This window comes from Acidobacteriota bacterium (assembly GCA_030697165.1).
GTDB lineage: Bacteria > Acidobacteriota > Vicinamibacteria > Vicinamibacterales > UBA2999 > 12-FULL-67-14b.
Genome location: JAUYQQ010000022.1, coordinates 228,034 through 571,542 on the forward strand (window position 1 = coordinate 228,034; position 343,509 = coordinate 571,542).

Here is a 343,509-nt window from a genome sequence, read left to right on the forward strand (position 1 = left end):
CACCTCGTCGGGTGCTGACGGGTGGGCCCCGGCGCAGCTCGACGAGCTGCGCTCCCTCTCGCTCGGCGCGCTCGAGCCGGTCCCGGCCGATCCGACCAACCGGGTCGCGGACGACCCGCGCGCGGCCCGGCTCGGCGAGCGCCTGTTCTTCGACACGCGCCTCAGCGCCGACGGCAAGGTGGCGTGTGGCACCTGCCATCAACCACATCGCGACTTCCAGGATGGTATTGCCCTGGCGCGAGGCGTTGGCGTGACCGACCGGCGGACGATGCCGATCGCCGCGACCTCGCGTGCGCCGTTCCTGTTCTGGGATGGACGCAAGGACAGCCTGTGGGCGCAAGCCCTTGGGCCACTCGAGAGCCCGGTCGAACACGGCGGCACGCGCGCCCAGTACGCGCGCGTGGTCGCCGAGCACTACCGCGCTGAGTACGAAGACCTGTTCGGCCCGCTGCCAGACTTTGCTTCAGGGCCAGACGCCGTCACCGGGGTGTTCGTCAACATCGGCAAGGCCATCGCGGCGTATGAACGGCGAATCGAGTTCGGGCCCTCGCGGTTCGATCGCTATGTCGAAGCGATCGGGAATCGCCTGCCGGCGGACGGCATCCTGACGGACGACGAGGTCGCCGGACTCAAGCTGTTCATGGGCAAGGGAAACTGCACCCAGTGCCATAACGGACCGCTGCTGACGAACAACGAGTTCCACAACACCGGCGTCCCCCGGCGCGCCGGCGTGCCGGCGGACGCCGGCCGCTTCGCCGGCGCCACCGCGGTGCTGAACGACGAGTTCAACTGCCGCAGCCGCTGGAGCGATGCGAAGGAGAGCTGTGTGGAACTCGACGTCCTGATCACCAACGATCATGGTCAGCAGCGCGCGTACAAGGTACCGTCGCTGCGCAACGTCGCCGGGCGTGCGCCCTACATGAACGCGGGCCAGTTCGCGACGCTCGAGCAGGTGCTCGACCACTACAATCGCGCGCCGGCGGCACCGGCGGGGCACTCCGAGCTTCAGCCACTGCGCCTGAAGGCCCGGGAACTCAAGCAACTGGAGGCGTTTCTTCACGCACTGACCGGGCCGACCATCGTGAATGGCGTCACCCTGGCAGGCCCGGCGCGATGACGCGGTCGGTGGACATCGTCATCGTCGGCGGGAACGCGGCGGCCATGGCCGCGACGCTCGATGCGATCCGCCGAGGCCTGCGGGTGCTGGTGGTGATTCGACTAGAACGGCTGGGGCTCGCGCGGCGGCTTCGCCAGGCGATCCGCCGCGCGGGAATGGTGGCCCCGCGCCAGCTCACGGTTCTCACCGGCGCCGAGGTGGTGTGTGTGGACGGCGTGCACTCCATCGAGGCGGTGGTGGTCCGTCATGTGCGGACGGGCCGTTTGATGGCCTTCAACGCGTCGGCGGTCGCAGGTGCTCCTGGGCGCGCTTGATCCTGCGCACCTGGTTCGGCGTCAGCCAGTACCCGGGCCGCCCCAGCCGTTCGTAGTAGGCCGCTTCCCACTGCCGGTCGGTATGCCTGGCGCGATCGTACGGCGGGGAGTCCTTGACCGCCTCGCGCGTCAGGTCCACCGCAACATGGCGCTCGGGCCAGTTGATGTCCGAGATCCATTCGGGCGCCATCAGCACGTGCCGGCCAAACCACCAGTTGCTGGTATCGACGACGAGATAGCGAACTGCCCAGCTCACGTCCTCGAGCAGCAGGTCATCGACATGGCCGAGCTCGCCGTCAGTGGCGCGGATCGCATACCCAAACACTTCGGCGGCGCTGCGCAGGTGCGGGTCATCGGGCGTCCCGGCGTTGTTCGGGGTTGCGTCCGGGAGGGTGACCGGCGCCCACACCTCCGGACTGACCCAGTAGTGGGGGTAGCCGTAGTAGTTCAGGTGGTCCACCTCATGCTGGCGCGACACCGGCTTGTGGGTGTCAACATGGGGACTGTGCTGGACCTGGTCGCGTGAGATCGCCAGCACCAGCCGCTGCGCGTCCCACTCGGTCTGCACGACCGAGTTCGGCGAGATCAGCACGCGGCGACCAGGCAGCCAGCTGCCGGTATCAACGACGAGGTAGCGGACGACCCATCGGTCATCGTCGAAGAGAACGTCGGCGACCGAGCCGATGGGGCCGTCGGTGGCGGCGATCTCGAGCTTCTGCAGATTCCTGACACTGCGAACCATGGCTACTCCTTTTGGGAATTTCTCATCCTGATCCGGATCAGCGGTCACACCACATACGGCCCCGGTGGCTGTGTGTCGGGACGCGGATCCTCGATCGGCACAGGCTCCGGCTCAGTCGGGGGCGTCGCCGGTACCTCGTCGGTGTCCGGTGTTCGCTCGCCCGGATCGGGCGTGGGCAGGTCATTCGGTTGATCGGGGACTTGCGCGAGCAACCCGGTCGGTTGTGGATTCGGCATGATGATGCCGATGCAAGAGCCGTGCTGGCTTTGCGTCCGCCTGAGCTATTGCCGCTGGATTGATTCCACGTAGCGGGCGAGGGCCTCGATGTTCGCCGTGGTCATGACGGCGGGCCATCCCGCCTTGCGAAAGGCGCTGTCCCACGCCGGCATGCCGCCCTCGTGGCGGCCGCGCGCGATCCACTCGTAGAGCCGGCCGACGTCGAGGTTGCCGCCGTGGCGCGACGCCACCGTCGTGAGATCGGGTAGAGGGCTGGGCGGGGCCGAGCCGGGCGCTGACACGCCGCGACCATCTGGACCGTGGCAGCCGGCGCAGTACGTGGCGAACAACGGCGCCCCGGCGCGCGCCCGCGCTGCGACCGAGATTCCCGCGTCCACGCCGTATGGCTCGCGCTGGATCGTCTCGAGGTACGCCAACAGTGCGTCCAGTTCGGTCACGCGGCCACCAACCGTCGGGCCGTCGAGCGAACCCCGCCAGTGCGGCATCTCGTCGTTCCCCTGTGTCGGCTTCAGGCGAAGGGAGCCGGTGATGACGGCACGAACACTGTCGCGACGGAAGGGGCGGGTTCGATCCGACAGCCCGGAAGGTCCGTTGGCCGCTGCCGCAGTGTGGTCGCCGCCGGCCCGTAGCCCGTGGCGGCCGCGCCGTGGCACGAGGCGCAGGTCCGCAGGTAAACCTCGCGGCCCGCCTCGACCACCTCGCCTTGATCAGCGCCGGCCGGTGAGACCGCACCGGCCAACGGTGCGGGCAGGAGGAGGAGGCCAACCCCAAGCAGGCAGCGCCACATGACGTATCCCATTTTAGTCCGCGACTGACTCTACCTCATGCGTGGTGACCGCTGGCCGTCTGCGGGTCGAGGAAGCGCCGCGCATACAATTGAGGTTGCCTCGTCCAATTGACGAGATAGCGCCACAACATGCAGCCAGCACGTCCGTATCGGCCCAAGGTATCGCGCGAGACCCGATTACTGCTGACGGCAGCCGCGGTCGCGATCGCCGTGCTGTGGTTGCTGGCGCGGGTCAGGTTCCAGGGCCTGCCCGACGCGCCAAATCCGATCCCGGCGGTGTTCAGTCAATTGGCGAGCCCGCCGCGCTACGACGATCTCGCCGGGCAGCTCGCGCAGATCCAGTCGCGGGTGCAGCCGTCGCTGCTCGTCCTCGACGCGCCGGTCCCGGCGCCGCGAAGCGTCGCGATCAAGCTCCGAGACGACTTCGTCGTGTCGCACCTGGCGCCGGCCGCCCCAGCGGGGCCGCGCAAGGACGCGACCGTGATGGCGCACGATTCCGCGTCGGGCCTGGCCATCGCCAGCTCGATGGCCGCGGCGAGCATGTCGCTGCCGTTGCCGTGGACGCCGCGACGTCTTCCGCAGCCGCGCTATTTCTTTGCCACTCGCACGAACGCCGCCGGCGTCTCGCTGTACCCGGTGTTCGTCGGGTCCCTAACCACGATCGAGACGCCGCTCTGGGCGGAGCCGTTGTGGACGGCGCCGACGGGCACTCCACTCGTGCCGGGCTCGTGGTTGTTTACCACCGACGCGGAACTGGCAGGCCTGGTCGTGGCCCTCGACGGCGAGGCGATGATCGTGCCGATCGCGCTGGTACTCGCCGAGGCGGAGCGGTTGCTCTCGGCGCCGCCTGGCGCCGGCGGGATTGTCGGTGTCGAGGTGCAGGCGCTGACGCCACCGATTGCCGCGTTGACCAAGGCAAGCGGCGGCGTCGTGGTGACGGCGGTTGACGCCGCCGGCCCGGGCGAAGGCCAACTGCGCGTCGGCGACGTGATCGAGTCGGTCGGCGGCGTCCCGTTGCCGACCCTTCGGCATTGGCGCGTGCGGGTGGCCCGCCTGTCGGCGGGCGAGACGCTCGGTCTTCGCGTCCGGCGTGGTGGCGAACTGCAGGAGGTCGCGCTGGTCGCAGCGGCGCCCTCGCCAACGCCGGTGAGTCCTCTCCTCGGCCTCGCGCTTCGGGCGTCGCCCAGGGGCGGCGCGGAAGTGGTGCGAGTCGATCGCGGGTCGGTGGCCGACCGCGCCGGGCTGGCGGTGGGCGACGTGATCACCCTGATCGCCAACGTCCAGGCCCCATCGCCCGCCGCGGTGGTGCGCGCCTTCAACCTCACCACCGAAGGCCAGCGCGTGCTGATTGCCGTGACGCGCGGCGACGCGCATTTCGTGGCGGCCCTCGCGCGATGAGCTACCGATCCGGCGGCGATTCGTTCGACTTGCTCGGCCTCCGCGACTATCCCGAGGACGACCAGCCGGACCTGCACGAAGAGCCCGGCAGCCCGCCGCCGCAAGGCTGGCGCCAGATCCTGGGGTGGTCGGGCAAGTCCGCGCCGGTCGCGGTCCTGCTGCTGCTCGGCATCGGGCTTGGTCCCCGCGGGATCAGCATGCTGTCGCCGTCCATGCCGCTGCTCGATCCGGTGGTGCCGGTCGCGCTTGCGGCGCTCGGCGTCCTGGTTGGCCTCGGCCTGGGCGACCATCGCCCCGGCGAACGCCGGCTGCTGGCCGCGGCAGGGCTGCATTCGCTGGTCACCATGCTGCTCGTGTCGGGCGGGATCGCCGCGCTCTCGCTGCTGGCGTGGCCGCTCGAGCCGCGCGCGTTCTGGACCATCGTGGTGGTGGCGGGCATTTGCGCGGCGACGTCGTTGACGCTGCCCTCGGGCGATCCGCTGGAGCCGCGCCCGCCGGCCGCCCGCATCCAGGAATTCGGCGTGCTGCTCCCGATCGCGATCGGCGGGGTGGCCCTCGCCTGGATCCGCGTGGGCACCACTCCCGAAACCCTCTTGCTGGTTACGCTGTCGTCGGGCGTCACCGTGATGCTGGCCGCCGCTGCGTGGCTGCTGCTGAGCAAGGCATCGACCGAGACCGAGGAGCGCGTGTTCGCGGTGTCGGCGCTGCTGCTGGTGGGCGGCGTCGCTGACGCGTTGTCGTTGTCGGCGCTGTTTGGCGGCCTCGTCGCCGGCGTGTTCTGGCGCATGGCCGGCCGGCAACCGCGCGAGACCATTCGCCGCGATGTACTGTTTGTGCAGCATCCGCTGCTGGTGCTGGTGCTGCTGCTTGCCGGCGCGCGCGCCGAGCTGTCGCCGGGCGCCTGGGTCCTTGGCGCCGGCTACCTGCTGATCCGGGTCATCGCACAACTGGCCGGCAGCGCGCTGGCCCGGCGGGTCGCCGGCGCCAACGCGCCCGCCGATCTCGGTGTGCAACTGCTGCCGCCGGGCGTGTTCGGCGTGGCCTTCGCGTTGAACGCGGTCAGCGTGATTGGCGCCGATGCCTCGGTGGCGCTGGCGGCGGTGGTCGTGGGCACCATCGGCTCGGAACTGGTGGCTGTGGCCATGCGCACGCGGGGGCGCGCGTGAAGCCGCTCTTGGCGCTGGCGCTGGCGATCGCGGCGATGGTCGCGGTGCGCGAACTGGGCGGCGAGCGCACGTCTGTGGCCGCGGCGACCCCGCTGGCCCTTGGCTTTGCCCTGATGGGCGCGCTCATCACCGGCGAGGCGTTGCGCCGGTTCCAGCTGCCCCGGCTGACCGGCTACCTGCTGTTCGGCGTGATCGTCGGGCCCTACGTCAGCAACCTGATCACGGCGCCGATGGCCGCGCAACTGCAGGTGTTCACGGGCATCGCCACGACGTTGATCGCGCTCATTGCCGGCCTGACGTTGAGCGTCGAGCGGCTCGGCTCGCGCATTGGCGCGATCGTGCGAATGACGCTGACGACGCTGGCCGTGGCCATGGCCGGCCTGGCGGTGGTCGGCTGGCTGGTGTGGCGGTGGCTGCCGGTCGCGCCCTATGCCTCGGGCGTCGAGCTGCTGGCCATGCTCGCCCTGATGACCGTGATCGTGGTGTCGTTCTCGCCGACGATGACGGCCGCGGTCGTGGCCGATTCGGGCGCGCGCGGCCGCCTCAGCGACACGGTGCTGGCCATGGTCGTGCTCGCCGACCTGGTGCTGCTGGTCGTGTTCGCCGTCTCCATGCAGGTGGCGCGCGTCGTCTTTGACGGCGGCGGCTGGCAAGGGGCCGAGATGCTGGCGCGGCTCGCCTGGGAGATTGGCGGTGCGGTCGCATTCGGTGTCCTGGTCGGCGTCATGTTTGCGCTGTACCTGCGCTACATCGGCCGCGAGATCACGCTGGTGCTGCTGGCGGTCTGCGCCCTGCTCAGCCAGGTGGGCACGACCCAGCAACTGCAGCCGCTGCTGGCGGCGGTGGCCGCCGGCATCGTGATCGAGAACCTGGCGGTGGCGCAGGGCGACACGTTGCGCGCGGCAGTGCGCCGCGGCGCGCCGCCGGTGCTGGTGGTGTTCTTTGTCGCGGTCGGCGCCTCGCTGCGCCTCGACGCGCTCTCGGCGATCGGCCTGGCGGCGGTCGCGCTGTCGGTGGTGCGAATCGGCTTTATCCGCATCGGCGCCAACGTCGGCGCGAAGGTCTCGGGTTTGCCAGACCCCATCCGCAAGTACGCCTGGACCGGGTTGGTGTCGCAGGCGGGCATCACGCTGGGCTTCGCGGCGGTGATTGCCGCCGAGTTCCCGGGCTGGGGCCATCAACTGCAGTTGCTGCTGGTCGGTTCGATCGCCATCCACGAGCTGATCGGGCCGCTGCTGTTCCGGCGCGGCCTGACCAAGGCCGGCGAACTCGACGCCCACTCGCCGCGGCCCCTGGTGGTGGTCTCGAATCGCGAGCCGTACATCCACAACCAGGCGGCCGACGGCAGCGTGACGGTCAGCGCCGCGACCGGCGGCGTGGCGGTGGCCCTTGACGCGTTGATGCGCGAGCGCGGCGGCGTGTGGATTGCCCATGGCGGGGGCTCGGCCGATCGGCAGGTCGTGGACGCGTCCGACAAGGTCGCGGTCCCGCCGGAGAATCCCTCGTACACGCTGCGCCGCTTGTGGCTCGAGGAGCCGACGTTCTCGCAGTATTACGGCGGGTTCGCGAACGAAGGCCTGTGGCCGCTCTGCCACGTCGTGGACGTGCGGCCGAAGTTCCGCAGCGAGGACTGGGAGGCCTACCAGGACATCAACACGCGGTTTGCCAAGGCGATCGATTCGGAACTCGGGGCCACGGAATCGCCGGTGTTCATCCAGGACTATCACCTGGCACTGGTCGCGCCGGCGTTGCGGCAGTTGCGGCCCGAGACCCGGACGGCGCTGTTCTGGCACATCCCGTGGCCGTATCCGGATCGGCTGCGGATTTGCCCCTGGCGGCGCGAGCTGGTGGCGGGGCTGCTGGCCAACGATCTGCTGGCGTTCCAGGTCGAGCGCGACCGCCGCAATTTCCTGCTGGCTGCCGAGGAAGAGCTCGACGCCGAAGTGGAGCTCGAATCGTCGCGCGTGCGGCTGAACGGGCGCACCACGACGGTGGTGTCGGTGCCGATCGGCGTGGACTACGACCGCATCCAGGGCTTCGCGGCCGACGCTGCGCTGGCGAAAGAGCAGGAGCGACTGATCGAACTACTCGGCTTGCGCGCCGAGATCATCGGCCTTGGCGTGGACCGGCTCGACTACACGAAGGGCATTCCCGAGCGGTTGAGCGCGATCGACGCGTTGATGGCCCAGCGGCCCGACTTGCGCGGCCGCGTCACGTTCGTGCAGATCGGCGTGCCGTCACGCTCGGATCTCGACAGCTACGCGGCGATCGAAACCGAGATCGGCGAGCGGATCGCCGAGCTCAATGCCCGGTATGCCATGCCCGGCCGCCCGCCGGTGGTGACGTACTACACCACGCCGCTCGGCGCCTTCAGCCTGGTGGCGCTCTACCGCCTCGCGCACTTCTGCATCGTCAGCTCGCTGCACGACGGCATGAACCTGGTCGCGAAGGAATTCGTCGCGGCGCGAGACGACGAGCAGGGCGTGCTGGTATTGAGCGCGCTGGCGGGCGCGGCGCAGGAACTCGAAGACGCGGTGATCATCAATCCGTACGACGTCACCGCGTTCGCCGCCGCGCTGCAACAGGCCATCGAGATGGCGCCCGACGAACAGGCGCGCCGCATGCACACCATGCGCAAGATCGTCGCCGGCCGCAACGTCTTCAACTGGGCCTCCGACATTCTCGAAGGCCTGGAAAGCATCTGGACCAAGCCGCTGCTGTACTCAGTGCGCGGGTGGGAAGACACGTCGGTGTAGCGGACAGATTGCGCACGATTCGCTCGCGGCGGGTGCCAACGGATGACCCAACGCGTCGACGTCGATCACGGTGCCCCGCGCTGTTCCCGGATGACCACCGCAGCCGACGTCTTCAAGGTCACGCGCTGTCGGCCATGGATTCTGGCCAGTATCTCGGCGCGCGTTGGCCGAACCGCCAGACGTTCGAGTTTCCGAATCTGGACCCTTCGCGACATGCGAATAGCGTGTGCGCCTGCGACTCACATGTCAATCGACACATCGGTTTAGCGAGTGTGGTCCGACATGAAGTGCTGATGTCGGAGAATGCGTCCTTGACAGAAGGACACAGTGCTCGAGGAGATGGTCGCTGAGGCCGTCAGACGCGGACTGACGGCACCGGTGAGCGGTGGGCGTGACCTACTCCTCGCGCACCAGCACGACCGGATCGGTGCGAATCGCCTGGCGCGCCGGCCGCCATCCAGCGGCGACAGCTGTCAGCACGAGGATTGTGACGACCAGTGCCAGGCTGACGGGATCGGTCGCCGCCATGCCGTACTGTAGCGACGATAAGGCACGCCCAAGGGCTACCGAGCCGATGCCTCCGATCGAGATGCCGGCAAATGTAATCAGCAAGCCCTCGCGCAGCACCACCTGTCCGAGCTGCCGCGGGGATGCGCCGATGGCCGCCCGAATCCCAAACTCCCGCCGCCGCCGTCCGACGGCATAGCTCAAGACGCTGAACAGGCCGCCCGCAGCGGCGATGACGGCGATCGCGGCGAAGGCGAAAGCGAGCACCGCCGCCGCGCGCGGCCGGGTCAGGTGTTCGGCGAAAGCGCTGTCGAGCGTGCGCACGTCGTTGACCCGAATGGCCGGGTGGGACGTGCTGAGCCGTTGGCGCACGACCGCACTGTCAGGGCACGACAGATCACAGCCGATGCTCATCATGGCGTAGCCGCCGATGTTCCCGAACGGCAAATAGAACTCCGGGCGATCGAGCCGGGCCTCGAGCGTCGGCAACGTCTGTTCCCGCGCGACGCCAATCACCTCGTACACCGTTGGGGGCGGCGCAGTGGGGGAGTTCACATTCCGGGCGTACGTAAAGGTGCGGCCCACAGGGTTGCCTGCGCCCCAGAGCGCGCGGGCGAATCGCTCGCCGGCGATGACCTGGTTCGCCTGGTCAGACGGCTGGAAGCCGCGACCCATGATGATGGGGATCCCGTAGATCGGGAAGAAATCGGCCGTGACGTTGTAGGTGTTCACCGTCATGGTCACGCCGGGTGAGCCGCCCTGGTCCGCCAGCCACTCCCGCGTCGCGAAGCCTCCGCCCGATGGCGGCAATCCGAAGGACCACGCCACCTGGCGCACGCCAGGCAAGTCGCGCATCCGCTGATCGAGTGACGCGGCGATGGCGGCGCGCGAGGCTGTTTCTGGAAACGCGCTGGGGGGCAGCGTCATCGTCGCGGTGACGACGCGGCTGCTGTCCACCCCCCGCTCGACGCCGGACAGGTTTGCGAATGACCGGACCAGCAGCGTTGCGGCGGTGAGCAGGGTGCAGGCGAGCGCGATTTCGCTGACCAGCAATGCCCGGGTGATGCCACGCGACGCGCGGCTGTCGGTGCCGCTGCGCCCGACGCCGCGCAGCGAGTCGCCACTGTCAACGCGGGTGCCAATCCAGGCAGGGATCAGGCCCGACGCCAACGTCGCGCTGATTCCCGCGACCGATGCAGCAAGCAGCGCGCGCCGATCGAGGTCGAGTGGATTGAGCGTCTGCAGGACGAACGATTCCGGGAGGTAGGTGCGAGCGAGCGCCACCGCGGCCCATGCGATGCCCGCACCAACGATCGCTCCCGATGTTCCGAGCACCGCCGACTCGACCAGGGCGTGGCGAATCAACGTCGCCCGCGAGGCGCCGAGCGCCGCCCGGATGCTGAACTCCCGTCCGGCATCGGTCAGGCGCGACAGTAGCAGGCTGCAGACGTTCGCGCACAGCACGAGGAAGACCAGGGCGACCGCACCGGCCAACAGCGGCACGGCTCGCCGCGAATAGTCATCGAGCCGAAGTCCGGCCATCGGCGACACCCGCGGGACGAGCTTGGCCGTGGTGGCGTCGGCGTCGTGAGCCGCGGCGGTGGCCAGGCGGATGGCCTCGTCGCGCGGAAGTGCCGGCGCGAAGCGGACATAGGCCGTCGGTCGATCCGCTTCCCGGCCGGCCGGCGGTGCGTCATAGTCGATCGGGCGCCAGATCACCGTCTCGGAATTGGGGAAGCGGAAGTCAGACGGCAGGACGCCGACGACCAAGAGAGATTCGTTGTCGATGGTGACGCGCTGGTTGATGATGCCGGGGTCGGCCCCATAAAGCGAACGCCAGAGGTCCTCCGACAGCATGACGCGATCGTCGCTGCCGGCGCGACCGTCACTGGGTTCGAACAACCGGCCCCGGATTGGTCGCACGTTGCCCAAGAGGCCGAACAGACCGGTCGTGACGCGCGCGCTGCCGCGTGTCGCCACCGTGCCGCCGGTCTCGACCACAGCGGTGTCGGCATTAGCCCCCTCGGCGCCGGCAAAGGCGGGGCTGTCGCGCCACGCACGCAGAACGGCGGGCGCCACCGTTGTACGCCCGCCGTTTTCATTGCCCATGTAGACGAAGGCGAGCTCCTGCGGCGCGTGAAACGGCACCGGCCTCAGCAACAGGGCATCGACGATGGTGAACATCGCCGTGGTTATGCCGATGCCGAGCGCGAGCATCCCCACCGCCGCCAAGGCGAAGCCGGGCCGCGCCAGCAGGCTGCGAAGCCTCATCCGTGGAAGATACCGCATTTGCCGGGCCGACGAAGCGCGCGGCCCGTGACATGCTGGAGCCATGAGCACCTTCGAAGAGACGCATGAGTTTGATGCCCTGGCGCAGGACTACAACGCCCTGCCGTTCACCGCCAAGGTGGCCAGGCTCGGCTACCAGCGGGTCGGGTTCACCAATGATGATGATGGGCAGTCGTACACGCTGCACCTGGCCGATGGCCGGGTGGCCAAGGTGGTGAAAGGGCTGGACTCGCCGGACTTCACGGCCTCGGGGTCGATGTCCCGCATCCAGCAGATCGCGCTGTCGAAGAACTACAGCGAGCTGCTGTCGGCGGTCAAAGTCCCCATGGCCGTCAAAATGAAGGCCTTCACGTTGCTGATGTGAAGGCCCTCATCGTACACCGCACTACTTCACGGAATACTTGGTGAATGCGCCGCCGGCCTGGCGGATCGAGTTGGGCCCTTCCGCGGCGTAGATGTTGCCGTCGGCGTCCACCGCGACGCCCTCACCGGCCGTGCCCTGATAGACCCGGTCTTCGCGCTCGAAGGGGCCGACGAAAGCGGTAATACGATCCTCGTCCAGCGGCCCAATGCGCACGCCGTTACGCCAGCCCGGGTGGTTCATCGGGCTCGACTCCGAGTCGATCGCGTACACGGTGTTGTTCCTGATGAACAGGCCGCTGATGCGCCCGTAGGCGTAGCGCGACTCGAGATACTTGCCGTCGGCGTCGAAGATCTCGAGGCGGTGGTTGCCGCGATCGGCCACCCACAGTCGGCCCTTTGCGTCGAACACCATCGCGTGCGGCGTGCGGAACTCGCCGTGGCGCACCCCCAGCCCTCCCCACGACTTGATGAACTTGCCGTCGGGCGAGAACTTGCTGATGCGGGCGGTGGCGCCGCGTTTCAGGCCCTCGGCGAGCGCCGCGGGTGTGGTCATCCCCTGGCCGTCGTGGCCGTCCGACACGTAGATGCTGCCATCGGGGCCGATCACCACGTCGTTCGGCTGGTTGAACTGGCCGTCGGCGTTGCCGGGCTTGCCGGCAATGCCCAGGCTCATCAGTTTCTCGCCCTTGGGGGTGAACTTGTGGACCTGGTGGCCCTTGGTCCCTTCCTTGTTGCCGGCGAAGTCGGCGACCCACACGTTGCCGTCCCGGTCGAGGCCAATGCCGTGCGGCGTCACCATCACGCCCTTGCCGATGTTGGCGAGCACCTTGCCGGTGTGGCGATCGAACTTGAAGACCGGGTCCACCGGGTTGTTGTCGCAGTCCACCGGGCCGCCGCCGGCCGTGCCCGCGCCACAGCGCTCGTAGGCCCACACGTGGCCGTCTTTCGGGTCGATGTCGATGCCGGCCGACGTTCCCCACACCCGGCCAGCCGGCAGCTCGCCCCAGTTTTGCGTGACCTTCGGCGTCGGATTGGGCAGCCCTTCACCAGTGATGAAGTTGGCCACCTTGGCCTGGGCCTGCGCCGTGGTGCCGGTGTCCGCCGTCGCCAGAAAGAGGGCGGCGCCGGCGGCGAGGACAAACCCGAGAACTCGTGACAGTGTTGCCTTGTCTACTGACATCTGCAGCTCCTTTGTTCGGAACCGGTAGTAGAGCCGACACCGGCGGTCCGCCGCAAGAGGGAACTGCCCGCCACCTCGAGCATGGAGATTGAACATCTGCTACCGATGGATGCCGTCGACGGCGATGGTGCGGGCGTCCCCCGGGTTCATGACCGCGTCGGCCTCGGCCGCGCCCGGGTGTTCGCGCCACCAGGCGAGCGCGGCCGCGCGGTCCCAGGGCTCGATGCGGCACGCCTCGATCTGGCGGCGCAGGTCCGCCGCGGTCTGCGGACGGCCGTTGGGATCCTTGTCGAGGCACGACATCACGACCGCCTCGAGCTTGCCCGGCACCGAGAGGCCGCGTCTCGCCGACAGCGGCTCTGGTTTCTGCGAGAGATGCTGGCTCAAGACCTCGACCACCGACTTGCCATTGAACACGTCGGTGCCTGCCAACAGGTAGTACGCGACCGCCCCCAGGGCGTAGATGTCCGAACGGGCATCGGCCGTATCCGGATTCATGATCGATTCGGGCGCCATGTACTGCGGTGTGCCCATGACGGTGTTGTCGCCGGTCAGCTCGACATCGCCGCCGAGCCGGAACTGCTTGACCAGGCCGAAGTCGAGCAGCTTCACCACGTCGCGCTCGCCGCCCTGCGTGCACAGCATGATGTTGGCCGGCTTGATGTCGCGATGAATCAGCCCGATGCCGTGCGCCTCGTCGAGCGCGCCGCACAACATCGACATGATTCGCACGACTCGCGCCGGCGGCTGCGCGCCGTCGACCGTGACCACGCGTTGCAGCGTCGCGCCGTCGAGCAGCTCCATGGCGTAGTAGAAGACGCCGTCGTGGGTGCGGCCGTAGTCGAAGATGGTGATGGTATTGGGGTGGGTGAGCCGCGCCGTCTGCTGCACCTCGCGCTCGAAGCGGGCGAGATTGGCCTCGCCGGCCTGATCGGCGCGCAGCAGCTTGATGGCCGAGGGCCGCCGCATCATGCCGTGGCGCGCGCGGTAGACCTCGCCCATGCCGCCGGCGCCAATCTTGCGTTCGATCACGTACTGCCCGAGGCGGCGCGCCTCCAGCACCTCGGCGCGCAGGCCATAGATCACCTGGGAAATGACCGCGCACATGATGATGCCGAAGCCCCAGATGATCACCATGGTCGCCGGCAACCACGGGAACACACCGGACTCGGGCGTGCGCCACGCCATGACGCCGTCTACGACGGGTTCGAGTGCCACGGTCACCAGCATCATCGGCACGGCGAACATGGCGGTGATCACCATCGTCCGGCGCGGCGACGACGGGATGAGGGCGGCGCGAATGGCCATCATCATCGCCATGCCGCTCAGTTGCAGCATCGTGATGTAGCCATCGGCGACGTTGATGGCCTGGGCGCTCGCCAAGGACTGATCGGTGGCAAAACCGGTCAACAGGTAGCGTCCCATGAGGGCGCTGGCGGTCGAGTTGAGCAGCAGGCCGCCGGCGTCGAGCCACCGGGAGAACTGGATCGACCGCTCGCCGCGGCTGGCCAGCCACCAGAACAAGCCGGCGTTGGCCGTCGAGAGCATGGTAAGGGCCAGGTCGCCACCTGGCCGGGCGACGGCGCCGACCATTCCCAGGCCGCTGCCCAGCAGGATGATGAAGAAGATGACCTTCCAGAAGAGCGCGACCCTGGCTTGCAGGAAGGCGCGTCCTTCCTCGCTGTGATCGGTCAACGGCGACGGACGATGATGGAGCAACCACCAGAGCCTATCACCACCGCCGAGCTAGCGGCCCTGTAGCTCCTCACCAGTGTTGGAATGAGGGAAACTGCCGTCTGCCCGGCCTTGCGGATTCCTCGCGATAGGTCACGGTCTTGTCCTGGTTAACGGCACGGCACGACGGGGCTGAGCCATAGCCATGAGGGCACCGGCCTTAGCATGGCGTCGCACCATTGTCGCGCGTACTCGAGCCTGCCGTCTTGTCTGTAGACCCCGGCGAGCAGCCGCCACGCGACTTCCGAGCTGGGCCTGAGGCGGAGGGCTTCGACCAAGTAATACTCGAGATCGGCCGTCGCGGAGGATAGCAACGCCATGTACAGAGCGGTCGTGTACCCGGCAGAGCCGGTGTTGATTGCCCGCCCAAACCACCCGCGCGCTTCCGCGTGCTGCTTGATCAAGAATGAAGACACGCCCATCACTTCGAGCGCGAGGGTCTCTGTGGGTTTCAAGGTCAAGGCTCGCTTGGCTAATGGCAACGCGGCCGTTGGCCGATCGCTCCACTGGAGCAGGTGGGCGCGCTCTGCAAACATGCTTGCCTCCGAGAGTACCGAGACCGTGCTTGGCTCGCGCGTTGCGGCCTGCCATGGCATGGATACTTCGTGTAACTGACCGCCCTCTACGTACTGCTTGACCGCCGACTCAAATTGCGGCGGCAACGTGGTGATGGACGGCATGAACAGCAGTGGGCCGCCGGCGTCCTGCCCAAGCAGCAGGTAGTGCACCATCGCCCATGACTGTGCGTAAAACTGCGATACCTGCTTCGGGTCCGACTGCAATGCCCCTCGCGACTGCTTCAAGACCGCATCGAGAGGCAGCCATTTGCGCTTACGCAGCGCGTCGAGATGCCTCGGCACCGAGCGCCCAACAATCAGCCGATCGCCCTCGACGACGATTGAGCCCCAGAATTCCGCCAGGCCTTCATGCAGCCACGCGGGCGCGTCGGGTGATTGAGTGGCCGTCAGGATATGCACATATTCGTGCCGAAGCGTCTGAATGGGATTTGGCAGATTCGTTCGGAACGCCATGAATGACGCCAGTGGCCCGGTATGCGCGAATCCCAACGCGACGACGCCGCGGCGTTTCAACCCTGAGGGAGCAATCTCGGTGAACGCCTTCGTGTCGTTGATGGCAAAGACAGTAATCGGCACCGTCGGCCGTACCGATGCCGCTTGCTCGATCATCGATTGGATCTCGACGATTCGATCGAGCGCAGCGGCGGCCGCGTCTGGGGTTTCGGCGATGGCACGCATCGACCCTGTGTCGACGACCGACCATGCTTTGTTTCTCGCGCCCACTGTGGCGGTCAATGCCGATGCCACAAGCAATGCGGTAACGCGTGCGGTTCGGAGGGCCATTACGCAGTCTCCCGTGCACTGGAACCGGACGTCATGGGTTCATTAATGGACGAAGTATTTCGGCGGGACCAAGGCGAGCTCGACCCGGAAGGTGGTGCCGCATCGCCGCTCCGCACGCCCAGCGCTCCTGGTCACTCACCACCCGCAGAAGTGCGTCCGGCCCGCCCGCGCAGCCAGGCATCGATGGGGTCCCCGGTTACAGTGAGATCGCGGCGCGGACGTTTGGCGGCAACGCGGTGCCAGGCCATGGCATCCGCCACGGCTTCAGTTACCAGAAGCACCTTGAATGGCTTGACGAGATAGCCCAGGATCCCGCTCTGCATGCTGATGCGTGGCGGCACGGCGGCATCCGCCGTCGCCAGGATGATGGCGACGTTTGGGAACCGGTCCTTGATCTGTTCCACCAGCCAGAGGCCGTCACGCCCGGGCATGGACCGGTCGCACAGCACGACACCCACGGTCTGGCTGGCGAGAACGGCCAACGCCGACTCGGCATCCGGCGCCTCGACCACGGAATGGCCCGCCGACGAGAGCCACCGCGACAGCAGCTCCCGAATCGCCGCCTCATCGTCGACAATCAAGACTGTGCTCATCGTTACCTCGTTCCCTTCCCAAACAGCCCCACTCGTGGTTGTAGCACATCTGGTAGACGCAACGGCGGCGACAAGCGGTCGTACAGCAAGAGCGACACGCCCTCGAGCAGACCTCTGGGCGTGAACGGTTTGTCCACAAAGGCCTCACCATCGCCGAGGGATATTCGGGAGTTGAGCAGGCGGTCGAAGGAGGCACTGACATACAGAACTTTCAGTCCCGGACGCGCCTCGCGGATCCGCGGCACCATCTGTTCGCCCGGCATCTCGGGCAAGTCGAGATCGGCAATCAACAGGTCGGGCACGAGCCCATCGGCGAACAGCGCGAATGCTTCGGCGGCACCCGAGGCCTCGAGCACGCGGTACGAGCCGCGTTCGAGAATGCGCCGTTCCAGTTCGCGAATGCCAGGCTCGTCATCAACGATCAGCACCAATGGGGACGTCGCAGTGGCCGTCATGCGTCCCCCTTTGGGCTGATCGCGCCGATGCCACCACTAACCTTGGTCCACGCGTCAACGAGATCCTGCCGGCGCCAACCTTTGGCCACCTCCTGGTGCAGTTCATCGTGCGCGCGTTCGATTGTCAGCGCCGGACGGTACGGGCGTGAAGTGGTGACCGCGTCATGCAGGTCGACGATGCCGGTGATCTGGGCCAGCAGCGGGATGGCATCACCCCGAAGGCCGTCGGGATAGCCGCTGCCGTCGAGGCGTTCATGGTGGTGTCGCACGATCGACCGAACCTTCCGGAGCGATCGCAGCTCGCTGCAGACGTGATCGCCGATGACGGTGTGTTCCTGCACGTGCGCGTACTCGAGCGGGGTCAGCCGCGCGGGCTTCAACAGCACGGCGTCGGCGATTCCGACCTTGCCAATGTCGTGCAGGTACGCCCCGCGGCCGAGCACCATCTGGTCGTCGTCGGAGAGCCCCACGGCCTGGCCCAGCAGCGCGGAGTATTTGGCCAGCCGTTGGCAATGTCCGTTGGTGTACGGGTCGCGGGCTTCGATCGCCAGAGCCAGGCTGACAAAGGCGGCCTCGGCGCTGTCGAGATCATCCGTGTATCGCTTGAGCCGCACCAACGAGCGCACCCGGGCGTACAGTTCCAGCAGGTTGAACGGCTTGGTCAGGAAGTCGTCGGCACCGGCATGGATGCCCCGGACCCTGCTGTCGGTGTCGTGCAGTCCCGTGAGCAGGACCACAGGTACGAGGCGCGTCGCGGCATGGGCCTTCAGGGTGCGGCACGCCGCAAAGCCATCGACCTCCGGCATCATCACGTCCATCAGGACCAGGTCCGGCGCTTTCTCCCGGACCTGATTGAGGATGTCGCGGCCATCCTCGATACAGTCGACGCGGTAATTGGCGCGTTCGAGCACGGTCGCCAGGAGGTTGCGGTTGGCCTCCATGTCGTCAACGATGAGGACATATCCCTGGTGCGGTTCCGGGTCGAAGGGGGGCGGACGATACCGGGCTGCTGTCCATGGCATATCTCCCTCAATTTTCATATCGCGCCTCGCCGGGGCGATCTGTTCAAAAGTGAACATCCGCTTGCCGAAGAGCCCGACCTTGGCTTGGAGGAAGACGGCGGGAGCTGTCTGATAGAGCAGTTCGAAGGACGGTTCAGGGGCGGGACTGGTCGGCCCGGTCAAGGCAGCTTTGCATCACGACGAGCAGCGAGATCATCTCCACCTTCACGAGCGTGATCTTCATGTCGACCTTGCTGTCCCGCTGTCCTGCTGGGATCCCGGCCAGACCCGGTTCAGTAAAGACACTGCCGGTCGGGAGTTCGATGCCGACGCGGGTACCGCCCTGCGAGTTGTACTGAGGGTTGCGTTCAATCTCCGATTCGCGAAGGTCTACGATCTTGCCGGTGACCTGGATGGTTCGGCCGACGTGTTCCGGCAGGTGCTTCGCGGCATCCGCGAGCCAGAAGTGCCGCGGGCCGTACCGGCCCTTTGGAGTCGTCGCTACGGGCCACGCCGTCACGCTGCTGAAGACATAATTGCCCGACCGCTCAGCATCGACCACGCAGCCCTGCAGTTGAATTTCGTCCCCTACTTCAAAGTTCGAGGTAGGCATGGGCTGGGCGCTCATGCTCGTAGCGGCAATCCCGAGAATCAGAAGAACAAAGCCTGCGAATTTCGTCCTGTTTGTCGGCACTCTAGATGACTATGCAGGACTTGTGCCCACCGGCAGAGGTGGTGGGCTGGGCAGAATAGGTCCCGCAGCGCCTCTTTTGTCCCTGTACCTGCGCTGACGGCGGCCCTCATCGGGCCGCCGTCATCACCTTAAGCGATCTGGTTGTTGCGCATACGTCGACGTCGCGCGGCGATCGCCGCGAGACCGCCGCCGAGAAGCAGCATGGAAGCCGGCTCCGGCACCGGCGTGGGATTCAACGATCCCGTCGCGACGTCGCTATTGCGGCCGTTCGGGCCGACCCGCTGAAAGCGGACGAACAGCGCCGCCGCGATCTGCGCATCGGTCAGCCCGCCGAATGGACCCGTCACCATGAAGCCCAGCGTCTCGCCCGGCGCGATGCCGTCGTTGGCGGAGCCACCGTTGAAATTGTTTCCGGTCAGGAAGCCAAAATCGAGCACGGTGCCGTTGTAGCCAGGGATGTTGCCCACGTTGCCATCGGTGAAGTCGAAGTCGAGCACCGACGTCCCTGAGAAACCGTCAATGCCGTCATTGCCCAGGCCGGTGTCGCCGGCCACCAGGTCAAGACCGAACCCGGTGATCGCAGCCGAGTACGGCGAGGTGTTGGTCAGTGACAAGTTGAGCGTGTTACCCGTGAGCGTGTAGTCGGCAGTGGCGGTGGCATCACTGGCATTCGTTGTGCCGAAGAGCACGATGGTTGCGGCGTGCGCCTGCGCTGGCGCAAAGAGAAACGTGAGGAGCAGTAGGGGGCTGATTGAAAGTAGACGTCGCATCATGATTGGGTGAATTCCCTCCTTGGGATTTGTGTTGACCGACCCACTGCAACCTTCGCGCCGTCCGTGTCCTCTCTCGTCCCGGTGGAGCGCGTTAGTGGTCGTGGTCGTTAATCTCCCCCTCGCCAACCTTTACAAGCGAAGTCTCGCTGAGGGATGACATGTGTCCGCTCGGGTTGGGGGTGTCAATGGGGACAGGACTGCCAGTCTAGGCGTCGCGCAGCCAGCCGTGCCGCGAAGCGTACCGGATCAGCTCGCTGCGGTCACGTAGCTCGAGCTTCTTCATCGCATTGGACTTGTGCACTTCGACGGTCTTGACCGCAATCCCGAAGGCCTTGCCAATCTCCTTGTTCGGGTGTCCCAACGAGGCCCGTCGCAGCACTTCGAGCTCGCGCGTGCTGACCACGGAGGTCAGAGCCTCCGCCAACCCTGTCTCCACGTGTTGAAGCCCGGCATCGATATGCTGTCCGCCGCGTGCCACCATCTCGACCGCGCGCCTCAGCTCTTCGAACGGACTCTGCTTGAGCACGTAGCCTGAGGCGCCCGCGGCGAAGGCCTCGCGGGCGTACGCGGGCTCCTGGTGGCGCGTCAGGACGATGACCTTTGTCTGCCGCCTGGCCTCCTGGATCCGCCGGATGACCGTCAAGTGGTCCGTGGGCCGCATCGCCAGGTCGATCACCACGATGTCGGGTGCCAGCGCGCGGACTGCTTCGAGGGCGGCGTCACCGCCGGCGACGTCATGCACGACGTCAACGCCGGGCACCGACTGGAACAGTGCTCGTATCCCTTGTCGAACGCTCGCGTGGTCGTCCGCGAGCAGGACCCTCAGTCGGCGTGGGGGTGGCATTGGGTGCATGTCAGGACGCTTGGCTCGACTTGCAGGGTTCGTGCCCGGCACAAGTGGAAAGCCACTGGTCAAGATGAGCAGCGAAAATCCAGGCGCGATTGTCCCGAGCGACAGCGCTACCGCAGCTTCGCCCACGAACCGCAGGGAGCAAACGGCGCCGGTACGGGAAAACCCTGCGTGGAATGCGCACTGCATCCTCGCCATGGAGCATTCCGACCGGGAAGCGGAATGTTCGGCAAACCGATGAGCCACATGCGATCCGGCGCTACCAGAGCGCGGCATCGAGGGAGACAGACGATGAGCTACGACAAGAAAGAGGCGATTGGTGAACTGATCGCCAATCCGGTAAACCGCCGCGACTTCGCCAAGCGGACGATGGCAGCGGGCCTGTGGGCCGCGGCCGGTGCCAGTGTGATCGGTTCCGGCGCCACGGTGCAGGCGCAGGGGATTACCGACGTTGACATCCTGAACTTCGCGTTGAATCTCGAGTACCTGGAGGCGGAGTTCTACACGGTCGCCACCACCGGGCGTCGGATCCAGGACCTCGACATCGGTGTGACCGGCACGGGCACGCTCGGCGGCACCGTCGGTGGCAGTGTCGTGTCCATGGACAACCGCGTGATGCAGGTGGCCCGCGACATCGCCAACGAAGAGCAGATGCATGTGAAACTGCTGCGCACCGCCCTTGGATCAGCCGCGGTCGCCAAGCCGGCCATTAACCTGGCCGCGCTCGGCATTGGCTTCGCCAACGCCACCGAGTTCCTGACGCTGGCGCGGGCGTTTGAAGACGTCGGCGTGACCGCGTACCTCGGCGCGGCGCCGCTCATCTCGAGCCGGGCGATTCTGGCGGCGGCGGCCGGCATTGCGTTGACCGAAGGGCAGCACGCCGGCGTGCTCCGCTACCTCGTCTACGACCGGGGCATTGCCCAGCCTCAGCTCGATAGCGCCGACGTCCCGCCACTCGGTTCGCCCAATGGCCGGCTCTTCAACGTGACGAATGAGGGACTGAGCCCAGCTCGTACGCCCAGCCAGGTGCTGGCCGTTGTGTACGCCAATAAGACCGCGGGCGCCACGAGCGGTGGCTTTTTCCCGGGCGGCTTCAACGGCACCATTCGGACGGTTTAGCGGCGCGGTGGGGCAGCGGCCACGTGCGCCGCTGCCCCCGCTTGGAGCCTACCCGCGCATAGCGCGCTCGTGGACCAGCTTGAGCGCCTGCCAGCCGGCCGACACGGCGCCCTCCTGCCAGTCGGGTTCTGAGTGCGGGGTGACCGCTGCTGAGCCGAGCAGGATTCGGTTATCAACTTTCGACAGAATCTGCCGGCGCGCTTCGTTGCGGCCGCTGGCGTAGCCACCCATGTTGTAGGGAACCTTCTTCCACCACACGGCGTAAGCGCTTTCGAACTCGGTGCGGACCTGCGGGTGCACCTTGCTGACGTTGCTCAACACGTGCTCGATGCGCGCGGCGACCGGCTGGTCGAGCAGGGTGCCGATGGGGCCGTTGGTGTACAACCCGAGCAGCACGCCCTTCTTCGCCATGAGGTCGGCCGACGGGTACGACAACTGGCCGAGCGGCAGGTTCGAGTAGAGGTGGCCGCCGAAGATGCCGTCATCCTCTTCCCAGAAGCGGCGCTTCATGGCCAGGCCGACCTTGGCGCTGTTGCTGTAGTTCACCGCCTTGATCGCCTCCATGATGTCGCTGGCGAGGTTGATGTCGAGGCCGGCGACGAGGTTGAGCGGCATCGACACCACCACGTAGTCGGCCGAGGTCTCGACCTTCTTGCCGCTCCTCTTGTCGAGGTATGTGACCTTCACGCCGGTATCGCTCTGGTGCACCGACTGGATCTCGGCGTTGAACGTGATTCGCTTCGGCCCAATCGCGCGCTCGAAGGCCTTGGCGATCTGGTCCATGCCGCCGATCGGCTGGAACATGGGCGATGCCGTCGTGCCTTCAATCGCCGGCACCGAGCGCAGGCGGTTGCCGAACCCGGCCTGCAGCAGCGCCGCCAACTGGTACGGGTCGCCTTCGCCGCGGTTCGCAAAGGCCTTGTAGGTGCGGGTGTTGGCATCGAGGTAGCCCTGGCCGATCAGGTAGCTGGTGAGTCGCTTCTGATCCTCCGGGGTCAGCGGCACGTCCAGCTGCTTCTGATCGATCGCCTTGACCAGCAACTCGTTGACCTGCCCGGCCAGGTCGGCCTTGACCTCGCGCATGCGAATCTTCTTGTTGGCGAGCGTCCCGGCGGCGGCGCCTTCGTAATAGAAGTACGACGCGTCCGATTCGTTGATGAACACCTGGAGCGGCACGCCGAGTTGCTTGCAGTAGTTCAGCACGCCGTGGTGCGAGTGCGGGATCCGCCACGGTCCGACGTTGATGTACTGCCCTTCGTCGAACGCGCAGACCTGAGCCTCGCCGCCCGGCTCGGTGTGCGTCGAGCCCTTGCGGACGGTCCACTGCAGCCCGCCGACGCGTTCGCGCGCCTCGAGCACCTGGTAGTCGTAACCGAGCTTCCCAAGTTCATACGCGGTGACGAGGCCCGAGAGGCCGCCGCCGAGTATCAGCACCTTGGCTTTCGCCGGACGGCCGGTGAGCTCGGGCCGCTGGCCCGCCGATCCCGCCATGAGATCCCACGAGCTCATGGCGCTCATCACCAGCGACGAGCCGCCGACGGCGCCCAGTTGTTCGAGAAACCGGCGCCTGGTCAGTGCCGGAAATGACGCCCGTGGACTGTGCTTGCTCATGCTTGTAAGCCTTTGTAACTGAAGCTTATGAAACCCATCCGATTAGGGCATAAGAGTACATCAGTCAAGGCATCACGGTGAAACCGCCGCGAGTTCGCCGGACGCTACGGCGCGCAGACCACCAGCTTCCAGATCGGCGGCACGTTGACGGCTTCGATCGAGAGCGCGCGCAGACCGCCTTCTTCGAGCAGCGGCGTCAGCGCCAGGCCGGTCTTGAACCCGACGTAGCGGGTCATCGGCTCGACGAACCGCTCGAGCCATGCCGCGGCCGGGTGCTCACTCTGGAAGTGATTGAGCAGGATGATTCGTCCACCCGGTGCGCAGACACGGCGCAGCTCTTTCGCAGTGTTGACCGGATCGCTCACCACCGACATCACGTACGGCGCGTAGACCACGTCGAATGAACCCGCCGCGACGGGCAGCTGTTCCGCGTTGCCACGCAGCAGTCTCACGCGCGGCCCGCGCTCGCGTTGCGACAGCCGCTCTTGCGCCTGCGCCAGCATCGGGACCGAGAGATCGAGCCCGACGACGCGGCAGGTGGGTGGATAGAGGGGCAGGGTCAGCCCGGTGCCTATGCCGATCTCCAGGACGCGCTGGCCCGGCCGTAGCTGCATTTCCGCGACGGCTTTCCTGCGTCCCTCGTCGAGTATGCCGCCGAACGCGAAATCGTAGACCGGCGACAGCCGGTGGTACGCGCGTTCGATGGCAACAGTGGCGGTCATGCCCCGGAAAGAGCAAACGTGATGCCGATCGGCAGGAAGGCGCACATCTTGCAATTCCCGTGGTGAGGTTGCAATGAGATCCCTTCTGGTTTGCATGGTCACGGCCCTGATACTCGGACTCGCGATTCCCGCTGACGCCCAATACTTCGGGCGCAATAAGGTACAGCACCAACGCTTCGACTTCAAGGTGCTGACCAGCGAGCACTTCGATGTCTATTACTACCCAGAAGAAGAAGCCGCCGTTCGTCTCGCCACGCGGATGGCCGAGCGCTGGTATTCCCGATTGTCGCACCTGTTGAAGCACGAGTTAAGCAGCAGACAGAAGCTCATCCTCTACGCAGCTCATCCGCACTTCCAGCAGACCAACGTCCTCAACGGCGAAATCGGCGAGGGCACCGGCGGCGTCACCGAAAGCGCCAAGCGGCGCGTCATCCTGCCCTTCGCGGGAGGACTGGCGGAGACCGACCATGTGCTGGGCCACGAGCTGGTTCACGCGTTCCAGTACGACATGGCGGGCCAGACCGACCTGCAGGGCCGCCCGGTGGGTCCCGGCCTGCAGGCGCTGCCGCTGTGGTTCATCGAAGGCATGGCCGAGTACCTCTCGCTGGGGGCGGTTGATGCCAACACCGCCATGTGGGTCCGCGAAGCTTCGTCCCGTGACGCGATGCCCACCATCGACAAGCTCGACGATCCCGACGTCTTCCCCTATCGATACGGCCACGCGTTCTGGGCCTATGTCGCCGGCCGCTGGGGCGACCACGTCGTCGGCGAGATGTTACGCGCCACCGGGCCGCGAGGAGATATCGAGGGTGCAGTGCAGGTGGTGCTTGGCACCGACGCCAAGACCCTGAGCGCCGACTGGCACGCGGCCACGCGCCAAAGTTACGCGGGGGTCTTCGAGTCGGCGCGTGCGCAGATGTCTGGAGCGCCGCTCATCAGCAAAGCCAGCGGCGGTGGCGACATGAACCTGGCGCCCGCGCTCAGTCCCGACGGACGGCGACTGATCTATTTGTCGGAGCGATCCCTCTTCTCGATCGACATGTACGTCGCCGACGCGATCACCGGCCGCACCACGCGCAAGATTGTCTCGACCGCGACCGATCCGCACTTCGACAGCCTGCAGTTCCTCTCCTCGGCCGGCGACTGGGCCGCCGACAATCGCCGGTTTGTGTTCGCCGCGCTCAGCTCGGGAAGGCCGGTGCTGGCGATTGTCGATGCCGACACCGGGCGCCGGGAGCGGGAGCGAAAGTTCGAGAACCTCGACGAAATTCATAACCCGGCCTGGTCGCCCGACGGCCGCCAGGTCGCGTTCTCGGCCATGCGGGGCGGTGTCCTCGACTTGTTCGTGTGGACGCTGGCGAATGACGAATTGCAGCAGCTGACCAACGACGCTTATGCTGACCTGGATCCTGAGTGGTCGCCCGATGGCCGCGAGCTGGCGTGGGTTACCGATCGGTTCTCCTCCGATCTCACCACGCTCGCCTTTGGCAACTACCGCATTGGCAGCATGGTGGTGGCCACTCGGCAAATGCGCGAGCTGGCTGGGTTTGCCACCGGTGGCAACAGCAATCCGGAGTTTGCCGCCGACGGCACGTTGTTCTTCATCGCCGCGCCAGACGGCATTCCAAATGTCTACCGCCTGACCCGTGGCGCTGGGGCGCAGGCGGCGCGGGTGACCAACGTCCTCTCGGGTGTCAGCGGCATTACTCCGCTCACGCCCGCCTTGTCGGTGGCGGCTGCGGGACCTGGGGTGGTGTTCACCGTATTCGAGAACGACGGCTACAACATCTATTCGAGCGAGGGCACCCGCTCGGCCGCTGACAGCGGATTGAGGGAAGGCACGAATGCCGCCGTGCTGCCGCCGGCTGAACGCAAGGCCGGCGAGGTCACCGAGCGGCTCGAGAACCCGGTTCGCGGCCTGCCCGAAGCCCGGGTCTACCCGGCCGAGGACTACAAACCCAGACTCTCGCTGGATGCCATCAGCCAGCCCACGGTGGGCGTCGGGGTCGATCAGTTCGGTGCCTACGGCGGTGGCGGCGTTTCGTTCCTGTTCAGCGATGTGCTTGGTGAGCACATGCTGGGCGCCAACGTGATGGTGAGCAATCGCCTCGAGGAAACCGGCGGCTCGATCGGCTACCTCAATCGCCAGTCGCGATGGAATTGGGGCGCCATCGTCGAGCAGGCGCCGTATGTCACGGGCGCCTTCGCCCAGGGCATCACGACCATCAACGGCCAGGACGTCATCGTCCAGCAATCGCTGCGCCAGCGTCAAACCAACCAATCGGCCAGCCTGATTGCGCAGTACCCGTTCAGCAGGGTTCATCGTCTCGAGTTTGCCGGCGGCGGCCGCCGCATCAGCTTCGACTCGCAGCTTGAAACGTTCTACTACTCCCCGGTCACCGGCGATCTGCTGGGCGATGAGGTTACCGAGTTGCCTCGGCCGGAGGCGCTCAATCTGGGCGAGGCGAGCGCCGCGCTGGTCTACGACTCGTCGGTGTTTGGCGCGACCAGTCCGCTGGTCGGCCAGCGGTACCGGCTCGAGTTCTCGCAGATGGCCGGCTCGCTGAGCTTCAGCAGCGTGACCGCCGACTACCGCAGGTACTTCATGCCGGTGCGGCCGTTCACGCTCGCCGTTCGCGCGTTGCACTTCGGCCGCTACGGCGCTGGCGGCGAGGATCCGCGGTTGCCGGAACTCTATCTGGGCTATCCGGGTCTGGTGCGCGGCTACGACGTCGGCTCGTTCGACGCCAACGAGTGCGTCGAAGTGGACCTGGCATCATGCGACGCCTTCGATCAGACCAAGGGCAGCCGCATTGCGGTCGCCGGCGCCGAGTTCCGCTTTCCGCTGCTCGGGCTGTTCAACCGCAGTTCGTTCTACGGCGGGTTCCCCCTGGAGATGGCGTTCTTCGGGGATGCGGGACTGGCCTGGACCGAGGACAACCAGCCCTCGTTCAGCGGTGGTGAACGCGACTGGGTCCGCAGTGCCGGCGTCGCCCTCCGGGCCAACGTGCTCGGCTACGCGATTGCCGAAATCGCCTACGTGCGGCCGTTCGATCGTTCGCGGCGCGGCTGGGTGTGGCAGTTCGGCCTGATGCCGGGGTTCTGAGGCCATGAGAAGCACACTCTTGCTGTCAGGGATCGCGTTGGGCGTGGCCATGGCCGTCGGTTGCAGCAGCACCTCGGGTGTCGCCGTGATTCAGGGCGTCGGCGCCACCCCCGCGTTGCCACCGCCCGACACCTCGGTGATTCCTACCATCAGCGTCGCGAAGGCAATCGGGTGGCCCGGCGAATCGCTGCCGGCCACTGCCGCGGGCACCACCGTGACGGCCTTCGCGCGTGGACTCGACCACCCGCGCTGGTTGTATGTGCTCCCCAACGGCGATGTGCTGGTCGCCGAAACCAACGCTCCGCCAGGGCGTGGCGCGGTCACCGGCATCAGGGGGTGGTTCTTCAGGCGCTACCAGAAGCAGGCCGGCGCCGCCGTGCCCAGCGCCAATCGCATCACCTTGCTCCGGGACGCCGACGGGGATGGCGTGGCCGAAGTGCGGTCGGCGTTGTTGACGGATCTGAACTCGCCTTTTGGCATGGCGCTGATCGGCAACACGCTCTACATCGCCAACGCCGATGCCATCGTCAAGGTGCCGTACGCCGCCGGCGACACGACCATCACGGCGCCGGTCACGACCGTGACCAGCCTGCCGGGCGCCGGAACCTTCAATCACCACTGGACCAAGAACATCATCGCGAGCCCGGATGGTTCGAAGCTTTATGCCACGGTCGGCTCCAACAGCAACATCGCCGAGCACGGCATGCACGAAGAAGACGGCCGGGCGGCGATTTGGCAGATCGATCTGGCGACCGGCGCCAAGCGCCTGTTCGCGACGGGTCTGCGTAACCCGGTCGGCCTGGCGTGGAACAAGGAAACCGGCGCGCTGTGGACGGCCGTGAACGAGCGTGACGAGCTTGGCAACGACCTGGTGCCCGACTACATGACCGCGGTCCAGGACGGCGGCTTCTATGGGTGGCCGTACAGCTATTTCGGGTCCCACGTGGACGAGAGGGTCAAACCACCGCGGCCTGACCTGGTCGCCACGGCCATTGTTCCTGACTACGCACTGGGCTCGCACACCGCCTCGCTCGGTCTCGCCTATACCCACGTCAATAGCCTGCCGGCGCTGTTTCAGCGCGGCATGTTTGTTGGGCAGCACGGGTCGTGGAACCGGAAACCGCGCAGCGGCTACAAGGTGATCTTTGTGCCATTCGCGGGAGGCAAGCCTTCAGGTCTGCCGGTTGATGTGCTGACCGGCTTCCTTACGCAAGACGGCGAGGCCATGGGCCGTCCGGTCGGTGTCGCCCTCGACTCGCGCGGCGGGCTGCTGGTGGCCGATGACGTGGGAAATGCGGTGTGGCGGGTCGCCGGCACGGCGGGAATGGCGCGTCGGTAGCTCAGGCGGCGCCGAGAAGCAGCTCCTCGCGCCGTGGTTACGTCCTGAGCGGCGTGTTCTTGATCGGCAACTCACGGACGCGGATGCCGGTGGCCGCGTGGATCGCGTTGCACAGCGCCGGCGCCAGCGGGGGCACCGGCGGCTCGCCCAGGCCGCCGAGCGGCGCGTCCGAACGAATGAACGCTGTGGTGATCTTCGGGGCGTCGGCGATGTGGATCATAGGGTAGTCGCGAAAGTTGGTCTGGACAATGCGGCCCTGGTCGATGGTAATTTCGCTCAGCAGAGCTGCCGAGAGGGCGAAGATGATGCCGCCTTCCACCTGGGCGGTGGCACCGTCGAGGTTGACGACATCGCCGCAGTCAACGGCGGCGTAGACGTTCAATACTTTCAGCTGACCGTCGGGAGACACCGCGACATGCACCACTTCGGCGCAGATGGTGCCGAAGCTGTCACACACGGCAATGCCGCGGCCTTCGCCGGTCGGCAGGGGAGTGCCCCAGCCGGACATGGCCGCCGCCTTCTCGAGCGCGGCCTTGAAGCGCGGTTGCTCGCCGAGCAGCCCGCGCCGGAACTCGAACGGATCCTTGCCGGCGGCGTGCGCCATCTCGTCGATGAAGGATTCCTTGAAGAAGCCGTGCTGCGAGTTGAGCACCGATCGCCACTGGCCGTCGCGGATCGGATGGGCGGCCTTCTTCTCTTCGGCCTCCTTTTCGTCGATGGCGTACGGCATGAACACGGCCTCGCCATTGCCGCCGCCGGTGTAGTTGGAGTGCGCGGCCAGGAGCACCCCGTTCGCGTCGAGCGCGCCGGCATGCCGCGACATCGCCGCGCCGCGATAGTAATCGTGCTGGATGTCGTTCTCGCGCGTCCAGATGGTCTTGACCGGCACCGGCGACATCGCCCTGGCCACGCGCACGCCGAGATCCACGTAGTCGAACGTGAACGGCAGGCGCCGGCCGAAGCCGCCACCGAGCAGGAAATTCGTGAGCTTCACATTCCCGGTATCGAGGCCGAGCGCCTTGGCCGCGACGCTGCGCGCGTTCAGCGGATCCTGCACGCCGGCCCACACCTCCGCGCGATCGTTCTCAACCCTGGCCGTGCACACCATGGGCTCCATCGTCGCGTGCGCGAGAAACGGTGCGCGGTAATCGGCGGTGACGGTTGTCGCGGCGTTCTTCGGCAGCGCCGGCGCCGGGCCGAGCGCCTGGTCGAAGGCCGCGAAAATCGACGCCGTCGAGACCGCGCCGTGTCCGGCATCGCTGAACTCCGGCGTGAGAGCGGCCAGCGCGCGGCGGGCGCGCCAGAAGCTGTCGGCAACCACCGCCACCGCCTCGTCTAACCGCACGACTTTCTTGACGCCGGGCATCGCCTCGGCGGGCGCGGTGTCAACCGACACCAGCTTGCCGCCCTGCACCGGCGCGATTGCGAGCGCGGCGTAGAGCATGCCCGGCAGGGTGAAGTCGATGGCATAGACGGCGCTGCCGTCCACCTTGGAGGGGATGTCGAGCCGCTTCGCCGAGGTACGGCGAATGGTAAAGGTGTCGGGGTTCTTGAGCGCCGGGCTGGTCGGCACCGATTCGGCCGCTGCCGCGCGCGCGAGTTCACCGTAGGTGGCGCTCTTACCCGAGGCCGCGTGGGCGACGCGCGACGCCTTGGCCGCGCACTCGGCGGCCGGCACGTTCCACTGCTTCGCGGCGGCCGCCACGAGCATCTCCTTCGCGGCGGCGCCGGCCACCCGCATGCCCCACTCGCCGGTGCCCCGCACCGCGGTCGAACCGCCCGTCACCATGAGGCCGAACCACTCCATGGCCTTGAAGGCGCCGTAATCGACGCCGCGCCCCAGCATGGCCGGCACGTAGCCGCCACCCATGGCGCGGATGATGTAGCCGTTGGCGTACTCGTCGAGCGCCGGTGCTTCTTCGGCGCGGACCAGCGACCAGTCGGCTTCCAGTTCCTCGGCCGCCATCATGGCCAGCGCCGTCGGCGTGCCCTGGCCCATCTCGCAGTGCGGGATCAGGATCTCGATCAGGTTGTCGGGCGTGATCGTGATCCAGGTCGTGAGCTGACCCTTGGCCGCGGCATCGTCCGACACGAGTGAGTGCCGGCTGGGTGCGAAGGTGAAGCCGGCGACGCCGATGAGGAAACCGCCGCCGGCCACCGTGCCGGCGCCGATGAACGCGCGCCTGGTCCACTTGTTCATGACACGCTCCCTTCGGTGGTGGTGCTGGCGACGGAGGCGATGGCATGAATGGCGGTCCGCACGCGCGTGAACGTGCCGCAACGGCAGACGTTGGTCAGGCGGGCGTCGATGTCGGCATCGGTCGGCTTCGGCGTCTCGGCGAGCAGCGCCGCAACGGCCATGATCATGCCCGACTGGCAATAGCCGCACTGCGGCACTTGATGCGCCACCCAGGCGGCCTGCACCTGGTGCAGCGTGCCGTCTTGCGCCAGCCCTTCAATCGTCGTCACACTCTTGCCCTCGGCAGCCGAGGTCGGCAGGACGCACGAGCGCACCGGCCGGCCATCGAGATGCACGGTGCACGCGCCACAGGCGGCGATGCCACAGCCGAACTTGGTGCCGGTGAGCCCGACGGTTTCGCGCAGCGCCCACAACAGGGGCATCTCCGGTTCGACATCGAGGGTGTGGGTCGTGCCGTTGACGGTGAGGGTGATGGCCATGAATCCTCTTTGGCCGCGCGGCGTACGCGGTGCCACGAGGATACGTCAATCGACCGAGTCGAGGACCGACCGCAGCTTGCGCCCCAGGGCGTCGGCGGTGAAGGGCTTGGGGAGAAAGGCAATGCCCGCCAGCAGGACGCCTTGCCGGTCGATGGTGCCTGGCGGGTAGCCCGACATGTAGATCACCTTCAAGGACGGCCGCTCGACGAGCAGTTCTCGGGTCAGCTCGGGGCCGCTGGCGCCGGGCATCACGACATCGGCGAGGATCACGGCGATGTCCGGGTGCTCGTCGAACAACCGCCGCGCCTCGCCCGCGTTGGCGGCGCTCAGCACCGTATAGCCTTGCCGCGCCAGCAGCAGGCCGATCAGGTTGCGCAGTCCGTCGGCGTCCTCGACGACCAGCACGGTCTCGGTGCCACCCAGCTGGTTGACGACCGCCGGCGGAGCCGGCGCGGTCGCCGTCGCCGCGGCGGCGCGCGGGAAGTAGACCTTGAAGGCCGACCCCTTGCCGATCTCGCTGTATACCGTCACGCTGCCGCCGCTTCGGGCAATGGTGCCCTGGACACTGGCCAGGCCCAGCCCCGTGCCGCTGCCGCGAGTCTTGGTGGTGAAGAACGGCTCGAAGATCCGGGCCATCACTTCTGGCGACATGCCGATGCCGGTATCGGTGACGGTGAGGCACACGTGCGGGCCCGGCGCAACGCCCGGGTGCCCCTGCGCATAGTGCTGGTCGAGCTCGACGTCGGCGGTCTCGATCGTCAGCGTGCCGCCATCCGGCATGGCATCGCGGCCGTTGACCGCCAGGTTGATCACGATCTGCTCGAGTTGACTGCGGTCGATCGTCACCAGCGACAAGTCGGGCGCGAGGCCGAGCACGATCGTCACGTTCTCGCGGATCAACCGATCAAGCATCGCCCGCATGTCGGCGAGCACCACGTTGAGGTCGAAGGTCGAGGGCGCGATGATCTCCTTGCGGCTGAACGCCAGCAGTTGTCGCGTGAGTTCCGCCGCCCGCTGGCCGGCCTTCTGAATCTCGGTCACGTCGGCGCCATGGCGGTCGCCTGGCTGGAGGTCATCGAGCAGCAGTCCGCAATAGCCAAGAATGGCCGTCAGCAGGTTGTTGAAGTCGTGAGCGATGCCGCCGGCCAGTTGGCCGATCGCCTCCATCTTCTGGGCCTGTTGAAACTGCTCCTCCTGCGCCCGCCGGCTGGTGATGTCTTCGGACACCACCAGCACCCCGGTGACCTCCCCCTGCTCGTCGCGGTACGGCACCTTGACCGTGCGCACCCAGCGCCGCTCGCCGTTGGCGTGGTAGGGCTCCTCGATGTTGTGCAAGACGCCGCTGTCCATCACCTCGCGGTCGCTGGCGTTGGACGCCTCGGCCATGTCGGCCGGATGAAAGGCGGTCGCGTCCTTGCCGACGACATCCTCGACGCGCCGGCCGAGATCGCGGGCGTAGTTGGTGTTGCAGAACCGCACGACCGACTGTCGATCCCTGACGACGATGCGGTGGGGAAGATGTTCGAGCAGGTTGCGGTTGAGCCGTTCGCTCTGCCGCAGCGCGCTCTCGACCTCGAGGCGTTCCGCGGTCTCGTGCTCGAGCTCGTAGAGGCGGCCAATGTACCCTGCCATGGCCAGCACCTGCTGCTCTTCGGCGGCCGTGAACGCGCGCTCGTCGTTGCCGACCAGGCAGATCCAGCCATAGACGCTGGTCGGCGAGGTGATCGGCGCGATCAGGAAGTGCTGCACCTCGGGATGGCGGGCCGGGAACAGCCGGGACCCTGGCTCGGCGTTGGTCACTCGGCCGCGGGTCGAGCGCCGCTCGGTGATGACGGTCCCGAAAATGCCCGGCGGGCGGTCGCCGGCCGCGATCCACGGCTCGACATCGGGATCGGAGCACACCAGGCTGCGGAGCAGGCAGTCACGGCCGAGGATGCCAATGGTGACGTAGGACGCGCCGAACAGGTCGTGTACCGCCCAGCACGCGCGGCGCAAGCGGTGCGCTGAGTCGCGCATCGACGCGAAATCGAGGCCGATGTTGATCAGCGCGCGCAGGCGCGCGTTCGCCCGGCGCAGGTCGTCGGCCGTCTCCGACAACTGATCGCCCAGGAGCTGCAGCTGTTCGGCGTCGGCGCCGGCAACGCCGGCAGCGGCGGCACCGCCGGCCAGCACCAGATCGACAATCTTCAGCACTTCCTCCTGGAGTGGCGGCTTGGTGAGCACGTAGGGCACACCGCTGGCCCGCGCCATGGCCCGCGCCTCGCGTTCGCCGTAGGGCGCGGTGTAGAACAGCACCGGGAGGGCCGCGGTGGCGGGGTCGAGGCGGAGTCGGCGGACGAATTCGTAGCCGTCGAGCACCGGCATCAGCACGTCGCTGATCACCAGGTCGGGGCGATCGGACTGCACCACGGCCAGGCCAGCGTGGCCATTTTCGGCTTCGAGCAGGCGATGGCCGCGAGCGCTCAGCGGCGCAGCGAGCGCTCGGCGGTTACTGGCGAGGTCGTCGACGATCAGTATGACTGCCAAGCTCGCGGCCAGTATATGGGCCGCTCAGGGGGTGCGAGTGTTCAGAACAGGACAGCGCGCGGCCCGGCGCATAATGGCACATGCAGACACAACGCTTCCTCGTCACCGGCGGCAGCCAGGGCATTGGCGCCGCCATCGTCACTCAGGCGCGGGAGGCCGGCCACCAGGTCGTGTTTACCGGCCGCAATGAGGCGGAGATTGCCGCGGTGGCCAAGGCCACCGGCGCGCATGGCCTCAAGGCCGATGTGGCGGTTGACGCCGACAATGCGCGCACGATCGAGACCGCGCTTGGCGTGATGGGCGGCATCGACGTGCTGATCAACAACGCCGGCACCGGCTACAACGCCGAGATCGGCGCGCTCGACGTCGACAAGATGCGGCAACTGTTCGGCATCAACGTCTTCGGCATGGTGGATCTCACCAATCGCGTGGTGCCACTCATGAAGGCGCAGAAGAGCGGCGACATCGTGAACCTCGCCTCGACCTCGGGCACGAAGGGCGCCGTGGGCGGCACGGCGTACTCGGGCAGCAAGTGGGCCGTGCGCGGGATCAGCCAGTGCTGGCAGGCGGAACTGCGGCCGCACGGCATTCGGGTCGTGTGCATCTGCCCGTCGGAAGTGCAGACCAACTGGATGGGCAAGACCGGCCGCAACAACCCGAACAAGCTCTACGCTGGGGATATTGCCGCCACGATCATGGCAGGCCTGAACATGCCGCGTCGCGTGCTGTGGACGGAACTGGCGGTCTTTGCCAACAACCCCTGGAAGGAAGACTAGAAGGAGATTCAAGTGGGGAACAAACTGGGTTTTGAGGTGGAACTACCGATGGCCTTCGACGACGCGATTCCGCTGGTGAAGGACGCGTTGAAACAGGAAGGATTCGGCGTGTTGACGGAGATCGACCTGCGAGCGGCCTTCAAGGAAAAGCTCGGCAAGGACTTTCGTCCGTACGTCATTCTCGGCGCCTGCAACCCGCCGCTGGCGTACGCCGCGGTCACGGCCGATCCCTCGATCGGGCTGTTGCTGCCGTGCAACGTGACGGTGGAATCAACCGGCGAGGGTCGCAGCATGGTGCGACTGACCGATCCCGAACAGCTGCTCGGTGGCGTTGCTGCGGGCATGGCGCCGCACATGGTGGAAGTGGCGAAGGATGCGCGAGTCCGGATGGTGCGGGCGACGGACGCCCTGAAGCGCATCAGCGCGGCATAACGGCGACGTCGAGTCGCGACTCGCCGATCGCACCTCACCAGTGGGTTCCAATACGCTCATCCAGCACTTCGCTAGTTGGGAGCGGCGATCGTTTGGGCCGCCTCGAGTTCATCGAAACCGATCAGTGCACAGTGTTGCACTGATCGGCGGCGACCCCGTGCGATACTCGCCGCACACAGTGTTTTTTTTGGGCCGCGCGAGAAGTCACGGGAGAGAGGTCGATGAAGGCGAAGCAGGTGCGTCCCACCCGGAGCCATCATGATTGACCGAGCGTCGAGCTTCACCGATCGCCAGGCCCGCATCCTGATCGTGGACGACGAGCGCCCCAACCGGCAGTTGCTGGAGGGCATGCTGGCATCGGCCGGCTACGAGATCCGGATGGCGGCCGGCGGCCGCGAGGCGCTGGCGATGATCGATGACGAGCGTCCCGATCTCATCCTGCTCGACGTGATGATGCCCGACATGGACGGCGTCGACGTCGCGGCCGAACTCAAGAACGGGCTGACCACGCGGAATATTCCGATCGTCCTGGTGACGGGGCTCGACGACCGCGACGTGAGACTCCGCGGCCTGACGGCGGGGGCCGAAGACTTCCTGACCAAGCCGGTCGATCGCGCCGAGCTGTCGATGCGCGTGCGCAACCTGCTGCGCCTCAAGGCCTATGGCGACCACTTCGACCAGAATGCCCAGGTGCTGGAGGCCGAGGTCCTCGCCCGCACCTTTGAACTGCGCCAGGAGCGCGACCGCGCGGCGCGGTACCTGAGCACCGCCGACGTGTTCCTGCTCGCGCTCGACATCGACGGCCGCGTGACGCTGGCGAACCGGTATGCCTGCGAGGTGCTCGGCTGGGACGAGCAGGAGCTGATCGGCCGGGAGTGGGCCGAGAGCTGCCTGCCCGAACGCGCCCGGGCGGGGTTTCGTGGACGCTTCCTGCGCATGCTGACCGGCGAGTTCGCGCTCGCCGAGAACCCGGTGCTCGCGCGGTCGGGCGTCGAGCGGCTGATCGAATGGCGTAACACCGTGCTGCGCGACCCGAACGGCCACGTCACCGGGACCTTCAGCTCCGGCAGCGACATCACCGACCGCACCGCCGCGGTCGAAGCGCTGCAGATGGCAAACGAGCGCACCAGCTATGCCCTCGAGATTGCCAACGTGGGCATCTGGGATGTGGACTATCCGACCGGGGCCACGCGGTGGTCGCCGATCCTCGAGTCGCAGTACGGCCTGGCCCCGGGGGAGTTCGGTGGCACTCTCGAGTCGTTCATCGCGCGGATTCATCCCGAGGATCAAGCCGCCGCACGGACCGCACTCGCGGAGGGGGCGAAGTCGGGGGCCGACTTCTCGATCCACAACCGGGCGCTGTTGCCCGACGGCTCGCTGCGCTGGCTCCACAACACCGGTCGCTTTCAGTTGGGAAGCGATGGCGCGCCTCGGCGCGGCGTCGGCATCTCGCAGGATGTCACCGAACGGCGGCTGCTCGAAGCGCAACACCTGCAGGCCAACAAGATGGAGGCGGTCGGCCAATTGGCCGCCGGCGTGGCGCATGACTTCAACAACCTGCTGACGGTCATCAGCGGCTTCACCGAGCTGGTGGGCGAGACCTTCGACGCGGGCAGTCAGAATGCCACCGACCTGCAAGAAGTCCTCAAGGCGTCCAAGCGGGCCACCGAGTTGACGCGACAGTTGCTGGCGTTCAGCCGGCAACAGGTGCTCGACCCGATGCCCCTCGACGTCAACGCGCTGATTACCGACATGACCCGCATGCTCAACCGCTTGATTGGGGCCGACATCGCCGTGTCGCTGGTCCTGGCGCCAGGGCTGGCGGCGGCCCTGGCCGATCGTAGCCAGATCGAGCAGGTGGTCATGAACCTGGCGGTCAACGCCCGCGACGCCATGCCGAGCGGCGGCACGCTGACGATCGAAACCGCGGACGCCGACATCGAGAATTCGTCGTTCCACTCCGAAACCGTGATTGCCGGATCGTACGTCATGGTGTCGGTCACCGACACTGGCGCCGGCATGACCAAGGAAACCGAACGGCGCCTGTTCGAGCCCTTTTTCACGACCAAGCCCACCGGTAAGGGCACCGGCCTCGGCCTGTCCACCACCTACGGCATTGTCAAGCAAAGCAAGGGGTACATCTGGGTCTACAGCGAGCTCGGCCACGGCACGACCTTCAGGGTCTACCTGCCGCGCGCGGTTGGCGCGGCGGTCGCGGTCGCGCCTACCGCCGTGGCGACTGCGCCGGCGGCCCGTCCGTCAGAGACCGTGCTGCTCGTCGAAGACGAGCCGGGTGTGCGCGACCTGGCCAGGCGTATTCTCGACCGGGCAGGTTATCGAGTGATCGAAGCGGACAATGGCAATGACGCCGAACGGATGTACCATAGCCACGCTGGCGCGATCGCCATCGTGGTGACCGATGTGGTGATGCCCGGGTGTGGCGGGCCCGAGCTGGTGCAGCGGTTGCTGCTGGCGAACCCGGCACTCCGTTACCTCTACATGTCAGGCTACTCCGAGCACACCCTGATCAGGCTGGCTGACCTCGATCGCAGCCGGCCAGTCGTGCATAAACCGTTCACCGCCGCGAAGCTCCTGAGCCAGTTGCGCGAGACCCTGGATCGCTAGGCGCCGCCCGACCTGAAACCGAAGACGAGGACCAAGTGCATTCCATCCTGATCGTGGACGACGAAGTTGGCATCCGGCAGATCCTTTCGCGCTTTCTGACGCTGCCGGTCTACAGCCTGCGGGAGGCACCCGATGCCGAGACCGCGCTCGCCGTCATGACCGAGAGCCCAGCCGATGTGGTGTTGTGCGACATCGAGATGCCCGGCCAGGGCGGCTTGTGGCTGGCGGCGCAACTGCGCCAGCGGTTTCCGCACTCCGCCATCGTCCTGGCCACGGCGGTCGACACCATTCCTCCCACCACCAGCTTTCAGCCCGGCATCGTCGAGTACCTGGTCAAGCCATTCGAGAAAAGCCTGGTGCTGAGGGCCGTGACGAACGCGATCGCGTGGCGGGAGGCCGAGCTTGCCAAGCCCCCGGCGCGAACCGACGGCGCGGCCCGCCTTGACGCGTGGATGGACGCTGACCTCAAGGATCTTTAGCGCCGGCGTCGGTCTAACTCCAAAGTGTTGAGATCGGTGCCGCCACAATGCGGTCGGAGAGCGCGAACGCGCGGGGACCGGTATGCAGGACGATGCCGGCCACGAACTGCTCATCGAAGCGATCGCGCAGCGTCACCAGATGGCGGGCCGCCGCCGCGGTGGGCGCCGCGTCGGCCTTCACTTCAATCGCAATGAGCCGGCCGCCGCCGAGTTCCACCAGGAGGTCGACCTCGAGCCGGCCTTCCTGCTGCCGCACATGGAACAGCCGCGGCCGCGTCTCGCTAACCGGCACCTCGGCGCGGATCTGTGCGACCACGAACGTCTCGAGCAGCCGGCCGAACAGATCGCCCTGCCGGAGGGCGCCGCTGGTGTCGAGCCTCAGCGCGGCGCCGGCGATGGCCGGGTCGACCACGTGGCGCTTGGGACCCTGGACCAGTCGCTTGAGGCGGTGCGAGGTCCAGGCGGGCAGGTTTTCGGTCACGAACAGGTTGCTCAAGAGCCGGTCGTACGCGGCCGCGGTTTTTCGGTTGATCCCGGCGGCATCAAACAGCGTCCGTTCATCCGCCACACCGGCCGTGTTGAGCGCGTACGCTTCCACGTACCGGCGCAGTCGCACCGGATCGCGGCCGGCGTCCACGAGTTCAACGTCGCGAGTGAGCAGGTGCTCGAGGTAGCTGTCCAGCCAGCGCTGTCGAGCGGCGCCGGTGAGGCGCAGTGCCGGCTCCGGGAATCCACTCTGAAAAATCAGGTCCACGTAGCCGCGAAGATCGGGCGTGTGCCGGGCTGGCTCGAGCGGCGCCCCCGCGGCGACGCGGTCGACGAACGACGGCCCTCGGATGGCGCCCACCTGCTCGCGAATGGTCATGCCGAACATCGGCAGCCGCGTCACGCGACCAGTGCCAGGCCACCACTCGCCGTCCAGTTCAGCGCGAACCGAACCCGTGATGATGAAACGGCCTGGCTCAGGCCTGGTGTCTACGGCGCGCTTGACGGCGCCGAGCACGCCGGGCACCAATTGCCACTCGTCGATCAGCACGGGCTCCCGAAGTCCGCGCAGGGCAGCGTCCGGATCGGCCTTGAATGACTGCGCCTCGGCGGCGATGTCCAGCCGGACGATTGAGGCAGCGTGCCGGGCCGCCGTCGTCGTTTTTCCCGATGCTCTCGGGCCGACCAGCAGCAGTGCAGGCAACTGCCTGAACAGCAACTCGATCGCACCATCGAGCGCGCGCGGGGCATAAATCGCCACGCCCTAAAATACCACTATTACACACAAAGTGATGCCACTGTAACACATAGATCGATGCCAACATTACACGGAAGGCTAGCCGCTGAGGAACTGCCGCATCCGGGCCAGTTCCAACTCCAACTCGCGCTTGAACGCGGCTTCCCTTGGCGGCCGGCCCGCGACATAGCCGAGCGCAGCGAGCAATTGTCCGTCCTTCAGCGAGACGTTGGCCCAGCCGACGCAGCGGTCGCGCCAGAGCAGCGGCAGCGCGTAGTAGCCGAGCTTTCGCTTGGGCTCCGGTGTGTAGGCTTCGAATCGGTATGCCCAGTCCCACAACAGCTCGAAGCGCCGGCGATCCCACACCACGGGATCGAATGGCGCGAGCAGCCGTACGGCCTCTGGCGCCTGATCGTCCGGAATCGCTTCGCCCGCCGGCCAGTACCACGTCTGCCCATTGACCACGGCGTGTGACAGGCGCTGACGGGCGCGAACCTGGGCGGCCCGCACTTCGGCTCGCCAATGCGGCACCGCATATCTGAGCCGCGCGATCACGTACGACAGACTGGCCGCCGGCAGTGGCGCGTACTTGTGAACGACGATGTCGACCAGGGCGTCGAGGCGGGCGCGGCGGGCGAGTGCACCGCTGACGCCCTCGCCGGTCTGCTGCGCCGCATACAGGCGGATGCCGGTGTCGCGGCCGGCCACGCGCAGCAGCCCTTTGTAGTGCATGGCCTCGAGCATGTGCGTGGTGGCGCTGGAGGAGCCGCCCCAGTAATTGGTGACGCGGCCATGCGCGAAGTGCGCATCGACATCGCGTGGGTGAACCGTGCCGCGTTCGCGCACGAACGCCAGCAGCGCCGCCGCCCGCTTGTTGGACGCGTTGGGCGACAGGCCGGCGCGCGGGTGCATCAGCGCGTGCAGCCGCCGCGTGACGAAGCCGTAGTTGATGAAGACGTCTTCTTCGATCGGCAGGCGCGGGTACTGCCGCTCGAGATCGCCGGCGCGGTACCCCTCGACCCGTGGCCGCAGCGTCAAGTCCTGCGCGCGAGCCGGCGCGCGAATCGGGTCGGCCTGCACGAACCCCAGCGTGTCGATCGCGCGCGCCAGGGTGGTCGGCGGAAACAGGCTGCGCGTGACGGCGAACCGCCGCATGTCTTCGATTGTCGTCATCCGGGTCTTATGATCGACGGGATGCTACACTGGAGTCACCCCCCTGAAAGGACGAAGTTTGTCTGCGCTCACGAAGGTCGTGCTCCACGTGTGGAGCGACGGCACCTGCAGTTTGTTAACGGTTCCGCTTGATTGGCGCGCGGGCCACACCTTGCCCGAAAACGTGCCCGACGAGCGCTACGACACGCCGGAGCATGCGATGAGCGCGCTGGCCGATGCCGGCCGCTCGCAGAATCCCACCATGAGCTGGTATCGCGATCCCTCGAAGCGGCTCCCGGCCGATTCGGACGGCTCCCAACCGTCGGCGTGATGTAGCGTCCGGCTTTAGCCGGACCATCCCTAAAGCTTCTCGATCTTGCTGTAGAAGCCGCTGGTCTTCAGCGTGATCGTGACCGGTTCCCAGGTCAGGTTCTGCCAGAACCAGCCGTGGCGGCCATCGAACGGTGCGTGAAACGTACCGTGATCGCTCGCGGCTTCTTCGCCCTTCGCGTAGCTGGCCTCGCCGCCGGTGCCATCTCCGTACTCACCGTGCATGTCGAACTCGACGGTGCCGCCCGCGACCGTCCAACTGAACACGTAGCTGCTTCCCTTGACCATGGTCGCCTTGATCTCGACGCCCTCGCCGGGCTTTAGCGTCAGCGTCATCTCGTCGCTGCGAAAGGGCGCCTCGGGCCGGGTGACGGTGGCGGCGGCTTCGGGCGTCACCGGAATCGTCATGTCAATCGCCGACGCCGGCGGACGCAGCAGGCCGATCGCGTTGCCGATGCCCGTTGGGTCCATGCCGTACTCGGCCGGCAGGACGGCGGTAACCAGGACGGTCGCGGCGACCAGCAGGGCAATGCCAATCGCGCGCGCGAGCTGTGGCACGGTCGGCAGCGGTGGGGTGTTAGCAGAGGTCATGCGTTCCCAATCTGTGACTAATCGGTGTCTAATCTGTGGCCCTATTGCGTGGCGAAACCGACCAGTTGATAGCCGGCGAGGATGAAGCCGCAGGTCATCACGACGACGTTGGCGGCGAAGGCGTGGCGGTCGAAGCCGGGCGAGCGGCGCCAGAAGCCCATGGCGATCAGGATCGCACTTAGTCCCAGCACCTGTCCTAACTCCACGCCGACGTTGAAGGCGATGATGTTCGGCACCAGCCCCTCGGCCGACAGCGAGAAGTCTTGCAGCTTGGTGCCGAGACCGAGACCGTGAAACAGGCCGAAGATCCACACGGCCAGCTTGGTGTTGGGCTGAAAGCCGAACAGGCGCGTGAAGAAGCCCATGTTGTCGAGCGCCTTGTAGACCACCGACAGGCCGATGATGGCGTCGATCAGGAACGGGTTGACGTGCGTGCCGCTCATCACCGCGTAGAGCAGCGTGATGCTGTGGCCGACGGCGAACAGCGTGACGTAGAGCGCGACTTCCTTGAGGCGGTAGAGAAAGAAGATCACGCCGAACAGGAACAGCAGGTGGTCGTAGCCGGTGACCATGTGCTTGGCGCCGAGGTAGATGAAGACGGCCAGTTGCCGGCCCTGCGTGATCAGGTCCTTGTCGCTGGCGGCAACGCCGTGCGCGGACACGCCGTCGGCGAAGACCGTCGCCAGGACGAGGAGCAGGACGAGGTAGCGTCGGGTGGTCAATCGCCTGAAATTCTACCCTCAACGCTCGTCTGGTATAGTCGAAGAGTCTCGATGGTCCGGTCCACCGCACATCTCCTCGTCATCATGATGCTCCTGGCGTCGGGCCGGTTGCTCGCGTGCGGGTGGGAGTGTATGGACGAGCTCGCGGCGCCTGAGGCGGCTTCGTGCCACACGGAATCCGCGCCGGCCACGGCGATCAACGGGGACCCTGCGCACGCGTGCCTTCCTGACGTCGCTGAACCGCTGGTAAGGGTCGTCAAGACGCTCGAGGCGCAGGACCTGGCGGCGGCTCCGTTAGCGATACCGCTGGCCAGGCCCGACCGCGACCTCGCCCCTTCCAGTGCTCACCTGCATTCGTACCACCTCCGCCACGAGTCGCCGCATTTGGCGACACTCTCCGTCCTTCGCATCTGATCGTCCGCTCCTGTCGCCATTGCCAGGAGGGCGGCGCTTTAGCGCCGCCGTAATCGAACGAGGATGCATCAGATGATCAATCGACGTACGTTTGTTAAGGGACTTGCTGTGGGCGGCGCGGCCGCCGGCCTGGGCATGTGGCCGTCGCGCGGGTTTGCGCAGGTCGACTCGCGCACCAGCCAGGCGACGCTCACCGGCACCGAGTTCGACCTGCGCATTGCCGAATCGCCGGTGAACTTCACCGGCGCCCCTCGCATGGGCATTACCGTGAACGGCACCATCCCGGCGCCGCTCGTGCGCTGGCGCGAGGGCGACACCGTGACCATGCGCGTCGCCAACGCGCTTGATGAGGACACCTCGATCCACTGGCACGGCATGATCCTGCCGGCCAACATGGACGGCGTGCCGGGGTTGAGCTTTCACGGCATCCATCCAGGCGAGACCTTCACCTACAAGTTCGCCGTGCGCCAGGGCGGCACCTACTGGTATCACAGCCACTCGGGCTTCCAGGAGCAGCGCGGCCTGTATGGTCCGCTGGTGATCGATCCGCTCGAGCCCGAGCCGTTCCGCTACGACCGCGAACACGTCGTGCTGCTCACCGACTGGACCGACGAAGACCCTAAGCGCGTGTTCCGCAAGCTGAAGAAGCAGGCCGACTACTACAACCGCGATCGCCGCAACTTCGGTGACTTCCTGAAGGACGTCCGGGAGAACGGGTTCAAGGCCACGGTCGCCGAGCGGCGCGCGTGGGGCGACATGCGGATGTCGGCGACCGACCTGGCCGACGTCTCGGGCCACACCTACACGCACCTCGTGAACGGTGTTCCCCCCGCGGGCAACTGGACCGGCCTGTTCAAACCGGGCGAGCGGGTGCGCCTGCGGGTGATCAACGGCTCGGCGATGACCTACTTCGACGTCCGCATCCCGGGCTTGAAGATGACGGTGGTCGCCGCCGACGGCCAGTACGTGCATCCAGTGACGGTGGATGAGTTCCGCATCGCCACCGCCGAGACGTTCGATGTGATCGTCGAGCCGTCGGGGCAGGACGCCTTCACCATTTTCGCGCAAGCCATGGACCGCACCGCCTACGCGGCCGGCACGCTGGCCGTGCGCGACGGGCTGCAGGCACCGGTGCCGGCGCTCGATCCGCGGCCGCTGCTGAGCATGGCCGACATGGGCCACGGCGGACCAGGCCACGACATGGCGGCCATGGCGCCGCCAGCCGCCGCCGATCCCCACGCCGGACACAACATGCCGGCGGCACCAGCCGCGGTCGACCCCCACGCCGGACACAACATGCCGGCGGCGCCGGCCGCGGTCGATCCCCATGCCGGCCACAACATGCCAGCGGCACCGGCGGCGGCCGATCCCCACGCCGGGCACAACATGTCGGCCGGTGGTGGCGCCCAGATGCACCCGGACACCGAGAACAATCCGCTGGTGGACATGCAGACCATGGCACCGACCGCGAAACTCCACGATCCCGGCATCGGCCTGCGCGACAACGGCCGCAGGGTGCTGACCTACGCCGATTTGAAGAGCACGTTCGCCGATCCCGACGGCCGCGATCCGGGACGCACGGTGGAACTGCATCTCACCGGACACATGGAGCGTTTCGCCTGGTCGTTCAACGGCATCAAGTTCGCGGACGCCGAGCCGCTGCGGCTCACTTACGGCGAGCGCCTGCGCATTGTGCTGGTGAACGACACCATGATGACGCACCCGATCCACCTGCACGGGATGTGGAGCGATCTCGAAGACGAGGCGGGCAACTTCCTGGTGCGCAAGCACACCATCGACATGCCGCCGGGCACCAAGCGCGCCTACCGGGTACGCGCCGACGCACTGGGCCGATGGGCGTTCCATTGTCACCTGCTGTTTCACATGGAAGCCGGCATGTTCCGCGAAGTGCGGGTGGAGGAATAATGGCGGCCCTCACTCGGTTCGCTCTCACACTGTTGTTCGCGTGCGCGCTGGCCACCACCGCGGCTGCGCAGGTGACGCCCGTGCCGCCACCGACCGACGAGGATCGCCGGGCGGCGTTCCCGCCGGATCTGCAGGGGCATGCCGTACACGACACCGGCATCCACTACATGTTGCTGTTCGATCAGCTGGAATCCGAGTTCTCCGGCGCCGGCGTCGGCGCGCTCTGGGACACCAACTTATGGGTCGGCGGTGACGTGAACCGCATTTGGGCACGCACCGAAGCGGCCTACCAGGAGGGTGCGTTCGAGCATGCCGAGGGGCACCTGCTGCTCGGCCGCAACTTCTCGCGCTGGTGGACCGTGGTCGGCGGCGTGCGACAGGACTTCGCCCCCGGCGTCGGCCGCACCTGGATGGCGGTGGGCCTCCAGGGCCTGGCGCCACAATGGTTCGAAGTCGAGAGCACGTTCTACCTCGGCGAGTCGGCGCGAACGGCGGCGCGGCTTGAGGTTGAGTACGACCTGCTGTTCACCGACAAGCTGGTCATGCAGCCGCTGCTCGAGATGAACCTGTACGGCAAGGACGATCCCGAGCGCGGCATTGGCGCCGGCCTGAGCACCATCGAATTCGGTGCCCGGTTCCGTTATGAAATCCGCCGTGAGCTGGCGCCCTACGCCGGCCTGGTGTGGCACCGCAAGGTGTTCGGCACCGGCGACCTGGCCCGCGAACAAGGCCACGACGTTGGCGGCTGGCGCCTGGTCACCGGTTTAAGGGTATGGTTCTGACATGACCAGAAAAAAGGACTGAATTACAGGAGATCAGGAGATCAGGAGACCACTCGTCTTTGGTCTTCCCGGAATGAACGCCTGATCTCTTGATCTCCTGTGAATGGGCTACTTGGCCATCAGCGTGAACTTCTGCACGCGGCGCCCTGTCGAGGCTTCGCCGACGTACAGGTTGCCCCGGCTGTCGATGCTCATGCCGTGCGGGCGCAGGAACTGGCCGACCTGCCGGCCGCCGCGGCCGAATTCGCCAATGACCGCCAGGTCGCTGCGGCGGAGGATCCAGACCTTGTGGTTGGTGCCGTCCGCCATGTAGAGAAACTGCTGCGCCGCGTCCTGCGACGGCACCAGCACAAACGCCGACCCCGACGACCGCGTCAGCGGCGCGATGATCTTCTCGCTGAGGAACGTGCCCTTTTGGTCGAACACCTGGATGCGGTTGCCGCGGCGATCGGCCACGTAGATCTTGCCGTCGCTCGTGCCGGTCAGGCCGTGCACGGTCGAGAACTGCGTGTTCGGCACGTTCGGATCGTTCGCCATCTTCTGCGTATCGTCGGGCGGCTTCCCGTAGGCGCCCCAGTGGCGCAAGTACTTGCCGGTGGCGCCGTCGACCACGACGACGCGGCGGTTGCGGTAGCCGTCGGCGATGAAGGCCTCGTTGGTCTTGGGATCGACCCAGATGCCGGCCGGCCCGCCCAGAAGCGTGGTGTCGTTGCTGCCGGCGACCTTGTCGAACTCACCAATTGTGAAGACCAGCTTGCCGGCGCGCGTGAACTTCATCACCCGGTGATGCGCGTGGCTGCCGACCCACACGAAGTCGTTGTGGTCCACGAAAATGCCGTGGGGGTTCTTCGGAAACTGCGACGGGTCCTCGGTCGCCGCATCACCCCAGCCCTGCACCAGCTTGCCTTGCGGATCGAACTCGAGCACGACCGGCGCCGGCCGGCAACAGGTGCCCATCGGCGGCGTCTGCATTTCGTAGAGCTCTTCTTCGGTCAGCGTCTCGGGCAGGTGCGAGACCCACACGTGCTGTTTGGCATCGACAAACACGCCGGTAACGGAGCCCAGGATCCAGTTATTCGGCAACTCGAGCGGCCAGGAGGGATCGACCTGGAATCGGGGCGGGGGTGGCTGGGCCTGGGCATTTGCGGTCTCGCGCGGGGACCCGATGCCGCCAACCAGAATCGTCAGAAGAACAATGAGTGAGAGGTGCCATTTCGTTCGCATGGCCAGACGATAACACGGCCGCCGAAGCTTGGCACGTCGGTTGCAGCCACTGGGGTTATGTCCCCGATCACCCTTCGCAGCTGGCCGCTCATGCTCCGCGTGGTTGTGGCCGTGTTCGCGGCGGCTACCGCGGTGTTTGCCTGGGGTTTCTATACGCTCGTCTCCGGGATGCCCGGACGCGAGGAGTTACGCGCCTTCAGCGTGATGCCGAGCGCGACTGTTCTTTATGACGCGGCCGACCGTGCAACTTTTACCATCGCGAAGGAACATCGTATTGAAGTGCCACTGGCACAGGTATCGCCCTACCTGATCAAGGCAGTGATTGCCATCGAGGACCGCCGCTTCTTCGACCACGACGGCCTCGATCCCATCCGTATTGCCGGCGCTGCTTTCGCGGTCATCCGCGCCGGCGAAGCCGTGCAGGGCGGCAGCACCATTACGCAGCAGCTGGCCCGCCAGTCGGTGGGGCGCCAGAAGACGCTGCGCCGCAAGCTCCGCGAAGTGGTCTTCGCGGCACAACTCGAGCGCCACTTCACCAAGAACGAGATTCTCGAGCTCTATCTCAACAAGGTGTACTTCGGCGACGGCCTCTACGGCGTCGAAGCGGCGTCACGCGGGTACTTCAACAAGCCCGCGGCGGCGCTCACCCTGCCCGAGGCGGCGCTGCTGGCCGGCCTGCTGAAGGCGCCGTCGAACTACGCGCCGACGGTGGATCTGGCGAAGGCCGAAAACCGCCAGGAGGTCGTGCTGGGGGCCATGCTGGCCTCGAAGACGATCACCGCCACCGAGCACGCGCAGGCCATGCGCGCCCAGGTGACGATTGAGGACGGCCTGCGCGGACCGGAGCCGTTCGGCCACTACTTCAAGGAGGAAGTGCGGCGGCAACTGGTCGAGCGCTTCGGGTGGCCGCTCGTGTCGGAGGGCGGCCTGCATGTCTACACCACCATCGATCCGGCCATGCAGCGCGCCGCTGACGCAGAGGTCACGCGCAGTCTCGCCGACATCGATCGCACCCGCAAGGGCGCCGCGGGCGGTCCCGTGCTGCAGGCGGCGCTGATCGCGATCGAGCCACAGTCGGGCGCAGTGCGCGCGCTCGTCGGCGGCCGCGACTTCGTGGCCAGCTCGTACGATCGCGCCCTGGTCGCGCGGCGCCAGCCGGGCTCGGCCTTCAAGCCGTTCATCTATGCGGCCGCCGTCGAAGCGGGCTACGGCCCCAACGACACCATCGAAGACCTGAGTGGGCCGGTGATCGCCAATGCCTCTTGGGATCCCGCGGATGAACACCAGGAGGACGACTGGGTGACACTGCGCGACGGCCTGCGCCTGTCGAGCAATCGCGCGGCCGTCCGTTTGCTCAGCGACGTCGGGCTGACACGCACGCTGAAGTTGGCTCGCGGGTTCGGCTTCACCGACCTGCCGAATGTGCCGTCAGTGGCGCTCGGCGCCGGCGAGGTCACGCTCCTGGGGCTCACCTCGGCGTACTCGGCCTTCGCCAACGGCGGCGCCATCACGCCACCGTCATTGATCCGGAAGGTCGTTGATGCCGATGGCGTCGTGCTGTTCGAGTCGGCCGAGACGCCGCGGCAGGCGATCAAGCCCATGACCGCCTACCTGATGGCCGACATGCTGCGCGGCGTGATCGACGCCGGCACCGGATCCGGCGCCAGGCGGCATGGGTTCGCGTTGCCCGCGGGCGGCAAGACCGGCACCACCAATGACTACAAGGACGCGTGGTTTGTCGGCTTTACGCCGTCGATCGTAACTGGAGTGTGGGTGGGCTTCGATCAGCCGCGCACGATCCGCAGCAATGGCTACGCGTCGGAACTCGCGGTGCCCATGTGGTCGCGCTTCATGAAGACTGCCACAAACGGCCACAAGGCCACCTGGGTGAAGCGCCCCGCGGGCGCCAGTCGCGATGTGCGCCTCGCGCGCGCGGAACCCAAGCAGGACGCCGAGCCGGTGCTGCAGACCGACGCCGAAGCCGACGAGCGTGGCGAGCTTCAGGAGAACCCCAAGAAGAAACGGGGCTTTTGGGGCCGACTCTTCGGTCGCGGAGACAAAGACAAAAAATAGCGCACTCCAGGCACCTTAGGCACCCGAGGCACCCTAGGCACTCTATACTTGCCGCCGTATGGGTGCACACATGACTCGGCGGTGGAAGACACTATTGACCGTCGGCCTGCTGGCCCCGGCACTGACCGCCGTAATCACGCCGCTCGCACTACGGGCCGAGCGGCAGCCGGCGGCGCCGGCCGCTGAGGTCACCTTCACGCGCGACATCGCGCCGATACTCCAACGCAGCTGCGAGAACTGCCACCGCGCCGAAGGCGTGGCGCCCATGGCGCTGCAGACCTACGAGGAGGTGCGGCCGTGGGCGCGCTCCATCAAGCAGCGCACCGGCATTGGCCCGAAGGCCGGCGTCATGCCACCGTGGTACGTCGAGAAGAACATCGGCATCCAGAAGTTCAAGAACGATCCGTCGCTCAGCGCGGAGGAGATCCAGAAGATCGCGCGCTGGGCCGACAGCGGTGCGCCGCGCGGCAACCCGGCCGACCTGCCGCCCGCGCGCGTGTGGAACGACAGCTCGAGGTGGTCGATCGGCACACCCGATCTCGTCGTCAAGACCACGCCCATCCTGGTCAAGGGCACGTCGCCCGACTGGTGGGGCGAGATCCCGCGCGTGCCGACCGGCCTGACGGAAGATCGCTACGTCTCGGCCCTGGAGGTCAGGGAGGTCAACGACGTCGGGTCGAGTGGCACGGGCCGCGAAACCGTTGGCGGCCGTTTCGTGTTCCATCACATGATCTGGAGCACGCGCGTGATCGGCGACGAGGGCGCGCCGGCCGACCCGCTGGCGGCGGGTGACGACAGCACCTCGTGGCCAGTGCACGAGGTCGGCCGCGAAGCCGACTTCTTCGACCCCAAGTCGGCGCGGCTGCTGAAGGCCGGTTCGAGCATCGTCTCCGACTCGGTGCACCTGCACTCGAACGGCCGCGACACCACGGCGCATCTCGAGATTGCCTTCAAGTTCATGCCGCGGGGCTACCAGCCGGAGTACCGCCGTGCCACCTATGCGCTGGGCAACGGCGTCGACATCGACATCAAGGCGATGGAGGGCGGTCAGCAGCTGCACGCCTACGCGCTGCTGAAGGAGAACACCAAGATCCTGTCGTTCGAGCCGCACCTGCATGCGCCCGGCGCGCGCATGTGCCTCGAGGCGATCTGGGGCTACAACATCCAGACCATCAACTGCGTGGGCTACGACCACAACTGGGTCCGCGGTTACGACTACGACGATGACGCGGCGCCGCTATTGCCCAAGGACACCATCCTGCACATCGTCGGTTACATGGACAACTCGCCGTCGAACAAGAACGTGCCGGATCCGCGCAACTGGCAAGGCTCGGGTAATCGATCGGTCGCCAACATGTTCATCGACCTGGGCAACCGCGTGTTCCTGACCGACGAGCAGTTCCAGGCCGAGATGGCGGCACGGCGCGAGAAGCTGAAGCTGACGAGGAACAGCATCGTGATTGGCTGCCCGCTCTGCAATATTCCGCCGCCGCCCGCAGCGAGGCCACCGCAGTGACGGCGGCCGGAATGGTCCGGCTAGCCGCCTGCGTTCTGTCTGCATCTCTCGCGAGTGCGCAATCGCTGTCGTATTCGAGCGGGCAGAATGTGTCGCCGGCGTACGAAGGTTGGGAACAGGCGGCCGACGGCACGAAGTACTTCGTGTTCGGGTACATGAACCGCAACTGGGAAGAAGAGCTCGACGTGCCGGTGGGTCCCGACAACGGCTTCAACATCGGCGACGCCGACCAGGGCCAGCCCACGCGCTTTCTGCCGCGGCGCAACCGGTTCGTGTTTCGCGTGCCGGTGCCGGCGGGCTTTTCCGAGAAGGACGAGCTGATCTGGACCCTGACCACACAAGGGAAGTCGGAGAAGGCGTATGCGAGCCTGCGCCTCGACTACCAGATTGATGACGTGGTTCGGGCGTCGGAGACCGGCGCGCTCGGGGCTGGCTCGAGCAGCCCGGAAATTCGCGCCAACAAGCCGCCGACGCTCGAGGTGCAGGGACGCAAGGTCCTGAACGCGAAGGTCGGAGAGGCGGTCACGCTCGTCGTGCAGGTGGCCGACGACGGCGTGCCGAGGCGGCGGGGCTCGGGGCTGGCCGGCGCGGCCGTCGCCAATACCGGATCGCGGCGCGACACTGCGGCCGACCCACCAGCCGAATCGCAAGCGCCGGCGCGCGTGAACCGCGCGTGGTTGCCGCCGGCCCGGGTCACGGTCGGCAAGAACGTCGGCCTGCACGTGTCCTGGTTCGTCTACCGCGGCAAGGGCACGGTCACGTTCACACCCGACCAGGTGATGTCGTGGGAAGACACGCGCGCCGGCGCCAACTCGCCGTGGGCGCCGGTGTGGGTGCCACCGCCGATGCCGGCCGATGGGCACGTGTCGGTGCAGGCGACGTTCTCGGAACCCGGCGTCTACGTGCTGCGCGCGCGGGCCGACGACGGTGCGTTGACCGCCGACGGCCACGTCACCGTCACCGTTACGCGCTAGGGCCCGGCGCGGATGTGGCAACATCCACGGGTATGAAACCGGACGCGAAGGTCACGATCACTCGGGAAGAGGTGGATGTTCCGGAGTTTGTCCTGCGCGTCGATGGCGACCGGCTGGGCGGGCTCGACTACACGCTGCCCGAGACCGGCGTGATGCGGATCGAATATGTCGAGGTGTCGCCCGAGTTGCGCGGCACCGGCCTGGGGCGCCAGCTGGTCGCGGCCGCGGTGGACTGGGCGCGCGAGGGCGGGCTGAAGATTGTGCCCATCTGCGGCTACGCGCGCGCGGTCATCACGCGCGATCCCGAGATGAGCAAGCTGCTGCGCTGACCAAAAGACGGCCACAGATTACGCAGATTACACAGATTCAGTCACAGGTGCCGGCGCGCGCTGGCTCGTGAGAGCGGCCTGCGGCCGCTCCGCGGGCCTCACTGCGCAGCTCAGTCGACCAGGGAATTCAGCCAATGCTCAAGACTATCGAGCCGTCCGCTTTCGACCAGGCCAGCGAGCTGTCGGGCGGCACCTCGAACTGTCGTTCCATATGCGGAAATCGGGCCCAGGGGGTTCACATGGACTACAGAATTGAACAGTGCCCCATGGGGTCGACGTCGGCTGCATGCTGCCAGCAATCGAGCAGCATCGAATTCGTTTGTGATGAGTACGAACTCGAAATCTTTGCCGGCGTGTACCGCTATCTCACTGGCCTGTGGAATTCGTTGCATCAGGCCCGCGAGGACGTCTTCAAATCCCTCGCCGGCCAGATTCTTGCGCTTGTTTTCTGATCGAAGTAGAGCTGAATCTCACGTGTGAGACTGGGAGAATATCGGCGGGCGGCTCTGTGAGCCACGGGGCAAGCGACTCACGGATCAGGGACTCCAATGCGGCGCCAGACTCTAAGCAATCCACCTGTTACTGCGGGGCGCAATTCTTGCTCCACATTGCGCGGCGGACTTGGCGCGCGCTGGCATTGGAGCTGCGGCCCGCGGACGCCTGCGAAGCCGGCGTCTGGCCACGAACCAGCTGGCCCGAATTCAAGAGAGCCGTTTACGCCACCAGCGCTCTCTTGAATTCGCGCCAGCTGGCTCGTGAGAGCGGCCTGCGGCCGCTCCGCGGGCCCAATCGAATCTGTGTCATCTGTGTAATCGGTGGCCCGTCAAACCAGGCGCGCGACTTGAGGTAGGTTATCGGGATGCCGTTCATCGCTGTCAACGCCCTCCCGGTGCGCGAGATCTTTCCCGGCCTGCGCGCCCGTCTCATCCATACCGAACGCCAGACGCACTCGTGGGTCGAAGTTGACGCCGGCGCGTCGTTTCCCGAGCACCAGCATCCTCACGAGCAGATCGTCAGCGTCATCGAGGGAGAGTTGGAGGTGATCCTCGATGGGGTTGTGCATCGCTTGACCCCGGGATCGGTGTTGGTGATTCCGCCCGAGGCGCGTCACTCGGGCCACGGCGTCACTGACTGCCGCGTGCTCGACGTGTTCTCGCCGGCACGGGACGATTACCGGTAGTCGGGGATCAGGGATCAGGGATCAGGGATCAGGGATCAGGGATCAGGGATCAGGGATCAGGGATCAGGGATCAGGGCGGCCGAGCGTGATCTGCACGAAGTGAGTCGCGCCGTCGTCAACCAGCGGTATCGACCGGTGGTTCACGGCGGCGCCGTCCAGTTCGGCGCGGATGACGCCGTTCCCGGCGCGCTGGGGGTTGGCGACCTCGATTTGGTAGCGCGATGAGCCATGCCGCCACTCGATCGTGTAGGCGGACCACGACGAGGGCACGCAGGGATCGATCATGAACGTGTTGCCCCGCCGGCGCAGGCCCAGGATGCTTTCGAGGCCGGCCCGGTACAGCCACCCGGCCGAACCCGTGTACCAACTCCACCCGCCGCGCCCCGCGTGCGGCGGCCGGGCGTAGACGTCACCCGCCAGCACATACGGTTCCAGCCGGTAGCGCGCTGCTTCGGCGGCCGACCGCGAGTGGTTGATCGGGTTGATCATGTGGAACAGTTCGCTCGCCTCGTCGCCACTGCCGAGCCTGGCAATGGCCATCACCACCCAGACCGCGGCGTGCGTGTACTGGCCGCCGTTCTCGCGGATGCTGGGCGGATAGCCCTTGATGTAGCCGGGGTCCTGGTCCGACTTGTCGAACGGGGGCGTCAGCAGCAGGATCACCTTTGACTGCCGCGCGATCAGCGCGGCCCGGACCGCGTCCATGGCGCGCTCGGCGAAGCGGGTCGGCACCGCGCCCGAGAGCACGGCCCACGACTGCGCGATCGAGTCGATCACGCACTCGTCATTCTGGGCCGACCCGAGCGGCCGGCCATCGTCGTAGTAGCCGCGGCGATACCATTCGCCGTCCCACGCTTCCTCGAGGCGCGACGACAGGTCTCGGGCCTGTCGGCGATAGCGGGCGGCCAGGGTTCGTTCCTTGCGGCTCTCGCAGATCGGCACGAAGTCGGACAACACGTGGTGGATGAAGAAGCCCAGCCACACGCTTTCGCCGCGGCCCTCGGCGCCGACCCGGTTCATGCCGTCGTTCCAGTCGCCGGCGCCCATGAGCGGCAGGCCGTGCGCGCCGCTGGTCAAGCCGCGCTCGATGGCGCGGCGGCAATGCTCGAACAGGGTGCCGGTCTCTCCCGACAGCGTGGGCTGCTCGTAGGCCTCGGGTTCACCGGGTGGCAGCGGCGGCGCCGTGATGAAGGGGACCACCTCGTCCAGCACCCCGGTGTCGCCGGTCGTGCGCACGTACTCGGCGACCACGAACGGCAGCCAGAGCAGATCGTCCGAGCAGCGGCTGCGCAAGCCCCGTCCGGCCGGTTCGTGCCACCAGTGTTGGACGTCACCTTCGACGAACTGGCGCCCGGCGGCGCGCAGGATGTGCTCGCGCGCCAGCTGCGGTGCGGCGAGCAGCAGCGCCATCACGTCCTGCAGCTGGTCGCGGAAACCATAGGCCCCGCCCGGCTGGTAGTAGCCGGCGCGCGCCCAGATGCGGCACGACAGGTCCTGGTACACCAGCCAGCGGTTCATCAGCAGGTCGAATGAATCGTCCGGGGTCTTGACCTTGATCACGTCGAGGGTGCGATCCCAGAACTCCTGCACCTGCTCGAGGGCGGCGGTGGCCTGCGTGGGCGAGAGGTGGGCGTCGAGCAACTGCAGGGCATGGGCGCGGTTGCGGCCTTCACCGAGCACGAACACCACCTGGCGGGTCTCGCCCGGGTTGAGATGGACCCGCAGCTGCAGGGCCGCGCAGGGGTCGAGGCCGGCGCCGAACTCGCCGGTCAGGCTCTCGTCCTTGAGCGCAGCGGGATGCGTCGCGGAACCGTTGCGGCCGATGAACGAGCGGCGGTTGCCGGTGGCCGACACCGGCCGCTCGCTGGCTGCGGCAAAGCAGACGCGCCCGGCGAACTCCGTGTTGTAGGCGTTGGTCGCCAGCACGACGCCGCGAATCGGGTCGTAGTCGGTGATCACGTGCCGCTGTTCGGTTTCGCGCGGCGGCCCGATCACCCACTCGTTGTAGGCGAACACGCTCAGGTGCCGCGGCGACGGGGTGGTGTTGACCAGCGTCAGCTGCGAGTACTTCACCGGGTCGACCGCATCGACGAACACCTCGAGCGAGTGATGCACGCCCTCGAAGGATCGCGAGAACCGCGTGACGCCGGCGCCGTGCCGGATCAGGAAGCGCCCGCTCGCCCGGTGGCGCGCCATCGGGCCTGGCGTCGGCGACCACGCCGCGCCGGTGTCGTCGTCGCGAATGTAAATCGCCTCGCCACTCGGGTCGGTGACCGGATCGTTGGCAAACGGCGTCAGCCGGTTCTCGCGGCTGTTCTCGGACCAGGTGGTGGCGCCGCCGCTCGAGCTGAGCACGGTGCCGAAGCGGGGATTGCTGATGACGTTGGACCACGGCGCCGGCGTGTCCTGGTCGCCCTCGAGCACGATCGCGTAGGTCTTGCCGCCATCGGCGAAGCCGCCAAGGCCATTGGCCAGGGTGAGCGGCGGCACGCTGACGCTCATGCTGGGCCACGAGGGCGGCGCCAGCTCCGGCGTGGCCGGGTCGGTGAGGGTATCGGCGAGCGCCGGCAGCGTCAGCGAAATCAAGGGCGTCTGCGCCGGCCGGGCGAGGTGCGCGCGCAGGTCGCCGCGGCCCGATTCGAGCACCGCCCGCGCGACCGCATGAAACAGCATGCGCTCGGCGTGGCCCATCATGTCGGTGCGCAGCAGGAAGACGCCGCCCGGCTGGTGCTTCCACATGCGCCACGGCCCATCGTCCAAAAGCGAGGTCAGGCTCGACTGGACCTCGTCCATGTAGCTGATCGGGTGCTCGTTGAGGATCACGAGGTCGACCTTCAGGCCCTTGAGCCGCCAGTACTCCTGCGCCTCGAGGGCTTCGCGCACCAGGCCGAGGTCGTGCTCGAGGACGCGCACCAGCAGGATCGGCAGGTCGCCGGAGATGCCGTGCGACCACAGGCTGTTCTGGCCCATTTCGCTGGCGGCGAGCACGTCGGCGGCGGCGCGCAGCGAGCCATCGGCGCCGGCGACGCGCGAGGCCAGCCGTTCGAACAGCACCGCCTCGTCGCTCGCCACGTCCATGTGGCGGCGCGTGCTCTGCGAGTGGGCCAGCGCCAGGGCCAGCGTTCGGGCCGCGGTGCTCGGGTCGCGATAGGTCTGCGCGAGCGCCCGCGCGGTTTCGCGGTCGGGGGCGATGCCGGTGGCGAAGCACAGGCGCGCCGATTCGCCGGGCGCAATGCGCACGCGCTGGCGCAGGCTCAGGATCGGGTCCAGGACGAAGCCGGTGGTGCCCGACAACGGCCGGCCATCGAGGGCGATCGGGTTCTCGAGCGTGCGGCCGCGGCCGATGAAGCGGGCGCGATCGGTTTCCCATTCGAGGGGCCCTTGCGGGCGGCCCTCGAGGCTGATCACGTGCATGGCCCAGGTGCCGGCATCGCGGGAATCGCGCGGGCGGCGATGGCAGAGCAGCGCCGAGCGTTCCGGCATGTATTCGGTTTCGACGAACAACTTGCCGAAGGCAGGATGCGCGAAGTCATCGCGCATGGTGGCCAGCGCCACTTCGGCGTAGCTGGTCACGTCAATCTCGCGAATGCGGTCGCTGTGGTTCACCAGCTGCAGGTAGCGCACCTCGACGTCGTGTTCCGGGGCGACCGCGATCTCGAGGCGGGCGGCGATGTCCTGGCTCTTCGATTCGAAGAGCACCTTGTCGGGCAGGAACGTCGCCAGGTAACTGTCGGCGTCGTGGCGGGTCGGGTGATAGGTGGGCGACCACACGGCCTGGCTGCGGATGTCGCGCAGGTAGATGAAGTGGCTGCCGGGGTCGGTGGTCGCGTCCTGCCGCCGGCGCGTGACCGCCATGCGATCGGAGAAGCTGGCGCCGCCGCCGGCGTTGGTCACGACGGTCACGAACCTGCCGTTCGACAGGAACTGCGAGTGCGGGAACACCGTGTGCGGGGTCTTGTAGCGGCGCACCGGCACACCGAGGGCCGGCGTCGTCACCCGCATCTCGCCGAGCGGACGCGGTTCGGTGATGGGCTGCTGCCGCGGGATGCGTTCCTGCAACAGCAGCTCGGTCGCGCGCACCCGCGGGTCGGCATGGAACCGTTCGATCATCCGATCGCGGGTGATCGCGTTGGCGATCGCCACGAGCGACATGCCGGCATGGTGGGCGAAGAACGCCGGCACGACGACGCCCTCGCCGGCCTTGTGGCTGGCCCCGCCGCTGCCGCTGCGGTCGGTGTAGTCGATGGCTTCGAAGAAGCCGTAGTCGCCAAACATCCCCGCGTCGGCCAGCCGCCGCAGGTTGCGGGCGCTCCGGGCCGGATCGACGAGCACGGCGAGGGCGGCCGCGTACGGGGCAATGACCAGCTCGTCGCCGAGGCCGCGCTTCAGTCCCAGGCCGGGCACGCCGAACGCCTTGTACTGGTAGTTGCCGTAGCGATCGACCGCGGTGTACGCCGACTCGGAAATGCCCCACGGCGTGCCCCGGGCCGCGCCGTAGTCGATCTGCCGCCGCACCGCCATTCGGCACGACGTGTCGAGCAGCGTTTCCGGATAGCTGCGCATCAGCAGCAGCGGCATCAGGTACTCGAACAGGGTGGCCGACCACGACAGCAGGACCGGCGCGCCGTGCACGCTGGTGATCAGCCGGCCGAGCCGGAACCAGTGCACTTCGGGCACGTCACCCTTCGCGATCGCAATGAAGCTGGCGACGCGGGCCTCTGACGCGAGCAAGTCGTAGAAGGAGGCGTCGAGGCGCGCGCTGCCGAGCGGGTCGGCCAGGCGGTAGCCAATGGCAAACAACCGCCGCTTGCGGTCGTAGAGGAACGAGAAGTCCATTTCGTCGAAATAGATCGAGGCCCGCGCGGCGAGCGATTCGAGGCGGGCGGCCTGCGCCGGCGGGGTCGCCGCGTCGCGGGCGAGTTCCCGCAGGCCGACGGCGAGCGCCAGCAGCGCGCCGGCGAGGTTGCCGCTGTCGACCGTGGACACGTACTTCGGCAACAGCGGCTCGAGCGTCTTGGTGTCGTACCAGTTGAGCAGGTGGCCCTGGTGGTGCTCGAGCCGGTCGAGCGTGGTCAGGGTGCCTTCCAGGCGACCGAGCAGCGACCCGGTGTCGATGAAGCCGAGGTCGTGCGCCGACAGCGTCGCCAGCAGGCTCATCGCGATGTTGGTCGGCGAGGTCCGATGGGCCAAACGCGGTTCGGGATCGAACTGCACGTTGTCGGGCGGCAGGAACCGGTGCTCCTCGGTGACGAACGTGTCGAAGTAGCGCCAGGTCCGCTCCGCGACCGTCCGAAGGTAATCGCGGTCTTCGTCCGTGAGTGGCGGCCGCAGCGACGGCACCGGCCGGCTCAGCACGAACGCGATCAGCGGGGCGGCCACCCACAGCGCCAGGATCGGCAGCGCGACCGGCAGCGCCGCCGGCCGGACGGCGGCGACCGCCACGAGCGCGACGCCGGCGATGATCGGGCTGGCTCGCATCGCGTGATAGAACTCGGCCACGGCGAGCGTCCCGTGACGTTGGGCCACCGCCGCGGCCGTCTCCCATTGCAGCAGGCGGCCCTGCCCGCGCAGCAGCCGCGCCAGCGTGACCCCGACCGCGTGCAGCATGTCCCAGGCCTGGTGGGCGAGGAAGGTCAGCTGCAGCGCGACCCGCGCCAGGTCGGCCTCGAGGTCTTCGCCGGCGCCGCGCAGGTAGACGCGCGCGCCCTGGCCACGCTGGGGCCCGCCGAGCAGCTGCCCCAGCCGCGCGAGGACCGGAAAACCGATGGCGGCCAGCGCCAGCAGCGTCCAGGCCAGCGGCGCGCCGGGCAGCCAGGCCCAGCCGGCGATGAACCACGCCACCAGCGCCGGCGCCACCAGGCTGCGCCGCAAGTTGTCGAGGATCTTCCACCGCGAGATCACCGGCAGGCGGTTGCGCTCGAAGCCGGTGCGCGTCGGGACCCACGGGAACAGCCACCACAGGATCTGCCAGTCGCCGCGCACCCAGCGGTGCTGGCGTTTCGCATGCACCAGCACGTTCGACGGGTAGTCGTCGACCAGCTCGACGTCGGTGACGAGCGCCGCGCGCGCGTAAATGCCCTCGAACAGGTCGTGCGACAGCAGCGCGTTTTCGGGCACGCGGCCGTCCAGTGCCGCCGTGAACGCGTCGACGTCGTAGAGACCCTTGCCGGTGTAGATGCCTTCGCCGAACAGGTCCTGATACACGTCCGAGACCGCAGTGGTGTACGGATCGACGCCGGTGTGGCCGGCGTAGGTGCGCGCAAACAGCGAACCGGCCGCGCTGGCCATGGTCACGCTGACGCGCGGCTGCAACACGCCGTAGCCGTCCACCACCCGCTTGAGCGTGGGGTCCACGACCGCCTGGTTGAGGGGATGCTGGATGATGCCGATCAACTCCCGCGCCGCATCCCGCGGTAGCTGCGTGTCGGAGTCGAGCGTCAGGCAGTAGCGGACCCCCGGCAGCAGCTCGAGCGGCCCGACCGTGGTCGTGAAGCTGGTCTCGGTCGCGCCGCGCAGCAGGCGGTTGAACTCTTCGAGCTTGCCGCGCTTGCGCTCCCATCCCATCCACACCTGCTCGCGCGGGTTCCACAACCGCTCGCGATGGAACAGGAAGAAGCGCGGGTCGCCGGGGCTGTTGAACCGCGCGTTCAGCGCGGCGATGCCCTCGCGCGCGGCGGCCAGCACCGCCTCCTCGCCGGCCACCTGTGGCTGGTCGGCGTCGGCAAAATCGGTCAGCAGCGCGAAGTGGATCTGCGGATCGAGGTTGCCGATGGCGACCACCTCGAGGTGCTCCAGCCGGAGCTGGACGTTCTCGACCGACGTGATGATGGTGGGGATCACCACCATGGTGCGCGCCTCCTCGGGCACGCCGTCGGTGAGATCGAGGCGCGGCAGGCGGCGCGGCGGCACCAGCCTGGTGACGACCCGTTGCGCCAGCGCCAGCGCCAGGTCGCTGGCGGGAATCGCCAGCAGCAACGCCGCCCACACCAGGGCCAGTGGCCCGGCGCCGGCGGTGCGCGCGTACCAGAGGCCGCCGGCCGCCAGCAGCAGCGTCAGCGCCGCGATCGAACTGAGGTAGACGCCCGTGGCATGCCGCAACCCGAACCGCCGCAGCCGCTGGCCGAGCTTCGGCCGGTACGCCAGGTCGATCTCGAGACCCTCGCGGCCGTGGCCGACCAGGTGATAGCCCACGTGCGCCGCGGCCCGCGGCCCCTTCTTCTCGGCCGCCTGGCGCGCCGACTCCACCGCCTTGAGCGCGACGCGAATCTGCGCCTCGCCGCTCGCTTCGGCCAGCGCCTCCACCGCCTGGCGCTGGCGATCGCGGCTCAGGAAGTCCATCCGCGCGAACATCCCGCTCGGATCGCGGCGCAGGACGTTGTCAACCAGGCTGACCGATTCGACGTAGTGGCGCCAGTCGATCGTGGCGCACAGCCGGAGGCTGGTGATGGCGTTGGCGACCGAGGCCTGGCTGGTCGCCTGCCGCTGGTGTTCGATGCGGACGATTTCTTCGGCCACGGTGCCGCGCGCGATCAGGTGCGCCTCGAGCGCCGCCCGCAGCGGCGAGCGACGGGCGTCGTACTCGCGCGCGCGGTGCAGCATCTGCACCAGGTACGCATCGTGCGCGTCGATCGGGATCTGCACCTCGGCCTCGGCCGACCCGGCATCGATGCGGGCGACGTGCCGGTCGGCGGTCAGCCGGGCGGTGCGGGCGGCGGACACCTCGGCCACCAGCCGGCGCAGGTTTTCAACGAGCGCCAGCTTCAGCATGAGCGGCCACGCCCACAGCTCGCCGAGGGTCAGGGGCGCCACGCGCTGGTAGCTATTGAGGAACTGCGTCAGCTGGGGGACATCGAGGCGGCTGTCGCTATGCCGCAGCAGTTCGACGGCGATGGCATAGATGCGCGCCTCGCCCGCTTTCTCGCGCGTGGCCAGGGCCGGCAGCTGACGGTAGAACCGGCGCGGCAGGTGCTGCCGAATCTCGACAATCTCGGCCGAGATCAGATGGTAGTTGTCGAGAAACCACTCGGTGGCCGGCGTGACGAACTCGCCGTCGTGCACGTCTTCGGCCAGGGTCTGATAGCCATCGCGCAGGACGCGGGCATTATGGTTGAGCCGGGCGTAGATGCCGCGGGCCCGCCGCCGCTGGGGATCGACGGTAAAACTCGCCGCCAGGGCGAGCGCCCGCTCCTCGAGGCGTTCCGAGCTCAGCAGCTCGTCACGGAACGGTTTGTGGCTGTCGTCGTCGGTCGTCCAAGCGTGGAAGAACAGTTTCGTCGCCTGCAGCTATAGCGTATCCCGCCCGAGCCCGCGATGGGCAGGCGATCGCGTGGCGGCTTGCCAATCGGGCGCCGCTCAGCAGCCCGGGTGACCGCAGTCACACTTCAGTTCCGACACATCCTTCGCTGTTTCGCAGTGCGCGCTGCAGTACTTGCCGTGCGCACCGTTGTCGGGAACCAGGCATTTGCACGCCGGGTGGGCGCACTTGTTCAGGTCTTTCATGGGGAACTCCTTTAAGGCGTATACGAGGCGATTGACCAGCCGGACGAGCGCAGGCGATCGGCAATCACCGCGTGCCGCTGCAACGCCGAGGCCTGGTTCCGGAACGTTTCGACGATGCCGCCCTTGACGTCCCAGTGGGGCAACGTGATGACGCTGAAGCCGCTCGCGCCGTTCCTGGTGATGCCGCAGGTGAGCAGGCGATTGCGCATGCGGAACTGCCAACGCAGCATTTCGCCGGCGGGTGAGGTGAGGGGATTCGTGATCGTCTCCATAGCTCTTTACATACTCAAGATCGATGCCAGCCTGGAACCGCCCGCCCGCGGCGATATGCCGCGCTGCCTACCCATTGTGGGCAACCAATGGGTCAGGCATCGCCATGGCGACCGCCGGCGGCTGGACAGATGAGCCGTGATTGTCTTTAAATCGGCGTCATGCGTCCCGAGGCTTCGTGGGTAGACCGGCAGGCTTACCCGTTTCAATCCCGCTACCAATCCCTCTCGGCCGGCGAGATGCACTACGTGGACGAAGGCACCGGCGACCCCGTCCTCCTGGTCCACGGCACCCCGACCTGGTCGTTCGAATACCGGCATCTGATCGCCGCGCTGTCGAAACACCACCGCTGCATCGCGCCCGATCACCTCGGGTTCGGCCTGTCCGAGCGGCCGGCCGGCTTTGCCGGCACGCCCGAAGCGCACGCCGCCGCGCTTGGCGAGTTCGTCGATCGACTTGGCCTGGATCGGGTGACGCTGGTCGTGCACGACTTCGGCGGACCGATTGCCCTGCCGCTGGCGTCGCGATTGAAGCCGGCCGTGGCTCGCGTCGTGGTGCTCAATAGCTGGGCGTGGCCCCTTGATGATGACCCGGACATGGTGCGGGCGGCGCGCCTGGTGGGGGGCGCTGTGGGGCGATGGTTGTACAAGTACGCCAACATCGAGTTCCGGCTGATCGTGCCGTCGGCCTACGGCGATCGCCGCAAGCTCACCGGCGCGATCCTGCGCCAGTATTCGGCGGCGTTTGACGATCGTCAGGCGCGCGGCCAGGTGCTGCACACGCTCGCGGCGGCGCTGCTGGGCTCTCGCGCGCATTACCAGTCGGTACTGGACGGCATGGCCGGCCTGCGAGCGTTGCCTGTGCTGATCGTCTGGGGCCTGAAAGACAGTTTCTTCAAGCCGCACTACCTCGCACGATGGCAACAACTGCTGCCCGAGGCGACGGTCGTCACGCTCCCCGGTGCCGGCCACTAGCCGCACGAGGAGGAACCGGCGCGCGTGATCGAGGAGATCGAGCGCTTCCTGAATCAAGTGAATTAAGATTGTCGGGCAGACATGCCCAATATCCTTCAGCGCCTTCCGGTCGGCGAGAACGTCGGCATTGCCTTTTCAGGCGGCCTCGATACCAGCGCCGCGCTGCACTGGATGCGCGCCAAGGGCGCGGTGCCGTTCGCCTACACCGCGAACCTGGGTCAGCCAGACGAGGCCGACTACGACGAGATTCCGCGCAAGGCGATCGGCTACGGCGCCGAGAAGGCGCGCCTGATCGAGTGCCGCGAACAGCTGGTGGCCGAAGGCATGGCCGCGTTGCAGTGCGGCGCGTTCCACATCACCACCGCAGGGCAGACCTACTTCAACACCACGCCGCTTGGCCGCGCGGTCACCGGCACCATGCTGGTCGCCGCCATGCGCGAGGACCACGTCAACATCTGGGGCGACGGCAGCACGTATAAGGGCAACGACATCGAGCGGTTCTATCGCTATGGCCTGCTCGCCAATCCCAGCCTGCGCATCTACAAGCCGTGGCTCGACCAGACCTTCATCGACGAGCTCGGTGGCCGCAAGGAAATGTCGGAGTACATGATCCGGCACGGCTTCCAGTACAAGATGAGCGTCGAGAAGGCCTACTCGACCGACTCGAACATTCTTGGCGCCACGCACGAAGCCAAGGACCTGGAATTCCTCAACAAGGGCATCACCATTGTCCAGCCGATCATGGGCGTCGCCTTCTGGCGCGACGACGTGGCGGTGAGGGCCGAGACCGTGACCATCCGGTTCGAAGAAGGGCACCCGGTCGCGTTGAACGGCAAGACCTTCGCGACCGCGCTCGACATGTTCATGGAGGCCAACGCCATTGGCGGCCGCCACGGCCTGGGCATGAGCGATCAGATCGAGAACCGCATCATCGAAGCGAAGAGCCGCGGCATTTACGAGGCGCCGGGGCTCGCGCTGTTGTTCATCGCCTACGAGCGGCTGATCACCGGTATCCACAACGAAGACACCATCGAGCAGTACCGCAACAACGGCCGTCGCCTCGGACGACTGCTGTATCAGGGCCGCTGGTTCGATCCGCAAACGCTGATGCTGCGCGAGAGCGCCCAGCGCTGGGTGGCGCGCCCGGTGACGGGGGAGGTCACGGTGGAGCTGCGACGCGGCAACGACTACTCGATTCTCGAAACCGCGAGCCCGAACCTGACTTACAAGCCGGAGCGCTTGACGATGGAGAGGGGCGAGGAAGTGTTCTTCACACCGCAGGATCGCATTGGCCAACTGACCATGCGTAACCTCGATATCGTCGATACGCGCGAGAAGCTGATGATCTATACCCAGCAGGGCCTGATCTCGCCGTCGACGTCCAGTGGCTTGCCGCAGTTGCCGGAAGCCAAGAAGGACAAGGACTAAGGCACCCTAGGCACTCTAGGCACCTTAGGCACCCTACTTCAAATACAACACCCCAAGATCCTCGCTATACCATTCGCGCAGCAGCAGGTAATTCGACAGCTGCACGAAGATGTGATCGACGGGATCGGTAAGGTTCTGCTCCCATTGCGCCCGCACGTCGGGTTCGAGACGCAGGGTGAGCGTGAGCCACTTGTTGCCCGACTGCGTGCTGCGGCTGATCAGCGCATAGGCTTCCCACCCTGAGCGCATCAACCGAAAGCGTTCCTGTTGGACGTGCGCGGGCGAGCCATCGGCCCACAGGCACATGCGGCCGGTCAGCGACCAGGTCGGCGGGTCCTTGACGAGTTCGGCTTCCTGATCCCAGATCATTGCGGCCTCTTTATATCGCGATTGTGTATAGATTGGTCAGCCGGGTGATAGTGCGGCTTCGACCAGCGATCTGGCCCATTCAGGCGTGCGACCGAGGGCGACCGGGTCGGTCGGGGAAGGGTGGACCAGACGTCCCTGCTCCAGCACCATTACGAGCACCGGGTCGGGGACCGGGTCGCCGGTTGCCGCCTCGGTGGAGTTGTCGTGGACGCTCAGGTGCGTCAGGTGCGGCATCAGGGCGATCAGATTGCGTTGTGCCTGCGGATAGCGGGCCCGGATCTTCGCTTCGGGAATGTCGTGGCCGCCTCGAGACACGCGGGCACGAACCCGCGCCAGATGCCGCTCGGGCGAATCAAGCCCGCAAAACCAGATAATGACGTCGTGCGTACCCGCTGCCGCCGCGATCTTCGTCGCGATGGTCTGCCCGCCCAGGGTCGTCTCGAACGCGTACGATTGCCCGCCAGCGATCGCTTCGTCGAGCCTGCGCACACCCTCGGACCAGGCGTGCCCATTGGCCGTTTCCTGATCGCATCCCGTGGCCGCGATCAACTCGCGCGCAAACGTGTCGGGGTTGAACCAGGTCAGACCGGCGCGCGTGAGGAGGTGACCGCCGATGGAACTCTTGCCGGCGCCGTTTACGCCGGCCAGCACGTAAAGTACCGGCCGCGCCATCAGTATCCCGAGCCGGCCTTCACCTTGCCGCGAAGTTTCGCCGGAGTCTTGCTGATCGCGCGCAGCCGATCTCCGGCATCAGGCTGTTGCAAGGCGGCGAGCCGTTCGTCAAAACGGCGGCGGAGCGACTCCAGCCCGGCTTCTGCTTTCGATGTGTTCGCATCCACCACCGCGAGCAGGCGGGTGTATTCCTGGGCTGAGACGATCACCGCTTCGGGCTCTGAGTGATTCGTCACTACGACGGTTCCACTAGCCGCGAGGGTGCGCATGACCCCCCGCCAGCCACGCTTCTTGAGGTCTGAGGCGGGGATGTTCGGGAGGTCAGCCAAGGTGGAACGCATGGGTGAATTATACCCTAAATGGGTAAAATACCCAGAAAGGGCTCACGGGCACCCTTGTCGTTAGCTCTTTTCGATCGTCACGGACTTCACGACAATTTCCTTGGCCGGACGGTCCTGCGCGCCGGTCTTGACCTTGCCGATGGCGCGGACGATCTCGATGCCTTCGGTGACCTCGCCAAAAATGGCGTGCTTGTTGTCGAGCCACGGCGTCGGCGCCAGGGTAATGAAAAACTGGCTGCCGTTACTGTTGGGGCCGGAGTTGGCCATCGACAGGATGCCGTCGCGATCGTGGCGCAGGCCGGGGCCGAACTCGTCGGCGAACTTGAAGCCCGGGCTGCCCATGCCGTTGCCCATCGGGCAACCGCCCTGGATCATGAAGCCGTCGATCACGCGGTGGAAGATCAGGCCGTCATAGAACGGCTTGCTGACCTTGGCCCCGGACTTCGGGTCGGTCCATTCCTGCGTGCCGGTGGCGAGGCCCACGAAGTTGGCCACGGTCTTGGGCGCCTTGTCGTCGTAGAGCTTGACCTTGAAGGTGCCCTCAGAAGTCTCAAATGTTGCTGTCGTCATTTGTCCATCATAACAAGCAGGGGGCCTAAGGTGCCTACGGTGCCTACGGTGCCTACGGTGCCTACGGTGCCTAGGGTGCCTAGGGTGCCAGGGTGCCAGAGTGCCAGGGTGCCAGGGTGCCAGGGTGCCAGGGTGCCAGGGTGCCAGGGTGCTGAGATAATGCGGCAAATGCGAATCCTGCTCACGGTCGGCTTGGTATTCTCGGCTTGTCTGGCGGTAGCTCAGACGCCCTTTAGTGGGGTCGTCGAGACAGCTGTGGAGAACGGCCGGCAGCTCAAGGGGCAGGTCGCCTTGACGATCGACGGCAAGCCCGTCAGCAAGCGCTTCGTCACGCGCGTACCGGTCAAGGACTGGAACGGGTCGCTGGTGATCGGCGCACATGGCGGATCTGGCGGCAACGCGGTCGATCGGGCCGGGCGGGTGTATGCCACCAGCGAAACCGCGTTGGACGATGTGATCGGGCAGTACGCGCTGGCCAACGGGTTTGCGTATGCGAGCGTCGATCGTGATGGCGCCATCTCGTCACGCGGCGGTCTGCAGCTGACCTATGAGTTCGCTGACCTTGCCAAAGCAGAAATCGCGCGTCTGGCCGGTCGGGCGCCGGCACACACCTACCTGGTCGGGTTATCGATGGGCGGCGGCATCGCTCGCCTCGCGGCCGAAGATTCCGAGAAGCGTTTCGCCGGTACGCTGATCATCGCCGGCGCCGGCGGCGACCTGGTGACGCGGCTCGATCGCCTCACGAAGATGAACGGGCTGTGGCGCCTGATCGATCCGCTCGCCCACATCGGCATGTCGTCGGACGATACCAGGATGATCGCGTACGCGGCGGCGGTCGGCACGCCGGTGGAGGCCCGCCGGCTGTGGCCGTACACCGGGTCAGGCGCGGCGGCGGCCATCAAGCAGGCCCAGACCGCCACCGAAGAAATCACCGGCGAGCTGCAGGTCCCGACGATTGAGGTCGTCGGCACCTGGGACGACCTGGTGATCAGGGAGATCCGCGCGTATCGCCTGCGCGCGCAGCCGGCCGATCGCCACCGCCTCTATCAAGTGACCGGCGTCTGGCACATGTCGGGTGATGACGATGGGGTGCAGGGGTTTCAGTACGCCGCCGACACGCGGATGCGGCTCAATAAGGATGTCGCCGACGCGATGGGCGAGGGGCCGTCGTACATCCCGACGGTGCGCGAGGCGTTCGACCAGCTGGTTCGCTGGGTGGAGAAGGGCGCGTCACCACCCGCGAGCCAGACCATCGAGCCTGGTCAGCGGCTCAGCGACCGCTAAAGCGGTCGCTCTCCGAACGTCAAGACAGCGTAGGGTGTTTCTTGTGCCACTCCGTGGCTTGTTCGTAGGCGAGCGCCACGCGGCATACCGTCGCTTCGTCGTACAAGCGGCCCGTGACCATGATCGACGCCGGCATGTTGTCGATGAACCCGCACTTGAGCGCCAGAGCCGGGTGACCGGTCAGGTTGGTGATGGTCAGGCTCGCGCTGCCGGGCGCCGGGCTCAGGAACACGTCGTACTGCGACATCAGCTTGTCCATCTCCTGCATCAGCAGCCGTCGCGCCCGCATGGCGCGGATGTACTCCACCGCGGGAATGAAGCGCGAACTGCGGAAGGTGTTGGGCCAGTCACCTGGTGATTGCGCCGTGAGCGTCGCCAGCTTCTCCTTGTCGCGCGTCAGATCGTCGAACGCGGCCGCCGCCTCGGCGCTCAGCACGAAGCCGATCGAGCCGGTCGGAAAGTCGGGCATGGCAATCGGCTCCAGCTTGGCGCCGGCCTTGCGGAACACATCAAGCGCCTGCGCGTACATCGCTCTCCGGGCGTCCGCGGTGGTCCGTTGCGCTTCGGTCGGATTCGGATTGTTTGGCGCTGCTTCGAGCTCCTTCTGGATGTAGCCGATCCGGAGTGAACCTAACGGCCGATCTGGCGACCACTCGAACGGCGCGTCCGTCACGGTGCCGTCACGGCCGTCGGATCCGTAAATGGCGTTCAACACCAGCACGCAATCCTCCACCGATCGACACATCGGCCCAATCTTGTCCATCGTCCAGCTGAGCGCCATGGCGCCGTGCCGGCTGACGCGGCCATAAGTGGGGCGGAGGCCCGTGACCCCGTTGGTCACCGACGGCGAGATGATCGAGCCGAGCGTTTCGGTGCCGATCGAGAAGCCCACGAGTCCGGCGGCCGTGGCGGCGCCAGGACCAGCAGACGACCCGCTAGAGCTGCGCTCGGTGTTCCAGGGATTGCGCGTCGAGCCGCCAAACCACACGCCGCCCTGTGCCAGCGCACCCATCGACAGCTTGGCGACGAGCACGGCACCGGCGTCGCGCAGGCGCTCGACCACGGTGGCATCCACGTCGATGACTTGATCCTTGTACGGCGTGGCGCCCCAGGTGGTCTTGATGCCCTTGGTGGCGAGCAGGTCTTTGGCGCCCCACGGGATGCCGTGAAGGGGACCGCGATACTTCCCGGCCTTGATCTCGGCGTCGGCGGCGGCCGCCTGCTTGAGGGCGAGCTCCTCGGTCAACGTGACCACGCACTTGAGCGTGTCGCCGTGCTTCTTCAAGCGCTCCAGATAGAGCTTCGTCAGCTCGGTTGATGTGATCCGCTTGCTTTCAATCAGCGTCGCCAGGGCCGTAACCGGCAGGAAGGCGATCTGATCGGGCGTGAGGTTGGCGGGCACCGTCGTCCTGGTCACCTTGAGGCGCGCGCCGGGCGTGGCTTTGCCGGTCGGCTTCTTGCCGGGCAGGTAGGGCCGGAAGGTGATGGCCGGCTCGGTGTCGAGCGGGATGTTCAGCTTGCGCAACTCCTCGTAACTCTGGAGGTTGCGATTCACGCTGCCCAGCGCCATCTGCTCCTCGGCCTCGGTGAAGTCCACACCGAAAATGCTCTCGGCGGCGTCGAGTCGCAGGCGGTCGATGCGCGGCGGAGCGGCGGCAGGGGCCTGGGCCAGGGCGGGGGCGGCGGCACCAGCGGCAAAGGCAGAAGTCAATGTCGAGAAGAACCGTCGTCTGTTCATAAAGGGACCTGCTCCATTTTTACCGAAACCGTAAAAGGGGAGCAGGTCCCTTTTAGGGCGGAGTAGCATACGGAGATGGCCCCAACCCTGGCGAGCGCGGCGATCGAGGCGATCGCGCGGGGCCTGCACGCCGATCCGTTTGCGGTGCTCGGTCCGCACGATGTCGAGGGCGGCGTGGTGATTCGCGTCTTCCGTCCCCACGTCCGCAGTGTCGAGGTGATCCCGTTCGGCCAGCCCGACGGCCTGGTCCTCACGCGCATTCACCCCGAAGGCCTGTTCGAGGGCGTGGTGCCCAACGAGCGGCGCGACGACTTCGACTATCGCCTCCACCTGGTCTGGTCCGACGGCTCCTCCAGCGAAACCGACGATGCGTATCGCTATGGGCCGGTGCTGACCGACTTCGACCTGCACCTGCTCGGCGAGGGCACGCACTACCGCGTCTACGATCGGCTGGGCGCGCGGGCCATCACGCACGGCATTCGCCACGGGGTGCACTTCGCGGTGTGGGCGCCGAACGCGAAGCGGGTGAGCGTGGTCGGCGACTTCAACGGCTGGGACGGCCGCGTCCACCCGATGCGCGCGATCCGCCCGGGCGGCTACTGGGAGATCTTCCTGCCCGACCTCGGCCAGGGCGATCGCTACAAGTTCGAGGTGATTGGCCCGGGCGGCCAGGCGGTGCTCAAGTCGGACCCGTGCGGCCGCCGCTTCGAGCTTCCGCCGCAAACCGCCTCGATCGTCTGGCACGACGAACCATTCGAATGGACCGATGCTGCCTGGATGGCCGAGCGATCGCGCGCCGGTCAGTGGTTACAGAAGCCCATGTCGGTGTACGAAGTGCACCTTGGCAGCTGGCAGCGCGCGCCGGACGGCCAGCTCCTGACCTATTACGAGATCGGCGAGCAACTCGTGCCGTACGTGAAGGAGATGGGCTACACCCACGTCGAGTTGCTGCCGATTATGGAGCATCCCTTCACCGGCTCGTGGGGCTACCAGGTGATTGGCTTCTTCGCGCCGACCAGCCGCTTCGGCACGCCCGACGACTTCAAGGCGTTGATCGATGCGTTTCACGCCGCGGGGATCGGCGTGCTGCTCGACTGGGTCCCGGGCCATTTCCCGAAAGACCAGCACGGGCTGGCGCGCTTCGACGGCACCGCGCTCTACGAACACGCCGACCCGCGCCAGGGCGAGCACCAGGACTGGGGCACCCTGGTCTTCAACTACGGCCGCCACGAAGTGCGCGCATTCCTGTTGAGCAACGCGCTGTTCTGGCTGCGCGAGTTCCATCTCGATGGCCTGCGCGTGGATGCCGTCGCCTCGATGCTGTACCTCGATTACTCGCGAGACGAAGGGCAGTGGGTGCCCAACCAGTACGGCGGCCGCGAGAACCTCGAGGCGATCGAGTTCGTCAAGCATTTGAACCAGCTGGTCGAACACGAGTGCCCCGGCGCGATCGTCTGCGCCGAAGAATCCACGTCGTTCCCCGGGGTGACGCACGCGGTGTCGGCCGGCGGCCTCGGCTTCACCTACAAGTGGAACATGGGCTGGATGCACGACATGCTCGAATACACCAAGAACGAGCCCATTTACCGCAAGTGGCATCACAACAAGATCACCTTCTCGATGATGTACGCCTACAGCGAGCGCTTCGTGCTGCCGTTCTCGCACGATGAAGTGGTGCACGGCAAGCGCTCGATGCTCGACAAGATGCCGGGCGACGTGTGGCAGAAGCACGCCGGCCTGCGCGCGCTCTACGGCTACATGTTTGCCCATCCCGGCAAGAAGCTGATGTTCATGGGCGGCGAGATCGGCCAGTGGCGCGAGTGGAACCACGACTGGCAACTCGATTGGGACGTGCTGGGCGACCCGCGCCATGCCGGCCTCCAGCGCTGGGTGCGCGATCTCAATCGCGTCTACAAACAGGAGCCCGCGTTGTGGGAGGCCGACAACGACCCGTCCGGCTTCCAGTGGATCGATCCGGACGATGCCGAACGCAGCGTGATCGCGTTCGGCCGCCGCGGCAATCCCGACAAGAGTCACTCTCCCGACACGGGGTTCCCTCCCGACCAGCAGTTCCCTCCCGCCGTGATCGTGGTCGTGAACTTCACTCCCGTCCCGCGCCGCGACTATCGCATCGGTGTGCCCGTTGCCGGCAGTTACAGCGAGCTGCTGAACAGCGATGCCGAGGCTTACGGTGGCAGCAACATGGGCAACGCGGGCCTGGTCGAAACCGACGCGGTGCCGGCTCATGGGCATCCCCAATCCGTTCGCCTCACCGTCCCACCTTTGGGATTCCTGCTCTTGAAACCGAACAACTGACCCCCGCGGTTCTTCAAACTCCCGTATTTCAAACGCGTCCAGTCGCGTCGTATCCCTGAAAACACGCGATAAATCCCTGCGTCCCGCTCTCGGCACGTTCTTCGCTATAGCGCAAGTGCGATGCGACCGCTTGGGACGAACGGTGTGATGAGAGGCAACGTGCTTGACCGCAGGCGGCGGCAGGCCGATAGTGCCTTCATGACCACCAATCCCGGACGAGTGCCCGTTCGCGTGATCTTCGGTGTGGCGACTGCGCTTGGTTTCTTCTCCGCGTTCGCCGCGTTCTATTTCATCTCGACGTTTACCGACAAGCCCGCGGGCTTCGGCCTGCTGCTCTCGCTCAACCTCACCTACTGGTATTCGTGGGCGGTGTTGACGCCGGGCATTCTCTGGCTGACGCGCAAGTTCCCCTTCGAGCGGGCCACGTGGAAGATCGCCATCCCGGTGCATATTGCGGGCGTCGTGGTCGCGGTGCTGTTACACGTGGCCCTGGCGGTGGCGTCACGCATGGCTACCTACTGGGTGGTCGGCGAGTCGCTTGATTCGTGGCTGATGGAATTCCAGCAGATGTTCTTCCTGAACTTCGACTGGGAGATGATGACCTACTGGACCATCGTCGGCGTCGGCCACGCGCTGCGGTATGACTCTCAGGCGCGGGCCAAGGCGCTGAGTGCCGCGCAGATGGAGACGCGCCTGGTCGAGGCGCAGCTGCATACCCTGCAGAGCCAGATGCAGCCGCACTTCCTGTTCAACACGCTCAATACGATTTCGGCGCTGATGCACCGCGACGTCGAGGCCGCCGACGCGATGATCGCGCGCCTGAGCGACTTGCTGCGGATGTCGCTGCAGCGGATCCACGTGCAGGAGGTGGAGCTCAAAGAGGAGCTCGACTTCCTCTCCAAGTATCTGGAGATCGAACAAACCCGCTTCCGCGACCGTCTCTCTGTAGTGTTTGACATCCAGGCAGACACGCTGGACGCATTGGTCCCCAACCTTTTGCTCCAGCCGCTCGTCGAAAACGCCATCAAGCACGGTATTGGTCCCAGGCCCACACCTGGCCAAATCGTGGTCCGCGCCCGCCGCGCGGGCGCCATGCTCGAACTCGACGTGCAAGACAACGGTGTGGGGCTCTCACAGGCGCGATTGACTGACTTCAATCGCGGCGTGGGGCTTTCGAATACCCGGTCGCGGCTCGATCACCTGTATGGGTCGCTGCACCGGTTTGAATTTCGGCAGCCCGCCGAGGGCGGACTGCTGGTGCTCATTGCCATCCCGATGGCGGAGCTTGCACTAGAGGCTGGTGAGGGCGAGGCCGTGGCCTAGTGTCTCTTGCCCGCGCTCCGCGCGGGCGGTTAAAGGACGGTGGTGGCGTGACCAAGATTCGCACGGTGGTAGTGGACGACGAGCCGATCGCGCGCGAGCGCATTATCGGTATGCTCAATCAGGAGAAAGATATCGAGGTCGTCGGCGAGTATGCCGACGGCACGTCGGCCGTCTCGGCCATTCAGTCGCAGCATCCCGATCTCGTCTTCCTTGACGTGCAGATGCCGTCGTGCGATGGCTTCGGGGTGATTCAGCAACTGAGCGCGGAGCCGCAGCCGCCGGCCGTGGTGTTCGTCACCGCCTACGACGACTACGCGCTCAAGGCGTTTGAAGTGCACGCCATTGATTACCTGCTGAAACCGTTCGGCCGCGATCGCTTCACCCAGACGCTGCAGCACGCGCGCGAGCACCTCGAACGCCGGCGCGCCGGCGACCTGGGCAAGCGACTGATGGCGCTGGTGCAGGACATCAAGCCCGAACCGCAGAAGCTCGACCGGCTGGTCGTGAAGTCGGGCGGCCGCGTGTTCTTCCTGCGCACCCAGGAAATCGACTGGATCGAGGCGGCCGGCAATTACGTGCGGCTTCACCTGGGCGACGACTCGCACCTGTTCCGCGAGACCATGAATAACATGGAAGGGCGGCTCGACAGCCAGCGCTTCGTCCGTATCCACCGCTCGCGCATCGTCAACACCGACCGCATCAAGGAGATGCAGCCGTGGTTCAACGGAGAGTACGTGGTGGTGCTCCAGAACGGCACCCGCCTCACCCTGAGCCGCGGTTACCGCGAGAAATTGCAGGAACGTTTGGGCAAAGGGTTTTGATGCCGGAAGGGCGGCACTTTAGTGCCGCCATGAGGTGACGCCCATGACCGCAGACGAAAAGCGCGAACACCACGGCGAAAAGGAGCTGGCGGCCTTCATTCGGGCTGGCGCCGAACGCCGGCCCGACCAGGCCTACGGCGACTACTACCGCGGCAAGAATGCCTCGTGCGCCCTTGGCGCGGCCTACGAGGGAATGTACCGTCTCCCCGCCGAGGCGGGGGGGCTGCATCCCACCCGGGACCTGGAGTGGTTCTTCGATTGCCTCGAGGGCTCGGTCCGCGGGTGTCCGGGCGGCAACGGCTGCAAGAAGACACTCAGTCTCGCCGCGATCCTCGTGCACCTGAACGACGAGCACCGCTGGTCGCGCGAGCAGATTGCCACCTGGCTGGATGGCCTGAAGTAGCATCCGGCTTTAGCCGGATAGACAAGGAGCAGGCGGCCGCTTCCACCTCCGCCTGCGGCTACGGCGGGACAAGCCGGCGCTCGTCGGGGTCGGCCTTCGGCCGTCCGACTGCGTTACTTACAGTTGAAAGTTGAAGAGTTGGTAGTTGGTAGTTTTAGTTCAAAGTTTCAGTTTCAGTTTCGAGAACTTTGAACTGAAACTGGCACTATCAACTTCAACTACCAACTTTCAACTTCTCAACTTTCAACTTGCCTTTAAGAACGAAACGCCCGAGCGGCGAATGCCGCTTCGGGCGCTTCAGTGCGCAAGTTGCGCGTCCCGGCAGGAGCCAGGATCATTTGTCCTTCTAGAACTTGTCGATTGGTCTTGCGCGCGTGCTTGGGTGAATTGCTGCCCACTCACGCGCAATCGTTCTTCGGTGGCGTGTTCAATAGCTACCCCCTTTGCTAGAACGTCAATCGCTTCTGTCCCGCCGGCGGCCACGCTTCCCGTCGGGCTGGTGAAGATGGTTCCTCCACTTGTTGTATCGCGCGTGGATATCTTAGTGATACGCCTTCGCGTGGCCCGTGTCAAGCGGGGCCGCGCGGCGAGCGCGTTGCGCTCGTGAGGCTCGACGCTTCGCGTCTCGTAGGGCGCGCGCCCTCGCGCAGCGGCCGTACAAAGGAAAAGGCCCGTGGGGCGAACCCCACGGGCCTTTCAGTCGTTACGCCGCTGCTCTTACCAACGGGCGCTGATGCCGAAACGCAACACGCGCGGCGCGAGAATGCCGCTGACCGTGTTGGCGTTGGCCGCCAGCTGGTTGCGGTTGATGGCCTGCACCGTGTTGGCGTTGGTCATGTTGAAGACGTCGAACGCCGGCACCACCGTGAGGGCGCCGAAACGCATCGTCTTGTCCACGCGGAAGTCGAGCGTGTGGAGGTTGTCCAGGCGCAGGTCGCCGAGCGGGTCGAGCATGGTCTGCACCTGGCCCGCGCCGTTGGCGCGGTTGGGCGACAGGATGGTCTGCAGGTAGGGGTAGCCCTGGCGCGCCTGGTAGTTGGCGGCGAGGTTGATGTCCCACTTCATGGTGTAGCGGCCGTTGACCTTGAACAGCCACTTGGCGTTGGTGAAGATGCCGCCGATGCCGCTGCCGGCCGATTCGGGCGCGTACTGGAAGCCGTTCAACTTGTCGATGTTGGTCGGGTCCTCGTAGGCGTTGGGCGAATCCCAGTAATCGATGGCGTTGTTGTAGGCGTAGCTGGCGTTCATCGACCAGTTGTTCGAGGTGCGCTTCTGGAAGGTCAGCTCGAAGCCGTTGAAGTCACGATACCGGTCGGGCACGTTGGTGAACATGCCGGGCGACGGGATCGGGATGTTCGGCTGGTAGTAGGTCACCGGCTCGCAACGCGCGCCGGCCGGGCAGCCCGTGGGCACCTGGTTCACCGGCACGTAGTTGGCGCTGGTGAAGTTGTCGCGGTCGGTCCACTGGAACTGATCGTACTTGCGCCAGATATAGCTGCCGCCGACGGCCATCTGCGCCGCGAGCTGGCGGTCGAAGCCGACGATGAACTCGCGCGTGCGATCGTTCTTGATGTTCGGATCCACGCGGTTCGGCGAAGCGGCGTTGGTCGGGTTCGCCGGGTCGTAAGCGCCGCTGCGGCTGAGGGGCGTGCCGGTCGTGGTGACCTCGTTGGCCTGCACGAACTGGTCGCCGTTGGCGTCGTTCCACGGGTAGCGGACAAACACCGCGCCGGTGGCGGCGAGCACGTTCGACAACTGGCCCGGGCCCATCTGGCCGAAGTAGGTGGCATATGACGACGACACCACGTTGCGGCCGTTGCCGGTCAGGTCATACGTGAAGCCGACGCGCGGCGAGAGGTCCTTCCACACCACGCCGGCATCGGCGCCCTGGAAGTCAACCGCCGGCATCAGCGTGGGGAAGAACGGGTTGGCCTTCACCGGCGCGGCAATGGCCTCGTCGTCCTGGATGTCCAGGCGGACGCCGAGGTTGATCGTCATCTTGTTCCTGGTGAACGTGTCCGACAGGTAGAACGCCTGCGTGCTGAGGTGCGATTCGGAGTACCCGTCGCGCCAGATGTCGGCCGAGTTGGCCACGCCGTTGGTGAAGCGCGCCTCGACGAACCCGCCGCGGTGGTTGAGGCTGGTCGAGTGCGCGGTGCGCCAGCGGTAGCCGAACTTGAACGCGTGGTCGCCGCCCAGCGAGTTGGGCAGGAAGTAGCTGCTGGTCACATCCACGCTGTTGGTCGGCCGCATGAAGATGTTGGCGTTGTAGGAACGCGACCAGGCGCCGGTGGTGGTTTCCAGCCGGGGCTGCACGTCGTAGAGCGACGGATCCTGCAGGTCGAGCGCGAAGTTGTTGCCGAGGTGCGACCACATCACGTCCACCAGCATGCGGTCGCTGATCACGTGCTGATCGGCCGCCTTCCAGAAGGGCGACGGGCCGGTGATCCAGCCGAACTTGCCGAACGAGCTGTCCACGGCCTTCTGCTTCCATGCCGTCTCGATCGGACGCGTGTCGCTCGCGTCGCGCGCGTTGCGGACCTTTTCCGCCCAGGTGTTCTGGAAGTTGAAGCGGTTGTTCTGGAACGGCACGAACGTGACCTTCCAGTTGTAGTTGTTCAGGGTCGTCAGGTCGGTTTCGAGGCAGCTGCGGATCAGCTCGTCGTCGGCCGTGCGCGGGTTGAGCCGGGCGCCGCCGGGACGGCATTCCGGGGTGTTCTTGTAGAAGCCGACCACGCCGACCTTGATGTCCTGCGTGCCGTAGCTGCCCCAGTACCAGGCCTTGCCCTTGACGATGGGACCGCCGACGTCGAAGCCGTAGTCCTTGATGTCCTGGATCGGCGCACCGCCGCCGGCGCCCTGGGCCTTCAGTTCCGGCGTGATGTTGTAGGCGACGGTCCCACCGGGCGTGACCAGGAAACGGCCTGAACCCTTGAAGCGGTCGGTGCCGCTCTTGGTGACGAGGTTGATGCCCACGCCGCCGGTCTGCTGGGTGACGTCGGCGCCGCCCGTCGAGACCTGCATTTCTTCGAGCATGTCGAAGTCGTAGTAGATGGGCGAGGCGCCGGTGGCGGCCATGTCGGTGATGTCGACGCCGTCAATGGACCACTTGTTGTTGCCGGTGCTCGAACCACGCGAGATGTAGCCCGACTGCTGGCCCGACTGGTTGCCGCCGACGTTGGCGCGGTCCATCGTAATGCCGGGCGTCCGCTCGAGCATGACCCAGGGGTCGCGCGCCGAGGGGATGTCGCGCATCGTCTCGAGGTTGAAGGTCGTCGAGGTGCCCGTCTCGCGGGTGTCGACAATCGGGCTCTCGCCGGTCACGGTGACCGTTTCCTGCACCGACGACAGTTCGAGCACGCCGTTGACCTGGGCGCGGAAGCCGATGGTCACGCGGATGTCCTGCTGGACCATGGTGCGGAAGCCGGGCAGTTCGAACGTCACCGTGTAGGTGCCGATCGGCAGTTCCGGAGCGCGGTAGGTGCCGGTTTCCGAGGTCACCGCCACGCGCGGCGCGATCAGCGCGGGACCGGCAACCGTGACGGTGGCGCCAGGCAACACGGCGCCTGACTTGTCGGCCGCTCGACCGTAGATTTCACCGGTCTGCTGCTGTGCAAAGGCGGTGGCGGCCACCAGGAGCGTCATCACCGACGCGACTAGCGCTTTTCTAAACGTCATATTTCCCATCCTCCAAACGCCGGGGGAAGCCCGGCGAACTCGCTCACTCACAAAAGGGCCGTCCCGCGTTATGGGCAGTTCGGCCCCTCAGCAGAGGTGCACGTCCCCAAGAGCAGCATCTATGCCACTGGTCACAGGGGCAAGGACCTCCGTTTATCCCAGTAAAACAGCCTTTGGTCACTGGGAAGGTGTGACCACTACGGCCATTATTCAAAATATTGGATGCGATCACTTCAAGGGACTGAATGATCGGTCAAATTGGGGCGGGTGGGGCGGGGTGGGCAGGTCGGCCGGGTGGGGCTGGTGGGCAGGTCGGGCGGATCGGAAGAGCAGGGAATCCCTACCAGCCTGACCTGCCCAACCCGCCCGAGCCCTCTTAGCTCGTTACCAGTCGAACTTGACGCCGAACTTCGCGATGCGCGGTCCGAGCACCGTCGTCGCCTTCTCGAACGAGGCGCCCGAGCGCCAGTTCTCGTTGACGGCCACGTTGGAGTTCATCACGTTGAACAGGTCGAAGAACACGCCGAGCCGCGCTTTCTGCGCGAACCGCAGCTGCTTCTCGACGCGGAAGTCGAGAATCGACACGGTGTCCTGGCGACGGGTGCCGATCGGCTCGGCCAGGATCAGCTGCGTGCCGTAGTTGAGCTCGCCGGTGCGGGTCGAGAAGTAGCGGCCGTAAGGCGCGCCGCTCTGCATCTTCAACACCGGCGTGATGCGGAGGCCCCAGCCGGCATCGAGCGTGCCCGAGAGCTTGGCGTTCCAGTCGGTGTACTCATTACGGGTCTTCTCGTTCGGGTTCGAGGGGTAGCTGCCGAACAGCGAGAAGTTGGCGACCGCGGTGCCGAAGCGGTTGTTGAAGTACAGGTTGCCGTACTGCTCCGTCCACGTGTACGAGTACGACGCGTTCATCGACCAGCGGTTCGAGTAGCGCTTGTTGGCCGAGAACTCGAGGGTCTTGAAGGTGCCCTCGTAGCCGTCGATGTTGCGCGTGATGTTGTTCGACGGCAGCGTGGTGTTGTCCAGGTTGAACGCCGCCACCGTGGCATCGTCGCCATTGCCGTAGACCCCGTCCGGACCGGGGTCGACGACGGTGGTGGGGATGTTGAAGGCGCTTGGCGGCCGGTTGGCGTTGACCTGCTGCCAGCCGTCGTTGTCCTTCTTCCACACGAACCCGGCGCGGATGCCGAGGTCGGTGATGATGGCGCGCTCCAGGAACAGCGACGCTTCATCGGTGTAGGAGTTCTTCAGGTTCGGGTCGATCGACGCGTTGGCCACGCCGCCGAAGCGGGTCTGCAGCACGCCTTCTTCACCGGCCTGGTAGACGCGGTCGTTGTTCAGGTCGTTCCACGTGTAGTCGGCGTACTGGCTGCCGGTGTTGGGGTTGACCGAGTCGGCCAGGTTGACGCCGGGGTTGAAGTAGAAGCGGCCCCAGTTGGCCTTCACCACGGTGCGGCCGTCACCCTGCAGGTCGTAGGTGGCGCCGACGCGCGGCACGATGTGGTTGAACGACACGACCTGGTCCACCGCTGCGAACGTGAGCGGCGCGGGCACGAAGCGGCCCGCCGCCAGCGACTGCTCCGGCAGATAGACGTTGTAGCGGTCGAGCCGGGCGCCGATGTTAAGGGTCAGGCGGTCAATCGTCCAGGTGTCGGTGACGAACAGGCTGGTGGTCGCCAGGGCGCTCCAGCTGTCGGAGTTGTTGGTCAGGCGCACGCCACCCGGGGTGGTCGCCGACAGCGGCCCCTGCAGGCTGCCGTTGACGAAGTGGATCACGTTGTCGGCGTAGTACGAGTTCCACAGCTGCTGGCCCTTCTCGTCCAGGTATTCGCCGCCGAACTTGAAGTTGTGCGAGCCGCCGGCGAAGTTGTCCTTGAAGTAGCTGAACGCGCCGGTGTACTGGTTGCGGCGACGGCGCAGTTCCCAATCACGGCCGCCACCGAGAATCTCGTTGGAGGTCAGCGATTCATACCGGGTCGCCTGCGTGTTGCTGTTGAGGCCGAAGTTGTAGCCGAACTGTCCGCCGCGCGCCTCGACGAAGATGTTCTGGCCAATCGTGCCGTTCCACTCGCCTTTGTAGACCCAGCTCGGCGAACCCTGGAAGACCGTCGAGTCGGCCGTGATGTGCACCGGCGCGCCCAGGCGGTTGCTGCTGTCGGTGCGGTTGGGCTGTTCTTTCGTGCCGTGCTGCAGGTAGCCGATCAGCTTGTTGGCCTGGTTCACCTGGTAGGTCGTCTTGCCGGTGTAGTTGTACAGCTTGGTGTTGAACGGCGTGCCGTCGAGGAAGCTGCCGGCCGGCGGCGCCGCCACCGAGTTCTGCTGGTTCAGGTACGAGAAGTGCCCCCACATGCGGTCCCGGATGATCGGACCGCCGACGCCCAGGTTCAGGTTCTTGTAGCTGGCCAGGCGATTGCCGCCCGGACGAATGACCGCGCCCGGCGCCGGGATGACCTGGTCGGCCGCCAGGTTCGAGCTCTGGAACGTGTCGTTCTCGTAGTCGTAGTAGAGGCTCACCGCCGGCGTGTTGCCGCCGCTTTTGCCGACAAACTGCGTCAGCACGCCCGAGTTCGGCATCTCGGCCGAGTTGCCGGCGGCGCCGATGAACACTTCCTCGAACGAACCGTAGTCGAGATAGAAGCCCGCGGCCGCAGTGCCTTCCGTGGTGTTGATGCCCTCGATCAGCGGCCGGTTCTGTCCCGAGTAGCCGTAGGCGAAGTAGGTGGTCTGCGTGCCGGCCGTCGAGCCGCCAACGTCCACGCGGTTGAGCGACACCGACGGGGTCGTCGCCAGCAGCGACCACATGTCGCGGGCGTTTGGAAGCGACGACAGCATCTGCTGGTCGTAGTTGGTCTGGACGCGCGTGGACGAGGTGTCGATGACCGGCGATTCACCGCTCACGGTCACGGTTTCCTGCAGCGTGGCCACGTTCATCGTCACGTTGACCTGGGCGTTGAACCCGAGCGTGATGCGAATGCCGTCGCGCACGTTGGCCTGGAACCCGGCCAGGTCGTAGGCCAGCCGATACTCGCCCGGCGGCACCGCCGGGAACCGGTAGAGCCCCGCCTCGTTCGTGACCGCCGTCAGCGATCCGATCTGCGCGGGGCTGGTCGCGGTGACGGTGACGCCCGGCAGCACGCCGCCCTGCGCATCTTTCACCTCGCCGCTGATGCTGCCCGTCGAGCTTGCACCACCGCCCTGCGCAAACGCCGACGATGCGAGTGCGAGAGTGGCGAGCAGAGCCCAAATGATATTGCTCCAACGCTTCATCTGTGAACCTCCACACTGAACCCGGCCCCGGCGTGTGGGCGCCGATCGGGGGACCCGCAAAACGCAGGTCCGCGCCAGGTAGAGCAAGGCCAGTGCCCAATCGGTGGCGACGGATTGTTGGAGATCGATTCAGGTTAATGGCAGGGAAGTGCGGCTCGTCCCACCCCACCCGCTATTCGTCACACGGCCCGGGATGATGTGCGAAATCGGACCAGTGGGAACTTCAAACGGGCGAAGCGAAATCCAACGCGCTGGACGAGAACGAAACAGGAGGTCAAGAGCTCAAGAGCAAATATTCTCCTGATCCCCTTGCCTCCTGTGAAGCTCGTGATCTCGCAGGCGTCTACTGGAAGTAGGGGAGCGCGGTGATCACCGACCAGATCACCGCGACGAACGTCACCAGCAAACAGACGACGGCGACGGCCAGGTGGTCAATGCGTTCGGGCTTCAGCGGATCGAGCACGAGCGAGGTGAGGTAGCCGCCAATGAAGCCGCCCAGGTGGGCGCTGTTGTCGATGCCCGGCATGATGAACCCCAGCACGCCCATGATCAGCGCGTACTGCAGGCCCGTGCGGCCGATGTGGCTGCTGCCGGTGCGCTTGCCGTAGTGGACGAGCGCGCCCAACAGGCCGAAGATCGCCGCCGACGCGCCGACGGTGACGTTGGCGCCGCCCAGAAACGGGATCTGGATCGGCGAGAAGAACAACGCCGTGCTCAGCCCGAAGCCGGTGATGCCCGACACCGTGTAGATGATGATCATGCGCCCCGGCCCATACAGGTTCGCAATCTCGGGTGCGAGACTCCGGATCCACATCACGTTGAAGAAGATGTGCAGGATGCCGCCGTGCAGCCAGCCCGCCGTCAGCAGCGTCCACCAGCGGCCCATGGCCACCACCGGGAACGCGCCACTCGCGCCCAGCAGGATCAGCATCTGCGTGTTGGGGCCAAGCCCCATCTGCATGCCGTCGCGCGAGAGGATCAGCGACAGCACGTAGAGGATGATGGTGCCGGCCGTGACGATGGGGACAAAGCCGAGGTCGTTGCCGAGGCTGCGCAGTGCCGGGCCGTAGCCCCAGAGGCCGGGATTGCGCCGCCCGCAGTTGTAGCAGTCGCCGTCGTTGACGCCCACCAGCACGCCGCACGACGAGCAAATGACGGACCCCTCGGTCTTCCGTTTGAACATCTGCTACGAAGTATAAAGAAAATGCAAACACGAAGGACACGAAGTTCAAACCACGAAGGACACGACGCCGAACCTATTGGTTTCTTCGTGCCCTTCGTGCTTTCCTTCGTGTCCTTCGTGGTTAGGCTTCTTTCAGTCCGTGCGTGCCGGCGGCGAAGCACGCCACGCCGACGCTGATCAGGCTCGCGCACGGCAGGACATCTCGCCGAGTGTAAACTGCCGCCAGATTTCGCCCTCGATCGCCAGGATCCCCAGCGGATCGGGCTGATCATTCAGCGGCCGGACGGCGTAGAATTGAGTATCGCTACCGAAATCATCGTCATCTTCTTCCTGATCCTCGCCAACGGCATCTTTGCCATGTCGGAGATTTCCGTCGTGGCCGCCAAGAAGGTGCGCCTGCAGCAGCGCGCCGAGGATGGCGACGAACGCGCCAAGACGGCGCTGGCGCTGACCCACGACCCCAGCCAGTTCCTGGCGACCGTGCAGGTCGGCATCACCATGGTCGGCGTGCTGGCCGGCGCCTACGGCGGCGCCACCCTGGCCGAGAAGCTGGCCGTGCCGATCGCCGAGGTCGCGATCCTGGCCCCCTACGCCGAGGGCGTGGCGCTCGCGCTGGTGGTGGCCGTCATCACCTACCTGTCGCTGATCGTCGGCGAGCTGGTGCCCAAGCGCATTGGCCTGAACAACCCGGAGTTGATCGCCTCGTGGGTGGCCGGGCCGATGATCGCGTTGTCGCGCATCGGCGCACCTGCCGTGGCGTTGCTCACGGCCTCGACCAACCTGGTGCTGCGCGTGTTCGGGATCAAGGGCAACGCCGAGCCGAACCTCACCGAAGACGAGATCAAGGCGCTGATCAGCCAGGGGGCCGAGACCGGCGCGGTTGGCGCCACCGAAGAGAACATCGTGCAGCGGGTGTTCCAGCTGGGCGACCTGCGCGTGGCCGCGATCATGACCCCGCGGCCCGACATCGAATGGATCGATGTCGATGCGACGGAAGAAGAGCTGCGCGAGTTTCTCGCCTCGCACGCGCACACCCAGTTCGTGGTCTGCCACGGCGGCCTCGACGAAGTGCTCGGCATTGTCCGCTCCGCCGACCTGCTGCCCATGGCGTTTCGCGGCGTGAACATCGACCTGCGCACGCTGACGCGGGAAGCGTTGTTTGTGCCCGACTCGATGCCGGCAGTCCAGCTGCTCGACTCGTTCCGCGGCTCGCACAAGCACGTGGCGCTGGTCATGGACGAGTACGGCGCCGTCGAAGGCCTGGTCACGGTCACCGACCTGCTGACCGCGATTGTCGGCGAACTGCCCGGCGATGCGGCCGAGGCGATTGGCGAGTTCGTCTCGCGCGGCGATGGCTCGTGGCTGGTCGATGGCTCGGCCTCGATGGAAACCGTGTCAACCCACTTCGGTCTCGAACCGCTGCCCGAGGAAGAAGCCGGCGCGTACCACACCATCGGCGGGTTCGTGATGGCGCGGCTCGGCCGCGTGCCGAAGACGGCCGACCAGTTCGAGTGGGGCGGCATGAAGTTCGAGGTCATGGACATGGACGGCCGGCGCATCGACAAGGTGCTCGTCATCAGAACCAGCCGGGGCGACACCGCGGGCCGGGGAGGCACCACCTGACGGGACGGCACTTCCTGACGGGACTGACCGCCGCGCTGCTCGTGGCGCCCACGGGGGCTCACGCGCTCCAGCAGCTCGGCGTGCTTCGCGTCACGGTCGCCGTGACTGCGGCCGACCAGCGGACGATGGCGGTGCCGCGGTACGCGTTGCTCATCAGCGACAACCCGGCCAGTGCGCCACCCCGCCGCATCCTGACCTCGGCCGATGGCGCCATCGAGATCCGGCTTGCCCCTGGCAGTTACACCGTAGAGTCGGATCGGGCGCTCGCGTTCGAGGGACAGGCGTACGTGTGGACGCAGATGGTGGATGTCGTCGCGGGCCGTGACACGGTGCTCGCGTTGAGCGGCGGCAACGCCGTGGTCGAGGCGGGAACGGCCGATGCGGTGCCGTTGGTCGAGCCTCCGGCGGCGTCGCCGGCGGCGGAGCGCAACCGGGCCGCGGCGGTCACCATCTGGACCCCGCTCACGCGCGCGACCGGGACGGTGATCGGCACGAACGGGTTGGTGCTCACCGATCACCAGGCCATCACCACCGGGGGTGGCGGCAAGCCCATCGTGGGGTGGCCTGTGACAGTGCAGCTCACGGCGACGTCGGCCATCAAGGTCGCGGCCACCGTGCTGGTGTCAGATGCCGCGCGCAACGTCGCCATTCTCTGGATCGATCCGGCGACGGCGGCATTGGTCGAGCCCGCGCCGCCCGGCTGTGGCGAGGTGTGCGATCTGGTCGCGATCGCGGAAACGAAGATGCAGGGCATGGCACCGCCACCAGGCACGCGCCTGCTGGTGGAGCCGGCCGCCGGATTCACCGCCGCCGCCTTGAACGATGCCCTGCGCGGTCCCGCCGGCCGCCAGCCGCCGTACCAGATGCCGGCAACTGATTTCGACATTTCCCTGATCACGCCGCTGCAGCTGTACGCCGCGCAGAATTGGCGGGCGCCCATGGACTTCAAGAACTGGGCCGGCTATGTCTCGGCGATCCCGCCCGTGCTGCTGGTGCGGGTCACGCCGAAACTCGCGGAGGGTTTCTGGACGAAGGTCGCGCGTGGCGCGGCGCAGACCCAGGGCATTGCCGTGCCGCCGATCCTGCGCCCCAAGTCCGGGTTCTCCCACCTGCGCGCGTACTGCGGCGAGACCGAGGTCGCGCCGATACACCCGTTCAAGCTCGAGCAGCACCTGTCGCCCACCGAGACCATCTACGAGGGCCTGTATGTGTTCGACCCGGGCGCGTTCCCGCCGGCCTGCGGCAGCGTCAAGCTCGTGGTCTATTCGGAGAAAGAGCCCAACCAACCCGATCCCCGGACCGTGGCGCCGAAAGTGGTCCAGCAGATCTGGCAGGACTTCGCGCCGTTACGGGACCGGCCCTAGCATGCCTCGAACGTCGCGCCCGGTCCTCGAGCGGTTTCTTCGCTACGTCACCTACGACACCCAGTCGCGCGAGGGTGCCAGCACCTATCCCAGCACACCAGGGCAGCTCGTCCTGCTTCGTGACCTGGCCGCGGAACTGCACGCCATGGGCATCGCCGACGCGGCGATCGACGAGCATGGTTATGTGATGGCCACGATTCCCGCGACCACGCGCAAGCCGGACGTGCCGGTGATCGGCTTCATCGCTCACGTCGACACCTCGCCCGAGATGAGCGGCGCCGGCGTCAAGCCAATCGTTCACCACGCTTACGACGGCCGCGACCTCGTGCTGCCGGACGACCCCACCGCGGTCCTGCGAGTGGCGGACCTGCCCTACCTCGGCGAGTGTCTCGGCCACGACCTCGTCACCGCCTCGGGCACGACACTGCTGGGGGCCGACAACAAGAGCGGCGTCGCCGAGATCATGACGGCGGCCGAGTGGCTGATCGCGCACCCCGAGATTCCGCATGGCGCGATCCGCATCGGCTTCACGCCGGACGAGGAAGTGGGGGAGGGCACGAAGCATTTCGACGTCGCCCGCTTTGGCGCGCGCTACGCCTACACCATGGACGGAGGGGCGCGCGGCGAGCTGGAGTTCGAAAGCTTTTCGGCCGATGCCATCACGTTCACGTTCCTCGGTTTCAACACCCACCCCGGCTATGCCAAGGGGCACATGGTCAACGCCATCAAGCTGGCGGCCCGGTTCATCGACCGCCTGCCGGCCGATCGCCTGTCGCCCGAGACCACCGATGGCCGCGAGGGGTTCGTGCACCCGTATGTCGTCGAGGCGGGTGTCGACCGCACCTCGGTGAAGTTGCTGGTGCGGGATTTCCGGACCGAAGGACTGGCGGAGAAGGAGCAGTGGCTCCGCTCGCTCGCGGCCGAGGTCGTGAGTGGCGTGGCCGGCGCGGCGTTCGAGGCCGTGGTCGAGGAGTCGTACCGCAACATGCGTGAGGTGCTCGACCAGCATCCGCTGGTCGTCGAGCGCGCGCGCGAGGCCATGGCCCGGGCCGGCGTGCGCGTGCGCGAGCGGCCCATCCGCGGCGGCACCGACGGCTCGCGACTGTCGTTCATGGGCCTGCCGACGCCTAATATCTTTGCCGGCGAGCAGAACTTCCACTCGCGCCTCGAGTGGGTGTCGGTCCAGGACATGGCCAAGGCGGTGGACACGATCGTGGAACTGGCCAGGGTCTGGGAAGAGCACGCGGAATGACGCTCGACGAGTTGCTGCGGGGACCCGCGCCGATCCTGGCGCTGGCGCCCATGCAGGAGGTGACCGACGGTGCGTTCTGGACGCTGGTCCACCAGTACGGCGGCGCCGACGTCTACTGGACCGAGTATTTTCGCGTCCACACCACCTCCACGCCCGAAAAGTGGATCGTCGAGTCGATCGCCAAGAACACCACCGGCCGGCCGGTGATCGCGCAGATGATCGGCAACGACATCCCATCGCTCGTGCGCACCGCGAAGTTCCTGCAGCAGCTGCCGGTCGCCGCCATCGATCTCAACCTGGGCTGCCCGGCGCCGATCGTCTATCGCAAGTGCGCCGGCGGCGGCCTGCTGCGCGAACCGCAGCGCATCGACGCCATTCTCGGCGCGCTGCGCGACGCGGTGCAGGTCAAGTTCACAGTCAAGACCCGCCTCGGCTTCGCGGCGGTCGAGGAGTTTGATCAGCTGCTCGCGATTTTCGCGCGGCACTCGCTCGACGCGCTGACCGTGCACGCGCGGACGGTGGCGCAAATGTACCGGCTGCCCGTGCACTACGATCGCATCCGCCAGGCGGTCGAGACCATGCCGTGCCCGGTGATCGCCAACGGTCACGTGTATTCGGCGGCCCAGGCGCAAGCCTTGCTGGTCGAGACCGGCGCACGCGGCCTGATGATTGGCCGCGGCGTCATCCGCAGCCCGTGGCTGTTCAACCAGATTCGCCAACAGTTGCGCGGCGAAGCCGTGACGTTGCCGACGGGCCGCGAGGTCAACGCGTACATTCGCGCGCTCTGGGACTCGCAGGCCGGGGTCGGCCGCGCCGAGCACAAGCAGTGCGAGCGCATGAAGAAGTTCCTCAACTATCTCGGCGAAGGCGTGCCCGGGACGTTCCTGCACCAGATCCGCCGGTCGCAAACCGCCGACGAGTTTCACGGTATCTGCCGGGAGTTTCTGGACCACGACCGGCCCATGCCCCTGTTGCCGGCCGAACCGCAGGCGGCCGATCTGGTCAGCGGAAGGCTGTAACTCACTTGCTCCAGGCCCTTCGAGCATGGCCATGATATATATCAATGATATATACTATGGCCTGGAGGTCATCCCGTGAACAAGCTCGCCAAACTGTTTCTGAACGGCCGCAGCCAGGCGGTGCGCCTGCCGCTCGAATTCCGCTTTCCGGGCACCGAAGTGCGGATCACCCGCCACGGCAGCGGCGTGCTGCTCGAACCGGTGGTGTCGAACGTCGACGACTGGTTTGCTGAACTCGATCGCTACACCGACGAACCGTTCCTGCCCGGCGGCCGGAACCAGCCGCCGGCGACGCCACGTCCAGGCTTGTCGTGATCGAGTACACGCTCGACACCAACGCCTGCATCGCGTTGATTAACGGATCATCCGTTCCCGTCCGGCGTCGATTCAAGCAGGTGCTGGCCGAGGGATCTGTGGTGTGCGTCTCGACTGTCGCCGTGCACGAGCTGTGGTACGGCGTGGCGAAGAGCGAGCGGCGCGACTACAACACCGACCGGGTCAACGCCTTCCTGTCGGGGCCCATCCACCTGCTGCCGTTCGACGAGGCCGACGCCCGGGCAGTGGGCGAGGTGCGCGCCCTGCTCGAACAGGAACGCCGGCCGATTGGGTCGTTCGATGCGCTGCTGGCCGGCCAGGCTGCGCGGCGCGGCATGACGCTGGTCACCGCCAACGTCCGCGAGTTCGAGCGCGTTGACGGCTTGATGTGGGAAGACTGGTCGGTCGCGCGCTCGTAGGATCAGCGGAACAGGCGATCGAGCGTCACCGACCAACCAGGTAACAGCGGCGTCTCCAGGGTGTCGTGCCCCTCGCGCGAAAGACTGGCGAACACCGGGAACGAACCATCGGCGGCGCGCCTGTGAATGGTCACCACCCCCAGGTCAGGATCCACCAGCCAGTACGAGGGCGCAGAATCGTTATAGAAGCGGTGGCTCTGCCATAGCTTTGCCTGATTCAGTCAACGCGAGGGTCAATCTGGGCAGAAGCGCGGTAACAAAGTCACCTTCACGGTGGCCTTCCTCTTGCAGTGTCCCGCTTCGAGGCCTCGGCCCGCCGGTCGAGCCTCAACTAGCGTTTGTCGCGATGCGCCGGGGTGCGTCCGTGACCGCTGTCAACATCTCCATCGTCGGGCGCCGAAGGCCTCGGCGCAACGACTCGAAGAAGGGCCATATGACTGCCAGATGTACTACTTCAATCAAGCGCATAACACTCGGCGCCGGGCTGGCCGCTGCGGTCATGCTAATGTCGGTTTCGGTCGCGACAGCCCAGTCGGCGCGTGACGCCGACGGCTATCGTGATGCCCGCCGCCTGGGCGGCACGACGTCTTTCTACAGGCCAGCGCTGACCAACCATGAGAGCGTCAAGCGGATGGCGAATACCAAGGGCATCGGGGACGACATCCGCAAGATCCTGGGTGACGCGGGCATCCCGGAGACGTCGAACGCCGTCATTGCGATGCTGTCCAGCGGCTTGCCCGTTACCGTGATGGCGTCGTGCGCCGACGCGGCGCCGGCCGACGGCGTGATGGTCGAGTGCGACTTTCAGCGCGGCGCGACGCTCGAGTGGATGGCCTATCGGCCCAACATTGGCCGTGGCGATCGCACGCCCGGGCGCATCGAGAAGTTCCGGTGGGCCGGACGCGAGTCGTTCGACGCCTTCCTGTTCCGAGTGACGGACAACAATCGCATCTACACGTTTGTCGTTCCCAAGGAATGCGGCAACCTGTCGCTGATGTCGGTGCAGGAGATCCGTCGCGAGACGCCGCCGCCCCCCGCCGCTGCGCCCGTGGTCACGCCTCCTCCGCCCACGCCGCCGGCGGTGATTCCGCCGCCACCCCCCGCGCCGCCCGTCCAGGCCGAGGTCGCTCCCGCGATCGCCTCCGTCAAGGCGTCGCCGTTCTTCTTCGACGTGCTCGCCGGCAAGGATCGTCGCGTGCGCCCCACCGACGGCCGCGAGACCGTTGACGGCTTCGCGCCGTTCGCGAACGCCGGCCCCGGCGAATACGCGCAGTGCTCGCCGCTCGTCGGCTTCAAGCTCGGCATGGCCAAGCGGTTCGACAACGATGTGGAACTTGCCGGTGCCGTGGGCATCGCCCTCAGCCTCATCCAGGAAGGCACCTACGTGCGCGAGCACCAGGTCTTCGCCGATGTTGAGCTGAACAAGTATGTCGGTGGCGGCTCGTTCATCGGCACCGGCGTCTCACTGTGGGACGTGACCCACAGCGACACGATGACGCCCGCATGGATGCTGCACTTCGGCATTCCGCTGACCCAGGCCCAGAAGGTCTACTTCGTGGGCCAGGCTCGCATGTATCTGGACAACGCTGACGACGTCAAGAACAACTACCTGCTCTGGGGCGGCGTGCGCGTGAAGTTCTAAGAGTCGATTTATCCGCGTGGCCTAGCGCCCGAACCGGGCGAACAACTGGGTCACGCGGATCTCCGTCGCGGTCATCGCGATGCCGACACCGAGGTGCGTGTAGCGCCGGTTCATGATGTTGGCGCGATGCTCGCGGCTGGCCATCAAGCGGGCGATCGCCTCGTTGGCGACCGCCGCCAGGCTGGCCGCGGTCACCGGTCCCGAGCGCATCCACAAATTCTCTGCCGTCTCACCGGCGGTCCACCGCAGCACGGCATTGATCCGATCGGCCGGACCGAGGCCGTCGGGATTGCGATGGGCGAAGAACCGTCGTCGCAGCATGTCCTGGCTGTGGCGCTGCGCCGTGAGCGTCAAGGTCTCGGCTTCAAGGAGCGGATCGATCCGGCCGCGCCTGCGCTGCTCGTTTGTCAGGAGGAAAAAGCGCCGCTCGATCTCGGTCACGTATGAATGCCGGGTGCCTCGTGACCAGTGCGTTCGACGTACTCGATGTACGACCCCGGATAGGCGTGCGGGTGCGTGTCCGTGCCGGATTCGCCGCCCAGTTCCAGCACGCGATTGCTGATGCCGCGCAGGAACGCGCGGTCGTGCGAGACGAAGATCATGGTGCCGTCGAACGCCTTCAGCGAATCAACCAGCATTTCCTTGGTCGCCAGGTCCAGGTGGTTGGTCGGCTCGTCCAGCACCAGGAAGTTGGGCGGATCGAACAGCATCCGCGCCATCGCCAGTCGTGACTTCTCGCCGCCCGACAGCGCCCGAATCTTCTTGTCCACGTCGTCCCCCGAGAACTGGAACGCGCCGGCGAGCGAGCGCAGCGCGCCGATGCCCTCGCGCGGAAAATCCTTCTGGAGCTGCTCGAAGACCGTGAGGTCGGCGTCCATCGTGTCGAGTGACTGCTGGGCGAAGTAGCCCATCTTGAGACTGGCGCCCAGCCGCACCTCGCCGGCATCGGGCGCCAGCGCGCCCGCCAGCATCTTGAGCAGCGTCGTCTTGCCGGCGCCGTTCCTGCCCATCACCGCCCAGCGCTCGCCGCGGCGAATGGTCAGGTTGAAGTCTTCGTAGATCACGCGCTTGCCGTAGGCCTTGCCCAGGCCCTCGATCACCGCGACCTGGTCGCCTGAGCGGGGTGGATCCTTGAAGGTGAACTTCACGACGACGCGTTGCTTGGGGAGCTCGAGCTTTTCGATCTTGTCGAGCGCCTTGATGCGGCTCTGCACCTGCGCCGCCTTGGCGGCGTGCGTCTTGAACCGCTCGATGAAGCGCTGTTCCTTGGCCAGCATCGATTGCTGCCGCGCATACGCGGCTTCCTTGTTGGCCTCGCGGGTGGCGCGTTCGCGCTCGTAGAAGTCGTAGTCGCCGGAGTAGACGGTGATCTCGCCGCTGTCGATCTCGGCAATCTTGGTGACGATGCGGTTCATGAACTCGCGATCGTGCGAGGTCATGAGCAGCGCGCCCTCGTGCGCCTTGAGGAAGCTTTCGAGCCAGATGATCGATTCGAGGTCGAGGTGGTTGGTCGGCTCGTCCATCAGCAGCACGTCGGGCTTGCCGAGCAGCACGCGGGCCATCGCCACGCGCATCTTCCAGCCGCCCGACAGCGCACCGACGTCGCCGTCAATCCGCTCATCGTCAAAACCAAGTCCGTGCAGCACTTCGCGGGCCTGGCTTTCGAGGGCGTAGCCGCCAAGGTGGTCGTACTCTTCCTGCACCTCGCCGAAGCGGGCGAGGATCTTGTCCATGTCATCAACGCGGGCCGGGTCCGCCATGGCGTGCTGCAGCTCTTCGAGTTCGTGGTGCAGGTCGCCGGCGCGGCCGCTGCCGGCAATGGCCTCGTCCAGCACCGAGCGGCCCGACATCTCTTCGACGTCCTGGCGGAAGTAGCCGATCGTCAGCTTCTTCGGCACGCTGACGTCGCCTTCGTCCGGGGCCTCTTCCCCCACGATCATGCGGAAAATGGTGGTTTTTCCCGCGCCGTTGGGCCCGACCAGCCCCACTTTCTCGCCCGGGTTGAGCTGGAAGCTGGCCTCGACGAAGAGCAGTTGCTTGCCGTACTGCTTGTTGATGTTCGCAAACGCAATCATGTAAGCCCACAAGCGTAGCACGCACGGTATAAACTATTCCTGCTTAGGGTGCCCACGAGGGCCTAACAGGGAAGTCCGGTGCAACACCGGCGCGGTCCCGCCACTGTAAGGAAGGAACGCCCGCTTCGTTCAACCACTCGGCGTGTTGCCGGGGAAGGTGAAGCGGGTTGCAGCGCACGCTGCATCCTCCAAGCCAGGAGACCTGCCCCAAGCTTCATCCATCGACTTGCCCGGGGAGGCAACCGTCATGCGACTGCCGATTCGTTCTGTACTTGTCTGTTTTTTCCTGTTCACCTTCAACGTCGCGATCGGTCCGGCTAAAGCCGGACACTACATGGATCGGGCCGCGTCCATCACCAATGTGGCGTCCGGCTTCTTGGGCGCCGTAGCCTTGGCGGAGGCGGCCAGCCGGACCGACGTGGTCATTCAAGGCGTTGTCTCAGACAGCTCCGCGGCCGTGATCGCCGGGGCCACGGTGGATGCGATCGTCGCCGGACGGTCGGTGTCGCGGGTCACGACCGGTGCCGATGGCCGATTTCGTGTGGTCGTGCCGGCCGGTGTGCCGGTGGAACTGCGTGTGGCTCGCGAGGGGTTTGCCGACCAGGTAATCGCGCTTGCCGGCAGCGACGCGCTCGTGACGCAGAACGTCACGCTGCAGGTGGGGGGCGTCTCCGACTCGCTGGTGGTGACCGCGTCGCGCGGAGCGGCAAGCCGCGCCGCCGTCACCGAGTCGGTGACCGCGTTTGCCCGCGCCGACCTCGACGCGCTCGGCGCCGCGTCGCTGGCCGACGTGGTGCGGTTCGTGCCGGGGGCGTACGTCGAAAGCATCGGCCGCGAGGGGTCGGTGACCTCGATGTTCACGCGCGGCGGCGAATCGGACTACAACCTGGTACTGATCGACGGCGTGCGGGTCAACCAGAGCGGCGGTGTCTTCGACTTCAGCCGCATCAGCGCCGCCGAGATCGATCGCGTCGAAGTGGTGCGAGGCGCGCAATCGGCCCTGTGGGGATCGGACGCCATGGGATCGGTGGTGCAGATCTTCACTCGCCGTGCCGGGGCCGCCGACCGGCCGCAGGTGTCGGGCTCGGCCGAAGGGGGATCGTTCGGCGCCGTCCGCGGCGATGCGCGCCTGATGGGCGGCGCTTCCAGCCGCGTTGATTACTCGGGCGGGCTGTCACGCCGCCAATCGGGCGGCGCCTTTGCCGAGTTGCTGCCGGAGGATGATGAGTTCGAGCAGACGGCGTTCGACGCGGGTGTCGGCGCCAGCTTCGGCCCCCGCGTCGCGCTGCGCGCCGGCGCGCGCTCGACGACGGCCGAGGGCAAGTCGGTTGGCGCCATTGTCTACGGCGCCCGCAACACCGGCGGCGTCTACAACACGCGCGATCGCTCCGGTCACGTTGACCTGTCGCACGCCATCGGCAGCCGGCTGACGGGTATCGCGAGCTTCAATTACTTCCGCTATACGAGTGAATCGGCCGACACCATTGCCGACCCCCCGTTTACGACTTATGCCGTGCTCGAGGGCACCCCGAACGCGATCTACCCGAATGGCACGCGCCTCGTGCGGCTGGTGGATGCGGCCGAGTTTGCGACGCTGGTCGCCGCCGGCGCCACTCCCGGCCCCGGCCAGTTCCTCGCGTCGCGGCAGTCGTCGAATTTCCCGTTCACGAGCAAGTCAGAGTTCGAGCGGCCGGCGTTTCGCTATCAGGCCGACTACGCATGGTCGGGGCAGCGTCTGAGCGCCGGCTACGAATGGGAGCGCGAGACCAACGTGCTGGTGGCCGGCGTGCAGTTCGACAACCAGGCGGTGTTTGCCCAGCAACAGTTCAGTGGCCGCGATCGCTGGTTCGCCACGGTTGGCGGCCGGTTCGATCGCAAGGACGGCTCGTCGTTCTTCAGCCCCAAGCTGTCGGCCGGCGGTTACCTGGTGCCCTCCAGGAACGGCGCGGTGTCGTCGCTCAAGGTGTTCGGCAACCTCGGCCACGGCATCAAGTCGCCGTCGCTCGGCGAGCGCTTCGGCGGGCGGTTTACCGACCCGGCGCCCGACCTGAAGGTGGAGCAGGCGCGTACCAGCGACCTGGGCGTCGAGGCGACGTTCGCCGATCAACGCTTCCGCGCGCTGGTGACCTATTTCAACAACGACTACACCGATCAGATTGCTTATCGAGGCGGGGTGGCCGGCGACGGCATTCCCGAGTACATCAACATCGATGGCTCGAAGGCCGACGGGTGGGAACTCGAGTGGGTGCTGCAGCGGCCGGTGGCCGGCCTGACGGCGTCGGCCAGCTACACGCATGTGGACCACCGCGTGGTCACCAACGTCAGCACCAGCCAGCAGTTCCAACCTGGCCAGCCGCTGTTGCGCCGGCCGAAACACTCGGGAAATGTGCGTGCCGCCTGGGTGCGCGATCGCGTGTCGCTGAACGCCAGCGCCCGGATCGCGGGCGATCGCCATGACCACAGCTTCCTGTCGTTGCGCACGGTGCCGAATGCCGCGCGCCCGACACCCATCACGACCGACATCACCGTCAATCCGGGCTACCTGGTGGTGAACCTGGGCCTGGACGTCCGCGCGCACGAGATGATCACGCTATTCGTGCGCGGCGAGAATGTCGCGGACGAAGCGTACGAGAGCGTACTCGGTTACCCAGCCATGCCGCGAACGGTGATGGCCGGCGCGCGCTTCACCTTCGGCACGCGGTAGCCATGAGGCGCCTGCTCTTTCAGCTCCATCTCTGGGTCGGGCTGCTGACGGGGCTGTACGTCGCCATCATCTGTCTCACTGGTGCAGCGCTCGTGTTTCGCATCGACATGCAGCGGGCGCTGCATCCGCACCTCTTCAACCCGAGCGCCGCCGGTCCGCTGGCGGATCCGGTGGCCGTGATGGAGAGCGTCAGCCGCGCCTATCCCCAACACCGATTGTCCGGCGTCGATGCGCCGACGACGGTGAGGCCGACGTACTTGGCGTACGTCACGAGCGACGCCGAGTTCCGCACCGTGCTGATCGACCCGGTGACGACCGCGGTGCTCGGTGAGCTGCCGGAACATCCGGCGATCCGCACCCTGCAACAACTGCATTACAACCTGCTGGGGGGCCGCACGGGCCGCACGATTAACGGGATTGGCGCGTTCGGCATCCTGATCCTCTGCGCCACCGGGCTCGTGATTTGGTGGCCCGGCGCCAGGATTTGGCAGCGCGGGTCCCGCAGCCAGTGGCGGCAGTTGCATCGCGCCATTGGCGCATGGAGCGCGGCGTTCATCCTGATGTTCGCCGTCACGGCGCTGTCGTTCGTGTTCCCCGCTGGATTTCGCGCAGTGGTGAACTCGCTGTCGCCCGTCACCGTAGCGCGATCGCCCCAGTCGGGTGCTCCGTCGGGGAATCCTACGCCCTCGTGGCCGCAGATGCTCGATCGCGCCAAGTCTTTCGCACCAGGCCAGCCGGTGGCGCGCGTGGTGTTGCCGTTCGGCGAACGCGGAGCCTTCCTGGTGATGTTCGCCAAGCGCAGCCCCACACCGGCCAGCACCGGGCTCACGCCGGTCTATCTCGATCAATACACCGGCGACCGGCTCGCGTCGGACGGGAAGGCGCGCAGTTGGGGCGATGCGCTGATGGCGCGCATGACGCCCTGGCATGTGGGCGGGGTCGGCGGCCAGGCGGGCCGCGTGATTTGGTTCGTGTTCGGCCTGGCACCGGCCGTGTTGTTCGTGACCGGCCTGACGACCTGGTGGCGCCGCGGCCGCGGAAAGACAGCCACCGATTAGACGCAGATTAGACACCGATCCACGAGGACCCGCGTCGCCGGGCTACGCCCGGCTAACCAGTGAGGTCACCGGCGCGAATTCGAGAGACGTGTGTTCGGGGCTGTCTCTCGGATTCGTGCCGGCGACCTCACTGGCCGGCCGAAGGCCGGCGCGGGTCCTCTCGTGTCTGGTTCGCGCGGGTTTGCCGTCGCTGAATCTGTGAAATCTGTGCAATCTGTGGCTGTATTCTTTGTGGCCAGGAGCCAGCATGAACAGCAAGTCCTCTACGTCTCGTCGAGCGTTCCTCGCCGCATCAGCCGCCACGGCCGCGCACGTCTGGGTTCCGCGGCCCGTGAAGGGCTACTCGGTGTCGGAGGTCATGGCGCCGGTGAAGCCCATGCCCGCGGGTATTTCCAAGTGGGACCTCGATACGCCGGCGCTCTGTGTCGATCTCGACAAGCTCGAACAGAACATCGCAAAGATGCAGCGGTCGCTCGTGGCCAATAAGCTGGGCAGCCGCCCGCACGCCAAGACCCACAAGTGCGCGGCCATCGCGAAGCTGCAGATGGCCGCCGGGGCGTTGGGGATCTGCACGGCCAAGCTCAGCGAGGCCGAGGCGCTGGCCGGCCAGGGGCTCGACCGCATCTGCATGACGACCGGCAACCTGTCGAGGTCGAAGATCCGCCGGGCCATGCAGCTGCGCAAGCGGACGCCGCAGTTCATTCAGGCGGTGGACTACGAGCCCAACGCGCACGACCTGAACGCGGCGGCGAAGGAAGCTGGCATCGTGGCCGACGTGGTCATCGACGTGGCGGTCGGCACGCGCAGCGGCGTGCCCGCCGGCGACGCAGCGTTGGCGCTGGCCCAGGTGGTCGACCGGCTGCCGAACCTGAAGCTGCGTGGCTTGTTGTCGTACGACGGCGGCGCGCAGCACATCATCGGGTTCGCGGCGCGCAAGCAGCGCGCGCTGAAGAACATTGAAGCCAACGCGCTCACGTATGAGGCCATGACGAAGGCCGGCCTCAACACCGAGATCTTCAGCGGGGGCGGCACCGGCACCTACAGCATCCAGCACCTCGTGTCCGGATTCACCGACGTGCAGGTGGGCAGCTACCTCTTCATGGACATGCAGTACCTGGCCATTGGCAGCGAAGACGGCAACCCCGTCTACGCGGACTTTGCTCCGTCGCTCACCGTGCTCGCGACCATCGTCAACAACCGCTTCCCGGGCCGCCTCACCACCGATGCCGGCGCCAAGGCCCTGACGCTCAACGTGCCGCGTCCAGGCGTGATCGGCGAGCCGGGCATGGAGTACAACCCCGGCTCGGACGAGTTCGGTGTCATCACGTTCAAGGAAGCCAGCAAGACCTACCAGATGGGCGATCGCCTGGAGATGATCGTGCCGCACTGCGATCCGGTCGTGAATCTCTACGACTACCTGTATGGGATTCGGAAAGATCGCGTCGAGGCGGTGTGGCCGATCACCGCGCGCGGCCACTCGCAGTAGCTACTGTTTGCCCGCGCCAGTCTTCACGGGCCACAGACTTGTCCCGCCATAGCGCGACGCGCGACGGCGGATTCCGCAGACTAACGCAGAGACACGAGGACCCGCCTCGCCGGGCTTTGCCCGGCGAGCACAGCGAGGTCACGACCACGAAATCGAGAGACACTGGGTTATCTGCGGTCTCTCGATTCTCGTGGTCGTGACCTCGCGAGCCGGCCGCAGGCCGGCGCGGGTCCTCTCATGTCTGGTTCGCGCGAGGCTCGCCTGATTTGAATCTGTGTAATCTGCGTAATCTGTGGCTGTCTTTGGACCAGCGTCAGGCGCCAGCACGTGTGAGCAAGGCGCTTGGCGGATGCGCCGTCAGGTGCATGGCCGCGCCTGTGAGCGGATGGACAAACGCCAGGTGTTCGGCGTGCAAGAGGTAGCCGCCGTCGCCCGGCAAGCCCGGACTTGCTTTGATCACCCCGCCCACGTCATAGAGCGGATCGCCCACCAATGGATGCCCGGCGCAGGCCAGGTGAATGCGAATCTGGTGCGGCCGGCCGGTCGTGATCGCAACACTGAACAGCGTGTGATCGGCGCGGCGTTCGAGCACCGTCGCCACGCTGTGCGAAGCCTTGCCGTCCGCCGAGGCGGCGTACACGCGGCCCAGTTGCGGGTGTGGCACCGGGCCGATGGCGGCATCGATCTCGATCCGGTCGGCGTTGGCGACGCCACTGGCCAGCGCGCGATACGTCTTCTTCACCTCGTGGTCGCGCCACGCCTTGGCCAGCGCCGCGCCGGCCGCGTGGGTTCGCGCAAACAGCACCAGGCCCGACGTGCACCGGCCGAGCCGGTGCAGCGGGCTGGCTTCTGGAAGCCGTTGCCGCAGCAGGTTCATGAGCGTGTGTTCGAGGAACCCCCCGGCCGGCATGGTCGGCAAGCCGCTCGGCTTGTCCACGGCGACCAGACTCTCGTCTTCGTGGATGATGGCGAACTGGGTGGGAACGGCCGGTTCAGCCCATGGGGGACGATGCCAGACGATGGTGTGGCCGAGTTGAAGGACGGCGGCCGGTTCGGCCCGCGCGCCGTCGATTTCAACTTCGCCCCGCTCGAACCGATCCGCCCACTCAGTTGCCGTTGAGTGAGTGCGCGACGTCGCGAGGTAATCGAGGGCGGTCAGGCCGGCCGCAGCGGGCCCAACCTGCTCTCGATACGACCAGCCCCGATTCAATGCCACGTCGACATCAATGTGGCGTCCGGCTTCAGCCGGACCGTCACCGGGCCCTTGCGAGTTCCAGCACGAGGTCGTAGTTGAAGCGCACGAAGCGGTGCAGTTCGCTTTCGAGAATGCGCTCCTGGTCGCTGTGCGCGCCGAAGCCCTTGGGGCCGTCCTCCGTATCGATGGCCGGGCCGATGCCGTAGCACTGGATGCCCTTGGCCCGGATGTTCGACATGTCGGTGGCGCCGGTACCCATGGTCGGCAGCACCACGGTGTTGTAGTGCTTCTTGACCTGCGCCTCGATCGCCGCGAACGCCTCGGTGTCGATCTTCGAGCCGCCCGCCGGCCGATACCGCTCGCGGCCCCATCGCACTTCGACGCTGGGATCGTTGATCACCTTGCGGACCTGATCCAGGAAGGCCTCCTGATCCTCGTCGGGATGCAGGCGCACGTCGATGGTGGCCTTGGCTTCCGACGGAATCACGTTGTAGCGGAAGCCGCCGGTGACGATGGTCGGCACGAGCGAGGTGTGGAGCATTGACCAGTGGTTCGGCTGGTTGTCGAGCAGCCAGTCGGCAGCCGGCTTCGACAGCTTCGGATCGGGGCTGAGCACGTCCCGGTATTTCTGGGCGACGTCCGCGGGCACCATGGTTGCCAGCTTCTTGAAGTAGGCCCCGGTGGTTTCGTTGATGCGTAGCGGCGGCGTCCACTCCGCGACCTTGCCGACCGCGGCCGACAGCTTGGTCACGGCGTTGCCGCGCGACGGCACCGAGCCATGGCCGGCGGGACCGCGTGCGACCAGTTCGACGAACCGAGGTTCCTTTTCGGTGGTGCCGACATTGGCCTGCACCACCTGGCCGCCGCGGCGGACCACACCGCCGCCCTCGGCGAGGCAGAACTCGGCGTTGATGGCGTCGAGGTGGTTGTCGGCCATGAACTGGGCGCCGATATCGGGCGCGCCTTCCTCGCCGGCCTCGGCCAGCAGGATCACGTCGCGGTCGAGCGGCGTGCGGTCGCGATGCAGCCGGAGAATGACCATCAGTGCCGCCGCGAGGTTGTCCTTGTCGTCCACGGCGCCGCGGCCATACACGTAGCCACCGTCGCGGACCGCGCCAAACGGCGGGAACGTCCACTTCTTCTCGTCCACGGTGACCACGTCGGTGTGGCCCATCAGCAGGATCGGCCGTTTCTTGCCGTTGCCCTTGATGCGCGCGACCAGGTTGGCGCGCTGCGGATCCTTGGCAAACACCTGGTAGGGGATGCCTTCCTTGTCGAGCACCTGCTTGAGGTACTCGACCACGCGGGTCTCGTTGCCCGGAGGGCTCTGTGTGTCGAGCTTGAGCAGCGCCTGGAAATGCTGCAGCGTCTCGGCTTCGATGGCGGCCGTGCCGGCCGGGGCTTGTCCCTGGACGGGCGCAACCAACAACAGCAGGGTGAGGGCGGCAAGAACGCGCTTGGTCATGCGATGAGAATACCCTAGAGCCGAATTGCTGGTACGCTAGGGGGTTCATCCACACCCTTAGGGGAGCGTCTGGGCCGACCTGCCGGTTCCGGGCACTATCGCTCAACGAAGAAGCTGGGGATGTTCCGTAGGAACATCCCGTGTTAGTCGTCCAACCGTTATGCCATTAGTTGTCCTCGACCAGATCTCCCACGCCTACGGCCACCTGCCGCTGCTCAATAAGGCAGCTCTGCAGGTGGAGCCCGGCGAACGCATTGCCATCATCGGCCGTAACGGCACCGGCAAGTCCACCCTCATGCAGATCATCGGCGGCGAGCTGCCGCCCGATTCGGGCACCGTCTGGACGCAGCCGGGCGCGCGCATCGCCCGCCTGGTGCAGGACGTGCCGCTGTCGGCCAACCTGCCGGTGTTCGATGTCATTGCCCAGGGTCTCGGCGATCTTGGCGAGCTCATTGCGAACTACCACCATGCGGCGGTGGAAGTCGCGACCGACTACAGCGAAGAAGCCATGACGCGGCTGGGTAACTACCAACACGAGCTCGAAGAGCGCGATGGCTGGAGCCTGGAGCAACGCGTCGAACTGATCGTCACCAAGCTGGATCTGCCGTCGGAGGCGATCGTCGACACCTTGTCGGGCGGCTGGAAGCGGCGCGTGCTGCTGGCCCGTGCGCTCGTCAGCCAGCCCGACGTGCTGCTGCTCGACGAGCCGACCAATCACCTCGACATCGAGGCCATCGAATGGCTCGAAACCTTCCTGATGGAGTACGCCGGCGCCGTGATCTTCGTCACGCACGACCGGACCTTTCTCGAAAAGGTCGCGACCCGCATTGTCGAGATCGACCGCGGCACCCTCACCTCGTGGCCGGGCGACTACCTGACGTTCGAGCGCAAGAAAGAGGAATGGCTCGCCAACGAGGAGCTGCAGAACGCCAAGTTCGACAAGAAGATGGCGCAGGAGGAAGTGTGGCTGCGCCGCGGCGTCAAGGCGCGCCGCACCCGCGACGAAGGTCGCGTCAAGGCGCTGATGGCGATGCGCGCCGAACGCGCCGCGCGCCGGGCCCAGATGGGCAACGTCCGCATGCAGGTGGACCAGGCCGACGCCTCGGGCAAGATGGTGTTCGAGGCCAAGGGCCTCAGCCACTCCTTCGGCGCGTCGCCCGTCGTCAAGGATTTGTCCCTTCGGGTCATGCGGGGCGACCGCATTGGCCTGATCGGACCGAACGGCGCCGGCAAGACCACCCTGCTCCGGTTGCTGCTCGGGGAGATGCCGCCGCAGGCGGGCACGGTGAGACGCGGCGCCAATGTGCAGGTGGCGTACTACGACCAGCAGCGCGAGCAACTCGATCCCGACCGGTCGGTGGTGGATACCGTGGGCGACGGCGCCGACACCGTCACCGTGAACGGCGTGCCCAAGCACGTGCACGGCTACCTGGCCGACTTCCTGTTCTCGCCCGAGCGGGCGCGCTCGCCGGTGCGCGCGCTGTCGGGCGGCGAACGCAACCGCCTGTTGCTGGCGCGGCTCTTTACCCGACCCGCCAACGTGCTGGTGCTCGACGAGCCGACCAACGACCTCGATCTCGAAACGCTGGAACTGCTCGAGGCGCAACTGGTGGAGTGGTCCGGCACGTTGCTGCTGGTCAGCCACGATCGCCGCTTCCTCGACAACGTGGTGACCAGCACGCTGGCATTCGAGGGGAACGGCAAGGTGCAGGAGTACGTGGGCGGGTATGAAGACTGGTTGCGGCAGTCAAAGCTGCCGAAGCCCGTCGTCAGGCAACCCCAAGAAGGGGTTGCCTCCACCAAGACGGCACCTACCGTCCTGACCAGCCCTACCCGCCCGACCCGCCCCAAGACGAAGCGGTCCTTCAAGGAAGAGAAGGAATACACCGACCTGCCCAAGCGCATCGCGGCGCTCGAGGCGGAGCAGCAGCAGCTCCAGGACGCGATCGCGCGGCCTGAGTTCTACAAGGAAGGCGCCGACACCATCACAAAGACGATGACGCGCGTCGAGGCCGTGGAGCAGGAACTGCTGACGGCCATGGCGCGCTGGGACGAGCTCGACTCGGTCGGCAAGTCCGGCTAACCGCCTACGCCAAGGCTACGGCGGGTCAAGAAGCCGGACGCTACATCGATGTGAGGTCCGCCTTTAGGCGGACCTCACGAAGGAGTACCCCGATGGCACGGCCGTTGCTGTAGTCAACGGTGTGCGCATCATCTATCTCCTGATCGTGTCGGCCGTGCTCGCCACTGGTGCCATTACGGCGGGGTGCACCGGCGCCGCCGACGAGCATGAGGTCACGCCCGCCCTCAAGCAAGTCCTGGATGGGCAACCGATTCCCCCGGTCGAGCCGGCGGTTTGGACAGATCTGCGCGCCTTCTACACACAGCGCGCCGACCGTCCGGCGTGGGTGAATAGCCGCAGGCCCACGGAAAATGCCGCGGACGCGTTGAACGCGCTCAATACCGCGCGCCAGCACGGGTTCGACGCCAACGACTACGGGGCCGGCGAGCTGCTCGCCCTGAGCCAGGCCGTGGAAGACATTGACCGGAAGTCACCGGAGCGTTTGCAGCGCGTCGCGGAGTTCGACGTGCGCATGACGGCGGCACTGTTCGCCTTCGGCCGCGATGTGGCCATGGGGCGCACGACGCCCAAGTCGCCCGACGGCAGCTGGAAGGCGCATCGTACCGCACCGGACTACGCCGGCACGTTCAGCCAGGCGCTCGACGATCCGCTGAAGTGGATCGAGTCGCTGAGGCCGCCGCATCCTGAGTACGCCGCCCTGCAGAAGGCGCTGGACGATCTCCATGGGCAGAAAGAGAAGGGCGGGTGGAGTAGCGTGCCTGCGCTCAAGCCGGGCGCATCGGGCGCGGCCATCGTTGCCCTGCGGCAGCGCCTGGCGGCGGGCGGCCACCTGGAGGCGCCGACCGAGCCCTCGAGTCAGGTCGATGGCGAACTCGAGGCGGCGGTGAAGGCGTTCCAGAACCTTCACGGAATCAAGGCCACCGGCGTCGTCGATAAGGCGACCCTGGTCGCGCTGAACGTTCCGCTCGACCGCCGCATGCGCCAGGTCGCGCTCAACCTCCAGCGATGGCGCTGGATACCGGATGACCTCGGCGAGCAGCACATCATGGTCAACGTTCCGCAGTTCACCATGGTCGCGCGCGAGAACGGCAAGACCGTGATGGACATTCGCGTCGTCGTGGGCACGCCGGCCAACAAGACGCCGATCTTCAGCGATGAGATGGAGACGGTGGTGCTCAGCCCCTACTGGAACATTCCCGACTCGATTGCCGAAGGTGAGACAGTGCCGGCGATTGCCAGGGACCCCGGTTACCTGGAGCGGCAAAACATCGAAGTGCTGCGCCGGTCGGGCGACGGCGTCACCGCGGTGAAGGCCTCGGACGTGAACTGGGATGACGAAGGCTCGCTGGAGGGACTGGTGTTTCGTCAGCGGCCGGGTGCCAGGAACGCGCTCGGACACGTGAAGTTCCTGTTCCCGAACTCCTACAACGTGTACCTGCACGATACGCCCGCCGACGATCTGTTCGCCAGGCCGGGCCGCGCCTTCAGCCATGGCTGCGTGCGCGTGGAGGAACCGGAGAAGCTGGCCAAGTATGTGCTCCGCGATTTTCCGGAATGGGACGAGCCGACGCTGTTTGCCGCCATGCAGTCTGGGGTGGAGAAGCACGTCAAGCTCAAGGAGAAGATCCCGGTCCACCTGGTCTATTTCACCTCGTGGGTGAACGAAAACGGGGGGCTGCACTTCCAACCCGACGTCTACGGCTACGACCGGGTGACAGAAACACCCTCAACGCAGAGGTAGATCGGGTCGGGAGGCTGCTATGCTGGTCCGGCGTGCATCCCAGACAATTTCTGTCGACCTGCCTGGCCGTCGTCGTCGCCTCGGTGGCCCTGGCCGCTGGTAGCGCTGCGACCAACAGCGGCGTCGCCTTCTCGCGAGCCAACTTCGCGGGCGCGTCGTTCGGTTCGCTCGAGCCCGGCGTGCTCGATCTGGCCCTGAACGCCGCGAGTTGCGCCGTTCGCACGGGCGCGGTCACGAATCCGCAGACGCTGACCGTGATCGACTACTCGCGGCCATCCAGCCAGGAACGGCTGTGGGTGATCGATTTGAGGACCCGCGAGTTGCTGTACGAGGAGTTGGTCGCCCACGGGCAGGGCAGCGGCGCCGCGACCGCCACCGTCTTTTCGAACGAGCCCGACACGCACCGCACGAGCCTGGGCCTGTTCAGGACCGACAACACCTACGTCGGCAAGAACGGATACTCGCTGCGGCTCGATGGCCTGGACGCGGGGATTAACGATCGGGCGCGCGAGCGCGCCATCGTGATGCACGGCGCGCCCTATGTCAGCGAGCAGTTCGTGCGCGACAACGGCCGGCTGGGACGCAGCCACGGCTGCCCCGCCCTTCGCAGCGAGATTGCCCGGCAGGTGATTGATCGGGTCAAGGGTGGCGGCCTGGTGTTCGCGTATCACCGGGATGCCGGCCTGACCAAGAAGTCGAAGTTTCTCAGCAGCAGCTGCGCCTGAACGTAGCGTCCGCCTTCTTGACCCGCCGTAGCCTTGGCGAAGGCGGTCAGGCGGACCCCTCTTCGGGAAGAACCTTGTGCAGCGCCCGCTCGAGCTGCGACAGGGTTGACGGCTTCGACAGCAGCGGCGCGCCCAGCGCCCGAATCCGCGCCTGGGCCTCGGGCACGGCGGTAAACCCAGACATCAGAATCACCGGCAGGTCCGGCCGCGCCATGCGGCCGGCGTCGGCCAGGTCAATGCCGTTCATGCCGGCGCCGAGCATCACATCCGTCGACTGGTGGGCGCGCTACCGCGAGTCGCTGGAGGATCGCTTCGGCCAGGAAGAAGTGCACGCCCGGGCGCTGGCGATCGAGCGCATCTGAAGCTGGGACACAATAGAGCCGTGTTGCCACTCGGCTGCCTCTTTGCCATCCTGTTAGCCGCGCCCGCCATCGCGCAACAACCAGTCCCACCAACCCCACCCGCCCCAGTAGAACTGCCCGAGGTGGAGGAGTTCGTGGAGGTGTCGGCCACCCGCACCGGCAAGCGCCTCGAAGATCAGCCGATGCGCGTCGAGGTGCTCGAGCGCGAAGAGATCGAAGAGAAAATGCTGATGACCCCCGGCGACATCGTCATGATGTTGAACGAGATGGGCGGCATGCGCGTGCAGGCGACCTCGCCGTCGCTTGGCGCGGCTAGCGTGCGCATCCAGGGCATGCGCGGCCGCTACACGCGATTTCTGTCGGACGGCCTGCCGCTCTTTGGCGAGCAGGTCGGGGCGCTGTCGTTGTTGCAGATCCCGCCGATGGACCTGTCGCAAGTGGAAGTGATCAAGGGCGTGGCCTCCTCGCTGTACGGCGCCGGCGCCATGGGCGGCGTGGTCAACCTGGTCGCGCGGCGGCCGGCGGCTGAGGCCCAGCAGGAGTTCCTGGTCAATCGCTCGACCCGTGGCGCCACCGACGCGGTCGCGTGGCTCGGCCAGCCGCTGTCGCACGGCTGGGGCTTCACCCTGCTGGCTGGCGGCCACTGGCAGGACCAGGCCGACGTGAACGACGATGCCTGGGCCGACCTGCCGGGCTACTCGCGCGGCATCGTCCGTCCGCGGCTGACGTGGGACAACGGCAAGGGGAGTACCTTCTTCGCCACGAGTGGCGTGACGATTGAGAATCGGACCGGCGGCACCATGCCTGGCCAGGGCCTGCCCTCTGGCGCTGGCCCGTACGTCGAAGCGCTGGACACCGGGCGATGGGACGCCGGCGCCGTGGCCCAGACGCTGGTCAAGGACCGCTTCCTGCTGAGCGCGCGCACGGCGATCGCGCAGCAGCGTCATGACCACCAGTTTGGCGAGACCCTCGAACGCGATCGTCACGACACCGTGTTCGGTGAGGTCACGCTGCGCGGTTCAGCCGGCCAGCACACCTGGGTCGCCGGTGCCGCGATCGAGCGCGAGGCCTACCGCGCCGCTGACCTGCCCCGGTTCGACTTCACCTACATCGTGCCCGGCGTCTTCGTGCAGGATGATGTGACCCTGACCGACTGGATGTCGATCAGTGCGAGCGCGCGGCTGGATCATCACAGTGAGTACGGCACCTTCGTCAGTCCACGCGTGTCGGCGCTGGCGCGGGCGGGGGCGTGGAACGCGCGCCTGTCGGCCGGCACCGGCTTCTTCGGGCCGTCGCCGCTCACCGAAGAAACCGAAGCCGCCGGCCTGTCGCGCCTGCAGATTCCCCGGTCCCTGCAGGCGGAGGAAGGGCGGAGCATGTCGTTCGACATTACCCGCACCGACGGTCCCGTGTCCTATACCTTCACGCTCTTCAACTCGCGCGTGGACCACCCCATCCACGTGGACTACGGTGAGAACAGCCTGGTGCTGACCAACCTGGCGGAGCCCACGAACAACACCGGCGTGGAGCTGCTCGGCACGCTGCGGCAGGAACCGTTCTCGCTGACGGGCAGCTACACCTACGTGCGCGCGCGTGAGCAGGTGAGCGGCGTGCTCGATGACGTGCCGCTGACGCCCCGGCACAGTGCGGGGGTGGTCGGCATGTGGGAACGCGACGACGTTGGCCGCGTCGGCGTCGAGTGGTACTACACCGGCGTCCAGCGCCTCGAACACAACCCGTATCGCACCACGAGCGAGCCGTACATGCTCGTGGGACTGATAGCCGAGAAGCAGTTCGGCCGCCTCCGGGTGTTCGTGAACGGCGAGAACCTGACCGGCGTGCGCCAGACCACGTGGGACCCGCTGCTGCGCCCCGGCCGCGCGCCCGATGGCCGCTGGACCGTCGATGCGTGGGCGCCGCTCGACGGACGCACGGTCAATGGTGGCGTGCGGCTGATGTTCTAGGCGCCACGGACCGGCGCGCCTCGGCGTGTCAGAGCGTGCCGTCGTCGCTACAATAGTGGGATGGATAGAGCGACGGCACGTGAAACCCTCGGGTTCCAGACGGAGGTCAAACAACTCCTCCACCTGATGGTCCATTCTCTCTACGGCAACAAGGAGATTTTCCTGCGCGAGCTCGCGTCGAACGCGTCGGACGCCGCCGACAAGCTGCGGTTCGAGGCGATCAGCGAACCCGCCCTGTTCGAAAACGATCCCGACGTCGGCATCCGCGTCACGTTCGATGTCGCGGCGCGGACCATCACCGTGTCGGACAACGGCATCGGGATGTCGCGGCAGGAGGTCATCGACCAGATCGGCACCATTGCCAAGTCCGGCACGCGCGAGTTCGTCCAGCAGCTCACGGCCGACCGCGCCAAGGACGCCAACCTGATCGGGCAGTTCGGGGTCGGCTTCTATTCGGCCTTCATCGTGGCCGACCGCGTGACGCTGCTGACGCGCCGCGCCGGCACCGCCGCCGGCCACGGCGTGAAGTGGGAAAGCACGGGCGAGGGTGATTACTCGATCGAGCCGATCGAGAAGGCCACCCGGGGCACCGACGTCATCCTGCACCTGCGGCCGGACGAGGACGAGCTGCTGTCAGGCCCGCGACTGCGCCAGGTCCTGCGCAAGTATTCGGACCACATCACCGTGCCCATTCTCATGAAGAAGGAGGCGTGGGACGGCGACGCCAAGAGGCAGGTGCTGACCGACGAGGACGAGCAGGTCAACCAGGCCTCTGCACTGTGGGCCAGGCCCAAGTCGGAGATCACCGGCGAGCAGTACGACGAGTTCTACAAGCACATCGCCCACGACTTCGAGCCGCCGCTGGCGCGAGTGCATGCCAGGGTCGAGGGCCGCCAGGAATATACGCAGCTGTTCTTCATCCCGGCCCGGGCGCCCTTCGACTTGTGGGAGCGCGATCGGCGCCACGGCGTCAAGCTCTACGTTCGCCGCGTCTTCATCATGGACGATGCGGAGGACCTGATGCCGGCGTACTTGCGGTTCGTCCGCGGCATCATCGATGCGACGGACCTGCCGCTGAACGTCTCACGCGAGATCCTGCAGCAGTCGCGCGACGTCCAGAACATCAAGTCGGCATCCACCAAGCGCGTCCTCGGCATGCTCGACGACCTCGCGGCGAAGGAGCCGGACAAGTACACCACCTTCTGGGCCACCTTCGGCCGCGTCCTCAAGGAAGGCACTGCCGAAGATCCGGCCAACCGTGACCGCATTGCCCCGTTGCTGCGCTTTGCCTCGACCCACGACGGCAGCGAGGCGCAAACGGTGTCGCTGCCCGACTATGTCGGCCGGATGAAAGAGGGCCAGGCAGCGATCTACTACATCACCGCGGACGGCTTCGCCGCCGCGAAGAACAGCCCGCACCTCGAGATCTTCCGCAAGCGCGGCGTCGAGGTGCTGCTGATGTACGACCGAATTGACGAGTGGACCGTGTCGTCGCTCACGCAGTTCGCGGGCAAGCCGCTCCATTCGGTCGCGAAGGGCGATCTCGACCTGGGCACGCTTGGCGGCGAGGCGGCGACGGAGGAGGCCGCCAAGCCGGCGGCGGACGAGCAGCCGCTGCTCGATCGCATGCAGACGGCGCTGAAGGATCGCGCCCGTGCCGTGCGCACCACCGCACGGCTGACCGAATCGCCGGCCTGTCTCGTCAGCGACGAAGACGGCATGAGCATGAATCTCGAGCGAATGCTGAAGGCGGCGGGCCAGCCCGTGCCAGGCACCCATCCAGTGCTCGAGATCAACCCGGGCCACCCCATCATCAAGCGCCTCACGGCCGAGGCCGACGAGGCCCGCTTCGCCGACTGGAGCCACATCCTGTTCGATCAGGCCATGCTGGCCGAAGGCGGACAGCTGGAGGACCCGGCCGGGTTCGTCAGGCGGCTGAACGGGCTGATGCTGACGCTGGCCGGCGAGGGCTGATCGGGCGAGCCGCCATTGACCGAGACGATCGTGAGGGGAATGGTCGGCAGAGTGATTCGCACTGTGGACGGCGCGCAGCGCCGGACACTCGGCCCGAATCCTTGCTCGACGCCAATCGAGCGAGACGCGAGTTGAGAGTTGAAGATTGGCGGAGAGAAAGGGATTCGAACCCTTGGTACAATTTCTTGTACACACGCTTTCCAAGCGTGCTCCTTCAACCACTCGGACATCTCTCCGTTCGACTTGCGCCGATACCTGCCGCTCGCTCACGCCAGGCCGTTCAAGTGGGGGATTAACAGCTTACCGTGAGGAAACAAGTCGGCTCAATGACGAAAGGCGGGCGTTCCGGCCGATTGTTGACCGCTGTGCCCAAATCGGGCATGATTAAACCCATATTGGGTATGTCTGTCGGACCACCTCGAACACGGCGAAAAAGCCTGGCGGATGCGCTGTTTACCAAGACTCAGCAGCGCGTCATGCGTGTGCTGTTCAGTCAGCCTGAGCGGAGCTTCTATGCCTCCGAACTGATTCGCGATGCTGGTACGGGCTCGGGCGCCGCGCAACGCGAATTGGCGCGGCTTGAGGCGAGCGGGCTAATCGTCGCCCGACGAATTGGGAATCAGAAGCATTATCAGGCCAACCCAGCCTCACCGCTGTATTCGGAATTGCGGAACATCGTGTTGAAGACGGTGGGCCTGGCCGAACCGCTGCGCGATGCGCTCAAACCGTTGGCGGCGGCCATTCGCGCCGCTTTCGTCTATGGTTCTGTGGCCAAGGCCACCGATCAATCGGCCAGCGACATCGATCTGATGATCGTCAGCGACGGTCTCACATACGGCGACGTCTTCGGGGCTCTCGAGAAGGTCACGCGCGCGGTGGGCCGGAAGGTCAACCCGACGGTGTATACCGCCTCCGAATTCTCAAAGCGCGCACGAGCGGGGGACGCATTCATGACGCGAGTGCTCGAGCAGCCGAAAATCTGGGTGATTGGATCCGAGGATGACCTCACCCTCGCCGCTTGAGCGCCTCGCGGGTCCCGGGAATGTCCTCGCCAGGGAGGCGCCGGATGCGAAGGAGTTTGCCGGCCTGGTGCGTTCGGGACTGGCGCGGTTGAAGGACGCCGAGAACGATGCGAACGCGCTCGACAGCCGGTTCGATCTCGCCTACAGCGCCGCTCACGCGCTGTGCCTGGCGGCACTCAGGCATCACGGATTCCGGCCATCGAAACGGTACATCGTGTTTCAAGTGCTGCCCGACACCCTTGGGCTGGGGCCGGAGGTCTGGCGAATTTTATCGAAGTGCCACGACCTGCGGAATCGGACCGAGTACGAAGGCGTCCTGGACGTAGACGATCGGCTGGTCTCCGACTTGGTCGACGCCTGTCGAAAGGTGGCTGCGAAGGTTCAGGGGCTGCCGACCTTTGGGTAACGCTGCTTGACGCAGCCGACCAAACCAAGGCGACTGTTGTTGAGTTTCTTTAGTGGAAAGTAAGGTCGACGCGTGGCGCGAACGGGGCGTCCGCACCGCCGATACAGGAGGCCAGCTGGATGGCGGCCAGCGTCGCGGCCGGCAGCTCCTCGAGCCGCGTCATCATGAGGTCGACGACCGCTTCGCGTGCTCGCGTCAACCTCGCTCACGCCGCCTGGCCAACAGCGAGGCCACGACGCCGGCGGCCAGGATGAACAGGACGACGGCGAGGAGGTAGAGATTGAAGTACTGGCCCACCAGTTCCTTGAGCCAGACGTGGGTCATCATCTTTGCTCCCACGAGCATCAGCACCAGCGCGAGCGACACCTTCAGGTACCGGAACTCGTCGATCATCCCCGCCAAAGCGAAGTAGAGGCTGCGCAGCCCAAGAATCGCGAAGACGTTGCTCGTAAAGACCAGGAACGGGTCGCCCGTGATGGCGAAGATGGCCGGGATCGAGTCAACCGCGAAGATGACGTCGGTGAACTCGACCATGACGAGGGCCAGGAACAGCGGGGTGGCCAGCAGGGCCCCCGCCGGCGCCGCGTCCACGACCCGGTCCACCTCCACGGCCGCGCCGGGCGTGGCCGCCTCGTGGGACGAGGCCGAACCCGCGCGGACGAAAAAGTGCTGGCCGTGGAAGCGCTCGGTCACCGGGAAGAGGCGCCGCGTCAGCCTGACCAACAGGTTGCGACTCGGGTCGACCTCGTCCGTCTTCAGCAGCAGCATCTTGATCCCAGTCAGGATCAGGAACGCCCCGAACACGTAGATGATCCAACCGAAGCGCTGGATGAGCTGAGCCCCCACGGCGATCATGGCGCCACGCATGAGGAGGGCGCCCACGATCCCCCAGAACAGCACGCGGTGCTGGTACATTGCGGGGACGGCGAAGAAGCCGAAGAGCATCGCGATCACGAAGATGTTATCCACGGCGAGCGACTTCTCGACCAGGTACCCGGTGAGGTACTTGATCGCCGCGGTGGCGCCATCGTTGTACACGAGCCCGACGCCCTCCACGGTCTGCGGGGCGACCGTCATGAGGTCGGGGGTCAGGCCCAGGCCAAGCCAGTGGCGCTCGTAGCCGACATAAATGAACACCGTGAAGGCGAGACCGAGGCCAATCCAGAACGTGGACCACCCCAGCGCCTCCCGAACGGACACCACGTGCGCGGTCCGGTGAAAGACCCCAAGGTCGAGGGCCAACAGGAGCAACACGAGGGCGAGGAACCCGACATACATCCAGAGCATCAGACGACTTCCCAGGGAGCGCGCTGCGCCGCCCGCCGACGATCCATGCGTATCCCTCTCAAAAGACCTGCTGAAGAGTGCCGCTTCAGGAGTGTTCCGGCCGTGCACCGACCGTCACGACCGGGCACGCGGCGCGCCGCACGACGTGGTTCGTAGTGGATCCAAACAGCGCTAGATCGACGGGACCACGCCCACGCACGCCCATCACAATCAAGTCGATCGCGCGTTCTTCCGCCATTCGAAGAATCTCGAGGTAGGGCCTGCCGAGCGTGACGGCGTTGGTGATCCGTGTCCCGCCAGCACGTGCGGCGTTGCTCTCCTCCAGGAAGCGAAGCTCCGTGTCGCACCGCCGCTGCTGCAACTCAGTCATCGTCCTCGACAGTTCCGGCCGAGTGTCGATCGTCTCGACTACGTGCAATGCCGTGACGGCCGCATCGGCGCGAGCGGCCAGGGACAGCGCGAAGTCCATCGCGTGTGCTGAACAGGTTGAGAAGTCCGTTGGACACAGAATCTGCCGCACCGAGACATCGCGAGCGGTGCGGGCCATGCCGGGCGGGATGGTCAAGACCGGGCAAGGCGTTTTCCGGAGCACTTTCTCTGCCACCGACCCTAGCGTGAGTCGATCGAACCCGCTGCGGCCATGCGTGCCGAGCACGACGAGGTCGACTTCGTGTTCCGCGGCATGGCGGACGATTTGCGCCGTCGCGTTGCCCTCCGCCACCTGTGTTCGCAGCGTGACGCCCGCCGAAGAGAGCGGCGCCAGCAGCAGATGCAGTTCGTCCGCGATCGACTTCCGTGCGTCGGGCACTGGCAGCAGCGTCGGCGAACCCGCCGGCGGCCCTGCGGTCGCGGCGACGTGCAGCACGGTCAGTTCGCTCCCGAACAGCTTGGCGAATGCCGTGGCGTAGGCGAGCACGGAGGCCGAGAACTCTGACAAATCGACCGGGCAGAGAATCCTGCGAATCTCCATCCCGCCTGCCGTGGTCATCTGTTGGTTCGCCATAGTTGCCGCCATCGCACGGTTCCCTCGCCGGTCAGCTCAACATAGCGCGGCCGGTTTCAATCGGGAAAATAGGTATTACGGCGCTTATACTGCCACTTTTCCGATGCATCACGTGGGCGCTCGGGATAGCACACCACCTGTCACGCCGGAAGGGCGAGCGTCCGCAGACTCGTCGGGAGGTGGTGTGCCAAACGGCACAGTTATACCCATGGAGCGTCGGCAATAGTCGATCTAGCGCCTTAGGCCCAGGAACCATCAGGCGAGGTCCATGAGCTGGCCACAGCACGGCGGTCTGTGGCCGAGCTTTGGCACAGCTGAAAACTGTTAGACTCGCTTGCCTTGGCGGTCATGAGAGGTTTGGGTGGGTCCACGGTGAAGCAGGATTTGACTTTCGCGGAGTTGGACGTCCCCCTCGAACGGGACGTGTTTCTCAGGACGCTGTTGCGGCACCTGGCCGGGACGTTGCAGGAGGTCGTGGGCCTCGATGAAGCCTCCGGTTTCGTGAGCGTCGTCGGCCAACGCATCGGCGGGGAGCTCAACGCGGCGTACACGTCCGCCCTCTCCGTGGAACAACTCACCCGCGAGCAGGTCGCCGAGGTGCTGGTCGACTTGAAGCGCCGGATCCAGGGCGATTTCTTCGTCATCGAAGAAGACGACGAGAAGATCGTGCTCGGGAACCGCGCGTGCCCGTTCGCCGAAAAGGTGATTGGGCGCCCCGCCCTCTGCATGATGACGTCGAACGTGTTCGGCAGTATCGCCGCGCAGAACCTCGGATACGCGAAGGTCGTTATCGAACAGGCTATTGCCCGTGGCGACAGCGGCTGCCGCGTGGTCGTCTACCTCACCCCGAATGAAGCATCGCAGCAGGCCGACGGCCGGGAATATTTCAAGTCCTGACGCGCGCCGTCCGGGTGGTCGATGTTTCAGACGTTAACGGATCTCCTCCCTGAGATGATGGTGCTGGTCACGCCCGCGGGCGTGATCCGCGCCGGCAACCTGGCGTTCCTGAAAGTCGTCGGCCACACTCCCGAGACCATCGACGGCAAGACCCTGATCGAGGTGGGCTGGACGCGTGCCGACGGCTGGCCCGAGTACCTGCGGCGCTCGGCGGGCACGCGAACCTTCGTCCTCGCGGCTGCCGCCCATCACACCGGCGACGGCACCCCCACGTCGTACCGATGTGACGGCGCCCTGTATGAGCCTGGTTCCGGCGATCGGGAACCGACGGTGCTGCTGCGGCTGATTCCGCATGAGTCGTCGTCCGCGCGCTTCGTGGTGCTGACGCAGAAGATCGAGGAGCTGAGCAGCGAGATCACCAGGCGCCGGCGAGCCGAAGTCGAGTTGCGACTCGCGCAGGGCAAGGAAACCGAGGCGCGGCGCGCCGCCGAGGCCGCCAGTCTTGCGAAAGACGTGTTCCTGGCGACGCTGTCGCACGAACTGCGGACCCCGCTCAATGCGATGCTGGGGTGGGCGCGGATGTTGCGAAGCGGGGTTCTGAACGAGGCGCAGCGGTCACACGCGCTGGTCGTGATCGAACGCAATGCCGACATGCAGGCCCGGCTGATCGACGACCTGCTGGACGTCTCGCGGATCATGGCCGGCCAGTTAAGCCTGCAGTATGAGCCCGTCAACCTGCGACGGGTCATCGACGCGGCCCTGGATGCGGTCCGGCCGGCCCTGGACAGCAAGGCCCTTCAGGTCTCGACCACGATCGACGTCGACCAGGCGCTGTCCGGAGACCCCGCGAGACTGCAGCAGGTGGTGTGGAACCTCCTGACCAACGCGGCGAAGTTCACCCCCGCGAATGGGCGAATCACCCTGAGTGCCATTCAAACAGGAGACCTCGTCCGGATCGTGGTGACCGATTCAGGCCAGGGCTTCCCGGCGAGCTTCAAAGCCCGGATCTTCGAACCGTTCACGCAGGCGGACGCCTCGCTCTCCAGGCCCCATGGCGGCCTGGGCGTCGGCTTGACGATCGTGCGCCGCCTCGTCGAGGCGCACCACGGGCACGTCGAGGCCGACAGTGCCGGTGTCGGACTCGGCGCGACGTTCACGGTGGCTTTGCCAATCGGCATCCCGGCCCCGGCGGCCACGCCGCGGCGATGGCCCGCGAGCGGCGTCGATATCACCGGTGTCCGCATCCTCGTCGTCGAAGACGACCCCGATTCAGCGGAGCTGACGAAGATGCTCCTGGAAGCGGCGGGCGCCGAAGTCGCCGTGGTCGACAGCGCCCAACAGGCACTGGATCTGCTCGAGCACGGGTCCACGGATGTGCTCGTCTCCGACATCGGCTTGCCGTATCAGGACGGCCTGTGGCTGATCGAGCAGGTGCGGGGGCGCGAGGGTGCGGGGCGTCGTCTTCCCGCGCTCGCCGTCACGGCCTTTGCGACGCCCCAGGACCGGCAAGAGGCGCTGGCCGCCGGCTACGACGAGCATGTTCCGAAGCCACTGGATTTCCAGCTTCTCCTCCAGCGCATCGGGCAGGTCCGACCCAGACCGGCGCGCTCGTGACGGTTACGCCTTGCGGGTGGCGCGAATGATCGCGTCCATGTGGTCCAGGTATTTCTCGAGCGCGCGGCGGCCGGCCGCGGTCAGCTTGTAGCCGGTGCGCGGCGTGCGTCCTTCAAAGCTCTTGCTGCACGACAGGTAGCCGGCATCCTCGAGCTTGCGCGCGTGCACGCTCAGGTTGCCGTCGGTGGCGCCAAGCGCCGCCTTGAGGTCCGAGAACGACAGGTCGTCGCTCGCCGCCAAGGCGCTGACAATGCCCAGCCGCATGCGGTCGTGCAGCAGGCGGTCGAGTTCGGTGGCAATGCCGCCGGCGTGCTTGGCCGGCCGCTCGGCGGCCGGCCGCGCGGTGACCGGCGTGTCGATTCTGATTTTCCGTGCCGCGTTGCTCTTAGCCACCGTGGTTCCTCGCTATGTAAACGCCGAAGCCGATTTGCAGCCCGCCAAAACCCGCGGCGAGCCAGAGGTTGCCCCACTCGGGCGGGGTCACGATGGCGAGCATCCCCAACGTCATGAAACACGCGCCGATCCATCGCACCGCCGGCACGCTGAAGATGCCGCCGGTCAGCAACCCCGCGCCGTAGAGCAGCAGCCAGGCCGGCGCCATTACCGTGAACTGGCCGACCGCCCACAGCGCGTAGGTAATGGCGGCGCCGGCCACGAACGGTGCGGCGAGGCCGGCGGCAAACCGGCGTGCGATGGCGCCGGTCAAGGGCGCGCCGGCGCGCTGTGCCTTCCGCGCCATGGCGGCCATGCCCACCAGCGACGCCAGGACTGCGGCGGCCAGCCACGTGAACAGCCAGCGCTCGCTGGTCGGCTGCCACGACCCCATGAGAGCGGCGGCCAGGGCAATGGCACCCATCACGCACCCGCCCAGGCCCGGCACCGCGGTAAAGGTGGTGCTGCGCTCCATGGCCTGGCGAATGAACGTCAGGTTGTCGGCGGCGTGCCCGCTGAGGGACGCCGGCGGCGCGTCGGGGCGTCCGGTTGGCACTGCAGCTATCTTAGCGTGGCGGCGGGTGGCTCTAAAGAACTTTGTAATTGAGAGTCTAGGTCTCCTGATCTCCTGATCTCCTGTTGTATAATTCAGACAACCCGCCGCGGTTCTCCGCCGGCGGGTTTTGTTTTTCAGGGATCAGGGATCAGGGATCGGGGATCAGGGTAATTGCGATGAGCGAGATCGAAGTGGGCGTCCTCGGCGCGACCGGTGTGGTCGGCCAGCAGTTCGTGTCGCGGTTGGCGCGGCACCCGTGGTTCAAGCTCACGTGGCTTGCCGCCAGCGAGCGGTCCGAGGGCAAGGCGTACCGATCGGTGGCCCCGTGGCGGCTGGCCACGCCCATGCCGGACGAATCTGCCGGCCGCGTGGTCGAGGCATGCGTCCCTGGCCGCGGACCGAAAGTGGTGTTCTCGGGTCTCGACGCGTCGGTGGCGGGCGAGATTGAAGGCGCGTTCGCGGCCGCCGGCCACATCGTGGTCAGCAACGCGCGCAACTTCCGCATGGACCCGCTCGTCCCGCTGCTCATCCCCGAAGTCAACGCTGACCATCTTTCGCTCCTCCCCGAACAACGCGCCGCCAAGGGCTGGCCGGGCGCCATCGTCACCAACCCGAACTGCTCGACCGTGGTCCTCGCCATGGCACTGGCGCCGCTCTGCCAGTTCGGCATTCGCAAGGTGATTGTCTCGACCATGCAGGCCGTCTCCGGTGCCGGCTATCCCGGGGTGCCCTCGCTCGACATTCTCGGCAACATCGTCCCGTTCATCGGCGGCGAAGAAGAGAAGATGGAGACCGAGACGCAGAAGATCCTGGGCGCCAATGGCGGCCGCACCCCGCACGCCGCGGCGATCAGCGCGCACACCAACCGCGTGCCGGTACTCGACGGCCACACCATGACCGTGTCGGTGGACTTCGAGCGCCAGCCATCGATGGCCGATCTCGCCCATGCGATTCGCACATTTTCCGGACGGCCGCAGGAGTTGAAGCTGCCAACGGCGCCGCAGCCGCCGCTCATCCTGATGGACGAACCCAACCGCCCGCAGCCGCGGCTCGATGCCGACCTGGGCGGCGGCATGGCCGTGGCCATCGGCCGCCTGCGCGTGTGCCCGGTGATGCAGGCGAAGTTCGTCGCGCTGGGCCACAATACAGTGCGCGGCGCAGCCGGCGCGGCGATCCTCAACGCCGAGCTCATGCGCGCCGAAGGCATCTTCTGAAATCTGGCTTCTGGCTACTGGCTACTGGCTTCTGGCTACTGGCTACTGGCTACTGGCTACTGGCTACTGGATACTGGCTACTGACATGAAGGTAATGAAGTTCGGCGGGACGTCGGTGGCCGATCGGGCCGCGATCGAACGCCTGATCGCGCTGGTGCGGGCCGAGCGGCAGGCCGAGGCGCAGACCGAGGGCGGTGATGCGCGCGGGCCGGTGGTGGTGGTGTCGGCCCTGTCGGGCGTCACCGATCGCCTGCTCGGCGTCGCGGCGCTGGCGCGCGAAGGGGATGTCGAAGGCGCGCGCACGAGCCTGCAGGACCTGCGGAAGCGTCACCTCACGGTGTCGGAGGTCATTACCGACGAGACGTTGCGCGCGCCGGTGGTGGCGGCCCTCAACCGTGAATTCGATGAACTGGAGCGCGTCGTTTCGGCGCTGGCCGTGTTGCAGGAAGTCTCGCCGCGTTGGCTCGATACCCTCGCCGCCACCGGCGAGGTGCTGAGCAGCCAGATCGTGGCCGCCGCCTTGACTGCCCACAAACTGCAGGGCGCCTGGGTGGATGCGCGACTGGCCGTCGTCACCGACGGGGAGCACACCGCGGCGGCGCCGTTGTTCCAGGAGACCACCGCGGCGCTGATGACGTACGCCGACCCGCCCCTGGCGGCCGGCCGCATTCCGGTGCTCGGCGGCTTCGTCGGCGCTACTGCCGGCGGCGTGACCACCACGCTCGGCCGCGGCGGCTCGGACTTCTCGGCCGCGATCGTCGGCGCGTGCCTCGGCGCCGACGAAATCCAGATCTGGACCGACGTGGACGGCATGCTGACGGCGGACCCGCGCCTCGTGAAGTCGCCGCAGGTGGTGCCACACCTCTCGTTTGCCGAAGCCTCGGAGCTCGCCTATTTTGGCGCCAAGGTGCTGCACCCGGCGACCATCCAACCCGCGGTCGCCCGCAATATCCCGGTGCGCATTCTCAACTCGCAGCGCGCGCAGGCCCGCGGCACGCTGATCACCGCGGCACGGCCCAAGAGCGATCGGCCGCTGACGGCGGTGGCCTCGAAGAAGGGCGTGACCGTCGTGGACATCACCTCGACGCGCATGCTGATGGCGCACGGCTTCCTGCGCCGCCTGTTCGAGGTGTTCGAGCGCCACAAGACACCGGTGGATGTGGTGACGACCTCCGAGGTCAGCGTGTCGGTGACCATCGACGATGCGCGGCGGCTGCCGGCGATCATCGAAGGCCTGTCGGGGTTTGCCGAGGTCGAGCGCCAGGACGACATGGCCATCATCTGCGTGGTGGGCGACGGCCTGCACGACGACCCGACGCTGGCGTCGCAGGTGCTGGGCTCGGTCGGCGACGTGCCGCTGCGCATGGTGTCGCAGGCGGCGTCGCGGCGGAACATCACGTTCGTGATCAGCGAAGCGGAACTGCCAGTGGCGCTGTGCCGTCTGCACGACCGTTTCTTCGGTGAGGCTCACATGGTCCGGCTAAAGCCGGACGCCACATCTGAGCCGGACGGTCTGGCTAAAGCCGGACGCCACATCATGAAGCCGGACGGCACAACGAGGCCGGACGCCACATCCAAGCCGGACGCCACATCATGAGGATCCTGCTGCTGGGGCACGGGCGGATGGGGCAGTTGGTGGAGTCGTTGGCGCCTTCTTACGGTGCCACCATTGCCGGCATCATCGACGAGCGATCCGGCGAGCGCGCCATTGCCAACGGCGACTTCGGCCACGTGGACGTGGCCATCGACTTCACGCTGGCCGATGCGGTGGTGAAGAACCTGCCGCAACTGGCGGTTCGCAAGATCAGCGTGGTGATTGGCACCACCGGCTGGCACGCGCACGAGGCCGCCATGCGCGAGGTCGCCGCCGCGGCCGGCATTGGGGTGCTGGCGGCATCGAACTTCTCGATCGGCATGAACGTGTTTCAGCTGGCGGTCGAAGAGGCCAGCCGCCACTTCGCGAAGCAGGCCGAGTTTGGCGCGTGGATTCACGAGTCACACCACGTGATGAAGAAGGACGCGCCGTCGGGCACCGCGCTCACGCTGAAGGCGGGCATGGCCGGCGCCGGTTACGACCGCCCGATCGATGTCTCGTCCACCCGCGTGGGATCCGTTCCCGGCACTCATACCATTGGTTTCGACGGCCCATCGGAAACCATCGAGCTCACGCACACGGTTCGTGACCGGGCGGTGTTTGCCCGCGGCGCCCTCACGGCGGCCGCCTGGCTGGTGGGCAAGCCGGGTTGGTTTTCAATTCGCGACATGTTGAGCGAGTCTTCACAGGAGACCAAGAGATCAGGAGAATAGTTTTTCTCATGATCTCCCGATCTCCTGTTTGTCATTCGAGACGAGGAGCAGTATGAGGACGCAGTTTACGGGGGTTGGGACCGCACTCGTCACGCCCTTCACGAAGAGCGGCGCGGTTGATGAGCCGGCGGTCAAGCGGCTGGCGCGCCGGCAGATCGACGCGGGCGTTCACTTCCTGGTGCCCTGCGGCACGACCGGCGAGACGCCGACCTTGTCGGGCGCCGAGCGCCGTCGCGTGGTCGAACTGGTGCTCGAAGCCGCCAACGGGCAGGTGCCCGTGATGGCCGGCGCCGGCGACAACGACACCAGGGCCGCCGTCGCACTGTCGAAAGAAATGCACGCCATTGGCGTGCAGGGCCTGCTGCAGGTGACGCCCTGGTACAACAAGCCGACGCCCGAGGGGCTGTTCGCGCACTTCTCGGCCGTCGCCGAGGCGACACCGTTGCCGGTGATGCTCTATAACGTCCCGGGCCGTACCGGCTGCAACATCGACGCGGCCACGCTCACGCGGCTGGCGACCATCCCCAGCGTGATCGGCGTCAAGGAGGCTTCCGGCAACATCACGCAGATGATCGAGATCTGCCGCGCTGTTCCCGAGACGTTCCTCGTGCTGTCGGGCGACGATGCGATGACGCTGCCGTTGATGGCGATTGGCGGGCGGGGATTGATCTCGGTGGCGTCGAATGCGCTGCCCGCAGAAATGGCGCAGCTCGTCGAGGCCGCCGAGCGTGGCGACTACGCCACCGCGCGCCAGCTGCATCAGCGGCTGGTGCCGATCATGCTGGGCAACTTCATCGAGTCGAACCCCGGTCCGGTGAAGTACGCCATGGCGGTCATGGGTCTGTTGGAAGAGAGTTACCGGCTGCCGATGGTGTCGCCGCGCCAGGCGTCGAAAGACAAGATGAACGGCTGGCTCAAGGAGTTGGGCTCGCTGTGACGCTTCAAGAAAATATTGAATCGCTGGTGGCGGCGGGCACCGGCGCCAACAAAGCGGCCGCTCGCGCCGCGTTCGACGAACTGAAGGCCGGGCTCGAGGCCGGCACCATTCGCTCGGCGCAGCCCGACCTCTCGATGCCCAGCGGGTGGCGCGTCAACACGTGGGTGAAGCAGGGCATTCTGCTCGGCTTCCGCTTCGGCGACATCGTGGACATGTCGGCCGGCCTGCCGTTCTTCGACAAGGACACCCAGACGTTGCAGAGTCCAGGGGTGGCGGCCGGGATCCGGATCGTGCCGGGTGGCTCGGCCATTCGCGGCGGGGCGTTCGTGGCCCGCGGCGTGATCTGCATGCCGCCCATGTATATCAACATCGGCGCGTACGTCGGCGAAAGCTCACTGGTCGATTCACATGCGCTGGTGGGTTCATGCGCCCAAATTGGCGCGCGGGTTCACATCAGCGCCGCCGCACAGATTGGCGGCGTGCTCGAACCGGTCGGCGCGCTGCCGGTGATTGTCGAAGACGATGTGCTGGTGGGTGGCAACACCGGCATTTACGAAGGCGCGGTCATCAAGCAGCGGGCCGTGATTGCCGCGGGCACCGTGCTGACCGGTTCGACGCCGGTCTACGACCTGGTCAACAGCGTGATCATCAAGCCGGCCGCCGGGCAGCCACTGGTCATTCCCGAGGGCGCGGTGGTCGTGCCAGGGGCGCGCGCGGTGACCCACGGCGCGGGCAAGGACTGGGGCCTGTCGCTCGCCACGCCCGTGATCGTCAAGTACCGCGACGACAAGACCGACGCCAGAACGGAACTCGAACAGTGGATCCGGTGAATCAGGGATCAGGGATCGGGGATCAGGGATCAGGGATCGGGGATCAGGGATCAGGGATCAGGGATCAGGGATCAGGGATCGGGGATCAGGGTCCGGTGGATGTTGTGGGCCTTGCCCGGCAATTGATCGACATCGAATCGACCACTGGGAACGAAGGTGAAGTCGCAGCATGGCTGGCGTCGTTTCTGCGCGGCCGCGGCTATTCAGTCCTGGAACAGCCGCTGGCCCCGATCCCTGATCCCCGATCCCCGGTCCCTGCGAAGCCTCGCACCAACGTGATCGCCGCGGTCGGCGAACCCGAAGTGGTGTTCTCCACGCACTTCGATTGCGTGCCGCCCTTCTTCCCCAGCCGCATTGAAGGCGGACTGCTGTACGGGCGCGGGGCGTGCGATGCCAAGGGCATTCTCGCCGCGCAGGTGGCGGCCGCCGAGCGGCTGCGCGCGGCCGGCGAAACCCGCATTGGCCTGGTGTTCGTGGCCGGCGAAGAGCGGGGCAGCGACGGCGCCAAGGCCGCCAACAAGATCGCGTCGAAGTCGCGGTATCTGATCAACGGCGAGCCCACCGACCTGCGCCTGGGCGCGGCCACCCGCGGCGTGTTCCGCGTGCGCCTCACCGCCGCCGGCAAGGCGGCCCACTCCGGCTATCCCGAGCTTGGCGAGTCGGCGATCGAGAAACTGATGGATTGCCTCATGGCGTTGCGGACGGCTGACTGGCCTGCGGATCCGCTCATGGGCCAGACGCACTACACGGTAGGGCTGATCAACGGCGGCGTCGCGCCGAACGTGATTCCCCCGAACGCTGAGGCTGAAGTGTTTTTTCGCACCGTCGGCGAGCACGATGCGTTGAGGGCGACGCTGGCGGCCACGCTGCAGGGGCGCGTGAGCGTTGAGGAGATCCTGGAACTGCCGGCCGTTCGCATGCACACCATTTCCGGGTTCGAAACGGCGGTGTTTTCCTACTTCAGCGATGCGCCCTACCTGTCGAACTGGGGCACGCCGCTGCTGTTTGGTCCCGGATCCATTCACGTCGCCCACACCGATCACGAGCACGTGGCGATCGCGGAGCTGGATCGCGCGGTGGCGATCTACGCGCAGCTGGCGACGACGCTGCTGGCGAGCGCATCGACCAGCCGCACTTCGTAGTGGCGGCCGGCGTGCTCGCGCAGCACCGCCATGGCCACTTCGGCGCTCCGGGCCTTGCGATACGGGCGATTGTTGGTGATGGCATCGAAGGCGTCAGCCACCGCGACAATGCGGCCGGCGATCGGAATGTCCGTCCCGCTCAGCCCGCTCGGGTAGCCGCTGCCGTCCCATTTTTCGTGATGTGAGATCGCAATCGTTTCGGCCAGCTGCAACAGCGGGCTGTGACTCTTGCCCAAGATGCGGGCGCCAATGGTGGAGTGCGTGTGCATGACCCGCAGTTCGCCGTCGGTGAGCGGTCCCGCCTTGCGCAGCAGCGCGTCGGGAATCCCGATCTTGCCGATGTCGTGCAGCGCCGCGGCGCGCCGCAACAGCCCGGCTTCTTCGGGCGTCGTGCCGATGCGCAGCGCAATCTGCGCCGACAAGTCGCCGACCCGGAGATTGTGCGAGTTGGTCTGATCGTCGCGGTACTCGGCGGCCAGGGCGAGGCGCTCGATCATCTCGACCCGCGTGAACTCGAGCTCGCGATGGGTGCCCCGGACCGAATCGAGCAGCGCCCGGTTCTGCTGGCGCAGGTCCTGGAACAGCAGCCGGCTTTCAAGCAGGTTTCGGACCCGCAGCAGCACCTCGACCAGGTCGAACGGCTTGGTGACGAAGTCTTTGGCGCCGTGGGTCAGCGCCTGCTGGCGGGCATCCCGCGAGCCGTCGCCCGTGATCACCAGCACGGGCAGGCGCTCCTGGTTGATGAGGGGAGCCAGCTGCTCGAGCACCCAGAACCCGTCGCGATCGGGCATGTGCAGGTCGGTAATCACCAGGTCGGGCGGCGAACTGGTCAACAGGCCTGGCAGGGCGCTCGGGTCGGTGATGCCCGTGACCGACTGGAATCCGGATCGTCCGAGCATTCGCTGCAGCAGCTCAACATTCGTCAGCTCATCGTCGATGACGACGATGTGCGCGGCAAGGCTGAGCAGGGTGATTCTCTCGGGTTCGCCGAATAGTTCGGTTTCGCCGTGATCGGCCGGGGGAAAGTGAATCATGGCTATCCCTGATATAGCAAGATGCGGGCCGTCGTCGCGGGGGATGTCAGATGCCATGAGCGCAACGACTTACCAGACGCCTCGCCGGTGGGCATGGTCGTGCCGTGAGGGCTGCACACTCTGCACGTGTAGGTGTTACACTGAGGGTTCGGCCCGGAACCTCGGCAATCTCAGGGCGGCGAATCGCGTCAGGGCCGGAAGGCAGCAGCGCTAAGTCGTTTCCGTGATGTGTTGAGGACCTCCGGGCCGAGTTTCCCTTCCAAATGGCCTATCAAGTCCTAGCCCGCAAGTGGCGACCGCAAACGTTCGAGGATGTGCTCGGGCAGCAGGCGGTCACGCGCACCCTCAAGAACGCCCTCAAGAGCAAGCGGATCGCCCAGGCGTTCGTGTTGTCGGGGCCGCGCGGCTGCGGCAAGACGACGACCGCGCGCATCCTGGCGCGGGCGCTCAGCTGCGTGAAGGGGCCGACGCCGGAACCGTGCGGCACGTGTGACGCGTGCATCGAGATTGCCGAGGGCCGCGACATCGACGTGCTCGAAATCGACGCCGCCACCCACACCGGTGTCGACAACGTCCGCGAAGTGATCGTCGAGGGCCTGGCCATTGCCCCGGTCCGCAACCGCTACAAGGTATTCATCATCGACGAGGTCCACATGTTGTCGGGCTCGTCGTTCAACGCGTTGCTGAAGTCGATCGAAGAGCCGCCGCCGCACGTCATCTTCATGATGGCGACGACCGAGCAGCACAAGATTCCCGACACCGTGCTGTCGCGATCGCAGGTTTACGAGTTCCGCACCATCTCGGCCAAGGTCGTGTCCGACCGCCTGCGGATGATCGCGGGCGAAGAGCAGATCCAGATCCCCGAAGCCGGCCTGTTGCTGCTGGCCCGCGCGGGCGAAGGCAGCATGCGCGATTCGCTGAGCGCCTTCGACCAGGTGCGGGCCTTTGCCGGCGACGAGATCACGGTGGAAGACGTGGTCACCGTGCTCGGCCTGGTGGGCCGCGACCTGGTGTTTGACATGCTCGAGGCGGTGGTCAGCGAGGATGCGCCGGCGGCGTTTGCCCTGGTCGAGCGCGCCATCGAGCGCGGCTACGACTTGCGCCTGCTGTGCCGCGAGCTGGCGCGCGCGACCCGCGACCTGCTGATCCTGTCGGTGGATCCGAAGCGCGCCTCCGATCCGGACGTGGCGGCGGATGCCGAGAAAGAACGCCTGTTGGCCATGGCCGGCCAGTGGTCGCGCGAAGACCTGCTGCGCGCGTTCGACCTGCTGACCCGCACCGAGCAGGAAGTGCGCGTGTCGGATCAGCCCCGCTACAACCTCGAGATGGGGTTGCTGAGGTTGATGCATCTTCGCAAGCTCGTCCCGCTCGGGGAGTTACTCGGGCTCGCCGACAAGACACCTGCTCGGCCAATGGTGCCTAAAGTGCCTACGGTGCCTAATGTGCCTAAGGTGCCTAATGTGCCTAAGGTGTCCGCGGCCGGAGGCCGCTACGGCGAGACCTCGCCGAAGCTCGCCCCGCCTCCGAAGGCGAGCGAAGGCGGGCAAATGCCTGCCTCGGTTGCCGAACCGCCGGCCGCTGCGAGCGCACTCAAAGTCCAGAGCACCCCAGGCACCCCAGGCACCTTAGGCACCGATCCCGCCCTGAAAGATCGCTTTCTGGCGGAGGTCAAGACGCAAAAGAGTACGTTCTACAACCTTGTCGTAGCCTCCGCGTACGCGATTGACGTCACCGCCGACCGCATCGTCTTTTCATTCCAACCGAACAAGAAGAACGCCAAGCTCCAGTGCGAGGATCAGAAGGCGTGGCTGGCGACGATTGCCGAGAAGGTAGCGGGACGTCCGACGCCCGTGACGGTGGTTACCGCCGCGGCGGATGCGGCCCCGGCGCTGGCGCCTGGCACCCTGGGTTCGCCGGTGGCCGCGCCGAAGGGCCTGTCCCCCGAAGCCTTGGCGAAGGGGGGCAACCAAGACGATTTGAAGGCCGAAGCGATGGCCAACTCCACGGTCCAGGCCGTGCTCGAGATTTTCCCCGTCGACAAGACGACGATCGAGGAACGATGAACATCCAGAACATGATGAAGCAGGCGCAGGAAATGCAGGAGCGCCTGCAGCAGGAAATGTCACAGTTGAGCGTGCAGGCCACTGCCGGCGGCGGCATGGTCACCGTCACGGTGAACGGCCACAAGCACCTTCAGAAGATCGTGATCGACCCCGAGGTCGTCTCGAAAGACGATGTCGGCATGCTGCAGGACCTGATTGTCGCCGCGGTGAACGACGCCCACCGCAAGGTCGATGACGCCATGAAGAACAAGATGGGCGGCATGCTCGGCGGCATGGGCCTGCCCGGACTGTAATGTCACTGCCTGCGTCGCTTCAGGAACTGGTCGATCAGTTCAAGCGGCTGCCCGGCGTCGGCGCCAAGAGCGCGCAGCGGCTGGCGTTTCACGTGCTGCGCACGCCGCGCGAAGATGCCGAGCGGTTGTGCCAGGCGATCCGCGACGTCAAGGACCGGGTCACCTATTGCACGACCTGCAACAACATCACCGACACCGATCCGTGCCTGATGTGCGGCGACGAGACCCGCGACCACCGCGTGATTTGCGTGGTGGAAGAGCCGCAGAACGTGAACGTGGTCGATCGCACCGGCGGGTTCAAGGGCGTGTTCCACGTGCTGATGGGCGCGATCTCGCCGTTGCAGGGCATCGGGCCCGACGACCTCAAGATCAAGGGGTTGTTGGCCCGCATTGGCGTGGACGGCGTCGATGAAGTGATCCTGGCCACCAATCCGACGGTCGAGGGCGAGGCCACGGCGATTTACCTGGCCCGCCTGCTGAAGCCGCTCGGGATTCGGGTCACGCGGATCGCCACCGGCATCCCGGTCGGCAGCGATCTCGACTATGCCGATGACCTGACGGTCGGGAAAGCCATGGACGGCCGCCGGGAAGTGTAGAATTCGCCTACCCCATGCTCCCCGCCGCATATCAGCTGCCAGCGGCCGCCGTCCTGATGGCCGGCGGCTTCGTCGCGTGTTTCTTTGGCTACCGCCTGTTCAAGGTGGTGCTGGGCATCTTCGGCTTCATCATCGGCGCGCTGGCGGCCAGTTCGGTGTTCGGCGCCACTGACACCACCCCCATGGTGATCGCCGCCCTCGTTGGCGGCATTGCCGGCGCGGCCTTGCTGCTGGCGGCCTATTTCGTCGGCGTCGCGCTCGTCGGCGCCGGCATCGGCGCCCTCATCGTCAACTTGATCTGGACGCAGATCGAAGGCGACCCACACCCGGCCGTGGTGATCCTGTTCTCGGTCGCCGGTGCCGTGGGGGCGACGTGGCTGCAGCGCTACGTGATCATCCTGGGCACCGCGTTCGGCGGCGCGTGGACGTTGCTGGTGGGCGGCCTGGCCGTGATGGGCGACAGCGGGCCACTCAAAGCCGCCGCCCAGGGCGACGTGTGGGTGGCGTATCCGCTGAACCCGGCGCCCGGCATGACCTGGCTGCCGTGGGCGTGGGTCGGACTTGGATTAGTCGGCACGGTGGTGCAGATGTTCTGGACCGGCGGCGACAAGGGCCGGGTCGTGAAGGCCAATAAGAAGAAAGGCCTGCCCAAGGACTAACCACGAAGGACACGAAGGAAACCGCGAAGCACGCGAATGCTTATTAGGTCAGGCTCCTTCGTGTCCTTCGTGATTTGACTTCGTGTCCTTCGTGGTTGCGTTGGCTGCGGCAAGCCCGCTCAGAAACGCATCCTCAATTCGCGTCCCCAGGCACCAATCCCCACACACCGTGATTCCCGCGTGATGGAACGCGCCCACCGCCAGCGGCGGATCCGCGAGGGCGTAGCGCCAGCGGTGCGCGGTGGCGTAGAACGCGCGTGGCAAGCCCTGCGGGATGAGGTCGTGAAACGCCTCCATCAGGAACGAACCGACCACTTCGGGATCGTCATCGAGATGCGCGGCGCTCCACGACGCCGTGGCGTGCAGCACCCACGCCTCGACCTTCCACTCGCGCTTCGGCTTCGACTGGTTGCGCGCCACCCACCCAAGGGGACTGCCGTGCACGAACGCCGCGTCGAACCGCGCCGGCACTCGCTCTTCGAAGGCCGCCAGCACCGCCCAGCACGGACGCATGGCGACCGGCGCCAGGGCCGCGGCCAGTTCAGGAATGTCCGCCACCAGCGGTTTCGCTTGGTCGGCCGCGACGGCGAGAATCACGCGGTCGAACTTACCGAGGTCAGGTTCCAGGATCAATGTGGTGTCCGGCTTTAGCCGGACCTGCTCCACGCGTTGCTCGTAGCGCACCTCGACCCCTGCGGCCAGTGACGCCGCGAGCGCGCTCATGCCGGGAATGCCGACGTACCGCGCGGTCGTGGCCGGCACGTCTTCCCACCCTTCGCTATCGAAGCTGACGATGCGTCCGTCCCACTTCGCGGCGATGCGCTCGCGCAGCCAGCCGTCGACGACGACTTGGAATCGCGGGTCGCGGACGGTGAAGTACTGCGCGCCGTGATCGAAGGCGAGCGTGGCGCCACGAGCGCTCTTCGGCATCTCGATGCCGTCCACCCGCCGCGTGGCCGCGCGCCCACCAGCCCCTCGCGCGCGCTCGAACACCACGACCTGGTGGCCGCGTTTGCGAAGTTCAGCAGCGGCCGACAGCCCCGCAATGCCTGCACCAACGATCGCGCACTTTAACGCCATGACGCCGTCGCGATCCTCTGCTTCTTCAAATCCCTGCGAACCGGGCGGTGAAGTGTCTCAGCACCTTGGGCGCCGAGACCATCCGGTAGCCACGCAGCCGATCCTTCGCGCGCGCCACCTCCAGTACGGCCTCGGCCACGTAATCGATGTGCGACTGCGTGTAGACGCGCCGGGGGATCGCCAGCCGGACCAGGTCCATCGCCGCGGCGGTCTCCGAGCCGTCCGGACGCAGCCCGAACATCACCGTCCCGATCTCGACGCTGCGGACCCCGGCTTCGAGATAGAGGGCGTTGGCGAGCGCGATTCCCGGGTAGGCGAGCGGCGGAATGGCGGGCAGCAGCGCCCGGGCGTCGATGTAGATGGCATGGCCGCCGGCCGGCTGGATGATCGGCACCCCGCCCGCGATCAGCTTCTCGGCCAGGTACTCCGTAGAGCGGATGCGGTAATGCAGGTACGGCTCCTCGACCACTTCCTCCAGGCCGCGCGCGATCGCCTCGAGGTCGTAGCCGGCCAGTCCGCCGTAAGTGGGGAAGCCCTCGGTGAGGATCAGCAGGTTCCTGGCGTTCTCGGCCCACGCCTCGTCGTTCATCGCCAGGAAGCCGCCGATGTTGGCCAGGCCGTCCTTCTTGGCTGACATGGTGCAGCCGTCGGCCAGCGAGAACATCTCCTGCGCGATCGCCTTCGGCCTCCGTCCCGACTGCCCGGCCTCGCGGGTCTTGATGAACCACGCGTTCTCGGCAAACCGGCACGCGTCGAGGAAGAACGGCTTGCGGTAACGGTCGCAGAGCGCGCGGACGCCGCGCAAGTTCTCGAGCGAGACGGGCTGGCCGCCGCCGGAGTTGTTGGTGACCGTCACCATGACGAGCGGGACGCGGTCGCCGTGCTCGTCGAGCAGTTGCTCCAGGAGGTCCAGGTCGAGGTTGCCCTTGAACGGGTGGATCAGTGACGGCACCCGGCCTTCGGCGATCACCAGGTCGCGTGCTTCCGCGCCTTCGACCTCGATGTTCGCGCGGGTCGTGTCGAAGTGGTTGTTGTTCGCAACGATGTCGCCGGGTTTCAGTACGGTGTGGAACAGGATGCGCTCGGCGGCGCGGCCCTGGTGCGTCGGGATGATGTGCCGCAGGCCGGTCAGGTCGCGCACGGCACCCTCGAACCGGTAGAACGAGCGGCTGCCGGCATAGGACTCGTCGCCCTGCATCAGCGCGCCCCACTGGGCCGACGACATGGCGCCGGTCCCCGAATCGGTGAGCAGGTCGATCAGCACGTCATCGGCGTGCAGCCCGAACACGTTGTAGCCGGCGGCCTCGAGTGCCGCCTCGCGCTCGGCCCGGGTCGTGAACTTGATGGCTTCAACCGACTTGATCCGGAACGGCTCGATGATGATGGAGCGCATGGACCGATTGTGGCACTTCTTGCCTGCTATACTCCGGCCCGATGACAGGGGCCCGGTCCTGACCATGCCACCGCCGGTCCTCGAGATGCGCGGAATTCGCAAGCGGTTTCCCGGCGTCGCCGCCCTGGACGAAGTCGACTTGACGGTCCACGCCGGCGAAGTGCACGTGTTGCTCGGCGAGAATGGCGCCGGCAAATCCACGCTCATCAAGATACTGAGCGGCGCTGAGCGCCGCGATGCGGGCGAGATTCGCTGGCACGGCGAGGCGGTCGACATTCCTCATCCGGGTGCCGCGCTCGACCTCGGCATTCGCGTCATCTACCAGGAGCTGAACCTGGTGCCGCAGCTGTCGGTGGCCGAGAACATGTTTCTCGGCGCCATCCCCACCCGGTGGGGGGGCGTCATCGACTGGCGCGAACTGCACCGCCGGGCGGCGCGGCTGCTGGCCGAGTGGGGAATGGCGATGGCGCCCGATACCCCGTTGCACCGGCTTGGTCTCGGGCAACGCCAGATGGTCGAGATCGCCAAGGCCCTGGCCACGGAGGCCTCGGTGCTGGTCATGGACGAGCCGACGTCCGCCCTCACGTCGACCGAAGTGGACCAGCTGGCCGCCCTCGTGGCGCGTCTGGTCGCGCGCGGGGTTGCCGTGATCTACATCACCCATCGGCTCGACGAGGTCTACCGCATCGGGCATCGCGTGACGGTCTTGCGCGACGGCCGCCGCGTCGCGACCAGCTTGCTGACCGACGTGACGCTGCCCGAACTGGTGCGGCAGATGGCCAACCGCGACATCGGCGAGCACTTCCCGCGGGTTCGCACGGCGCCTGGCGCCGAGCTGTTGCGGGTCGAGGGCCTCGGCCGTCGCGGCGCCCTGGCCGACATCAGCTTCCACGTGCGGGCCGGAGAAGTCGTCGGCGTCGGCGGGCTGCTCGGCGCCGGCCGCACCGAACTGGCGCGCGTGCTGGCGGGGGCCGACCGCGCCGACCGCGGCCGCATGTTCGTGGACGGCCGCGAGGTGAGCTGCCGGACGCCGGCCGCCGCGATTACCCACCGCATCGGGCTGCTGCCGGAGGATCGCCAGGCACACGGCCTGATCGGCGGGTCGACGATCGCCCGAAACATGGCGCTGCCGCATGCCGGCCGGCTGGCGCCGTACGGGTTCCTGCCTGGGGGCTGCGAGGCGGCCCTTGCCGCCCCGCTCGTGGCGCAACTGCGCATCAAGGGCACGGCCACCCAGCCGGTGCGGTTGTTGAGCGGCGGCAACCAGCAGAAGGTCGTTCTCGGCAAGTGGCTGGCCGGCGACGCGCGGATCTTCATTTTCGATGAGCCGACCCGCGGCGTCGATGTGGGCGCGAAGGTCGAGATCTACCACTTGATGAACCAGCTCACCGCCGCGGGCGCCGGCATTCTCATGATCTCGTCTGAACTGCCCGAGTTGCTCGGCATGAGCGACCGCATCCTGGTGATGCATCGGGGGCGCCTGCACGCCGAATTTCAATCGGCCGACGCCACAGAGGATCGCGTGGTGTCGGCCGCCCTGGGACTGGCCTCGTGAGCCGTCCCGGCCCCCTGTCGCGCGCCCGCCAATACGGCACCGTGCTCGCGCTCGTGGGCCTGTCGGCGGCGCTGTGGGCGCTGACCCCCTACTTCCTGACCGTGCCCAACCTGTTGAATATCGCCGAGCAGACCAGCATCAACGCGATCGTCGCGGTCGGCATGACCTACGTGATCGTGTCGGGGGGCATCGACCTCTCGGTGGGGTCGATCGTCGCGCTCTCGGGCGTGGTTCTGGGCGTGTCACTGCAGGGCGGATTCCCGCTGCCGGTCGCGCTCGCCCTGGCGCTCGGCGCCGGCGCGGCTTGCGGCCTCGTGAATGGCGCCCTCGTCAGCCTGGGCCGCCTGCCGCCCTTCATCGTCACTCTGGGGATGATGAGCATAGCTCGCGGTGCCGCGCTGGTGTTCACCGAGGGCCGGCCGGTGTCTGGCTTCGATCCCGGGTTCCGCGCGGTGGCCACCGGCGAGGTGCTGGGAGTCCCGGCCCCAATCGTGGTGACGGTCGTCGTGTATCTGATCGCGCACGCCGTGCTCACGCGCACGACGTTCGGGCGCTACGTCTACGCGATTGGCGGCAACGAAGAAGCCACCCGCCTGTCCGGCGTCACCGTCCGGCTCCACAAAACGATCGTCTACGGAGTGTCGGGCCTGGCGAGCGCCGTGGCGGCCGTCATCCTCACGGCCCGGCTGAACTCGGCCCAGCCGATCGCCGGCATGATGTACGAACTGGACGCAATTGCCGCCACTGTCATTGGCGGCACGAGCCTCATGGGCGGCGAGGGGAGGCTGGCCGGAACCCTGGTCGGCGCCCTCATCATGGGGGTGCTTCGCAACGGCCTGAACCTGCTGGGCGTGTCGTCGTTTCTCCAGCAGATTGTCATCGGCGTCGTGATCATTGCTGCCGTACTGGTCGATACCGTGTTAAAACGCCACAGGAACTGATCCATGCGCACCCGGACCGTGCTCGTCGTGGCCGCCCTGGCGGCCGTGTCGTCGTCGTGCAACCGCGAAGCGCCGGGCGGCGATGCCAGGCCGAAGGTGGCGCTGGTGCTCAAGACGCTGAACCATCCGTTCTTCGTCGAGATGCGCAGTGGCGCCCAGGAAGCGGCCGACCGGCTGGGCGTTCAGCTGGAAGTGCAGGCGGCCGAGCGCGAAATCGACGTCGAGAAGCAGATGCAGATCGTCGAAAACCTGATCCAGGCGCGGATCCAGGCCCTGGTGATCGCGCCGAGCGGCTCGCGCGAGATCGTCGCCGCGCTCGTGAAGGCCCGCGACGCGACGGTCCCGATCGTGATCGTCGATACGCGCCTGGACGAGGCGACGGCCGAGGCCGCCGGTGTCAGGCCCGCCACGTTTGTCGGCTCCGACAACTACGAAGGCGGCAAGCTCGCCGGCGCGTTCCTGGCCGCGGCCGCCGGCGGCAAGGCGCGGGTGGCGATTCTCGAGGGCATTCCCGGCCACGAAACCGGCGATTCGCGACTGCGGGGGTTTCGCGACGCGATCAAGAATTCGCCGGGCATCACCATCGTGGCGTCGCAGCCGGCCAACTGGGAACGCGACCAGGGGTTCTCGGTCTTCCAGAACATGATGCAGGCACAGGCCGACATCGACGCGGTGTTCGCGGCCAGCGACCTGATGGCGCTTGGCGCCATCGAGGCCATCGCCGCCGCCGGCAAGACCGGCACCATCCGGGTCGTCGGGTTCGACGCGCTCGACGATGCGAAGAAGGCGATCGCGCAGGGAACGATGCTGGCGTCGGTGGCACAGTTTCCCTTCGAGATGGGCCAGGTTGCCGTCGAGAGCGCGGTGAAAGTGATGCGGGGAGAGACCGTGCCGGCCAGCATCATGGTGCGGCTGGAAATGGTGACGCAAGCATCGTTGTCGCGGCCGTGAGCGGCCGGCGCGAAAAACGCTGAGGGACGCATGGCGAGATTGAACGTGGGAGTGATCGGCGCCGGCCGGCTGGGCAAGGTCTACGTCCGCGACCTGGCCGGTCGCATTACCGAGACCCGCGTGGTTGCGGTGGCCGACCGGGTCGAGGCCCTGGCCCAGTCGATTGCCGCCGAGTTCGAGGTGCCGAGGGCCTATACCGACCCGTTGGACCTGATCGCCGATCCGGCGGTTGACGCCATCGTGATCGTGACGCCAACCCATACCCATGGGGCACTCGCGATCGCGGCGGCCGGGAGCCGGAAGCCGACGTTTTGCGAGAAGCCGCCGGCGTTGTCGCTGCAGGAAATCGCCGCGATGAAGACCGCGATCGACCGGTCGGGCGGGTTCTTCCAGATGGGGTTCATGCGCCGTTTCGATCCCGGCTATGCCGCCGCCAAGCAACAGATCGAGGCCGGCCGCATCGGCATGCCCCTGGTGTTCAAGGCCACTTCGCGTGACCCGTTCCGGCCGAGCCTCGAGTATGCCAACCCGGCGAGCAGCGGCGGCATGCTGATCGACATGGGCATTCACGACTTCGACCTGGCGCGCTGGTTCATGGGCGAGGTCCGCTCGGTGGCGGCGATCGGCGCGACCATCGCCTATCCCGAACTGGCGACCGTCGGGGATATCGACAATGCCATTGCCAGCCTGACCTTCGCCAGCGGCAAGCTGGGGGTCGTGGACCTCACGCGCAGCGGCATTTACGGCTACGACATTGCCACCGAGATCCTCGGCCTGGAGGGCACCATACGGATCGGTTACCTGCGCGAGACGCCGATCACGATCATGACCAAGGCGCACGGCGTGTCCCACGACACCGTGCCGTATTTCATCGAGCGTTTCCGCGACGCCTACACGAATCAACTGCAGAACTTCGCCCAGAACGTGCTGCTCGGCCGGGACGCGCCGGTCACGATCGACGATGGGATGGAAGCGCTGCGGGTGGGCCTGGCGGCGACGCGCGCGCGCGAAACGGGCGCCACCGTCCTGGTGTCCGAGGTTACGAAATGAGGCCGCTCGGCCTGGCCGTCGGCAGTCTGTCGTCGCAACGTTACACTTTCGACCGAACCGGCGATGTATAACTGGCCTGTAAATCGTCGGCGTTCACGAGTTCCCTCGGGCTCGGCCAGAAGATTGAGGACAAATCAATGAGACACGCGCTGTTGGCACTGTTGACCGTGCTTGCGATGGCGAGCCCGGCTTGGGCTCAGTTCGAAACCGCTACCGTGGTCGGCACGGCTCGCGACAGCACCGGGGCCGTGGTGCCGGGCGCGAAGGTGACACTCACCAACACCGCGACCGGGGTCGCGGCCGAGCGCACCAGCGATGCCAACGGCAATTACGAGTTCTTCACGGTGCGAATCGGCAGCTACATCCTCACGGCCGAGAAGCCGGGCTTTTCGATTGCCCTGGTCGACAACATCCAGGTGACGGTGGGTGCCCGGCAGCGGGTGGATCTGAACATGGCCGTCGGCCAGCTGACGGAAACGGTGGAGGTCAGCGCGCGGGCGGTGCTGCTGCAGACCGACTCGAGCGACCGCAGTCAGGTGATTTCGGCCGAACAGACCAAGGCGCTGCCGCTCAACGGCCGCGAATATTCCGCACTGGCGCTGCTGTCGCCCGGGGTGCGGCTGTCGGCCCTCAACACCGGTGGCTTTACGCCGCGCGAGGGGTCGTTCAACGTCAACGGGCTCCGCTCGACCTTCAACAACTTCCTGATCGACGGCGTCGACAACAACGCCTACGGCACCAGCAACCAGGGCTTTTCGAACCAGGTGATGCAGCCGGCGCCCGACGCGATCGGCGAGTTCAAGGTCGTGACCAACAACATGAGCGCGGAGTACGGCCGCTCGGCCGGCGCCACCATCAACGTCGCCTATGCCAGCGGCACCAACACCTTTCGTGGCTCGGCCTGGGAGTTCATGCGGCGGACCGAGCTCAATGCCACCGGCTTCTTCCGTCCCGCCAGCGGCATCAAGCCCGATTTCGACCGGGATCAGTACGGCGGCGTGATCGGCGGCCCGATCAAGAAGAACAAGGCGTTCTTCTTCGCCGACTTCGAGATCTTCGACCAGCTGCGCGGCCAGGCGGCCTCGACCACCATTGCCACCCTGGCGCAGCGCACCGGCGTGCTGGCAGTCGACGTCCGCAACCCGTTGACGGGCGAGACCTATGCTGCCGGCACGCCGATTCCCATGACGGCCTTTGCGCGCAAGGTGCTAAACGATTTGCCTGCGCCCAGCACCGCCGGCACCGCCAACAACCTGCAGATTCTGCAGCAGTTCACCAACCGCACGCCGAAGGCGGGCGGCAAGGTCGACGTCCAGATCAGCCCGCGGCTGTCGTTGTTTGGTCGTTACGGCTGGCGCGATGCCGACATCTTCGACCAGCCGAACATCTCCGGGCCTTCTGGCGGCGCCGGCAACGCGCGCACCTATGTCAACAACAAGCAGTTCTCGAGCGGCCTGACCTATACCCCGGGCGGCACGTCGCTGTTCGAGGCGCGGTTCGGCTGGTCGAAGACGCGGGCCGGCAAGGACCCGGCGGCGCTCGTGGCCGGCGAGCCGCGGGCCGAAGCCGCCTATGGCATCACGGGCCTGCCGACCGACCCGCGCGTCGCCGCGGGCCTGCCGACCCAGCTGATCACGGGATTTTCCGATCTCGGGCGCCAGGCGACCAATCCGCAGTGGCAGTACCCGACAGTGATCAACCCGAAGATCAACTACACCTGGCTCCAGGGCCGGCACTCGCTCAAGACCGGCTACGAGTACCAGCGTGTGCTCACCGAAGTGCAGGACGTGAACCCGCTCTACGGCCGCGATTCGTATGCCGGACAGTTCTCGCGTCCCGCCGGAGCGGCCGCCAGCAACCTCTACAACCTGGCCGACTTCATGTTCGGCCTGCGCTCGACCTACGCCCTCAGCAACCTGCTGGTCGCCGAGCTCGAGCAGGACATGCACTTCGTCTACTTGCAGGACGACTGGCGCGTGAGCGACCGGCTCACGCTCAATGCGGGTCTGCGATACGAGTACGCCACGCCGTGGGTCGAGAAGAACAACATCCTGTCGAACTTCGACCCGGCGACCCGCACCCTGGTGCTGGCCAAGGACGGGTCGCTCGAGGATCGCTCGACGCTCACGCCCGATCGCAACAACTTCGGCCCGCGGATCGGTCTGGCGTTCACGCCGGCCGATCGCACGGTGCTGCGGGGCGGCTACGGCGTCAGCTACGTCCACTTCCACCGCGCCGGCGGCGCCAACGTGCTGCCCATCAACGGTCCCCAGGTGGTCAACGCCGTCGTGGTGCAGACGCCGGCGCAGGCGGGTTTCCGCACGACACAGGAGGGCTACCCGGCGGGCTTCACCGACCCGGCACGCTTCAATCCGCTCGCGGCCAACATCACCTACATGCCGAAGGACTACCGCTCGACCAGCGTGCAGAGCTGGTTTGCCTCGGTGCAACGGGAGGTGTGGAGCGGCGCCCTGCTCGATCTCGCCTACGTCGGCAATCGTTCGGACGGCATGCTGCTGTTTGCCAACTTCAACCAGGCCGCCCCGAACAACGCCGCCGGCACCATCCCGCTGCAGCAGCGCCGCCCGATTCCGGAGTACGCCGACATTACCTACTCGTTCAACGGCGGCAAGTCCCGGTATCACTCGTTCCAGACCAAGTTCGACTGGCGCATCGGGACGAGCATGACGTTCATGAGCTCCCTCACGCTGTCACAGACCAAGGACAACGGGGCGGGCTCGCTCGAGAACCCGAACGGCAATTTTCCAGCGCCGCAGGACTTCCGCAACCTGGACGCCGACTTCGGCCTCTCGGGCTACCACCAGCCGTACAACAGCACGACCAGCTTCGTGGTGGACCTGCCGATCGGCCGCGGCCGCCGCTACCTGGGCGACGCCAACGCCGTGGTTGACGCCATTCTTGGCGGCTGGCAGATCGCCGGCATCAACACCGTGACGCCAGGCGAACGGGTGACGCTGACGTACACCCCGTCGGCGGCGGCGCAGGTGTCGGGCATTCAGCAGGACTTCCGCGGCGCCAATAACTACCGGCCCAACGTCAACGGCGACCCACTGGCGCCGTCTGGAGAGCGGACCATCGACAACTGGTTCAACAGGGCCAATGTCGTCGTGCCGACCGATCTCAGCCAGCCCTTCGGAAACGCCGAGCGCAACAGCGTCAGCGGGCCGCTCACCTGGACGGTCGACCTGGTCACGTCGAAGCGCTTCCGGATGCCGTGGCGGAACGGCAACTTCGAGTTGCGTGGCGAGTTCTTCAATTTGCTCAACCGCACGAACTTCCGCGCGCCGAACGGAAACCGCACGGCGGCGGCATTCGGGACCATTCGCAGCACTTACGACCCGCGCATCATCCAGATCGGTTTGAAGTTGAGTTTCTGAAGGTTGGCGGGGGCCCGGCGCAAGGCGCCGGGCCCCGCCTTCTAACCACGCACCTGGTCGACCGGCATCGGACTATCGTCCCGACAGAACGCGACCCAGGCTGCCGAAGTAGCCGGTCATCTCCAGATAGCCGGCGCCGGTGATCGGCTGGCCCGCGCGCATGCCGCTGACGTCGATGGTGCCTTCCCAGTACGCCACGCCCGTCGAGCGCTCGAGCGACAGTTCCTGGTCGGCCATCGGCGTCGTGATCTTCAGGTCGAGCTTCTCGCCTGGGATGCTGATCGCCCACTCGATTGGGTAAACCGCGCCGTTCTTCGACTTGAAGGTGGCGCGGCCGGGGGTGAGCGTGAACGCGTTGACGTCGAGGTGCTTCGTTTTGCCGTCAGTCGCCACCAGCGTGCCGCTCGATCGCGGGTCCCGGCTCCCATCGTCTCGCCGCAGTTGGTAGAGCATCAGCTCGCGGCCGTCGGACAGCTGCATCGACAGCCAGTCCCAGCCGCGCTGGCCAGGCTCGAGAAAGCTGGTGCCGAACTCGTGATCCATCCAGCTGTCGCCGGTGACCTCGAAGCGCTCGCCATCAACGGTGAGCGAGCCGCGCGTCGGCATGCGCGTCAGCGAGTAGTAGTGCGACGCGTTGCCGGCCTCGGCGCCCTTCTGGCTGATGCCGCCCACGCCGTGAATGATCGGCGCCTTGCCTTCGTCCAACGCGAGATCAATCGCGGCCTGAGGGCTCACGGCTTTGAGGAGGTGTCGACTCCCGATCCGACTCCCGACTCCCGACTCCCGACTCCCGTCAAGAGTCGCCGACCAATCGTCGTTCCACACATGGTAGCGATCGCTGGCTGCGCCAGCCAGTCCTGGGCCGCCGCGCGACAGCTTCTCGGCGTAGCGATAGCGCCGGCCCGAAGGGTCGCTGATGGCCAGGTGGGTCATGAACAGATCGCGAACGGCCCACTTCGAGGGGTTGGTCGGCGCCGGATCGATGCCGACGCGGAAGAACGTGACCTGGTAGCCGAACCGCCGTCCGTCTTTCGTCTTGACGTTGCCGGTGTAGTACCACCACTCGATCTTGTAGTCGGGATGCGACGCATGATCGCGCGGGAACGCGTAGGTATAGCCGGCCGTCGCGTCCTTCCAGGCCGTTTGCGCCGACAGCGCGTGCCAGGAGGGCGCCCCTTTAGGGGCGCCGACGACGACCATCGCGATCACCAGTATGAGGAGCCTATTCATCATGCGACAACACCAACTGCGCTGCCCGGCGGGCGGGGTAGACGCCGGCAATGGCGGTGGCGACCACCACCGCGATCGACGACTGGATCAGGAACGCCGTCGGCAAATGAAACTGAATCGTCCACCCAAAGCTCTGCACGTTAATCACGTAGATCAACACCAGCGACAACGCCAACCCCATCGTCAAACCAATGCCCTGGCTGACCGCGCCGATCAGCGCCGCCTCGATGATCACCATCTTGCGCACCTGTTTGCGATCGGCGCCGGTCAGACGCAACAGCGAGAGTTCGCGCCGCCGCTCGAGCACGAGCGTCAGCAGCGTGCCGGCCACGCCGAGCATGGCCACGATGATGGCGATCAGTTCGAGGGCGTAGGTGATGGCAAAGGTGCTGTCGAAGATGCGCAGGACTTCGTTTCTTAGCGTCCGGTTGGTAAAGACGAAGGCGCGGTGGCCTTCGTCCATCGACGCCAGGATCTCTTGCCGCACGACGTCGGGATCCGCGCCCTCCTCCAGGAACGCGGCCAGGCCGCTCGGCGCGAGGTCACCGAAGTAGCGGCGGAAGGTGCCCACGTCCATGATCACGACCCCGCGATCGTTCGAGTAGTCGTAATAGACCGCGGCGACGCTGAAGTCGCGCAGGCCCTGCGGCGTTGGCAGCGAGAGGGTGTCGCCTTCCTGCTTGTCGAACTTGTTTGCGAACGCTTCCGAGACGATCACCGCGTCCTGGCCAATGGCCTGCCGCACGGCCTCGCGGGCATTGGCGGGGCTCTTGAACAGGAGGGCGCCGTGCTCGAGCACCACGCTGAAGGTGCCGGCGCCGAGCACCGTGAGCCGGTCCTGATACACGAGGTCGAGATTGCGGAAGCTGTCGATGGCCGCGACGCTCGGATGCCGCTGCACCGCGTCGATCACGTCCGGCGATAACGTCTGTTCCTGGCCGACCGTCGGGCGAATGCCGGGACCCACGAACAGGTCGGCCTGCAGCGTTTGGCCCACCCAGTAGACGACGGTGTCGCGGAAGCTGCCGATCATGATCGCGATCGCGACCATCATTGACAGGCTGACCGCCAGGGCGGCGACCGAGATCGACAGGCGGGGAATGGCGGCGGTGAGGTTGGCGTGTGCCAGCAGGCCCTCGACGCCGAAGCGTCGTCTCAGCAGCCCGCGGCCGGCGCGGGCCAGGCCGTACATGATGACCGGCACCAGCAGGCCGGCGCCGATCACGATCGCAAACGACGACAGGTAGCCGTAGATCGGCCGCCCGTTGACCGGGCCCAACTGCGCGAGGCCGAACGCGAGCGCCAGGACGGCCAGCGGCGCAATCACCATGACCGGCCGCAGCCGGAGCCGCATGTCGAGCGTGTCGTGCCCGCGCATGGCGGCGGTCGGTTGCACCCGGCTGGCTTCAAGCGCCGGCACGGCCGCCGCCAGCAGCGACAGCGGCAGGCCGACGAGCGCCGCCAGCCATACGTGACCCCAGTTCATGTCGGGCGGCGCCGAGGCGGTGGCAATGTAGATGGTGCTGACCGTGGCCGCGGTCATGCCCACCGCGACGTCGGCCAGCAGTCGCGCCAGGCCCAGGCCAATCACGATGCCGGCAAGCGCCAGCACCGCTGCCTCGCCCAGGAACAGCAGCAGCGCCTTCCGGCGCGTCAGGCCGAGCGCCCGCAAAGTGCCGATCTCCTGCCGCCGCGCCACGACCGAGATGGTGACGGTGTTGTAGACCAGGAACAGGCCGACCACCAGCGCGATCCACGAGAGCGCGGTCAGGTTGGCGTGGAACGCCGCGAGCATGGTTTCCACCTGCTCGCCGCGCCGCGACGGCCGCTGCGCGGTCAGGCCGTCGGGCAGGCGCGCCGAGATGGCCGCGAGCGAGGCCGGCAGGTCTGCGCCCGCCGGGAGCAGCACGTCGAGCCGGTCGAGGCGTCCGAGGCGGTCGAACGCCACCTGCGCGGCGGCAATGTCCATCAGGATGAAGTTGCCGTCGAGCACGCGCGCCGGCCCCTCGTCTTTCAGCAGCCCGCGCACGACGTAGGTGCCGACGCGGTCGCCGAACATCATCGGCATCTCGCTGCCGATGGTGTAGCCGCGCCGCCGTGCTAGCTTCTCGCTGATCACCACCGACCGTTCGTCGGTAAGAATCTCGAGAAACTTCTGCGCCGTGATGTCTGTGCTGTCAGGTGGAGGCAACCCCTTCTTGGGGTTGCCTGCTGGCTCGCCGACATCCAGCAACTGATAATCCCGGAACGGCATGTCGCGCAGGATGTCGATGCCGAGCACGCGCACCGCTTCGAGGTCCCGCCGCCGCAGCGAGGCGTCGCCGCCGCTCAGTGCGGCGTTGCCTTCCACCACCGGACTGACGATGCCGTATTCCCGCAACCAGCCGAGCGACGGCAGCACGTCCTCGTTTACGCCACCGGTGCCGACAATCTCCACCGCGGTCTTGCCGGCGACCGTCTCGAGCGCCGTCTCGAACCCGCGCACGGAACTGTCGTTGGTCAGCTGAATGGCGACGACCACGGCAATGCCCAGCGCCACGCCGAGGATGGTGGTGGCGGTCCGGACCTTATCGCCGACCAGCGGTCGAAGGATGAACTGGGTAAAAAGTCTCATCGCGATTCGAACTGGCCATCTCGCATCCGCAAGACTCGCGTGGCCGCTGCCGCAACCTCGGCGGCATGGGTCGCCAGCAATACCGTGACGCCCATCTCGCGATTGAGCTCAGACAGCAGCGCCAGCACTTTCTCGCCATTGTCGGAATCGAGGTTACCGGTGGGCTCGTCGGCCACGAGCAGGGCGGGCTGATGCACCAGCGCGCGGGCGATGGCGGCGCGCTGCATTTCGCCGCCCGAGACCTGTTGCGGGTAGTGACCCAGTCGATGCGCGATGCCGACGCGGTCCGCGAGCGCCTGCGCGCGCGCGTCGGCCTCGACGCCCTTCATGCCGGCCAGCAGGCACGGCAGGGCAATGTTGTCGGCAATGGTCAGTGTCGGCAGCAGGTTGAAGAACTGGAACACGAACCCGACCTGTTCCCGTCGCACGTGCGTGAGGTCATCGTCTCCGAGTGTCGCCAGGTTCTTGCCGTTCAGGAGAATGCTGCCAGACGACGCGCGGTCCATGGCGCCGCAGATGTGCAGCAGCGTGGACTTGCCGCAGCCCGAGGGACCCATCAGGGCGACGAAGTCGCCCTGCTCGACGGCGAAGGTAACGCCGGCTAGCGCCGTGACGTTGGCGTCACCACTCGTATAGGTCTTCTGGAGATCTTCAGCGACGAGAACAGGCATCTGACTTCCATTATGACGCCCGCCTCCAGCTGTAGGGTCCGGCTTTAGATGTGGCGTCCGGCTTTAGCCGGACCGTTGCAATGTGGCGTCCGCCTTTAGGCGGACCGTGCCACGGCATTCATCGTCAACCCCTTCGGCCTCAGGGTGATCCTCGGTTCGGTGGCCGGCGCCGGATGCGCGCCCCTGGCAAACCGCCATCGCTGCGCGATAGTGGCCAGCAGCATCGAGATCAGATCCGGCTTCGGTGGAGGCAACCCCTTCTTGGGGTTGCCTGTTCGTCGCTCAGCAATCACGCGATGAATCACGCGATCCAAACGCTCGCGCGCCGTGCGCATCCTGACGAACATGGGTAGCGGCAGCTTCTGCCAGTAGTCCAGGCCCGGAATGAACGCGTAGGCGAAGTTCGCCACGGCGTCGGTCAGCGCCTCGGCGAAGCCTTGCACGTGCTGGCGGTGAGGTGCGCGCGGTGCCGGTGAAGAAGGCGAGGGGGTCCGTGCGCAATGCCCAGTACGCACCGCCAGGGAGCCAGGTCGAGGGACCAGGCACCGACGAGCGGTCGGGTGCGAACAAGGCCGCCATCAGTTGATTCTATTCCTCCGATCAGGCTTGGAACCGACCGGACGAGGCCGCGCGTCACAGCAGCCTGCCGAGCAGCAGTCCTCCCGTCCCTGCCCGGACCCACTTTGCGGCGCCCGGCTGGTGCTGCTTGCACCAGCGCCAGGCGCAGGCGAGCGCGGCCATTGACACCCACATCACCGCCACCGCACCGAGCGCCGGCAGGATGGTCAGGCTGGGCCCGACGAGCTGCCGCAGGCCCACGTTCCAGACCGAGCCGTAGACGAGACACAAGTGGACGGCGTAGATCGTGAGCGACTCTTGTGCGAGTGCCTGAACGGCGTAGGGCGGCTTCGACACAGATTGGCTGATGAGCGACACGGCGCTCAGAACCACCAGTACCAGGCCGGTGCGAAGGAGAAACTGGGTGGGGCTGGTCGACCAGAAATGCGCCGCCCCGAACGGCGCGATCGGAATCGAGATGCTGATCAGGGCGAGGGCCAGTAGTCCCACGCCGCCGAGCAGCCACACAGAATCGCCAACGCCGGCGGCCGGGTCGATGTTGCGCTGAATCTGGAGATGACCGAGGGCCGCTCCGAACAGGACGTAACTACCCCAGGGAAACAGCGGAAACAGTGAGCCGGTGGCGGGTGAGAGATAGGCCGCGATTACCAGGGGCAGCCGCGCCGCCCAGTCGATGCCCCACATGGCCGGTGTCAGCGCGACGATCGCCACGCAGCCGAGCACCACTACACCGGCATGGCGCCCACGCGTGCGTACCACCCACACCAACACTTGCAGAACGATCAGCATGACCGCGGTGCACTGCAGCACGTCAACCGCGAGGAAGCTCCGCCAGCGCTCGTCGCCCATCCCCGGCAAGTGCCGGAACTTGGCCATCGGAAAGTGCAGGGCGTAGCCGAGCAGCAGGAAGAATCCGAACCGGCGCAGCCGCCGAGTGATGGTGGCCGGGGAAGTTACATGCCCTGTCCACTGGCGATCCGTCGCGAGCGTGAATGCCAGCCCGGACAGGAGCAGAAACATGCAGGCGGTCAGCCCGCGCAGGAAGGTCCACAGGTCAAACGCCGTTCCCGCGCGCGCCTCGACGGCCAGAACCGCATCCAGGGTGTGGCCCTGGAGCATCATCAGGATCGCGAAGGCGCGCGCGAGATCGAGGAACGCGGACCGCATCCGCTATTTGTCGGTGATGATGAAATGCCCTCGCCGGTTCTGCTGCCAGCACGCTTCGGATGACTCGCTACAAAAGGGCGCCTCTTTGCCCTTGCCCACGGCCTCGACGCGGTCGCGCGGCACACCCAGATCGACCAGGTACGCCCGCACCGCCTGCGCGCGCCGCTCGCCAAGCGCGAGGTTGTACTCGCCGGTGCCGCGCTCGTCGCTGTGGCCCTCGACCGTGATGCGCGTGGAGGGCCAGCGCCGCAGCCACGCGGCGTTTTGCTGCAGCACCTCGCGCGCCTGTGACTGGATGGCCGACTGATCGAGGTCGAAGAACACGTCGCCAAGCGGCCGTTCGGCGTTCAGCTCGGCCAGCGTCTTGCGCGCGAAGAGCTCCTCCTCCGAGAGGACCGGCGCTGGTGCCGCTTCTGCCGCCATCGGCGCCGGCGGCGGGGGCGGCGGGGTCTCGACCGTGGACGCCGGCGGTGGCTCAACACGGCTCACCGGCTGCGCCCGTTTAGCGCACCCGGCAACCACAATGGCGCAGAGCGCCGCGACTACGATCAACCGTGCGTGTGTCATCCTGTTGTCCTTTTCCTTCGCGGGTGTCACCGTGGCCCCGCGCCCCATCAGTGGTCAGTGCCGCCGCGTCGCGGAGGCACCGCCGGTTCCCGTTGCAGCCGGGCTTGCTCGAACAATTGCGCGATGCGCCCGCTCGAACGGAACTCCGCCAGGATCTGCGCCTGGCGGTTCGAACGCCGCTCCTCCAGCACGTATGCCAGTGTCGTCGCCATGACGGCGCCCTCTTCGGTCGCGGTCGCCTCGAAGCGCGTCCGGAAGCGGCTGAGCACCGCGTCGAACGACGGGCTGTCCCAGCGTTCGATCGAGGCGTCAAGGCTGGTGAACTCGGTGAGCAGGGATGAATAGGCAGCGACCGGCGGCCGATGCCAGAACGCCACGTCGCGCCCAAACGCCGCGACGTGCCGCGGCAGGTAGAGCGTGCCCCGCGCCGGCACGCGCGACACCAGTGCCGGATTGAATCGACGAACCTCAGCGGCTGTCAGGCCGGTGCTGCGGACGATGTCGGTCACGGCCAGGGCACGCGGGGTCCGCATCGCGTAAATCTTCGATTGTGGCGTCGTCGCCGTCAGCTGCGCGACTGCCGCCGCATTGCCGAAGACCATTTCGGCATAGAGAAACGAGCGTGGGCCGTAGGTCCCGTAGAGATCGCTGAAGGCGCCAGGCGCGGCCGCGCGCAGGTCGCGGGCGAACTCGGCGCCAATGAAATAGCGTTCGCGGACATCGGCGCCGCCCAGCCGCTCGCCGTTGATCAGGGTGCGACCGACGTTAGCGCCACCCGTGTGGTGCTCCGACAGTGCCGGGATGAAGCTGTGGTACTTCGTGGCGAGAATCGACAGATAGGCGGCGCAGTATGGCGCCTGCGTCGTTTGGTTGTGCCCTTCGACGACGTGCGGTGCCAGCTGCTTGAGGCGATTCCAGTTGCGGTCCAGCCATTGGCAGAAACCGACGGCCCGTGCCTCGGAGCGGATGGTACCGTTGAACCCGGACTCGACCAGTGCTTGTGCCAGCCCGATTTCCGCCGGCACTCCAAAACGCTCGTAGATGGCACCCCATTCGCCCAGGAAGGCGCCATACCGGGGGAGGTTCGGAAGCACCGACAGCCCGCGGGTCGGGTTATGCAACACCGGGCCGACCGCCGGCTCGAGCAACTCCGCCACCGTCTCGCGACGCTGCCACAGATCGTCCGGCAGACGGTGATCGATCGTGAATGTGGCGAACGAATTGTCCCGCCACACCCCGTCCCGTGCCCAGTCTCCCCGGACCGGGAAGGTGGCCAGCAGGCGGCCGTCAACGGCGCTGCCAAACGCGATCGCGCCGTCGGGTACGACGAAGATGTGCTGCCAGAAGGGGAAGGCCGGACGGAAGCGCGCCATGGCCGCGTGGTCGCGCTCGACGCGCACGCCTACAGACGGCGGCAAGGGCCGCCGTGCGGCTTGCGCCCACAACTGGCCGGTCATGGCGAGAACGCAGATCCCCGCCGCGCCGAACCTCAGGATTGAGTGTTGCTTCATGGCCAGCGAGCCCTACAGCTTCGACTCCTCACGTCCCCATGACAGCCACATCAGAAACAGCACGGCGGCCAGGGCCATGACCCACACGGCGCTGCGACTGAGCCACGCGACCATCGCCTCGAGGTTGCCAATGCGACTGCCCGACGCGTGCCCGACCACGAGCATGGCGGGCACCCAGAGCGCCGCACCCAGGAGGTTGTAGCGGAGAAAGCGCCACCCAGGCACGGCCCGCACGCCGGCGGCCAGGAACACCATCGCGCGGGTGCCCGGCACGAGCCGCGCGATGAACACGAGTCGATCGCCGACGCGATCGAACCACCCCGACGCTCGCGCCAGGCGCTCGCGGGAGAGCAGCTGGTTGTCGCCCCCCCGCATCGAGCGCCACGCCAGATGCCGGCCCGCGCTGAACAGCATCACGTCGCTGATGACCACGCCGGCGACACCGATCGCCAGCGCCGCCGGCCAAACGAAGACGCCGCTGAATACCAGGTACCCGGCGGTGAGCAGCAACAGGTCCTCGGGGATCGGCGATCCCACCCCAGTAAGAACGAGCAGCACCAGGAGCGCCGGGTAGCCCCACAGACTGAGAAAGATCGAGAGGCTGTCAGGATCCACCACCTTCGCTGACGATACCCGCGGATTGGCGCGGAGTGAATACATCAGCTGGTACACCGCCCTATATCCTTGGACATAGCGGAGGTCGGCGGACGGCATGGTACGCTCACCGCGGTGTCGGAACCGCTGTACGTCCCACGCATGCGACCTGAACGGCTGATCGCGGCCGGCCGCGTCCTGCTGGCGGTTGCGTCACTGTTCGCCGTCTGGCTGGACCCGGCAGAGCCGATCCGCTATGCCACCGTCGCGTACAGCGTCCTGGTGGCCTACGTGGTCTACGCCGCGGCCGTGGCCGTGCTCCTGTGGGGGGTCGAGGCCGTGCCGCGCTGGTGGCCGGTGGTCACGCACGCCGTTGATCTGGCGTGCTTTTCGTTGTTCATCTTTTTCACGGATCCGGCGAGCCCGTTCACGGTGTATTTCGTCTTCGCGCTGCTGGCCGCGACGTTGCGGTGGCAGGTGCGAGGGACACTGTGGACGGCGACGATCGTGATGGCCGTGTTCTTCGGGTTTGGCATCTACTTCGGCATCGTCCTCCACGACCCCGAGTTCGACCTGCGGGGGTTCATCATTCGCAGTGTCTATCTGTTCGTCCTGGCGGGCCTGTTCGCGTACGTCGGCACGCAGGATCGGCGAACGGTGCGCGAGATGTCGCTGCTTGCGACCTGGCCGGAAACGGTTCGCGATGACACGGAGTCACTGGTGCGGGATCTGCTCAGCTACGCGGCGCCGCTGCTGGCAGCGCCGCGACTGGTCCTGGCCTGGTCGGAAATCGACACGCCGTGGCGGCGTCTCGCAGTGTGGGACCGCGGCGCGTGGACGCACGATCGCCAGTCCCGGGAGATCGCGCTGGTCAACGGCGAGATTAGTGATCGCGCGTTCATCTGCCGCCGGGGCCCGAACGCCCGAACCCTGGTGCAAGAGCCGGATGGGCTGCGGCTCGCCTTGTGGGCGGGGGACCCGATCGCGGCGGGCTTCGCGGATCGCTTCGCGACCGTCAGCGTGGTCTCGGTGCCGATGCAGGGGGAAAGCCTCAGTGGGCGTCTGTTCGTGCTCGACAAGGCCGAACCCACCCTCGACAATCTGGTCCTGACGGAGATCGTGGCCGGCGTGATCGCGGCACGGCTGGACGCCTTCGGTCTGACGGAGCAGTTGCGGCAGGCCTCCGCCACCGAGGAACGGATCCGGCTGGCGCGCGACCTGCACGACGGGGTGCTGCAATCGTTCACCGGGATCGCGCTGCGGCTGGCAGCGATCCGGCGAATGATGAACGGCGAAGCGCCGGCGGTCATCTCCGCGATCGAGGACGCGCAGCAGATGCTGGCGTCCGAGCAGCGCGACCTGCGCTTCTTCATCCAGGAACTCAAGCCGGCGGCGTCGGCGCCGGAAAGCACCCCGCTCGAGGCGCGCCTCGACGAATTGGCGCAGCGGATGGAGCGCGAATGGGACCTGCGGGTCGAGCTCCGGCTGGGTGACCAGAGCGATGGGCTCTCGGTCTCGCTGTGCCGCGATGTGTACCACATCATTCGCGAGGCACTCGTCAACGCCGCTCGCCACGGCTCGGCGTCCCAGGCCCACGTCACGATCCAACCCGTGGGCGCAGCCGCCATCGCGGTCTCGATTACGGACAACGGCCGCGGCTTCCCCTTCACCGGCCGCTTTACCGACGAGCAGCTGGCCACGCTCAATCTCGGGCCCAAGAACCTGCGCGACCGGGTGCGGGCATTGCAGGGCTCGTTGGTCCTCGAATCGGGTCCTGCCGGAGCAGAGCTCAATGTCACACTCCCTCTCGGCGTTGCTGCCTGACGCGCCCATTCGCGTCGCGCTGGCCGACGATCACCCGATCGTGCTTGACGGCCTCGAGCAGCTCTTCCGGCTGGAGGCCGATATCGACGTGGTGGCGCGATGCCGGACGGCGGACGAGGCGCTGCGGGCGCTGCGGGCGGTGTCGCCGGACGTCCTGGTGCTGGACTTGTTGATGCCGGGAGGTGGCGGCCTCGAGTTGCTGCGTGCGATGGGCGAGAAGGATCGGCGCACCCGCATCATCCTGCTCACGGCGGTGATCGACGACGATCAGCTGCTGGAGGCGATCCGTCTTGGCGCGCAAGGGGTGGTCCTCAAGGACATGGCGCCGCAACTGCTGATCGACGCGATCCGCGAAGTGCATGCCGGCGGCCAGTGGCTCGAGCAAGGGCTCGGCGGCCGGGCCTTACGCCGGCTGCTGTCACGCGAGCAGCGCGCCAGCGCGACCGCGCGCCAATTGAGCAGCCGGGAACGCGAGATCGTGCGCCTGGTGGCCGGCGGACTGCGCAACCGCGCGATCGCGGATCGGTTGTCCATCAGCGAAGGCACGGTCAAGGTCCACATGCACAACATCTACGAGAAGCTCGACCTGAACGGCCGGGTCGAGCTGGCCAACTACGCTCGCGAGAACGGGTTGATGTGACGATGCCGCTGTCCACAATTGCACAGCGACGGTAGCGACATCAGGCGATGCTGGTGAAGATAGTCGACAACCGAGGAACCGATGCAGATTCAGACGAATACCGACCGCAACATCACCGGCAGCGAAGGGCTGGCCGCGCAGGCTCAGACCATCGTCGAAGCTGCCCTGGCACGGTTCAGCGATCAGATCACCAGGGTGGAGATCCACCTGAGCGACGAGAACGCGACCAGAGGCGGCAACGACGATAAGCGGTGCCTGATGGAAGCCAGACTCGAAGGCCGGCCGCCCATCGCCGTCACTCACCAGGCGGCAACCGTGGCGGCCGCGATGGATGGCGCCGCTGACAAGCTCCAGCGCGCGATCGAGACCACGTTCGGGCGCTTGCGCGAAGGTGACCGCGCACCGGCACGCGGTGAACCCACCTGATTGCTCACGCGACTTGTCGTGCCCTACTGCTGAGCATCCTCGGTGAAGGGTGAGGTATGCTTCGCGGGAACGCTTGGACCACACCTCCGATACACGGACGGACTGGAGCCTGGCGCCGCTCAGAGGGCTCGTGGCCAAAACGACACGTACCGCCGGGAAGACCGCCAAGTCAGCGAAGACCGCGACCAAGAGCGCGAAGAAGCACGTCGGGGACGTGATCGGGATCAGCCGCGCCCGCGTGCCGAAGGATGTGCCACGCGCCACCACGGATCGCGGCGGCCGTCCCAAGGGGATCGAGATCGGGACCACCACCCGACCCACGGCGAAGCGCGCGGGCGTTGTCGGCGGCGTTCGCGGCCGGGGCCGCTAGCGGCGGTCGTCGGGGGTTTCGTTCGTCTCCGTCCAACAGAGCACACCCTGTGGCGGTCCTCTACCCAGGCTTGACGATGAGGGTCCCCTTCATGCCGGCCTGGTAGTGCCCTGCGAAGGTGCACACAAATGGGTAGTCCCCTGGCGTCTCGGGGACGGTGAAGGTCACCTGCACCTGTTCGCCGGGACCGGCGAGCGCCGTCCTGGCGATCACACTCGTCATCATCGCCGGCGCAATGAAGTCGGTCTCCCGAAACGGGGCGCCTTCCTTCAGCAGCGCGTCGATGTCGGTCGTGAGCTCGAGCACGACCACGTTGTGCGCCATCGCCACTTTCGGAATGACGCCCTTCGACACCAGCCGGATCCGGATCTCCTCGCCGGGCTGCGCGGTGATGGTGGTCACGCTGTATTTCATGTCGTCGGTCGCGACGATGTCGATGGTCCGGACCGGATCGCGCATGGCGTAATGTTCCTCGGCGAGGGCCTTGAGGGTGAGCATCATGCGGCGCTGCATGATGAAGTGGGGTAACTGGAAACCCAGGAGGCTGGCCGCCGATGCCCAGACGGACCGGTCCCGGGTGCCCATCTGCGCTCGAATGATCAACCGAGTGCGTTCCTCCGAGATCGGGTGCAACACGAACGCGGCCCTGTTCTCGAGCACCAACGCGCGTTCCGGCGTGAGGTCACCGACCTTCCAGGCGATCTCGCCGAGGAGGCCGCCGAGGTAGCCGGGCGGGGTCGCGCGGACCACGTCTCCCACCTGCAGCGTCTGCCATTCAGGCCGCACGTCTCGGACGTTCCGGATGCCGAGGCCGGCCGCTCGCTCGAGCCAGTCGTAGCTGTAGAACCCGGCGCGATCCTGGCCCAGCTGGACCAGCCAGACCCAGACGTCCTCAGCCGGTGCGTCAATGGTGACGGCGTGCTGGACTTCGAGCGCGGGATCGCGCGGCTCGGCATCGCCGGGCAGGGACATGGCGAGTTCCGCGGGCGTGCTGCCCCACGTGCGGTGCGCCGGATAGGTGAACGCGCCGACGCCGATATACCCGACCAGCGTGAATCCAGCGGTGAGCGCGGCGAGGTGCCAGATGCGGCGATGCGACGGGTGGGACGGCCATCCGGCGTAGGCGCCCCACAGGCCGATCGGCAAGAGCGCCACATCACACACGGCCCCGAACCACAGCCGCGGATCGCCCAGGACGTAGATGGCGACCAGCGACCAGGCGGAGGCAACGACCAGCAGCGGGCTGATCGCGCGGTCCAGCGGTCGCACGCCCAGCAGGCCCAGGCCGGCCGCGACAAAGCCGACCATGCTGACGCTGTAGAGGGCAGCCGGGAGCAAGTCACCGTCCCATGCCGTGTAGGCCAGGGAACCTCGCATCGGCAGTACGGCATGCGACAGGCCATGGGCGATTACCAGCCAACCAAGTATGCGGACGATCGTCAGTGTCATCGTGAGCTCCTGTCGAAATCTGGGGCGGCAGCCGTATTGCCGTCCCGACACCTCACCGTAGCCGAGCCGTCCGAGGCGGCGTATGACACGCGTCATAGGCGCGATTCCGCCGTGGCGGAATACTCCGTGAAGCAATCGTCAAAAGCGGAACGGAGGATGGGATGAAGAGAATACTGATCGTAGTGGTGCCGCTCGTGCTGGTATTGGCGGCAACGATCGGCGCGTGCGGGCCCCGTTTGACCAGCGGTGGGCCCGCCGGGCTGCTCGAGCTTGCGCAGTCGCGGGGCCTCAGTCCCGAGGACGCCGGCCGGGCCATCAAGACGTTCGTCCCGCCGGGCGGGCGCGACGAGTACATGCTGTTTGCGTCGGGCGGCCATTCCGGTCAGGTGCACGTCGTGGGCGTCCCGTCCATGCGGTTGCTGAAGACCATTGCCGTCTTCACCCCCGAGCCGTGGCAGGGCTTCGGCTACGGCGCCGACTGGTCCGAGAGTGCGCTCGGGGAAGGCAGCGGCAACGGCAACGGCGACGCCCTGCGATGGGGTGACTCCCATCACCCGGCGCTGAGCGAAACCGACGGGAAATACGACGGCCGCTGGCTCTACATCAACGATCGCGCGCATGGCCGGATCGGGATGGTGGACCTTGCCGACTTCCGGACCAAGCAGGTCCTGCAGGTGCCCAACCTCCAGACCTCCCACGGCGGCATCTTCGCGACGCCCGACACCAAGTACGTGCACATCTCCTCGAAGGTGCCGGCCCTGAAGGCGTGGAACGCCAGCAAGGGACAATCGGTGACGCTCGACGACCATCTCAATCGCTACGCCGACATCTATCGTGGCTACTCCACGTTCGTCGCCGTCGATCCGAAGAGCGGCCGCATGGATCTGGCGAAGAGCTTCCAGATCGAGCTGCCGCCGTACACGCAGGACCTGGCCGACTCCGGGAAGGGCGCCAGCGACGGCTACGCCTTCATCAACTCGTACAACGTGGAGATGGCCACCGGCGGCATCCAGCAGGGCCGGCCGCCCCTCGAGGTCGGCGCGTCGCAGCTCGATTTCGACTACCTGCACATCATCAACTGGCGGAAGGCCGAACAGGTCATCGCGGCGGGCAAGTTCACGAGCCTGAATGGCATCCGCGTGATCACGCTCGAAACCGCGGTTGAGGAGGGGCTGCTGCACCTGGCGCCCGAGCCGCGCAGCCCGCACGGCGTCGACATCGCCCCGAAGGGCGACTACATCACGGTCTCCGGGAAGCTCGATCCGCATGCCACGGTCTACAGCATCGAGCTGATCAAGAAGGCGATCGAATCGAAGAACTACGAGGGCAAAGATCGCTACGGCATTCCGATCCTCAATTTCGACGCGGTGGTCGCGGGCAAGGTCGAACTGGGCGCCGGTCCGCTGCACACCCAGTACGACAACCAGGGACACGCCTACACCAGCCTCTATCTCGAGAGCGCCGTGGCGAAGTGGACGCTCGGCGAGCCGTACCACCCGGCCGACAAGGCCTTCAAGCTGGTGGACAAGGTGTCGGTCCACTACAACATCGGCCATCTCGCCACCACCCAGGGCGACACCATGGACCCCCAGGGCAAGTACCTGATCGCCATGAACAAGTGGTCGATCGACCGTCACAGCAACGTCGGGCCGCTGCACCCGCAGAACTTCCAGTTGATCGATATCTCCGGCCCGAAAATGGAGCTGATCGCCGACATGCCGATTGGTTTCGGCGAGCCGCACTATGCCCAGCTGGTGAAGACCGACACCCTGAAAGGACTGGCGGTCTACGCGCCCGGCACCTCGCCGGAAACGATGGCGCGGAGCCCGAACGCGATCGCCACCGAAACCGAGGCCCGGATCGAGCGCCGTCCCGGGGTCGTGGAAGTCTGGATGAACGTGGTCCGCAGCCACTTCACACCGGACATCGTGACCGCGAAGGTCGGCGACAAGGTGATCATCCATCTCACCAACACCGAACAGACGGCCGACGCCACGCACGGCTTCGCCGTGCCGACCAAGAACGTGATCGTCAGCCTCGACCCGGGAGAATCGACGACGGTGGAGTTTGTCGCCGATAAGGCGGGCTCCTACAGCTTCTACTGCACCGAGTTCTGTTCGGCGCTGCACCTGGAGATGCAGGGCTGGCTCATCGTCGAGAAGTAAGGGACCTGGGAAGGCTGTCACATGTCGACTCGAACCCTTGTCATCGCCGCCTTCGCGCTGCTGTCAGCGGCCTGCAGCGCGATTGCGGCTGGTCCCCCGGAGATCGTGGTGGACACCACCGCCTGCAGCCACTGCGGCATGTTGGTCAGCGAGCCCATCTACGCCGCGGCGTACCAGGCACAGGGCCAGCCACCGCGGGTGTTCGATGACATCGGGTGCCTGCTCGAGGCCCTTCGCGGTGAAGCCACAGTTCCGGCCGAGGTCTGGCTGCAGGAGGCCGGCGGAGCCGGATGGCTCGACGCCGACACGGCGATCTTCGTTGCGTCCACGCGCATCCCCACCCCGATGAGCGGCGGTGTGCTCGCCTACGCCGCGGCCGCGGCGGCGGAGACCGCGGCCACGGCGCATGGCGGGCAAATGCTGCGATCGTGGCAGGAAGTCCGGACCTGGAAAGGAGAGGCGAAATGACGCGCGCACGGGTCGCCCGCGTGGCAGCCGGAGTGCTCGCGGCGGCGCTGGTGGCGCTAAGCGCCCAGCTGCCGCTCTGGAGCATGACGATGAGGGCGCCGCAATATCCGCGCGGCCTGCATCTGTATGCCTACGGCACGGCGCTCAGCGGAGACGTCCACGAAATCAACATCCTGAATCACTACATCGGCATGCCGCCGATCGAGGCGCCGGCGCTCGAAACGGCGCTGTTCCCGTTCGGCATCGCCGCCCTAGTCGTGATTTGCCTGCTGTCGCCGCTCCACCAGTGGCTGCGCCGGCTCGCGATCGCCGCCACGGCGGCGGCGCCGGTGATGATGCTGGTGGACCTGCAATGGCGGCTGTACTCCTTCGGCCACAGTCTCAATCCGAAAGCGCCCATTCGTCTCGAGCCGTTCACGCCCCTGGTCATCGGTGAAACGACGATGGGCAACTTCGTCTCCACGGGCATGGTGTCCTGGGGATTCGGCTGCATCGTCGCGGCGGGGCTGGTGCTGGTGGTGGGCGCCCGGTTCGGCGACCGGTGGGCGCGGCCCGCGGCGCCGGTGCGACTCGCTCCGGCGATCGCCGCGCTGTTCGTGCTGGTGTTCGCGGTTCCCGTGGCGCGGGCCGCCGACGTGCCTGCCCACGTCCTGCAGGCCAGGATTGATGCCGCGCCGCCGGGGAGCACGCTCATTGTCGCGGCGGCCGTTTATCGCGGTCCGATTGTCGTGCGCGGGCCGCTGAGCTTGATCGGGGAACCCGGCGCAACCATCGACGGCGGCGGCCGCGGCAGCGTGGTGACCATTTCCGGCAGCGACGTGGTGTTTCGCGGCTTTACGATTCGCAACAGCGGCCGCGCAGTCACCGAGGAGGCCGCCGGCCTCAAGGTCACGGGTAACGGTCACCGGATCGAGTCGAACGAGGTGGTCGACGTCTACTTCGGGATCCACATTGGCGACGGCGCCCGGGTCGTCATCGATGGCAACCGCATTCGGCCCGGCAAGCACTACGGCGCGCGCCCCGGCCACGCGATCAACGCCTAGCAGCTGCGCGACAGCCGCATCAACGGCAATTGGGTCGCCGACGCCCGCGATGGGATCTATCTCTCGTTCACCGAGCGCGTGGCGGTGACCGAGAACGTCGTCACCGACTGCCGCTACGGGCTGCACTCGATGTATTCGCACGACGCGCGCTTCGAGAACAATGAGGTCACCAGGAATCTGCTGGGAGCCGCGCTGATGATGTCGGACCGCCTGGTGTTGAAGGGCAACCGGATCCGCCACCACCGGGAAGGCGTCGCCGCCTACGGCATCCTGCTCAAGGACATCGGCGACCTGGTCGCGGAGGACAACGAGATCACCTCGAACCGGATCGGCATCTATGCCGAATCGGTGCCGTCCGACCCGCGGCGCGAAGCCGTCTTCAGCGGCAATGTGATTGCCGGCAACGAAGTGGGACTGGCGCTGCAGAGCACCGCGCGGTTGACGCTGACGGGCAACCGCATTGCCGAGAATCTCTCGGACGTGCGCGCGCTCGGCCGCACCCTGGCGTCGGGCATGCGCTGGTCGCGCGAGGGCCGCGGCAACTCCTGGGGCCAGTACCGCGGCTACGACGCCGACGGCGACGGCATCGGCGACGTCTCCCACCGCGTCGAGGCGGCAATCGACGCGCTGGTCCAGCGCAATCCCTTGATCCAGGCCTTCTTGTACACGCCGGCGCACCTGGCCCTCGAAGCGGCCGCGCGCATGTTTCCGCTCTTTCGCCAGCCGCCGCTGCTGGTCGACGATCGGCCGTTGATGTCGTTTGCCGCGGGAGGCCGCCGATGATCGAGATTCGGAACGTCACGAAACGATACGGCCGGCGGGTGGCGCTGGCCGAGGTGTCGCTGACGCTCGGTGCGGGAGAAGTGACGCTGCTGCTCGGCGCGAACGGCGCCGGGAAATCGACGTTGCTCCGGTGCCTGCTCGGGATCACCGACTACGAGGGCGCGATCGCGGTCGACGGTCTCGATCCCCTCGCCGACGGCTGCGCGGTCCGTTCGGCGATCGGCTACATGCCGCAGAGCGGGGGTCTGCACGGCGACCTCTCGGTTCGCCAAACGATGGCGTTCTACGCGCGGATCCGCCAGTCGTCGGGCGATCGCGGTGCGACGCTGCTGCAAGAAGCGGGGCTCGGACCGCATCTCGACACGCTGGTCGGTGAGCTGTCAGGCGGCATGCGTCAGCGGCTCGGCTTCGCACTCGCGCTGCTGCCCGATCCCAGCATTCTGGTCCTCGATGAGCCGAGCGCCAGCCTCGACGTCGCCAGCCGGCGGTGGCTGGCCGAGCGGCTGCGCGCGGCCGCCGGCGAGGGCCGAACCGTCATCGTTTCGACGCACGGCGGCCAGGAGCTGCTCGATGCCGGTGACCGCACGATCACGCTCGAAGCGGGCCGCGTCGTGGAGGCGCCGGCCGCAGCCGAACATGGCGGCGCCGCACCCGCGGCTTCGACCGCCCTCGCGGCAAGGGCAACGGCGACGGCGGGCCACGGCTGGCGGCACAGGGCGGCACGCATGCTCCCCATCGCCGGCAAGGAAGTGCGGGACGGGCTCACCAACCGCTGGCTGATCGGGTACTCGGTCCTGCTCGGCGGGCTCGGCCTGGCCGCGATCGCCACTGGCCTCGACAGCGCCTCGGGCCTGGCGATCCAGGCGTTTGGCCGCACCACGGCAACCCTGATGAACTTGTGCCTCCTCCTGTCGCCTCTGGTGGCGGTGGTCATGGGGGCGGCGTTGATCGCGGGTGAGCAGGAGCGCGGCACGCTCGAGCACCTGCTGGCGCAGCCGCTGACCAGGACCGAGCTGTTGGTGGGCAAGCATCTTGGCTTGCTCGCGGCGCTGACCGCCGCCACCGTCGCGGGCTTCGTTCCGGCCGGGCTGGCCATTGTCCTGGCGGCAGGCCCCACGGTGCTTGGGCACTATCTGCTGTTTCCCACCATCGCGGCGCTGGCCGGCGCCGCCATGGCGGCGGTGGGCCTGCTGATCTCCGTCGCCAGCCGCTCGGCGGTACACGCGCAGGGAACGGCGATCTTCACGTGGTTTGCATTCGTGTTGCTGTACGACCTGGTGCTCATGGGTTCGCTCGCCGTGAGCGGAATGCCGGCACCCTGGCTCGCGGCGGCGCTGGTCGGCAACCCGGTCGATGCCGCGAGGGTCCTTGGGGTCCTGGCGCTCGAACCGGATCTGTACTTACTTGGCCCGGCCGGCGCTTTTCTCACGGCGACGCTGTCTCCGGCAGGAACCGCCAGCCTGCTGATCGGAACGCTGATTATGTGGGGGGTGGTGCCGGTCTGCGCCGCGGCGATGAAGTTTTCAATTCGGAGGAGGAAGGGTTCACATGCGGAAAACAGAGTGGCTATTGCTGCTATCAACGGCCGTGCTGGTTGCGGCGATCGCGTGCACGTCGAAGGAGGAATCGCCGGCGTCGGGAACTAGTGCCGGCGCGGGGTCGTCGGCGAGTTCAGCTTCGGGGGCGGCCAAACCCGGGCGCGGCCGCGAGCTCTACAAGGCCAACTGCGTCGCCTGTCACGGCGAGAGCGGCAAAGGTGACGGTCCGGGCGCCGGCGTCCTGAAGCCGCCGCCGCGTGACCACACCGACCGTGCCTACATGAGCACGCTGCCGGATCAGGAAGTCGCCGAGATCATCAGGGTTGGCGGCGCGATCAATGGCAAGCCGGGCATGCCGAGTCACCCGCAGATCAGTGGCGATGACCTGGCCGCGCTGGTCGCGTATGTGCGGTCACTGAGCCAGCCCTGAACGGGCAACCCGCGAGAGGCGGCACCGATTCGATGCCGGCGTCGGCGCTGCCTCTCGCCTACTACCTCGTCGCGCACGCCGGCTTCGGTGCTGCGTTGCTCGTCCTGGTGATCGACCCCGGCCTTCCCGGCACGTCGTTCTACCAGCCGCGGGTCGTCGCGCTCGTGCACCTGCTCACGCTGGCCTGGTTGACCGGTTCGATCCTCGGGTCGTTGTACATCGTCGGCCCGCTGGCGCTGCGGGTGCCGATGCCTGCGGTGAAGGCCGACTGGATCGCGTTCGCCTCGTTCGTGCTCGGCGCCAGCGGCATGGTCTCGCATTTCTGGATCAACACCTACGACGGCATGGTGTGGTCGGCGCTGTTGGTGTCCGGCGCCGTGGCGTGGGTGGGCGGTCGCGTGATGCGGGGCCTGCCCGGCTCCAGCGTTCAGTGGGGCGTGCGCCTGCATGTCGCGCTGGCGTTCTTCAACATCCTTGCGGCCGCCGGGTTGGGGATCCTGATCGGCCTCGATCGCTCACGCGGGTTCCTCGTGGTGTCGCCGCTCGCGACGATGTTCGCCCACGCCCATATTGCGGCGGTCGGCTGGGTGACGATGCTGGTGATCGGCCTGTCGTATCGCTTGATCCCCATGATGCTGCCCGCGGCCATGCCGGCGGGCGGATCGCTGGCGCTCAGCGCGATCCTGCTGCAAGGCGGGCTGGTGGTGCTGACCGTGCGCCTGCTGGCGGACTCGGAAGGCCTCTGGCTCGGCGCGGTGATGATGGTTGGCGGCGTGGTGTCCTTCATGGCCCACGTCCGTCGAATGCTCGGGCGCCGCCTGCCGCGCCCGCCGGCCCTGCCGGCGCGCGACTGGTCAACGTGGCAGGTACAGATCGCGTTTGGGTGGCTCCTCGTGACGATCGCGATGGGCCTGGCGCTCTGCATCCAGGCGCCCTACGAAGACCGCCTGTCCTTGATGTGGATGTACGGCGTCACCGGCCTGATTGGCTTCCTGGCGCAGATGGTCGTGGGCATGCAGGGCCGTCTGGTGCCGATGTACGCCTGGTACCGCGCCTATGCCGTCACGGGAACGCCGCCGTCGCGCGCGGCCAACACCCTGCCGTCCCCGGCCTTCGCACGGGCGATCGTGTGGTGCTGGGCGGCCGCGGTTCCACTGCTCGTGTGGGGGTTACCCCAGGCTGAGCGACCGGCCATCCGGGCCGGTGCGCTGGTGCTGCTGGCTGGCGTCGGCCTCGGCGGAACCTACCTGGTGTACATGGTGCGCCTGGCCCGCGAGCCCGTGACTCGGCCACGCCGGGACAGCTGTCCGGCGGTCGAGATCCGCTAGACTGTCTCCGTGCCCGTACCGGACGATGAGCTGCTGCGCCGCCTGCCGTTGTTTCGCCGCGTCTCGGCGCCGTTGCGGGCCCGCGTCGCCGAAGTGGCGCGGCTGAAATCGTATGGGAAGGGCGAACTGATCTTTGCCGAGGACGATCCCTCCGACGCGTTCATCGTGATCGTGTCGGGCCGGGTCAAAGTGTTCAAGTCGACGCCGACCGGCAAGGAGATTATTCTCGAGATCTTCGGTGATGGCGATCCGCTCGGTGCCGTCGCGCTCTACGAGGGCGCCCCGTTCATGGCCTCGGCGCTCAGCCTCGAGCCGACGGCGGTGATCAGCATCGAACAGGCGGCATTCTTCCGGCTGCTGGAGGCGGAGCCGGTCCTGGTCCGCGGCCTGCTCTCCGGCCTCACGCTGCGGCTCGCCGAACTGACCCGACGGCTGGCCGAATTGACCGGAGCCCGCGTCGAAACGCGCTTTGCCCGGCTCTTCCTCAAGTTGAGCGACCAGATTGGCCGCCCCGAGCGCGGCGGCGTGTTCGTGCCGATGTCGCTGTCGCGGCAGGAGCTGGCCGATCTGGCCGGCACCACGATCGAAACCGCGATTCGCATCATGAGCCGGTGGCAGAAAGACAACGTCTTGCACACCGAAAAGGACGGGTTCGTGGTGGTGGATCGGCCGGCGCTCGACGAGCTGGCCGCCAGCTGAGTCGCTACAGCAGTCGCCGCTCCAGTTCGAGTGCCCGCGGGAACAGGACTTCGTTCTCGGTGCGGTGATCGGCGCGCAGGTCGGCGTCGAGCGTTGCCAGCTCAGCCAGGCATTGCCGCCAGTTCGCCGCCAGGGCGTCCGGCTCGACTACCGCGCGGGCCAGTTCGCGCAGGCGGTCGAGTGCCTGTTCGATCCGGACGTGCTCGGCCTCCATGGCTCGAATGGGATGGAGGACGGTGACAAATGCCGTTGCGGGACGATCCCCGCCCGTGCGGTCCGCAGCCGAGAGCGCCGCAAACGCCGGGAACAGCAGGTGCTCTTCTTTGGCCAGGTGGTACTCGATCTGTTCGGCGAGCTCGTCGAACGCGACGCGCAGCAACGCCAGCTCGGGAGATGCTGCGGTCGCGCTCACCGACGCCATGGCGTCGCGAATGCGCGGCAGTGCTTCCTGCAACCCGGCATGGTAGCGGGCGACGATCGCGTCACAGACCACCGCGATGTCCGGATTGTCGACGAGGCGTTCCATGGCTGCCTTCGCACTGTCACGGCAGGCGCTAATGCGCCTTCTGCGGCACGCCGTGCGCTTCCGCGTCACCGGCGAACTGATACTCCGTCATGACGGGTGGTCCATCCGCCCGCGACGCGATGGCACTGGTGAAGCGGCCGGGCGCCTGGGTCCAGCGCGGCTTGCAGTGGAAGGCGACGATCTGCTCGCCGACGCCCTTGCCCGGCTCGAAGCGGTGCACGCTGGTGCAGGGTCCGCCCTGCGCCATCTTGGCGTCGTCGTGAACGAAGATCACCGGCCCCGAGACGAACGCGCCGGCAATGACCGTGGTGTCTTTCAGGTTGACCGCCGCCCATTTCAAGGCCGGCTCAGCGGCCGTGCGCGTCGCGGCGAGGCCGAACGTCAAACTGGCCATGAAGACGAGCGATCCGACGATGATTCGTGACCGCATATCGTGTTTCCTCCTGGTGCCGTTTCTGCCTTCAAATCCATCCTGCGACCACGCTAACCCGCGCCGCCAGGGTGACGCCATGACGCCCGTCATACGGTTGCTGGGACCGGCCGGCGCTTGGTGGCGCCAGCGGTCGAGTTGCCGCTTTGCGGCGTTAGCGATCGAGTCGCCGTTCCGCCTGAAACAGCGTGTATCCGGACGAGTCGGCTTCGTCGAGCGCCGCTTTGTAGAACCGGCGGAGGGTGTCCGACTGCGCCTCGGCGAGGCGCACGCGGAACTTGTCCGCCTGCCATAGATCGGGGAGCACGATGACCCGGCCGACGATCAGGACCGCCGTCGGTGGGAGCGGGCCGGGGTAGTCGAGCGTCGCGGTCTGGTCGGGCGCCAGGCGCGTGTCGCTCGTCTGAGTCCACTCGCCGTTCTCGAACTGCACCTTTCGTGCGATGCGATGCTCGGCAAACGCCAGTGTGGTGCCGGCGCCGTCCTTGACGTCGATGCGCATCCAGATCTCGGGCACCGTGTAGGTAGGGAGAAAATGTCCGGCGCCGACGTTGGTCAGCGTCATGCGCGCCGCGGCGCCAGCGGCGCGCGGGAGGGCGTCGAACGTCCAGCGGACCGCGCGGCGCACGGTGTCGGGATCGTGAATGCCACGAAAGAAGTGGCGACGGTCCGGCATGTGACACGTCTGGCAGGTGCGACCCTCCCGGGCGGCGCGCGAGTTGCGCCATTCTTCGAGCGTGTTCTGCAGCGTGGTCCCATTCACGGTTGGGGCGGTGCCGGGCGGGAAGTGGTGGCAACCGGCGCAGAAGTCCGACTGCTCGAAGAACGCCCGCGTTTGGACTTTGCCGTGGCCTGACCGAGAGCCCGACACCAGCGGGAGCAGCGTGCTGGGCGTTGGCGCCGGCCCGAACACCTGGCCGGCGCGGACATGGCAGGCGGCGCAGGTCACGCTGTCGGCCTGCAAGTAGGCATCTTCCGCCTGTTCGGCAAGCGGCGCATGGCAGCTCGTACAGTTACCACCGGAGTCGCGCTCGTGCATCTGCGCCCACACACCAGGTCCCATGGCCATTGCATGACGGGAACGTGACCAGTCGGCGAACTGCAGCGGGTGGCACGTGGCGCAGCTTGGCGAGGCGATGCTGCCGGGCCCGGCTCGCAGCGGCGGCCGCCAGTACGTGGCGGCCGTCGTGGTGTCGATCGCTCGGTGCGGCCGATCGGGTGGCGGCCGCTGGAGGGACCGCAGGTATGTCACGAGATTCCACAGGTCGGAGCCGCTCCGGGCAGTCGGCGCATAGGCCGTCATGCTGGTGCCGCTGAACCCCGTGACGATCGATCGGAGCAGGTCTGATTCGGCGCCGCCAGCCTTGAAATTGTGCGGGCGCGTCAGGTCGGCGGGAGCCTCGCTGAAGCCCCTGGCGTGGCGAAGCGATCGCGCCAGCGGTCCATCGCCGATGCCCTGCGGGCCATGGCAGTCGGCGCATCCCCACGCTCCGTAAACCTCTGCCCCACGTTGCGCCTCGCCAGACCGGCGCGGCGGCAGCGGCACCGGTGCCGGCGCGCGTTCGTACGTCCACCGCGGAGAGAACGACTTCACCTTGTGGACGAGGGCGCGGAGGTCGTCGGTGGCGAGAAATGGGAACGGCGGCATCGCGCCGTCGCCACCCGCACCATTCCGGATGACGTGTTCGAGGTCGCGGTCCGTCGGCAGCGCGTTGAGCGGCGTTGATCGCACCTTGAACTCGGCGCGCGTGAAATCGGCTGGCGGTACCCGGCTGAATGGGGCCGCCCGGCCTTCGCCCCGCCCGTCCAGTCCATGACAGGAGGCGCAGAAGGTGACATAGAGCTGGTCGCCTCGAGGCGCGCCGGCCACGATGAACTCCCGCGGATCGGTGTCCGGAAGGCTGATGCCCGGTCGGTATTCACGACTCGCCGGCGACTCGCGTGCCTCGCCGGCGGCGGATGTTACGACGACGGGCGCGGGTGACGGCGGGCCGGCGGGCGCCGGGGGTGTGCAGCCCGCCAGCAGGAGCACGCTCCAGAGCATGGGGCGAGCGGTCATCGCGCGGGCAGTCTACGGCCTGGTTGGAGCGGGCCGCTATGACGGGCGTCATACCGGCCCGCATCCCTTCGGAGTAGGTTTTCGAGGCAGTGCTTCAGCCTCGTTCGGGAGCGGCGCCGATTTCCACCTTGAATGGTACGTGGAACCGCACGCAGGCGCCGTTCCCATTTTTGCCTGCAGACCCGAAGCCCCGATAGGACATGCTCCGACTTCCCACGATCATTCAGGGCGGCATGGGCGCCGGTGTCTCGGACTGGCGACTGGCCCGCGCCGTCTCGTCGCAGGGACAGCTCGGCGTGGTCTCGGGCACGGCCCTCGACATCATCCTCGTGCGCCGCCTCCAGATGGGTGATCCGGGCGGGCACATGCGCCGCGGGCTGGAACGGTTGCCCGTGCCGGCGGTCGCCGAGCGGATCTGCCGACGGTACTACGTCGCCGGCGGAAAGAGCGCCGACCGGCCGTTCAAGCCGCTGCCGCTTCACGAGATCGACGGGCCGCGCGAGCTCGTGGAGCTCTGTCTTGCCGGCAACTTCGTCGAGGTTTGTCTCGCGCGCGAGGGCCACGCGAACCCGGTCGGGATCAACTACCTCGAGAAGATCCAGCTCCCGCATCTGCCGTCGATCTATGGCGCGATGCTGGCCGGCGTTGATTACGTACTGATGGGCGCCGGCATTCCCGCGCGGATTCCGGGCGTGCTCGATCGGCTGGCCCGCCACGCGCCGGTGCGCTATCCACTCTCGACGGCCGGAGCCAGCGAGGGAGATGACGCCGCCTTGACGTTCGATCCGAGAGACTACCTCGACGTGGACCTTCCGCCGCTGTCACGACCGAGGTTTGTCGCCATTGTGTCATCGCATGTGCTCGCCGCGGCGCTCGTCAAGCGCTCGGACGGCGAGGTTGATGGCTTCGTGGTCGAAGGACCGACCGCGGGTGGGCACAACGCGCCGCCTCGCGGCAAGCCGCAGCTGAACGACGCCGGCGAGCCGGTGTACGGCGAGCGCGACGCGGTGGATCTGGAGAAGATGCGTATCCTCGGACGCCCGTTCTGGTTGGCCGGCGGCTACGGCGACCCCGGCAAACTCGCGGCCGCCCGCGCCTGCGGCGCCGCCGGCGTGCAAGTGGGCACCGCGTTCGCATTCTGTGAAGAGTCCGGCCTGCGCTCGGACTACAAGGACGCGCTGCTGGCGCAGGTTCGGGCGGGCACGGCTCGCGTGTTCACCGATCCGCTCGCGTCACCCACGTCGTTTCCATTCAAGGTGGCCCGGCTTCCGGGCACCATGTCCGAGCCGTCGGTCTATCAATCGCGGACGCGCGTCTGCGATCTCGGCTATCTGCGAGAGGCCTATCGCCACCCGGATGGGGCGGTCGGGTATCGCTGCCCGGCCGAGCCGGTGAGTGTTTATGTCAGCAAAGGCGGCAGGGTGGAAGACACGGTGGGTCGCAAGTGCATTTGCAACGCGCTCCTGGCCAACATCGGCCTCGGCCAGCTGCGCGGGCGTGACACCGAGCCGGGGATCGTCACGTCCGGAGACGATCTGGCCGGCCTGGTGCGGTTCATGGCCCCTGGCACCGACCGTTACGCCGCGACCGACGTGATTGCCCACATCCTGGGTCTGCCACCGGCTTGACCTGCCCGCCTTTAGAGAATGGAATGACGTGACGGGCCCAGTCCTTGTGCAAAAGTGCACACTCGACAGCTCAGCGGGTAGGGCAGGCTGAGGCATGGTTGTCGTGCAGTCGCGCTTTCGAGTCGCGAATGGCTTGGAAGCCTTCGGTCCGCCAAGCCTTCGTCGCACGCCCTCGGCTGGTGGACTTGACGCCGGGATTTCTGGGTCTTGAAGTCTTCACGGACGCGGAACACTCCGAGATCTTTTACCTGGTCACGCGCTGGGTTGACGAAGCGTCCTACAAGCGCTGGCACGGCAGTGCCGATCACCGCCAGTCGCATGCCGGAATACCGGCGGGGCTGAAACTGGATCCCGCCTTTACCCAGGTCATCATCGGCGACCGCATCGAGGCGTCGGACGCGGCCCCCGTGCTCGACGCCATCATCGCTGACTCGAGTGGACTGATCGGGGCCTTTCTTTCGCGCAGTCCCAGCACCTGTTTCGTAGTGGTGTCGGCTGACGGCACCGTTCGATACTGCAACGGTGCCTTCGACCAGTTGCTCGAGCTCGGCCCGGCTGGCGCCGCCGGGCAGCCGATCGGCACGTTCCTGACCGCGGCCGATGCCGCCCGCGTGGCCGCGTGCGCCACGGAAGGCCGCGCGACCCGGTCCGCGCCCGTGCTGCTGAATTTCCTGCGGCCGAGCGGCATGCCGGTCACGCTGCGTTGCCACGTCGACGTTCATGGCGACGAGTTCATGATCATCGGCGAACCCGACCACGAGGCGCACGCGACCATGCAACAACTTCTGGTTGACCTCAACAATCAGTTGGCGGTGTCCGCGCGCGAGAACGCCCGGCAGAAACGCGAGCTGGAAGAATCCAACTGGCAGTTGAAGAAGATCGGCGAGCTGCTGCCGATTTGCATGGAGTGCGGGAAGGTGAAAACCGGCGTGAGCGAATGGGAGGAGCTGCGGACCTTTTTCCAGGCTCACAGCGAGTTCCTCAGTCACGGCTACTGTCCTCAGTGCGCGGATCGGCTGACCAAAGAGTGGGGTGTCGATTGAGCACAATCAACTTCGATGCCCGCACCGCGCTGTCCGGCGCGCTGCGGCAGGGCAAGGCGCGCGTGGCGCAGGAGGCGACCGAGGCGTTTCTGCTCAACCACCCCGACATGCTCGCCCGTCTTGGTGAGCGGGCTCGCCAGTTCGGCCGGGAGGACGCGGCGTACCACATCGACTTCCTGGCGGGCGCGGTGGACAGCGGCAATCCGGCGGCGTTCGGCGACTACATTCGTTGGGTCGTCCGGGTCCTCACCCCCAGGGGACTGCCATCGTCCATGGTTGCCGAGACGCTGTCGCAGATCGAAGACGGATTTCGCGAGGTTCTCTCTGCAGAGGACCAGCTCGCCTTACGCGCCTTCATTGTCGAAGGGGTCGGCGCGTGTACCGGGCCACCCGCCGAGTCCTCGTCCACGCCGTCCTCCGCGCCGCTGGCCGGTACGCAGAAGATTTTCCTGCAACGTCTTCTTGCCGCGGATCGGCGGGGGGCTGCGACCGTCGCCAAAGAAACGCTGGCGCAGGGGCACGAGCTGATGGACGTGTACATGGACCTGGTGCAGGAGTCGCTCTACGAGCTCGGCCGGTTGTGGGAAGGCAACCGCATCACGGTGGCCCAGGAGCACGCCGGCACCGCCGTGTGTCAGTACGTATTGGCGGAGTTGTACTCCAGCATTCCGGCGCCGGGCCGGCGGCGAGGGCGGGCCATCCTCACCGGTGTAGAAGGCGAGTTCCACCAGGTCGGTGCCAACCTGGTCGCCGACGCGCTGGATGCGGACGGCTGGAATGTGCGGTTCCTCGGCGCAAATACGCCGCGGGCCGGAGTGCTGCAGGCGCTCGGCGAGCACGACGCGGAGGTACTGGCCATCTCGGTCACCATGCTCTTCAACGTCGGCATGACGCATCAGCTCGTGCGCGAGGCGCGGGCGCAGCGGCCGTCACTCTTCGTCATTGTCGGTGGCGCCGCTTTCCGCGCCGCGCCGGACCTGTGGCGCGAAGTCGGCGCTGACGCGCGCGCGGCCGATGTCCGCACCGCCGTCGCGGCGATGCGCGAGAGGAGCTAACGCCGATTCACCCGGCCGAGGGCCAATCTCAGCGCTCGCCCTCGGCGGGCCCGCGCGCACCGGCGTTGATCTGACGAATGGCGCCCATGTGATACGCCAGGTGCGCAATGCTGCCGATCATGCCGCTCAACTCGATGCCCGCGACCTCGCGGGGCGTGCGCAGCACCGTCAGCCATTTCGCGGCTTCGTCGCGGAGCTGAACGCGGAGCGCTTCCCACTCGGACTCGGTCACCGTGGTCTTCCTCCAGCTGGCCGCCCAGTCGGCGCTCGTAAACGGATTCTCGCCCTGGCTCCAGCGGTTCATCAGCGACAGGCCGTAGGCCAGGTGCGCGACGTGCGCGGCGATCGAGGATCCCGTGCGCGTCGCGGCCGAGGCCTCGGCGGCGGGCAGCCGCTCGAGCGACCGCAGCAACCCGCGGTCGCCGACGTTGAGCATGAAGCCGCCCTTGCCGGACACGCCGTGCATCAGCTCGCCGAACAGGTTGTCTAACGTTCGCGTCAGGTCGTCGGTACGCATTGGCTCATTCGTGGCCCGCGAGGGTGTGCCTCATGATAACCCTGCGTTCACCGGTTCGCGTGCGGGGCGGTGAGGCGGTTGGCTCGGACGCCAGCCAGCCGCGGCGTGTCCGCTCCGCGATCGGTGCTAATCGGTGTGAATCTGTGGCCTAGCTGCGCAAGATGATTCCCGGCTGCGTCGTCGCGGCTTGTCGGGCGGGCAACCAGATCGCCACCCCGGCGACAATCGCCAGAGTGGTGATCGCCAGGCCATACACCGACAGATCGAGGCGGTCGACGCCAAACAGCAATGTGCTGAGGGCCGACGATCCGACGACCGCCGCGATGGTGCCGATGACCAGGCCGACTGCGACAATCGCCAGGCCGCGGCCTAGAAAGAGACGCACGACATCATGTCCCGTCGCGCCGAGTGCCATGCGGATGCCGACTTCTCTCTGGCGTTGTGCCACGACATACGCGATCACGCCGTAGACGCCGACGACGCCGAGGAGCAACGTCACGCCCGAAGCGATCATCAGGATCATCAACGTGAGGGAGCCCTGGGCCGTGGCACGGCGATAGACGTCGTCCACCGTCTCCACGCGTGAGATCGGCAGGGCGGGATTGACCGCCCAGAGCGCCTGCTGGATGTCGCGCAGGAATCCTGCGTCCCTCACGCGATCGCTGCGGACCGCGTAGACCATCGTGCGTTCGACGGTGATCCGCGACGGGGCGTAGTTCTCCTGCAGAAATGGCCAATACACCATCGGTGTCGGGGGCCGCGTGGGACCGTCGTCGTGTTCGTTGCCGGCCACGCCGACGATTTCGCGCCACGGACTGGTCGGGTTCGCTCGCACCCGCCGGCCGAGGGCCGCTTGCGCGCTCCCGAACGTCTCCCGCGCCAGGGCGTCCGAGACGATCGCGACCTCTCGGCGTTCGAGGATGTCGGGCCAGGTGAAGTCGCGGCCGGCGACGATCGCATTGCCCATGGTCTGGTAGTAGCCGGGTGACACCCACTTCATGCGGCGGACGGGCGGCATGCGCCCGTCTTCGCCAACCAGGCCCTCCACGAACACCGGATCCCGGCGATTGGCGCCGTCGGTCGTGATGGAGGAGGTCAGGGCGGCGTCTCGCACGCCAGGAATATCGGCGATGCCGCGGACGATCTGCTCGTGAAGGCGCGCGGTGGCCACCGGATCCGGCGACACGGGCTCGGCGATGTTGATCCGGAGGGTCAGCACATTCGCGCCGTCCGCGAAGCCCGGTCTCACGTCCCGAATCGCGACGAACGTACGCACCATCAGCATGGCGCCGACCAGCAGCACGAGCGCGATGGCGACTTGCGCGACGACCAGTGCATTGCGGGTGCGATGACGGCCATGGGCATCGCTCGACCCGCGTCCGTTCTCTCTCAGCGCCTCCGGCAGATTGGGCCGCGTGAACCGGAAGATCGGCAGCGCGCAGAAGACCAGGCCGGCGAGCAGGGCCAGCACCAGGGCAAATGCGATCGTCGGGAGATCGATCGTGATCTCTCCGATCAACGGGATCTGGTCCACGGCCGTGCGTTGCAGGACGCGCAGGCCGGCGTGCGCGATCGCAATCCCGAGGATCCCGCTGCCGAGTGACAGCGTCAGCGCTTCACCCAACAGCTGTCCGGCGACGCGAGCGCGGCCGGAGCCGAGCGCCAGTTGCACCGCGAACTCCCGGCGTCGATTCTCGCCGCGGAGCAGAAACAGGTTGGCGACGTTCGCGCAGGCTACGATCAAGAGCAGGCCAACGGCGCCGAACACGATCCAGAGCATGCCGCTCACACTGCCGGTGAGATCGTCACGCAGCGGACGGATGTCCGGCGCCAGCCGGAAGCGTTCAAACATGCCTCGCGAAAAGCCGCCGGGGATCGGAAAGCGATCCGGCATGCCCGGAATCAGCCTGGCCAGGTCGGCGGTGGCCTGCTCGATCGACACGCCCGGTTTGAGGCGCGCGATCCCCTGGTAGCGAAACAGGCCAATCATCGTTTGCGCGCGATTGAGGCCGAGCGGCAGCACCAGGTCGGGCGCGTGCTGCAGCAGGCGAAAGCGATCCGGCAAAACCCCAATCACCTCGCGGGCCTGCCCATCCACGACCAGCGATTGGCCGATCGCCGCGGCACTGCCTTGAAACGCTCGCAGCCAATACGCGTGGCTGATCACCACGGTGTCGCGGCTGCCCGGTGCGTCGTCTGCTTCGGTGAAGAGCCGCCCGGCCGACGGCCGCACTCCCAACACGGGAAGGGTGCCGTCCGTGACCAGCAGGGCTTGAAGATCTTCAGGCTCGCCGCGGCCGCTCACGCTGGCCCTGGAGTTCATCCACAGACCGATGTCCTCGAACGACGTCGCCTCGTCTCGGTAGGTGAAGTAGGTGAACGCGCCCTGATTCAACGGAAAGCTCACGAATCCCGGTGCCGCATGCCACACCGAGACGAGAGACTCGGGCTGCGGAAACGGCAACGGACGCAACATCAGGCCGTTAACGATGCTGAAGATGACGGTGTTGGCGCCGATGGCGATCGCGAGCGTCACGACCGCCGTGATCGTGAACACGGGTGCGGCGGCCAGGCGCCGCAGGTGATCGCGCGTCCGCATCAGCAACGCATGCTTGGCCACGTCGGCCACCACCCGCCACCCGCCTCCGGTATCGTCAACGAGCGTTTCGAACTCCATGCCGTAGCGCTGCCGCCAGCGGCGCGGATAAAGCAGCATCGCGAGACGAGTCCAGCGATTCATGAGTGCTTGAGCCGGAGCAAGCCGACCTGCATTACCGGAGCGAGCGCCGCCAGTTGGTCCTTCAAGTGCGTTCGGCCGAGCGGCGTCAGACGGTACGGACGGCGGCGGTCCTCGGCGGGCAGGGCTTTGATGAAGCCGCGATTCTCGAGACGGGTGATTGCCGCGTACAGCGTGCCGGCGCCGAGCTCGACTCCGGCGAACGCCTTGACGTCGGTGAGGATGGCGTAGCCGTGCTTATCGCCTTCTGCGAGGCTGGCCAGGATGAGTAGCGTTGGGTCGTTCATATTACGTACAAAAGAGTATAGCGCGGTACGTAATACACGTGTCAAGGGCAGCGCGGCTCACCACGGATCGCCACTCTCGGGCATCACCAAACTGTTTTTCTACGCCTACGGCGTGGCCACCTGGTGGTCCGCCTTCGAGTGGTATCATCCGCGCCGTCTAGGGATTCAGGGAAGAGTTCTTTCTGCCACCCCGGAGGAGTCGATGTTTGTTCCACTTTGGCTCGGTGTTCCCGCCCTCGTCCTTGGCCTCGTCTTGATCGGGTGGCTCATGCTGATCCTCAGGGGTCGCAACCCGCTCCCGTTCCCCGACGTCGGCTCCCGCATTTTCACCGCGGCGTCGCCCGCGGCCAAGGCTGCGATTGTCGAACTGCTCGCGCAGCATGGCGTGCGTGAGCGGTTTCAGGCAAACTCGTCCAGCGTCCTGCGCTCCATCATGTGGGACGGGACGATTATCAACTACCCGGACCCTGCCGTCATGCAGCGGCTCGGCTCGGCCTCGGCGAGCATCGGGCTGGTCGCGGACGACCCTGTAGTTGCCGCGCACGCCGCGGCGGCCTTTCTCCAGACCCGCGGATTCAGCGCCGAGGTCGTGCTCGACGTCGAGCCGGAGATTCCCATCGCGTTCGTGGTCTCGAACGTCTTCGCGGGAACCGTTTTGAATTTCCGCAAGCACATGATCCACCTGCCGCGCCCACCGAAATGAGTGGCTCCTCGGGCCCGCGTTCGCCAAAGGCTACGGCGTGGCCAGCGGGACTCGCACTAAGTCGGGCGGCGAAGCCGCGCGACGATGAGCCCGACGGACAGTGAGAGCCACGAATGAAGGCGAAGCCGGATGAAGTGGCTCCTCGGGCTGGACTCGCACTGTCGTGAACGAGCGGAGCGAGTTCACGATTGAACCCGATGGATAGGCCGAGGGCCGCGAATGAGCGCGAAGCGCGATTGAGTGGCTCCTCGGGCTGGACTCGAACCAGCAACCCTCCGGTTAACAGCCGGATGCTCGACGCGTTGCGTCGAAGAAACAAGAAGAAAGACTAGTGATTTTGCCTGCGGCGCTAAACAGCCGGATGCCCAAGGTTAGGCAGGGGGGGCACAAAAAGGGGCACAGTGAGATTGGACTAACCCCCACCACCACCCTTGCCCCCTTCTAGGGGCGTTCTTCCGACGGTCAAAAGCTGCCCAACATCCCGACATTAGACCTTTGGCCTCGCAATTCCAATTTCCGTTCTTGAACGCCTTTTTAGGTCAGAATGCTCGATCTTCTCAAGTTCGGCGCGGTCCTCCCAAGTCACGGCAACATTCTCTAATTCGACAAAGATCGACTCATTGCTGTAGTAATCGCGAAGGTGCAAAGCCAGAGGTGTAAAAATCTTCCAAGCTTTGACTAATCTGGGCCCCTCCAACGCGTAAGCAAAATCACCGTCAACAAACCCAATCCTTACTGCTGCTCCGATGTCCTCGAAGGTATTCAGGTAACTCTTGACTTGCAAATACGCATTTTCGTCGGCGAGCAAGCGCTTGACGTCATCGGGCGTTAGTGGCTCACGACGATGAAAGAACTCGATGGCAACAGGCTTCAATGCTTGCTGCAGATTGCCTTCCAATTCATCAATCGAACGATTCAAGAAGTTCGCTTGCCCTTGCAGCTTGTTCCAACGCGTTCCAAGCTTCATTTGGTGCCACAGTAGTCCAATTGAGGCCAAGCCCATGAACCCTACGACAACCGATAAAACTGGAGCGACATCCCGAGAGAACTCTTGAAGTGTCATCTTTTCTTCCTACGCTTGCGCCGCCACTAATCGACTGGCTGCAACTGACATCGCTGCAGTCTACACCCGATGAGCTTCATTGGAGCGAGCGGCAGGCGAACCAGAACTCCGCCCAATCGGACCGCCGTAATCCTCGACGATCCGGAGTTCCAATCGCCTGCGCTCGAAACTCCTCATTGGGGTCCCTGGCGTAGTGCCGCCATCGTGGTGGAATCGGGTGAGGGTTAGCCGGGGCTGGTGTTGTGGGTCGGCGGTGGTCGCCCCCTGCCGCCCGTCGGGCGGACTCGGGAGCGACACACCTGGGGAACGTGCGCGGCAGGGATGGGCATAGATAGGCACCGAATCGCCGCCCGACCTTTTGGTGCCGGATTCGGAGACGGTGCCCGCATCGGAGATGGTGCGCCGGTCGGCCACTCGTTCGTCGTTGCCGCTCCTTTCGGTCTTTCGTCTTGGAGGCGGTCTGAGGCTCGCGGGACGGAGTCCGCGCTACACGCATGTGTTGAACCGCGGAGCGATGGGGTGAGGAAAGCCCGGCTGCCTAGCCTCCCGGTCCAGAGGCGCCCCGCGCGGACTATAGCTGGCAGGCCTCGCAGCAAAGAAGCCGGGGATAGTGGTCCGCCATTGAGTGGTATCATCCGCGCCGTCTGAAGCTTACGGGGAAGGTTCATGTCGGCATCAGTTCCTCCTCTGCTGCGTGGGTTGCAGCTAAGGAGTAAAGGAAGATAGTCCGATCGCCTCGCAGCCTAGATACAGTTAGCCGGATATCACGACTCGGACCAACACCATGGACTTGCTGATTCAATACTTGCTCTGGGTCGTGGTCTTTGCGCTCGTCGGTGCTGCAATCGGGCAGAAGCGTGGAAGAGCGCTTGCTGGGTTCTTTCTAGGCGGATTGATCGGTCCCTTGGGCTGGCTGGTTCTTCTGCTCGGCCCTGACTATTCAGGGCAGTTTCGGAAGTGCCCATATTGTGCGGAGTCGGTGAAGACGGAAGCAGTCATCTGCAAGCATTGCGGCAAGAGCCTCGGATCGGCCGGGTCCGTGGCCGCTGCCTTTGGTTCGTCGCCGCCTCGCGCCATTAGATCATCCGACGACGACTTCGATGAGTGGCAGCGAGGTCAAGAGACCAAGACCCGCAAGCCAACCGGCTGACCAGGCATCGGAGTCGATGCAGGGCCAAGCTGTCAGTCGAAACGCGAACAGACCACCATGACCGACCGAACGCGAAGCCATCTCCTGAAGGCGCAAGAGCTCGAAGCAAGTATCGACCCGACGGGCCTCTGGTCTTTGCAGATTACGCAATCACAGGACGCCGCCGAGCACGCGTTCCGGGCAATCCTCTTCGGCATGGGCATCAATCGACTGTCTGACCATCGGCTCGACATCGTTGCGCGGCAGCACCAACAACTGCTGACGGGTGTGTGGCCCTGTTTGGAGCCGTTACTTCCGGACTATGCGTGGCTGTGGGAGTGGCGGAATGTTGCCCGTTACGCACATGTCGACGCGCCGCCTGAGGCCACCCCGGAGATCACCGAACACGACCTGAACCGGGCAAGGCAGACAACGAAGAAACTGGTCGAGATTGCTCAGTCGCTGGTGTAGGCACCGGCTAACAACCGCTTGCAGCCGTCGGCGCGCGGAGTGATACTGACCCGTCGCGGCTGAAGCGGCGCGTTAGACATCCATAGGGAGTCGAGTGCGCATAGCAACGTGGAACCTTGAAAGGCTGCCGACCGCTTGGCGCCGATCCGTCATCCAATCGCAACTGCGAGAGGTGAACGCCGATATCTGGATTCTCACGGAAACCTCTAGCGGCCTTTCTCCGGGCAAGGACTACAAGCTCGTCTCCTCGGGTGCCCCGGATCGCCTTGGAGACCAGGGTGAGGTCTGGGTTGCAATCTGGTCGCGCTTTCCCATCCGGCAGATTGATGTCTTTGGAGATCCGGCACGATCAGCAGCGGCGTCAATATCGCTTCCAAACAGCCAACGCCTCGGCGTTTGCGGAACCGTCCTTCCCTGGCGAGGCAGTCCGTGGCGCTCGTATCCGTCTGCGGGTGCAGTGGCCTTTTCGGCCGCCCTTGAAGCACAAAAAGCCGATTGGCATCGCATCAATGCAGAGCACGATGGGCTATGCGTTGCCGGCGACTTTAACCAAGACCTGTCCGCCAAGTCTTACTACTGGTCAGCCAAGGCTCGTGCGCTTCTTTCCTCGGCGTTGGCGGAGTGCAATCTGCAAGCGGTTACCGCGGACCCAACGGATCCCGTCCGAACGCTGACGCAACAAGAGCGAGCATCGATCGATCACATTTGCCTACCCAGGCAGTGGCATACATCGGCACCACCGGTGGCTTGGCCGCGATTCCTCGACGGGCGCCCCATGAGCGACCACTTCGGCGTCTACGTCGATTTGCCGGATGCCTAACAAGCCACTGCAGCCGACGAGTGGCGGATTGGGCTAGACTCCTTCGCAGAACGCGTGACCGCCGCTCGCGGCTGAGGGGCAGGTCGTTAGACGGCGGAAAGCATCGATATGCCAGATCAGAAAGAGGTCATCGCTCAGATCGATCGAGCGCTGAAGCTCTACCAAGATCATCGCTCCAAGGCGCGGTTCAACGACCTGTCGGACCTCGGGAGTGACGTTCACGTGGAAGTTGAGACGATCGTCAGCGCAACTATCGATCGACTTGCTCCGGCCGGATCGACGTACAGGCGGACGCTCAACGTCACCCTGATCGGACAGATTGGCTCGCTGAAGGCTCTCCGTCGTGACTACGAAGACGGCTACATGTCAACGATTCAGGCCCTCGTTCGATCCGACGTGTTCGCGGACTTTTTAGACATGGCAGAGCACCTAGTCGAGCAGGGCTACAAGGACCCAGGTGCGGTTCTCGTTGGTGGTGTTCTCGAGGAGCACCTTCGCGCCTTATGTTCCGTCAGGTCGATCGACCTGGTCGTATCTAGTCGCCCGAAGAAGGCCGATTCTATGAACGGCGACCTAGCGAAGGCTGGCGCGTACAACAAGCTCGATCAGAAGAATGTCACGGCTTGGTTGGATCTCCGGAATAGCGCCGCTCACGGCAAGTATGACGATTACTCTAGGGAACAAGTCGCTGCTATGCTCGCGGGTGTTCGCGAGTTTGTCGCCAGAATACCCGCCGTCTAACAAGCGGTTGCACTTGACGGCGGCCGCAGCAGTATTCGGACAGCTTGTGGCGTTCGTTTGCGGCCGCCGCAAGTGAGCCGCATGCGTTAGGGCGGCTTGATGATGTGAGCACGTTGGGCGCGGCGCTGCACCATGGGAACGCGCTCGGATGTTGTTACGCTCCGAGACTTCGCCCCCCTCCCGCCCGACTAGATCCAAGTTTTATGAAATTTTAAAACGGGCCTGCCTCTCGAAAACGAACCTACGCAACCAGGCGGGCCTTGTATGTGTCCCTTCCCCGGCGACCGTTTTGGGGGAGTGGGGGCGTGCTTTGGGATAGTCACTCAACGGCCAACGTCCAGTAGATTGAAGTTCGCGCAGTTGTCCCAGCAGCGGGGCAGGGGCCACTCGGGCGCACGTCGGGCATCACCCCACCCGCGTCCAAATTAATCACATCTAGCGCCCGTGCGCGCGCCCTCCATAGTCAGCAGGCGGACGCTGCCGCGTTCCTTGGGTGGCCCGGAGTGGTAGTCAGCCATTCAGTCAGCCTTGAAGGTGCCAGGTATCGGGGACAAGGTGATCGAACCTTCGAGCAGGTTCGATCTCAGCGCATCAATCTCGAACCGGTTCGATTCGGGGGCTCCGTCGCCGGGCGACCACCCCAAGTCGTAGCCGAAAGTCGAAATGCGCGGCTCAGCGTGATTGGTCAGCCGATACGAAGCGCAACCGAGAAGGTAGAACGACACCGAGGGCATCGATCCGGCCGGCGTGTATTGCTGGAGCGCGATGTCGGTTTCCTCAACGGGCAGGGTCCATTCAATGGTTGTCTTACCGCCGGGGAAGACGGTATCGGCGAAGGAGATCTCTCTGGACGCTTTCGCGGAGCTCCGCTCGCCGGCAATGAGGTCGGCGAGGTGTTGGTTCACGTCGTGAAGGATGCTGCCTCGGACTGGCACAAGTCGCAACTTTGCGAAGGCGTCGACATCAACTGCAACAGATCGCCCGACGTTCTCAATGTCAACGCGCACGGTCAAGCGAACGACGTCCTGGATGCATTGAAACCCGCGCGGAATTCGAGGCGAGACCTTGACCCACGCGCGATCAGTGAACGCCAATTGCCGCTCGAGAGTGTCGTTCTGCCGACGAATCTCGTTAAGAGACTGCCTAGTGAATCGAAAGCCGAACCACAAGCCGACCAGGCCACAAAGGGCGAAGAACGCTTGCAACAAATCCGCGAAGTTGCCCGGCCCGAGCGCCTGACAGAAGTAGGTCGTGGGGTCGGCGCTGCACAGCCAACGGAACGGATGCATGAAGGGAGATTGTAGGCGAAGAAGGCGTACGCGGAGTCGGGCTCGGGTTGTTCTGCGATGTAGATCGGCTGCTGGCGCGCGGCAAGGTCGTCGTCTCGCCCGCGCTGTTCCTGGAGGCGCGATGATCCCTTCGGCCGTCTCGCATCCAATCGCCGAGTCACGTCGGAAACTCCGGACGAAACGACTCAACCAGCTGGAAGACGAAGTCCCTAAGTTGCTGAAGACACGGGATAATCGGCTGATTCGTGTCGTTTCCGAACTGCGAGAACGCGACCAGCAGGCTGATGTCGATCGGCATCTTCATCTGCGGCGGAACAGAGTTGGGATCCGCGCGGTGTTCCACAGGGACGGTCAGCGACCATCGCATCTCTTTGCCAGGAAACACAATCGCCGGGCGGCCACCGCGGATCGTGACGCCAACGGCGACGCTGTTGACCTGCATCGAATTTGTGATCGAAATGAGGACGCGATGCTTGTCGGTGTTGCCCAGGTCATGCAGGATCCACAAGGGGTGGTTGCGGTAACTGTGGAACCCCTTGCGTTGGTACGGCTGAAGACCTTCGATGCGCGCGGCCGCGCTGGCGGACACGCCCTTGATCTTTCGTTGGGCGCCGGCCTTGAACTTGCCTGCGTCCCAGAAAACCGGAAACTCATACTCGCTGTCGCGGTCAAGGCCGTTCACGCGTTCCAGCGCACCGACCAGATGGTCCAGGCAGGACCGCAACTGATAGAGCACCTCTCCGACGCGGACTTGGAGAAGCTCCGGTTCCGGGGGCGGATTAATCCGAAAACCCAGAGAATCTTCCCCGTTGTGGCTGTTTCGAGAGACATGCACGACGTGCACGGTTCGGGGATCGACCCCGGACAGGTGAGCGTCCAGCTCGCGAATGAGCTCATCGGCTCGTTGAATCTTCGCAAAGACGCTTCGCAGCCAGTCGCTCATCGTCGCCGATCCTATCAGGGCTGCGCCAAGGTGAATGTCGTCGTGCCGGGAACCGGAGACGCTGCAGTAATGGTGGAGCTCCCGATTCCCAGCCGCCGTCCACAATCCTGTGATTGTGGCGAGCTAGTTCGCATCAGGAACTAGGCGCCAATCAATCGAAATTCGGCCTTGCCGCAGCGAGGTTTCTGGACAGGCGTGAAGTACCCCAAGCGAGAAGCCGACTGGGGGAAGAAGCGGCGTGATGGCTAATCGTCACCTTCTCCATTTGGTCTTTCTGGGCTAGCCGATGCCGACGGAGACGGTGATGCCGAGGGGGACGGCGATACTGATGGCGGTGGCGTTTGGTCGTCTGAGCCCCCCCTAGTCCGCTGCGCCATCGCCTGAAACTGTTTCTGTATTTCGTCGTGGTGCTTGTTGATTAGTTCCTCCTCTGCCACCGCAAACGAGCGATATAGGGTTTCTAGGAACAAGATGTCTGGTTCCCACCCGAGCGGAGTATACCCACCCAAACCCATAACAACACTAACGTCGGTAAAGATCCGTCCAACCCCTGGGGCGACCTCCGCTTTCTTCTTGGCCTTGTAGGTAAGGACAACCGCCTGCGCGAAGTCACGATCCGCATGATGAAGGTCGGCTTGGAACTGCGCTTCCGCGTGCCGTTGACCGATTCCAGCTGCCGCGTATCCCGCCGGATCGTGGCACCACACTTTCCCCTTCCCGTCGATCTTCCATACGTGTGCGCCAGTCTCGTCCACGCCGGCCACAATAAGGTCGCTGCCGGTATCAACCGCAAACAGCTGGTTGAATGTGTTTTGCCACCAATCCGTCTTTTGATTTGGAACCTGCAAGAAGCTCTGCCGCGTCAATCCTAACGGCTCTAGGTGCTGCTCATCGCCCACGCGCATCAAGTACACGCGAACCTGCTTGGCGACCATCCGGGCGGCTTCTTCAACGGTCATCCAACTCTCGTCAGTCTTGAGACGCGCCGCCACTGCTTGTTTGGAGCCGGTCACGATCTCCGCATTAATAGAGGATTCGCCAGCCGTGAGCAGGAAGATCGATGACGTGAGCGGAAATACTTTCGACACGTAGGGCTCAAGCTGCACATCGCCCACGGTGATCATCCGGTCAGACACCCCGACAATCATCGGTGTGCCGTTCGGATGGCGGCAGATCGTTGCGATGCAAACACTCACGGCAGACCCCGTGCGCCGGGGAGCGGCGCTAGCGGGTGTCATTTGACACCTTCGGCGCTACCCGAGCAAGGTTGTTATTGCCGGCGCCAGTTCGCGACGAAGCTCTTAGACACCCCGAGCACGCCGGCCGCCTCCCGCACTGACAGCCCGCTTGTGCCCTCGATCTCTGTCTCCGTCACCCGGCGACGGGGGCGCCCCAGGCGCTGCCCCTGAGCCTTCGCACGAGCCAATCCGATCATCACACGCTCCGAGATTCGTGCGCGCTCGAACTCGGCCATGGCACCCAAGATATGCAGCTGGAGCCGGCCAGCCGGCGTCGACGTGTCGATCCCCTCGCCCAGACTGACAAATGCCACGCCCAGTGCCTGGAGCTCATCGAGCATCAGGATCAGGTGCCTCAGGTTTCGGCCGAGACGATCCAAACGCCACACCACCACCGAGTCGACCTTTCGGCGCTTGACCGCGATCAGCATCGCATCGAGCGCGGGGCGGATCTCGCGGGCGCCAGAGACACCGTGGTCGACATACTCCACTACTGCCCAGGACCGCGCGACGCAGTATCGCCGCCGCTCGATCAGCTGGTTCTCGCAGGTTTGATCGGCGGTGCTCACGCGGGCGTAGATGGCGACAGTCATGTCGATCAGGCTAGTACATCTAGCGGGATAGTACAAGTCAGTGCTCTGTAGCGAACCCGCCGAGCGGAGCCAGCCTGTGATGGGGAACTGACCTGACCAGCCCGGGTTGGGCTTCAAGCGGCGAGAATTGGGCCTCCCTTGCCGCTCGCGTCGCCCTTCACCCGTCGGATCCGTGGCTCGGATCCTCTGGCTCCCTGGGCATCCCGAAGGCAGCGGTTGCCCCCATAAGTTTGACACTTTCAACCTCGCCAAAAGCGATCGGCGAGCCGCAAGTTACTGTGCTGTAAGGGCTTACGGTTGACAAAACGAGGCAACCCGTAGTAAGATTAACTAATCGGAGTTCGTCCGCTCGATTCTCCAGACAGCAATCCGTAGTTCGAGAAGCTCACCGGCTTCTGCTTGGTCAGGCCGGTGCTCGCTAATCGTCCGCGCGCTCCCCTTGTAATCAATCTCGCTCCACCCTGCCGCCACTGGCGGCTAGGCTGGCTACCGCTACGAGTCGAGGTAGTCCGGCTGACTTTGTCACGACTCAAACCCCAGGTACGACGATGAGCAACGATCAGAAGAGCGCACCAGTCACAGACCCCGAGGGCCGGTCAGGCTCGAGTCCTATCGGCGGACGCGCTGACGATGCTGACGGTCGGCACAAGACGTTTGCGTCTTTGGTGGAGGCGCTTCCTCCGTTCGAGACCTTTGCCGACTTGAATCATCAACCTCACATTTCATTAAAACAAAATGGTTCTGTCGAGACCTATGCGATTGGCTCGCAGCCCTTTCGGCTCAAGCTTGAACATTCCTACTACCAGAAACATCGTCAGATCGTCAGGGCGTCAGTGCTCGACCAGTGGCTCGGCGTCCTGGGCGGCCGCGCGCTGTTCAGCGGCGGCGCGCTGCAGGACGTGCACGTTCGGCTCGGCCAGGACGCCGACGGTAACGTCTATTGGGACCTCGGCGATCCCGGCTGGAAGTTGCTGAAGATCAGCCCCGATGGCTGGAGTGTCGTGACCGAATGCCCCGTTAAGTTTCGCCGGCCGGCGGGCTACCTCGAGCTGCCGGTTCCCGTCGCCGGAGGCAGTGTGGACGAACTGCGCCCCTTCCTGAACGTGGCGGACGACGACCAGTTCAGACTGATCGTGGGATGGCTGGTTGCGTCGCTGAACCCGCATGGCCCTTACCCGATCCTGGAACTAACGGGACAGCAGGGCACGGCAAAGTCGACGGCCGCCAGGTTCCTGCGACTGTTGATCGACCCGAACGCGAGTCCGGCACGCTCAATGATCTCGAACGAGCGGGACTTGGCAATTGCCGCGGACAACGGGTGGATGCTTGCTTTCGATAACGTGTCGAAACTCTCGGATGCGATGTCCGATGCGCTGTGCCGGATGTCGACCGGCGGTGCCTTCTCGGCCCGCAAGCTCTACAGCGATTCTGAGGAGAAGCTGTTTCAATACAAGCGCCCGGTGATCTTGAACGGGATCACCGATCTCGCGACCCGGCCCGACCTCCTCGAACGGGTGGTGTCGGTGGAGTTACAGCGCATCAGCTCACGGGCACGCAAGCCGGAATTGGAGCTTGAGCAGGCGTTCTTCCTGGCCCGCCCGAAGATCCTCGGGGCGCTCGCGACGGCCGTGTCCGCTGCGCTCGGAAACCGCAATTCGCTGCCCGTACTCGAGTGGCCGCGGTTGGCAGACGCATCGAAATGGGTGACCGGAGCCGAGCCGGCACTGGGCTGGGCGATGGGCACCTTCAACCAACTGCTGCACGAGTCCAAAGGCCGCTCGGGCGAACGCGTGCTGGAGGAGAACGAACCCTTGGTCAAGGCCCTCCGCGCACTCGCGGAAGTCGGCTGGACAGGGACGGCCAGCGAGCTGCTCTCGGCGCTGGACCCCGAGTGCATTGTAAGGTTGCCGAAGGGACCAAACGGACTCAGTGGGACCCTGCGGCGCCTCTCACCGGTCTTGGCAGACTACGGCCTGGTCGTTGACTTCAGGCGCACTGGGTCTGGAGGGACTCGTCTGATCGAGCTGTCCGTCAAGGTGTACGCCAAGGCCGCGTAGGCGATGGGGGTAGGTGTTGCGGCAGCTTGCTGTTGCTGATTCACCTACCCCGCTTACTCGGAATAGCCTTGAGAGCCCCAGAACAGGCCAGCCGTTGGGTGGCGCCTGGCCTACAATCCCAACTACATGAACCAGGCTTCGCATAACAAAGTTACCAGCCGGGCTCTGATTCGCTGATGACGCTGACGCACGAAGACCTCAAGTCCACGCTCTGGGACGCCGCGAACACCCTGCGCGGCTCCGCGGTCGATCGCACCGACTGGAAGGGCTATATCCTGCCTCTGCTTTTCTTTAAGCGGATCTGCGACGTTTGGGACGAGGAGACGACCGAAGCCGCCGAGACCTTCGGCGATGTCGATCCTGCCGCGTTTCCCGAAGTCCACCGCTTCTCGGTTCCGCAGGGCTGTCACTGGAGAGACGTCCGGGAGACCGCGACGAATGTCGGGGCGGCGCTGCTTCACGCCATGCAGGAGATCGAGCGTGCCAACCCCGACACCTTGTATCGCGTCTTCGGCACTGCGGACTGGGGCAATCGCGAGAAATTCACCGACGAGCTGCTCAAGGACCTGATCGAGGGCTTCTCGGCCGTCTCGCTCGGCAACATGGCGGTCAGCACAGATGTCCTTGGCGACGCATACGAATACCTGATCGGCAAGTTCGCCGACGTCACCCGACGCAACAAGGCCGGCGAGTTCTACACCCCGCGCAGCGTGGTGCGGATGATGGTCGAGATGCTCGACCCGAAGGAAGGCGAATCCATCTACGACCCGGCCTGCGGTACCGGCGGCATGCTGCTCGGGGCGATCGAGCACGCTACGCGTGAAGGTGGCGACCCGCGGAAATTTTACGGCAAGATCTACGGCCAGGAGAAGAACCTCACCACTTCGTCCATCGCGCGAATGAACCTGGTGCTGCATGGCATCGAGGACTTCCAGATCGCCCGCGAGGACACTCTCCGCAACCCTGCCTTCGCGGACGCGAGCACAGGTGGCCTACTCACCTTCGACTGCGTCATCGCCAACCCGCCGTTCTCGCTCAAAGAATGGGGCCGTGAGCTGTGGGAAGCGGATCCGTGGGGTAGGGCGAAATATGGCATCCCTCCTGAGAGCTACGGCGACTACGCCTTCGTGCAACACATGATCGCGTCCATGGCGCCAACCGGCAACAGCCGCATGGCGGTGGTGCTCCCGCAGGGCGCGCTGTTCCGCAAGGCTGCCGAGGGCAACATCCGCACGGCGCTGCTCAAGGAGGATCTGATCGAGGCGGTCATTGGTTTGGCGCCGAATCTCTTCTACGGCACCCAGCTCGCCGGCTGCGTAGTTGTCCTCCGGCGGAAAAAGCCCGTCGCGCGCCGGAAGAAAGTGCTCATCGTCGACGCGTCGAGGCTCTTCCGGAGAGGCCGCGCCCAGAACTTCCTGGATCCCGAGCACGCCGAGCAGATCGTCGCGTCGTACCGCGCTTTCGAGGAGGTGAAGGACCGCGCCAAGGTCGTGTCGCTCGATGCGATCGAGGAGGAAGGTTGGACACTCAATATCTCGCGCTACGTGTTGCCGCCCATCGGCGCCGACATCCCCCCGCTGCCGGAGGCCGTCGAGGCGCTCAAGACCGCTCTCGCGGAGGCACGAGCCGCTGAGGATTATCTGCGCAAGGTGCTCACCGAGGGCGGGTGGCTGAATTGAGCGCGCATCTTACGCAGAAAGAACTTGAGGTGCACCTGTGGGGAGCGGCCACGCTGCTTCGCGGCTTAATCGACGCGAGCGACTACAAGCAGTACATCTTTCCGCTGCTCTTCTTCAAGCGCCTGACCGACGTGTGGGACGAGGACTATCAGCAGGCCATCGCCGACACCGGCGACGCCGGCTACGCAGCTGCCACCGCCAATGACCGTTTCAAGATTCCCGAAGGCGCCCACTGGAAAGATGTGCGGGCTGCCTCGCGCGATATCGGCCGCGCGCTGCTCAATGCATTCCAGAGCATTGAAGCGGCCAACCCCGAGCGGCTGCGCGGGGTGTTCGGAAACGCGCCATGGACCGACAAGGCCCAGGTACCGGACGGCACGCTCAAGAACCTGATCGAGCACTTCTCGAAGCACGCGCTCAGCCTGACAAACGTGCCTGAGGACGAGCTCGGCAACGGCTACGAATACCTCATCAAGCAGTTCGCGGACGACAGTGGCCACACGGCGCAGGAGTTCTACACCAACCGCACGCTGGTGCATCTCATGGCGCAGATGCTGGAACCGCAAGCTGGCGAAAGCATCTACGACCCCACCTGCGGCACTGGAGGCATGCTCATCTCCTGTCTCGCCGAGGTGAAGCGCCGCGGCGGTGATACACGCACGACGGGTCTCTATGGGCAGGAACTCATCAACATCACCGCCGCCATCGCACGGATGAACCTCGTGCTCCACGGCGTGTCGGACTTTCAGATCGCGAGTGGCAACACGCTCGCCGCGCCTGCCTTCGCCGACCACGGCCGCCTGCGCACGTTCGACGTGGTGCTGGCCAATCCGCCCTACTCGATCAAAAAGTGGAACCGCGCGGCGTGGGAGAGCGACGCTTGGGGCCGTAACTTCCTCGGCACGCCGCCGCAGGGCCGCGCCGACTACGCTTTCTTCCAGCACATCCTCAAGAGTATGGACTCGGCGACCGGCCGCTGCGCGATCCTCTTCCCGCACGGCGTGCTCTTCCGAAACGCGGAGCACGACATGCGGCGCAAGCTCGTCGAGACCGACCTCGTCGATTGTGTGCTGGGGCTCGGGCCCGGCCTGTTCTATAACTCTGCGATGGAGGCGTGCGTCGTCATCTGTCGCAGCAATAAACCAAAGTCGCGACGGGGCAAGGTTCTGCTTATCGATGCCGCCCATGAGTTCGCTCGAGAGGGTGCTCAGAGCTTCCTCCACACCGGGCACCAAGACCGCATCCTTGCTGCGTATCGAGCCTTCGCGGACGCGCCCGGCTTCGCGGCCTTGGTGTCCATTGAGGACGTCCTTGCCAAGGGCAGCAGTCTGTCCATCCCGCTTTATGTGAAAAAGCCCAAGTCGCAGGTCGCGTCAGGCGAAGACAACGATCTCGCCGAGGGGTGGGTCGCGCTTGATCAGGGCGGGAGGGATTACTGGACCCAGATGGACGCGTTGGTGGACATGCTCGACGGCCTCGTCGCTGAGGAGGCCAACGGTGACTGAGACGGCTGCAAAGCGATCGAAGGCGGGATCTACGATCGTAGCACTTGGTGACGTTGTCGACATCATCAACCGGTATTGGGATCGTGACACGGCGGTCCCCGAGCGGCTGGTCGCTGGCGAGCACATCGACGAAGGCGAGCTCCGCGTAAGGCGGTGGGCGATGACCGACGACGACCTAATCCCTCCGACTTTCAACCGGTGGTTCCAGTCAGGCGATGTGCTGCTGCACTCCCGAAATATCAAGAAGGTCGCCCAACCAGACTTCGGCGGGATCACTGGCGAGAAGCTGTTTATTCTTCGCACTAAGGACGATTCGGTCCTGGTTCAGTCCCTTGTGCCATATCTTGTTCAGTCAGAAGTATTCCGCTACTACGCGGAGTCGCGGTGGGCCGGGTCAACAAACAAGTTCCTCAACAAGACGCCCCTACAGGAGTTCGAGTTCGCATTACCGCCAATCGAGGAGCAGCGGCGACTGGCCGCCGCCCTGCGAGCCACCGAAGCTGCATCTGAATCGCAACGCGTGCTGGCGGAGCGCTCGGTTCTTGCCTCGCACGCGCTTCTGGACTTTCACCTGGAGTTGCGTGTCGCCTCAGCGCAACGCGTCCTCGTGGGCGATCTGCTTGTCGATGGACCCACGAACGGGTTGTCGCCGAAGGCCAGCACGGGCGACCTTGGGCTCCATACCGTGAGTATCGGGGCCGTATCCCACGGCGTTTTCGATCCGACCAATCACCGGAAATTCATAGATCTCACACCAGAACAAGCTTCGCCATACCTTGTTCGTAAAAACGACATCTTCGCTGTCCGGGGAAACGGAAATCGACAGCTTGTGGCGCGGGTTGGGCAGGCCAGCGAGAGCTACGACGACCTGATCTATCCCGACCTTCTGATCCGAATGCGATTCGATCCCTCCCGCGTTGTAGGCGACTATTTGATTGCCCAATGGAACCACCCGTCGGTACATGCGCGGCTCCTCTCCCGCGCGAAGTCATCGAACGGAATTTGGAAGGTAAACGGCCAAGATATCCGCAGTCACGAACTGATGATCCCGCCACTCCAGGTACAGGAGGACGTTGGGAAATCTCTTCGCTTGTGCACGGCTGCTGCCAAGGCTGGTAACCTCCGGAAAGCGACGCTGGCGAGAGTCATAGTGTCGATCATGAAGCGAACCGTCGGAGCTCGAGATGAGTAGTTTCAATGAGAGCAATACCGTCGAAGCATTCTTTCGTGACCGCCTCTGCGGCGGCCTAACGCATCACACCGCTGTCGGGCCTGGGCTGGCGCGACAGAATGGTCGGATCAGTGGCCTCGGATGGCACTTCCTGAGCGCCGTGTATCTCGCGCGTCAGCCGCAGGAGGTCTTCGTTGCGGACCAGCTGCGCGAGGCACTCATCCGGCTTAACCCCTCTATTGCCGCTCAGCCCGACCGCGTAGATGACGTGCTCCATCGCCTGCGGGCGATCGTCATGACCGTTCGTGATAGTGGCCTCGTAAAGGCCAACGAGGAGTTCGTTGCCTGGCTCTTGGGCGAGCGTTCGATGCCTTTCGGTGACAATGGCGAGCACGTCACCCTCCGCCTCATCGACTTCGACGACATCGAACAGAACCAGTTCGTCGTCACCCAGCAGTTCATCTTCCGCGCCGGCAAGACGGAGAAGCGCGCTGACCTCGTGCTGCTGGTCAACGGCATCCCGCTCGTCTTGATTGAAGCCAAGACGCCGGTGCGTTCCAGCCAGAGCTGGCTCGACGGGGCGCTGCAGGTGCACGACGACTACGAGAAGAACGTCCCCGAGTTGTTTGTGCCGAACGTGTTCTCGGTCGCGACCGAGGGCAAGGAGTATCGCTACGGCGCGGTGGGCATGCCGGTCGATCTGTGGGGACCGTGGCGGGTTGAAGATGACGACTCTCTTCCGGCGATGGCGCAGGTGGAGAAGGCGGTCAGCTCGATGCTCAGCCCCGGCGTGGTGCTCGACCTGCTCGCCAACTTTACCGCGTATGCCACTCACAAGGGAAAGCGGCGGATCAAGATCATCGCCCGCTATCAGCAGGTCGACGGCGTCAACAAGATCATCGAGCGAGTCGTCGCAGGCCAGCCCCGTAAGGGCCTGATTTGGCATTTCCAAGGCTCGGGGAAGTCGCTCCTGATGCTCTTTGCCGCGCGCAAGCTCCGCCTGCATCCGGCCCTAAGGAATCCGACGGTGCTGGTGGTGGTGGACCGGATCGATCTTGACAGCCAGATCTCTGGCACCTTTTACGCTGCGGACATGCCCAACTTGGTGCGGACCGAGAGCCGGAGGGAGCTGCAGGATCTGCTCGGGAAGGATGCCCGCAAGGTCATCATCACGACGATTCACAAGTTTGCCGAGGCGGACGGCATCCTCAACGACCGCGGAAATATTATCGTGATGGTGGACGAGGCTCATCGCACCCAGGAAGGGGACCTCGGACGCAAGATGCGCGATGCGCTGCCGAATGCGTTCCTGTTCGGCCTGACCGGCACGCCGATCAACCGCGCCGACAAGAACACCTTTTATGCGTTCGGCGCAGACGAGGACGAAGGTGGCTACATCAGCCGCTACGGCTTCGAGGACTCCATTCGCGACGGGGCCACCAAACCGCTCCACTTCGAGCCGCGCCTCGTCGAGCTCCACATCGACCAAAAGGCCATCGAGGAGGCCTATCGTGAGCTCACCGCCGGCCTGACCGACGAGGACCGCGACAAGCTAGGTAAGGCCGCCGCGAAGATGGCCGTGCTGGTGAAGTCGCCGGCGCGCATTGGCGCAATCTGCGCCGACATCGCACAGCACTTTCAGGAGAAAGTTGCACCGAATGGCTTCGGCGCACAGGTCGTCACCTTCGACCGTCAGAGCTGCGTCCTGTATAAGGAGGAACTTGACCGGCACCTGCCGCCCGAGGTGTCAGACATTGTCATGTCGGTGAACAGCGGCGAGGAAACCTACCTGCCTTACCGCCGCGATCGGGACGCCGAGGAGAAGCTTCTGGACCGGTTCCGCGATCCGAAGGACCCTCTGAAGATACTGGTCGTGACCTCGAAACTTCTTACCGGTTTCGACGCGCCGATTCTCCAGTCGATGTACCTCGACAAGCCGCTCCGGGACCACACGCTTCTACAGGCCATCTGCCGCACGAACCGACCATACGGCGAGGAGAAGACTCACGGCCTGATTGTTGACTACCTCGGCATCTTCGACGATGTGGCGCTGGCGCTGCAGTTCGACGAGGAGGGCGTCCGGAAGGCGGTGTCGAACATCGCCGAACTCGTCGGCAGACTGCCCGGGGCGGTGCAGAAGTGCCTGGCGTACTTCGCCGGCTGCGACCGCACCCTGCAGGGCTACGAGGGACTCATCGCCGCGCAGGAGTGCCTGCCGACCAACGACACCCGCGACGCCTTCGCGGCCGACTTCAGCGTGCTCGCGCGCATCTGGGAGGCCGCCTCGCCCGATCCGGTCCTGACCCAGTTCGAGAAGGACTATCGCTGGCTCGCGCAGGTGTACGAGTCACTGAAGCCCTCGACTGGCACCGGGCGGCTGCTCTGGCACCGGCTCGGCGCGAAGACCATCGAACTGATCCACCAGAACGTCCATGTAGAGGCCGTCCGCGATGACTTGGACACGCTGGTCCTGGACGCTGAGCTGCTCGAAGCCGTCCTCGGCGTCCCGGATCCGACCCGCAAAGCGAAGGAAGTCACGATCAAGCTGACTGCCCGCCTGCGCAAGCACGCCGGGAACCCGAAGTTCAAGGCATTGGCGGAGCGACTGGAGGACCTGAAGAACCGACATCAGCAGGGGCTGCTCGTCAGCATCGATTTCCTCAAGGAACTGCTCGAGCTGGCGAAGGACGTTGTGAAACTCGAGCGCGAGACGCCGGTCGCGGAAGAAATCGACCGCGGCAAGGCGGCGCTGACCGAGCTCTTCGAGCAGGCCAAGAACGGTGAGACACCGATCATGGTGAAGCGGGTCGTCGACGACATTGACGAGATCGTCCGCGCGGTGCGTTTTGACGGTTGGCAGAACACGCATGCCGGCGAGCGCGAGGTAAAGATTGCGCTGAGGAAGACGCTTTTCAAGTACAAGCTGCACCAGGACACCGCGCTTTTCGAGAAGGCGTATGGGTACATCCGCGAGTACTACTGAGGCCGGACGAGGCCCCGCGCGCCAGCGTCTGGGCCCGCGGGACCTATTCGCGCCTGGCTTCACTCTGTTCCAAGGCTTGTACTTTTCCGAGCCGAGGAATAGCCTAGTGCACAGAGGAGAGAGCCAATGCTCTTTAGGCGCGGTAGTGTGTGGTGGTTCAGAATCAAGTTCTCAGGAACGACGATTCGCGAATCGACAAAGACCAGCTCCAAGGGTCTCGCTAGGCGGGTAGAGGGTCAGCGGCGGCGAGAGTTGGAGGAGGGTTTCCACCGTCTGCCGAAGCGACAAGTGCCACTGACCTTTAGCGCAGCCGCTGATCAGTGGGTGCAGAGTCGATCATTGGTGTGGTCGCCAAAGACTTCCCGAATTGAGCGAACCAGCATCGGGCACCTGAGGCCGGTTCTGGGCACGCGTCTCCTGACGGATATCACTCCCGAGAACATCTCCGACTACCAGCGGATCAGGCTTGCCGAAGGCGCATCGCCCAAGACCGTCAACCTGGAGGTGGGAACCGTTCGCGCCGTGCTTCGCCGTCACCGTTTGTGGGCGAATCTGCAGCCAGATGTTCGCATGCTGGCGACAACCGACGACCACGGCAAGGCACTTGTCGAAGGTGAAGAGCAAGCGCTGTTGAAGGCGTGTGCTGACAGTCGCTCACTAGTGCTGCTGCCGGCGGTTGTGGTGGCGCTGAATACCGGCATGCGCTATCGAGAGGTTCTCGACCTCCAGTGGAGGGACGTTGACCTCTCCGCAAGGCGGGTGCTGGTTCGCCACAGCAAGACCAAGGCGGGAACCGGACGAGTGATCCCCCTCAATGATCATTCCTTGGCAGTGCTTGAGTTCCTGAACGGACGCTTTCCCGAGCAGCGGCCCGATCACTACCTATTCGCCTCGGAGCGATACGGGGTCTCTGGTGACTCCGCTGTGGCTCACGCATACGCTGCCGATCCGTCGATGCCGATCAAGAGCCTTAAGGAGGCGTGGGAGAGGGCCAAGCGAGTCGCCGGGGTTACCTGCCGCTTCCACGACCTGCGCCACACAGCCGCCACCAGGATGCTTGAGGGCGGGAGTCCTTTGCTTGTCGTCGCCAGCATCTTGGGTTGGAGTCCGTCGACTGCCGCAAGGATGGCAAAGCGCTACTGCCACATCGGCAACGTTGCCCAGATGAACGCGGTCGAAATGCTGATGGTCGATTGCGAAATCATTGAATCCGACGCAGGGGGGCACAAAAAGGGGCACAGCGAACAGGCGCTTACCCTCTCAGAACATCGTAAGTTATTGAAAACAAGTGGCTCCTCGGGCTGGACTCGAACCAGCAACCCTCCGGTTAACAGCCGGATGCTCTGCCATTGAGCTACCGAGGAATACAGGCAGGACTTCTCGTGAAGAGAAGAACCCCCATCGTAGGACAGATGGGCCGGTTGCCGCAAGGATTTCGACGAAAACCCGCAAAATGGCGGCTATCCTCGGGCCATGGGTCTGGGCCGATTCCAAGCGATCTTGGCGACCGCGTATGATTGGCCGATGATGCCGCTCCGGATCCGTCTCGTTCTGGCAATTCTCGCGCTCACGCTGGTGGCGGGCAGCCGCGCGGGCGCCGATACTTATCCACGGCAGCCCGGCATCGACGCCCGTCACTACGTGTTTCGCCTCACGCTGCTGACCACTGATTCAAACGAGATCCAGGGCGAGACGACGGCCACCTTCAGGGTGTTGACCGCGGGCCTGCGCGAGCTGGCGCTCGACCTTGCGACTCCTCGCGCCGACGGTAAGGGCATGACCGTCGCCGGCGTCACCGCGCCGGCCGGGCCCGTGCCGTTCACTCACCGTGATAATCGCCTCCGGCTGACGTTGCCGGCCGGCCTCGCCGCCGGGCAGGACGTGACGTTCACCATCGCGTATCGCGGCATTCCCGCGGATGGCCTGCGTCTCATCAACAACATCCACGGCGACCGCACCGCCTTCAGCGAAAACTGGTACAACCGCGCCCGGCAGTGGCTGCCGATGATCGACCACGTGGCCGACAAGGCCACCGGCGAGTTCCTGATCACGACGCGGGCCGACTACCAGGTCATCGCCAACGGCGCCCTGGTCGAAGAACTGGATCTGCCGGGCGGACAGCGCCGTACCCACTGGCGGCAGGACGTGCCGATTTCGTCGTGGCTCTATGCCGTCGGCGTCGCCCGCTTTGCCGTCAGGCATGAGGGCCTCGTCCGCGGAGTGCCGCTCGAGTACTGGGTGTTTCCGCAGGATGCCGAGAAGGGCTTCGCGCTGTTCGAGAAGGACGCGCGCCGCTCGTTCGAGTTCTATGCCGACTGGGTCGGCCCGTTCGCGTACCAGAAGCTCGCGCACGTGGAGGCGGCGGGCATGGGCGGCGGCACCGAACACGCCAGCAGCATCTTCTACGGCGAGAAAGGCATCACCGCCGGCAACGGCCCGGTGGTCCACGAAGTGGCCCACCAGTGGTTCGGCAATGCCGTCACCGAAAACGACTGGAACGACATCTGGCTGAGCGAAGGCTTCGCCACGTACTTCACGCTGCTCTACACCGAACATGCCGAGGGGCGCGATGCCTTCGCCGAGGGCCTGCGCCGCAGCCGTGCCACGGTGCTCAAGCTGGAAGCCAGCCTGCCGAACACGCCGATCGTGCACGTCAACCATGACGACGCGACGCGCGAGCCCACCAACGGGCTCGTCTACCAGAAGGGCGCGTGGATGCTGCACATGCTGCGCGAGCAGGTGGGCACCGAGACGTTCTGGCGCGGCATTCGCGACTACTACCGTCGGTACATGAACACCACGGCGTCGACCGACGACTTCCGGCAAGTCATGGAGCAGACGTCCGGGCAGGACCTGGCGTGGTTCTTCCGGCAATGGCTGAACCGCGCCGGCGTGCCCGAGCTGTCCGGGACGTGGCGCTACGACGCCGCGGCAAGGGAAGTGGTGGTCACCGTGCGGCAGACGCAAGCGGCAGATCCGTACCGCCTGTCCCTTGGCGTCGGCCTGGTGCCGGCGGCCGGCGGGCTCCCGGCCGTACGTCAGATGGCTGTCGACGGCCGCGAAACGACCATGCGCTTTCCCGCCGCCACCGAGCCGGCCGCGGTCCTGCTCGACCCTGCCGTGTCGACGCTCGCCAGTTTCGGCGCGTTCGCAAAAGCGCGGCCGTAGGCGCCAGGCTTACTTCGAATTGGCTGCCAGATATCCGGCGCGCGTGCGGACGCGGTGGTCCGGATGCCTCGTGGTGACCCTCAGGCGTCGATACGTTCCGTCACCGGAGTTCTGCGGATAGAACCCCAGGGTGTACTGCTGACGCAGTTCTTCGGCCACCCGCTGCGCCCCCGCTTCCACCTCGCGAATCGTTGACGCAATAATGACGGACCCGCCGGTGGGTTCGGCGAGTCGTTGCAGCGACGGCACGTGCACGGCGCCGGCTCGCCCCGCCACGTTGACGCCGAGCGCGTAGAGCAGCACTTCGCCTTCGCGAAGCGCGGTCTGCGCCCTGGCGGAACCTTCGAGCGGGCCGGGTGCCTCGAAGGGATCACGCAGGCCGTCGCGGCTGGCGGCGATGATCGAGTTGTCGATGCCATCCGTCATGAGCAGCATCGCGCGCTTCCGATGCGGCGTTTCCTTCATGTAGGGCACCATCTCCCTGACGGCCTTGAATAGTTCCGTGCTGCCGGAGGTCGGCATGGCTCTCAGTGAGTTGACGATGCCCGCACTGTACGGGCGCCAGGTGATCATCGTGCGCCGGGTGCTGTCGAAGGTGGAGATGCTCCATTGGTCGCCGGGCTGCAGCGAGCGCCCGAGCGCGTCAGCGGCCCGAATCGCGGCGGCCATGCGTTCACCGGTCATGCTGCCGCTGGTGTCAATCAAGACACCAACACTAATCGGCGCCGGCTCGGCCGAGAAGACGGCCACCTCCTCGGGCACCTCTTCGTCGTAAATCAGGAAGTCGTCTTTCGCGAGGCCGCGAACGATCGAACCATCCGGCGCCTGGACGGTGACATCGAGATAGACGACTTCAACGCCGGACTTGAATTGCGGCTGGCGGCCGGCGGCGATAGTTACCGACGCCAGCAGGACAGTAACAACGAAGGAGTATTTCATCTGTTGCGACGATTATCGCCTTTGCTGGCCGCACTCAACCCGACTTCTGGTGTATGTATTGGCTGCACGTCCACCGTGTTCATGAAGACGATGAGGAGCCGACATGTGCGATAAGGACCATTTTGCGGAGAGTGTGGCGGAGTACGAGGCCAGGGGGCTGGTCACCAGGCGGCAGTTCGGCGTGATACTCGCCGCCGGCGCGGTCATGGCGTTGCCGCAGCTCGCCAACGCGCAGGCGACCGGCGAGCGGGAAGTTGAAATCAGGACGCCGGACGGCACCTGCGACGCGTACTTCGTGCATCCCGCGTCCGGTACGGGAGCCGCCGTGCTGCTCTGGCCCGACATCTTCGGGCTCCGTCCGGCGATGAGGACCATGGGCAAGCGCCTTGCCGGGTCCGGGTATTCCGTGCTCGTGGTCAACCCGTTCTATCGGACTGGCAAACCCACGGCCACGGGCGCCACGCCGATCAAGGAGATGATGGCGTTCCGCAAAGGCATGAGCGCCGACACGGATATGACGGATGCGAAGGCGTTCGTCGCGTGGCTCGACGCGCAGCCGCAGGTGAACAAGAACCGGAAGGTCGGCGTGCAGGGCTACTGCATGGGCGGCCCCATGTCGTTCCACACGGCCGCGGCGGTGCCCGATCGCATTGGCGCGGTCGCGTCGTTCCACGGCGGCGGGCTCGTCAACGAGAAGAGCGGCCCGAACAGCCCGCATCTGCTGGCGGCCGCCACGAAGGCGTCGTTCCTGATCGCCATCGCCGAGAACGACGACAAGCAGCGGCCGAACGACAAGACCGTGTTGAAGGACACGTTCGACCAGGCCAAGCTGGCCGCGGAGATCGAGGTGTACCAGGCCGCCCACGGCTGGTGCCCGCCGGATTCGCAGGTCTACAACGAGCCACTGGCAGAGCGCGCGTGGAGCCGCCTGCTCGCGTTGTACGGGAAGGCGCTGGCATAGGCAGATCCGCTGCAGGGGAGACTCAGGTCTTCTCTGTAGCGCGAAACGCCTGGCCGCTCAGTGGCCGGCTACCGGCCGCACCGCGCCGGCCGACTCCTGATGCCGGCGGTGGGCTTCTTTCAGCCGGTCGATGGCCAGGGTGCGCTGCTCATCGGTCATCGGAATGCGACTCGAGAGCACCATTGCCATCGTGCCGGTCGGCGCGCGCAGGAACTGCTCGAGCGGCACGCCGAATCGGCGCGGCACGTTCTCGACGGCCAGCGACAAATCGGGCGCCAGCGCAGCCGGGTTCACGATCCGGTAGGCCGACACGGAGTGGCAGGCTGTGCACCCCGACTGCTCGAACCAGGCGCCGCCCTCGACCTCGGAACTGGCGACCGTCTGTGTCGTGAAGGCCTGGCTGCCAGACATGCAGCCGACACCCGCCAGCACCGACAGGGCCAGCATGAAACACCTGCTCATCATGACGCTCGCACCAGGCCCACCGCCAGGCCGACGATGACCACGGCGATGACGAGCAAGGCGCGACCCATCCAGCGGGCGTAGGCCCGCGAACCCGGACGCTCGTGCAGGACGGTGATCGCGACGGCCACGGCCACGAGGGTCAGCTTGACGAGGACGAGATGGCCGAACATCGTCGAGCGCCACTGTGGCCTGAGGAAGTCGCCGGGCTGAACGCCGCGTGCCCACAGATTGAAGACACCGGTCACGAGCAGGATCGCGAGGCACCACCAGGAAACGACACGGAAGCGCCGGCCGAACCAGGCGAGGAACTCAGCCCGCTCCGCTTCAGTGCGGCGGCGGAAGTACGGCATCACGGCGAGTACGAAGATCGTCATTCCTCCCGCCCAGGTCATGGCGCCCAGAATGTGGAGCCACACCGACGCCAGGTACAGACTTCGCATGATCTGAAGCGTAGGGTTGCGACGCCACCCGAGGTATGACCGCCGTCATAGCAGATGGCGCCTGGACGTGCGACAAGGGCACTGTGCCATCGTGGTCTCCTTGGGGCTGGCTGCTGCTGCCGGCTGCGGCGCCTGGCACGCCGGTGTCCGTATGACGGGCGTCATACCGGCAAGCCCCGTGCCGGAGTACGGTCTTGGCAGATGCTCTGCCTCGTTCGGGAGCGGCGCCAGTTTCCATCTTGAATAAGACGTGGAACCGCAAGGGCCGCTCCCCCTTTTTTCCCTGATCCTGGTCGACGTTGATGTCTGCATTTGACGCAGTTCAAGACGGCGGCTCTGGCAGCGCAGCGGCCCGGCACCCGCAGATCCCACCGCATCGCGGCCGTCTGAACAGTGAGGTGGTCGAGGAGCCGCATGACGACTGGCGCCTCCGCCTGCCGGAATCGGCGCGCCGCCGGATCCGCCACTGGCTCGGGACCATCGCGGCCATGACGTTTCTGGTTCTCGCCGTCGGCGGCGTGACGCGCCTGACGCACTCGGGCCTGTCGATCGTCGACTGGCGGCCGTTCGTCGGCGTGGTCCCACCGCTCAGTCAGTCCGAGTGGGTCGACAACTTCGAACGTTACCAGCAGTTTCCCGAGTACCGGCAGTTGCGACCTCACATGACGCTGGCGGAGTACAAACGGATCTTCTTCTGGGAGTACCTGCATCGTGTCCTCGCACGTCTGACCGGGCTGGTCTTCCTGGTTCCGTTCGCGTTCTTCTGGCTCTCGGGCACGATCACGCGCCCGCTCGCTTGGCGCGCACTCGCGCTTTTCGCGCTCGGTGCCACGCAGGGGATGGTCGGCTGGCTGATGGTCCAAAGCGGACTGATCGACCGGCCGAGTGTCAGCCACTACGGGTTGGCCGCGCATCTGTTCCTCGCCCTGGCCATTTTCGGGCAGTGCATCTGGCTGATTCGCGATCTGAGTCTTGGCGTCACGCGGCCGGCGGTCGCGGCGGTGGCACGCAGGCGCGCCGGCCGCGCCCTGATCGCGGTGGGAGGTCTGCTTGGCCTGCAAATCGTCTGGGGCGCCTTCGTCGCCGGTCTGAAGGCAGGCCTCGTGTTCAACACCTTCCCGCTGATGGACGGTGCGCTTGTGCCGTTCACGCACTGGACATCGAGCCCCGCCGCGCTCGACTTGGTTCAGCAGCCATCGGGTGTGCAGTGGCTGCACCGGGTCATCGGCACCGTCCTGGTGGTCGCGGCGTACCTGCTGCGCCGTGGCTTCCGGCAACTGTCGATGGACCGCACGTCGATAACCTTCAGCGTCGTGCTGCTGTGGGCGACCGCGGCACAATACGCGCTTGGCGTCCTGACACTCGTCCTCTTCGTGCCGGTCGGCTTCGCGGTGGCGCATCAGGCGATGGCCATGGTAATTGTGGGTCTCTGGGTCGGTGCGGTCCATCACGTGCGCCACCTCGCCACGGCGCCGGCCACGCGCCGCGTGAACTCGTGAAGTTGTGCATCGCCGCCAACTTCGTCGAAACCTGGCTCCGTAGGCGCCGTCGACTTGCTCGGCGCGGATCATCTCGATGTCGGCCACTGCCTCAGGGTGGCGGATGCGCAGGACGGAGCGCTCGTGAACCAAGATCTGCTGCGAGTAACCGCCAGCGTGTGACCTGCCGACCCGGTCGGCCACCTGGAAGCCGAGCGGCAACCAAAGAAATACCTCGTGAGCTGATTTCAGGTGACCGTAGGCCTATCGCGGCAGCTTGATGCGCACGCGGAACTCTCGCGCCCGCGCGGGTCCGACGCGGCGCGCATCGGTGATCCACTGGCGTTCTTGCGGTTCCTCTTGCGGCGGCTCAGCCGTACTCTCGGCGATTCTCCCGAAGGCCCTCGTGACCCCGTCCGCAATCCGCCGCCATATGGCGGAAGCAGCGGACGCATGGTCCGGCTTCACCTCGGTCGGCGGCGTGGGCGCGACCCCGTCGTCATCAGGAAACAGTCGCGCGAACTGCGCGCAGGCCTCGGACACCGGCAAGCTCAGCATCTGCACGTAGTCGCGAAAGAACGAGCGGCGGAAGAAACCCTTGGGCCAGCGGCTCAGGTCGCAGCGTTCGAGGGCCGCAAACATGAAAGCCGGGATCTTGGTCGTGTCCGCGATCTCGTCGAGGGTGATGCCCTTGCCCTCGCGGGCGGCTTTGAGCGCGAGGCAGAACTCCTCGCGAGAATCAGTGGAGAGGCATTCGCTGTTGAAAGACATGCGTCCGAGGCTTTCTGGGGTAACACCTCTGGCCTAGCAATTGCGTTGCCAACTTGGTCAACGGCACTTGTGGCGCGAATTGTTAATCCGTCGATGTGGGCCTGCGGAACAAGGCAGCAATTTCTACACGCACGTGTACTTCCGATACGCATGCCTGACCATCTAGAATCGGTCCAATGACGTTCCTGCTTCGGTTGACGGCCCTCCTCGTGATCGCCCCTGTGCTGGTGGCGGGCCAGCGTGGCAACCTGGACCGGCGTCCGAACTTCGAGGGCATCTGGAACTCGGCCACTGCGACGCCGCTCGAGCGCCCGCGCGAGTTGAAGGACAAACCGTTCTTCACGGCTGAGGAGTCGGCCAAGTGGGAACGCGACTTCGCGCGGCGGAACGAGGAGCCGGCACCGGGCGCCAAGCGCACCGGCACCGGAACCTACAACACGTTCTACCGCGAGTTCGGGACCAGCGTCGTCAAGACGCGGCGAACCTCGATCATCACCGAACCGGCTGACGGCCGCATTCCTGCGCTCACGCCGGCAGCGGCCGAGGTCAAGCGCCGCAAGCTCGACGCACTAAAGCGGTTCGAGAACCCCGAAGATCTCGGCCTCCAGGATCGTTGCCTGTCGTTTCTCACCGCCGGGCCGCCCATGCTGCCGTACTCCTACAACAGCAACTACCAGATCGTGCAGACCGACGCCGCCGTGATGGTGCATGCGGAGATGATTCACGACGCGCGCATCATCCACGTCGATGGCCGCGGCCACCGGCCCTCCCGAATCCGCTCGACCATGGGCGACTCGATCGGGCGCTGGGAGGGCAACACCCTGGTCGTGGACACCACCAATTTCGACGATGGTGGTGGCTTCTACGGTGATGCCGGCGGCAACTTCGGCTGGGACCGCAACCTGCGCATCATCGAGCGCTTCAGCCTGTTTGACGCCGACACCCTGTTGTACCAGTTCGAGATCGACAACCCGACCGCGTTCACCCAACCCTGGAAAGGGGAGTTGACCATGACGCGATCGGGCGAGAGGATTTACGAATTCGCCTGCCACGAAGGCAACTACTCGCTCACCAACATGCTGCGCGGCTTCCGCGCCGTCGAACGCAAACCCGCCGGCCCGCGCGAACGCTGACTGAGCAGAATCGCGATCGCCGAGGCGATGAACACCGTTGAGTAGGTGCCGGCCACGATGCCCACGAGCATGGTGAACGCGAACCCCTGCAGCGCCTCACCCCCAAACACGTAGAGCGCCGCGACCGAGAGAAAGGTCGTGCCGGCCGTGATCACGGTCCTCGACAGGGTCTGGTTCACGCTCAGGTTGACGACCTCGTCGAGGGCCTGCGCCGGCTGCTGCCTGGCGTTCTCGCGCACGCGGTCGAAGATCACGATGGTGTCGTTGACCGAGTAGCCAATGATGGTCAAGAGCGCCGCGACCACGTTCAGCGTGAGGTCGTAGCCGGCCAGCGACAGGCAGGCGAGGGTGACCAGCACGTCGTGCAGGGTCGCGGCAATCGCGCCCACGGCAAACGCAAAGCGGAACCGGACGCCAATATAGAGTGCGATGGCGGCCAGCGAGGCCGCCACCGCGTAGACGCCGCGGCGCTGCAGGTCTTCGCCGATCATGGCGGTGACCAGGTCCCGTTTCTGGAAGGTGAACGCCGGCAGGCCCGCAGTGTCCAACGCCTCGCGGATCTGCTGGACCGTGGCTTCCAGCGCGCCCTCGCCAGACGAGGCCAGTGGCAATCGGATCATGAACTGCCGATCGGCCTCAGCGCCGTAGCGTTGCACGACCTCGTCGCCCGGCAAGGGCGCCACCGCCGCCCGCACCTGCTCCTCGGTCACGCCGTCTTGCGCGAACTCCACCACCGCCAGCGTCCCGCCGGTGAAGTCGATGCCGAGCGGGAGCCCCTTGGTGGCGACTGCCGCTCCGCCCGCGAGGACCAGCGCGAGTGAGAAGGCCACGGCATGCCAGCGCCACCGCGTGAAGTTGGCGCGGGTGTTGGCGAACAGTTGCGACGTGCCAATGCTCAGGCGGCCGCCACCTCGCTTATTGTGCAGCGCCACCTCGAACATCGTCCGCGACACGAACACCGCCGTGAACACGTTGGCCAGCAGGCCAATGGCCAGCGTGGTCGCGAAGCCGCGAATGGCGCTGGTGCCGAACTGGAACAGGAACGCCGCCGCGACGAGCGAGGTCACGTGCGTGTCAACCAGCGTGAGCCACACGCGCCTGAACGCCGCCCTGACGGCCGCCCGCGGGGCCTGCGACGCGGCCAGCTCCTCCTTGATCCGCTCGAAGATCAACACGTTCGAGTCCACGCCCATGCCAATGGTCAGGATCAACCCGGCGATCCCCGGCAGCGTGAGCGTGACCGGGATGTAGGCCATCAACGCCAGCAGGATCAGCAGGTTCAACCCCACCGACGTCAGCGCGTTGAGGCTGGCCAGGCGGTAATAGCCGAGCAGGAACACCAGGACGAGGCTCAATCCACCGAGCGAGGCCAGGACGCCGGCGCGAATGGAGGCGGCGCCGAGGCTGGCGCCAATGGTGCGCTCCTCGACGTACTCCAGGTCGGCCGGCAGCGCGCCCGAGTTCAGGTGGATCACCTGCTGGATCATGTCCTCGCGGCTGACGCCCGAGATCTGACCCTCGTCATCGATGCGCGACTCGATGGTCGCGACCGACGTCACGCGGTTGTCGAGCACCGTCGCGAGCGGCCGGTTGATGTGACCGGCCGTAAACTCCCCAAACCGCCGCGCCGCGTCGGGCTTGAGCGTGAAGCCCACCGCCGGCCGGTTGTTCTGATCGAGCGAATGCCTGGCGCTGCGCAGATCAATGCCCGAGACTGCTGGCACGCGGCGGACGATGTAGAAGAGCGTGGTGTCGGGCTCGCCTGGCTCCTCGAGCCCGGCGGTGCCGGGCAGCAGTTCCAGTTCCGATGGCAGCGCGTGGTTGAAGGCCAGCAGTGCCGCCTCGCGGGTGGCGAACGGTCCCTGCTCGACCAGCGTCAGGCGCAGCTGCGCGGTTGACTTGATGATCTGCTTGGCGCGATCGACATCCGACACGCCCGGCAACTCCACCAGGATCTGGTCGGCCGCGGTGTAGCGCTGGATCACCGGTTCGGCGACACCCAGTTCGTTGACCCGGCGCTCCACGGTGCGCAGGGCCTGCTCGACGATGTCGTCGGGCGTGACGCCGGCCTGCGGTTGCCGGGCCAGGGCCTCGTCGGCCTTGACGCGCAGCACCAGCTGCACGCCGCCGTTCAGGTCGAGACCGAGCTTGAGCGAGTTCTGGATCGGATAGACGGCCCAGAGTGAAAGAGCAATGACAGCAATGATGGTGAGCACGCGATTGCGCGTGCTCACGCCGAAACGAGACGTAGCCATAACGAATCCTCCTGTCCAAACGAAGACACCTGTAGTTGCTCGCCCTGAGCGAGGTCGAAGGGCGTGACCGCGAACTAACGGTGTCGGATCAGATCAGGAGCGGCGTATGGCGCAGGTAGTGCGGGACTGACGAGAGCGGGGGATCGGGCGAGCTGAAGGCGAGGACCGTGTCACTGGAGTGCGCCGCGCGCGTGGCCCCGAGCTCCACGTGTACCAGCGCTGACTTCCAGATGGATTCGGTGACGACGCCGATGGTGTGCTGCTGGGTGCGCCACTTGAGGTCGGCCTGGCTGGGGCCGTCCGGATCGGCCGTCGCTGAGGTCCGGCTTCCACCTTCGTCAAGGCTACGGTGGACATGAAAGCCGGACGCTACATTGGTCCGGCTAAAGCCGGACGCCACATCTGGGGACGCCACATTCCCGACGCCGGACATCGCGGCAACCGTCCACAGCAGGGCGGACAGGCCGATCGCGAGGATGAGCAGGCGACGCACAAACCCATTCTGCCCGGTCCCGGTAGAACGGTCAAATGCGTATAGAATCGCCGCGTCATGATGCCCACTCGCCCGAGTCGCCGTCAGTTCATCAACGCCTCCAGTGCCGCCGTTGCCGCGATCGCGGGGGCGCCGGAATTGGCGGCCGCCGCCGAGGCCGCACAAGGAACACCGCAGGCCGTCAGCGGTGGATCCAGTCCGGACCTCATCGTCATCAACGCGACCGTCTACACCATGGACGCGCGCGCGCCGCGGGCCGAGGCGTTGGCGGTGTCGGGCGGCCGATTCGTGGCCGTCGGATCCACCGGCGACATCCGGAACCTGGCCGGCAGGAACACGCAGACCTTCGATGCGAAGGGCATGACCGTAGTTCCTGGGTTCATCGACTGCCATTGCCACCCGGTTGGCGAGACGTTGCTGAACGAAGTGCTGGTGGGCAATCCCTTCGAGGTCGAGTTTGTCAGCATCCGCAGCGTAATCGGCAAGCTGCGCGACCGCGCGGCGAAGACCCCGGCGGGAACGTGGGTGGAAGGGCACTTCTTCGACGACACCAAGGTCAGCGACAAGCGGCAGCTGACCATTCGCGACCTCGACGAAGTGTCAACGGAGCATCCGGTGATCGTGCGCCACCGCGGCGGCCACACCTATTTCTATAACAGCAAGGCCTTCGCGCTGGCCGGCGTCACCAAGGACACGCCCAACCCCATGGGCGGAACGTACGACAAGGACGCGGCCGGTAACTTGACCGGCCGGGTCACCGATCGCGCCTCGGCGCCCTTCAACAAGGTCGGGACGCGCCCAAGCTTCACGGCCGCGGAGCGCGAACAACGCGCCCGCGACGGCATGGCGCACATTTCACGGGAGTTCGCGCGCTACGGGCTGACCACCGTGCATCACCAGGGCGGCGACCTGCGGGCCATCCAGGACGTCCGCGCCCGGGGTGACCTTCGGCATCGTGTCAGTTATGAAACCGGCGGCCGGGCCCTCGAAGCGATGATCGAGGCCGGCATGCACAGCGGTTTCGGCGACGACTGGATCAAGTTCGGCGCCACCTCCGAACACACCGTCGATGGCTCCTTCTCGGAGCGGACGATGGCGTTGTCGACGCCGTATCCCGGCGTGACGCCGCCCTACCAGGGCAACGTCACCGAGACGCAGGACACCTTGAACGCCTGGGTCGAGCGGGTGCATCGCGCCGGCATCCAGGTGAACTGCCACGCCAACGGCGACGTGGCGATCGACATGTACCTGACGGCGATGGAGCGTGCCCTCGAGCTGCTGCCGCGGGCCAACGCGCGGCCGAAGATCACGCACTGCACCATGGTCAATCCGTCGCTCGTCGCGCGGATGAAGGCGATGGGCGCCGTGCCGGCCCTGTTCACGACCTACGCGTATTACAACCCGGACAAGTTCGTCTACTACGGCGAAGAGTTCATGAAGAACGCCATGGCGTTCCGCTCGCTGCTCGATGCCGGCATTTACGCGTGCGCCGGCTCCGACTTTTACCCGGGCCCGTTCGCGCCGCTGATGGGCATCCAGGGCATGGTCACGCGCAAGGGCTGGGACGGCAAGGTGTGGGGCGCCAACCAGCGCATCAGCGTCAGCGAGGCGATTGCGGTCAACACCTACAACGGCGCCTGGGCGTCAGGCGAAGAAGCGATCAAGGGCTCGATCACGGCCGGCAAGCTCGCGGACTACGTGGTGCTGGCCAACGACCCGCACACGGTCGATCCGGAGAAGATCAAGGACATCCAGATTGTGCGCACCGTCGTCGGCGGGCAGAATTCGCATCAGGCCTAATGCCGATTGTTACTTCGTGTCTCCGTAGGGCGCCCCTTTATGGGGTGCCGGCTGGACCAGTCGAATCCCGCCCGGATCGCCGGTCGTGACCGACACGGGAGTGACGCGGGAAACCGCATCTCGTTCGCCGGATTGCGGCACTCCTTGATACGCGCGATTCCGATTTGCGGCCTGGTCTGTGACGGAATCGCACGTGCAATCCGTCTCACTCGACGCGGTTTCGGCAACTTTGAACCGCGTCCCTCCAGTCGGTCCCGCCCGGCAATCCGGGCGGGATTCTCGATGGCTTGCTGTTCGCCTGTCCAGCGTGTCTAGCCAGGTCGTGGCTTACGATGTTTCCGGCGTGGCCTCGAACGGTCACCCCAGATCGTTGCGGTGTAGGCGTTAGTACTCTCAATCAAGAACAACTCCCGAAACGGAAGGTTGGGACGGGCGGCTTCGACCCTTCTGATCGCATCGTTCCACTCGGATTCGAGTGTGAGAGTGTTGGCGAAGCACTGCATGATTAAAACGGTACTCGCGGGATACTGTTTGGCCGCTCGCGGTAATCGGCGCGTGACCATCCCGAAGACCACCTGTGTTGCCGGGCGCGGCCGACTGGAGGGACGCGGTTGGGTGTCACCGAAATCGTGTCGAGTGAGACGGATTGCACGCGCGATTTCGATCATCGAAATCGCGCGTCTCAGTCCTTGGCGCCCCATAAAGGGGCGCCCTACGACAGCGCAATCCGGCGAACGAGGCGCGATTTCCCGCGTCCCGATTAGGATGGCGGCAACGCGTCCGCGCGTTGCCCGACATCCGCGGAGGTCGCGGCCGGCAATTCAGGTGGTCTTCGGGATTCCCTCCATCCTCAAGGTGATGGGCGACGCGATTGCGCGCAAGCTCGGTGACGCTCTGGTGGCGCCGATCGTGACGCTCGAACCCGGCCGGCCCGACGGCGACCGCGTCGCAGCCGGCAGCGTGTTCCTGTCGGCCGCGCTCGACGCCATCAACAAGGCAATGGGGAAATAGGCGCCTTTAGCCAGTCAACGCGACCCAGCGGGCGACCAGGTCGCGAACCAACGGCACACCGGCGGCAACGATTAGGACAGCGCTGGCGAGGATGAGTCCGTCAAGCGCGCCCCGGACTCGCGGGTGTCCGAGCATGCGGGAGGCAACACCCGCGAGGGGCAGGATCAAGATCGCGGGCGTCGCGAGCGCCAGCCAGCCCGCGATCGCGCCGGTCCACCCGGCCACCTCATACCCGACACAGACGATATACACGCCCATCGGGCCGGGGGTGGTTCGCGCCACCAGCACGGCGCGGTTCAGCTCGTCGTCCGATAGTACCTGCCGATGCACGACCAGGTCGGCACGGACGAGCGGGAGCGAGCCGAATCCGCTGAATGAGGCAAGGGTCGCCTTCAGCAGGATCAGGTAGAGCGTTACGGCGCTCATGCCGGCCTGGGCCAGAGCGCGCCGGCCGCCGCCGCGACCAGCAGGGTTGCGATCGGCGTCAGTCCGGCCACGACCGCAACGACGGCGGCCAACATGATGGCCGCCGACCGGCCGGCCATGGGCCATCGCAGGAAGGGCTTCGCCAGGTGCCAGGCACTGGACACGAGCAGGGCGACGGCGATAGTCATCGCGACCAGCACGGCCACCGCGAGTGACGGCGATGCCGCCAGCCACTCGTACGAGGCCCTGACGCCCAGGCTCAGAATGGATGAGGGCAGTGACGAGGCCAGCCACGCGACCAAGGCACCGGCCACGCCGCGCGTGAGCCACCCGATGCCGGTGCAGTAGGCGAGGAGATTGGTGCCTGGCGTCAGGCGCGACAGCGCGAAGATCCGGCGATGGTCCTCATCGGTGATCCAGCCCCGTTTCGTCAGCGACCGGCGCAGCACTTCGGAGGTGGCCGTGCCGCCGCCGAAGGTCAAGTTGCTGTCGCGCGTGATGACGACAGCCAGAGAACTCAGCGTGGGTGTCTGCGCAGGCGTGTCGGGCATCCGGCTCAGCATCCCGGCTGCGGTTGCGCCCGGTCAAACGGTTTAGCGAAACATACGAACTAGAATTGCCTACCAATGCCGCCTCCGCGATCCCGCCCGGTCAAACTGCCGATGCTCGAACTTCGCGTCAAGTATTGGTTTGAAGTCGATGGCCGGTTCGTCATGGGCGAGGGCGGCATCGAATTGCTGCGCGCGATTCGCACGCGTGGGCCCCTGGCCCGGGCGCACCGCGCGACCGGCCGCCTGCGCCAGGGCCGCGGCGGGTCACGCTAGCCGATCATGGTCCGCAGCGACGATGTCAGCATCAGTAGCCCGGCCAGGAGCAACAGCCACAGCACCCCGCGCTTGAAGGCCACCGGGCTCATGCCGATGTAGACCTTCGAACCGTAGATCGAGGGGATGACGAGCGAGCCGGCGACGACGCCCATCTGCGGCAAGAGGCCGGTGTGGGCGCGGCCCGACCACACGAGGGATGCGAAGGTCGCCGCGAGCACGATCAGGTTGAAGTTCTGCAACACGGCGCGATGCGCGTCCTTGGTGTAGCCGCGCAGCGTGCACCACAGTGCCGGCGCGAGGCCGCTGAAGCCGCTGAGCGGCGCCATCACGCCGCCAAGCAGGCCGACAAAGGCGTCGGCCAGGCGGCCGCCCCTCTTGAAATGGGGCAGGTTGTCGGTGGCCAGCATCGCCGAGCAGCACACCACCAGCAGCGAGCCGAGCACGAGCTTGAAGCGATTGGCGTCGAGCATCGGCAGAATCCGGGTGCCAATCGGGATGCCGATGGCGCTGCCCAGTACGAAGGGCCACAACAAATCGAGATGCCAGCCGCGCCGGACCCGAATGACGGAGATGATCTGGCCGGTGAGGCCGCCGAACACCGCCATCACCGCGGCCAGCGCCGGGTCCACGCCCCACACCCAGATCGCCATGGCGACCATCGCGAAGGCGAATCCAGAGATGCCCTGCACCAGGCCCCCCACCGCCGCGCCAAACGCCAACCACGCGATCTCGTTCATCCCACTACCAATCCCTGGTGACACTCGAACAATCTGAAATGCGTATGAAGCGGATGCTAACTCGGCCGCTGGAAGATGGTGATTTTATTCCGGATCCGTCACCAGCAGCTAGATCTAAGGAGTTAAAGAGCCCTAACTCTTTATCTCCTGACCTCCTGTAAAACGGGCGGCGCGCCGACAGCCTCCACCGGTGTTAGATCGCATCTGAAATCGAGGTAAACGCGAACCCTGACAGCTTCAGCGCCGGCACCATCAGCGGCGATCGCCGTTCCGGCGCGCCGATCGCCTCGACATTCCACGGCGCCAGCATGGCCAGCACGCTCTGGTTGAAGCGCAGGTTGCGCACGGGATACTGAATACGACCCTTCTCGACCCACCACAGGCCGTCGCGCGTCAGGCCGGTCAGCATGATGGAGCGGCCGTCGATTTGGCGCACGTACCAGAAGCGCGACACCAGCAGCCCGCGCGCCATGCTTTTGATCATGTCGTCGATCGAGGTGGGCGCCTGCGTGCTCTCGAGGATGTAGTTGACCGGGCCGGGCGTCGCGCCGCGCTTCTTCTCCTGCGCCCAGAATGGCGAGTACACAAGATTCTCGACCACGCCCGCCTTGATGAGCGACACGCGCGTGGCGGGCGTCCCGTCGCCTGTGCTGGGCGCCGCCGGCATGTCGGGATGCATCGGATCGCTGTAGAGATTCAGCCGCTCGCTGAACATGGCCTCGCCGAGCCGCGTCTTGCCGTCCTTGCCGGAAAACGCGCTGCGGCCCTCGTCGGCCGTGCGCGCGTCAAAGGCGTTGGTCAGCGAGCCGACAAGATCGGAGACCGCCTGCGGCTCGAGGATCACCGGATACACGCCGGGCTCGATTGGCTTCGGCTCGCGCGAACGCACGGCCTTGCCCACAGCCTGTTCGGCGATGTGCTGCGCGTTCAGCTTCGACAGGTCGAAGCTGTCGCCGGCGTAGTAGCCCGAGCCGGTGCCATCGGGCGTGCGGGCGGTGATGCTCAGCCCGCCTTCGCTGTTGCGGAAGTAGCGGCGGTTGCCGTTCGCTGTCGCCACGGCCGTGGCCGAGGCGCGGGCGGTGTGGAAGCCGGCGCCGGTGACCTTGGCGGTTCGGCACGCGGTCAACACACCGTCCAGTGCCTTGGCGCGCGCGGCGAGATCGGGATCCGCCGTGGCCGCGACAAACGCGCGGCTCTCGGCGTACTCGAGCACACCCGGCGTCGGCACGTACTCGCGGTGCACTGGCGAAACGCGGGCAATCTGCACCGCCTCATCCGCCAGCTTCTTGAGCGCATCCGCGCTGGCGTCGTTGCCGGTGGCGGCGCCGCGGCGGCGGCCCACCCACACCGTGGCCGTGATGCCGACATCCTCGGAGCGGCCGCTGGTCGTGATGCGGTTGTCGGCGAATCGCGCGTGCGATTCCACCGAACTCTGCGCCGAAACAATGGCGTCTTCAGCGCCGGCGGCCTTGGCGTGCGCCAGCACGGTTTCGCAGATCTTGAGGGCGTCTTCGCGGTTCAACATTACGCCGCTCCCGTGTTGAGGACGGTGACGTTCCTGAACCGTGCCGGTGGACAGCCGTGACTGACCGCGTTGGTCTGGCCGGGCTCGCCCTTGCCGTCGGCCGAGGTGCCCCATAGCCGGTAGGTCGCCGGTCCGCCCAGGCCATCACACGACGCCCAGAAGTCTGGCGTCCGCGATTGATACGCGGCATCGCGCAGCATCGGTCCCAGCTTGCCGTTGGTGATCTCGCGGATCACCGCGCCGCCGAACTGGAAGTTGTAGCGCTGCTGATCGATCGACGACACGCCGCGGCCGACGACGTAAATACCGCGCTTGATGTCGCTGAACAGATCCTCGAGCGTGACTTCGGTGGCGGCCGGCTCGAGCGACACGTTCGGCATGCGCTGGAACGGCACGCTCGACCAGTCGTCCGAGTGCAGGCAGCCGTGCGATTTCGTCTGGCCCACCAGCGGCGCCAGTTCCCTCGTCGTCTGCCAGTCCACGAACATGCCGTCGCGCACCAGGTGCCATCGTTCCGACGGCACCCCCTCATCGTCATAGCCGGTGGTGGCCAGGCCGCCGGGCTGCGTGCGATCGCCGACCAGGTTGACGATCTTCGAGCCGAAGCGAAGCTTGCCGGCGTCGCCCGGCTTGATGAAGCTGGTGCCGGCCATGTTGGCCTCGTAGCCGAGCACGCGATCGAGTTCGGTGGAGTGGCCGACCGACTCGTGGATGGCGAGGAACAACTGCGACGGGTCCACGACCACGTCGTAGCGGCCGGCCACGGCAGGCTTGGCCTTGAGCTTCTCGACCACCTCGTGGCCGGCCTGCACCGCGTCCTGCAGCCACGGATAGTCCTCGACGTATTCGTAGCCCATCAGCTTGGCGCGATCGACGACGGCGCGGGTCTGGAAGTCGCCGGCGGCGCGATCCGCGGCGGTGGTGGTGAACTGCGGATAGGTGCGCACCAGCCGCTGCGTGATCCGCGAGCCTTCGCTCGACGCGAAGTACTTCTGCTCGTCCACGAACTGCAACTGCGAGTTGATGAAGCTGACGCCCGGCACCGCGAGCGCCGCTTCGTTCAGCTTCATCAGGAACGCGGTCTTGGTTTCGAGCGGCACCTCGAACGGATCGCGCTTGATCTGGTTGGTCCACGTCGCCACCACCTTGTCGGCGTTGGCCAGCACCACCTTGCGCGTGGTCATCTGCGCGTTGGCCTTGGCAATGGCGACGGCCTGCTCGGCGGCCGCCCGTGCCGCGGCCGGATCGACGAGGTTCGTGGCGGCAAAGCCCCAGGTGCCATTCACCAGCACGCGCAGGCCGAGGCCGTAGCTGGTCGAGCGCGACACGTTCTGCACCTGCCGCTCGCGGGTCGCGATCGACTCGCGGCGATAGCGGTTGATGCGGATGTCGGCATACGACGCGCCGAGCGCCGCGGCGCGGGCCAGGGCCGCCTCGGCCGCTTCCGCCCGCCGGCTGTCGTCGGTCGCACCGGGCTGGAACGCGTCGGCCCACTCGGGCACCCAGGTGGCCGCGACCAGCGCGCTGCCAGTGGCAATGAATTGGCGTCGCGAGAATGACATGGGCGCGATTATACCCACGCCGCGCGGCTGGCCTATGCCGAGGGAATCTCAGCGACGGTCATGCCTCGACCGCGCGCCAGCGACAGCAGTTTGCGATCGGCGCTGGCCAGGAGCGCACCTTCACGTTCGGCCAGGGCGAGATAGACGCAGTCTGGCACTTTGTGGCCCAGCGTCAGCGCCAGATTAAGGGCGGATTGCACCACCGCCTCATCGTCAGCCAGTTCAATGACGCCGTCAGCGATCGCGTCGAGCGTGGCCGCCAGGGCCTCGGCAGCTTCCGCCGTGGTGAGCACGTCTTGTGCGCATTTCTGCCGCAACGCTGACGCCACCTCCACCACCATCAATCGTGGGGCGAGCCATCGACGGGGACCCTCGAAGACCCTCAGGCTCTCCGCGGTGCCGGCTTCCGGCACGACCAGTTTGACGGCTACTGATGCATCCAGCACCGCGACGGCCACCGGTTCACCCACGGCGATCGCGTTGCTTGCGGATCAGTCGTGTGCTGTCCAGGGACGGCGCCGAGGCTTTGTCGCCGATCGACTTGCGGATAGCTCTTGCGCGGCGAAGAAAGGCCTGCCGCTTGACCTCCACCGACGCGGCCAGGGTGCCGCGCACCTCTTCTTCGAGTGAGATGCCCTTGCGGCCCGCCCGTGCCCGCAGGGCATCGGCCACCTCGTCGCTCAGCTGTCGCACCTTGAGGTCGGCCATGGCCCAGCCTAGCACTGACCCCACATGGGGTCAAATTGATCAGCGCAACGTGGCGAAGAACGCGCGCACGTCGTCCACCAGCAGTTGCGGCTGCTCGAATGCCGCGAAGTGGCCGCCCCTGGGCATTTCAGTCCACCGGGTGATGTTGTAGCGCGCTTCGAGCCAGCGCCGCGGCGACCAGATGATCTCTTTCGGGAAGTCGGCGCACGCGGTCGGGACCTCGACGCGGCGGCCAGCGGTGGCCGACGGCGGGGCATGCCGGCTCTCGTAGTAGATGCGCGCGGATGACGCGGCGGTCTGCGTGAACCAGTACAGCGAGATGTTGGTCAGCAGTTCGTCCTTGGTGAACACCTTCTCGGGGTCGCCATCGCAGTCGCACCACGAGCGGAACTTCTCGACAATCCAGGCGGCCAGCCCGACGGGCGAGTCGTTGAGCGCGATGCCCAGCGTTTGTGGCTTCGTGCCCTGGATCTGCTGGTAACCCGTCTCTTCAGCCTGGAACAGCTGTCGCTGCTTCACGCGCTCGCGTTCGCGGTCGGTGAGCCCGGCATTGGGATCGGTGCCGGCCGGGGCCGCGCCGAAACACATGTTGAGGTGTAGGCCGGCCACGCGCGGCGCGTCCAGCAGGGCGATCTGCGTGCTGATGATCGACCCCCAATCGCCACCTTGCACGCCGTAGCGCGAGTAGCCCAGCCGCGCCATGAGCTTGGCCTCGAGCGCGGCAATGCGCGCCGGATCGTAGCCGGCCTCTTTCGGCGCCTGCGAGAACGCGAACCCCGGAATCGACGGCATCACCACGTGGAACGCGTCGGTGGCGGTGCCGCCATGCGCTTCCGGATCGGTGAGCGGCCCGATGATTTTCGTGAACTCGACAATCGATCCGGGCCAGCCGTGGGTGACGAGCAGCGGCAACGCGTTGGCATGCTTCGATCGGCGGTGAATGAAGTGGATCGTCAGGTCGTCGATGGTGGTGGTGAACTGCTCGAACTGGTTGAGCCTTCGCTCCTGCGCTCGCCAGTCGAACCGCGTCCGCCAATAGTCCACGAGCTGGCGCAAATAGCGGATGTCGGTGCCGTGCGTCCAACCGTCACCCTGCAGCGGCTCGGGAAGGCGCGGGTTGGCGAGCCGCGCTTTCAGATCGGTCAAGGCCGCGTCTGGAATGTGGATGGTGAACGGCCGCACCGCGTCGCCGGCGGCCGGTTGGGCGGCGGCCGCCTGCGGCAGCGCCAGCAGGGCGGCCGCGATGGCGAGCGCCGGAAAGAGACGAACTGGGGTTGGCACGGCCGGGATTGTACGCCGAGGGCCGCCTTTGATATCCGGCTAAAGCCGGATGCTACACCGGCAGGCTAAAGCCGGATGCTACATCGACGAGCTGAAGCCGGATGTCACATTGGCAGTCCGGCTCCCGCGATGTGTTAGATTCACGAGATTCCAGACCACCAATTGCAGAGGCTTATGTTCACACTCCAGCGATCGCTCGTGTTCTCGTTCCTGCTGTTCGGCCTGGCGGCAACCGCCGCGGCGCAAGGCGGCAGCGTGCTGCCGCCCGTGCCCACACCGACCGACGTGAAACCTGGCAGCATTACCTGCGACGAGTGTCCGTACCCGTATCCAAGCTCGTATCTCACTATCAGTGTCTATACCCAGGACGTCCGCATCTCGTATATGGACGTCGCGCCGCAGGGCACGCCGAACGGCCACACCGCGATGCTGCTGCACGGCAACAACTTCGGCGGCTTTTACTTCAAGGCCATCATCGACGGCCTCACCAAGGAGGGCTTCCGGGTCGTTGTGCCCGACCAGATTGGCTACGGCCGGTCGTCGAAGCCGATTGCGCCGTACAACTTCAACACGCAGGCGCGCAACACCTCGCTGCTGCTGCAGCACCTGAAGATCGAGAAGGCCATGGTGATTGGCCATTCGATGGGCGGCATGCTGGCGGCGCGCTTCGCCACGCAGTATCCGAAAATGGTCGAGCGGATCGTGATCTACAACCCGATCGGCCTGACCGACGGGCGCTTCACGCGGCCCATGACGCCGATTGACGATGCCTACAGGAACACGCTGACGACGACCAACTACCAGAGCACCCGCGCCGGCCTCGGCCGCTATGTCGCGCACAACCCGGCGGCGTGGAACGACGAGTTCGAGAAGTACACGCGCGTGCGGTATTCGTGGACGCTCAGCGCCGACTGGCCGCGGCTGGCCATGGTGCAGGCGTTGATCAGCCAGATGCTGTACCAGGACCCGGTCGTCTATGACTGGGCGCACATCCAGGTGCCGACGCTCGCGTTCGGCGGCGCCGAGGACCTGCTGCTCGGACCCGCGGCGGCATTCCAGGAGCGCATGGCCTACCTGGCCAAGTCGGTCCCCAACGGCAACGGCCGCGTGCACTTGATCCCGGGCCTCGGCCACGTGCCGCACCTCGAAGAACCCGAGAAGGTGTTACCGCCGCTCGTCGCCTTCCTGAAAGAGGGCGTGAAGTAGCGCGGACCGCGGGCCGGGCATCCGTCGCATACTGGAACCAATGGTTCTGCGCCAGCGCCCCTCCGTCTCCGACGCGGTCGATCGGTCGACGCCCCTTGGCGTCATCGACTACCTGGCCACCTCGCCGGCGGTGGAGTTCAAGAACGTGTCGATCGCCTTCGACGACAACGTCGTCCTGCGCGATCTGAGCTTCGCCATCCCACGTGGCGACATGCGCATTCTGCTGGGGCGCAGCGGCTCCGGCAAGTCGGTGCTGCTCAAGTTGATCCTGGGTCTGCTGCGCCCGGACGCCGGCACGGTGCTGGTGAATGGCGTGCAGGTGGACCATCTGCCCGAGCGCGACCTTCTCGAAGTGCGCGGCGGTATCGGGATGGTGTTCCAGGAGAACGCGCTGTTTGACTCGTTGACCGTCGCCGAGAACGTCGGCTATCGCCTCTCGGACCAGGCGACGATGCCGGTCGAGGCGGTTCGCGAGCGGGTGGCGGCCGTGCTCGGCTTCGTCGGACTTGCCGAGTACGCCGATCGGCTGCCGTCGGAACTGTCGGGCGGCGAGCGGCGGCGCGTGGCGATTGCCCGCGCCATGGCCCCGGCACCTGGCATCCTGCTGTTCGACGACCCCATCACCGGTCTCGATCCGCTGATCGCCACGACGATCGACAACGAGATCGTCAAGTTGAGGGATCTCGAGCAGGTGACCTCGGTCCTCGTCACTCACCAGATCCGCGATGCGTTCTACGTGGCCACTCATCGCGCGGTGTGGCACGACGGCGAGGTGCAGGTGGTGAGCGCCGACGCGGCGTCACTGCCGCACGTGGAGTTCATGGTGCTGCACGAGGGCCGCATCTACTTCCAGGGCAGCGCCGCCGAGTTGCTGGCCGCTCCCGATCCCTATCTCAGGGAATACCTGTTGCTCACGCTGCCGCCCTGGTAGCGTCGCGCGGCCTTACCGTCGCAGCTTGCTGAACCCGTAGCCCGCCACCACGACGATCAGCACCACCACGATCACCCCGGTCACCATGCCGGCCTTGAAGATTCCGCCGATAACCTCGCAGCCGGCCGACACCATGGCCAGGCTCACGAGCAGGACTAATCGCATCACGGTCGTTGATTGCATGTTCATATTTGGCCGCCCCGTCCGGCCTGGGTTAGAGATTGCTGACGTTGACTGTAGGCGCGCGCCGCGCGTCGGCCGATGACCTGCCGGCCCGCTGCCGACTTCTCGCCTGCATACGGCGAGGCATGTTCGATTTCGGAGTTGAACTCGGCGCCCACCAGGATCGCCAGGCCGGACAGGTAGAACCACAGCAGCAGCAGGATGACGCCGCCCAGGGCCCCGTACGACGCGTTGTAGTCGGTGAAGTTCGATACGTAGAGCTTGAACCCCACCGACACGAGCAGCCACAGGATGGTCGCGAGAACCGCGCCGGGCGAGATCCACACCCAGTCCTGGTCGGCGTCCGGCCCGAAGTAATAGAGCAGGCCGATGGCGAAGGCGACGAACGCGAAGGCGAGTGGCCACTGCAGGACGAGCCAGGCCGCCGCGAAGGCGGCGCCCAAGCCGGTCAGTTCACCCAGGTAACGCGCGACCGCTGGGCCGGACAGCACCAGGCTGAACCCGAGCAGGATGAAGACGGCTACGCCGAGGGTCAGGCCAATGGCCACGAGCCTGACCTTCCACCACGGGCGAGTCTCGGTGAGGTCGTAGGCCCGGTTGAGTGAACTGACGATCGACACGATCGCGGCGGAACTGCTCCACAAGGCGCCGACCACTCCCGCCGTCATCAGCCCGCCGCTTTCCGCACTGGCCAGTCGCTCCATCTGCTCTTGAATGAGTTTCAGAACCTCGGCGGAGACCAGCGGCCCGAGCGCGCGCGTGACATCGTCGGTCAGGTTTTCGATTGGAAAAAAGCTGGCCGTGGCGAGCAGGAACAGCATCGCCGGGAATAGCGACAGGAAAAAGTAGTACGACAGCTGGGCCGCGAGCCCGAGGCAGTCGTCATCCATGCACTCCTTGTAAGTGCGACGAAGCAACTCAAATAGGGAAATCGGCAGGGCAGATCCCAGCATTGCGGGCTGGTAATGCAAGGACAGCGCCAGTGCTGACCGCTGAGCTGCCTGACTTGCGTGTGCGTTATTGCTCGGAGGGCTTGGTGCCTGACACGCCGGGCAGGAACGGCCGGTATTGCAGGCGGATGGCGGTAAGCGTCTTGGGCTCGAGATACAGGAGATTGGCGATGCGGTGCACTTCCGTTTCCTCGGCCATCGAGATCCGCTGGTCGCTGGCCGCGACCGCGTAGAGGCAGCGTGCCAGCGCCACCTTCTCGTCGTCAGTGGCCGATGCGGCAAAGTCGCGCGCGACCTCGAAATCGGCGGTGCCGCCAAACAGCAGGCTGCTCGACTTGGCCAGGCCGACGACCAGCACCGCCTGTGCCGGCGACAGGCGGCCGTGCTCGATCAGCAGGGATTCCATGGTGCGCGTTTCTGCCGCGCTGACTTGTTGGTCGGCGCGGGCGACGCGGCCGAGCAGGTAGGCAAACCGGGCCAGGTGTTGCGCGCGAGCCGGCTCGAGGCCATCGAGCGAGTCGACCAGGTCCCGCAGCGGCGTGCGTTCCGTCGCCGTGACGTCTTCGTCGGCCAACCCCAGCAAGTTTCGAAGTGCTGCCCTCATCGGCAATACCATAGCGCACTCCACGCGAGGTGGCGCGAATGCTATAAAGGGAATTGTGAGTCGCGTCGTCGTCGGCCTGCTGGTTGCGCTCGCGCTTGCGACGCCGGCCGCGGCACAGGAGCATCACCCAGAAGAAGCCTCGGGCACGTCGTGGCAACCCGCGGTCACGCCCATGACTGGCGCGCACGCGCAAGCTGGCGGTTGGATGCTGATGGGGCACGCCAACCTCTTCGTCCAATTGTTGTACGAATCGGGCGACATCCACCGCACCAGCCACCAGGCCGGCAGCATCAACTGGTTCATGGGCATGGCCGAGCGGCCGATTGGCGACGGCCGCCTTGGCGTGCGCGCTATGCTTTCGGCCGAGCCATGGACGATTGGCGGGTGCGGCTATCCCGACCTGCTGGCTACCGGCGAAGTGTGCGATGGCGACACGATCCACGACCTGCAGCATCCGCACGACCTGTTCATGGAGTTGGCAGCGAGCTACGAGCGGCCGGTCGGCGACCGGGTCCGGATTCACCTTTACACCGCGCTGGCCGGCGAACCGGCGCTCGGGCCGCCCGCCTTTCCGCACCGTGCGTCGGCCATGCCCAATCCGATCGCGCCGATTGCGCACCACTGGCTCGATGCCACGCACATTGCGTTTGGCGTGGTGACGGCCGGCGTATCGAGTGCGCGCTGGCGGGTGGAAGGGTCGGCGTTCAACGGCCGCGAGCCCGACGACCAGCGCCACGGGCTCGAGTTGGCGCCGCTTGATTCGGTGTCGGTACGCGTCGCCTTCGCGCCAAGCGACCGTTGGTCGTGGCAGATGTCGGCGGGGCACTTGCGCGATTCGGAGGCCGGGCTGGGCAGCCAGCCGCGACAGGACGTGACGCGCGCCACGGCGTCGGCGATGTACTACCGTCCACTGTCTTCGGGCGGAGGATGGGCGGTCACCATCGCCTACGGCGTCAACACGGAGACCGACGCGGTTCCCGAGGGCCTGCTCACGCAGGCGACGCACGCGGTGCTGGCCGAGTCGAGCGTGCGGTCAGCGAACGGCCGCCACCACTGGTTTGGGCGCATCGAAGCCGTGGGGAAACCCGCGCACGATCTGCACGTGCACGAGTACATCACGGAGGTTTTCACGGTTGGGAAGGCACAGGTTGGTTACCTGCACCAGTGGCCGGCGATCAAGGGCTGGGCCCCGGGCATCGGTGGGCATCTCAACCTGAGCATCGTCCCGCCGTTGCTGGCGCCGCGCTACGGCGGGCAAGTCGCGCCCGGCGTGGGTGTCTACGTCAATTTGCAGCCCGGCTGGTAAGCCGCCGGCTCATTTGCTGGCGGGTCCGGTCAGGTTGATCGCGGCGCGAACCGCGGCTGCGAGTTTCTCCGCCGGCCCCTGTCCCCAGTAGTGCAGAAAGATCACCGTCGGCTGCGTGCCGGTCATGTGATGGTGAATGGCGACGACCTCGATGCCGTGGTCGCGCAGTGCCTTCAGCACGGGCGTGACTTCTGTGTCGATCATCGCCACATCGCCGGCGACCACCGCGGCGGTGTCGGAGCCGAAGAACGCCGCCCAGGTGTTGAGGCCCATGCGGGCGTCGATGGTCGCGCCCATTTCCACCAGTTTCAGGTCGGGACGGCCGATCGTGATCTTGTAGACCTGTCCATTCTGCTCGCCGGCGGTGCCGATGATGCTCGCCAGCTTGGCCGTGTCGAGTGGGCCCGCCGTCACCGTCGAGGTCATGACCGGTGCCGCGTCAGGCCTGGCGGCGACCTTGCCGATCAGGTCCAGGGCCGGTTTGATCCGCCGGGCCAGGTCGGCCGCCGAGCCGTGCCCATGCACGTGCATGTAGAACAGGCGCGGCGACTCCCAGAAGAAGTGGTTGTGCAGCGCGGTGACGTCGAGTCCCTGTGCGAGCACGGCCGACATCACCGGGTTCACTTCGTCTTGCGTGAGGACGAGGTCCCCCATCATCACGTCCATGCCGCCGGTGCCTTTGCTGAGCGCGACCCAGCCGCCGAACCCAAACGGCGTCGGTAAGGCGACGCCGGCGACGGTGACCTTAAGGTCGTTGCGCGGGATGTTGACCTTGAGCACGCCGTCCTTGAAGTCGCCGGTGCGCGCCAACGTATCGAGGACGCCCTTATAGTCGGCGGGCATCTCTTGCGCCACGGCACCCGAGGCGGCGAACAACATCAGCGCGATGGCGATCAACGACTTGGTCATGGTCACTCCCAGAATCCACTGCGCATTGGACCTGCCAGTGTACCCGAACCGCAGCCAGTGTTGGCGTCGGCGTGGTGTGACTGGCTGTCTGGACCGGATGGTCACGCACCCAGCTCTAGCGGGGCCGCCGCCGAGGTGGCTCCGTCCGCCATCGCGACGCGCACCTGGTGACGACGCCACATCGCGTAGGCGGCGGGAAGTACGAGCAGGGTCAGCACCATGCACGACCAGAGGCCGCCGACGACCGGCGCGGCGGTGCGCGCCGAGACGTCGGCGCCGATGCCGGCCTCCCACAGCAGGGGCAGCAGGCCGAGGACGGTCGTGGCCACGGTCATGACGAGCGGCCGGACGCGGGCGGCCGCCCCTTCGACGACTGCGGCATCGACGTCTTCGGGTTTCTGAATGCGGCCCTCGCGCACGTATCGCAGGAATGCTTCATCGAGGTAGACCACCATCACGATCCCGGTTTCCGCAGCGACCCCCGCCACGGCGATGAGTCCGACCCACACCGCGGTTGACAGGTTGTAGTCCAGCAACGCCAACAGCCAGACGCTGCCGGCCAGTGCAAACGGCAGGCTCGTCAACACCAGGAACGTTTGCGGCCAACCGCGCATCGCGAGATACAGCAGGATCACGACAATGATCAGCGTCAGTGGGATGATGTATTGGAGCCGCGCTTCCATCTCGGCGAGGAACTCGTATTGCCCGGTCCATTGCAGCCGATAACCCGCCGGCAGGCTGAGCTGCTCGGCGACCAGCAGCTTGGCGTCATCGACCCACCCGCCGAGGTCCCGCTGCGTCGGATCGATGTCGGCAAACACGTAGCCGACCAGCACGCCGTTTTCGTCCTTGATCATCGGCGGGCCGGTGGTCACGCGCACATCGGCGAGCTCGCCGAGTGGGATCGCCGCCCCGGGCTGGCGCCACTGCTCCATGAAGTCGGGTGACGCCGTGAGCCCGCCCATCGCCGGCGGCGTCAGCGCCGATGAGATGCGGCCGCCGCCGGACATGCCGCCACCCATTGCGCCGCCCATCCCGCCGCCCGCTCCGCCAGCCGGGGCACCGGACATGGAGCCGCCCTGCGCGCTGGCGCCGCGACCCGTGTTGCCGCCGGCGAAGTCCATGACGCTGGCCGTCGACTGCACCGGCACCAGGATGCGGCGCAGGGACTCCGGGTCGGCGCGCTGGTCGGCGGCGTAACGCACGTTGATCGTGAAGCGGGCGCGTCCCGCGATGACGGTCGACACGGTCATGCCGCCGACGGCCGCCTCGACGACGTCCTGGACGTCGCGCACCGACAAGCCGTATCGGGCAATCGCCTCGCGGTTGGGAACGATGTCGATGTACTCGCGGCCGGTCTGCCGTTCGGCGAACGTGCTGCGGGTACCCGGCACCTGCCGCAGCATGCCCTCGAGGTCGACGCTGATCCGTTCGATCTCGGCCAGGTCGTCGCCAAACACCTTGATGCCGGCCGGTGTACGGACGCCGGTCGACAGCATGTCGATGCGCGTGCGGATGGGCGGCGCAATCGCCATCTGGTACCCCGGCATCTGCAGCGCGGCATCGAGGTCGCTCGACAACTGGGCGAGCGTGCGGGTGCGCTGCTCTGGCCACAACGGCCGCAGCGCCGGCTTCACCCAGTCGGGCGCCCGCGAACTGTACCAGCGGGGGGTGTAGCTGGCCGGCCACTGGTCGCGCGGGCGCAGCGCGATCACCGATTCGATCATGTCCAGCTGCGCCGGGTCGGTGGCCGTCTCGGCTCGTCCCGCCTTGCCATGCACGGACGCCACTTCGGGAAACCCCATGATGATGCGGTTCTGCATGGTCAGCGCCCGGCGCGCCTCCTCGATCGCGATCCCGGGAAACGTGGTCGGCATCACCAGCAGCGAGCCTTCGTCCAGCGGCGGCATGAACTCCGAGCCGAGGCGTTGCGCCACCGGCACCGTCGCGATCATCAGCAGCACGGCCGCGGCGACCACGGCGATCCGGAAGCGCACAATCAGGACGGCCACTGGCCGGTAGAGCGTCCGGAGGACGCGGCTGACCGGATTGGTGGCTTCGGTGCGGAAGCGTCCCCGCAGCAGGAGCACCATCAGCGGCGGCGCGAGCGTGATCGACAAAATCGCGGCGGCGAACATCGCCAGCGTCTTGGTGTAGGCGAGCGGCGTGAACAGCTTGCCCGCCTGGCCGGCCAGCGTAAAGATGGGCAGAAAGCTGACCGTAATCAGCAGCAGCGAGAAGAAGATCGGCCGGCCGACTTCCTTGCAGGCATCGACGATCACCTGCTTGCGATCGGACCCCTTGGGCGCCGCGGCGAGGCGGACGTGGGCGTTTTCGATCAACACGATCGCCGCGTCGGCCAGTTCGCCGATGGCAATGGCGATGCCGCCCAGGGACATGATGTTCAACGACAGGCCCAGGTAGCGCATGGCGATGAACGACAGGAGCACCGACAGCGGCAGCACGATCATGACCACCAGTGCCGAGCGCAGGTGAAACAGGAAGACCAGGCAGACGATCGTGACGATCACGGCCTGCTGCATCAGCGTCTGAGTCAGCGTGCCGACCGCTCCGAGAATCAGCTCGGACCGGTCGTAGGTGGGGACCAGCTGCACGCCGTCGGGCAGGCGCAGCGTCGCGATTTCCGCCTCGAGCGCGCGAATAACCTGCAACGCATTGGAGCCGATGCGCATCACGACGATGCCGCCCACGGCCTCGCCCGTGCCATTCCAGTCGGCCGCGCCGCGACGGATCTCGGGTCCGAAGCGCACGCTCGCGACGTCGCCGAGACGGATCGGTGTGCCGCCCGCGCCGACGGCGACCACGCTCTGCTCGAGGTCGGCCAGGGTCTTGACGTAGCCTCGGCCGCGCAGGACGTATTCGCGACCGGCGAGTTCGAGGACCCGGGCGCCGACTTCGGCGTTGGCCTCGCGCACGGCCCGGGTGACGTCGGTCAGGGTGAGCCCAAACGCGACCAGGCGATCGGGGTTGATGACGACCTGGAACTGGCGTTCGAAGCCGCCGAGGGATGCGACTTCCGCCACCCCGGCGACCGCCTGCAAGGCCGGTCGCACGGTGAAGTCCTGGAGTGCCCGCAGCTCGGCGAGGTCCAGGCGCCCGCTGCTGTCGGTCAGGACGTACTGGTAGACCCAACCAAGGCCACTCGCATCGGGGCCGAGCGTCGGCGAGACCTCGGGCGGCAGCAACTGCTGCACGCGTCCCAGCTGTTCGAGCACGCGGGTCCGCGCCCAGTAGATGTCCGTCCCGTCATCGAAGATCGCGTAGGTGAAACTCATTCCGAACATCGAATAGCCGCGCACGGTCTTGATGCCCGGGGTGCTCTGCAGGGCACGGACCAGCGGATAGGTGACCTGGTCCTCGACCAGGTCGGGGCTGCGCCCCATCCACTCGGTGTAGACGATGACTTGCGGATCGGAGAGGTCCGGGAGGGCATCGAGGGGTGTCCTGCGGACGGAGTCGACCGCCCAGAGGGACAGGACCAGCACCGCGCCGAAGACCACCCAGCGGTGGCGAACCGATAGTTCGATGATGCGTTCAACCATGATCGTTGCTACCGGTGGCCCGCGTGCGGGTCAGCCGGCGCCGCCGTGGGTTTCGTGGTCGTCGCCGGCGCGCCGTGGCCGTGGTGAACGCCGTTGCCACCCGTGGCACGCAGCCGGCTCTCCGAATCCAGCAGGAACACGCCCGCCGCCACGACGGGTTCGCCCTCGGCGAGACCGCTGCGGATCTCGACGCGGTTGGCGAGTTGCACCCCCAGCGTGACCGGCCGCGGCTCGAAGTGATCGCCCGTGGCGACGAAGACGTGCTGCTGCACCCCGGTGTCCACTACGGCATCACGTGGCACGGTGATTACCGATGGGCCCGTCGATTCGAAGGCCACGGTGCCATAGAGCCCTGGCCTGAGCGTGCCCCGGGGATTGGCAGCTGACAAGCGGACGCGCAGCGTGCGCGTCCGTTCGGACAACGTCGGATAGATGAAGTCGATCCGCGCGTCAAACGGGACTTGACCGGAGCCCGGAAAGTCCAGCTGGGCCCGGGTGCCGAGGCGCACGGTGGCGATGTGGGTTTCCGGCACTTCGGCGAGAATCCACACGCGCGACAGGTCGGCAATGGTCAGCAGCGTCGTCGACGGATCGACCGACGTGCCGACCGTCACGCCGCGGTCCACGACCACGCCGCTGCGAGGCGCGGCGACGGTGAACAGGCGCTTGGGTTCGCCCGATTGCTCGATGGCGTCGATGTCTGCCGGCGTCATGCCAAGCACGCCCAGGCGCGTGCGCCCGCCGGCTACCACCATGCTCGTGAGGCCCGAAGCCGAGGTCGTCTTGCGGATGGCGAGGTACTCGGTCTGGGAGGAGAAGAGTTCCTGCGAGAAAATGTGCGCGAGCGGCTGCCCGGCGCGAACCATTTCGCCCGTCGTGTTGACGTCGAGATGCTCCACCCAGCCCGAGACCCGGGTGTGCACGTGGGAAATCCGGGATTCATCAGGCACCACCGTCGCCACGGCCCGCACCACTTCGGTCAACGCTTCGCGCGTGGCCGGCTCGAGACGGATGCCGAGCTGCTGCATGGTGGACGGCGTGACGGTGATCGGCACCCGGCTGTGGCTGGATGCGGCGTCGGCGGACGGAGCCGCCGGCAGGCTGTCCGCTGACGCGGACGCCAGCAGAGCGGGCGCGAATGGCCACGCGTCGCGGGAGTGCTGGAGCCACAGCCCCGCGCTGAAGATGGCTGCGGTCACGGCGACCGCGGCGAGAGCCGACGTGAGTTTGGTGAAATGTGTCATGGGATGATCGCCTCGTACGATCCAATGGCGCGTCCGAGGCGCGCCCACGCGAGACCGAGAGTGGTGTCGGCGGTGATCAGGTCAGACTGGACCAGCCAGAGTGCCTGGACGGCTTCGATCACGCTGACGAGCGGCAACTGCCCCGAGGCGTAACCGGCGACGGCGGGTTCGATCACCATCCGCGCGCGGGGCAGCACGTCGCGGGTGAGCGCGGTCTGGCGATCGCGCGAGGCCTGGAGCAGGTTGACGGCGACCGCCGCGTCGCCTTCGATCATCCGGGTCATGGCCAGCAGGTCCGCCTCGGACATGAGGCGCATGGCCTGGGCCTCGGCGACACCGGCGTGCAACTTCCCTCGCCAGATGGGCAGGGTGACGCCCACCATGGCCATCCAGCCGCGGCCCTCGGCCATCGTGTACGCCGGCCCCGTGCGGATGGTCGCCATCGGCCGAGACATGTCACGCATCACCAGCACGTCAGCCTCGGCGCGGGCCACCTCGGCGCGGCCGGCCACCAGTTCCGGTCGCGCCGTGAGTGCGGCCTTGATCGTCGGCCAGGCCGGAATCGGGTTGGCGAAGGCGAGCGGAACGAGTTCCGGCACCGGCAGGTCCGTGTCCAGGGCCAGGCTGGCATTGAGCATCGCTTCCGCGCTCCGCACTTCTCCGGCGAGCCCCTTGGCGGCGGCCTCCAGCCGTGCCACCTCGACTTCGGCGCGCAGGACGTCGGCCTGGGATGCCGTGCCGCCCGAGTACCGCGCGTTGGCCGCCGAGACGATGTCGCGAGCGAATGCGATTTGTTCATCGACCAGTGCCGTCGTGCGGCGGCGCTCCTGCAACATCAGGAACGCGTTGGCGGCTTGAACGCTGACGTCCAGGACTGCGCGATTTGCGTCGGCCCGCAGCCGATCGACGTCGGCCAGGGCGGCGGCGCGACGGTGCCGCCGGATGCCCGACAGCGGAAATTGTTGCTCGATGGTTACGCTCACGTCAGCGCCGCCCCACATGAAGGGCAGATGATCGAGGGCGGGCGAGAGCATCGGGTCGTCCAGTGCCGACACGATCGCGGGGCGTTCCTCTCCGGCACGGATGCGGGCGTGCGCGGCCTGGATCTCATCCCGGCGCTCGCTCGCCACGCGAATGACATCGGCGAGACTGAGCGGCGAGGGGAGTGCTGGCGCCGCTTGGGCGGCGGCAACCGGCGGCCGGACGCACGCGACGATCGCGAGCACGACGACGAATCGGACGACTCTGGAACTTCTCATTGCACGTACCCCGCAAACGCGGGCCTCTCTCGTACTGGTGACCAACCGACGCCATGGACGCGCGGGCGATGGCCCGGGCCGGGCGCAGCAATACCGCAGGCGTGCAACCCCTAAGGGATCAGCTGCGGCAGCGAGAGATCAGATGCGGAGGATGGTTAGGAGGGGCCGATGAGCGGGGGAGGGCCGACGCCCTGGCTCGTAGCCGAGGTGGTCGGTGGTCGCGGAACGGGCGAGCGCGTCGCCGAGCACTGGAACCGCGATGTCGCCGCTCGGGAGCGAAGTATCGCGTCGCATGGACGGCAACTGCGACGACGCTGCGCCGGCCATCAGGTCGTCGCAACACTCGTCACCTGCGGCGATCTGGTAGGGGCTGGTTTCGCCGTGGTCACACGGATTGGTCACGTCCGCCTGCGGAGCACACAGGGCCTGACACACGATGACGGCGTCTGGACCTATCGCCAGAGTCAGGACGATCGAGAGGATGAAGGCTCGCAGCATCGCGTGTGCTGACCCAGTGAGCAAGAACGACGCCAACCCACTCGCCGCCAAAACATTCGAAAATCGAACACCTTTGGTCCGTTCTTCGCGAGGTTGCGGATCCAGATGGGGGATTTTCCCATCGGCGCGGACGAACTCACGTGCATCGCCGCGAAGTTGATGGCCTGAGCCTGTCGCGGCCGCGTGCACGGGATTAGCTGTCGTGCATCCACGCCGGGAGGTCGCGCTGCCCGTGCAAGACACGCCACACGTCGATGTGATCGTCACGCTCAACGTAGAAGACCAGATGGGGGTGGTGCGCCAGCGGCCAGAATCGCAGGCCAGGGAGGTTCAACTCGTGGGCGTAGCGGGAAGAGCCGGTTGCCGGGTAGCGTCCGATGTGCGCGTAGGCGTGCTCCAACGCGTCGATGAAGCCCAGCGCCGCCTGCGGCACGCCCTCGCGCACGTAGTGCGCGAGCACCTCGTCGACATCCCGGTGGGCCAACTCACGCGGCCAGACCGGCTTGGCGCGTGTCACCGCCGCGCGCGCGGCCGGACGCGTTTGCGCAGGCCGGCGAAATAGCTGGGGCCAGCGGGTGCCGCAGCAGCGGACGTGGCTCCATCCAGCAGCAGGCCACGCAGGCGCAGGCGATCCGAATCCCTGCGGATCAGCTCGCGGACGTACTCGCTGCTGGTGCCGTAGCCGCCGCGGGTGACCTGCTCATCGACGAAGTCCTTGAGCGACTCGGGCAGGGAGATATTCATGGTGCTCACGATGCCAAGCTATGAGATTTGGCAAAATTTGGCAAGACCACACCCGGTTCGGCCAAGGTGGGGTCGGGGTAGGAAAAAGGTAGGATAGTCGTAGTATTGTCTGGGTATGCGACAGAAGACCTCACTGACCCTCTCTGAGGACGTCCTTGCGGGCATCGCGAAGGCCTCACGCCGAGGCGAGAGCCGTTCCGAGACGGTCAACCGGCTGCTACGGGAGCGGCTGGCCGACGAAGCTGCGCAGCTCGCCCGCGCCCGCGAGGTGGCCCAGATCAACCGCCACGCCGATGCCCTCAATGCCGAGGCCGCCGACGTGCTCTCGTATCAAGGCGACGTGTGAGGCGGGGCGACCTGTATCGGGTCGCGCGGCCAGGTGGCGCCGATCCCAAGGCCTTCCGGGTGTTCGCGGTCGTCGGCCGGCAGGCGGTGATCGACTCGCGGTTTTCAACCGTCGTGTGCGCGCCGGTGTATTCGGCTCGACACGGGCTGAGCAGCCAGGTCGCGATTGGTGTGGACGAAGGTTTGAAACACGACAGCGCGCTTCACTGCGACGAACTGGTCAGCCTGCCCAAGGCGCGCCTGACCGCCTTTGTCGGACGGCTCTCAGCCGCCAAGATCCGCGCGCTTGATCTGGCGTTGGTCGCCGCGCTCGACATCGACCCCGACGCGCTGATCGCCTGAACCCTATCGCCCCCCTTGGCGATCGCGAATTACCGCGACTGTGTGCACTCGTAGAAGCCGCCGTACCCGACCTCCAGGTCGTCGCCAACCCGCAGCCAGGCGTTGGCCTCACGCGCGTCATCGCCGGAGGACCGCTCATAAGGAGAGGCGACGACCGTGACGTCATCACTGGACAACTCGAAACCTTCGCCGGCCGACGTCTCGTATTGAACGTTCATCGGGACCAGGCGCCCGTGCAGCTTGATCACCCCGCGCCCGGCGCCGGCGCCTGGCGCCGTCGCCGCGGCCACGGCCGCCGCGCCTGCCGCGTAGGCGAACCGGCAGACCGGACCGGCCCCAAGCATCCCCTGAAGCTCCGCGTCGGTCACCGACTCGAGATCGGTCGTGGCGAGATTGGCAGTCCGGGCCGCCTCGCGAGCCGCCATCTCCGCGGGCGGCGGCGCCGGCCTGCGAGCGGGCGGCACCGGCTCGTGCGCCAAGGCGCGAATCAGGTACTTCATCTCGGCGATTTCCTTGCGCTGGGCCGCGATGATTTCGTCCGCGAGCTTGCGCACGCGCGGATCCTCGATGCCTGACCGCTCACTGGTGAGAATCGCGATCGAGTGATGAGGGATCATCGCCTCCATGTAGTCGGTGCCGCTCACGGTCACCTGCGACCGCACCAGCCACGTGGTCAGGCCGAAGGTCAGGATCGCGCCGACGAAGATCGCGAGGTTCACGGTTCGGTTCTTGTACATGTTCAACATGTAGCCGAGCATGATGATCGCCATGGCGGCGCCCATCAGCAGCGCCATCCACGCCCGGGTCTCGCTGAACGACGCGTGGTCCCAAGTGTAGGTATGGATGTACATCAGTCCGAACATCACCAGCGTTGAGGTGGCGATCATGGCGGCAAACCGCCAGTAGCTCGTCTGCATAGGGTCCTCCCTCGTTGGCGAGATCACCGCTTCTTCGCGAACTGGCCCCACATCACCAGCACGCCGAGACCGATCACGATCAGAGTGGTAATCCACATCCAGCCGAATCCGCCCATCCACGCGTTCCCCATCATGTTGCCGCCCATCACTGCCCCCTGTCTTGGTTCCGGATTGACGCCGGTGTGCCTCACCGGCGCGTCATCGTCATCTGGCCGTTGCTGAACGACCCGGTGCACGAATTCGCGCCGCTGTAGGTGCCGGTCATCGTCATCCTGGTGCGGTCGACGCGCGCCGTGCCGGTGGCTCGCGCGGTGCACCCGGTCGACATCATGCTGTTGTTTGGCAGATCCATCGTGAAGGTCATGTCGTCACCAGAGATCGTGCCCGAGAACGCACCGGGGCTCCGGCCCTGCATGCCGCCGAAGCTCATGGAGCCGGTGATCGTCGAGCCGCTCTGCGTGAGCGGCCACGTCATCGTCCCCATGCCGGCCTGCCCCATCATGCTGCCCGCACCCATGGAGCTGCTCGAGTCCGATGCGCTGCCGGCCCAGATGCCGGTCATGCCCGTCTGAGCCGTCGGCCCCGTCGGCCCCATGGACGAGGAGTTGCCACAGGCTGCCGCGACGCCTGCCAGCAGAACCACTGCGAGTACTCGTTTCATGTTCGTGCCTCGTCTTGCTGCCGGCGATCAGGGCTTCATGGTGCCCATTTGTTTCATCATCGGGCACATCGCCATCGAGTCTTTCCCCTCCTGCATATGCTCCATCATGTGGGGCATCATGCCCTGCTGCATCTTCATCATGCCTTCGCGCATGCTCCGGCTCTGCGCCACCATCTCGGTGACAGCGGCGGCGATCGCCGTCGTCTGCTCCGCCCCCGACGCGCTGTTCATCCGGGTGACGAGGTCGGTGAGCCGCTGATCGGCGGCCTTCATGTCGGCCATCATCTTCTCGCGCTCGGCCATCATGGCGTGGTCCTTGGCCGCCATGCCCGAGGCCGGCTTCGCCTGGTCGGTCGCGGCGTGCTGGTGCTCCTGAGGCGTCTGCGCGGCGAACCCTGGCGCCGCCGAGATCACGACCGCGACACAACCTGCCATCACGACTGTGGCGATGCTCTTCATGCTCATGTCTTGATTCCTCTCGAAAATGACGATTGACCCACTGGGGTCACCACCCAAACGCATGTAAGCGCGACACCAGCCCAGATTGGACAAGGCGGTTCCCTAAACAGGGAAACCTCGGGATGCCGGCGCTACGCATGCGGCTCTCGGAGAGGACTTATGCAAGCCCATGTCCACGCCGCTCCTGTCCATGAGTGTCTCTTTCGGCACAGGTTGGCGTCCCGTCTGTTGATACCGTTCAGTGGATGACCGCGTTGAAAGGGACCACGGTTGAGCATGTCTGAGGCGAACAAGGTCAGGGTGGCCGTGAACGGCTACGGCGTGATCGGCAAGCGGGTGGCGGCAGCCGTGGCGTGCCAGGAGGACATGACGCTGGCTGGCGTGTCAGATGTCGTGACGGACTGGCGGGCTCGGATGGCGATTCGACATCACTTTCGTCTGTTTGGTGCCACGGGCGAACACGCCAACGCCATGCGTGCGGTCGGGTTGGGAGTTGCCGGTACGTTGGACGACCTGTTGGGCCATGCTGACATCGTCGTGGACTGCACCCCCAAGCACGTTGCCGCAAAGAACATCGATGGTTATCGCCGGCGCCGATTGAAGTTCATCGTGCAGGGCGGCGAGAAACACGAAGTGACCGGCCATTCCTTTGTGGCCGAGTCCAACTACGTCAGTGCCATCGATCGCGATGCGACTCGCGTGGTGTCGTGCAACACCACCTCGATCGTCCGAACACTGACCGCACTCAAGCGCGCCGGGTTGCTTCGGCGTGCCAGAGGGACTCTGCTCAGACGCGCGACTGATCCCTGGGAGAGCCACGACAGCGGGATCATGAACACGCTGGTGCCAGAGCCTGAGATCCCGAGCCACCAGGGTCCCGATGCACAGAGCGTCGATCCGGATCTCGACGTGCTGACCATGGCAGTGAAAGTGCCGGAGACGATCGGGCATCTCCATTATTGGTCGGTGCAAATGACGCGCAGTGCCAGCCAAGACGAGGTGCTCGACGCGTTTCGCACCTCATCTCGAATCGCGCTGATCAACATCAGCAACGGCCTGCCGGCCCTCAACTCGGTGAAGGAGTTCATGGCCGATCGCGGACGGCCCCTCGCTGACCTGTACGAAGTGGCTCTCTGGGCCGACATGTTGCGGGTCCAGGGCGACGAACTGTTTTACGCGTATATGGTCGACAATCAGGCCATCGTCATCCCTGAGACGATCGACGCCATTCGAGCGTTGACGGGACGTGAGAAGGATCCGAGCAAGTCGATGGCCCGCACCAATGCCGCGCTCGGCATTGACGCCCTGTTGGGCTGAGAGCCCGCCGCGATGTTGACGGCCGGCGCCGTCTCGGCGCATCCTTGGCACGAGTTGAAGGTCCTGGGCACGGTCACGAAGCGGCGCAGGAGCGGATTGCTCACAAGGGAGACGACTATGAAGAGCCTGCTTGCCGTCGCTACGCTGCTGCTCGTGCTGCCGTGGGGTGCAGCCGCTCAAGGTAGTACGGGCGATGCCGCCAGCGTTGAAGCCTGGCTGAAAGGCTACGACGCCGCGTTCATGGCGAAGGATCTCGACCGGCTCGCGGCCTTCTATCATCCCGACGTGACGATCTACGAAGGCACTGGCATCAACCACGGCTGGGCCGATTACCGCGATCGCCACCTGGGTCCCGAGCTGAAGGCCTTCGAGAACCTGGCGTTCGGCCACACCGAGACCAAGGTCACGCTGATGCCCGGCGGCGAGTCAGCCTATGCGACGTCGCGCTACACCATCAAGGCCAAGATGGGCGAGCGGATGCTCGACTCTGAGGGGCTCGAAACGCTGATCCTGGTGAAGACCCCGGAGGGCTGGAAGATCCGGCATTCGCACACCTCGAGCCGCGCGCGCCGGCCCGCGCAGTAGGGCAGAGGGCACCGCTATCCTGACGGGAACTTCAGGATGCGTTCAGGGCGGTTCTTGCGGAAGGCTGTTACTCTGGTCGCTGCAACCATGATGCGGGTGCTGGTGATCGAGGACGACCCGAAAGTGGCCGCCGCCGTGAAGGCCGGCCTGCAAGGCGAGGGCTACGAAGCCGTGGTCTCCGCGACCGGCGAGGACGGCTACTTCCGGGCGACGACCGAGCCGTTCGATGCCATCCTCCTCGACCTCGGACTACCGGGCCGCGGTGGGCTGGAAGTCCTGGCGAGCCTTCGCGGGCAGGGCTTGAAGGTTCCGGTGCTGGTGCTGACCGCCCGCGATACCGTGGACGACCGCGTCAAGGGTCTCGACGCCGGAGCCGACGACTACCTGGTCAAGCCCTTTGCCTTCGCCGAATTGGTGGCCCGTGTGCGGGCGATGCTGCGCCGCGGGCGACCCGAAGAGACCCTGCGGCTGCGGCTGGCCGACCTCCAACTGGATCCGATCACCCGGTCCGCCACCCGCGGCGACCTGCCGATCGAGCTGACCACGCGGGAGTTCGAGCTGCTCGATTACCTGCTCCGGCACCAGGGACACATCGTCTCGCGCGAGATGCTGGCCCGCGACGTCTGGAAGCAGCCCGATCGCGGCACGCCGCTCGACAACGTGATCGATGTCCACATCACCCGCCTGCGCAAGAAGGTGGATCAAGGCGCCGGGGAACGGCTGATCCACACGATCCGGGGTGTCGGGTTCCTGATGAAGAACGGGGCGCTGTGACGGCGCTCGGCCTGCGGACGCGGCTCACGATCTGGTTTGCCGCGTCCATCCTGCTCATCCTGGCGCCGTTCCTGATCTGGATCCTGGCGTTGCAGTGGCAGTCGATGCGCGCGGCCCTCGATCACCATCTCGCGGAAGACCTGGAGGTCGTGCTCGAGATGCTCGCCGTCCGCGATGGCGCCATCAGGTGGCGCACCGAGGTCGAACACGACCTGGGCTACGATGCCGGCGAGCGGCGCTGGGTGGAGGTGTACGGGCCAGACGGGACCGTGCGCTACCTGCGCGGGCTGCCCGATCGCGCCGGCCTCCGCGACGCGCTTCCCCGGCCCGTGGCCGAGCCCCCCGGCTACCGGACGATACGCACACCGGCCGGGGCCTCCGTCCGGACGCTGGTCGCCGACCGGACGGTCGGGACCGAGGTCGTGCGGGTGCGCGTCGCGCGTGCCGAAGACAAGCTCAGGGCCGATCTCTGGTGGCTCGGACTCGTGTTTGGCCTGGCCGCGCCACTCGCCGTGCTGGCAGCTGCCGTCTCGGGGTACTTCATTTCGGGCAAGGCGCTCGCCCCCCTGGGGCGCATGGCCGACCGCGCGCGCGCCATCGGCGCCGACCAGCTTTCCGAGCGTCTCCCGGTCGAGAACCCGAACGACGAACTGGGCCAGCTCGCCGCGGTGTTCAACGAGACGTTTGCGCGGCTCGAGCAGTCGTTCGCGCGGTTGCGGCAGTTCACCGCCGACGCCTCGCACGAACTGCGGACGCCGCTTACCGCCATCCGCAGCGTCGGCGAGGTGGGGCTGCGCGAAGCCAGGGACGTGACCGACTATCAGGAGATCGTCGGCAGCATGCTCGAAGAGTCCGACCGCCTGTCGCACGTCGTCGAGACGCTGCTGACCCTGTCCCGGTGGGAAAGTGGGCGAGTCCATCCGCGGGCGGACGCCGTGGACCTCGGTGACATGGTCCGCGACGTGGCGGCGCAGCTGGGGGTGCTGGCCGAGGACCGCGACATTGCAATCGAGGTCGCCATCGACCGGCCGCTCAGAGCGGTCACTGACGAGGTCATGGCGCGCCAGGCGTTCTGCAACGTCCTCGACAACGCGATCAAGTACACCCGCGAAGGCGGCCGGATCCGGATCGGGTGTGCGAGTCCGGCCGGCGAGCACCAGGTCGTTGTGGACGATGAAGGGCCGGGCATTCCGGAAGACCAGCGCCAGCGCGTGCTGGAACGGTTCTACCGGATCGAGGGGGGGCACTCGCGCCGCCTCGGTGGTGCGGGCCTGGGGCTGGCGATCGTGCACTGGGCGATGACCGCCAACGGGGGCCGCGTCGCGATCGGCGACAACGACGCCGGCGGGGCCCGGGTCGTGCTGGCCTGGCCGGCATCGCCATCCTGAACGCGAATTCAGAATCTCTTCAGTTCCACGGCTCCGTCACACTCCTAGACTGGAGTTGATTCACTTCGACGCGCGCTCGACGCGGGCGCCCGCCAGGACCGTGAAGGCAGGAGTTACTGTCATGTCACAACATCGTTGGGGATGGCTGGTCGGCGCCGCCGCCGCATTCGTGGCGTCGCTCGCCTGGAGCGTCGCCTCCGCGAAACCACCCAAGCCGCTCGACTGGGCGGCGCTGAACCCGGCGTTCGCCGGCGCCACCTTCGTGAACGACACGGCGACCTGTGCCACGTGTCATGGCGACTACCTCGAGGCCTACGGCAAGACCAAGCACGCCAAGGCCTTTGCCGCGAAGTCGCCCGATGGCGTGGGAGAATGTGAAAGCTGCCACGGTCCGCGCAGCAAGCACATCGAGAATCCGACCGCCGAGCTGGCGATCGTCGAGGCCCGGTCGCAGTCGCTGGTCTGCGCCCAGTGCCACGAGGGCGGCTCGCGCATGGGATTCAAGGCCGGCGCGCATCTCAACGCCGACGTGAGCTGCCAGTCGTGCCACACGGTGATGACGCCGGTGAGCGAGCGGGCATTGCTGAAGACGGCCACCGCGTCCGACACCTGCTACACCTGCCACGCCGAGGTGCGCGCCGACCTCAACAAGATGTCGCGCCACCCGGTGCGCGAAGGCCGCATGGACTGCGCCAGTTGTCACAACGTGCACGGCTCGACTCCGAGCCTGCTGACCAAGGCCACGGTCAACGACACCTGCTTTGTGTGTCACACCGAGAAGCGAGGCCCGTACGTGTGGGAGCACGCGCCGGTGCGCGAGAGCTGCGCGACCTGCCACACGCCGCACGGCTCGAACAACCGCAACCTGCTCAACGCCAAGGACTCGTTCCTGTGCCTCAGTTGCCATTCCTATGGTGGCCACATCAACCTGCCGCGTTACAACCGCACCAGCAATCCCTATGGCAGCGGCTGTGTGAACTGCCATACCAGCGTGCACGGGTCGAATCACCCGTCGGGCGCCAAGTTGACACGGTAGGGGGGCTGTCATGATCAAACTCATGCTCTTGTGCGTCATTCTCAGTGCGGCCGAGGCCTTCGGGCAGACCGCGCCGCCCGCGCCCCAGGCGCCGACGGTGGAAGTCAGCGGCAGCGTCGCCTCAGGCGTGCTGGGGCTCGACAACTCCACCAACTCGGCGAAGCTGACCGAGTACCGCGATCTGCGCAACAACTTCTTCGTGCCGGCCATGACCTTCTCGATGGCCGATCGCGCGGCGGGCTGGTATTTCGACCTGAGCGGCGTCAACGTCAGCCGCGATGACCAGACCATCAGGGCCGAGGCCGGCTCGTTCGGCCGGTGGCGCCTCAAAGCCGACTGGGTCGAGACCCCGCACAACTTCAGCAACAAGGCGGTCACGCCCTACCTCCAGGCGGCGCCGGGCTTGTTCACCGTGCCGGCCACCATCCCGATTACCTTCAAGAAGCTGGCGACGGCCGCAGCCGACGCCGCCGGCGTGCTGGCCAGCGATGACCTGATCGCGGCGTACCAGGCGGCCTTCCTGGTGCCGACGCCGCTGGCGATGCAAACCAATGCCGGCAGCTTCGCCGCCCGGTGGCTGGCGGTCGACAGCCTGGCTCTGGACGTGGTCTACGACCGTCGCGACAAGTCCGGTTCCCGGCCGACCTATGGCCCGATCGGCGATCGTCCGCCGCGCACGTTGAATGTTCAACTGGCCGAGCCGGTGGACTACAACACCAACGAGGTCACCCTGGCGGCCGAGCATCAGGGCGGACGCTACCAGGTGCGTGGTGAGTACCAGTTCTCCGATTTCGCCAACCAGATCGACACCATGCAGTGGCAGAACATCTACACCAACGGCCAGCCCGGCGCCACTTACGATGTCTGGGACCGATCGGTGTCCGTGTTCGGCGTCCGGCCGCTGTCGCCGGACAATCGTTACCACAACCTGACCGGCATGTTCGGCACCAACCTGCCGAAGGACAGCCGGCTGACGGCCACGGTCGCCTACGGCATGCTCGAACAGAACCAGACCCTGCTGCCCTACAGCTACCACAACGATCAGCTGGCCGTGCAGACGCTGCCGAGGGTATCGGCCGAAGCCGCGATCAACACGCTGAACTTCGTGGCGGACTACACCGTCACGCCGACCCCGAAGCTCAACCTGCGGGCGTACTACCGCAGCTACGACCTGAACAACGACACGCCGTCCAGCAACTGGCAATACGTCACGCAGGACACCAGCAACCTGAACGGCACCGTGTCGTACTTGAACAAGCGAGTCAGCCTGCCCTACGCGTGGAACCGGCGCAACGCCGGGGTCGACGCCACCTGGCGCCTGCCGGCGCGGACCAGCCTGCTGGTGGGCTTCGAGCGAGAGTCGATGGACCGCGACCACCGCGAAGCCGACACGGCCGAGAACATCTTCCGGGCCACGCTGCGCACGCGCGGCGCGCGGTGGGCGACGTTCGAGGCCCGCGCCCTGTTTGGCGCCCGCGACGGCGGCGACTACCACAACACGGTCACCCGCGAAGGCTACTGGTACTCCCAGAGCGACGGCGTCGACAACAACAACCCGGCGCTGACCTTCGACAACCATCCCGACATGCGGCGCTACGACGTGTCGGACCGCATGCGGCAGCAGTTCGACGTGCGGGCGAACTTCACGCCGCGCGACCTGGTGTCCCTGTCGGCGTACGCGCGCTACCGGCATGACGACTTCGACTCGGACGTGCAGCCCTCGCAGCCGTTACTGGGCACCGGACTCGCTGAGCAGAATGCGGTGACACCGGGCAATCAGCTGGGGCGCCTCGACGACAAGCGGACGCGATTCGGCGTCGATGCCTACACCGAGGTCAAGACCGGCTTGTCCGTCAATGCGTTCCTGAACTTCGACCGCGGCACCGCGCTCGACCGGTCGCTCGAGTTCCAAGAGAACAACAAGGCCAATCCGAGCGTCGTGGCCACGGCGGAACTCGGCCCCTGGACGAGGGCCGGGAGCCAGTGGACGGCCGAGCAACGTGACGAGACGTGGAGCGCCGGCGTCGGCACGACCTGGCAGATCGCGCCTGACAAGGCCACCCTGATTGCCGATTACACGGCCTCGCTGGCCAGCATCGACATCGACTACTCCGGTTTCGGCGTCACCAACTTTAACGGCACGCCGTTTCCGCCGAACCACCAGTTTGCGTTCTCGGCGCCGTCGACGGTGTCCGAAGACTGGCACGTCATCAACCTGCGGCTGGAAATCCCGGTGCGGGCGCTGGTCGTGGTGACCAGCTACACCTACGAGAACTACGCGCTCGACGACTGGGCGCAGGCGAGCGCGGCGCCATGGGTGGAATCGGTGGGGGCGGACACCCTGCTGCGTGACACCTCCCGGTCGCACCAGTGGGGAAACCGGTTATTCAATTTCGGGACCTATCTGGCGCCGCGGTACGTGGCGCACATCGGCTTCGTTGGATTCCGCTACCGGTTCTGACGATCGCGCGGCGGCCGACATCCTCGGCCGCCCGGACAAATCGCCCACGTCAGTCGCGGCGCCGGCTTCGCTACGCGGGCGACGATCTGTGTGCCGCAGGCTCGGCCGCGACCTTGACGCGCTGGTCGCCTGAACCGATCACCTTCCCCGCACGCGATCGCCGTCGCTCAACGCGCGCAACGTCTGGAAGGGGCCGCTGACGATCGCGGTGCCTTCGGCCACCCCGTCCACCTCGATCGACAATCCGCCGATGATGCCGGTCTTCACTGGCGTGAACACCACACCCCCGTCGCGCACCACGAATACGCCGGTCTTGCCCGCTTTCTCGACCACCGCCTGCAGCGGGACGACCAGCGCGTTCTTGCGCTCGGCCGCCAGGATCTCGGTGTCGCAGGTGAGACCCGGCCGCAGCGACGAGGCGGCGGGACCGTCAAGCCGGACCTTCACGCGGAACTCACGCGCGGCGGCCTGCGTGCCGACCTGCGGCAGCGCGCTCGCGCCAATCTCCACCACCCGGCCGCTGAAGGTCTGGAGGGGCAGAGCTTCGAGCGTGACGGTGGCGGGGAAGCCGTTCGACAACCGCATCACGTCGGCTTCGGCCACCTTGACCTCGGCGTTCACCGCGCTCAGGTCCGACACGGTCATCAGGATCGTCCCGGGCTGGTTCTGCACGCCCATCACCACCATCTCGCCCTGTTCAACCTCCAGGCGCGTGACGACGCCGTCGATCGGGGCGGTGATTTCGGTCTTCGAGAGCGCGTCGCGGGCGCGGGTGCTTTCGGCCCGGCCCTGGGTGATGCGCCGCTCGGCGCTGGTCTGCGCCTGCTGCGCGCGCTCGAACGACGCCGTGGCGGCCGCAACTTGTGCCGCCGCCGTGGTGCCGGCCATGTTCGCCTTGTCGAACTCCGATTGCGGCAACAAGCCGGCGCGTTGCAGTTCCTGCGCCCGCGTCAACGAGGCCGCGGCTTCTTTCTCTCGGGACCGGGCTTCTTCGAGGGCCGCCTGGGCCGCCTTCACCTGGGTCGCCGCCGCTCGCGCGTCGGCCTCGAGCGCACCCACCGACGCGGCGGCCGCATCCGCAGACGAGGCGGCTTGCACCGGATCGATGCGCGCCAGCACCTGCCCGGCCTTGACGGTGTCACCTTCCTTGACCGTCAACTCGACCAGCCGGCCCATGACCGCAGACCCAATGTCGGCATACTTGGTGGCCACGATTTCGCCCGAAGCCGTGACGAAGGACTGCAGCGCGTCCACCCGGGCGACCTGCGCCTGCTCAACCTCGAGCCCCGAGTTGCCGGAGCGCATCGCAACTGCCGCCGCTCCGCCGAGCACTGCCACGACAACCACACCCACGAGGATCCGCCTGCGCATATGCTTAGTTTGACGCGGATCGGGGACGCGGGGTCCCCAAACTGCGTCATAAGACATTGCAATGCGGCTTGAATCCCTGCGCCAGGGGGCGTTTGCGCTCGCGGCGTATCCCCTGCGGTCGGCGCTTGGCGCCCTGGCCATTGCCGTGGCGGTGGCCACCATCGTGACCGTGGTGACGGCTCTGGACGGCGTCCGGCTTTACACCGAAATGACCACCGCTCGGACCTTCGGGTCCGACACCTTCGTGATCGCCCAGGTCGCCGGATCGAGCCGGGTGTCGCGCCGGGAACTGCAGGAGCAGTTGGCCCGCAATCCGCCCATTCGCCGCTCGGACCACGCGTTTCTCGAGCGCCACGCGGACGACCTGGTCCTGTATGCGCCGAGCGCGCAGACCAGGGCCGAAGTGTCGTCAGGCTCGCGCCTGCTCGAAGACGGCACGGTGACGGGCACCACCGCGGCGCTGGCCGAGATTCGCGACCTCGACCTGGCGCGCGGCCGTTTTTTCCGGCCGGCCGAAGACGTGGCGGGCGATGCCGTTGCCGTGATCGGTGCCGACGTCGCCGATGCCTTGTTTCCCACCAGCGATCCCTTGCAGCAGACGCTGCGGCTCGGCGGCCGGCGGTTCACGGTGATCGGCGTCCAGGCCCGCCTGGGGAGTGCCGGGTCCGGGTCACTCGACAAGTACGTCTGGATTCCCCTGCGTGCGTACGAGCGCGCGTTCGGGGCGCCGCGCACGCTGCAGGTGTTTGCGAAGGCCGCTCCCGGCCACGACGCCGTGTCGGCTGAAGGGCGGGCACGCGTGTCGATGCGGGCGCGGCGGGCGCTCGGCCCGGGCCAGGCCGACTCGTTCGACGTGCTGACGCCGGACGCGGCCCGCAGCTTCGTGGCCAACCTGTCGCAGCGCATCGGCGCGGCCGCCGGCCCGATCTCGTTGATGGCGCTACTGGCGGCCATCGTGGTGGTGACCAACACCGTGCTGGTGTCGGTCACCCAGCGCACCCGGGAGATCGGCGTGCGCCGCGCCCTCGGCGCCCGCGCCGGCGACATCGTCCGCGAGATTGTCGCCGAGTCGTTGTTGCTGTCGGTGGCCGGCGGCCTGGCCGGTGCGCTGGCGGCGTGGCTGCTGCTGGCCACGCTCGAGTACGCGCTGGTGTTGCCGCTTACGGTGGCGCCGCAGACGCTCGTCATCGCGATCACGGCCGCCGCGGGCAGCGGCATTCTGGCCGCGTGGTACCCGGCGACGCGGGCCGTGGCGCTCGACGTGGTGGCCGCGATCAGGATGGAATAGGCCACCGACAAAGCAGCCACCGATTAGACACCGATTAGACACCGATTCTTTTCATGGGAAATGCCAGCCGCCGGGCCAGCCTGTTCACGCATCTTGCCGAAGCCACTACCCTGGCGGCCGAGTCGCTGCGCGCCAACAAGGCGCGGTCGGGGCTGGCGATTCTCGGCGTGGTGATCGGCATCGTCACCGTGGTGCTGGTGGCGTCGACCCTGGTCGGTCTCCGCAACAGCGTGGCGCTGCTGTTCCGGGAACTCGGCACCGACAACATCTTTGCGTATCACCTGAACGGCGAACCTTATTCGGCCCCGACCGAGCTTGATGCCAAGCGGCCCCAACTGAAAGCCGAGTACGCGGCCCAACTCGAGCGGCTTGGGCCGTCGATTCGCGAGGTCGGCATCCAGCTGATCGTGCCGGCGGTGACCAGCACCCGCGTGATTACGGCGCGGGCCGGTGGCAACGAGCTCGACACGGTGCTCGTCGAGGGCGCTTCGTCGAACTTCTTCGACGTGGTCGGCGCGTCGTTCAGGCAAGGCCGCCCGTTTACGCCCACCGAGGAGCGGGCGCGCGGCCAGGTGGCGGTGATCGGTGCCAACGTGTCGAGGGCCTTGTTTGGCGCGGACGGCGCGGTCGGCAAGTCGTTCCTGCTCGGCGGCGATCGCTACTTCGTCGTCGGCGAACTGGCGCCGCGACAGGGCACGTTCTTCGGAGAGAACCGCAACGACAGTGTGGTGGCGATCCCGGTGCCGACGGCGCGCCGCAAGTTTCCCGAGGCCCGCAACATGGTGCTGTACATCCGCGCGTTCCCCGGCTTGCGCGAGCAGGCGCGACAGGAAGCGGACACCATCCTGCGGCTGGTGCGCAATGTCCCGATCGGCGCGGAGAGCAACTTCGCCATGAACAGCGCCGACCAGATCATCGCGCAATTCGACCGCATCGGCCTGCAGATCTTCATTGCCACCATCGCGCTGGCGGCGATCAGCCTGGTGATTGGCGGCATCGGCATCGCCAACGTGATGGTGATCAGCGTCACCGAACGGACGCGCGAGATCGGCGTGCGGTTGGCGATTGGCGCGCGTCGCTCCGAGGTGCGGCGGCAGTTCCTGATCGAAGCGGCGATCCTGAGCGGCACCGGCGGGCTGCTGGGCGTGGCGCTGGCGACGCTGATCGGCGTGCTGGTAGCGTTCGTGGCGCCGACCTTCCCGGCGGCGCCGCCGCTGTGGGCAGTGACTTCGGGCCTGGTGACATCGATCGCGGTGGGGATGATTGCCGGCTATTGGCCGGCCCGCGCCGCCTCGGCGCTCGATCCGGTCGAGGCCTTGCGCCACGAGTGAAAGAGAAACAGGAGATCAGGAGATCAAGAGTAAATATTGCTCCTGACCTCTTTATCTCCTGTTGCTTGTGGTACGCGCGGCGCCTAGCGCCGCGCCTTCCTCGCCCTTAGCTCGTAGCCGCTTGATGAAGCGCGCGGCCACTTCGGGCTCATAGCCTCCCGCCCGGAACGCATCGTGCCACTGCCGATCGCTCAGCCGGCCAAGCCAGCTGCTGATCCACACCACGTCGGCCGGCGAGATCCGATTGTCAACCAGGTCGCGGTGCGCACCCTTGTAGGCAAAGTCAACGTGACCCTGATTGACGCCCACGATGAACGGCGCCCGCTCGAACGAGTTGATGTGGTTCGTGCGCGGCACCCACCGGTCGGTGTCGCCGAGGGCCGCGCCGGCGTCGCGGACCGCGTACCACTGCTCGACCAGGTCGCCGGTGCGCCGCTGGTACAGCGTGTTGTTACGGTCCTTCAGGTCGCTGTTGTTCAGCATCATCATCATCACCAGTAATCCCTGGTACGGCTGCGTGCCGATGAACGGGTTCTCGGCCCACGACCAAGCGCCCTCGTCCTTCAGGGAGGCGTGCGTCAACCGGAACCGGCCGCCCACCATGGTCCGCGTGCCCAGGTCGTCCTTCAACTTGAACGCCGGCAGGAAATACACCGGCGGTTGCGGATAACCGACGGCCGAAAGCAGCCGCGACACGGTGACCTCCACCGGCGCTTCTGAATCAAGGTTGCCGGGGAACGGCGTCTTCACGCTCCACTCGCGGCCCTGGCTGTCTTGCACGCGCATCCCGGAATTGACGCCGGAACGCTTGGCGACGAGCAGCGTGAACGTGTCGGCCGGATTGGGTGCGTGCTCCGGACCCCACGGGCCATGGAAGACGTCGCGCGTCGCGAGGTCGGTGGGTTCCGTCCACAACACCGCGCCTGCCACCGGCGCCGAGGGCTGCAGGGCGGGCGGCGGCGCTTTCGCACACGCCGTCGACGCGGCGAACAACGTGAGCAGAATCAGATCCGCGGGTCTCATGGTCTCGTCCTCGTCAGGGCACAAACGGAAATGGGGCCGTGCGGCGTTCGGTGCGCGACAGGCTCAGGGGTTCGCTCATGCTGAACATGACTCGCCAGCCTTCGCGGCCGTTCGCGGCCTCGGCGCGCAGGATGGTGGCGCGCCTGGTGTGGAAGCGCAGGCCGCCGCCGTACGACCGCTTGTCCAGGTTCAGGTCGCCCAATCGCGGCGCGACGTTGCCGGCATCGGCGAACGCGACCGCATCGATGTGGGTCATCAGCGCCACGCGCACCTCGAGGTTGCCGACCAGCATGTGATCGTCGCGAAAGCGGAAGTGCGGGTACGAGCGAAGCGATTGGCTGCCGCCAAGCGTGGGCTGCAAGTAGCCGGGCACCGACTGGCCGGCGTCGCTGTCGGACGCCACCAGCCACCCGCGCAGGGCGACGACAATGCGGGAGTCGGCCAGCGGAATGAACGCGGCGGCCTCGGACTCGAACCGCTGGAAGCTGTAGAGACCCGTATCCTGATCGTCGAATCGCGCGCCGGCGACGCGCACCAGGGCGCCGCTGGTCGGGTGGTCGGGATAGTCCCGGGTATCGGCTACGAGCGAGGTCTCGGCGTGCATGAACCGGGGTTCGTCGCCGCCGATCGACCGGACTTCCGGATTTACCCATCCCAGGCTGGAATTGAGATTGAGCCATCGCTGGATCCGCACGGTGGCGTAGCCAACCACATTCTGCGAACTCAGGTGATAGGTCGAGACGTCGGCCTCGGCGGTGTTCGGACCGGCGCCGTACGACTTGATCGAGCGAAAGTCCTGCCATCGATACATGGAGCCGAGGACCAGCCGGCTCCGGAGCAGTTTGGGGAACTCGAGCTGCGCCTGCGCCACCTTGTAGCCCCGCCACGACACGCCGGCCGACCCGTCGATGAAGACGCGGTCGTCCCTGAACCAGTGCCGGTAACCGGGGCCGACCGAGATCCACCCAGAACCCTGGATCGGACTCTTGGTGCTGACATAGAAGCCGTTGCTCTGTCCGCCGCCGCTCAGGTTCCGATCGGCAAACACCGCGGCCCGCTCCACCACGGCGGGCTCTGGAATGAATCCCTGGGGCTCGCCGAGCTCGGGAACCGGCGGGACATCTTGTGGCGCGGGCTGGCCTTGCTGGGCAATAGCGGTGGCTGCCAGGCCGAAAGCCAGGACCAGCGTGAGCCCCGCAACCACCCAATCGCGGGAGTACAGGGGAGGACAGCCTGCCATGCCCTCCGCTCTTGCAGTTTGCGCGCCAACCGCCGAGGGTGGAGGCAACCTTGTCGGGTCCAGGTGGAGGCAACCCCTTCTTGGGGTTGCCTGCGGTCTTCACCAGTCGATGGCGGCTTCGTATGTGCCGGCGAGCGTATCCCTGGCAGTCACGTTAATACGGGCTGGCTGCGACATCGATAACTCGAAGAGCGTGCCATCTTCCGACCGGAAGTTCGCAAAGGCCAGGTTGGCCTCCTGGCCGGTATCGAGCGCCTGGAGCACCTGGACGAAGGTCGCACCGGTATCGGTCCCGATGGTGGCGCGAATGGCGAGGAGCGGCCGGCCCGTGTGGTTCTCGACCACCACCGCCGTCGCTGACCGGCGAACGGCAATGCCCTCGCCAGGACCGTCGCCGGCCGCCTTGTCGATCGCGGCGTTCGTACAGGCCGCGAGCGAGATCAAGAGCACGGCGCTGAATATTCGCTGCATGGCACGGGCGATCTTACAGGAGGTCAAGAGATCAGGAGCATTTCAACCTAATCTTCTTCTGAACTCCTTATCTCCTGTTCGATTGCATCTTCTTCAATGTTCCGGGGCGGCCGATATGGAAACTTCTGCGAACGACGTGGACCGTTTTCACGGGAATCCTAAGGAATCCTGATGGCGCAGTTCGTGCTCCATCGGTGGGGATGGACCTAAATCACGACCAGATCAACGCGTTGACCGACCGGGTGATTGGATGCGCGATCGAGGTGCACCGGCATCTCGGGCCAGGGTTGCTTGAGAGCATCTACCGTGAGTGCCTGGCGATGGAACTGGCCTCGCATCAGGTGCACTTTGAGAACGAGCGTCACGTGCCCATCGACTACAAAGGCCAGCGGGTGCGGGGCACGCTGAAACTGGACCTTCTGGTCGAGGGCTGCATCGTCGTCGAATTGAAAGCCGTCGAAGCGATTCATTCGATCCATCTCGCGCAGGTCATGACCTACTTGAAGCTCACCGGGTATCCGGCCGGGCTGCTGATGAATTTCAACGTGACGAGTCTGCGATCAGGGCTGCGGAGGCTCGATCATCCGGATCGTTACGTCAAGAAACAGGAGGTCAGGAGTTAAGGAGGCACATCTTGAGAACTTACGCTCAGTGCCAGTCTATGAGCCACTGGTGGGCACGCCTGGGCTCGGCCCCTTTGAGTTCGTAGCGCCCCAATTGCGCGGCGAGTTCATTCGGCTGGCGCTTCCCGTTGGTGAGTATGCGACGCGGGGAATCAGCGCCTTGGCCGGCGCGAACCGGCGTCGCCAAGAGCAGGCCGTTCGTCGACGCGTCGAAGCCGAACTCAATGCGTGGAAAGAGCGCACCCCGAAGCCTCACTAGCGGCGTGTCTGGAAACGTTTTCAACTGCAGCGAACCGTCGTTGAAGGACCGCTTCACTACTGATCGCTCCTGAGCACATTATGGCTAAGCAGACTCGAGTTGCGCCGACGATTAACGCCCTGCTCGTGTGCCTCTTTTGGACAGCGAGCTCACTGGCGGGTGCGCAGACCGCATCGCCGGTCGTGCTGTCCGATAAAGCACGCAACTATCTCGAATCGGTGCTCACATTGGCGCAGACAAACTCGATTAACCGGTCACGGATTGACTGGCCGACGGTGCGACAGGAGATCTTCTCGAGGGCCGGCAGCGCACAAGTGCCCTCTGATACCCATGCTGCCGTTCAATGGCTCGTGTCAACGTTGGGAGATCGACATAGTGCCTTCCTCGATCCCGTCGCGCTCAAGTCACTGCCGGCGCGCAGCGCGGCCGTATCGGGCAAACCAGAAGGCCGGGTGGTGGATGGTCGTTTCGGCTACGTTCTGGTTCCGACATTCGGCTCACCGAATCAGGCTGTAATCGATCAGTTCGCGACCGACCTCCAAGGTGTGATTGCTTCGGTCGGGGCTTCGAAACCCTGCGGCTGGGTCGTCGATTTGCGTTCGAACGGTGGCGGCAACATGTGGCCGATGCTTGCTGGTATCGGGCCTGTCCTGGGATCTGGCCGCCTCGGTTCGTTCAGAGATCCCGATGGCCGTGGCGCTTCGTGGTCCTACGAAAACGGCGAAGCCAAGTCGGATGGCCGGACTCTCGCGAGGACCCTCACGGTTCCGGTGACTCTCCAGGTTGAAGCTCCGCCGGTGGCCGTCCTGGTCGGACCGACGACAGCGAGCTCTGGAGAGGCCATCGCAATTGCGTTCCGTGGCCGTCCGTCGACGCGTTTGTTTGGCGCAACGACACGCGGGTTAACGACCTCAAACCGTGTGTTCCCTCTCTCGGACGGCTCGTTGCTGAACTTGACGACTGCCGCTTTCGCCGATCGCACTGGAACGCCATACCAGAATGGCGTGACGCCCGACGAGCTTTGGGACAGCCCACCCGACATCCCCGAGAATAGTCTTCCGCTTAACTGGTTAGGCGCGCAGCCGGCCTGCTCGAAGTGAATGTTGAGATGTTCAGATGCCACCCCGGAGATTCTCCTGAACTCCTGATCTCCTGTGACGTCCTGCGATTGCCTAAGCTTTTCTCCTGACCTCCTAATCTCCTGTAATCTTCGTGACGTGGACTGCCCGCGCTGCTCCCTTCCCATGTCCTCCCACACCGTTGAAGGCCAGCTTGGCCGGGCGGTGACTATCGACATCTGCGACCCGTGCCAGGCGATCTGGTTCGACCCTCACGAGAGCCTGCAGCTCACGCCCGGCGCGACGTTGATGCTGTTTCGCGTGATCGGCGAGCACGTCGCGAAGCCGCAGCCGATCGAGGCCGACACCGCCAAGTGCCCCCGCTGCCAGGCGCGGCTCCGGCGAACGCAGGACATGCAGCGGTCGACGCGGTTCGAATATTTCAAGTGCCCGCACGACCACGGCCGGTTGACGACGTTCTTTGACTTCCTGAAAGAGAAAGACTTCATCCGGCCGCTGACGCCGGCGCAGATTGCCGAACTGCGCAAGAACCTCCAGACCGTCAATTGCTCGAACTGCGGCGCGCCGATCGACCTGGCCCGGCGCACCGACTGTGGGCACTGCGGATCGCCGCTCTCGATGCTCGACATGAAACAGGCCGAGTCACTGGTCGCCCAACTGCGCGAGGCGGATCGCACCGACAAGACCGTCGATCCCGCGCTGCCGCTCGAGCTGGCCCGGGCGCGCCGCGAGGCCGACCAGGCCTTCCGGGGGTTGCCCCAGGACACGCTGTGGCTCGAACAGGGCAGCTCCTTCGGCCTCGTGGGGGCCGGGCTGCTCGGGCTCGTGCGTTGGCTGAAGGACAAGTAGTGCTGGCGCCGCGCGTTAGTCAGGAGTCGTAAGGAGTGTTAGAGAAGTGGTCTCCTGATCTCTTGATCTCCTGTTAAGATCCCGCTATGGGCATTGCGGACTTCTTCAAGGGCGAACTGATTGACGTCATCGAGTGGACCGATGACTCGCGCGATACCTTATCGTACCGGTTTCCGGACGAGGACAAGGCGATCAAGAACGGCGCGCAGCTGATTGTCCGCGAGTCGCAGGTGGCGCAGTTCGTCTACCTCGGCGAGTTCGGCGACACCTTCGTGCCGGGCAAGCACACGCTGACCACCGACAACATCCCGATCCTCACCAGGCTCAAGTCGTGGAAGTACGGCTTCAACTCGCCGTTCAAGGCCGACGTCTACTACGTGATCACGCGGCTGTTCACGGGCAACAAGTGGGGCACCTCGAACCCGGTGATGTTGCGCGACGCCGACTTCGGCGTGGCCCGGGTCCGCGCCTTCGGCACCTACGACTTCAAGATCGTCGAGCCCAAGACCTTTCTGCGCGAGGTCGCCGGCTCGGATCACAACTTCCGCCTTGACGAATTCGCCGACACCATGCGCTCGCGCATCGTCAGCCTGTTCACCGACGCGATTGCGTCCGCCAAGATTCCCGTGCTGGACGTGGCGTCGCGCTACACCGAGCTCGGTGACGCGCTGTTGCCGATGATCAACCCGGCGGTGACCGCGAAGTACGGCCTGGCCATCACCAGCTTCATCGTCGAGAACGTGTCGGTGCCGCCCGAGGTGGAGGCGGCGCTCGACAAGCGCGCCAGCATGACGGCCATCGGCAACCTCAACGACTACGTGAAGTATCAGATGGCGCAGGGCATGGCGGCCGGCGGCTCGGGTGGCGGCCCCGCTGCGACGGCGGCGGAACTGGCGATGGGCTTCGGCATGGCGCAGCAGATGATGCAGCAGGGGTTTGCCGGCGGTTCGGCGACGCCGACGGTTGCGGCCGCGCCCGAGCTGCTTGGCCTGGCCGAGGTGGCCACGGCGCTCGGCGTCACCGAGGCCGACGTCAAGACGGTGCTCGAATCGGGTGAGCTCAAGGGGAAGAAGATCGGCGCGTCGTGGCGCATTACGCGCACGGCCCTCAACAGCTACTTGTCGGAGTAAGCGCTGGCTCCGGAAGTCTCGGCGCTCGACAAGCACGCCTGCCCGGCGTGTGGCGCGCAGGCGGAGTGGAACCCGTCCAAACAGATGCTCGTGTGCCCGTTCTGCGGCACCGAGTCGCCCTACACGATTGACCGCGACCTGGGGAAGGTGGCCGAGAAGGACCTGGCCGCCGCGCTGCGCGACTTGCCGGCCGCCGAGCAGGAATATCAGGCGACCCGCCGCAGCGTGCAGTGCCAAAGCTGCCGCGCGGTGATGGTCTACGGCTCGGAGCGCGTCGGCCAGAACTGCGAATTCTGCGGCTCGCCCGCGCTTGTGGCCTACGAGCAGATCCAGTCGCCGATCCGTCCGGAAGGCGTGTTGCCGTTTCGCATCGACCGCAACCGCGTGCGCGACGACATTCGCCGCTGGTGGCGCAGCAAGTGGTTCGCGCCAGGGCGGCTGGCCAAGGCGGCGCTCGTCGATACGGTCCACAGTCTCTACATCCCGTATTGGACCTTTGATGCGCACGCCCACTGCCCGTGGGAAGCGGAGGCGGGTCACTACTATTACGTCAACGTCGAAGGCCGAGACAGCCAGGGCCGGACCGTCATGCGGCAGGAGCGGCGCGTGCGGTGGGAACACGCCGCCGGCGTGGTCGAGCACGATTTTGACGATGAGCCGGTGCCCGGGACGCAGGGCTTGCCGCTCGACCTGCTGCGCGAGGTCGAGCCGTTCCCGACGCAGGAACTCGTGCCGTACGACACGGCGTTTCTCTCGGGTCATGTCGTCGAGCACTACCAGGTCGTGCTGACCGACGCCTCGAGTCAGTCGGTGGAGCAGATGCACGCCACGCTGCGACAGCTGTGCGCCGGCCAGGTGCCGGGCGACACGCATCGCAATCTCGTCATCCACCCGACGTTCTCGGGACAGACCTTCAAGCACATCCTGGTGCCGATCTGGCTGCTGACGTACGTGTTCGGCCGCAAGACCTACCAGGTGCTGGCCAACGGATCGACCGGCCGAATTGCCGGGAAGTACCCCATCAGCCCGTGGAAGGTCTTCTTCGTCGCGGTGCTCGTGGTGTTCGCGTTCATCATCTTTGTGCTGGCCAACCAGTAATTGAAGGCGATCCTGATTCACGGCAACGGCGGCTGCACCGCCGCCGACGCCTGGTTGCCGTGGCTCGAGCGCGAGCTCGGCGCACTCGGCATCGACGTCATCAACCACACTTTTCCCGACAACGTGAAGGCGCGGGCCTCGGTGTGGTTGCCGTATCTCGAGTCGCTCGACGCCGACGAGCAGACCATTCTCGTCGGGCATTCATCGGGGGCCGTAGCGGCCATGCGCTATGCCGAGACGCATCGCCTGCTGGGCTCGGTGCTCGTCAGCGTGTGCCACACCGATCTCGGCGACGCGTTCGAGGCGGCAAGCGGCTACTACCGCGACCCGTGGCAGTGGCAGCGCATCCGCGACCACCAGCAGTGGATCGGCATCTTCCACTCAGCGGACGATCCGCTGATCCCGGTGGCCGAGGCGCGGCACGTGGCGGCGCAGTTGAAGGGCAGCTACTTCGAGTTCAAGGACCGGGGTCACTTCATCAACACGCATGAGTTTCCCGAGGCGCTCGACTTCATCAGGCGGAAGGTTCGCGGTCGTTAAACTCGGGACTGTTCCGCTCGGTCTTGGCATCGTCTTCCCCACGCGGCATGGTCGAGGGCCTGGTGGGATTGATGCCTTCCGGCACCGGGGTGACCGGCCTCGGCGAGTGACTGCCCTCGGCTTCCGGGATGTATTCGTTGGGCGAAGTGTCTGGGACTCGTGGATCTCGCATGGTTGTCTCCGCTTCTTCTTGCTGCAAGAGACAGGCCGGGGCGCAGTCCCTACCTGATTTTCTTCGCAAACACGGCCGAGACCAGCATCTGGTCGTCCCAGAAGCCGACCGCATAGCCCTTGCGCGTCATATAACTGGCGCGCAAGGTCAGCTCCGGCAGCACGCGATACCCGGCCGTGGTTTCGAGGCGCCGGTAAGGCTCGTGGCGCTGCCGCAGATCGGGCTCGCTCGTCCAGCTGGTGTACTGGTCGTCGTAGCGCGCCGCCACAAACCATCGCGGATTGAGCGTCTGTGTGACCTCGACCCACCCGCCATCCACCCGCGCCGAGCCGCTGGCCATTTCGCGCCGGGTCCACAGGTACTCGCCGGCCACGCGGGTATACCCGAACGACCATTCCGCTTCGCCCTGGATCACCGTCGCACTGCGGTCGCCGGCGGACTGATCCCGGACCTCGCGCGCGAGCGCGAACGAACCGTGCGACACCGCGGCGCCGAGGCGCAGGCCAATGCGCGGCGTCACGCCACCACCGGCCACCACATTCATCATGCGGGGCGGCAGGTTGTCGCCAAAGAGCGGCCGGCTGCGAATGGGCGAGCTGTCAATCACGGCCGCGCGCACGTCCCAGGTCCCGGTGGATGCCGTCACCTGCGCGCCCAGCGGATACGACGCCGCGATCAGGTTCGTGCTGGGTGTGCCGGGCTCGTAGCGCACCACGGGCAAGTACAACGTCGAGTGCTGCGAGATTACCGGATTGCGGTTGGGCCGGTTCTCGAGAATGGCCAGGCCAATCGACGAGACGAACTGGCCCACGTCAACGCGCACGCCGACCGCGCCGGGGCGTTCGTAGCGTAGCGCCAACTCGTACATCTGCGCGTGCCATGAGCCATCGAACAAGCGCCGAAAGACGACCGGCCGCGCCCGCAGGCTCACGCGGTCGGACACGTGCATGGCGCCAAACAGGTCGAACCAGCCGGTCGGCTTGCGCGTGACGTCAGACCCGGCGCCGCCATCGACCGCGACCACGGCGTCGAGCGAGAGGCGCGATGTCTGAACAGGCAACCCCAAAGAAGGGGTTGCCTCCACCGACTGGGCGAAAGCCGGCGCGCCCGTGACCAGGCCGCCGGCGATCGCCACCAGCCAGACGATTAGGCGGTACGGCTGTGTTGAGCCCATTGGAAAGCCGACAAGTCGAGTGGCGCCAGGGCGGGTGACCAGGCGCGGTGCGGTCACGGCTGCGGCTCCAGCACGGGCAAAGTCACGGTCAGGGTGGTGGTGGCGCCGGGCCGAATCGTCACCCGATCGCGCCGTTCGCCAATCCGTTCGTGCCACGCCACGACGGTGTGTTCGCCGGGCGGCACGCCCTCGATGGCAAAGGTGCCGTTGGCCGCGGGAATGGTGAACCACGGGTGATCGAACACTCGCGCCACCGCGCTCATGTGCGAGTGAATCTGGCAATACACCTTGATCAGGCCGGGACGCCTGAACACGCGCGACCTCGACGAGCCGGGCGGGAAGCGGCCCAGGTCGAACGTCGCCGGCCGTGACAGCGAGAAGACGTTGTGGAAGAACGGGTCTTCGTTCGGGAACGCCACCACCGAACCGGCGGTCACCGCGACGACATGGGGCACGAACTGCTCGTCCTTCTGGACAATCGCGGCCGGTGTCGGCTTGAGCGGCGCGACCGCCGCAACGCGCTCGAAAAAGACGATGACGTTCTGCGCCTCGGCCTGGGCGGCCGGCTTCGGGCTGACCGAGCGGCGATCGTAGGCGGACGCCGGCGACGGCGACTTCGCCGCCGTCAGGTGCACCACGCCGGTCAGCCGGCCCGTCGGCGTGGTCTGGCCAGCGGCGCCCGCGGTCGTCTTCTGGGGCCAGGCCGCCACGGTGGCTGCCACCACGAGCAGGCACGCACGCACACCCGCTCCAACACGAGGCCGGGTCGGGGGAATGGGGGTGTGAACGGCAATCATTCGGTGGGGGCGCACACGACAATCAGCAGTATACGCCCGACGTACAGGCAACTCATGTGGCGGCCGGCTTCTTGACCGCCGGAGCCTTGGCGAAGGTGGTTAGCCGGACAATGCGCTAGGCTTGCGGAGTGACGCGATTTGAATCCGCCCTCCTGTATGCGAACCAGGTGCACCAGGGACAGCAGCGCAAGGGCACCGGTATTCCGTACATGGCCCACATTCTCGGGGTGACTGCGATCGCGCTCGAGTACGGCGCCACCGAAGACGAGGCGATCGGCGCGCTGCTGCATGACGCGGCGGAAGACGGCGGCGGCGAGGCGCGCCTCGCCGAAATCCGCGCCCGGTTCGGCGATGCGGTCGGTGACATCGTCCTCGGCTGCAGCGACAGCCTGGTCGAGCATCCCGAAGACAAGCTGCCGTGGCGCGAACGCAAGGACGGCTACCTGGCCCACCTGGAAGCTGCAAGCCAGTCGGTCTGCGTGGTCTCGGCGGCCGACAAGCTGCACAACGTGCGGTCAATCGTTCGCGATCTGCGCATGCATGGCGACGAGGTGTGGGCGCGGTTCCAGGGCAAGCGTGACGGCACGCTCTGGTACTACGATGCCGTGGCCGACGCCCTGGCTCGCCGCTACCGATCCCAGCTCACCAGGGACTTGTTGCGCGAAGTAGAGGAACTGCAGCGATTAGCCGTAGCCGATAATCACTGACGTGAGTCTCCTCGTCCGGCGCTTGTTGTTCTCCGCGGCAACGAGCTGCTACTTCACCTGCACCGTTTCCAGGTAGTCGATCAGGGCGTTGATACGGTGCGTCACCGCGTCGGGGTTGTCAGGGCCGACGGCGGCCAGGAACGTCGGGCCCCATTCCGGCATGTCGCCGCCGCCGTGTCCCTTGACCTTCTGGCGGCCATCGATCACCTGAAACACCATGTCGCGCGGGAACGTGCCGCCGTTGTTCTTGCTGAGCAAGGTCAGGTCCGCAGGCTTCGGCCTGAGGTTTGGGGCCAGCGTGCCGGTGCCCTTGGCGTCTTTGCCGTGGCAGGCTACACAGTACTGGGCGAAGTTGTTCCCGCCCGTGATCGCCAGCGAAGCCCTCTGGGCCGCGGGTTCCTGGGCGGTGATGACGGGGGCGCTACTGAGCGCGACCGCGACCAGGAGCGCGAATCCGAGTGCGCAGAATGTCAGACGCATAACAGTTCTCCTGGCAGGCACAAGTGCACGACTGGTGCCAACCGTTCTGATGGCGGCAACCGCGGGTGTTTACTGGCAAGAATCTAGCATGAACGGGAAACCTGGACGGGCGTACCGGGGAAAATGCCGCGGGGCGTGGGAATTTCAGGTGATGAGCCGCCTCAGTGACGTGCGCGCTTCGGCGTGGCACTCCGCCGCCGCCCGCCACCGGCCGGTGTGTGGGTCGGCGCCCCGTGGTCGCCGCCTCGCCGCGCGCGGACGTCGGCCACGAGCGCGGCAAACCGCGGATGCGCACGCAGGAACTCGAGCCGAGGGTCGACTGACAGGTAGGCAATCCAGCCGGATCGTTCCTGAACAGCAATGCCCAACCAATCGAACGCGTCGCGGTGGTCACCGAGCGCGGCATGAATCACGCCGATTTCGTAGCCAAACAACCCCTTGTCACCGCGCAACCGCAACAACTCCTGGATGATCCGCAGGGCTTCTCGTCGATCCTGCATGGCCCCAAAGGCGTGTCCCAGCCCCGCCACCATGACAGGATTCTCCGACGACTGCCGGACGGCCTCCCTGAGCGTGCCGATCGCCTCGGCGCCGCGTCCCAGCTTCTCCAGCGCCCACCCGGCGAAGAAGTGCCCCCAATGGAACCCGGACTCCATGCGAATGACATGCTCCGATGTTGCCAGCGCGGCGGAATACTCGCGCGCCATGAAGTGGTGCCAGGCCTGGTGGGCGTGCATTAAAGGGTTGAGGGGATCCAGGTGCAACATCTGCTCGCACGCGACGAGCGATTCGGGGAAGCGTCCGGCGGCGCACAACGCATGCGAGAGCCAGTGGTGCGCATCGACCCACGCCGGGTTCAACGCGAGCGCCTGCTCAAACTGGGCGCAGGCTGCCTCGGCATCCCAGTCGAAATGCAAGGTCGCATAGCCCCGTGCGGTGTGCCCGGCGGCGAGTAGCGGATCGAGCGCGAGCGCCCGTTCAGCCGACACCTTGGATTTCGCGAGTGCCTCGGCTGGCGGCAGCACGCCAAACTCCCAGGCGCCGAGCGTGCCGTAGACCCCCGCCAGCGCCGCGTGCGCCGGAGCAAATTCTGGATCGGTCGCAATCGCGCGCTCGAAGCGGTCGATGGCCTGCCACACGACCTCACCGGGCCGCTTGTTCCACAGGTGGCGTCCCTCGAGGTAGAGGGAATAGGCATCGGTGTTCGTAGTGGTGGACGTGACGAGGGGGCTCGCCCCCGCGCCGACGCGTTGCGTCAGGGTCTGCGCGATCATCCCGGCGATCTCGTCCTGGACGCTGAAGATATCGTCGAGTGTTCGATCGAACCGGCCACTCCAGGCGCTGAAGCCGTCGCTGGCGCGCACCAGCTGCACCGCGATGCGGACCAGGTCACCAGACTTGCGGACGCTGCCCTCCAGCAACCACGCGACCATCAGTTCCTGGCCGATGCCCTGGGTATGGGTGGCCGCCGCCTTGTAGCGCTGCGATGAGGTATACGAGGCGACTCTCAGTTCAGGGACGCGGCCGAGCGCGTTGATGATCTCCTCGCTCATGCCCTCGCAGAAAAAGTCATGGTCCCGCGCCGGGCTCATGTCCGTGAAAGGCATGACCGCGATGGAATTCTCCCGAGGAAGCGCCGGTCCGCCTGCTGAACCGGGATCGGCCAAGCCGGCGGCGGTGGACAGCGGCGGCGGCTCGGTTGCTGCGGCGGCGTCACCAACGGCGGCGACGAACCGGTAACCCCGCTTGGAGACGGTCTCGATGTACGGCGTGCCGTCAGAGTGCCCGAGCGCCTGGCGCAGGCTCGAGACGCCCTTCGCCAGGTTGCCCTCTTCGACCGCGACGTCCGGCCACACCGCCTGTAGCAGCACGTCCTTCTCCACCAACCGGCCGGCGTTGGCGACGAGGACGGCGAGCAGGTCGAACAGCTTGGGAGTGAGCGCGATGGTGACGCCGTCCCGTTTCAGGGAGTGATCGGCCACATCGAGCGAGAACGGACCGAACCTTGCGACCGGGGGAGTGGCTGCAGGCATCGGACGGGAAGAATACTACCAGAAAAAATCCATCGCCCCGGAAGGACGCGGCCACCAGCGCGTCGCTATTGTCGCTTCCATGGTGAACCAACCCAGGCTCGTGTCGGTGATGGCCCTCGATGGCCGTGACGACCGCGCCCTGCTGGCGCTCGTGGCCAGCCTCGCCGGCGGTCTCGAGCCGCCGGTGCGGTCGGCCATTCTCGAGAGCGCTCGCGAGCGCGAGATCGCGGTCGGCGAAGTTCAACCGGTGCCAGGAACCGTCGGCCAGTGTGTCGCTGGCTGCGTGGCCGGGCACACCGTCGTCGTCGGCAACGCCGCCCTCTTCGCGGATCTCGGCATCTCGACGGGCCAACTGGGCGAGTGGCCCGCGCGGCTCATGAAGCAGGGCCAATACGTGTTGTTTGTCGCTATCGATGGCCGCGCTGCCGGGTTTGTCGGCGTGGCCGGAATCGCAGAGTGAAGGAGAGATAAACGTGCTGCCAGTCATGGAGGATTCAATGGAAGTGTCACGTCGGTGGTGGACGGTCGGAGTGATGCGAGGGGTGGTGGCGAGTGCCGCGGTCATGTTGACCGTCGCCTGCGAAACCCGGGCGCAATCGACCGAGGAGGCGCCAATCCCTTCGGTAGGAGTGGTGCTCGCGGAGCACCGCGATATTCCGCTCGAGACTGCGTATACAGGCCGCGTGGAAGCCGTGCACACGGTCGAACTGCGCCCCCGTGTCGGCGGCGCCCTCGAGCATGTGCTGTTTCGCGAAGGGAGCCTGGTGCGTCGCGGCACGCCGTTGTTCCGGATCGACCCCCGGCCGTACTCAATTGCATTGCGGCGCGCCGAAGCCGAACTGGCCACGGTAGCGGCACAGCTCGTGCGGGCCCGCGAAGAGGCGCGTCGCGCCGAGCGGCTGGCGGCGGCCGACGCGGTCGCGGTCGAGGAACTCGATCGCCGTCGCGCTGAAGTCGCGATGCTCGAAGGCCAGCTCGATGCGGCCCGCGCGGCAGTGCAGGACGCGGCCCTGAACCTGGAGTTTACGACCGTGCAGGCGCCGGTCACCGGCCGCGTCGGCCGCGCCGAGGTCATGCCGGGCAACCTGGTCAACGGCGGCACTGGTGAGGGCACCCGCCTCGCCGTCCTGCACTCGACCGATCCCGTCTACGTCTATTTCGATCTCGATCCGGCGACCGCGACCGCGGCCGCCGCGCAGACCCGGGCGGCGTGGCGTGCCTCGGTGTCGGTGCTCGATGGCGGCGGCGCGATCCAGGGGCCGATCGACTTCGTCGACAACGGCGTCGGTCCCCAGACCGGCACGCTCCGGGTTCGGGCCCGGTTGCCCAATGCTGATGGCCGGCTGCTACCGGGCTCGGTCGTCAAGGTCGGGTTTCGGTATGGCACGGCCGCGCGTGCCACCGTGGTGCCCGAACTCGCCATTGGCACCGATCAGGGCGCGCGGTTCGTGTTCGTGGCGGCCGCCGACGGGACGGTCGAGTACCGGCCGATCACGACCGGGGCCAGGTCGGGCAGCTGGCGGGTCGTCAGCGACGCGGTCCGCGCCGGTGATCAGGTCATCCTGCCGGGCATGCCGGGCCTGCGGCCCGGCATCAAGGTGGCGCCGGTGCAGGAGGTGGCGCGATGAACTTGTCTCGCGTGTTCATCGATCGCCCGATCGCCGCGATCGTCCTGTCGGCCATGATCGTGATTGCCGGCGCCCTCAGCCTCGGTGGACTGCCGCTGACCGAATATCCTCAGGTGACGCCGCCCACGGTGGTGGTGCGGGCGGCGTATCCCGGTGCCAACCCGACCGTCATTGCCGAAACGGTGGCGGCGCCGCTCGAGCAGGAGATCAACGGCGTCGAGGGCATGCTCTACATGAGCTCGCAGGCGTCGGGCAACGGCGCACTCACGCTGACGGTGACGTTCGAAGCCGGCGTGGACGCCGACATGGCGCAAGTCCAGGTGCAGAACCGCGTCTCGCGCGCCGCCCCTCGACTGCCGCAGGAAGTCCAACGCCTCGGCATCACGACCCAGAAGGCATCGCCCGACATCCTGATGGTCGTGCACCTGCTGTCGCCGGAGGACCGCTACGACCCTCTCTACCTTTCGAACTTCGCGGCCTTGCGCATTCGCGACGAGCTGGCGCGCATTCCGGGCGTCGGTGACGTCCTGATCTTCGGCGCCGGCGACTACAGCCTGCGGGTGTGGCTCGATCCCGACAAGGTGGCGGCCCGATCGCTGACGGCGGGCGACGTCGTCCGCGCCATCCGCGAGCAGAATGTGCAGGTCGCGGCCGGCGCCGTCGGGCAGCAGCCGTCCGCCGGCAGCGCGTTCCAGCTGGCGGTCAATGCGACCGGCCGGCTGACCGATCCCGAGGAGTTTGCCGACATCATCGTTCGGGTCGGCGACGACGGCGGCGTGGTCAGGGTTCGCGACCTGGGCCGCGTCGAACTGGGGTCGAACCAGTACGCGGTCCGCAGCCTGCTGGACAACCAGCCGGCCGCCGCGATCCAGATCCTCCAGGATCCGCAGGCCAGCGCCATCGAAGTCTCGGCCGCCGTCCGTGAGACGATGGCGCGCCTGGCGGCGGAGTTCCCCGATGGCATCGAGCACCGCATCGTCTACGACCCGACCCTCTTCGTACGGGCGTCGATCCGCAATGTGATCGTCACGTTGTTCGAAGCGACCGCCCTCGTCGTGCTGGTGGTGCTGCTGTTCCTGCAGACCTGGCGGGCTTCCATCATCCCCGTGGTCGCGGTGCCGGTGTCGCTGATTGGCACGTTGGCGGTGATGCACGCGTTTGGTTTCACCCTCAACACGCTCTCGCTGTTCGGGTTGGTGCTGTCGATTGGCATCGTGGTGGACGATGCGATCGTGGTCGTAGAGAACGTCGAGCGTCACCTCGAGCAGGGGCGCACGCCGCGAGACGCCGCGATCCAGGCCATGAATGAAGTGACCAGTCCCATCCTGGCGATCACCGCGGTCCTGTCGGCGGTGTTCGTGCCCGCGGCGTTCATGGGCGGGTTGTCCGGCCAGTTCTACCGTCAGTTTGCATTGACCATCGCCATTTCGACGGTGTTGTCGGCGATCAACTCGCTGACGCTCTCGCCGGCGCTGGCGGCGATGATCCTGCGTCCGCAGGGCGCGCCGGCCGACTGGCTGACCCGGCTCCTGGACGTGACGATTGGGCCGCTGACACGTCGCTTCAATGCGCTGTTCGAGCAGGCGTCGGGTTCGTATGTCGCGGCGGTCAGCCGCAGCGTCCGGTTTGCGGGCGTCACGGGCCTGGTCTACGCCGGGCTGCTGGTGCTCGCCTGGTTCGGGTTTACGCGCGTGCCGTCCGGCTTTGTGCCGGCTCAGGACAAGTACTACCTCGTGGGCATCGCGCAGCTGCCGAATGGAGCATCGCTCGACCGCACCGAAGCCGTGGTCCGTCAGATGACGCAGATCGCGCTCGAGCAACCGGGCGTGGAGAGTGTCGTGGCGTTCCCGGGCTTCTCCATCAACGGCTTCGTCGCCAGCCCCAATTCCGCGGTGATGTTCGCCATGCTCGACCCCTTCGAATCACGCGGCTCCGACAGCCTGGGCGCCGGTGCGATTGCCGGCGCGCTCAATCAGCGGTTCACGACCATCGGTGGCGCGATGGCGGCGATGTTCCCGCCGCCGCCGGTGCCGGGCCTGGGCACGATTGGCGGGTTCAAGCTGCAGATTGAAGACCGCGGTAACCTGGGCGATCGCGCCCTGTTCGAGGCGATGCAGAAAGTAGTGGGCGACGCGCGCCAGTCGCCGCTGCTCACGGGCGTGTTCTCCAACTACCAGGTCGATGTGCCCCAAGTGTTCTTCGACCTGGACCGCGACCGCGCCAAGCACCTGAACGTGCCCCTCGAGCGGGTCTTCGAGACACTGCAGGTGTATCTCGGCTCACTCTACGTCAACGACTTCAACATGCTCGGCCGTACCTACCAGGTCACCGTGCAAGCCGACCAGCGGTTCCGTGCCGACGCGGACCAGATCGGCGTGTTGCAGGTCCGCAGCGACGATGGCGCCATGCTGCCGATGTCGGCCCTGGCGGCCGTGCGTCCAGACGCCGGCCCCGATCCCGTGTCCAGGTACAACGGGTTTGTCGCGGCCGATATCAACGGCGGTCCGGCGCCGGGCGTGAGCTCGGGACAGGCGGTCGCCGAGATGACCCGGATCCTGGACGAGGCGCTGCCGCCGGGGTTTGCGTACGAATGGACCGACCTCACGTATCAGCAGATGCGGGAAGGGCGTGGTGCCCAGGTCGTGTTTGCGCTCGCCGTGCTGCTGGCCTTCCTATTGCTCGCCGCGCAGTACAACAGCTGGACCTTGCCGCTGTCGGTGATGGTGGTGATCCCGGCTGTCCTGTTCAGTGCCGTCGCCGGACTCTGGCTCACCGGGCGCGACAACAACATCTTCACGCAAATCGGCCTGGTCGTGCTGATTGGACTGGCGGCGAAGAACGCCATCCTGATCGTGGAGTTCGCCCGGCGTCGCGAGGATGACGGCGTGCCGTTGATGGCGGCCGTGCTCGAGGCGTGCCGCCTGCGGCTGCGTCCCGTGCTGATGACGTCACTGGCGTTCATCATGGGCGTCGTGCCGCTGGCGCTGGCCACCGGCGCGGGTGCCGAGATGCGGCGCGCCATGGGCGTCGCCGTGTTCTCCGGCATGCTCGGCGTGACCCTGTTCGGTCTGATTCTGACCCCTGTTGCCTATTACCTGGTGCGCCGGATGCGCACACGATTGGTCGCTCCCACGGTTGGTGCGATCGCAGAAGGAGCCGTCCGTGCGTAATCTCGCATCTGTCATGGTTTTGTCGCTCGCCATCCTGGGGGCTGCCTGCGCGCCGCGTTACCAGGTCCCCCAGAGCACCATTGCCGCGCCGCAGACGCTGGCCGCCACCGGCACTTCGGAGGCCGCGTTCGAGGCGGAATGGTGGCGTCAGTTCGAGGATCCCGTGCTCGACGGCCTCATGGCGCAGGCGCTCTCGGCGAACCGGGATCTCCAGGCCGCGGCGTCCCGCTTTGCCGCCGCCACCGAGTTGGCCGGGGCCGCGGCGCTGCTGCGGGCGCCCCGGGGCGGGGCCACCGCGGTGGCGGCGCGGCAACACCTGAGCGCCAGCGAGACCCCGGGTGATGCGGGCAGCGGCTCGGTCTCCCGTATTCAGGCGGCGGTTGGGGTCGCGTGGGAGGCCGACCTGTTCGGCCGCCTGCGTGAGACGCACCGCGCGGCGGTCGCCGAGGCCGCGGCCGCGGCGATGGATGTGCGTGGCGCGCAGGTTGCGATCGCGGCGCAGGTGGCGGCGGCGTACTTCGAGTTGCGCGGCGCCGAGCAGGACCTGGCGCTGATCGACCGGCTGCAGTCGAGCACGCAGCAGCAACTCGAGACGACGCGCGCGCTGATTGCGGCCGGACGCGTCACCCGGCTCGACCTGTTGCGCGCGCAGCAGGTGGAGGACGAGTTGGCGGTGGCGCGGTCCGCGGCGTTGCATCGCGCCGAGCGCGCCCGCCACCGGCTGGCGACGCTGACCGCCCAGCCGGCCGGCACGCTTCAGATCGACGTGCAGGCCCCTCGGCCACTGCGAGCGTCGACGCTCGCGATTGGCGCGCCGTCGGAACTGCTGCGCCGCCGGCCCGACGTGGCTGGCGCGGAAGCGCGGGTCCAGGCGGCCGCGGCCCGGGCCGGCATCGCGCGCGCGGAACTGTTCCCCAGGGTTGAGATCTCTGGCACCGTTGGCCTCGTGGCCGGCAGTGTCGGACGTCTGGCCGACGCGGCCTCGGGGTCGTGGGTCCTCGCGCCGAGGCTGGTGTGGAACGCGCTGGACTGGCCGCGACTCCGCCGCGAATGGCGGGCCGCCGGCGCACTGGCGGACGCCGCTTTCGCGGATTACGAGCAGACGGTACTGGTCGGGATCGAGGAAGCGGAGACCGCGATCGATGCCTACGCCGCGGCCAATCGCGAACTGCAGGCTTTCGAGCGGCGTGCGGGCGCGTCGGCCGATACCGCCAATGTCGTGTTCATTCAGTACCGCGAAGGCTTTGTCGATTCGCTGGCGCGCACGCAGGCCGAGCGCGATGCCATCGCCGGCGCGCTCGATGCCAACCGGGCACTGACGGCGCACCGCATGGCAGTGGTCGGCGTCTATCGAGCCTTGGGTGGCGGCTGGCGCTGACCGTCAGCCGCCGTTACGGCGCCGCCGGGGGCGGTACCCGGCGTTTCGTGGCTTGTTCGAAGGCGAATGCCAGTTCGATCAGCTTCGGCTCGCTGCACTGTGCGCCGACGAAGCCCACGCCGAATGGGGCCGGCATAGCGTTGAACCCAGCGGGGAACGGCGGGCTCGGCGCGTTGGGGACCATGCCGAACGGTACGGCGATGACCGGATAGCCGGCGCGCGCGGCGATCCCGGCGCCGCTGCCACCGGGCGTGATGATGGCGTCGAGGTTGTGGGCCTTCAGCACCGCATCGATTCCCTGGGCGCGACTGAGCCGCAGGTCCTTGGCGTGGTCCGCTTCGTAGCGGGCCTTGTCGGCGACCAGATCGATTTCGTCCGAGATGTCGAGGCGCGACTGGTTGTACTTGATCGCGTTCGCCTTCGCGTGCGCCAGGTTCCACTGGCGCAGTTCGGTCAGCGTCTTGACCGGCGCCGACGGTCCCAGGCTTGCCAGCCACGCGTTGAAATCACGCTTCATGCCGTACTTGAAGTTGGACGTGCAGGTGCTGTCCTTACCCTTCGCGTGCTCCGCGCCGGCGCAGAAATCGAACAGCGGAAAACTGTCGTTGGCGTTGGTGGCCACGAAACTCGGGAGGTCGGCGGGGTCGACGATGGTGGCGCCGTACTGCTTGAGCACCGCGATCGCCTCGGCCATCACCCTGGCCTGCTCGGCGTTGAGTCCGCCGCGTGCCGTGGATTCGCCCGGCAGCGTCACGCGATCCAGGTAGAACGCGCGCGGCACGCCGATGCGCGCGCCCTTCAGGCCGCCGGCATTGAGGAACTTCGTGTAGTCACGATTGGGCGGCGGGGCGCACGTGCGCGTGGCCGCGTCGTTGGGATCCGGCGCTGCGCCCTCCATGGCCCCCAGCATGATCGCTGCGTCGGCCACCGTGCGCGTCATCGGACCGGCGGTGTCATGGTCGGCCGTGATCGGGATGACGCCGTGGCGGCTGATGCGGCCAAGGGTCGGGCGAATGCCGACCAGCATGTTGGCGTTCGACGGACTGATGACTGACCCGCCGGTGTCGGTCCCGACGCTGGCGGCCCACAGGTTGGCGGCCGTGCCGATGCCCGAACTCGAGCCGCCGGTCTGCAGCACCGGCCGGCCGTCGCCCGGCTCGGGCCGCGGGTCTGGCCTGGGGTCGTAGGGATTGAAGGCGAAGCCGCCGACCGCGTTGTAATTGCCGGGCATCGCCGTCGGGTTGCCGGCGACCCAGTTGGCTAGCTCCGTGAGGCCGGTCTTGGCGATGATGATGGCGCCAGCCGCGATGAGGTTCCTGGTGAGCGTCGCCTCGTACGGCGGCACGTAGCCGGCAAACGCGAGCGCGCCGCCGGTGGTGGGCATGTTCGTGGTGTGGATGTTGTCCTTCAAGGCGACCGGAATGCCGTGGAGCGGCCCGCGCAATTTACCTTGCGCCCTCTCGCGATCCAGCACGTCGGCTTCCTGGAGGGCGGTGGGGCTTACCGCCAGCGCCGCATTCAGGCGGTCCTCGTCAATCGCCAGGCGGATCAGGTACTGCTCCACCAACTGGCGCGACGTGATCTGCCCCTTGGCCATGGCCGCCTGCATGGCCGGAATCGTCGCCTCGACAACCGAGAAGCGCTGCTGGCCAGATGGGGCGAGCGCGAATGCCGACACGAGCAACACCAGGGTGACAGTGAACCGTTTCATGCGGGTATTCTAGTAGCCAGATGCCAGATGCCAGAAGCCAGTTCTGGCTACTGGCTACTGGCTACTGGCTACTGGCTACTGGCTACTACCTATGGACATCACTTTCGAGCACGCCTGCACTCTCGTGGGCAGCGCCCTGCGCGGTTCGGCGCGCCAGGAAATCGTCGCGGACGCGGCCCGTGCCCCGAACCTTGGCAAGGCCCTACTGCGCCTGCGCGACAGCATGCGCGCCAACGAGTTCAAGGCCGGCGCCCATCAGATCTTTCTGGACCGGATGATCCGCACCTATGACGGCCGGACGCGCAGCGAAGGCTTCCATGTCCTGCACGACTGGGACGGCGTGTCGCAGCAGGTCAATCCCGACATCATCCCGATTGACGTGCTGCATTTCCTGGTCGAGCAGCGTGGCGGGGAGCCGGCCACCGAGATCGAACTGGCCATCCTGCTGGATTATTACTTCGCGCACGTCCTGCAGCTACTGACGCTGCGCGTTTGGGACGATGGCGACGCGGATCGCAACCTGGATCTGGTGGGCGAGTTGCTGGCCGAACTGCAGGGGCCGAACGGCAGCGGCCAACAGTTTGCCGCGGATGCCGAGACGCTCTTGCTGATCGGCACGTCGCATTACGAGCTGAACGAGTCGGGCTTTGTCACCTTGCTGGCGAAGACCCGGACGCTGAACGAGGCGCACCAGGTGCGAATTGCTCTCGGCCATGCCGCCGCCATGGGCTGTCACCTGCGCTTTGGCTTCGAGGCCCAGTGTGGCCGCGATACCGTCGCGCTGCGCGACGACAATGTCGCCGACTACCCCTGGTTGTGCTTCGCGCTCGCGGGGGTGATGCGCGAGTACGACCGGCGGGTCACTGAGGGGCCGGCTAACCTCCTTCGCCAAGGCTCCGGCGGTCAAGCAGCCGGACACCACATGACGGATCAAGCCGGGCGCGACATTGCCATCCTCGAAGAAGCGCTGCTCAACGGACTGACCCCGGACGCCCGTGCCTTCGTGGGCGTCCCGCCCGCCTCGCTCAACGACTCGCAGGACGATCGCGCGCAGTTCCACCAGTTGTTTACGAAGCACAAGCCGGCCCTGCTGGCGGCGTTCGAAACGTATCGTCCCACCGAGACGGCCTACTCACCGCTGTCGTTCTTCTTCAACTTCTCCCACAACGTCGTGAAGGGCACCGTGGTGGACGCGCTGCTGTGGGGCGAGGCCTGGGACCTGACGCTGAACGACCTGTTCACAGGCGGGCCGCGTGCGGGAGTGGAGGAGGGGTCACAGCAACTGCTGGCGTCGACCCTGATGGGCTATGCGCGGTCGAACCCCGATCGCATTCGCGGGCGGCTGATGCCGGTGATCGTCTACGACCCGCAGTCAGGCCGCCGCGCGTTCACCATCGCGATGGAGAAGCTCTCCCAGCCGTGACGTCGCTAACAGGAGCTCAAGAGATCAAGAGCTAAGAATCTTTGACAAAAATTCTCCTGAACTCCTGAACTCCTGTTTATCTCGTTGCTTTCCAGGGCCGCTGCCCGGCGGGCGTGGTGATGGTTCCGGTGATCTCGTTGCCGGTGATCTTGCCCTGGTAGGTGAAGCCGCCGGCAATGAAGGTGATCTCGTCACCGCGCAGCGCCCGGCTTGAAATGGTGTGCTTCGCGCCGTCGACGGTAATCGAGCCCTCGACCATCTGGTAGGTCTGGAACAGTTCCAGCATCCCGTTGGCCATTTTCCATTGCCCCTGCGCCTTGGCCGGCACAATCCACAACAGCACCTCGCACCAGCTCGCGCAGTCGCTGCTCTCGGGTTCGAGCGTGAGCCGTTCGTCGGGCTCCCAGCCGTCAATGCCGAAAGTGTTGCCGACAATGCGTGAGCCCGGCGTCATCTCGAGGAACTTCGGGGCCAGCCGGTTCAGGTTGACCGGTAGCAGGAACAGGGCCAGCACGCTGGCCTTCGAGATGTCGGCGGCGTACATGTCGCCTTCGACGAACTGCGCCTTGTCGGCGACGCCGGCTTCGGCCGCCAGCTTGCGCGACAGCACCACCATGTCGGGGTTGTACTCAACCCCGACGCCGCGCGCGCCGAGCTGGGCGGCGGCAATGATGTTGCGGCCGTCCCCCGAGCCCAGGTCCATCACGAAGTCGTTCGGCGTGACCTTGGCCACTTCGAGCATCTTGCTGACCATGGCCGGCGGCGACGGCACCCAGACCACGTCCTTGCCGGCCTGCCCGCTCCTGGGCTCGAACGGGGTCTGCGGCTCTTGCGCGTGCGCGACAGCGCCCAACGCAAGCACGAGGAACACGAGAGAGGCTTTCATGCGCATAACCGGTCGGACGCTTTCCTATTGGCCGGCGGCCTTCACCAGTTCCGCGAACGGCGCGATGACGCTGTGCAGCGGAACGATGCGGTCGACGACGAGTTTGCGGGACTGGATATTCTCCAACAAGTTGGCCGCATATGGGTTGGCTTGTGAGCCGGGACCGAACGCGTCGACCTGGATCACCACCCTCGCGCTGGGCACGTAGGCCATCAGCATGGTGTCGGAGTGCGGGTTGCCGGCGACATGGTACAGCGTCACCGCCATGGCGGCGTCCTTGAACGCCCGCTCGCCGTCCACGGTCTCGACGGTTACCGGCCGGGGGTTCTTCGCCAGCGCGTCGGGTTGACGCGTGTGCGGACGCTTGGCCATGTTCTCGACCCACTCGCGGTTGCCGGCGTGGGTGATCACGGTCAGGCCCTCGGCCATGGCCGCCCGCAAGCCCGCGGTGTGATCGAAATGATGATGGGTGGTCACGAGCTGGGTCAGCGGTTTGCCCGGGACGGTTGCGCGGGCGGTGGCGATCACGGCCATGGTGCGTGCCTCGCTTTGCGGCGCGTCGATCAGCATCAGGTGATCGCTGAACTCGATCAGGGCGCTGTGGTGCGACTGGCCGGCGAGCAGCCACACGCCCTTGCCGACCGCCTGGGCGACGACATTCGGCGCCGCCGGGGCCGCCGCGGGCGCCGAGACCGAGGCCGGCGCGGCGAGGTCGGCGATGGTGCCGTCAACGGTCTGTGACGAGGCCTGGATTTCCCAGGTGGTGAAGTCGTCCACCTTGCCGGCCAGGCGGCGCGGCAACTTCAGGCCGCTCACGTCCTGGTAGTCCGAAAACGTCGTCGTCATCACCACGTCGCCGAGGTTGGCGTGGTACGCGTTCGACGAGATGGCGAGCGGCACGCCCGCGGCGTCGATCGTCAACGTCAACACCGGCCCGGCGGCGGTGTGGATTTCGGCCTGTCGCACGGCGCCCAGCGTTCGCACGTTGGCAATCGTCGTCTTCGGGTCGGCGGTCGAGCGCAGCAGTGTGAGCGGGTGGTGATAGAGATCCGTGGCCCGGTCGGCGGCGGCGACCCCGCCCAGCCGCGTGGCGGTCCCGGCCGGGTTCACGTTGAACGCGACCGCTCCATCCAGTCCCTGGATCTGCGTCTGCGGTTGTGGCCCCTGGAAGAACGCAAACTTCGGTGTCCGCGTCTGCTGCACCCGCTGGCGGCTGTTGGCGAGGTCGATTTCCCGCTTGTAGCCGGTAATGGCGAAGGTCTGCGTCGTCGCCTCGGGCTTCATGTCCTGGCCGAGGTTGAAATTGACGCCCTCGCCCTCGATGGTCAGTGTCTTTACCGCGTCAATCAGGTCGCGGCCCCCCATCGCGGCGGCGGCATCGTTGACGAACTGCTGCTCGGGCGTGGCCCGGGCGCAGCCGGCCAGGGTGAGCGTGAGGAACAGGGCTGCCTGCAAATGTTGTCTCATGATGTCTACCAGAAGGAAATGCGCCTAATCTTTGGAGTATATGCCTTCCCACTCGTCCCACGGTTTCGTCTAAAGCCCTACCACCTGAGGCGGGAATCGGAGACAATGGCGCCGCGTTGTTTCCGTTTGTATTGAGGAGGAAGAGAATGACAGCTGTTCGCCGAATAGTGGTGTGTGTGTGTACGGCGCTGCTGCTGGGGACCCCCCTGGCACATGCGCAGATAACCGGGTCGATCGCGGGTACCGTGACCGACGCCAGCGGTGCGGTTCTGCCAGGCGTGACCATCACGCTCAGCGGCGAGCGCCTGATTGGCGGTCCGCAGACCCAGGTCAGCGACACCAACGGCACCTATCGCTTCGACCGCCTGGTGCCCGGCACCTACGGTGTGAAGATGGAACTGCAGGGCTTCCGCTCGGTGGACCGTCCCGACGTCCGCATCAGCGCCGCGTTCGTGGCGACCATCAACGGCAAGATGGAGGTCGGCTCGCTCAGTGAGACGATCACCGTCACCGGTGAGTCGCCCACCGTTGACGTGCGCTCGAACGTGCAGCAGACGGTGATGAACCAGGAGATCCTGGAAGGCATCCCGACCGGCCGCGACCCGTGGTCGCTGGCCAAGCTGATCCCCGGCGTGCAGGTGGCGACCTATGACGTCGGCGGCACGCAGTCGATGCAGCAGAGCAGCATGTCGGCGCACGGCTCGAACACGGCCGACGTCAGCTACAACATCGATGGCGCGACGGTGAACTGGCCCGGCGGCGGCGGCGGCGCGACGATGATCTATTACGACCAGGGCATGTTCGAAGAGGTCAACTACATGACCTCGGCGATCCCGGCGGAAACGCTGGCTGGCGGCGTCTCCATCAACATGGTGACCAAGGATGGCGGCAACGTGTGGAAGGGCAACGCCCGCTACAACTTCGCCAACGACGACCTGCAGTCCGAGAACTGGGCCCAGACGCAGAAGACCAATCCCCTGTTCCTGGGCAACCCGACTCTGAAGACCTACGACTTCAACCTGTCGGGCGGCGGCGCGTTGGTGCAGAACCGACTGTGGGTCAACGGTACCTATCGCAAGTGGGTGGTCAACAAGCTGGTCAGCGCCAGAAACTCCGATGGCTCGCAGGCGCTCGACGACAACGACTTGAAGAACTACTCCGGCAAGATGGTCGGGCAGATGACGCCCAATAACAAACTGTCGGTGTCCTACCTGTGGAATGACAAGATCCGGGGTCACCGGCGAGACGGCAATGAGCGCATCGAGGATGTCGCCTCCGTTGTGCAGAGCAACCCGGTGCAGACGACGCAGGCCAAGTACGCGGGCATCAGGGGCAGCCTGGTGTTCGAGTCGAACTTCAGCGTGATGGACGGCCAGACCAACTACACCTACCAGCCCGACACGGCGCCCGATGCGATTCGCAAGATCGACACGGTGACCACCGAGGTAACGAGGGCCTCGAATCGCCAGGACCACCAGCCCAACTCGCGGACCCAGTTCGACAACATCTTCACCTTCGGCAAGCGCGGCCTGGGCGGCGAGCACCTGGTGAAAGCCGGCGTGCAGTGGAGCCGTTTGTACTACGGTTCTGACTACTCTGTTCGCGGCGATCACCACGTGATCTACAACAACGGCGTGCCGACCTCGGTACGCCAGTTCAACTCGCCGGCGTTTTCGGAAAACGTCGCGACCGTCACCGGCTTTTTCATCCAGGACTCCTGGTCGATAAACCGCCTGACGCTGAACATCGGCGGCCGCTACGACAAGTACGTCGGCAGGCTGCCCGAACAGTCCAGTCCCGGTGGCACCTTTGCCGGCCCCCGTTCCGTGGCCGCGCAGGAAGTGATCAACCAGAGCATCGCCGTCTGGCGTTCCGGCGCGTCCTATGACCTGACCGGGTCGGGTCGCACGGCCGTCAAGGCCAGCTACAGCCGCTACGGCCTGCAGACCGGCATCGACCGCGTGACCAACGTCAACCCGCTGACCATCGGCTCGCGCGACTGCCCGTGGACCGACCCGAACGGCGACGGCAAGGTGCAGGCCTCGGAGATCGGGACCTGCCCGGCGGCGTTTAGCGGCGGCACCCAGGTGCAGTACGCGCCTGGCGTCGCGTGGCCGAACTCGGATGAGGCGACCTTCGGCGTCGAAACCCAGCTGCCTGGGGCGGTCCGCGTGGGCGCGATGTTCTACTACCGCACCAACCGGAACCAGATCGGCCAGGTCGATACCCTGAAGCCGGCCTCGGCGTACACCGCGCATACCATCACGGTGCCGAACGGTCCCGGGGGTACGGTGGCCAACCCCAAACCGACGACGGCGACGGTCTACAACATCTCGCCGGCGGCCAACGCCGTTACGGCCAGTCTGCGCGACAACGTCGACTACCTTGACACCACATATAAGGGCGTCGAGTTCACCGCCACCAAGCGCTTCTCGCAGAAGTGGCAGATGCAGGCGGGCTTCACCATCGGCAAGAACGAGGGTGGCGTCGCGGCTGGCACCGACCTGAACGACCCGAATAACACGCTCTACCCCAAGGGCATCATCGGCAACGACTCCGAGACGGCGCTGCGCCTCTCGGGCAGCTATGAACTCCCTGGTCGCATCAACCTGGCGGGTTCGATGATCGCCAACAACGGCTATCCCTACGTGTCAACATTTTCGTTGACCCGTGCCGCTGCGGCAGCCCAGGGCATTGCCCTGACCCGCGCCAGCCAGACGATTCAGCTGAGCGAGCGAGGCGATGAACGCTTCGGCGACGTCACGATGTTCGACATCCGCCTGTCGCGGTCGTTCCGCTTCGGCAGCCGCAGCATCCAGCCGCAGGTGGACTTCTTCAACATCACCAACTCCGACACCGCCGTCTCCCGCACCGTCGCGGTGGGCGGCAGTTACCTGAACCCGACCGAGATCCTGTCGCCGCGGATCATCCGCATCGGCTTCTCGCTCAATTTCTAGACATCAACGGGCGCGGTGCTTCGGCATCGCGCCCGTGCTATGTACCGCGAGGATCGACAGGAGATCAAGAGCTCAGAAGCTCTTGATCTTCTCAACTCCTGTTGTTGGTGATCCCCGGATATACTCCGACCGTGGCGCCTCCCGTCATCTCGAACCCCATTTTGAACTTGCCGTTCAGCGAGCCGGAACGCCATTTCCTGTTTAACGACGAAGGCATTACCGACCAGATTGCTGACGGCCGGCGTGCAAGCGGCGGCCGCCATCTACCTGGCCGAGATCGCCAGCCACTACGGGGATGCGTGGATCGAGAACGAGCTTCGCAAGGAGAACGCCGATTTCAACGGTGGGCTGCCGCGCCTAACCTCGTCGTCCACCTGAATGGCCTGGACGTCTACGACCCGACGACGGGCGCCATCCGCAGCCATTCGACCGACGACATCGCCTGCTGGTTCATCGACACCAACTACGACGGCGAAAGCTTTTTCGTCCGTCACGCCTATTTCACCGGCGCTGACGAGCCGTACGAGAAGCTCAAGCGCGCGCTGAAGGCCGAGATCGACGAGGCCGCGTGGGCGACGCTCTACAGCACCGTCAGCCGCCCGTTCGCGCAGCCGGAAACGGGGAAGATCGCCGTGAAGGTGATTAACCATTACGGCGACGAAGTGCTGAAAGTCTTCGAGGTGTAGCGAGGGCGATGGGCTTCACCGATCTCGTGTGGGAGGCCGTCCGCTTTGAGCAGGCGATGCCAACAGGACGAACCAAGCCCTTGTTGCTCGAATGCGCACACGTTGACGGAGACACCGAGCGCCGTTGTCGATACGTAGTAAAGGCCATCGGCTTGCCGGAGGTCTTTGACTTCACCCTGTGTCACGAGCTTATCGGCTGTCGCTTGGCCAGGTTGTTTGGTTTGGCGGCCCCAAATTCTGCCTTGGTCAACTTGACTCCGCAGTTCCTGGACGCAGTTGGTGATGACCTCGAGCGTGCAGGCCTTCAGCCAATACCAGGATTGGCAGTTGGTGTCGAGCACGTCCGAAACCTCTACGCGTTTCCAGCGTCACCAACTTTGGGCGAGAACGAGATCGTAGAGGCCGCGAGGATCTATGCCTTCGACCTGGCGACTCAGAATCCCGATCGCACGGCGCGCTGGCCCAATTGTGGGCGGGCACCCGATGGATTGGTCCCATACGACTTCGAGAACGCGTTTAGTTTTCGCTTCGCTCTGCTAAAACCTGAGCCATGGGAGGCCAGCCGGTTGGGTTTTGCGAAACAACACCTGTTTCATGGTCAACTCAGCTCGGCTGATGTGGACTGGGCGAGTGTTTTTGGCCCGATGGCGGCAGCGGGAATCAAGCCGATAGAGACGGTCTGTGGTACGATTCCTGATTCTTGGCGACCGATAGGGGACGACATCGGCACCACATGGCCGAACTCGTCGCGCACTGGCCAGATTTTGAACGTGAAGTCAGGGCAACCATCTCATGAGCAATCCATATTCGTTCGTCGTGCTTCGTGCGACTCCAGATATTGGCGCCGGTGAATCGTTGAACGTCGGCGTAATCGTATTCAGCCCGCAGGCGCGCTACCTCAGACTAAGAGTCGAAACGCGATACGAACGGTTGACGCACGCCTTCTCCCAGTTCGACGGGACAAGTTTCAGGCGCGCTGTTGCAAACCTGTTCGCATCATTCCGAACAGCTGAGCGCGAAATTGCAGATCGGCCGCTCTTCAACAACGACCAGTCGCTCCTTGATTGGCTCAATTCGGTCGTCCCGGACCGGTCGACTAGCCTGTCGGTCGGCAGTGTTCGTCACGGCGTGACATCTGACCTGGATAAGGAGACCGAGCTGCTTTTCGACAGGATGGTTCAGTCGCAGAAGGGTCAGTCCGACGAGTCGCCGCGTCGAGACGATGCCCAGGTGTGGAACGGTTTCGTGAGGCAGCTACCAAGTGAGGTGCGCCGGCAGCTCACGCCAAGGGCGTTTGCAACTTCCAAGCTCAAGATCACGTTCGACCACGCAGTCAAGAACGGCAAATGGCACGTCGTGCAACCTGTCTCGATGGACTTTAAGCGGCCTGAATCCATGCAGAGGAAGGCGTCCCAGTGGGTTGGGACGGCCGTCGGCCTCAGGGACGCTGAAGAATTGGGGACGATCTACTTTCTGCTTGGCAGACCCTCAAACGAAACCAAGGCCTATGAGCGAGCGAAGTCCCTTCTAGACGCGGCGCCAATTCCGCACAAAATTGTGGAAGAGGACGAGGCGCTGGCCTTGGGCCAGACGCTCCTGGATTTGCTCTCTCATGAAGGCCACTAGGATGCCGACCAGCCAGGAGCATCACTTGTCGGATTGTGGCGGGACTATCTCTCGTCGTCAGGTGTCGGGGTGTCTCGCTCAATAACGCAAAGCACCCGCAGCATTGGCTGGTTCGTCCCGGGCCACTGACTGCGAAGGTGCTGAACCGCGGCGATCCGTTCTTCCGGAGGGCGACTCAGCCAGTACGCCAGCCGTTCCTCTGAACTGGCGACCTCAGCCCCCACACTGAAGGCGTTTCGATCAATTCGGAATTCCATGTGTCCACCCCACGAGGTGCAACGCGCCGACCTGTCCACCGTAGCCTTGGCGAAGGTGGAGCCCTACGAAGGCGCGGAGCGCCGAGCCCCACGCCGACCGCAGCGAGGCGCCCCACGAACGCCAGGTCTTGCGCGTTCGCCCTCCCGCATCGCGTTCACCCCCCGAATGCCTGCCGCCAGGCGCCGATGGCCTCCTGGGAGCCGACGATGGCGAACAGGAGAAGGATCGCGACCAGCAGCAGGTTCGTGTACCAGGCGTTGTGCGGCACCGCCTCGGTCCACTTCACCTTGTTGTTCAGGTAGAGCAGGGTCGCCGCCAGGAACGGCACGAACAGGCTGCCGACGATGGTGTAGAGCACGATGATGGCGATGGGCTGGCCCGTGAACGCAAACGGCAGTGGCACCAGCGTGATGAACGCCAGCGCGAGCCGGTAGGGCGTGCTCGTGACCTTCACGACCTCGAGGCGGTCGACCGGCGACATCTTCTTGAGGATGCCGTAGAAGTCGGCATAGAGATACGGCACGCTTTGCCACACGCCCAGTAGCGACGCGAAGACGGCGGCCCAGAAGCCGGCCGAGAACGCGACCCGGCCGAAAGTGCCCAGCAACTCGCCGAGCGCCGCCGCCATGCGCGGCACGGCTTCGTTGTTACGGAGGGCGACGCCCGGCTCATGCAGCGCATCGCTCGCGATCAGCATGATCGAGATGCCGAAGAGCGCGGTGAAGATGTAGGCGACGGCGATGTCGCCGCGGACGTAGCCCAGGAAGCCGGCGCCGCGCATCTTCTCTTCGCGCATCCAGTAGTTGTAGGACAGCATCGTGATCGAGCCGCCGACGCCGCCAATCAGCGAGAGCACGTAAGTGCCGCTGCCCATGGGAATGCTCGGAATGAGCAGGCCCTGCACGGCGGGAATCGGATCGCTCAGGGTCAGGCCGGCACAGATCAGGATGGTAAAGGCCATCACGCCGACCAGCAGCTTCATCATCTTCTCGAAGTTGCCGTAGCCGCCCAGCCAGACAAACGCGAACCCGATGATGCTGTGCGCGACCGCGCCCCACGATTGGGGAACGGCGCCGCCGGTAAGGTTGGCAATGCCCAGGCCGGTGGCGTTGGTGAGGGCCGCGCTCACGAACACCGTCCAGATGACCAGGTAGACGGCGAAGAACCACTTGACCCACCCCGGCAGGTGATCGGCCCAGCCCTCGAGCGCGGTCGTGCCGGTGGCCAGCTGCCACCGGGCAATGCCCTCGCTCAGCACGAACTTGAAGAACGCGCCGGCGACGATCGCCCAGAGCAGCACATAGCCGTAGCGCGCGCCGCCGACCGTGGCCGACACGACGTCGCCCGAGCCGATGCCGGTGGCGGCGACGACCAGCCCGGGGCCGGCCAGTTTGAGAAAGCTGAAGGACTGCGGCTTTGACGAATCAGGCACGCCGAGATTATGACGCAAAACAAAACAGGAGATTAGGAGGTCACGAGCAATTTCTTGGACCGCCCAAGAATGACTCCTGATCTCCTTGACTCCTGTTACTCTTCGCGATCGGGCCGAGTCGTTCTTGTCTTCTTGACCTGCGCGTGGTGCTTCTTGCCGGCGAGCCGGCGCTCCTTGGCGGCCCTGGTCAGCGCCGTCGGGGTGCGCTTCTTGGGCGGCACCGAGGCGCGCTGGATCAGATCGATCAGGCGTTCGCGCGCCGCCTCGCGGTTGCGGGCCTGGGTGCGGTGGGCCCGGCTGTCGATCATCAGCACGCCGTCGGTCAGGGCCTTGCGCCCGGCGAGGGCCTTGAGGCGCGCCTTCATGTCGTGAGGCAGCGATGAGTTGTCGATGTCGAACCGCAGCTCGACCGCGGTCGCCACCTTGTTGACGTTCTGGCCACCGGGACCGGAGGCCCGGACAAACCGCTCGTCAACGTGCAGGGGGATGCGTAGGGGAGACGAGAACAGGGTCGCCATGCCTCATTCTAGTCACGTTATCGCTAGCGATGCTTGATGAAGGTCCCATTCTTGAGCTCCGCATACGCCTGCTGCAGCTCCGAGCGCTCGTTCATCACGATTGGCCCATACCAGGCGACCGGTTCCTGCAGCGGCCGTCCCGACACCAACAGGAAACGAATCCCTTCGTCACCGGCTGTCACCGTAATCTCGTCGCCGCTGTCGAACACCACCAGCGAGCGGTTGCCCAGCATCGACGGCGTGGCCTCGTCCGAGACGCCGACCAGCTCGGTCTGCACCGGCAGCGGCTTCGAGGCGTCGCGGAACGAACCGCTGCCCGCGAACACGTACGCGAACGCATGCCGCGAGTTCTCAACCGCGAGCCGCTTGGTCTGGTTGGGCGCGACCGAGATGTCAAGGTAGCGCGGATCGGCGGCCACGCCTTCCACCGGCCCCGTCTTGCCCCAGAAGTCACCGACCACCACCCTCACATGCGTCCCGTCATCGTCCGTGATCTCGGGGATGTCGTTGGCCTGAATATCCTGGTAGCGCGGCGCGGTCATCTTGAGCGCGCGCGGCAGGTTGGCCCACAGCTGGAAGCCGTGCATGCGGCCCTGGGCGTCGCCCTGTGGCATCTCCTGGTGCATGATGCCGCTGCCGGCGGTCATCCACTGCACGTCGCCGGCGCCAAGGGATCCGCGGTTGCCGAGGCTGTCGCCGTGCGCAACGGTGCCCGCCAGCACGTAGGTGATGGTCTCGATGCCGCGGTGCGGATGCCACGGGAAACCCGCGAGGTAATCGTCGGGCCGTTCGTTGCGGAAGTCGTCGAACAGCAGGAACGGATCGAACTCGTTGGTGTCGCCAAAGCCGAAGCCGCGATGCAGCTTCACGCCGGCGCCTTCCATGTGGGGAGTGGCCTCAACTACACGCTTAACGGGACGAATCGACATTGGGAAGACTCCGGGCCCGGGAGGTCCACTCGGGTGGGACCTCGACAAACGAGCCGTCTAAATCTTCGATGCGGCCGCAGCCGAGGAGTTTCATGGTCCGCACGACGTCGGCGCGCAGGATGTCGATGGCGCGGGTGACGCCGGCCTCGCCGGCCGCCGCCAGGCCATAGGCATAGGCCCGGCCCACGAGCACCGCGCGCGCGCCCATGCACAGGGCCTTGACGATGTCGCTGCCGCGACGGATGCCGCCATCGAGCAGGATCTCGGTCTGCCCGTGCACCGCCTGCACCACCTCGGGCAGCACGCGAATGGTCGGCGACACGCCGTCGAGCTGGCGCGCGCCGTGGTTCGAGACCACGATCGCGGCCGCGCCCTCGCCGACCGCCCGCCGGGCATCATCGGCCGTGTGCACGCCCTTCGCGATAATCGGGCCACCCCACGCTTCGCGGATCCACTTGAAGTCGGTCCACGAAGTCATCGATTGCTCGAGCGCGGCGCCCACGTCGGCGTAGCCCATGGGCTCGTTGTTGATGACGATGTTCGGGAAGTTCATCAGGCCGCCGTCGTTGAAGAACCGGTAGAGCCAACCGGGACGAATCAGCATCTGGCCGAGGTGCGGAACAGTGGACAGGTTGCGCGCGAGCAGTTGCTTGACGCCGTTGCGCGCGTCCCGCTCGCGCATGCCGGCCACGGGGGTGTCGATGGTCACGACCAGCGCCTTGAAGCCGGCCGCCTTGGCGCGGGCAATGGCGCCGAGGGCCACCTCGCGGCCACCGACGAGATACAGCTGATACCAGGCCGTGCCGCTGGTGGCGGCCTTGACGTCCTCCATGCGGCAGCCCGACAGCGTGGACAGCGTGTAGATGGTGCCCGCGCCGCCCGCCGCGCTGGCCGCCACTTCCTCGCCGCGCGGAAAGAACATGCGGCTGCTGCCGACCGGCGCCAGGATGAACGGCACGTCGATGGTGGTGCCGAGCACCGTGGCTCGCAGGTCGCACGCGGCCGTCGCGACCGCCGAGCGCGGGCGGAACAGCACATCTTCGTAGGCGCGGCAGTTCTCGCGCAGGGTCCACTCGCGCTCGGCGCCGCCATCGATGTAGTCGAACGCCATGCGCGGCAAGCGGAGCATGGCGCGGTGGCGGAGATCGGCAATGGTGACAGCGCTGGTCACGGATGACATCGGCGCCGATTGTATCCTCAGGCCACAGATTAGACACCGATTAGACGCAGATTCAGGCGGCCTGCCGGCGCAGTTCGCTGGCGGCGCTACGCGCCGCTGGTGTGATGACAGTCGGCGAGCAAATGAGTCCGGAGGACGGTTCGCAGTGGACTCTTTTCTCGCCGGCTGTCATCGCACCAAGCTCCGGCCAAGGGCCGGAGCCAGCGAACTCCCATCGGTGTCTAATCTGTGTTTAATCTGTGGCTGTCTTTTAGTCCGTGGCTGCGAAGGCAGCCAATGTATGGCTGATCACGTTGACGGCTTTCCAATACTCATCGAGCGGCAAGTGTTCGTTCGGCGTGTGATCGAGGGCGCTGTCGCCTGGCCCGTAGGCGACGATCGGGCACTTCCACACCGGCGCCACCACGTTCATGTCGCTGGTGCCGGTTTTCAAGACGAACCCCAGTTGCGCGGCCGGGTCTTCGGTCCTCACACCGGCCAGGAAGCTGCGGACCAGCGGGTTGTTGCGGTCGCCGCGCCAGGCGCGCTCTTCGCCCCTGAAGTTGAACTCGAAGCGGGTGTGGCCATCGCGCAGGTTGGCCGAGGGCCAGGCGCGCAGGTTGGCGATGAGCGCGTCAACATCGAAGCCCACCGGCAGGCGCCAGGCAAACTGCGCCTCGACCAGGTCGTGCATCGCCTCGTTGGTGGAGGTGATGAACCGGCGAAGGCTGGGACTCAACTGGTCGAACGCCTTGTCCTTGCCGGCGTTGTAGGCGGCCGCATGGGCCGTCACCCAGTTCCACGTGTCCACCACCACTGACGCCACGCTGGCGTCGGGTCCGGCCGTGTGCGCCATGGGCTGATCGGCGGACAGGTCGAGCAGTAATCGTCCCTTGTAACCCAGCGTGACGCGGTTCCAGTGGCTGGGTTCGCCGATGATGCAGGCCGTGGGCATGGGCTCGGTCGTGCCATTGAAGCGCGATGCGATGAACCGGGCGCCCTTGCTGGTGGCGGCCTCTTCTTCGACCGCGCCGACCACCACCACGCGCAAGTTGGCGGCGCGTGCGTTGCCGGCGCCGAAGATGGCCGCCCCGGCCACGAAGCTGGCGAGTGGCCCCTTGGCGTCGACGCTGCCGCGGCCGAACAGGAGGTCGCCGTTGGCCGACGGCTCGATGCGCACGGGAATGTTGCCCGGGACGGTGTCGATGTGGCCGAGCAGCACGATGGTGCGAGCGGCGGACGGATCGCCAAGCTCGCCGACGGCATTGCCGGCCTCATCGACGAACGCGCGCTCGTAGCCGTTCGCGCGCATCTGTTCGACCAGCCACCCCGACGCCTGCGCTTCGTGCCGCGAAAGCGAAGGAATCGCGACGAGCCCGCGAATCAACTCGACGGCGGCCGCGCGCTCCATCAGGCCTTGAGCTCCTTGATCGCCTTGGCGATCGCCTGCACGCCGAAATCAATCTCGGCTTCGCTGATTACCAGCGGCGGCAACAGGCGCAACACGGTGGGTCCGGCCGGCAGGGCGATGACGCCGTGGTTCAGCATCAGGCTCTTCAGCACCGGCGCCACCTTGGTTCGCAACTCGACCGCAATCATCAGGCCGAGGCCGCGGATGTCGCGGACCGCCGGGACGCCCTCGAGCACACTGCGCAGCGTGTTGCGCAGGTGCGCGCCGAGCATGGCGCTGCGCTTGATCAGTCCCTCGTCCTGGTAGGCCTGGATGGCCGCCAGCCCGGCCGCGCACGCAAGGGGCGAGCCGCCGAAGGTGCTGCCGTGCGCGCCCTGGGTCAGGACGTCGCGAACCGCCGTGGTGTAGGCAAACGCGCCCATGGGGAAGCCGCCGCCCAGGCCCTTGGCCAGGCACATGATGTCGGGCTCGATGCCGGCGTGCTCGACCGCGAACCACTTGCCGGTGCGGCCAAAGCCGGTCTGGATCTCATCGACAATCAGCAGCGCACCGCGCTCGCGGCACAGGCGCTGGGCCGACCGCAGAAAGTCGGGCGTGCCGATGTTGACACCGCTTTCTCCCTGCACGACTTCGAGAATGACCGCCGCCGTCTGGTCGGTGATCGCCTGGTCGAGCGCCGCCGCATCGTTGAACTGCACGTGCGCGGTCTCGAGCAGCGGCAGGAAGCCGTCGCGGTACTTCGGCTCCCACGTCACCGACAGCGCGCCGATGGTGCGGCCGTGAAAGCCCTTGGTGGTGGCGACAAACGCCGGCCGATTGGTGAACAGCCGCGCGAACTTGAGCGCCCCGTCCACGGCTTCGGCGCCGCTGTTGGCGAGAAAGAGATGGGAGAGGTGCTTCGGCAGCACGTCCACCAGCGCTTGCGCAAACTCCGCGCGAACGTCGTTGTAGAAATAGTTCGGACAAAGCGTGAGCGTCTCGGCCTGGCGGCTGATGGCCTCGACCACCCTGGGATGGCAGTGGCCCAACATGGCCACGCCCTGGGCCGACCCCAGATCAAGATACTTCTTGCCGTGCTCGTCGTAGACCCACGAGCCTTCGCCACGGGTGATGACCACGTCGCCACGACGGGCGGTGGTGCCACCCAGGATGCGTTCCTCGACTTCGGCGTACTTCATGAGATGTGTGTTCCGGCGCCGGCCAGGGCGCGCGAGATGGGTTCGTCGACACGGCCGTCGGCGAAAATCACCTTGCCGACGCCTTCGGCGATGGCTTCGACGGCGCCCATCACTTTCTTCTTCATGCGCCCTTCGGCGAATTCCATGAACTGGTCGGCTTTGGCCTTGGGGATTTCGGAAATCAGCGTTGATTCGTCGGGAAACTTCTTCAACAGGCCCACTTGATCCGTGAGGATCACCAGCGCTTCGGCGCCAAAGGCGCCCGCCACCATGGCCGCGGCGCGGTCGCCATCCACGTTGATGGCCTCGCCGGCCGTGGACGAACCGGGCGGCGTCAGGACGGGGAAGTAGCCGGCGGCGATCAGTGTCTTCAGCAAATCGGCGTTGACCTTCTCGACGGTGCCGGTCCAGTCGTCGCGCAGCACCATGCGGCGGCCGTCCACCCGAATGCGCAGCGTGTCTTTACGAGTGCCTTCGAAAATGCGGCCGTCGAGGCCCGACAGGCCGACGGCGTTCACGCCCTGCTGCTGCAGCTTCTCGACCCACATCTTGTTCAACTGGCCGCAGTAGACCATCTCGAAGATCTCGAGGGTGCGGCGGTCGGTGCGGCGGCTGACGTGCCCGGTCTCGCTGGTCACGAATTGCGCCGGATGCCCGAGGGCCTCAGCCACCGCATTGGTCGTCTGCGCGCCCCCATGCACGAGGATCAACTCGGTTCCCCTGGCGCGCAGCGCGACGATGTCGGCCACGACGGCGTCGATGTTCAGGGAAGTACCGCCGCCTACCTTGACTACGATCATTTCGGTGCCACGAACTTAAAGGAGATAAAGAGATTAGGAGTAAAGGTTTTCAAAAACATTGCTCCTGAACTCCTTGTCTCCTGTTAGATGGGATGCAGGCCGGGGAAGTCGAGGCCGAGCGTCTCGTCCCACCCCATCATGACGTTCGCGCATTGCACGGCGGAGCCGGCCGCACCCTTCATCAGGTTGTCGATGGCGCAAAGCGCCACCACGCGGCCGGTCGCGGCGTCCATTTCGAAGCCAACGTCGGCGTAGTTGCTGCCCGAGAGGATCTTCGGCTCGGGATAGCGATAGAGGCCCGTCCGTTCCTTGACAATGCGGACGAACGGCTCCTGGTGGTAGGCCTCGCGATAGGCCTTCCACACGTCCTTCTCGGCCGTGCCGGGCTTCACGAACACGTGCGCGGTGGCCAGCACGCCGCGGACGTTGCCGACGGCGGTCGCGCTCAGGTGCACGTCGGTGACGACGTCTGTCCGCTTGAGCGCCTGCAGCACTTCGGCGGTGTGGCGGTGACCGGTGGGCGCGAAGCTGCGCATCACACCTGACCGCTCGGGATGGTGCGTCGAATCAGCGGACACCGCGCCGCCCTCGCTGCTGCCCACCTTGACCTCGCAGATAATCCCGCGCGCGGTGTCGATCAGCCCGGCCGCCGCCAGCGGCCACACCGCCAGGGTCGTCGCGGTCGCGTTGCAGCCGACGCCGCTTACATAGCGGGCGGCTGTCAGCTCGGCGCGGTGCAGTTCGGGCAGGCCGTAAACGAACTTCTCGAGCCATGCCGGATTGGTGTGCGGCTTGCCGTACCACTTTTCATAACCGGCCGCGTCGCGCAGCCGGAAATCGGCGCTGAGGTCGATGATGCGGTCGGCGAGGGTCGAGAGCTGAGCGATGCGGCTCATCGCGCTGCCGTGCGGCAGACACAGAAACAGCAAGTCGCACTTCTCGACCGATTCGGACCGCACGAACTTGAGCGGGAGGCGCTTTTGCCCCTCGACAAGCTCGGGGCGCCCTGAGCCTGCCGAAGGGCGCAGGTTCGCGTGCGTGAAGTGGACGAACTGGCCGTCGAGCCGCTCGCTGGTGACCTGCTTCACTTCGAGATGCGGATGCCCGAGTGCGAGCCGCAGCAGTTCGCCGCCGGTGTAGCCCGACGCGCCAACGATGGAGACCGTAAGAGGTGTTGTCACGGATGATTTGGTGGTCTTGTGGTTTGTTGGTGTGGTGATTGTGATTTGGGATTTACAGATTTGCGGATTCCACCCCGCTAAATCTGTGCCTGATCTGTGTTTAATCTGTGGCTGTTCTGTCGGTGGCCTAGGCCGACGCGCCGTCGGCGAGGGAAATCGACGCCATCTGCGGCCCGTCGTCGGTCCAGCCATTGGCCTCGTTCCAGCCGTTCTTGGCAACATCCAGGCAGAAGTCCACCATGCGCTCCGGGATGTTCACGTTGGTCGGCGCGATGCTGTTGCGGAACTCCATGGTGTAGTTCACTTCGTTCACCAGCAGGCCCCGATCCGGATCTTCGAACAGGTCGAGCGCCACCACGCCGCCGCCGCACGCCTTGGCGGCACGGGTGCAGATGTCGGCGAGTTCCGGCGTGATCGGGCAGTTGCTGGATGACCCGCCGCGCGCGGTGTTGGTGATCCAGTTGGGCGAGGTGCGGTAGATGGCGCAGATCGTTTCCGGCCCGACCTGGAACGCGCGGATGTCGCGGCCCGGCTTCTGGATGTACTCCTGGATGTAGAAGATGCTGTGGTGATAGCTGCCGAGCGTTTCCTTGTGCTCGAGAATCGTCTCGGCGGCGTCGCGGTCGTTGACCTTGCTCAGCAGGCGGCCCCACGAGCCCACGGTGGGCTTCAGCACCACCGGGTAGCCGAGCCGCTCGATCGCCTCGATCGCGCTCTCGGCCGTGTAGGCCACGAGCGCCTTGGGCTGCGGCACGCCGGCGGCGGCCAGCGCGCTGGTGGTCATCAGTTTGTTGCCGCAAATGTCGGCGCAGAGCGCGGTGTTCACCGTCTTCACGCCCTGGTCGTTCAGGATCTTCAGGCTGTAGAGCGCGCGGCTGTGATTGATGCAGCGTTCGACAATGACGTCGTAGTCGGTGAACGGGTGGTTGTCGACGTCGGTGATGTCGAAGATCAGCTTCTGATCGTCGATCAGGTCCAGCGAGACACCGCGCTTCTCGAACGCTTCGAACAGCAGCTTTTCTTCGACCCGGACCCGGCTGTAGAGGACCCCTACCCGGACGCTACTCACCCCAGTCCTCTTCTTCCTGGGGCGCGAGCGCCAGGGTGATCGGCTCGAGCGACGTGATCTCGAGTTCCGCTCCGCAGCCGGGGCATTGGGTGATCTCGTTCTGCATCACCTTGGTCAGCGTGACGTCAGCAAAACACTCGGGGCACTGCGCCGTGCCGGTGGCGGTTGGGAGGGCCATCGCGTCGGAATCCTGGAAAGGGTTGAGGGTTAATCGTTGTGGTGCAGTTCGTACTCGCGCTGCACGCGCGCGTTGTAGCTGGCCTGTTTCTGGTCGCGCTTCTTCGCCGCGCCCAGCGCCAGGGCGTGCGTCGTCTCGGACTTGACCGCGGGAATCGAGATCAGCTTGTCGAGCTCGGTGCTCTGGCAGGCCGGGCACGACGGCGCCGCGGTGTTCGGGCGCACCAGGGTCTCAAATTCTTTTCCGCACTTCTTGCAGGCGTATTCGAACATCGGCATTGGTGTTCTCCGTCGGCTGACGGTCCGGCTAAAGCCGGACCCTACATAAAGGCTACTTGACGCGCCCCGCGTAACCGGCGGTCAACAGCCGAACTTTGAAGGCGGCGCCGCGGCCGACGATGTACAACGTTTTCTTGTCGGTGCCGGCAAACGCGATGTTCTGGCCCTGCAGCGACAGCGGAATCGTGCCCAGCAGATCGCCCGTGGGGCTGAACACGTGCACGCCGCCGATCGACACCGAGTAGACGCGGCCCTCGTGGTCGATGGCCAGTCCGTCGGCGCCGCTGTTGAAGGCGCCGGTGGCCGTCTTGTTCACCGTCGGGTACTTCGCGAAGTTGCGGCGGTTGCCCACCGAGCCGTCCGGCTTGATGTCGAACGCCAGCAGGTATTCGCCCGCGGTGTCGTTCACGTAGAGCGTCTGCTCGTCGGGGCTCAGCTGAATGCCGTTCGGCCGGGCAATGCCTTCGGCGATGCGCATCGACTTGCCGCCGGCCGGCACGTAGTACACCGCCGGTGTCAGCGGCGGGGGCGGCTGGCCGGGCGCGGCGTTGGGCCCGGGTTCCGAAAAATAGACGCCGCCCTTCTTGTCAACGACCAGGTCGTTGGGCCGGCCGTACGGCTTGCCATCGAAGTTGTCCGACAGCGTGGCTTCCTGGCCCTTCGGATAGATCACGCCGATCAGTGTCTTGCCGGGCGTGGTCTGCACCGAGATGAGGCGGCCCTTGCTGTCGAACGCCAGGCCGTTCGAGCCATTGGTGTTCTCGAGAAAGGTCGTGATGTTGTTGTCCTGGTCGATCCTCGTGATGCGGTTGGCCTGAGTCTCGGTGAACAGGAAGCTGCCATCGGCCATGCCGATGGGGCCCTCGGTGCCGGTGAAGCCGCTCTTGATGACCTCGACCTTAGTGCCGGCGGCGATCACGCCGGGGATGGCCGTGGCGATGGTTTCGGCGACGACCGGCGCCGGCGCCTGGGCAAAAAGCGGCGTGGCAAACAACGACGTGAGCAGGGCGAGTGTCAGTGCGCGCATTCGGTTACCTCAGCTGGCCGGACAGACAATCTTATCCCGGGAACGTGTAATATCTCCTGCTCAAGGGGAGGCATCCGAATGGGACGTGTTCTACGAGTGGGTCTACTGGTCGCGGCTGGAGTAATGGCCGTTGGTGCAATGGGCGGCGGTTTCTACGCGCAGGCACCCGCGCCGGCGCCGTGGATGGCGGCCACGCCGACCAACGATGCGCCGAATCCCTACAACACGATCGAGGGCTGGGCGAAGATGCCGGCAGGCCGCACCTGGGGCTCGACGAGCGCCGTTGACATCGACAAGGACGGCCGCAGCATCTGGGTGGCCGAGCGCTGCTCCGCCAATTCGTGCTGGGACCGCGCCAAGGGCGAGATGTCGCCGCTGAACGTGGTGTTCAAGTTCGACTCGAACGGCAACGTAGTGACGAGCTTCGGCCAGGGCATGTTCGTCTTTCCGCACGGCATTCACGTCGACCGCGACGGCAACATCTGGGTGACCGACGGGCAGAGCAACCTGCCGGCGCGTGCCCCGGGTTCGGCGCCCGATGCGCCCATGCCCGCGATGCCCGAGAAGGTCGTGGGCCATCAGGTGATCAAGTTCAGCCCCGAGGGCAAGGTGCTGTTGACGCTCGGCAAGCCCGGCGGCAACGTGCCCGGCCAGCCGGCGGATCCGGCGTCTTTCTACCAGCCCAACGACGTGATCACCTATCCGAACGGCGACATCCTGGTCGCCGAGGGCCACGGCAACGCGCCCCCGGCCACCGCGCGGCTGATCCGGTTCGATCGCAACGGCAAGTTCCTGCGCGAGTTCGGCAAGATGGGCTCAGGCCCCGAGGGCGAGTTCATGCAGCCCCACGGCCTGGCGTTTGACTCGAAGGGCCGCCTGTTTGTCGCGGATCGTTCGAACAACCGCATCCAGGTGCTCGATCCCGAGAGCTACAAGACGCTCGACACCCTCTACCAGTTCAGCCGGCTGAGCGGGATCTTCATCAAGGACGACATCATCTACGGGGCTGACTCGGAATCGGGTTCCGTCAGCCCGCCGCACTACGCGTGGAAGCGCGGCATTCGCATCGGCGCCATCGGTGACGGCAAGGTCACCGCGTTCATTCCCGATCCGTCGCACATCGGCCTGACCTACGAGATGGTTGACGGCAAGGTGGTCGCGAAGATGGCTGATGGCGGCAAGCCGCCCGGCGGCACGCTCGCGGCCGAAGGCGTCGCGGTCGACGCGGCCGGCAACATCTACGGCGCCGAAGTCGGGCCGCGCAAGCTGCAGAAGTACGTCAAGAAGTAGGAGGACGGAGGGCCGGGACTTTAGTCCCGGCCTTTCTTCCGGCGGATGAGGCACGTGCTCGTGGCGAAGGCATACAACTTCCCACCAGCATCTTCGATCCGTCCTTCGGCCAATGCGGTGGTCCGGCCGGCATGCACGATGGTGCCGATTCCGCGGACCAATCCCGTGGCATGGGTCAGCGGTCTCAGGAAGTTCACCTTCAGTTCCAGCGTCGTGTAGGCGTCGCCGGCCTCGAGCGTGCTATGGACGGCGCAGCCCATCGCCGAGTCGAGCAGGGTGGCGCCAAAGCCGCCGTGGACGGTGCCGAGCGGGTTGTAGTGGAATTCGCCGGGGATTGACTCGAACACGGTCTTGCCGTTCTCGACTTCGACGAGCCGGATGTCCATCAGGTGGGCCATCGGCGGCTGCGGGAGTTCACCACTGATTACCAGTCGCAGCACTTCGAGTCCCGACAGGGTGGCCATGCCCTGCGTCCGTGGCGTGGGGTCGTCCCACTTGTGCGTCCGCTCGCGCTTCATCCGGACAAGCTTAAACAGGAGATCAGGAGATCAGGAAAAAATCTTCTCCTAATCTCCTGGGCTCCTGTTACTTGATCGCGATGGCCCAGCCGACGCCCATCTTCAGCCCTGGCACGTAGCTGCCGCCTCCCACCCGGAACTCGGTGAAGAAGCCGTTGTCGTGCTCGAACCCGAACAGGTAGCTGCCGCCGGCGTGCAGTTCGCGCGGCGCGCCCTCGTAGATGCCGGTGTAGTTCACGATGATGATGGTGGGGCCGCCGCCCTGGATTAGCGACCATCCCGACTGGCCGAGCGGGAACTTCGCGATCAGGTCGATGTTGACGGTGCCGAGCCTGAGGTTGTCGCCAAACCCGCCGTCAATGCCCGGGCGAAGCCGGAAGCGGCCGCCAATGTCCGGCGATTCCCAATACACCCCGCCATAGGCCTGCGTGGGGTCGATCGAGACCCCGCCGTTGAAGCCTATTGAGGACTGTGCCCGCGCCGGCGCGGGGGCGAAGGCGGCAAAACATGCGGCAAAGGCGGCGGCGAGTACAAAGCGCTGTCCACTCGTGGTGACCATTTGGTTTCCTTTGCTACCCTCTTATCAATTCTCATGCCCGCCTTCGCCGGCGAGCTCCTTTAGCCGGCTTCGGCGTGGTAAACCCGCATCGCTTCTTCGATCAATACAGCCGCCCGAGCCGGTCCGTCATCGTCTTTCATGCGCGCAGCCATGGCCGCCGCTCGCGTGCGCATCCCGGGATCGGCCAGCACCTCCCGGATCCGGCGCGCCAGCTTCGCTGCGGTCTATTCTCGGTGCAGCTCGTGCCCCGCGCGCCGCGGGCCGTGTAGGATGATAGCGACATGAGCGTTGCGCGTAGTCTCCTCCTCAAGGCTTCCGACAGCACGTGGCTCCGCGAAAACGGCACCCGGGCGCCGTTCGTCCGCCGCGCCGTATCGCGCTTCATGCCCGGCGAGGCGTTCGACGACATGGTCGGCGCCGCCCGGGCCATGGCCGCCGAAGGCGTTACCGCGGTGTTTACGCGGCTGGGCGAGAACGTCAAGGACCTGGCCGAGGCCGACGATGTGGCGCGCCATTATCTCGATGGGATCGATCGCATCCAGAAACTGAACCTGGCGTGCGAGCCCTCGATCAAGTTGACGCAGCTCGGCCTCGATATCGATCGCGAGCTCGCCTACGGTCACCTGCGCGACCTGGCGGCACGCGCGCATGCCGCCGGCAACTTCCTGTGGATCGACATGGAGCAGTCGCACTATGTCGACCTTACCCTCGACCTGACGCGCCGCCTGCGAGCCGAGTTCCCGCGCGTGGGCGTGTGCCTGCAGGCGTACCTGTATCGCACCCGCGAAGACCTGGTCGAATTGACGGGCCGGGGCATCGGCATTCGCCTGGTCAAGGGTGCCTACAACGAGCCGCCCGAGATCGCGTTTCCGAAGAAGAGCGACGTCGACGCCAACTACTTCGCGCTCGCGCAGGTGATGCTCGACGCCGGCAGCCGCGCCAGCGGCGCCCGGGCGGTGTTTGGCACCCACGACGTCCAGCTGATTGACACCATCCGCCGGCACGCGGCGGCGACGGGCGTCAAGCCGGCCGAGTTCGAGTTTCACATGCTCTACGGCATCCAGAAGGCGACGCAACTGCGCCTGGCCCACGACGGCGCGTCGGTCCGGGTGCTGATCGCGTACGGCGCCTACTGGTTCCCCTGGTACATGCGCCGCCTGGCCGAGCGCCCCGCCAACGTCTGGTTCGTCGCCAAGAGCCTGTTCGGTTAGATACAGCCGGGAGTCGGGAGTCGGGAGTCGGAAAAGACACTTGTCTTCAAATTTGGCGACTCCCGCCCGACTCCCGGTTCCCGACTCCCGACTCCCGGTATGATCGCTCCATGAACGACGAAGCACCGAAGAGCGCGATCGAACTGGCGATGGCGCGCTTGAAGAAACAGGATGCCGACGCCGGCGTCACCGAGCACCGGCTGACCGACGACCAGAAGAACGAGATTGCCGAGATCCGCAAGACCTACGCGGCCAAGCTCGCGCAGGAAGAGATCCTCTATAAATCGAAGCTGGCCGCCTCGGTTGATTTCGAGCAGCGCCAGACCATGGACGATCACTATCGCCGCGATGTCGAACGCCTGAACCACGAGCGCGATCGGAAGATCGAGAAAGTCCACAACGCCTGATGGTGACCGACGCCGACATCTACGCTCGCATCGGCGAGGATGGCTTCGCGCGCCTCGTGACTGCGTTCTACGCGCAGGTCCCGGCAGACGATGTGCTTGGGCCCATGTATCCGGCCGATGACATGGCCGGTGCGGAGCAGCGCCTGCGCGACTTCCTGGTCGGCCGCTTCGGCGGACCGCCGCGCTACGAACAGAGCCGCGGGCATCCGCGCCTGCGGATGCGGCACCTGCCTTACAAGCTGGATCAGGACGCCCGCGACCGCTGGGTGCAGTTGATGGATCGCGCCCTCGATGAGGCTGCGCTGCCGGCCGACGTGACGCAGTTCTTGCGGCATTTCTTCCACGAGATGGCGACGTTCCTCATGAATAGTCGAGCGTAGATAAGACCAACAGGAGATCAGGAGGTCAAGAGGCAGGCCTTCTAAATTCCTGTCTCCTAATCTCCTGATCTTCTGTTTATTTGGCGATGTAGGATGCCTGCATGCGCGATGTAATCGTCACTTCGGACGGAACCAAGCTGGGACAGGACATCATCATCGGCGAGTTCCGGCTGCGCGCCGACGAGCCCGTCGACAAGACGGGCGCCGATACCGGACCCGAGCCACACGAGTTCATGCTCGCGGCCCTCGGCGCCTGCACCTCGATGACGCTCCGGTTGTATGCCGAGCGGAAGGGCTGGCCGCTCCAAGGTGTGCACGTCCGATTGACCGGCGGGCCGGCCGACGGCAAGTACAACATCATCCGGCACATCACGATGGACGGTGACCTCGACGCCGAGCAGCGCGCGCGGCTGCTCGAGATCGCCAGCAAGTGCCCGGTGCACCGGACCCTGACCGGGGAGGTGCTGATCGAGACGAAGGAGGGGCATGAGCCGGCCAAAACCGGGTAGCAGCCCCACATATGGTGCATGGGGACTCAACTGACCCCATTTCGCCGTATACTCTCCTACCGATGCACACAAAGGCACGCCTTTTCCTGACGATCGGGCTGGTGGCCGGTTCGGTCAGCATCGGGCAGGTTTTCGCCCAGATTCCGTCCGATGTCGCCGCCGAGCTCGATCGCGCGCTGGCGCAGGTGGCCGACGCCCCGGCGGAACGTAACCCCACCGAGCGGGCCCGCCGGCTTGAACTGCTTGGCGACATCGAGGTCCGCGCCAACATGCTGGCGGCCGCGCGCGGCGCGTTTGAAGAAGCCACCAGCCTGCTGACCCAGAATGCGCCGCAGGATCGCGACCTGGGCCGCCTGGCCTTCAAGATGGCGAACGTGGCCCGGATCGACAAGCGCACGGCCGATGCCGAACGGTGGATGGATGTCGCCGTCGCCCGCCTGGCCGCCGGCGCGCCGACCAGTCCCGAGTACGCGGATGCGCTGATGGAAGTGGCCCGCGTCGCGACGGCGCGCAACGACACGGCACGGGCGGCGCAGGCCTATGCCACGGCGTACGAGGTGGTGTCGAAGATTCAGCCCGGCTCGGCGCGCGAAGCGCAGCTCGCCGAGATGATGGGCGACGGCGCCGTGCGCCGCAAGGACCTGGAAGAGGCCGACCGCTTCTATTCGCGCAGCCTGGCCGTGCTCGAAAGCTCGCAGCGCAACTCCATCGACTACGCGCGCGTCTCGAACGCGCTGGCGGTGGTCGCCGCGTCGCGCAACCAGGCGCCGCGGGCGCAAGGCCTCTACGAAACGTCGCTCAAGATCTACGAGGCGCAGCGGCCCGACAGCCTCGAGGTCTCGCAGATCCTGACCAACCTCGGCATCCTGCAGATGAACCGCGGCCAGCTGACCGCTGCCGAAACGATGTTCCGGCGGTCGCTCACCATCAAGACCGCCCGCAAGGGTGCCCCTGAAGACCTGGGTACCACTCACGCCAACCTCGGACTCGTGCTGCTCGAACAGGGCCGGCTGGCCGATGCCGGCGCCGAGCTCAAGGCCGCCGTCGATCTGCGCCGCTCGCAGGCGCCGCCGCTCGAGATGGCGTCTTTGCTGACCAGCCTCGCTCGCATCGAGCGCCTGCGCGGGCGACCCGACACGGCCACGTCCGCCGCGCGCGAAGCGCTGGAGTTGCGCCGCGCGCAGCTGCCGCAGACATTGCTGGTGGCGGCCACCGCCACCGAGTTGGGCCTGGCGCGCGAGGCGGCCGGTGCCTGGGGCGAGGCGCTGCCACTGCACCGCGAGGCCCTCGCCATTCGCGAAAAGCTCCTGCCGACCTCGTCCGACGTCGCCGAATCACTCGAGCGCATCGCCATCGTCACGTCCAAGGGCAGCGATCCGATTGCCGCCCGCAATGCCTTCGAGCGTTCGGTCGAAGCGTGGAGCAAGGTCGCGCCCGGCTCGCTCGATCACGTGAACGTGGTTCACGAGCTCGGCAACTTCCTCGTCACGCGCGGTGATCCAGACGAGGGCCTGCGCCGGTTGCGCGAGGCCGTCAACCTGCTCGAGCAGTCGCGCGCGGCGCGGCCGGCCGGCACACTCGAAGCCCGGGCGCAGCTCGTGTCGCGCGTGCAGGCGTATTACGGCCGGCCCATTCGCATCCTCGCCGACCAGGGCAATGCCGGCGAGTCGTTCACGTTGCTGGACCACATGCACGAGCGCCTGCGGCGTGCTCGCGGCGCGGCGGACGAGGGCCCGTCAGCGCTGGCGCCGCTCGACGCGCTGAAAGAGGGCCTTGAAGACGGCACGCTGATGATCGCCTTCAGCGTACAGCCCGAAGCGACCTATGCCTTCGTCGCGACTCGCGAATCGCCGATTCGCGTCTACCGCATCGACGAAAAGTCGGCCGCGCTCGACGAGCGCATCAAGCAGTTCGTGGAGCGCGTGCAGACCCGGACCTCGACGCTGGCCTACCAGGTGCCGCTTGTGGCTGACGGCCGCGCGTTGTTCACGTTGCTGTTCGGGCAGTTCGAGAGTGATGCGATCCGCGCCGATCGCCTGCTGATCATCCCCGATGGTCCGCTCGACGCGCTGCCGTTCAGTGCCCTGGTCCGCAACCCCGGGGCCCGCGCCGCCTGGCAGTATCTCGTGGACTGGAAGCCGATGGTGTTTGCGCCATCTCTGACATCGGCCGCAGCGTGGAGCGGCAGCACCAGCGCGCCAGGCAGCGTCGGCCAGCTGTTTCCGACGGCCAGCGATCCCGGACCGGCCGACGCGAAACTCGTCGGGTCGGCTATGCCAGCCGGGGCGATCGTGTCGCTCTGGACGCCGGCGGAACGCGCGTCGGATGAGTTGGCAGAGCTGTTCAAGATGAGCCTCACCGCCGGCCGAGCGCGCGAGACCGCATTGCTGCGCGCCCAGCGCGTGATGCGCGACGAGCGCGGCCGTACGCACCCGGCATACTGGGCGGCGTTCCGTTACTACGGCGCTCGCGGGATGAAATAGGGCTAGGGTGCCTAGGGTGCCTAGGGTGCCTGAAGTGCCTAAAGTGCCGACGGCCTGCTCAACATTAGCACCCTGGGCACGTTAGGCACCCCAGGCACCCCTTAGGCACCGTATTTTTCAGGTATGGCGTTTGCTTTCTCATTCGAGAGAAGTGACAAACACCATGACCGCCCGCGTTGTTCCTCGCGTCCTTCTCGTCCTCCTCAGCATCGCTGCCGTGGCGACCGGGTACGCGATCTGGCAGATCAAGGCCGACGTGGATCGCGCCACGGCACGTCTCACGCTGGATCCGGGTCCTGTGTCGACCGTGATCTTCGATGCGCAGGACCGGCCGATCTCCGCGCTCTACCGTGAGCATCGCCTCCCGGTGTCGCTGGAAGAGATGTCGGATGACCTGGTCCAGGCCGTGCTCGTGACCGAAGATCGCCGGTTTTTCGAGCACGATGGCATCGATCGCCGGCGGATCCTGGCATCGATGGTGACCAACCTTCGCGAAGGCCGAATCACACAGGGGGCCAGCACCATCTCTCAGCAGTTGGCGCGGGCGACCGGGCTCGATCGCAGCCGCACCTACAGCCGTAAGCTGCGCGAGGTGTGGCTGGCGCAGCGGCTCGAAAAGAAATACGGCAAGAAGGCCATCCTGCAGGCGTATCTCAATCACGTCTACCTGGGCGACGGCTACTACGGCGTCGAGGCGGCCTCGCTCGGCTACTTCGCGAAGCCGGCGGCGAAGCTGACGGCCGCGGAATCGGCAACCCTGGCGGCGCTCATCAGCCGGCCGTCGGGCTATACGCTGCGCCGCACGCCGGCGCGCATCCGCGACCGGCGCGACTGGGTGCTGCGGCAGATGTTCGAGGCGCGCTATCTCGACCCGGCTGAGTTCGGCACCGCGATCGCCACGCCGGTCAACTCCACGCTGGCCAGTGCCGCCGTGCGCGCGTCGATTGATCCGTCAGCCGTAACCCAGGGCCCGTACTTCGTCAGCCTGGTCACCGAGGAGCTGTATCACCAGTTCGGCGTCACGAAGGCGCTCACCGGTGGACTGCGCGTCTATACGACGCTCGATACCGATGTGCAGCAGTTTGCGGAGGCGGCGGTCGCGAAGCGGCTGACCGAACTTGACCGGCAGGGCACGGCGGGCGAGCCGCTGCAGGCGGCGCTCGTGGCCATGGAGCCGACGACCGGCTACGTCCGCGCCATCGTCGGCGGCCGCGATTTCACCGAGAGCCCCTTCAATCGGGCGACCCAGGCCAGGCGCCAGCCAGGCTCGGCGTTCAAGCCATTCGTGTTCGCGGCGGCGCTCGAGGCGGGCTTCTCACCCGGCACCACCCTTGACGGCCTGGACGCGACTATCGACTCGGCGCAGGGCGCGTACTTGCCCGGCGGCGAGCACGAGGTGGATTCGACGACGTTGCGGTCGGCGCTGATGTCGTCGAGCAACCGCGCGGCCGTGCACCTGATGCAGCGCGTTGGCGTGCGCTCGACCGTCGACCTGGCGACTCGCGTCGGCCTCGAAGAGATGCCGGCCGTGCCGTCGCTGGCGCTCGGCACCGGCGAGGTCAGCCTGCTCGACCTGACTTCTGCTTACACGGCGTTCGCCAATGGCGGCGTGCTGCAGCCGCCGGTGCTGATCCGGCGCATCGAAGATCGCGACGGCCGGGTCTTGTTTCGCGCCGACGAGCAGGGCCGCCGCGTCTTCAGCGAGTCAACGGCGTTCCTGATGTCGTCGATGCTGTCGGACGTGGTCGATCACGGCACCGGCTACGGCGCGCGCCGGGACGGCTTCCGCCTGCCGGCCGCCGGGAAGACCGGCAGCACCGACGATCATGCCGACGCGTGGTTCGTCGGGTTTACCTCGCGCCTGGCTGCCGGCGTGTGGATCGGCTTCGATCGGCCGCAGCCGATCATGCGCCGCGGCTTCGCGAGCGTGGTCGCGGTGCCGGTGTGGTCCGGCTTCATGAAGGCGGCGACGGTGGGGAACAAGGCGGAGTGGATGACAAGGCCGGCGGGCATCAGCCGCATTCGGCGCTGCCAGGAATCGGGCGCGCTGGCGACGGATTATTGCGAGTTGCACGGCGCGGTCGCCGACGACCTGGTCGCCATCGGCCGCGCGCCGGACCTGTGCCCGCTGCAGCACTCCGCGTCGAGCGCACCGCCACCGCCGCAGAACTGAGCGCGGGAACGCCGCTTTAGGGGCTAGGCCGGAACGACGACGTACTCGGCAAAGGACGTGGACGCGGGAACCGGCAGCTTGTCTTCGATGAGGCCATCCACATGCATTTGGATGGCCTCGTACATCCGCCGTTCGGTCTGCTCCCGTGTCGCCCCGGTGGCGACGCAGCCTGGCAAGTCTGGCGAATACGCCGAGAAGTTTCCGCCGGCCGTTTCGATGACGATCAGGAATCGATGCATGCTTAACCCTTGAGCCCCGCCTGCTTCAGAATTGCCTGGCGCCAGGTCGTCCGATGGTGCCCAGCGATGGTGACGCGCCCGGTCTTGGTCGGGTGCTTGAACTGCCGGTGACTGCCCTTGGTCGCCACCTCGCGCCAGCCGTCGGCCTCGATCAGCTTGATGGCCTCACGTACCTTCGGCACGTGCATATCTTATATGACCACACCCCAGTTTGCCCCTCCATCGAGCACTGCCATCGCCCCAGAACCTGAGAGCTGAACCGCGCGCAGAGCGCCTTTGAGGCTCATAGTCGGATCGTGTGCGTTGCTGACCCTCATGGCGAATGGGCCGGTAAGCGCGATGCAAAAGAGCCGAACCATTTACTTCGCACCATCGCCTCCTATTGTCGAGCGCCTCCTGCCGGGCGATGAGATCGTCGTCATCCAGAAGGCGCTGACGACACCGTTCGTGCCGTCACCGAGCGCCCGTGAATCTTTCGACGCAGAGATCCGGCGCCTCGCCGGTTCGTCCGGACGGCTCGAATCTGTCGTGAGTTCGGATGGCGGCCGCGTGTGGCCGTTGCCGAGCAACTTGATCGGCCGCCAGCTCGCCGAAGTTACCGCGGCGTTGGTGGTTAGAATTCCGGGACGGGGTGGAGTTCAAGAAAGGGACACACGAATCTGTCGAGCGCGAGCCTGGTCTTGCTTATAGTGCTCGCAATCGTGGTCGTGACTGTCATAGCCGCGCTTGCTGCGATGGCAACGGGCAACTACGACGTGCCCTGACCGTCGCGCGGGAGGCGAGCGGCCGGCCTATTCGTGCAGGGGCAGGGCAAGCGCCAGCCTCGCAGGCGCCAGGCGACTCTCCATGGCCGCCGCATTGAGTTGATATCTGCCGCTTCTGCGGCTAGGCTTAGGCCTTTGTGAGGCGGCCTTCATGCAGGTGATTCCGGTAACGGCCGTTCACCGTGGCTTCGGGACAACGTCCCGCAAAGACACGTGGTGGGCGGCACCTCTCGGTGTTTTCATCGGTCTCTCGGCCTTCGTTGTTTACGCCACGTGGGCGGCGTTCCAGGGTGAGCATTACCACTACGGACCGTACCTCTCGCCGTTCTATGCGCCAGAGTTGTGGGGGGAGTCGCAGCATGCCTGGTTCGGCCCGAGGCCCGGCTGGTGGCCCGCGGTCATCCCGTTCTCGCCGGCGCTGCTGATTCTGCCGTTCCCGGGCGGGTTCCGCTTCACCTGCTATTACTACCGCGGCGCCTACTACAAGGCGTTCTGGGCCGACCCGCCGTCGTGCGCGGTGGGCGAGCCGCGCAAGAGTTACCTCGGCGAGAACTCGTTTCCGCTGATCCTGCAGAACGCCCACCGCTTCTTCATGTGGGTGGCGATCGTCTTCATCGGCTTCCTGGCCTACGACGTCTGGGTGGCCATGTGGTTCACCAACCCCGTGACCGGCGCCAGGGAGTTCGGCATCGGCGTCGGCACCGTCGTGCTCGCCGTCAACGTCGGCCTGCTCGCCAGCTATACCTGGGGCTGCCACGTGCTTCGCCACATCGTCGGCGGGTTCAAGGACGAGGTCTCGAAGTCGCCGGCCTGCGACATGGCGTACTCGTGCGTGACCAGCCTGAACGTGCGCCACCAGTTGTTCGCGTGGTGCAGCCTGTTCTCGGTGATGGGGGCGGATGTCTACGTCCGCCTCTGCTCGATGGGCTACATCACGGATCTGAGGCTCTTTTAGTGGTGCGCCAAGACGCTTCCCCCTGCGGCCGCTCCGTTGTCGCGACCGTGCTCTCTTACGCGAGGTCCCTGTAATGGCGGCCCACGCAACTTACTCCTACGACGTCCTGGTGATCGGGGCGGGCGGCGCGGGTCTGCGCGCGGCGATTGAAGCGGCGGGCGCGGGCGTCTCGGTCGGCCTGATCTGCAAGTCGCTGCTCGGCAAAGCCCACACCGTGATGGCCGAAGGCGGCATGGCTGCGGCCATGGCCCACAACGACGATCGCGACAGCTGGAAGGTGCACTTTGCCGACACCATGCGTGGCGGCCAATACGTCAACAACTGGCGCATGGCCGAGATTCACGCCAAGGAGGCGCCCGACCGCGTCCGCGAGCTCGAGGCCTGGGGCGCGGTGTTCGACAGAACGCCAGACGGCCGCATCAACCAGCGCAACTTCGGTGGCCACCGCTATCCGCGCCTGGCCCACGTTGGCGATCGCACCGGCCTGGAGCTGATCCGCACGCTTCAGGATCACACTACTTATCTCGGTGTCACCGTGCACATGGAGCACACGGTGATCGAGCTGATCCTGGACGGGGGGCGCGCGGCCGGTGTGCTGGCGTACGACCGCGAGCGCGGCCGCTTCCACGTGTTCTCGGCCAAGGCCATCGTCATGGCCACCGGTGGCGCGGGTCGTGCCTACAAAATCACCAGCAACAGTTGGGAAGGCACCGGCGACGGCCACGCCCTGGCGTATCGAGCCGGCGCTGAGCTGATCGACATGGAGTTCATCCAGTTCCACCCCACGGGCATGGTGTGGCCGCCGAGCGTGCGCGGCATCCTGGTGACCGAGGGCGTGCGTGGCGAGGGCGGCGTACTGCGCAATAGCGAAGGCCGCCGCTTCATGTTCGACGACATCCCCGACAACTACAAGCCGCAGACCGCCGCCGATCCCGAAGAGGGCTGGCGCTACGTCATGCAGGACAAGACCGCGCGGCGTCCGCCAGAGCTGCTGACCCGCGACCACGTGGCTCGCTGCATCAACCGCGAGGTGAAGGCCGGCCGCGGCTCACCCCACGGCGGCGTGTTCCTCGACATCGCGTGGATCAAGGAGAAGATCTCCGACGCGCCTGGCCACATCAAGCGCAAGCTGCCGAGCATGTACCACCAGTTCAAGGAACTGGCCGACCTCGACATTACGACGACGCCGATGGAAGTGGGCCCGACGACGCACTACATCATGGGCGGGATCAAGGTGGACGCCGACTCGCAGGAGTCGACCATTCCGGGCCTGTTCGCGGCAGGGGAGTGCGCGGCCGGCATCAACGGCGCCAACCGCCTGGGCGGCAACTCGCTGTCGGACCTGATCGTGTTCGGCAAGCGGGCGGGTGAGTACGCCGCGCAGTTGGCGCGCAAGAGCGCCCAGCCCAAGGTGGATGATGGCGCGGTGGAGCGCGCGCTCAAGGCATCGCTCGAGCCGTTCGAGCGCGGCAGCGCCGGCGAGAATCCCTACAAGGTGCAGCAGGACCTGCAGGAGGCCATGCAGGAACTGGTCGGCATCGTCCGCAACGAAGAGGAGATGCAGGAAGCCGTGCAGAAGCTCGTCGGCTTCAACGAGCGCGCATCGCGCGCCGGCATCGACGGGCACCGCGAGTACAACTCGGGCTGGCACACCTGCATCGACCTGCGGAACCTGTTGGACTGCGCCGAGGCGATTGCCCGCTCGGCGATCGAGCGCAAAGAGAGCCGTGGCGGCCACTTCCGCGAGGACTATCCAGACAAGGTCGCCGAATTTGGCACCTTCAACATCGCGACGAAGCGTCAGCCGGACGGCTCGATGAAAGTGTCGCGCCTGCCGTTGAAGGAGATCCCGGCAGAGCTGAAGCAGGTCATCGAGGAGCAGAAGCAGTGAGCCAGGCCACTTTTCGCATTTGGCGCAGCGAGCCCGGCGGCGGCTCCGGCAAGTTTGTCGACTACACGACCGAGATTTCTGAAGGCATGGTCGTGCTCGACGCAGTTCACAAGGTGCAGGCGGAACAGGCGCCCGACCTGGCGTGCCGCTGGAACTGCAAGGCCGGCAAGTGCGGATCGTGCTCGGCCGAAATCAACGGCAAGCCGCGGCTGATGTGCATGAGCCGGCTCAACTCGCTTGACCTGAACGAGCCGGTGACGGTCGAGCCCATGCGCACCTTCCCGTTGATCAAGGACCTGGTCACCGACGTGTCGTGGAACTTCCGGGTGAAGAAGGGCCTGAAGAAGTTCAAGCCCCGCGCGCCCGACGCGCCCGACGGCACCTGGCGCATGGCGCAGCGGGACGTAGACCGGGTGCAGGAGTTCCGCAAGTGCATCGAGTGCTTCCTGTGCCAGGACGTGTGCCACGTGCTGCGCGACCACGACAAGCACGAGGAGTTCATCGGCCCGCGCTTCTTCGTCTATTCCGCAGCCCTCGAAATGCACCCGCTCGACAGCGACGACCGGCTGCTGGACCTGAAGGACAAGAACAACATCGGCTACTGCAACATCACCAAGTGCTGCACCAAGGTGTGCCCCGAGCACATCCACATCACCGATAATGCGATCATTCCATTGAAGGAGCGGGTCGTTGACCGCTTCTACGACCCGGTGACCCGGCTGTTGCGAATGATCACCGGTTAACCCAGGGAGGCTGCATGTTCAACCTCAAGCGGCTTTCGACGTCGGCCATTCCATCGGCGCTGGCCAAGGCCGAGCGCTACCGGCTCTTGAACGAGCCGGAAGAAGCGCAGAGCATCTGCGAAGACGTGCTGCACGCCGACCCGGCCAATGCCGATGCCGTGCGGACCTTGCTCCTCGCCCTCACCGATTCGTTTCCCCACCAGGACGGCAAGACCGTGAGCCGGGCGAAGGACCTGGTGGCCAGGCTTCCGTCCGAGTACGAGCGGGCCTACTTCGGCGGCCTGATCGCCGAACGCCGGGCGCGCGCGCTGCTAGGCAAGGGCGGTGCGGGTCGCAGCCGGCCGGCCGGCGACCTGCTGCGTGAAGCGATGCATGCGTTCGAGCGCGCCGAGGCCGTGAAGCCCGCCGACAACGACGATGCGTTGCTGCGGTGGAATGCGTGCGCGCGGTTGTTCGAGCGTCATCCGGAGTTGATGACGGTGGACGACGAACGCACCGCACCGGTGATGTTGGAGTAGGGGTCGCGGTTCGCACATTTCGCCACTTTCATGGACAAACGATTGCAACCGCGCTGATTGTAAAATCGTATCCTCTGCGTGCAACGACAGAGGGGAAGCACCGGGTGGGGCATCGCCTTGCAAGCCGCAATGTCCCCGCCCGGTTTTTTTGTTGGTCGCGGTATAATGCTGAACAGACGGGCTTTAGCCCAGCTGTTGAAGACCACAGCGCTTTCAGGAGATCACTTGCCCATGTTCGAAAATGTGAACGGTTCGGGCCTCAATCGGCGCTCATTCCTCCGCGGCTCGGCCATGTTTGCGGCCGCCATCGGCGTGTCGGTCATTCCCGCGTTTGCGCAGGAGCAACAGCCGCCACCCAAGCCGGAAGAAGAGAAGAAGAAGGAAGAGCCGAAGGATCCGTTTGCCGACGGCGACGCGAAGGACGAGAAGAAGCTGGTCGACGCCGAGGGCCGCGAATACCGCGTCTGCCCGCAGTGCGCCTACAACATGTACAAGCAGGGCCGCATGTGGGTGTGTGAGAACTGCGGATACAGCTACGTAGAGTAACCAGCCGCTTCCGCTAGATTCGACAGACGCCCGGTTCCCGCTTGGGGGCCGGGCGTTTTGTTTTTTTATGGGTGGGATTGAGTTGTCCGCAGATTACGCCGATTACACCGATTGGGTGGACCCGCGGCGCCAGGCTTTGCCTGGCGCGAGGCAAGACGGCAACGGGCGAGAATCAAGAGACCGCAAACGACCAGACGTCTCTTGATTTCGCCCGTTGCCGTCTTGCCCGGCCCGGAGGGCCGGCCGCGGGTCCGATCACTCACGCGTTTGGCGTCCACACAATTCGCCGGTACTCGAGGCTCCGCGCGCCGAAGTTCAGCAGCAGGCCGCGCTGCGCGCCAGAGGCGCGGAGGTAGTTGATGACCTGCGACAGGTGGACGGGCGACAACTCCGCGACGGCTTTCGCCTCGACGAGCACCTGCCCGCACACGAAATCTACACGGTAGTTTGTCGGCAGGCGCTCGCCCTTGTAGTCGATTGGCAAGGCGACTTCCGGCCAGAACTGGATTGAACGGAGCCGAAACTCAATTGCGAGTGCGGCCTTGTAGACTGCTTCCAGATAGCCACATCCGAGTTCCCGGTGCACCGCCATGGCTGCACCGATGATGTCGTAGGTGTCTTGATCGCGCTGAGAGGGCTGGATGGATGTTGTCGACATGCCACTTGTTCAAGCACGCGGCGTGCCTCACGAATTCTCTCCAGAATCGCGTTTGACGGTGGGCGAGTGCGCAGTTGTTGCGATAGCGCCGGCGAAACGGCGGCTCAATTTTTGCCATCGGGACCGCGGCCGGCCCTTTGGGCCGGGCAAGACGGCAACAGGCAAAATCAAGAGACCACAAGCAGCCCGAAGTCTCTTGATTTCGCCTGTTGCCGTCTTGCCGAGCGCCAGGCGAAGCCTGGCGCCGCGGTCCGCCGAGGCGGGCCATGAATCGGCGTAATCCGCGTAATCTGCGGACAACAAGATCAGGAGCTAGCCACCGTCTTCTCAACCAGGCGCAGGAACGCCGTGATGGTCTTCTCGAGGTGCGGCTCGGGTGTGTCCTCTTCCTTGCAGTGTGACAGGCCGTTCGCGGAATACGCAAACATCATGACCGTCGGCATGTGCGGCACCATCTCCGCCGCGTCGTGCAACGGGCCGGACGGCAGCAGCGGCGCGTCGCCAGTCGCCTCGCGGACGGCCTCGGTGCAGAGCGCAATCAGCCGCGGATCGAACGGCCGCGGCTCGATCCGCCACAGCGTTCGCCACTCCACGCCCACGTTGTTGTGGCGTGCCGCCTTGCCCGCCGCCTCACGGGCATCGGCCAGCATCTGCGCCAGCACGGACGCGTCGAGGGCGCGCTGATCGAGCGAGATCTCGCAGACCCCGGGTACGGCCGTGACGATCCCCGGCTCCACCTTCACCGTGCCCACCGTGCAGACGACCCGGGCATCGGGCGTGGTGTGCTTGACGGCGATCTCCCTGAACGCCAGCGCGCTTTCCGCCGCCGCCAGGAACGCGTCGCGCCGCATCGGAATGGGCGTGGAACCCGAGTGCGCGGCCTGGCCGGTGAACCGCAGCAGGTGGCGCTCCACCCCGAATGTCCCGAGGACGACACCGGCCGGCTTGTTCAGTGCCTCGAGCACCGGCCCCTGCTCGATATGCAGTTCGAGATAGGCCCGGGCATCGATCGCCTTCAGGAACGCCTGCGCCTCGTGCATGCGCGTCAGCTCGACGCCGTTCTCGCGCAACGCGTCCACCAGCCGGGTGCCGGCCTTGTCGGCCAGGTGCTCGACCTCGGAGACCGTCAAGGCCCCGCCGGCAGCAGAGGAGCCGAGCAGGCTGCGGCCGAAGCGAGCGCCCTCCTCGTCGGCCCAGTCCACCACCTTGATCGTGACCGGCGGTCGCCGGTCCTTGAACATACGCAGTGCCTCCAAGCCGGCCATCATCCCGAGCGTGCCGTCGAGCCAGCCGCCGTTCGGCACCGAGTCCAGGTGGCTGCCGATGATGACGGTCCGATCCGACTCGCCCGGCAGGGTGGCCCAGACGTTGCCCGCCGCATCGACCTCGGGCGTGATGCCGAGGGTGGCCAGCTTGCCGCTGAACCACTGCCGGGCCTCGCGCCACACCGGTCCCCACGCCAGCCGCTGCGCGCCGTCGGGGGTCGAGGTGAGGGTGGCCACTTCTCGCAGGTTGGCGATGACGTCACGAGCGCTCATGACGCGAGAGTATACCCAAGGCGCATGCGTGGCTGGCCTAGAATGGCCGGGTCATGTCCCTCAAGCACCGAACCCTCTTCATCACCGGCGCGTCTCGCGGTATCGGCCACGCCATCGCCCTGCGCGCGGCCGCCGATGGCGCCAACGTCGTGATTGCCGCCAAGACCGTTGACCCGCACCCGAAATTGCCGGGCACCATCCATACGGCGGCGGCCGATGTTGAGGCGGCCGGCGGGCAGGCGCTGGCCGTGGCGGTCGACATTCGCGACGAGGCGCAGGTGGAAGCGGCCGTCGCGGCCGCGGTGGCGCGTTTCGGCGGCATCGACATCCTTGTCAACAACGCCTCGGCCATCAGCCTCACCGGCACGGTCGAGACGCCCATGAAGCGCTTCGACCTCATGCACCAGGTCAACACGCGCGGCACCTTCTTGTGCTCGCAGAAGGCGATTCCGCATCTGCTGAAGTCGCCCAACCCCCACATCCTCAACCTCGCGCCGCCGCTGCCGTCGATCACCGAGGCGAAGTGGTTCGCGCCCCACGTGGCCTACACCATGGCGAAGTTCGGCATGTCCCTGTGCGTCCTGGGGATGGCCGAAGAGTTGCGAGGGCAGGGGATTGCCGTCAACGCGCTGTGGCCAAGGACGACGATCGATACCGAGGCCATCCGGCTGATTGCCGGACAGGCCGCGCGCAAGATGACCCGCTCACCGCAGATCATGGCGGATGCGGCGCACTGGATTCTCTCGCAGCCGAGCCGCGCATACACCGGCCGGTTCGCGATTGATGAGGACGTGCTGCGCGAGTCCGGCGTGACCGACCTGTCGCGCTATCGCGGTGAGGGGGTCCGGGAAGAGGACCTGATGCCGGACTTCTTCGTGTAACAGAGCCGAACGGGTCGTCCCGTCTCAAGATATTTGTGACAGCCAGATACCGGCGGCTGAAATCACGAATATTGTAGGGCATGCCTGCTGCTCTGCTCTCTGCCGCCCAGTTGCACGAGCCCATTTTGCCCCTGGCTCGGCCCCCGCAGGTCGTCCTTGCGCCGACCCAGACCATCGACGAGGCGCTCCGGGCCATTCGCTCGGCCGCTTCGGCCAGCTCGATCCACTACCTGTACGTCGTCGATCAAGACGCCCGGCTGGTCGGGGTGGTCCCGACCCGGCGGTTGCTGACGGCGGAGCCCCATCAGCAGGTCAGCGAAGTGATGGTCGACAACGTGGTGGCCATACCGGACTGGGCGACGGTCTTGATTGCGAGCGAGTACTTCGCGACGCGGCGGTTACTGGCGTTTCCGGTGGTCGATGGGAAGGGCGTGCTGCTCGGGGTCGTCGACGTGGGCTTGTTCACCGACGAGGTGATCGACCTGGCTCGCCAGACCTACGACGACATCTTCCAGCTGATCGGCGTGCATGGTACGGCCCAGCGATCGACCATGGATGCGTTCCGCGACCGCTTTCCCTGGCTGCTCTGCAACATCGTTGGGGGGCTGATCGCGGCCTTCATCGCCAGCCGCTTCGAACACCTGCTGCAAGAGGTGGTCGTGCTGGCCCTGTTCATTCCGATCGTGTTGGCGCTTGGCGAAAGCGTCAGCATGCAGGCGCTCAGCCTGACGCTGCAGAGCTTCACCGACGGTCCCTTTGTGCCAAAGCGCCTGGCCGCGGCCTTGTGGAAGGAATTTCGGACCGCGGTCTTGCTTGGCCTGGGCTGCGGTGGTGTGGTCGGGGGCGTGGTCGTGGTGTGGCGCGGGGAAATGATGGTGGCCGGGGTCATCTTCGCGGCGATCGCGCTGTCGATGGTCGTCGCCTGCCTGCTGGGTGTGGCGTTTCCGGCCTTGCTCAAGTACGCCAAGGCCGACCCGCGGATTGCGGCAGGCCCGGTGGTGCTGGCGGTGGCGGACGTGGTGACGTTGTTGTTCTACTTCGGGCTGGGCGCCCGCTTCCTGGCCTGAGGCCGTCCGGGAAACGCGCGGCGCAGTTCGGCGGCGGTGACTTCGCGCCACGTCCCAGGCGCCAGCGTGCCCAGCGCCAGGCCGCCGTACTCCACGCGCCGCAGCCGCGTCACCGGATGGCCGGCGGCGGCCAGCATGCGGCGCACCTCGCGGTTCCGGCCTTCGGTCAACGTCACCACCAGGTGGCTCTCACGATTTGACGCCTTGCGAAGTGCGGCGGCGGCGGCCGTGAGCCGCTCGCCATCGACAAGAATGCCGCGCTGCAGGACCGGGATGGTGGCCGGTTCGACGCGTCCCTTGACGGTGACCAGGTACACCCGCGGCACACCGGACGCCGGGTCGGTCAACCAGTCGGCGAAGCGTGTGTCGTTGGTGAGGATCAGCACGCCGCTGGTGGCGAGGTCCAACCGGCCGACGGGCATCACGGGCACCGGCACACCCTCGAGCAGGTCGAACACGGTCGTGCGGCCCTCCGGATCCGATCGGGTGGTGACCACGCCCCGTGGCTTGTGCAGCACGATGGTGCAGGGGCGAGGCGCGGGCGCGGCCTGGCCGTCGATGGCGATGGCGGCGCGTTCCGGGATCACCAGCTGGCCGGGATTGGTGACGCGCACGCCGTTGACGGTGACCCGCCCCTCGGCCACCAGGGCGCGAGCCTGGGTGCGGCTGGCGAGCCCCAGTTTCGAGACCGCGCGCTCGAGTGGCACGCGCCCCCGCCGGGCCTGACTAGCGGTAGTTGCCAAACTGGAGCGAGACCCCGAAGTCCTTGCCGCGCAGCGCCTGCATGGCCTCCTGCAGTTCGTCCTTCGACCCCGACGTCACGCGCACCTGGTCCGCCTGAATCTGCCCCTGCACCTTCTTCTTTGACTCCTTCAAGTGCTTGACGATGTCCTTGGCGGCATCGCTTGGAATGCCCTGTTGCAGCGTAATCACCTGCTTGACCGTGCTGCCGGACGCCGCCTGGATTTCTTCGCGCTTCAGGTTCTTCACCGGCACGCCGCGTTTAATCAGCCGCGTCTGCAGCACGTCCCACACCGACTCGAGCTTGAAGTTGTCCTCGGCGGTCAGGGTCAGGGTGTTGGCCTTGGCGTCGAGGTCGATGGCGGCGCTCGACCCCTTGAAGTCGAAGCGCTGGGCAATTTCCTTGCGTGCCTGGTTGACGGCGTTGTCGACCTCGGGCATGTCGATGTTCGACGTGACGTCGAACGAATACGTGGTGGCCATGAACGGATCCTAACTGATTGGTATACTCGGCGCGAGTGCCCGCTGACGCCCGCCAGCCCCTCGTCCTCGTCGTCGACGACTACGCCGACGCCCGCGAGATGTACGTCGAGAGCCTGCTGGTGCTGGGCTTTCGCGTCGCCGAGGCGTCGAACGGGGTCGAGGCGGTCGAGAAGGCCCGCGACCTGGCGCCCGACGCGATCCTGATGGACCTGTCGCTGCCGGGCATCGATGGCTGGGAGGCGACCCGCCGGATCAAAGCCGATCCCGCGACGCGCCACATCCCGATTGTCGCCATGACCGGTCATGCGCCGGGGCATGCGGCCGACCGGGCCAAGCAGGCCGGCTGCGATCGCCTGCTGATCAAGCCCGCGCTCCCGGACAAGGTGATGGCCGAGGTCCGCCAGCTCCTGGGACGCGACCCCTCGCTCTAATAATCGTCCTTCGGCGACGAAAAAACCTAAGTATTGCTGCCGCCGCCCCCACGTACGCTACTTGGGTGATTCTCTTTCCGATTGCCGACTACTGGTGGTTCTACGCTGCGTTTACCGGCTTCATCCTGGTGCTGCTGGCCATCGACCTGGGGGTGTTCAACCGCAAGTCGCATGTCGTGTCGATTCGCGAGGCCGCGAAGTTCAGCGCCCTCTGGATCTCGCTGGCCCTGATCTTCAACGTCCTGTTCTACTACTACGCGCTGAACAAGTTTTCGAACGATCCGCGCCTGCTGGCGACTCCGGGCTTCGACCCGGCGGCGGCGGCCGCGCGGATCGCCCTCGAGTTCCTCGCCGGCTACGTCGTCGAATACACGTTGTCGGTCGACAACATGTTCGTGTTCGTCGTGATCTTCTCGTTTTTCAAGGTGCCATCGCAGTATCAGCACCGGGTGCTGTTCTACGGCATCCTGGGCGCGCTGGTCTTCCGGGCGACGTTCATCGCCATGGGGTCGGTGCTGCTGTCGTATCACTGGATGATCGTCCTGTTCGGCGTGCTGCTGATCTACACCGGCTTCAAGATGCTCGGCCACGATTCCGGGGAGATGGATCCGAGCAAGAATCCGCTGGTCCGCTTGACGCGCCGCCTGATGCCGGTCTCGGACCAGTTCGACGGCAAGCACTTCTTCTCGAAGATCGACCGCAAGTGGCACGCGACGCCGCTGTTCCTGGCGCTGATGGCGATCGAGATGAGCGACATCGTGTTCGCGATCGATTCGGTGCCGGCCATCTTCGCGTTGACCCGCGAGCCGATGATCGTGTTCACGTCGAACGTGTTCGCCATTCTCGGCCTGCGGTCGCTGTATTTCGTGCTGGCGGGCATGGTCGCCAAGTTCACGCTGCTGCGGTACGGCCTGGCCGGGGTGCTGATGTTCATCGGCCTCAAGATGATCTGGCTGAACCAGTACTGGGGCGGGCACTTCCCGATCGTCTGGTCGCTGGCCATTATCGGCACGCTGGTCGGCGGTTCGATCATCGCCTCGCTGTTCGTCGGCCGCGACAAGGCGGCGTAGACTAGGAAGGTGCCAAAGGTGCCAGGGGTGTCCGCCTCCGCGGCCAACGGCCGCTACGGCGAGACCTCGCCGAAGCTCGCGCCCAAGGGCCGGGCGAGCGAAGGCGGGCCAACTGTGCCAACCATGCAGGCCGGAGCCCGGGACGTCATCATCCACCGCGTCGGCGAGGCCGCGCCGGTGTCCGACCGCGTGGCGGTCGAGGAGCCGATGGAGGTGCGCGTCAATGGCGCGCCGTTCGCGGTGATCATGCGCACGCCGGGCGCCGACCGCGACCTGGCCGCCGGCTTCCTGCTGGCCGAGGACGTGATTCGCTCAGACGCCGAGATTGGCGCGATCGAGTACTGCGCCGCTCCGGACGATGACGAGCGCGAGAACACCATCAACGTCACGGTCCTGGGCGAGGCGGTGGCGCGACTCGACGCCCGCCTGGGCGATCGCCGGCAGGTGATGATGACGGCGTCGTGCGGGCTGTGCGGCCGGCGGACGATCGAATCGCTGCGCGCACGCGTGTCGGCGGTGGCCGGGCAGTGGACTGTGCCGGCCAGCGTGCTCGCCGCACTGCCCAATCGGCTGCGCGCCAGCCAGGCGGTGTTCGAGGCGACCGGCGGCCTGCACGCCGCTGGATTGTTCGACCGGACCGGAGCCCTGCAATTGTCGGCCGAAGACGTCGGCCGCCACAACGCCGTGGACAAGATTGTCGGCCGCACCCTGCTGGCGGGTCAGCATCCGCTGGACGATCGGCTGCTGCTCGTGTCGGGCCGCACCTCATTCGAGCTGGTCCAGAAGGCGCTGCTGGCCGGCGTGCCGCTGATTGCGGCGGTGTCGGCGCCGTCGAGCCTGGCCATTGATTTAGCCACCGAGGCCGGGATCACGCTGTGCGGCTTCGTCCGCGGCGCCGGCTTCAACATTTACAGCCACCCACAACGGATCAGCCACGGATAGAGCAGCCACAGATTAAACGCCGATTAGGCACAGATCGAGAAAACCCAACTTCCTATCTGTGTTTAATCGGCCTAATCTGTGGCTTTCTTATCGGTGGCCTGGCAAGTGGGACACCAATACGTGGCCCTGGCGTCGAGGCCCATCTTCTTTGAGGCGATCGCCGCGCCGCAGTTGCGGCATGGCTTTCCTGCGCGGCTATAGACCCACAGGCTGTCTTCGGGATCCGACCGCCGGTCTGCGCGCCGGAGCGATCGATAGGTCTGGATCGCGGCCGGCGTGCCGTCCACCACGTTGGCTTGCAGCAGCGAGCGCGCCAGGTCCATCACGCGCTCGAGCGCGTCCTGCGCGACGCCACTCGCGGGCGTGTCGGGGTGAACCCCGGCGAGAAACAACACCTCCGATTTGTAGACGTTGCCGATCCCCGCCACCAGCCGCTGATCGAGCAGCGCCTGCGCGATTGGCAACGCCCCGGCGGCCCGCACGCGGCGGATGGCCTCGTCGCGATCGAACGTGGGCTTGAGCAAGTCGGGTCCGAGCGCGGCGACCGGATCGGTCGACACCAGTTGCTTCGCGGTCACGAACTCCGCTACCGGCACGTCGAACGCGACCGTCACCCAGTCGGCCGTGTCAATCCGCACCCGCATGGCCTGCGGTCCGCGCCACCAGCGCTCGCCGTGCCGATAGACATGCCACGAGCCGTTCATCCGCATGTGCGTGCGGAGAACCAAGTCCCCCTCGAAGACGATCAGGACATGCTTGCCGGCCGCCTCGCACCGCTCGATCATCCTTCCCGCGATCGGCCCATCGTCGTTCACCCGCGCCAGGTGCGCGTAGGCGGTGTCGAAGTGGGTCGCGCGATGGCCCGCCAGCACCTTCTGCAGCGTACGAGCCGTCCGGAAGATGGTGTCGCCTTCAGGCATCCTCAGGCTCGTCTTCAGGATCGGCCGACGCGCGGCGTTTCGAGACACGCAACTGCAGGCCCATGCCGGTCGCAGAGAAGCCGTGCTCCAGCAGATACTGGCTGGACGAATCCTCCGCGGCGGGTTGCCCGTTGATCTCCGCGATCAGCCACCCGCGCCGCTCGTCCCGGGCGTGGCCGGCAATCCTGACGAGTTCCCGGGCGAGCGCGCGGCCCGCGTGCGATCGCTCGGGCTCGTCTCCAGGCAGCGACACCACCAGGTGGCGATCGCCGCGGCCAATCCAGGCGACCAACTGGCCATTCACCAGGACCACGCGCGAACCGGCGGTGCGGGTGGCCTTCTCGAGCGGCCACGGGATCAGGATGCCGTACGGATTCGCCGGGTCGGTGGCCGACAGGGTAATCGTGGCGTCGCTGGTGGCGGCGTCACGGGCATCGCGCAGCAGATCGACCGCGCCCGGTTGCGCGAACTGCGCGGCACCGAGCCCGGCCACGAAGTATCCCCGCCGGATGCGGCCGGTCTCTTCGAGCCTTCGCAACACCGGATAGAGCGCCGAGAAGCCGCCCGGGAGTTGTTCGATGACGGCGACATCGCGCGTGACCACGCCGTGCCGCATCAGCAACTGATTGGCCATGGCCGCGGCCCACGTCGTCGGCGTGCCGTCAGCAACCGGCGCGAGCGCCCAGCGCCCCTCGGCCGATGGCGGCACCAGCCGCCGCGATCGAAAGGGCGCACGGCCCGCCCGTCGCGACCGTTCGGGCGGCGCCGTAAACGCCCGCAGCGCGTGCAGCGTGTCGTTGGTGACCAGTCCTTTCCAGACCAAGTCCCAGAGCGCATCCAGGGTCTCCTGCGGGAAGCCGCCACCCGCGGCCTCGTGCAGAGGGCCGAAGAACGACGCCCCTTGCCGGGCCAGGAACGCGACGATGCGCGCGTCGCGATCGGCGAGCCCTGACTCTCGCGCCGGATCCAGGGCGGCGGGGGGCCGCAGCTTCGCCACGTGGTCGGTTAGATAGAGCGCGATGCGGCCATCGCGTTCACCGAGTGACTCGACCCCGACCCAGGTCACTTCGCCGGCGCCCATCAACGTGTCGAGCATCGCCGGCGCGTAGTCATGGACACGGGCCGCCAGCACCTCGCGGTCGACGAGCGACGCCACCAGCGGGACTCCCTGCAACTGCTCGATCGCATCAAGGAGGCCGTCGAGGCCCGCGCGCGGCCGCGCCAGGCCATGCCAGCGGACCAGGAAACGCCCGAGGGCTCCTGCCTCCACCGGCTCCACTTCCTGTCGCAGCTTGGCCAGCGAGCGTTGGCGCACGCTGCGCAACACCTCGGCGTCACACCACTCGCGTCCGCGGCCGCCAGGGCGGAACTCACCGTCGATGACGCGTCCCAACGCGCGCAGGCGCACGAGCGTGGCATCGACGACGGCGACACCCAGGCCGAGACGGGTACCGAGGTCGGCGCTGATGAACGGCCCGTGCGTGCGCGCGAACCGGCGCACCAGGTCGCTCACGGGATCGGCGACCGATTCGAGCAGCGCGTCGGGCAGGCCCGGGGGGAGCGGCGTGCCGACCGCGTCACGGAACCGCGCAGCATCCTCCACCGCGATCAACCTGGGCTCGCCGGCGATGCGCACTTCGACCGCTCGGCGGGTTGACGTCAGCTCGGCGATCGCCACCGCCGCTACCGTCGGCTCGCTGCGCGCGGCGATCTCGTCTCGCGACAGGTCGCCGAGGCGCAGCAGCAGGTCGTGGACGGCGTCGGTGGACCGGGCGTGAAACCGCTCGGGCAGGTGCTGCAGGTCGGCTTCCAGTGATTCGAGCGCGCCGGCGTCGAGCAAATCTCGCAGGCCGGTGTCGCCGATCAGATCGCGCAGCTGCGACTGGTCCACCGACAGGGCCTGCGCGCGCCGCTCGGCCAATGGCGCATCGCCGTCGTAGATGTAGTTGGCGACGTACCCGAACAGCAGCGACGTCGAGAACGGCGACGGCTTGGTCGACTCGACATGCACCACGCGGATGCTGCGGCTGCGCACGCGCGTCAGGATGTCGGTGAGGGCCGGCAGGTCGAAGATGTCGCGCAGGCACTCGCGATAGGTCTCGAGGATGATCGGGAACGACCCGTAACGGGCGGCGACCGCCAGCAGGTCCGACGCGCGCTTGCGCAGTTGCCAGAGCGGCGTGCGGGCGCCGGGGCGGCGGCGGGGCAGCAGCAGGGCGCGGCCGGCTGCTTCCCGGAACCGCGCCGAGAACATCGCCGTCGCGCCGAGCTGGCGGACCACCTGCTCCTCGACCTCGTCCGGATCCGGCAGCAGCAATGCCACGTGCGGCAATCGTTCGCCATCCGGATACCGCACCACGAACCCATCGTCGGACCACATCACCTCGACGTCCACGCCCGCTTCGTCGCGGATGCGGGCGGTGACGGCCATGGCCCACGGGGCATGCACGCGGCTGCCGAGCGGCGACAGCACCGCGACCCGCCAGTCGCCCAGGTCATCGCGCGACTGTTCGACCAGGATCGTGCGGTCGTCGGGCACCGTGCCGGCGGATGCTTCCTGATCGTCGAGGTACTGCATCAGGTTCGCGCTGGCCATGGCATCCAGGCCATGGTCGGCTTGCAGAGACTGGAGCGCCACGGCCCGCGGGCGCTTGCGCAGCTCGCGAACCAGCTTACCGATCGCCATCCCGAGTTCGACCGGACGTCCAGGTCCCTCGCCCTTCCAGAACGGCATCTTGCCCGGCTGCCCGGGAGCGGGGGAGACCAGCACGCGATCGTGGGTGATCTGATCGATGCGCCAGGTCGAGGCGCCCAGCAGGAACGTTTCACCCGCGCGCGCCTCGAACACCATCTCTTCGTCCAACTCGCCGACGCGCGCCTTGTCCTTGTCGGCGCCGGTGAGGAACACGCCGTAGAGGCCGCGATCGGGAATGGTGCCGGCGTTGGCGATCGCCACGCGCTGCGCGCCCTGGCGTCCCGTCACCGTGCCGTTGACCCGATCCCAGGTGAGGCGCGGCCGCAACTCGGCGAAGTCGTCCGAAGGATAGCGGCCCGACAGCATGTCGAGCACGCCGTCGAAGATGGCGCGGCTCAACTCGGCAAACGGCGCCGCGGATCGGACGACGCGGAACAGTTCATCGACCGCCCAGCGCTCCATCGCCACCATCGCGACCAGTTGTTGCGCGAGCACATCGAGCGGGTTGCGCGGGTAGCGCGACGATTCCACCTTGCCGCTGCGCATGGCCGCCGTGACTGCGGCGCATGCCACCAGGTCGCCGCGGAACTTCGGGAAGATGATCCCTTCGCTGACCTCGTTGATCGAATGGCCGGCGCGGCCAATGCGCTGCAGTCCGCTGGCCACCGACGGCGGCGCCTCGATCTGGATCACCAGGTCGATCGCCCCCATGTCGATGCCGAGCTCGAGGGACGAGGTCGCGACCAGCCCGCGCAAGTGCCCGCCCTTCAGCAGGTCTTCGATCTCGGTGCGCTGCGCCCGGGCCAGCGAGCCGTGGTGGGCGCGCACCAGCGCTTCGCCGGCCAGTTCGTTCAGTGCGCCGGCCAGCCGTTCGGCCAGGCGGCGGCTGTTGACGAACAGCAGCGTGGAGCGATGGGAGCGAATCAGCTCGAGGAGCCTCGGGTGGATCGAGCTCCAGATCGACTGGGCCACCGGCCCGCGCGACGCCGGTCCGCTCGGCTGCTCCGCCGGCTTGCCCATGGCCGCCATGTCTTCCACCGGCGTCTGCACCGTGATGGCAAGCTTCTTCGGCGCGCTCGCATCGATGATCGTGACGGGCCGGTAGCTAACGGCGCGATCCTCCTCGAATTCCGAGTGCACCGAAGCGCCGAAGTCTGGCTTCGGTGCACGAGTCTTGAGCGAGCGATTCGACTTCGGAGAAGTCGAACCGCGAGTCGAAAGAGTGGTTGCCTTTTGGGCAACCGCCCCGCCGAGAAACTTCGCCACCTCCTCCAGCGGCCGTTGCGTCGCCGACAGCCCAATGCGCTGCAACGGCTTCGCGACCAGCCGCTCCAGCCGTTCGAGCGACAGCGCCAGGTGCGCGCCGCGCTTGCTCGGCACCAGGGCGTGAATCTCGTCGAGGATGACGGTTTCGACCGACCGCAGGCTGTCGTGCGCGTTCGACGTCAGCAGCAGGAACAGCGACTCCGGCGTCGTAATCAGGATGTCGGCCGGCGCGCGCTGGAACCGGGCCCGCTCGGCGGCCGGCGTATCTCCCGTGCGGACGGCAATCGACGGCACGTGAAACGGCAGACCGCGGCCGGTGGCCACATTGGCAATGCCCGCCAGCGGCGCGCGCAAGTTCCGCTCGACGTCCACCGCCAGCGCCTTGAGCGGCGAGATGTACAGCACCCGGCAGCGCCGTGTTGCGTCGGGCACCGGCTCGAACATGAGCCGGTTCAACGACCACAAGAATGCCGCGAGTGTCTTGCCGCTGCCGGTCGGCGCAAGAATCAGCGTGGATTCGCCGCGTGCAATCGCCGGCCACCCACGCTTCTGCGGTGTGGTCGCGTCGGCAAAGACGGCGCGAAACCACTCGGCCACGGCCGGATGGAAGTTCGACTGGAGCGGGTCAGCCACTCCCTCCATTCTGTGTCATAATCAGCGGCTACATGGGTGACGCTGGCGAAGGCCTTATTGACGCTGAAGCGCGCTTGCAAGAGCGCATGGACGAACTCGAGGAGAGCCGCAAGGTCGCGAAGGACAAGGGCCCCAAGGTCGACCCCGAGATTGCGCGGCAAACCGAATCGCTGCGACTGGCGCGGACCGAACTGCAGCGCCAGCTCGAGCTGACGACCCACGCGGTGCGTCGCGAGCAAATCGGCCACGCGGTGGCCGAAATTGAACGCCGCCTCGCGGACGTCGGGGCCAAGAAGAAGAAATAGAAAGACGCCGGGTTGAATTTCGCCCGACGCACTGACGAGAAATTCAACCCGGCGTCTTCAGCTCCTCCGCAAACGCGAGCGGCGACTGGGGACGCTCGCTCCGGTCGAACGCGATGGCGCGGCGAATGGCCGCCGCCATGAAGTCGGGCACGTCGCTCATGTCGATCGCGGCCGGTCCGGCCGCCTGCTTCATTCCAATATCGAAAAGTGAGGCGCCCCCGTAGGGCAGCCTGCCCGTCAGCATCTCAAACGTCATCACGCCCAGGCTGAACACGTCAGCGCGGGCGTCCACGCTTTCGCCCCGCAACTGTTCCGGCGCCATGTAGGCCGGCGTGCCGACGATGGTGCCGGCCCCGGTGAGGGTGCCGCCCCCGACCGCCCCGGTGTTGAGCTTGGCCACGCCGAAGTCGACCACCTTGGGGCCCGTGCCGCTTTCGGGCAACAGGATGTTCTCGGGCTTGAGATCGCGGTGAAAGATGCCCGCCTTGTGCGCCGAGTCGACGCCGCCGGCAATGCCCGCCAGCAGTTCGGCCGCGCGTGCCGGCGTCAACCGCCGTTCGCGCTTCAGTAGTTGCCGCAGGTCCTCGCCCGGCACGAACTCCATCACCAGGAACGCGGCGCCGTCGCCGAGCGTGCCGTAGTCGAACACCGTCACCACCGAGGGGTGCTGCAGGCGCGCCACGATCTGCGACTCGCGCCGGAAGCGCTCGCGCGAATCGGGATCGGCGAGCAGGTCCCCACGCACCACCTTGATGGCGACCGAGCGCTCGAGCCGAACGTCCCACGCCCGAAAGACCGCCCCCATGCCGCCCTGGCCGACCATGGCGTCAACCCGGTACTTGTTGTCGACCAGGGCGCCGACACCAATGGCCGGCGTGCTGCGACCGCTCTCCACGCGCAGGGTGGGCGTGAACGCCTGCGTGCCGCCGGGTGCCTGCGTGGCGTTGGCCTGTTGCCGTAACCGCGACAAGTCGAGCGCCACCCCCATCTGCACGGCAATGCCGCGCAACAGCTCGCGATCCTCCGGTGTGTATGGCTCCTCGGATCGTTTGGGGCCGAGCGCGATCAGGCCGACGAACGGCCGCGGTTCGCTGCCATCCCTCGACTCCGCTCGGGACACGCCTGCGAAGATCGGCACCAGGAGCGCGGCATTCGCTTCGGCCAGCCACCGGCGGTCGGCCGGCGGCACCCGCGCCACCGGCGACTGCTCATCGTCCAGGAAAATCTCCAGCGGCTTGTCCGACCATCGCAAGAGCGTGATGATGCCGCTGTCGGCTGGCAGGGGAGTGGTGCTGACATGCAATGCCGTGACTGGCTCGAAGGCGCCGCCCTCGCCAGGCACTGCGCCCGGCGAGGTCTGTGCCGCGCGCGCAAACACCGCCACGCCCTCGGGATGGAGCGCGGTATCGATTTGCCCAACCACCATCGCCACCAGCTCGCGCGGATTCTCTTCGTAGGGCACGCGCGCGGCCAGCGAGACCAGGATCTCCCGCGCGTCGTACTCGGAGCGGAAGAAATGCTGGTCGAGCCACCGCTGCGCCGCGACCCGGTAGCGCAGGCCGAGGCCGAGCATGGCGAGGCAGACCAGGTAGAACAGCGGGCGGCCGCTGACGATCATCGACAGCGACATGTCACGCTGCTGCACGAGCGAGGCCACGAGCGCAATCACCGGCAGGACGACCAGCACCGCCAGCGTGCGCCGCGCGAACGCATACTGAAGGCTGCGTCGCAGCACCGTGCGCGGGCTGAAGACGTGCCGCACCGCCACGGCATAGGGCAGGCCGAAAGCGGGCAGCAGGACGATCGCCTGCAGCACGGCCTCGAGCAGCCACGGCAGTTCCATCGGCCGGCCGAGCAGGCCCGACAACAGCGGGACGCCGGTCTTGAGCGCGTAGGCGAAGACTGCGGGCACGCCGGTAAACACGACGATCTGGATGCGGCGCCGCTCGTTGGCGTCGAGGTTGGCGCGGTAGCGGCCAATGCCTTCGATCACGATCAACACGTTGGCGCCCAGGCCCAGCGCGAAGCAGGCGTCGAAGGTCCAGGCCCGCGCGGCAATCCAGGTGAGCGCCGGCAGCGCCGCATCCACGCCCAGCAGGAACGCCGCGCTGATGCTGCCGATGACGAGCATCGGGAGCGCGGCCGCGACGACCGCGGGGACGATCCAGCGATGGCGATCGAGGATCTCGGCGCGGTGCGGAAAGAACAGCACGGCCAGTCCGATGATGGGGAACGACAGCGCCGTGATGATCCAGTTGAAGATCAGCAGGATGGTGCCGAGCATCGGGATGGCCTGCGCGCTGCCGAGCAGCGGCCCGCCGTTGGCGGCCGCGGTCACGATCAAGGCCAGCGTCATCAGCATCGCCGTGGAGCCGCGCGCGCCGAGCGCCAGCAGCGTCGCCGCGCCGGCGAGAAACGCCGTCATTTGCGCCAACGGTCCGGCGTGCAGGCGCAGCCAGGTGCCCCACGTCGCGCCGGCCATCGACCAGATGGCGGGTTGCTCGACGACGACTTCGCGCGTCGTGCCCGTGGCCGCGCTGGTAATACTGAGTGCGAGCGGCGCGCCGGGGCGCTGTTGCTGCAGCTCGCGCCAAATGCGCAGGCGGTCGGCCGGGTCGGGTGGCAGCGTCCTGAGGTGGTCGCCCACGCGAATGCCGGCGCGGTCGGCGGCGCCCCCGGGCCACACGCGCATGACGGTTACGGGCTGGCCGGCGGCGGCGCGCACGTCGGGAGGGCGAATGACCGCAACCGGCCGCGGCTCCGCGAGCACGCCCATGACGTTCTCGCCGGAAACGGCGAGTCCGGCGCCGGCGGGCCACAGGTGGGGCCGCAGGATGAAGGCCTGGACGACCAGGCTGGCGGCCGACAAGGCGAGCACCGCTCCGACAATCAGCCGTTCCGAGGAGACCCGCATGCAGGTGCGATTGTAGTGCGTGTGATATCCTTCACAAGCGCGCAGAAAACTGGCGTGCGTGACATAATTCGCGGCGCAAACGGGTGTCTTAGAACATGGACGGCTGGGGCGGAATCCTACTACTAGCGGCGATCGGGGTCGGCTTCGGCATTGTCTCCGTGGTGCTGTCGTACTTCCTCGGCCCGCGCAATCCCACGCCCGAAAAGCTGGCAGCGTACGAGTGCGGCATGCCGCCGGTCGGCGACGCGCGCGAGCGGCAGTCGGTGAAGTTCTACCTGATTGCGATGATCTTCCTGCTGTTCGACATCGAAGTGGCCTTTCTCTATCCGTGGGCCATGGCGATGCGCGACCTGGGCTGGACGGGCCTGATCCAGATCGTCGTTTTTTTCCTGATCCTGATGGTTGGCTACATCTATATCTGGCGCAAGGGCGTGCTCGATTGGGGCCCCGAGTTTGATCCCGACTACAAGCACGCGCCCAAACCCGGCCCGGCCGTGGTGAAGAGATACCGTTATGGGACTCGAAACTGATTACGAAATCCCCGTCCTGACGACGTCTGCTGAATTCATGATTCAGTGGGCGCGCCGGTCGGCGATCTGGCCGGTGGCGTTCGGCCTGGCCTGCTGTGCGATCGAGATGATGGCGACGGGCGCCGGCCGCTACGACCTGGCGCGTTTTGGCGCGGAAGTGTTCCGCGGCTCGCCCCGGCAGGCGGACCTGATGATCATTGCCGGCCGCCTGTCGCGCAAGATGGCCCCGGCGATGCGCCGCATCTACGACCAGATGCCCGAGCCGAAGTGGGTGATCTCGATGGGCGCCTGCGCGTCGTGCGGCGGCGTGTTCGACAACTACGCCATCGTCCAGGGCTCCGACCAGGTCGTGCCGGTTGACGTGTTCATTCCCGGCTGCCCGCCGCGTCCCGAGGCGCTGATCTACGGGATCGTGCAGCTGCAGAAGAAGATTGCCGCCTCGAAGCTCGATCAGACCCCGAAGGTCCGCATCGCATGACCGCTGACGAACTGATCGCCGCGATCACGCCGGCGGTGCCCGGCGCGACGTTCCAGGCGTTGGCCTCGGCGGACGCCGCCGTGACGCCGACGATCGGCGTGCCGCGCGAGTTCATCGTCCCGACGTGCCGCGCCTTGCAGGCCCCGGGCCTCGAGTTCATCGCGTTCTCGGACGTCACCGCGGTGGACTTTCATCCCCACCGCCTGCCGCGCTTCGATCTGGTCTATCACCTGGTGTCGCCGCACCGCCGCGCGCGCGTGCGACTGAAAGTGCAAATCAACGCCCAGGAAGCGATCGAGACGCTGTCAGTGCTCTACCCGGGCGCCGGCTGGCCCGAGCGCGAGCTCTACGACCTGTTTGGCCTCGTGTTCGACGGCCACGCCGATCTGCGCCGGTTGATGATGCCCGACGAGTGGGAAGGCCATCCGCTGCGCAAGGACTACCCGGTGCAGTTGCGGAAGGACGCGCAGACCTACATGCCGTTGCAGATCACCGAAGAAGAGTTCAAGGCGAACATGGAGCGCGATCGCTACCAGCGGACGGCTGCCAAACCGAAATGACGGACGAGGCGCGCAGTGGCCGGGCGGCGGCAACGCTGCGCGAGGCGGCGCGGGCTCATGAACGGGCGGCGCAAGACGTTCGCGGATTGACGCAGGCCGCCGAGGCGATGGTGGCGGCGCTGCGGCAGGGACGGAAGATTCTGGTGTTCGGCAACGGCGGCAGTGCCGCCGACGCCCAGCACTTCGTGGCGGAACTGGTCGGGCGGTATTTGGTCGAGCGTCGAGCGTGGCCGGCACTTGCGCTCTCGACCGACACCAGTATCCTGACCGCGCTCGGCAACGACTACGGGTTTGATCGCGTATTCGCGCGGCAGATCGAGGCGCACGGCCAGGCCGGCGACATCGCGCTGGGCATTACCACCAGCGGGAACTCGCCGAACGTGGTGCGGGCGCTCGAGGAAGCGAATCGGCGGGGGCTCGTGACCATTGCCCTGACCGGGCGAGGCGGCGAGGCCGGACCGATGGCGGCGATTCATCTCGCGGTCGACGACGATCGGACGCCGAGAATTCAGGAAGTGCACATCACCATGTTGCACATCCTTTGCGAGTGGGTTGAGGAAGAGCTGAATGGCTGACGTACGCACCGAGACGATGACGGTCAACATGGGGCCACAGCACCCCAGCACGCACGGCGTGCTGCGGCTGGTGCTGGAGCTCGATGGCGAGACCGTGGTGTCGGTGTCGCCGACCGTCGGCTACCTGCACACCGGCATCGAGAAGACCTGCGAGCAGAAGAAGTGGCAGCAGGTGATCCCGCTGGTCGAGCGCATGGATTACCTCGGCGCCCAGTCCAACAGCCTGGCGTTCTGCCTGACGGTTGAGAAGATGCTCGGCCTCGACGAGCAGATGCCGGCGCGGGTCAGCGCGATCCGCGTGCTGATCGCGGAGTTGCAGCGCCTCAGCAGCCACCTGGTGTGGTTCGGCACGCACGCCATGGAGATTGGCGCGATCACCGGCCTGCTCCACGCGCTACGCGAGCGCGAAATCATCATGAACCTGAACGAGATGCTCGGCGGCTTCAGGTTCTTCCCGAGCTATATCCGGGTCGGCGGCCTGAAAGAAGACATCCCGCGCGGGTACAAGGAAGCGGTCAGGGCGTTCCTCGACCGAATGCCGGGCAAGATCGATGAATACGAAACGCTGATTACCAAGAACCCGATCTGGATGGACCGCACCCGCGGCGTCGGCGTGATCAGCTACGACGACTGCTGCAAGTGGGGGCTGTTCGGCCCGATCGCCCGCGCCGCCGGCGGCGACTACGACGTCCGCCGCGCCTTCCCGTACTGCGATTACGACACCTACGAGTTCGACGTGATCGGCGCCTCGAACGGCGACGTCTACGATCGCTACCTCACGCGCATGGCCGAGATGCGCGAAAGCGTCAAGATCTGCAACCAGGCGCTCGAGCGCATTGACCCGGTCGGGGCGTGGGCGTGCGATGACCGGCGGGTCGTGCCGCCGCCCAAGGACCAGGTCTACACGGAAATGGAAGCGCTGATTCAGCACTTCCTGATTTACTCGCAGGGCTTCAAGGTGCCGGCCGGCGACGCCTACGTCCCGGTCGAAGGGCCGCGCGGCGAGCATGGCTGTTACGTGGTCTCGGACGGCACCAATCGTCCGTGGCGCGTGCACATGCGCGCGCCCGCACTGTTTGCCTGCCAGGCCCTGCACAAGTTCGTCGTCGGAGGCATGATCGCGGACGTGATCGCCGTGATTGGATCGCTCGACGTCGTGATGGGAGACGTGGACCGATGAGCTTTCATCCCACGATGCCGTACGGCACGGAGGGTTGGCATCGCTCGATGCGGGCCACGCTGCCGGAGGGCCCGGAGTTCGCGTTCAGCGCCGAGGCGCGCGCGCAGTTCGAGGAGTTTGCCGCGCACTACGCGCCCGAGCACCGCAAGTCGGCGGTGCTGCATGCGCTCTATCTCGCGCAGGCGCAGCAGGGCTACATCAGCAACAACGTGGCGCGCCACGTGGCCGAGGTGATTGGCTGCACGACCGCCGAGGTCGAGGACGTCGTCTCGTACTACGTGATGTTCCACCGCAACCCGGTGGGCAAGTACGTGCTGCAGGTCTGCACGACCCTGTCGTGCGCGCTGGCCGGCGCCGAACGGGTCGTCGAAGAACTCGAGCGCAAGCTGGGCATCACGGCCGGCCAGACCGACCCGACCGGCATGTTCACCATCCAGCCGATGGAATGCCTCGGCGCGTGCGACCGCGCGCCGGTGGTGATGGTGAACAACGATCACTGGCACGAGCACCTGGCGCCCGAGGCGGCCGGCGCGTTCGTTGACCGGATCAAGGCCGATGGCCTCAAGGCGCTTGGCGGTTGCCACCTCGCCATCGAGGGCCGTCCCGAAAGCGAGTGGCAGGGCAAGACCACCACGCCGGTGAAGCCCAAGTCGGTGCCCGACTACGAACCCGTACTCACGAAGTACGCGTACACGCCGGGCGGCGCGGAACTGGATCACTACGTCCAGAACCAGGCCGGCTACGAAGGGCTGAAGAAGGCCCTGACGATGACCCCCGACGCGGTGATCGAAGACGTCAAGAAGTCGGGCTTGCGCGGCCGCGGCGGCGCCGGTTTCCCGACCGGGCTCAAGTGGCAGTTCGTCGACAAGAAGTCGCCCAAGCCCAAGTTCATTGTCTGCAACGCCGACGAGAGCGAGCCGGGCACCTTCAAGGATCACCTGTTGATGGAGCGCAATCCCCACCTCCTGGTGGAGGGCTGCCTGATTGGCTGCTTCGCAATCGGCTCGAAAGCCGCCTACATCTACATTCGCGGCGAGTTCCAGCACCTCTTCCCGACCATGCAGAAGGCCATCGACGATGCCCGCAAGGCCGGGTTCGTCGGCAAGAACATTCTCGGTTCGGGTTTCGACTGCGAGGTCTACCTGCACCGCGGCGCCGGCGCCTACGAAGCCGGCGAAGAAACCGCGCTGCTCGAGTCGCTCGAAGGCAAGCGCGCCCAGCCGCGCTTCAAGCCGCCCTTTCCCGCGGTCGAAGGCGCCTGGGGCTGCCCGACGGCGGTCAACAACGTCGAGACCCTCTGCAATGTCCCGCTCGTGATGACGCGCGGCGCCGACTGGTTCGTGGCGCTCGGGCCCGAGAAGAACGGCGGCCCGAAGCTGTTCTGCGTGAGCGGCGCGGTGAAGCGTCCTGGCGTATTCGAGGCGCCGATGAAGGTCACCCTCAAGGAACTGATTTACGACTACGCCGGCGGCCCGCTCGACGGCCGCACGCTGAAGGCCGTCATTCCCGGCGGCTCCTCGGTGCCGATCCTGTTGCCGGAGCAACTCGACATCCCGGCCAGCTTCGACGCCGTCCAGCAGGCCGGCTCGTTGCTGGGTTCGGCGGCGATCATGGCGCTCGACGACACCACCGACATGGTCTGGCTCGCCGACAACCTGCTGCACTTCTACCGTCACGAATCGTGCGGCAAGTGCACGCCCTGCCGCGAAGGCACCGACTGGCTGTATCGCATCCTGCATCGCATGATCAACGGCCAGGCCACCGAGAAGGACATCGCCCTGCTCGGCAGTGTCGCCAACCAGATCAACGGCAAGACGCTGTGCGCCTTCGGCGACGCGGCGGCGACGCCGGTGCTGACCACCCTCAAGCTGTTCAAGCCGGAGTTCGAAGCCTACGTGACCGGCACCCAACCCAAGCCCGCAGCGTATCGTTCACAGACGGCCAAGCTGGCAGGGACCCACTAACGTGGCCGACATCATCACCTGGGTCACGTCGCCGATGTTTATTGCCTACGCCACGCTGGTCGGCGTGGTGTTCATGGCGCTGCAGATTTCGGCGGCCGTGATGGTCTACGCCGAGCGCAAGGTCGCGGCGTTCATGCAGCAGCGTCTCGGTCCGACGCGGGTCGGTCCCCACGGCCTGCTCCAGCCGATTGCCGACATCGTCAAGTTGTTCTTCAAGGAAGAACTGCGGCCCAAGGCGGCGGATGCGCTGCTGTTCACCATGGCGCCGATTATCTCGGTGACCACCGCGTTCCTGGCGTTCGGCCCGGTGCCCTTTGGCGCAGCGACCACGTTCTACGGCCTGCTGCCCGAGCCGATGGCGCTGGTGATCGCCGACCTCGACGTCGCGGTGCTGGTCATTTTCGCGGTCGCCTCGATGGGCGTTTACGGCATCGTGCTGGCCGGCTGGGCCAGCAACTCGAAGTACTCGCTGCTCGGCGGCCTGCGCAGCTCGGCGCAGATGATCAGCTACGAGCTGGCTTACGGCATTTCGCTGGCCACGGTGGTCATGTTCGCCGGGTCGCTGTCGCTGACCGAGATCGTCGACCTGCAGCAGGGCTACTGGTTCGGCTTCATCCCGAAGTGGTACATCTTCATCCAGCCGGTCGCGTTCTTCGTGTTCGCCTGCGCCGGCATCGCCGAAACCAACCGCGCGCCGTTCGACTTTCCGGAAGCCGAACAGGAGCTGGTGGCCGGCTACCACACCGAATACAGCTCGATGCGCTTCGCCATGTTCTTCATGGCCGAGTACATCAACATGGTCACCGTCTCGGCGGTCGCGGTGAACCTGTTCATGGGCGGCTGGCACGGTCCGTTCATCCCGCCCGAGTACGGCTGGATCTGGTTCCTGATCAAGCTGGCGTTCCTCTTGTTCTGCTACCTGTGGCTGCGGTGGACGCTCCCGCGCTTCCGGTACGACCAACTGATGGCGTTTGGATGGAAGGTGCTGCTGCCGTTGGCGACGGTCAACATGCTTCTCACAGCCGCGGGGGTGCTCTACTTTGAGCTCTGACGCGTTGCTCTTCTACGCCTTCGCCGGCGCCGCGGTGCTCGGGTCGTTGCTGGTCGTCACCCAGCGAAACCCGGTCTACAGCGTGCTGGCCCTGATTGCCTCGTTCTTCGGGCTGTCGGGCCTCTACGTGCTGCTCGAGGCGCCGTTCGTGGCGGTGGTGCAGATCATCATCTACGCCGGCGCCATCATGGTGCTGTTCCTGTTCGTGGTGATGCTGCTGAACGTGCCGCGCGAGGACGCGGCGGAATGGGATCGCGCGCACCCGCTGTACCGCCCGATGGCGGTCCGCATCGGCGGCGTGCTCGCGGTGCTGCTGGCGCTCGAACTGGCCTGGGCGCTGTCGCGCACCGCCGGCCTCGGCGCCGGCGTGGCCGACAGCAACCCGGCGGTGTCGTCGGTCGCCGAGCTCGGCCGCGTGTTGTTCACCGACTATATGTTCGCGTTTGAAGTGACCTCGATCCTGATCATCGTGGCGATGGTCGGCGCGGTCATCCTCGCGAAGAAGGAGAAGTGACCATGTCGATTGGCCACTATCTCGTGCTCTCGGGCCTGTTGTTCTCGATCGGTGCGGCCGGCGTGTTCCTGCGCCGCAACCTGATCACGCTGCTGCTGTCGGTGGAAATCATGCTGAACGCGGTCAACCTGGCGTTTGTCGCGTTCGGCCGCCAGCTCGGCACCGTCGACGGCCAGATCATCACGTTCTTCGTGATGACCGTCGCCGCCGCCGAAGCCGCCGTCGGCCTCGCGCTGGTGATTGGCCTGTTCCGCCACCGCGAGTCGCTCAACCCCGAAGCCTTCACGTCCTTGAAGTGGTGACCCGGTGCTAGCCCTTATTCCACTCCTTCCGTTCGCCGGCTTCCTCGTCAATGCGACGATGGGGCGGCGGCTGCCCAAGGCGGTGACCGGCGGACTGGCGTCGGCCGTGATGGTGGTCTCGTTCCTGCTCGCCGTGATGCAGGTGTGGTCGCTCTCGGCCATGCCGCCCGAGTCGCGGCAGATCAACCAGACGCTGTTCACTTGGATCACCGCGGGCGATTTCTCGCTCGACCTCGCCCTGCGCCTCGACGCGCTGTCGGCGGTGATGATCCTGGTGATCACCGGGATCGGCTCGCTGATTCACATCTACTCGACCTCGTACATGCACGAGGAAACCGACGAGGCGTTCGCCCGGTACTTCTCGTACCTGAACCTGTTCTGCTTCTTCATGCTGATGCTGGTGCTCGGCTCGAACGTCCTGGTGATGTTCGTGGGCTGGGAAGGCGTCGGCTTGTGCTCGTACCTGCTGATCGGCTTCTACTACGAGAAGCAGGCGGCCCAGGATGCCGCCAAGAAGGCGTTCGTCGTCAACCGGATTGGTGACTTCGCGTTCCTGCTCGGCGCCTTGCTGCTGGTGGTGACGTTCAACTCGCTCGACTTCACCACCATCGCGCTGGCCGCGAAAGAAATGCCGGTGGAGGTGACCTTCGGCACCTTGTCGCTGATCACGCTGCTGCTGTTCATTGGCGCGACCGGCAAGTCGGCGCAAATTCCGCTCTATACCTGGCTGCCCGACGCCATGGAAGGCCCGACCCCGGTGTCGGCCCTGATCCACGCCGCGACCATGGTCACCGCGGGCGTCTACATGATCGGCCGCAACGCCGTGCTGTTCGAGCATGCGCCGATCACGATGACCATCGTCGCGGTCGTCGGCGCCGCCACGGCGCTCTTGGCCGGCACCATCGGCCTGGTGCAGAACGACATCAAGCGGGTGCTGGCGTACTCGACCGTGTCGCAGCTGGGCTATATGTTCCTGGCCATGGGCATGGGCGCCTTCGGCGCCGGTATCTTCCACCTGATGACCCACGCCTTCTTCAAGGCCTGCCTGTTCCTCGGTTCGGGCGCGGTCATCCACGCACTGCACGGCGAGCAGGACATCCGCAAGATGGGTGGCCTCAAGAAGCACATCCCGATCACCTACTGGACGTTCGTGATTGCCGCGATCGCCATTTCCGGCGTGCCGTTCCTGTCGGGGTTCTTCTCGAAGGACGAGATCCTGTTCGAGACCTTCCTGCACGGCAGCCAGATCTTGTGGGCGGTCGGCGTGTTGACATCACTGCTGACGGCGACCTACATGTTCCGCCTCGTGCACCTGACCTTCCACGGCGAGGAACGGTTCGGCGCAGCGGCGGCGCACGCTCACGGTCACGACGACCACGGCCATCCGCACCAGCCCAACCCGTCCCACCAGCCCCACTTGCATGACGCGCCGGCGCCGATGGCGTTCGCGCTGATTGTGCTGGCGATCGGCTCGATCCTGGCCGGCTACACCAACATTCCGCATGCGCTCGGCGGCCACCTGGCGCTTGGCACGTGGCTCGAGCCGGCCTTCCAGGCGACCAACTGCGGCCAGCCGGTCGCGGTCGGCGAACTGGCCGGTATCGCCCTGGCCGACTGCCTGCCGGGCGAGGGCGCGGCCGTCGCGGACCACGCGGCGCTCGAGCTGACGCTGATGGCCGTCTCGTCGCTGGTCGCCTTTGCGGGCATCGGGCTGGCGACGTTCCTGTGGCTGAAGCGCAAGGACATCCCGGCGCAGATGGCGACCCAGTTTTCCGGGGTGCACAAGTTGCTGTTGAACAAGTACTACGTGGACGAGGTCTACGACGCGACCATCGTGCAACCGATCAAGGTGGTGTCCCAGGAAGGCCTGTGGCGCGGCTTTGACGTGAAGGTCGTCGACGGCGCGGTCAACGGCGCAGGCTACTTCGTGAGCGGCGTCAGCATTGTTCTTCGGCTGCTGCAGAACGGGTCGGTCAAGACCTATGCGGCAGCCATTTTCGCGGGCGCGGTGTCAATCCTTGCCTATTACTTCTGGAGATAGCGCGACGTGAACGGGTTGCCCCTACTCTCCATCGCCATCCTCCTGCCCATCATCGGGTCGGTGCTGCTGCTGTTCGTGTCGAACCGCGATGGTGCGAAGAACGCGCTGGTCCGGAACCTGACGCTGGCCATTTCGCTCGTGACCTTCGCGGTCACGCTGGCGCTGTGGGCCGGCTTCGACCCGTCGGCCGGCGCGCCGGCGTTCCAGTTCGTCGAGCGGCGCGCCTGGATCCCGGCGTTCGGCATCGAGTACTACGTCGGCATCGACGGCCTGAGCCTGATGCTGCTGGTGCTGACCGGCTTCCTCACGCCGCTGGCGCTGCTGTCGGGGTGGGACAGCATCGAGAAGAACGTCAAGGAATTCTCGATCTTCATGCTGCTGCTCGAGGCGTCGATGATTGGCGTGTTCAGCGCCCTCGATATTTTCCTCTTCTATATCTTCTGGGACTTCGTCCTGATCCCGATGTACTTCCTGATCGGGATCTGGGGCTACGACCAGCGTATCTACGCCGCCGTCAAGTTCATCCTCTACACCATGGCCGGCAGCGTGTTGATGCTGGTGGCGATTATTGGCCTGTCGTGGCTGCACCAGTCGGCGACCGGCGAGTACAGCTTCGATCTGCTCAAGCTCTACGAGTTGTCGATTCCGGCCAGCACGCAGTACTGGTTCTTCCTGGCGTTTGCGCTGGCGTTCATCATCAAGGTGCCGCTGTTCCCGTTCCACACCTGGCTGCCTGATGCGCACGTGCAGGCGCCGACGCCCGGTTCGGTGATCCTGGCCGGCGTGATGCTGAAGATGGGCGGCTACGGCTTGATTCGCCTGGCCTTCCCGCTGTTCCCGGAGGCGGGGCTCTACTTCGCACCGCTGCTCGCCACGCTGGCGGTGATCGCCATCGTTTACGGCGCGCTCGTCGCGATGGTGCAGCCCGACATGAAGAAGCTGGTGGCCTACTCGTCGGTCAGCCACATGGGCTTCGTGGTACTCGGCATTGCCGCGTTCAACATGCAGGGGCTGCAGGGCGCGTCGTACCAGATGCTGGCCCACGGCGTCAGCACCGGCGGCCTGTTCTGCATCGTCGGCATGCTCTCGGACCGGCGGCATACGCGCCAGATCAGCGAGTTCGGCGGCCTCAAGACGGTGATGCCGCGGCTGACGGCGGTGATGCTGATCCTGACGCTGTCGTCGATCGGCCTGCCCGGCATGAACGGGTTCATCGGCGAGTTCCTGATCATGCTCGGCGCCTTCAAGTGGGATCCGCGCTTCGTCGTGGTCGCCGCCCTCGGCGTGATTCTTTCGGCCGTCTACATGTTGTGGATGTTCCAGCGGGTCTTCTACGGGAAGATCACCAACAGCCATAACGCCGGCCTCAAGGACCTGTCGTTCCGCGAGTGGGCGATTGTGGGTCCGCTGGCGGCCGCCGCCATCGGCATGGGCGTGTTCCCGAACGTGTTCCTGAAACCGATGGAGCCGGCAATTCAGCGCCTGGTCGATCGCGTGCAGGCACGCCAGCCGCTGGTCGTGTTGAAGACGCCGGGTGTCTTTTCAGACCCCAAACTTGCTGAAAAGACACCCGGCGTCTTGGCGGAGGCGGGTCGATGATCAGCAGCCAGTTCGACGCCGTCATCCCGATTCTCTGCGTGACCCTGGCTGGTCTGGTCGTCCTGCTCGCGGAAGCGTTCCGCGGCCGCGACGAGAAGATGCCCATTGGCGGGCTGGCCATCATCGGCCTGATTGGCGCCGGCGCGGCGTCGATCCTGCTGTGGAACCGCAACGCCACCAGCTTCGGCGTGGTGACGGCCGACAACTTCTCGCTGTTCGTCAACCTGGTCCTGGTGGGCGTCGGCATCCTGACGGTGATCTTCTCGTCGCAAACCGTCGAGCGCGACGGCATCCCGGCGGGCGAGTACTACGCCATCATGCTGTTCGCCATCGTCGGCATGATGCTGATGGGGCAGGCCACCGACCTGCTGGTGATTTTCCTGGCGCTCGAGACCATGTCGATTGCGGTCTACGTGCTCACCGGCATCCGGCGCGAGCAGCAGCAGAGCACCGAGGCGGCGTTCAAGTACTTCCTGCTCGGCGCCTTCGCCAGTTCGTTCTTTCTCTACGGCGTGGCGTTCCTCTACGGCGTGACCGGCAGCACCAACCTCGACCGCATCGGCTCGGTGATTGCCGCCCAGTCGATGAGCGGCAACCCGATGATCCTGCTGGGCGTCGGCCTGCTGATTGTCGGCTTTGCCTTCAAGGTGGCGGCGGTGCCGTTCCACATGTGGTCGCCCGACGTTTACGAGGGTGCGCCGGCGGTCGTGACCGGTTTCATGTCGACCGGCGTGAAGGCCGCGGCCGTGGCCGCCTTCGTGCGCGTGTTCCTGTCGGCGCTCGAGCCGATGATTACCGACTGGGCGCCGGTGCTGTGGGCCATTGCCGCGGCGACCATGATTCTCGGCACGGTCGTCGGTGTCGCGCAGACCAGCCTCAAACGCATGCTGGCGTATTCGAGCATTGCGCACGGCGGCTACATCCTGGCCGGCCTGGTCGCCGGTAACGACGTCGGCAAGGCCGCCATCCTGTTCTACCTGGCCGCCTATGCGCTGACCAACCTTGGCGCCTTCGGAGTGATTGCCCTGCTCGGCACGCGCGAGCGCGCCAACGACGACCTGCGCGACTACGCCGGCTTGTTCAAGAGCCACCCGGCGCTGGCCGTGTTGATGACCTTCTTCCTGCTGTCGCTCGGCGGCTTCCCGCCGACCGCAGGCTTCATTGCCAAGTGGTATGTCTTCAGCGCCGCGATCGGCTCGGGCTATTACGGCCTGGCCATCATCGGCGTGCTGTCGAGCGTGGTCTCGGTGTTCTTCTACCTGCGGATTGTCGTGATGATGTTCATGACCGACCGCGATGCCCGGCCCGTGCCGGCCCCGATCACCGGCCTGGCCATGTCAGGGCTGGTGCTGGCGCTCGTCGGCGTGCTCTACCTCGGCGTGCTGCCGACGGCGGTGATCGACTTCGCGCAGGCATCCATCAGCACGATCTTCTAGCCGGGGACTGACCCCGAGCAGGAGTTGCCGAGGGGTCTGTCCCCCTGGCACAGGATCGGGTCGCAGCCTCCGCGATGGGGTCAGACCCCTCGACAGATATCCCTCGGGGGCAGACCCCACGCCGAATCTCCCTCGGGGTCAGACCCCGCCGCAGTAGAATCGGGCCTGCCCACGAGGGGGCCCATTCGAATGCGACTTCCAGCCGCTCTTGCCGCCGTCTGCTTGCTGACGGCTTCCGCACTCGCGCAGACGTCTTCTGCCCCCCAGCCAATTCCTGCCGGGCGCCACCCCGAGGCTGGTGGTCTGCTCATCCGGCACTACTCGCCAGAGGTCTACGACGGCGGTGGGCAGAACTGGTCGATGGTGCAAGACGCCCGCGGCGTGATTTACGTGGGGTCCACCAACGCCCTCCTGGAGTACGACGGCGTCACCTGGCGGCAGATCCTCACGCCGGCCCGCGCGACCATCCGGTCCCTGGCGATCGACGCCTCCGGCCGCATCTATGCTGGTGGCAACGGCGACCTCGGCTACCTCGCGCCAGATGCCAAGGGCGAGACGCAGTTTGTGTCGATGCTCGACAAGATCCCGTCAGACGCCCCGCGATTCGAGGATGTCTGGCGCATCTTCACGGCCCCCGAAGGCGTGTACTTCCAGACCTCAGTCGCGCTCTTCCGGTGGGCCAACGGGCAGATGCGGATGTGGAAGCCCACGGGGCGCATTTTCAACCGCGCGCAGTTTGCGAACAACACGCTCTACATCGGCCAGACCGATGGCGCGCTAATGCGCCTGGTCGGCGACACGTTCGAGCCGGTGCCCGGCGCCGAACGGATGGGTGCGGAGCCCTATCCCATCATCATCCCCTTCGACGAGAAGCGCCTGCTGATGGGCACGCGTGAGGCTGGTGTCTTCCTCTACGACGGCACGACGATGGTGCCGTTCGTGACGGAAGCTGACGAGCTGCTCAAGAAATCCAACCTTTATCGTGGGTTCGTGCTGCCAACAGGCGGCATCGCGCTCTCGACCACGGCTGCCGGTGTAGTGATCATCGATCGCCAGGGCCGGGTACTCGAGCAGGTCGATGAGAGCGACGGCCTCGCGAGCCCGTCGGTGTACTACGTGATGGCCGATCGCGAGGGAGGGCTGTGGTTGGGGTTGGCGGTTGGCCTCGCACGGGTCGAGGCGCAGTCGCCGTTTTCGCTGTACAGCACGGCCGAGGGCCTGCGGGCTGCCGTGGTGGGGGTGATACGGCATGAAGGCCGGATCTACATGGCACACGGGCAGGGGGTTCAGTATCTGGTCCCGAACGCCACCGGATCACCCGACTTGCGGGCGGTGACTGGTGTCGCCAACCAGTGCTGGGCCTTGACCGAGTTCGTGGATCCTGGCGGCAAGGCAAAGTCGCAACTGCTGCTGAACGCTTCCGATGGTCTCTACGTCATCACCGGAACAACCGCCAGGCCGATCGTCGCATCGCGAGCCGGTTCGTACAACACGTTCGTCAGCCACGTCTCGCGCCTCAACCCACACCGGGTCTTCACCGGCCTCGGCGACGGTCTCGCCTCAGTGCGCTGGGAGAATGGGCAGTGGGTCGACGAAGGACGCGTCCCCGGCCTAACCGAGCAGGTGCGCAGTCTCTACCAGGCGGCCGACGGCACGATTTGGGCTGGCACCCAGTCGTCGGGCCTTTTGATTGTCAAGGGAGCGGACTCGAAGGCCGGCGAGCCGCGGCCGCTGAGACCGGAGGTGATGCGTTACGGCGCCGCCGAGGGACTGGTCGCAGGTTTCGCCTCGGTCGTGAGTGTCGCCGATCGACCGTACGTCTCGCAGCAGGGGCAGGTGGCCGTGCTCGACCCCGCGAGCGGAAAGTTCGTCGTAGACAGGACGTTCGAAGTGGTGGCGCGCGACGCCGACGGTGGGTTCCTTCGGATCGTCGAGGGACCCGATGGACGCGTCTATGTTGGGACGGCGCGGGAAGCCGCCGTGTTGACGCGCCAGTCCGATGGGAGCTACGCCGCCGACCGGCAGTTGTTCAGCCGATTCGCCGCCCAACGCGGCGGTGCGTTTTTCGCGGAACGGGACGGCGTGTTGTGGTTTGGCACGGCAGGTCGTCTGGCCCGCTTCGACACCACCAAGTTCGATCGGACCGTGCCGCCGTTCGCCGCGCTCATTCGGCGAATCACCCTGAACCAGTCCCAAACCATGGCGCCCACTTACGCCGAGGATGCGCCTCCCCAGCTCGCGGCCGTCAGCCGCGCACTTCGTTTCGAGTTTGCCGCACCGTCGTTCCTGAACGAGGGCGCGACGGAGTACCAGTCCCGCCTCGATGGTACCGACTCCGATTGGTCGCCATGGTCCAGAGAGACGCGCCGTGACTACACCAACCTGTCGTTTGGCGACTATCGGTTTCATGTCCGCGCCCGCAATGAGCTGGGCCAGATCAGCGAGGAGGGTCTCTATGCCTTCACCATCCTGCCGCCGTGGTACCGCACGTGGTGGGCGTACGGGGGCTACCTCGTTCTTCTCGGCTTTGTCGGCTTTGGCATCGATCGCATCCAGCGGCGTCGGCTGATCGGCAAGGAGCGTGAGCGTTCTGAGTTTGCCGAAGCCCGCCTGCGGGCTGACGCCGCTGAGGCCCTGGCCGGAGCGGAGCGCGAGCGCAACCGCAGCATCGAATTGCTCAGCGATATCGGGCGCGAGATCACCGCCTCGCTCGATTTCGACACCATCTTCGACAAGCTCTACAGTCGTGTCAACGAACTGGCGGATGCCGACGTGTTCGGCGTCGGGCTCTATCACCCCGACAAGAACGAGATCGAGTACCGGCTGGCCATCGAAAAGGGCAAGCGTTACGCCCCTTACTCGCGCAGCACCACCGACCGCAGCCAGTTGCCGGTGTGGTGCATCGAGCACCGCGAGCCGGTCTTCATCAACGACGTGGCGCAGGAGTCCCCGCAGTACATTCCGCACTACGCCGAAGCCGCGCGGGTGCTGGAAGACGGCACCATGTCGCAGGCGGCGCAGTCGATCATCTACCTGCCGCTCGTCTCCAAGGACAAGGTCCTGGGTGTCGTCACCATCCAGAGCCTGGAGAAGGGGGCCTACACCGAGCATCACCTCAACATGATGCAGAACCTGGCGGCGTTTACGGCGATCGCGCTCGATAACGCCGCCGCCTACCGGCAGATCAACGAGCAGGAACACGAGAATCGCCGGCTGTTCGAGGAGGCCCAGCGGGCCCGGGCGGCCGCCGAGGATGCCGACGCCGCCAAGAGCGCGTTCCTGTCGACGGTGAGCCACGAACTGCGCACACCACTCACATCGGTGCTGGGGTTCGCCAAGATCATCAAGAAGCGTCTGGACGACCGCATCTTCCCCATCATCAAGACCGACGACAAGAAGGTGCTGCAGACGGTGCAGCAGATCCAGGAGAACCTGCAAGTCGTGGTCGGCGAGGGTGAGCGCCTCACCAAGCTGATTGACGATGTGCTGGATCTCGCCAAGATCGAGGCCGGCAAGCTCGAGTGGAACATGGGGCCGGTCACGGTCCAGGAGATCGTCGACCACGCCACCGCGGCCACCGCCTCGCTGCTCGAGCCAAAGGGTCTCAAGCTGGTGAAGGACGTGGACGCGACGCTGCCGGCGATCACCGGCGACCGCGATCGCCTGATCCAGGTGGTCATCAATCTCGTGTCGAACGCCGTCAAGTTCACCGACGCCGGCACCATCACCTGCCGCGCCGTCCGCCAGGCCGACATGCTGGTGGTGAGCGTGATCGACACCGGCCTCGGCATTGCCCCCGCCGATCAGCCCAAAGTGTTCGAACGCTTCAAGCAGGTGGGCGACACGCTGACCGACAAGCCCAAGGGCACCGGTCTCGGTCTGCCGATTTGTCGCGAGATTATCGAACACCACGGCGGCCGCGTCTGGGTCGAGAGCGAACTTGGCAAGGGCAGCACCTTCTCCTTCTCGCTGCCGCTTGCCGATGGGGCGCAGCCGTCGCTGCCCCTCGACCTGGCGACGGTCGTGCGCCAGTTGCGCGACCAGGTGGTGGTGACCACGCCGCGGACGGCGGAACGGCAGCCGCGCATCCTGGTGGTCGATGACGAAGCGAACATTCGCGAGTTGCTGACACAGGAGTTCACCGAGGCCGGCTACGCGGTGGTCACGGCTGCGAACGGCCGCGAAGCGGTCAGCGAAGTCCGCCGCCAGCGTCCTGACCTGATTGTGCTCGACGTGATGATGCCCGAGATGAATGGCTTCGACGTGGCGGCCGTGCTGCGCAACGATCCGCAGACGCTCGACATTCCGATCGTCATCCTGTCGATCGTCCAGGACCGCGAGCGCGGCTTCCGGCTGGGCGTCGATCGCTACCTGACCAAGCCGATCAACACCGATCTCCTGTTCCGCGAGGTCGGTGCGTTGCTCGACCAGCGCAAGTCGCACAAGCGTGTGCTGGTGGTGGACGATGACGCGACCGCGGTGAAGACCTTGACCGAGGTGCTGAAGGCGCGCGGTTACAGCGTGACCGAGGCGCGCGGCCACGACTTGTTCGAGAAGGCCAAGATGCTGCAGCCCGACATCATCATGCTGAGCTCGATTGATCCCAAGCCCGAGATCGTGCAGACCCTGCGGTTCGAGAAGGGTCTCGAGAATGTCCTCTTCTTTGTCTACCGGTAGGAGTGTCCGTGAGTAAGAAGATCCTGATTGTCGACGATGAAGTGCACCTGCGGACGTTGCTGCATCAGACGCTCGAGGAGCTCGAAGACGAGGGCATCGAGTTGCACGTGGCGACCAACGGCGAAGAGGCCCTGGCCGCGATCCAGTCGCTGCAGCCGGACCTGGTGTTCCTCGACGTGATGATGCCGAAACTGAGCGGCTTCGATGTCTGTGAACGCGCCAAGAAGACCCTCGGCCTGTCCAATGTTTACATCGTCCTGCTGACCGCCAAGGGGCAGGAGTTCGATCGGCAGCGGGGCATCGAGGTCGGCGCCGACCTCTACATGACCAAGCCGTTCGACCCGGACGCCTTGTTGATGAAGGCCCGCGACGTGCTCGGCATCTGACCCTGATTCATGGCCCGGATTTCCCTCAAGCAGATCGTGGGCGCCCAGAACGGGCTGCGACCGGTGATGGCCGCGCTCGAGCGCGCCCTCGGCGGCGTCGTCGCCGTTGAAGACGCGGCCGGCGGGGTCCTGCTCGGCACGGCCGGCGGTGGCGATCGGCACGCCGTAGTCCACGAGGGCAGGGACCTCGGCTGGGTGTCTGGACCGCGGGGCGCCGAGGCGGTCGCCGGGCTGTTGCAGTTCCTGGCCGCGAAAGAATCGGAGCGCAAGGCGCTCGGGTCCGAGGTGCTGCACCTCTACCGCGAGGTGAACCTGATCTACAGCTTCTCGGAGAAGCTGGCGGCCTTGCTGGACCTCGAACTGGTGGCCAGGCTCACGCTGCAGGAGGCGCGCCACCTGATTGTCGCGACCGACGGCGCCATCCTGCTGCTCGATGAGGAGACCGGCGCGTTGACCTCGGCGGCTGCCTTCGGCGATGAATTGCCAGGGCTCTCGGGCTTCAAGCGTGGCACCGGCATTGCCGGCACGGTGGCCGCGACCGGTGTCGGCGAGATCGTCAACGACGTGATGGGTGACCCGCGACGCATCAACGCGGTGATCGACGTGCGCTCGCTGGTGTGCGCACCGCTCAAGGTGGGCGAGAAGGTGATTGGCGTGATGATGCTCGCGAGCACGCTGCCCATGGCCTACGAGGCGCGCGAACTCAAGCTCCTGAACACCTTGGCGCTGCAGACCGCGACCGCCATCGAGAACGCGCGGCTGTTCGAGCGCACGGTGCAGGCCGGCCACGAGCGCGAGCGTTTGCTGGCGCTCAACAAGGCTGCTGAAGTGGCCCGTGCCGGCTACGAGCGCGAGCTCGAATTGGCGGCGACCATTCAAGCCGGCCTGTTCCCTGCCCAGCTGCCTGCCGTGGCCGGCTACGACCTCGCCGCACGGAACCGGCCGGCGCGCCGGTGTGGCGGCGACTACTACGACGCCATCCCGATCGGCTCCGGTGCCGATGCCTCGGTGCTGCTGTGCGTAGCCGACGTTTCGGGCAAGGGCCTGCCGGCGTCATTGCTGATGAGTCATATGCAGGCGACGCTGCGAGCGCTGCTCGGGCGAACCGCCTCGCTCCAGGATCTGACCAGCCACGCGCACGCATTGCTGCACGGCTCAACGGCGGACGAGAAGTACGTCACGGCGGCCCTGCTGGAGTTGGCGCCTGGCACCGGCCGGGCCAGCTACGTGAGCGCCGGCCACATCAACAGCCTGCTGGTCAGGAGGGGTGGCGACGTGATCTCGTTGGCATCGACCGGTGCCCCACTGGGCCTGTTACCTCCGGGTATGCCGTACGACACCACCGCCATCACTATTGAGCCGGGTGATTGCCTGATCCTGTGTTCAGACGGCGTCCCCGACGCGCAGAACGAAGGCGATGACGAGTTCGGCGAGAGCCGCCTGACGGCGATCGTTCAAGAGGCGCGCCATCGGCCCTCGGCCGAGATCGTGTCGCGGGTGTTCGACGCGATCGACCAGTTCGCCGGTGCGGCGCCTCAGTTCGACGACATCACGCTCATGGTGTTGCGCCGCCTCTGAGACCACGTCGGATGCAGCGTCCGGCTTTAGCCGGACCTGGCTCCAAGCAACGTCGCCAGCATCTCGTCCTGTGCCGGCAGCACGGTCCGCAAGTCGAGCACGACGCGATCGTTTTCAATCCTTGCAATGACCGGTGGCTCGAGCGTGCGCAGCCAGGCCTCGGTCGCGGCCGCGGATTCGCCGGCGCGGCCGATCGACAACAGCACGGTCGGCAGTTCCAGCCCCGGCGCGCTGCCGCCGCCGACCGCTGACGCGCCGCAGATCGTCGCGACCTGCCAGCCCGTCGTGGCCAGCCGTTCGGCCAGTGCCTGCGCGCGCGATTCGATGGATTCGGCCGAGGCGTGCAGCATCTGCTGCACCGGGATGGCGCTGGCCGCCCGACCGGCGACGTACTCCGCGAGCGTCGCCTCGAGGAGCGCGAACGTGATCTTGTCGGCGCGCAGCGCCCGCATCAACGGATGCGTCCGCAGGCGATCGACCAGCGCGCGCGAGCCGGCGATGATCCCGCACTGGGGTCCGCCGAGCAGCTTGTCGCCACTAAAACACACCAGGTCCACGCCGGCGGCAATCGATGCCTGCACCGACGGCTCGCCGGCGAGATCCTCGACCAGGCAGCCGCTACCGATGTCTTCGACCACCGGCACGCCCATGGCACGGCCGGCCTGCACGAGGTCGGCCAGCGCCGGACGCTCGGTGAAGCCTTCGATCCGGAAGTTCGACGGATGCACGCGCAGGAACATGGCGGTGGCCGGCGTCACTGTCGCTGTGTAGTCGTTGACCCGCGTGCGGTTGGTGGTGCCCACCTCGCGCAGCGTGGCGCCCGACTGGCGCATCACGTCCGGGACGCGGAACCCGCCGCCAATCTCCACCAGCTCGCCGCGCGAAATCACCACCTCGCGGCCATTGGCCAGGCCGCTCAGGATCAGCAGCGTCGCCGCGGCGTTGTTGTTGACGACGATGGCGGCTTCGGCGCCGGTGAGGGTGGTGAGCAGCGACTCGGCGTGGACCGTGCGCGAGCCGCGCGTCCCGGCCGCCAGGTCGTATTCAAGGTTCGAGTAGCCCGCGGCGATGGCCGCGGCGCGTTGCAGGGCGGCGGGCGCCAGCGGCGCACGGCCCAGGTTGGTGTGAATCACGACCCCGGTCGCGTTGATGACCGGCCGCAGCGACCCGCGCGCAGATGCTGCCAGCGACTCGCGCGCGTCGTGTTCAATGAGCGCGCCGGCGGCCGCGCTGTCGGCGGGTTCGTTGCCGGCGGCAATTACGTTGCGCAGTCGACCTGCCCCCGCACGCAAGGCCTGCACGGTCGCCTCGGCGCCGAACGTCACCTCGAGGGCGCGAACCCCCTCGCGTTGCCGCAATGCTTCAATCGCCGGAATCAATCGAAAATCGGCCACCCCAAGAAGCATAGCCGCACCGTGGCACTTTGGCACTTTGGCACTTTGGCACCCTGGTACCCTGGCACCTTAGGCACCCTTGGCACCTTAGGCACCCTTGGCACCCTAGGCACCTTAGAGTACGATCCGTAAGCCCATGACGCAGCAAACGCATCGTCCGGCCGAGAAGTTCTGGCCGTACGTCGAGAAGCCGGAAGAGCCGACGGCCGAGGAACTGGCCGCCCTCGATCCCGATCTCCACGCGACGCTGTTTGGCCCCCGCGACCTGCCGTTTTCGGTGACCCTGGTGTTTCCGCCGTTCGAGGGACCGGGTTATGACACCGCCGTGGACAAGGCCAGGGCGTCGGCCGAGTATCGCGAGACCGGCGAGGGCGCCAATCGCCGCCACCGGGCGCGGTTCTTTCCGGGCGATGCGTTGCGCCTGAGGGACCTGTTCGAAATCGTTGGCCCGGTGCCTGGGTGCGAGGTGCTGATCGACGATCGGCTCATTCCGTACTCTCGGGAGCTGTGGCTGCCGATGATTTGGCTCCTTCTGCTCGACTAGGCCAGGGCTGTGGCGTCTCCCAAAAGCGATTTCGAGAAGGAGATGCAGCACCTCGAGGCCGAGATTCGGCGCCTCGAGGCGGAATACAACATGTTCTTCGCCGGCCGGTTGCCGCGGCTGCCGTGGGAGACGCGCACCCGCGTCGAGGCGCTGGTCAAGAAACACGACCGCTCCTTCATCCGCAACACCGCCGACCGGTTCCGCTTCGAGTCGCTGCAGAACAAGTACGCCAAGTTCTGCGAGCTGTGGGAGCGGCAGATCAACCAGATGGAGGGCGGGCGGCCCAAGCGGGGCGGCGGGGCGAAGCCTCCGCCTTCACCGCCACGCACTGTCCCCAAGGCCGAGCAGGCACCGGCGGGTGATCCCGATCGGGTGGTGCGGTTCTCGAGCAGCGGCGCAGACGATGACCGGGTGAAGGAGCTGTTCCAGACGCTCTCGGAGATGAAGCAGGCGGCCGGCGAGGCGGCGGTGCCAATGGACCGGGTGGCCGCGCTCGTCAAGGCGCAGGTCGCGAAGTACGCGGCCGACGGCAGCGAGGTGGCGTTCCGGGTGGGCGTGAAGGACGGAAAAGTGTCGCTGACGGTGAAGCCGGTGCGGACGGGGGAGGACTGACGGTCTTACGGGGAAACGATGCCGGGAGGGAGCCCGGCATCGTTTCGGTCAAGCTATAACTACGCGGCGCGGGTTACGTTGCCGGCCTGGGGACCCTTCGGTCCGTCGACGATTTCGAACTCGACCGGCTGTCCCTCTTCGAGCGAGCGGAAGCCGGCGCCCTGAATCGCCGAGTAGTGCACGAACACATCGGAGCCGCCTTCGCGCTCGATGAAACCGTAACCCTTGGCGTTATTGAACCACTTGACCTTGCCTGTAATACGCATCGTTCTGTTCCTGTCTTGCAGGTGGCTCAGGCCACCGTAGTGATCGACCCTCAGTCCCAACCAAAGGATGAGCTTGAGGGCAACAAAAAAGGCCGCAACTTGCGGCCTTCTGGTCCGCACAAATGGACTGCGGGGATGATACCGGGCCGTTACATTTGGTGTCAATTGGCAAAACGACGTGCCGTGGGATGAGTGTTCGTGTTTTCTTCGACTGGATGGGGTGAGGGTCAATGCGCCGTGCGATTCTGAGTGTTTCTGACAAGGCTGGCCTGGTGCCGTTCGGGCGGGCGCTGGCCGAACGTGGCTTTGAATTGGTGTCGACCGGCGGCACCGCCAAGGCGCTGGCCGACGCGGCCCTGCCGGTGGTCAACGTGAGCGACGTGACGGGCTTTCCCGAGATGATGGACGGCCGCGTCAAGACCCTGCACCCCAAGATCCACGGCGGCATCCTGGCCCGCCGGCACTATCCCGAGGACCTGGCCCTGGCTGCCGAGCACGGCATCGGCATGGTCGACCTGGTGGTGGTGAACCTGTACCCGTTCGTCGAGACGGCCGCCAAGCCGGGCATTCATTTCGATGACCTGATCGAGCAGATCGATATTGGCGGCCCCAGCCTGGTCCGCGCCGCGGCCAAGAACTTCCGCGATGTCCTGATCGTCGTTTCGCCTACCGATTACGACGAGGTGATTGCCGAACTCGACCGTGACGGCGGGCCGTCGGTGGAGTTCCGCTTCGACCTGGCCCGCCGCGCCTTCGCGCACACCGGCAGCTACGATACGGCGATTGCCGGAACACTGGCGGAGGTCAGCGTGGACGGGGCCGTCTTTTCAAGACCCCAGGACCTCAAGACCCCACGAGCTGACAGTCCCTTCGCCCCCGACGGACTCTCGGTCCACGCGCACAAGCTGCGCGATCTCCGCTACGGCGAGAACCCCCATCAGCCGGCCGCGTGGTACGCGATCGAGCCCGAGTCGGGTCTCGGCGCGCCCACGATTCTCCAGGGCAAAGAACTGTCGTTTACCAACCTGCTGGACCTCGATGCGGCCGCGCGGATCGTGCTCGAGTTCAGCGAGCCGGCCGCCGCGGTGATCAAGCACACCAACCCGTGTGGTGTGGCGACCGGCGCGACCATCGCCGAGGCCTACGTCCGCGCGCGCGAGGCGGATGCGTTGGCGGCGTTCGGTGGCATCATCGGGCTTAACCGTCCGATCGACGCCGACACCGCGACGGCCATCGTCTCGACCTTCATCGAAGCCGTAGTCGCGCCCGCGGTCGATGAGGCGGCGCGGCCGATCCTGGCCAAGAAGGCGAACCTGCGCGTGCTCGAGGCCGACTTCGGCGCGCTTGGCGGCAGCGAGTATCGCTCCATTCTTGGCGCCCTGCTCGTGCAGCAGCGCGATCAAGTCGTCGAAGCGCACATGGCGTGGCCCGCTGAGGGCCTGAAGGTCGTCACCAGGCGCCAGCCGACGGCGGAGGAGTGGCAGGCGCTGCGCTTCGCCTGGCGCGTCATGGCACACGTGAAGTCGAACACGGTGATCTTCACTGACGCGCATCGCACCCTCGCGATCGGCGCCGGCCAGATGAGCCGCGTGGACGCCGTCAAGGTGGCGACCATGAAGGCCGCGGGATGGAAGTCGGACGCGGTCGCGATGATCCTCAAGGGATCAGTGGCGGCCTCCGATGCCTTCTTCCCGTTCCGCGATGGGCTTGACGCCGTGGCCGCGGCAGGCGCGACCGCCGTCGTGCAGCCCGGTGGTTCCGTGAAGGACGCCGAAGTGATCGCCGCAGCGGACGAACACGGCCTGGCCATGGTGTTCACCGGGCGGAGGCACTTCCGTCACTAGTGACGGAGCCGGTTTCGATGGCTAGATATTGGTGGCAATGCAGTTCATGCGGCGACCGCCCCGCGTGGTTGACGGTCTGTCATTCACGCAGCATCGCCGCCTTCATCTGGGACGAGTTGGCGCCAAGCGGCTGGGATCAGCGCCTTCTGCGCCGCCGGTGCAAATGCAAACGTCACTCGCTACGGATCACCTACCGGTTTCGACGCGGAGATCCGGAAAGAGTCGGTATCAAACACATCGTTGGGCTTGCCCCGGATGGCGACTATCTCCCCATGCTCTGGGACACCTTCAGGCACTCCAGTCCTCGGACGCACTGGATCGACCTCAAGTACCAAAAAGGCCGGAGCCCGTGGGGCCTCACCAAGAGGCTGGTCCTGGAGAAGGCGAGACTGGCGCGCCTGCTGCGAGCGTATGAACAGGCGACCGGTACGATATTCATTCGTCGGAAGACCCGAGTCTGAGGTCGAAATCGGAGTTCGAGAGTGAGCCCTCTACGGAGGTGACGAGGTAGCCTGATGGAGAAGCACCGGATCTACGGGATGTCCTTCGCGAGCGTGTATCCCCATTACCTCCAGAAGGCGGAGAAGAAGGGGCGCACCAAGCAGGAGGTGGACGAGGTCATCTGCTGGCTGACGCATCCAGGAGATCGACGACCCGCTGATGCGCAACGTGCGGTACATGGACCAGCTGGTCGATGAACTGGCCAAGGGCAGGCCGATGGAGAAGATTCTGCGCGGGTAGGGCACGGAGGCGATGAGCAGGCCGTCGGTCAAAGAACAGCTGCATCCCCGAAACCGATTCCGCACCGGCTACGACTTCCCGCGCCTGATCGCCGGCAGTCCTCGCCTGGCGGCATTCGTCGCCCCGAACGCCTACGGCGATGCGTCCATCGACTATGCCAATCCGGCGGCGGTGAAGGCCCTCAACCAGGCGCTGCTAAAGGACGCGTACGGAATCAACGAGTGGGACCTGCCGCCAGGGTACCTGTGTCCGCCGATCCCGGGGCGCAGTGACTACCTTCACCATCTCGCCGATCTGCCGGGTGTTGGAGAGGACCGTGTTCGCGTCCTCGACATCGGAATGGGTGCCAACTGCATTTACCCGCTCATCGGCGCGAGTGAGTACGGCTGGCATTTCGTCGGCTCCGAGATTGATCCGGTGGCGCTGCGGTGGGCTGAGAAACTGGTAGCGGCCAATCCGGCGGTGTCGCATCTGATCGAGTGCCGTCTGCAGAAGTTGCCGCTGGCGTGCTTCGAGGGCGTCACCACGAAGGGCGAAACCTTTGCTCTGTCCATGTGCAATCCGCCGTTTCATGTCTCAGCCGAGGCGGCGGCCGAGGGCAACCGTCGCAAGCGGCGCAACCTCGGTCACGGGAGGACGACGGCGCCGGTGCTCAATTTCGGCGGCCAGGCCGGCGAGCTCTGGTGCGACGGTGGCGAGTTGGGGTTCATCCACCGCCTGATCGCCGAAAGTGCCGGTCAGCCGCGGCTGTGCCGGTGGTTCACGACCCTCGTCTCGAAACGCGCCCACTTGCCGCGCTTGTTCGGCGCGCTTGAACGGGTGAAGGCGCTGGACGTGAATACGCTCGAAATGGCGCACGGTCAGAAAACCAGTAGCATCCTGGCGTGGACGTTCACACGCTCGTAAACGGTAGAATCAGCCGATGGAGCCGAAGATGTCGTTGATGAATCGCCGTGAAGCCCTGGCGGCTCTTGCCGCCACTGCCTCCTTGCCGCTCCTGCCCGGTTGCAGCAGCACACCGGCGTCGCCACCGGCCGCGGCGAACCCCGAAGCCGACGCGCTCGCGCTGCTCGATCAGATCGGCGAGAACTACCTGCGGTTCGCGCCCGAAGGCGCAACCACCCTCGGGATCGACACCGGCGCTCGGGTGGCACTACGCTCCCAGCTTGCCGACCGGTCGGCCGATGGCCAGAAGAAGATCGCGGCCCAGGTGCGGCAGGATCTCGAGCGCGCCACTGCGTTCGACACCTCGCGCCTCACGCACGCCACCCGCACCAGTGTCGAGGTCGTGCGCAGCGCGTATGGGCTTGCGGCCGAGGGCTTCGCGCTGCCGTACGGCGACATCACGGTGGGCAGCTGGCGCAACACGCCGTATGTGGTGATCCAGAATGTCGGCGCCTATCTCGACCTCCCGCGATTCCTCGACAGCGATCACCCGGTCAACGACGCAGCCGACGCCGAGGCGTATCTCGCGCGCCTGCAGTCGTACGCGAAGCAGCTCGACGGCGAACGCGGGCGCATCCAGGCGGCGCGCGGCCAGGGCCTGGTACCCCCGGCGTTTCTGATCGACAAGGCGTTGTCGCAGATGCGGCTGTCGGCGACGAGCGCGCGCGACGGCGGCTCGCTGGTTGAGTCGCTCGCCCGGCGCACGAAGGCCATTCCCGGGAACTGGGCTGAGCGCGCGAAGACCATCGCCGCGCAGGAGATCGCGCCGGCGCTCGATCGGCAGATCGCCGAACTCGACGCCCAACGCGCCCTTGCCAAGGACGATGCCGGAATGTGGGCGCGGCCGAATGGCGACGAATTCTACCGGTGGGCGCTGAAGGCCTCGACCACCACCAGCATGACGCCGGACGAAATGCACGCCATGGGGCAGAGCGAGCTGGCGCAGCTGCATGCCCGGATGGAGACGATCCTCAAGGGTGCCGGCTACACCAAGGGCACGGTCGGCGATCGCATGAACGCACTGGCCAAGGACCCGCGGTACCAATTCGCCGACGGCGACCAGGGCCGTGCCGAGATCATGGCGTTCATCGAGGAGCGCGTCGCGTGGATCCGGGCGCAACTGCCGCGCGCCTTCAATACGCTGGTCAATCCGAACATGGAGGTGAAGCGCCTGCCTCCGGAAGAAGAGCCGGGTGCGCCCACCGCGTACGGGGGCGCCGGGTCGATTGACGGCAAGATTCCCGGCAAATACTGGATCAACCTGAAAACGCCGGCACTGCACAGCAGGTACAGCCTGGCCGACCTGACGTTCCATGAATCGATTCCGGGACACATCCTGCAGGGCGAGTACACGCGCCAGTCGCCGCTGATCCGCCAGTTGCTGGCTTTCAATGCCTACTCGGAAGGCTGGGCGCTCTATGCGCAGCAGCTCGCCGACGAGCTCGGTGCCTATGCCAGCGATCCGATCGGGCAACTCGGCTACCTGCAGGCCCTGGCGTTCCGGGCGTGCCGGCTGGTGGTCGATACCGGCATTCACGCCAAGCGCTGGACGCGCGAGCAAGGCGTGCGGTTTTTCGTCGAGGTCAACGGCTCCAATGAGATGGAAGTGGCCAGCGAGGTCGATCGCTACTGCTCGTGGCCCGGGCAGGCCTGCGGCTACAAGGTGGGACACAGCGAGATCAACCGCCAGCGCGAGCGCGCCACGGCGGCCATGGGGCCGAAATACGACGTCAAGGCCTTCAACGACACCCTGGTGCTCGGCGGCAACGTGCCGCTTGACGTGCTGAAGAAAAACGTGGACCAGTACATCGGGACGACCAAGGCGAGCGCGTAACGGTCAGGGCGGCGGCCGCATCGCGTCCAGGCGATTGGTCGCGGCCATGATGTCTCGCTTCAGTTGCCTGACCGTCTCGCGCACTAGGTCCTTGCCCTTGCGGGCGGCGTCATCCACGGTGGTCTTCAACTTGCCCAGGGGCGACTCCAGCATGGCGGCGAGGTCGGCGTCGAGCGCCGCCAGTTGCTCCTCGAGTTGCGCGGCACGGCGGACCAGCCTCAGGCGCATGGCCTCGGGGTCGCTGCCTTCCACCGCCTCGGGGCTCTTCTCCCATGCCTGCAGGATCGAGCGCAGCAGTTCTTCGTCGCCCAGCGCATAGGCGCGGTTGGCTTCGATCATGAGCGTGTGACGCCGATCCCTGGTGGCTTCGTCACGGGAGAGATCGGGATGAATGGTCCGCGCCACATCGCGAAACAGTTTGCGCACGGCGTCAGACGTGAAGCGGGGCAGGGGCTCGGGCCTGTCGGCGGCGGGTGCCGCGCCCGGTTGTTGTGGGTCGCCCGCGCGGCTCGCGGCGTTCTTCGCGAGCTCGCCGAGTTCGGCTTCAGTAATCTCGAGCTCGAGCTGTTCCAGCTGCTCGTGCAGTGAGCCAACCTGTTGACGGTAGGTCACCTTGAACGTGTTGAGCGCGGCCTTCACCCGCAGGACTTCAGCGCTTTGTTGCGCCAGCCGGCCGTCGAGTTCGGCCACGCGCGCGCCGAGGTGTTCCAGGTCGTCGCCGTCACGCTCGGCCGGCACCAGCGAGGTCACGCAAGAATGATATCGGATAGCGGGGATGCACTTGCAGCCGGCGGAGCGGTCAGGTGATACTCAGGCGCCGCGGCGGTCGCGGCGTTACACTACGGGCATTCACAGACACCGGGGTTTGCAAATATGATCCCACACGCCGCGAACGAACACCTCGACCGACAGCTTTTCGACCGGCGCCTCTTTCGGGCCGCTGCCATCGTGTTCTCCTTGGTCGTGCTCGCCGGGTTTGCGCGCACGTACTACGTCAAGGGTCTGTTCGATGTGCCGCCGCTCCCCTCGATCCTGCACGTGCACGGCGTGCTCATGACCGCCTGGGTCGCGCTGTTCGCGACGCAGGTCTGGTTGATCTCGTCCAAACGGATCAGGCTGCACCAGCGACTGGGCTACGCCGGCATCGGGCTCGGCGCCCTCATCGTGATCGTGGGATTCGCCACGGCCTTGCGAGCCGCCAAATACGGGTTCAATGCAGCGCCGCCTGGCATCCCACCGCTGTCGTTCCTGGCCGTCCCCCTGTTCGACCTGCTGATGTTCGTGATCTTCTTTGGCGGCGCGATCTACTACCGGAAGAAACCGGCTGAACACAAGCGGCTGATGCTGTTGACGGCGGTCAACTTTCTGCCGCCGGCGATTGCCCGCATCCCCGTCGCGTCGCTGTTGGCACTCGGGCCGCTGTGGTTTTTCGGGCTGCCCGCCGTGCTGACGCTGCTGTGCCTGGGACTAGATGCGAAACGCCACGGTCGGGTGAACCGGGTGTTCCTGACCGGGACGGTTCTGCTGATTGGCTCGTACGTGGTCCGGCTCGTGGTCATGACGACCGGCGCGTGGATGAGCTTCGCGGCATGGCTCGTCGGCTTCGTCTGAGCGTGGCATGGCACCATTCGTAGCGCTGACTGGCTACCAGCAGTTCGATCCCGAAACGATGACCGAGCGGGCGGCGTCCTTCTACGACGAGGTGAAGCGGCGCCGGACCGTTCGCGACTTCTCGGATCGCGCCGTGCCGCGCGCGGTGATCGAGCACTGCATTCGCGCGGCCGGCACGGCGCCGAACGGCGCCAACCTGCAGCCGTGGCACTTCGTGGCGGTGAGCGATCCCGCGATCAAGCGGAAGATTCGGGAGGGAGCGGAAGAAGAAGAGCGCGCGTTCTACAGCGGCAAGGCGCCGCAGGAGTGGCTGGATGCGCTCGCGCCACTCGGCACCGACGAGCACAAGCCGTTTCTTGAAACGGCTCCATGGCTGATCGTGATCTTCGGCGAGAGCTACGGCGAGCTGCCCGACGGCCGCAAGGTGAAGCACTACTACACCCAGGAGTCGGTTGGCATCGCCACGGGCATCCTGATCACGGCGGTGCATCATGCCGGCCTCGTGTCGCTGACCCACACGCCCAGTCCGATGGGGTTCCTGAACGAGATCCTGGATCGTCCGGCACGCGAGCGCGCGTTCTTGATCTTGGTGGTCGGGTATCCTGCGGAAGGGGCCACGGTGCCCGACATCACCAAGAAAAGTTTGGCCGAGATCGCGACGTTCAAGTGACCGGTCAGGGAACCTCAACCGGCAAGAGCTTGGCCGAGCTGCTCGACGAGTTCGACGCGCTTCCTTAACCGGGGAAACGCAGTTTGAGCTCGTCGGGCGTTACGATCGACGCGCCGAACTTGCCGACGACGATGCTGGCGGCTTCGTTGGCAATGCGGGCGGCCTCGGCCAGGTTGGCGCCCGCGGCAATGGCCAGCGCGAGCATCGCGATCACCGTGTCGCCGGCGCCGGTCACGTCGGCCACTTCCCGTGCCGACGCGGGCAGGTAACCATCGACGCCAGCGTGGCTCAGCCACATCCCGTGCTCGCCGCGGGTAATCAGCACGTTCTCCACGCCCAGCCGCTTGCGCAGCGCCTCCGCCGCCCGCCGCGCATCATCGTGCGACTCAATTCGCATGTTCGTGGCGCTTTCGGCCTCGACGTGATTGGGCGTCACCAGCGACGCGCCGGCGTAGTACTCGAGGTGCGGCACCTTCGGATCGACGATCACCGGGATGCCGGCAGCATGACCGTAGGCCGACACGTGCGCCATGGACCGGCGGGTGACCACGCCCTTCTGGTAATCCGAGACCAGGATCACCTGGGCCGACTTGGCGCGCAGGTCGAGTTGAGCCGTCAGGGCGTCTTCAACGGCCAAACCGACTTCGTGATTCGATTCGTAGTCGACGCGCGCGACCTGCTGGTTGCGGGTCGTGACGACGCGCATCTTGGTGGTGGTCGTGCGCTCGGGGTCGGTGATCAGGCCGGTGGCGTGGATGCCCCTGGCCGCCAGTTCGTTCTTCAGTTGCCCGCCGGCCTCATCGGCGCCGACGACGCCAATCAGATCGACGGCGGCGCCCATCCCGCGCAGGTTGTGTGCGACATTCGCGGCCCCGCCGAGCCGCCACTCTTCGTGGTCGAAGACCACCACCGGCACCGGCGCTTCGGGCGAAATGCGGCTGACCCGGCCGATGACGAAACGATCGAGCATGACGTCGCCGACCACGGTAATGCGCCGCGAGGCGAAGCGGTCGATCAGCTCGTGGGCGCGGGCGGAGCCGATTTCTGGCAGCAGCGACGCGCTCATGTCGGCAGGCCCCCGTCGCGGTTGGCGGCGAACGGCAGCGTGATCACGACGAGCAGCAGCATCAGGAACTCGGAGTCGCCGAAGTTGTACTCGGTCAGCCCGGCCGCGAGCATCGCGGCCATGGCGCCGAGCCCGGCGCCAGCCAGCACCTTGTGACGCGAACGTCGCAGCAGCTTGTAGAGGCCCAGGCAGGCCGAGCCGACAAACCAGAGCCACGCGCCAAGGGCCGGCAGGCCGCGCTCGGCGGCGATCTGCATGGGCACGTTGTGCAGGTGCGGATTGGTCGGCTTCACCGCGTCGGGCACGCGGTAGTAGGGATAGATGCGCTCAATCTGGTCTGGCCCGACGCCGGTCAGCGGGTAGTCCTTGACGATCGCGACACCGGCCTGCAGCATGGCGACGCGGTCGCGGCTGGTCAGGTCGTTGCGGTCGAAGATCGAATAAACCCGGTCGGTCAGCGCCTGCGGGGCCAGCAGGATGCCGCCGAAGACGACGATCGGGATGAGCGCGAGCAGCCGGAAGTCCTTGGCGAGGAACAGCACGGCGACGCCGACCGCGACGCCGACCCACGCGCCGCGGGTCAGCGTGAGGCTGAGCGCCACGAGCAGCGCCGGCATGATAAAGGCCGCCCACATGCGTCCCGAGGTGCCGTGCAGCAACCGCGCAGTGGCGGCACAGATCACCAGCATCAAGGTGCCGGAGTAGGTCATCCAGTGCGACAGCGTGCCCTGCGGCCGGCGGCCCAGGCCGTCGAAGTTGAGGACGCCGTACTGGACGATGCCGACGAAGGCGCTGGCGGCACCGACGGTGAGGATGATGCTTAGCACCGAGTTGGCGCGGGCGCCGCGGGCCAGGTCGTAGGTCACCGGCACCAACATCAGCAACACCAGCTGCTTGCAGTCGGTGAAGCTGACCTCGGGATCGAGCGAGAAGCCGGCTGAGGCCAGCGTCAGCGCCGCGTAGGTCACGAGGGGCCAGAAGAACGAGGGTGCCTGGAGCCGCTCGCTGCGCGAGATGTGCGAGATGAGCCACGTCAGCACGGCGACTGTCAGCAGGATCTGCGCCGCGGCGATCGACAGCTGCATGGTCGCGACAATCCCGATTAGCGCGAACAACCCAATCTGTTCGAGTCGGTCGCGCGGGGGCATGCCGGCGGTGAATGAAAGCGTAGTGATCACGGGTGTGTTGCGAGCAGCGTCCGCGCTGCGTCCAGCACCATGGTAGGCGAAATCCCGGTCAGGCAGCGAAAGTCGCCGGGCACGCAGTGCCGTTGATGACAGGGCCGGCAGGGGAGCGGGCCCGCGTCCACCGCGATGCTGCCGGCCGCCGGACCGCGCCACGGCATCGACCGCTCGGGCAGTGTCGGCCCGAACAGCGCCACCACCGGCGTGGCCGTGGTGGCGGCGATATGCATCGGCCCGCTGTCGCCGCCGATATAGAGGACGGCGCGGCCGACCAGGGCGCGCAACTCCGACAGGTCGAACTCGCCCGTGCGGACGATGCTGGCCGCCGCCGGCCCGGCGAGCGACCGGGCGTCGGCCGCGACCGTCTCGGCCGCCGCCGCTTCCGAGGGGCCGGACGTGATGATGATGCGCCGCGCCGGGTCGGCGATGGCCAGTTGCGCCGCGACCGCGGCAAACGACGCAGTCGGCCAGCGCCGGAACGGGTTGCCGGCGCTGACGTGCAGCACGACGATGGGGGCGGTCTCGGCCACGCCGGCGGTAGCCAGGCGGCCGGCCACGCGCGCGGCCGCCGCCGCATCGATGGGCATGACCACCGGGTTGGCCGCCGCGTCGGGCGGAGCGATGCCGAGCGGCGCGACGAGGTCCCACTGGTTGAGCACCGAATGGCGCGGCGGCACCAGCGACCGCGACCACGGCACGCGCGTCGTGTAACTCCACTGCCGGCCGGGCAGTGCGTACCCAATCCGCTGCGGCGCGCCGGTGGCCCAGGTCAGCCACCCGCTGCGCGGACCACCGTGAAAATCGATCACCACGTCAAACCGCTCGGCGCGGAGGCGCCGCGCGAGCTGGAGGTCGTAGCGCAAGCGGGCCAGACCGCGCGGCCGTTCGAGCACCAGTACCGTATCCAGATCTGGATGGTGGCGCACGACGGGCTCGGCCGGCGCTTCAACGAGGTAGGTGAGGTGAGCGGACGGAAACCGGCGGCGCACGGCGCCAATCGCGGGCGTGGTGAAGACCACGTCCCCGATCAGGCGCAGCCGGATCAGGAGGACCTTCAGGGCTCGACCGTCGCCTCGTCGATCAGCATCACCGGGATGTCGTCTTTGATGGGATAGACGCGGTGACACGAACCGCACTTGAGCGCGGTCCCGTCCTTGACGAGCGTGACCGGGGTCTTGCAGGCCGGGCACGCGAGAATTTCAAGCAGTTCGGCATCGACGGGCATGGGGGAATCTTAACACTGTGGTTCGCACGGCGGTTCAATCACGGGGGTTCAATCACGGGGGTTCAATCACGGGGGTTCAATCACGGGGGTTCAATCACGGGGGTTCA

General features: G+C 66.3%; 300 protein-coding genes, 2 tRNA genes, 1 other RNA gene, 4 pseudogenes and 1 riboswitch (1 of these 308 only partly in view). Of the genes and pseudogenes, 169 read left to right on the plus strand and 138 right to left on the minus strand.

Annotated features, from left to right (window positions below; all coding sequences use genetic code 11):
* Both Q8T13_20665 and Q8T13_20670 read left to right on the plus strand, forming a co-directional pair.
* Positions 1–1,117, plus strand: partial view of a cytochrome c peroxidase gene (locus Q8T13_20665; GenBank protein ID MDP3720183.1) — the 3' portion only. 68 nt of this gene lie to the left of the window's left edge; 1,117 of the gene's 1,185 nt are visible here — the last part of the coding sequence; its start codon lies off the left edge, out of view; the stop codon is at positions 1,115–1,117.
* Positions 1,118–1,125: 8 nt separating this feature from the next.
* Positions 1,126–1,431, plus strand: coding sequence for a hypothetical protein (locus Q8T13_20670; protein MDP3720184.1), 306 nt, complete (start codon positions 1,126–1,128; stop codon positions 1,429–1,431).
* Here the strand turns inward: Q8T13_20670 and Q8T13_20675 are convergent.
* From Q8T13_20675 to Q8T13_20685, 3 genes are read right to left on the minus strand one after another with little or no spacing between them, the layout of a single operon-like run.
* A complete protein-coding gene (locus Q8T13_20675; GenBank protein MDP3720185.1) occupies positions 1,391–2,173 on the minus strand; it encodes a PRC-barrel domain-containing protein in 783 nt (260 codons plus the stop codon). The two genes, Q8T13_20670 and Q8T13_20675, sit on opposite strands and share 41 nt — an antisense overlap.
* 44 nt (positions 2,174–2,217) lie before the next feature.
* A complete protein-coding gene (locus Q8T13_20680; protein ID MDP3720186.1) occupies positions 2,218–2,409 on the minus strand; it encodes a hypothetical protein in 192 nt (63 codons plus the stop codon).
* Positions 2,410–2,454: 45 nt separating this feature from the next.
* The gene (locus Q8T13_20685; GenBank protein MDP3720187.1) at positions 2,455–3,063 is read right to left on the minus strand and encodes a cytochrome c; all 609 of its coding nucleotides are present in this window, start codon (positions 3,061–3,063) and stop codon (positions 2,455–2,457) included.
* Positions 3,064–3,326: 263 nt separating this feature from the next.
* On the opposite strand from Q8T13_20685, the gene Q8T13_20690 reads away from it, so the two are divergent.
* The 3 genes from Q8T13_20690 to Q8T13_20700 are packed head-to-tail and all read left to right on the plus strand — an operon-like array spanning position 3,327 to position 8,517.
* Positions 3,327–4,595 carry a PDZ domain-containing protein gene (locus Q8T13_20690; protein ID MDP3720188.1) on the plus strand — a complete coding sequence of 423 codons (1,269 nt, stop codon included), beginning with the start codon at positions 3,327–3,329 and terminating at the stop codon, positions 4,593–4,595.
* Complete coding sequence (locus tag Q8T13_20695) at positions 4,592–5,761, plus strand: hypothetical protein (protein ID MDP3720189.1); 1,170 nt, start codon at positions 4,592–4,594, stop codon at positions 5,759–5,761. Before Q8T13_20690 ends, Q8T13_20695 begins: the two co-directional genes overlap by 4 nt.
* Positions 5,758–8,517, plus strand: coding sequence for a trehalose-6-phosphate synthase (locus Q8T13_20700; GenBank protein MDP3720190.1), 2,760 nt, complete (start codon positions 5,758–5,760; stop codon positions 8,515–8,517). The genes Q8T13_20695 and Q8T13_20700 overlap by 4 nt, the downstream gene beginning before the upstream one ends.
* A gap of 396 nt (positions 8,518–8,913) precedes the next feature.
* Here the strand turns inward: Q8T13_20700 and Q8T13_20705 are convergent, their stop codons facing one another.
* Complete coding sequence (locus Q8T13_20705; GenBank protein ID MDP3720191.1) at positions 8,914–11,295, minus strand: ABC transporter permease; 2,382 nt, start codon at positions 11,293–11,295, stop codon at positions 8,914–8,916.
* 61 nt (positions 11,296–11,356) lie between these two features.
* On the opposite strand from Q8T13_20705, the gene Q8T13_20710 reads away from it, so the two are divergent.
* Complete coding sequence (locus tag Q8T13_20710) at positions 11,357–11,677, plus strand: hypothetical protein (GenBank protein MDP3720192.1); 321 nt, start codon at positions 11,357–11,359, stop codon at positions 11,675–11,677.
* A gap of 21 nt (positions 11,678–11,698) precedes the next feature.
* On the opposite strand, the gene Q8T13_20715 is transcribed toward Q8T13_20710, so the two are convergent.
* From Q8T13_20715 to Q8T13_20755, 9 genes are all read right to left on the minus strand, one after another.
* Positions 11,699–12,856 (minus strand): hypothetical protein, encoded by a 1,158-nt coding sequence (locus tag Q8T13_20715; protein MDP3720193.1) that lies wholly within the window; start codon positions 12,854–12,856, stop codon positions 11,699–11,701.
* 99 nt (positions 12,857–12,955) lie between these two features.
* Positions 12,956–14,575, minus strand: coding sequence for a serine/threonine-protein kinase (locus Q8T13_20720; protein MDP3720194.1), 1,620 nt, complete (start codon positions 14,573–14,575; stop codon positions 12,956–12,958).
* Positions 14,576–14,700: 125 nt separating this feature from the next.
* Positions 14,701–15,951 carry a DUF1570 domain-containing protein gene (locus Q8T13_20725; GenBank protein ID MDP3720195.1) on the minus strand — a complete coding sequence of 417 codons (1,251 nt, stop codon included), beginning with the start codon at positions 15,949–15,951 and terminating at the stop codon, positions 14,701–14,703.
* 131 nt (positions 15,952–16,082) lie between these two features.
* Positions 16,083–16,544, minus strand: coding sequence for a response regulator (locus Q8T13_20730; GenBank protein MDP3720196.1), 462 nt, complete (start codon positions 16,542–16,544; stop codon positions 16,083–16,085).
* 2 nt (positions 16,545–16,546) lie between these two features.
* On the minus strand, positions 16,547–16,999 hold the full coding sequence (locus Q8T13_20735; protein MDP3720197.1) for a response regulator: 453 nt from the start codon (positions 16,997–16,999) through the stop codon (positions 16,547–16,549).
* Complete coding sequence (locus Q8T13_20740) at positions 16,996–18,183, minus strand: response regulator (protein ID MDP3720198.1); 1,188 nt, start codon at positions 18,181–18,183, stop codon at positions 16,996–16,998. Before Q8T13_20740 ends, Q8T13_20735 begins: the two co-directional genes overlap by 4 nt.
* Positions 18,155–18,628: a hypothetical protein gene (locus Q8T13_20745; protein ID MDP3720199.1), complete on the minus strand. Its 474-nt coding sequence runs from the start codon at positions 18,626–18,628 to the stop codon at positions 18,155–18,157. The genes Q8T13_20740 and Q8T13_20745 overlap by 29 nt, the downstream gene beginning before the upstream one ends.
* A 194-nt stretch (positions 18,629–18,822) precedes the next feature.
* Positions 18,823–19,467 (minus strand): cistern family PEP-CTERM protein, encoded by a 645-nt coding sequence (locus Q8T13_20750; GenBank protein ID MDP3720200.1) that lies wholly within the window; start codon positions 19,465–19,467, stop codon positions 18,823–18,825.
* Between the two features lie 205 nt (positions 19,468–19,672).
* Positions 19,673–20,311: a response regulator transcription factor gene (locus tag Q8T13_20755; protein ID MDP3720201.1), complete on the minus strand. Its 639-nt coding sequence runs from the start codon at positions 20,309–20,311 to the stop codon at positions 19,673–19,675.
* A 297-nt stretch (positions 20,312–20,608) separates the two neighbouring features.
* Between Q8T13_20755 and Q8T13_20760 the strand changes: the two genes are divergently transcribed.
* Complete coding sequence (locus Q8T13_20760) at positions 20,609–21,436, plus strand: ferritin-like domain-containing protein (GenBank protein MDP3720202.1); 828 nt, start codon at positions 20,609–20,611, stop codon at positions 21,434–21,436.
* A 48-nt stretch (positions 21,437–21,484) separates the two neighbouring features.
* On the opposite strand, the gene Q8T13_20765 is transcribed toward Q8T13_20760, so the two are convergent.
* Positions 21,485–23,047: an FAD-dependent oxidoreductase gene (locus Q8T13_20765; protein MDP3720203.1), complete on the minus strand. Its 1,563-nt coding sequence runs from the start codon at positions 23,045–23,047 to the stop codon at positions 21,485–21,487.
* Positions 23,048–23,151: 104 nt separating this feature from the next.
* A complete protein-coding gene (locus Q8T13_20770) occupies positions 23,152–23,769 on the minus strand; it encodes a methyltransferase domain-containing protein (GenBank protein ID MDP3720204.1) in 618 nt (205 codons plus the stop codon).
* Positions 23,770–23,842: 73 nt separating this feature from the next.
* Here Q8T13_20770 and Q8T13_20775 point away from each other — a divergent pair, with 73 nt between their 5' ends.
* Both Q8T13_20775 and Q8T13_20780 read left to right on the plus strand, forming a co-directional pair.
* Positions 23,843–26,875 (plus strand): BamA/TamA family outer membrane protein, encoded by a 3,033-nt coding sequence (locus Q8T13_20775; GenBank protein ID MDP3720205.1) that lies wholly within the window; start codon positions 23,843–23,845, stop codon positions 26,873–26,875.
* A 4-nt stretch (positions 26,876–26,879) separates the two neighbouring features.
* A complete protein-coding gene (locus Q8T13_20780) occupies positions 26,880–28,214 on the plus strand; it encodes a sorbosone dehydrogenase family protein (protein ID MDP3720206.1) in 1,335 nt (444 codons plus the stop codon).
* A gap of 37 nt (positions 28,215–28,251) precedes the next feature.
* Here Q8T13_20780 and Q8T13_20785 read toward each other — a convergent pair whose 3' ends face one another.
* From Q8T13_20785 to Q8T13_20795, 3 genes are read right to left on the minus strand one after another with little or no spacing between them, the layout of a single operon-like run.
* Positions 28,252–30,414 carry a molybdopterin-dependent oxidoreductase gene (locus Q8T13_20785; protein ID MDP3720207.1) on the minus strand — a complete coding sequence of 721 codons (2,163 nt, stop codon included), beginning with the start codon at positions 30,412–30,414 and terminating at the stop codon, positions 28,252–28,254.
* A complete protein-coding gene (locus tag Q8T13_20790; GenBank protein MDP3720208.1) occupies positions 30,411–30,893 on the minus strand; it encodes a (2Fe-2S)-binding protein in 483 nt (160 codons plus the stop codon). The genes Q8T13_20785 and Q8T13_20790 overlap by 4 nt, the downstream gene beginning before the upstream one ends.
* A gap of 45 nt (positions 30,894–30,938) precedes the next feature.
* Positions 30,939–33,419, minus strand: coding sequence for a response regulator (locus Q8T13_20795; GenBank protein ID MDP3720209.1), 2,481 nt, complete (start codon positions 33,417–33,419; stop codon positions 30,939–30,941).
* Between the two features lie 80 nt (positions 33,420–33,499).
* On the opposite strand from Q8T13_20795, the gene Q8T13_20800 reads away from it, so the two are divergent.
* The 4 genes from Q8T13_20800 (at position 33,500) to Q8T13_20815 (ending at position 37,731) form a co-directional block, all read left to right on the plus strand.
* Complete coding sequence (locus Q8T13_20800) at positions 33,500–34,195, plus strand: SDR family oxidoreductase (protein ID MDP3720210.1); 696 nt, start codon at positions 33,500–33,502, stop codon at positions 34,193–34,195.
* 12 nt (positions 34,196–34,207) lie between these two features.
* Complete coding sequence (locus Q8T13_20805; protein MDP3720211.1) at positions 34,208–34,627, plus strand: DUF302 domain-containing protein; 420 nt, start codon at positions 34,208–34,210, stop codon at positions 34,625–34,627.
* 258 nt (positions 34,628–34,885) lie between these two features.
* Positions 34,886–37,252: a response regulator gene (locus Q8T13_20810; GenBank protein MDP3720212.1), complete on the plus strand. Its 2,367-nt coding sequence runs from the start codon at positions 34,886–34,888 to the stop codon at positions 37,250–37,252.
* Between the two features lie 35 nt (positions 37,253–37,287).
* Positions 37,288–37,731 carry a response regulator gene (locus Q8T13_20815; protein ID MDP3720213.1) on the plus strand — a complete coding sequence of 148 codons (444 nt, stop codon included), beginning with the start codon at positions 37,288–37,290 and terminating at the stop codon, positions 37,729–37,731.
* Positions 37,732–37,744: 13 nt separating this feature from the next.
* Here Q8T13_20815 and Q8T13_20820 read toward each other — a convergent pair whose 3' ends face one another.
* Entirely contained in the window at positions 37,745–38,977 is a 1,233-nt protein-coding gene (locus Q8T13_20820) for a DUF4143 domain-containing protein (protein ID MDP3720214.1), read from the minus strand.
* Between the two features lie 75 nt (positions 38,978–39,052).
* Entirely contained in the window at positions 39,053–40,126 is a 1,074-nt protein-coding gene (locus Q8T13_20825; protein MDP3720215.1) for a crosslink repair DNA glycosylase YcaQ family protein, read from the minus strand.
* Positions 40,127–40,184: 58 nt separating this feature from the next.
* On the opposite strand from Q8T13_20825, the gene Q8T13_20830 reads away from it, so the two are divergent.
* Entirely contained in the window at positions 40,185–40,436 is a 252-nt protein-coding gene (locus tag Q8T13_20830; protein ID MDP3720216.1) for a hypothetical protein, read from the plus strand.
* Between the two features lie 29 nt (positions 40,437–40,465).
* Here the strand turns inward: Q8T13_20830 and Q8T13_20835 are convergent, their stop codons facing one another.
* Positions 40,466–41,026, minus strand: a complete 561-nt coding sequence (locus Q8T13_20835) for a hypothetical protein (GenBank protein MDP3720217.1) — start codon at positions 41,024–41,026, stop codon at positions 40,466–40,468.
* Positions 41,027–41,067: 41 nt separating this feature from the next.
* A complete protein-coding gene (locus Q8T13_20840; protein MDP3720218.1) occupies positions 41,068–41,688 on the minus strand; it encodes a HupE/UreJ family protein in 621 nt (206 codons plus the stop codon).
* Between the two features lie 111 nt (positions 41,689–41,799).
* Between Q8T13_20840 and Q8T13_20845 the strand changes: the two genes are divergently transcribed.
* From Q8T13_20845 to Q8T13_20855, 3 genes are all read left to right on the plus strand, one after another.
* A complete protein-coding gene (locus Q8T13_20845; protein ID MDP3720219.1) occupies positions 41,800–42,162 on the plus strand; it encodes a hypothetical protein in 363 nt (120 codons plus the stop codon).
* Between the two features lie 63 nt (positions 42,163–42,225).
* Positions 42,226–44,088: a copper resistance system multicopper oxidase gene (locus Q8T13_20850; GenBank protein ID MDP3720220.1), complete on the plus strand. Its 1,863-nt coding sequence runs from the start codon at positions 42,226–42,228 to the stop codon at positions 44,086–44,088.
* Entirely contained in the window at positions 44,088–44,870 is a 783-nt protein-coding gene (locus Q8T13_20855; protein MDP3720221.1) for a copper resistance protein B, read from the plus strand. The genes Q8T13_20850 and Q8T13_20855 overlap by 1 nt, the downstream gene beginning before the upstream one ends.
* A 108-nt stretch (positions 44,871–44,978) precedes the next feature.
* On the opposite strand, the gene Q8T13_20860 is transcribed toward Q8T13_20855, so the two are convergent.
* Positions 44,979–46,094 (minus strand): hypothetical protein, encoded by a 1,116-nt coding sequence (locus Q8T13_20860; protein ID MDP3720222.1) that lies wholly within the window; start codon positions 46,092–46,094, stop codon positions 44,979–44,981.
* Between the two features lie 57 nt (positions 46,095–46,151).
* Between Q8T13_20860 and Q8T13_20865 the strand changes: the two genes are divergently transcribed.
* From Q8T13_20865 to Q8T13_20890, 6 genes are all read left to right on the plus strand, one after another.
* Positions 46,152–48,167 (plus strand): PBP1A family penicillin-binding protein, encoded by a 2,016-nt coding sequence (locus tag Q8T13_20865; GenBank protein ID MDP3720223.1) that lies wholly within the window; start codon positions 46,152–46,154, stop codon positions 48,165–48,167.
* Positions 48,168–48,237: 70 nt separating this feature from the next.
* A complete protein-coding gene (locus Q8T13_20870) occupies positions 48,238–49,683 on the plus strand; it encodes a hypothetical protein (protein MDP3720224.1) in 1,446 nt (481 codons plus the stop codon).
* Between the two features lie 89 nt (positions 49,684–49,772).
* Entirely contained in the window at positions 49,773–50,657 is an 885-nt protein-coding gene (locus Q8T13_20875) for a hypothetical protein (protein ID MDP3720225.1), read from the plus strand.
* A gap of 32 nt (positions 50,658–50,689) precedes the next feature.
* Positions 50,690–50,986, plus strand: coding sequence for a GNAT family N-acetyltransferase (locus tag Q8T13_20880; GenBank protein ID MDP3720226.1), 297 nt, complete (start codon positions 50,690–50,692; stop codon positions 50,984–50,986).
* 134 nt (positions 50,987–51,120) lie between these two features.
* Complete coding sequence (locus Q8T13_20885) at positions 51,121–51,438, plus strand: hypothetical protein (GenBank protein MDP3720227.1); 318 nt, start codon at positions 51,121–51,123, stop codon at positions 51,436–51,438.
* A 407-nt stretch (positions 51,439–51,845) separates the two neighbouring features.
* Positions 51,846–52,166 carry a cupin domain-containing protein gene (locus tag Q8T13_20890; protein MDP3720228.1) on the plus strand — a complete coding sequence of 107 codons (321 nt, stop codon included), beginning with the start codon at positions 51,846–51,848 and terminating at the stop codon, positions 52,164–52,166.
* A gap of 63 nt (positions 52,167–52,229) precedes the next feature.
* Here Q8T13_20890 and Q8T13_20895 read toward each other — a convergent pair whose 3' ends face one another.
* Positions 52,230–60,224, minus strand: coding sequence for a glucoamylase family protein (locus tag Q8T13_20895; GenBank protein ID MDP3720229.1), 7,995 nt, complete (start codon positions 60,222–60,224; stop codon positions 52,230–52,232).
* On the opposite strand from Q8T13_20895, the gene Q8T13_20900 reads away from it, so the two are divergent.
* Entirely contained in the window at positions 60,219–60,455 is a 237-nt protein-coding gene (locus Q8T13_20900; GenBank protein ID MDP3720230.1) for a hypothetical protein, read from the plus strand. The genes Q8T13_20895 and Q8T13_20900 overlap by 6 nt on opposite strands.
* A 221-nt stretch (positions 60,456–60,676) precedes the next feature.
* Here Q8T13_20900 and Q8T13_20905 read toward each other — a convergent pair whose 3' ends face one another.
* Complete coding sequence (locus tag Q8T13_20905; protein MDP3720231.1) at positions 60,677–60,937, minus strand: hypothetical protein; 261 nt, start codon at positions 60,935–60,937, stop codon at positions 60,677–60,679.
* Between the two features lie 159 nt (positions 60,938–61,096).
* On the opposite strand from Q8T13_20905, the gene Q8T13_20910 reads away from it, so the two are divergent.
* Positions 61,097–61,909, plus strand: a complete 813-nt coding sequence (locus tag Q8T13_20910; GenBank protein MDP3720232.1) for an alpha/beta fold hydrolase — start codon at positions 61,097–61,099, stop codon at positions 61,907–61,909.
* Positions 61,910–61,990: 81 nt separating this feature from the next.
* Positions 61,991–63,337 carry an argininosuccinate synthase gene (argG, locus tag Q8T13_20915; GenBank protein MDP3720233.1) on the plus strand — a complete coding sequence of 449 codons (1,347 nt, stop codon included), beginning with the start codon at positions 61,991–61,993 and terminating at the stop codon, positions 63,335–63,337.
* 33 nt (positions 63,338–63,370) lie between these two features.
* Here the strand turns inward: argG and Q8T13_20920 are convergent, their stop codons facing one another.
* Genes Q8T13_20920 through Q8T13_20935 form a run of 4 tightly spaced genes read right to left on the minus strand, consistent with a single transcriptional unit; the run spans position 63,371 to position 65,289 of the window.
* Positions 63,371–63,706 carry a hypothetical protein gene (locus Q8T13_20920; GenBank protein MDP3720234.1) on the minus strand — a complete coding sequence of 112 codons (336 nt, stop codon included), beginning with the start codon at positions 63,704–63,706 and terminating at the stop codon, positions 63,371–63,373.
* Positions 63,707–63,742: 36 nt separating this feature from the next.
* Positions 63,743–64,378: a hypothetical protein gene (locus tag Q8T13_20925; protein ID MDP3720235.1), complete on the minus strand. Its 636-nt coding sequence runs from the start codon at positions 64,376–64,378 to the stop codon at positions 63,743–63,745.
* Positions 64,378–64,719, minus strand: coding sequence for a type II toxin-antitoxin system prevent-host-death family antitoxin (locus Q8T13_20930; GenBank protein MDP3720236.1), 342 nt, complete (start codon positions 64,717–64,719; stop codon positions 64,378–64,380). Before Q8T13_20930 ends, Q8T13_20925 begins: the two co-directional genes overlap by 1 nt.
* Positions 64,720–64,779: 60 nt before the next feature.
* A complete protein-coding gene (locus Q8T13_20935; protein MDP3720237.1) occupies positions 64,780–65,289 on the minus strand; it encodes a peptidylprolyl isomerase in 510 nt (169 codons plus the stop codon).
* 168 nt (positions 65,290–65,457) lie between these two features.
* Between Q8T13_20935 and Q8T13_20940 the strand changes: the two genes are divergently transcribed.
* Positions 65,458–66,573 carry an alpha/beta hydrolase domain-containing protein gene (locus Q8T13_20940; GenBank protein ID MDP3720238.1) on the plus strand — a complete coding sequence of 372 codons (1,116 nt, stop codon included), beginning with the start codon at positions 65,458–65,460 and terminating at the stop codon, positions 66,571–66,573.
* A gap of 19 nt (positions 66,574–66,592) precedes the next feature.
* On the opposite strand, the gene Q8T13_20945 is transcribed toward Q8T13_20940, so the two are convergent.
* Entirely contained in the window at positions 66,593–68,311 is a 1,719-nt protein-coding gene (locus Q8T13_20945) for an amidase (GenBank protein ID MDP3720239.1), read from the minus strand.
* A gap of 75 nt (positions 68,312–68,386) precedes the next feature.
* Between Q8T13_20945 and glgB the strand changes: the two genes are divergently transcribed.
* The 4 genes from glgB to Q8T13_20965 all read left to right on the plus strand — a co-directional run bounded on the left by glgB (position 68,387) and on the right by Q8T13_20965 (position 73,174).
* A complete protein-coding gene (glgB, locus tag Q8T13_20950) occupies positions 68,387–70,627 on the plus strand; it encodes a 1,4-alpha-glucan branching protein GlgB (protein ID MDP3720240.1) in 2,241 nt (746 codons plus the stop codon).
* A gap of 198 nt (positions 70,628–70,825) precedes the next feature.
* Positions 70,826–71,950, plus strand: a complete 1,125-nt coding sequence (locus tag Q8T13_20955; GenBank protein MDP3720241.1) for a sensor histidine kinase — start codon at positions 70,826–70,828, stop codon at positions 71,948–71,950.
* A gap of 47 nt (positions 71,951–71,997) precedes the next feature.
* A complete protein-coding gene (locus tag Q8T13_20960) occupies positions 71,998–72,771 on the plus strand; it encodes a LytTR family DNA-binding domain-containing protein (protein MDP3720242.1) in 774 nt (257 codons plus the stop codon).
* A 43-nt stretch (positions 72,772–72,814) separates the two neighbouring features.
* Positions 72,815–73,174 carry a hypothetical protein gene (locus tag Q8T13_20965; GenBank protein ID MDP3720243.1) on the plus strand — a complete coding sequence of 120 codons (360 nt, stop codon included), beginning with the start codon at positions 72,815–72,817 and terminating at the stop codon, positions 73,172–73,174.
* 717 nt (positions 73,175–73,891) lie between these two features.
* Here Q8T13_20965 and Q8T13_20970 read toward each other — a convergent pair.
* The 3 genes from Q8T13_20970 to Q8T13_20980 form a co-directional block, all read right to left on the minus strand.
* Positions 73,892–76,852, minus strand: coding sequence for a TonB-dependent receptor (locus tag Q8T13_20970; GenBank protein ID MDP3720244.1), 2,961 nt, complete (start codon positions 76,850–76,852; stop codon positions 73,892–73,894).
* Between the two features lie 384 nt (positions 76,853–77,236).
* Positions 77,237–80,116 (minus strand): TonB-dependent receptor, encoded by a 2,880-nt coding sequence (locus Q8T13_20975; GenBank protein ID MDP3720245.1) that lies wholly within the window; start codon positions 80,114–80,116, stop codon positions 77,237–77,239.
* A 343-nt stretch (positions 80,117–80,459) separates the two neighbouring features.
* Complete coding sequence (locus Q8T13_20980; GenBank protein MDP3720246.1) at positions 80,460–81,299, minus strand: rhomboid family intramembrane serine protease; 840 nt, start codon at positions 81,297–81,299, stop codon at positions 80,460–80,462.
* A 294-nt stretch (positions 81,300–81,593) separates the two neighbouring features.
* Here Q8T13_20980 and Q8T13_20985 point away from each other — a divergent pair, with 294 nt between their 5' ends.
* The 6 genes from Q8T13_20985 (at position 81,594) to Q8T13_21010 (ending at position 87,291) form a co-directional block, all read left to right on the plus strand.
* Positions 81,594–82,922 (plus strand): hemolysin family protein, encoded by a 1,329-nt coding sequence (locus tag Q8T13_20985; GenBank protein ID MDP3720247.1) that lies wholly within the window; start codon positions 81,594–81,596, stop codon positions 82,920–82,922.
* An 80-nt stretch (positions 82,923–83,002) separates the two neighbouring features.
* Positions 83,003–84,286 (plus strand): hypothetical protein, encoded by a 1,284-nt coding sequence (locus tag Q8T13_20990; GenBank protein MDP3720248.1) that lies wholly within the window; start codon positions 83,003–83,005, stop codon positions 84,284–84,286.
* Between the two features lies 1 nt (position 84,287).
* On the plus strand, positions 84,288–85,538 hold the full coding sequence (gene pepT, locus Q8T13_20995) for a peptidase T (protein MDP3720249.1): 1,251 nt from the start codon (positions 84,288–84,290) through the stop codon (positions 85,536–85,538).
* Positions 85,535–86,557, plus strand: coding sequence for a tRNA-dihydrouridine synthase family protein (locus tag Q8T13_21000; GenBank protein MDP3720250.1), 1,023 nt, complete (start codon positions 85,535–85,537; stop codon positions 86,555–86,557). Before pepT ends, Q8T13_21000 begins: the two co-directional genes overlap by 4 nt.
* Before the next feature lie 75 nt (positions 86,558–86,632).
* Positions 86,633–86,872 (plus strand): antitoxin, encoded by a 240-nt coding sequence (locus tag Q8T13_21005; GenBank protein ID MDP3720251.1) that lies wholly within the window; start codon positions 86,633–86,635, stop codon positions 86,870–86,872.
* Entirely contained in the window at positions 86,869–87,291 is a 423-nt protein-coding gene (locus Q8T13_21010) for a type II toxin-antitoxin system VapC family toxin (protein ID MDP3720252.1), read from the plus strand. The genes Q8T13_21005 and Q8T13_21010 overlap by 4 nt, the downstream gene beginning before the upstream one ends.
* A gap of 2 nt (positions 87,292–87,293) precedes the next feature.
* On the opposite strand, the gene Q8T13_21015 is transcribed toward Q8T13_21010, so the two are convergent.
* Entirely contained in the window at positions 87,294–87,446 is a 153-nt protein-coding gene (locus Q8T13_21015; protein ID MDP3720253.1) for a hypothetical protein, read from the minus strand.
* Positions 87,447–87,796: 350 nt separating this feature from the next.
* Between Q8T13_21015 and Q8T13_21020 the strand changes: the two genes are divergently transcribed.
* On the plus strand, positions 87,797–88,933 hold the full coding sequence (locus Q8T13_21020) for a hypothetical protein (protein ID MDP3720254.1): 1,137 nt from the start codon (positions 87,797–87,799) through the stop codon (positions 88,931–88,933).
* A gap of 21 nt (positions 88,934–88,954) precedes the next feature.
* On the opposite strand, the gene Q8T13_21025 is transcribed toward Q8T13_21020, so the two are convergent.
* Positions 88,955–89,374, minus strand: a complete 420-nt coding sequence (locus Q8T13_21025) for a CAP domain-containing protein (GenBank protein MDP3720255.1) — start codon at positions 89,372–89,374, stop codon at positions 88,955–88,957.
* Positions 89,371–91,008 carry an ABC-F family ATP-binding cassette domain-containing protein gene (locus tag Q8T13_21030; GenBank protein ID MDP3720256.1) on the minus strand — a complete coding sequence of 546 codons (1,638 nt, stop codon included), beginning with the start codon at positions 91,006–91,008 and terminating at the stop codon, positions 89,371–89,373. The genes Q8T13_21025 and Q8T13_21030 overlap by 4 nt, the downstream gene beginning before the upstream one ends.
* A 29-nt stretch (positions 91,009–91,037) precedes the next feature.
* A riboswitch (cobalamin riboswitch) is annotated at positions 91,038–91,233 on the plus strand.
* Between the two features lie 22 nt (positions 91,234–91,255).
* Between Q8T13_21030 and Q8T13_21035 the strand changes: the two genes are divergently transcribed.
* From Q8T13_21035 to Q8T13_21045, 3 genes are all read left to right on the plus strand, one after another.
* Complete coding sequence (locus Q8T13_21035) at positions 91,256–93,712, plus strand: TonB-dependent receptor (GenBank protein MDP3720257.1); 2,457 nt, start codon at positions 91,256–91,258, stop codon at positions 93,710–93,712.
* A gap of 2 nt (positions 93,713–93,714) precedes the next feature.
* Positions 93,715–94,770 carry a PepSY-associated TM helix domain-containing protein gene (locus Q8T13_21040; GenBank protein MDP3720258.1) on the plus strand — a complete coding sequence of 352 codons (1,056 nt, stop codon included), beginning with the start codon at positions 93,715–93,717 and terminating at the stop codon, positions 94,768–94,770.
* A 247-nt stretch (positions 94,771–95,017) separates the two neighbouring features.
* Positions 95,018–96,256 carry a DSD1 family PLP-dependent enzyme gene (locus Q8T13_21045; GenBank protein ID MDP3720259.1) on the plus strand — a complete coding sequence of 413 codons (1,239 nt, stop codon included), beginning with the start codon at positions 95,018–95,020 and terminating at the stop codon, positions 96,254–96,256.
* A gap of 313 nt (positions 96,257–96,569) precedes the next feature.
* On the opposite strand, the gene Q8T13_21050 is transcribed toward Q8T13_21045, so the two are convergent.
* Entirely contained in the window at positions 96,570–97,472 is a 903-nt protein-coding gene (locus Q8T13_21050; GenBank protein ID MDP3720260.1) for an RluA family pseudouridine synthase, read from the minus strand.
* Between the two features lie 37 nt (positions 97,473–97,509).
* Positions 97,510–98,916 (minus strand): M20/M25/M40 family metallo-hydrolase, encoded by a 1,407-nt coding sequence (locus tag Q8T13_21055; protein ID MDP3720261.1) that lies wholly within the window; start codon positions 98,914–98,916, stop codon positions 97,510–97,512.
* 160 nt (positions 98,917–99,076) lie between these two features.
* On the opposite strand from Q8T13_21055, the gene Q8T13_21060 reads away from it, so the two are divergent.
* The 3 genes from Q8T13_21060 to Q8T13_21070 all read left to right on the plus strand — a co-directional run bounded on the left by Q8T13_21060 (position 99,077) and on the right by Q8T13_21070 (position 103,465).
* Positions 99,077–100,999: an ATP-binding cassette domain-containing protein gene (locus tag Q8T13_21060; protein MDP3720262.1), complete on the plus strand. Its 1,923-nt coding sequence runs from the start codon at positions 99,077–99,079 to the stop codon at positions 100,997–100,999.
* A gap of 121 nt (positions 101,000–101,120) precedes the next feature.
* Positions 101,121–102,740, plus strand: a complete 1,620-nt coding sequence (locus Q8T13_21065) for a L,D-transpeptidase family protein (protein ID MDP3720263.1) — start codon at positions 101,121–101,123, stop codon at positions 102,738–102,740.
* Between the two features lie 32 nt (positions 102,741–102,772).
* Positions 102,773–103,465, plus strand: coding sequence for a murein L,D-transpeptidase catalytic domain family protein (locus Q8T13_21070; protein ID MDP3720264.1), 693 nt, complete (start codon positions 102,773–102,775; stop codon positions 103,463–103,465).
* A 46-nt stretch (positions 103,466–103,511) separates the two neighbouring features.
* Here Q8T13_21070 and Q8T13_21075 read toward each other — a convergent pair whose 3' ends face one another.
* Positions 103,512–103,712 carry a hypothetical protein gene (locus Q8T13_21075; protein MDP3720265.1) on the minus strand — a complete coding sequence of 67 codons (201 nt, stop codon included), beginning with the start codon at positions 103,710–103,712 and terminating at the stop codon, positions 103,512–103,514.
* A gap of 237 nt (positions 103,713–103,949) precedes the next feature.
* On the opposite strand from Q8T13_21075, the gene Q8T13_21080 reads away from it, so the two are divergent.
* Both Q8T13_21080 and htpG read left to right on the plus strand, forming a co-directional pair.
* On the plus strand, positions 103,950–105,791 hold the full coding sequence (locus tag Q8T13_21080; protein MDP3720266.1) for a TonB-dependent receptor: 1,842 nt from the start codon (positions 103,950–103,952) through the stop codon (positions 105,789–105,791).
* Positions 105,792–105,851: 60 nt separating this feature from the next.
* The gene (gene htpG, locus Q8T13_21085; GenBank protein MDP3720267.1) at positions 105,852–107,765 is read left to right on the plus strand and encodes a molecular chaperone HtpG; all 1,914 of its coding nucleotides are present in this window, start codon (positions 105,852–105,854) and stop codon (positions 107,763–107,765) included.
* 146 nt (positions 107,766–107,911) lie between these two features.
* On the opposite strand, the gene Q8T13_21090 is transcribed toward htpG, so the two are convergent.
* Positions 107,912–108,001, minus strand: a tRNA-Ser gene (locus Q8T13_21090).
* A 165-nt stretch (positions 108,002–108,166) separates the two neighbouring features.
* On the opposite strand from Q8T13_21090, the gene Q8T13_21095 reads away from it, so the two are divergent.
* Both Q8T13_21095 and Q8T13_21100 read left to right on the plus strand, forming a co-directional pair.
* Entirely contained in the window at positions 108,167–108,787 is a 621-nt protein-coding gene (locus tag Q8T13_21095) for a transcriptional regulator (GenBank protein MDP3720268.1), read from the plus strand.
* A complete protein-coding gene (locus tag Q8T13_21100; GenBank protein ID MDP3720269.1) occupies positions 108,765–109,193 on the plus strand; it encodes a hypothetical protein in 429 nt (142 codons plus the stop codon). Before Q8T13_21095 ends, Q8T13_21100 begins: the two co-directional genes overlap by 23 nt.
* A 49-nt stretch (positions 109,194–109,242) precedes the next feature.
* On the opposite strand, the gene Q8T13_21105 is transcribed toward Q8T13_21100, so the two are convergent.
* From Q8T13_21105 to Q8T13_21115, 3 genes are all read right to left on the minus strand, one after another.
* A complete protein-coding gene (locus Q8T13_21105; protein MDP3720270.1) occupies positions 109,243–109,392 on the minus strand; it encodes a hypothetical protein in 150 nt (49 codons plus the stop codon).
* Positions 109,389–110,480, minus strand: a complete 1,092-nt coding sequence (locus tag Q8T13_21110; protein ID MDP3720271.1) for a TerC family protein — start codon at positions 110,478–110,480, stop codon at positions 109,389–109,391. The genes Q8T13_21105 and Q8T13_21110 overlap by 4 nt, the downstream gene beginning before the upstream one ends.
* Positions 110,481–110,565: 85 nt before the next feature.
* Positions 110,566–111,468, minus strand: a complete 903-nt coding sequence (locus tag Q8T13_21115) for a universal stress protein (protein MDP3720272.1) — start codon at positions 111,466–111,468, stop codon at positions 110,566–110,568.
* A gap of 363 nt (positions 111,469–111,831) precedes the next feature.
* On the opposite strand from Q8T13_21115, the gene Q8T13_21120 reads away from it, so the two are divergent.
* Together Q8T13_21120 and Q8T13_21125 are read left to right on the plus strand one after the other, a co-directional pair.
* A complete protein-coding gene (locus Q8T13_21120; protein MDP3720273.1) occupies positions 111,832–112,380 on the plus strand; it encodes a methanogen output domain 1-containing protein in 549 nt (182 codons plus the stop codon).
* 21 nt (positions 112,381–112,401) lie between these two features.
* Positions 112,402–113,994, plus strand: coding sequence for an ATP-binding protein (locus tag Q8T13_21125; GenBank protein ID MDP3720274.1), 1,593 nt, complete (start codon positions 112,402–112,404; stop codon positions 113,992–113,994).
* Positions 113,995–113,997: 3 nt separating this feature from the next.
* On the opposite strand, the gene Q8T13_21130 is transcribed toward Q8T13_21125, so the two are convergent.
* Positions 113,998–114,294, minus strand: a complete 297-nt coding sequence (locus Q8T13_21130) for a transcriptional regulator (protein MDP3720275.1) — start codon at positions 114,292–114,294, stop codon at positions 113,998–114,000.
* Between the two features lie 85 nt (positions 114,295–114,379).
* On the minus strand, positions 114,380–114,982 hold the full coding sequence (locus tag Q8T13_21135; protein ID MDP3720276.1) for a hypothetical protein: 603 nt from the start codon (positions 114,980–114,982) through the stop codon (positions 114,380–114,382).
* 176 nt (positions 114,983–115,158) lie between these two features.
* Between Q8T13_21135 and asd the strand changes: the two genes are divergently transcribed.
* The 6 genes from asd to Q8T13_21165 all read left to right on the plus strand — a co-directional run bounded on the left by asd (position 115,159) and on the right by Q8T13_21165 (position 121,412).
* Positions 115,159–116,196: an aspartate-semialdehyde dehydrogenase gene (gene asd, locus Q8T13_21140; protein MDP3720277.1), complete on the plus strand. Its 1,038-nt coding sequence runs from the start codon at positions 115,159–115,161 to the stop codon at positions 116,194–116,196.
* An 85-nt stretch (positions 116,197–116,281) separates the two neighbouring features.
* Entirely contained in the window at positions 116,282–117,793 is a 1,512-nt protein-coding gene (locus Q8T13_21145; protein ID MDP3720278.1) for an aspartate kinase, read from the plus strand.
* The gene (locus Q8T13_21150; protein MDP3720279.1) at positions 117,790–118,503 is read left to right on the plus strand and encodes a dihydrodipicolinate reductase C-terminal domain-containing protein; all 714 of its coding nucleotides are present in this window, start codon (positions 117,790–117,792) and stop codon (positions 118,501–118,503) included. Before Q8T13_21145 ends, Q8T13_21150 begins: the two co-directional genes overlap by 4 nt.
* Before the next feature lie 52 nt (positions 118,504–118,555).
* Complete coding sequence (dapA, locus tag Q8T13_21155; protein MDP3720280.1) at positions 118,556–119,440, plus strand: 4-hydroxy-tetrahydrodipicolinate synthase; 885 nt, start codon at positions 118,556–118,558, stop codon at positions 119,438–119,440.
* Positions 119,437–120,270 carry a 2,3,4,5-tetrahydropyridine-2,6-dicarboxylate N-succinyltransferase gene (locus Q8T13_21160; protein ID MDP3720281.1) on the plus strand — a complete coding sequence of 278 codons (834 nt, stop codon included), beginning with the start codon at positions 119,437–119,439 and terminating at the stop codon, positions 120,268–120,270. The genes dapA and Q8T13_21160 overlap by 4 nt, the downstream gene beginning before the upstream one ends.
* A gap of 95 nt (positions 120,271–120,365) precedes the next feature.
* A complete protein-coding gene (locus Q8T13_21165) occupies positions 120,366–121,412 on the plus strand; it encodes a M20/M25/M40 family metallo-hydrolase (GenBank protein ID MDP3720282.1) in 1,047 nt (348 codons plus the stop codon).
* On the opposite strand, the gene Q8T13_21170 is transcribed toward Q8T13_21165, so the two are convergent.
* Positions 121,355–122,446 carry a response regulator gene (locus Q8T13_21170; GenBank protein MDP3720283.1) on the minus strand — a complete coding sequence of 364 codons (1,092 nt, stop codon included), beginning with the start codon at positions 122,444–122,446 and terminating at the stop codon, positions 121,355–121,357. The two genes, Q8T13_21165 and Q8T13_21170, sit on opposite strands and share 58 nt — an antisense overlap.
* Positions 122,447–122,597: 151 nt before the next feature.
* Here Q8T13_21170 and ffs point away from each other — a divergent pair.
* From ffs to Q8T13_21195, 5 genes are all read left to right on the plus strand, one after another.
* An RNA gene (gene ffs, locus Q8T13_21175) (signal recognition particle sRNA small type) lies at positions 122,598–122,696 on the plus strand.
* Positions 122,697–122,709: 13 nt separating this feature from the next.
* On the plus strand, positions 122,710–124,509 hold the full coding sequence (gene dnaX, locus Q8T13_21180; protein ID MDP3720284.1) for a DNA polymerase III subunit gamma/tau: 1,800 nt from the start codon (positions 122,710–122,712) through the stop codon (positions 124,507–124,509).
* Entirely contained in the window at positions 124,506–124,802 is a 297-nt protein-coding gene (locus tag Q8T13_21185; GenBank protein ID MDP3720285.1) for a YbaB/EbfC family nucleoid-associated protein, read from the plus strand. The genes dnaX and Q8T13_21185 overlap by 4 nt, the downstream gene beginning before the upstream one ends.
* Positions 124,802–125,398: a recombination mediator RecR gene (gene recR, locus Q8T13_21190; protein MDP3720286.1), complete on the plus strand. Its 597-nt coding sequence runs from the start codon at positions 124,802–124,804 to the stop codon at positions 125,396–125,398. Before Q8T13_21185 ends, recR begins: the two co-directional genes overlap by 1 nt.
* A gap of 14 nt (positions 125,399–125,412) precedes the next feature.
* Positions 125,413–126,057, plus strand: coding sequence for a DUF4203 domain-containing protein (locus Q8T13_21195; GenBank protein ID MDP3720287.1), 645 nt, complete (start codon positions 125,413–125,415; stop codon positions 126,055–126,057).
* 48 nt (positions 126,058–126,105) lie between these two features.
* Here Q8T13_21195 and Q8T13_21200 read toward each other — a convergent pair whose 3' ends face one another.
* Together Q8T13_21200 and Q8T13_21205 are read right to left on the minus strand one after the other, a co-directional pair.
* A complete protein-coding gene (locus tag Q8T13_21200; GenBank protein ID MDP3720288.1) occupies positions 126,106–127,137 on the minus strand; it encodes an FAD-dependent oxidoreductase in 1,032 nt (343 codons plus the stop codon).
* Between the two features lie 25 nt (positions 127,138–127,162).
* On the minus strand, positions 127,163–128,530 hold the full coding sequence (locus Q8T13_21205; protein ID MDP3720289.1) for a tryptophanase: 1,368 nt from the start codon (positions 128,528–128,530) through the stop codon (positions 127,163–127,165).
* 64 nt (positions 128,531–128,594) lie between these two features.
* Between Q8T13_21205 and Q8T13_21210 the strand changes: the two genes are divergently transcribed.
* From Q8T13_21210 to Q8T13_21230, 5 genes are all read left to right on the plus strand, one after another.
* On the plus strand, positions 128,595–130,085 hold the full coding sequence (locus tag Q8T13_21210) for a sugar ABC transporter ATP-binding protein (protein MDP3720290.1): 1,491 nt from the start codon (positions 128,595–128,597) through the stop codon (positions 130,083–130,085).
* The gene (locus Q8T13_21215) at positions 130,082–131,026 is read left to right on the plus strand and encodes a ribose ABC transporter permease (GenBank protein MDP3720291.1); all 945 of its coding nucleotides are present in this window, start codon (positions 130,082–130,084) and stop codon (positions 131,024–131,026) included. The genes Q8T13_21210 and Q8T13_21215 overlap by 4 nt, the downstream gene beginning before the upstream one ends.
* A gap of 3 nt (positions 131,027–131,029) precedes the next feature.
* A complete protein-coding gene (locus Q8T13_21220; GenBank protein ID MDP3720292.1) occupies positions 131,030–131,977 on the plus strand; it encodes a sugar ABC transporter substrate-binding protein in 948 nt (315 codons plus the stop codon).
* A gap of 30 nt (positions 131,978–132,007) precedes the next feature.
* A complete protein-coding gene (locus Q8T13_21225) occupies positions 132,008–133,027 on the plus strand; it encodes a Gfo/Idh/MocA family oxidoreductase (protein ID MDP3720293.1) in 1,020 nt (339 codons plus the stop codon).
* 137 nt (positions 133,028–133,164) lie between these two features.
* Positions 133,165–136,425 carry a carboxypeptidase regulatory-like domain-containing protein gene (locus Q8T13_21230; GenBank protein ID MDP3720294.1) on the plus strand — a complete coding sequence of 1,087 codons (3,261 nt, stop codon included), beginning with the start codon at positions 133,165–133,167 and terminating at the stop codon, positions 136,423–136,425.
* 72 nt (positions 136,426–136,497) lie between these two features.
* Here Q8T13_21230 and Q8T13_21235 read toward each other — a convergent pair whose 3' ends face one another.
* The 8 genes from Q8T13_21235 to Q8T13_21270 all read right to left on the minus strand — a co-directional run bounded on the left by Q8T13_21235 (position 136,498) and on the right by Q8T13_21270 (position 145,424).
* Positions 136,498–137,658: a lipocalin-like domain-containing protein gene (locus Q8T13_21235; protein MDP3720295.1), complete on the minus strand. Its 1,161-nt coding sequence runs from the start codon at positions 137,656–137,658 to the stop codon at positions 136,498–136,500.
* Positions 137,648–140,269 (minus strand): FtsX-like permease family protein, encoded by a 2,622-nt coding sequence (locus Q8T13_21240; protein ID MDP3720296.1) that lies wholly within the window; start codon positions 140,267–140,269, stop codon positions 137,648–137,650. Before Q8T13_21240 ends, Q8T13_21235 begins: the two co-directional genes overlap by 11 nt.
* Positions 140,266–140,940, minus strand: coding sequence for an ABC transporter ATP-binding protein (locus Q8T13_21245; GenBank protein MDP3720297.1), 675 nt, complete (start codon positions 140,938–140,940; stop codon positions 140,266–140,268). Before Q8T13_21245 ends, Q8T13_21240 begins: the two co-directional genes overlap by 4 nt.
* A 95-nt stretch (positions 140,941–141,035) precedes the next feature.
* Positions 141,036–141,383 carry a hypothetical protein gene (locus Q8T13_21250; GenBank protein MDP3720298.1) on the minus strand — a complete coding sequence of 116 codons (348 nt, stop codon included), beginning with the start codon at positions 141,381–141,383 and terminating at the stop codon, positions 141,036–141,038.
* A gap of 190 nt (positions 141,384–141,573) precedes the next feature.
* Positions 141,574–142,686: a heparan-alpha-glucosaminide N-acetyltransferase domain-containing protein gene (locus tag Q8T13_21255; GenBank protein ID MDP3720299.1), complete on the minus strand. Its 1,113-nt coding sequence runs from the start codon at positions 142,684–142,686 to the stop codon at positions 141,574–141,576.
* 3 nt (positions 142,687–142,689) lie between these two features.
* On the minus strand, positions 142,690–143,175 hold the full coding sequence (pal, locus tag Q8T13_21260) for a peptidoglycan-associated lipoprotein Pal (protein MDP3720300.1): 486 nt from the start codon (positions 143,173–143,175) through the stop codon (positions 142,690–142,692).
* Between the two features lie 125 nt (positions 143,176–143,300).
* On the minus strand, positions 143,301–144,764 hold the full coding sequence (locus tag Q8T13_21265) for a hypothetical protein (protein ID MDP3720301.1): 1,464 nt from the start codon (positions 144,762–144,764) through the stop codon (positions 143,301–143,303).
* A 12-nt stretch (positions 144,765–144,776) separates the two neighbouring features.
* Positions 144,777–145,424, minus strand: a complete 648-nt coding sequence (locus tag Q8T13_21270; GenBank protein MDP3720302.1) for a DedA family protein — start codon at positions 145,422–145,424, stop codon at positions 144,777–144,779.
* Between the two features lie 96 nt (positions 145,425–145,520).
* Between Q8T13_21270 and Q8T13_21275 the strand changes: the two genes are divergently transcribed.
* The 4 genes from Q8T13_21275 to Q8T13_21290 all read left to right on the plus strand — a co-directional run bounded on the left by Q8T13_21275 (position 145,521) and on the right by Q8T13_21290 (position 148,618).
* Positions 145,521–147,182 (plus strand): histidine kinase, encoded by a 1,662-nt coding sequence (locus Q8T13_21275; protein MDP3720303.1) that lies wholly within the window; start codon positions 145,521–145,523, stop codon positions 147,180–147,182.
* Complete coding sequence (locus tag Q8T13_21280; GenBank protein MDP3720304.1) at positions 147,151–147,822, plus strand: response regulator transcription factor; 672 nt, start codon at positions 147,151–147,153, stop codon at positions 147,820–147,822. The genes Q8T13_21275 and Q8T13_21280 overlap by 32 nt, the downstream gene beginning before the upstream one ends.
* Positions 147,823–147,903: 81 nt before the next feature.
* Complete coding sequence (locus tag Q8T13_21285; GenBank protein MDP3720305.1) at positions 147,904–148,248, plus strand: HPF/RaiA family ribosome-associated protein; 345 nt, start codon at positions 147,904–147,906, stop codon at positions 148,246–148,248.
* A gap of 130 nt (positions 148,249–148,378) precedes the next feature.
* On the plus strand, positions 148,379–148,618 hold the full coding sequence (locus Q8T13_21290) for a hypothetical protein (protein ID MDP3720306.1): 240 nt from the start codon (positions 148,379–148,381) through the stop codon (positions 148,616–148,618).
* A 60-nt stretch (positions 148,619–148,678) separates the two neighbouring features.
* Here Q8T13_21290 and Q8T13_21295 read toward each other — a convergent pair whose 3' ends face one another.
* Positions 148,679–150,163, minus strand: a complete 1,485-nt coding sequence (locus Q8T13_21295) for a plastocyanin/azurin family copper-binding protein (GenBank protein ID MDP3720307.1) — start codon at positions 150,161–150,163, stop codon at positions 148,679–148,681.
* A 65-nt stretch (positions 150,164–150,228) separates the two neighbouring features.
* Between Q8T13_21295 and nosZ the strand changes: the two genes are divergently transcribed.
* From nosZ to Q8T13_21330, 7 genes and pseudogenes are all read left to right on the plus strand, one after another.
* Positions 150,229–152,232 carry a Sec-dependent nitrous-oxide reductase gene (gene nosZ / locus Q8T13_21300; protein ID MDP3720308.1) on the plus strand — a complete coding sequence of 668 codons (2,004 nt, stop codon included), beginning with the start codon at positions 150,229–150,231 and terminating at the stop codon, positions 152,230–152,232.
* 21 nt (positions 152,233–152,253) lie between these two features.
* The gene (locus tag Q8T13_21305) at positions 152,254–152,700 is read left to right on the plus strand and encodes a nitrous oxide reductase accessory protein NosL (GenBank protein MDP3720309.1); all 447 of its coding nucleotides are present in this window, start codon (positions 152,254–152,256) and stop codon (positions 152,698–152,700) included.
* A gap of 467 nt (positions 152,701–153,167) precedes the next feature.
* A pseudogene (gene nosD / locus Q8T13_21310) lies at positions 153,168–154,526 on the plus strand (nitrous oxide reductase family maturation protein NosD).
* Positions 154,523–156,172, plus strand: coding sequence for an ABC transporter permease subunit (locus tag Q8T13_21315; protein MDP3720310.1), 1,650 nt, complete (start codon positions 154,523–154,525; stop codon positions 156,170–156,172). Before nosD ends, Q8T13_21315 begins: the two are co-directional and overlap by 4 nt.
* Positions 156,114–156,494, plus strand: a complete 381-nt coding sequence (locus tag Q8T13_21320) for a cytochrome c (protein ID MDP3720311.1) — start codon at positions 156,114–156,116, stop codon at positions 156,492–156,494. Before Q8T13_21315 ends, Q8T13_21320 begins: the two co-directional genes overlap by 59 nt.
* Before the next feature lie 32 nt (positions 156,495–156,526).
* Complete coding sequence (locus Q8T13_21325; GenBank protein MDP3720312.1) at positions 156,527–157,822, plus strand: hypothetical protein; 1,296 nt, start codon at positions 156,527–156,529, stop codon at positions 157,820–157,822.
* 9 nt (positions 157,823–157,831) lie between these two features.
* Positions 157,832–158,521 carry a Crp/Fnr family transcriptional regulator gene (locus Q8T13_21330; protein MDP3720313.1) on the plus strand — a complete coding sequence of 230 codons (690 nt, stop codon included), beginning with the start codon at positions 157,832–157,834 and terminating at the stop codon, positions 158,519–158,521.
* 4 nt (positions 158,522–158,525) lie between these two features.
* On the opposite strand, the gene Q8T13_21335 is transcribed toward Q8T13_21330, so the two are convergent.
* The 3 genes from Q8T13_21335 to Q8T13_21345 all read right to left on the minus strand — a co-directional run bounded on the left by Q8T13_21335 (position 158,526) and on the right by Q8T13_21345 (position 161,536).
* Positions 158,526–159,047: a hemerythrin domain-containing protein gene (locus tag Q8T13_21335; GenBank protein MDP3720314.1), complete on the minus strand. Its 522-nt coding sequence runs from the start codon at positions 159,045–159,047 to the stop codon at positions 158,526–158,528.
* Positions 159,048–159,075: 28 nt separating this feature from the next.
* Positions 159,076–159,477 carry a hypothetical protein gene (locus Q8T13_21340; protein MDP3720315.1) on the minus strand — a complete coding sequence of 134 codons (402 nt, stop codon included), beginning with the start codon at positions 159,475–159,477 and terminating at the stop codon, positions 159,076–159,078.
* Positions 159,478–159,631: 154 nt separating this feature from the next.
* Positions 159,632–161,536, minus strand: a complete 1,905-nt coding sequence (locus tag Q8T13_21345; protein ID MDP3720316.1) for a c-type cytochrome — start codon at positions 161,534–161,536, stop codon at positions 159,632–159,634.
* 200 nt (positions 161,537–161,736) lie between these two features.
* On the opposite strand from Q8T13_21345, the gene Q8T13_21350 reads away from it, so the two are divergent.
* The 3 genes from Q8T13_21350 (at position 161,737) to Q8T13_21360 (ending at position 165,262) form a co-directional block, all read left to right on the plus strand.
* On the plus strand, positions 161,737–163,164 hold the full coding sequence (locus Q8T13_21350; GenBank protein ID MDP3720317.1) for a nitronate monooxygenase: 1,428 nt from the start codon (positions 161,737–161,739) through the stop codon (positions 163,162–163,164).
* Positions 163,165–163,292: 128 nt separating this feature from the next.
* On the plus strand, positions 163,293–164,207 hold the full coding sequence (locus tag Q8T13_21355) for an antibiotic biosynthesis monooxygenase family protein (protein MDP3720318.1): 915 nt from the start codon (positions 163,293–163,295) through the stop codon (positions 164,205–164,207).
* Positions 164,204–165,262: a cobalamin-dependent protein gene (locus Q8T13_21360; protein MDP3720319.1), complete on the plus strand. Its 1,059-nt coding sequence runs from the start codon at positions 164,204–164,206 to the stop codon at positions 165,260–165,262. The genes Q8T13_21355 and Q8T13_21360 overlap by 4 nt, the downstream gene beginning before the upstream one ends.
* A gap of 28 nt (positions 165,263–165,290) precedes the next feature.
* Here the strand turns inward: Q8T13_21360 and Q8T13_21365 are convergent, their stop codons facing one another.
* The 3 genes from Q8T13_21365 to Q8T13_21375 all read right to left on the minus strand — a co-directional run bounded on the left by Q8T13_21365 (position 165,291) and on the right by Q8T13_21375 (position 168,803).
* Positions 165,291–165,779, minus strand: coding sequence for a hypothetical protein (locus Q8T13_21365; GenBank protein MDP3720320.1), 489 nt, complete (start codon positions 165,777–165,779; stop codon positions 165,291–165,293).
* 148 nt (positions 165,780–165,927) lie between these two features.
* Positions 165,928–168,495, minus strand: coding sequence for an ABC transporter permease (locus tag Q8T13_21370; GenBank protein MDP3720321.1), 2,568 nt, complete (start codon positions 168,493–168,495; stop codon positions 165,928–165,930).
* A 20-nt stretch (positions 168,496–168,515) separates the two neighbouring features.
* Positions 168,516–168,803, minus strand: a complete 288-nt coding sequence (locus Q8T13_21375) for a PadR family transcriptional regulator (protein ID MDP3720322.1) — start codon at positions 168,801–168,803, stop codon at positions 168,516–168,518.
* On the opposite strand from Q8T13_21375, the gene Q8T13_21380 reads away from it, so the two are divergent.
* Positions 168,781–169,506, plus strand: coding sequence for a hypothetical protein (locus Q8T13_21380; protein ID MDP3720323.1), 726 nt, complete (start codon positions 168,781–168,783; stop codon positions 169,504–169,506). The two genes, Q8T13_21375 and Q8T13_21380, sit on opposite strands and share 23 nt — an antisense overlap.
* 487 nt (positions 169,507–169,993) lie before the next feature.
* Here the strand turns inward: Q8T13_21380 and Q8T13_21385 are convergent, their stop codons facing one another.
* Positions 169,994–170,569 (minus strand): DUF4760 domain-containing protein, encoded by a 576-nt coding sequence (locus tag Q8T13_21385; protein MDP3720324.1) that lies wholly within the window; start codon positions 170,567–170,569, stop codon positions 169,994–169,996.
* A 784-nt stretch (positions 170,570–171,353) separates the two neighbouring features.
* Here Q8T13_21385 and Q8T13_21390 point away from each other — a divergent pair.
* From Q8T13_21390 to Q8T13_21405, 4 genes are all read left to right on the plus strand, one after another.
* On the plus strand, positions 171,354–171,719 hold the full coding sequence (locus Q8T13_21390; GenBank protein MDP3720325.1) for a zinc ribbon domain-containing protein: 366 nt from the start codon (positions 171,354–171,356) through the stop codon (positions 171,717–171,719).
* A gap of 57 nt (positions 171,720–171,776) precedes the next feature.
* Complete coding sequence (locus Q8T13_21395; GenBank protein ID MDP3720326.1) at positions 171,777–172,169, plus strand: HEPN domain-containing protein; 393 nt, start codon at positions 171,777–171,779, stop codon at positions 172,167–172,169.
* A gap of 94 nt (positions 172,170–172,263) precedes the next feature.
* Positions 172,264–172,989, plus strand: coding sequence for an endonuclease/exonuclease/phosphatase family protein (locus Q8T13_21400; GenBank protein MDP3720327.1), 726 nt, complete (start codon positions 172,264–172,266; stop codon positions 172,987–172,989).
* A 108-nt stretch (positions 172,990–173,097) separates the two neighbouring features.
* Positions 173,098–173,730: a hypothetical protein gene (locus tag Q8T13_21405; GenBank protein ID MDP3720328.1), complete on the plus strand. Its 633-nt coding sequence runs from the start codon at positions 173,098–173,100 to the stop codon at positions 173,728–173,730.
* Positions 173,731–174,248: 518 nt separating this feature from the next.
* Here Q8T13_21405 and Q8T13_21410 read toward each other — a convergent pair.
* A complete protein-coding gene (locus Q8T13_21410; GenBank protein ID MDP3720329.1) occupies positions 174,249–174,635 on the minus strand; it encodes a hypothetical protein in 387 nt (128 codons plus the stop codon).
* 3 nt (positions 174,636–174,638) lie between these two features.
* On the opposite strand from Q8T13_21410, the gene Q8T13_21415 reads away from it, so the two are divergent.
* A complete protein-coding gene (locus Q8T13_21415; GenBank protein MDP3720330.1) occupies positions 174,639–175,034 on the plus strand; it encodes a hypothetical protein in 396 nt (131 codons plus the stop codon).
* A 142-nt stretch (positions 175,035–175,176) separates the two neighbouring features.
* Here Q8T13_21415 and Q8T13_21420 read toward each other — a convergent pair whose 3' ends face one another.
* From Q8T13_21420 to Q8T13_21430, 3 genes are all read right to left on the minus strand, one after another.
* Positions 175,177–175,962, minus strand: coding sequence for a hypothetical protein (locus Q8T13_21420; GenBank protein ID MDP3720331.1), 786 nt, complete (start codon positions 175,960–175,962; stop codon positions 175,177–175,179).
* A gap of 245 nt (positions 175,963–176,207) precedes the next feature.
* Complete coding sequence (locus Q8T13_21425) at positions 176,208–177,158, minus strand: hypothetical protein (GenBank protein MDP3720332.1); 951 nt, start codon at positions 177,156–177,158, stop codon at positions 176,208–176,210.
* Between the two features lie 74 nt (positions 177,159–177,232).
* Positions 177,233–177,793: a recombinase family protein gene (locus tag Q8T13_21430; GenBank protein ID MDP3720333.1), complete on the minus strand. Its 561-nt coding sequence runs from the start codon at positions 177,791–177,793 to the stop codon at positions 177,233–177,235.
* Between the two features lie 665 nt (positions 177,794–178,458).
* Here Q8T13_21430 and Q8T13_21435 point away from each other — a divergent pair.
* From Q8T13_21435 to Q8T13_21455, 5 genes are all read left to right on the plus strand, one after another.
* Positions 178,459–179,850, plus strand: a complete 1,392-nt coding sequence (locus Q8T13_21435; GenBank protein MDP3720334.1) for a hypothetical protein — start codon at positions 178,459–178,461, stop codon at positions 179,848–179,850.
* 176 nt (positions 179,851–180,026) lie between these two features.
* Positions 180,027–181,529, plus strand: a complete 1,503-nt coding sequence (locus Q8T13_21440; GenBank protein MDP3720335.1) for a class I SAM-dependent DNA methyltransferase — start codon at positions 180,027–180,029, stop codon at positions 181,527–181,529.
* On the plus strand, positions 181,517–183,034 hold the full coding sequence (locus Q8T13_21445) for a class I SAM-dependent DNA methyltransferase (protein MDP3720336.1): 1,518 nt from the start codon (positions 181,517–181,519) through the stop codon (positions 183,032–183,034). Before Q8T13_21440 ends, Q8T13_21445 begins: the two co-directional genes overlap by 13 nt.
* Positions 183,027–184,226 (plus strand): hypothetical protein, encoded by a 1,200-nt coding sequence (locus tag Q8T13_21450; GenBank protein MDP3720337.1) that lies wholly within the window; start codon positions 183,027–183,029, stop codon positions 184,224–184,226. Before Q8T13_21445 ends, Q8T13_21450 begins: the two co-directional genes overlap by 8 nt.
* Positions 184,219–187,188 carry an HsdR family type I site-specific deoxyribonuclease gene (locus Q8T13_21455; protein ID MDP3720338.1) on the plus strand — a complete coding sequence of 990 codons (2,970 nt, stop codon included), beginning with the start codon at positions 184,219–184,221 and terminating at the stop codon, positions 187,186–187,188. The genes Q8T13_21450 and Q8T13_21455 overlap by 8 nt, the downstream gene beginning before the upstream one ends.
* A gap of 1,289 nt (positions 187,189–188,477) precedes the next feature.
* Here the strand turns inward: Q8T13_21455 and Q8T13_21460 are convergent.
* Positions 188,478–188,552: transfer RNA gene (locus tag Q8T13_21460), tRNA-Asn, on the minus strand.
* A 160-nt stretch (positions 188,553–188,712) separates the two neighbouring features.
* Between Q8T13_21460 and Q8T13_21465 the strand changes: the two genes are divergently transcribed.
* The gene (locus Q8T13_21465) at positions 188,713–190,356 is read left to right on the plus strand and encodes a M1 family metallopeptidase (GenBank protein ID MDP3720339.1); all 1,644 of its coding nucleotides are present in this window, start codon (positions 188,713–188,715) and stop codon (positions 190,354–190,356) included.
* 9 nt (positions 190,357–190,365) lie between these two features.
* Here Q8T13_21465 and Q8T13_21470 read toward each other — a convergent pair whose 3' ends face one another.
* Positions 190,366–191,295: a VWA domain-containing protein gene (locus Q8T13_21470; protein MDP3720340.1), complete on the minus strand. Its 930-nt coding sequence runs from the start codon at positions 191,293–191,295 to the stop codon at positions 190,366–190,368.
* A 103-nt stretch (positions 191,296–191,398) separates the two neighbouring features.
* On the opposite strand from Q8T13_21470, the gene Q8T13_21475 reads away from it, so the two are divergent.
* Positions 191,399–192,256: a dienelactone hydrolase family protein gene (locus Q8T13_21475; GenBank protein MDP3720341.1), complete on the plus strand. Its 858-nt coding sequence runs from the start codon at positions 191,399–191,401 to the stop codon at positions 192,254–192,256.
* A 57-nt stretch (positions 192,257–192,313) separates the two neighbouring features.
* Here Q8T13_21475 and Q8T13_21480 read toward each other — a convergent pair whose 3' ends face one another.
* Together Q8T13_21480 and Q8T13_21485 are read right to left on the minus strand one after the other, a co-directional pair.
* Positions 192,314–192,721 (minus strand): hypothetical protein, encoded by a 408-nt coding sequence (locus tag Q8T13_21480; protein ID MDP3720342.1) that lies wholly within the window; start codon positions 192,719–192,721, stop codon positions 192,314–192,316.
* Positions 192,718–193,161, minus strand: a complete 444-nt coding sequence (locus Q8T13_21485) for a CopD family protein (GenBank protein MDP3720343.1) — start codon at positions 193,159–193,161, stop codon at positions 192,718–192,720. Before Q8T13_21485 ends, Q8T13_21480 begins: the two co-directional genes overlap by 4 nt.
* Before the next feature lie 302 nt (positions 193,162–193,463).
* Between Q8T13_21485 and Q8T13_21490 the strand changes: the two genes are divergently transcribed.
* Positions 193,464–194,660: a COX15/CtaA family protein gene (locus Q8T13_21490; GenBank protein MDP3720344.1), complete on the plus strand. Its 1,197-nt coding sequence runs from the start codon at positions 193,464–193,466 to the stop codon at positions 194,658–194,660.
* A gap of 243 nt (positions 194,661–194,903) precedes the next feature.
* On the opposite strand, the gene Q8T13_21495 is transcribed toward Q8T13_21490, so the two are convergent.
* The gene (locus tag Q8T13_21495; GenBank protein ID MDP3720345.1) at positions 194,904–195,410 is read right to left on the minus strand and encodes a helix-turn-helix transcriptional regulator; all 507 of its coding nucleotides are present in this window, start codon (positions 195,408–195,410) and stop codon (positions 194,904–194,906) included.
* 176 nt (positions 195,411–195,586) lie between these two features.
* Between Q8T13_21495 and Q8T13_21500 the strand changes: the two genes are divergently transcribed.
* The gene (locus Q8T13_21500; protein ID MDP3720346.1) at positions 195,587–196,543 is read left to right on the plus strand and encodes a hypothetical protein; all 957 of its coding nucleotides are present in this window, start codon (positions 195,587–195,589) and stop codon (positions 196,541–196,543) included.
* Here the strand turns inward: Q8T13_21500 and secD are convergent.
* The gene (gene secD, locus Q8T13_21505) at positions 196,471–198,798 is read right to left on the minus strand and encodes a protein translocase subunit SecD (protein MDP3720347.1); all 2,328 of its coding nucleotides are present in this window, start codon (positions 198,796–198,798) and stop codon (positions 196,471–196,473) included. The two genes, Q8T13_21500 and secD, sit on opposite strands and share 73 nt — an antisense overlap.
* A gap of 88 nt (positions 198,799–198,886) precedes the next feature.
* On the minus strand, positions 198,887–199,291 hold the full coding sequence (locus tag Q8T13_21510; GenBank protein ID MDP3720348.1) for a hypothetical protein: 405 nt from the start codon (positions 199,289–199,291) through the stop codon (positions 198,887–198,889).
* A gap of 57 nt (positions 199,292–199,348) precedes the next feature.
* Between Q8T13_21510 and Q8T13_21515 the strand changes: the two genes are divergently transcribed.
* Both Q8T13_21515 and Q8T13_21520 read left to right on the plus strand, forming a co-directional pair.
* On the plus strand, positions 199,349–201,091 hold the full coding sequence (locus Q8T13_21515) for an amidohydrolase (protein MDP3720349.1): 1,743 nt from the start codon (positions 199,349–199,351) through the stop codon (positions 201,089–201,091).
* An 825-nt stretch (positions 201,092–201,916) separates the two neighbouring features.
* The gene (locus Q8T13_21520; GenBank protein ID MDP3720350.1) at positions 201,917–202,102 is read left to right on the plus strand and encodes a hypothetical protein; all 186 of its coding nucleotides are present in this window, start codon (positions 201,917–201,919) and stop codon (positions 202,100–202,102) included.
* A gap of 6 nt (positions 202,103–202,108) precedes the next feature.
* On the opposite strand, the gene Q8T13_21525 is transcribed toward Q8T13_21520, so the two are convergent.
* Positions 202,109–202,528: a chromate transporter gene (locus tag Q8T13_21525; GenBank protein MDP3720351.1), complete on the minus strand. Its 420-nt coding sequence runs from the start codon at positions 202,526–202,528 to the stop codon at positions 202,109–202,111.
* Positions 202,525–203,079, minus strand: a complete 555-nt coding sequence (locus tag Q8T13_21530; protein ID MDP3720352.1) for a chromate transporter — start codon at positions 203,077–203,079, stop codon at positions 202,525–202,527. The genes Q8T13_21525 and Q8T13_21530 overlap by 4 nt, the downstream gene beginning before the upstream one ends.
* A gap of 75 nt (positions 203,080–203,154) precedes the next feature.
* Between Q8T13_21530 and Q8T13_21535 the strand changes: the two genes are divergently transcribed.
* Positions 203,155–203,352 (plus strand): hypothetical protein, encoded by a 198-nt coding sequence (locus tag Q8T13_21535; GenBank protein ID MDP3720353.1) that lies wholly within the window; start codon positions 203,155–203,157, stop codon positions 203,350–203,352.
* On the opposite strand, the gene Q8T13_21540 is transcribed toward Q8T13_21535, so the two are convergent.
* The 6 genes from Q8T13_21540 to Q8T13_21565 all read right to left on the minus strand — a co-directional run bounded on the left by Q8T13_21540 (position 203,349) and on the right by Q8T13_21565 (position 209,111).
* The gene (locus tag Q8T13_21540; protein ID MDP3720354.1) at positions 203,349–204,092 is read right to left on the minus strand and encodes a sulfite exporter TauE/SafE family protein; all 744 of its coding nucleotides are present in this window, start codon (positions 204,090–204,092) and stop codon (positions 203,349–203,351) included. The two genes, Q8T13_21535 and Q8T13_21540, sit on opposite strands and share 4 nt — an antisense overlap.
* Before the next feature lie 193 nt (positions 204,093–204,285).
* A complete protein-coding gene (locus Q8T13_21545) occupies positions 204,286–205,617 on the minus strand; it encodes a TldD/PmbA family protein (GenBank protein MDP3720355.1) in 1,332 nt (443 codons plus the stop codon).
* Complete coding sequence (locus Q8T13_21550) at positions 205,617–207,179, minus strand: TldD/PmbA family protein (GenBank protein MDP3720356.1); 1,563 nt, start codon at positions 207,177–207,179, stop codon at positions 205,617–205,619. Before Q8T13_21550 ends, Q8T13_21545 begins: the two co-directional genes overlap by 1 nt.
* A 32-nt stretch (positions 207,180–207,211) precedes the next feature.
* Positions 207,212–207,637, minus strand: a complete 426-nt coding sequence (locus tag Q8T13_21555) for a type II toxin-antitoxin system VapC family toxin (protein MDP3720357.1) — start codon at positions 207,635–207,637, stop codon at positions 207,212–207,214.
* A gap of 4 nt (positions 207,638–207,641) precedes the next feature.
* Positions 207,642–207,887: a hypothetical protein gene (locus Q8T13_21560; protein ID MDP3720358.1), complete on the minus strand. Its 246-nt coding sequence runs from the start codon at positions 207,885–207,887 to the stop codon at positions 207,642–207,644.
* A 39-nt stretch (positions 207,888–207,926) separates the two neighbouring features.
* Positions 207,927–209,111: an epoxide hydrolase gene (locus tag Q8T13_21565; GenBank protein ID MDP3720359.1), complete on the minus strand. Its 1,185-nt coding sequence runs from the start codon at positions 209,109–209,111 to the stop codon at positions 207,927–207,929.
* A 231-nt stretch (positions 209,112–209,342) separates the two neighbouring features.
* Here Q8T13_21565 and Q8T13_21570 point away from each other — a divergent pair, with 231 nt between their 5' ends.
* Positions 209,343–210,374: an alpha/beta hydrolase gene (locus tag Q8T13_21570; GenBank protein MDP3720360.1), complete on the plus strand. Its 1,032-nt coding sequence runs from the start codon at positions 209,343–209,345 to the stop codon at positions 210,372–210,374.
* Between the two features lie 40 nt (positions 210,375–210,414).
* Positions 210,415–211,305, plus strand: a complete 891-nt coding sequence (locus Q8T13_21575) for an ATP-binding cassette domain-containing protein (protein ID MDP3720361.1) — start codon at positions 210,415–210,417, stop codon at positions 211,303–211,305.
* Positions 211,306–211,317: 12 nt separating this feature from the next.
* Here Q8T13_21575 and Q8T13_21580 read toward each other — a convergent pair whose 3' ends face one another.
* The 3 genes from Q8T13_21580 to Q8T13_21590 all read right to left on the minus strand — a co-directional run bounded on the left by Q8T13_21580 (position 211,318) and on the right by Q8T13_21590 (position 213,042).
* Entirely contained in the window at positions 211,318–211,473 is a 156-nt protein-coding gene (locus Q8T13_21580; protein MDP3720362.1) for a hypothetical protein, read from the minus strand.
* A gap of 17 nt (positions 211,474–211,490) precedes the next feature.
* Positions 211,491–212,378: a YihY/virulence factor BrkB family protein gene (locus Q8T13_21585; GenBank protein ID MDP3720363.1), complete on the minus strand. Its 888-nt coding sequence runs from the start codon at positions 212,376–212,378 to the stop codon at positions 211,491–211,493.
* 127 nt (positions 212,379–212,505) lie between these two features.
* Positions 212,506–213,042, minus strand: a complete 537-nt coding sequence (locus Q8T13_21590) for a TerB family tellurite resistance protein (protein ID MDP3720364.1) — start codon at positions 213,040–213,042, stop codon at positions 212,506–212,508.
* Positions 213,043–213,097: 55 nt separating this feature from the next.
* Here Q8T13_21590 and Q8T13_21595 point away from each other — a divergent pair, with 55 nt between their 5' ends.
* On the plus strand, positions 213,098–214,348 hold the full coding sequence (locus tag Q8T13_21595) for a hypothetical protein (GenBank protein MDP3720365.1): 1,251 nt from the start codon (positions 213,098–213,100) through the stop codon (positions 214,346–214,348).
* A 9-nt stretch (positions 214,349–214,357) separates the two neighbouring features.
* Here the strand turns inward: Q8T13_21595 and Q8T13_21600 are convergent, their stop codons facing one another.
* The 7 genes from Q8T13_21600 to Q8T13_21630 form a co-directional block, all read right to left on the minus strand.
* A complete protein-coding gene (locus Q8T13_21600; GenBank protein MDP3720366.1) occupies positions 214,358–215,257 on the minus strand; it encodes a DUF1259 domain-containing protein in 900 nt (299 codons plus the stop codon).
* A 101-nt stretch (positions 215,258–215,358) separates the two neighbouring features.
* Positions 215,359–218,820 carry an efflux RND transporter permease subunit gene (locus Q8T13_21605; GenBank protein MDP3720367.1) on the minus strand — a complete coding sequence of 1,154 codons (3,462 nt, stop codon included), beginning with the start codon at positions 218,818–218,820 and terminating at the stop codon, positions 215,359–215,361.
* A gap of 8 nt (positions 218,821–218,828) precedes the next feature.
* Entirely contained in the window at positions 218,829–220,064 is a 1,236-nt protein-coding gene (locus Q8T13_21610; protein MDP3720368.1) for an efflux RND transporter periplasmic adaptor subunit, read from the minus strand.
* Positions 220,061–221,323 (minus strand): TolC family protein, encoded by a 1,263-nt coding sequence (locus Q8T13_21615; GenBank protein ID MDP3720369.1) that lies wholly within the window; start codon positions 221,321–221,323, stop codon positions 220,061–220,063. Before Q8T13_21615 ends, Q8T13_21610 begins: the two co-directional genes overlap by 4 nt.
* A gap of 138 nt (positions 221,324–221,461) precedes the next feature.
* Positions 221,462–221,725 carry a hypothetical protein gene (locus Q8T13_21620; protein ID MDP3720370.1) on the minus strand — a complete coding sequence of 88 codons (264 nt, stop codon included), beginning with the start codon at positions 221,723–221,725 and terminating at the stop codon, positions 221,462–221,464.
* A gap of 289 nt (positions 221,726–222,014) precedes the next feature.
* Positions 222,015–222,338, minus strand: coding sequence for a type II toxin-antitoxin system RelE/ParE family toxin (locus Q8T13_21625; GenBank protein ID MDP3720371.1), 324 nt, complete (start codon positions 222,336–222,338; stop codon positions 222,015–222,017).
* Positions 222,335–222,574 (minus strand): type II toxin-antitoxin system ParD family antitoxin, encoded by a 240-nt coding sequence (locus Q8T13_21630; protein MDP3720372.1) that lies wholly within the window; start codon positions 222,572–222,574, stop codon positions 222,335–222,337. The genes Q8T13_21625 and Q8T13_21630 overlap by 4 nt, the downstream gene beginning before the upstream one ends.
* Before the next feature lie 106 nt (positions 222,575–222,680).
* Here Q8T13_21630 and Q8T13_21635 point away from each other — a divergent pair, with 106 nt between their 5' ends.
* Together Q8T13_21635 and Q8T13_21640 are read left to right on the plus strand one after the other, a co-directional pair.
* A complete protein-coding gene (locus Q8T13_21635) occupies positions 222,681–222,911 on the plus strand; it encodes a hypothetical protein (GenBank protein MDP3720373.1) in 231 nt (76 codons plus the stop codon).
* Complete coding sequence (locus Q8T13_21640; GenBank protein MDP3720374.1) at positions 222,908–223,252, plus strand: type II toxin-antitoxin system PemK/MazF family toxin; 345 nt, start codon at positions 222,908–222,910, stop codon at positions 223,250–223,252. The genes Q8T13_21635 and Q8T13_21640 overlap by 4 nt, the downstream gene beginning before the upstream one ends.
* 29 nt (positions 223,253–223,281) lie before the next feature.
* Here Q8T13_21640 and Q8T13_21645 read toward each other — a convergent pair whose 3' ends face one another.
* The 3 genes from Q8T13_21645 to Q8T13_21655 form a co-directional block, all read right to left on the minus strand.
* The gene (locus tag Q8T13_21645) at positions 223,282–224,169 is read right to left on the minus strand and encodes a DUF305 domain-containing protein (protein ID MDP3720375.1); all 888 of its coding nucleotides are present in this window, start codon (positions 224,167–224,169) and stop codon (positions 223,282–223,284) included.
* Positions 224,170–224,356: 187 nt separating this feature from the next.
* On the minus strand, positions 224,357–224,830 hold the full coding sequence (locus Q8T13_21650; GenBank protein ID MDP3720376.1) for a hypothetical protein: 474 nt from the start codon (positions 224,828–224,830) through the stop codon (positions 224,357–224,359).
* A gap of 27 nt (positions 224,831–224,857) precedes the next feature.
* Complete coding sequence (locus tag Q8T13_21655; GenBank protein ID MDP3720377.1) at positions 224,858–225,295, minus strand: hypothetical protein; 438 nt, start codon at positions 225,293–225,295, stop codon at positions 224,858–224,860.
* 270 nt (positions 225,296–225,565) lie between these two features.
* On the opposite strand from Q8T13_21655, the gene Q8T13_21660 reads away from it, so the two are divergent.
* From Q8T13_21660 to Q8T13_21685, 6 genes are all read left to right on the plus strand, one after another.
* Positions 225,566–226,606 carry a type II glyceraldehyde-3-phosphate dehydrogenase gene (locus Q8T13_21660; protein MDP3720378.1) on the plus strand — a complete coding sequence of 347 codons (1,041 nt, stop codon included), beginning with the start codon at positions 225,566–225,568 and terminating at the stop codon, positions 226,604–226,606.
* Positions 226,607–226,723: 117 nt separating this feature from the next.
* Positions 226,724–227,191, plus strand: coding sequence for a nuclear transport factor 2 family protein (locus Q8T13_21665; GenBank protein MDP3720379.1), 468 nt, complete (start codon positions 226,724–226,726; stop codon positions 227,189–227,191).
* 90 nt (positions 227,192–227,281) lie between these two features.
* Positions 227,282–227,965, plus strand: coding sequence for a response regulator transcription factor (locus Q8T13_21670; protein ID MDP3720380.1), 684 nt, complete (start codon positions 227,282–227,284; stop codon positions 227,963–227,965).
* Positions 227,962–229,353: an ATP-binding protein gene (locus tag Q8T13_21675; GenBank protein ID MDP3720381.1), complete on the plus strand. Its 1,392-nt coding sequence runs from the start codon at positions 227,962–227,964 to the stop codon at positions 229,351–229,353. The genes Q8T13_21670 and Q8T13_21675 overlap by 4 nt, the downstream gene beginning before the upstream one ends.
* Positions 229,354–229,474: 121 nt before the next feature.
* Positions 229,475–230,389 carry a DmsE family decaheme c-type cytochrome gene (locus Q8T13_21680; protein ID MDP3720382.1) on the plus strand — a complete coding sequence of 305 codons (915 nt, stop codon included), beginning with the start codon at positions 229,475–229,477 and terminating at the stop codon, positions 230,387–230,389.
* A 10-nt stretch (positions 230,390–230,399) separates the two neighbouring features.
* Entirely contained in the window at positions 230,400–232,850 is a 2,451-nt protein-coding gene (locus Q8T13_21685) for an MtrB/PioB family outer membrane beta-barrel protein (GenBank protein ID MDP3720383.1), read from the plus strand.
* A gap of 138 nt (positions 232,851–232,988) precedes the next feature.
* Here the strand turns inward: Q8T13_21685 and Q8T13_21690 are convergent, their stop codons facing one another.
* Positions 232,989–234,221 carry an efflux RND transporter periplasmic adaptor subunit gene (locus Q8T13_21690; GenBank protein MDP3720384.1) on the minus strand — a complete coding sequence of 411 codons (1,233 nt, stop codon included), beginning with the start codon at positions 234,219–234,221 and terminating at the stop codon, positions 232,989–232,991.
* 61 nt (positions 234,222–234,282) lie between these two features.
* Here Q8T13_21690 and Q8T13_21695 point away from each other — a divergent pair, with 61 nt between their 5' ends.
* Both Q8T13_21695 and Q8T13_21700 read left to right on the plus strand, forming a co-directional pair.
* The gene (locus Q8T13_21695) at positions 234,283–235,509 is read left to right on the plus strand and encodes an ABC transporter permease (GenBank protein MDP3720385.1); all 1,227 of its coding nucleotides are present in this window, start codon (positions 234,283–234,285) and stop codon (positions 235,507–235,509) included.
* A gap of 53 nt (positions 235,510–235,562) precedes the next feature.
* Positions 235,563–236,840, plus strand: a complete 1,278-nt coding sequence (locus tag Q8T13_21700) for an ABC transporter permease (GenBank protein ID MDP3720386.1) — start codon at positions 235,563–235,565, stop codon at positions 236,838–236,840.
* Between the two features lie 51 nt (positions 236,841–236,891).
* Here Q8T13_21700 and Q8T13_21705 read toward each other — a convergent pair whose 3' ends face one another.
* The 3 genes from Q8T13_21705 to Q8T13_21715 all read right to left on the minus strand — a co-directional run bounded on the left by Q8T13_21705 (position 236,892) and on the right by Q8T13_21715 (position 239,574).
* Complete coding sequence (locus Q8T13_21705; GenBank protein MDP3720387.1) at positions 236,892–237,863, minus strand: hypothetical protein; 972 nt, start codon at positions 237,861–237,863, stop codon at positions 236,892–236,894.
* 13 nt (positions 237,864–237,876) lie between these two features.
* Entirely contained in the window at positions 237,877–239,103 is a 1,227-nt protein-coding gene (locus Q8T13_21710) for a BamA/TamA family outer membrane protein (protein ID MDP3720388.1), read from the minus strand.
* 99 nt (positions 239,104–239,202) lie between these two features.
* Positions 239,203–239,574 carry a hypothetical protein gene (locus tag Q8T13_21715; protein MDP3720389.1) on the minus strand — a complete coding sequence of 124 codons (372 nt, stop codon included), beginning with the start codon at positions 239,572–239,574 and terminating at the stop codon, positions 239,203–239,205.
* A 230-nt stretch (positions 239,575–239,804) separates the two neighbouring features.
* Between Q8T13_21715 and Q8T13_21720 the strand changes: the two genes are divergently transcribed.
* On the plus strand, positions 239,805–240,197 hold the full coding sequence (locus Q8T13_21720) for a GxxExxY protein (GenBank protein MDP3720390.1): 393 nt from the start codon (positions 239,805–239,807) through the stop codon (positions 240,195–240,197).
* 25 nt (positions 240,198–240,222) lie between these two features.
* Here the strand turns inward: Q8T13_21720 and Q8T13_21725 are convergent, their stop codons facing one another.
* The gene (locus tag Q8T13_21725; GenBank protein MDP3720391.1) at positions 240,223–240,513 is read right to left on the minus strand and encodes a hypothetical protein; all 291 of its coding nucleotides are present in this window, start codon (positions 240,511–240,513) and stop codon (positions 240,223–240,225) included.
* 23 nt (positions 240,514–240,536) lie between these two features.
* On the opposite strand from Q8T13_21725, the gene Q8T13_21730 reads away from it, so the two are divergent.
* The 5 genes from Q8T13_21730 to Q8T13_21750 all read left to right on the plus strand — a co-directional run bounded on the left by Q8T13_21730 (position 240,537) and on the right by Q8T13_21750 (position 245,152).
* Positions 240,537–241,556 carry a S41 family peptidase gene (locus Q8T13_21730; GenBank protein ID MDP3720392.1) on the plus strand — a complete coding sequence of 340 codons (1,020 nt, stop codon included), beginning with the start codon at positions 240,537–240,539 and terminating at the stop codon, positions 241,554–241,556.
* A gap of 117 nt (positions 241,557–241,673) precedes the next feature.
* The gene (locus Q8T13_21735) at positions 241,674–242,384 is read left to right on the plus strand and encodes a zf-TFIIB domain-containing protein (protein MDP3720393.1); all 711 of its coding nucleotides are present in this window, start codon (positions 241,674–241,676) and stop codon (positions 242,382–242,384) included.
* A gap of 86 nt (positions 242,385–242,470) precedes the next feature.
* The gene (locus tag Q8T13_21740; protein ID MDP3720394.1) at positions 242,471–243,514 is read left to right on the plus strand and encodes an SPFH domain-containing protein; all 1,044 of its coding nucleotides are present in this window, start codon (positions 242,471–242,473) and stop codon (positions 243,512–243,514) included.
* An 84-nt stretch (positions 243,515–243,598) separates the two neighbouring features.
* On the plus strand, positions 243,599–244,612 hold the full coding sequence (locus tag Q8T13_21745) for a zinc ribbon domain-containing protein (GenBank protein ID MDP3720395.1): 1,014 nt from the start codon (positions 243,599–243,601) through the stop codon (positions 244,610–244,612).
* A complete protein-coding gene (locus tag Q8T13_21750) occupies positions 244,613–245,152 on the plus strand; it encodes an alpha/beta hydrolase (GenBank protein MDP3720396.1) in 540 nt (179 codons plus the stop codon).
* 221 nt (positions 245,153–245,373) lie between these two features.
* On the opposite strand, the gene Q8T13_21755 is transcribed toward Q8T13_21750, so the two are convergent.
* Positions 245,374–246,498: a hypothetical protein gene (locus Q8T13_21755; protein ID MDP3720397.1), complete on the minus strand. Its 1,125-nt coding sequence runs from the start codon at positions 246,496–246,498 to the stop codon at positions 245,374–245,376.
* Between the two features lie 53 nt (positions 246,499–246,551).
* Positions 246,552–247,241, minus strand: a complete 690-nt coding sequence (locus tag Q8T13_21760; protein ID MDP3720398.1) for a hypothetical protein — start codon at positions 247,239–247,241, stop codon at positions 246,552–246,554.
* Positions 247,242–247,423: 182 nt separating this feature from the next.
* Between Q8T13_21760 and Q8T13_21765 the strand changes: the two genes are divergently transcribed.
* Positions 247,424–248,002 carry an HD domain-containing protein gene (locus Q8T13_21765; GenBank protein MDP3720399.1) on the plus strand — a complete coding sequence of 193 codons (579 nt, stop codon included), beginning with the start codon at positions 247,424–247,426 and terminating at the stop codon, positions 248,000–248,002.
* A gap of 48 nt (positions 248,003–248,050) precedes the next feature.
* Here Q8T13_21765 and Q8T13_21770 read toward each other — a convergent pair whose 3' ends face one another.
* A complete protein-coding gene (locus Q8T13_21770; GenBank protein MDP3720400.1) occupies positions 248,051–248,482 on the minus strand; it encodes a c-type cytochrome in 432 nt (143 codons plus the stop codon).
* A gap of 161 nt (positions 248,483–248,643) precedes the next feature.
* Entirely contained in the window at positions 248,644–250,515 is a 1,872-nt protein-coding gene (locus Q8T13_21775) for a winged helix-turn-helix domain-containing protein (protein MDP3720401.1), read from the minus strand.
* A 79-nt stretch (positions 250,516–250,594) separates the two neighbouring features.
* Here Q8T13_21775 and Q8T13_21780 point away from each other — a divergent pair, with 79 nt between their 5' ends.
* The 4 genes from Q8T13_21780 to Q8T13_21795 are packed head-to-tail and all read left to right on the plus strand — an operon-like array spanning position 250,595 to position 256,691.
* Positions 250,595–250,975: a hypothetical protein gene (locus tag Q8T13_21780; GenBank protein MDP3720402.1), complete on the plus strand. Its 381-nt coding sequence runs from the start codon at positions 250,595–250,597 to the stop codon at positions 250,973–250,975.
* 43 nt (positions 250,976–251,018) lie between these two features.
* On the plus strand, positions 251,019–252,143 hold the full coding sequence (locus Q8T13_21785) for an efflux RND transporter periplasmic adaptor subunit (protein MDP3720403.1): 1,125 nt from the start codon (positions 251,019–251,021) through the stop codon (positions 252,141–252,143).
* Positions 252,140–255,313 (plus strand): multidrug efflux RND transporter permease subunit, encoded by a 3,174-nt coding sequence (locus tag Q8T13_21790; protein ID MDP3720404.1) that lies wholly within the window; start codon positions 252,140–252,142, stop codon positions 255,311–255,313. The genes Q8T13_21785 and Q8T13_21790 overlap by 4 nt, the downstream gene beginning before the upstream one ends.
* 13 nt (positions 255,314–255,326) lie before the next feature.
* Complete coding sequence (locus tag Q8T13_21795; protein ID MDP3720405.1) at positions 255,327–256,691, plus strand: TolC family protein; 1,365 nt, start codon at positions 255,327–255,329, stop codon at positions 256,689–256,691.
* A gap of 13 nt (positions 256,692–256,704) precedes the next feature.
* Here Q8T13_21795 and Q8T13_21800 read toward each other — a convergent pair whose 3' ends face one another.
* Positions 256,705–258,402 carry an amidase family protein gene (locus Q8T13_21800; GenBank protein MDP3720406.1) on the minus strand — a complete coding sequence of 566 codons (1,698 nt, stop codon included), beginning with the start codon at positions 258,400–258,402 and terminating at the stop codon, positions 256,705–256,707.
* Between the two features lie 91 nt (positions 258,403–258,493).
* On the opposite strand from Q8T13_21800, the gene Q8T13_21805 reads away from it, so the two are divergent.
* Positions 258,494–259,825 carry a hypothetical protein gene (locus Q8T13_21805; protein MDP3720407.1) on the plus strand — a complete coding sequence of 444 codons (1,332 nt, stop codon included), beginning with the start codon at positions 258,494–258,496 and terminating at the stop codon, positions 259,823–259,825.
* 76 nt (positions 259,826–259,901) lie between these two features.
* On the opposite strand, the gene Q8T13_21810 is transcribed toward Q8T13_21805, so the two are convergent.
* Positions 259,902–260,711, minus strand: a complete 810-nt coding sequence (locus Q8T13_21810; GenBank protein ID MDP3720408.1) for a methyltransferase domain-containing protein — start codon at positions 260,709–260,711, stop codon at positions 259,902–259,904.
* A 24-nt stretch (positions 260,712–260,735) separates the two neighbouring features.
* Positions 260,736–262,178 (minus strand): MBL fold metallo-hydrolase, encoded by a 1,443-nt coding sequence (locus Q8T13_21815; protein MDP3720409.1) that lies wholly within the window; start codon positions 262,176–262,178, stop codon positions 260,736–260,738.
* 176 nt (positions 262,179–262,354) lie between these two features.
* Here Q8T13_21815 and Q8T13_21820 point away from each other — a divergent pair, with 176 nt between their 5' ends.
* The 4 genes and pseudogenes from Q8T13_21820 to Q8T13_21835 all read left to right on the plus strand — a co-directional run bounded on the left by Q8T13_21820 (position 262,355) and on the right by Q8T13_21835 (position 267,447).
* A complete protein-coding gene (locus Q8T13_21820; protein MDP3720410.1) occupies positions 262,355–265,135 on the plus strand; it encodes a TonB-dependent receptor in 2,781 nt (926 codons plus the stop codon).
* Positions 265,136–265,497: 362 nt separating this feature from the next.
* Positions 265,498–265,821: pseudogene (locus Q8T13_21825) on the plus strand (site-specific DNA-methyltransferase).
* An 8-nt stretch (positions 265,822–265,829) separates the two neighbouring features.
* Complete coding sequence (locus tag Q8T13_21830) at positions 265,830–266,672, plus strand: hypothetical protein (protein ID MDP3720411.1); 843 nt, start codon at positions 265,830–265,832, stop codon at positions 266,670–266,672.
* 4 nt (positions 266,673–266,676) lie between these two features.
* Positions 266,677–267,447, plus strand: a complete 771-nt coding sequence (locus Q8T13_21835; GenBank protein MDP3720412.1) for a DUF3037 domain-containing protein — start codon at positions 266,677–266,679, stop codon at positions 267,445–267,447.
* Between the two features lie 412 nt (positions 267,448–267,859).
* On the opposite strand, the gene Q8T13_21840 is transcribed toward Q8T13_21835, so the two are convergent.
* The 12 genes from Q8T13_21840 to Q8T13_21895 form a co-directional block, all read right to left on the minus strand.
* Positions 267,860–269,137, minus strand: coding sequence for an Nramp family divalent metal transporter (locus Q8T13_21840; protein ID MDP3720413.1), 1,278 nt, complete (start codon positions 269,135–269,137; stop codon positions 267,860–267,862).
* A 95-nt stretch (positions 269,138–269,232) separates the two neighbouring features.
* Positions 269,233–269,655 carry an alternative ribosome rescue aminoacyl-tRNA hydrolase ArfB gene (gene arfB, locus Q8T13_21845; GenBank protein MDP3720414.1) on the minus strand — a complete coding sequence of 141 codons (423 nt, stop codon included), beginning with the start codon at positions 269,653–269,655 and terminating at the stop codon, positions 269,233–269,235.
* A gap of 23 nt (positions 269,656–269,678) precedes the next feature.
* Positions 269,679–270,584 carry a pirin family protein gene (locus Q8T13_21850; protein MDP3720415.1) on the minus strand — a complete coding sequence of 302 codons (906 nt, stop codon included), beginning with the start codon at positions 270,582–270,584 and terminating at the stop codon, positions 269,679–269,681.
* Positions 270,565–271,764 (minus strand): alpha-hydroxy acid oxidase, encoded by a 1,200-nt coding sequence (locus Q8T13_21855; GenBank protein ID MDP3720416.1) that lies wholly within the window; start codon positions 271,762–271,764, stop codon positions 270,565–270,567. The genes Q8T13_21850 and Q8T13_21855 overlap by 20 nt, the downstream gene beginning before the upstream one ends.
* 250 nt (positions 271,765–272,014) lie before the next feature.
* Positions 272,015–273,154, minus strand: a complete 1,140-nt coding sequence (locus Q8T13_21860; GenBank protein MDP3720417.1) for a M20/M25/M40 family metallo-hydrolase — start codon at positions 273,152–273,154, stop codon at positions 272,015–272,017.
* Positions 273,154–274,332 (minus strand): acetylornithine/succinylornithine family transaminase, encoded by a 1,179-nt coding sequence (locus tag Q8T13_21865; GenBank protein ID MDP3720418.1) that lies wholly within the window; start codon positions 274,330–274,332, stop codon positions 273,154–273,156. Before Q8T13_21865 ends, Q8T13_21860 begins: the two co-directional genes overlap by 1 nt.
* Positions 274,329–275,132 carry a [LysW]-aminoadipate kinase gene (locus Q8T13_21870; protein ID MDP3720419.1) on the minus strand — a complete coding sequence of 268 codons (804 nt, stop codon included), beginning with the start codon at positions 275,130–275,132 and terminating at the stop codon, positions 274,329–274,331. Before Q8T13_21870 ends, Q8T13_21865 begins: the two co-directional genes overlap by 4 nt.
* 83 nt (positions 275,133–275,215) lie before the next feature.
* The gene (gene argC / locus Q8T13_21875; GenBank protein ID MDP3720420.1) at positions 275,216–276,313 is read right to left on the minus strand and encodes an N-acetyl-gamma-glutamyl-phosphate reductase; all 1,098 of its coding nucleotides are present in this window, start codon (positions 276,311–276,313) and stop codon (positions 275,216–275,218) included.
* A 127-nt stretch (positions 276,314–276,440) separates the two neighbouring features.
* The gene (gene lysX, locus Q8T13_21880) at positions 276,441–277,382 is read right to left on the minus strand and encodes a lysine biosynthesis protein LysX (GenBank protein MDP3720421.1); all 942 of its coding nucleotides are present in this window, start codon (positions 277,380–277,382) and stop codon (positions 276,441–276,443) included.
* A complete protein-coding gene (lysW, locus tag Q8T13_21885; protein ID MDP3720422.1) occupies positions 277,375–277,560 on the minus strand; it encodes a lysine biosynthesis protein LysW in 186 nt (61 codons plus the stop codon). Before lysW ends, lysX begins: the two co-directional genes overlap by 8 nt.
* A gap of 29 nt (positions 277,561–277,589) precedes the next feature.
* Positions 277,590–277,838: a zinc ribbon domain-containing protein gene (locus Q8T13_21890; GenBank protein ID MDP3720423.1), complete on the minus strand. Its 249-nt coding sequence runs from the start codon at positions 277,836–277,838 to the stop codon at positions 277,590–277,592.
* Positions 277,839–277,890: 52 nt separating this feature from the next.
* Positions 277,891–278,865 carry an SMP-30/gluconolactonase/LRE family protein gene (locus tag Q8T13_21895; GenBank protein MDP3720424.1) on the minus strand — a complete coding sequence of 325 codons (975 nt, stop codon included), beginning with the start codon at positions 278,863–278,865 and terminating at the stop codon, positions 277,891–277,893.
* A 123-nt stretch (positions 278,866–278,988) separates the two neighbouring features.
* Between Q8T13_21895 and Q8T13_21900 the strand changes: the two genes are divergently transcribed.
* Positions 278,989–280,155, plus strand: a complete 1,167-nt coding sequence (locus tag Q8T13_21900) for a peptidyl-alpha-hydroxyglycine alpha-amidating lyase family protein (protein ID MDP3720425.1) — start codon at positions 278,989–278,991, stop codon at positions 280,153–280,155.
* A 20-nt stretch (positions 280,156–280,175) separates the two neighbouring features.
* Here Q8T13_21900 and Q8T13_21905 read toward each other — a convergent pair whose 3' ends face one another.
* On the minus strand, positions 280,176–280,673 hold the full coding sequence (locus tag Q8T13_21905) for a PaaI family thioesterase (protein ID MDP3720426.1): 498 nt from the start codon (positions 280,671–280,673) through the stop codon (positions 280,176–280,178).
* Between the two features lie 67 nt (positions 280,674–280,740).
* On the minus strand, positions 280,741–281,232 hold the full coding sequence (locus tag Q8T13_21910; GenBank protein MDP3720427.1) for a hypothetical protein: 492 nt from the start codon (positions 281,230–281,232) through the stop codon (positions 280,741–280,743).
* 74 nt (positions 281,233–281,306) lie between these two features.
* On the opposite strand from Q8T13_21910, the gene Q8T13_21915 reads away from it, so the two are divergent.
* The 7 genes from Q8T13_21915 to Q8T13_21945 all read left to right on the plus strand — a co-directional run bounded on the left by Q8T13_21915 (position 281,307) and on the right by Q8T13_21945 (position 288,395).
* A complete protein-coding gene (locus Q8T13_21915; GenBank protein MDP3720428.1) occupies positions 281,307–281,501 on the plus strand; it encodes a hypothetical protein in 195 nt (64 codons plus the stop codon).
* A 12-nt stretch (positions 281,502–281,513) separates the two neighbouring features.
* Positions 281,514–282,443, plus strand: coding sequence for a proline dehydrogenase family protein (locus tag Q8T13_21920; protein MDP3720429.1), 930 nt, complete (start codon positions 281,514–281,516; stop codon positions 282,441–282,443).
* 110 nt (positions 282,444–282,553) lie between these two features.
* Positions 282,554–282,850 carry a hypothetical protein gene (locus Q8T13_21925; protein ID MDP3720430.1) on the plus strand — a complete coding sequence of 99 codons (297 nt, stop codon included), beginning with the start codon at positions 282,554–282,556 and terminating at the stop codon, positions 282,848–282,850.
* On the plus strand, positions 282,850–283,230 hold the full coding sequence (locus Q8T13_21930) for a globin (protein ID MDP3720431.1): 381 nt from the start codon (positions 282,850–282,852) through the stop codon (positions 283,228–283,230). Before Q8T13_21925 ends, Q8T13_21930 begins: the two co-directional genes overlap by 1 nt.
* Before the next feature lie 101 nt (positions 283,231–283,331).
* Positions 283,332–283,739, plus strand: a complete 408-nt coding sequence (locus Q8T13_21935; GenBank protein MDP3720432.1) for an OsmC family protein — start codon at positions 283,332–283,334, stop codon at positions 283,737–283,739.
* A 62-nt stretch (positions 283,740–283,801) separates the two neighbouring features.
* Positions 283,802–286,222 (plus strand): tetratricopeptide repeat protein, encoded by a 2,421-nt coding sequence (locus tag Q8T13_21940; GenBank protein ID MDP3720433.1) that lies wholly within the window; start codon positions 283,802–283,804, stop codon positions 286,220–286,222.
* 163 nt (positions 286,223–286,385) lie between these two features.
* Positions 286,386–288,395: a PBP1A family penicillin-binding protein gene (locus Q8T13_21945; GenBank protein ID MDP3720434.1), complete on the plus strand. Its 2,010-nt coding sequence runs from the start codon at positions 286,386–286,388 to the stop codon at positions 288,393–288,395.
* Positions 288,396–288,418: 23 nt separating this feature from the next.
* Here the strand turns inward: Q8T13_21945 and Q8T13_21950 are convergent, their stop codons facing one another.
* Together Q8T13_21950 and Q8T13_21955 are read right to left on the minus strand one after the other, a co-directional pair.
* The gene (locus Q8T13_21950; protein ID MDP3720435.1) at positions 288,419–288,634 is read right to left on the minus strand and encodes a type II toxin-antitoxin system HicB family antitoxin; all 216 of its coding nucleotides are present in this window, start codon (positions 288,632–288,634) and stop codon (positions 288,419–288,421) included.
* Positions 288,635–288,636: 2 nt separating this feature from the next.
* Positions 288,637–288,822, minus strand: a complete 186-nt coding sequence (locus tag Q8T13_21955) for a type II toxin-antitoxin system HicA family toxin (GenBank protein ID MDP3720436.1) — start codon at positions 288,820–288,822, stop codon at positions 288,637–288,639.
* A gap of 727 nt (positions 288,823–289,549) precedes the next feature.
* Here Q8T13_21955 and Q8T13_21960 point away from each other — a divergent pair.
* From Q8T13_21960 to Q8T13_21980, 5 genes are all read left to right on the plus strand, one after another.
* Positions 289,550–290,353, plus strand: coding sequence for a succinate dehydrogenase (locus Q8T13_21960; GenBank protein ID MDP3720437.1), 804 nt, complete (start codon positions 289,550–289,552; stop codon positions 290,351–290,353).
* Positions 290,354–290,426: 73 nt separating this feature from the next.
* On the plus strand, positions 290,427–292,244 hold the full coding sequence (locus Q8T13_21965) for a fumarate reductase/succinate dehydrogenase flavoprotein subunit (GenBank protein MDP3720438.1): 1,818 nt from the start codon (positions 290,427–290,429) through the stop codon (positions 292,242–292,244).
* The gene (locus Q8T13_21970; GenBank protein MDP3720439.1) at positions 292,241–292,987 is read left to right on the plus strand and encodes a succinate dehydrogenase/fumarate reductase iron-sulfur subunit; all 747 of its coding nucleotides are present in this window, start codon (positions 292,241–292,243) and stop codon (positions 292,985–292,987) included. The genes Q8T13_21965 and Q8T13_21970 overlap by 4 nt, the downstream gene beginning before the upstream one ends.
* A gap of 14 nt (positions 292,988–293,001) precedes the next feature.
* Positions 293,002–293,505, plus strand: a complete 504-nt coding sequence (locus tag Q8T13_21975) for a hypothetical protein (protein ID MDP3720440.1) — start codon at positions 293,002–293,004, stop codon at positions 293,503–293,505.
* Positions 293,506–293,736: 231 nt separating this feature from the next.
* Positions 293,737–294,051: a twin-arginine translocation signal domain-containing protein gene (locus tag Q8T13_21980; protein ID MDP3720441.1), complete on the plus strand. Its 315-nt coding sequence runs from the start codon at positions 293,737–293,739 to the stop codon at positions 294,049–294,051.
* A 259-nt stretch (positions 294,052–294,310) separates the two neighbouring features.
* Here Q8T13_21980 and Q8T13_21985 read toward each other — a convergent pair whose 3' ends face one another.
* Together Q8T13_21985 and Q8T13_21990 are read right to left on the minus strand one after the other, a co-directional pair.
* Positions 294,311–294,709 carry a GxxExxY protein gene (locus Q8T13_21985; protein MDP3720442.1) on the minus strand — a complete coding sequence of 133 codons (399 nt, stop codon included), beginning with the start codon at positions 294,707–294,709 and terminating at the stop codon, positions 294,311–294,313.
* 305 nt (positions 294,710–295,014) lie between these two features.
* The gene (locus Q8T13_21990; protein MDP3720443.1) at positions 295,015–296,247 is read right to left on the minus strand and encodes a Zn-dependent hydrolase; all 1,233 of its coding nucleotides are present in this window, start codon (positions 296,245–296,247) and stop codon (positions 295,015–295,017) included.
* 53 nt (positions 296,248–296,300) lie between these two features.
* On the opposite strand from Q8T13_21990, the gene Q8T13_21995 reads away from it, so the two are divergent.
* Together Q8T13_21995 and Q8T13_22000 are read left to right on the plus strand one after the other, a co-directional pair.
* A complete protein-coding gene (locus Q8T13_21995; protein ID MDP3720444.1) occupies positions 296,301–297,128 on the plus strand; it encodes an NAD(P)-dependent oxidoreductase in 828 nt (275 codons plus the stop codon).
* Positions 297,129–297,208: 80 nt separating this feature from the next.
* Positions 297,209–298,195 carry a magnesium transporter gene (locus Q8T13_22000; GenBank protein MDP3720445.1) on the plus strand — a complete coding sequence of 329 codons (987 nt, stop codon included), beginning with the start codon at positions 297,209–297,211 and terminating at the stop codon, positions 298,193–298,195.
* On the opposite strand, the gene Q8T13_22005 is transcribed toward Q8T13_22000, so the two are convergent.
* The gene (locus Q8T13_22005; protein MDP3720446.1) at positions 298,162–298,902 is read right to left on the minus strand and encodes a pseudouridine synthase; all 741 of its coding nucleotides are present in this window, start codon (positions 298,900–298,902) and stop codon (positions 298,162–298,164) included. The two genes, Q8T13_22000 and Q8T13_22005, sit on opposite strands and share 34 nt — an antisense overlap.
* Positions 298,903–298,921: 19 nt before the next feature.
* A complete protein-coding gene (locus Q8T13_22010) occupies positions 298,922–299,419 on the minus strand; it encodes a YajQ family cyclic di-GMP-binding protein (GenBank protein MDP3720447.1) in 498 nt (165 codons plus the stop codon).
* Positions 299,420–299,454: 35 nt separating this feature from the next.
* On the opposite strand from Q8T13_22010, the gene Q8T13_22015 reads away from it, so the two are divergent.
* The 3 genes from Q8T13_22015 (at position 299,455) to fdhD (ending at position 301,862) form a co-directional block, all read left to right on the plus strand.
* Positions 299,455–299,850: a response regulator gene (locus Q8T13_22015; protein MDP3720448.1), complete on the plus strand. Its 396-nt coding sequence runs from the start codon at positions 299,455–299,457 to the stop codon at positions 299,848–299,850.
* A gap of 65 nt (positions 299,851–299,915) precedes the next feature.
* Entirely contained in the window at positions 299,916–300,920 is a 1,005-nt protein-coding gene (locus Q8T13_22020; protein ID MDP3720449.1) for a TerC family protein, read from the plus strand.
* A 9-nt stretch (positions 300,921–300,929) separates the two neighbouring features.
* A complete protein-coding gene (fdhD, locus tag Q8T13_22025; GenBank protein ID MDP3720450.1) occupies positions 300,930–301,862 on the plus strand; it encodes a formate dehydrogenase accessory sulfurtransferase FdhD in 933 nt (310 codons plus the stop codon).
* Positions 301,863–301,933: 71 nt separating this feature from the next.
* Here fdhD and Q8T13_22030 read toward each other — a convergent pair whose 3' ends face one another.
* Together Q8T13_22030 and Q8T13_22035 are read right to left on the minus strand one after the other, a co-directional pair.
* Entirely contained in the window at positions 301,934–302,782 is an 849-nt protein-coding gene (locus tag Q8T13_22030; protein MDP3720451.1) for a DNA-formamidopyrimidine glycosylase family protein, read from the minus strand.
* Positions 302,775–307,376 carry a DEAD/DEAH box helicase gene (locus Q8T13_22035; protein MDP3720452.1) on the minus strand — a complete coding sequence of 1,534 codons (4,602 nt, stop codon included), beginning with the start codon at positions 307,374–307,376 and terminating at the stop codon, positions 302,775–302,777. Before Q8T13_22035 ends, Q8T13_22030 begins: the two co-directional genes overlap by 8 nt.
* Before the next feature lie 32 nt (positions 307,377–307,408).
* Between Q8T13_22035 and Q8T13_22040 the strand changes: the two genes are divergently transcribed.
* Positions 307,409–307,681: a hypothetical protein gene (locus Q8T13_22040; protein MDP3720453.1), complete on the plus strand. Its 273-nt coding sequence runs from the start codon at positions 307,409–307,411 to the stop codon at positions 307,679–307,681.
* A gap of 43 nt (positions 307,682–307,724) precedes the next feature.
* Here Q8T13_22040 and Q8T13_22045 read toward each other — a convergent pair whose 3' ends face one another.
* Positions 307,725–310,595, minus strand: a complete 2,871-nt coding sequence (locus tag Q8T13_22045; protein ID MDP3720454.1) for a protein kinase — start codon at positions 310,593–310,595, stop codon at positions 307,725–307,727.
* A 95-nt stretch (positions 310,596–310,690) separates the two neighbouring features.
* On the opposite strand from Q8T13_22045, the gene Q8T13_22050 reads away from it, so the two are divergent.
* From Q8T13_22050 to Q8T13_22120, 15 genes and pseudogenes are all read left to right on the plus strand, one after another.
* Positions 310,691–311,125, plus strand: a complete 435-nt coding sequence (locus tag Q8T13_22050) for an NADH-quinone oxidoreductase subunit A (protein MDP3720455.1) — start codon at positions 310,691–310,693, stop codon at positions 311,123–311,125.
* Positions 311,109–311,564, plus strand: a pseudogene (nuoB, locus tag Q8T13_22055) (NADH-quinone oxidoreductase subunit NuoB). The gene Q8T13_22050 and the pseudogene nuoB overlap by 17 nt, the downstream one beginning before the upstream one ends.
* Positions 311,565–311,599: 35 nt before the next feature.
* On the plus strand, positions 311,600–312,163 hold the full coding sequence (locus tag Q8T13_22060; protein ID MDP3720456.1) for an NADH-quinone oxidoreductase subunit C: 564 nt from the start codon (positions 311,600–311,602) through the stop codon (positions 312,161–312,163).
* Positions 312,160–312,738 (plus strand): D-sedoheptulose 7-phosphate isomerase, encoded by a 579-nt coding sequence (locus tag Q8T13_22065; protein ID MDP3720457.1) that lies wholly within the window; start codon positions 312,160–312,162, stop codon positions 312,736–312,738. Before Q8T13_22060 ends, Q8T13_22065 begins: the two co-directional genes overlap by 4 nt.
* Positions 312,731–313,918, plus strand: a complete 1,188-nt coding sequence (gene nuoD / locus Q8T13_22070; GenBank protein ID MDP3720458.1) for an NADH dehydrogenase (quinone) subunit D — start codon at positions 312,731–312,733, stop codon at positions 313,916–313,918. Before Q8T13_22065 ends, nuoD begins: the two co-directional genes overlap by 8 nt.
* Positions 313,915–315,882, plus strand: coding sequence for an NADH-quinone oxidoreductase subunit NuoF (nuoF, locus tag Q8T13_22075; GenBank protein MDP3720459.1), 1,968 nt, complete (start codon positions 313,915–313,917; stop codon positions 315,880–315,882). Before nuoD ends, nuoF begins: the two co-directional genes overlap by 4 nt.
* A 1-nt stretch (position 315,883) precedes the next feature.
* Complete coding sequence (gene nuoH, locus Q8T13_22080) at positions 315,884–316,933, plus strand: NADH-quinone oxidoreductase subunit NuoH (protein MDP3720460.1); 1,050 nt, start codon at positions 315,884–315,886, stop codon at positions 316,931–316,933.
* On the plus strand, positions 316,923–317,447 hold the full coding sequence (locus Q8T13_22085) for an NADH-quinone oxidoreductase subunit J (protein MDP3720461.1): 525 nt from the start codon (positions 316,923–316,925) through the stop codon (positions 317,445–317,447). The genes nuoH and Q8T13_22085 overlap by 11 nt, the downstream gene beginning before the upstream one ends.
* A gap of 2 nt (positions 317,448–317,449) precedes the next feature.
* On the plus strand, positions 317,450–317,749 hold the full coding sequence (gene nuoK / locus Q8T13_22090) for an NADH-quinone oxidoreductase subunit NuoK (protein MDP3720462.1): 300 nt from the start codon (positions 317,450–317,452) through the stop codon (positions 317,747–317,749).
* Positions 317,750–317,753: 4 nt separating this feature from the next.
* Positions 317,754–319,790 carry an NADH-quinone oxidoreductase subunit L gene (gene nuoL / locus Q8T13_22095; GenBank protein MDP3720463.1) on the plus strand — a complete coding sequence of 679 codons (2,037 nt, stop codon included), beginning with the start codon at positions 317,754–317,756 and terminating at the stop codon, positions 319,788–319,790.
* Between the two features lie 6 nt (positions 319,791–319,796).
* Positions 319,797–321,389 carry an NADH-quinone oxidoreductase subunit M gene (locus tag Q8T13_22100; GenBank protein MDP3720464.1) on the plus strand — a complete coding sequence of 531 codons (1,593 nt, stop codon included), beginning with the start codon at positions 319,797–319,799 and terminating at the stop codon, positions 321,387–321,389.
* Entirely contained in the window at positions 321,386–322,825 is a 1,440-nt protein-coding gene (locus Q8T13_22105; protein MDP3720465.1) for an NADH-quinone oxidoreductase subunit N, read from the plus strand. The genes Q8T13_22100 and Q8T13_22105 overlap by 4 nt, the downstream gene beginning before the upstream one ends.
* A gap of 189 nt (positions 322,826–323,014) precedes the next feature.
* Positions 323,015–327,502 (plus strand): ATP-binding protein, encoded by a 4,488-nt coding sequence (locus Q8T13_22110; GenBank protein ID MDP3720466.1) that lies wholly within the window; start codon positions 323,015–323,017, stop codon positions 327,500–327,502.
* An 8-nt stretch (positions 327,503–327,510) separates the two neighbouring features.
* On the plus strand, positions 327,511–327,888 hold the full coding sequence (locus Q8T13_22115; protein MDP3720467.1) for a response regulator: 378 nt from the start codon (positions 327,511–327,513) through the stop codon (positions 327,886–327,888).
* A 9-nt stretch (positions 327,889–327,897) separates the two neighbouring features.
* Entirely contained in the window at positions 327,898–329,466 is a 1,569-nt protein-coding gene (locus Q8T13_22120) for a SpoIIE family protein phosphatase (GenBank protein MDP3720468.1), read from the plus strand.
* 26 nt (positions 329,467–329,492) lie between these two features.
* Here Q8T13_22120 and selA read toward each other — a convergent pair whose 3' ends face one another.
* Positions 329,493–330,860 (minus strand): L-seryl-tRNA(Sec) selenium transferase, encoded by a 1,368-nt coding sequence (selA, locus tag Q8T13_22125; GenBank protein ID MDP3720469.1) that lies wholly within the window; start codon positions 330,858–330,860, stop codon positions 329,493–329,495.
* Between the two features lie 136 nt (positions 330,861–330,996).
* Here selA and Q8T13_22130 point away from each other — a divergent pair, with 136 nt between their 5' ends.
* Both Q8T13_22130 and Q8T13_22135 read left to right on the plus strand, forming a co-directional pair.
* Positions 330,997–331,404 carry a hypothetical protein gene (locus Q8T13_22130; GenBank protein ID MDP3720470.1) on the plus strand — a complete coding sequence of 136 codons (408 nt, stop codon included), beginning with the start codon at positions 330,997–330,999 and terminating at the stop codon, positions 331,402–331,404.
* A 9-nt stretch (positions 331,405–331,413) separates the two neighbouring features.
* Positions 331,414–332,016, plus strand: a complete 603-nt coding sequence (locus Q8T13_22135) for an MXAN_5187 C-terminal domain-containing protein (GenBank protein MDP3720471.1) — start codon at positions 331,414–331,416, stop codon at positions 332,014–332,016.
* Positions 332,017–332,075: 59 nt separating this feature from the next.
* On the opposite strand, the gene Q8T13_22140 is transcribed toward Q8T13_22135, so the two are convergent.
* On the minus strand, positions 332,076–332,282 hold the full coding sequence (locus Q8T13_22140) for a cold-shock protein (protein ID MDP3720472.1): 207 nt from the start codon (positions 332,280–332,282) through the stop codon (positions 332,076–332,078).
* Positions 332,283–332,512: 230 nt separating this feature from the next.
* Between Q8T13_22140 and purH the strand changes: the two genes are divergently transcribed.
* The 4 genes and pseudogenes from purH (at position 332,513) to Q8T13_22160 (ending at position 337,646) form a co-directional block, all read left to right on the plus strand.
* A complete protein-coding gene (gene purH, locus Q8T13_22145; GenBank protein MDP3720473.1) occupies positions 332,513–334,126 on the plus strand; it encodes a bifunctional phosphoribosylaminoimidazolecarboxamide formyltransferase/IMP cyclohydrolase in 1,614 nt (537 codons plus the stop codon).
* 515 nt (positions 334,127–334,641) lie between these two features.
* Positions 334,642–334,867: pseudogene (locus Q8T13_22150) on the plus strand (DUF2200 family protein).
* A 12-nt stretch (positions 334,868–334,879) separates the two neighbouring features.
* A complete protein-coding gene (gene rlmF / locus Q8T13_22155) occupies positions 334,880–335,773 on the plus strand; it encodes a 23S rRNA (adenine(1618)-N(6))-methyltransferase RlmF (protein ID MDP3720474.1) in 894 nt (297 codons plus the stop codon).
* 16 nt (positions 335,774–335,789) lie between these two features.
* A complete protein-coding gene (locus tag Q8T13_22160; protein MDP3720475.1) occupies positions 335,790–337,646 on the plus strand; it encodes a DUF885 domain-containing protein in 1,857 nt (618 codons plus the stop codon).
* A gap of 3 nt (positions 337,647–337,649) precedes the next feature.
* Here Q8T13_22160 and Q8T13_22165 read toward each other — a convergent pair whose 3' ends face one another.
* Entirely contained in the window at positions 337,650–338,396 is a 747-nt protein-coding gene (locus tag Q8T13_22165) for a hypothetical protein (protein ID MDP3720476.1), read from the minus strand.
* A 123-nt stretch (positions 338,397–338,519) separates the two neighbouring features.
* On the opposite strand from Q8T13_22165, the gene Q8T13_22170 reads away from it, so the two are divergent.
* Entirely contained in the window at positions 338,520–339,257 is a 738-nt protein-coding gene (locus tag Q8T13_22170) for a hypothetical protein (GenBank protein ID MDP3720477.1), read from the plus strand.
* Positions 339,258–339,264: 7 nt separating this feature from the next.
* A complete protein-coding gene (locus Q8T13_22175; GenBank protein ID MDP3720478.1) occupies positions 339,265–339,927 on the plus strand; it encodes a nitroreductase family protein in 663 nt (220 codons plus the stop codon).
* A 64-nt stretch (positions 339,928–339,991) separates the two neighbouring features.
* Here Q8T13_22175 and rfaE1 read toward each other — a convergent pair whose 3' ends face one another.
* Genes rfaE1 through Q8T13_22195 form a run of 4 tightly spaced genes read right to left on the minus strand, consistent with a single transcriptional unit; the run spans position 339,992 to position 343,402 of the window.
* Positions 339,992–340,993: a D-glycero-beta-D-manno-heptose-7-phosphate kinase gene (rfaE1, locus tag Q8T13_22180; GenBank protein MDP3720479.1), complete on the minus strand. Its 1,002-nt coding sequence runs from the start codon at positions 340,991–340,993 to the stop codon at positions 339,992–339,994.
* A complete protein-coding gene (locus Q8T13_22185) occupies positions 340,990–342,171 on the minus strand; it encodes an O-antigen ligase family protein (protein ID MDP3720480.1) in 1,182 nt (393 codons plus the stop codon). The genes rfaE1 and Q8T13_22185 overlap by 4 nt, the downstream gene beginning before the upstream one ends.
* Positions 342,168–343,196 carry a glycosyltransferase family 9 protein gene (locus Q8T13_22190; GenBank protein ID MDP3720481.1) on the minus strand — a complete coding sequence of 343 codons (1,029 nt, stop codon included), beginning with the start codon at positions 343,194–343,196 and terminating at the stop codon, positions 342,168–342,170. Before Q8T13_22190 ends, Q8T13_22185 begins: the two co-directional genes overlap by 4 nt.
* Before the next feature lie 35 nt (positions 343,197–343,231).
* A complete protein-coding gene (locus Q8T13_22195; protein ID MDP3720482.1) occupies positions 343,232–343,402 on the minus strand; it encodes a Trm112 family protein in 171 nt (56 codons plus the stop codon).
* Positions 343,403–343,509: the final 107 nt, after the last annotated feature.

Excerpts from the sequence above, each read along its gene's own strand:
- Q8T13_20675 (MDP3720185.1), bottom strand. The coding sequence starts at position 2,173 with ATGGTTCGCAGTGTCAGGAATCTGCAGAAGCTCGAGATCGCCGCCACC.
- Q8T13_20680 (MDP3720186.1), bottom strand. The coding sequence starts at position 2,409 with ATGCCGAATCCACAACCGACCGGGTTGCTCGCGCAAGTCCCCGATCAA.
- Q8T13_20690 (MDP3720188.1), top strand. The coding sequence starts at position 3,327 with ATGCAGCCAGCACGTCCGTATCGGCCCAAGGTATCGCGCGAGACCCGA.
- Q8T13_20695 (MDP3720189.1), top strand. The coding sequence starts at position 4,592 with ATGAGCTACCGATCCGGCGGCGATTCGTTCGACTTGCTCGGCCTCCGC.
- Q8T13_20705 (MDP3720191.1), bottom strand. The coding sequence starts at position 11,295 with ATGAGGCTTCGCAGCCTGCTGGCGCGGCCCGGCTTCGCCTTGGCGGCG.
- Q8T13_20710 (MDP3720192.1), top strand. The coding sequence starts at position 11,357 with ATGAGCACCTTCGAAGAGACGCATGAGTTTGATGCCCTGGCGCAGGAC.
- Q8T13_20715 (MDP3720193.1), bottom strand. The coding sequence starts at position 12,856 with ATGTCAGTAGACAAGGCAACACTGTCACGAGTTCTCGGGTTTGTCCTC.
- Q8T13_20725 (MDP3720195.1), bottom strand. The coding sequence starts at position 15,951 with ATGGCCCTCCGAACCGCACGCGTTACCGCATTGCTTGTGGCATCGGCA.
- Q8T13_20730 (MDP3720196.1), bottom strand. The coding sequence starts at position 16,544 with ATGAGCACAGTCTTGATTGTCGACGATGAGGCGGCGATTCGGGAGCTG.
- Q8T13_20735 (MDP3720197.1), bottom strand. The coding sequence starts at position 16,999 with ATGACGGCCACTGCGACGTCCCCATTGGTGCTGATCGTTGATGACGAG.
- Q8T13_20745 (MDP3720199.1), bottom strand. The coding sequence starts at position 18,628 with ATGAGCGCCCAGCCCATGCCTACCTCGAACTTTGAAGTAGGGGACGAA.
- Q8T13_20750 (MDP3720200.1), bottom strand. The coding sequence starts at position 19,467 with ATGATGCGACGTCTACTTTCAATCAGCCCCCTACTGCTCCTCACGTTT.
- Q8T13_20755 (MDP3720201.1), bottom strand. The coding sequence starts at position 20,311 with ATGCCACCCCCACGCCGACTGAGGGTCCTGCTCGCGGACGACCACGCG.
- Q8T13_20760 (MDP3720202.1), top strand. The coding sequence starts at position 20,609 with ATGAGCTACGACAAGAAAGAGGCGATTGGTGAACTGATCGCCAATCCG.
- Q8T13_20765 (MDP3720203.1), bottom strand. The coding sequence starts at position 23,047 with ATGAGCAAGCACAGTCCACGGGCGTCATTTCCGGCACTGACCAGGCGC.
- Q8T13_20770 (MDP3720204.1), bottom strand. The coding sequence starts at position 23,769 with ATGACCGCCACTGTTGCCATCGAACGCGCGTACCACCGGCTGTCGCCG.
- Q8T13_20775 (MDP3720205.1), top strand. The coding sequence starts at position 23,843 with ATGAGATCCCTTCTGGTTTGCATGGTCACGGCCCTGATACTCGGACTC.
- Q8T13_20780 (MDP3720206.1), top strand. The coding sequence starts at position 26,880 with ATGAGAAGCACACTCTTGCTGTCAGGGATCGCGTTGGGCGTGGCCATG.
- Q8T13_20785 (MDP3720207.1), bottom strand. The coding sequence starts at position 30,414 with ATGAACAAGTGGACCAGGCGCGCGTTCATCGGCGCCGGCACGGTGGCC.
- Q8T13_20790 (MDP3720208.1), bottom strand. The coding sequence starts at position 30,893 with ATGGCCATCACCCTCACCGTCAACGGCACGACCCACACCCTCGATGTC.
- Q8T13_20800 (MDP3720210.1), top strand. The coding sequence starts at position 33,500 with ATGCAGACACAACGCTTCCTCGTCACCGGCGGCAGCCAGGGCATTGGC.
- Q8T13_20810 (MDP3720212.1), top strand. The coding sequence starts at position 34,886 with ATGATTGACCGAGCGTCGAGCTTCACCGATCGCCAGGCCCGCATCCTG.
- Q8T13_20825 (MDP3720215.1), bottom strand. The coding sequence starts at position 40,126 with ATGACGACAATCGAAGACATGCGGCGGTTCGCCGTCACGCGCAGCCTG.
- Q8T13_20835 (MDP3720217.1), bottom strand. The coding sequence starts at position 41,026 with ATGACCTCTGCTAACACCCCACCGCTGCCGACCGTGCCACAGCTCGCG.
- Q8T13_20845 (MDP3720219.1), top strand. The coding sequence starts at position 41,800 with ATGGTCCGGTCCACCGCACATCTCCTCGTCATCATGATGCTCCTGGCG.
- Q8T13_20850 (MDP3720220.1), top strand. The coding sequence starts at position 42,226 with ATGCATCAGATGATCAATCGACGTACGTTTGTTAAGGGACTTGCTGTG.
- Q8T13_20855 (MDP3720221.1), top strand. The coding sequence starts at position 44,088 with ATGGCGGCCCTCACTCGGTTCGCTCTCACACTGTTGTTCGCGTGCGCG.
- Q8T13_20860 (MDP3720222.1), bottom strand. The coding sequence starts at position 46,094 with ATGCGAACGAAATGGCACCTCTCACTCATTGTTCTTCTGACGATTCTG.
- Q8T13_20865 (MDP3720223.1), top strand. The coding sequence starts at position 46,152 with ATGTCCCCGATCACCCTTCGCAGCTGGCCGCTCATGCTCCGCGTGGTT.
- Q8T13_20870 (MDP3720224.1), top strand. The coding sequence starts at position 48,238 with ATGACTCGGCGGTGGAAGACACTATTGACCGTCGGCCTGCTGGCCCCG.
- Q8T13_20880 (MDP3720226.1), top strand. The coding sequence starts at position 50,690 with ATGAAACCGGACGCGAAGGTCACGATCACTCGGGAAGAGGTGGATGTT.
- Q8T13_20885 (MDP3720227.1), top strand. The coding sequence starts at position 51,121 with ATGCTCAAGACTATCGAGCCGTCCGCTTTCGACCAGGCCAGCGAGCTG.
- Q8T13_20890 (MDP3720228.1), top strand. The coding sequence starts at position 51,846 with ATGCCGTTCATCGCTGTCAACGCCCTCCCGGTGCGCGAGATCTTTCCC.
- Q8T13_20905 (MDP3720231.1), bottom strand. The coding sequence starts at position 60,937 with ATGGAGACGATCACGAATCCCCTCACCTCACCCGCCGGCGAAATGCTG.
- Q8T13_20910 (MDP3720232.1), top strand. The coding sequence starts at position 61,097 with ATGCGTCCCGAGGCTTCGTGGGTAGACCGGCAGGCTTACCCGTTTCAA.
- argG (MDP3720233.1), top strand. The coding sequence starts at position 61,991 with ATGCCCAATATCCTTCAGCGCCTTCCGGTCGGCGAGAACGTCGGCATT.
- Q8T13_20920 (MDP3720234.1), bottom strand. The coding sequence starts at position 63,706 with ATGATCTGGGATCAGGAAGCCGAACTCGTCAAGGACCCGCCGACCTGG.
- Q8T13_20925 (MDP3720235.1), bottom strand. The coding sequence starts at position 64,378 with ATGGCGCGGCCGGTACTTTACGTGCTGGCCGGCGTAAACGGCGCCGGC.
- Q8T13_20930 (MDP3720236.1), bottom strand. The coding sequence starts at position 64,719 with ATGCGTTCCACCTTGGCTGACCTCCCGAACATCCCCGCCTCAGACCTC.
- Q8T13_20935 (MDP3720237.1), bottom strand. The coding sequence starts at position 65,289 with ATGACGACAGCAACATTTGAGACTTCTGAGGGCACCTTCAAGGTCAAG.
- Q8T13_20940 (MDP3720238.1), top strand. The coding sequence starts at position 65,458 with ATGCGAATCCTGCTCACGGTCGGCTTGGTATTCTCGGCTTGTCTGGCG.
- Q8T13_20945 (MDP3720239.1), bottom strand. The coding sequence starts at position 68,311 with ATGAACAGACGACGGTTCTTCTCGACATTGACTTCTGCCTTTGCCGCT.
- glgB (MDP3720240.1), top strand. The coding sequence starts at position 68,387 with ATGGCCCCAACCCTGGCGAGCGCGGCGATCGAGGCGATCGCGCGGGGC.
- Q8T13_20955 (MDP3720241.1), top strand. The coding sequence starts at position 70,826 with ATGACCACCAATCCCGGACGAGTGCCCGTTCGCGTGATCTTCGGTGTG.
- Q8T13_20965 (MDP3720243.1), top strand. The coding sequence starts at position 72,815 with ATGACCGCAGACGAAAAGCGCGAACACCACGGCGAAAAGGAGCTGGCG.
- Q8T13_20970 (MDP3720244.1), bottom strand. The coding sequence starts at position 76,852 with ATGACGTTTAGAAAAGCGCTAGTCGCGTCGGTGATGACGCTCCTGGTG.
- Q8T13_20975 (MDP3720245.1), bottom strand. The coding sequence starts at position 80,116 with ATGAAGCGTTGGAGCAATATCATTTGGGCTCTGCTCGCCACTCTCGCA.
- Q8T13_20980 (MDP3720246.1), bottom strand. The coding sequence starts at position 81,299 with ATGTTCAAACGGAAGACCGAGGGGTCCGTCATTTGCTCGTCGTGCGGC.
- pepT (MDP3720249.1), top strand. The coding sequence starts at position 84,288 with ATGCCTCGAACGTCGCGCCCGGTCCTCGAGCGGTTTCTTCGCTACGTC.
- Q8T13_21000 (MDP3720250.1), top strand. The coding sequence starts at position 85,535 with ATGACGCTCGACGAGTTGCTGCGGGGACCCGCGCCGATCCTGGCGCTG.
- Q8T13_21020 (MDP3720254.1), top strand. The coding sequence starts at position 87,797 with ATGTCGGTTTCGGTCGCGACAGCCCAGTCGGCGCGTGACGCCGACGGC.
- Q8T13_21030 (MDP3720256.1), bottom strand. The coding sequence starts at position 91,008 with ATGATTGCGTTTGCGAACATCAACAAGCAGTACGGCAAGCAACTGCTC.
- Q8T13_21035 (MDP3720257.1), top strand. The coding sequence starts at position 91,256 with ATGCGACTGCCGATTCGTTCTGTACTTGTCTGTTTTTTCCTGTTCACC.
- Q8T13_21040 (MDP3720258.1), top strand. The coding sequence starts at position 93,715 with ATGAGGCGCCTGCTCTTTCAGCTCCATCTCTGGGTCGGGCTGCTGACG.
- Q8T13_21045 (MDP3720259.1), top strand. The coding sequence starts at position 95,018 with ATGAACAGCAAGTCCTCTACGTCTCGTCGAGCGTTCCTCGCCGCATCA.
- Q8T13_21055 (MDP3720261.1), bottom strand. The coding sequence starts at position 98,916 with ATGACCAAGCGCGTTCTTGCCGCCCTCACCCTGCTGTTGTTGGTTGCG.
- Q8T13_21060 (MDP3720262.1), top strand. The coding sequence starts at position 99,077 with ATGCCATTAGTTGTCCTCGACCAGATCTCCCACGCCTACGGCCACCTG.
- Q8T13_21075 (MDP3720265.1), bottom strand. The coding sequence starts at position 103,712 with ATGAACGGCATTGACCTGGCCGACGCCGGCCGCATGGCGCGGCCGGAC.
- htpG (MDP3720267.1), top strand. The coding sequence starts at position 105,852 with ATGGATAGAGCGACGGCACGTGAAACCCTCGGGTTCCAGACGGAGGTC.
- Q8T13_21095 (MDP3720268.1), top strand. The coding sequence starts at position 108,167 with ATGTCTGTCGGACCACCTCGAACACGGCGAAAAAGCCTGGCGGATGCG.
- Q8T13_21100 (MDP3720269.1), top strand. The coding sequence starts at position 108,765 with ATGACCTCACCCTCGCCGCTTGAGCGCCTCGCGGGTCCCGGGAATGTC.
- Q8T13_21110 (MDP3720271.1), bottom strand. The coding sequence starts at position 110,480 with ATGCTCTGGATGTATGTCGGGTTCCTCGCCCTCGTGTTGCTCCTGTTG.
- Q8T13_21115 (MDP3720272.1), bottom strand. The coding sequence starts at position 111,468 with ATGACCACGGCAGGCGGGATGGAGATTCGCAGGATTCTCTGCCCGGTC.
- Q8T13_21120 (MDP3720273.1), top strand. The coding sequence starts at position 111,832 with ATGAGAGGTTTGGGTGGGTCCACGGTGAAGCAGGATTTGACTTTCGCG.
- Q8T13_21125 (MDP3720274.1), top strand. The coding sequence starts at position 112,402 with ATGTTTCAGACGTTAACGGATCTCCTCCCTGAGATGATGGTGCTGGTC.
- asd (MDP3720277.1), top strand. The coding sequence starts at position 115,159 with ATGAGCGAGATCGAAGTGGGCGTCCTCGGCGCGACCGGTGTGGTCGGC.
- Q8T13_21145 (MDP3720278.1), top strand. The coding sequence starts at position 116,282 with ATGAAGGTAATGAAGTTCGGCGGGACGTCGGTGGCCGATCGGGCCGCG.
- Q8T13_21150 (MDP3720279.1), top strand. The coding sequence starts at position 117,790 with ATGAGGATCCTGCTGCTGGGGCACGGGCGGATGGGGCAGTTGGTGGAG.
- dapA (MDP3720280.1), top strand. The coding sequence starts at position 118,556 with ATGAGGACGCAGTTTACGGGGGTTGGGACCGCACTCGTCACGCCCTTC.
- Q8T13_21170 (MDP3720283.1), bottom strand. The coding sequence starts at position 122,446 with ATGATTCACTTTCCCCCGGCCGATCACGGCGAAACCGAACTATTCGGC.
- dnaX (MDP3720284.1), top strand. The coding sequence starts at position 122,710 with ATGGCCTATCAAGTCCTAGCCCGCAAGTGGCGACCGCAAACGTTCGAG.
- Q8T13_21185 (MDP3720285.1), top strand. The coding sequence starts at position 124,506 with ATGAACATCCAGAACATGATGAAGCAGGCGCAGGAAATGCAGGAGCGC.
- recR (MDP3720286.1), top strand. The coding sequence starts at position 124,802 with ATGTCACTGCCTGCGTCGCTTCAGGAACTGGTCGATCAGTTCAAGCGG.
- Q8T13_21195 (MDP3720287.1), top strand. The coding sequence starts at position 125,413 with ATGCTCCCCGCCGCATATCAGCTGCCAGCGGCCGCCGTCCTGATGGCC.
- Q8T13_21200 (MDP3720288.1), bottom strand. The coding sequence starts at position 127,137 with ATGGCGTTAAAGTGCGCGATCGTTGGTGCAGGCATTGCGGGGCTGTCG.
- Q8T13_21205 (MDP3720289.1), bottom strand. The coding sequence starts at position 128,530 with ATGCGCTCCATCATCATCGAGCCGTTCCGGATCAAGTCGGTTGAAGCC.
- Q8T13_21210 (MDP3720290.1), top strand. The coding sequence starts at position 128,595 with ATGCCACCGCCGGTCCTCGAGATGCGCGGAATTCGCAAGCGGTTTCCC.
- Q8T13_21220 (MDP3720292.1), top strand. The coding sequence starts at position 131,030 with ATGCGCACCCGGACCGTGCTCGTCGTGGCCGCCCTGGCGGCCGTGTCG.
- Q8T13_21225 (MDP3720293.1), top strand. The coding sequence starts at position 132,008 with ATGGCGAGATTGAACGTGGGAGTGATCGGCGCCGGCCGGCTGGGCAAG.
- Q8T13_21230 (MDP3720294.1), top strand. The coding sequence starts at position 133,165 with ATGAGACACGCGCTGTTGGCACTGTTGACCGTGCTTGCGATGGCGAGC.
- Q8T13_21235 (MDP3720295.1), bottom strand. The coding sequence starts at position 137,658 with ATGATGAATAGGCTCCTCATACTGGTGATCGCGATGGTCGTCGTCGGC.
- Q8T13_21240 (MDP3720296.1), bottom strand. The coding sequence starts at position 140,269 with ATGAGACTTTTTACCCAGTTCATCCTTCGACCGCTGGTCGGCGATAAG.
- Q8T13_21245 (MDP3720297.1), bottom strand. The coding sequence starts at position 140,940 with ATGCCTGTTCTCGTCGCTGAAGATCTCCAGAAGACCTATACGAGTGGT.
- Q8T13_21255 (MDP3720299.1), bottom strand. The coding sequence starts at position 142,686 with ATGCGGTCCGCGTTCCTCGATCTCGCGCGCGCCTTCGCGATCCTGATG.
- Q8T13_21265 (MDP3720301.1), bottom strand. The coding sequence starts at position 144,764 with ATGAAGCAACACTCAATCCTGAGGTTCGGCGCGGCGGGGATCTGCGTT.
- Q8T13_21270 (MDP3720302.1), bottom strand. The coding sequence starts at position 145,424 with ATGTATTCACTCCGCGCCAATCCGCGGGTATCGTCAGCGAAGGTGGTG.
- Q8T13_21275 (MDP3720303.1), top strand. The coding sequence starts at position 145,521 with ATGCGACCTGAACGGCTGATCGCGGCCGGCCGCGTCCTGCTGGCGGTT.
- Q8T13_21280 (MDP3720304.1), top strand. The coding sequence starts at position 147,151 with ATGTCACACTCCCTCTCGGCGTTGCTGCCTGACGCGCCCATTCGCGTC.
- Q8T13_21285 (MDP3720305.1), top strand. The coding sequence starts at position 147,904 with ATGCAGATTCAGACGAATACCGACCGCAACATCACCGGCAGCGAAGGG.
- Q8T13_21295 (MDP3720307.1), bottom strand. The coding sequence starts at position 150,163 with ATGACGCGTGTCATACGCCGCCTCGGACGGCTCGGCTACGGTGAGGTG.
- nosZ (MDP3720308.1), top strand. The coding sequence starts at position 150,229 with ATGAAGAGAATACTGATCGTAGTGGTGCCGCTCGTGCTGGTATTGGCG.
- Q8T13_21305 (MDP3720309.1), top strand. The coding sequence starts at position 152,254 with ATGTCGACTCGAACCCTTGTCATCGCCGCCTTCGCGCTGCTGTCAGCG.
- Q8T13_21315 (MDP3720310.1), top strand. The coding sequence starts at position 154,523 with ATGATCGAGATTCGGAACGTCACGAAACGATACGGCCGGCGGGTGGCG.
- Q8T13_21325 (MDP3720312.1), top strand. The coding sequence starts at position 156,527 with ATGCCGGCGTCGGCGCTGCCTCTCGCCTACTACCTCGTCGCGCACGCC.
- Q8T13_21335 (MDP3720314.1), bottom strand. The coding sequence starts at position 159,047 with ATGGAACGCCTCGTCGACAATCCGGACATCGCGGTGGTCTGTGACGCG.
- Q8T13_21340 (MDP3720315.1), bottom strand. The coding sequence starts at position 159,477 with ATGCGGTCACGAATCATCGTCGGATCGCTCGTCTTCATGGCCAGTTTG.
- Q8T13_21345 (MDP3720316.1), bottom strand. The coding sequence starts at position 161,536 with ATGACCGCTCGCCCCATGCTCTGGAGCGTGCTCCTGCTGGCGGGCTGC.
- Q8T13_21350 (MDP3720317.1), top strand. The coding sequence starts at position 161,737 with ATGCTCCGACTTCCCACGATCATTCAGGGCGGCATGGGCGCCGGTGTC.
- Q8T13_21355 (MDP3720318.1), top strand. The coding sequence starts at position 163,293 with ATGGCTTGGAAGCCTTCGGTCCGCCAAGCCTTCGTCGCACGCCCTCGG.
- Q8T13_21365 (MDP3720320.1), bottom strand. The coding sequence starts at position 165,779 with ATGCGTACCGACGACCTGACGCGAACGTTAGACAACCTGTTCGGCGAG.
- Q8T13_21370 (MDP3720321.1), bottom strand. The coding sequence starts at position 168,495 with ATGCTGCTTTATCCGCGCCGCTGGCGGCAGCGCTACGGCATGGAGTTC.
- Q8T13_21380 (MDP3720323.1), top strand. The coding sequence starts at position 168,781 with ATGAGTAGCGTTGGGTCGTTCATATTACGTACAAAAGAGTATAGCGCG.
- Q8T13_21375 (MDP3720322.1), bottom strand. The coding sequence starts at position 168,803 with ATGAACGACCCAACGCTACTCATCCTGGCCAGCCTCGCAGAAGGCGAT.
- Q8T13_21385 (MDP3720324.1), bottom strand. The coding sequence starts at position 170,569 with ATGACACTTCAAGAGTTCTCTCGGGATGTCGCTCCAGTTTTATCGGTT.
- Q8T13_21390 (MDP3720325.1), top strand. The coding sequence starts at position 171,354 with ATGGACTTGCTGATTCAATACTTGCTCTGGGTCGTGGTCTTTGCGCTC.
- Q8T13_21395 (MDP3720326.1), top strand. The coding sequence starts at position 171,777 with ATGACCGACCGAACGCGAAGCCATCTCCTGAAGGCGCAAGAGCTCGAA.
- Q8T13_21405 (MDP3720328.1), top strand. The coding sequence starts at position 173,098 with ATGCCAGATCAGAAAGAGGTCATCGCTCAGATCGATCGAGCGCTGAAG.
- Q8T13_21420 (MDP3720331.1), bottom strand. The coding sequence starts at position 175,962 with ATGAGCGACTGGCTGCGAAGCGTCTTTGCGAAGATTCAACGAGCCGAT.
- Q8T13_21430 (MDP3720333.1), bottom strand. The coding sequence starts at position 177,793 with ATGACTGTCGCCATCTACGCCCGCGTGAGCACCGCCGATCAAACCTGC.
- Q8T13_21440 (MDP3720335.1), top strand. The coding sequence starts at position 180,027 with ATGACGCTGACGCACGAAGACCTCAAGTCCACGCTCTGGGACGCCGCG.
- Q8T13_21455 (MDP3720338.1), top strand. The coding sequence starts at position 184,219 with ATGAGTAGTTTCAATGAGAGCAATACCGTCGAAGCATTCTTTCGTGAC.
- Q8T13_21465 (MDP3720339.1), top strand. The coding sequence starts at position 188,713 with ATGATGCCGCTCCGGATCCGTCTCGTTCTGGCAATTCTCGCGCTCACG.
- Q8T13_21470 (MDP3720340.1), bottom strand. The coding sequence starts at position 191,295 with ATGAAATACTCCTTCGTTGTTACTGTCCTGCTGGCGTCGGTAACTATC.
- Q8T13_21475 (MDP3720341.1), top strand. The coding sequence starts at position 191,399 with ATGTGCGATAAGGACCATTTTGCGGAGAGTGTGGCGGAGTACGAGGCC.
- Q8T13_21480 (MDP3720342.1), bottom strand. The coding sequence starts at position 192,721 with ATGATGAGCAGGTGTTTCATGCTGGCCCTGTCGGTGCTGGCGGGTGTC.
- Q8T13_21485 (MDP3720343.1), bottom strand. The coding sequence starts at position 193,161 with ATGCGAAGTCTGTACCTGGCGTCGGTGTGGCTCCACATTCTGGGCGCC.
- Q8T13_21490 (MDP3720344.1), top strand. The coding sequence starts at position 193,464 with ATGTCTGCATTTGACGCAGTTCAAGACGGCGGCTCTGGCAGCGCAGCG.
- Q8T13_21495 (MDP3720345.1), bottom strand. The coding sequence starts at position 195,410 with ATGTCTTTCAACAGCGAATGCCTCTCCACTGATTCTCGCGAGGAGTTC.
- Q8T13_21500 (MDP3720346.1), top strand. The coding sequence starts at position 195,587 with ATGACGTTCCTGCTTCGGTTGACGGCCCTCCTCGTGATCGCCCCTGTG.
- secD (MDP3720347.1), bottom strand. The coding sequence starts at position 198,798 with ATGGCTACGTCTCGTTTCGGCGTGAGCACGCGCAATCGCGTGCTCACC.
- Q8T13_21515 (MDP3720349.1), top strand. The coding sequence starts at position 199,349 with ATGATGCCCACTCGCCCGAGTCGCCGTCAGTTCATCAACGCCTCCAGT.
- Q8T13_21525 (MDP3720351.1), bottom strand. The coding sequence starts at position 202,528 with ATGAGCGCCGTAACGCTCTACCTGATCCTGCTGAAGGCGACCCTTGCC.
- Q8T13_21530 (MDP3720352.1), bottom strand. The coding sequence starts at position 203,079 with ATGCCCGACACGCCTGCGCAGACACCCACGCTGAGTTCTCTGGCTGTC.
- Q8T13_21535 (MDP3720353.1), top strand. The coding sequence starts at position 203,155 with ATGCCGCCTCCGCGATCCCGCCCGGTCAAACTGCCGATGCTCGAACTT.
- Q8T13_21540 (MDP3720354.1), bottom strand. The coding sequence starts at position 204,092 with ATGAACGAGATCGCGTGGTTGGCGTTTGGCGCGGCGGTGGGGGGCCTG.
- Q8T13_21545 (MDP3720355.1), bottom strand. The coding sequence starts at position 205,617 with ATGTTGAACCGCGAAGACGCCCTCAAGATCTGCGAAACCGTGCTGGCG.
- Q8T13_21550 (MDP3720356.1), bottom strand. The coding sequence starts at position 207,179 with ATGTCATTCTCGCGACGCCAATTCATTGCCACTGGCAGCGCGCTGGTC.
- Q8T13_21560 (MDP3720358.1), bottom strand. The coding sequence starts at position 207,887 with ATGGCCGACCTCAAGGTGCGACAGCTGAGCGACGAGGTGGCCGATGCC.
- Q8T13_21570 (MDP3720360.1), top strand. The coding sequence starts at position 209,343 with ATGTTCACACTCCAGCGATCGCTCGTGTTCTCGTTCCTGCTGTTCGGC.
- Q8T13_21575 (MDP3720361.1), top strand. The coding sequence starts at position 210,415 with ATGGTTCTGCGCCAGCGCCCCTCCGTCTCCGACGCGGTCGATCGGTCG.
- Q8T13_21585 (MDP3720363.1), bottom strand. The coding sequence starts at position 212,378 with ATGGATGACGACTGCCTCGGGCTCGCGGCCCAGCTGTCGTACTACTTT.
- Q8T13_21590 (MDP3720364.1), bottom strand. The coding sequence starts at position 213,042 with ATGAGGGCAGCACTTCGAAACTTGCTGGGGTTGGCCGACGAAGACGTC.
- Q8T13_21600 (MDP3720366.1), bottom strand. The coding sequence starts at position 215,257 with ATGACCAAGTCGTTGATCGCCATCGCGCTGATGTTGTTCGCCGCCTCG.
- Q8T13_21605 (MDP3720367.1), bottom strand. The coding sequence starts at position 218,820 with ATGGTTGAACGCATCATCGAACTATCGGTTCGCCACCGCTGGGTGGTC.
- Q8T13_21610 (MDP3720368.1), bottom strand. The coding sequence starts at position 220,064 with ATGACACATTTCACCAAACTCACGTCGGCTCTCGCCGCGGTCGCCGTG.
- Q8T13_21615 (MDP3720369.1), bottom strand. The coding sequence starts at position 221,323 with ATGAGAAGTTCCAGAGTCGTCCGATTCGTCGTCGTGCTCGCGATCGTC.
- Q8T13_21635 (MDP3720373.1), top strand. The coding sequence starts at position 222,681 with ATGCGACAGAAGACCTCACTGACCCTCTCTGAGGACGTCCTTGCGGGC.
- Q8T13_21645 (MDP3720375.1), bottom strand. The coding sequence starts at position 224,169 with ATGCAGACGAGCTACTGGCGGTTTGCCGCCATGATCGCCACCTCAACG.
- Q8T13_21650 (MDP3720376.1), bottom strand. The coding sequence starts at position 224,830 with ATGAAACGAGTACTCGCAGTGGTTCTGCTGGCAGGCGTCGCGGCAGCC.
- Q8T13_21655 (MDP3720377.1), bottom strand. The coding sequence starts at position 225,295 with ATGAGCATGAAGAGCATCGCCACAGTCGTGATGGCAGGTTGTGTCGCG.
- Q8T13_21660 (MDP3720378.1), top strand. The coding sequence starts at position 225,566 with ATGTCTGAGGCGAACAAGGTCAGGGTGGCCGTGAACGGCTACGGCGTG.
- Q8T13_21665 (MDP3720379.1), top strand. The coding sequence starts at position 226,724 with ATGAAGAGCCTGCTTGCCGTCGCTACGCTGCTGCTCGTGCTGCCGTGG.
- Q8T13_21670 (MDP3720380.1), top strand. The coding sequence starts at position 227,282 with ATGCGGGTGCTGGTGATCGAGGACGACCCGAAAGTGGCCGCCGCCGTG.
- Q8T13_21680 (MDP3720382.1), top strand. The coding sequence starts at position 229,475 with ATGTCACAACATCGTTGGGGATGGCTGGTCGGCGCCGCCGCCGCATTC.
- Q8T13_21685 (MDP3720383.1), top strand. The coding sequence starts at position 230,400 with ATGATCAAACTCATGCTCTTGTGCGTCATTCTCAGTGCGGCCGAGGCC.
- Q8T13_21690 (MDP3720384.1), bottom strand. The coding sequence starts at position 234,221 with ATGCGCAGGCGGATCCTCGTGGGTGTGGTTGTCGTGGCAGTGCTCGGC.
- Q8T13_21695 (MDP3720385.1), top strand. The coding sequence starts at position 234,283 with ATGCGGCTTGAATCCCTGCGCCAGGGGGCGTTTGCGCTCGCGGCGTAT.
- Q8T13_21700 (MDP3720386.1), top strand. The coding sequence starts at position 235,563 with ATGGGAAATGCCAGCCGCCGGGCCAGCCTGTTCACGCATCTTGCCGAA.
- Q8T13_21705 (MDP3720387.1), bottom strand. The coding sequence starts at position 237,863 with ATGAGACCCGCGGATCTGATTCTGCTCACGTTGTTCGCCGCGTCGACG.
- Q8T13_21710 (MDP3720388.1), bottom strand. The coding sequence starts at position 239,103 with ATGGCAGGCTGTCCTCCCCTGTACTCCCGCGATTGGGTGGTTGCGGGG.
- Q8T13_21715 (MDP3720389.1), bottom strand. The coding sequence starts at position 239,574 with ATGCAGCGAATATTCAGCGCCGTGCTCTTGATCTCGCTCGCGGCCTGT.
- Q8T13_21730 (MDP3720392.1), top strand. The coding sequence starts at position 240,537 with ATGGCTAAGCAGACTCGAGTTGCGCCGACGATTAACGCCCTGCTCGTG.
- Q8T13_21740 (MDP3720394.1), top strand. The coding sequence starts at position 242,471 with ATGGGCATTGCGGACTTCTTCAAGGGCGAACTGATTGACGTCATCGAG.
- Q8T13_21745 (MDP3720395.1), top strand. The coding sequence starts at position 243,599 with ATGCTCGTGTGCCCGTTCTGCGGCACCGAGTCGCCCTACACGATTGAC.
- Q8T13_21755 (MDP3720397.1), bottom strand. The coding sequence starts at position 246,498 with ATGGGCTCAACACAGCCGTACCGCCTAATCGTCTGGCTGGTGGCGATC.
- Q8T13_21770 (MDP3720400.1), bottom strand. The coding sequence starts at position 248,482 with ATGCGTCTGACATTCTGCGCACTCGGATTCGCGCTCCTGGTCGCGGTC.
- Q8T13_21775 (MDP3720401.1), bottom strand. The coding sequence starts at position 250,515 with ATGCCTGCAGCCACTCCCCCGGTCGCAAGGTTCGGTCCGTTCTCGCTC.
- Q8T13_21780 (MDP3720402.1), top strand. The coding sequence starts at position 250,595 with ATGGTGAACCAACCCAGGCTCGTGTCGGTGATGGCCCTCGATGGCCGT.
- Q8T13_21790 (MDP3720404.1), top strand. The coding sequence starts at position 252,140 with ATGAACTTGTCTCGCGTGTTCATCGATCGCCCGATCGCCGCGATCGTC.
- Q8T13_21795 (MDP3720405.1), top strand. The coding sequence starts at position 255,327 with ATGGTTTTGTCGCTCGCCATCCTGGGGGCTGCCTGCGCGCCGCGTTAC.
- Q8T13_21800 (MDP3720406.1), bottom strand. The coding sequence starts at position 258,402 with ATGAAACGGTTCACTGTCACCCTGGTGTTGCTCGTGTCGGCATTCGCG.
- Q8T13_21805 (MDP3720407.1), top strand. The coding sequence starts at position 258,494 with ATGGACATCACTTTCGAGCACGCCTGCACTCTCGTGGGCAGCGCCCTG.
- Q8T13_21810 (MDP3720408.1), bottom strand. The coding sequence starts at position 260,711 with ATGAAAGCCTCTCTCGTGTTCCTCGTGCTTGCGTTGGGCGCTGTCGCG.
- Q8T13_21815 (MDP3720409.1), bottom strand. The coding sequence starts at position 262,178 with ATGAGACAACATTTGCAGGCAGCCCTGTTCCTCACGCTCACCCTGGCC.
- Q8T13_21830 (MDP3720411.1), top strand. The coding sequence starts at position 265,830 with ATGGGCTTCACCGATCTCGTGTGGGAGGCCGTCCGCTTTGAGCAGGCG.
- arfB (MDP3720414.1), bottom strand. The coding sequence starts at position 269,655 with ATGGCGACCCTGTTCTCGTCTCCCCTACGCATCCCCCTGCACGTTGAC.
- Q8T13_21850 (MDP3720415.1), bottom strand. The coding sequence starts at position 270,584 with ATGTCGATTCGTCCCGTTAAGCGTGTAGTTGAGGCCACTCCCCACATG.
- Q8T13_21855 (MDP3720416.1), bottom strand. The coding sequence starts at position 271,764 with ATGTCATCCGTGACCAGCGCTGTCACCATTGCCGATCTCCGCCACCGC.
- Q8T13_21860 (MDP3720417.1), bottom strand. The coding sequence starts at position 273,154 with ATGGAGCGCGCGGCCGCCGTCGAGTTGATTCGCGGGCTCGTCGCGATT.
- Q8T13_21865 (MDP3720418.1), bottom strand. The coding sequence starts at position 274,332 with ATGAAGTACGCCGAAGTCGAGGAACGCATCCTGGGTGGCACCACCGCC.
- Q8T13_21870 (MDP3720419.1), bottom strand. The coding sequence starts at position 275,132 with ATGATCGTAGTCAAGGTAGGCGGCGGTACTTCCCTGAACATCGACGCC.
- lysW (MDP3720422.1), bottom strand. The coding sequence starts at position 277,560 with ATGGCCCTCCCAACCGCCACCGGCACGGCGCAGTGCCCCGAGTGTTTT.
- Q8T13_21890 (MDP3720423.1), bottom strand. The coding sequence starts at position 277,838 with ATGCCGATGTTCGAATACGCCTGCAAGAAGTGCGGAAAAGAATTTGAG.
- Q8T13_21895 (MDP3720424.1), bottom strand. The coding sequence starts at position 278,865 with ATGCGCGCACTGACACTCGCCCTGCTCACGTCGTTGTTTGCCACGCCG.
- Q8T13_21900 (MDP3720425.1), top strand. The coding sequence starts at position 278,989 with ATGGCCGTTGGTGCAATGGGCGGCGGTTTCTACGCGCAGGCACCCGCG.
- Q8T13_21905 (MDP3720426.1), bottom strand. The coding sequence starts at position 280,673 with ATGAAGCGCGAGCGGACGCACAAGTGGGACGACCCCACGCCACGGACG.
- Q8T13_21910 (MDP3720427.1), bottom strand. The coding sequence starts at position 281,232 with ATGGTCACCACGAGTGGACAGCGCTTTGTACTCGCCGCCGCCTTTGCC.
- Q8T13_21920 (MDP3720429.1), top strand. The coding sequence starts at position 281,514 with ATGAGCGTTGCGCGTAGTCTCCTCCTCAAGGCTTCCGACAGCACGTGG.
- Q8T13_21925 (MDP3720430.1), top strand. The coding sequence starts at position 282,554 with ATGAACGACGAAGCACCGAAGAGCGCGATCGAACTGGCGATGGCGCGC.
- Q8T13_21930 (MDP3720431.1), top strand. The coding sequence starts at position 282,850 with ATGGTGACCGACGCCGACATCTACGCTCGCATCGGCGAGGATGGCTTC.
- Q8T13_21935 (MDP3720432.1), top strand. The coding sequence starts at position 283,332 with ATGCGCGATGTAATCGTCACTTCGGACGGAACCAAGCTGGGACAGGAC.
- Q8T13_21940 (MDP3720433.1), top strand. The coding sequence starts at position 283,802 with ATGCACACAAAGGCACGCCTTTTCCTGACGATCGGGCTGGTGGCCGGT.
- Q8T13_21945 (MDP3720434.1), top strand. The coding sequence starts at position 286,386 with ATGACCGCCCGCGTTGTTCCTCGCGTCCTTCTCGTCCTCCTCAGCATC.
- Q8T13_21950 (MDP3720435.1), bottom strand. The coding sequence starts at position 288,634 with ATGCATCGATTCCTGATCGTCATCGAAACGGCCGGCGGAAACTTCTCG.
- Q8T13_21955 (MDP3720436.1), bottom strand. The coding sequence starts at position 288,822 with ATGCACGTGCCGAAGGTACGTGAGGCCATCAAGCTGATCGAGGCCGAC.
- Q8T13_21960 (MDP3720437.1), top strand. The coding sequence starts at position 289,550 with ATGCAGGTGATTCCGGTAACGGCCGTTCACCGTGGCTTCGGGACAACG.
- Q8T13_21965 (MDP3720438.1), top strand. The coding sequence starts at position 290,427 with ATGGCGGCCCACGCAACTTACTCCTACGACGTCCTGGTGATCGGGGCG.
- Q8T13_21975 (MDP3720440.1), top strand. The coding sequence starts at position 293,002 with ATGTTCAACCTCAAGCGGCTTTCGACGTCGGCCATTCCATCGGCGCTG.
- Q8T13_21980 (MDP3720441.1), top strand. The coding sequence starts at position 293,737 with ATGTTCGAAAATGTGAACGGTTCGGGCCTCAATCGGCGCTCATTCCTC.
- Q8T13_21985 (MDP3720442.1), bottom strand. The coding sequence starts at position 294,709 with ATGTCGACAACATCCATCCAGCCCTCTCAGCGCGATCAAGACACCTAC.
- Q8T13_21990 (MDP3720443.1), bottom strand. The coding sequence starts at position 296,247 with ATGAGCGCTCGTGACGTCATCGCCAACCTGCGAGAAGTGGCCACCCTC.
- Q8T13_21995 (MDP3720444.1), top strand. The coding sequence starts at position 296,301 with ATGTCCCTCAAGCACCGAACCCTCTTCATCACCGGCGCGTCTCGCGGT.
- Q8T13_22000 (MDP3720445.1), top strand. The coding sequence starts at position 297,209 with ATGCCTGCTGCTCTGCTCTCTGCCGCCCAGTTGCACGAGCCCATTTTG.
- Q8T13_22010 (MDP3720447.1), bottom strand. The coding sequence starts at position 299,419 with ATGGCCACCACGTATTCGTTCGACGTCACGTCGAACATCGACATGCCC.
- Q8T13_22030 (MDP3720451.1), bottom strand. The coding sequence starts at position 302,782 with ATGCCTGAAGGCGACACCATCTTCCGGACGGCTCGTACGCTGCAGAAG.
- Q8T13_22040 (MDP3720453.1), top strand. The coding sequence starts at position 307,409 with ATGGGTGACGCTGGCGAAGGCCTTATTGACGCTGAAGCGCGCTTGCAA.
- Q8T13_22045 (MDP3720454.1), bottom strand. The coding sequence starts at position 310,595 with ATGCGGGTCTCCTCGGAACGGCTGATTGTCGGAGCGGTGCTCGCCTTG.
- Q8T13_22050 (MDP3720455.1), top strand. The coding sequence starts at position 310,691 with ATGGACGGCTGGGGCGGAATCCTACTACTAGCGGCGATCGGGGTCGGC.
- Q8T13_22060 (MDP3720456.1), top strand. The coding sequence starts at position 311,600 with ATGACCGCTGACGAACTGATCGCCGCGATCACGCCGGCGGTGCCCGGC.
- Q8T13_22065 (MDP3720457.1), top strand. The coding sequence starts at position 312,160 with ATGACGGACGAGGCGCGCAGTGGCCGGGCGGCGGCAACGCTGCGCGAG.
- nuoD (MDP3720458.1), top strand. The coding sequence starts at position 312,731 with ATGGCTGACGTACGCACCGAGACGATGACGGTCAACATGGGGCCACAG.
- nuoF (MDP3720459.1), top strand. The coding sequence starts at position 313,915 with ATGAGCTTTCATCCCACGATGCCGTACGGCACGGAGGGTTGGCATCGC.
- nuoK (MDP3720462.1), top strand. The coding sequence starts at position 317,450 with ATGTCGATTGGCCACTATCTCGTGCTCTCGGGCCTGTTGTTCTCGATC.
- Q8T13_22105 (MDP3720465.1), top strand. The coding sequence starts at position 321,386 with ATGATCAGCAGCCAGTTCGACGCCGTCATCCCGATTCTCTGCGTGACC.
- Q8T13_22110 (MDP3720466.1), top strand. The coding sequence starts at position 323,015 with ATGCGACTTCCAGCCGCTCTTGCCGCCGTCTGCTTGCTGACGGCTTCC.
- Q8T13_22120 (MDP3720468.1), top strand. The coding sequence starts at position 327,898 with ATGGCCCGGATTTCCCTCAAGCAGATCGTGGGCGCCCAGAACGGGCTG.
- Q8T13_22130 (MDP3720470.1), top strand. The coding sequence starts at position 330,997 with ATGACGCAGCAAACGCATCGTCCGGCCGAGAAGTTCTGGCCGTACGTC.
- Q8T13_22140 (MDP3720472.1), bottom strand. The coding sequence starts at position 332,282 with ATGCGTATTACAGGCAAGGTCAAGTGGTTCAATAACGCCAAGGGTTAC.
- purH (MDP3720473.1), top strand. The coding sequence starts at position 332,513 with ATGCGCCGTGCGATTCTGAGTGTTTCTGACAAGGCTGGCCTGGTGCCG.
- rlmF (MDP3720474.1), top strand. The coding sequence starts at position 334,880 with ATGAGCAGGCCGTCGGTCAAAGAACAGCTGCATCCCCGAAACCGATTC.
- Q8T13_22160 (MDP3720475.1), top strand. The coding sequence starts at position 335,790 with ATGGAGCCGAAGATGTCGTTGATGAATCGCCGTGAAGCCCTGGCGGCT.
- Q8T13_22170 (MDP3720477.1), top strand. The coding sequence starts at position 338,520 with ATGATCCCACACGCCGCGAACGAACACCTCGACCGACAGCTTTTCGAC.
- Q8T13_22175 (MDP3720478.1), top strand. The coding sequence starts at position 339,265 with ATGGCACCATTCGTAGCGCTGACTGGCTACCAGCAGTTCGATCCCGAA.
- rfaE1 (MDP3720479.1), bottom strand. The coding sequence starts at position 340,993 with ATGAGCGCGTCGCTGCTGCCAGAAATCGGCTCCGCCCGCGCCCACGAG.
- Q8T13_22195 (MDP3720482.1), bottom strand. The coding sequence starts at position 343,402 with ATGCCCGTCGATGCCGAACTGCTTGAAATTCTCGCGTGCCCGGCCTGC.